Here is a 456,359-nt window from a genome sequence, read left to right as displayed (position 1 = left end):
TGCTGATTACCAGCGGTAGTGCGCGAAGGCGCGGTTCGACTCGGCCATCTTGTGGGTGTCCTCGCGGCGCTTGACCGCGGCTCCCAGGCCGTTCGAGGCGTCGAGGATCTCGTTCTGCAGACGCTCGGTCATCGTCTTCTCACGACGGCCCTTCGCGTAGCTCACGAGCCAGCGCAGCGCCAGCGTGTTGGCGCGGTGAGGCTTGACCTCGACCGGCACCTGGTAGGTCGAGCCACCGACGCGGCGGCTCTTGACCTCGAGGGTCGGGCGCACGTTGTCGAGCGCCTTCTTGAGGGTGGCGACCGCGTCCTGGCCGTTCTTGGCCTCCACGCCCTGGAGGGCGTTGTAGACGATCGACTCGGCGAGCGACTTCTTGCCGTCGACGAGGATCTTGTTCACCAGCTGGCTGACGATCGGTGCGCCGTAGACCGGGTCGTTGACGACGGGGCGCTTCGGGGCGGGTCCCTTGCGAGGCATGTTCCTTAACCCTTCTTCGCGCCGTAGCGGCTGCGAGCCTGCTTACGGTTCTTGACGGCCTGGGTGTCCAGGGCGCCGCGGACGATCTTGTAGCGGACGCCGGGGAGGTCCTTCACACGACCACCACGGACGAGCACGAGCGAGTGCTCCTGGAGGTTGTGGCCCTCGCCGGGGATGTACGCGGTGACCTCGGTGCCGTTGCGGAGCTTGACACGGGCGACCTTGCGCATCGCCGAGTTCGGCTTCTTCGGCGTGGTCGTGTACACGCGGGTGCAGACGCCCGCCTGCTGGGGGTTCGACTTCAGGGCGGGGGCCTTGGTCTTGGCGACCTTGGGCGAGCGTCCCTTGCGAACCAACTGCTGAATGGTTGGCACGTTCTCTCCTTGTAATGCTGCACGGTGACAGCGATGGTGTTTTCACCACAGATCCACCGGCGCGCCGGATCCCGGGCGATTGGTGTGGTGGATATGCCGTGGGGGCCGCCTGTTCGCAGGCGATTCCCGAAGATGCGGCGTCCGTCGTCCTCCCGCCGGGCCGAGGCACAGCACGAAGCGCGCGCGAGCGCACACCCTCCAATGATACGCGCTGCGGGAGGGGGCGGTCAAACGCGGGCGACTACCACGGAGAGAGGGCGATCAGCAGGAGCGACGCGGCGGCGATCACGGCGAGAGCGGATGCCGAGACGACCACGATCATCGCGGTTCTGCGCCCCGCGCGCCGGCGCACCGACGCCATCCCATGCCCGTCGACAGGGGCCTGCGGGACCGTGAAGGGCGGAGGTGTGCGGGCCGAGATCACGGGCGCGGCGGCGCGGGCGCGATACGTGTCGGCGGGAGCGGTCGGAGCGCGCTCGGCGGGCATCGGCTGGACGGGTGCCACGGGCTCGGGGGGCGAAGCCCGACGCTCACCGCGCCGGCGCGATTCGCGCCGGGCGACCATCGTCGAACCGTCGACGGTGTCCTCCGGCGGGGGGTCCCGACGCGCAGCTCTTCTCGTGCGCTCGGCGAGGACCGTGTCCTCCTCGAGGGGGTCGGGTTCGGTCATCCGTCGGTCCGCCGCAGCCGGATCTCGGCATCCCCGAGGTAGAAGCGCTCACCCGCCTCCATCTCCTCACCCGCGGGCGCTTCGACCTCGGTGCCCATCACGGTCGCGAAGAGCACGCCGTTCGTCGAGCCGAGGTCGGTCACGTACCAGTGGTCGTCGCGGAGGACCAGGAGGGCGTGGGTCTTGGAGACCGTGCCGTCGGGAATCGACACGAGCTGCGCCTTCGGACGCGAGCGGTCGGGCACGGGCTTGCGCCCGAGGATCACGGTCTCGGAGGTCAGCGGGATAGGAGCACCGCCCGGAGGGAGCAGCTCCCACGCCGTGCGCCGTCGTCGCGTGATGATCGTCTCGTCGATCGGATCGTCGGGCAGCGCCGGGCGCGCGTGCTGGGCGGAGACGGCCGCGCGCGCGGAACGCGGCGACTCCGGACCGGCTGCGATCGCCGAGACCTCGGCCGACGTCTCGGAAACGGCGCCGGGATCGGGCAGCGGCGAGCGGGCGGGGGCCCACGGCTCGTCGTCCTGCTCCGGACCCACGGGGACCCGCGCGACCGGCGGTCGCGTCGTGGCCGGTGCGTCGCCTGCCGAGGGGAGCGTCATCGGCGGGGTGAGCGGCGGCTCTGCGGATGCCGGCCGCACCGGCACCGCCGAGATCGGAGCGGGGGCGTCGGCCTCGGCGCCGGTGACCTCCCCCGTCACTTCGGGCGCCCACGCCGCCCAGGACGAGGGCGGGGCGGCGACCGCGGGCGCAGACGGGACGCTGCGATCGCCATCGTCACCGAGCCCGAGGTCCTCGAAGCCCGACGACCTGGGCGCGGCATCCAGCAGCGGCGTGTAGGCGGGCGCCCCGTCGTGGCGGTACGCGGGGCCGTCCGCCGCGGCGTCGGCGACGCCGCTCCGGCGCGGGCCGTGCGCGGGAGGGCGGTCGGAGCCGAGCCACCGGGCGGGACCGAACCCCAGGATCGAGGCCCACACCGGGAAGAGCAGCGCCGCGACGACCGTGAGCCCCGTACCGTGCCCGAACGCGACGTTCACCCGGAAGCACGCGATCACGATGACCACCCACACGGCGAGCTGACCGACGACGGGGACGATCAGGAGCAGGAGGAACCACGGTGACATCCCGCCCAGGCGCAGCAGCACCGCGAGGTTCAGGAACGGCACCCACGCCTTCCAGGCCTCCTCGCCGGACTTGCGGAACACCGCGGACAGCGCCAGCGCGGTCCAGATGTACAGCGCGAGGGACAGGAGGGCGGTGATCAGCCCGAAGGCGATGCCCGTGGAGTCGTCGGCGGTACTCATGACGTGACGCGCAGCGGCCTGACGGACCGGCGCTTCCCCCTTTCGGACCTGCGCGACCGGGAGCCCGAGGGCGCCAGGTGGCGGACGAATGATCTCAACGATACGGTCGCCCAGGTCCCGCGCCAGAAACCACGCCCGCGGCGCAGCTCCCGCCGCCGGGCGTCCACGAGCCGCCAGTAGGCCGCCGCGTCGTCATCGGTGAGCGTCTCGTCGGAGAAGACCGCGCGGTCGGCATCCGTCGCCAGCGCGAGCCCCGCCGCCCCCGACACCCCGCTCGCGAGCTCGGTGCGCGTGAGATCACCGGGCGCGTCGTGCCCGGTGTCCACGACGGCGTCGACGTACTCGTCCCACCCGCCGGCGATCCGCATAGCGGGCGAACCCTGCGTGCGGCGGCCGCGACGGCGGCTCGCCTTCGCCGCGAGGATCACCGCGAACGGACCCAGCACGAGGAGCAGAGCGAGCAGCACGATCCCGCCCACGCGCAGCACCGGCCACAGCCATGCGAGGTCCAGCCCCGCCGGCTCGTCGGCGGCCTCATCGGATCCGGTGTCCTCCTGCACGGGATCCGGCGGCAGCACGTCCTCGACGGGGTCGGGCCGCACCTCCGTGACGTTCTCGGGGTTGCGCTGCTCGGTGACCTCGAGGCTCGGCGATTGCGCGTACTGCGGGGTCGCATCGATCGGCACCCACTCACCCCGGGCGGTGAGCACCTCCGTCCAGACGGCGACGTCCTCCGCGCGGCACACCCCCGCCTCGCACGTCGACAGCTGCGGATCCGCGCTCTGCAGTCGCGCACCGACCACCACGCGCGCCGGGAATCCGAGCTCGTTCGCGATCAGGGCCGTCGCGGTCGCGAACTGCTCGTCGTCGCCCACCGCGGCGACGTAGTTGTCGTTCGCGCGCGCCCGGGGGTCGGCTTCGCGCTCGAGCAGCCGCGCGAACATCGCGTCGACACGGGCGAGGGAGTGGCCCGCCGTGCTCGGCTGGAAGCGGTAGTCGGGGAGCGCCTGCATCCACGCGGGCGGCCGGCCCTCGTCGATCTCGAGCGCGTGACTCAGGTAGCCGCGCTCGCGCAGCAGACGCACCAGCCCCTCGAGCGCGGCCCCGCCCGAGCCCGACGCGTGCTCCTGCACCCAGGTGCGCAGGCTCTCCGGGGCGGCGACTTCGGCGACGGGCCCGCCCGGCGCCTCCGCGAGAGCGAGATCCGCCGCCGGCGGAGTGACACCGGTCAGCGCGTAGGCGTCGCCGGCGACCCAGCCGCCCGGCACGGTCTGCACCGCGGCGCCGGCATCCGCACGGTAGTAGAAGCGGTCCGCGAGCTGCGCCGCCCGGGGACCCTCGAACTCGGCCGACACGAGCCGGCCGATGCTCGGCATCCAGATCCCGTCGAGCTCTCCGATCTCGATCCGCGTCCGGGACGGGGTGCCCTCGCCGGCGTCGCGCGTGGCGGGCACGCGCACGAACGGCGAAGACGCACCCGCGCCTGCGGTGCGGTAGAGCTCCCCGTCGTAGCTGTCCAGCGTTGCCAGGCGCACGCGCTCGGGCAGGACGCCGTCGGAGGTCACGGTGAACAGCACGTCCTCCGCGCGATCGTCGCGGAACAGCCCGCGGTACTCGGCGAGCGGACTCACCGCCGCGGCGATCGCGAGTTCGGGACCCGCCCCCGCACGCAGCACCTCTCGGGAGGCACCCTGCGCCGCGAACGGTACGACGAGCGCCGATGCCGTCACCGCGACCACGAGCATGCCCGCTCCGAGCGCGAAGCGGCGGCGGTCCGCGAGCGACGGCCGACGCGAGAGGCGCACGCCGCTGGAATCGGCGGCGCGGCGCAGCGCTCGCACGCGTTCATCACGGCTGCGCCACGCGAGCCACCCGAGCGCGGCCACGAGACCTGCGACCCCGAGGGCCGTCTCGACCGGCGCGGGAAGGCGCAGCGGCCCGAGCACGAGCGGCGCGCTCACGGTCGGGCGGCCGAAGAACAGCCCGAACGAGATCATCGCGCCCACGACGGCCACCGCGGCGTACGCCGATCGACCGGCGCTCCAGGACAGGAGAAGGGCGACGCACGTGCCGACGAGGAAGACGATCAGCGCCGGCACCAGGAGATTGCGGTACGTGCCGACGGGCAGGTCGACCGTGAGGAGGTCCTTCCAGGCGAACAGAACGCCGAGGCCCAGATCGGCGAGTCCGCGGGCCGCATCGGGCACGCTGCCGAGACGGGTGGGCACGGCGAGCGGGATGCCGAGCACGACGAACGCGCCGAGCAGGAGCGCGGCCACCGACCACCCGCCCCAGCCGCGCGCGGCGGCGAGCGCGGCGATGCCGGCCGCCGTGAGCGAGGACGCGCCGACCAGGAGCACGAAAGCCGGATCGCGGTAGATCGGCCACGCGGCGACGGCGGCGATCACGACGCCCACCGCGACGAAGAGCGTGCCCGCGACGATGCGCGGGACGAGGACCCTGCCGCGTTCGGGCCGTTCGGTGCTCACGAGGCCGCTCCCCGCGCGAGGAGGCCGGACAGATCGTCGAGAGTGCCGATCGTGAGGACCGTGAGTCCCGGCAGCGCCCGCATGCGGGGGTGGGCACGCTCATCGCACACGACCGCGACGACCGCAGTGTCTCCGCTGAACGCGAGCGCCGCCTGACGCAGTCGCGGAAGCGGCACGGGGGAGCCGGCGACGACGAAAGCGACCGAAAGGCGTTCGTTCTCCTCCGCGGCCAGGCGGCAGACCTCGCCGACGGGCATCGTGTCCTCCAGGAGCTCGACCGCGCTGAAGCCGTCGAGCAGGGTGCGGCGGGAGCGCGCGGGGATGTGGTGGATCGCGCGCAGCCGGCCGCGCACGGCCCGGGGGATCTCGGCACCGGTCACGACAGCGACGTCCCGCGCGTCGTGCACCGCGCGCAGGCCGAGCGAGGCGGCAGCCCCGACCGCGAGTTCGAACTCGTCCGCGTCGGCGTACTCCTCGCGCGCCGCCGACAGCACGACCGCCATCCGCGATCGTCGCGTCTCCTCGTACTGGCGCACCATGAGCCGGCCCGTCTTCGCGGTGGATTTCCAGTGCACCTGCCGCTGCGAGTCGCCGGGCGCGTACTCACGGATCGCGTGGAAGGACATGTCGGCATCCACGAGGCGGCGCGTCGGGCTGCCCTCGAGATCGCGGATCAGGCCGGCGCTCGTGGAGGGGAGGACGACCGTCCGGGGGTGCACGTACAGCTCGTGCACGTCCTCGAACGCGTGCTCGCGGCGCAGGAGCCCGATCGGGTCGCTGCGCACCGTCGTCGCGGGGCCTACCGTGACGATCCCGCGCCGCAGCGCGGGGATCTCCAGCGGCTGCGCGATACGGCTCCCGGGCCGCAGCAGCGGGACGCCGAACTCGACCAGCCCCGCCCCGACCGGGATGTCCAGGCTCCCCGGCAGCGTCGTGCGCCGCCCGTCGTTGCGCACGACGATCTCGCCCGAGATGCCGTCGCCGGCGACGACGCGCTCGTGCGCGAGCGTGAGGGCGACGTCGTACGCCCGCGCCCCGAACAGGAACGGCACGCTCATGAGGATGAGCCCGACGGCGATCGCACCGGCGACCATCCATTCCACCCAGCCGAACACCAGACCGAGACCCAGTCCCGCGGTCGCGACGATCACGACGAGGGCCCCGGCCGGGCGCACCGTGCGTGCGCTCCAGGCCGCGGCTGCCCTCAGGCCCGCCGCCGCGGCGCGCCGGATCCGCGTCGCCCCCATGACGGCCCGCACGAGTCCCCGCGCGCGCGGCGTGCTCGTGCGCTGGGTCGTCGTGCCGGGCACGCCCGTCGCCGCCGCGGAGACGGCGGCGGTGCGGGTCAGTCGCGGATCGGTCGGGCTCATACGGTCTCGCGGCGGGTCGGCGGGGCGACATCCAGCAGGACCTGCCCGACGACGGCCTCGGCGGTCACGCCGTCGAACTCCGCCTCGGGGTGCAGGATGAGACGGTGCGAGAGCACGGCGACGGCGAGCGCCTTCACGTCATCGGGGGTCGCGTACGTGCGCCCTTGCGACGCGGCGCGCGTGCGGGTCGCCTTCGTGAGGGCGAGGGCGCCGCGGATGCTGACCCCCAGGCGCACGTCGTCGGCCGAGCGCGTGCCGTCCACGAGTCGGGCGATGTAGTCGAGCACGAGCGCGTCGACGTACACGGTCGCCGCGAGGTCGGCCATGCCCGCCATGGTCTGCGGATTCAGCACCGGCGTGAGCTCCGCCGTCGCGACGGCCGCACCGTCGAGGATCCGCACGGTGGCCGCGTGATCGGGGTATCCGAGCGACGTGCGCATCATGAAGCGGTCCAGTTGCGCCTCGGGAAGGCGGTAGGTCCCTGCCTGCTCGACGGGGTTCTGCGTCGCGAGCACGAGGAACGGGGAGCCGACCGGCCGCGTGATGCCGTCGATCGTGACCCTGCCCTCCTCCATGACCTCCAGGAGGGCGGCCTGCGTCTTCGGGCTCGCGCGATTGATCTCGTCGGCGAGCACGATGTTGGCGAACACGGGCCCCGCGTGGAACTCGAACGCCCCGGTCTTCTGGTCGTACACCGTGATGCCGGTGATGTCGCCCGGCAGCAGGTCGGGGGTGAACTGGATGCGGGTGTTCGTCCCCTGCACCGACTGCGCGATCGCCCGGGCGAGCGAGGTCTTGCCGGTTCCCGGCACGTCCTCCAGGAGCACGTGCCCGTCGCTGAGCATCGCGGTGAGCACGAGTTCGACGACGTGCCTCTTGCCGAGCACGGCGCGCTCGACGTTGTCGGCGATCTGGCCGAACGTCTGCGCGAACCAGGTCGCCTGCTCCTGCGTGATGCTCATGCGGTCTCCGCTCTCGGGGGGGGGTCAGGGGGTCGGGGGCGTGCCGGGGTCGCAGGATGCCGAGAACTCGGTGCTCGCACCGTTCAGGCCCCAGCCTTGGGCGCTCCAGTCGACCGATACGGAGACGCCCTCCACGCGGACCGCGCCGACCGGCACCGCCCACGTATCCGGCGTCCGGGGCAGGACCGCGCCGGCGGCGTCGTAGAAGCGGAGCCCGGCGTTGCCGAACGTGATCGCGGCCTTGGCTCCGGAGGGCGCCGTCGAGGAGTCGCCCGCCGGCACGAGATCGGAGCCGCCGACGCAGCGCTGCACGCTCCAGCTCGCCTGCACCTGGTACGGCGCACTGCCCGCGCGCGGCGTGGCTGTCGCCCATGCGGTCGCGGTGCCCCAGATCTCGTGGACGTAGCGCACCTGGATACCCGGGTCGCGCCCGAACACCGTGCTCGGCATCCCCGATATCTCGACGCGGTTGCGGTTGGGAACCCGCTCGGTCGATTCGGGCTGCGCGCGGACGATCCAATCGGCTCGGCCCCCGCCGACGTTCGGTGACGCGTCGACGACGAACGTGTAGCCCTGCGGCGCCCGACCGGTCTGCTGCGCCCGCACGGTCTGCGTGACGGATGCCGTGCCGTACGAGCGGCCGTCGAAGAACGAGTCGGCGCACAGCGTGAAGGCGTATTCGTCTCCGTCGGCGAGTCCGGCGAACGTCGCGGTGTCGCCGCCCGCCGTCGGCGTGCACCGCTGGCCCTCGCGGACGATCCCGTAGCGCAGCTCCGAGCCGTCGCCGTTCAGGCTCGCGACCCCGCGGGCGGTCACCGTCGAGGTGCCGTCGCCGTTGGAGCTCGATGTGAGGGTGAGCGTCGGGTTCAGCGGCGCGCCGATGCCGTTGCCGGTCACCGTGACCGCAGCGCCCGAGGGGCTCCCCCCGAGACCGGGGGGCAGGTCGAAGCGCGAGAACGGCGTGATCGTGATGGGACCGGCGGTGTTCGCTCCGACGCGGTACTCCCGCACCTCGAGTTCGGTCTGACCACGCCGCACCGATACGTTCTGGGTCTCCCCCGCGGGACTCGTGATCTGCAGCGTTCCGGTGCGCTCGGGATCGATCCCGGCGATCCGCAGCGACACCACACCGCCCGCGCCCGACGTGAGGACGGGGGCGACCTGGACCCCGCTCGGCGCACCGGGCGCCTGGTAGGCCCACGCGACGGTCTGCACGCTGCCACGGGAGAGACCGACCGCGTTGCGGGCGAGCGCCTCGTACGTGCGGCGCTCGCCGTTGGGCGCGGCGATCGGCGGACATGTGCCGTCGGGCGCACACTGCGCGACCTCCTGGCCGTTCGAGCGGATCACGAAGCCGCTGAGCCCCGGGTAGGCCTGCCGCGCCTGGCCCGGGTCGACGCGGAGCGTGACCGACCCGTCGCCGAAGGCCGCCTGCGACACGCTCGCGGGCGTCTTCGGGAAGCCCTGCAGGTCGAGCAGGATGCGTCCGTCGCGTTCGGCGTTCGTGCGCCGTCCCTGCGCGTCCTGCACCGAGAAGGTCGCGGAGCACGTGGCGCCCGGCGCGTCCTCGGACCACGACGCGACCACGGACGTCGGCGAGGCGACCTGGACGCTCACGCCGACGCACGCGCCGCTCGTGCGGGCGTCGATCACGGTGAGCGGCGTGCGCGGCAGCGGGTTGACCTCGCCGGAGGCGCCGATCACCGCGATCGTGCACGAGGACCCCGCCGCTTGCGAGCACTGCTGCGTCACCGCGCCGCCGCGCGGCAGCGTCGACGGCGCGGCCCCGACCCGGAGGATGAGGCGCACCGGCGCGACGGCGGCGTGACTGGTCACCGAGACCACCGCGGCGTCCTCCGCTCCGGGCACGGCGCGATCCGCGCCGGTCACGGTCACGAGGGATCCCTCCAGCGCGACCTCGAACGCGGAACCGGCGTAGTCCACCCCGTAGCGGATGCCGCTCCAGTCCTCCCGCAGCTGCCAGGTGGTCATGTTGCGCAGGTCGAACGTCGCCGTCTCGCCCGGACCGACCGTCATCGACCCCGCCCGCAGCACCGGCTGGGGGTCGAGTGCGTTGATGATGATCGGCACGGACAGGTACGTCCATTCGTCCTGCCCCGAGATCCGCACCGGCACCTGGCACGCATCCGTCCACGGCGCGCCGGACCCGGAGTCGTAGCGGATGATCGTCCCGGACTCGACCGCGCACGTCGCCTGCGGGCGGGCGCCGGACGCACGGACGTCGGGCCCGACCTCCAGCGTGCTGCCCCGGGGTGCCGCGACGATCGCGGCCATGTCGAACGCGACGGATTGCAGTTCGGTGACCTGCGGCGGCGCGGCGCTCGCGCGGAGCGCGAGCGAGAGGTCGTCCGAGCCGGGCACCCGCAGGAACGCGTACGTCGTGACCGGGCTGTCGGGGCCCTCGCCGGTCACGGCGAACGGGATGAGCCGGGTGCTCTCGGGCAGCGGGCCGCGCAGTTCGCGTCCGCGCACGCTCACTCCCGACGGCTCCCCCCACAGGCTCACCTCGAGGTCGTCGACATCTCCCCCGGACCACGTCGCACGCCCGCTCAGCACGTCCACACCGGCCTGGAAGTCCTCGCGCGTCTCGGCCGTGAGGACGGTGTCCTCGATCAGGGGGTAGTCCGGCACCGCCTCCCGGACGACGCGGACGACGATCAGGCCCCGGCCGGTGTTGCCCGAACTGGATTCCACGTCGTACAGGAACGACATCGTCCCGGGCTCGGTGCCCGCCTGGATGAGGACCGTCCGCTCGCCCGTGGAGGTCACGAGGCCGGCGAGGCGGGCGTACTCGGGGTTCTCGGAGCCGTCGGCGAGCGAGACCGGCACGTCCGGGCGGACGCCCGTGACGCTCAGGGTGCCGCGCGTCGGATCCACGTCGTTCGCGAGCGGACTCACCCGGATGGAACGGGACGCGCCGGCCTGCACCTGCACGTAGTCGGTGTATGTGACCGGGCTCGGGTTGGACTGCGCGTCCAGCACGCCGATGCGCACCACGCCCTCCCCCGCGGCCCCCGCGGCGTCCACGACCCGGTACCGGAAGCTCACCTGTCCGCGATGGCCCGCGACGCTCGTGTACACGATCGACGCGCCGTCGGCCGAGATCGTCGCCGCCCCGATCTCGGGCTGAGCGACGATGCGATCCAGGCTCACCACATCGCCGTCGGGATCCATCCCGAATCCATCGAACGCGACCACGGTGGACTGGCCGCTGAGGACGCGGCCCTCCAGCCGCTCGGGCACCGGCGCGCGGTTCGACTCCGCGGGCAGAACCTGCACGCGGATCGTCGCGGTGTCCGCGAGGGCGGGCGCCCCCGTCGTGTACACCGAGTACTCGACCGTGTAGGAGCCCGGCTCGGTGGGCGCGAGGTAGCGCACCACGTCACCGCCCGCGAACGCGAGCGCATCGGGGGTGGAGGAGGTCACCGCCGCGGGGTTCAGGATCGGCTGACCGCCCGCAGGGGCGATGTCGTTCTCCAGCACCGGGATGTCCACCTGCGACCCCGCCCGGACCACCACGGTGTCATCCACCGCGATCGGGGCGAGCTCGGGGGCCGGCGGCAGCAGGTACACGGTCGCCTCGCCGCGCACGCTCGCGCCCTGATCGTCCGTGCCGTCGCTGACGGTGTAGCTCACGGTGCCGAGCCGCCCGGCGGCGCCGGAGGCGGTCGTTCCGGACACCCTGAGGTGGTTCTGCCCCACCGCGTCGACGGAGAGCGATGCTCCGGCATCCGCGTGGCCCTCGACGTCGCTCAGCAGCAGCACGCGCCGCGTCGGGTTGGCGACCGCGGCGAACACGTCGAGCGTGGCGTCCTCCTGCGGGTGCACGAACGCGACGACCGGCGAGGTCGCCAACTCGGGCGGCGCGTCGGACGGGAGGATCGTGATGCGCGCCGTTCCCGTCGCGGGCGACGTTCCGTCCGTCACGGTGAAATCGACGCGGAACGTCCCCGGGGTGCGGGCGGTGAAGTCGAAGGATGCCGACCCTCCGATCACGGTCGCACTCGCGGCCGCGTCGTCGAGCACACGCACCGACTCGAGCGAGACCGCCCCGGCCGTGCCGGTGACGTGCGGGGTGACGTCGACCGTGAGCCCGGCGTCGATCGTGTCGATCACGGCGAAGGACTGCACCGCGAGCGCGGGTTGCGGCGACACCCGCACGAGCAGCGCCTTGGTCGAGACCTGACCCGTGGTGTCCGCGACCGTCACCTCCAGCTCGATGAGCTCCTCCCCTGAGCCGGCGCCGGCGTCGCTGTGCTGGTAGACGACGTCGCCGGTCGGAGTCGCGGCGACCGTGCCGACACCCGACTGGTTGGACACCGACAGCAGGAGCAGCGGATCGCCGTCCGGGTCGACCCAGCCGGGCAGCACCGGGACGGAGATCGTCCCGCCGCGGGCGACCTCCGGCGTCGGCCACGGCACGAGGCAGCCCTCGACGCCGCACCACTGGGGCGCGGCATCCGTCGCTGACACGGTCAGCGTGACGGTCGTCGGGGGCGACAGCAGGCCGCCTTCGCTCGTGCCGTCCGTCACCGCGTACGAGAAGGTCGCGCTGCCCGACGCTCCGGGCGCGACCGCGACCGTGAGCCGCTGCGCGTCGTCCGTGAGGGACAGCGTCCCGAATCCGGGATCCAGGCCCGTGACCGAGGCGGGATCGATGCTCAGCACGTCCTCGTTCGGATCGTGGTCGTTCATGAGCACGGGCAGGGTCACCAGGCTCGCCGCGCGCACGCCGAACGCGTCGGGCACGGCCACGGGCGGCTCGGGGTCGAGCACGACGCTCAGCTGCTCCTGGCTCGGGGCGGCATCCGGATCGGTGCGGTCATCGAGCGACCAGTTCTGGCTCGAAGGCACGAGGGCGCCGTCCGGCACGGTCCACACCCAGCCCGACCGCGTCTCGTTCAGGATGATCGCGTCGTCGCTCGCGACGAACACCGGACGGCGCTGGTCGCCGAGCGATCCCGCGGCGTAATCCAGCGGCACCTGCCCCGTGCGCGAGCTCCACAGGATTCCGGATCCGCCGCGGCCCTCGGTGCTCGGCGGCAGCCACGCGGCGAACACCTCGCCGTCGTGCACGACGGGGCGCGCGGGAGTCCCCAGGACCCCGGCGCCGCCCCCGGCCTCGACGGTGACCTCGGACCCGTCCACGGGCACGCGCACGAGCGCGGTCTCGTCGGCGAGGTGGACGGCGGTGCCGTCCGGATCGGGCTGGCTGAGCACGATCGCGCCCGTCGTCGGCGCCGAGGTGACGGCATCCGCCCCCCGCACGAGCAGATCTCCGTCCGTGGTGTCCACGAGCACCCATGCGTCGCCCGCGGCGGACAGCGCCGGCGCCGTGAAGTCCTCGGCCGCGACCTCATCGCGACTCCGCACCGCGGCGGCGGGCACGTCGTAGCGCAGGACCGAGCCGTCCGCGGAGGAGTAGGCGAACAGCATCCCGCGCTCGTCGAGGGCGATCGCGTCCGCGGTGTACTGCGGCGCATCCTCGTCCTCACGGGGGAAGGGATCCAGTTGCGTGGACTCCCCCGTCGAGAGGCGACCTGCGAACACCGCCCCCGCGTCGGTGCGATAAGCGACGAAGTCCTCCGCGGCGACGACATCCGTCGTGCCGGCGGGCGTGGCGGGTGAAGAGCGCAGGGTCTGCTCGTCGAGGTCGATCGGCAGGGCCGCGTCGATGCGGGTGATGCGCGAGTAGCTGTCGGAGAAGACGTACGCGGCCCCCGGCGCCTGCACGACCTGGCTCGGGTTGCTGATCTCGCGGACGGTGTCGAGTTCGCCGATCGCGGTGTTCACCCGGGCGTAGCGACGGCCGTCCGCCGTCTGCAGTGCCCACAGCGCGGTATCGGTGCGGTCGGCCTCCTGCGCGTCGAGCCCCGGCCACACCGCACTGACACCCACCACGAGGGCGATCGCCGCGGTCGCCGCCGCGAGCCCCGCGATCGTGCGCCGACGCACTCAGAGCACCCCCGTCGCGAAGAGCGCGGTGAGGATGCCGCCCGCGACGACCACCGCGCCGATCGCGGCGCCGAACACCCACGGCAGGACCGGTCGGGACCCGGCCGCTCCCGTCAGATCCGTGTCCTCGTCGCGCGCGAGCCCGGCGACACCGGCGCCCGGTGCGTGCTTGCGCCGCTCGGTGCGCTCGATGCGACTGCGGGCGGGTCCGCGCAGCTCGGTGTCGCCGAAATCGACCGGCGACGCCGGAGCGGCCCACTCGGACGAGGCGACCTCGAGTGCGGACGGTGAGATGCCGAGCTCGGCCTGCACGTCGCGCAGCGCCTCGGCGAACTGCAGCGCCGACGCGTGACGCTGCCGCGGATCGCGACTCATCGCGCGGGCGAGGACGCGCTGCAGGGATGCCGGCACATCGGCGCGGGCGATCTCGGTGTACGAGGCCTTCGCGATCCGCCGACGCAGCTGCTCCTTCGTGTTCTGTGCGCGGTCGCGGCGCTCGAACGGGCTGTGTCCTGCCAGGAGCGAGTACACCGTCGCGCCGAGGCTCCACACCTCGCTCGCCACGGTTCCCGCGGTGTCCTCCGCGATGACCTCCGGCGCGCTCCACGGGATCGACATCGCCAGGACCTCGTCGGCGGTCGCACGGGCGAGCGACGAGGAGATGCCGAAGTCGGCGAGCACCGGCGCGCCGAAAGTCGTCACGAGGATGTTGCTGGGCTTCACGTCGCGGTGCACGAGGCCCGCCCGGTGCGCGGCCTCGAGGGCGCTCGCCATCTTCACGCCGATCGCGAGGACTTCGGGAACGGGGATGCGCTCGAGCCGGTAGCGCTGCGCGAGGGAGCCGGGGCAGAACTCCATCACGATGTACGGCCGCCCGTCGGCGGAGATCCCCGCCTGGTACACCGTGACGATCGAGGGGTGCGCGGACAGGTGGGCCAGGACATCGGCCTCCGCGTTGAACATGCGGCGCAGATCGGGGTCGCGCACGTCGCTCGGCAGGACCTTCACCGCGACGTCGCGACGCGGCATGTCCTGTTCGTAGAGGAAGACGTCGGCGAAGCCTCCGGAGCCGAGCGGGCGGATGTAGGCGAGCCCCGGCAGGATCGGGGGCGCGGAAGGCAGGCGTGTGGCCACCGAAGCCTCCCCGGGGTCTCCCGCTCAGATCCGGCGGGCCGCGCGTCCACGCGCGGTTCTCAGTCCAACTGCAAACCCGCTCATGCTAACAAAACCGACCTCGCGTCCCGACGGACGAGTATGGAGGCGGAGATCACAGGAGGGGCGGCTCGTTCGGGTCGAACGGCGCGTCCAGCGAGCGGGTCAGCTCCTCCAGCATCGCCTCGATCTGCGGCTCGACGTACTGCGCGATCGCCGCCTGGATGCGCAGGCGATGGTGCAGCAGGATCGTGCACACTTCGCGGCCGATCATGTTCGCGTAGTCGTCGGCGAGTCCCACCTCCTGCCGGAGCGCCGCCTTGGCCTCGTCGCTCAGCGGGGGCAGGGCCGGGATGCCGGCATCCGCCTGTTCGGCGAGCCCCGAGATCGTGAACAGGAAGGGCGCGCCCGGCTGCGGCTCGGGGTCCAGCGGCAGCCCCTCGAACTCCGGCTCGAGGCCCTCGGCGGGGCGGTAGGTGCGCGCCCGGTTGCGGGCCGCCTGGTGGTCGAGCTCGGTCTGCAGCATCGGGAGGTTCAGCGCGGTGTACTCGGCCACCGCGTGATCGACGATCGTCTTGATGCGCGTGGACAGGCCGTGCTGCACGCCGTGCGGGACGTCGGAGCCGAGACCCGCCGCGGAGAGCACGGGCGAGCCGAAGCACCGGCGGCACGGCGCCACCCGTCCGCGGTGCGTCGCCGGCTCCCAGCGCGGAAGCCACCGCAGCCAGGCATCGACGGCCTGACTGACCTGGGTTTCGAGCGACCGCTCCACGGGATACACGCTAGTCCGACACGCCGCGCGATCGGCGGCTTTCCGCGCACAGCACGCCGTGAAGAGTCCGGCTCACTCGTCGAACTCGTCCTCCCACGGCCACCGCGGACGCTGCGAGCGGGTGCGGGCCAGCGCGATGCCGCCAGCCGCCGCCACGGCGCCGGTGAGGGCGACGACCAGGCCGAACCAGCTCGTCGCGATGCGCCCCGCGACTTCGGTCGCAGTGGCGAGCTCGGAACTCGCGACCAGAACGCCGAGCCAGATCGCGATCACATAGGCCACGACGCAGGCGATCGCCGCCCACAGCGCTCCGAGGTAGCTCGGCGGGGCGGCGCGCAGCGTGAGCCACAGCGACAGCCCGAACGCGGCGGTCGCCGCCGTCGTGGCGAAGACCCCGGGCAGCTGACCGAGCCCCGGCGTCGCGACGATGTCGGCGTTCAGCACGAGGCTCGTCATCCCCAGCCCGAAGATGAGCAGGGCGACGAAGGTGACCGTCGCCAGCCCCCACGCCACAGCCGGGCGCACCGGCCCGCCGGACGCGCCCGCGGGACCGGTCATCTCACACGCGGGTGAGCTGGGGCCCGGCCTCGAGCGTGCGCTCGTACTCGCGCTGCGCCTCGATGTTGAGCTCGGTGACCTTCGCGCCGCGCTTGGCGACCCACGATCCGAACCAGATCGTCAGCTCACGGCCGATGATGAACGCGGCGATCGCGAGCGGCGCGAGCAGCTGCTCCTCGACGACGGCGGCGCCCTCGCGTGCGGTGAGCATCCAGAACGGCGCCTGGAACAGCGCGCCGAGGATGTGGCCCGCGTACGCGGCGACACCGACGAGCAGACCGAAGATCACCCACGCGCCCCAGCGGCCGCGGTTGATGATGGCCCCGAGCAGCCAGAAGGCGAAGAAGAAGACGACGACCGGCACCCAGAGCGTGAACGTGCCGAGGGCGGCGAGGGCCGCGGAGCCGATCGTGTCGACCGTGACCTCGCCGTTCAACAGGCCGATGCCGAGCCACACCGCGAGGTAGAGCACACCGAACGAGAGCGCGGCCAGCAGGCCGATCGCGCCGGCCGCGCCGCGGTTGCCGCGGGGGCGCGGCGACTCGGGCGCCTGGACGAAGATCGGCTGGGGCGCGTACGCGGTCGTGGCCGCAGCGCCCGCTGCCGCCGCGCCGGCGGCCGGGGCGACGTAGGCGGAATCCGCGGCGGGAGGCACGTAGGCGGTCTCGGCGACCGGCTCGCTCGCCGTCACGGTCGAGGCGCTCGTCGCGGCCGGGGTGGTCGCGGAGGCGGTCGTGGCGTCGTCGGCGTGCGCTTCGTACATCGCACTGTCGAAGGACGGGTCCTCGTCGACGAGGGGCTCGTGGACGGCGCGCGGGGTACGAGCCGTGTCGACGTCGGAGCGGGCATCGGATGCGGCATCCGCGGGCGCTGCGTACGGCGAGGGCTCATCCGTCACGACGGCATCGCGACGCGCGGCCTCGGCGTCTGCGATCGTGTCGTTGGCGCTGCTGACGACATCATCGACCGGACGCGGCTCTTCGACCGGGTCGCCGTAGGACGACTTCGAGTCACTCATCGGATGCACTCCTCACGCAGGGCACGTCCCTGCCCTGCGAGAGTAACCCGCAGCCGCCGCCGCTCCCGGGAGGCGTGCCGGGGATTCGCGGGCGTGGCGCGGTGCGAAGCGCTCCGCGCGTGGTTTCGTGGGCGCATGGCACTCCGGCGCTCCGCGACCGCGGCGGCAACCGCCCTGCTTCTGGCCCTCGCCCTCACGGCGTGCGTGCCCGAGCCCGACGCCGCGGGGCCATCGCCCACCGCCTCGCCGACCGCGGCCGCGACGCGGACGCCGGCGCCGACTCCGACGGCCGAAGCGGCGCGCGTGCCGACGGACTGCCGGGCGATGCTCACACCCGCCGTGCTCGACCAGCTGGCCGCCGTTCCGCTGAACGATCCGGCTCTCGGCGCGTCCGGAGTTCAGGGCGACGGGAGCCTCGTGTGCGTATGGGGCGCCTCTTCCGCTTCGGTCCTGCGCACGACGATCTCGATGATGTCGCGCGGACCCGCGCTGGACATGCTCAACGGGCTGCTCGCGGAAGGCTACGCGTGCTACACGCCCGACGGCGGGACGCGGTGCGAGAAGACCTGGTTCAGCGAGCCGGATCTGATCCCGGAGGGCCGCACGCTCTTCTGGCGCGACGACGTGCTGATCGACTCGAGCTTCACGAACCTCGCGCCCAGCGGCTACACCGCCGCGATCGTCGGCAGCGTCTTCGGCTGATTCAACCCCACACCTGATGGGCGAGGAGTCCGGCGTAGCCCTCGGGTTGCCAGTCGCTCTCGGCCGACGCGAGCCAGAGGCCGTCCCGCAGGGTGTGCTCCTCGAGGAGGCCGCCGGTTGTCCGCGTGCACACCAGGGCACCGGCATCCGTCGCGCATGAGTACCCCTGGCGGCGGGCTTGGGCGGCTGCGGCGTCGTGGCGGCGCGCAGCATGTCGCCGGCCCACGCGACCGACACCGGCACCATCGGCAGCGCGAGCCACCCGAGTGCGCCGACCACGCCCACGCACAGCAGAGCCGCCGGCCACGCGATCCACGCGCTGCGTCCACCGATCCGCGCCACACCCACCTCCCCTCTCCCACGTTAAGACGCGGAAACGCCCCGGTCCGTCAGGACCGGGGCGTTTCTGATCTGCGCCTAGTTGTAGGTGCCGGGAGTGAAGTCGTCCGTCGAGAAGCTGTCGAAGTCGACGTAGCTCAGGTCGGCGTCGCTGTACGCACCGTCGGAAGCGAAGATGCGGTTGGGGTACCGCTCGCTCTTGGCCTCCTCCGTCGCCTCGACCGTGACGTTGCGATACTTCGCAAGTCCGGTTCCGGCGGGGATGAGCTTTCCGATGATGACGTTCTCCTTCAGGCCCACGAGCGGGTCGCTCTTGCCCTCCATCGCGGCCTGCGTCAGCACGCGCGTCGTCTCCTGGAACGACGCCGCCGACAGCCACGACTCGGTCGCAAGCGACGCCTTCGTGATACCCATGAGCTCCGGGCGACCGGACGCGGGGCGCTTGCCCTCGGCCACGGCCTCGCGGTTCATGCTCTGGTACTTCTTGAAGTCCACCAGCTCACCGGGCAGCAGCGTCGTCTCGCCGTGGTCGACCACGGTGACCTTCCGCAGCATCTGGCGCACGATGACCTCGATGTGCTTGTCGTGGATCGGCACACCCTGCGAGCGGTACACGCCCTGGACGCCGTTCACGAGGTAGCGCTGCACCTCGCGGGCGCCCATGACACGCATGACCTCCTTGGGGTCGAGCGTGCCCACCAGGATCGGCTGACCGACCGTGACGTGCTGGCCGTCCTCGACCAGGAGCGTCGCGCGGCGCAGCACCGGGTAGACGATCGGCTCGTCGCCGTTGTCGGGCGTCAGGATGACCTTCTTCGCGCGATCGTTCTCCTCGATCGTGATGCGACCGTCGGACTCGGCGATCGGCGACGCACCCTTGGGGGTACGTGCCTCGAAGAGCTCCTGCACGCGCGGCAGACCCTGGGTGATGTCATCAGCCGAGGCCGAACCACCCGTGTGGAAGGTGCGCATCGTGAGCTGCGTACCGGGCTCACCGATCGACTGCGCCGCAATGATGCCCACGGCCTCACCGATGTCGACGAGCTTTCCGGTGGCGAGCGAGCGACCGTAGCACTGCGCGCAGACACCCACGGCCGAATCGCACGTGAGGACCGAGCGCACCTTGATGCTCTCCACCCCCGCCTCGATCAGCGTGTTGATCAGCACGTCGCCCACGTCGTCGCCGGCAGACGCCAGGACGTTGCCCTTCGCGTCGACCGCGTCCGAGGCCAGGGTGCGCGAGAACACCGAGTTCTCGACGTTCGCGTCCTTGACCAGCGCGCCGTCGGAGCCGGCGGCCGCGATCGGCAGCTCGAGACCCTTCGTCGTGCCGCAGTCGTCCTCGCGGATGATGACGTCCTGCGAGACGTCCACGAGTCGACGCGTGAGGTAACCCGAGTCGGCGGTACGCAGAGCCGTGTCGGCCAGACCCTTGCGGGCACCGTGCGTGGCGATGAAGTACTCCGCCACCGACAGACCCTCGCGGTACGACGAGATGATCGGACGCGGGATGATCTCACCCTTGGGGTTGTTCACGAGGCCGCGCATACCCGCGATGTTGCGGATCTGCAGCCAGTTACCACGGGCGCCCGAGGACACCATGCGGTTGATCGTGTTCTCCTGCGGGAAGTTGGCCCGCATCGCGGCCTGCACCTCGTCGGTCGCCTCGGTCCAGATCTTGATGAGCTCCTGACGACGCTCGGCGTCGGTCGTGAGGCCCTTCTCGTACTGGGACTGCACCTTGGCGGCGGCCTTCTCGTGGCGGGCCACGATCTCCGGCTTGTCCGGCGGGGTCAGGATGTCGCTCAGCGCGACGGTGACGCCCGAACGCGTGGCCCAGTAGAAGCCGGCGTCCTTGATGCGGTCCAGCGTCGCTGCGACCTCGACCTTGGGGTACTCCTCGGCCAGCTTGTTCACGATCTCCGACAGCTTGCCCTTGTCGGCCTGCGTCCGCACGAACGGGTAGCCCTTGGGCAGCGTGTCGTTGAAGATCGCCTGTCCGAGCGAGGTCTCCACGAGGCCGGTGCGCTCGTACGCCTCGATCGAGGACTGGGTGTCGCCCTCGGACTCGAGGAACGTGAGTCCCGGGATGCGGATGCGGACCTTGGCCTGCAGGTCGAGGGTGCCCTCGTCCTTCGCCAGGATCGCCTCGCCGACCGAGCCGAACGCGCGACCCTCGCCGGCAGCGCCCTCGATCACGGTGGTCAGGTGGTGCAGACCGATGATCATGTCCTGCGAGGGCAGGGTCACCGGGCGACCGTCCGACGGCTTCAGGATGTTGTTCGAGGCGAGCATGAGGATGCGGGCCTCGGCCTGGGCCTCGACCGACAGCGGCAGGTGCACGGCCATCTGGTCACCGTCGAAGTCGGCGTTGAACGCCGCGCACACGAGCGGGTGCAGCTGGATGGCCTTGCCCTCCACGAGCTGCGGCTCGAACGCCTGGATGCCGAGGCGGTGCAGGGTGGGCGCGCGGTTCAGCAGCACGGGGCGCTCGCGGATGATCTCCTCGAGCACGTCCCACACCTCGGGACGCGTGCGCTCGACGGCGCGCTTGGCGGCCTTGATGTTCTGCGAGTGACCGAGGTCGATCAGGCGCTTGATCACGAACGGCTTGAACAGCTCGAGCGCCATCTGCTTGGGCAGGCCGCACTGGTGCAGCTTGAGCTGCGGACCGACGACGATGACCGAACGGCCCGAGTAGTCCACGCGCTTTCCGAGCAGGTTCTGGCGGAAGCGTCCCTGCTTTCCCTTGAGCATGTCGCTCAGGGACTTCAGGGCCCGGTTGCCGGTACCCGTGACGGGGCGACCGCGGCGGCCGTTGTCGAACAGCGCGTCGACGGCCTCCTGCAGCATCCGCTTCTCGTTGTTGACGATGATCTCGGGGGCACCGAGGTCGATCAGGCGACGGAGGCGGTTGTTGCGGTTGATCACGCGGCGGTACAGGTCGTTCAGGTCGCTGGTCGCGAAGCGGCCACCGTCCAGCTGCACCATCGGGCGCAGCTCCGGCGGGATCACCGGGACGACGTCCAGGACCATGGATGCCGGGCTCATGCCCGTCTGCAGGAACGAGTTGACGACCTTCAGGCGCTTGATCGCACGGATCTTGCGCTGGCCCTTGCCCTCGGAGATCTGCAGGCGCAGCGACTCCGACTCGGCGGCGAGGTCGAACGCCTCGAGGCGACGCTTGATCGACTCCGCGCCCATGTACGCCTCGAAGTACTGGCCGAAGCGGTCCTGGAGCTCGTGGAAGATCTCGTCCTCGCCCTTCAGGGCGCCCACCTCGAGCGTGCGGAAGTCCTCCCACACCTTCTCCAGGCGGATGATCTGATCGTCGAAGGACTTGCGGATACCCGCCATGTCCTTCTCGGCGGCGTCCTTGACCTTCTTCTTCTGGTCGGCCTTGGCGCCCTCTTCCTCGAGCGCCGCGAGTTCCTCCTCCAGCTTCGCCAGACGCGTGGCGATGCGCGAGTCGCGACGGTCGCCGAGCGTCTTCAGCTCGAGACGGATGTTGTTCTCCTGCGTCGCGAGGTCACGGTGACGTGCCTCCTCGTCGACGGAGATCACCATGTAGGCGGCGAAGTAGATGACCTTCTCGAGGTCCTTCGGCGCCATGTCCAGGAGGTACCCCAGGCGCGACGGGACGCCCTTGAAGTACCAGATGTGGGTGACGGGCGCGGCGAGCTCGATGTGGCCCATGCGCTCGCGACGCACGGAGGACTTGGTGACCTCCACGCCGCAGCGCTCGCACACGATGCCCTTGAAGCGGACGCGCTTGTACTTGCCGCACGCACACTCCCAGTCACGCGACGGCCCGAAGATCTGCTCTCCGAAGAGACCGTCCTTCTCGGGCTTGAGCGTGCGGTAGTTGATCGTCTCGGGCTTCTTGACCTCGCCGAAGGACCAACGACGGATGTCGTCAGCGGTGGCCAGGCCGATGCGAAGCTGATCGAAAGTAGTTGATTCGAGCACTAGTTCTCAGTTCTCCTGTGGGGAATTCTGTTTCGGACCCGGCGGCTTAGATCTCGTCGATCGACGAGGACTCGAAGCGGCTGGAGATGTTGATGCCGAGCTCTTCCGCTGCGCGGAACGCGTCGTCATCCGTGTCGCGGAGGTTGACCGCGGTGCCGTCGGCCGAGAGGACCTCGACGTTCAGGCACAGCGACTGCATCTCCTTCATGAGGACCTTGAACGACTCGGGGATGCCGGGCTCCTGGATGTTCTCGCCCTTGACGATCGCCTCGTAGACCTTCACGCGGCCGAGGATGTCGTCGGACTTGATCGTGAGGAGCTCCTGGAGGGCGTACGCCGCGCCGTAGGCCTCGAGGGCCCACACCTCCATCTCACCGAAGCGCTGTCCACCGAACTGCGCCTTACCACCCAGCGGCTGCTGCGTGATCATCGAGTACGGACCCGTGGACCGTGCGTGGATCTTGTCGTCGACGAGGTGGTGCAGCTTCAGGATGTACATGTAGCCGACCGAGATGGGCGCCGGGAACGGCTCGCCGGAGCGGCCGTCGAACAGCTGGGTCTTTCCGGTGCGGTCGATCAGGCGCTCGCCGTCGCGTGTGGGGAGCGTGGAGTCCAGCAGACCCGCGATCTCCTCCTCGAACGCGCCGTCGAACACCGGGGTCGCGACCTTCGTGCCGGGGGCGGCCTCGAAAGCCTGCGCCGGCAGGCTCTTCGCCCAGTCCGGGTTGCCTTCGACCTTCCAGCCCTGCTGGGCGATCCAGCCGAGGTGCAGCTCGAGGACCTGACCGAAGTTCATTCGACCAGGGATGCCGAGCGGGTTCAGGATGACCTGGACCGGCGTGCCGTCCGCGAGGAACGGCATGTCCTCGACGGGCAGGATCTTCGCGATGACACCCTTGTTGCCGTGGCGGCCGGCGAGCTTGTCGCCCTCGGTGATCTTGCGCTTCTGGGCGATGTAGACCACGACGCGACGGTTCACGCCCGAGCCGAGCTCGTCGTCACCGTCCTCGGCGTTGAACTCCTTGACCGCGATGATCGTGCCCTGCTCACCGTGGGGCACCTTCAGCGACGTGTCGCGGACCTCGCGGCTCTTCTCGTTGAAGATCGCGCGGAGCAGACGCTCCTCGGCCGACAGCTCGGTCTCGCCCTTGGGCGTGACCTTGCCGACGAGGATGTCGCCGGGACGCACCTCGGCGCCGATGCGGATGATGCCGCGCTCGTCGAGGTCCTTGAGCAGATCGGGGCTCACGTTGGGGAGATCACGCGTGATCTCCTCCTTGCCGAGCTTCGTGTCGCGCGAGTCGACCTCGTACTCCTCGATGTGGATCGAGGAGAGGGTGTCGTCCTTCACCAGGTCCTGGCTGAGGATGATCGCGTCCTCGAAGTTGTGGCCTTCCCACGTCATGAACGCGACGAGGAGGTTCTTGCCGAGCGCGAGCTCGCCGTTCTCCGTCGCCGGGCCATCCGCGATGACCTCTCCCGCCTCGACGCGCTCGCCGGCCGAGACCACGACGCGCTGGTTGTAGCTCGTGCCCTGGTTGGAGCGGTCGAACTTGCGGAGGAAGTACTGCTGCGTGCCGCCCTCGTCGAGCTGCAGGGTCACGACGTCGGCCGAGACCTCCAGCACGACACCGGCCTTCTCGGCGGTGATGACATCGCCCGCGTCGATCGCGGCGAAGCCCTCCATACCGGTGCCGACGACCGGGGACTCCGAGCGCAGCAGCGGTACGGCCTGACGCTGCATGTTCGCACCCATGAGGGCGCGGTTCGCGTCGTCGTGCTCGAGGAACGGGATGAGCGAGGTCGCGACCGACACCATCTGGCGCGGCGAGACGTCCATGTAGCCGATCTCCTCGGCGTGGAACAGGTCGACCTCGCCACCCTGGCCGCGACGTGCGAGCACGCGGTCCTGGGCGAACTGGCCGTCGGCCTTCAGCTCGACACCGGCCTGAGCGACGATGTAGTCGCTCTCCTCGGAAGCCGTGAGGTAGTCGATCTGGTCGGTGACCTTGCCGTTCACGACCTTGCGGTACGGCGTCTCGATGAAGCCGAACGAGTTGATGCGCGCGAAGGACGCGAGCGAGCCGATCAGGCCGATGTTCGGGCCTTCCGGGGTCTCGATCGGGCACATGCGGCCGTAGTGCGACGGGTGGACGTCACGGACCTCGACACCGGCGCGCTCACGCGAGAGACCACCCGGGCCGAGCGCCGAGAGGCGACGCTTGTGCGTGAGCCCCGCGAGCGGGTTGTTCTGGTCCATGAACTGCGAGAGCTGCGAGGTCCCGAAGAACTCCTTGATCGCGGCGACGACGGGGCGCACGTTGATCAGGGTCTGCGGCGTGATCGCCTCGATGTCCTGCGTGGTCATGCGCTCGCGGACGACGCGCTCCATGCGCGACAGCCCCGTGCGGACCTGGTTCTGGATAAGCTCGCCGACCGCGCGGATGCGACGGTTGCCGAAGTTGTCGATGTCGTCGGTGTCCAGGCGGATCTCGGCGGGCTTGCCGCCGCGGATGCCGTCGAACGTCGTGTCGCCGCGGTGCAGGCGCACGAGGTACTTGATCGTCGCGACGATGTCCTGAACCGTCAGCACCGAGTCGGTCAGCGGCGCGTCCAGACCCAGCTTCTGGTTGATCTTGTAGCGGCCCACCTTCGCCAGGTCGTAGCGCTTGGCGTTGAAGTAGAAGTTGTCCAGCAGCGCGCGGGCAGCCTCGGCGGCGACCTGCTCACCCGGACGGAGCTTGCGGTAGATGTCGCGGAGCGCGTCTTCCTTTGTGAGGATCGTGTCCTTGGACAGCGTCTCCTCGATCGAGTCGAAGCCGGCGAACTCCTCGAGGATCTCCTCGCTGGAAAGGCCGAGGGCCTTCAGGAACACGGTGACGGACTGCTTGCGCTTGCGGTCGATGCGCACGCCCACCTGGTCGCGCTTGTCGATCTCGAACTCGAGCCACGCGCCGCGGCTCGGGATGACGCGTGCCGAGACGATGTCCTTGTCGCTGGTCTTGTCGGGCGTCTTGTCGAAGTAGACGCCGGGCGAACGCACGAGCTGGGAGACCACGACACGCTCGGTGCCGTTGATGATGAAGGTTCCCTTGTCGGTCTGGAGCGGGAAGTCGCCCATGAAGACCGTCTGGGTCTTGATCTCACCCGTCTGGTGGTTCATGAACTCGGCCTCGACGTACAGCGGGGCGGCGTAGGTCTTGCCGCGCTCCTTGCACTCGTCGATCGAGTACTTCTCCGGCTCCAGGTACGGGTTCGTGAACGAGAGCTGCATCGTCTCGCTCAGATCCTCGATCGGCGAGATCTCCTCGAAGATCTCCTCGAGGCCTGAGACCTCGGGCACGTCGGTGCGGCCGGCGGCCTGCGCCTCGGCGACGCGCGCCTTCCACGCGTCGTTGCCGACGAGCCAGTCGAAGGACTCCGTCTGCAGCGCGAGAAGGTCAGGGACCGTCAGCGTGTCGGTGATCTTGGCGAACGAGAGACGGGAAGCCCCGCGGCCGTTCTTGGTGGTGGTGGAAGATGCGTTGATCGCAGCAGCCAAGGGGATTACCTCCGTGGGCCCGGGTGAGGGCTCGTTTCCTTGTCGTCAGGGTGGAGTGCTCATCTGTCCCCGAAACCTGGGCGCCACACTCCGCATCCGTGAAGAAGCGGGGGCACGCAGGCACCACCGACCACCATATGAGGGCAGGGGGAATCCAAGAGCGCAAGGAACAACTATACGCGTCGTGGCACGCCGTGTCCAGCCGGGTTCTTGAAAAGTTCTGAATCGTGCGGTATAACCGCGCGCCCCGCGGTCGGTCGGCATCCGTCGGACTCTTTACGGCGGAGGTCCGCACTGCCCACAATGGGCGGATGGGGGCTGTACCCGACGCGCGTTCCGGGCCTATCCGCACGCCCGATCAGCGCCTGCGCGTGTTCGTCTCCTCGACGCTGCGAGAGATGGCCGAGGAGCGCAGAAGCGTGCGCTCCGCGGTGGAGGGCATGCATCTCGCGCCGGTCATGTTCGAGCTCGGCGCCCGCCCGCACCCTCCTCGCGAGCTGTACCGCTCCTACCTCGCGCAGAGCGACGTCTTCGTGGGCATCTACGGCGACAGCTACGGCTGGGTCGCGCCGGGCGAGGAGATCTCGGGACTGGAGGACGAGTACCGGTTGGCTCCGCGTGCGATGCCCAAGCTCATCTATGTCAAGAGCACGCACACACGCGACGAACGCCTCCAGGAGCTCATCCACCGCATCCAGGAGGACGACACTGCCGCGTACCTCCCGTTCGAGGACCCCGCGCAGCTGGGCGAGCAGGTCGCGGCTGACCTGGCGACGCTGCTCGCCGAGCGGTTCGACGAGTCGCGCGACGTCACGGCGGAGGAGGACGCGACCTCGTCGCTGATCGCCCGTGTTCCGGTTCCTTATTCGACCACGATCGGGCGGGAGCGGGACATCGCCGATCTGTGCGGGCTGCTCCAGCGCGGCGAGCACCGCGTGATCAGCCTCATCGGCCCGGGCGGCATCGGCAAGAGCCGCCTGGCGATCGAGTCGGCGATCGCGGCGCGCCGCCTGTTCCCGGACGGCACGTACTTCGTGGCCCTGGAGAACGTGCTCGAGCCCGGATTGCTGCTGCCGACGATCGCCTACACGCTCGGCATCCGCGACAACGGCGAAGCCGTGCTCGAAGAGCGCATCTCGCGCGCCCTCGAGGACCGCGACGTGCTGCTCGTCCTCGACAACTTCGAGCAGATCGTGGATGCCGCTCCCGTTCTGGTGCGGCTCTACACCGTGGCGCCGAGTGCGACCTTCCTGGTCACGAGCCGGGTCGTGCTGAGGATTCGCGGCGAGCAGGTCTACGACGTCCGACCGCTCTCCGTCCCCGCCCGAGAAGCGCCCGGCACTCTGGACCGGGCCGCTGGATCGGCGGCGGTGGATCTGTTCGTGGACCGCGCGCAGGCCGCGAAGCCCTCCTTCGCACTGACGGAGGAGAACGCCGGCGCCGTCATGGACATCTGCCGACGCCTGGAGGGGCTTCCGCTGGCGATCGAGCTCGCCGCCGCGAAAGTACGCATGCTCACCCCCGTCGGCATCGCTGAGCGCCTGCGGACCACGCTGCCGCTCCTCACTGCGGCGGTGCGCGACCTCCCGGAGCGCCACCGCACCATGCGGGCCACGCTGGATTGGAGCGTGAGCCTGCTCAGCGCCGAGGACAGGGCACTCCTGGAGGACCTGAGCGTGTTCGCCGAACGATTCTCGGTCGAGGCGGTCGAAGCCCTCGGGTCGGGCAGGGTCTGGGACGGGCGCGCGATCGACGGGCTGACCGCACTGATCGACGGCTCGCTGGTCAAACAGACCGAGGTCGGCGGGCGGACGGTGCTCTCGCTCCTGGCGATCGTCCGCGAGTACGCACTCGGACGGCTGAAGGAGCGCGGTGACGCCGATCACATGCGGGCGGCACACGCCGACTATTACACCGCGCTGGTGCGTCGGGATGCCGGCGAACTGCGCAGCGCGAGCCAGGCGAGCACCCTCGCCGCGCTGAGCATCGAGCTGGCGAACCTGCGCGCCGCGGTCCGCCACCTCATCTACACCGATCGCCTGGACGATGCGGCGGATTTCGCGTGGAGCCTGCTCATCTACTGGTGGATCATGGGCCTCTTCGGCGGCGTCCGCGTGTGGATGCTCGAACTCCTCGGCAAGGAGCAGCCGATCCGCCCGCATTCGCGCGCCGTCGCCTGGTTCTACGCGCTGTGGGGCGAGATGTGGCAGCACCCGTCCGAAGAGGTGGTCGCCGGGCTCGCCGAGTGCGTGCGGCTGTTCACCGAGAGCGGCGACGAGGATGCTGCGGCCATGGCGCTGGCCGCGCGGGCGACCGCGCGTGTGCAACTGCCTCGACCGGACATCGAGACCGCGTCGCGGGAGCTGGACGATGCCGTCGAGCGCCTGCATCGCCTGGGCAACGGCTGGGGCGAGGCGATCACCCGGGTCTCCCTCGGCCGGGTGGCGTGGCTGCGCGGCGAGCCGGAGGCGGCCCTGGCGCACTTCCGCCGGGCCAGCGAAGTCGCCGAGTCCGGCGGCGACCTGTTCACCCGCTCGGTCGCCGGCAACCAGATCGGCCGGCTTCTGCTCGTGGGCGGCAAGACCTCCGAGGCGGAGGACTTCTTCCGCCGGACGCTCGTGGATTCGATCACGCTGCACCACGACGAGGGCGTCGCGTACGGGCTGGAGGGCATGTGCGCGATCGCCGCGGCCCACGGCGACGCGCACCGCGCGGGGGCGCTCTCGGCGGCGGCCGCGGCGATCCGCCACCGGATCGGGGTGTTCGACGTCGAGGCCTTCACCGTGCACGAGATCTCGCTGGACGCCGTCCGGCGGGCCCAGCCGGACGCCGTCGCGGACGGCGAGCGCACGGGCGCCGAGCTGAGTGTGGCCGAGGCGGTCGCCCTCGCGCTGCCCGACGCCGATGCCTCCGTGGCGCATGCCGTCGCGCACTGGTGAGGCACCGGCTCCGGTCAGACCTGCCGCGCGTGGCGGAAGCGGATGCGCGTGCCGGGCCTCGCCTGGGCGAGCAGGTCGAGCGCGGCATCCGTCGCCACGGCGATCACGGGGTAGCCACCGGTGACCGGACCATCGGCGAGCAGGATCGTGGGACGCCCGCTCGGCGGCACCTGGAGAGCGCCGGCCACCATCGCCTCGCTCGGCAGCTCGCCGGCGCGTTCGCGCTGCAGTTCGGGTCCGTCCAGGCGCATGCCGACGCGGTCGGCGTCGTTCGTGACCGTCCACACCGCCTCGAAGAGCGCATCGCGGGCGGATGCCGTGAACCACTCGGCCCGCGGGCCGGGGGCGAGCTCGATCTCGAGCTCGTCATCGTGCGGGGCGCCCCACGGGGCGAGGTCCGCGACGGGTATCGGGGCGTCCGGGGTCGCACCGACCTCGAGCACGGCGCCGGCGTCCAGGCGCGGCGGGCCGAGGCCGGACAGGACGTCGGTCGCGTGCGAGCCGAGGGCCTTCGGGCCCCGAATGCCTCCGCGGACGGCGAGGTAGCCGCGCGCGCCGTGCGCGAACCAGTCCAGGTGAAGCTCCTCGCCGGCCGGCCACGCGTGCGCTTCGTAGGGGTCGAGCTCGTGCCCGGCGAGGCGGATCGGTCCCCACGCTCCGGCCACCGCGAACCACAGGTCGCGGCGGGCGACCGCACGGAATCCGCCCATCGTGACCTCGATGACGGCGGCGGACTCGGGGTTGCCGACGAGCCGGTTCGCCGTGCGGGCGGAGCCCCGGTCCAGCGCTCCGGACCGCGCGACCCCGAGCGCCGCGGCTCCCCCGCGTCCGAGGTCCTGCACCGTGGCGAGCAGCCCCGGCTCCACGACCTCGATCCCTCCAGACCGTGAGACGACTTCTGCACGTCGAGACGGTGGGTGAACACCATGGTCTCGACGTGCAGAAGTCGTCTCAGCGTCTGGGCGGGGGCGGGCGGGGCGGAAGCGCACGCGGGTTCCGGGGGCGAGCAGGGCGGGGGATGCCGCATCCGGATCGAACAGCGCGGCATCCGTCGTCCCGATCAGTCGCCAGCCGCCGGGAGTCGCGCGGGGATACGCACCCGTGAACTCCCCGGCCAGGCCCACCGCGCCCGCCGGGACCCGGGTGCGTGGCGCGGCCAGGCGCGGGACGTCGAACGGCCAGTCCGGGCTCACCAGATAGCCGAACCCCGGCGCGAAGCCGGTGAACGCGACCGTCCAGCGTGCGGCGGTGTGCCGGGCGACGAGCTCGTCCGCGGAGACACCGAGCAGCTGAGCGGTCTCGGCGAGATCCGCGCCGCCGTACCGCACGCCGATCTCGACCTCGCGGGTGTCCGCGGCGAGAAGGGGAGCGGCATCCGTCGACGCCGCCTCGATCCACGCGCGCGCCGCCGACAGGAGCAGAACGCGCGGGTCGACCCGCACCATCACGGTCCGCGCCGCCGGCACGAGATCGATGACCCCTGCCGGCCGGGAGGCCTCGAGGCGCGCGTGCAGCGCGAGGACGTCCGCGAGATCGGGCACTTCTGCCAGCAGGGCGCGCTGACCGAGCGGGAGGATCCGCGTGCTCACCACGGCGCCTTCACCGCGATGCCGGCATCATCCAGCGCGGCGCGCACCGCCCGCGCCATCGCGACGGCCGAGGGCGAGTCGCCGTGCAGGCACAGGGATGCCGCCTCCGCCGGCACCGTCGTGCCGTCGGTCGCCTGCACCACGCCCTCGGTCACCAGGCGCACCGCCCGGCGCGCGACGAGGTCGGGGTCGGCGAGCAGCGCCCCCGCCGACCCCCGGGGCACGAGGGTGCCGTCGGGGAGGTAGCCCCGGTCCAGGAACGCCTCCGCGACGAAGCCGATGCCGGCGGCGCGGGCGGACCGCTCTCCCGCACCGCCGAGCCCGAGGAGCGGCACCGCGCGTCCGAGCCGGTCGGAGAGGGCGGCGACGGCGCGCACGACCGCTGCGGCCACCGCGGGGTCGGCCGAGACGGCGTGGTACAGCGCGCCGTGCGGCTTGACGTAGCGGACGTCACCGCCCGCGGCGATCAGCGCCTCGAGCTGCGCCGTGATGCTCGCGGTCAGGTCGTCGTCGGGCATCGCCATCGGCAGGCGACCGAATCCGGCTCGGTCCGGGTACGACGGGTGCGCCCCGACGGCCACCCCGTGCCGGGCCGCCCGGTCCACGGCGGTGCGCAGGGACACGGCATCCCCCGCATGTCCGCCGCACGCGATGCTCGCGCTCGAGATCACCGCGAACATCGCTTCGTCGTCGGCCGTGGGCACGCCGTCGACGGTCTCGCCGAGGTCTGCGTTGAGGTCGATCGCACCCATGCGTCCACGCTACCGACCGGGGCCTGCCAGCCGGCCGGATAGCGTGGACCCATGGCCCGCGCCCGCTTCGAGGACACGCCCGCATCCGCGCGGCTGTCCGACGGCACCCTCGCGGAGGTCAGGCGCTCCGAGTACGCGGGCGGATGGGAGCTGCAGGTCGACGGCACCCCGCAGTCCCACGTCGACCTCGACGACCCGACCCACCTGCACTTCGAGTACGTCGCCCGGATGGGCGCCGTGATCGACCTGCTGCGGATGCCGCGCCAGCCGCTGACCGCCGTGCACCTCGGCGCCGGCGCGCTGACCCTCCCCCGCTACGTCGACGCCACCCGGCCGGGCTCGCGCCAGCAGGTCATCGAGCTCGAGCCGGCCCTCGTGGACCTCGTGCGCAGCGAGCTGCCGCTGCCGAAGGGCGCCGCGATCCGGGTCCGCATCGGCGACGCCCGCGAGGGCCTCCGGCGCCTGCCCGCGGCGCTGACCGGACAGGTCGACCTGCTCGTGTCGGACGTGTACGCGGGCTCGCAGACACCGGCGCACCTGACCACACGCGAGTTCTACGCGGCCGCCGCGGGACTCCTCGCGCCCGAGGGCGTGCTGCTGGTCAACGTCGCCGACGGCGCGGGACTCGCGTTCGCACGGCGCCAGGTCGCGACCGTCCAGGCGGTGTTCGCGCACGTGATCGTCCTCGCCGAGGTGCAGGTGCTCAAGGGCCGCCGGTTCGGCAACCTGGTGATCGCCGCCTCCCCCGCGCCCTTGCCCTCGGCCTGGCTGCCGCGCCTGATGGCGGCGGGGCCGCATCCGGCGAAAGTGGCCGAAGGGCGCGAGCTCGAGGAGTTCGCGCGCGGGGCGCGCGTGGCGACGGATGCCGATTCCACGCCGTCGCCGCGGCCCGCGGCATCCGTCTTCGAAAGAGGTCGCTGACTTCCCGCGCGACCGCGGCGCGTCCGCCGAGGGCTGATCGCGCCCCGGGGCACACTGGAGAGGCGAATCGCATCGCGCGGAGAGGAGTCGACAGTGAGCTACATCCTCGGGTATGACCCGATCACGCTGCGTGAGCAGGTCGACCCTCGGGCCTGCGCCGAGCGCCTCGACGAGATCGGCGAGCAGCGCTCGCTGCCGGCCCTGCTCGAGCGGGTGTGGCTGCTGAAGGTGCTCGGTCGCCTGGAGGACTCCCTCGTGCTGTCCGAGCAGTCGGTGCGGGTCGCCCGGATGGCCGGCACGCGCAAGGATCTGCTCCGGGCCCGCATCCTGCACGCGTCGGTCCTGCACTTCCGCGGCGCGTACGCCGCCGCCGAGCAGGAGCTCACCTCGTGCGCGTACGAGGCCGAGGGGCAGGGCTGGAATGCGATCGCCGCGTTCGCGCTGCAGCATCGCGGCAAGGTCTTCTACGACAGCGAGGACTTCGTCTCGGCCCGCGCGGACTTCAAGCAGGCGCTGTTCCTGCGTCAGGAGTCCGGCGCGACGGACGACCAGCTCGAGGCGACCCTGCTCGCGATCGACGCCGCGGACCGCCGCCGTGCCGGCGCGGTCGTGGCCAGCTGAGATCCGTGTCGTAGGGATGTTCTAGTCTCCCCGCATGTCGGATCTTCACCGTGTGCGCGTCTGGGCTGACGCGCTGATCGCCTCCCACCTCGACGGCTCCTGGTCGTTCGGGTTCGACAACGCCAAGCGCCGCGCCGGCCAGTGCGACTTCACACACAAGCGCATCACGGTCTCGCGCTACCTCACGGCACGCTACGACGACGACACGAACCACCAGACGCTGCTGCACGAGGTCGCCCACGCGCTCGCCGGTCCGACCGCGGGCCACGGCGCCCGGTGGAAGAAGATCGCCCGTGACCTCGGCTACGTCGGCGGCACGACGCATCACGGCGAGACGGCGACCGAGCTCGCGCCGTGGGTCGGCGTGTGTCCGGCGGGCCACCTCGCGTACCGTCACCGGCGGGTGACCCGACCGACGTCGTGCGCGAAATGCGCGCCGCGCTTCGACGACAGGTTCGTCTTCACGTGGGTCCGACGCGAGATCAGCCCGGCGACCCGGCTCGCCGCGATGACCCCGCGCTGAGCGGCCCGCCGAACGCGGCGCCCGCCGTTCAGAACGCGACGAAGAGCCCGCCCCTCAGCACGGGGACGACGGATGCCGCATCCCTCGCGGCCGCGGCGAGCACCTCGTCCCGCCTGCCCTGAGCGATGAGCTCGAGCCCCGACCCGCTCGCGGTCAGCAGATGCGTGCTCGCACGCCCGAGGGCGCGGTCCGCTTCGGCCGCCACCGCGGCGTCGGGAGAAGTGTGATCGATCCCGAGTGCGCCGAGCGCGGCGATGACCGCACCGGCGCCGAGCTGGTCTTCGACCGCGAAGCGGAGCCCGGCATCCGCCTGCTCGCCCGCCGCGATCACGGCGACGCTCGTTCGCGCGCCGCGGCGCTGCTGCTCGGCGAGCACCGCGCGCGCGACGGCGGTGGCGTTGCGGAGGCCGCCGAGCAGGACGACCGCGTCACCCGCGCCGGCGGTCTCGGCGACGGCGGCGCCGTTCGCCGAGACGGCATGGGCGGCGGCATCCAGCGGGTATGACCCGCCCCGCTCGAGCGCGGCGATCACGGTGGAGCTGAAGCGGAGCACATCGACGACCACGACGATGTCGGCCGAGGCGAGGCGGTTCAGGCCCGCGACACCCCACTCCATCCGCACCTGATACGTGGACTGGTCGAACGGAGACACCGCTCCAGCGTACGGCGGGCCGAGCGGGTGCGAGACTGGGACGATGCGCATCCTCCTGAAGCTCGTGATCGACTGCGACGCGGATGCCGCCTGGCGCGCGGTGCACTCCCCCCGCGCCGTCGCCGAGCTGTACGGACCCCTCATGCAGCTGTCGCCGCTCGATCCCGCGGGCCTGCCCACCGCGTGGGAGTCGGGCACGGATGCCCCGGTGCAGCTCTCTGTCGCCGGTCTCCTCCCGGTCGGGCGGCAGCTCATCCACGTGAGCGAGCGCACCGTGCAGGACGCGAACGGACCGGTGCGGATCTTCCGCGACAGCGGGATCCCCCTCACCGGTCCCCTCGCGAGCCTGGATGTCTGGGATCACCAGATGGCGATCTCCGCCGCCCCCGGCGACCCGACGAAGACCCTGTGGCGCGACCGCCTCACGATCGGCGGACCGACCGCCCTCGCCCTCTGGCCCATGCTGTGGGCGACGTGGCAGTGGCGGGGTGCCCGGATCGCCGCGATGGCCCCGACGTGGGCGCACGATCCGGAACCCGACCCGGCGCCCGTCGCGGGCTGAGCGTCACTCCGCGAGAGCCTCCACCGGCGCGACCCGGGTCGCCAGGCGCGTGGGGACGACCGCCGCGACCAGGGTCAGCACGGTGGTCGCGGCCACGACCGCGACCAGCGGCCCCGGCGGAACCGCCGGCCAGACCAGGGTCATCGACGTCGTCTGGTCCGGATCGACCCGGACCGACCCGAGCAGCGACTGGGCGCCTGCCCACCCGTATGCGATCCCGAGCACGAGCCCGGTGCCCAGAGCTGCGATCGTGACGTGGGCGGCCTCGAGCAGCACCATGCGCCGCACCTGCGCGTTCGAGACCCCGAGCGCGCGCAGCAGGCCGAGCTCGCGGCGTCGCTGCACGACCCCGATCGTGAGCAGATTCACCAGTCCGACCCCGGCGATCACGGCCGAGACCGCGACGAGCCCCATCATGATCGCCGAGAACGAGTCGAGCACGCTCGCCAGCTCGACCGGCAGCGAGCCTCCACCCGCCCGTGTCAGGAGCACCTTCACCGACTCGATCGCGACGGCGAACATCGTCACGAGGGTGACCCCCATCACGACGCCGATCGCCATGCGCGACGAGCGCTCCGGGTAGCGCAGCGCGTTCTCGGCTGCCAGTCTTGCGGTCGCCGAGCGTCCGAACAGACGGCCGACCAGGCGGAGCACGGGCGGCATGACCAGGGTCGCGCCGAGCGCGAGACCCGTGAAGGACAGGATGCCGCCGACGAACGCCACGATCACGCCGAGCGGGATCACCAGTCCGATCGCAACGCCCGCGGCGAGCAGGGCCGCGCCCGAAACCAGGAGCACCGCGGCGCCGACATTGCGCCCCGTGCGGGCGGTGATCTGCTCACGCGAGGCCTCGACTGCGCCGCCGAGCGCCTGCAGCGGGGTGACGGCCAGGACGCGGCGCGAGCCCGCCCAGGCTGCGGCCCAGGTCGTGAGCGCGACGATCACGGCCGGCACGAGGAGAACCGGCTGGACGAGCGCGAAGTCCGGCACGGACAGGCCCCAGGCGGCGTCGGCGGCCCCGAGCCCGATCGCCGCGATCGCGGTGCCGCCGACCAGACCCAGCATCGCGCCGAGCGCGCCGACGATCAGGCCTTGCCGGGCCACCTCGGCGCGCTGCCCACGGGCGGATGCGCCGATGAGGCGGAGCAGTGCGATGCGCCGGGTGCGCCCGGCGATCACCGTCGCGAACGTGTTGGCCGTCACGATCGCCGCGACATAGACGGCGACGCCGACGAGGAGGACGGTGAGGAAGCTCAGGACGAACGCGAGGGTGTCGCTGTCGCCGACGAAGGGGTCGGCGCGCAGGAACGCGGCGATGTAGTCCGTGGTGCTGATCAGCACGACACCGAACGCGCTCGAGATCGCCGCGACGAGGATGCTCGCGCCCATCCCCCGCTCGCGCAACCAGGCCGGCGGAGCGGATGCCGCTGCCCGGCGGCCCGCCACGATCGGCCGCTCCGCGGTCAGGGCGCTCACGCGCGGACCGCCTGCGTGACCGATGCCTGCGCGCCGAGCTCGGCCGCGAGCATGTACGCCGAGATCTCCTCGGCGCTCTGACGCGGCTTGTCGGCCACCACGCGTCCGTCCGCGAGGAAGATCACCCGGTCGGCGTGCGCGGCCGCCATCGGATCGTGAGTGACCATCGCGATCGATTGGCCGTGGTCGCGACTGGCGGTCTGCAGGAGCTGCAGCACTTCGCGGCCGCTGCGCGAATCGAGGTTGCCGGTGGGCTCGTCGGCGAAGACGAGGTCGGGGGCGGTGGCGAGCGCGCGGGCGATCGCCACGCGCTGCTGCTGTCCGCCGCTCAGCTGGTGCGGACGGTGACCCAGACGCGAGGCGAGCCCGAGGGTCTCGATCAGCGCGTCGATGCGGGCACGTTCGAGCGCGCTCGGTCGGCGTCCGTCGAGGTCGAAGGGCAGGAGGATGTTCGCGTGCGCGTCCAAGGTCGGCACGAGGTTGAACGCCTGGAAGACGAAACCCACCCGCCGGCGGCGCAGGATCGTCAGCTCGAGATCGGACAGCGCCGTGATGTCGGTGTCGCCGACCCACGCGTGCCCGGAGGTGGCCGCATCCAGGCCCGCCATGATGTGCATGAGGGTGGACTTGCCCGAGCCGGAGGGTCCCATGATCGCGGTGAACTGACCGCGGCGGATCCCGACGCTCACGTCATCCAGGGCACGCACGGCGCTTTCGCCCGCGCCGTAGGTCCTGGTCAGGTTGTGCACGCGGGCGGCGAGCCCGAGGTCTGCGGAGGAGAGGTTCATGTCCTCGACGCTAGGAAGCGGGCAGGCGGCGCCGCGTCGGTCGCGGGGGCCATCTGCGTACATCGCCAGGATGATGCTGCGCGCCCCGGCGTGAAAGCGCGGAGCCGAATCAGCCTCTCCAGGCCTCCCGGAGGCGTGGCGGCCCGGATTCGCCCCGGGCTTTCACCGCGTCGACGCGGGCGCGTAGACGCGCAGCGCGCGCGGCAGGATCCGGCACGTCATCGCGTACCGACCGTCCGGCCCGACCGCCGGGCGACGCTGGAGCTCGCCGTCGTGCGCGTAGAACGGCGCATCGCCCGGGCTCGGGCGCACCGAGATCGTGATCTCGGTCGCGGTGATGTGCTCGATGTCCGACGCGGGCGGAAGCAGGCGCAGCGCCCGCAGAACCGCGCGGCTGGCCGCCCCGAACGATAGGGCGGCCACCGCCTGGAGCCGTGACCCGCGGGCGTGCTGCACGCGCACGTCGAGCACGTCGTCCGACAGCGTCCGCCGCTGGAACGTCGCGACCTGCCCCGGGGTGTTGCGCCCGATGCTCGCGAAGACCGACCAGACCCGGGCCCGCTTGCCGCCGATCGAGATCTCGATCGGCTCCGCATCGCGCAGGCCCCGCCACGCGGCGACGACGCCACCCACCCATTTGCCGAGCCGGGCCTTGCGCTTCGTGCGCTCCGCGACGAACTCCGGATAGACGCCGATGGATGCCGAATTGAGCACGGTGGTCGTGCGGTCGCCGGCGCGCAGCTCCCCGACGCTCGCCGCGATGCCGGTTCCCGCTTCCAGTGCGTCCAGCGCGAGTTCGACCGAGTCGAGTCCCGCCGTCCGCGCGAAGTGGTTGAACGTGCCGCCGGGAAGGGCGAGGAACGGCCGGTCGAACTCCAGAGCGAGGTGCGCCATGCGCGAGACGGACCCGTCGCCGCCGTACACGCCGAGGATCTCGGGCGGATGCTCGCCCGCCATGATCTCGCGCACGATGTCAGCCATCGCCTCGTGCGCCTCGAGCTCGCGCACGCGCGCCTTCGGCAGGCGCTCGGCGATCACCGGACGCGGGTCGAGGTGGATGACCGATGTCCCCGCTCCGCTGTTCATCACGATCAGCACCCCCGCACCGTCCGCCGACGCCGGGAGGTCGATCCGCTCGATCACCTGGGCGACCTCGGGTTCGGGCGGCGACGACCGCCGCCGAGCGGGGACGACCAGGCGTCCGACGCTCGCGACGACGGCACCGATCGCGACGCCGGCGACGACGTCCGAGAGCCAGTGCGCCCCCACGTGCAGGCGCGAGTACGCGACGCCCGCCGCCAGCGGGGCGAGGGCGGCGCCCGCGGCCGGAGACTCCCACGCCACACCGGCCGCGAAGCCCGCGGCACTCGCGGAGTGCCCGGACGGGAACGACGTCGTGCGCGGGTAGGCCCGCAGGCGCCGCGCGTGGGGCACGGCATCCCACCCCGGTCGGGGGCCGTCGAAGAAGCGCTTGACCACGACGTCCGAGACGACGCCCGCGACGAGCATGGATCCGACGCCGCGCAGCGCCGCCCGGTGCGCGCCGAAGACGACCATCGTGGCGGCGATCGCCGCCCAGATCAGGCCGCCGTCCGCGGCGCGACTCAGCCCCGTGAGCAGCGCGTCCGGCGCTGCGCGGCGGTTGATGCGCCGCGCGGCCGCCGCATCGAGCCCGCGCACCCACCGCGGCATCGTGCGGGCGCGCTCGAGGCGGGCGATCGGACGCCGGGAGGAAGGGGGACGCATATGCCGAGGGTAGTTCGCTCCTCAGGTCAGACCGTGCTCGAACGCGAAGACGACCAGCTGCACCCGATCGCGGAGCGCAAGCTTGGCGAGGATGCGGCTGATGTGCGTCTTCACCGTCGCCTCGGACAGGAACTCCCGCCCGGCGATCTCGGCGTTGGAGAGCCCCCGCGCGGCCAGCGCGAAGATCTCCCGTTCGCGCTCGGTCAGTGCCGCGTACGCCGGCGGAACGGGGTGCGCCGTGCCGCCGAAGTGCGCGAACAGGTCGCGCGTGGCCGCGGCGGCGATCACCGCCGACCCGGCGTGCACGGTGCGGATCGCGGCCAGCAGGAACTCCGGCTCGGCGTCCTTCAGCAGGAACCCGCTCGCGCCCTGCCGGATCGCGCGCGCGGCCGCTTCGTCGAGGTCGAAAGTGGTGAGCATGACGATCCGCGGCGGGTCGGGGTCGGCGAGCAGCGCCGCCGTCGCCGCCAGGCCGTCCATGACCGGCATCCGGATGTCCATCAGGACGACATCGGGCCGCGCGTCCCGCACGACGCTCAGCGCTTCGGCACCGTCAGCCGCCTCGCCCACCACCTCGAGGTCGGGCTGGGAGTCGATCAGCATGCGGATGCCGGCGCGGAAGAGCGCCTGATCATCGACCAGGACGACCCGGATGCCGCTCACGCGGTCACCGCCATCGGCAGGACCCCGCTCACGACGAAGTCCTCCCCGTCGCGGGCGGCGGTGACCCGGCCGCCGACCAGGCCCGCCCGCTCGGTCATGCCGATGAGCCCGTGCCCGGCGGCTCCTCCGACCGGCTCCGCGGTGCCGATAGGGTTGCGCACCGCGAACTCCACCCCATCCGGGCGCCACGAGAGCGTCACGTGCACAGCGCCGCCGCCCCCGTGGCGCAGCGCGTTCGTCAGCGCCTCCTGGAGGATGCGGTACAGCGCGAGCTGCACGGCCGCCGACGGCTCGCCCGCGGGGGCGGGGTCGATGTCGATGAGCAGCTCCACCCCGGCCGCGCGCACCTGGGCGTACAGTTCCTCGAGATCGGCGAGCGTCGGCTGCGGGCCGTCGCCCTGCTGATGACGCAGCTGGGTCAGCAGCAGCCGCACGTCGGCCAGCGCCGCGCGGGCGGTCGTGGAGATCGTGCCGAGCGCCGCGGCCGCAGCGGTCGGGTCGGTGCCTGCGGCGTAGCGCGCACCGTCGGCCTGGGCGATCACGACCGCGAGCGAGTGCGCGACGACATCGTGCATGTCCCGGGCGATGCGGGCGCGCTCGTGCTCGGCGGCGGCGTCCGCTTCGGCCTGCACCTGCGCCGCGCGATTCGCACGGGCGCGGGCCGAGCTGCGCACGAGCGCGCCGATCGTCCAGGACAGCAGAAGGGCGAAGCCCGCGGCGACGAGCACCGCGAACGCGAGCGGCAGGCTGGCCAGGGTCAGCCGACCGCCGGCGAACTGCGGGATCGCGAACAGATAGGCCGTGATCACGATCGCCCCGCCGACGGAGGACGCGAAGCCCAGCCAGTAGACCAGCCGCGACCCGTAGGCGGCCGTGGCGTACAGCACTGCGAAGACGGCGACATCGGCCAGGATCGGCGGGCGCCCGAACGACATCTGCACGACCGCCCCGGCCCACGCGACCCCGAGGGCCAGGCCGGGCGAGAGCCGCCGCACCGCGACAGCGGACGCCATCAGGACGCAGGTGAGCGCGCTCGCGACCGGGGCCTCGGCGACGCCGCTGCCCAGTTCGGAGCCGAGCGCGATGAGGCCGAAGACGACGGCGAAGAGGACGTCCACCGTCAGCTGAACGGGGAGCAGAGGGCGGAACACCGTTTCACGCTACGTGAGACGCGGTGTCGCGGCATCCGTCTTCCGATGTATCCGGGTCCCCCCCTTGCCGCCCGGCGTCGTGAGGCTTTACTGTCCGGACACAGGCTGAAACCGACGGGAAACGTCGGGTCGACAGGATCAATGAAGACGAATGGAGACGGGCATGACGACGGTGCGCGCAGCGATCACCCAGACCACCTGGACGGGCGACAAGGACTCGATGCTGGACAAGCACGAGGGATTCGCCCGGGATGCCGCCGGTCAGGGCGCCCAGGTGGTGTGCTTCCAGGAGCTGTTCTACGGCCCGTACTTCGGCATCACGCAGGACAAGAAGTACTACCGCTACGCCGAGCAGGCGGACGGCCCGATCGTCCAGCGGTTCGCCGCCCTCGCGAAAGAGCTCGGCACGGTCATGGTGCTCCCGATCTACGAAGAGGCCGAAACCGGGGTCTACTACAACACGTCCGTGCTCGTGGATGCCGACGGCACGGTGCTCGGGAAGTACCGCAAGCACCACCTGCCGCACCTGGACCGGTTCTGGGAGAAGTTCTACTTCCGGCCCGGCAACCTCGGCTACCCCGTGTTCGACACCGCGGTCGGCCGCGTCGGGATGTACATCTGCTACGACCGGCACTTCCCCGAGGGCTGGCGGGAACTCGGCCTGGCCGACGCGCACATGGTCTTCAACCCGAACGCGACCAAGCCCGGTCTGTCCAACCGGCTCTGGGAGGTCGAGGGTCCGGCGGCCGCCGTCGCGAACGGCTACTTCGTGCTGCAGCCCAACCGCGTGGGTCGCGAGGACAACGAGTACGGCGAGCTCGCCGTGGACTTCTACGGCACGAGCCAGGTGATCGACCCGCGGGGGAACTTCGTCGGCGAGCGCGGCTCGGGCACGGAGGAGGAGGTGCTCGTGCGGGACCTGGACATGGACATGGTGCTGCAGATGCGCGACGACTGGCAGTTCTACCGGGACCGCCGGCCCGACTCGTACACCCGGATCGCGAAGCCGTAAGGAACAGGGACATGAGCACCACCCTCATCACCGGCGGCACCGTCGTCTCGGCGACCGGGCGCAGCGCCGCGGACGTGCTGATCGACGGCGAGCGGATCGTCGCGGTCCTCCAGCCGGGCTCCGAGCTTCTCGGCACCGATGTCGCGGCATCCGTGGACACCGTGATCGACGCGACCGGCAAGTACGTGATCCCCGGCGGCATCGACGCGCACACCCACATGCAGCTGCCGTTCGGCGGCACCGCCGCGATCGACACGTTCGAGACCGGCACGCGTGCCGCGGCGTGGGGCGGCACGACCAGCATCATCGACTTCGCCGTGCAGACTTACGGCGAGCGCATCCAGGACGGCCTGGCCGCGTGGCACGAGAAGGCCGCGGGCAACTGCGCGATCGACTACGGCTTCCACCAGATCATCGGCGGCGTCGACGAGGACTCCCTCGCGGCGATGCCCGGCCTGGTCGACGAGGGCATCACGAGCTTCAAGCTCTTCATGGCCTACCCGGGCGTCTTCTACTCCGACGATGCGCAGATCCTCAAGGCCATGCAGGTCAGCCGTGACACCGGGATGCTGACGATGATGCACGCCGAGAACGGACCGGTGATCGACGTCCTGGCCGCGCAGCTGATCGAGGAGGGCAAGACCGACCCCTACTTCCACGGCATCGCCCGCGCATGGCAGATGGAGGAGGAGGCCACCCACCGCGCGATCATGATCGCGAACCTCACCGGCGCGCCGCTGTACGTCGTGCACGTGAGCGCGAAGCAGGCGGTCGAGCAGCTCGCCGCCGCGCGAGATCGCGGGCAGAACGTGTTCGGCGAGACGTGCCCGCAGTACCTGTACCTCTCGCTCGAAGAACAGCTGGGTGCGCAGAGCGACGAGTGGGGTCGGTTCGAAGGCGCGAAGTGGGTGTGCTCGACGCCGCTGCGCTCGCGCGCCGAAGGTCACCAGGACCACATGTGGCAGGCGCTGCGCACGAACGACCTGCAGATGGTCTCGACCGATCACTGCCCGTTCTGCATGAAGGACCAGAAGGAGCTCGGGCTCGGCGACTTCCGCAAGATCCCGAACGGGATCGGCTCGGTCGAGCACCGCATGGACCTCATGTACCAGGGCGTGGTGACCGGCAAGATCACGCTCGAGCGGTGGGTCGAGCTCACCTCCACCACTCCGGCGCGCATGTTCGGCCTCTACGGACGCAAGGGCGTGATCCAGCCGGGGGCGGATGCCGACATCGTCGTCTACGACCCGAACGGGCACACGTCGATCGGGGTGGGCAAGACCCACCACATGAACATGGACCACTCCGCGTGGGAGGGCTACGAGATCGACGGTCACGTGGACACCGTGCTCTCGCGAGGCAAGGTCATCGTCGATGACAACGCCTACCTGGGCGCCAAGGGCGACGGGCGCTTCCTCAAGCGCGGCCTCAGCCAGTACCTGACGTGAGAGGCGCAGCCATGGATTTCGGAGTCGTCCTGCAGACCAACCCGCCCGCCGCACGCACCGTGCAGCTCGCGAAGCTCGCCGAGGCGCACGGCTTCAGCCACGTGTGGACGTTCGACTCGCACCTGCTCTGGCAGGAGCCGTACGTGATCCACTCCGCGATCCTCGCGGAGACCAAGCGCGTGACGGTCGGCCCGTTCGTGACGAACCCGGCGACCCGCGACTGGACCGTCACGGCATCCGTCTTCGCCACGCTCAACGAGATGTACGGCAACCGCACGATCTGCGGGATCGGCCGCGGCGACTCGGCCGTTCGGGTCACGAACGGCAAGCCGGTGTCGATGAGCGAGCTGCGCGAGTCCATCCATGTGATCCGCGAGCTCGGCAACTCCCGTCCCGTGGAGTACCACGGCGCGACGCTGCAGTTCCCGTGGAGCCGCGGGTCCGAGCTCGAGGTGTGGGTCGCGGCGTACGGACCGCTCGCGCTCAAGCTCACCGGCGAGGTGGGGGACGGGTTCATCCTGCAGTTGGCCGACCTCGACATCGCCGCGTGGATGATCAAGACGGTGCGGGATGCCGCGGCCAACGTCGGCCGCGACCCCGACTCGATCGCGTTCTGCGTGGCCGCGCCGATGTACATCGGCACGGACGTGGCGCACATGCGCGACCAGTGCCGGTGGTTCGGCGGCATGGTCGGCAACCACGTCGCCGATATCGTCGCGAAGTACGGCCACCACGGGGACGTCCCCGAGGCGCTCACGGACTACATCGCCGGGCGGACGGGCTACGACTACAACACGCACGGCAAGGCCGACAACGACCACGTCGACTTCGTGCCCGACGAGATCGTCGACCGGTTCTGCATCCTCGGCACCGCCGAGGAGCACATCGCGAAGCTGCAGAAGCTGCGTGAGATCGGGGTCACGCAGTTCGCCGGCTACCTCCAGCACGACAACAAGGAGGAGACGATGCGGGTCTACGGCGAAACCGTGATCCCGGCGCTCTCCGAGCACGTGACGGCGAAGTCCTAGTCCGTGAAACGACAACTGCAGGTCGAGACCGCGGGGGAAACCCACGGTCTCGACGCCCAGATGGCGTCTCAGCGGAAGGGGCTCGCGCGGTATCGCGTGGGGTCGGGGCCGCAGCGCTGGTACGCGGTCGGCTGGGGCGTGGTCGGCGTCGTCGCGGTGCTGCTGCTGTGGGAGCTGTACAAGTTCCTGGGGCCCCCCGAGGGGGTCGTGATCGGCGGGACCGGCGCCTCGGGCTCGGGCGTCATGATCCTGCCGCGGACGCACGACCGCGCGATGCCGCACATCTGGGACATGGTCGCGCGCCTGTTCGCCCCGACGAGCGGCGGCGACACCCCGCCGCTGTGGGTCTCGGTCGCCTCGGCGGCCCTCGTCACCCTCGGGATCGCCGCGGTCGGCTGGCTCATCGGGGTCGCCGTCGGCGCGCTGCTCGGCCTGGCGATGCAGCGCTGGCGGCTCGTGGAGTGGGGGCTCCTCCCCTGGATCGTCGTGAGTCAGATCGTCCCGCTCATCGCGTTCGCACCCGTGATCAACGCGATCGGCAACCAGATCGACCGCGGTGGCACGCCCTGGCCGCAGTGGCTCTCGGTCGCGGTGATCGCGTCCTACCTCGCGTTCTTCCCCGTGGCGATCGGCGTCCTGCGCGGGCTGGCCGCCCCCGACCGCATCCACGTCGACCTCATGCGCACGTACGCGGCGGGATACTGGCCCACCCTCCTGCGCCTCCGCCTTCCCGCCGCCGTGCCGTACCTGCTGCCCGCGCTCCGCCTCGCCGCGGCGAACGCCGTGCTCGGCGCCGTCGTCGCCGAGGTCTCGATCGGCATGCGCGGCGGCATCGGACGCATGCTCATCCAGCTCGCGGGGCAGGCCTCCAGCGACCCCGCCGCCCCCTGGGGCCCGACCTTCGGAGCGATCGCGCTCGGCCTCGTCGCCGCCGGCTCGGTCGCGCTCATCGGCCTCTGGCTGCGCAACTACCGACGAGGAGAAGCCACCGCATGACGGACTCGAGCCCGAAGGCCCCCGAACTCGCGGTGCGCGCCACCGGTGTCGGCAAGATCTTCCCGACGAAAGGCGGCGATGTCACGGCCCTCGCCGGCGCCGACCTCGACGTCGCGGCGGGCGAGTTCGTGTCACTGATCGGCCCGTCCGGATGCGGCAAATCCACGCTCCTGCGCCTGATCGCGGACCTCGACCAGGCCACGAGCGGCACGCTCGAGATCTTCGGCAAGCCCGCCCGGAAGGCGCGGATCGACCAGGACTACGGGATCGCGTTCCAGCAGTCCGGGCTCCTCCCCTGGCGGACCGTCGGCGCCAACATCTCCCTTCCCCTCGAGCTGAACGGCACCGGCCGCCCCGAGCGGACGGCGCGCGTCGCCGAACTCGCGGAGCTCGTCGGGCTCACCGAGTTCACCGACCGATATCCCGACCAGCTCTCGGGTGGAATGCAGCAGCGCGTCGCGATCGCGCGTGCCCTGGCGACCCGGCCGCGGCTGCTCCTGATGGACGAGCCCTTCGGCGCGCTGGATGAGATGACCCGCGAGTACCTGCAGAGCGAGCTGACCCGCATCACCGCCGAGACCGGCGCCGCCGTCGTCTTCGTCACGCACTCGATTCCGGAGGCGGTCTTCCTCTCCGACCGGGTCGTCGTGATGAGCCCGCGTCCCGGCCGCATCACGGACGTGATCGTCACCGACCTCGGCGAGACCCGCGACGAGGGCCTGCGCGAATCGCCCGCGTACTTCGAGCGAGTCACGGCCGTCCGCGAAGCGCTGCACGGGGCGCCGATCGAGCGGGCGAACGAACGATGAGCACGGTGCGGGCGCCGATCGGCGAGCGAGCACTGCCCGGCTGGCTCCGGGTCGTCGCGCCGATCGTCGTCGGCATCCTGATGCTCGCGCTGTGGATCCTGTACGTCGACGTGTTCGCCGCCGCACCGCGCATGCTGCCGAGCCCGGTCGCGATCGGCGCGGAGCTCGTGCTGCGCTGGGACATCATCTTCCAAGACATGCTCATCACCGCGACGAACGCCCTGATCGGTCTCGTCGTCGGCTCCCTCCTCGCGCTGTTCCTGGCGGGCCTTGCCGCCGCCGCCCGACCCGTGGACGGGATGCTGACCCCCCTCGTCGCCGCGCTGGCGGTGATCCCGATCGTGGCGATCACCCCGATCCTGAACACGATGTTCGGGGCGTCCAGTCAATTCGGACGCATCGCGGTCGCCACGATCGCCGCGTTCATCCCGGTGTTCGTGAACGTGCTCCGGGGGCTGCGCCAGACCCGACCGGTGCACCGCGACGTGCTGCGGGCCGCCGCGGCGACCCCGGCGCAGACGTTCCGCCTGCTGACGCTGCCCACCGCGCTGCCGTACCTGATGACCGGCATCCGCATCGCCGCGTCGCTCGCCGTGATCGCGGCGCTCGTCGCGGAGTACTTCGGGGGCCCCGCCGACGGCATCGGCACCGCGATCGCGACCTACGCGAAGTCGGGCCGCGCGGCCCTCGCGTGGGCGTACGTCGTGGGCGGCATCCTGATCGGCCTCGTGTTCTTCCTCGTCACGTCGCTCCTGGAGCGTCTCGTGACGCGGCACTCGTCGGTGTGACGGCCGACCGCACCACCTGCACCACAGAAAGGCAGCACCACCGCACCACCTGCACGACCTGCACCACCGAACCCGAAAGGAACACAGCATGAGAAGCAACACCAGACGCGGCCTCGCGGTCGCCTCCGCCGGTGTCGTCACCGCCCTCGCCCTCGCGGGATGCTCCGGCTCCGCCGCCCCCGACACCTCCGACGGTGGATCGGCCGACTTCGAACCGCTCACCGAGATCAGCCTGCAGCTGCAGTGGCTGCCGCAGGCGCAGTTCGCGGGGTACTACGTGGCGCTGGACCAGGGCTACTTCGAGGAGGAGGGCTTCGACTCGGTCGAGATCCTCCCCTCCGGCGGCGACATCGTGCCTCAGGACGCCCTGGTCGCCGGCGACGTCGACTTCGCGATCGCCTGGGTCCCGAAGGTGCTGGGCACCCTCGAGGCCACCGGCGTCGAGCTCACCGACATCGCGCAGGTGTACCAGAAATCCGGCACGCTGCAGGTCTCGTGGGCCGGCGACGGCATCGAATCCGTCGCCGACTTCGAAGGCAAGCGCATCGGCTCGTGGGGCTTCGGCAACGAGTGGGAGATCTTCGCGGCGATGGCCGCGGAAGACCTCGACGCGAGCACCGTATCGATCACGACGCAGGACTTCTCGATGAACGCCCTGCTGGACCGCGATGTCGATGCCGCGCAGGCGATGACCTACAACGAGTGGGCCCAGATCCTCGAGGTGGTCAACCCCGAGACCGGCGAGCTGTACCAGCCGGAGGACTTCGACGTCATCAGCTACGAGGACACCGACGGCGCGATGCTGCAGGACGCGATCTGGGCCGACACCCAGCGCCTGGCGGACGACCCGGCCTACGCGGATGCCGCCGTGCGGTTCCTGAAGGCCGTGACGAAGGGCTGGATCTTCGCCCGGGACAACCCCGAGGAAGCCGCCCAGATCACGTACGACGCCGCGATCAACGCCGAAGCCGCCTTCCCGGTCGGACCCGTGCACCAGCTGTGGCAGATGAACGAGGTCAACAAGCTCATCTGGGCCGGCGGCGACTTCGGTCTGGTCGACAACGCCGCGTGGGACAAGACGGTCGCCGGCGCCCTGTCGGCGAAGAACCAGGACGGCATCGAGCTCATCACCACGGAGCCCGCCGAATCGGCATACTCGAACGAGTACATCGAGAAGGCGCTGGCAGAACTCAAGGACGAGGGCGTCGAGGTGGGTGGCGAGTACACCCCCATCGACGTGGTCCTCACCGAGGGCGGCCAGTAGCACTCCCCGGTCGGGCGGCCCGCGCGAGCGGGTCGCCCGACCCCTGAACACCCGACGGCAAGGAACCGCATATGAGCACCAACCAGCGCGCGCACGACCTCGACCGGCAGTACGTCTTCCACTCCTGGTCGGCGCAGGCGGCGCTGGATCCGCTCGTGATCGCGGGCGGCTCCGGATCCGAGGTCTGGGACTTCGAGGGCAACCGCTACCTGGATTTCTCGAGCCAGCTCGTCAACGTGAACATCGGCCATCAGCATCCGGCGGTGGTGAAGGCGATTCAGGATCAGGCCGCGACGCTCGCCACCGTCGCCCCGGCCGCCGCGAACCTGACGCGCGGCGAGGCCGCCGAGCGCATCCTCGCGCGCGCGGGCGAGCCGTTCTCGAAAGTGTTCTTCACGAACGGCGGCGCCGACGCGAACGAAAACGCGATCCGCATGGCGCGCCTGCACACCGGTCGCGACACGGTGCTCTCGACCTACCGGTCGTATCACGGCAACACGGGGGCGGCGATCGTCGCGACGGGCGACTGGCGCCGGATGCCGAACCAGTACGCCCGCGGACACGTCCACTTCTTCGGCCCCTACCTCTACCGCAGCGAATTCTGGGCGAGCACGCCCGAGGAGGAGTCGGCGCGCGCCCTGCACCACCTCGAGCGCGTGATCCAGTCGGAGGGCCCGGCGACGATCGCGGCGATCCTGCTCGAGACCGTGCCCGGGACGGCGGGCATCATGATCCCGCCGCCGGGCTACCTGGCCGGTGTCCGCGCCCTGGCTGACAAGTACGGCATCGTGCTGATCCTCGACGAGGTCATGTGCGGGTTCGGGCGCACGGGGCGCTGGTTCGCGTTCGAGGGCTACGACGTCGTCCCCGACCTCATCACGTTCGCGAAGGGCGTGAACTCCGGGTACGTGCCGGTCGGCGGCGTCGCGATCTCGGCCGAGATCGCCGCGGACTTCGACGAGAACGTGTTCCCCGGCGGCCTGACCTACAGCGGTCACCCACTGGCGGCGGCATCCATCATCGGAGCCCTCGACGCGATGGAGTCCGAGGGGATCGTCGAGAACGCCCGCCGCGTCGGCGCCGAGGCGCTCGCGCCCGGGCTGGCGGAGCTGCAGGAGAAGCATCCGCTCATCGGCGAGGTCCGCGGCGAGGGGGTCTTCTGGGCGCTCGAGCTCGTCGCCGACCGCGGGACCCGCGAGCCCGTCGCTCCGGCGCTGATCGGGCAGCTGAAGAAAGAGCTCCTCGCCCGGGGGCTCCTGCCGTTCTCGGCCGACAACCGCATCCATGTCGTGCCGCCGTGCGTGGTGACCGACGACGAGGTCGCCCGCGCCCTCGCGATCTACGACGAGGCCTTCAGCGCGGTGCGCTGACTGCTCCTTCGCGAGAGGGCAGATATGTAGGGCGACACGCCGCTGACGGCAGCCATTTCTGCCCTCTCGCGGGGAGCAGTGCCGCGACCTACGCTGGAAGACACGTGCCCACGAGGCTCCGACAGAGAGAAGAGACCATGACCGACTCGGCAACCCTCACCGAAGAGACGCCGTCCGCCACCACCGCCGTCCTCGACCACTGGGTCGACGGCGCCCCCTGGAGCGGCGCCTCCGCCCGCACCGCGCCGGTGTTCAACCCCGCGCTCGGTCGCGTGCAGCGCGAGGTGCGGCTGGCCTCGACCGCCGACGTAGACCACGCCGTCGCCTCGGCGAACGCGGCGTGGGCGCAGTGGCGCGACGCGTCGATCGCGAAGCGCCAGACCGTGATGTTCGCCTTCCGCGAGCTGCTGAACGAGCGCAAGCAGGAACTCGCCGAGATCCTCACCGCCGAGCACGGCAAGGTCATCTCCGACGCGCTCGGCGAGATCGCCCGCGGCATGGAGGTCGTCGAGTTCGCGTGCGGACTCGGCCACCTCACGAAGGGCGCCTACTCCGAGAACGTCTCGACCGGCGTGGACGTCTACACGCTCAAGCAGCCCCTCGGCGTCGTCGGGATCATCAGCCCGTTCAACTTCCCGGCGATGGTGCCGCTGTGGTTCTTCTCGATCGCGCTGGCCGCCGGCAACGCCGTGATCCTCAAGCCCTCCGAGAAGGACCCGAGCGCCGCGAACTGGATGGCCGCTCTGCTGAAGGAGGCGGGCCTGCCCGACGGCGTCCTCAACGTCGTGCACGGCGACAAGGAGTCCGTCGACGCGCTGCTCGAGCACCCCGACGTGCGGGCGATCTCGTTCGTCGGCTCGACGCCGATCGCGAAGTACGTCTACGAGACCGCGACCTCGCACGGCAAGCGCGTGCAGGCGCTCGGTGGGGCCAAGAACCACATGCTCGTGCTTCCGGATGCCGACCTCGATCTCGCCGCCGACGCCGCGGTCAACGCGGGCTTCGGTTCGGCCGGTGAGCGCTGCATGGCGATCTCGGTCGTGCTCGCGGTCGACTCCGTCGCCGAAGCGTTCGTGGCGAAGGTCTCCGAGCGGATGGGGACGCTGCGCACCGGCGACGGAACGCGCGGCTGCGACATGGGCCCGCTCATCACGGAGGTGCACCGCGACAAGGTCGCCTCGTACATCGACGTGGCGGCATCCGACGGTGCGTCCGTGGTCGTCGACGGCCGCGACGTCGAGGTCGACGGCGACCCGAACGGCTTCTGGCTCGGCCCGACCCTGATCGACCGGGTTCCGACGTCGTCGACCGTGTACACCGACGAGATCTTCGGCCCCGTGCTCTCCGTCGTGCGGGTGGACGGCTACGAAGAGGGCCTCGGCATCATCAACGCCGGTCGCTACGGGAACGGCACCGCGATCTTCACGAACGACGGCGGCGCCGCGCGGCGCTTCCAGCGCGAAGTGCAGGTCGGCATGGTCGGCATCAACGTGCCGATCCCGGTGCCGGTGGCCTACCACTCGTTCGGCGGCTGGAAGGCGAGCCTGTTCGGCGATGCGAAGGCCTATGGCCCGCACGGGTTCGACTTCTTCACGCAGGAGAAGGCCGTGACGAGCCGCTGGCTCGACCCGTCGCACGGCGGTCTGAACCTGGGCTTCCCGCAGCACACCTGAGCCCGGCATCCCGGCCCTCCCCGGCCCCTCCGCCGAGATGGTGGCCCCTCCGCCGAGATGGTGGGTTCTCCGCCGAGATGGTGGGTTTTCCGCCGAAATGGTGCACACCATCTCGGCGGGAAAGGGACCATCTCGGCGGGAAGGGGACCATCTCGGCGGGAAAGGGACCACCGGGGCGGCGGGAGTCGGGGCGGCCCGGCGGTCAGAGCGCGATCGGACGGTTCTCGTAGAACGTCTGCAGCACGACCGTGGTGCGCGTGCTGACGGATGCCGAGAGCCGGATCTCGCGGATGAGGGCTTCCAGGTCCCTCGGTCCCGCGACCCGCACGAACAGGATGTACGCCGCGTCGCCGGCGATCGAGTGACACGCCTCGATCTCGCTCAGGTGCTCGAGAAGCTCGGGCGCGTTGTCGGGCTGCGAAGGATCGAGCGGCGTGATCTCGATGAACGCCGAGAGCGGGCGCCCGACCGCCTCCGGGTCGAGCACCGCGCGGTATCCGGCGATCGTTCCCTCGCTCTCCAGCCGACGCAGGCGCGCCTGCACGGCGGAAACCCCGAGCCCGACGCGCTCGGAGAGCTGAGCGAGGGTCGCGCGGGGGTCGCGGGAGACCTCGGCGAGGATCGACAGGTCGACACGGTCATCCATGACATGGAAGAATACCGGGGATAGTCACCGGGAGCCGGAATATTTCCGGCGTTCTCTTACGATCGGAGGTTTCCATGTCCCTCAGCCAGACCCACCCCGCAGGTGCGCTCCAGGCCGTCGTCGGCGAACCCGAGGTCGTCGAGGACGCGACCTCCGCCGAGCGCACCGCCGCGTGGCGCACCCTCAAGGACGCCGCGATCGCCCTGCAGGCGATCCAGGCCCAGGACGGCTCCGTTCCCGAGAGCAGCGACCACGCCGACGCACGCGGCCACGTCGAGGCGATCATCGACTCGATCCGCGCACTCGCACCGCTCTTCCCGCACGATGCGGACTACCTCGCCGCGAACGTGCACGACTTCCAGCGCTGGGTCGACGGGGGCTTCGGCGTACCCGACTTCTACGACTCGCTCGTGGCCTTCCAGCCGCAGCTGCACCGGGAGGACGGCATCCGTCATCTCGTCGTCTTCCCGATGTACACGCAGAACGGCTCGCGCAACCGCTTCGTCGAGGCGCTGCTCGTCGAAGTCATCTGGCCGGAGTTCATCGCTCAGCTGGAGACCGAGTACGTCAACCGGCTGTTCGTGAGCCTGCGCCTGATCGACTTCACGCCCGGCTACGACACGAACAGCGCGGTGCTGTTCCCGGAGACGGTCGCGATGCGCGAGATCCCGACCTTCACGTGGGGCGCGATCTTCCAGGACCGCGAAGCCGCGCGCTATCGCCGCGTCGTGCGCGCCGCCGCCGACATCACCAAGCTCGACCTTCCGGCCGATGCGGCCGCCATGCTGGATGACCAGCGGCTCACCGAGAAGACGTTCGTGATGTGGGACATCATCCACGACCGCACGCACATGCGCGGCGACCTGCCGTTCGATCCGTTCATGATCAAGCAGCGGATGCCGTTCTTCCTGTACTCGCTCGAGGAGATGCGCTGCGACCTCACCGCGTTCCGCGAGTGCGTGTCGATCCAGAAGCGCCTGAGCGAGCGACGCGACTCCGGCGCGAGCCTGACGGATGCCGAGCACGAGATGCTCGAGCACGCCGGGCTCGTGCAGTACGCGGTGATCTTCGACCGCATCTTCCGCTTCGCGATCACCGGTACGCGCGTGCGCAATTACGACGCGGTCGGCGGTCAGCTGCTGTTCGCGTGGCTGCACCAGCGCGGCGTACTGCACTGGACCGACACGTCGCTCGCCTTCGACTGGGATGCCGTGCCCGCGGCAGTGGTCGAACTCGGTGACGCGATCGACGAGCTCTACTGGCGCTCGATCGACCGTCCGAAGATGGCGCACTGGCTCGCCGCGTACGAGCTGGTGCGCGGCACCCTCACCCCGCACCCGGCGTCGGTGTGGGCACAGGGACTCCCGCGCGAGATCCTCGCCGGTCCCGCGAAGGGCTACACGGACGAAGTGCTGGACGACGAGTTCCCGCTGTCGATGTTCTTCGAGGCGCTCGAGAAGAAGATGCGCCCGGTGATCTCCTCGACCGTCGGCATCCGCGCGACCGATGTCTGAGAACCCCGTCGCCGGTCGCGTCGTGCTCATCGCCGGCGCGACCAGCGCGAGCGGCCTGGCGGCGGCTCGCGCCCTCGCCGAGGCCGGGGCGCGGGTCGTCGCGGTCGGCCGAGACGAGGACCGGCTGGCGGAACTCGCTCAGGCCGTGCCCGGCATCCGGGTCGAGGTCGCCGACCTCACCGACGAAGCCGCCGTGCACGCCCTGCACGATCGCGTCGGCGCGGTGGACGGCGTGCTGCACCTCGTCGGTGGCTGGCGAGGCGGCGGAGGCCTGGCCGGGCAAAGCGAGGCGGACTACCGGTTCCTCGAACTGTCGTTCACCGCGCTGCGGGTGGTGTCGCGGGAGTTCGACGCTGATCTGAGGGCCGCCGGCCGCGCGCGCCTGGCGATCGTCTCCTCGACCGCAGTGGACAAGCCCCTCGCGGGCGGAGCGAACTACGCGGCGGTGAAGGCCGCGAGCGAGGCGTGGACGCGCGCGGTCGCGCAGGGCTTCGCGAAGGCGGCGAGGGATGCCGGCGCCCCGCTCACCGCAGCGGCGACGGTCTTCCGGGTGAAGAGCCTCGAGGGCCTGGAAGCCGAACTCGCGGCACGCTTCACCGCACTGTGGGCCGAGGATGCTGCATCCGTGAACGGCACGATCATCCCCCTGTAGTCAAGTACTCCCGCGGGGTATCCCCGGATCGCTAGCATTCGCGTATGACCGGTCCCCAAGCCGCTGCCCGAGCGGCGCAAGATTCCACCGTTTTCCGCACGATCGCCCGGATCGGCTACGTCGTCCTGGGCATCGTCCACATCGTGATCGGCCTGATCGCCATCGCCGTCGCCACCGGCGGGAGCGGAGAGGCGGATCAGGGCGGCGCGATGGAGCAGATCCGCAACTCGCCCGCCGGAATCGCCCTCCTCTGGGCCATCTTCCTGGGCCTGTCCGCCCTCGCGATCTGGCAGATCGCCGAGGCGTTCCTGGAGCGCAACCCCGACACGAAGAAGAAGTGGGGTTACCGGGTCAAGTACATCGGCACGGCCGTGGCCTACATCGCGATCGCGATCACCGCGCTCGTGTACGCGGTGGGCGGCCAGTCGGACTCGTCCGAGTCGTCGCAGACCATGAGCGCGCAGCTGCTCGCCACACCCGCCGGCGTCTTCCTTCTCGTGCTCGTCGGGCTGATCGTCGGCGGTATCGGCATCGCGTTCATCTATCGCGGCATCACTCAGGCCTTCAGGAAGAACCTGGACCTTCCTTCGACCGCGGCCGAGAGCGAAGCGGCCGCGGCGGCGAAGAAGGGAGCCCGGCAGGGCATCGTGATCTTCGGCGTCGTCGGCTACGTCGCGAAGGGCATCGCGGTCGCCGTGACCGGCGTGCTGTTCGTGATCGCCGCGATCGCACACGACCCCGCCCAGGCCGGCGGATTGGATGCCGCGCTGCACGCCCTGGCCGGTCTTCCGTTCGGGCCGGTGATCCTGTGGGTCGTCGGCGCGGGCCTCGTGCTGTACGGCCTGTTCTGCTTCGCGCGGGCCCGCTACGCCAAGATGTGACGCGGCGCGAGGTGGGAGAATGGAGCGGTGACCCCGCTCCATGACACCGCCCTGCGCGGCTTCGCGTCCGACAACTACTCCGGCATCCACCCCGAAGTGATCCAGGCGATCGCCGCGGCGAACGACGGCCACCAGGTGGCCTACGGCGAGGACGCGTACACCGCCCGCCTGCAGGAGGTCTTCGCGGGGCATTTCGGCGACGGCGTCGAGGCCTTCCCGGTCTTCAACGGCACCGGCGCGAACGTCGTCGGGCTGCAGTCGATGCTGCCGCGTTGGGGCGCCGTCATCGCCGCCTCCACCGCGCACATCAACGTCGACGAGGGCGGCGCCCCCGAGCGGGTCGCCGGCATCAAGCTCCTGACGGTACCGACCGACGACGGCAAGCTCACCCCCGAGCTCATCGACCGCGAGGCCTGGGGCTGGGGCGACGAGCACCGCGCGCAGCCGCTCGTGGTCTCGATCACCCAGTCCACCGAGCTCGGTACGCTGTACTCGATCGATGAAATCCGCGCGATCGCCGACCACACGCACGCGCTCGGGATGAAGCTCCACCTGGACGGCGCGCGCATCTCGAACGCGGCGGCGTCGCTCGGTGCGCCCTTCCGCGCGTTCACGCGCGACGTCGGGGTGGACGTGCTGAGCTTCGGCGGCACGAAGAACGGCGCGATGCTCGGCGAGGCGATCGTCGTTCTCGACCCGGACGCGTCGGCGGGGCTCACGTTCCTGCGCAAGCTCAACATGCAGCTCTCGTCCAAGATGCGGTTCGTCTCGGCGCAGCTGATCGCGCTGCTGGAGGGCGACCTGTGGCTGCGCAACGCGTCGCACTCGAACGCGATGGCCGCACGTCTACGTGCGGGGGTGGAGGCCGGCCTCGCCGACGGGTCGATCCGCGGCGTGGAGTTCACGCAGCCGACCCAGGCGAACGGCGTGTTCGCGACTCTGCCCGACGGTGTGGCCGACCGGCTGCGGGAGTCCTTCCGCTTCTATGACTGGGACGCGTCCAAGAACGAGGTGCGGTGGATGTGCTCGTTCGACACGACCGAGCAGGACATCGACGCCTTCATCGCCGCGATCGCGCGCGAGACCGCCGCCTGACCTGCCGCCAGGGTCAGGACAGCACGTCGCGCGTGAGGAAACGCGCGAGCGCGGCGGCACCGAACACCAGGATGTAGCCGCCCTGCAGAACGGCGTTCGCGCCGAACGAGTCCCACACGATCGGGGCGCGCAGCAGATCGCCGAAGTCCAGCCATCGATCGGTGAAGAGCCATGGATGCAGCGCGTCCAGCTGCGGGATCGCGCCGACGATCTGCGCCGTGACCGCGAGGATCGCCGTGGCCGCCATCGCCCCGATCGGGACGTTCGTCAGCGTCGAGAAGAACAGCCCGATCGCGGCGAGCCCGAGAAGCGAGACCGCGACGTACGCGGCGACGGCGAGGAGGCGGAGGATCCCCTCACCCACGCTCACCTGCGCGCCGGAGAGCAGAGTGACCGGCCCGATCGGAAAGAGCACCATCCCGACGATCGTCCCTACCGTCACCACGGCGACGGTTCCGGCGAGGCAGAAGACAGCCGCCGACAGGTACTTCACGATCAGGAGCCGCGCGCGTCCCGCCGGGGCGATCAGGAGGTAGCGGAGCGTGCCGTGGCTCGCCTCCCCCGCGATCGCATCGCCGGCGGCGACGCTCACCGTGAGCGGCAGGAACAGCGGGATCGCGACCGTGAGCGCGGCGAGCGCGACGAACAGTCCGTTGTCGGTGATCTGGTCCAGGAACGCCGGGCCCCGGCCGGGGCTCGACCCGCCCACCAGCCGCACCGCGATGCCGATCAGCACCGGGATGAGCGCAAGGGCAGCGAGCATCGCCCACGTGCGCCAGCGGCGGAACTGCGTGGCCAGTTCGTTCGCGAACAGGCGCACAGTGCCTCCCCGCGCCACGACCTCCTCACGCGACGACATCGAAGCCCTCCCCGGTGAGCTCGACGAAGCGCTGCTCCAGGCTCTCGCCCACGACCTCGAAGCCGCGTACCGGCACTCCGGCCGCGACGAGTGCGGCGACGATCGCCTCCGGCGCGGGACCGTCCGGCGGCAGGATGCCGGTCACGGCGTCCCGATCTGAGGCGGCATCCCGCGCCACCGCGGCGACGCCGAGCCGGGCGAGGACCGCGGCGGCGGCATCCGTCTGCGGCGTCTTCACGCGCACCCGCGGGTGCGCACCCGTCCGGCGGAAGTCCTCGAGCGTCCCCTGCGCGACCAGGCGCCCGCCGCTCATGACCCCGACGTGGCTGCACAGCTGCTCGACCTCGGCCAGCAGGTGGCTGGAGACGAACACGGTCGTCCCGTCGGCGGCGAAGGAGCGGATCAGCGCGCGCACCTCACGCGTCCCCTGCGGATCGAGCCCGTTCGTCGGCTCGTCCAGCACGAGCAGCTCGCGGGGCATCAGGAGGGCGTTCGCCAGGCCCAGCCGCTGCTTCATGCCGAGCGAGTACGCATGAGCCTTCTTGCGCGCCGCATGACCGAGGCCCACACGGTCCAGTGCGGCGGCGACGCGCGTGGCCCGCGTCCGAGGATCGGAGTGGCGGTCGGCGGCGTCGAAGCGGCGGAGGTTCTGCTCTCCGGTCAGGAAAGGCGAGAACGCGGGGCCCTCGACCAGCGCGCCGACGCGTGGGAGGACAGTGTCGCCGGAGGCCGGCATCCGTTCGCCGAGGACGTGCGATTCGCCGCCGCTCGGCCGGATCAGTCCGAGCAGCATCCGGATCGTCGTCGTCTTGCCCGAGCCGTTCGGCCCGAGGAAACCGAAGACCGACCCGCGCGGCACGGCGAGGTCGAGGCCGTCGACGGCCGTCTGCGCCCCGAAGCGCTTCGTGAGCCCGGCGGTGCGGATCGCGAGGTCGCTCACGGACGCGTCAGCGACCCGCGGCGACCAGGACGTCGACGGGGACCGCGCCGGCGAGCACCCTGCCGTCGTCGGTCAGCAGCACCGACACGAGCGCGGTCTGCAGCACCCGGCCGCCGTCGACGGGCGTCGTGAGGGAGTCGAGGAGCGCGAGCTGCTCGGCGTCCAGAGTCTTCCCTGCGTCCATCGGCAGCTCGACCACACTCGACCAGCCCTCGCCGATGACGGTGGGCCGGGGTGCGTCGGAGTCCGGGGCGGTCGGGGCACGGTCGGGGAGCGCGAGCTGCTCGACCTGCACGCCGTCGCCGGGAGTGAAAGCGAACACCGACGGGTCGGGCGCCGTGAAATCCACCTGCGTGAACGAGACCTGCCACGCCGGCTGGGGCGCGCCGCGCGCGGTGACGGACGCGGCGAGCGCCGCGCCGTTCTCGCCGTCGATCGCGAAGCGCAGCTCACCGACGAGCGTGTCGTCCGTGCGCGGCGTGAAGATCAGCTCGTACACGTCCCGGCCCGCGACCCGGCCATCGGTCCCGACGGTCACCTCGGTGCTCTCGTCGAGCTTCGCGAGCGCCTGGTCGAGCATGTCTTCGGGTGTCGGCGCGACGTCCGGCGCCTCGCCGTCCGGCAGGGGCAGCGCGGTCGCGGTCTTCGACTCGCTGTCCACGAACCAGGCGGTCCCGGCGGCGCCGTCGACGTAGACGTTGCGCTCACCCAGCCGATCCAGCACCTGCAGACGGGCGTCGGCGCCGTCGAGGTACACCTTCGCGGTGTGCGATCCGGTGACGAGCGACAGCAGATCGTCGAGCTTCGCCGCGGTCGCCTCGTCGCCGGATGCCGCTCCCCCGGCCAGCGCGCCGAGGTCGGGCAGACCGAGATCGGAGGTCTGCTCGATCGTGCCGCTGAGCGCGTCGACCTCGCTGTCCGCGGCGAACGCGATGAGCTCGGCGGGGGTCTTGTCGGGAAGGTCGACCGCGCCGCTCGCGGCCACGGGCACGAGGATCGCCGCTCCGACCAGCACCGGCACGCCGAGTGCGGCGCTCCACGTGAGGGCGCGGCGACGTGTCACTCGGGCTTCGGGGCTCATGGCTTCAGGCTACGCCGGTGGCGGCATCCCGGACCCGGTCAGGGGGAAACACTCAGGCCCGCCGCCTGCCGCTCGCGAGAGGGCAGGAATGTAGGGCGACACGCCGTACGCGGCAGCCAGAACTGCCCTCTCGCGAGCGGCAGGTCAGCGCAGAGCGCCGACGCTCGCCAGCGCGAGGCGGATCAGACTCCCCCGTCCACCCTCCATCTCGGCCGACAGCGCATCGCTCGCGGCTTCGGCGGGCGGCATCCACGTCACCTCGAGCGCGTCCTGCCGCGGCTGGCACGTGCCCGTCACCGGCACGACGAACGCGAGAGAGACCGCGTGCTGGCGGTCGTCGTGGAACGCCGAGACGCCCGGCATCGGGAAGTACTCCGCGACCGTGAACGGCACCGGCTGCGGGGGCAGGAGCGGGAAGGCCATGGGGCCGAGGTCGTTCTCGAGGTGACGGAAGAGCGCGTCGCGCACCGTCTCGCCGTACCGCACGCGGCCGCTCACGATCGTGCGGGTCATCTCGCCGAGCGGCGTCGCGCGCAGGAGGATGCCGACCTCGGTGACGTTGCCCACGCCGTCGGTGCGCACCGGCACCGCCTCCACGTACAGGATCGGCAGTCGCCGCCGCGCCTCAGCCAGCTCGATCTCGGAGAGCCAGCCCGGATTGGCGGCGCTGCTCGGGGTCGGCGAGCCGAACGTCCCGTCGCCGAGGGGCCGCCCGTCACGCCCGCTGCGCCCGGCCTGGCCGCCGGGGCCGAAGCCCTCGCCGCCGAGCGGATCGCGCGGCACGCCCTCGTCGTCGCGATCGTTCGGGTCGGGGTCGGGGGTTCTGACCGGCATGCCTCCTGTATACCTCAGGCGGTGCGCACAACTCCCGCAATCCGGGTGCCCGGCGCGGGCGGAGCCGCGGAATCCGCGGATGCCGCGCCGCACGTCGCCCGGAATGCAGGAGTTGTGAAGCGGACTCGGGTCGGACCGTGCTGAGAAGATGGGCAGATGGCCGATCTCGACCCCGACGCCGTCCTCTGGTCCGCCGACGCCGCCGACCGCGCCGGCCGCCCGCTCCTGGTGCTCCTGCACGGCTACGGCGCCGACGAGCGCGACCTGTTCGGCCTCGTCCCCTATCTGCCGCCCGCTTTCGCGGTCGCGGCCGTCCGCGCTCCGCTGACTCCGCCGTTCCCGGCGCCCGGCCACTCCTGGTACCCGATCGAAGGACTGCAGAACCGGGACCCCCGGCACGTGACGGATGCCGCGTCCGCACTCATCGCCTGGCTCGACGCGACCGCTCCCGGCGTCGACGTCGGTCTGCTCGGCTTCTCGCAGGGTGCCGCGGTGGCGCTCCAGGCGATGCGCCTGCAGCCCGAGCGCTTCGCCTTCGCCGTCACCCTCAGCGGCTACGTGACGCCGGGCGAGCTGCCCGGCGACACCGCCCTGGCCGAGCGGCGACCGCCGGTGTTCTGGGGGCGCGGAACGCGGGACGACGTGATCCCCGCGTTCCTCGTCGAACACACCGTCGCGTGGCTTCCCGAGCACGCCGAGCTGAGCGGTCGGGTCTACCCGGGTCTCACCCACAGCGTGTCCGAGGGTGAACTGGATGACGTGCGGGTGTTCCTCGAGAAGCAGCTCGAAGCGAAGACCGCCGAAGACTGAGCGTGCGGCATCCGCTATTCTGGTCACTCCTGTCCCCCACGTGAGGAACCTCCGGTGAGAACTCTCGACGCTTCCGCGCCCGCATCCGCGCGCTGAACCGCCGACGCTCCCGTTCCACAGAGCTCTGCCGCTCGTCTCTTCGAGCAGGCACCCGGTGTCAGCGCATGACATCTGGAGGCCCTCATGCCTGCTCACTCTTCTCTCCACTCCACGGTCGTCCTGGACCGTGTCTCGTTCTCCTGGCCGGACGGCTCCGTCGCGCTCCGCGAGGTCTCGGGGGCGTTCGGCGCCGGGCGGACCGGCCTGGTCGGACGCAACGGCTCCGGCAAGTCCACTCTTCTGCGCCTGATCACCGGTGACCTCACTCCGACCGGCGGGACGGTGACGGCGTCCGCGCCGCCCGCGTATCTGCCCCAGCGACTCACGCTGGACGTGCAGACGCCGGTCGCCGACCTGCTCGGCGTGGGCGTCCCGCTGCGCGCGGTGCGTGCCATCGAGGCGGGCGACGTGGATCCCGCCCGCTTCGACGAGGTCGGCGACCAGTGGGACGTCGAGGCTCGCGCGCACGTCGCACTGGCCGAGGCCGGACTCGAGCCTGGCATGCTCGACCGACGGGTCGGCGAGCTGTCCGGCGGTGAGGCCGTGCTGACCGCGATCGCCGGCATCCGGCTGCGGGGCGCGGGCGTCACCCTGCTGGACGAGCCGACGAACAACCTCGACGGCCCGGCGCGGGCGCGGCTCGCCGAGATCGTGCGCGGGTGGCGCGGCGCGCTGATCGTCGTCAGCCACGACGTCGAGCTGCTCGAGCTCATGGACGACACCGCCGAGCTGTACGGGAGCGCGCTGACCCTCGTCGGCGGTCCGTTCTCCCACTGGCAGGCGCTGCGGGATGCCGAGCAGGGCGCCGCGCTGCGTGCCGAGCGCGCGGCGGCGCAGGTCGTCAAGCGCGAGAAGCGCGACCGGATCGAGGCGGAGATCAAGATCTCGCGCCGAGCGGCCATGGGGCGCAAGGCGCAGCTGGAGAAGCGGGTTCCGCCGATCCTCGCCGGGGGTCTGAAGCGGGCGGCCGAAGTGTCGGCGGGCAAGATGCGTACGGACATGCGCGACCGCGAGACGGCGGCGCGGGCGCGGCTGGATGCCGCCGAACGGCGCGTCCGCGACGATGAGGCGATCCGGATCGATCTGCCGGATCCGGACGTCGCGGCGGGGCGGCGCATCGCGACGCTCGGCGACGGGGAACGCTCGTGGGTGATCCAGGGGCCCGAGCGCGTCGCGCTGGTCGGGCCGAACGGGGTGGGCAAGACCACGCTGCTCGAGCACCTCGTGGCTCGGCAGACGCCGGCGGCGGACATCGCCGCGATCGCGCACACCGACCGCATCGGCTACCTGCCGCAGCGGGTGGACGGACTCGCCGAGCACGCGTCGGTGTTCGAGAACATCCGCGATGCCGCGACGGCGATGCCCGATCGCGAACTGCGGAACAGGCTCGCGCGGTTCCTGCTCCGCGGGGACGCGATGGACCGGGCGGTGTCGACCTTGTCCGGCGGCGAGCGGTTCCGGGTGGCGCTCGCGCGCGTGCTGCTGGCAGATCCCCCGCCGCAGCTGCTCGTGCTCGACGAGCCCACCAACAACCTCGACCTGGATACCGCCGACCAGCTCGTCGACGCCCTCGGCGCCTACCGGGGTGCGGTGCTCGTGGTCAGCCACGACGAGCACTTCCTGAGCAGACTCGGCATCGACGTCACCCTGGAGATGTTGCCCGACGGTCTGCGGGAGCGCGCCTGACGTCGGCGCTCGAAATCAAGCCCGCCCCCATGTCGGACCCAGCGAGGAAGATGGACGCGTGAGTGATGTGCTCGAGCGGTTCGGTCCTGCCACGCAGGACTGGTTCCGCGGCGCGTTCGCCGCCCCGACCTCCGCGCAGCTCGGGGCGTGGGATGCGATCTCGCACGGCAAGCACGCGCTCGTGGTGGCCCCCACAGGTTCGGGCAAGACGCTGTCGGCGTTCCTATGGGCGATCGACCGCGTGTTCCGCGAGAAGGATGCCGAGGCACCGGCACCCGAACCGACCCCGCGCCGGGGCTCCCGCCCGCCCGCGCCGTCCCCGACCCGCATCCTCTACATCTCGCCGCTGAAGGCCCTCGGTGTGGACGTCGAGCGCAACCTCCGTTCGCCGCTCGTCGGCATCGGCCAGTCGGCCCGGCGGCTGGGGATCCGCGTGCCGAACGTGAGCGTGGGCGTGCGGTCGGGGGACACGACCTCCTCCGACCGCCGCAAGCTCGTCACCGCACCGCCCGACATCCTGATCACGACGCCCGAGTCGCTCTACCTCATGCTCACGAGCCAGGCGGGCGACACCCTGACCGGCGTGCACACCGTCATCATCGACGAGGTGCACGCGGTCGCGGCGACCAAGCGCGGGGCCCACCTGGCGGTGAGCCTCGAGCGCCTCGACGCGTTGCGCCGGTCGGCGGATGCCGAGGCCGCTCCCGCCCAGCGCATCGGCCTGTCCGCCACAGTCCGTCCGATCGACGAGGTGGCGCGCTTTCTCGGCGGCTCGGCGCCCGTCGAGATCGTCGCCCCGCGCGCGACCAAGACGTTCGACCTGTCGGTCGTGGTGCCGGTCGACGACATGCTCAATCCGCCTCCGCCGCCGGCATCCGGTCCCGCGTCCCCCGCACCGACGGCGGCGGCCGACGCGCCGATCGACGAGGACTGGTTCGGCGACGGCGGCGGCAAGCGTCCCGAATCGACCGAGGTGACGGGGTCGCTGTGGCCGCACGTCGAGGAGGCGATCGTCGATCGCATCCTCGAGCATCGCTCGACGATCGTGTTCTCCAACTCCCGTCGGCTCGCCGAGCGTCTGACCGGACGCTTGAACGAGATCTACACCGAGCGCCTGGGACTCGACGTGCCGGATGCCGCCATCCCGGCCCAGACCATGGCTCAGGCCGGCATCTCGGGCGGCGCCGAGCCGGTGCTCGCGAAGGCCCACCATGGCTCGGTCTCGAAAGAGCAGCGCGCCCAGGTCGAGGAGGAGCTGAAGTCCGGAACCCTGCGCTGCGTCGTCGCGACGAGCAGTCTCGAGCTCGGGATCGACATGGGTGCGGTCGACCTCGTGATCCAGGTCGAGGCGCCGCCGAGTGCCGCCTCCGGTCTGCAGCGCATCGGCCGCGCCGGCCACCAGGTCGGCGAGGTGAGCCGGGCGGCCCTGTTCCCCAAGCACCGCGGCGACGTGCTGCACACCGCAATCGTCACCGAGCGCATGCTGGCCGGGCAGATCGAGGCGATCGCGGTGCCGCAGAACCCGCTCGACATCCTCGCGCAGCAGACCGTGGCCGCGTGCGCGCTCGGGCCGATCGACGTCGAGGGCTGGTACGACACTGTGCGCGCGAGCGCCCCGTTCCGCACCCTGCCTCGCTCGGCGTACGAGGCGACCCTCGACCTCCTGGCCGGCCGCTTCCCCTCCGACGAGTTCGCCGAGCTGCGGCCGCGCGTCGTGTGGGACCGCGACCTCGGCACGCTCACGGGCCGCCCGGGCGCGCAGCGCATCGCGGTCACGAGCGGCGGGACGATCCCCGACCGGGGGCTGTTCGGTGTGTTCATCGCCGGCGAATCGCAGAACGCGCGCGTGGGCGAGCTCGACGAGGAGATGGTCTACGAGTCGCGCATCAACGACGTGTTCACCCTCGGCACGACGAGTTGGCGGATCGTCGAGATCACGCACGACCGCGTGAACGTCCTCCCGGCGTACGGCCAGCCGGGCAAGCTCCCGTTCTGGCACGGCGACGGCCTCGGCCGGCCCGCCGAACTCGGCGAGGCGCTCGGCAGGTTCTCCCGCGAGGTGTCGGCGGCGAGTCCCGAGAAGGCACGGGACAGACTCCGGGATGCCGGCCTCGACGACAACGCCTCGGTCAACCTCCTGTCCTACCTCGCCGAACAGCGCGAGGCCACCGGCACCCTCCCCACCGACCGCACACTGACGGTCGAGCGCGGCCGCGACGAGGTCGGCGACTGGCGGGTGATCCTGCATTCCCCGTACGGCATGAAGGTCCACGGCCCGTGGGCGCTGGCCGTGAACGCCCGCATCCGCGAGCGCCTGGGCGTCGAGGGCTCGGCCGTCGCGAGCGACGACGGCATCATCGCCCGGGTGCCCGACGCCACCGCAGAACCGCCGGGCGCCGAGCTGTTCGTCTTCGAGCCCGACGAGCTCGAGCAGATCGTGATCGACGAGGTGGGCGGTTCCGCACTGTTCGCCTCCCGGTTCCGCGAGTGCGCCGCACGGGCGCTGCTCATGCCGCGGATGAACCCGAACCGCCGCTCCCCGCTCTGGCAGCAGCGACAGCGCTCCGCGCAGCTGCTGGAGGTGGCCCGCCGGTACCCGACGTTCCCGATCATCCTCGAGACCCTCCGCGAGGTCCTGCAAGACGTCTACGACGTGCCCGCACTGCTGCGGATCGCCCGCAGCATCGGCGATCGCAGCATCCGCCTGATCGAGACGACCACGACTTCCCCCTCGCCGTTCGCCCGCGACCTCTTGTTCGGGTACGTCGGTGCCTTCATGTACGAAGGCGACTCGCCACTGGCCGAACGTCGGGCCGCGGCGCTCTCGGTCGACCCGGCGCTGCTTTCCGAGCTGCTCGGCAAGGTCGAGATGCGCGAGCTCCTCGATCCCGAGATCATGGCGCAGTTCGAGCGGGAAGCGCAGCGCCTGGACCCCGACCGACGTGCGCATGGCGTCGAGGGCGTCGCCGACCTGCTGCGCGTCCTCGGACCGCTGGATGCGGCCGAGGTCGCCGAGCGTCTGACCGACCCCGAGAATGCCCGCGCGCACCTGGACGCCCTGATCGACACGCGACGGGCGATCCCGGTGACGGTCGCCGGGGTCTCGCGGGTGGCCGCGATCGAGGACGCCGGACGCCTGCGCGATGCGCTCGGAGCAGCCCTGCCGGTCGGCATCCCGAATGCGTTCCTCGAGCCGCTCGCCGACCCGCTGGGCGATCTCGTCGCCCGTTTCGCCCGCACACACGGTCCGTTCACGAGCACCGCGGTCGCCGAGCGGCTCGGCGTGGGAATCGCGGTCGCCCGCCTCACGCTGCAGCGGCTGGAAGGACAGGGGCGCCTGTCGAGCGGATTCTTCCTCCCCGCGGGCTCGGGCTCGTCGGAGGAGACCGAGTGGTGCGACGTCGAGGTGCTGCGGCGCCTGCGGATGCGCTCGCTCGCGGCGATCCGCGGCAGCGTCGAGCCGGTGGCTCCCGAGGCGTTCGCGCGGTTCCTGCCCGTCTGGCAGCACGTCGCGCGTCCGCTCGAGGGCATCGACGGGGTCGCGGCGGTCATCGAGCAGCTCGCGGGCGTGCCGATCCCGGCGAGCGCCTGGGAATCGCTCGTCCTCCCCTCCCGCGTGATCGATTACAGCCCGGCGATGCTCGACGAGCTCACCGCAACGGGCGAAGTCGTCTGGTCGGGGCACGGGTCGCTTCCGGGCCGGGACGGCTGGATCGCCCTGCACCCGGCGGATGCCGCGCCCCTCACCCTGCAGAGGATCGAGGAGGACATCGCGAGCGGCTCGATCGAGGAGCAGATCCTCACGGCGCTCTCCGGCGGCGGCGCGTTCTTCGCCGCGCAGCTCCGGCAGCAGGTCGGGGCGCCGAACGAGCAGTCCGTGATCGACGCGCTCTGGAATCTGACGTGGGCAGGCCGGGTGACGAACGACACGTTCACCCCGGTGCGGATGCTGCTCGGGGGCGGCTCGCAGGCGCACCGCACCGCGCGCAAGGCTCCGCGCGCCCGGATGTACCGCGGTGCGTCGGTCGGCAGATCCAGCACTCCGCCGCGCCCGCCGGCGATCGGCGGGCGGTGGTCGCTGCTGCCCGGGGCCGAGGAGGACGCGACGCTGCGGGCGACCGCGGCGGCGAGTCTGCTGCTGGACCGGTATGGCGTGGTCACGCGGGGCTCCGTGCAGTCCGAGGGCCTGCCCGGCGGATTCGCGCAGGCCTACCGCGTGCTCGCGGGCTTCGAGCAGGCGGGGCACTGCCGCCGCGGCTATGTGATCGAGAAGCTCGGCGCCGCCCAGTTCGCCGCCTCCGCGACGGTCGACCGGCTGCGCGAGTTCGCCGGTCTCGCCGACCCGCCGCCGCTGCGCGCGTACACGCTCGCCGCGACGGATCCGGCGAATCCCTACGGAGCCGCCCTGGCCTGGCCGACGATCGAGGGCGTCACCCACCGTCCCGGACGCAAGGCGGGCGGGCTCGTGGTGATCGTCGACGGGTCGCTTGCGCTGTACCTCGAGCGCGGCGGCAAGTCGGCGCTCGCCTTCACCGACGACGAGGCCGTCCTGACCGCCGCCGCCGGCGACCTGGCGGCGACCGCACGGGCGCGCAGACTCGCCACCCTCACGATCGAGCAGGTCAACGGCGAGTTCGTGTACGGCACCGGAATCGCGCGGGCACTGCGGGACGCGGGTTTCGTCGAGTCCCCGCGAGGACTCACGCTCCGCCGCCTGACTGCGGGCGACACGCTCCGCGAGGCCGCGCGTGCCTGAGGGCGACACCGTCTACCGCGCGGCGCACCGCCTGCATGAGGCTCTGGCGGGCACCGTCCTCACACGCTTCGATCTGCGCGTGCCGCAGGCCGCGACGATCGACCTGCGCGGCATGACCGTGCACGAGGTCGTCCCTCGGGGCAAGCACCTCCTCCACCACATCGGTGAGTGGACCCTGCACAGCCATCTGAAGATGGAGGGCCGGTGGGACGTCTACCCGCACGGCGGGCGCTGGCGTCGGCCGGGCTACACGGCGCGCGCCGTGCTCGCGAACGCGGAGTGGGACACCGTCGGGTTCGACCTGGCCGATATCAAAGTCATCCCCACCCGCGACGAAGAGCAGATCGTGGGTCATCTCGGTCCCGATCCGCTCAGCGACGCGTGGGACCCCGCGGAGGCCGCCCGGCGGCTCGGCGCCGACGAGCGCGCGGTGCACGTCGCGCTCCTGGACCAGCGCAATGTCGCGGGTTTCGGCAACGAGTACGCGAACGAGATCCTCTTCGTCCGCGGGGTGCTGCCCACCCGTCCGGCGACCGAGACCGACGTCGCCGGCATCCTGGATCTCGGCGCGCGCATGATCCGCGCGAACCGCGATCGGCAGGGGCGCACGTTCACCGGCGACGACCGACCGGGGCGCTCCACCTGGGTCTATCGACGCGAGGGCCGGCCCTGCCGACGCTGCGGAACGGTCATCAGGGAGGGGTCGCTCGGAGCGGATCCGACCCGGGAGCGCAACACCTTCTGGTGTCCGACGTGCCAGACGTGACGGCATCCGCGAGAAGAGGTCCCGCAGGGGAATCCGTTCTGGGCTCCGCGGCGAATATTTCTTGCGCGTGAATGCATCCGAATGGACCGATGCGCGGGAATGAATAAGCAGTGGGACAGGTTATTCCTGTACTCGGCACAACTGGGCCGCTGGAGGGGATCGTGGGTAAGAACTACGTCGACATCGAGAACGACCGTGGTGAGTCGCTGCGGTATCGCAAGCACACGAACGGCCGCGGGCTCGTCGCGCACGGCGCCAAGGTGCACCCGAGCGCGATCGTGGAGGCCGGCGCGTACGTCGAGCCGGGCGTCCAGATCGCCGCGGGCGCTCACGTCGGCCGCGGGGTCTGGGTCGAAGCGGACGCCGTGATCGGCCCGGAGGCCGACATCGCCCCCCACGCCCACATCGGGTCGGGTGCCGCGATCGGCGCCGGCGCGAAGATCGGCGTGCGGACGCACATCGGCACGGGAGCCCGGGTCGCCGTGAACTCGCTCATCGGCGACGACGAGACCGTCGGAGACGGCGAGCGCGTCGCCACGGACCGCCGCGGCCTGCGCCTGGCCGCCTGAGTCCCGGCGCGGGTTGCGCCGAGCGCACGGCTTTCGCGCCGAGCGCACGGCGTGCTCACGTGGAGCCCGTGCACTCGAGGGGCAGAGTTCAGGCGAGCAGGAACAGCACGAACGCCAGGAGCGGCAGCGTCCCCTGGATCGCCGCGGGCCGCAGGTAGCGCTTGCCGGACGAGATGAGCACGAGCGATGCCGCGAGCATCGAGCCGACACTGAACAGCACGAGGGTGAATCCGGCGATGCGCAGGCCCGAGTCGGGAGCGCCGACCCAGTAGAGGACGAGCCCCAACGCCGCTCCGATCGCGAGGAACAGGTTGTAGAAGCCCTGGTTGTACGCCATCGGCCGCGTGATGTCGGCGGCGGCCTGGTCGGCGACGCCGAACGTCTTCCAGACCCGCGGCGTGCGCCAGCGCACGCTCTCGAGGATGAAGATGTAGACGTGCAGCAGGGCGGCGAGGCCCGCGAAGACCGAGGCGATGACGGCGATCATGAGCGAACACTATCGCCCCGGCTACGCTGAGTCCGTGGCGAAAGGCGGCGGGTCCCGGTCTGGAAAGCCCCGCCCGTCGGCGCACAAAGCGCCCGTGAACAAGCGCGCGAAGACACCGGCGAAGACCCCTGAGCCGATCGCACCGCCTCCGCCCCCGGAGCGTTTCGTGCTCGGCGCGATCCCCGGGGCGACGCCGGGCGGCTGGATCGACGCGTGGCGCGAGCGGATGCCGCTCTCCCCGCTCGAGCTCGAGCCGATCTCCGTGGCGGATCAGCGGTCGCGGCTCCTGGCGGGCGATCTGGACGCGGCGCTGGTCCGGCTGCCGATCGAGCGCGACGGGCTCAGCGTCATCCCGCTGTACGACGAGGTGACCGTCGTGATCTGCCCCTCCGACTCGCACCTGACCACGGTCGACGAGCTCGCGCCGGAGGACCTCGCGGGCGAAGTGCTCATCGTGCCGCGCGACGACGCGCTCGGCATCCGCGTTGCCGGCACGGTCGCGCCGGCGTTCGACGCCCCGGAGGACACCGAGCAGGCGGTCGCCGTCGTCGCGACCGGCGTCGGGATCGTGATCGCGCCGATGTCGCTCGCACGGCTGCATCGCCGCAAGGACGTCGCGTCGCGCCCGTTGCGGGAGGCGCCGACGTCCACCGTCGCGCTGGCCTGGCCGACCGATCGGACCACGCCGGCCGTGGAGACCTTCATCGGGATCGTGCGCGGACGCAGCGCGAACTCGTCGCGGACGTGAAGCGGGGGATGTCGCCGAGTTGGGTTTCCGCGACATCCCCCGCGGAGCAGCCCGACAGGATCCTCGCGCCCCCATCGCGCCCCATGGATCCTGCGCCCCCAATATCCGTTACCCCCCGGTTCCGGACTGCAGGGCCGCTCCACGATGAAGGAGCGCAACCGCTCAGGTCTGATACATCCCCGGCTGACTTTTCTCAGAAGCCGGATCCGTGGGCCTGGAACGGCGCGACGATGCCCGTGCGCGCGGATGCCGCCGCCAGGGCCACTGCCGGCTCCTCACCCGCAGCCAGCCCTTCGTGCATCGCCGCCAGCAGTTCGCACGCGTCGTCGTCGGCGACGACCACCGGCGCGGCGATCACGCACCGGGTGCCTGCGTGGAGCCACGCACGCGTCATGCCGATCGCCTCCTCCCCCCACCGTACGGACGAGCGACCCGCCTCGCACGCCGAGAGCACAACGAGCGACGGCACCTTCGCCATCCGGTCGATGTCGTAGCCGAACAGCGTGCCGTCAGTGAGGTCCAGGCCCGAGAGCATCGGGGTGTCGGCGGAATGACGGCCGTGGGCGGCGACATGCAGGACGTCGACGCTCGACGAGAGGTCGGTCACGACATCGACGGTCGCGGGATCCGGAATCACCGGCGAGCGCCAGGTCACGGACGCCGCGGCGATCTCCTCCTGAGCCCGCGACACGCGCGGACCGGCGACGAACGCAGCCGTCTCGAGCCGAGTCTCCTGTCCGCGCTGATGGATCCATCGCGACGCCGAACCGGCGAGAGTGACGGCCGAGCCGCGCAGACCCGGGAGCATCGACCACGGGATGCCGCTCAGCACCCCAGGCACGGTGATCACGCAGCGCTGGGCAGAGTGTCGCGCAAGGACGGGATCGATCAGCACCGCCGACAGCGCCGCCAGGCGATCATCGAGCGAGCGGCGGACGATCTCCCCCATCCGGCCGCGCACGGACGCCGCCATGTCCAGATCCGAGCGCAAGCCCGGCAACGCATCGCGGACGCGTGGCCACTCCGCGACGTCGACGAGGGCGACATCGGAACGCCGCGTCACCAGCACGTGCAAAGAGTCCCCGGAGAAGACGAACGAGAGGACCGCCGTTTCCTCATCCAGCGCCTCGCGCAGGTCGTCGAGCCCGACGCGGTTCTGGAGGGCTGCACCGCCGGTCGTCGACCATTGGCGGTCGCGGATGCGTTCACGAAGTTCGCGCGCCCGTGGCTGTGACTGCCAGTCCCCGCCGTCCGCGCGCAGCATCCTCAGTTCGGAGAGGTCCTCCGCCAGCTGGGGGTCCGGCGGTGGCCGGAGAGGCAGAACCTGCGCGCTCATGTGGCGCGCGCGTTCGGACCACTCGAAGACCGCCTCGGGCCGGCCCGAGCGGACGGCTGCGGCCAGCCCCACGCCGAGGAGGCCGTTGCCCTGCATCACCGCCGATGTCTGCAGGTCGAGGCTGCCGAAATCGCTCAGCCACTCCGCCAGTTCGTCCAGCCCTGCGGCGGCGAACCGACGAGCCTGCGCGAGCCGGCCCCGACGTTCGGCGCGGGTCGCGCGAGCCTGGTGGGCGAGGGTGCGCGCCTCCATCGGGGCGCCGTCCACGAGCCGCACCGGACGCGCCCGCACGTCCTGCACGGCTTCGTGACGCGCGCTCCACACCTCGTGCGTGAACCGCAGGGCGGCTGCCTCTCCGGCGAAGCCGACACGGGCGAGCCCGCGTGCCGTCTCCTCGATCTCCGACCGCGACGGCACGGGACCGGTCGCGCCGACACGGCGTCCGCTGCGCAGCACCTGCCCCGCGCTGAGCTCGGCGCGCATACGCACCGCGTCCGCACGCAGGGCCCACGACGCGCTTCCCAGACCGCGGAATCGGCGAGCCGCATGACGGGCGATCGGTCGCGCACCGACCGGGTCGTGCGCGAGGAGCGATCGGGCGAGGTGGAACTCGGCCTCCGCGCGAGATTGCGGCATCCGCTGACGACCGAAGACTCCAGCCGCGTGAGCGAGCAGGCGCTCCGCTTCTCGCACCTGCCCGGCGTCCCGAAGCACCTCCGCACGGTCCATGTCGCACATCGCCGCGAGTACCGGAGACTGTTCCGCGAGCGTGCTGCGAGCACCGGACATGACCCGCATCGCGGTCACGAGATCACCGGCGAGGAGTGCGAGATACCCCTCGTTGTGCTGCGACTGCGCTTCGTCGATCGGGCTCCCGATCGACGCGAAGATGCGCGATGCCGCGGAGGCGTCCTCGGATGCGGCGCTCAACCGGAGCCGGCGCATGTTGACGAGACTGCGGTTCACGAGCAGGTTCGCGCGCTCCTCGGTGTCCTCGGCCAGGGCGTCGATGCCGCGCGTCAGCCACTTCTCCGAGTCGTCGTACCTTCCCGCCTGCTCGGCGAGGGCGCCAAGCTGTCCCGAAAGGAGCGCGTACGTCCGGGAGTCGATCCCGGGCAGTGCCATCGCCTCGCGGCACAGCCGCTCGCCGCCCTCGGGGTCGCCCGTGCGCGCGCGGATGTAGCCGAGAGTGCCGAGGATGCGCGCCCGCAGGCCAGGATCCTCGGTCAGTTCCTGAGCCGTGAGCAGGTGCCGGGTCGCTGCGGAGTGGCGCCCCTGATTCGCGAGCCGGACCGCCGTCTCGTGAAGTTCCGCCGCGGAACGCGCCATCCCCCCATCATGGCGCCGTTCGGGACGCGCGCGTCACCCCGCCCGCAGCAGCCGCTTCTCCAGCTCTGCCAGCACCTGCACACGCGCTTCGTCAAGGACACGCGCGCACGCCGTCGGGTCGAGGTCCGCCGAACTCGCCAGCCTCTCCACGAGAGCGGAGGCGAGCCGGCCCGCCACATACGGAGCCGCGAACGAGGTCCCGCTCCACAACGCGTAGCCGCCGGTGAAATCGTCGGGATCGATCGTCTCTCGGCGCATCCCGAGACGGTCCGAGCGCGTCCCGGCCTGGACGCCGCCGTTGAAGGGCGGAGAAGTGCTCAGCACCGCGGACCCCGGCGCGTACGTGTGCACCCACGCGCCGATGTTGCTGAAGAGGGCGACGCTGTTGTTCGGATTGAGCGCGCCCACCGCGAGATGCGGAGCGGCATCGACGACGTCCTCGACGGCGAAGTCCGATCCGGGCCAGTTCCACAGCGCCGCGGGGAACGTGGGCCGGTCGGTCGCCTCGTTGCCCGCGGAGCAGACCACGGCACAGCCGTTCCTGCGCGCGAGCGTGAGCAGCTCACTGAGAGTCCGGTCGAAGAGTTCGTCCTCCGGGGTCTCGTGGTAGTACCCCAGCGAGAGGTTCAGCACGTCGATGCGCCGGCCGCCCTCCGCGGCCGGGAGCAGCATCCACTTGACCAACGTGCGGATCGCGTACAGGAAATGCCCCTCCAGGAGCGTCCCCTGACTGTCTGCCACGCGCACGGTCACGAGGTCCGCCTCCGGGCACACCTGTCGGATGATCCCGGCAATGAACGTGCCGTGGCCGGCGGACGCATCCAGTTCCCCGTCGAACTGGCCGGAGACGTCGCCGATCACCTCGGGATCCGTTTCCGGGTCGTGGACTCCGAGCCGCACGCCGTCCACGACCGGTGACCGCGTCACGATGTCATCGGTCAGCCACTCGTGCGTGCCGCAACCGGTGTCCAGGATTGCGACGACCGGCCGTCTGCCACCCTTGTCGACGGCGATGCTGCGGCGCGGCGCGGGACCGATGTAGTCGACCACCTGGCGACCGCCGCAGCCGGGTTCGGCGTAACTGTCGACCCCCGGCGCGTTCGTCTTGCCGAACGGGTTGGTCTTGCCGAACGGGTTGGTCTTGCCGAACGGATTGGTCTTGCCGAACGGGTTCGTCTTGCCGAACGGATCGACCGAGAGGACGTGGTCGAGGCTCACACCGGGGATGACCCGCCCGTTGCGTGCCCGGGCACGCTGCAGCAGGCGCCACGCGTCGATCGGCGGCACCGGCTGATCGTCGCGATCCGGGCTCGGCGAGGGGAAGATCTCGACGCGGTAGATCGTCGGCAGGTCGAATCGCTCGCGACCTCGACGGGCCCGCTCCCCTGCGGTCTCAGGATCGAGCGGCGAGCCGTCGAGGTTCTGCAGCTCCAGCCCCCAGCCGAAGTCCGCCGCCGCCGGACGGAGCACCTCGAGGACCGACTCGACCTTCTCCCCGGACGTGAGCAGCAGATGATCGGGGGCATACGCGGTGGGATACGCGCTGACTCCCCGCACCGGCTCGCTGGTCGGATCGAGCGGCACGCCCTGAGCGCGCGCGGAGTCGTACCGGCGCCTCCACCCCGGCACTCCTCGCTGATCGGAAACCGCTCCGCGGGCAGGGTCGTCGGGGGGCAGATCACTCATGTTCGCTCCTCATCACAGCGGATGCCGCGACCACCGTCGCGGCATCCGACAGGTCACACTTCGAATTGGGGGGTCTGGAAGTCGTGCATCTCGCCGCCGGCGTCGCGGACGACCAGGCGGAGCCGCGAGACACCGGCGGGCACGCTGTCGAAAGCGAAGCGGCCGTGCTCGCCCGGGTCGGTGCTGAACTCGCGCTCCCCCTGCAGCAGGCGGATCGCGAGGGCCGCGGCATCCACCCACCCGTCGATGCGGCGCGCGCCGTCCTCGGTGGCGCTCACGTGCAGCAGCACGCTCGTCGTCCCGTCGCTGAACTGCAGCGTGGCGGTGTCGCTCTCGCCGCGCACGGCGGCGAGGTCGCCCTCCACGAGGGTCAGCAGCGCGTACTCGCGCGACAGGTCCTCGACGGCGACGGCGGCGACCATCCGGTCGACCAGGTCGGCGGGCGCGGGGTCGACCTCCTGCCACATGAGTCGCATGCGGGCGAACAGCGCGGCGTCCGCTGCGAAGTCCTCGGTGTCCATGTCAGTCCTCTTCCCAGCCTTCGCCCACCAGGAGCGAGCGGAGTTTGCCGAGGCAGCGCTGACGCGTCGGCCCGATCGAGCCGATCGGCATCGCCATGTCCTGGGCGATGCGTGCGTAGTCCGGGCGCTCCTCGAAAGCCACGATGCGCAGCAGGCGCCGGCATCGGTCGTTCAGCCTGGAGACGGCACCCCACAGGCGACGGGACTCGTCGTCGGTGGATGCGGTCTGCTCCGCGGACTGCTGGGCGGGAAGGTGAGCCTCCAGGCTCTCGACCTCGGTCGGATCGGCACGGCGCTGCAGCTTGCCGACGCGCCACGCCTCGCGGCGCGCCACCATCGTCAGCCATCCCGAGATCGCCTGCGGCTCGGTGATCGATTCGTGCCGGCGCACGAGCGTCATCCACGTCGTCTGCACGACGTCCTCGGCGAGCGCCCGGTCGAGGCCGTATGCGCGCACGACGTGCCAGAGCAGCGGCGTCATCAGCCGCACGAGGTCATCCATCGCCCGCGTCTCCCCGTCGCGCCAGCGGAGGAACAGGGCCGCAGCCCGCTCCCAGCGTGTCGGTTCGGCGGAGTCGACAAAAGCCCCAGCGCTTTCGTGCGTCATGACGCCCATTGTGTCCACACATCCACAGAGCGCGAAAGATCGGGCGTGATACATGTCGGCGGATACATTTCCCCCGACCTCAGAATCCGCCTGCGCGCACGTCTAAACTCGCTGCATGACCACGGCGCCGCTCCTGTACGTCTGCGTGCGCCCGCAGCAGCTCGCCGCGGTCGCCGAGTACGAATCGTTCCGCGCCGCCGCCCGCCTCTCACCGGATCGGCTGGCGACCCTCGACCTCGTGAACGAGCCCCTGCCCGACGACGTCCTGGACCGGTACAGCGGCTTCTTCATCGGCGGAAGCCCGTTCAACGTCACCGACCCCGAGTCCGCCAAACCCGACGTGCAGCGCCGCCTCGAGGCCGACCTCGAGAAGCTCGCGACGGCGGTGCTGGACTCGGGCCGCGGGGCCGGGATGTTCACGTGCTACAGCATCGGCATCCTCACGCGCCTCCTCGGCGGCGAGGTCAGCCGAGGCTTCCCGGAGGACACCGGTCCGGTCGGCGTCGAGCTCACCGACCAAGGGCAGGTCGACCCGATCTTCGGTACGATCGCGCGCCGGTTCACCGCACTCACCGCCCACAAGGAAGGCGCCGCCGCGGTGCCGCCCGGTGCGACGCTGCTCGCCACGAACGAGGGCTGCCCGGTGCAGGCGTACCGGGTGGGCGAGCGCCTCTACGCGACCCAGTTCCACCCCGAGCCGACCACCCGCGCCTTCACCGAGCGCATGGCCGTGTACCGCGACGACGGGTACTTCCCGGCGAACGACTACGACACCGTCGCGGGCCGGGTGCTGGCGGCATCCGTCACTGAGCCGGTGCGGCTGCTGCACGCGTTCGCCCGCAGGTTCGGCGCGGCCGAGGACTGAGTCAGGTCGCGCCGGCGGGCGGGTTCCGCAGCAGCTCGATGCGCTCGGCGAGATAGCGCTCCAGCGGCATGTATCCGCCCGCCGCGCTCCACCGGATCGAGGGCACCCCGTCGCGCAGCGCGAGGGGGCCGGATGCCGCTCCCCCGTCCACCGCGTCGATATCGAGCTCCTGCCACCCGACATGCACGGTCTCGCCCTCCGCGAAGCCGCCGCGCCGGGCGGCCGCCGCGAGTTCGGCCCGTTGCCGCTGGGATTCCGCGGCATACCCGCGCCGCGCCTCGGTGCGGGCCCGGAGGATCTCACCGGTCCCGAGCACCCCGTCGTCGGTGAGGAGCAGCGCGCCGAGGTGCCACGCGGTGCCGCGCGGGACGATGCGGTCGGCCCGGCCGATGCCGAGCACCCGGCGGGGGACGACGAGTTCGCCGAGCGCCTCTCGGGGCGCACCGCGCAGCCGGGCGCGGGCGCTCGCGAGGATGTCCTGCGCGCTCACGCGAGGTCGTCTTCGAGCGGGGCGCTGACCCGCGACCGCCGCTCCCCGCGGAGGGTCATCGCGATCAGGGGGAACAGCAGGACCGACAGCACGCCCGCACCCACGAGCACCGCGGCGTGAGCGCTGGACATGACGTCCTCGGCGACGCCGATCGCGGTGACCGCGACGATGATGGGCAGACCCGTCGCGCCGAGGACGCCCACCGAGATGCGGTCCCTCGGCCCCGACCCCTCGGGAGCGGCCAGCATCGACGGGAGGCCCCGCACGACGAGCAGCACCACGAGCAGCACGGGGAGCGCCAGCAGCAGCAGAGGGTCGGCCAGGAGCGACGCGAGATCGAACGTCACCCCGGTGTAGATGAAGAAGACCGGCACCAGGAAGCCGAACGCGACGGCTTCGACTTTGCTCTCCACGGCTTCGCGGTCGCGCGGGTCGGCATCGCGCATGAGCAGGCGCCACACGATGCCCGCGGCGAAAGCGCCGAGGAGCAGATCGAGATCGAGGACGATGCTGAGCGCCACCAGGCCAGACAGGATCAGGAACACCACCCGGATCGCGAACTGCCCGGACGTGTGGAGGGTGGAGTTGACCACGCGGTGCATCGCCCCGCGCGGCATCCGGAACGCCAGCCAGATCGCGAGCCCCGCGACGAGTCCGAACAGCACGAGGACGACGGCCTCGATGCCGGGGTTGCTCGCCCCGAGGAAGATGGAGATCGCGATCAGGGGCCCGAACTCGCCGACCGCGCCGATCGCACTGATCGCCTTGCCGAACGGCGTACCGAGCTCCCGTGCATCGCGCAGGATCGGCAGAATCGTGCCGAGAGCCGTCGAGCACAGCGCGATCCCGACGACGATCGCCGCCTGGCCGGGCCAGATCAACCAGGCGATACCGACGCCGGCGACGAGGCTGATGAGCCAGCCGCCGACGGCGCGGCGACCGGTGCGCCCCCGGAACGCGGTGAAGTCGATCTCGGAGCCTGCGACGAAGAACAGCATCGCGAGGCCGAACTCGGACAGCGCGCCGATGAACTCCGACGGCACGGCCCAGCCGAGGAGCGCCGGACCGAAGAGGATGCCGAGCAGCAGCTCGAAGACGACGATCGGGATCCGCACCCACCGACCGAGTCCGCGCGCGAGCAGGGGCGCGAGCACCGCGAGGAGCGGGATGACGAGGAGCGTCGGCTCGAGCTGGTCCACGGATTCACCGTATCGGGCGGCTCACGGCACGTGGCGGTCCAGCCACTGCATGAGCCCCGGGATCGCGAGCAGGGCCACCGTGCCGTGCGTCGCGAACGGGATCTCCTGGTAGGTCACGCGGATGCCGAGCCCGGCCTCGTGCTCGGCGAACGCCGCCGTGTCCTTCGGGACGACGAGCTCGTCCTTCAGTCCCTGAGCCAGGAACAGCGGCGCGTCGAAGGCCGTCGCGCCGGCGGAGTTCTCCGCGAGCAGGTCGCTCCACGGTGCGGTGGTCGTGGGGTCCGCGATCGTGAAGTCGCCGACGAGCGGCTGCCCGATCGCATGCAGCTCGTCGATGTTGCTCAGCAGGCACAGCTCGTTCATCTGCGGCACGGTCTTGAGCGCCGCGGGCGTCAGGATGCTCTCCAGCGGCGCGTCCGGATAGGTCTCGGAGAACGCGGTGAAGGCGTACGAGCCGATCGTGACCCCGGAGATGTCGTCGAGATGGGCGCTCATGAGGTCGGCCAGGTTCGCAGCCGGGGCCGCCGCGGCGACCGCCTGGATCTGCAGCTCGGGGGCGTACTGCGGCGCCTGCTCGGCCGCGAACAGCACGGCCTGACCGCCCTGAGAGTGCCCCCACAGGATGACCCGATCGCTCGCCCGCGCCTCGGGGACGGCCCGGGCGGCGCGCACCGCATCGAGGACGGCATTCCCGCCGGTGATCCCGACGAGGTACGAGTCCGGGCCGTCGGTGCCCATGCCGACGTAGTCGGTCGCGACGACCGCGTACCCGCGGTCCAGGAGAGCGCGGAGACCTTCGATCAGCGAGAACGGACCGAAGGCGTAGGAGGGCGCGCAGTCCCGGGCGGCTCCCGTGGTGGGGTGTCCCCAGGACACGACGGTCCGCCCCTCGGGAGGCGCCGGCAGGAGCGGAACCACGAGCACTCCGGTCGCGACCACCGGTTCTCCGGCGGCGGTCGTGGTGCGGTACATGATGCGCCACGCGCGCGCCGCGAGCGGGGCGCCGAGCAGAGGATCGGTCTTCACGATCGTGCCGGGGTCGCCGGTGGCGGCATCCGCGGGCTGCTCGTAGAACGCGTCGATCCCGGGGCGCTCCAGCGCGTCGCCGGCGAAGCGGGCGACCTCGGCCGCGACGACGGCGCCGGTGACGGCCAGGATGCCGGCGATGACCGCCGCGACGAAGCGGAAGCCCGGCCTCACGTCAGGGCCTTCCGTGCGCGCTCGGTCGCGCGGGCGGCGCTCTGCGCGCGCTCGGCCGCCTCGGTGCGTTCGGCTTCGAGATCGGTCGCGGCGGCCTCTGCCTTCTCGGCATCCGCTTCGAACCGCGCGAGTTCTGCGCGCAGGTCATCGACGCGTTCGCGGAGGTGGTCGGTGCGCTCGCGCGCCTTCGCGAGCTTCGCGTCGATCTTCGCCAGCTCGCGGTCCGCTTCGCCTGCGGCGCGCTCGGCCTCGCGCAGCTCCCGCTCGGCGGCCTTGCGCGCCCGGCGCTCCGCGAGGTCGTCGCGGCTCGGCGCGGGGGCGTCCGGCACCCCCGGTACGGAGCCGCCGACCGCGTCGGTAAGGTCCACGGGCTCGAGCCCGGTCGCCTCGAGAGTTCGGACCAGGCGCCCGGTCATCACGGCGGCCGCAGCCGCGGCATCCATCACGGCGGCATTGATCGTCTTCTCGACCTCGGTGCGCGCCGACGCGCTGACCGTGACACCCTTCGCGGCCGCGAGATCGGCGGCCTGCGCAGCGAGCGCGGCGACGAGGGCCCGGCGCTGACGGCCGAGGCGGTTCAGCTCCGCGGCGTCCAGGTCGTCCTGCGCCTCGCGCAGCGCAGCGGAGAGCTCGAGCGCGTCGCCGAGCTGACCCTCGCGGGCGAGGAGACCCACCGCCCAGGCCGCGGCCGTCGGCTTGCGCAGCGCCTTGATCTGCGCGGCGAGGGGTCTGTCCGCCTGGTTCGCCCTGACGTTGCGTGCCGCGGTGAACTCGTCGGGCGGCAGCGCGTAGAGCTCGGCGGCGACCGCGTCGAGGTCTGCGGGCGCGGTCATCCGTTCATTCTGTCCGGCCGGCGCTCAGACCGCGACCGTGCGACCTTTCGGTCCGTGAAGTTCGCGGTGCAGGCGCTGCATGCGCTCATCGAGTTCGGCGGCCGTGTCGGCGGCATCCTTGAGGCTCGTGAGGAGCTCCGCGGGAACCTGGCGGTCGTACTTGTAGTAGATCTTGTGCTCGAGGCTCGCCCAGAAGTCCATCGCGATCGTGCGGAACTGCACCTCGACCGGCACCGCCACCCGGCCGCTGGAGAGGAAGACCGGCACCTCGATGATCGCGTGCAGGCTCTTGTATCCGTTCGCCTTCGGCTCGGCGATGTAGTCCTTCACCGCGACGACCGTCACGTCGTCCTGCCGGGTGAGCAGGTCGAACAGCCGGTAGGCGTCCGTGGTGAAGCTGCACGTGATGCGGACGCCGGCGATGTCGGTGATCTCTCGGCGGATCGAGGCGAAGTCGGGCTCCACGCCCTTGCGAACGACCTTGTCGACGATGCTGTCCGGCGACTTCACGCGGCTGGAGACGTGCTCGATCGGGTTGTAGTCGTGCATGTAGGCGAACTCGTCGCGGAGGATCCCGACCTTGGTCTCGACCTCCTGCATGCCGAAGCGGTACTCCAAGAGGAACCGCTGCATCTCGTCGCGCATCGCGCGCAACTGGGTGGTCGAGAAGGTGAGCTGTTCATCGAGCCCGTCGTCCGGCATCCCTCGACGGTACGGTGGCGGCCTACGAGCCGCCTGGGAGCGCGTGCCCTCCCGAGGTGGTGGGTCTTCCCGCGACATGGTGGCTTTCCCCGCGAAACGGTGGCTCTTCTCCCGAGGTGGTGGGTTTCCCCGCGAAATGGTGGGTCTTCCGCCGAGGTGGTGGGTTTGCCCGCCAAATGGTGGGTCTTCCGTCGAGAAGGTGTGCACCATCTCGGGAGAAGAGGGACCATCTCGGCGGAAGAGGGACCAACTCGAGAGAAGAGGGACCATCTCGGCGGGCGAGCGGGGCCGCGGGCGCGTCAGGCGAGGACGGATGCCGCCTGCCGGGCGGCACCGAGAGCGACGTACTCCCCGGGCGCGGGCACCTCCACCGGAACCCCCAGCACGAGCGGGGCGACCACGCGCACCGCCTCGGACTGCGCACCCCCGCCGATCAGCAGGGCGCGCTCGATCGGCACGCCGAGCGCGCGGAGCGCCTCCAGGCCCGCGCCGAGCCCCGCGAGCATGCCCTCCACGGCGGCCCGGGCCAGGTTCTCCCGCGTCGTCGAGGCCAGTGTCATCCCGGTCAGCGACGCGGTCGCATCGGGCAGATTCGGCGTGCGCTCGCCCTCGAAGTACGGCACGAGTGCGAGACCCGCCGCGCCCGGTTCCGCCGACACCGCGAGCCGGCTGAGCTCGGCGTGATCGACCCCGAGGAGACGGGCGATCGCGTCCAGGACGCGCGCCGCGTTGAGCGTCGCGACCAGCGGCAGGAACCGCCCGGTGCAGTCCGCGAAGCCCGCGACCGTCCCTGTCGGATCGATCGTGCGCTGCTCGCTCACCGCGAAGACCGTGCCGCTCGTGCCGATCGAGACGACGACGTCGCCGGGCCCGGCCCCGAGCCCGAGCGCGGCGCCGGCGTTGTCGCCGGCTCCCCCGCCGACCCGCCGGCCGTCCTGGTCGATGACCCACTCCTCCGGGCCGAGCACGCGCGGCAGCGCGGCGTCGTGCCCGAGCGCCGCGATCAGCAGATCGCGGTCGTACCCACCGCTCGCGGGATCCCAGTACCCGGTGCCCGACGCGTCCGAGCGGTCGGTCACGAGCTCGGCGAACACCGGGCCGAGCGGCGACTCACCCTGCGGGCCGAAGCCACGAAGCCGCCACGTGAGCCAGTCGTGCGGCAGCGCGACGGCCGCGACCCGCGCAGCGTTCTCGGGTTCGTGATCGCGCAGCCATCTGAGCTTCGTGATCGTGAACGACGCCACCGGCACGAGTCCGGTGCGCTCGGCGAGCGCGTCGGCGCCGAACTCGGCGATGAGATCGGATGCCGCTCCCGCAGACCTCGTGTCGTTCCACAGCAGCGCGTCGCGGATCACCCGACCCTCGGCATCCAGCACCACCATGCCGTGCTGCTGCCCGCCGATCGCCCACGCCTCCACGTCACCGAGGCCCCCGGCATCCGCGATCGCCGCCCGCAGGGCCGACAGCCACGCCTCCGGGTCCACCGACGTGCCGGCAGGGTGCGTCGCGCGCCCCTCCCGCACGACCGCGCCCGAGTCGGCGTCCACGACCAGCACCTTGCAGGACTGCGTCGACGAGTCGACGCCCATCACGAGAGCCATGGCTCCCCTTTCGCACTTCTCACGTTGGCGACACCATCCTGCGGGTCCTGAGCCCGCTCAACCTGTTGGCGCCACTTCCCTGCGTCGGCCCCATGAAACCTCAGGCGCCGACGCAGGAAGGTGTCGCCAACTTGCCGGGAGAAGACCGGGTCAGCCGCGCGCGCCGAGCAGGTGCTCGGTCGCGAGCTGCTGCAGGCGCACGAAACCGAAGCCCTTGCCGCCGAGGTACACCGACGGGTCGAAGTCCTCGTAGGCCGAGCGGTCCGCGAGGAAGTCGTCGTAGGTCTCGCCCTCGTTCAGGGTCGGCACCGAGAGCTCGTCCACGCGGGCGGCGGCGAGCGCCTCCTGCACCTCGGGGTCGGCGCGGAACGCCGCGGCCCGCTCCTTGAGCAGGAGATAGGTGCGCATGTTCGCGGCGGCCGAGTCCCACACGCCGGTCTCGTCCTCGGTGCGCGAGGGCTTGTAGTCGAAGTGGCGCGGACCGTCGTACGCCGGAACCCCGCCCGGGCCGCCGTTCTCGAGCAGGTCCACGAGCGCGAACGCGTTGTGCAGATCGCCGTGGCCGAACACGAGGTCCTGGTCGTACTTGATGCCGCGCTGACCGTTCAGGTCGATGTGGAAGAGCTTGCCGTGGAACAGCGCCTGCGCGATGCCGGCGGCGAAGTTCAGGCCCGCCATCTGCTCGTGCCCGACCTCGGGGTTCAAGCCGACGAGCTCAGGGCGCTCGAGCGAGTCGATGAACGCGATCGCATGGCCGAGCGTCGGGAGGAGGATGTCTCCGCGCGGCTCGTTGGGCTTCGGCTCGATCGCGAACCGGATGTCGTAGCCCTTGTCGGTCACGTAGTCACCGAGGAGGTTGACGGCCTCGCGGTAGCGCTCGAGCGCCTGGCGGATGTCCTTCGCGGAGTCGTACTCGGCGCCCTCGCGGCCGCCCCACATCACGAACGTCTTCGCGCCGAGCTCGGCGCCGAGGTCGAGCTGACGGAACACCTTGCGCAGCGCGAAGCGGCGCACCTGGCGGTCGTTCGAGGTGAAGCCGCCGTCCTTGAAGACGGGCGCCGAGAACAGATTCGTGGTGACCATCGGGATGATGAGCCCCGTGTCGGCCAGAGCACCCTTCAGGCGGTCGATCTGGGTCTGACGCTCGGCGTCGGTCGAGCCGAACGCGAACAGGTCGTCGTCGTGGAACGTGAGGCCGTAGGCGCCGAGCTCGGCGAGCTTCTCGACCGCGTGCACGACATCGAGCGGGTGACGGGTGGGGCCGCCGAACGGGTCGGTGCCGTTGTAGCCGACGGTCCAGAGTCCGAACGAGAACTTGTCGTCGCGAGTAGGGGTGGGCATGCTGCTCCTTTGCGGAAAATGTTGCTGATCACAACCTATACCGTTTCGGATGCCGCGTCCAGCGGCATCCGCACGGACATCACGACAGCACGCGCAGCTCGAGGCCGTCCACGTCGACGTGACCCTCCCCGGCCGCGAACGGGCCGATCCAGGCGCCGAGGAACGACGCGGCGGCGACCGGGCTGAGCCCCCGCAGATCCGCCGTACCCAGGCTCGCGCCGGAGACCACGGCCTCGGCATCCGCCCCGTCGATCCGCAGCGCGATCTCGACCGGCGCACCGGCGTCGACCGGGGCTTCGCCGAGCACCGCGCGGCCGTCACCGGTGACGAGCACCGCGCGGGCGAGGCCGGTGTCGTCGACCGAGACCTCGAGGTGGCGCTCGTCGCCGACGCGCAGCAGGATGCCGCCCCGCCCGGCGCCCGAGAGCTCCAGCACCGCCCGCACTTGGACGCGCTCGGCGGGGAGCCGCCGACCGAGGAAGGACTGGTCCTCGAGTCCGGTCGGCTCGCCGCCGCCGTGGAGCCGCACGAATCCCGGGCGGACGGCCGTGTCGGCGAACGTGTGAGGCATCCGGCGGACACCTGTCCAGGCGAGCCCCAACGACCCGTCGAAGTCGTCGTCGAAGGAATCGGGCCCGACGACCTGATCCGGAACGCCTTCGGCATCGACCTCGCCCTGCACGCGCCCCACTCCCGGTGCGAACAGCGGACTGCCGCCCTCCCAGTCGAGCGGCACGAGGTGCGTCTGGCGTCCGAGGAGGCTGTCCCCGCCGTCGGGGCGCAGACCGGTCGCGAGCAGCACGGCCCACGTACGACCGTCGGCCGCGTCCACGAGATCCGCGTGTCCCACGGCCCAGATGTCGGTGCGTGCACCGAGGTCTCGGTGGGTGAGCCGCGGGTTGCCCCGATCGCCACGGTAGGGCCCGGTGATCTCGTCGGCGTACGCGACACTGATCGCGTGCTCGCCGAACGTGCCGCCCTCCGAGGCGAGCAGCATCCATCCGCCCTCCGGGTGCCGGTACAGGTGGGGCCCCTCGGCCCAGACGGCACCCTCGACGGCACCGTGCCAGAGCACGTGCTCGTCGCCGATGACGGCGAACGTCTCGGGATCGAGCTCCCGCAGCCACACCTCGGTCTGGTGGTGCCAGAGTCCGGGCTGGGCGAGGCGCGTGCCGCACAGCCAGACGCGGCCGTCGTCGAACGCGAGCGAGGGATCGATCTCATCGTCGCCGGCGAGCCAGATCGGATCCGACCACGGACCCCGCGGATCGGTCGCGGTCACGACGAAGTGACCGGTCCGCCCGCCACGCTCCGCCGTGTCCCAGAATGCCCCGGCGACGACGGTGCATACGACGAAGAACGTGCCGTCGTGGTACCGGATCGTGGGCGCGAACAGTCCGCACGAGGATCGCAAGCCGGACAGATCCAGCTGGTCGGAGCGCTCGATCGCGTGACCGATCGGCTCCCAGTCCACGAGATTCGTCGAGCGGTGGACCGGCAGCCCGGGCAGGTACTCGAACGTCGACGTCACCAGGAAGTACTCGTCTCCGACCCGGCAGATCGACGGATCGGGATGGCATCCCGGCAGGATCGGATCGCGATAGCGGCCCACGTGTCCTCCTCGAGCGGTGCGGCGTGGGCACGACCTTACGGCCAGATTGCAGTTTCCGACAACAAACGTCCTCGAGCCCTACAGTGAGGGAGATGAACGAGCTCCACGCCGCTGAGCGAACAGGCCCCGACGGCGTCCGCCAGCGCAACCTCGCCCGGGTCCTCCGCCTCGTGCACGTCGACGGCCCGCAGTCGCGGGCGGCGCTCACCGAGGCGACCGGGCTCAATCGCTCGACGATCGCCGATCTCGTGGCCGAACTCGTGCGCGAAGGGCTCGTGCAGGAGCGCGCTCCGGAGGCCTCACGGCGCGTGGGTCGTCCGTCTCCGGTGGTCGCCTCCGATCCGCGCGTCGTCGCGATCGCCGCGAACCCCGAGGTCGACGCGCTCACGATCGGCGCCGTACGACTCGACCAGAGCATCGCAATGCGCGCCCGCATCGAGCTGGACGGTCTGATCTCACCCGAAGACACCGCCGCGATGATCTCGGCGCAGGTCGACAGCTGGCGCGCCGGCGGCCTCGCGGACGCGCGGATCGTGGGGGTGGGTCTGGCCGTCCCCGGCCTCGTCCGCGCAGCCGACGGCCTCGTGCGCAACGCGCCGCACCTGCATTGGACCGACGCGCCCGTGCGCGACCTCGTCGCCGGAGCCACCGGCCTGCCGACCACGGTCGGCAACGACGCGAGTCTCGGCGCGATGGCCGAGCACCTGTTCGGCGCCGCGCGCGGCGTCGACGACGTCGTGTACCTCAACGGCGGCGCGAGCGGCATCGGTGGCGGACTCATCGTGGGCGGGATGCCGATCCCCGGCGCCGGCGGCTACGCCGGTGAATTCGGGCAGAACCGTCCGGGCATCGCCTCCCCCGCGGATCGGCGCGCGGGCGACGGCGTACTCGAGGACGAAGTGAGCAGGGCACGTCTGCTCGCCGCGGTGAAGCTGCTCTCCGCGGACGAGCCCACGCTCGCCGAAGCGCTGCGCACGTCCGGGTCGGTGACGGCCGCCGAGGAGGTCGCCCGCCAGCGACGCATCCTGGCGACGGCGCTCGGCAATGCGGTCAACGTGCTCAATCCGTCGGTCGTGGTGCTCGGCGGGTTCCTCGCGACCCTCGCCGACCGCGACCTGGAGGCTCTGGAGGCCGCCGTCGCGGCGCAGGCGATGCCCGCGAACACGGAAGGGCTCCGCATCCGCACCGCCGTCCTGGCGGAGGACCGCCTGCTGATCGGCGCGGCCGAGCTCGCGTTCGGCGAGATCCTGCGCGACCCCTCGGCGATCGCCGGCTGATCCCGGGCCAGAGCGCCGGCTGATCCCCCGTCAGAGCGGCGGTGCGGTCGTCGCCCTCGGCACGAGCCGCGTGGGCAGGCGCACGTGCGTCTGCTCTGGGGTCTCGCCGTTCATGAGCCCGATCAGGAGTCTCGTGGCGACTTCACCCAAGCGCTGCATGGGCTGACGGACGGTGCTGAGGGCGGGGACGTGTCGCGATGCTTCGGGGATGTCGTCGAAGCCGATCACCGAGAGCTCGTCGGGCACGCGGATTCCCAGTTCATGCGCGGCCCCGAGGACCGCGATCGCGGACAGGTCGTTCGCCGCGAAGATCGCCGTGGGGCGCTCGACCTGCGACAGCAGTTCGTGCGCGAGCTGCCGGGAGGCGTCCTCCTCGTATCGGCCGACGCCCACGAGGCCGGGTTCGAACCGGATGCCGGCCTCCAAGAGCGCGCTGCGGTACCCCGCATCGCGCAGGACGGAGGAGCGCAGGTCGGGGCGGCCCGCGATGAAGCCGATGCGGGAGTGGCCGAGCTCGATCAGGTAGCGGGTCGCGAGCTGCGCACCGTGGAAGCTGTCGGACTCGACCGTCGGCAGGTCGGCAGGACCGGTGTGCGGGTCTATCGCGACGATCGGCACCTCGCCTGCCACGTTGACCACGGTGGGGGTGACCATGATGACCCCGTCGATGAGCGTTCCGCTCAACCGGCTCACCGATCGACGCTCCCAGCCCTCGCCGGTGCCGTCCTGCGAGCCCGCGTAGGCCATGAGGTCGAAACCCGTGCCGCGGACCGCGGCGCCGACGCCTTTGAGGATCTCGGCGCTGAACGGCTCGAAGGCGGGCACGAGGACGCCGATCACACCCGTGCGGTGCGCGCGCATGCTGCTCGCGCCGAGGCTCGACTGGTAGCCCAAGCGCTCCACCACGTCCATGACGCGGCGGATCGTGTCAGGCGAGACGCCGTAGCGACCGTGCACGGCCTTGGAGACCGTGGACACTGACACCCCGGCAGCCGCGGCGACGTCGTTGATCGTGGCGCGGCGTCCCATGTCGCGATGATAACGAATGGAAAAGGTTTTCGAAAACGTTTGACACGGCAACAAATCGCTTGCGACACTGAACGCCAGTTCCCGAGCATCACCCATCGGGCACCATTCACGACACCTCCGTGCGCGAGGTGCGACTCGACGAAGAGAACGGAAATCACATGAATGGCAAGAAGCTCCTCGCGGGGTCTGCCGTCCTGATCGCGGGGGCGCTCGCCCTCAGCGGCTGTGCCGGCGGCAGCGGCGACAGCAGCGACGGCGGCGATGTCACGCTCACCTTCTGGCACAACTCGACCACCGGCCCGGGCAAGGCCTACTGGGAAGACACCGCGGCGGCGTTCGAAGAGGCGAACCCCGGTGTCACCGTCGAGATCCAGTCGATCCAGAACGAGGAGATGGACGGGAAGCTGCAGACCGCGCTGAACTCCGGCGACGCCCCCGACATCTTCATGGCGCGCGGCGGCGGCAAGCTCGCCGACATCGTCAAGGCCGGCCAGGTCATGGATCTCACCGACGGCATCACGGACGCGTCGAAGCAGGCCCTCGGCGGCGTCCTGTCCGCCTTCGAGATCGACGGGAAGAACTACGGGATGCCGACCTCGGTCCTTCCGTCGGGCATCTTCTACGCGGGCGACCTGTTCGAGGCGGCCGGCATCACCACTCCCCCCGCCACGATCGACGAGCTCGAGACGGCGGACACCGCGCTGAAAGAGAGCGGCGTGGCACCGATCGCGGTCGGCGCGAAGGACGCATGGCCCGCAGCCCACTGGTACTACAACTTCGCCCTCCGCGCCTGCACCAAGGACGTCATGGACGCCGCCGCCGACAGCCGGAGCTTCGATGACCCGTGCTGGCTGAAGGCCGGCGAGGACCTGCAGTCGTTCCTGGAGACGGAGCCTTTCAACGAGGGCTTCCTCACGACGCCCGCCCAGCAGGGCGCCGGGTCGTCCGCCGGACTCGTCGCGAACCACCAGGCCGCCATGGAGCTCATGGGCGCGTGGAACCCCGGAGTGATCGCTTCGCTGACCCCGGACGAGCAGCCGCTCGCCGATCTGCTCTGGTTCCCGTTCCCGGAGGTTCCCGGCGGTGACGGCGAGCCCGGCGCGATGATGGGCGGCGTCGACGGGTACTCGTGCTGGGTGAACGCTCCCAAGGAGTGCGTCGACTTCTTGAACTTCATGGTCGAGAAGGCCAATCAGGAGGCGTACGCCGAAGCCTTCGTGACATTGCCCGCTTCCCAGGAGGCACAGGGCGTCGTGACCGATCCGTCGCTGCAGGAAGTGCTCAAGGCCTACAACGACGCCCCGTACGTCGTCGTCTGGCTGGACACCCTGTACGGCCAGAACATCGGCAACGCCCTCAACGTCGCCGTGGTCGACATGTTCGCCGGCAAGGGCGACGCTCAAGCCATCGTCGATGCGGTCAACGCCGCCGCGGCGAAGTCCTGAGCGGAGAGCACTGATGGCTTCCGTGCGCGACATTTCGCACACCACCGCGGACGCGCCCGGAACGCCGGACGCCGAGGGGGGCGACGCTCAGGCGACGCCCCCCTCGGGGCGCCCTCCCCGCAGCGGGCGCGCCCCGGGCCGGCGCGCCCGCGGCGCCGGATGGGGATCTCGTCTCGAGCTGCTGATCCTCATCGGCCCGGCGCTGATCGTGTTCGTCGCCTTCGTCATCTTCCCGGTGGTGATGGCCGCGTACTACGGCTTCTTCAGCTGGTCGGGATTCGGCCCCGCAGTCGACTTCGTCGGCCTGCGCAACTACATCGTGATCCTGACCGACCCGGCCTTCCACGAGGCACTCGGCCACAACGTCTTCATCGCGATCATGTCCCTCGTGCTGCAGGGTCCCGTCGCGCTGGGACTGGCGCTGCTGCTGAACCGCAAAATGCGCTTCCAATCCGCGATCCGCGTGCTGATCTTCGTCCCCTACGTGATCTCCGAGGTCGTCGTCGGAATCGGCTGGTCGCTTATGCTGCAGTCCAATGGCGCGTTGAACGGCCTCCTCGAACGAGTGGGGCTGGGCGCCCTCGCCACCGACTGGCTGTCCGACCCGTCGATCGCGATCTGGACGCTCATGGTGATCATCACCTGGAAATACGTCGGGTTCGCCACGATCCTGTTCCTCGCAGGTCTCCAGGGGATCCCCGATGAACTCGCTGAGGCAGCCGCGATCGACGGCGCGTCCTACTGGCAGATCCAGCGCCACATCGTGCTCCCCCTGCTCGGTCCGACCGTGCGCATCTGGGCGTTCCTTTCGATCATCGGCTCGCTCCAGCTGTTCGATCTGGTGTGGATCATCTGGGGTCAGTACGTGGCCTCCACCGCCGGCACGTCCACGATGGCGACCTACATGGTCGCGAACGGCCGCAACGCCGGCAGCTTCGGCTACGGCAGCGCCGTCGCCGTCGTCATGTTCCTCATCTCGCTGGCCGTCGCACTCCTCTACCAGCGCTTCCTGCTTCGACGCGACACCGCCGGAGCCATCACGGGAGGGAAGGCCTGATGGCCACTGTCACACTCGCCGCGCCTCCGGCGCCCCGGCGATCCTCACCGGCCCCTCGACGGTCGGGGGGCCTCCTGATCTACTTCGTGGCGCTCGTGCTCATCGGGCTCATGCTCGCGCCTGTCGCCTACATCATCCTCGGCGGATTCCGGTCGAACTCCGAGATCACGGTCGACCCGTCCGGGCTCCCGACCGTGTGGAACTGGCAGAACTATGCCGACGTCCTGCTCAGCGGTGTGTTCTGGCAGCAGGTGGGCAACTCCACGATCACCGCTGTCGTCACCACGGCGGTCGTGGTCTCCCTGGGGCTCATGGCCGCGTTCGCGCTGGCCCGGTACTCATTCCGCGGGCGCGGAGCCGTCTACGCCCTTTTCGCCGCCGGGCTCATGTTCCCGATGACGGTCGCGATCACGCCGCTGTACATCCTGGTGCGCAACCTCGGTCTGATGAATTCGCTCGCCGGCGTCATCATCCCCCAGGTCGCCTTCGCCCTGCCGATCACCGTGATCATCCTGGTGCCGTTCCTGGCGGCGATCCCCAACGAGCTCCAGGAGGCGGCGGCGATCGACGGATGCAGTCGCCTGGGCTTCTTCTGGCGAATGGTGATCCCGCTCGCCGTGCCCGGTGTGATCACGGTCGGCATCCTGGCGTTCATCGGCAGCTGGAACAGCTACATGCTTCCGCTGTTCATCCTGAACAACGAGAATTCCTTCACCCTCCCGTTGGGCACCCAGGCGTTCGCATCGCAGTACTCCGTCGACACGGCGAAGGTGCTCGCCTTCACATCGCTGTCGATGATCCCCGCGCTGGTGTTCTTCAGCCTGTTCGAACGACGCATCGTCGGCGGGCTCACGGGTGCGGTCAAGGGCTGAGGAAGAAGTCATGATCGAGAACGAACAGCGCGCTTCGGCGCGCGTAGAAGACCTCATCGCTCAGATGACGCCGGAAGAGAAAGTCGCTCAGCTCGGCGGGTACTGGATCGATCAGGGCGACGAGGTCGTGGCGCCGATGGCGGACGAGCTCGGCTCGTCGACCGCTTATGAGGAGGCCAGCCGTCACGGCATCGGGCACCTCACCCGGGTGTACGGCACGCGGCCCGTCGACCCGATCGCCCGCGCCGAATGGCTCTGGGGCGAGCAGCGGCGCCTGCGCGGGCAGACCCGTCTCGGCATCCCGGCGATCGTGCATGAGGAGTGCCTGACGGGCCTGGCCGCGTGGAAGGCCGCCACCTATCCCACCCCGCTCGCGTGGGGGGCCTCGTTCGATCCGGAGGCGGTGCACGAGATGGCGCGCCTGATCGGCGGCACGATGCGCGAGCTCGGCATCCACCAGGGCCTCGCTCCCGTCCTCGATGTGATCCGCGACCCGCGCTGGGGCCGCGTGGACGAGTGCATCGCCGAGGACCCCTACGTCGTCGGCACGATCGGCACCGCCTACGTGCGCGGTCTGCAGGAGACGGGCGTCGACGCCACCCTCAAGCACTTCGTCGGATACTCTGCCTCGCGCGCGGGTCGCAACCATGCGCCGGTGTCCGCGGGACCGCGCGAGATCGCCGACGTCCTCCTCCCGCCGTTCGAGATGGCCGTCCGCGACGGCGGTGCGCGGAGCGTCATGAACTCGTACGCCGAGATCGACGGGATGCCGGTCGCCGCCTCCGCGGAACACCTCACCGATCTGCTGCGCGGGCAGTGGGGCTTCGACGGGGTCGTGGTCGCCGACTACTTCTCGGTGCTGTTCCTGCAGACGATGCACGCGGTCGCCGCGAGCCCCGCCGAGGCGGCCCGTCTCGCGCTGACGGCCGGGATCGACGTCGAACTCCCGAACGCCGAGGCCTACGCGGAGCCGCTCCTCGAGCTGATGCGCACCGGGGGCATCGACGAGGCGATCGTCGACCGTGCCGTGGCGCGCGTGCTCGCCCAGAAGGAGCGGCTGGGGCTTCTGGACGAGACCTTCGACGCGGCGCCGCGAAGCGCGGACCTGGACGGCCCCGCGCACCGCGCGGCGGCCCGTCGGCTCGCCGAGGAGTCGGTCGTGCTCCTCTCCAACGACGGCGTCCTGCCGCTGCGCTCGCCGCAGCGCATCGCCGCCATCGGACCGAACGCGGCGTCGGCCGAGGCGCTCATGGGCTGCTATTCGTTCGCGAACCACGTCCTCGCACACCACCCCGGCGTCGAGTTCGGCTTCGAGATCCCGACCGTGCTCGACGCCCTGCGGTCCGAGTTCCCGCAGTCCGAGATCGTCCACGCCGAAGGGTGCGACGTCGAGGGGGAGGACCGCAGCCGCATCCCCGACGCCGTCGCCGCGGCGAGCGATGCCGATGTCGCGGTCGTCGTCGTCGGCGACCGCGCGGGGCTCTTCGGGCGCGGCACGGTCGGCGAGGGCAACGACGTGGAGAGCCTGGAGCTGCCCGGAGTGCAGCGGGAACTCGTCCAGGCGGTCACCGCGACAGGCACCCCGGTCGTGCTCGTGCTGCTGACCGGCCGTCCGTACGCGATCGACTGGGCGCTGGATGCGCCCGGCGCCCCGGCGGCCGTCGTCCAGTCCTTCTTCCCCGGTGAAGAGGGCGCACCCGCGCTCGCTTCCCTCCTGTCCGGGGCGAGCGTGCCGAGCGGCCGCCTGCCGGTGTCCCTGCCGCGGTCGGCGGGATCGCAGCCGTACTCGTACCTGCACCCGATCCTGGGTGGTCCCAGCGAGGTCACGAGCGCGAGCAGTGCCCCGGTGCGTCCGTTCGGCTTCGGGCTCAGCTACACGACGTTCAGTCACACCGACCTGCGCGTCGACGGTGCCGCGCAGGCCGGCGACTCGTTCCGCGCCACCGTCCGCGTGCGCAACGACGGCGAGCGCGACGGCACCGACGTCGTGCAGCTCTACGCCCGCGACGTCTCCGCCTCGGTGACGCGTCCGGTCGCGCAACTGCTCGGCTACGCCCGGGTGGACCTTCCGGCCGGGGCGGAGCGCGACGTGGTGTTCGACGTGCCGTCCACGCGCCTGGCCTTCACCTCACGGGCGGGGACGCGCATCGTCGAACCCGGCACTGTGGAACTGTGGGTCGGACCGTCGTGCGCCGAGCGCGAGGCGAGCGCGGTGATCGAGCTGACCGGAGACGTGCACGTCGTCGGATCGGCGGACCGCCGGGTGACGGACGTCGCGGTCCTCGCCGCGGTGCCGATCGGATGAGGCACCGCGGCCGCAGGCGGGAGTAACGTCGGAGCCACCGGCGCGCACGGCGCCGGGAGGAAGGCCGCCACATGTCGATCTCGACCGAATCCCCGTCCCGGACGGATGCCGACCTCCAGGCGATGGCGCGCGACCATCTCTGGATGCACTTCTCCCGCCAGTCGGTCATGACCGAAGGCCCCGGGGTGCCGATCATCGTGAAGGGCGAGGGGCACCGCATCTGGGATTCGACCGGCAAGGAGTACATCGACGGTCTCGCCGGTCTCTTCGTCGTCAACGCCGGACACGGTCGGCGCCGGCTCGCGGAGGCTGCTGCCCGTCAGGCCGAGCAGCTCGCGTTCTTCCCGATCTGGTCCTACGCCCACCCCGCCGCGATCGAGCTGGCCGACCGGATCGCCGATCTCGCGCCGGGTGACCTCAACCACGTCTTCTTCTCCACCGGCGGCGGGGAGGCGGTCGAGACTGCGTTCAAGCTCGCGAAGCACTACTGGAAGCTCGTCGGGCGCCCCACGAAGCACAAGGTGATCTCGCGCTTCATCGCGTACCACGGCACGCCGCAGGGCGCGCTCGCGATCACGGGCCTGCCGGGAATGAAATCCATGTTCGAACCCGTGGTCCCCGGCGGGTTCCGCGTGCCGAACACCAACTACTACCGTGCGGGCGAGATGGGCTTCGCCGGAGGCACTCCGGAGGAGTTCGGCGTCTGGGCCGCCGACCGCATCGAGGAGATGATCAACTTCGAGGGTCCCGACACGGTCGCCGCCGTGTTCCTCGAGCCGGTTCAGAACTCCGGCGGATGCTTCCCCCCGCCGGCCGGCTACTTCCAGCGCGTCCGCGAGATCTGCGACAAGTACGACGTGCTCCTGGTCTCGGACGAGGTCATCTGCGCGTTCGGCCGCCTCGGCCAGTACTTCGGCGCGGACGTCTACGGCTATCAGCCCGACATGATCACGTTCGCGAAGGCGGTCACGAGCGGCTACTCGCCGCTGGGCGGCACGATCGTGAGCGACCGCATCTACGAGCCGTTCGCCCACGGCCAGGCCTCGTTCCCGCACGGCTACACGTTCGGCGGGCACCCGGTCTCGTCCGCGGTCGCGCTGGAGAACCTCGACATCTTCGAGGAGGAAGGGCTGCTGGCCCACGTTCGCGAGAACTCTCCGGTCTTCCGGTCGACGCTCGAGCGGCTCGGCGACCTGCCGATCGTCGGCGACGTCCGCGGCGACGGATACTTCTTCGGCATCGAGCTCGTGAAGGACAAGGCCACGAAGGAGACCTTCGACGACGACGAGTCCGAGCGGCTGCTGCGCGGCTTCCTCTCCAAGGCGCTCTTCGACGCGGGCCTGTACTGCCGCGCCGATGACCGCGGCGATCCCGTGATCCAGCTGGCGCCGCCGCTCACGATCGGCCCGTCCGAGTTCGATCAGATCGAGCAGATCCTGCGGAGCGTCCTCACCGAGGCCTGGTCGCGGCTCTGAGGCGCGCGGCATCCGATCGGGAATACCCGCCCGGCGGTCGCGTTCCACCCCGCATGACACGCTTCGGAATCATCGGCGCAGGACATATCGGCTCGACCCTCGCCCGGGGACTCGTGGACCGCGGCCACGATGTGGTCATCAGCAACTCGCGCGGCCCCGCGTCGCTGCAGGAGCTCGTGGCCGAGCTCGGCGAGCACGCCCAGGCGGGCACCGTGACGGATGCCGCGACCCAGGGTGAGGTCGTGATCGTGACCGTCCCCCTCAAGGCCTATCAAGAGGTGCCCGTCGCACCGCTGGCCGGCAAGATCGTGCTGGACACCAACAACTACTACTGGGAGCGCGACGGCCGGATCGCCGCGCTCGAGGAGAAGACCACGACCACGAGCGGGATGCTCCAGGAGCACCTGCCCGAGTCGAAGGTCGTGAAGGCGTTCAACCACATCATGTCGGGACAGATCCTCACCGACGGCTCGCCCGCGGGAACGCCCGGTCGCCGAGCTCTCGCGACCTCGAGCGATCACGCGGACGCCGTCGCATTCGTGACCGCGCTGTACGACGAGTTCGGATTCGACACGGTGAACGCCGGACGGCTCTCGGAGAGCTGGCGGGTCGAGCGCGATCAGCCTGCGTACGGGGTGCGGCAGGACCGTGACGAGCTCGAGGCCAACCTGGCACGCGCCACGCGCTGACAGGGCATATGGTGGCCACGTGGGCACCATCTACTACGGAGGATCGGCGACCCCGATCCACATCGAGGACCGCGCGCTGGCGCATCTGAAGGTCGTCATCGCGACCAAGCTGCGTCGGAGCGAGAGTTTCACGGTCACGTGGCGCCACCCCGACGATCAGCCGCGTGGGCGCACCACGATCTGGCTGCACCCGTCGATCCCGCTCCGGTTCGTGTTCGACGACCCCGAGCCGACGAATCTGAGCCGCGAGTGGATCGAGGAGCTCGCGAGTTCGGCGAACTCCTCCGGCGGCATCACGCTCATCGCCGAGCACTTCGACACCGGCCCGATCCCCGTCATCGACGAGGACGGGGAGCAGGATGCCGACATCTCCGTCGGCAAGGTCGAAGTCGATGAGCTCACGATCGAGAAACTGACCGTGGCAGGCAACGACGTGCCGCAGAACCCGGCTGACGAGGCCGCGGAAGTACTCCGCACGAGCGAGATGCCGGCTCAGCCCGAGCGCTGACCCGGACGGATCACTCTTCGGCCGGCGTGTCCTCGGTCGGCTCGGGAGTGATGGTCAGACCGTTCGGGCCGCTCGCGGCCTGCATGAGGTCTTCGATCCACGCCCGGTTGATGCGCGGGTTGCGGCTGCCGAAGAAGTGGAACTGGATCGGCACGGACGGGTGCATCCAGAAGCTGCGCCGACCGCTGCCGTCACCGACCTCGACGTCGAACATGAACGCCTCGGTGCGCCGGAGCTTGTTCATCACGACGATCCGCAGATGTGCCAGCGTGCGATCGTCGATATCGACCGAATTCGCCATCGTGTCGTAGATGAACCTGCCCATGGTGCGAGCCTACTTCGTGGAGCGGACAGCCCGCCTCATCGCGGGGGTCAGGATGCCGCGCGGCGGCGCATGATCAGACCCGCAGACACCGTCGCCGCGAGCACGAGCACCACGAACACCAGCAGGACGGCCAGCGGCGGGGCGAAGGACAGCCCGGCACCGACGGCGAGGACGGGGATCACCGGGCCGAGGTACGCGATCAGGAACAACAGCGCGACCGTCTCTCCGGAGTGCCCCGGCTCGGCGATCGCGAGCGAGGTGCCGATCGCCCCTCGGAAGAGCAGACCGACGCCGAGCCCCGCGATCACCCCGCCGCCGAGGAACAGGGCGATCTGCACGAGGATCGCCCCCGTAGCGACACCCACGAGACCCACGGTGCACGCGAGGACGGCCACCGTCAGCTGCGTCCGCAGCCGCGCTCCGGCGAGCGCGAGCTGGCCCACCGCCGACGCCCCGAAGATCGCGAAGACGCTGATCCCCGCCAGCAGGTGGTCGCGGTCCTCGAACTCGCCGCCGAGGAAAGTGGGGATGAGCGAGCTGAACAGCCCGAACACCGCGAAGCCCGCGAACGCACCGAACGCGGCCACGAGGAAGATGGACCGGTTGGCGCGCGGCACGGAGAGCTTCTGCGGGCGGTAGCGAGGCGCCTTTGCGGGTCGCGCCACCGTCTCCGGCACCGCCGCGACGGCGACCAGCGCAACGGTGAGGAGCACGAGGAAGAGGACGTGCGGGAGCACGAGCGGGTCGGGGAGCACTTCGGCCATCGCTCCCCCGATGAGGGAGCCGAGCGCCAGTCCGCCGAGGTTCGCTGCACCCGCGACCGAGGCGGCGAACGCCGGCTTCTCGGTGGGGGCAGCGACCGCGCGCACTTCGCCGAGGTACGCCGTCGCGGTCGCCGACATGATGCCGATGCTCACTCCGTTGACCAGGCGCGCGGCCACGAGCCCCGCGGTCTCCGGCCAGGCCAGGAACATCACGCCCGACACGAGCGAGATCGCGACGGCGATCAGGATCATCGGGCGGCGCCCGAACCAGTCGCTGATGTGGCCGAACAAGTACAGGCTCACGATCACCCCGACCGCGTAGGCGGAGTAGATGACGGTCACGAGGCTCACCGGGAAGCCGTCGCTCTGCTCGTACAACGGGTACAGCGGGGTCGGCACGGTCGAATAGGCCATCGTTGCGGCGAAGACCGCGGCGACGATCCAGAAGCCGGCTCGGGCTGAGGCGTGGGGCATCATCGCCCGGACCGTTCGATCACGCCGCTCAGCGTAGTGCGTCGGCTACAGCCCGACGAGCTCCGCGCTGCGGTCCCACAGACGCCGGGCGAGATCGGCATCCGCCGCCTGCGGATTGGTCCGCGCGACCTTCAGCTTCTCGTAGTACTCACCCGAGGCCCAGTCCGTCCCCGGCGTGGTCTCGGCCAGCCAGAGGAGCGTCTGCGCGCCGCGGTCGGCGGAGATGAGCCCGAAGGCGTGGCGGAGGGGCGTCTGGTACACCCAGCGCATGGCGCTCGTCGACTCCGACGCGAAGTTCGTCGCGACCGGGCCGGGATGGAAAGCCGCCGCCGACAGCCCCTGCGCATGGAACCGCCGATGCAGCTCCTTCGTGAACAGGATGTTCGCGAGCTTCGCGTCGCCGTACGCCTTGTTCGCGGAGAACCGGCGCTCGTTCTGGAGATCGTCCAGCTGGATGTCGCCGAACAGGCGCGCGGCGGCACTCGAGGTCGTGATGACGCTCGCCCGCGCCGCCAGTAGCGAGGGCATGAGCAGATTCGTGAGGAGGAACGGCGCCAGGTGGTCCACCTGCAGGGTCTTCTCGAAGCCGTCGACCGTCGGGGTGCGGTCACCGAAGACCCCGCCGGCGTTGTTGACCAGGACGTCGACGGCATCGACCTCCTCGTCGATGCGCGCGGCGAGCGCCCGCACCTCGCTCAGATCGGCGAAGTCCGCTGCGAAGGCGGGACTGTCCAGCTCCGCCCCGATCCGGCGGGTCTTCTCGGGTGAGCGCCCCACCAGGACCAGCCGGTGACCGCGCTCGGCGAGCCTGCGGGCCGCAGCGGCGCCGATGCCGTCGCTCGCCCCCGTGATGACGATCGTCTTGGTCTGCTCTCCGGTGCTCATCACTTCGACCCTCGCACGGATCGGGGGCGCAGGGGTCACGACGAGGGACCTTCGGCCCTTCGGACGGCGTACGCGCTCCCGTACCGTGCGAAACGGCGGCGCATGGAGCACCGCGGTCCGGGAGGAGGCCCGTCGTGGAGACGATCGTGCTGGGATTCGACGGCAGCCCGTCCTCGATGGTGGCACTGGACTGGGTGGCGGAGCGCGCCGCCGCGGGACCCCGCCGGGTCGAGGTCGTCATGATCGGCGGCACACTGCTTCAAGACGACTTCGGCCGCGACGCCGGGCTGATCGAGGCCGAACGGCGCCTGCGCGACCGCGCGCCCGACGCCGAGGTCGATGCGCATCGCTTCACGGGGCGGATGCCGGACGCCCTGCTCGAGCGCGCGCGGGGCGCCGATCTGCTGGTGATCGGGTCCCACCGGGGTCGGCCCCTGTGGTCGGCGGTGGCCGCCTGGATGCCGCTGCGTGTCGCCTCCCGGACTCGCACCGCCCTCGCGGTGATCCCCGACGACTGGCCCGAGCGCTGGACGACGAACGCCGGCGGCGTGGTCGTCGGCGTGGACGATGACGACTCGTCGCTCGCCGCGGTCGACTTCGCGGCAGCCGAGGCCGCCGCGGCGGGTGTCCGTCTCACCCTCGTGCATACGTGGGCGATGCCGGTCCCGCAGATGGAGGGATCCGTCGCGCTGCTCGCCTCGCCGATCGAGACGCGTGCCACGCATCGTCGGGTGATCCGCGACGCGATCACCCGCGCCCGCGCGGCGCATCCCGATCTGCTCACCGAGCAGATCATCGAGCAGACGAGCCCGGCCACGGCGCTGCTACGGGCCTCCCGGGCGGCGAATCTGCTCGTGCTCGGCACGCACCATCGCACACTCTTCACGGGCGCCGTCCTCGGATCGACCGGACAGGACGTGCTGTCCCAGGCGCACGTCCCGGTGTGCGTCGTCCCGAGCGCGAGGACCGACTCGGTGTGAGAGGGCTCTGGCTAGACTCGCCTGGACGGGAGGGCGCCGTGTCGCGGACCGATCAGCACGCGCAGGTCGACGACGACCGCGCGGATCGGCGACTGCGAGATCTGCTGCGGGCGACGACATCCGTCGTGGAGCGCCTCGACCTCGAGATCGTGCTCCGCCGAATCGTGGAGTCGGCGATGAACCTCGTCGGCGCGCGGTACGGCGCTCTGGGCGTCATCGCGGCCGACGGCGACGGTCTGGAGCGGTTCATCCACGTCGGCGTCGATGCGGCGACCGTCGCCCACATCGGTCACCTGCCGGCCGGACGCGGACTGCTCGGTGCCGTGATCGCCGATCGTGCCCCCATCCGCCTCGAGAACCTGACCGCCGATCCCCGCTCGGTGGGCTTCCCCGCCCACCACCCGGCGATGGATGCGTTCCTCGGGGTGCCGATCCGCGTCGGCGAGCAGGTCTACGGCAACCTCTACCTGGCCGAGAGCGACCACGGCCCCTTCACCGGGGACGACGAGGAGCTCGTGGTCGCGCTCGCCGCGAGCGCCGGCATCGCGATCGAGAACGCCCGACTGTTCGACATCACCCGCTCACGCGAGGCGTGGAGCGCGACGACCGCCGACGTGATGGCGGCGATGCTGGATGCCGACACCGAAGACGTCCTCGAGGTGATCGCCGACCACGTCGGCGCACTGATGGACGTGGACCTCGTCGCGGTCATGGTCCCGCACGGCGACGAGGAGTTCCGGGTGACGACGGTGCGCGGTGCGGCCGGCACGGCTCCCGGCGCACCGGCCCGCGGCGAGATCCTTCCCGCCGCGGGCACGCTCGCCGCGCGGGCGCTGTCGACCCGCCGGGCGGCGAGCGTGGACGCGCAGAGCCTGCCGGACGGCCGGAGCGACCGCGGCCCCACCGTCGCGATCCCGCTGTTCGCCGCGGACGAGCCCCTCGGCGTGCTCACCGTCTCACGGCGCCCCAACGCCCCGGCCTTCACCGCCGTCGACCTCGACATGGCGTTCGCGTTCGCGGGCCAGGCGGGGGTCGCGATCGAGGTGGTGCGGGCGCGCGAGGACCGGCGTCGGCTCGATCAGAGCCGGGATCGAGCCCGGATCGCCCGCGATCTGCACGACCATGTGATCCAGCGGCTCTTCGGAGCCGGTCTGTCCCTGCAGGCGGTGTCCACGACGGTGGATGCCGAGGCCGGAGCCGCGATCGAACGGCAGGTCGACGCCCTCGATGCCGCGATCAAGGACATCCGCACGGTGATCTTCGCTCTCGGCTCGGGCGACCGCACGCAGCGTCGCCTGCGCGACAGGATGCTCGACGTCGTCTCCGAGCTGTCCACCGGCATGCTCATGACGCCGCGCGTGACGTTCGCCGGGGCGCTGGACTCGCTCGTCTCGACGGGACTCGCGGACGAGCTGACCGCGGTGCTGCGCGAGTGTCTGACGAATGTGGCCAAGCACGCACAGGCACAGAGCGTCGAAGTCGCTCTGAGCATCGAGTCGGGAATCGTGACCCTCACGGTCGTGGACGACGGGCGCGGCATCCCGCCGGATGTGCACATGAGCGGGCTCGCCAACATGATCGAGCGCGCCGCACTGCTCGGCGGAACGTGCACGATCTCCCCGGGACCCGAGGGAGGAACCCGGGTGGGGTGGACGGTGCCGGCGACGACGGAAGGACGGGCGGGATGATCCGCGTATTCCTGGTGGACGATCACGAGATCGTGCGGCGCGGGATCGCGCAGCTCGTCGACGCCGAACCCGATCTGACCGTCGTCGGCGAAGCCGGCTCGGTACACGAAGCGGGGCGCCGGATCGAAGCCACGCTGCCGGATGTGGCGGTCCTCGACGTCCGCCTCCCCGACGGCAACGGCATCGACCTCTGCCGGGACGTGCGTTCGGCGCATCCCGAGATCTCCTGCCTGATCCTCACGGCGTACGACGACGACGACGCCCTGCGCTCGGCCGTGCTGGCGGGGGCGAGCGGCTACGTCCTGAAGGACATCCGCAGCCGGGCCCTGATCGACGCGATCCGGCGGGTCGCGTCCGGGCGCACGATCCAGCCGCCGGCCGTGCTGCAGCAGGCGGCGAGCGCGCTCGCGCCGGCGGCGCGCGAAGAAGCGGTCGCACCCGCACTGTCGCTGCGAGAGGGTCAGGTGCTCTCGCTGATCGCGGAAGGGCTGACCAACCGCGAGATCGGCGAGCGCCTCGGGCTCGCCGAGAAGACGGTCAAGAACTACGTGAGCGGGTTGCTGGCCAAGCTGGGCATGGAGCGGCGCACACAAGCCGCCGTCTACGGCGCGGAGCACCGGCGCGAGCGCTCCTGAGCGGCGGGACCTTCGGCCCTGGGCGTCGTCGGAGCGCTCGGGTTGACTCGGCATCACCGCATCGGAGCACGCGCTTCGAGGTCGATCGAGGAGGCCACCGTGGATGTCGAAGACGACGTCGTCACCGAGATGACGCCCGAGGAGTGCTGGCACCTGCTCGCGCACGCGCAGCTCGGCAGACTCGCGCTCAGTGTGCGCGATGACGTGGACATCTTCCCGATCAACTTCGTCGCGCACGACGGCGCCCTCTATTTCCGGACCTCCCCGGGCTCGAAGCTCGCGGAGCTGACCGCGAATCCGCGCGTGGCGCTGGAAGCCGATCGGTACGACGACGAGGTCGCGGCCAGTGTCGTGGCGAAAGGCGTCGCGGAGCGCCTCGATGCGCAGGACGACATCGACCGCGCCGACACGCTGGGTCTGGAGCCGTGGATTCCGACGCTCAAGTACCGCTGGGTGCGCATCACCCCGACCCGTCTCTCCGGCCGCCGGTTCCGCCGCGCACCCGAGCCGGACCGCTACGCCGTCGTCGACGGCGGCCCGACGAGCTGACACCCGACCGCCATGTCAGTGCGTCGGACGCGGCGGGAAGTGCGGGATCGGGATCGGCCCCGTCTCAGCGCGACCGGGCCGCTGGTCTCCGCGTTCGGGCGGGCGGATCGGCTCGTGCGATCCGGTCGTGGTGACCGGGGCGGCTGAGGCGGGGGCGGATGCCGCCCCCTTGCGGAACCGCCGGCCAGTGACCGAAGCCGGAGTGATGCGCACGAAGTCGTGCTTCTCGGTCGGGCTCGCGGACCGCAGCTTCTCGACGCCGGACTCGTGGATCTCGGCATCCGAATCGAGGCGTACAGCAGATCCGCGGATCACGACGCTCCAGTGCGAGAGCGGATCCTCGCCGTCGATCTCGAACGCGACGCCGGGGTGCGCCGCGATGTCCATGAGTTTGGATCCGGGCGCGGACCGGAGGAAGACGGACCCGCTGTGCACCGTGAAGTTCACCGGGAAGAGATCGGGTGCGCCTTTGTCTCCCTCCACCGCGAGTCGTCCGAGGGACGTGCTCTCCAGCAGCCGCCAGCATTCGGTCGTGGTGAGGTGCTCGATGCCCCTGTCGTCGTCCGTCATGGCGGACTCCTCTCACTCACCCCTCAGTCCACTCCGATCCGGCTCTGTTCGCTAGGCCGAAGGTCCTCCCCCCCCCCTCCGCTCCCTTCTCCTCTGTCCCGCGTTCCGCCCCGAGATGGTGGGTTCCCCGCCGAGATGGTGGGTTCTCCGCCGAGATGGTGGGTTTCCCCCCGAGATGGTGCACACCACCTCGGCGGGAAAGGGACCACCTCGGGAGAAAGGGACCACCTCGGCGGGAAAGAGACCACCTCGAGGGCGCGAGAGAGGACGCGCGGGCACGCGACGGGGCCGGGCGCCTTCCGACGCCCGGCCCCGTGATGCGCGGCTACTTCGCGATCTGGACCACGCCGTAGTCGTTCGTCGCGGCGCTGCGGTAGAGCAGCAGCAGGCCGGTCTGCGTCGACGCTCCGGCGGCGGCGGTCGCCTTCACGTCGATCGTCGAGTTCGACTTCGCCGGCACCGTCAGCGTGCCGGACGAGGGCGTGTACTTCACCTCACCGGCGGTGAACGTCTGACCCTCGATCGAGTCGGTCGTCGCCCCGGTGAAGTAGTTGTCGAACGCGTACACGCTGTAGCCGAACGTCTGTCCCGGCGCGATGCCGAGCGCCGACATCGGCGCGGTGAGGATCTGCGTCGACGAGTTGAATCCTCCGTCGACGTAGAAGTACGCCGTGCTCGCACCGGTCGCGAGGTTCGCGACGTAGACGACGGTCTGGCCGGTGAGGGCGAACCCGCCCAGTTCGGCGTTGTAGACGATGTAGTCGTCGGTCCCGTCGTTGTTCGAGTCGACGTACACGTCGAACTCGGCCGGGTAGTTCAGCACGGTGCGGCGGTCGTACGTCGCGACGCCGAACTGGACGAAGCCCGGCTCCGGCTCGCGCACACCCACCGCGGCGAGGTCGATGATCGCCGCGTTGCTGCCCGGCGACCCGGGCTCACCCGGCGCGGGGTCGGGCAGCTCGGGGCTCGTGCCGGTCAGGGCGAAGATCTCCACATCCCCGCTCGCCACCGACGACGTGTTCTTGACCTTGACCGATCCGGTGCCGTCCTTCTTGAGCTTGAGCGACGAGCTCGCGCTCACCTCGGCGGCCTTCTTCGGCAGGACGGTCCAGCCAATCTTCACGCTGTCGCGCTCGGATGTCGCCGTGATCCAGCCGTCGAACTCGGGTCCGTTCAGCAGCGACCCGTCGCCACCGGTGGCGCCCACGTCGTTGAAGGGCCAGTCCTGCAGCTTCGAGCCGTCGATCGTCACCTTGACCTTGATCTTCTGGCTCTTGCCGGCACCGAGGTTGACGCTGTTCGGCGCGAACTTGAGCGCGACCGCACCGCTGGCCTGATCGGCCTCCTCGCGGAAGCTCGCGGCGAGGTCGTACTTCAGCTTCGTGTCGCTCGTGTTCGTGAGGGTGAGCTCGACGTCGGTGGAGTAGTTCGACTTCGTCGTGATCGACGGGATGCCGAGACCGATGTTTCCGCCGGCGCCGGGCGTCGTCAGAACGCTGGCTGCGTCCGCCGCCGCGGCGACCCGCACTTCACCCGCGCCGATGCGCGAGATCGGCGTCGTGATGAAGCCGTCCGCGGTCGGAGTGCGGTTGGTGTTGTCCGCACCGTTGAGCAGACGCGCCTTGATCGTGAGCGGCGTGGCGTCCGGGAACTTGTCGATCAGCAGCGCCGCGGCGCCGGAGACGACCGGGGCGGCACCGGAGGTTCCGCCGAAGTTCGTCTCTTCCGTCGCCGTGCCGGTCTCGGCCGACAGCCATGCGCCGGGGGCGCCGATGTCGGGCTTGGCCCGGTTGTCGCCCATCGTCGTGCCGCGGCTCGACGTGCCGACCATCGTGTTCGACAGCGAGATCGCACTGGCCGGATCGATCGTCGCGGTGACGGGCCCGGTGGCGAGGGCGGCCACGAGAGCCTGACCCGCGGACTGGGAGATGCTGAATGTCGGAACGGTGACCGGGACGGTGCTGCCGAAGCTGAAGCTGGGCGGGTCACCGGGGGCGTTGTTGTAGATGATGACGGCGATCGCACCGGCATCCTGGGCGAAGACCGCCTTGTCCGACACGTTGCACGAGCCGCGCGAGACGAGCGCGATCGAGCCGGCCGGGAAGGACGAGTAGGCGCCTGCCGAGCAGCCGATGCCGCCGGCATCCGTCGGTCGCGCCATCGGAGCGGAGATGACCCCCGTCGGCGCGGGCGACCAGGACTGCAGCACGGCGTTCGTGATCGTGGTGCCGGCGCTGGTCTGGATGACCCACTGCAGGTCGTCCGGCAGCGAGGTCTGCGCGACGCTGATCACGCCGGGCGCCGACGACGGCGACCCGACGATGAAGGGACGGTCGGCGGAGTTGCCTGCGGAGGCTACCACGACCACACCTGCGTTGACGAGGTTGTTCGCGGCGAACGCCGAGTCGTCCTGCTCCTGGCCGTACGACGAGCCGAGGGACATGTTGACGACGTCGACCGCGTCGGAGATGTCCCCGTCGCCGTTCGGGTCGAGGGACCAGTCCAGACCCTGGAGGATCGCGACGCCGCTGCACGAGGTCGACACCGACGAGCAGACCTTCACGCCGTAGAGGTCGACGCCCGGGGCGATGCCCAGGTGCGAGCCGTCGGCGCTCCGGCCGCCGATGATGTCGGCGACGTGCGTGCCGTGGCCCGCTTCGGGTCCCGCGTCGATCGGGTTGGGGTCCTGGACGAGGTCGGAGTTCGGCCAGTTCTCGCCGACGAAGTCGTACCCGCCCTTGACCTTGGGGGCTCCTTCGCCGAAGAGCGTGGCGCAGATGCCGGCCACGGGGGCCGCGGCTCCCGCGAAGCACTCGTCGGTCACGGCCTGGTCGCCGGGTCCACCGAGGTTGAGGTGGGTGAAGTCGATGCCCGAGTCGAGCACGGCCACCTTCACGCCCGTGCCGTCGATGCCCTGCGCGTGCAGCGGGGCGGCCTGGACGTAGTCGATCGCCTGCGCGAGGCTGCCCGACTCGACGGTCTCCTCCGCGGCCGCCGTCACGATGTCCTTCTCGTACGTGCGGATCGGGTTGATCGAGATGACGTTCGGGAGAGCCGCGAGGCTCTCCAGCTGCCCGGCGTCGACCGAGACCGCGACGATGTTCGCAGCGAGGTCGGTGCGGGCGAGCTCGGTCACACCGAGATCATCGGCCGCGGCGACGAACTCGTCCTGCTGCGCGTTGACGCGGTCCTTCTGCGCCAGCTGGTCGGATGCCCCGGGCACGGTGCCGTCGGCGATCGCCCCTTCGGGCACCGTCTCGGCGATCGCCGGTTCGGCGAGCCGGACGCTGACCTCCACCGCACCCGACGCCCTCTTCAGGCTGTCGGCGAGACCGCGAGGAGTTGGGGTGTCGTAGCCGTCGCCGGTCGCGGCGTCGGGCAACGTCGGTGGAGATATCGGATCAGCCGCCCATGCCGGCGCGGAGCCGAAGATCAGGGCCGGAACGGCGATCGCGGCGATGACCGCGGACATGAGGGCGCGTGGTCGAGAATGCATGACACTCCTGGGGGGATTGAGGTCCTGACTCCGGGACCGACGACGCCGTCCGCCCCGACTGCCGAGCAGTTCGACGAGTCTATGTGCGACCTATCCCTCTGGCAATGGTCTTGCGCGTCGCCCCGCCTCCCGCTCTCCCGGACCGCTCAGGCGAGGGTGTCGAGGATGTCGGTGAGCGTCTCGAACGTCGTGAGCGGACTGATGATCGCGAACCTCAGCACCGTCTCCCCCGCGTGGGAGCTCGGGACGACGAAGGCCCGCTGGTCCTCCAGCAGCCGGTCCGACCACGCCTGGTAGTCCGCCGGCGACCAGCCCTCCCGCCGGAAGACGACGACCGAGAGCTGGGGCTCGCGGACGAGCGAGACCCCTTCTCGAGCGGTGATCTCGTCGGCGATGCGACGAGCCAGACGGATGCCGCCGTCGATCGCGGCCCGGTAGTGCTCGGTGCCGTGCGTCGCGAGCGAGAACCACAGCGGAAGTCCGCGCGCACGCCGCGTGAGCTGGATCGCGAGGTCGGACGGGTTCCAGTCGGCGGATTCGGTGAGCGTGTCGAGGTATTCGGCTTTCTGCGTGTGCGCGGCGAGGGCTACGGAGGGATCGCGGTAGATGAGCGCGCACGCGTCGAACGGCGCGAAAAGCCACTTGTGCGGGTCGACGATCACCGAGTCCGCCTCGCCGACACCTTCGAAGGCCGGCCGCATGCTCTCGACGAGCATCGCGGCGAGCCCGTAGGCGCCGTCGATGTGCAGCCAGACGTCCCTCCCACGCGTCGCCGCGGCGACCGAGGCGATGTCGTCCACGATGCCGAAGTTCGTGGTGCCGCCCGTGGCGACGACGGCGAACACCGCTGGGCCGTGCTCGTCGAGCAGAGCGCTCACCGCTTCGCCATGCAGCCGCCCCTCGGCATCCGGTGCCGCGGTGACGACGTCGACGTCCATGACCGCGGCCGCCGACGCGATCGAGGAGTGCGCTTCCGCACTGCAGACGATGATCCAGCGCGCGGGGTCCTCGCGCCCGACCTGGCGATTGCGTCGCCGCGCCACGTCGCGCGCGGCGACGAGAGCGGACAGATTGCCGATCGTGCCGCCCTGCACGAAGACGCCGCCGGCGCCCTCGGGCAGGCCGAACTCGCGCGCGAGCCAATGCAGGACCTCGTTCTCGGCGTAGACCGCCCCCGCACCCTCCATCCACGACCCGGCGTAGATCGCCGACGCGGAGACCACCACGTCGAACGCGAGGGCGGCCTTCGTCGGCGCGGACGGGATGAACGACAGGTATCCAGGGTGGTCGGTGGAGATGCAGGCCGGTGCGAGCACGTTCTCGAACAGCCCGATCGCCCGTCGCGCCCCGATGCCGTCGGCGGTGATCGATCCCGACGCCAGCCGGGCCAGGTCGCGCGGCGACATCGCCTTGTCGAGCGGGATGTCCTGAAAGAGCGCACGTCGTCGGGCGTAGTGCAGCACCTCGTCGACGGTGTCGCGGGTGTCGTCCGAGATGGCGTGCATGTGATCGGGTTCGGGCGCGTGGGTCATGCCAGACAGTCTGTCGCGCCCGCGCGCCTACGGCGAGCGTGTCACCGATTCAGGAACCGGGTGAGCCATCCGTCCCGCGCAGCCGCCGCCGCACGGGAGAGTGCCGCCTGGGGAGCGAAGTTCTCGAACCCGTGGAATCCTCCCGGCCAGACGTGCAGCTCGGCGTCGCCGCCTCCCGCCCACATGCGCGACGCATACGCGACGGTCTCGTCGCGGAAGACCTCGGCGCTGCCGACCGAGAGGAACGCGGGCGGCAGACCGCCGAGGTCGATCGCGCGGCCCGGGGCGGCGGCATCCGTGACGGCATCGCCACCGCGCCGGTCGCCGAGGAGGGCGGACCACCCGGTCGCGTTGCTCGTGCGGTCCCATACGCCCCGGCCGTCGATCTGCTGGGCCGACCCGGTGTCGTTGCGGTCGTCGAGCATCGGGCTCACGAGCACCTGCGCGGCGATCGCCGGCTCATCGCGGTCGCGGGCCAGCAGGCAGACACCGGCGGCCAGTCCCGCTCCGGCACTCTGCCCGGCGACGATGATCCGGCCGGGGTCGACGCCGAGCTCGTCCGCGTGCTGCGCGATCCAGCGCGCCGACGCGAAGCAGTCCTCGACCGGCGCCGGGTCGGGATGCTCCGGTGCGAGTCGGTAGTCGATCGTGATCACGACGGCACCGTGGCTCGCGATGTAGGACAGATAGGCGCCGACGCCGCCGAACCGGTTGCCGAAGACCATCCCTCCGCCGTGCAGATACAGGATGCCGGGGCCCGGTGCACCCTGCGCGGGCGAGCGGAAGACCGATGCGTTCAGGGCCGCCCCCTCGAATCCCGGCACCGTGCGCTGCTCGTGCGTGACTCCGAGGGCGGCCACGAGGCCGCCGACGGTGGGATCCGGCGGAAGCGCGCGGAAACCCTCGATCAGATCGGGGGTGATCGCGGGCGGCACCGTGCCGGCGAGTCGGCTCAGCACCTCGTCGAATTCGGGATCGAACGGCGGAGGCGCCCCGTCAGCCATGACTACGGGCCGGTGGGGGTCGTCGGTGCGGCGTCTTCCGCCGGGCCGCCCTTCGCCCCGGGAGTCGTGGCGCTGTTCGCGTTCGCGCCGCGCGCGGTGCTGCCCTGACCGTTCGACGCCGCTGCGCCGTTCGGGGCGGAGTCGCCGGCCTGCGGGGACGCATTGCCGCTCGGCTGCCCCTTGCCGTTCGCGTTGCCATCGGCATTCCCGTTGCCGTTCCCGTTGCCGTTCCCGTTGCCGTTCCCGTTGGCATTCGCATTCGGGCTCGAGTTCGCGTTCGCGTTCGCGTTGGCATTCGCATTCGCATTCCGGCTCGAGTTCGCGCTGGCGTTCGCGTTTCCCTTCGAGTTCGTGTTGCCGGTCGCGCCGGCGTTGGGATTGGCATTGGCGTTGCCACCGCCCGCGTTCGGGTTTCCGCCACCCGCATTCGGGTTGCTTCCGCCCGCGTTCAGGTTTCCGCCACCAGCATTCGGGTTGCTCCCACCCGCGTTCGCATTGCCCCCGGCATCCCCGGCAGCGTCGGCTGCCGCGTTGCCGCCGCCGTCCGGGTTACCACCGGGTGTACCCGCCCACTCCGACCGTCCGCCCGCGACCGGATCGTCGGCATCCGCGGGCGCGGCCGGGTCCGTGTGCGGAGACTCGTGGACGAGCGGGCCCGTCGGCGACACCTGATCCGACCCGTCTTCGCTCAACACGGCGCGATGGATCGTGCTCGAGGAGTGAGGGGTGAGCGGCGCGTCGTTCGCCCCGACGATCAGCATCTGGGCGGGCGGCACGATCATCGCGACCGCCACGGCGCACGCGGCGACCTTGCCCACGACCGACAGGGCCGCCGCACCCGTGCTACCGCCGACCGACGCGAGCAGCGCGGTCGAGGGCGCGGCGGCGGATGCCGAGGCGAGCGCCGCGGGACCGATCGAGGTCGAGCCCACACCGAAGCGCGCGGCCCACGCCGCGAATCCACCGCCGGTGACCACGAGGGGCAGCAGGGCGAGAGCGAGCCGGCCGGGGGTCAGCAGTTCGGACAGCTCGTCGACGATCGAGCGGCAGTGTACGCAGCCGGTCAGGTGGTGCTCGACACGGAGTCGGTCACGTCGCGAGAGACCCCGCCGCGAGTGCGCGCCGAGCAGCGGCGAGATCGCCTCGCAGCCCCGGTCGAGGTCGGACGGGGCACCGACATGCTGCTGCACCCAGGCCGTCCGCAGCGCTTCGCGCGCGCGGAAGGACAGTGCGGAGACGGCATTCGCGTTCATGCCCAGGATCTCGGCCGTGCGCTCCCGGCTGAAACCCTCGACCTCGAGGTACCACAGCACCTCCTGCCACCGCGCCGGCAGCGACAGGAAAGCCTTGGCCGTGGTCGATCCGTCGAAGCTGCGGAGCGAGGCGACATCGGCGCCGCGATCGCCGACGACCTCTTCGATCGCGTCACCGGCATCGACCGTCCGGCGCGCACGCACCATGGAGACGAACGTGTTGCGCACCGCTGAGCGGAGGTAGAAGCGGAAGTCCTCCTCGGGGCCCTTCCCCGCGCGAAGGGCGGAGTACACCTTCAGAAACGCCTCGGAGACCACGTCATCGGCATCCGACGAGGAGAGGGTGCGCGCGTACTTGAGCGCGCCTGAGGAGTGCCGCGCGTACAGCGCGGCATACGCACGCCGCGAGCCCTCCCGGGTGGCGCGCACGAGCTCGGCGTCGCTCAATTCCCCAAAATCGGTGCGAACATGCGACGACCCCACATCGTCTGCCATGAGGAATGCATATCACGCGGATGCCGGCAAAGAAAGCCGAAGCGCTCGACGAAGCCCGCGGAGACAGTTAAGGGCCGACGCTGACTTCTGGGGATGAAACCAAGCAGCGACGGCCCAGGCACTGTTGGGGCAGCACCGCGAAGTACATGGATCTCTACTTCACACACCCAGGACGCCGGGCCGCGCCGTCCATTACGCGGGTTCGTCGAAATTCTTCTGAGCGACCTGCGGGACGGCGAGGATGCGCTCCAGCAGCAGCAGGCTCCGGGCGATGTCGACGGCCGGATCGAGGAGCCACTGCGTCTGCAGCCCGTCGGAGGCGGCGATCACGAGGGCGGCCATCTCCTCGGCGTCCACGTCCGTGCGGATCGTCCCGTCTGCCTGTCCGAGACGGATCAGACGTGCGATCTCCCCGCGCAGTCGCGCGAAGCGCGCCGAGAAGAACTCGCGGGAGTAGGCCTTGTCGGGCTCGACCGCGCCGGCGAGGAGGGACGTGTACAGCGCGACGAATCCGGGAACGGTCACGTTGCGCTCGGCCGCGGCCACCATCGCGCCCACCACTTCGCGGGGGGCTCCCCCGCGCAGCGCCTCCCAGTGCCGCAGCACCTCGACGAGGAGCTCCTCGCGTGAGCCGAAGTAGTGCAGCAGGGCCGCATGCGAGACCCCGATCCTCTCGGCGATCGCCCGCAGCGACGTGCCCTCGGCGCCTTTCGCCGCGAACACCTCGATCGCCCGGTCGAGGATCTCCTGCCGCCGCGCGACGCCCTTCGCGTACGGGCGACGACTCGTCCCGGCTTCGTCGGAGGGCGTCGGCGCGGGCATATCCGAAGCGTACCAAGAAAAACCTCCAGGTGGTGGTTTTCTGTGGTACCGTTCCCAAAAGCTCGCCCGCCCGCAAGAAAGCAGGACCGCTCCATGACCACCCCCGCAATCTCCGTCCAGCTGTGGACGGTGAGAGACGAACTCACCGCCGACGCCGACGCGACGCTCGCCTCGCTCCGCGAGATCGGCTTCCGCAACGTCGAGGCGTTCGGCTTCGTGACCCGGGCGGACGAGCTCGCCGAGGCATTCACCCGACACGGACTCGCCTCCCCGACCGGCCACGCCTCGCTCGCGTCCGGCACCGAGAACCCGTTCGACCCGACGATCGCGGTCCCGACACCCGACGAGGTCTTCCAGGCCGCGACGAAGCTCGGCATGTCGACCGTGTTCGACCCGTTCGTCGCCCCGGACCGCTGGGAGAGCGTCGACGAGATCCGCAAGACCGCCGAAGCCCTGAACGCCGCGGCCCAGATCGGCTCCGGGTACGGCATCGCGGTGGGGTACCACAACCACAACCAGGAGTTCACGAACCGCATCGACGGCAGGTTCGCGCTGGAGATCTTCGCCGAGCACCTCGATCCCGCGGTCGGCCTCGAGCTCGACCTGTACTGGGCCTCGGCCGGCGGCGCCGACGTGGCGGCCCTCGTCGAACGCCTCGGCGACCGCGTCGTGGCCCTCCACGTCAAGGACGGCACGCTCGACCCGCTTCCGTCGCTGGGCACCGTGCCGACCGATCAGGTGCCCGCCGGAGAAGGCGCGGTCGCGCTGACCGCCGCGCTCGATGCCGCGCATGCGGCGCAGTACGCCATCGTGGAGTTCGACGCCTACCCGGGTGACATCTGGGCGGGCGTCCGCACCGGGTACGAGTTCCTCGCGGCTCGAGGACTCTCCTGATGGCCGCGTTCGCGCCCGTCGGATCAGGCCCCGTCGGCATCGGCGTGATCGGTGCCGGCAACATCAGCGACACGTATCTGGAGAACCTGAACAGCTTCCCCGACGTGGAGGTGCTCATCGTCGGCGATGTGCTGGCCGAGCGGGCCGCCGCGCAGGCGCAGAAGCACGGGGTGCCGGCATCCGGAACCGCGGAGGACGTCCTCGCCCACCCCGGTGTCGAGCTCGTGATCAACCTCACGATCCCCGCCGCGCACGTCGAGGTCTCCTCTCTCGCGATCGCCGCGGGCAAGCACGTCTGGAGCGAGAAGCCCATCGGCATCGACCGCGAGAGCGCTCGGGCGCTGCTCGCGCAGGCCGATGCGGCGGGCCTTCGGGTCGGGATCGCCCCGGACACCGTGCTCGGGCCCGGCATCCAGTCCGCCAAGCGGGCGATCGAACGCGGTGACATCGGCCGACCGCTCTTCGCGCAGACGAGCATGCAGTACCAGGGACCCGAGGTGTTCCACCCGAACCCGGGCTTCCTGTACGCGAACGGCGCCGGACCGCTGTTCGACATGGGCCCGTACTACCTGACCACGCTGATCTCGATCCTCGGTCCGGTGGCGACGGTCGCCGCGATGGGGCTCAAGCAGGTCGAGGAGCGCACGATCCTCGTGGGGCCGGATGCCGGGCAGACGTTCCCGGTCGAGGTCCCTTCGACGATCAACGTGCTCGCGACGTTCGAGGGCGGCGCCCAGTCGCAGTCGCTCCTGAGCTTCGACTCGGCGCTGCGCCGCCAGGGCTTCTTCGAGATCTCGGGCACGGAGGGGACGATCGTGCTGCCGGATCCGAACATGTTCACGGGGCGGACCGCCATCACGCGCCCGTTCGGCCACCGGGGCTCCGACCCCGCGCTCGCCGCCGTGGCCGAGCAGGAGTTCACGGAGGTGCCCGAAGAGGGTGTCGTCGTCGGCCGAGGACTCGGCGCGCTCGACATGGCGCGGGCGATCCGCACGGGCCGCCCGCATCGCGCGACCGGCGAGCTCGGCTACCACGTGCTGGACACGATGGCCGCCGCGCAGGACTCCGCCGCTCGCGGCGAGTTCGTGACGGTCGAGAGCACGGTCGAGCCGATCGCGGCGGTGCCGGTCGACTTCGACCCGTTCGCCCGCACGCTGTAGAAGACACGCAGAACGGCCGGGCCCTCGGGCCCGGCCGTTCGCGTTCGTCCTAGACGGTCGCGTCGCGCTTGGGCAGCACCCATCCGGGCCGCACGAAGTGGCACGTGTAGCCGTGCGGGATCCGCACGAGGTAATCCTGGTGCTCGGGCTCGGCCTCCCAGAACGGGCCCGCGGGTTCGATCGTGGTGACAGCCTTGCGGGGCCAGAGCCCCGACGCGTCGACGTCGGCGATCGTGTCGCGCGCGATCCGCTCCTGCTCGGCATCCAGCGGGAAGATCGCCGACCGGTAGCTCGTGCCGATGTCGTTGCCCTGGCGGTTCAGCGTCGACGGGTCGTGGATCTGGAAGAAGAACGCCAGGATGTCGCGGTACGTCGTCTTCGTGGGGTCGAAAACGATCTCGACGGCCTCGGCGTGGCCCGGGTGGTTGCGGTAGGTCGCGTGGTCGTTCGCTCCGCCGGTGTAGCCGACGCGGGTGTCGAGCACGCCGGGCTGGCGACGGATCAGGTCCTCCACGCCCCAGAAGCAACCGCCCGCGAGGACGGCGGTCTCGGTTCCGGGGGTGCGGGTGATCTCGCCGGTGTCGTTCGGTCCGCTGGTCATGATGCGTTCTCCTGTGTGGTGGTCGTGTCGAAGAGGCTGCGGTAGTCACCGTAACCCTGCTCCTCGAGCTGTGCGACGGGGATGAAGCGCAGCGCGGCGGAGTTCATGCAGTAGCGCAGGCCCCCGGCATCCCGAGGTCCGTCGTCGAAGACGTGCCCGAGGTGGCTGTCGGCGCCCGACGAGCGCACCTCGGTGCGCTTCATCCACAGCATTCCGTCCACCTTCTCGGTGACGGCCGCGGGCTCGATCGGGCGGGTGAAGCTCGGCCAGCCCGTGCCGCTGTCGTACTTGTCGGTCGACGAGAACAGCGGCTGGCCCGAGACGACGTCGACGTAGATGCCGGGCTCGTGGTGGTTCCAGTACTCGTTGCGGAACGGCGGCTCGGTGCCGTCGTCCTGCGTGACGCGGTACTGCGCGGGGGTCAGCCGGCTCAGGGCGTCGGCCGTCGCGCGGTAGTCGTGGGACATGGGTTCCTCCTCGGTCGACGCGGCTGGCTGCCGCGTCACTTCAACAGAACCGCGCCGCCGGGGTTTTTGGTCCCGCCAAACTGTGAGCGCGCCGTGAGTTCGTCCGCGTCACGGACGATGGGCGGCCAAGAAGCGCGCGACCTCATCGAACGCCCTATCCCCCTCGGGCACCTGCACGTCCGGGAAGAAGTAGAAGCCGTGCGGCATGCCGTCGGGGAAGTATCCGGCCACCGGGGTGCCCGCCTCCCGCAGCAGGTCGGCGAAGGCACGCGCAGAGTCCACGATCGGGTCGTGCGTCCCCGTAGCGATCACGGTCGGCGGGTAGTCCGCGAGGTCGCCGTAGATCGGGCTGACGAGCGGGTCCGTCCACGGCGTGGTCGGCACGTAAGCGCCCCGGATGAAACCGAAGAAGGCGCTGTCGTACACGATCCCGCGGGGGGCCATCGCCTGGAACGAGGGCCACCTCTCGGCGACGAAGTCGACGAACGCTCCCAGCAGCACGACCGCGGACGGCACCGGCACCGCATCGGCCCGGGCGCGCAGAGGCAGAGCCGCCGCGAAATTCGAACCGGCCGAATCGCCCGCCGCCCCGACCCACGCCGGGTCGCCGCCCACCCGGGCCGCGTCCGCGCGCAGCCAGCGGTACACGTCGTAGACGTCCTCCAACGGCGTCGGGAAGGGGTACTCCGGCGCGAGCCGGTAGTCCGCCGAGACGACGAGCATGCCGTTGTCCCGCGCAAGGCGCCGCGTGATGTAGTCGGTGTCATCGGAGCTGCCCACGGTGAATCCTCCGCCGTGCACGTAGAGCAGAACCGGAAGCAGCTCTGCGGGCGATGCTGAGCGCGGCCGATAGACCTGGCACCGCGCGACACCCCCGCTCACCGGCAGGTACACCACCGTGACCTCGACGTCCGGGACGGCCTCGGCACCGGTGGGAGGCACGAGCGCCGGGTCCGGCGCGACATGGGCGCCGCCCCCGACGTAGCCGGTGCGCACCGGGATGATCATCATGTCGCGCAACGCGACGGGCGCGCGGTTGTTCGCGATCACGCGGTAGGACGGCATCGCCGGATCGTCCGGGTCGATGTAGCTGAGGCCGTCGATGGGCCGCACGACGGTCACATCCTCCTGACCGTCGGGGATGGAGAGAAGAACCTGATCGATCATCCGCAATCTGCTTTCCGAGCCGTACGAAGGGTCGGCCGCAGACTACCAAGCCGCTTCAGAGCGCGGGGCGCCGCATCCGGTTGGACAGGCTGGAGCCGGCCAGCACGCCGAGGGCGATCGCGACCATCGTGGACAGCGTCGCGACGAGCGAGGAGCCCGCGGCCGAATCACCGCCGAGCACGTCGGCGACCCCGACGAGGCCGAGGGCTCCGGGGACGAGCAGCCAGAACGCGGGGGTGAAGCTGATGAGCGCCGCCGGCCCGGAGGGCTGCCGGGCCACGAGCGCCGTCACCGGCGTCACCACGAGCGCCCCGATGAACGCCGACAGCACACCGCCGAGCACGAGACCGCCGAGGATCTGCGCCGAGTACGCGACGTAGAGGACGAGCAGGATCCAGCCGATCGTCCGCCGCGGCGCGCACCGATGCACAGAGATCGCCATGCCGAACACCGCGACCGCGACCCACGGCGCGAACGGGCCGAGCATCTCGGGGTTCTTGCTGAAATCCACGTCCGGCACCCCGACGACCGCGCCTGCCGTGACGATCCCGGCGCCGAGCAGGACGAGCTGCATCCCCCCGGCGGCAAGACGCCCCGCGCCGGAGATCATGTTGCCCGTGGACAGTTCGAGCACGGCCGTGGTCAGCAGGGCCCCGGGGAGCAGGACGACGAGCGGCGCGATGAGCGCGGACAGGATGCCGGAACCCCAGCCCCCGCGCAGCAGCAGGAACACCACGAGCGCCACGCCGAAGGCGATCGCGACGGTGATGAGGGCGGAGTACCGTCGCGGCACGCGCTCGCTCACGAGAAGCGCGGCGCCGGTGATCAGGCCGAGTCCGGCCGACAGCGACACTCCGGTCCACGTCGAACCGAGCAGCACCGCGAGCGCGCCGCTGAGGAAGCCGTACGCGACCACGCGAACGACCCGCCCGTAGGTCGGTGTCATGTCCCGGACGCGGGCGATCTTCTCGATCGTGGACTGCGGGTCGAGCAGGCCCGTGCGTGCGGCATCCACCGTCCGCTGCACCTCGTCGATCTGCGAGAACAGCAGTTGCCCGTCACCGCTGGCCGTGGCTCCGGTGCGGTGCTGACCGTCGCCGCGCGCCGACACGAGGAGGGCATTGGGGAAGACCAGGGCCTGGCTCTCGGGAAGCCCGTTCGTCTCGGCGATGTCGGCCAGCACGTTCTGGATCGTCTCGACCGAGTACCCGGCGTCGGTCATGGCGCCGCCGACCGCCTCCGTCGCGGCGAGCGTGGCGGCGGCATCCGGTTTCGCGTCCTCGGCGATCGGGAGCGAACCCGTCATGAGCGCGGCACGCGCGCCGATCGCGATGTCGCGTTCGGCGCGGGAACGGCGGGCGAGCAGGAAGAGACCCGCCGCGACGAGGACGATGGCGGCGGCGAGCGCAGAGAACGCGATGGGTGGCACGGGGGACCTGTCTTCGGGTGACGCTTGCATCATCGCAGGGGAATGCGCGGGGCGCGAGTGGGCTTGTCGCCCGTGTGAGGTCCGAGGAGAATGCACGCGTATGGCCGAACTGACGCTCATCCAGCGCTCACCCGATCCGGAGCAGTCCTCGGCGCGCTCGCGGTCGCGCCGCTCGATCGCCGAGAAGATCCGCTCGCTCGGCCAGAACCGCATCGGCGCCCTGGTCCTGCTGCTCGCCACCGTCGCCGCGGTCGCCTGGGCGAACGTGTCGATCGGGTCGTACGAGACCTTCTGGGACACCGAGCTCATGATCGGCGTCGGCGACCTGCACCTCGAGTTCACTCTGCACGCCCTCGTGAACGACGCGCTCATGGCGATCTTCTTCTTCACCGTCGGGCTCGAGGTGCGGCGCGAGTTCGCGATCGGCGAGCTCACGAGCTGGTCCCGTGCGGTCGTGCCGGTCGTCGCCGCGATCGCCGGACTCGCCCTGCCGGCACTGCTGTTCGTGTGGGTCGCCGCCGACTCCGGTCACGCCTCCGCGTGGGGCGTCGTGATCTCCACCGACACCGCGTTCCTGGTGGGGGCTCTCGCGCTCGTCGGGCCCCGGGTGCCCGGTCGCCTGCGCGTGTTCCTCCTCGCTCTCGCGGTCGTGGACGACATCGGCGCGCTCAGCATCATCGCGCTCGTGTACACCGAGAACTTCACGCCCCTGCCGCTGCTGATCGCCGCGGCCGGGCTCGTCGGCGTCTACTTCACGCGCTACCTCCGCGGGGGCCGAGGCCCGGTGTACGCGACCCTCGCCGTCATCGTGTGGCTCGCCTTCCTCGCCTCCGGCGTGCACCCGACTCTCGCCGGCGTCGCGATCGCGCTCCTCGTGCCCGTCTACCGGCCGGACCGCCGCGATGTCGAGCACGCGCTCGAGCTCGCCCGCACGTTCCGTCAGTCGCCGAACACCGAGTACGCGCGGGCGGCCGCGAACAGCCTGCGCGAATCGATCTCGATCAACGAGCGACTGCAGTCCGCGTACGCGCCGTATGTCGCGTACGTCATCCTGCCGCTGTTCGCGCTCGCGAACGCGGGAGTCCTGATCACCCCCGAGATCCTGGGCGCCGCCCTCGTCTCCTCGCTCACGTGGGGCATCGTGATCGGGCTCGTCGTCGGCAAGTTCCTCGGGATCTTCGGGTCGGCGGCGATCCTGAAGACCCTCCGCCTCGGCGAATTCGGCCCGGGTCTCACGCTCGACCGCATCGCGGGCGGCGCCGCCCTCTCCGGCATCGGCTTCACGATCTCGCTGTTCATCGTCGACATCGCGATCGACGGGGAGGACGCGCAGAACCAGGCCCGTGTCGGCGTCCTCGCCGCCTCCGTGATCGCGTTCCTCGTGGCCACGATCGTCTTCCGCGTCTCGGATGCGTTCCACCCGCGCGAGGACACCGGCCAGACGCTCGTCCGCCCCGTCGACTCCCGCCGCGACCACGTGTTCGGCCGCGACGACGCGCCGTACACGATCGTCGAGTACGGGGACTTCCAGTGCGGGTTCTGCCTGAAGGCGTCGGGGTCGATCCAGGAGGTCAAGGCCGAACTCGGCGACCAGCTCCGCTACGTGTGGCGGCACGCTCCGCTCACGCAGTACCACCCGAACGCCCTCGCCGGTGCGGAGGCCGCGGAGGCGGCATCCCTGCAGGGCAAGTTCTTCGAGTTCGAGCGCGGACTGTTCTCGGATCAGGAGAACCAGCGCCCGTCGGACATCGTCCGCCTCGCCCGCGAGCTCGGGCTCGACGTGGAGAAGTTCGAGCGCGACCTCACCGCTCCGGAGGTCACCGGGCACGTCCGTGACGACATGCTGGATGCCGAGGCGATGGGGATCACGTCGGTGCCGACGCTCTTCATCAACGGCAGGCGCCACACGGGCCCCTACGACGCGCAGTCGCTCATCCGGGCGCTGACCCCGCCGGCACCGGAACCGACGCCCCCGACCGAGAGGTGACCCGACCCATGGGATCCGACCTGAATCCGACGATGTCGCCCGCGCTCACGGACGCGCAGTGGGAGCGACTGTGCGCGTTCGGGACGCCTGTCGACGTCGAGGTGGGCGACTACCTCTTCCGCTCCGGCGATGCCGCGTACGAACTCGCTCTGCTCGAGACGGCGGAGGTCGAGATCGTCCGCGATTCGCTGTGGTGGGTCGAGGAGGCGATCATCACGCGGATGGGTCCGCGCACGTTCGCCGGCGAACTGGGTGTGCTCAACGAGCAGAACGCGTTCCTGTCGGCACGGGTGATCGTGCCGGGGCGCGTGCGCCGGATCCCCCACACCCAGCTGCGGCGGCTCATGGCCGAGGACGACGAACTGTGCGACCTGATCCTGCACGCGCTCTGGGCCCGGCGCGAGTCGCTGCGCGAGGGACCGGCCGCGCTGACGCTCAAGCTCGTCGGCGCCCGCTCCTCGCGGGACTTTCTCGCGCTGCGACGCTTCGCCGAGCGGTTCGGTCTGGCGCACACCACCGTCGAGATCGACCCGGCCGACCCGCCGGCATCCGCCCACCGGCTCGACCCCGACGATCTGCCCGTCGCGTTCATCCAGGGCGAGCCGATCGTGCGGGCGACCCCGGGCATGGTCGCCGAGCGGCTGGGTCTCAGCTACCAGGCGCACGCCGACGAGATCGTCGACCTGGTCGTCGTCGGCGGTGGACCGGCGGGGCTGGCGGCGGCGATCTACGGCGCCTCCGAAGGTCTCAGCACCGTCCTGCTGGATGCCGTCGCCCCGGGTGGTCAGGCGGCGGCCACGTCGCGCATCGAGAACTTCCTGGGGTTCCCGTTCGGCGTGGCCGGAGGCGACCTGATCGGGCAGGCGTCGCTGCAGGCCCTGAAGTTCGGCGTGCGGGTGTACGCACCGTGCGAAGCGGTGCGCCTCGACCCCGTCGGCGATCTGCTGCACGTGACCCTGACCGACGGGCGGGTCGTGCGGACCCGTTCTGTGATCGTGACCGCGGGCGCCGCATATCGGACGCTCGCGCTGGAGCACTGGGATCGGTTCGAGCGCTCGGGCATCTACTACGCGGCGACCCAGCTGGAGCTCCGCCAGGTGCTGAACGCTCCGGTGGTCGTGGTGGGCGGGGCGAACTCCGCAGGGCAAGCGGCCCTGTATCTCGCCGCGAACGGCTGCCCTGTGCACCTCGTGGTGCGCGGCGACGACCTCGGCGCCCGGATGTCGTCGTACCTCGTCGACCGGCTCGTGGAGGATCCGCGCATCGACGTGCACACCTCGTCGCGCGTCGTGGGCCTGGAGGGGGATGCCGGGCTGGAGCGCGTCCACATCGACAGCCTCGGAACCGTCGACGCGCGGGGCCTGTTCTGCTTCATCGGCGCCGAGCCCGCGACGGGGTGGCTGCGAGGGGTCGACCTCGACGAGGACGGGTTCGTCAGAACCGGGACGGATGTCGCCGCCTACGCGCTGTCGCACTGGCAGAGCCTCGGCCGCGAGCCGCTGCCCTTCGAGACCTCGCTGCCGCGGGTGTTCGCCGCAGGCGACGTGCGGCGCGGATCCATGAAGCGCGTCGCCGCCGCCGTCGGTGAGGGCTCCAGCGCGGTGGCGTCGGTCCATCGCGCCCTGGCCGTCTGAGATGTTTCCGCGCTTTACGCGCGAGGTGACGCCGGGCGCGGCGGCCCGTAGTCTCCCGGCATGCCCGAACATCGCGATCCCGCCGACGCGCCGCGCCCCGAGACCACTCGTCCCGACACCCTCGGCTTCGCGACGCGCCAGATCCACGCGGGCGCGGACCGCATCGACGGGCACCGCCCGCGCGCGACGCCGATCTACCTGACGGCCGGGTTCGAGTTCGCCGACTTCGACCAGGCGAACGAGCGCTTCGTGCAGTCCGACGACGGATACAGCTACACGCGCGTCGGCAACCCCACGAACTCCGCGGTCGAGCGCCGCATCGCCGACCTGGAGGGCGGCGCCGGAGCGCTTCTGGTCGGCAGCGGTCAGGCGGCGGTCTCCACGGCCGTGCTCGCACTCGCCGCATCGGGCGACCACCTCGTCTCGGCATCCGGCATCTACGAAGGCTCGCGCGAACTCTTCCGCGACAACTTCTCGCGCCTGGGCATCGAGACCTCGTTCGTGACCGAGGCGAACGACCCGGCCGCGTGGGAGGCGGCCATCCGCCCCGAGACGAAAGCCCTGTTCGCCGAGTCGATCCCGAATCCGCGCAACGAGATCCTCGACATCGCCGCCGTCGCCGCCGTCGCCCGCCGCCACGGCATCCCCCTCATCATCGACAGCACCCTCGCGACGCCCTACCTGCTGCGCCCGATCGAGCACGGCGCCGATGTCGTCGTGCACTCGGCGAGCAAGTTCCTGGCCGGGCACGGCACGGTTCTCGGCGGAGTGATCGTGGATGCCGGGCGCATCGACTGGACAGCAACAGGCGACCGCTTCCCGCACCTCACCCGCACCCCGGGCAGCGACGGACGCACGGTCGCCGAGCGATCGGGCCGCGCCGCGTTCCTGGACTACGCGCGTGCGAACATCGCCCTCCGCCAGGGCCCCTCGCCGTCGCCGTTCAACGCGTTCTTCATCCTGCAGGGCATCGAGACGCTGTCGCTGCGCGTGCAGCGGCACACCGAGTCGGCTCAGCGCATCGCGGAGTGGCTCGCCGAGCACCCCGCCGTCGAGTCGGTCGACTACAGCGGACTCCCCTCGAGCCCCTATCACGCGCTCGCCGAGCGCTACCTCCCGCGCGGTGCGGGTTCGGTGTTCTCGTTCACGCTGCGCGGCGGGCGGGATGCCGCACGGACGTTCGTGAACGCGGTGGAGCTGTTCACCCGGATGACCCACCTCGGGGACGTGCGCTCGCTCGTGCTCCACCCGGCCTCGACCACGCACGTCAACCGGACCGAGCAGGAGCGGCAGGCGGCAGGGATCGGGCAAGGGCTGCTGCGCCTGTCGATCGGCCTCGAGGACGCCGACGACCTGATCGCCGACCTCGACCGCGCCCTCGGCGCCGTGGAAGCCGCGGAGCTTCTGGAGCGGGCCGGCATCGTATGAGCAAGACGCAGCACTTCGGCTGGTTCCTCTCGCGCGGATTCGGTCCGCACGGCTGGGCACGGCCGTACTGGGAGTGGAACTACGACTGGCGCAAGCCCGGGCTCTACCAGGAGGGCGCGCGGACGCTCGAGCAGGCGGGCATGGACTTCGTCCTGATCGAGGACGCCCTCTCGGTCGGGATCAGCCCGGAGACGCTGGACCTGCGGGTGCGCAAGGCCTACGGCGGACCCAAGCACGACCCGTGGACGCTCGCGCCCTACCTCTTCGCCGCGACCGAGCACCTGGGCGTCATCCCGACCGCGAACCCGGCCGGCTGGCACCCCTACACCGCGGCACGGCAGTTCGCGTCTCTGCAGCACCTCTCCGGCGGCCGGCTCGGGCTCAACGTCGTCACCGACGTCGGCTCCGCCCACCACTTCGGCCAGGAGCGCCTGCCGCACGACGCCGCGTACGACCGGGCGCAGGAATGGCTGGACGCCCTGCGCCTGCTCTGGCGCAGCTGGGACGACGACGCCCTGATCGCCGATCCGGAGACCCAGATCTACGCCGACGGCACCAAGATCCGCGCGGTGCAGCACCGCGGGCAGTACTTCTCGTTCGACGGACCGCTCAACGCGGAGCCCCTCCCCTCCGAGCCGGTCGTGGCCTCCCCCGGGGGGTCGCCCCGCGGCATCCGCTTCGCCGGGGAGAACTCGCAGATCCAGCTCGCGCTGTCGAACCTCGACGTCGGTGCCGTGCGCGCCTACCGCGAGAAGGTCCGCGCGGATGCCGTCGCGCACGGGCGCGATCCCGCCTCGATCAAGACGCTGTTCGTGTTCAAGCCGATCGTGGCGGCATCCGTCGAGGAGGCCGACCGCATCGTGGCGGCATCCGCGAACCCCGACGAGGCGGCGCTGCGCGCTGTCGCGGAAGCGTGGTCGAGCGATCTGGAGACCGATCTGACGACGCTCGACCTGGACGAGCCGCTCGATGAGGGGATCTTCGGCGAGCACGTCTCGCGCGGCACGATCAAAGGGCTGCGCGGCCGGTTCGATTCGTTCGAGGGTGTCCCGCTGCGTGAGATCCTCGCGGGCAAGGCCCGGCTCGGCCGCATCGGCGACGGCATCAGCGGCACGGTCGGCACCGCCGACGAACTCGCCGACCTCATCCAAGCACTCGGGGACGACGCCGACAACGACGGCCTGATCTTCTCCGGCGACCTGCATCCGGTCACGCTGCACCGCGCCCTGGACGACCTCGTGCCGATCCTGCGGCGCCGCGGGATCCTGCGCTCGGAGTTCGTGCCCGGCGGCCTGCAGGCGAACCTGTCCGCGTTCTGACCCGGTCAGCGCTCGTGCAGGCGAGCGAGCGTGCTGACGACCTCCGCGTGCCAGCGGCGAGCAGCGGGCAGCGCCCCGGTGAACATCCACGTGTCGTGCGTGACCCCGAGATAGCGCACCGCGCTCGCCTCGACCCCGGCCGCGCGCAGCTTCGCCGCGTACGCCGCCCCGTCGCCGCGGAGCGGGTCGTACTCCGCGGTGAGGATCACCGCCTCCGGAAGGCCCGCGTGCGAGGCGGCCCGGAGGGGTGAGGCGAGCGGATCGCGCGCATCCGCCGGCGAGGCGAGATACGTGCGCGCGACCGACCGCAGCTCGCGCAGGGCGATCACGCTCGGGATGCCGAGCGCCCACGTCGCGCGCAGATCCAGGTGCCGGCCGGTGAGGTCCGTCACCGGCACCTCGAGCAGCTGCAGGCGGATCGGAATGCCGCTCCGATCGCGGTTCGCGATCGTCAGGGCGGCGGCGAGGGACCCGCCCGCCGAGATACCCGCGACGCCGATGCGGTCGGCATCCACCCCGATCTCGGCGGCGTGCGCGTGGATCCACGCCAGCGCCGCGCGCGCCTGTTCGATCTGCGTCGGGAACCGGTGCTCGGGGGCGAGCGCGTAGTCGACGGCGGCGATCGCGACGCCCGCCTCCGCGGCCCGGCGCCGGTTCGCGGCGTCCGTCGTCGGATAGTCGATGCCGCCGATGCGGAACGCGCCGCCGAAGAACGACAGCCAGACCGGCGGGGTCTCCGCGGTCGGCGGGTGGTAGATCCGCACCCGGACCGAGGGGTATCCGGGGACCTCGACCGTGTGCTCGCTCGTGCGCAGCTCGGGGCCGGGCGTCCCGACGGTCTTCAGCTCGGTGCGGTCCCACGCGAGAGCAGCGCGTCGGTGCCGCTCGCGCGGGGTCAACGCGCGGCCCCGCCGCGGGGCGGGGGCCGCGGCATCCGTTTCCCCCCGCAGCCGCCGCCACCACCGCGTCACGCGGGAGCGCAGCGGCGCGATCCGCTGCCCGATCAGGTACCGCCGGTGCACGCGCAGGCGCTCGGCGAAGAAGGGATCGAGCGGCATCGTCCCATCCTGCCCCTTCGAGCGGACGGTGGATGCCGCGGCACAGCATACGGCGGGCGGATGCGCAACCCTCCGCCGGTTCTCAGGCGGCGGGTGTTGCCTCGCCCTGTGTCCGCCCATCACTCCCCGCCCCACGTCAGCGTGATCGTCCCGGTGTACGAGCCCGGCCCGACCTTCGACGACCTGATCGCGTCCCTGGATCGCCAGACGATTCCGCCCGGTGCTTTCGAGGTTCTCCTGTGCGACGACGGATCCGGCGAGACGACGCGCGCGCGGCTCGCGGAGGTCGCCCGCACCCGGCCGCACGTGCGTGTCCTGACGCTGCCGCACACCGGCTGGCCGGGGACGCCGCGCAACCACGGGATCGACGCGGCGCGCGGGCGGTACGTGTTCTTCGCCGACCAGGACGACCGCCTCTATCCCGACGCCCTCCGCGCGCTCGCCGCGTACGCCGACGCGCACACGTCGGACGTGGTGATCGGCCGGGTCGTCGGGATCGGCCGGGACATCCCGCGCTCGGTGTTCCGGCGGGACATCCCTCGCGCCGAGCTCGGGCGCGACCCGTTGCTGGCGCTGCTGACGCCGCACAAGCTCTTCCGGACGGCGTTCCTCCGAGATGGCGGCATCCGCTATCCGAACGGCCGCGTGCGGCTGGAGGATCATCTGTTCGTGATGGAGGCCTACTTCCGGGCACGGACGATCTCGATCCTCGCCTCGACGCCCTGCTACGCGTGGCTGAAGAACGCCGGCAGCGCGAGCTCGTCGCGCATCGACCCCGAGACGTACTTCCCGCACCTGGAAGCCGTGCTCGACCTCGTGGAGCGCAACACCGAACCGGGAGCCCTGCGGGACACCCTGCTGCGGCATTGGTACCGCGGCAAGATCCTCGGGCGGCTCGGCGGAAAGCGGATGCGGCGCTACCCGGCCGCCTACCGCGAGCGGTTCCTGGACGCGGTGATCCCGCTCGCCCAGCGCCGGTTCGGGTCTTCCGTCGAGGACGGACTGCCGCTTCCGCTCCGGGTGCGCTCGAGCGCGCTGCGGGCGGGCCGTCGCGAGGACCTCCTGCGCCTGGCCGACTACGACGCCGGCCTGCGCGCCGACGCCCGCATCGTGGCGGCGGAGTGGACCCGCGGCAAGATCGCGCTCACGATCCGCGCGCGCGTGCTCGACACGGACGGCGAGGACCTCACGCCGGACGGCATCGGGCGTGCGCTCGGCCTCGTGATCCCGCCGGGCACGGCGGCGCCGGCGGACCGGGTCGAGCTGCGGCTCGAAGCGTCGCCCGACGCCTTCGAGCGCCGCATCCCCGGTGCGTCGGCGCCCGGGCTGCGCGACGCGCGCGTCGTGATCGACCCGGTCCGCGTGTTCGCGCGTCAGGATCCCTCGGTCGGCGGACGCCTGCGCGCACACGTGCGACGCCTGGGGTGGACCTTCGATGTCCCGCTGCATGCCGATCCGGGGATACTTCGCGCCCTCGGGCCGTCACCGGTGTGGGCCGGGCGCCGGTGCGCCCTCGTCGAGGGCCGCGACGGCGTGGAGCTGCGCCGTCAATGGCCCGCCGGCATTGCGCGCGATCTGATCGCGCGCGGCGCGCGGCGGGCGCGGGGCATGCTCAGCGCATCGCGGCGGGCGCTCAGCGCAGCGCCGCGGGCGTCCACGTCCCCGGGGTCGTGAACGGCGCATCGCGGACGTCGAACTCGGCATCCCCGACCGAGGCGACACACACGAGCAGCGAGTAGGAGGGGACGCCCTCGAAACTCTGCCGGCGGATGATCGCCGCCGGGTCGTCGCCCGGTAGGTCGGCGGTGCGCTCGACGATGTCCAGCCACGGCTTCCACCATGCGGCGCCCGCGGGAGCGGCATCCTGGAATTCGGGGAGCCACCGGGCGATCCTCGGCGTCTCGGGGTCGTCGACGTCGTCGTGCGCGACCATGTGGATGCCGGGCGGCAGCTCCGTCGTCCGGGAACACAGTCCGTCCCACGCGGTGACGCGGGCGGTGTGCGCCGTCACCTCGACGAGGTTGAACCCGCGCGTCTGCGGGCTGTCGCCGACGGCGCGCCCGGCGGCGGCATCCAGCGCCACCGCACCCCGGGTCGTGACCTCGTCGTCACGGCGGTCGGACAGATCATGGCGGTTCAGCAGGACCGCGAGCGTGCGGGCCTGTTCGTTCGCGGCGAGCCAGGCTCCGCCCGCGCGCGCGTCCCGGATGCCGATCACGCCGGGGTGTGTCTGCGGCCACCACGGGCCGAGGCGATCCCAGGGCCGTCCCGGATCCTCGTCGCGGACGGCGAGGAGGCGGACCGGGCTCGACGAGTCGTCGGGGACGCTGATGATCACGGTGCACACGTCGGCGCCTTCCTGCGTGGGACAATCGGGCCGTGTACGTCATCGTCGGAGTGACGGGCGGGATCGCCGCCTACAAGACCGTGCAACTCGTGCGCCTGCTGGTGCGGGACGGACACGAGGTGCACGTGATCCCCACCGAGGACGCGCTGCGATTCGTGGGCACGCCGACGTGGGAGGCCATCAGCCGTCATCCGGTCACCACCTCCGTGCACGACGACGTCGCGAAAGTCCGCCACGTCGCGCTCGGGCAGGCGGCCGATCTCGTGATCGTGGCGCCGGCGACGGCGAACTTCCTTGCCAAGACGGCCGCCGGATTGGCCGACGACCTGCTGGGGACGAGCCTACTCGCGACGACGGCACCGGTCGTGGTGGCCCCCGCGATGCACACCGAGATGTGGCGGCATCCGTCGACCGTGCACAACGTCGCCGTCCTCCGCGAGCGCGGCGTGCACGTGGTGGGCCCCGAGGACGGACCGCTGACCGGCGGTGACGTCGGCCCCGGACGCATGACCGAACCCGAGGCGCTGCACGCATATGCCTCCGCACTCATGAACCGCAGGCGCGACCTGTCCGGGCTGCGCGTCGTGGTCTCCGCGGGCGGCACGCGGGAGCCGATCGATCCGGTGCGCTTCCTCGGCAACCGCTCGAGCGGGCGACAGGGGGTCGCCGTCGCGCGGGCCGCAGCCGACCGCGGCGCGTCGGTCGCGCTCGTGGTCGCCCACGCGGATGCCGACGCCCTCGCCCCCGCGATCGGTCGCGCCGGCATCGAGCTCGTGCGGGTCGGCACGGCGGCCGAACTCGGCCGCGCCGTCACCGAGCGCGCGGTGGACGCGGATGTCGTGGTGATGGCGGCGGCGGTCGCCGACTATCGGGTGGCCGAGACCGCGGACCGCAAGCTCGCGAAGGAGGACACCGGCGGGGTCCTCACGCTGCAGCTCGTCGCGACCGAGGACATCCTCGCCGGCCTCGTACGCGGTCGGCGCGACGGGCAGACGATCGTCGGGTTCGCCGCCGAGACCGAGACGGATGCCGATGCCCTGCTCGACCGCGCGCGCCGGAAGCGCCGCCGCAAAGGTGTGGACCTGCTCGCCGTCAACGAAGTGGGCTGGCAGAAGGGGTTCGAGAGCGCAGAGAACGCCCTGACGATCCTCGGTGCCGAGGACGAGGTGGTCGCCCAGGTCTCCGGGAGCAAGCGCGAGGTCGCCGACGCGCTCTGGGACGCGGTGCTGACCTCCCGCTGACCCGCTTTCCCCCCGAGATGGTCCCCTCTCCGGCGAGATGGTGGGTTTTCGCCCGAGAATGCCCCCACCACCTCGGCAGAAGAACCACCACCTCGGCGGGAAACCCACCACCTCGGGGGAAGAACCACCACCTCGGCGGGAGGGGTTATGGTGGAGGGGTGCTGACCTGTCGTTGTTGTCGCTGAGCGCCTCGCGCTCGCCTTCGACGACCCCAGCCACCCGCCGCGCCCCCGCGCGCGGCCCTTCCCTCAGGACACCACCGTGCGCTACGCCGAGAACATCACCGACCTGGTCGGCAACACCCCCCTCGTCCGCCTGAACCGCGTCACCGACGGCATCCGCGCCACGGTGCTCGCGAAGATCGAGTACTTCAACCCCGGCGGCTCCGCGAAGGATCGCATCGCGCGGAACATCGTCGACGCGGCCGAACGCGACGGCCTCCTCCGCCCGGGCGGCACGATCGTCGAGCCCACGAGCGGCAACACCGGCGTCGGCCTCGCCCTGGTCGCCCTGCAGCGCGGCTACCGGATGATCTTCGTCGTCCCCGACAAGTTCGCCGGTGAGAAGGTCGACGTGCTCCGGGCCTACGGCGCCGAGGTCGTCATGACGGACACGAGCGTCGAGCCCGACGACCCCCGCTCGTACTACAGCGTGTCCGACCGCCTCGCCCGTGAGATCCCCGGCGCATTCAAGCCGAACCAATTCGCGAACCAGAACGGTCCGCGCGGTCACTTCGAGACCACGGGACCCGAGATCTGGCGCGACACCGAGGGCCTGGTCACCCACTTCGTCGCTGGCATCGGCACCGGCGGCACGATCACCGGCACCGGCCGCTACCTGCGCGAGCTCTCGCAGGGTGCGGTGCGGATCATCGGAGCCGACCCGGAGGGCTCGATCTACTCCGGCGGGCCGATCCACGGCTATGCGGTCGAGGGCGTCGGGGAGGACTTCTGGCCCGAGACGTTCGACCCGACGGTCGTCGACGAGTACCACCGTGTCAGCGATGCGGAGTCCTTCGCGATGACGCGGCGCCTCGCCCGCGAAGAGGGCCTCCTCGTCGGCGGCTCGAGCGGCATGGCCGTGGTCGCTGCCCTCCGCACCGCCCGCGACCTTCCCGCGGACGCCGTCGTGGTCGTCCTGCTGCCCGACCACGGCCGGGCGTACGTCAGCAAGATCTTCAATGACGCGTGGATGACCGACCGCGGTTTCGCCACGACCGACACGACTCCGGATGCCGCCGCCCCGGCATCCGCCACGATCAGCACGACCGGGAGCAACGCATGAGCGAGCACATCCGCGGCTTCGACAGTCTCGCCGTCCATGCCGGCCAAGAGTTCGATCCGACCACCGGCGCCGTGATCCCGCCGGTGCACTTCTCCACGACCTACGCGCAGGACGGGATCGGCGGACTCCGCGGCGGCTACGAGTACGGACGCAGCGGCAACCCGACCCGCACGGCGCTGCAGACCCAGCTCGCCGCGATCGAGCACGGCCGCCACGGTCTGTCGTTCTCGTCGGGTCTCGCCGCCGAGGACGCGCTGCTGCGCGCGGTGCTGAAGCCCGGCGACGACGTGCTCCTGTCCGACGACGTGTACGGCGGCACCTACCGGCTCATCGCCCGGATCCTCGGACCGTGGGGCGTGGGCCTGCGGGTCGTGGACATGACCGATCTCAGCCAGGTGGCCGCTGCACTCGAGGAGAAGCCCGCGAAGGTGCTGTGGGTCGAGACGCCGAGCAACCCGCTGCTGCGCATCACCGACATCGCGGGTCTCGCGAAGCTCGGACGGGATGCCGGTGCCCTGGTCGTGGTCGACAACACGTTCGCGTCCCCGGCCCTGCAGCAGCCGCTGCGGCTCGGGGCGGACGTCGTCGTCCACTCTGCGACGAAGTACCTCGGCGGGCACTCCGACGTCGTGGGCGGCGCGCTCGTGATGAACGACGACGCCCTGGCCGAGAGCGTCGGGTTCCTGCAGTTCGCCGCCGGCGCGGTCTCAGGACCCATGGACGCGTTCCTCACGACGCGCGGAATCAAGACGCTCGGCATCCGGATGCAGCGCCACAGCGAGAACGCGGCCGCCGTCGCGTCCTTCCTCGAAGGCCACGATCGCGTCGCGAAGGTGTACTACCCCGGGCTGTCCTCGCACCCGGGTCACGAGCTGGCGGCGTCGCAGATGTCGGCGTTCGGCGGCATCGTCTCGCTCGCCCTCGCCGACGGCGCAGCGGCACGGAGGTTCGCGGAGTCCACGCGCGTGTTCCAGCTCGCCGAGTCGCTCGGCGGCGTCGAGTCGCTCGTGAACTACCCGGACGCGATGACGCACGCCTCCGTGCGAGGCACCGAGCTCGCCGTCCCCGAGGAGGTCGTCCGGCTGTCGGTCGGCATCGAGAGCTCCGAGGACCAGTTGGCCGATCTCGAGCAGGCGCTCGCCGCGCTCTGAGCCCGGGCCCGCTCAGGCCGCCCCGCGGTCGCGGCACGTGCGCCGCCTCGCGGCACGCCGTGCATGACGGGCCGCGAGCGATTCGGAGGGCCGCGAAGGCCGAGTCGCGCGCGCCGCTCAGCGGGTGCGCAGGCCGTCGAGCGCGACGCGCAGCACGTCGTCGGCGAGGTCGTCGGCGCCTTCGGCGCCCGTCGGGCGGTACCACTCCACGATCGAGTTGACCATGCCGAACACGAGGCGGGTCGCCACAGACGGGTCGACGTCGGCGCGCACCGAGCCCTCCGTCTGCGCGTCGCGCACGAGGGCGGTGATGCGGTGGTCGAACGCGCGGCGGCGCACGAGGGCATCGCGCTCGACCTCGGTGTTGCCGCGGACGCGCAGCAGCAGGGTGACGTACGGCAGCTTCTCGACGAGCACGCGGACGGCTCCGCGCAGCACGAACTCAAGCCGCTCGCCGGCGGCGCCCGCACTCGCACCCGGCTGCGCGAGCACACCCTCGAGGCCACCCAGAGCCTCATCGAGGGCGACGCCGAGCAGATGCTCCTTCGAGTCGAAGTGGTGGTACAGAGCCGATTTCGTGAGGCCCAGCCGCTCGGCGACCGCGGCGACCGACGTCGCGTCGTACCCGTGCGCGATGAACACCTCGACGGCCGCCGCGAGGATCTGGTCGCGGTCATAGCCCGGTCGTCCGCGACGGGCGGGGGCGGATGCCGGGGCGTCGGTCACCCGCTCAGTCTGACACCCGCCGCCCGGGTTTGCCCGCGCGGGCATGCCTGGCATACTGATTTCCTGAACGCTCGGTCGGTAATGGACCGGCGGCCGGACACCGCAGTCAGGAGCAGCACATGGGCCCGTTGCGCATCGAGCGCCTGCCCGACCGGGTCGTGGCCACCCTCGATCGTCCGCACAAGCGCAATGCGATCGACCAGGCCACCGTGGACGCACTGCACGACCTGTGCGCCGAACTGGAGCGCGAGCCGCGAACGCTGATCCTGACCGGCGCGGGCGGCGACTTCGCCGCGGGCGCCGACATCGCCCAGCTCCGCGATCGCCGCGCGGCCGACGCGCTCCGCGGTATCAACGCGTCCGCGTTCGGACGCGTCGGTGCGCTGCCGATGCCGGTGATCGCGGCGATCGACGGTTACGCGCTGGGCGGCGGCGCCGAGCTCGCCTACGCGGCCGACATCCGGATCGGCACCGGCGCGATGAGGATCGGCAACCCCGAGCCCCGGCTCGGCATCCTCGCGGCGGCAGGCGCCACGTGGCGTCTGCGCGAGATCGTCGGGGACGGCCGTGCGAGCGAGATGGTGCTGACCGGGCGGATCATCGAGGCCGACGAAGCCCTCGCCATCGGCCTGGTCTCGAGCCTGCACCCGGCTGAGGAGCTGCTGCCCGCCGCCCATGCGATCGCGGACCGCATCGCGGCGAACGATGCGCTCGCCACCCGGCACACCAAACGCGCACTGCGGGCACCGCGGGAGCGGCATCCCGAGATCGACGGAGAACTGCAGGCGGAGCTGTTCGAGAGTCCCGAGAAGCACCGGCGCATGACCGCGTTCCTCGAGCGATCGGCGGCCCGGTGAGAGCGCCGCGCACGGTCGGCGTGCTGGGCGGCGGGCGGATGGGCTCCGGGATCGCCCACGCGTTCCTCCTCGCCGGCAGCAGCGTCGTCGTCGTCGAGCGCGACGCGGCCGCAGCCGAGGACGCGACCGTGCGCATCCGCCGAGACATCACCCGATCGCTCGAGCGCGGCGCGACGGTGCTCACCGCCGACGAGCTGGTCGACGCGCTGTCGACGGGAACGGATGCCGCCGCCTTCGCGGACTGCGCACTCGTCGTCGAGGCGGTCCCGGAGGACGCGGAGCTGAAGAGGCAGGCGCTCGAGCGCGTGGAGAGGGCAACGCCCGACAGCACCGTGCTCGCCTCGAACACGTCGTCGATCCCGATCGATGAGCTCGCCGCCCCGCTCCGCCGCCCCGGGCGCTTCGTCGGGCTGCACTTCTTCAATCCGGTTCCGGCCTCCGCGCTCGTCGAGATCGTCCGGGGGCGGGCGAGCGACGACGAGGTCGTCGACGCCGCACGCGGGTGGGTCGACGCCCTCGGCAAGACGCCGATCGTGGTGCGCGACTCCCCGGGATTCGCCTCGAGCCGGCTCGGCGTCGCCCTGGGTCTCGAGGCGATCCGCATGCTCGAGGAGGGGATCGCCACGGCCGAGGACATCGACGCCGCCATGACGCTCGGGTACCGGCATCCGATCGGCCCCCTGCGGACGACGGATCTCGTGGGCCTGGACGTCCGCCTCGGCATCGCCGAGGAGCTTCACGCGCGGCTCGGCGAGCGCTTCGCCCCGCCCGAGCTGCTGCGCCGGATGGTGGCCGAAGGCCGGCTCGGACGGAAGACCGGAGAGGGGTTCTACCGATGGGAGAACGGATGACGCTGCCGAGTTACGTCCAGGGCCACTGGTGGTCCCCCGACGCGGATGCCGAATCGACGCTCGTGCGCGATGCGACGACCGGTGCGGAAGTCGCCCGCGTCAGCACCGCGGGGCTCGATCTCGCTGGCGCGCTCGCCTACGCCCGGACCGTGGGGCAGCGCAGCCTCGGCGCACTCACGTTCCACCGGCGCGCGGTGCTGCTCAAGCAGTTCGCCCTCGCGCTGACCGAGCGCAAGGACGAGCTCTACGAGATCTCGACGCGGACCGGTGCGACGAAAGCCGATTCGTGGGTCGACATCGACGGCGGCATCGGCGTGCTGTTCTCCTACTCGGGCAAGGGCCGGCGCGAGATGCCGAACGCCCACGTGTACGTCGACGGACCCGTCGAGCCGCTCTCGAAGGACGGCTCGTTCCTCGGACGTCACATCTACACCCGACTGCCGGGCGCGGCCGTGCAGATCAACGCGTTCAACTTCCCCGTGTGGGGCGCGCTCGAAAAGCTCGCCCCCGCCTTCCTCGCCGGGATGCCGACCCTGATCAAGCCGGCGACGCCGACGGGCTACCTGACCGAGGCGTGCGTGCGGATCCTCGTCGAGACCGGTCTCGTCCCGGACGGCGCGCTGCAGCTCGTCAGCGGACCGGTGCCCGACCTGTTCGATCACCTGCGCCTGGGCGACCTCGTGGCGTTCACCGGCAGTGCCGCGACCGCCGAGAAGCTCCGCGCGCACGAGTGCGTGCAGACCGGCGGCGTGCGGTTCTCGAGCGAGACCGACTCGATCAACGCCTCGATCCTCGGTCCGGACGCCGAGCCCGGCACGCCGGAGTTCGAGGCGTTCGTGCGACAGCTCGTCACCGAGCTGACCTCGAAAGCCGGGCAGAAGTGCACCGCGATCCGCCGATCGCTCGTGCCCTCGGCATCCGTCGACGCGCTGATCGACGCGGTCCGCACGCGCCTGTCCGAACGCGTCGTGGTCGGCGATCCGCGCGCGGACGGCGTCACGATGGGCCCGCTCGCCTCGACCGCGCAGCGCGACGAAGTGCTCCGGCAGGTCGCGCGGCTCCAGGCGGCCGGCGGTGAGATCGTGATCGGCTCGACCGAGGCGCCGTCCGTGACGCACGCCGACGGTTCGGTGGGACCGGCCCCCGACGGCGCGTTCGTCGCGCCGATCCTGCTGCGGTTCGCGGATGCCGCGGCCCCGGCCGTGCACGAGGTCGAGGCGTTCGGCCCCGTCGCGTCGATCCTGCCGTACGAGACCACGGCGGAGGCCGCGGATCTGGTCGCCCGCGGCGGCGGATCGCTCGTCACGAGCATCGCCACCCACGACCCGGAGGTCGCGGTCGAGCTCATCGGACGCATCTCGGCGTTCAACGGACGCGTGCTGCTGCTGGACCGCGACGACGCGCGCTCCTCCACCGGTCACGGCTCGCCGCTGCCGAACCTCGTGCACGGCGGTCCGGGGCGCGCCGGTGGGGGCGAGGAGCTCGGCGGGATCCGGGCCGTGCTGCATCACATGCAGCGCACCGCGGTGCAGGGCTCGCCCGACATGCTCACCGCGCTCACCGGCGTGTGGCATCCGGGCGCCGCCGCGCAGCCCGGGGGCGTGCACCCGTTCCGCAAGTCGCTCACCGACCTGCGGCTCGGCGATCAGGTCGTGTCGGACACGCGCGAAGTGACCCTCGCCGACATCGAGACGTTCGCCCACTTCACCGGCGACACGTTCTACGCCCACATGGACGAGGAAGCGGCATCCGCCAACCCCTTCTTCCCCGGGCGGGTCGCGCACGGATATCTGCTCGTCTCGTGGGCGGCCGGCCTGTTCGTCGACCCCGCGCCCGGGCCGGTGCTGGCGAACTACGGCCTGGAGAATCTGCGCTTCGTGACACCCGTGTCGCCGGGCGATGAGATCCGGGTCGAGCTCACCGCGAAGCAGATCACCCCGCGCGAGACGGACGAGTACGGCGAAGTGCGGTGGGATGCCGTGATCCGCAATCAGCGCGACGAGCTCGTCGCGCAGTACGACGTGCTGACGCTCGTCGAGAAGGAGCTCTCCAAGGCCTGACCTACTCCGCGACGGTGCGGTCGGTCGTGAGCGAGCGGCCGCGCATCTCCGCCACGACGTCGCCGGTCTCGTCGGCGACCGTGACGTCGTACAGGCCCACGCGCCCGCGGCGGGCGCGGCGCACCGCGGTCGCGGTCAAGGTCTGCCCCGCCACCGTGGACGTCAGGAACGTGATGTCGGCGCCCTGGGCGACCGTGATGCGCTCGTCCTCGTTGCACGCGATCGCGAAGGCCGTGTCGGCGAGCGCGAACACCAGGCCGCCGTGCGTGATGCCGAAGCCGTTCGTCATGTCCTCGCGCACGAGCATGGACACGACGGCGCGACCGGGCTCGTCGTGCTCGACGACCATGCCGAGGGATGCCGAGGCGAGGTCGCGCGCCATCATCGCTTTCGTGGGCCTCTCCATGTCTGGCATAATATCTGAACGATCGTTCTGTAAAACATCGGAGTCGAAGATGACCACGTCCAGCACCCCCGAGGAGCGCTTCGAGCAGATCATCGCGGCCGACTCCCGGGTCGAGCCGCGCGACTGGATGCCCGAGGCGTACCGCAAGACGCTCATCCGTCAGATCTCGCAGCACGCGCACTCGGAGATCATCGGGATGCAGCCCGAGGGCAACTGGATCACCCGCGCACCGAGCCTGAAGCGCAAGGCGATCCTGATGGCGAAAGTTCAGGACGAAGCGGGCCACGGTCTGTACCTGTACTCGGCGGCGCAGACGCTCGGGATGCCGCGCGAGCAGATGACGCAGGACCTGATCGACGGCAAGGCGAAGTATTCGTCGATCTTCAACTACCCCACCCCGACCTGGGCCGACATGGGCGCGATCGGGTGGCTCGTGGACGGCGCGGCGATCTGCAACCAGGTGCCGCTGTGCCGCGCGTCATACGGGCCGTACGCACGGGCGATGGTGCGCATCTGCAAGGAGGAGTCGTTCCACCAGCGCCAGGGCTTCGAGATCCTGCTGTCGCTCATGCAGGGCACCGACGCGCAGCGGCGCATGGCGCAGGACGCCGTGGACCGCTGGTACTGGCCGAGCCTGATGATGTTCGGGCCCCCCGATGAGCAGTCCCCCAACTCGGCCCAGTCGATGGCGTGGAAGATCAAGCGGTTCTCGAACGACGAGCTGCGCCAGCGCTTCGTCTCGATGCTCGTCCCCCAGGCCGAGGCCCTCGGTGTCACGCTGCCCGACCCGAACCTGCGCTGGAACGCCGAGACAGGGCGGTACGACATGAGCGAGATCGACTGGACCGAGTTCTTCGACGTGCTCGCCGGCCGCGGCCCGATGAACGCCGAACGACGGCGGGCCCGCCGCGAAGCGCACGAGAGCGGCGCCTGGGTGCGCGAGGCCGCGGCGGAGTACGCCCGCAAGCAGGCCCTGCGCTCCGAACGGGCGGTGGCGTGATGGCGACTCCGGGATCCTCGCCGGCCGAGAGCTGGCCGCTGTGGGAGGTGTTCGTCCGCGCGAGCCGGGGCCTCAGCCATGTGCACGTCGGGTCGCTGCACGCCCCCGACGCCGAGATGGCGGTCCGCAACGGCCGCGACCTGTACACCCGGAGAGGGGAGGGCGTCTCGATCTGGGTCGTGCCGGCGGAGGCGATCACGACGAGCGACCCCGACGCGAAAGGCGCGTTCTTCGAAAGCCCCGCAGGCAAGAACTACCGCCACGCGGTGTACTACACCGCCTCCGAGGGGGTGCCGCACCTGTGAGCGATCTGCACGGGGACGTCACCGTCGACGAACTGCGGCTCGCCGACGAGCTCACGGGGGCGGATGCCGCCCCTCCCGCCTCCGCCGACGTCGCGGAGTACGCGCTCTGGCTCGGCGACGACGCGCTGATCCTGTCCCAGCAGCTCGCCGGCTGGATCGCGCACGCCCCCGAGCTCGAAGAGGACGTCGCCCTCGGCAACATCGCCCTCGATCTCCTCGGACACGCGCGCTCGCTCCTGCACTACAGCGGCACCGCGGACGGCCGATCCGAGGACGACCTGGCATACTTCCGCGGCGAACCGGACTTCCGCAGCGCCTGGCTCATGGAGCAGCCCAACGGCGACTTCGCCCAGACGATCGCCCGGCAGCTCGTCGCGGCGACCTTCATGTTCGAGCTCCACACCGCCCTGCAGGACTCGACGGACCCCACGCTCGCCGCGGTCGCCGCGAAGGCGGTCAAGGAGGTCGACTACCACCGCGACCACGCGATCCAGTGGACGCTGCGCCTCGCCGGCGGCACGGAGGAGTCTCGCGCACGGATGATCCGCGCGATCGGCGACATCTGGCCGTACGGCGACGAGCTGTTCCGCGATGAGGCGCTCATCGAGCGGCTCCCGGGCATCGCGGTCCGCCCCTCGACGCTGCGCCCCGGATTCGATGCCGTGATCGCCGCGGTGTTCGCCGAGGCCGAGCTCGAGGTGCCGCAGGGCTTCGTCTCATCCGGAGGCGGGCGGCGCGGCATCCATTCACCGCATCTGGGCTTCATCCTCGCCGAGATGCAGGTGCTCGCCCGTCAGCATCCGGGGGCGACGTGGTGATCACGCGCGACGAGGCCTGGGCGGTCGCGGCGACCGTGACCGACCCGGAGGTCCCGGTCCTCACGATCGAGGACCTCGGGGTGCTGCGTGCCGTCGAGGTGGACGGCGACCGGGTCGTCGTCACCCTCACGCCGACCTACAGCGGATGCCCCGCGATCGACACGATGCGCGACGACGTGGTCCTCGCGCTCACCGCCGCGGGGGTTGGGGACGTCCGTGTGCAGACCACGCTCGCCCCGGCGTGGACGACGGAGTGGATGACGGATGCCGGCAAGCAGAAGCTGACCGCGTACGGGATCGCGCCGCCGCACGGAGCGCCCCCGTCCGGCCCGATCCGGGTCCGCCTGGCCGTGAAGTGCCCGCGCTGCGGCTCGCTGCGCACGCGCGAGCTGTCCCGCTTCGGCTCGACGGCCTGCAAGGCGCTGTACGAGTGCCAGGACTGCCTCGAGCCCTTCGATCACTTCAAGGCGCTGTGATGACGACCGCCACCCGGCGCCGCGCGCGGTTCCACGAGCTCGAGATCCTCTCGGTCCGGCCGCTCACCGCGGACAGCATCGAGGTCACCTTCGGCGTCCCGCCGGAACTCGCAGACGACTACGCGTACCTCCCCGGTCAGTACGTCGCGCTCCGCGCCAACGTGGACGGCCACGAGGTGCGCCGCAGCTACTCGATCTGCCGCCCCCCGCAGCCGGGATCGATCAGCGTCGGGATCAAGCGCGACCTCGGCGGCCTGTTCTCCGTGTGGGCGCACGAGAACCTCCGTGCGGGCGTCCGCCTCGAGGTCATGAGTCCCGAGGGAGGGTTCACCTCGAAGCTGCCCGACCTCGCGCACGCCCACCTCGTCGGGATCGCCGCGGGCTCCGGCATCACGCCCCTCATGGCCCTCGCCGCGCACGTGCTCGCCTCGTCGGATACGGCACGGTTCTCGCTGATCTACACGAATCGCGCGACCCAGGACGTGATGTTCCTCGAAGAGCTCGCCGACCTCAAGGACCGCTACCCGGCGCGCCTCGCGCTGCATCACGTCCTCTCCCGCGAGCAGCGTGCGGCACCGCTGCTGTCGGGCCGCATCGACGCGACCAGGCTCGAGACGATCCTGGACACTCTCGTTCGGCCCGAGACCGTCACCGAGTGGTTCCTGTGCGGCCCGTTCGAACTCGTGGCGCTGTGCCGCGAAACGCTGCAGGCGCGCGGCGTGCCGGCATCCGACATCCGCTTCGAGCTGTTCACGACGGATGCCGACTCCCCGCGCACGGACCGCGGACGTCCCGTGCAGACGCGGGAGGGCGAGCCGACCGTGCAGATCGAGTTCACGCTCGACGGCCTGTCCTCGCGGGTGGAGTCACCGGTCGCGGCGAACGAGGCGATCCTGGATGCCGCCCTCCGCGTTCGCGGCGACGTGCCGTTCGCGTGCGCCGGGGGCGTGTGCGGCACGTGCCGCGCCCGGCTCGTGTCGGGCAGCGTCCGCATGACGGAGAACTACGCTCTCGAACCCGACGAGCTCGAGCGCGGGTACGTCCTGACGTGCCAATCGCACCCGACCAGCGGGCGCATCGTCGTGGACTACGACGGATGAGTCGGTGAAGGAAGGCGTGAGCATGATCGAGGTCGAGATCGACGGGGCCGTGGCGAGGATCACGCTCAACGCCCCCGCCAAGCGCAACGCCCTGGACGAACGCGCGCTCATCGATCTCTCGGCGGCGTACGACGAGGCCGAAGCCGCGGGCGTGCGGGCGCTCGTGCTCAGCGGCGCCGGTCCGGCCTTCTGCGCCGGTCGCGACATCGCGGGCGTCGACCCTCGTGACGACGACGTGCAGGGCTACCTCGGCGGGCTGGTCACTCCGCTCCTGCGGAAGATGTCGGCGTTCCCCGCCCCGACGTTCGCGGCCGCCCACGGCGCATGTCTGGGGGTCGGCCTCGGCCTCCTCATCGCGACCGATGTCGTGTACGTCGCCGATTCGGCGCGCATCGGGTCGCCGTTCGCCGCCCTCGGCGCGACGCTGGATTCCGGCGGCCACGCCCTGTTCTTCGAGCGGCTCGGCGCCCACAAGACCCTCGACCTCATCTACACGGCGCGGCTCATGACCGGCACCGAGGCGGTGCAGTCCGGGCTGTTCTCCCAGGTCTTCCCCGCCGATGAGCTCCTCGCACATACCGAGGAGGCCGCGACGCGAGCTGCCGCCGGTGCGACGCAGGCCTTCGTCGCGAGCAAGACGCTCATCAGTCGCCTTCGCGACGAGCGCCTGGGGCTGTGGGACGCGATGGCGCTCGAGAACAGCGCTCAAGTGGCGCTGTGCGACACCGAGGACTACCGCGAGGGCTTCGCGGCGTTCCAGCAGAAGCGCGCCCCGCGGTTCGGTGGAGGCCGCTGACGAGCGGATGCGGCAAGCTCGGAGCATGACCCGAACCGGTGTCCTCTCCCTCGGAATCGCCGCGGCGATCGGACCGCAGCGCGCCGCGGCGTTCGCCGCCGGCGCGGAGGCCGCGGGCTTCCACGCGCTGTGGGTCAACGACACCCCCGGCGCCGATGCGCTCACTCTGCTCGAGGCGGCAGCCGCGGCGACCTCCACCCTCACGCTCGCGACCGGCGTGCTGCCGCTGGACCGGTGGAGCGCCGCGGCGATCAGCGAGCGGGTGCGTGCCCTGCCGCAGGAGCGCGTCGTGATCGGGGTCGGCGCGGGCGGCATCCGCACCGGCGCCCTCGATCTCGTGCGCACGACCGCCGCCGACCTCCGCGCCGGGACCGCCGTCCGTGTCATGGTGGGCGCGCTCGGTCCGCGCATGCGCCACCTGGCCGCAGCAGATGCGGACGGGCCGCTGCTCAGCTGGCTCGACCCGGCGACCGCGTACGTGCAGGCTGCACAGGCACATGCGGTCGACCCCGCCGCCCACGTCGCGCTGTACGTGCGCACGGCGCTCGACCCGGACGCGCCGGAGCGCCTGCGAGAAGAGACGGGCCGCTATGCGGGCTTCCCGTCGTATGCGGCGAACTTCGCTCGCCTGGGGCTGAATCCCGACCGGACGGTGCTGGATGCGGCCGACCTCGGCTTCGGGGAGCGCCTGGCGCAGTACCGCGCGGCGGTCGACGAGGTCGTCCTGCGTGCCATCACCGCGACCGACGACGCGGCCGCCGACCACGCGTTCCTCGAGAGCGCCGCGGCGCTCTAAGCGGGCGCGGCGCCGAGCTTCTTGCGGGCGCGCCGATCCCGCAACGCTTCGACCGCGCACCAGACGAGGGTTGCGACCGCGATCCCCTCCAGCATCCCGGCGACGACATCACTCAGCCAGTGCGCGTGCAGGTACGTGCGACCCCACATCATCCAGACGACCCACACCGCGCCGATTGTCCAGATCCACCACCTGCGGAACAGCAGCGCGAGGGTCACGACGAACGTCGTCGCGACGGCGGTGTGGCCCGACGGGAAGGAGGTCGCCACGCTCTCGGCGAGCGAATCCCCCGGCCGCGCCCGCGCGATGATCGCCGCCATCGGTGCACCGATCGCCACCACCAGCGCGATCGCGATCGCCATGTTCAGTGAGTCCCACCGTCGCTTCCGCCAGTACAGGACGATCACGGTCAGCAGCGCGATCGCGAACATCCCGATCGTGCCGCCGACGATCGCGGGAATCCAGGCCAGGATCAGTCCCGGCGGCGTCTCGATGCTCACCATGAGCTCGTTCCACCACTCGTCGATCCCGAGCGGCTTGTGATCGTCGATCGCCACGACGAAGCGCAGGATCACGAACAGCACCGTCGCGAGAATGCCGACCACGAGGGCGATCATGCGCCGGGCGTCGGGTTCGACGGATTCGACGGCTTGCGGGGGTACCGAGGGTGCGTCCGTGCTCACGCGCCCACGCTACCCGCACGCGCGCCGTCGGGTGAGGGCTTGCGCGGCGGGAGTTCCCTCCGTCCGACGTAGGCTTCACGCATGGCAGCGCACACGGTGGTCGACTTCGGGCACCGGATGCTCAACCGCCTGCACCGCGGCATCCTCGCCGTCACCGGGGGGCGTCTGGGCTGGCGGATCGGCCCGATGCCGGTCGTCGAGCTGCATACGGTCGGGCGCACCTCCGGCGCGCGGCGGAGCGTCATGCTCACCGCGCCGGTGCACGACGGCGACACGTACGTGCTCGTCGCCTCGAAAGGCGGGGACGACCGGCATCCCGCGTGGTACCTCAATCTGCTCGCGCACCCCGACGTGGAGCTGACCATCGGCGGCACGACGGTCCCGATGCGGGCCCGGACGGCGAGCGCCGCCGAGCGCGCCGAACTCTGGCCCCGCATCACGCGCGCCTACCGGGGCTACGCCGGGTATCAGCGCAAGACGGACCGGCTGATTCCGGTCGTGATCTGCGAGCCGCGCCCGTAGCTTCAGGCCGAGGCCTCGTGGACGTCGCGGGCTTTCAGCGTGCGGAATGTCGTGACCATCCGGGTGCCGATGAGCACCTTGCCGCGCGAGTGGAGCTTGTCCAGATCCCGGTACGCGTCTCCGATCTCTTCCAGCGGATACAGGCCTGAGACCAGCAGCGTGAACGCGCGGATACGGGCAAGTTCGGCGAGGCGGGCGAGCAGGCTCGTACCGTAGGCGATCGATTCCGCATCATCGCGCAGCAGCTTCACCTCGGTGTGCCGGCGATCCTCGCTCGAGCGGTAGCGGCTCGCCGGCACGCCGAGATCTTCGGCGAGCGCGTGACCGTCTTGGCCGAAGTTGTCGATGAGCGCCGTGACCGGCCCCCCGGCGGCGGCGCGGATGCGATCGGCGATGCCCTCGCCGTAGCGCACCGGTTTGATGCCGAGCTGACGCAGGTAGTCGAAGTTGCGGTCGCCGCACGTGCCGATCACGCGGGCGCCGCGGTGTTTGGCGAGTTGGGCCTCGATGCTTCCGACCCCGCCGGCGGCCGCGGAGATCACGACCGTGTCCTCCGGACCGATCTTGAGCTGGTCCAGGGTGTCCAGCGCCGTGGCACCCGCGAGGAAGAGCCCTCCCGCGGTCTCCCACGACACCTCTTTCGGCTTGACGACGAGGGCCGCGTTCGGAACGGTCACGTGTGTCGCCTGCGCCCCGGCACGCACGTGACCGATCACCTCGGTCCCCGGCTTGAACGTGCCGTCGCCGGCGACGACGACCCCGGCGAAGTCGCTCCCCGACCTCCGCGGCCACGGATCGGCATCCCACTCGGTCTCGCGGCCGGCGCGGATGAAGCCGTCGATGTGGCTGATCCCCGCGCAGATCACCTCGACGGTCGCCTCGCCCGGCCCGGGAACCGGCACGTCCGTCGGTCTGAGCTCCAGCACGTCGGCATCGCCGGTGCGGTCGTACTCGACGACCTTGGGGGTCTCCTGCTTGCGTGCCATGGCCGACGCACCTCCGGTTCTCACGAACGTCGCGTGCCGGCGGATGCGGCTTCCTCGCGCGCTCACCTCATATGATGAGGCCGATTCACCGGGGCAGGGCGCGGAATGGCGAAACCGGTCAGCGCACCCGGATCGCGGCCGGCTGGATCGTGACGGTGAATGACGTCGTCTCGCCGATCTCCTCGCCGTCGATCTCGAAGGCCCGCGCCTCAGGGAGGGTCACCTCGATCTTCTTCGCGCGACCGTGCCCGACGGCATCCGTGCTCGTCAGATCGTCCTTCTTGGTGATCAGCCGCATCAGACCGTTGTCCCACATCATCGTCTTGAGTGTGCCCGCCCATTCGCCGAAGCCCTCCGCGCTCAGCACGAGGTAGTCGAGCTCTCCGTCGTCGGGGAGCGCATCGGGTAGGAGTGTGATGCCGCCCTGCAGGCTGCCGCAGTTCGCGATGAGCAGCGTGTGCCCTTCCTCGTCGCGCGGCGGGTTGCCGTCGGTGGTGATGTGGAACGGCACGACCTCGCTCGCCGCGAGCGCGCGGCCGAGCGACTCCACGTAGGCGAGCCACCCGGCCTTGCTCTTCAGATCCTCATCCGTCTCGGCGATCATCTGGGCGTCGATGCCGAACCCGACCATGACCGCGAAGGCGTGACGTTCCACGCCCTCGGCGAGCTCGACCTCCACCCAGCCGATGTCGATCGCGCGCTCCGCGTCGCCGAGGGCGCGCACGAACGCGGCCGGGACGTCGTTGATCGGGACGTCGAGGTTCCGGGCCAGGAGATTCCCCGTCCCGAGCGGGATGATCCCGAGGACGGCGTCGGCGGCCGCGTCGGCGAGGTGCTCGGCGACCGCGCGGACCGTTCCGTCACCCCCGGCAACGACGATCAGGTCGGCGTCTGCCGCGAGCGCGTCACGAGTGGCGCCTCGGCCCGGATCGTCCTTCGTCGTCTCCCACCACGTCACCGTCGGCGCGGTGGCCTCGTCGATCGCTTCGGCGAGGCCGGACTCGAGCGTTTCCTTCTCGGTCTTGGACGGATTCCAGACGACGGCGATGTGCGAGGTCATTGCACGGCTCTTCTCATTCGGATGCTGCGCCGCGAAGTGGGGCGCTGTTAGCACGATAGATCCCCGTGGTCGGCGGGGGGCACCCTTGACACCGACGATGCGGCGGGATGGCACGGACGGCGGGATCCCGCAAGCCCCCCGTCCGATCCCGCTCCGCGCACCACGATGGGATCATGATGACTCTGCACTACACCGGCGGCGCGGTCATGATGGCCGACGACGTGGCAGAGGCCGTCCTGCACTACGCACGTGAGCTCGCCGCGACGCAGAGGTCCGATGTGCTCATCGTCCCCGTCGTGGACGCGGCGGGCATCCTCACGACGGCGGAGTTCCTCATCGGGCCCGCGAGTCAGCTCCTGGCGATCCCGGTGGACGGCGCGACGGAGCGCGGTCGCGACCAGAACGTCATCGACGACATCGACCGGCGGACGCAGTCGCTCCGGCCACCGGCGGCGGGCACCCGGCGATTCGTCGGACCGGATCTCGATCAGGACCTCGACCTCTCGGCGCCCTAGTCCGATGGCGCGGCGGCGTGACCCAGACGCTTCCGGAAGTAGATCTCCTGGATGCCACCGCCCTGCTCCACACGCTGCGTCTCCACGTATCCGCAGCGCTCGTAGAGCCGGATGTTGGCCTCGCTGAGGCTGCCGGTGAACAGCTCGGCCTCCGCCGCACCGGACGCCTGTTCGGCCGCCTCCAGGAGCGCCTGCCCGATGCCGGCGCCCTGCTGGTCCGGTGCGATCGCGATGCGCCCGATCAGCAGCAGATCGCCTTCCCGCCGTGTGCGGATCGCCCCGACCAGACGGCCGGATCTGCGTGCGACCCACCCGTCGGCATCCCGCAACTCGGCCTCGAGCTCGTCCAGCGTCTGCACGAGCGGCGGCATGTCGACGGACTGATAGATGATCGCCTCGGAGACGAAGGCCGCACGCTGGATCGTGAGCACCTCGCCGGCATCGGCCGCGGAGATCGGCGAGATCTCGATGTCGTCGTGCGATGCCGTCACGATGTCCTCCGCCGCCGGTCAGGCCGGGACGTCGCCGCGCCAGGCGCCCGTCTCGACGCCGCGCGCCTCGATGAACTCCTTGAAGTTCTTCAGATCCTTCTTCACCGCGTGCGAACCCGCCCCGATGAACGAGCCGACCTTCTCGAGAAGGCCTTCCGGCTCCCAGTCGATCTGCACGGTGACGCGCGCCGAGGTGTCGGTCAGCTTGTGGAAGGTCACGACACCGGCGTGATGGGTCTCGCCGCCGACGCTGTGCCACGCGACGCGCTCATCGGGGTGCTGCTCGGTGATCTCCGCATCGAACTCGCGCTCGGCGCCGCCGACCTTGACCTTCCAGTGCGTGTGGGTCTCATCCAGCTGCGTGATGGACTCCACCTCGTCGAGGAACTTCGGGAAGCTCTCGAACTGGGTCCACTGGTCGTACGCCGTCCGCACGGGCACGTCGACGTCGATCGTCTCGATGATCTGCACCATTGTCTGCTCCTCTATCGGGGTTCGGGGTACCTGATCATTCAGCCGCACGCGTGCACTTTCGCGAGGGGGGTTGACAGGCACATGCCGGATCACTGTTCGCGCGCGTGCAACTTCACCCATAATTGGGGAAGCGGGGAGGGATTCCCGCACCAACGAGAAAGCAGCGCGATGCCGTTCCGGACCTTGAGCACCCTCCAGTCGTGGCTGGACGAGTTCGCGACGCTCGGTTATCCGCTGAACGGATCCGCGAAGGTCGTCCCCCAGGACGACTTCGAGGGCGAAGACACCGGTCTCGTCGTCTTCCAGCTCATGAACGCCCCGACGCACGCGTATCTCGCTCCCGAGCCCGGCTCCCACGAATGGCGGGTCACCATGGAAGCTCGGGAGGTCCCGGCCACCATGACCGCGGCCGACGTGCTCAAGCTCTCGTACGAGCTCTCCGTCGTCGCGGCGCTCGGAACGTTCTTGCAGGCCAAGTCCTACGCTTTCCTGCACGGCGCGACGGACTGACGCTCAGATCCGCGCCTGCTGCGCCGCGACCGTGAACCCGTCCAGCGCCTCCGCGAATCGCCCCGCGTCGTTCTGATCCGACCGCTCGATCGCCGCGCTGAAGGCGTCGTCGAATCGGGTGAGCACGTTCCAGGGCTCGCCCTTCAGGTCGGCGATGACCGTGAGCCTGCTCACGCGGCGATCGTCCCTGTCGACGTCGCGTCGCACGGCGCCGCGCTCGACGAGTCGATCGATCAGCGTCGTGACGCCGGCCGAGGTGATGCCGAGGTAATCGCGCAACTCGCCGGGGCGCGTGCCGGGGTTGGCCGCGATGTGAAGCAGCGCGCGCGCGTCGAGCTCGTTGACACCCAGGAGCAGGCGGGCGGCGAGGAGTGCGGCGTTGCGCGCATCGACGTATCGACGCAGAGCTACGGCCAGCGCGGGGAGCGAAGAGGATGAGGGCGAGATCATCGCTGCCATCTTCCCACCTCCTCGATCGACTTTCCGCCACGCTACCAGATCCTCTAGTGAGACTAACTGTTCGAGAACTTATCTAAATTTGCGAGATATTCGTGCTACGGTTGTCCCGTCGATTGGGGTCGGCATCCACTCAACCGCGAAGGAGATCTCGCATGGGGTACCTGTTCTACGGAAACACCGCCGAACCGATCGAGATTCCGGATCGTCTTCTGGCTCACATCAAGGTCGTGATCGCGACGAAGCTGCGCCGGAGCGAAAGCTTCACTCTCACCTGGCGCCATACCGAGGACATCCCCGGAGGGCGCTCGACGATCTGGCTGCAGCCCGCCATCCCCCTCCGCTTCGTCTTCACCTCCGAGTCCGAGACCCTCGACCACGAACTCCTCGCGCGCTTCGCGCAGGCATCCAACTCGTCGCAGGGGCTCACGATCGAGCTCGACATGCTCAAAGAGCAGCCGAGGAAGAACGCAGCCCTGGCCGGAGCCGCCTGACGCCGAACTGCCGCCGGCGGTCGGGCTCAGACGGCTGGGTGGTCAAGGATCGGCGAGCTGAGGCTCGTCCCGTTCAGGTCGAGATACAGCTCGCGCTCGGTGACCGAGACCGTCATCTCGTTACGCCGCTCCAGCGCGGCCACGGCCGCGTCCACGAAGCCCGGCGCGAAGCTGTGCAGCGTGATGTCCTCGACGTGGTGGATGCGCTTACCCGCCCACGGCGCCCTCACCTTCGCGGGGTCGCGATGCGTGTACACCGTGACGCGATCCGCGAGCTTGCTGCCGTGGTGCAGACGCTCGGCATCCGGGGCCCCGACCTCGATCCAGACCGTCACGCGCCCGGTGAGGTCGCGGACGAGCACGGCCGGCTCGTCGGTGGAGGAGATGCCCTCACTGAACGCGATGCCCTCCTCGTACTCGAGGCAGTACGCCAGGACGCGGGTCATCATGTATGCCTCGGTCTCGGACGGATGCCGCGCCACGCGCAGCGCGAGCTCGTGATAGACACCGCGGTCGACGTCGGCCAGCTGCACGGTGAACGTGTGGATGGTTGCGCCGAGGGCCATGGGACACCAGCCTAGGGCTGGCCCTGCAAGTCCGTATATGCGGACGTAGACTGAGCTTCATGCCGCAGATACGGGTGAAGGATGCCGCCACCTACCTCGGCGTCAGCGATGACACGCTGCGCCGCTGGATCGAGAACGGCGTGCTCTCCAGCGCCCGCGATGCATCGGGACGCACCGTCGTGGACGGCCTGGAGCTGGCCGCGCTCGCCCGACGCAACGCGGTCGTCCCCGCCGATCCGAGCGGGATCGGCCGGTCCGCCCGCAACAGCTTCGTCGGACTCGTGACCGAGGTGCTCTCCGACACGGTCATGTCGCAGGTGGAACTGCAGTGCGGACCGCACCGCGTCGTGTCGCTCATGAGCACCGAGGCTGTGCGCGAGCTCGGGCTCGTCCCCGGCTCGATCGCCACGGCGATCGTGAAGGCGACCAACGTGATCGTCGAAACTCCCCTGGGGAAGGCCACGCCGTGATGCGAACTGCGGCGGTGGCGGCGGCAGTCATCGGGGCATTCCTCCTGGGCGGGTGCACCACCCCGAGCCCGTCCCCGGATGCCTCGCGCGGCGTGCTCGCGGGCTCGATCACCGTGTTCGCCGCCGCCTCGCTGAAGACGACGTTCGCCGAACTCGCCGAACGGTTCGAGGCTTCTCACCCCGGCACGACCGTCGATCTCAACTTCGCCGGCTCCGCAGATCTGGTCACGCAGATCACCGAGGGCGCTCCGGCCGACGTGTTCGCCTCAGCGGACCAGAAGAACATGGCCAAGCTCACCGACACCGGCCTGGTCGAGGGCGACCCTGTCGACTTCGCGACGAACACGCTGGAGATCGCTGTACCACCGGACAACCCCGCCGGGATCGCGGCGTTCGCCGATCTCGCCGATCCGGGGCTGAAGCTCGTGATCTGCGCTCCGGAGGTGCCGTGCGGCGCGGCGACCGTCACCGTCGAACAGGCGACGGGCGTGACACTCACCCCGGTCAGCGAGGAGTCGTCGGTGACGGATGTGCTCGGCAAGGTCACCTCGGGCGAAGCTGATGCGGGGCTGGTCTACATGACGGACGTGATCGCCGCCGGCGACGCGGTGACCGGCATCCCGTTCGAGGAATCGGATGAGGCGGTCAACGTGTATCCGATCGCCTCGCTCGACGAATCAGACGCTCCGGACATCGCCGCCGCCTTCGTCGCGTTCGTCACGAGCGCCGAGAGCCGTGCCGTGCTCAAGGCCGCCGGCTTCGGAAAGCCCTAGCGTGCGCGGGGCGGGCACTTTCGCCGGCATCCCCCGCTGGGTCGCCGGGGTCGCCGCGGTCGGCGCGCTCTTCGTGCTGCTGCCGCTCGTGGCGATGATCGCCCGCGTGGACTGGACGCAGTTCATCGCGCTGATCACGTCGGAGTCCTCCCGCGCAGCCTTGTGGTTGAGCCTGCGCACGTCGATCACCGCCACGCTGTTGTGCGTCGTGTTCGGGGTGCCGATGGCGCTCGTCCTCGCCCGCACGCGCTTCCGCGGGCAGCAACTGCTGCGCGCGCTCGTTCTGCTGCCGCTCGTCCTGCCGCCCGTCGTCGGCGGCCTCGCGCTGCTGTACACGTTCGGACGCCGCGGACTGCTGGGTTCGACCTTGCAGATCCTGGGCATCGACATCGCGTTCTCCACGACGGCGGTCGTGCTCGCGCAGACCTTCGTCGCGCTGCCCTTCCTCGTGCTGAGTCTCGAGGGAGCCCTCCGCACCGTGGGTACCCGCTTCGAGGCGATCGGCGCGACTCTGGGCGCCCGACCGACGACCGTGCTGCGCCGCATCACGATTCCGCTCGTGCTCCCCGCGCTGCTCTCCGGCGCCGTGCTCTCCTTCGCGCGCGCCCTGGGCGAGTTCGGAGCGACGCTCACGTTCGCGGGGAGCCTCCAAGGCACGACCCGCACGCTCCCGCTCGAGATCTATCTGCAGCGAGAGGTCGACCCCGACGCGGCGGTCGCGCTGTCGCTCGTACTCATCGTCGTCGCCGTCATCGTGGTGGGTGTCGCCCACCGCGCCGGGGGTACGACGTCGTTCACGCAGGGGCTGCGCCGATGACGCTCGTCTTCTCCGCGACTCTCGACGCACGAGGAGTCGCGCTCGACCTCGAGGTGGCTCGCGGCGAGACGGTCGCGGTGCTCGGCCCGAACGGCGCCGGCAAATCGACCCTGCTGGGCATGATCGCGGGACTCGTGCAGCCGGATGCCGGGCACGCCGACCTGGACGGCGCGGTGCTGTTCGACCTCGCGGGTGGGCGAGGCCGGTGGACACCCCCGCACGCGCGCGGCGTCTCCACCCTCACTCAGGACGCCGATCTCTTCCCTCACCTGAGCGTGCTCGAAAACGTGGCGTTCGGCGCGCGGAGCAAAGGGCTCGGGCGACGACGTGCGCAGGAGATCGCGCGGCACTGGCTCGACGAGGTGGAGGCGACCGAGCTCGCGCAGCGCCGGCCTTCCGAGCTGTCCGGAGGGCAGGCGCAGCGGGTCGCGATCGCACGGGCCCTCGCCGCCGACCCGCACCTGCTGCTGCTCGACGAGCCGCTGTCGGCGCTGGACGTCGCCGTCGCCCCGACGATCCGGCGCACGCTCCTGCGCGTGCTGCGCGAACGCACGGCGATCATCGTGACGCACGACGTCCTGGACGCGCTCACACTCGCCGATCGGGTGATCGTCCTGTCGGAGGGTCGCATCGTCGAGGAGGGGCCGACGCGCGCGACGTTCGCGCGTCCGCGCACCGGGTTCACGGCGGGCCTCGCGGGCCTGAACCTCCTGACCGGCATCCGCACCGCCGAGGGGATGATCACGGATGCCGGCATCGTGATCCGGTCGACCCTGCCGACCGACGCCGCCGTGCACGATCGCGTCGTGGCGACCGTGCGCCCGGGCGATGTCGCCGTCGCGTCTGCCGCGACGACGACGCCCGGCGTCGATCGCATCCTCGCGACCGTTCTGGATCTCGAGCCGCGCGGCGATCTGATCCGCGTGCGGTCCGACACGATCTCCGCGGACCTGGCGCCCGCGGAAGTGGCCGATGGGGACCTCGAGCCCGGAATGCGGGTCGGCTACGTCCTCAGACCGGAAACGGTGACGATCACGCGGGCCTGAGGATCACGCCGTGCCTCAGCTGTCAAGCCCCGTTCGCGGCGGACGAGGGCGGCACACACTCGAAGGACCGCCTCCCCCTCGCCGGGATCATCGAGGGACCATCATGTCGAGCACGCCGAAGAGCACACGACGGCGCCGCTTCGCCCTGCGTCGCACCGTCGATCGTGACTGGATGATCGTCCATGCCGGCGCACCCGAGTTCGCCGTCCGTCCCCTCGCGCACATCACGATCGACGACGACGACGTCGCGGAGGTGGTGTGGACGGCACCGCTCCCCCTTCCCGTCGTCTTCGCCTCACCGCAGGACGCACTGGAGACGCTCGAGTCCTGGGAGCGCACCGGCGGGGGCGCGACGAAGCCGATCCCGATCGCGCATTTCCCCCCGCCTCGGCAGGTCAGCTGAGCATCTTCCTGATCTCGGCCATCTTCGCCTCCATCTCCGTCAGACGCGCGCGCAGCGCGTCGACCGACTCCGCGGACAGCGGTTTCCCCTCGTCGGCCACGGGCTCGGCATCCGTCGGCTTCGGCGTGAGGAAGACGGTCGCAAGGTAGCCGGTGAACGTGCCGAAGATGCCGACCCCGACCACGATGATGATCGTGCCGCACAGGCGCCCGAGGGGTGTCACCGGGTACTGGTCGCCGTACCCGACGGTGGAGATCGTCACCATCGTGTACCAGAGCGCGTCCCCGGCGGTCGTGATGTTCGCGCCCTCCGCGTTCTGCTCGAAGTACAGGATCGTCAGGCTGCCGAACTGCAGGACCAGGATGCCCATGAGAAGGAGCATGTAGAGGGCGCTGCCGGCGCGGTCCTTGATCAGGGTGTGCGCGACGGCTTTCACACCCACCTCGCGCAGGAGGCGCCAGACGCGGATGAGCCGGAAGATGCGGAGGATCTTCAGTTGCGCGAACGGAAGGCTCGCGAGCAGGTCGGCCCAGCCGAAGTGCCTGAAGAAGTACGTGCTCGCCGACGGCGCCGTGAAGATGCGGTACGTGAAATCGATCAGGAAGATCAGGCTGAACAGCGCGTTCATGGCGCCCAGCACGGTGTCGAGGGATTCTTCGCGCAGCACGAGGACCAGCACCAGATTCACGATCGACAGGATCGAGAGGATTCCGATGAAGATCTCGTAGCCGGTGCTCTTCATCTCGCTGCGCACGCGCTTCGCGCGCGGCTTCTTCGGCTCCCCGCCCATGACGCTCCCGTTCTCGGCACGCCGCAGCCTCGGCCGTGCGGACACCCGAGACTATGACGGGCCGGGTGGGATCCGATTCATCCCCACGGAGTGAGCTTTCAGCGAACTTCGGCGCCCGGTGCGCGGTCACGCTCGGGGAGGTACCGTGAGAGCGTCCCCCTCGCCCCGGAGTCCTCATGACACATGAACCGCCCAGCGCCGAGCAGACGATCGCCGACATCTCGGACCGCCTGACGCCGCGATACCCGGATCTTCCGGCTGACACGATCCGCACGGTCGTGAGCGCCGTCTACGCCGAATTCAGCGACGCGAAGGTGCGCGATTTCGTCGAAGTGCTCGTCGAGAAGCAGGCGAAGAAGCGTCTGAAGGCGCTGCAGGCTCAGGCGTGAATCAGCCTTCGGCCTGAGGGTCCACGAGGGGCGCGTCGATCACGCCGATCCCGACGGCCCGGTGATCCGCGCCCGGGTCGCGCGGTCCGGGCTCGGGCGTCCCGCCCGTCGGCTCCTCCCCCGGGTCCTTCTCTGTGCTGGGCTCGTCCAGCTCGTCCGCGTCCGGCTCTTCGGTCGATTCGGGCGTCGGCTCGTCGGTCTCGGCCTCTTCGGCCGGATCGGTGTGTTCCTGTGTCATCGCGGTCCCCTTCCAACCTCCAGCATCCGTCGGGGCCGGCTCGGGATGAAAGGGGTTGACGCCGGCCAGGACCGGCGTGCACAACTCGCATAACGAGGGCTCCGCCCTCTGATCGGAGCCCTCGTCGTCGCGGGTCTCAGCGTGCCATGAATCCGCCGTCGATCGGGAGGTTGACCCCCGTCACCCACGTGGATTCGTCGGAACCGAGGTACACGCACGCCCACGCGACGTCCTCCGGCTGACCGAGGCGACGAATGGACTGCAGTCTCGTGTTCACCTTCTCGTACTCGGCGATCCCACCGGGGAACGCGTTCGCGATGCCCTCCACGAGAGGTGTGAGGACGGTGGAAGGATGCACCGAGTTCACGCGGATGCCGTACTGCCCGTAGACGGCGGAGTCCTGCTTGGTCATCATCGTCACCGCACCTTTGGCCGCGTGGTACGCGGTGAACTCGTCGTTGCCCGTGAGCCCGTAGATCGAGGAGAAGTTGATGATCGACCCCGACCGCTGCGCGATCATGAACGGCAGCGCGTGCTTCGTGGAGAAGAACACGCCCTTCACGTCGACGGCGAACAGCGCGTCCCACTCGGACTCGGCGAGCTCGTGCGTGGGCTTGTCGACCCCGATGATCCCCGCCGCGTTGACGAGCACGTCGATCGTGGCGAAGCGCTCGCCGATCTCGCGGTAGGCCGACGCGACCGACTGCTCGTCCGTCACGTCGACCTGCCAGAACGCGGCCGAGCCGCCTGCGGCGGTGATGCCGGCCACGACCTCCTGTCCCTGTGCTGCATTGAAATCGGTCACCGCGACCGTGGCACCCTCGCGGGCGAACAGCTCTGCGGTGGTGCGGCCCATCCCGGACGCCGCCCCCGTGATGACGGCGACCTTGCCCTCGAGCCGGGTCATCGGGTCTGGACCAGCTCGAACTCCGGCGCCCGGAACGAGCGGTAGCCGTCGCGCTCGGCATCCCGGCAGAACTGCTGGTAGACCTGGCCACCACCCATGTACACCTGGAACTCGTGCGGCTTGCCGGGGACGTTCTCACCGAAGAACCAGGCCTTGGCCTTCTTCCCCTCGGAGTACATGACCGTCGCCTTGCCCGCACGATCGGTCTCCTCGGCCCACCACTCCTCGGACTCCCGAGTCGCCTCGAGCGCCGGCAGGTCGTTCTTCTCGGCGAAGTCGATCGCGCGCGCCATCCACTGCGCTCCCAGCTGGATCGGCACCGGCAGGTTCGAGTAGGGCGTCTGGGGCCCGAGCGAGAGCAGCAGGTTCGGGAACCCGTTCATGGAGATGCCGAGGTTCGAGCGGATACCGTCCGCCCACTTGTCGCGCAGCACCAGGCCGTCGCGCCCCACGATGTCGATCTGCGTCAGGGTCCCGGTCATGGCATCGAACCCGGTCGCGGCGATGATCACGTCGAGTTCGTATTCGGTGTCCCCCACCCGGAGCCCGCGTTCCGTGAACTCTGTGATCGGCGTCGTCGACGTGTCGATCAGGTGGACGTGGGGCAGGTTGAAAGTGTCGTAGTAGCGGAACCCGGTGGGCACCCGCTTGCCGTTGAACGAGTACGTCTTCGGTGAGAGCAGATCGGCTGTCGCCGGGTCCTTCACGATCTCGCGGATCTTCTTGCGGATGAACTCCGACGCCAGCTCGCTGGACTCGTGGTTGACCGCAAGGTCGTTGAAGCACTCGTTCGCGAAGTGGAAGCCGCCTTCATTCCACTTGCTCTCGAAGATGCGCTCGCGCTCCTCGGGGTCGACGTCGAGGGCGCTGTACTGCGCGGGCACCATGTCGACGCCGAACGGGTGATTCGCCGCGCGGGTGAAGATCTCGTCGTACGTCGCGCGGACCTCGGCGAGGTGCTCGGCGGAGACGGGGTCGTTGTTGGTCTCGACGATGAAGTTGGGCGTGCGCTGGAAGACGAAGAACTCGCCAGCCTCGGGCGCGACGACGGGCGTGATCTGGATGCCGGACGCCCCGAGCCCGATGAGGCCCACCTTCTTGCCCTTGAGATCGACGCCCTCCCGCGGCCAGCGGGCGGCGTGAACGAGGGTGCCCTGATATGTGTCGCGTCCGGGGATGTCCGGCCAGATCGGCTGAGACAGCACGCCCATGCCGGAGATCAGGTACTTCGCGGTGAAGTACGAACCGTCGCCGAACGTGACGGTCCAGCGCGACGTGTCCTCGTTCCACTCCGCGCGCGTGACGTAGCGGCCGAGCACGATGTCCTTGCGCAGGTCGAGCCGGTCGGCGACGAAGTTCAGGTACGCGAGGACTTCGGAGCCCGAGGGGTAGCGCTCCGTCCACACCCACTCGTCGCGGACCTCTTTGGAGAAGGAGAACGAGTAGTAGCTGAACTCGCTGTCGGTGCGGACTCCCGGGTACCGGTTGATCCACCAGGTGCCGCCGATGCCGTCGGCTCCGTCGACGACGACGGTGTCCAGCCCGATCTCGCGGAGGTGGTGCAGGATGGCCAGCCCTGAGAAGCCGGCGCCGATGACGACGGCGTCATAGTCGGTCTTGGTCATGATGTGTTTCCTTTCTGAACGTGCGGATGTTCTCGTGGGGCCGGCCGTCAGCGGTCGGCCCGATACCAGTCGGCGATGAGCCGGATCTCCTCGTCGGCGCGCGGATGGTTGCCGGCGAGGAACGGATAGACGTGCTGCATGCCCTCACCGACCGAGAAGGTGACATCGACTCCCGCCGCCCGGGCGAGGCGCTCGAGCCGCACGCTGTCGTCGTAGAGCGACTCGACGTCACCGGCGCAGATGTACAGCCGGGGGAAGCCGCTGAAATCCTGGTACAGAGGGTTCGCCCAGGGATCGGTGGGGCTGGTGGCGCCCGCGATGTAGCGGTCGATGTTGCCCTGTAGGCCCTCCCGGGTGATCAGGAAGTCGGTCGCATCGTTCGTCACGATCGTCTCGCCGTCGTTCTCCATGTTCAGCCACGGCGACATCGTCACCACGCGGCGGGGCACCGGGCCTCCGGCGGCCATCAGCCGGAACGTCGTGCTGATCGCGAGATTCGCACCGGCGGAGTCACCGACGAGGGTGATGTCCTCGGCTCGATGGCCCTGCGCGATGAGCGCCTGGAACATCGCCTCGCCGTCCTCGAGCTGCGCGGGGAACTTCGCCTCGGGGGCACGGCGGAAGTCGGCGACGAAGCAGTGGGCTCCGACCGCCTTCGCGAGGTGCCCGCCGAGCTTGCGATGCGATGCGGACGACCCGAGGGCGAACCCGCCCCCGTGGAAGAGGACGAGCACCTGTGCCGGATCCGCGTCCAGCGGCATCGCCCAGACACCTGGCACTCCGCCGAGCTGCGCGCTCCGGTAGGTCACATCCTCGGGCTCGGCGGTCGCACGCTGCCAGTCGTCGAAGATGAGGCGCAGGAGCGCGGTGCTGGCATTCGGGACAGCCCCGAGCTCGTCGATCCAGTGCGCGTAGATCTCTCCGAGAAGGTCGGTCGGTTGCGGTGACGACATCGTCTGCACCCCCAGGGGATCGCGCCCTCGGCAGCGAGGGCGAAGTGTGTGTTCGTGGCGTGGAGGGGCTCCACGAGTTCAGATTGCATGGCCCGTGAACGGCGCAGAACGGCCGTCTCAAAGTGAGTCACTCAGGTCGCAACGTGAACCACAACGCCCTGTCCGGGCGCTGGCACGATGAGGAAACCGAAGGCGGAAACGCCTCCGTGAGAGCCCCGACGGCGATCCCGTCCGGCTCACGAACGACGCACACACAGTTCCGCTCCAGGCGCCAGACACCGTCCGCGAAGACGCGGCCGAGTCGACGAAGACTCCACTCAGCCGGCGGCCACCGGCCGTGGCACCTGAGGCACACCCGACAGAAGGAAGCATCATGGTTCCCCAGCGCACCCTCGCGTTCGCAGCGGTCATCGCCTCGGCGACGCTGCTGTTCGCAGCGTGTTCCTCCGACGGCGGATCGGCGGGCGGTTCCGCCTCCGCCGACGCGGTCGCCAACCAAGTGGGCATCGAAGGCGTTCAGGCCGACATCGTCGACATCAGCGAGTTCTGCGGCGACGAACCCATCAAGGTCGCCTTCGCCGACGGCTTCGGCGGCAACTCCTGGCGCAAGACCACCCGCGCGATCTTCGAGGCCGAGGCAGCGAAGTGCGACAACATCACCGACATCCTCTATACGGACGCGCAGGCGGACACTCAGAAGGCCATCAGCGACATCAACTCCCTCGTCGCCCAGGGCGTCAACGTCATCGTCTCCTTCACCGACGGCGGCGAGGCGCTGCTGCCGACGATTCGTCAGGCGACCGAGGCGGGCGTGAAGTTCGTGCCGATCATCGCGTGCCCCGGCGGAGAGCCCGGGGTCGACTACGTCGACTGCGTCTCGGAGAACGTCGACACGTACGGCTACGGCCTGGCGAAGTGGACGATCGACCAGATGGGCGGCGAAGGCAACCTGATCATGACCGGCGGCCAGGCGGGCAACCCGTACTCCGCTGCCGTCTACGCCGGCGTGAAGCGCGCGATCGAAGAGAACCCCGGTGTCACGCTCCTGAACGAGGACATGGGCGATGTGCCCGTCGACACCGGATGGGAGCCCGGCAAGACCAAGCAGGTCATGGCGGGGCTGATCACCAAGTACGGCGAGATCGACGGAGTCGTGGCCGATTACGGCGGCGGCTCGGTCGGCGGCGTGGAGGCGTTCGTCGAGGCCGGCAAGCCGCTCCCGGTGTGGTCCGCGAACGACTCCAATCAGTTCGCCTGCCTCTGGTACCAGTACAAGGACACCCAGCCGTCGTTCCAGATCGCGACGATGTCCTCGCGCAACTGGGTCGCGATCCCCGCTCTGCACAAGGGACTGGCTGCGTACAACAACCTCCCGAACGACGAGCCCTCGATCTACAACCTCGAGATCATCGAGGACTCGACCGACCCCGACAAGCAGCCCGTGTGCGAGCCGGATCTGCCCAACGACGCGATCCTGTCCTCCGGACTGAGCGTCGACCAGCTCAAGGAGCTGTTCAACCAGTGATCCCCGCGGGGGCGCGCTCCGGCGCGCCCCCGCCCCTCACCTGCTCGATCCTTCATCCGATCGGGTTCTGCAAAGGAGCACCCATGAACCGTCTGGACGGCAAAGTCGCCCTCGTGACCGGGGCGGGCCGCGGCATCGGCCGCGCGATCGCCGAAGCCTTCGCCGCGGAAGGCGCGACAGTGATCGCCACGAGCCAGTCGGCGAGCCACGACTTCGCCCCCGGCATCCGCTATCAGCAGCACGACGTGGCCGATGAGAACGACTGGCGCCGGATCGTCGAGGAGACGACCGCCGAGTACGGTCGCGTCGACGTCCTCGTCAACAACGCCGGGATCATCGCGTACGAGCCGCTGCACGAGCTGAGCTCGTCCGACTGGGACCGTGTGGTGGCCGTCAATCAGACCGGCGTCTTCTACGGCATGCGCGAAGTCATGCCCGGGATGCTCGAACGCGGCTCCGGCTCGATCGTGAACGTGTCCTCCATCTGGGGCAACAGTGCCGTCGCCGGGGCCCACGCGTACCACGCGACGAAAGGCGCGGTCCGGAACATGTCGAAGAACGCCGCGATCACCTTCGCCACCAGTGGGGTGCGCGTGAACTCCCTGCATCCCGGTTTCATCGCCACGCCGCTCACCGATGCCCAGGATCCCGCGGTCAACGAGTACGTGGTGAGCCAGACCCCGATGGGGCGGGCGGGACGTCCCGAGGAGATCGCCGCGGGAGCGGTGTTCCTGGCCTCCGACGAGTCCAGCTTCATGACCGGCGCCGAGCTGGTCATCGACGGCGGCTACCTCGCCCAGTGAGGACGAGAACACCATGACGATTGCGAACACCCCCGCCGCGGCATCCGAGACCGCCGGGTCCGACGCCGCGTCCGCTCCGGCGACCGCGCTCCGCCTGAGCGGCATCATCAAGACCTTCCCCGGCGTGCGCGCCCTCACGGATGTCGATCTCGACGTGACCGCCGGCGAGGTGCACGCTCTCGTCGGCGAGAACGGCGCCGGCAAGTCGACTCTCATGGCGATCGCTTCCGGCGCCATGGCGCCGAACGCGGGCACGGTGCAGATCGCCGGGCAGACGCTGCAGACGGCGTCGCCGGATGCCGCGCGCGAGCTCGGGCTGGCGATCGTGCGCCAGGACCCGGCGCTGCTGCCCGATCTCACCGTCGCCGAGAACATGGCCCTCGGCACCGGCCGCGCCGGACGCGGCGGTCTGAAGAAGGCACTCACCTGGTCTCGTGAGGCGCTGGAACCGTGGCAGATGGGCATCGACGTGCGCTCCCGCGTGCGCGACCTGTCCGTCGAACAGCGGTTCATCGTCGAGATCGCGAAGGCGCTCTCGCTCGCGCCGCGGGTGCTGATCCTCGACGAGCCGACCGAGCACCTCAACGGCGAAGAGGTGCAGCGGCTGTTCCGCCGTGTCCGCGAGCTCACCGCCGCCGGCACCGCCGTGGTCTACATCTCCCACCGCATCCCCGAGGTCAAGGAGATCGCCGACCGGATCACCGTGCTGCGCGACGGGCAGGTGCGCGGCACGTTCGATGCCGAGGAGGTCACCGAGGCACGCATCATCGAACTCGTGGTCGGGCGCGCCCTCGAGACCGTCTTCCCCCCGAAGGGCGCCGAGGCAGGCACGATCGGTACGACGGACCGCGTCGTGGTCGACGGGCTCAGCGGTCGCCACTTCCACGACATCTCCCTCGCGGTGCGCTCCGGTGAGGTCATCGGTCTCGCCGGCGTCCAAGGCAACGGGCAGGCGGAGCTCATCCGCGCGCTGGCCGGTCTGGAATCGGCGACCGGCTCCGTGCGAATCGACGGCCGCGACGTGCGGCTCGGCAGCCCCAGCGCTGCCGCTGCCGCCGGCGCGGTCTACGTCCCGAGCGACCGGCACGGCGAGGGTCTCTTCCTCCCGCTCACGGTCGGCGAGAACATCGTGATGAAGACCCTCCGCCGCTTCTCCACCGCAGGATTCGTCCGCGACCGCGCCGTCGCGCGCGAAGCACGGGCGCAGGTGGCAGACCGCGCCGTGAAGACACCCTCCATCCACACCGCGGTCGGTTCGCTCTCCGGCGGCAACCAGCAGAAGGTCGTCCTGGCCCGCACGCTGCTCGCGGAGCCGCGGGTCCTCCTCGCCGAGGAGCCCACTCAAGGGGTGGATGCCGGGGCCCGTGTCGACATCTACGGGATCCTCCGCGGCGCCGCCGCCGATGGCGCCGCGGTGATCGTGCTGTCCTCCGATGGTGTCGAACTCGAGGGACTGTGCGACCGGGTGTTCATCATGTCGCGGGGCCAGCTCGTCGCAGAACTCGACGGCGACGACGTCACGGAGGCCGGCATCGCCCGCGCCGCCCTCACCTCGACTGCGACGCGCAAGCGGGACGAAGCCGGTCAGAGCCGCAGCGGGCGCCTGCGCTCGTGGCTGCGCGGTGATCAGTCGCCGGCCGCTGTCCTCGGCCTGGTCGTCCTCGGGCTGACCGCCCTGATCGGGGCGATCAACCCGGCGTACCTGTCCGCCTTCAGCATCGGCAACATCCTCTTCGCCGCCGCGATGATGATCTTCATCGGCTCGGCCCAGCAGGTGGTGGTGCTCGGCGCGGGATTCGACCTGTCGGTGGGCCCCCTGCTGAGCCTGCTCGTCGTGATCGCCTCGTTCTTCGTGATCGACGGCGGCAATCTCCTCCTCGGCCTCCTCCTCATGCTCGTCGCGGCCGCCGCCGTCGGCGCGGTGAACGGGTCCCTGGTGACGAGATTCTCGCTGAGCCCCGTCGTGGTGACCCTCGCGATCGCACTCGCACTGCAGGGATTCGTCTTCCTGCTCCGCGGGACCCCGGGCGGCATCATCTCGAGCCAGGTCACCCGGATCGTGACGGCGAAGATCGGTCCGGTGCCCGTCGCCTTCATCGTCGCCGTGGTGGCGGCCCTGCTCCTGGAGTGGGCGCTGCGACGCACGAAGTGGGGGGCGCAGCTGCGTGCGGTCGGTTCACGCCGAGATGCGGCCGCACGGATCGGCATCCCCGTCGAGCGAGTGGGGCTGCTCTCGTACGTCGTCACCTCGCTGCTCGTGCTGCCGACCGCAATCATCCTGATGTCGCAGATCGGCATCGGCGACGGACGCCCGGGCCTGGCCTTCACCCTGACCTCGGTCACGGTGGTCGTGCTCGCCGGGACCGACATCTTCGGCGGTCGCGGTTCCTTCATCGGGATCGTCGTCGCCGGCATCCTGGTCGCCCAGATCCTCGGCGCCCCGACCTTTCTCGGCCTGTCCGGTGCGTGGGGGTACTGGTTGCCCGGGCTCATCACGGTCGGCGCTGCGATCCTCTACGCGCGGCTGCGCAACATGAGAAAGGCCTGACATGTCCACCGGCATCGATGCACAGACCGACGCGCTGTGGAAGCGCCTCCTGTCGGGCGGATCCGGCGCGATCTGGATCGCGACGATCGTGCTTTTCGCGATCAGTCCACTCGTGTCCTCCGGGAGTCTCAGCGAGGCCGCCGTCCGCGGAATGCTGCCGTTCGCCGCCGTTCTCGCGATCGCCGCGATCGGTCAGACCCTGGTCGTCCAGCAGCGAGGACTGGACCTCTCGGTGCCCGGGATGATGGCGTTCGGCGCGGTCCTCGTGTCGGGCCTGCCGCAGTGGTACGGCTGGCCGCCGGCCCTCGCGGTGGTGGCCGCGATCCTGCTGCCCGCCCTGGTCGGACTGCTCAACGGCGTCATCATCACCGCGTTCGGCGTCATGCCGCTCGTGGTGACCCTCGGCATGAACGCCGCCCTGCTCGGGACGGTCTTCGCGATCTCGAACGGCACGCCCGCCGGCGCGCCCGCCGGACTGTCGGCGTTCGCGAAGGGATACGTCGGGGTCATCCCGAACGCCGCGATCGTCGCGGTCGTCGTCACCGTGATCGCCGGCGTCGTCGGTCACCGCACGATCGCCGGGTGGCGCCTGACGGCGATCGGGGTGAGCGAACCGGCCGCGCGGGCGCTCGGCGTGCGCGTCGTGCTGTACCAGACGGTCGCGTACGGTCTCGCCGGGGCCGCCTACGGCATCGCCGCCGTGCTGTACACCGGCTACGTCACCACGCCGCCCCTCTTCTTCGGGGAGACCTACCTGCTTCCGACCGTCGCCGCGGTGGTCCTCGGCGGTACGGCGCTGACGGGTGGCCGCGCGGCACTGGTCTCCACCGCCGTCGCCGCACTCTTCCTCACCCAGCTCGGTCAGCTCCTCCGCGCCGTGGGCTGGCCCGAGCCTCTGCAGCTGGTCGCTCAGGCTGCGGTCCTGCTCGCGGTGGTCCTGCTCCGTGCCCTCGTCCCCACCATCGCCCGCGCGATCAGCGCACGTCGCACACCGTCGCCCCTCACTGCCTGACTCTCCAAGGAGCACCACATGTCCACGACCATCACCGCGCATCCGGCTCTGCACACCGTCCCCACCGGCCTGTACATCGACGGGCGGTGGCGGGACACCGCGTCGGGCATCGATGTCGTCAACCCCGCCGATGGCCGCGTGATCGCGCGTGTCGCCGACGCCGGTCCCGCCGAGTCCCTGGAAGCACTCGACGCCGCGGTGGCCGCGGCTTCCGCGTGGCGAGCCTGGGCGCCACGCCGCCGCGCCGACCTCTTCCACGAGGCACATCGGCTTCTCATCGAGCGCGGGGAGCAGTTCGCCGCCGTGATGACGTTGGAGAGCGGCAAGCCGATCGCGGAAGCGCGCGCGGAGTTCGGCCTGTCGGCGGGGTTCTTCCTGTGGTTCACCGAGCAGATCGCCCACCTGCACGGTTCGTACCAGCACGGCTCGCCCGGTGGCTACCGCGTGATCGAAACCCACCAGCCGGTCGGCCCGAGCTTCCTGGTGACGCCGTGGAACTTCCCGATGCTGATGTCGGCCCGCAAGGCGGGCGCGGCCCTCGCTGCCGGCTGCACCGTCGTGATGAAGTCCGCACGCGAGACCCCGCTCACCGCGGCGCTCTTCATCAAGACGCTCGAGGATGCCGGCTTCCCGCCCGGCGCGGTCAACCTCGTGCACACCAGCACCTCCGGCGAGGTCTCTGCCGCTCTGATGGCGGACGCGCGCCTGCGCAAGGTGAGCTTCACCGGGTCCACCGGAGTCGGCAGCGTCCTGATGCGTCAGGCGTCCGACCACATCATCAATCCCTCCCTCGAGCTCGGCGGCGACGGGCCGTTCATCGTCCTCGACGATGCCGACATCGATCTGGCGGTCGACCAGGCGATCATCTGCAAGTTCCGCAACGCCGGCCAAGCGTGCGTCGCGGCGAACCGGATCATCCTGCACCGCGCGATCGCTGAGGAGTTCACGGAGAAGTTCGTCGCGAAGGCGCGGACGCTCACGGTGGGCGACGGCTTCGCGGAGGGCACCGACGTCGGTCCCATCATCTCGGCCCGACAGCGTGACCGGGTCGTCGAGCTCGTGGCCGAGTTCCGCGACGCGGGCGCCGAGGTGCTGCTCGGCGGCGGCGCAATCGAGGGCGAGGGCTTCTTCTACGAGCCGACGGTGCTGCGCTTCACCGATCGCGGCAACCCGCTCTGCAACCAGGAGCTGTTCGCGCCCGTCGCGGCGCTCTACACGGTCGACTCGGTCCCCGAGGCGATCGCGTTCGCGAACGACACCGCCTATGGACTGTCGGGATACCTCTTCACCGCCGACCTGTCGCGCGCTGTGGCGATCGCCGAGCAGCTCGAGACCGGAATGGTCGGGGTCAACCGAGGCATCATGGCCGACCCGGCCGCACCGTTCGGCGGAGTGAAGGCGTCCGGCATCGGCCGCGAAGGCGGACAGCACGGCATCCACGAGTTCCTCGAACCGAAGTACATCGCGCTCACGATCGACGAGACGGCGGCGCAGCGGTGATGGTCAGCACGATCGACAACCTGATCGGCCTCGGACTCCTGCGCCAGCCCCGCACCGTTCTGTTCGGGCCCGGCCAGCGGACGATGCTGCCGAGGATCGTCGCACCCCTCGGCTCACACGTGCTCATCTGCACCGATGAGCGCATGGCCACGACCGCGGAGTATCGCGCGCTTCAGTCTTCGCTGGAGGCGGCGGGCATCGACGTCCACCTGTTCGACCGCGTGCAACCCGACCTCCCGCGGGGTGACATCATGACCCTGCAGGCCGACTTGGCGGGTCACCGCATCGATGTGGTGATCGGCCTGGGTGGGGGCAGCTGCCTGGACATGGCCAAGGTCGCCTCCCTCGTGCTCGCGCACGGAGGCGACGTGCGCGACTACTTCGGTGAGAACCTCGTGCCCGGACCGGTGCTGCCGATCATCACGGTGCCGACCACCGCGGGAACCGGCGCGGAGGTGAGTTGCATCGGCGTGGTGTACGACGAGGAGCGCGGCGTGAAGGTCGGTGTCGCGAGCGCTCACCTCGAGCCGTCCGTGGCGATCGTCGACCCCGAACTCACGCTGAGCTGCCCCCCGGGGCTCACCGCGGCGACGGCGGCCGATGCGCTCAGCCACCTCGTGGAGAGCTTCACCGATCGTGCGAAGAACCCCTCCCCCGAGGATCTGGATGCGCATCTCTATGTCGGCAAGAACGTGCTGACCGACATCTACTGCCGTGCCGGCATCCGACTTCTGGCCGGCGCGATCGAACGTGTCGTCGACGATCCGTCCGACCTCGGTGCCCGCAGCGACATGATGCTCGGAGCGTTCTGCGGGGGAATGGCGCTCAACACGGCGGGCACCTCGATCGCGCACGCGATCCAGTCCCCGATCGGAGGCCTCACGCACACCTCACACGGTATGGGCGTCGGCGCGCTCCTGCCCTACGTCACCCGCTACAACCTCCCCGTGCGCGTCGAGGTCTTCGCCGAGCTCGCCGAGGACCTGGGCGTCTACGACCCCGTCGCCGGCGCACTGGAGAACGCGAAGGCCGCGATCACGCGGCTCGACGGACTGCTCGACGCCCTCGGTGTACCGCGCGACCTCAAAGCCCTCGGGCTGTCGGCCGAGCAGATCGACGACGTCGCCGAGAGGTCGCTGCTGTCCACACGCCTGATCGCGAACAACGCCCGCCCGCTCACGAAGTTCGACGCCGTGCAGATCCTCGAGCGCGCCTACGAAGGCGACCGGGGCTGGTGGAGCCTGTGAGCACGACCCCGACCGCCACGATCGTGGGGGCGGGCTCGATCGGCGTCGCCTTCGCGGTGCAGTTCGCGCGCTCGGGCTTCCATGTGCGGATGTGGGACGCACTCCCCGAGGCGCTGCCGCGCGCCGCGCGGGACCGCGCCGACCGGGTCCGTCTTCTCCACGAGCACGGCCTGATCGACGAACCGGTCGAGGTGGTCCTCGCGCGGATCAGCGACCACGAGATCCTCTACGACGCGCTGCGGGATGCCGATCTCGTGCAGGAGTGCGCCCCCGAGCAGCTCCCGATCAAGCGCGATCTGTTCCGCATGATCGGCTCGTACAGCCCCGCGCACGCGGTGCTCGCGAGCTCGAGCTCGGCGATCCCGGCGAGCGCGTTCGCCGACGTGACGCCCGCCCGTGACCGGGTCCTGATCGGCCATCCCGGCAATCCGCCATACCTGATCCCCGTGATCGAACTCGTCGGCGGCCGGGCGACGAGCGAGGCGACCATGCAGACCGCCGATCAGCTGTACCGCCGGGCCGGGCTCCGTCCGGTGCGCGTCCGAAGCGAGATCGAGGGCTTCATCTTCAATCGTCTGCAGGGCGCGGTGCTGCGGGAGGCCTACTGCCTCGTGCGGGATGGCGTGGCGTCCGCCGACGATGTCGACGAGGTCATGCGCAGCGGACTCGGCCGCCGATGGGCGTTCATCGGACCCTTCGAGACCGTCGATCTGAACACCCGGGGCGGCATCGCCTCGCACGCCCTGAAGATGGGGCCCGCGTACGAGCGGATGGGCGCCGAACGCGGTCAGCACGATCCGTGGACGGAGGAGCTCGTCGCGACCGTCGCCGCACAGCGACGCGACCTGCTGCCGCTCGGACAGTGGGAGGACAGGGTGCGGTGGCGCGACGAGATGCTCATGGAGATCAGCCGGGTGCTGCAGGCGGAGTCGGGTTCCCCGTCGCGCCCTGTCGATGCGCACAGGACGGCATCGTGAGCCCGGCGCACGACGAGTCCGCCGGGACGGGTCGGCGCTTCGCTTCCAGCCGGAGGGAGCGACGCTTGCCGGTGCCCGCAGGCGGGGTTAGGCTCGGGCTCTTCCCGCGAATTCCGCAGACCCGACCTGCGCGCAGATCGCATCACCCTCGCTCGGGGCTTACGTCCCGCATCCGGAGTCGTCGATGACCACGGAATTCGATCCGAAACTGACCGAGAGCCTGAAAGAGCGCGTGCTCGGCGAAGCACCCGGTGCTGCCGATCCGCAGGCCGAGATCATCTCGTCGTGGCGGCGCTCGCAGGCGGCGCTCGGGGATCCAGGACGCATCCGCGACGTGCCGCACGTGCCCGACACGCTCCTGGACGAGCACCTGCTGGACATGTTCGGCGCGCCGATGAACCGGTTCGCCCAGGACCTGGAAGGCACCGGCCTCGCCGTCCTCCTGGCGGACTCGCGTGGTCAGATCCTGCACCGCTGGACGGAGGACCGACAGGCCCGCTCACACCTGGATCGGGTCGGCACCACCCGCGGTGCGGTCCTGGCCGAGAACGTCGTCGGCACGAACGGCGTCGGGTCGGTCGCCGCGACCGCGCGCCCCATGCAGATCCGGGGCACGGAGCACTACGCCGAGATCTACCGTGACGCCGTGTGCACGGGCGCACCGGTGTTCCATCCGATCACCGGCACGCTGCTCGCGGTCGTGACCCTGTCCTGCGACCTCACCCCGCGTACGGACCTCCTCAAGCCGCTCGTGAAGTCGATGACGACCCAGCTCGAGCAGCACGTGCTCTCTGTCGAGCACCCCGACGCGCGCCGCATGTTCCACGTCTTCCTCGAGCAGTCCCGTCGTCACGCGCTTCCCGTCGTCGCCTTCGGACCGCAGGGGGTCATGATCCAGAGTCCGCAGGCCAACGCGCTCACACCGAGCGACGTCGCGATCCTGCGCTCGATCGGAGACGAGACCGGCACGGCGGGCCGCTATGTGGTGGAGCTCTCCGGCGGCACCCGCGAAGTCGACATCACTTCCGTCGGCAACGACAACAACGTCGTCGTCGTGGGCGACCGCATCCGCTCGTCGACGTCTCACGCCGCACCCCCGCCGTCGCCGAAGCTCGAAGGTCGCTCAGCCGAGTGGCTCTCGGCGAGGTCGGAGTTCGAGAAGCTGCGCGCGGCGCGCACGCCGGTGATCGTCGCCGGCGAGGTCGGCGTAGGGAAGACGACGCTCGCCCTGGGCGTGCCGTACCGGACGGCATCCATCCCCTCCGACCGCACGCTCGTGGACGCCGCCGAGCGGCACATCCTGGGCACCCGCGAATGGCTCATGCAACTGCGCGAGACGGCGACCGTGCCGCACGACCTGGTGATCCGCGGCGTCGAGACTCTGGACGGACCGGCGCTGGACGGCATGCGTGCGGTGCTGGAGGCGCGCGGCGCGACGGGCCCGACAACGCTCACGATGACGACGACCGACCGCTCGTCCGTCGAGTCGATGGAGCTCCAGTTCGGAGCGCAGATGGTGTGGCTGGCGCCTCTCCGCGAGCGCGCCGGCGACATCCCCGACCTCTGGCGGGCCCTGCGCGCCGCGGTCGCGCCGGGCGTGCGCCTGGACGTCGATGAGGCGGCGAGCCGGCTGATCGAGACGTATCACTGGCCCGGAAACGTGAAGGAGCTCCGACAGCTCGTCTCGCAGCTCGCCTCCGTCACCCGGACCGGACCCGTGACACCGCGCGATCTGCCGCCGGCGATGCACGCCGAGCGCAGCCTCACCCTCATCGAGAGGGTCGAGCTCGAGGCGATCCGCAAGGCCCTGCACGAGGCGAACGGCAACCGCTCCAAGGCCGCGGACATCCTCGGCCTGTCGCGGGCGACGGTGTACCGCAAGATGAAGGCCTATCGATTGGGAGACGGATGAGACAGGCGATCCAGGTCTACGGCAAGCCCGAGTGCACGGACACCGCGCGATCGCGGGCACTGCTGGATGCACGCGGCGTCGAGTACGCGTACTTCGACGTGCTGACCGACCCCGCCGCCCGGGACAGAGCCGAAGCTGCGAGCGGCTCGACGAGGGCCCCGATCATCGCCTTCTCGGACGGTCGCGTCCTCATCGAACCGAGCGACGAGAAGCTCGACGCAGCGCTGACGGGACTCTGACCGGCGTTCAGGGCCGGCGCGCGGCGACGCCGATGATCGCGCGCGCCTCCTGAGCCATGCGCTCCAGACCCTCCACGCTCGGATGCAGGTGGTCGCCGCTGTCGAAGTCGGGAGCGAGCCGGGACGGTTCGTGCAGGCTGCGGAGAACGGCGTCCATATCGATAACCTCGCCTGCGACACCGGAACGGATCCAGTCGTTGACAGCGAGACGAGTGCCCTCTCGCTCAGCGTCGTAGCCGACGGCGTCCCGACAGGGGGTGATCGTCGCGAGGAAGACACCGAGACCCGCCGCCCGTGCGCGTGCGGCGAGCACGTCGAGGGCCGCGACAAGCTCGGTCGCCGTGGGCAGCTCGGACTCCGGCGCGTGCTGCCCGGGGTGACCGAGATCGTTGGTGCCGAGCGCGATCACGACGTGCGTCGCCCCGGAGGTGCCGAGGACGTCCGCATCAAAGCGCGACACCCCCGCCGGCCCGAAGAACCCGCCGAGAGGTCCTGCCCCGTCGAAGCGGAGGCGGTTCCCCGGGATGCCGCGGTTGACCAGCACCGCCCCGTCCGGACGCAGCAGAGCGGATGCCCGCTCGGGCCAGCCCGCGGCGGTGATCGAGTCGCCGAAGCAGACGACGACCGGCGGGAGCTCGACGGCACGCACCTCGACGGCCGACAGCAGCGGCGTCGGCGCGGGCAGCGCCGAGCCGTCGGGGAGCGCGAGGAGAGGACGCGGCTCGGGCTCGAGATCCAGGGAGCCGACGTGATCGCCGGGAGGCGACGGCCACCACTCCGACACCGACAGGTTGGCATCGGTGAGCACGATCGTCCCCGGGAGGTGCAGGTCGATGTCGAGCGGGGTGCCCGCGGCGACGGTGATCGACGCGGCGTCCGACCGGACGTCGGCGCCGGGTGCCAGGGTCACGCCGGTCGCGCCGTCGAAGCGGAGCGGCACGACGGTCCCACCCGAGATGACGGCGGCGCGGCCGATGACCACCGGCGCAGCCGAGAACCGGCTGCTCAGAACGATGCGGACGGCGTCGCCTGCGAGGCCCGGGGTCACCCGGATCCGGATCGTCCGCCCCGTCACCGAGATGCCGGCGCCCGTGATGTCGGTGACCGCCTGCGCCCAGCCGGCGCCCCATGCCTGGCTCACGACGACCGCCCTCCCGCCGACGCCTCCGCGCGTCGGGCCTCGTCATTCTCCTCCGCCAGACGGTCCGCGATGCGCCGCGCCGCCCGCCACGCGAGAGCGACGATCGTGAGCGTCGGGTTGGTCGCGGTGGCCGTCGGGATGACCCCATTGCCTCCGACGTAGAGCCCGTCGACGCCCCACACCGCGAGATCGGGGTCGCACACGGATCCGCCGTCATCCACCTGACCCATCCGGACGGTGCCGTGATAGTGCAGCGACGACCCCCCGGCGGCGAGCTCGGGCTCGCCGAGCGGGGTGCCGAGACGGTCGGCCACGGCGCTCGACGTCGCCCGCATGCGCTCGACCGTTCGACGGTCCGTGTCGGTGAGCCGGTAGCGGATCCGCATCCTCGGCATCCCGAAGAAGTCGGTCTCCGTGTCGCTGAACTCCACCGCATCCGCCGCCTGGACGTCCTTCGCGCCGTAGCAGGCGAGGACCGCGAGGCGGGAGGCGGCGTCGCCGCTCAGCGAGTCCCCCTCGCCGAGGGCGATCTTGAACGCCGAGTTCGCGAGGGTCATGACCCCGAGCTGGAACGGGCGCTCGTCCGAGAACGGCGTGACGACGCTCGTGACGTTCCTCGGCTCCGGCGGGAACTGCGCCGGATCGAACTCGTCCGCGAGCTGCACGAACGTCCCCACCTGGAAGTGCTCGTTGAGGTGGCGACCGAGCGCGGGCGGACGGATGCCGGAGGCGAACAGCACCTGCGGGGTCCGCAGTCCGTCGGCGCAGACGACGACCACCCGCGCACCCACCTCGTACTCGTCGCCGGTCGCGCGGTCTTCCAGGATCGCTCCCGTCGCCGCGCCGTCGGTCGCGAGGACCCGCTTGGCGAGCGTCTGGGCGCGCAGCTCGAACCCCGGCACCTCGTCTTCGAGCGCCCCGAGGATGCGGCCCGTCCCGGCGAAGCGCAGCGTGCCGCCCTCCCACCGGGTCGAGGTCGGCATGAAGCAGGTCGGCGCGAGCCCCGGCCCGTCGAGCAGTTCGGCCACGGCGGCGCGGACGGCTTCCGGCAGCCCGGTGCCCTGGTTGCCGTGGACGGTCGTGCCGAGGAGTTCCTCGGCGCGGTCCAGCGCCGCATCCATCTCGTCATCGGGGATGAACGGGATCCGCTCGGAGCCTCGGGGCCTCGGGCTCGACGTGCCCCAGTGGATGCCCATGCCCCCGACGCCGGTGGCCATGCTCGCGGCCGGAAGCCCGACCTCGCCCTCCTCCAGCTCGGGACGCGGATCGACGAAGTGCAGGCCCGGGAGGATCGTCTGCCGGAACTCCAGGCTCGGGTCGATCCCGGGTGCGATGTCGGCGAGCGCGGCGGCCCGCTCGATCCCGGCATCCGGACCCTGCGTGAGCAGCTGAGCCGCCGCGCGCTCCTCATCGGTCATGTTCTGGCTGTGATCGCCGCGGACTCCGGGGATGCGCGGCCCCGCCTCCACCATGAGGATGCGGGTGTCGGGGAGCGCCTCGCCGATCGTGCGGGCATAGGTGGCGCCGGACGGCCCGGAGCCGATGATGAGCACGTCCACGTGCTCGGCGGTGGTCGACATGTGCGGTGTCCTTTCCTGTCAGACGGCGAATGCCGCGGTGCGCTCGACGACGCGACCGGTGTTGACCCACGGGTCGCCGCCCGCCCCCTCGTATTCGACGGTGAGCGGACCGGTGTAGCCGTGCGCGGCGAGGATGCCGAGTGCGCGGTCGAGGTCGACGGGTCCGACGGCGCCGTCGGGGCCGACGACGTGGATCTTCACGTGTACGAGCTCCGCCCGGTGGGCGAGCGCGTCGATGCCCTCGTAGAGGCTCGTGAGGTCGAGGTCGGCGAACGGGTCGGCCGGGGCGCTTCCGGGAGGCGCGAACATCGTTGCCATGAGCGGTCCCATCAGGGCGTCGAAGTTGCCGAGGTCGAGCAGGAGGCCGAGTCGCTCGCGCCCGACGGCGTCCAGGAGCGCCAGCATCCAGGCGGGGTCGCTCGAGGGCCCGCCGTGGTTCTCCACCAGCAGGCGGATGCCGCGCGACGAGGCGTGCTCTCCCAGTTTGCGCAGAGCGGCGACGAGGTGGGCGGGGGGCACGTCGCCGTGCGAGGCGCTGAAGGGCGAGCCGGGGTTCACCCGTACGAAGCGGAATCCGGCGTCGGCGAACCGATCGATCCACCGCGTCAGCTCGGCGATGTCGGACGCGCGGCGCCCGGCATCCTGGCCGAGAAGGTCGCCGACGTCGACCGCGGCGTTCAGGAGCTCCAGCCCGGCAGCCCTGGCGTTGGCGGCGAACCTGTCGATCTCGGGGTCGTCGATGCCGGAGAACTGGAAGGCCACCGTCTCGACCGCGGAGACGCCGAGGTCGGCGGCCGCGCGGGTCGGAACGTCGGCGATCCGCATGACGTCGGGGAAGTCCTGTCGGAAGACCTGGTCGTTGCCTTCGGCGTCGATGTAGGCGAGAGCGATCGGACCGAGCTGCTCACGGAGGCTGTAGGAGGAGACGGAGATGGTGTTCATCGAAGTGGTTCCTTGCGTGAGGGAGATGACGACGGATTCAGGCGGCGGATGCCGAGGTGCGGGTGATCGCGGCGAATCGGGGATCGCCCTCGCGGCCGATCTCGGGGATGCGGAGCACCGCGAGCGCGCCGATCAGCGCGGCGATCCCGAGGACCACGTAGAGCAGGGCGTAGCCGCCGAGGGCGAGGAACACCGGAGCGACGAACGGCACGATCGACTGCGGGAGCAGACCCGCCATGTTGATGACGCCGAGGTCCTTGCCCGCGTTCTCCTTGTTGGGCAGCACACGCACGCAGAGGGCGAGGTCGACCGACCCGACGAGGCCGATGGCGATGCCGAGCAGCGCGGACGCCGCGTAGACGAACCACATGTCGGTCGCGATCGCCATGAGCGCGAGCGCGATCGCCGCCGCGACGCCTGCGCCCGCGGCGAACGGCTTCTGCCGCTGCACCCGGTCGGAGAGCGGGCCCGCGATGACGGCGGTGAGGGCGAGCGCGACCACGTTCAGGAGCGTGAGAACGAGCACGGATGCCGGCACCTCCTCGGGCGAGACGTCGAACCGGTCCATGAGGAAAAACGCGTTGTAGGTGGAGCTCGCGACGGCGGCGAAGACCAGGAAGCGGACGAGCCACGCCCACCCGAACGCGGGGTGCTTCCACGGGTTGAGCCAGAACGACTTCAGCAGCTCGACGACGCCGAGACTGGCCTCCCCTTCGGGGCGCGGATGCTGCCGATCGCGGAGCATCAGCACCGACACGACGGCGAGACCGGTCGCGGCGACCGCGGTGACGATCCACTGCAGGAAGGGGTCGCTCACCGCGCTGACCGCCGCGACGCCCACGAGCGGTCCGACCGCGGCGGAGAGTCCGAGGAGGCCGGATGCGGTGCCCCGCCGGCGCTCGGGCACCTGGTCGGCCATGAGAGCGCTGGTCGCGGCGAGCTGGAAGTTGAACAGCGCCTGCGTGCCGCACCAGAGAAGCGCCATCTGCCACACCTCGGTAGTGAACGCCATCCCGAGGACGGTCGCGGAGCCCGCGATCGCGCCGGTCAGGATCCACGTCCGGCGACGGCCGAACCGCGCAGCGGTGCGATCGCTGATGCGGCCGCCGAGCGGGCTGGCGATCAGGGCGGCGAGCGCACCGAAGCCGGTGATGATGCCGAAAGCTGCCGCCGCACCGGGCCCGGCGATGCGGGTCAGGTGCAGGGTCATGAGCACCTGGAGCGGCGTCAGGAGGCCGATGAAGGCGCTGACGTTGGAGGCGAACATCGCGGGCAGCAGGCGCCCGACGGGCGTGATGCCCGCGTCGGGGGCCTGAACGGCGACGGCGGCGTCGGGAACGGACATGGACACTCCTTCGTGCGATCGACTTGTCTGGAAGTCCAGTCCAAGTGGTAGTGACTACTATTTATAAGGCCACGAGATCCGGATGTCAACACTTTTCGGAAGTGACTTCCATTCGGTAGTCGATTAGAATCGCCGCATGGGACTGCGGGAGACAAAGGCGGCGCGCAGCCGCGCTCGGATGGTGGACGCCGCGATCGAGCTCTTCGAGCGCGATGGCTACGACGCGACCACCATGGAGCAGATCGCCGAGCGCGCCGAGGTCGGCACGACGACGCTGTATCGCTACTTCCCCAGCAAGGACCTGCTCCTGCTCGATCGACTCACGACGGCGATCGAGATCGCCCCGCACCTGCGAGACCGTCCCGCCGACGAGCCGCTGGAGCACTCCCTCGCGCACGTGCTCCTGGAGATCGCCGACACCGTCGACGATCCGGAGGGCCGCATCCCCGAGCTCCGGCGGATCATCGACGCGTCCGCCGCCCCGCGCGCCAAGCTGTGGGACTACTACCGCACGGCCCGGGAGGAGTTGGAGGGCGTCCTGGCGGACCGCCTCGGCGAAGACGCCGCCTCGCTGACCGTGCGCGTAACCGCGGGGATGACCCTGGAGCTCCTCCAGCTCATTGACGAGATCAGCCGCGCGGGCGACTACTCCCGCTCACACGGCGAGATCACGCGCGACGTGCTCGGCGACCTCAGCGACGCACGGATCGTGCTCCCCTCGGTTCCTGTGTAGCCGGAGCGTTCACGCGTCACCGGGCACCAGGAGCCCGCTCTCATAGGCGAGGATCACCAGCTGCGCACGATCGTGCGCCTCGACCTTCGCCATCACGCGGTTCACGTGCGTCTTCGCCGTGTGCGGGGAGATGTGCAGGCTCTCGGCGATCTCGTGGTTCGACAGACCGCGGGCGACGAGCAGAAGCACTTCCCGCTCCCTGTCCGTCAGGTCGCGCAACTGCGCCGGCACCTCGACAGGCGCTCCGCCCGTCCGCGGCAGGACGCAGCGCGTGATGAGACTCCGCGTCGCCGCAGCGGAAAGCAGCGCGTCGCCCGCGGCGATCGCCTGGACGGCGTGCACGATCGCCTCCGGTTCCGCGCCTTTGCCGATGAATCCGCTCGCGCCGGCCCGGAGCGCGGCGACGATGTACTCGTCCTCTTCGAACGTGGTCAGGATGAGGACCCGCGTCTCCGCGAGATCGGCGTCGGAGCAGATGGCCGCGGTCGCCTCGATGCCGTCCATGCGCGGCATCCGGATGTCCATCACGACGACATCGGGACGGAGTCGGGATGCCGCCGCCACGGCCTCGAGTCCGTCCGGCGCCTCTCCCACCACGTCCACATCGGGTGCCGTGCCGAGGATCTGGACCACGGCCCGTCGGATCAGCACCTGGTCATCGACCACGAGCACCCGGATCATCGCGCTCCCTCCGTCGAGAGCGGGAGTGTCGCCGACACCCGCCATCCGCCCGGGACCGACCCCGCTTCGACCGACCCGCGCAACGCCGACACCCGCTCGCGGACGCCGATGAGCCCGAGCCCGGACCCCGGCGGCGCCTCGGCGGCACCCGCATCCGCGCCCGTCGGGTTCGTCACGACGACGTGCAGCGCCTCGTCCACGCTCACCAGGACGTGCGCGCGGCCCTCGACGCCGTGCTTGTGGGCGTTGGTGAGCGCCTCCTGCACCACGCGGTACGCGGTGAGGCCACTCGTCGCACTCACCGTGGCCAGGTCGCCCTCCGTCCGCAGGGTCACCGCGAGCCCGGCATCCGCGAACGCCTCGACGAGGTCGGCGATGCTGTCGATACCCGGCTGCGGCGCGTCCGGCGAGCCGGGTGCCGCCTCATCCGTCCGCAGCACCTCCAGCAGGGTGCCGATCTCGCCCAGCACCGTGTGCGCGGCCGAGCGGATCGTGCGGACCGCATCCTCGGCCGCCTCCGGCCGTGCAGGAAGCGCGGATGCCGCCACACCGGCGTTCAGACTGATGACCGCGATCTGGTGCGCCACCACGTCGTGGAGGTCGCGGGCGATCCTGAGTCGCTCTTCGCTCACGCGGCGCCGCGCTTCGGACTCGCGCGTCTGCTCGGCGCGCTCCGCGCGTTCGGTGATCGCCGAGATGTACGCGCGCGCCGATCGCTCGGCATCCGCGGCGGCGGCGGCGAACGCGATCGTGATCGCGATCGCGAAGATCCGGGTCCCGAGCATCACGACGAGCGAGCTGGTCACCGAGATGAGCACCACGACGCCGATCGTGACCAGGGTCACCACGACGGTCCGCCGCCTGCTCGACCGGGTGGCGACGGCGAACACCGCGATCGCGACCGCCAGCACGATGCCCGGCCAGACGTCAGCGGCGAAAGCGGCGACGCCGTACAGGACCACGCACGCAGCGAGCGCAGCCACGGGGAAGCGGCGTCGCCAGGGCAGCACGAGCGCCGGGGCGACCACGAGCGCGTAGCCCGCCGGATCGGTCGGATGGAACTGCGCCTCGGGGAACGGGATGAACGCGGTGCCGATCACGACGATCGCCGCCACGACGTCCCCGACCCACGCCGGCAGCTTCGGCGGCAGGCCGGCGGCGGTCCGGGCGGACGGCGATGCGGACCTCATCGCTCCAGTGTGCCGGTCCCGGACGCGTCGCGGATCCTCCCGGTGCGGCATCCGCCGTACCGCATCCGCGGTACGGAAGTGCATCCGAACGGGCGATGCGCCGGCCACGCCGGCACGGCGATGCTGGAGACCGCACCCACCCGCAGCGAAACGAGGAGAGAGATGACGACGCCGATCATCTCGGTCAGGGACATCCACAAGTCCTACGGCCGAGGCCAGAACCGCTTCGATGCACTGAAGGGGGTGAGCTTCGACATCGCCGAGGGCGAGAGCATCGCGATCGTCGGCAAGAGCGGATCGGGAAAGTCGACGCTCATGCACGTGCTCGCCCTGCTGGACGCGCCCACGGCCGGCACGGTCGAGCTGGAGGGCGCGGACACATCGCGCCTGCGCGGCAAGGCGCTGAATCGGACCCGCAACAAGACGTTCGGGTTCGTGTTCCAGCAGTTCTTCCTCACCGGGAACACGTCGGTGCTGGAGAACGTGATCCTGCCACTGAAGATCGCCGGCGTCGGACGCGCCGAACGTCGACGCCGCGGCCTGGCCGCCCTCGCGCAACTCGAACTGGATGACAAGGCCAAGAACAAGGCCGTCAATCTGTCCGGGGGGCAGAAGCAGCGCACGGTGATCGCCCGGGCGCTGGTGAACAACCCGCGGATCATCTTCGCGGACGAGCCCACCGGCAACCTCGACAGCGCGACGGGCGCCGTGGTGGAGGACATCCTGTTCAGCCTCAACCGCGAGCACGGCATCACGCTCATCGTCGTGACGCACGACGAAGACCTCGCGAGCCGCTGCGATCGCCGACTGTTCATCCGCGACGGCCTGCTCGTCGAGGACTCGGCGGGGGTGGCGGCGTGAAGACCCTCGACCTGATCGGCACCGCCGTCGCGAACACCTTCCGCTCGAAGACGCGGACCATCCTCACGATCCTCGCGATCTTCGTCGGCGCGTTCACCCTGACACTGACCAGCGGCCTCGGTACCGGCATCAACGCCTACATCGACGACACCGTCACGGCGATCGGCGCGTCCGATGCGATGACCGTCACGAAGACCTCGGACGGGCCGACCGGCGTCGCGGCCGACGGACCCGTCGAGTACGATCCGGACGCCGTCGCGAGCGGTCAGCCCGGCCCTCCGGGATCCACCGTGATCGCCCTCCGACCCGATGATCTGGACACCCTCGCCGGGATCGACGGCGTCCTCGACGTGCAGCCCACCCGGACGATCAGCCTGGACTACATCCAGGCCGGTGACGGGACGAAGTACGTGATCGGCGTCGGCGCCCTCATCGCGGGGCAGACGATCGAGCTCGCCGCCGGTGCCGAGCCGGACGACGCGTCGAGCGAGCTCCAGCTCGTGCTGCCGATCGACTTCGTCGAGCCCATGGGACTCGGAAACGCCGACGAGGCGATCGGCGAGACCGTGGAGCTCACCCTCACCGACGCCGAGCGCACCGCGCACACGTTCGACGCCACCGTCGTCGGGGTCGCGGACGACGCGTTGGTCACCCCCGCCGGAGCGAGCATCGTTCCCAACCAGGCGCTCAGCGATGCGCTCTTCGACGCGCAGAACATCGGCGTTCCCGCCGATCAGCTCGACCGCTACGCCCAGGCGACCATCCGTTTCGACCCACAGGCGACCGATGACGACATCGCCGCGCTCAAGGATCGGCTCGCCGCGGAGGGCTTCACCGGGTCGACGGTCGCCGATCAGCTGGGCGCGTTCCGCACGGTGATCGACGGAATCGTCCTCGTGCTCAACGCCTTCGCGGTGATCGCCCTGCTCGCCGCGAGCTTCGGCATCGTCAACACCCTGCTGATGTCCGTGCAGGAGCGGACGCGTGAGATCGGTCTCATGAAGGCCATGGGCATGGGGAATGGCCGGGTGTTCTCCCTGTTCAGCTTCGAAGCGGCCTTCATCGGGCTCCTCGGCAGTGCGATCGGAGTGGCGGTGGCGATCGTCGCCGGCGTGGGCATCAGCTCGGCACTGTCGGGCACGCTCCTGGCAGATCTTCCGGGGCTCACGCTCATCGCGTTCGATCCGCTCTCGATCGCGGTGATCATCGTCATCGTGATGGGCATCGCGTTCCTCGCCGGAACCCTGCCCGCCGCGCGTGCGGCGCGTGCCGACCCGGTGGAATCACTCAGGTACGAATGAGGAGACGGCCCGGCTCCCGCGAGTGCGGGGCCGGGCCGTGGCGTCAGGCGGAGACGCGTGCGAGGGCGAACAGGATGTCCTCCACGCGCTCCTTCGCGTCGCCGAACAGCATCTGCGCGTTGTCCCGATAGAACAGCGGGTTCGGCACACCGGCGTATCCCGAGGCCATCGACCGCTTGAAGACGATCACGTTGCGCGCCTCCCACACGCGCAGCACCGGCATCCCCGCGATCGGCGAACCCGGGTCCTCCGCCGCCGCAGGGTTCACGGTGTCGTTCGCCCCGATCACGAGGACGACGTCGGTCTGAGCCAGGTCGTCGTTGATCTCATCCATCTCGAGCACGATGTCGTACGGCACCTTCGCCTCGGCGAGCAGGACGTTCATGTGGCCGGGCAGTCGGCCGGCCACGGGGTGGATGCCGAACCTCACGTCCACGCCGCGTTCACGCAGCTTCTGCACGAGGTCGGCGACGCCGTGCTGCGCCTGGGCGACCGCCATGCCGTAGCCCGGGGTGATCACGACGCTCGAGGCGCCGGCGAGGAGCTCGGCGGCGCCCTCGGCGTCGATCTCGCGATGCTCGCCCAGATCCGCCTGCTCCCCCTTCGGCGCCTCGATGCCGAACCCGCCGGCGATCACGGAGAGGAAGGACCGGTTCATCGCTTTGCACATGATGTACGACAAGTATGCGCCGGACGAGCCGACGAGGGCACCGGTGACGATCAGCAGGTCGTTGTTCAGCAGGAATCCGGCGGCAGCCGCGGCCCATCCGGAGTAGCTGTTGAGCATCGAGACCACGACGGGCATGTCGCCGCCGCCGATCGAGGCGACGAGGTGCCAGCCGAGCGCGAACGCGAGCACCGTCACGAGGATGAGCAGCCACAGCTCCGGGGTGATCACGTACCAGACCGTGAGGACGACGAACACGACGAGTGCCCCGAGGTTCAGGACGTTCTTGCCCGGGAGCACGAGCGGCTTCGACGAGATGCGCCCCGAGAGCTTGAGGAAGGCCACGATCGACCCGGTGAAGGTGACCCCGCCGATGAAGACGCCGACGAACACCTCGGCGTGGTGGATGTCGGCGAGGGCGCCCTCGAGGCCGGCGTCGTACAGCGCCCCGTTCCAGCCGACGAGCACCGCGGCAAGACCCACGAAGGAGTGGAGAAGGGCGATGAGCTCCGGCATCCCGGTCATCTCGACCACGCGCGCCCGCCACAGCCCGATCGCCCCGCCGACGAGCACCGCCGCGACGAGGAGCACGATGCCGAGCGTCGTCTGCGGCTGTCCCCACGCGCCGGCGATCGTCACCCACACGGTCGCGGCGAGCGCGATCGCCATGCCGGTGATGCCGAAGGCCACACCGCGGCGGCTCGTCTCGTGCTTGCTGAGACCCGCCAGGCTCAGGATGAACAGCAGCGCCGCGACGATGTACGCCGCACCGGCGACCTGCCCGGCCGTGTCGATCGTGGTCATCGGCTCTGACCCTTCTGGAACATCGCGAGCATGCGCCGGGTGACGGCGAACCCGCCGAAGATGTTGATGCTCGCCAGCAGCACCCCGATCGCCGCGAGGATCTGGACGGTGAGGTCGGGTGCGGTGATCTGCACCATCGCGCCGACGATGATGATGCCCGAGATCGCGTTCGTCACGCTCATGAGCGGCGTGTGCAGGGCGTGGGCGACGTGTCCGATCACGTAGAAGCCGACGACGACCGAGAGCGTCAGGACGAGGAAGTGCTGCGGCAGGGGCGGCGGCGCGAACGCGCACACCGCGAACAGCACGGCGATCCCGGCCGCGACGAGCGTGCCGCGGGTACGCGTGGACATCGGCTTCTTCGGTTCGATCGGGGCGGATGCCGCCGCCGCGGCCTTCGGCGGGGCCGCCGAGACCTGCACGGGCGGCGGCGGCCACGTCTTCTCGCCGCGGCGGACGACCGTGACGGTGCGCTGGACGACGTCGTCGAAGTCGATCCGCAGCCGGCCGTCCTTGGCGGGGGTCAGCAGCTTCAGCAGGTTCACGAGGTTCGTGCCGAACAGCTGCGAGGCCTGCTGCGGCAGGCGACCGGGAAGGTCGGTGAAGCCGAGGATCACGACGCCGTTCGCCGTCACCACCCGCTCGCCTTCGACCGAGCCCTCCACGTTGCCGCCCTGGGCCGCCGCCATGTCGACGATGACGCTGCCGGGCTTCATGCTCGCCACATCGGCGGCGGTGATGAGCCGCGGCGCCGCGCGCCCGGGGATCAGGGCGGTGGTGATGATGATGTCGACGTCCGCCGCCTGCTCCGAGTAGATCTCCGCGGCCCGCCGGTCGTACGCCTCGCTCGTCGCCTTCGCGTATCCGTCGGCGGAGACCTCCTTGGCCTCGTCGGGCACGATGACCTCGAGATACTCGCCGCCGATCGAGGCGACCTGATCGGCGACCTCGGGCCGCGGATCGGTCGCCCGCACGATCGCGCCGAGGCTCGACGCGGCGCCGATCGCCGCCAGGCCCGCGACACCGGCGCCGGCCACCAGGACTTTCGCCGGCGGCACTTTGCCCGCCGCGGTCACCTGGCCGGTGAAGAACCGGCCGAACTCGTTCGCCGCCTCGATCACGGCGCGGTAGCCGGAGATGTTCGCCATCGAGCTGAGCACGTCCATCGACTGCGCCCGCGAGATGCGGGGGACCGCGTCCAGAGCCAGCGCCGTGATCCCGCGGGTCGCGAGCGACTCGACGAGATCGGGACGCAACGCCGGGCTCAGGAGGGCGATCAGGGTCCCGCCGTCGGAGAGCCGGGCGATCTCGGCCGGTGTCGGGGCGTCGACCTTGAGGACGATGTCCGCCGCCCACGCCTCGTCGGCGGCGACGATGATCGCTCCGGATGCGGCGTACTCGGCATCCGGAAAGGACGAGCCCGCCCCCGCGCCGGCTTCGACGACGACGTCGTAGCCGAGCGCGATGAGTTTGGGAACGGTGGTGGGGGTCGCGGACACCCGCTTCTCGCGGGGCGCTTCGGCGACGATGCCTATGCGTGACACGTGGTGCTCCATGCAGATCGATGTGAGCCCAGCATGCCCCGCCGGAGGGCGCGGCCGGCTGATGTGACGCGGCGTGGACGCGTAACTCCTGCCGTTCTTGACCCGGAGCGAATTTTCGGGTTCACACTGGAGGAGTGAGCCGCTCCTCCGCCCCCGACGCGCCGACGAAGGTGTGCGCGTCGTGCGGGCGCGAGATGCAGTGGCGCAAGAAGTGGGCGGCGAACTGGGACGACGTGCGGTACTGCTCGGACGCGTGCCGCCGACGCAAGGTCTCGACGGTGGACCGGGAGCTCGAGGACTCGATCCGTGCTCTCCTCGCGGCGCGGGCCGCCGATGCCACGGTCTGCCCGTCCGAGGCAGCCCGCGCGGTCGGCGGGGAGGACTGGCGCGACCTGATGGAGCCCGCTCGCCGCGCGGCGCGACGCATGGTCGACGCGGGTGATGTGGAGATCACGCAGCGGGGCGCTGTGGTGGATCCGTCCACGGCGCGCGGGCCCATCCGGATCCGCCGTGCCCGGTAGCGCCGCTCAGCGCCACTCCGACAGGAAGTCCTCGATGGACTTGGTGGCCAGGTCGGTCTTCACCCGTTCGATCAGGTAGCTCGCCTCGGTCGGGGTGCCCGCCGCGACGCGCAGCACCGCCGCCCCGGTGTCGCGGCGCGTGACGACGAGATCGAGGTTCGAGTGTCCGAGCTCGTGGTCGTCCAGGAACATGCCGCCGACCAGGTTGAGGACGGTGCGCAGAGTCCGCTTCGCACTCGTCTCGTCACGCGGCACCAGGTCCGCGACGAGCGCTTCGGATGCCGGAGCGAAGCCGTCCGGTTCGGGCAGAGTCATGCGCTCATTCTGCCCCGGTGCACGTTCGTTCACGCTCGAGCGCGGGAAACAGCGCGCCCTCTGCACAGAGGTGCAGAACCAGCGGGCGACGGTTCATTCCATGCCCGTTCGGCTATACGATTCAGGCCGATGACCATGTCGGTCACCGGCACGCTCGGCACCTCTCCCGTCCCCCCGGCGGTGGCAACCGCCGAAGCTCGCAGTCGGAGTCCTCTCCACGTCGGCGCTCACGCGGCGTCGATGCTGCCGTCGCGCCTTCCGGGCGCCGCCCTCAGCGCATGTGAACGAGGACGCATACAAAGGAGTAGAACGAATGAAGCCCGCACTCATAAGACGCAACCGGTTCTGGCTGAGCCTGTCTCTCGTGCTGATGCTGCTGTCGGCGATCGTGGCGTCGGCGGTGCAGACCAACGTCGGATCCGTCGCGGTCAAGGACATGCGATGGGAGACCCCGTCCGGCCAGATGATCAGCGCCCTCATGTTCCGCCCCGACGCCGTGTCGGCCGAGAACAAGGCGCCGGCGATCGTCGTCTCCCACGGATGGTGGAACAACCGTGAGATGCAGGATGCGAACTACGTCGAACTCGCCCGCCGAGGCTTCGTCGTCGTGTCGATCGACATGTACGGGCACGGGAATTCATCGCCGCTGATCAACGATCAGCTCGACCTCGGCGGCACCGGCATGTACGACGTCGTCAAGCTGGTCGCCGATCTGCCCTACGTCGATCAGGACAAGATCGGCGTCTCCGGGCACTCGAACGGGGCGCGAGCCGCGAACTTCTCCGTCGCCCTGGACGACGCGGCCGACGAGCAGCTGATCGACGCGGTCTTCCTCGTCGACAACGATCCCGTCTACACGGATGCCGACGGCGCATACGCGAACGTCTACGGCACCCGCGACGTGGGCCTGGTGGCCGACCAGTACGACGAGTTCTTCTTCCGCAGCTACAGCCCGGAGGGAGTCGCGCTGACCCCGCCGCGTGACTACATCACGACCCCGAACGCGCAGTCGTTCCTGAACTTCGGCGCAGACCCCGCGGATGCGCAGCAGCGGGGGGCCGGACAGTTCTATGAGGAGAACGGTGCGACGCGCATCGTCTACACCCCGGCCGAGACGCACCCGTGGGGCACCATCTCGCAGACGACCGTGGCTTCGCAGATCGAGTTCTGGGAAGCCACGTTCGGAGCCCCGACGCCGATCGACGCCGGCGCGCAGGTGTGGCAGATCAAGGAGACGGCGACGGCGGTCGGTCTGATCGGATTCGGCATCTTCCTCGTCGCGTTCACCCGTGCTCTCCTCGGCACCCGGGCATTCGCCGGCCTGCGGGTGACGGAGACGCGTGAGCTCGCCGGCACGACCCGCACCGGCCTGGCCTGGTTCTGGGGCGGACTGCTGGTCTCCGCGCTCTTCTCGGGCGCGAGCTACGTGTGGCTCAGCCAGCAGCCCCTGATGCAGGGCATCGCGTTCAACGTGCTTCCGACGATCTTCACCCAGGGAGCGGTGTTCTTCATCGCGACGTGGGCGGCGATCAACGGTGTCGCGGGTCTGATCATCATGCTCGTGTCGTACTTCGCGTTCGGCAGGAAGAACGACCTGGATCTGCGCGCGGCGGGTGTCCTCCCGGGATGGAAGACCTTCTTCCACGGCATCGGGCTCGGAGCCGTCGTCGTCGCCGCGGCGTTCGCGATCGTGTTCGTCCTGGACTACTTCTTCACGACGGACTTCCGGCTGTGGGTGCTCGCGGTGAAGGCGTTCGAGGCGGACAAGCTCTGGATCGCGCTGCTGTACGTGCCGTTCTTCCTCGTCTACTTCTTCGCGAACTCGGTGGCGATCAACGGCTTCAACCGGTTCACGCTGCGCGGCAAGGAGTGGCTGAACACGCTGGTCCTCGCACTGGCGAACTCGATCGCGCCGATCGTGCTCGTGATCGCCCAGTACACGACGTTCTTCATCACGGGCGAGACGATCCCCGGGTTCGGTGGCATCTTCAGCATCTGGCTCTTCCCGGTGATCGTGATCCTCGCGGTCTCGGCGGTCATCTCGCGGAAGATCTACCGGGCGACGAACAACCCCTACATCGGCGGCTTCATCAACGCCGCGGTCGTCACGCTCATCTCGGTGAGCAACACGCTGACCGTCACCTACTGACCCGATGCCGAAGGCCGGTGCGTTCAGGGACGCACCAGCCCTCGGTGTCTTCTCGGTTCTCTGAGTTTCCGATGGCCGATATCGGAGAATCGATTGCCGCTGGATGCGGGTGGACGCCTAGCGTCGGGCTTCGAAAACCCGTCGAAAGAGGAGAACATGAACGACAAGACCGTGCTTCTGGTGCTCACGAGCCACGACGACCTCGCCGGCCTGCGGAAGACCGGCTACTACGTCGGTGAGGCCGCGCACCCCTGGCAGCAGCTCACCGATGCCGGATACCGTGTCGAGATCGCGTCGATCGCCGGGGGCGAGCCGCCGCAGGATGGCCGGGACGAGACCGATGAGATCCAGAACGCCTTCCTGGCCGACCCGTCGATCGCGGCGCAGCTGGCGGACACCCCGAAGCTCGCCGACGTAGACGCCAATCGCTACGCGGCGGTCCTTTTCGTCGGCGGACACGGCACGATGTGGGACTTCCCCGACAACCCGGCGGTCAACCTCACCGGCCGCACGGTCTACGAGCGGGGAGGTGTCGTGGCCGCCGTGTGCCATGGCCCGTCCGCGCTGGTGGGCATCACTCTCAGCGACGGCACGCCCCTCGTGTCCGGCAAGCGCGTCGCGGGGTTCACGAACGCGGAAGAGGAAGCTGTTGAGCTGACCGGCGTCGTGCCGTTCCTGCTCGCCGACGCGCTCGAAGAGAAGGGCGCGACCCACGTCCCGGGACCCGACTTCACCGAGCAGGTCGTCGTCGACGGGCGCCTCGTGACGGGCCAGAATCCGCAGTCGGCGACCCGCGTCGGGCGCGAGCTCGTGACGCTCCTATCCGCATGAGCGCCTTCTCCTGCAACGCCCTCTGGGTGGCCCGCGACGGCGAAGCCGAGAGGGTGCGCGGGTTCCTGACCGAGCTGATCGCGGCCAGCCGCAGCGAACCGGGGAACCTCTCCTACCAGGCGTTCGAGGACGCTGAGCGGCCTGGCGCGTTCCGCATCTTCGAGGTCTACCGCGATGAGCGCGCCTTCCAGGACCACGCCGCCTCGGACCACTTCCAGCGTCTCGCCCAGGACGGTGCCGTGCCGCTCCTCGAGGAGCGCGAGAGGTCGTTCGGGGAGCTCATCGAGCTCTGAGCGCCCGGGACCGTGACCGATCTGCGTGGAGGTCCGCCGGCAGATCGGTCACGGTCGCAGCAACGCCGCGAGTCGCGCCGCCACGGCTTCGACGGCGGGTGCGCGACCGGCGCGCGCGCGACGCTTGGCGAGATAGATCGTGTTCAGCGGTGGGTCCTCCAATGCGAGGGGATCGAGGAGCCTGCCGGTGGCGAGGTAGGGAGCAGCCAGATACGTCGGCAGGACGGTCATCCCCACCCCTGCTGCGGCCAGGTCGGCGACGGCGCGCAAGTCGGGAACCGTGACGGGGACCCGGCTCGGGGCCGGGCGGCGGTCGAACACGCTGCGCCAGTAACGGCGGATGATCGGGAGGTGCTCGTCGTACGCGACGATCGGAAGCCCGTCGGGGTCGGTCCGGAATTGCCCGGCGAGTTCCGGCGCGACCACGAGCACGAAATGCTCGTCGCCGACGGGCGCGAACTCGACACCTCGCAACCGCGGCTGCGTCGTGCTCACCACGAGATCCAGCTCACCCGACTCGAGTTTGGCGAGCAGTCCGGTGGTCTGGCCGAACTCCACGCGGATGTCGACCTCGCGCGGAGCCCACTCGTGGAACCGCGGGAGCACGACGAGGGACAGCAGCTCTGCCGGCCCACCGAGGAACACAGTGTGCTCCGACGTCGCCAGGCCCGTAGCCTCAGCGGCCGCTTGCGCTGCGGCATCGACCGCGCCCCCGACCCGCGCCAGCAACGCTCGACCGCGGTGGGTCAGCGAAACCCCTCGGGAACTCCGCTCGAACAATGGGTAGCCCAGTTCACGCTCGAGCGCCTGAACCTGTGCGGACACGGTCGACTGCGTGAGTCCGATCTCGTCCGAACCTCCGGTCACCGAACCTGCCCGCGCAACGGCGATGAAGGTCGCAAGCGCATCGAGTGATGTGTGGCGCATGGCACCTATTGTCCGCCGCACATCCCAACCGCCGCCGCCAATCGGAGGAGGCTGGAAGTCACCAACGCGTCATGGAAGATCTCCGGGCAGCCCGTGCCCACATTCGAGCGAGAACCAGATCCGCCTCCACGGAATGAGCCGGATCGAAACCTACTGAGAAGTAGGCCGATCCGGCTCAAAGTGGCGGTGACGGTGGGATTTGAACCCACGGTAGGGGGTTACCCTACACAACTTTTCGAGAGTTGCACCTTCGGCCGCTCGGACACGTCACCGCCGACAAGCTTACGACACACCGAGCCCGCGAACGAAACCTACCCCCGCGCGGCGACCCCGGCGATCAGGTCCACGACGCGCGCCGGCTCGTCGATCCCGACCGAGAAGACGTAGGTCGCCGTGAAGCCCAGGGCGGCCAGTCCAGAAACGACCGCAGCGACCGAATCCACGGTCGACTGCGGATTCACACCGATCATCGCGGTCTTCTCGATCTCGTCGTAGTCGCGCCCGACCGCGTCACAATGCCCCCGCAGGACGTCGAGCTTGTGCGCGGGCAGCTCCCCCATCGCCGACAGGTTGCACGCATCGGCGTACTGCGCGACCATCCGCAACGTCTTCTTCTCGCCACCCCCGCCGATCATGAGATAGGGATGCGGCCGCGTCAGGCTCTGCGGCGAGTTCAAGGTGCGTTCCAGCTGCCAGATCGCGCCCTCGTACGGCTCCTCCGAGTCCGACCACATCTGCAGGCAGATCTGGATGGTCTCCTCGAGCTGCCGGAACCGCTCCGCGACGGGCGGGAAGGCGAACCCGAGTCCCTGCGTCTCCTGCTCGTTCCACGCCGCACCGATCCCGAGGGCGGCACGACCGCCCGACAGCACGTCCAGCGTGGTGACCTGCTTGGCCAGGAGCGCGGGATGGCGGTAGATCACCCCCGTGACGAGCGTGTGCAACAGGGCCTTCTCGGTATGCGCCGCGATGAACCCGAGGGTCGCGTACGCCTCGAGCATCTCGTGCTCGACGGGTCCGATCCCCGGCAGCTGCCAGAAGTGGTCCATGACAGTGATGCGCTGGATGCCCGCCGCCTCGGCGCCCCGCACGTGCGCCGCGAGCGCCGGGCCGAGGCGCGCCGCGCCGGTGCGCCACGTGAAGTCCGCGATGTGCAGTCCGAATTCCATTCCGCCATTCCCCTCAGGCGCATCGGATGCCGCATCCGCCCACGTCTGCACAGATGCTACGTCCTTGACCGCACCCCGCGGCCCGCCGGTCCGGACGAAGGTCTAGTTTGAGAAAATGAGCCCGACTCTGGACAGCCAGCAGCGGCTGGTCGTCTGGATCGCGGCGCTGGCATCGTTCGTGGCGTTCCTCGACGGGACCGTCGTCAACGTCGCCCTGCCGGCGATCAGCCGGGAGCTCGGCGGCGGGCTGATCACCCAGCAGTGGGTGGTCGACGCCTACCTCATCACCCTCAGCGCGCTGATCCTTCTGGCCGGCTCGGTCAGCGATGCGTTCGGCCGCATCCTCGTCATGCGCATCGGCCTGATCGGGTTCGGCATAGCCTCGATCGCCATCGCTGTGGCCCCCGAACCACTCTTCCTCATCATCGCCCGCGCAGTCCAGGGGGCCGCCGGCGCGTTTCTGGTGCCCAGCTCACTCGCCCTCATCACCTCGACGATCCGCGGCCCGCTGCAGGGCAAGGCGATCGGACAGTGGACGGCCCTCACGACCAGCGCGATGATCGCCGGCCCGCTGATCGGCGGCCTGTTCGTTGATTTCCTCTCCTGGCGCTGGGTGTTCCTCATCAACGTGATCCCGATCGGCCTCACCCTGTGGCTGCTCACCCGACTCCAGGCCCACGACGTGCGCAAGCCCGACACGCACATCGACTGGCTGGGTGGGCTGATGTGCACATTCGGCCTCGGCGCGGCCGTTTTCGCTTTGATCGAGCAGCCGAGACTCGGCTGGACCGATCCCGCGATCTGGATCCCGCTCATGATCGGCATCCTTCTGTTCGCCGGCTTCCTCGTCCGCCAGCGGACGACGCGGGACCCGATTCTGCCCCTCGGCCTGTTCAAGATCCGCAACTTCTGGACCGGCAACGTGGCGACCTTCTTCATCTACGCCGCGCTGTCGCTGAACGGATTCGTCGTCGCGGTATACCTCCAACAGGGCGCGGGCCTGCCCGCCACGCTCGCCGGGCTCGCCAGCATCCCGACGACGATCCTGATGATCCTGCTCAGCTCGCGCATGGGTGCCCTGGCCGGCAAGTGGGGGCCTCGCCTGTTCATGACGGTCGGCCCGCTGGTGATGGGAGTCGGAGTTCTGCTGCTGCTGAGCGTGCAGGAGGACTTCGACTACTGGACGCAGATGCTCCCCGGAATGATCGTCTTCGGCCTGGGCCTTGCCGCGACGGTGTCACCGCTGACCACGGCGATCCTCGGCGCAGTCGACACGAGCCGCTCAGGCATCGCGTCCGCCGTCAACAACGCGGTCTCGCGCGTCGCGGGCCTGCTCGTGATCGCGATGCTGGCCACGATCGTCGGCGGCACCTTGGACCTGGAGGGGTTCTACCGGGCAGCGATCGTCGCCGCCGCGATGCTGGCGTTCGGCGGACTGGTCTCCTTCCTCGGCATCCGCAATTCGCGACCCGTGGATGCCGCCACCCCGGCGGCCGGATAATCACGGCGACCCCACCCGTGCCGGTCGGTGCGCGTCCTGCCACACTGGTCGCATGACCGTCATCGAGAACTCGAAGCTCACCGTCGTCGGAGCGGGGAGCGTCGGCGCGAGCACCGCGTACGCCGCACTGATCCGCGGCTCAGCACGGCACGTCGCGCTCTACGACATCGCCACGGCGAAGGTGGAGGCCGAGGTGCTCGACCTCGCGCACGGCACGCAGTTCACGGGGTCGAGCGACATCGTCGGCGGCAGCGACATCTCGGTGGTCGAGGGATCCCACGTCGTGGTGATCACCGCCGGCGCGAAGCAGAACCCGGGCCAGACCCGCATCGAACTCGCGGGCGTGAACGCGGGCATCCTGAAGACGATGATGCCGCAGCTGCTCGAGGTCGCCCCGAACGCGATCTACGTGATCGTGACCAACCCGTGCGACGTGCTGACGGTCCTCGCGCAGGAGCAGACCGGCCTCCCGCCGGAGCGGATCTTCGCGTCCGGCACCGTCCTGGACACCTCCCGCCTGCGCTGGCGGCTCGCCGAGCGCGCCGGAGTCTCCCGCGCGAGCGTGCACGCCTACATCGTCGGCGAGCACGGCGACACCGAGTTCCCGCTGTGGTCGACCGCAACGGTCGGGACCGTGCCGATCCTGGAATGGGAGAGCGAAGGGCACCCGCGGATGACCGTCGACGAACTCGACGCGATCGCCGTCGACGTCCGGGATGCCGCGTACAAGGTCATCCAGGGCAAGGGCGCCACGAACTACGCGATCGGCCTTTCCAGCGCGCGGATCGTCGAGGCGATCCTGCACGACGAGCACGCCGTGATGCCGGTGAGCACAGTGCTGCACGACTACCACGGCATCGACGGGGTCGCCCTCTCGGTGCCGTCGGTCGTGAACGCCGCGGGCGCGCACCCGATCCCGCAGACGCCGTACTCGCCGAGCGAGCTCGGCCTCATGCGCCGGTCCGCCGACGCGCTGCGCGAGGTCGCGGCCTCGCTGCGCTGAGCCCGGCGCGTCGGGGCGAAATCGTTACCCACGACCCCTCCCGCGCAGCCGAATCCTCGGCCATACTTGCGCTACCCGAACTACTCCCTCGCCCTGCGGAGTCATCATGAACGATCGTCCCCACGTTCGCCGCGCCATCGCGACCGCCGTCCTGGTGAGCGCGCTCGCCCTGGCCGGATGCAGCTCGTCGGCATCCGATCCGGCGGCCACGTCCAGTCCGACCGCGGAAGCGGGGATCGCGGCCGACACCCAGGCCGCTCTGCAGGCCGTCCTGGATGAAACGCGCGCCCTCGCCGGGTTCCCCGGCGTGATCGCCCGGGTCATCACGCCGGACGGCACGTGGACCGGGACATCGGGCGGCGCAGGTCCCGACACCGACGAGCCGCCGACGGCGACCGACCTCGCACGCATCGGCAGCGTCACGAAGACCATGACGGGAACGATCCTGCTGCAGCTGGTGGACGAGGGGCTCATCAGCCTCGACGATCCCGTCGCCCAGTACGTCCCGGACGCCCCCAACGGCACGGCGACGATCCAGCAGGTCGCGGACATGACGAGCGGCATCCCGTCGTACTCGCTGTACCAAGGCTGGCAGGACCAGTACTTCAGCGACCCCGCCACCCACTACACCCCGCAGCAGGTCCTGGACATCGCCAAGGAGCTGCCGGTGCCGTTCGCGCCCGGCGAGGGATGGCAGTACTCGAACACGAACTATGTGATCCTCGGGATGATCATCGAGCAGGTCACCGGACAGCCGATCGAACAGGTCTACCAGGAGCGCCTCTTCGATCCGCTCGGGATGGACGCGACGGTCTTCCCGGGGGACTACGAGGGCATCGGCTCGCCGCACATGTCCGGTGTCACCGACCAGGGGCAGCCGGACGGCACCCTCGCCGTCGCGACCGACTGGGACCCGTCCTACATGTACGCGGCGGGCGAGGTCATCTCGACGATCGACGACCTGGAGAAGTGGGCGCACGCGCTCTTCACGGGCGAAGGAGTGCTCTCCCCCGCCATGCAGGATGTCCGCCGCGAGTCGATCCTCACCTCACCGCCGCCGAACACCGAGACGGCGGGGTACGGGATCGGCATCGGAAATCGCAACGGCTGGTGGGGTCACACCGGCGAGATCCCGGGCTACAACACCGCGCTCTTCCACAACTACGACACGGACACGACCGTGATCGTGATCGTGAACAGTGACGCCGGCCTTCCCGACGACGGAGGGAACCCGGCTCCCGCCGTGCAAGCGGGGCTCATCGCCGCGCTCGGGCAGTAGCCCGTCGCCGGGGTCAGCGCGCGCGGTGCTCGAACAGCCCGGCGAGCTTGCGCAACGATGACTCGAGCCCGGCGACGTGTTCCGCGGCGTCGATCCCCGGCGGGACATCCTTCGCCTGCACGGTGACGAGCGTGCCGAGATCGGCGTGGACCTGCGAGCCGGGGGTCTGCTCGGGGTCGTCGGACAGCACGGCCTCGAACGTCCATTCCATGAACATCGTGCCCGCGAACGACGGATCCTCCGACGGGAACCGCACCGACCAGACGATCTTGTGCGGGGCGTCCATCTCGAGGATCTTGGTCTCTGTCACATCGCTGTGCGCCGAGTACTTGCCGGGCGCATCGTGCGTCTCGTACGTCAGCACGGAGCGGAATCCGCCGCCCGCGCGGAGGTCGAACTGCTCGAGGTGCGCGTGCATCCCCTCGGGCGGAAGCCACGCGGCAAGCAGACCGGGGTCCCGGAACGCACGGAAGACCTCTTCCGGCAGGGCTGCGATTCGGCGGTGGGCGGAGTCGACGCGCATACCGACAGCTTAGGACGGGACCCGACTCGGGCGGATGCCGCGGGTGCGGCATCCGTCTGTCGGAGGTGCCGCCTACCCTGGGCTCATGGCGACCCGACGCACCTCCGCACCCGCGCCCTACAAGTGCACGGAATGCGGGTGGACGGCACCCAAGTGGGTCGGCCGCTGCGGCGAGTGCCAGCAGTGGGGCACCGTGGTCGAGGCCGCAGAGCAGACCGGCCTGGTGCGCGCCATGGTTCCGGTCGCGCCGAGCGCCGAGCGCGTAGCCCGCCCGATCACCGCGATCGACACGAGGGACGCGCCGCGGCGCACGACAGGAGTCGGGGAGTTCGACCGCGTCCTGGGCGGCGGTCTCGTGCCCGGCGCGGCGATCCTGCTCTCCGGCGAGCCGGGGGTCGGCAAGTCGACCCTGTTGCTCGAGGTCGCAGCGCAGAGTGCGCGGTCCGGGCGGCGCGTGCTGTACGCGAGCGCGGAGGAATCGACCGCGCAAGTGCGCCTTCGGGCCGAGCGCACGGGGGCGCTGCACGACGAGCTCTACATCGCGGCCGAGACCGACCTCGCGACGATCCTCGGGCACGTGGACGAGGTCCGGCCCGAGCTGCTGATCGTCGACTCCGTGCAGACCGTGTCCTCCGCCCTCTCCGACGGCATGGCCGGCCACCCGAGCCAGGTGCGCGAAGTGGCCTCGACGCTCATCCGCGTCGCGAAGGAACGCGGTCTCCCCGTGATCATCGTGGGGCACGTCACGAAAGACGGCACGATCGCCGGTCCCCGCGTGCTCGAGCACCTCGTCGACGTCGTCTGCCAGTTCGAGGGCGACCGACAGACGTCGCTGCGGTTCGTCCGAGCCCTCAAGAACCGTTTCGGGCCGACCGATGAGGTCGGGTGCTTCGACATGACCGGCTCGGGCATCGCCGAGGTCGCCGACCCGAGCGCGCTCTTCCTCGGGCACGGCAGCGTCGAGCCCGGCACGTGCGTGGCGATCGCGCTCGAGGGCCGGCGTGCGTTGCCGGTAGAGGTGCAGGCGCTCACGATCGCCACGGCGGCACCGAACCCGCGTCGCATCGTGAACGGTGTGGACGGCGCCCGCGTGGCGATGGTCCTCGCGGTTCTCGAGAAGCGCGCGGGCATCACGACGTCCAACCTCGACGTCTACGTCTCGACGGTCGGCGGGGTGCGCTTCACCGAACCCGCGGCCGACCTCGCGATCGCGATCGCCGTCGCCGGCTCGGTCCGCAACGAATCCACACCGCAGGGTCTCGCCGCGATCGGCGAGCTGAGCCTGGCCGGCGAGGTGCGACGGGTCACCCAGTCATCCCAGCGCCGGAGCGAGGCGACACGTCTCGGCTACGCCGACCTGATCGATGACCGGTCCCTCACGCTGCGCGGGGCGCTGAACGACGTGCGCCGGCGGGCGAAGTCCCGTCCGGGCGAGGACGCCCCCACGTTCTGAGTCGCAGCTCACCGGCCGCGGTGGGTGCGGCGGTATCTGCTGTCGCGCATGCCGAGCACGACCGGGATCACGAGTCCCGCCGCGCACACGAGGCCGACGATGAGGAATTCCATCCGGCGAGTGTGCCAAATCCCGCTTCCGATGTCGAGCTCCCTGCCCTTCGCGAGAGGGCACTTCTGTAGGGCGACACGCCGCGCGGACCCTACATTTCTGCCCTCTCGCGAGGTGCCGTCAGGCGTCGAGGGCGGCGAGCAGGTCGGGTGCCGCGGCACGCATCGGATGCGGGCCCGCGACGTCCAGGATCACCGTGGTGACCTCTCCTTCGTACAGGTCCAGGAACGCACGCAGCCAGCCGGGGGTGCGCAGGGCCACCGGGCCCGGGAGCGCGGCGCGCGCGAAGGCGATGTCGCTGAAGAGCAGCAGGACACCCTGCCCCGTAGCGGGATCCGTGGTCGTCAGGGCCTCGTCGTCCTCTGCCCGGAGCGGCACCACCGTCGGCCCATGCCGGAGGGCGAACGCGACCGCCGCGAGGTCCCGGGTCTGGAGCGCGTCACTCAAGGACGGGTTTCGGAACTCCGGCTGATCGGGATCGCTATGCGACGGCATCCGCTCAGCGTACCCACGGCTCAGGTGAGGAACCCGCGCAGCAGCGCCTCCGACCCCGCGAGATGCTCGAGCGTCGCCGCCTCGGCCGCCTCGGGACGCCCGGCGAGGATCGCCGTGACGATGGTCTCGTGCTGGGCGTTCGAGTGCTCGATGTTGCGCGGCAGCAGCGGGAACGTGTCGAGCCACGCGTTCACCCGCGCCCGGTTGTCCGCTGCGATCTCCACGAGCGACGGGATGCCGGCGATCTCGGCGATCGTGAGGTGCAAGAGGGTGTCGAGGCGCCGGTAGTCGGCCGGGCTCGCGCCGGTCGCCGCCTCGTGCCGCTCCCAGAGCTGCGCGCGGGTCTCCGGGTCGAGTGTCCGGGCGGCCGCTTCGCGCGCGGCACCCGCCTCGACGACCCGGCGGAGACCCAGGACGTCTTCGAGTTCCGCGACCGGCACGACCCCCGGGGGCGGAGGCTGCGGCAAGGGGTCGGCGACGAAAGTCCCCCCGTATCGGCCACGCCGCCGCACGAGGAAGCCGGTGTCGGCGAGCTCGCGGATCGCCTCGCGCACCGTGTCGCGGCTCACGCCATAGAGTGCCGCGAGCTCACGCTCGGGCGGCAGCGACTCCGCAGGGGCGACGACCCCGAGGCGGATGGTCTGCACGAGCCGGGCGACGGTGTCCTCGAGCGCATTGCCTTCGCGGAGGGGCCGGTAGACCACCCGGCGGACCTCCCGGAGCGGCGCCTCGCTCACGGCGTCCGCCCTGACCGTGCCGAACGACGGCTCGCTGGGACGGGCGACGGTCCATTCGTCCCGCGGAGTTCACTTTCGTCCCGCGCAGCAGTCGTTCGGCACATGTTCGGGCCTCAGAGCGGCGTGACGTACGCGTTCGTGATGCCGCCGTCCACGACGAACGCGGTCGCGGTGATGAAGGACGCGTCGTCCGAGGCCAGGAACGCCACCGATGCCGCGAGCTCCTCTGGTTCGGCGAACCGGCCCATCGGCACATGCACGAGGCGGCGCTGCGCGCGCTCCGGGTCCTTCGCGAACAGCTCCTGCAGCAGCGGCGTGTTCACCGGGCCCGGGCACAGGGCGTTGACCCGGATGCCCTGCCGCGCGAACTGCACACCGAGCTCGCGCGTCATCGCCAGGACGCCGCCCTTGGACGCGGTGTAGCTGATCTGGGACGTCGCCGACCCGAGCAGGGCCACGAAGGACGCCGTGTTGATGATCGACCCCTTGCCGGCCGGCACCATGTGCCGCAGCGCCGCGCGCGAGCAGAGGTACACGCTCTTGAGGTTCACGTCCTGCACGCGATCCCAGGCCGGCAGCTCGGTCGTCTCGATCGAGTCGTCATCGGCGGGCGAGATCCCCGCGTTGTTGAACGCGATGTCGATGCGGCCGAACTCGGCCGCGACACCGTCGAAGACCTCGTTCACGAGATCCTCGTCCGCGACGTTCACGCGGCGGAAGACTCCCCCCACCTCGGATGCCGCCGCCTCGCCCGTCGCCGGGTCGAGGTCGGCGATCACGACGAATGCCCCTTCGGCGGCGAAGCGCCGTGCGGTCGCCAGGCCGATCCCGCTCGCACCGCCGGTGATGATGGCGACGCGGTCCTTCAGACGCTGGGTGAGATCGACGGTCATTGCTGATGCTCCCTGGGTTGTGCGGTGGGGTGGATGCCGCTCACGGCATATCCGTGGCGAAGAAGACGTTCTTGGTTTCGGTGAAGTGCTCGGCAGCGTCGGGTCCGAGCTCACGGCCGAGCCCCGACGCCTTCATGCCCCCGAACGGGGTCGTGTAGCGGACGGACGAGTGGGAGTTCACCGACAGCACCCCGCTCTTGACGCCGCGCGCCACGCGCACGCCACGGCCGAGGTTCTCGGTCCAGATCGAACCGGCGAGGCCGTAGATCGTGTCGTTCGCGAGCGCGATCGCGTCCTCCTCGTCCTCGAAGGGCAGCACCGCAACGACCGGTCCGAAGATCTCATGCCGAACGACACGGTCCTCGCGGGAGTCGGGGATCACGACGGCCGGCGCGAACCAGAACCCGGGGTCGTTCGGCGCCGAGCCGCGGAAGGCGACCCGGGAGTGCTTCACGAACGGCGTCACGGTGTCGCGGTGCGCGGCCGAGATGAGCGGGCCCATCTGAGTCGCCTCCGAGAGCGGGTCGCCGACACGCCAGTCCGCCACGGCAGGTTCGAGGAGCTCGAGGAATCGGTCGAACACCGCGCGCTGCACGAGGATGCGGCTGCGGGCGCAGCAGTCCTGCCCGGCGTTGTCGAACACAGCGCCCGGCGCCGATGCCGCCGCGCGCTCGAGGTCGGCATCCGCGAAGACGATGTTCGCGCTCTTTCCGCCGAGCTCGAGGGTGACCGGCTTGAGTGCACGCGCACACCCGGCTGCGACGTCCGTGCCGACCTCGGTCGAGCCGGTGAAGACGACCTTGCGGACGTCGTGGTGCGACACGAACCGCTGCCCGACGACGGATCCCGAGCCGGTGACGACCTCGAACAGACCCTCCGGCAGACCCGCCTCGAGTGCGAGCTCGCCGAGCCGCATCGCGGTGAGCGGAGTGAGCTCGGCGGGCTTGAGCACGACGGCGTTGCCCGCGGCGAGTGCCGGGGCGAACCCCCAGGCGGCGATCGTCATCGGGAAGTTCCACGGCACGATGATCCCGACGACGCCGTACGGCTCGTGGAACGTGACGTCGATGCCGCCGGCGACCGGGATCTGCTGCCCGATGAGTCGCTCCGGCGATCCCGCGTAGTAATTCAGCACCTGCGCGACGTGCGAGGCCTCCCACCGCGCGGACGAGATGGGGTGTCCCGAGTTGCGGACCTCGAGCAGCGCGAGTTCCTCCACGTGCGCCTCGACGACCCGGGCGAAAGCGCGCATCGCATCGGCGCGGGCGAGCGGGGCGAGCGCGGCCCAGTGGCGCTGCGCCCGCACCGCGCGCGCGATCGCCGCGTCGACATCGTCGACGCTCGCCCGCGAGACCTCCCGGAGCGGCTCGGCGGTCGCGGGGTTGATGACGGTGAAAGTGCTCACGCGATCTGTCCTGTCTTCATGCGTGCGGCGGCATACGCCGCGGCCTGGTCGACGAGTCCGGCGAACAGGCGGCGATCCTCGACGTTCTCCTCGGGGTGCCACTGCACGCCGACGACGTAGCCGTCGCCGGTGGACTCGAAGGCCTGGACGAGTCCGACCTCATCGGTCGCGGTGACGGTCAGGCCTTCGCCCACGCGATCGACGCCCTGGTGGTGGTAGCTGTGCACACCGAACTCGCCCTCGCCGATCAGCGCCGCGAGCGCGGTACCGCCCTGCACGGAGACGGTGTTGGTCGCGAACACCCCGCCGCCGATGCGGTGGCGGTCGGTGCCGATCGCCTCCGGCAGATGCTGGTGCAGCGTGCCTCCGCGCGCGACGTTCACGAGCTGGAGTCCCCGGCAGATCGCCAGGACCGGCATCCGCCGCTCTTCTGCTCCCCGGAACAGCGCGAGCTCCCACGCGTCGCGGTCGGGCCGGGCGGGGTCGGTGAGCGGATGCCGCTCCGCCCCGTACAGCTCGGGTTGGACGTCCAGTCCTCCGGTGAGGATCAGTCCGTCCAGGCCCTCCAGCACAGCGTCGGCGACGGCATCCCGCGCGGGCTGCGGGGGGAGGAGGACCGCGATGCCGCCGGATGCCGTGACGGCGGCGAAGTACTGCTGCGGGAGGAAGGCCGCGCGGACGTCCCAGACGCCCTGTTTGGCCTGCTCCAGATACGTGGTCAGGCCGATGACCGGTGGACGGGTCAGGCCGTTATCGATCCCGTCAGAGACGTTCGAAGCCACGGATTCGCTCCCAGTCGGTCACGGCGGCATCGAACGCCTCGACCTCGATGCGCGCCTGGTTGAGGTAGTGCTCCACCACGTCGTCGCCGAACGCAGCCCGCGCGATCGTCGACTGCTCGAAAAGCGCCGCGGCCTCCCGAAGAGTCGTCGGCAGGTGGTCGACGTCGGACGAGTACGCGTTCCCGGCGAGCGGGTCGGGCATCGGCAGCTCGTTCTCCACTCCGTACAGGCCGCCCGCGATGATCGCGGAGATCGCCAGGTACGGGTTCACGTCACCGCCCGGCACCCGGTTCTCGGGACGCAGGGAGTTGCCGTGCCCGATGACGCGCAGCGCGCACGTGCGGTTGTCCAGCCCCCACGCGACCCCGGTCGGTGCGAACGTGCCCTTCTGGTACCGCTTGTACGAGTTGATCGTAGGCGCATACAGCAGGGTGAACTCGCGCAGGGTCGCCAGGATCCCGGCGATCCAGTGCTCCATGAACGGGCTGAAGCCGTACGCGCCGTCGCCGGCCATCACGGGTCGCCCGTCCTGGTCGCGCACGGACAAGTGGATATGGCAGCTGTTGCCCTCGCGCTCGTTGAACTTGGCCATGAAGGTCAGGGCCTTGCCGTGCTTCTCGGCGATCTCCTTCGCACCGGCCTTGTAGATCGTGTGCTGATCGGCAGTCTCGAGCACCTCGGCGTAACGGAAGGCGATCTCCTGCTGACCGAGGTTGCACTCGCCCTTCACGCCCTCGCAGTACATCCCGGCACCGTCCATGCCGCGGCGGATGTCCCGGAGGAGCGGCTCGAGCCGTCCGGATGCGAGGAGGTCGTAATCGACGTTGTAGTCGGTGGATGCGGTCAGGTCGCGATAGCCCTTGGCCCAGGCGTCGCGGTAGGTGTCGTCGAACACGATGAACTCGAGCTCGGTCCCGGCGTAGGCGGTGAGCCCGCGCTCGGCGAGGCGATCGCGCTGACGGTTCAGGATCGCGCGCGGCGACTGCGCGACCGGCTCGCCGTTCTCCCAGCCGAGGTCCGCGATCACCAGCGCGGTGCCGGGCTGCCACGGGATCCGGCGGAGGGTGCCGGGGTCGGAGCGCAGCATCATGTCGCCGTACCCCTTCTCCCAGCTGGACATCGCGTACCCGTCGACGGTGTTCATGTCGACGTCGACGGAGAGCAGGTAGTTGCACGCCTCGGCGCCGTGTGGGAGGACCTCCTCCTGGAAGAGCCGGGCGGACACGCGCTTGCCGACCAGGCGCCCTTGCGCGTCGGCGAAGGCGACGATCACGGTGTCGATCTCGTCTGCCGAGATGGCGGCACTCAATTCCGCGACGCTGAGGTTGCCTGGCATTGCTCCCCTTCCGGCGACGGGCCCGGGGCCCGTCCGCGACGCGAGCAGGGCGCCCGTGTCGCGTCCACTGTAACCACGAAGTTCGCTCCAAAGGTAGACAGAACCCACCAATAGGCATCACAATCATGCGCAAGACGGCACCCCCGACTCACACCCGACTGCACGGAGGATCGATGTCCCAGACCCGCAAGGATTCGGCGAAGGTCGCAGGCGCGACCTATACCAGAGCCGGTCAGGAGTACTTCCAGAAGCGGACCCTCAAGCGGTCCGCCGGCATCTGGGGCCTGTGGGGCCTCGCGGTCGCCGCCGTCATCTCGGGCGACTTCTCGGGATGGAACTTCGGCATCGACTTCGCCGGCTTCGGCGGGATGCTGATCGCCTTCGCGATCCTCGTCGTCATGTACTACGGCATGATCTTCTCGATCGGCGAGATGGCCGCCGCGATGCCGCACACCGGTGGGGCCTACTCGTTCGCCCGGTCGGCGATGGGCCCGTGGGGCGGTCTCGTGACCGGCGCCGCCGAGACGATCGAGTACGTCGCGACGACCGCGGTGATCGTGTACTTCTCCGCCTCCTACGCGGACGCGATCACGAGCGAGCTGCTGAACTTCTCGATGCCGACGTGGGTGTGGTGGATCATCCTCTACGTCGTCTTCATTGCGCTGAACTCCGCCGGGGCGGCGATCTCGTTCAAGTTCGCGATCGTGGTCTCGATCATCTCGATCGGCATCATCCTCGTCTTCTCGGCGATGGCGATCTTCTCGGGCGCGTTCCAGTGGGCGAACCTGTGGGACATCGCCCCCGATCCCGGTCAGACCGAGTTCCTGCCGCACGGCGTGCTCCCGATCCTGTTCGCGCTGCCCTTCGCGATGTGGTTCTTCCTCGGCATCGAGGAGCTGCCGCTCGCGGCGGAGGAGGCTCACAACCCGGTGCGCGACATCCCGAAGGCCGGCTTCTGGGCGCGCGGCACGCTGATCGTCACGGGTCTGCTCGTGCTGTTCCTGAACACGGGCGTGATCGGCGCCGAGGCCACCGGCGTCGCGGCCGAGCCGCTGCTGGACGGCTTCCGCGCGATCGTCGGCGACCAGCTCGCCGCGCTCCTCGCGCTGTTCGCGCTCGTCGGCCTCCTCGCGTCCCTCCAGGGCATCATGTTCGCGTACGGGCGCAACATGTACTCGCTCTCCCGCGCCGGCTACTACCCGCGTTTCCTCTCCCTCACCGGAAAGCGCCAGACTCCCTGGGTCGCCCTCACGATCGGAGCCGTGATCGGCTTCATCGCCCTGGTGGTGCTCGACACCGTCGCCGCGCTCAACGAAGGCGCCGGTGCGGTCGCGGGCGCGATCGTGCTGAACATCGCGGTGTGGGGTGCGGTGCTGGCCTACCTGCTGCAGATGATCTCCTTCGTGATCCTGCGCCGGAAGTTCCCCGATGCGCACCGCCCCTACCGCAGCCCGTGGGGCATCGCCGGCGCTGTGATCGCGGCCGCCATCGCGGCGCTCATCTTCGTCGGGTTCCTGCTGAACCCCACGTTCGTGCCCGCGATCATCGCGATCTTCATCGTGTACGTCATCATCCTGCTCGGCTTCGCGCTGTTCTTCCGCCACCGCCTCGTCCTCTCCCCCGAGGAGGAGTACGCCCTGTCCGGCGGGAAGCACTGGAACCCTGAGGAAGAGGGCTACGACGCCATGGAGACCGAGGTGTTCGGAGACGAAGCAAAGAAGTAGCCGACGAGGAGCGGGCGGGGCCGCGGCGATCCGGGAGGACGCCGCGGCCCCGCTTCACGTTCGCGGACGGATGCCGGGGGTCCGGCATCCGCCGAACGGAAATGACTCGGCCCCCTCGGGCCGCCCCCTGCGCGGGGAGGGACTCGAGAGGGCCAAGTGCTCTCCGGTGGCTCAGTTCCTCGCTGGGGACGAGACGCTGCTGGGGACAGCTATGAGCCGACGAGCGGGAGCTGCCATCCACGCTACGCCCACCCCGCACATCCGTCTGTCCCCTCTTCGGGGGACAGATTGGGTGGGTTCCCGGTTCACCCGAAAGCCCCGGCCCGGGGTCAGTACAGCAGCATCTGCGCGGACTGGGTGGAGGCGATTCCGCCGATCTCGACGCTCAGATGGTACGAGGCTCCCCCACCGGGCGCGACCTGTCGACCGGTGTCGTCGCACGAGCCGACGGAGGAGCGCGTGCGGTCCCACGTCAGCGGCGTCGCGCTCGAGACGGTCTGGCCCGCGCTCAACAGGACGACCATGTCGCTCGGCTCGGTCTGGCAGTCCGTCGAACGCCACCACACGTCGCTGCCGCTCATGATCGTGAACGTCTGCGCGCTGGTTCCCACGTTCAGCGTGCAATCCGTGGCGCCGTTGTTGGTGAGCGTGATCGACAGCTGCGGGTTCTGGCCGGCGGCGTACGTCTCCTGGTCGGTCACGGCCTGCACGGCGATGTCGCGCGCGACGCAGGGCTTCGCCGTCGGCGTCTCTTCGGCCGACGCCTCCGGTGACGGCCCAGCCGGAGCCGCGGACTCCGTCGGCGTCGTCACGCCGGTCGGCATCGGGTCCGGCGTCGGCGTCGACGTGGAGCGCGTCGGGGTCGGCGCCGGCTTCTCGACGGCAGCCCCGCGCCAGGGCTGGGCGATGAGCAGCCACACGAGCGCCGCGACGGCGACGAGGGCGACGAGGAGGACGAGCCGACGCCGGCGGTAGACCGCCGGCGAGGGCCGCCGGCGCGGGGATTCGGCGCTCATGTCTCCAGGCTACGTCGGCACCTCCGCCTGCCACGACGCCGCGCGCCGGCTGACGGCATCCTGTCAGGGCGACGCCGTCAGAGGGTCTTGAGCATCCGGGTGTTGCCGAGCGTGTTCGGCTTGACGTGGGCGAGGTCGAGGAACTCCGCGATGCCCTCGTCGGGGCTGCGCACGAGCTGCGAGTACACGTCGGGGTCCACGACCTGCTCGCCGATCTCGGTGAAGCCGCGGCGCGTGAAGAAGTCGACCTCGAACGTCAGGCAGAACAGGCGCGTGAGCCCGAGCGTGCGGGCGTTGTCCTCGAGCGCTTCGACGATCGCGCGCCCCACACCGTGATGCAACCACTCGTCGGCCACGATCAGGGTGCGCACCTCGCCCAGGTCCTCCCACATCACGTGCAGGGCGCCGCAGCCGATGAGTGTTCCGTCAGGGGCTTCGGCCACGACGAACTGCTGCACCGCTTCGTAGAGCACGACCAGATCCTTGCCGAGCAGGATCCGCCGCTGCACGTAGGGCTCGAGCAGGTCGCGGATACCGCGCACGTCGGCGGACCGCGCCGACCGGATCCGGTACTGGGTCATCCTCCCAGCGTACGACCGAACAACGTGAGAGAGCGGATGCCGCCCCTCGGGTGGCATCCGCTCTCTCGGTGTCCGGGCGGGGCCCGGCCGGATCAGTCGCTCGTGATCGCGAGGTCCGGCGTGACCGCGATCTCGCCGCCGCCGCCGACCCCGATCGCGACCTTCTCACCGCGCGGGACGGTCTCGAAGACGAACGCGCCGTTCTCGACGTCGACCTTCACGTGGTCGCCGGCGTTCAGCTCGCCGTGCAGGATCTTCTCGGACAGGCGGTCCTCGACCTCGCGCTGCATGGCGCGGCGGAGCGGCCGCGCACCGAGGGTCGGGTCGAAGCCGATCTCGATGAGCTTGTCCTTCGCGGCATCCGACAGCTCGACGGTCATGTCGCGGTCCAGCAGACGCTCGCTGAGGCGCTTCGTGAACAGGCCGACGATCTGACGGAGCTCGTCCTTGTTCAGCTGCGGGAAGACGATCACGTCGTCCAGGCGGTTCAGGAACTCGGGCTTGAAGTTGCGCTTGAGCTCCTCGTCGACCTTGCCCTTCATCCGCTCGTAGCTCGTGGCCGCATTGCCCTCGACCTGGAACCCGACCGGTCCGCCCGCGATCGCAGAGGAGCCGAGGTTCGTGGTCATGATGATGACCGTGTTCTTGAAGTCGATCACGCGACCCTGACCGTCGGTCAGGCGACCCTCTTCGAGGATCTGCAGGAGCGAGTTGAAGATGTCCGGGTGGGCCTTCTCGATCTCGTCGAACAGCACGACGCTGAAGGGCTTGCGGCGCACCTTCTCGGTGAGCTGGCCGCCCTCCTCGAAGCCGACGAATCCGGGAGGGGCACCGAACAGACGCGAGACGGTGTGCTTCTCACCGAACTCCGACATGTCCAGCGAGATCAGTGCGGTCTCGTCGTCGAAGAGGAACTCGGCGAGCGCCTTGGCGAGCTCGGTCTTGCCGACGCCGGTGGGGCCGGCGAAGATGAACGAGCCGGACGGACGCTTGGGGTCCTTGAGACCCGCGCGCTGGCGGCGGATCGTGCGCGAGAGTGCGGCGATCGCCTCCTCCTGGCCGATGACGCGCTGGTGCAGCGCCTTCTCCATGAACACCAGGCGCGAGGACTCCTCCTCGGTGAGCTTGAACACCGGGATGCCGGTGGCCTGAGCGAGCACCTCGGCGATCAGCCCCTCGTCCACGACCGCGTGCGTCGCCACGTCTCCGGACTTCCACTGCTTCTCCAGGCGCAGACGCTCGGCGAGCAGGGACTTCTCCTCGTCGCGCAGCGACGCGGCCTTCTCGAAGTCCTGGTCCTCGGACGCCTGCTCCTTCTGCTCGCGGACCTTCGCGATCTTCTCGTCGAATTCGCGGAGCTCCGGCGGACTGGAGAGGATCGACAGGCGCAGGCGGGCGCCGGCCTCGTCGATCAGGTCGATCGCCTTGTCGGGCAGGAACCGGTCGCTCACGTAGCGGTCGGCGAGGTTCGCCGCGGCGACGATCGCCCCGTCGGTGATCTGCACCTTGTGGTGCGCCTCGTAGCGGTCGCGCAGCCCCTTCAGAATGTTGATCGCGTGGGGCAGGCTCGGCTCGGCGACCTGGATCGGCTGGAAGCGGCGCTCGAGCGCGGCATCCTTCTCGAAGTGCTTGCGGTACTCGTCGAGCGTCGTCGCACCGATCGTCTGGAGCTCGCCGCGGGCCAGCAGCGGCTTGAGGATCGACGCGGCGTCGATTGCGCCTTCGGCGGCACCGGCGCCCACGAGCGTGTGGATCTCATCGATGAAGACGATGATGTCGCCGCGGGTGCGGATCTCCTTCGTGACCTTCTTCAGGCGCTCCTCGAAGTCACCGCGGTAGCGGGATCCGGCGATGAGCGAACCGAGATCGAGCGAGTAGACCTGCTTGTCCTTGAGCGTCTCGGGGACGTCGTTCTTCACGATCGCCTGGGCGAGGCCCTCGACGACCGCGGTCTTGCCGACGCCGGGCTCACCGATCAGCACGGGGTTGTTCTTCGAGCGACGCGAGAGGATCTGCATGACCCGCTCGATCTCCTTCTCGCGACCGATCACCGGGTCGAGCTTGTTGTCGCGTGCGGCCTGCGTCAGGTTGCGGCCGAACTGGTCGAGCACGGCCGAGCCGCCCTGGGCGGCCTGCTGGCCCTCGTGAGCGGCACCGCTGACGGCGGCCGGCTCCTTGCCCTGGTAGCCGGAGAGCAGCTGGATGACCTGCTGGCGCACCTTGTTCAGGTCGGCGCCGAGCTTGACGAGCACCTGGGCGGCGACGCCCTCGCCCTCGCGGATGAGACCCAGCAGGATGTGCTCCGTGCCGATGTAGTTGTGGCCCAGCTGAAGCGCTTCGCGCAACGACAGCTCGAGCACCTTCTTGGCGCGCGGCGTGAACGGGATGTGCCCGGTCGGCTGCTGCTGGCCCTGGCCGATGATGTCCTGCACCTGCTCGCGGACGGCATCCAGCGAGATGCCGAGCGACTCCAGCGCCTTCGCGGCGACACCCTCGCCCTCGTGGATCAGGCCGAGCAGGATGTGCTCGGTGCCGATGTAGTTGTGGTTGAGCATCTTCGCCTCTTCCTGGGCGAGCACAACCACACGACGGGCACGGTCCGTGAATCTCTCGAACATGTCATTCCTCCGGCCTCGGGCCATCTGACGCACTTTCGTGCGATACATCGAGGGTAACGAGCACGCGGATGCCGCATGCCGCTGTTCGCCGTGGGCATAGCGCCTGACGCGCTTGACAGACGCGGATCACCTGCATATCGTTTTTCGATAACAACGTTTATCGATATGGAGGTTCACCATGACTGCTCAGACGCACACACCTCGCATCCTGTCTCGATGGGATGCCGTCTCGATGGCCGTCTTCATGCTCGCCGGCGCCGCCTTCGCGGTGGTGAGCGTGGTGCAGTCGGTGATCCGGATCACCGAGGTGCTCGGCGGCGGTGCGGTGCGGGTGTTCGCCCAGTTCGCGGGCACGCCCGCGCAGGCGCCGATCGGACCGGACGGAGCGCCGGTCACCGTGGAGCTCGACACCGCCTACCTCACCGCTCCCGAGCTGCCGATCGCCTCGGTCGCGGCACTCGTCCTCGAGCCCGTCGTCGTCGCCGCGGCGGTCGTGACCGTCGTCACGTGTCTGCTCCTGCTCACCTGGAACGTCCTGCACGGCCGGATGTTCAGCAAGACGAACACCCGGCTGGTCGGCACGGCAGGGATCGTGACCTTCCTGGGGGTCGCGGCCGCACCGTTCTTCGCCAACATGGGCGCGAACGGCGCGTTCGCCTGGATCTCGGACCGCACGTTCGACAACGTGGTCCTCTCCGCCGACCTGGTGCAGCTCCTCACGGTCGGTTTCCTCGGGGCACTCGCGGTCACGACGTTCACCGTCGGCGACCGGCTGCAGCGCGACACCGAGGGCCTGGTATGACCCCCGCCGAGGATGAGGGCCCGACCGGGGTGCACTGCCGGCTCGACGAGCTGCTCGTCGAGCGCGGCATGACCCTCACCCGGCTCTCCGAGATCGTGGGGGTCTCGGTGGTGAACCTCTCGGTGCTCAAGAACGATCGCGCGAAGGCGATCCGCTACTCGACGCTCGCGGCGATCTGCCGGGCACTGGACTGCGAGATCGGCGATCTGCTCGTGCGCACCGATCCGTGACTCAGCCGGCGGTGCCGCCGTTCACGCCGAGGATCGGCGTCGTGTACGGATCGACGCCCGGACTGTTGAGGGTGAGTGCCACATCCGGAACACCGACGAGCCCGTCCACGGTGGTCAGCTGAGGATTCGGAGCGATGTCGGCCGTGCAGACCTTGTCCTCCGGCTGGCCGGACAGGGAGACGGAGATCGCCGCGTCGCCGGAGACCTCGGCGGTGGTGATGTACTCGGGGCAGCCGGAAGAACCCCACAGGAGCACGATGAACGTGCCGTCGGTCGTGGTCCATCCCGCGCTCGGCAACTGCTCGGACGGGCTCTCGGCGGCAAGCCCCTCAACGCCGGGCAGGACCATCTCGCCGACGTAGTCGCCCGAGACCTCGATCGCGAGGTTCGTGGACGGGTCGACATCGTCGGGGACCGGGACGAGGGACACCCGGGGGACGTAGTCCATCGTGCACGGGCCATCGGAGACGTCGGCGAGCGTCAGCTGGAGCACACCGTCGGCGTAGGAGACATCCTCGGCGGTCGGGATGCACGTGGAGGAGCCCTGGGTCACCAGGCCGACCTGCCGCCCGCCGTCCAGCCACGCCGCGTCGAACTCGGTGAGCTCACCGGCGGGTGTCTCGGTTGCCTGGGGAGTGGCATCCGCTCCGCTGGACGGGGTTGCGGTCGCGCAGCCGGTCAGGGCCGCGCCGAGCATCGCCGCGAGGGCGAGAGCGCCGATGAGGGGTGCCGGACGCCGTGCCATGATCAGTCCTCTCCGTAGATCGGGATACGCACATCATCGAACCCGGGGGTGCCGGCGAGCACGAGCGACACGTCGCCGTCTTCCTCGAGTCCGTCCACGACCGCCACGAATGCGCGCGGCGCCATGTCCATCGTGCAGACCTGATCGGCCGGGGGCGTCTGGAAAGTGACCGTCACTTCTGCGGGGCCGGATGCCGCCACCTGGTCGACGATCGGGGCGCAGGAGGACGAACCCCATGTCAGCACCACGAACTGTCCGTCCGTGTCCGTCCATCCGGCGCTCGGCAGGTAGTCCGTCATTCCGCCGCCGGCGAGGCCGGTGACGCCGTCGAGCTCGACCTGTCCGGAATAGCCGTCACCGGACACGATGATCGCGAGATCCTGCGTCGGATCCACTCCCTCCGGAACCTCCACCAGCGTGACGCGCGGCACGAGGTCGCGCGTGCACGCCGTCTCGGCATCCGGTTCGACGAGAGTCACCAGGAGCGAGCCGTCGGCTTCGACCGTCGCGGCGTCCGCGGCGGGCACGCAGCTGGAGCTGCCGGAGGTGACGAGGCCGATGATGCGCCCGCCGTCCAGCCAGGCCGCGTCGAGCTCGGTCTGCGTGGCAGGGTCCGTGCCGGTCGGCGACGGGGCGTCGGCGGGTGTCGCTGCGCAGCCGGCGAACGCGCCGACCGCGAGCGCGGCCAGGACGGGGACGACGAGGAGGCGAGGTGAGACCATGGTCCCGATCCTGGCTGAGGGCGCCTGTGGTTCACCAGGGAAATCGGTCACGGAGAGGTCACGGGCGGGCGCGGCGCTACGATGGCCACCGTGACACGGATCGACGGTGATCCGCGGGTTTCCGAGGGGTTCTCGCCGGCCCTCCCGACGCGGCTGCTGACGTCCGCTCTGCCTGCGCTGCTGGCCGGCGTGCTGGCGAGCGCGCGCAGCGCCGTGGTCCCGCTCTGGCGCGACGAGTACGCGACCGCCCTGCACGCGGGACTGGACGTTCGCGATCTGCTGCGCGCCGTCGCGGACGGCGATGCGGTCGTGGTGCCGTATTACCTGCTCGCGCACCTGCTGGCGCCGCTCCTGGGCGACGGCATCGGTCTGCGCCTCGTGTCGATTCTCGCCTTCGCCGCCTCCGCCGCGCTGATCGCCGCCGTCGCGCTCCGCTGGTGGGGAGCCGTCGCGGGAACCGCCGCGGGGATCATGTTCGCCGTGAACGGCGCGGCGATCACCGCCGGCATGACGGCGCGACCGTACGCGCTGATGCTGGCGTGCGTGACGGCGGCGATCGCCGCGGCGGATCGAGCCGGGCCTCGGAACCGCGGCGTCTGGGCGGTGTACTCGGCCGCTGCGCTCGCCGCGGTGTCGATGCACCTGATCAGCGCGGTCGCCCTGGCGTGCATCGCGGTGATCGGTGTCGGTCGAGAGCCCTCGTGGTGGCGACGATGGGCGATATGGAGCCTGCCGGCACTCGCCGCGGCAGGAGCCCTCGGCGTGATCGGCAGTGGTCAGCAATCTCAGATCGCGTGGCTGACGCCCCCGGACGTGCGTTCCGCGACGGCTGCGCTCGCACAGGTCGCCGGGGTCTCCGCCTACCGTGCGGTCGTCTGGGACGCGCTCGGGCTGACGGTCCTGGCGATCGCGGCGATCGCCGCCTGGTTCGCCCTCGCCCGCCGCGGGCAGCCTGAACGCGTGCGCGGTCTCGTCTTCGCTGCGACACTGACCTTCGTCGCGCCGACCGCGCTGTTCGTCGCATCGTGGGTCTTCACGCCGGTCTACACCGCTCGCTACCTGACCTGGATCTCGATCGGCGCCGCCCTCATCGTGGGCTGCGCCGTGTCCGCCGCCCTCCGTGGCCGGAGCCCGTGGTCGCGGGTCGCCGGACTCACGGCGTCCGCGCTTCTGCTCGCCGCTGTGGCGTTCGCAGCGACGCAGCTCGTGCGCCCGCCGGGGCTCTACGACGACTTCCCGGCGCTCGGAGCCGAGCTCGCAGCACGGGCCGAGGTCGGGGACGGGGTGGTCGTCATCCAGGAGAGCGCGCACTCGGCCGTCGCCCTGTCCCTCGCCCGCGTGCTGCAGGAGGACGAATGGGCATCACGACTGCGGGCGGAACTCGTGGCGGGCACGCACCCGCGGCTCGATCAGCAGAGCATCGCCGCGACGGATCCGCTCACGTTCCGCGGGGCCGGGGAAAGTACGCGCCCGGTAGGCACGGTGTGGATCGTGAGTCTGGACGAACCCTCGGCCGGTGACCTCCGTGACATCGACGAGCACTGGGGGTGCCGGGCGGACGCCCGGTCGGATGAGCCGCGATTCTTCGGCGGGGTTCGCCTCTACGCCCGCGTGTGCGACTGAGGTCGCCGCGCCACCTCCCGATAGAAGTCGGCGTGCGCGGCGACGACCTCAGCGTCCGTGAGCAAGCCGGGCGTACGCGGTCCGGCGGCGCCGAACCTCGCCCGTCGAGCGGGGTCAGCCGCCAGGGCGCGCAGCGCGGCGGCGAGCGCCGCGCTGTCGCGCGGCGCGAATCGCGTGCCGTTGCGTCCGTCCTCGACCCACTCAGCCGGCCCGCCTTCATCCGCCACGATGCACGCGACCCCCGCCGACAGGTACTGGAGGACATTCTGGCCGAGAGGCTCCGGGCGGAGCGACGCCTGGACCGCGATGTCCCAGCGCGCGAGCGCCGCCGGGACATCCTCGACGTGACCGGAGAACACGACGCGATCCGCGATCCCGAGCGCGCGAGCCCGCGCGGACAGCTCGGCGACGTGAGACTCGTGCCCGAACGGCGCACCCCCGGCGAACTCGAGAACCTCATCACCGTCGGCGAACGCGACGGCGAACGCCTCGAGGAGAAGCGACTGACCCTTCCAGGGATCGATGCGTGCCAGCATCCCCACCCGCAGGGGTCCGTCGGATCGGACCGGCGGCGAGGTCGACGGCCGACCGGACAGCCCCGAGGCGCTGGGGATCACGGCGGTGAGCGCGCGTGACCGCACGAACGGCGCCGCGGAGAGCAGGGTCGCGCGCGAATTCGCGATCACGCCGTCCGCGCGGGGCAGCGCGATGCGCGACATCATGGCGAACCCGAACGTGCCGAGGGACTCCGCGTCGACCAGATCCCGCAGGTGGACGACGAACGGCCGGCGCGAGAGCAGAGCGGCGAGCGCCCCGTATGCCGCGGCGCGGGCGGTGTTCGCGTCGACGATGTCGGCGGTGCGCCATCCACGGTGCAGCCGCGTCGACAGCGCCTGGATCGCGAGTCTGAGGGCCGCGGCGCCCACAGTCGCGGCGGAGCCGCCGCTCACCCCGGCGGGCTGTGCGACACCGTTCGTGCGCACGCCGACCCGGCCGTCGATCGCCGTGAACGCACCGCCGCGCTGCCCACGGGGGAGGAGGAGGAGCGGCCGCCACGGCACACCGGCGGCGAGCATGCGTGCGAGGGCGTACTCGGCACCGCCGCCGGCCGAGGTGTGGTCGAGATGCGCGACGCGCAGGGGGGCGGTCACGACGTCGCCGCGGGGTCCGTGCCCAGCATCGCGAGGACGGCGGCAGGATCGTCGACGACGGCGAGGTAGGCCCGCAGGTCGGCGGCGGGCATCCCGAAGAGGGCCGCGCCGAGCCGCGCCAGCGGAACGACCTCTTCCCTGGTCATCTGCACGTACGCGTCGAGGTCGCGGCCCTGCGGGTCGATCACATCGTCCGAGCCGGGATCGGCGTGCTCGCCACGGTGATCCGCCATGAGCGCCACCACGGAGCGGAGCGACACGAGGTCCGCGGGCGACGCCGGCGGCAGTGCTTCGCAGATGCGGCCCGCTTCGCGCATCGTGAAGGTCGTGCGCAGCGCCGACGGTACGCGGGCGAGCGCCTCGTCGCGCTGGCGGCGGCTGGCGACGAGAACCAGGTCCGCGGAGGCGATCATCTCGTCCGTCAGCTGCGTCGCGCGGTGCGCAGTGCCGTCGCCGCCCAGGGCGGCGGCGACGAGCCGCACGTGCTCACCCATCGGCGAGCCCACCGGCGCGGCGAAGCCGGCGCTGTGCACCCTGATCAGCGACGCCGTCTGTGCGGGCAAGTACCACGACCTCCACGTCTCCAGCAGTGTCGCCGCGAGCGCCGACCGGTGGATGTTGCCGGTGCAGACGGTCAGGATGGTGAACGCCGGAGTCACGGCGCTCCCGGGTCGAGCGCCGGCGGGTGGAGAGTCGCATCGATGTCCTCGACGAACCGGACGATGTCGAGGTAGCCGACCTCGGGACCGCCGGCCAGGAGGCCGTCGACGCCGAAGAGGACCGCGGTCGGGGTGCTCCAGTACTCCGCGAGCGATCCGCTGACATAACCATGCGGATCGTGCAGCGACTGCGGTGCGGTGAGCTCGGTGAGGGTGCCGTCCTGCGGAGCATGGGACAGCAGCAGGCGCACGTCGACTTCGGGAAGAAGCCTGCGCCACTCGGGCACTTTCTCGATGACGGGCTCGCAACCGCCGCAGGTCGCCGACACCGACAGCAGGAGCATCGGACGCAGCATGGTGAGCTGCTGCAGGTTCACCAGAGATCCGTCCGCGAGGGTCACGGGCACAGACGGCGTCCGCGTGCGCACGTAGTCGAGTTCGTCGTCGGATGCCGTCACGACCGCGGATGCGGCGGGGACGGCATCCGTCCCGTCGGTACCCCCCTCGGGCCAGCGGATCACCAGAACGGTGATCACGGCGACGGCCACCCCCAGCAGCCAGCCGGGCTCCGCGGTCATCACGGCCGCAGCGACCGCGCCGCCCACGAGCGGGGTGATCCCGATGACGCACGCCGTGCCCAGCGCCAGCACCGTGAGCCACGCGTTGCGGATCACGGTGACCCGCGTGACCGGACGACGCTCCCCGAAGCACGCGCAGCTCGCGTCGACCTCACGAAGAAGCGTGCGCCAGACCAGCCACAGATAGGCCGCCATCAGGATGGCGGCGACGACGGCGGCGAGGATGCCGAGCAGCCCGCCCAGCACCGCGAGGGCGACGGCGAGCGCGAGTTCGGCCCAGGGATGGATGCGCACGAGCCAGGGTCGACGCAGCGCTTTCGGCACGCCGAGCTCGGCCCACCCGGCCGGATCATCCGGGTGCCGCAGCTTGCCGACAGCGCTGGCCAGCAGGACGCCCGCGAGGACCAGCGGGAGGACGACGGCGAGCGGCCCCAGCATGAGCCGATCCTAGGCGATGATGGAGACGGACCGCCGAGTGAGGAGGATGCGTGCGCGTACTGCGGATCTCGCACAGCTCCACGGTCTCCGCCTGGCGCGGTCGCGACCGGGCGCTGCGAGCGCGAGGGATGGATGTCACGCTCGTGACGGCGAGTCGATGGCATGCCGGTGGCGCCGAGGTGTCCCTTGCGCCGGGCGAAGAGCCGGGCGCGACGCCGGTGCGCACGTGGGGCACACACCCCGCCCTGTTCCTGTACGACCCGCGGCCTCTGTGGCGCCTCCTCGGTGACGAGTGGGACGTGATCGACGTGCACGAAGAGCCGTTCGCACTGGCGACCGCGGAGATTCTGCTTCTGCGGCTGCTCCGCCGTCAGCGGGCGCCGTACGTGCTCTATACGGCGCAGAACCTCCACAAGCGGTATCCGATCCCGTTCCGGTGGCTCGAGCGCGCAGCGCTGCGCCACGCCCGCGGCATCTCCGCCTGCAGCAGCCAGGCCGCGCGGATCGCAGAGGACAAGGGGTTCCCCGGCACCGCCACGGTCATCCCGTTGGGTATCGATCCCGCCGAGTTCAGCGCCGGCGCGGAGCCGCTGACCCGAACCGGAACCACCGTCGGCTTCATCGGCCGTCTCGTGCCCGAGAAGGGAGTCGATGTTCTGCTGCAGGCGCTGGCGAAGGCTCCGGCGCTGCACGCACGCATCGCCGGATCGGGCCCGCTCGCGTCGGAGCTGGTCGATCGCGCAACCCGGCTCGGGGTGTCCGACAGAGTCGAGCTCGTGGGCGCCCTCTCTCCCCCGGCCGTGCCCGCGTTCTACCGCTCGGTGGACGTCCTGGCGGTGCCGTCGCTCCCGACGAGCCGGTGGACCGAGCAGTTCGGGCGCGTCGCGATCGAGGCGATGGCGTGCGGTGTGCCCGTCGTCTCGAGCGACGCGGGCGCGCTGCCGGACGTCGTCGGGGGCGCCGGCATCGTCGTGCCGCGGGCGGATGCCGCCGCCCTGGCCACGGCCCTCGTCGAGGCGGCCGGGGCGCAGTCGGCGGAACTCCGCGCAGCCGGATTCGCACGCGCCGCCCGGTGCACCTGGGCGTCGATCGCCGAGGACTATGAGCGCCTGTACGACGTGGCGATCCACGCGTCGTCCGCCGTCGTGCCCGCCGTGGAGGTGATCGTCGTGGCCTATCGTGCGCCCGAGCTGCTGCGCGAGGCCCTCGATCCTCTCGGTGGGCTGCCGGTCACGGTGATCGACAACTCCTCCCTGCCCGAGATCGCCGAGCTGTGCCGCGCGTTCGGTGTGCGCTACATCGACTCCGGGGCGAACATCGGTTTCGGTGCGGCCGTCAACATCGGACTGCGTGATCGACTCCTGCCGGGCGCCGACATCCTGCTGGTCAATCCCGACGCGCGCATCGAACGCGCCGCGATCGCCTCGCTCCACCGGGCCCTGCGGTCGGCACCCGACATCGCGAGCGTCGGCCCGGAACAGCGGGACGACGCCGGTCGACCCGCGCGGGTGGAATGGCCCTTCCCGAGTCCCGCGCGCGCATGGCTGGAAGCGCTGGGGCTCGCTCGGCTCGGCGGCCGCGGTCCCCGATTCGTGATCGGCTCGGTCCTGCTCCTGCGCGCCGAGGCGCTCGCGCAGGTCGGGGGCTTCGACGAGCGGTTCTTCCTCTACGCCGAGGAGACGGACTGGGCCTATCGCGCCCACCGGCTGGGGTGGCGACACGCTGTCGTGCCCGGTGTGCTCGCCCAGCACGTCGGAGCAGGCACCAGCTCGGACCCGCGCCGCCGAGAAGTGCACTTCCATGCGTCGCAGGAGCGGTACCTGCGCAAGCACTTCGGCGAGGCGGGGTGGCTGAGCGCGCGGGTCGCGGACTGGGCCGGCGCGATGGCCCGCGCGATCCTCCTCCCCGGCGAGCGGGGACGCAGCGCCCGTCGGCGCGCAGCGCTGTACCGGCTCGGACCGGTGCGGGTGGAGGCCCGGGTCGCGCGGAGGAGCGGATCGTGAATCCGATCGTGCAGATCGCTCCGTTCATCGGTCCCGGCAGCGGCGTCGCCGGGGTCGCGTGGAACCTGCAGAACGAGTTCGAGGCGCGGGGCCGCCGGGTCGATTCGTTCACCGTCGCGACGGCGCAGCGTCGGCCCGAACGGCCCTGGCCCCGGCATCCGTTCTTCCGCGTCCTGGCGCTCTTCCGCCGGATGGTGTGGTTCACCACCGTCGGCACCGTCCGCGCACGACGATTCCTCCGGGAGCGACCTGCGGCGGTGTCGATCTGTCACAACAACGTCATGACGGGTGACATCTACGTCAACCACGGCGTCGTGGGGGCGGCGATGCGTGCGCGGGGGCAGGGAACGTGGCGGATGGTGCGCAATCCCACGCACGTCTTCACTTTCGTCCGCGACGCCATCCGCTATCGCTGGGGACTGCATCGCGTGGTCGTCGCCCTCTCACCCTCCGAGGCCGAGACCCTCCGACGCGTGTACGGCCGCGTGCGCTCCCGCATCGTCGTCATCCCGAACGGCGTGGACCTCGACGCCTTCCATCCGCCGACGGACGAGGAGCGTCGCGCCGCACGCGCGGCCTTCCACCTCGAAGACGACGCCCGGGTCGTTCTGTTCGTCGGTCACGAGTTCGCCCGCAAAGGCCTGCACCTCGCGATCGACGCGCTGCAGACGGCTCCGTCCGTCCTCCTGCTCGTCGTCGGCGGCAACGCGCAGGCCATCGAGGCCGCCCGTGCGCGCGCCGATGCGGGCGGAGTCGCGGAACGGGTGCTGTTCGTGGGCACCCGCACCGACCTGCCGCTGTTCTTCGCGGCCGCCGACATGCTCACTCTCCCCAGCGCGTACGAGGCGAATGCGCTTGTCGTTCTCGAGGCGCTGGCCGCCGGTCTCCCGGTCGTCTGCACGCGCGTCGGCTACGCCCCCGAGGTGGTCGTCGACGGGAGCAACGGCTGCCTCGTCGACGCCGATGCCCGCGAGATCGGCCGTGCGTTCGAACGCCTGGCCGCCGCGGACTCCGCGGACTGGTCGAAGCGCGCCCGCGCGAGTGTCGAGCACCTGGGGTGGCCGGACGTCGCGGCGCGGTACCTCGACCTGGTGGACGAGATCGCCCGCGAGAAGGCCCGAGCGCGCCCCTCTGCACGAGGGGTCTCCGCCGCGTGAGCAACGACGCCCCGCTGCGGATCGTCCAGATCGCGCCGCGCATCGAACCGGGAAGCGGCGTGGCCGGTGTCGCGTACGAACTCGAACGCGCGCTGTCGGCCGCCGGAGCCCGCGTGGAGCGGTTCACCCTCGCGCAGGCCCGGGGTCACGCCCGTCCACCCCGCACGCGGATCGGTCACGTGTGGGAGGTCCTGTGGTTCACGATCTCCGGCACCCGACGCGCCCGCGCCTTCCTCCGCGCCCGGCCCGACGCCGTCTCGATCTGTCACAACGACGCGATGCTCGGCGATGTCTACGTCAATCACGGACTGCTGCAGGCATCGATGCGGGCGCGCGGCAACTACCTCTGGCGCATGGTGCGCAATCCGCTGCACCTGTTCACCACGGGTCGCGACCGCATCCGCTACCGCGGCGGGCGGCACCGGATGGTGATCGCCCTGACCGAGGGCGAGGCGCGACTCCTGCGTGCCACCTACGGAGCAGTGCACGCGCCGATCGAAGTGATCCCGAACGGCGTCGACGTGGACCGGTTCCGGCCGCCCCTGCCGGCGGAGCGAACTCGCGCCCGTCGCGAATGGCGGATCCCGGACGACGACTGGGTTGCGGTGTTCGTCGGGCACGAGTTCGATCGCAAAGGGCTGCCGCTCATCCTGCAGGCCCTGCCGCAGGCGGACGGCGTACACCTTCTCGTCGTCGGCGGGACGACCGAGATGATCCGCGATGCCCGGGCGGATGCCGCCCGGCGCGGTGTCGGGGACCGCGTGGTCTTCGCGGGCCGGCAGTCCGACGTGCTGCCCGCGCTGTGGGCGGCGGATGCGCTCGTCCTGCCGAGCGCATACGAGGCGAACGCCCTCGTCGTCCTCGAAGCCCTCGCCTGCGGCATCCCGGTCGTGGCGACCGCCGTCGGGGCCGCTCCCGATCTGATCGTGGACGGGCGGAACGGATACGTGATCGATCGCGACGTCGCACCGTTGGCGGAGGCGCTGCGGCGCGTGCGGGATGCCGGGCACGGCGCGTTCGCGCAGGAGTGCCGGGAGACCGCCGTCGAGCTGTCATGGGATCGCATCGCCGAGCGCTACCTGCGTGCGCTGGCGCGCGTGCGCCGCGAGCGCACCGACGGGAGGGCGACACCGTGAGGATCCTTCACGCGATCCGCTCGGACGGGTACTCCGGGGTCGAACGCTATGTCGAGCGTCTGGCGACGGCGCAGGCCGCCGACGGTCACGACGTGCACGTGATCGGCGGCGACCCGGCGCGCATGCGCTCCGCGCTGGCGGAGGCAGGTGTCGGCCACATCCCCGCCGCCCGGACGATCGACGTGGTCCGGGAGCTCAGCCGCCGGCGACGCGCCGCGCAGGTCGTCAACACGCACATGACCGCAGCGGATCTGGCCGCCGCCGTCGCCTTCACCGGCCGCAGCCGGCCCGCGGTGGTCTCCACGCGACACTTCGCGGCGCCACGCGGCCATGTCGGCCCGCTGCGCCTCGACCGCGTCGTCGCGGCGACGATCGACGCAGAGCTCGCGATCAGCGACGCCGTGGCGCAGGCGATCGGACGCCCGAGCACCGTCGTCCATTCGGGACTTCCCGAGCGAATTCACGCGATGCCGCCGCGCGAGAGAGCAGTGCTGATCGCGCAGCGCCTGCAACCCGAGAAGCAGACCGCCGTCGGCGTGGAGGCGTTCCTCCGATCGGGCCTCGCGGATGCCGGCTGGGAACTCTGGATCGCCGGTGTCGGTCCCGACCGCGACCGGGTCGAGCAGACGGCGCGGTCAGGGGGCGCGGCGTCCGCGGTGCGACTGCTCGGCTACCGGACGGACGTGCCCGACCTGCTCGCGCGGGCATCCCTGCTCCTGGCGCCGTGCCCGATCGAAGGACTCGGCCTCACCGTCATCGAAGCCATGCAGGCGGGGCTGCCCGTCGTCGCCGCACGCGGAGGGGGCCATGTGGAGCTCCTCGACGGGCTGGATGAGCGGGCGCTGTTCGCGCCGGAGGACGCCGACGACGCCGCCCAGCGCCTGGTCTCTCTCGCGGGAGATGACACCGGCCGGGAGGCGTTCGGCGCAGCCCTGCGGGCGCGCCAGCGCGCCGAGTACACGCTGGTCGCCCAGGCCACCGGCACCGAGAAGGTGTACGCGGCGGCGCTGCGCGCCCGCGAGGGTGCACCGTGACCGATCTCGTCGTGGTGTCCCTCGAAGCCTGGGATGCTGTCTGGCGCCGCAACCAGCACCTGATCTGGCGCCTGCTGCAGTCCGATCCGGACCTGCGGGTGCTGTTCGTCGAGCCACCGGCCGACCCCCTGCACGCGATCCGGTCCGGACGACGCCCGCAGTTCGGCAAGCGCCCGGCGGACGGCGCCCTCCCGGGGCGGCTGTGGACCATGCGGGCGGTCAAGGTGCTCCCCCGTCGTCTGGATCCGCACGCGGACCGGCGGATGGCCGACCGCATCGTCCGGGCCGCGGCGACGCTGGGCATGCGGGATCCGATCCTGTGGGTCAACGATCCGGGAGGCGCCGAGGTCGCGCGGCGCACCGGCTGGCGGACCCTGTACGACATGACCGACGACTGGCTCGCCGCCGCGCGGCCCGCCGCCGAACTCGCCCGCGTCGGCGAGCAGGAGAGCGATCTGCTCACGTCGGCGCAGGAAGTGGTCGCGTGCTCGGCCGAGCTGCAGCGCCGCAAGAGCCCAGCGCGACCCCCGGACCGGCATCCGATCGTCCTGATCCGCAACGCCGTGGACACCGCGGCCTATCGGGCACCGCATCCACGACCGGCCGACCTCCCGGACGGACGGATCGCCCTCTACGTCGGCACGCTCCACGCGGATCGCCTCGACGTCGCTCTGTGCGAGGCGCTGTCGCTGCGCCTTTCCGGCCGCGGGCACGTCGTGCTCGTCGGTCCTGACGCCCTTACCGGCGCGGAGCGGGACCGATTGCGCACGGCCGGCGTGCAGCTGCTCGGATCCCGGACCGCCGACGAGGTGATCGGGTATCTGCAGGCAGCCGATGTCCTCCTCGTCCCGCATGTGGTGACGGCGTTCACGGACAGCCTGGACCCGATCAAGCTGTACGAGTATCAGGCCGTGGGTCGGCCGGTGATCTCCACGCCGGTGGCCGGATTCCGCGACGCCGACGACGTCCGGATCACGATCGCGTCGGGCGATCACTTCGCGGATGCCGTGCTTCACGCGATCGAGTCGGGTCCGGTGTCGCCTCCTACGGCAGCCGCTGCGGTCGCCGACTGGGACGACCGGGCTCGGCAGGTGGTCGCGGTGCTGGAGCGCATGGCGCGCTGAGCCCGCACGCGCATCGCCGCCACCCGCGAACGCGAGAACGGGGCGCACCGCAAGCCTGCGGCGCACCCCGTCCTCGGATCGGTCCTACTGGTAGAACGGCGGGTCGCACGTGGGTGCGCCCTGCGGGAACGGCACCCGGCTCGAGCACGGCGGGAAGGCGGAGATGACGATGCCCGAGATGACGATCGGCGGGTGGTCGACGTCGTTGCAGTCGTGGCCCCACGGCACCGTCAGCGAGATCGTGACGGACTGGTTCGCGCTGTTGTCGGAGTTCGCATACACGATGACCTTGACGCTGGCACCGGGCGCGATCGTCGTGCAGTAGGCCGGATTGACGCCCTTGACGTCGAACGGCAGACCGGACGACGTGATCGTGATCGACGGCTTCAGCACGATCGGCTTGCTCGTGTTGTTCGTGACCAGCAGCGGGATCGCGAATGCCTTGTTCGGGTCGAGGCCGGGGATGCCGGCGAAGATCGCGGCACAGCTCTGCGCGCTGTTGCCCGGCAGCTTGCAGGCCTTGCCGACGGCCACCTGGGGCGGACCGCCGGAGGCCGCGAAGGCCGGGATCGGTGCGGCGATGGCGATCGCGGGAACAGCCCACGCCATCGCCTTGGTCACGGTGCGACGGCTGACGCCCTTCTGCTCGGGCTGCACGCCCTCGTTGTCGCTCATTGGTACCCCTTCGGAAAGTGTGCTGTGTCGAGCGCCATGACGGCACGCTGAAACGGTCGCTGCGCTCGGGCCCCAATTGATCCCCAAATCAATCCCCAGAAGCCCACTCTCACGTGAGAGAGACACTTCGGATGATACCGTAATGCGCTCATACCACAAGACGCCCGGGAGGACGTTGCATGCACTCCTCTCGCGAGTCGGGTCTGGCCGGCAAGCTGCGGCTCATGCTGCGGATGGCCGGCGCCTCACCGTGGCGCTGGGTCGCCAGCACCCTCGTCCTGTCGCTGCTCCTGGCGGCGCTGGACACGCTCGGCGTCGCCGCGATGGTTCCCCTCACGCAGCTGATCGGCGGCGCCGACCCCACCACCGGGTTCCTCGGGACGATCTCGTCCGCCTTGGGCACCACGGACCCGGCCACGCTGATCCCGGCGGTCGCCGGGATCGTGATGGGTCTGTTCGTGATCAAGAGCGCGGCCGCGCTCGTGTTCCGGTGGTGGCTCCTCGGACGCACCACGCGCGTGTCCGCGCTGTCTGCCGCGGAACTGATGCGCCGTTACGTCCTGGCCCCCTACTCCGACCACCGCGGCCGGCGCATGAGCGAGGTCTACCGCAACGTCAACGACGCGACCAATCAGGCAGCCTCCGTCCTCCTCGGGGTGATGACCCTCGTCACCGACGCCCTCGTCGTGGTCGCGATCACCGTCATCCTGGCGATCACCGCGCCGCTGGTGACGCTGCTCACCGTGGCACTCTTCGGCTTCTTCGTCTTCGGACTCCAGCACCTGCTGCGCGGTCGGCAGGCCCGCATCGGCGAGGAGATGGCCGACGCCAGCCTGGAGGCCTGGCAGTACCTCATGCCGGGACTCGAAGGCTTCCGCGAGGCACGACTCACCTCCAGCGCCCGCACGTTCGTGAACGGCTTCCGCAACGCCCGCTTGCGCTATGCGCGCGCGGGGCGCGAACTCGGCATCCTGTCGGAGGCGCCCCGCTACGTGCTCGAGATCGTCTTCGTGATCGCCATCGTCGGCATCTCGATCTTCCTGTTCGCCACCGGCAGCTCGGCACAGGCGATCACGGTGCTGGGCGTCTTCGCTGCGGCGTCGCTCCGGGCCCTGCCGACGTTGAACCGCATCACCGCCACGCTCGCCACGATCCGCACCGGGCGTGCGGGCCTGGACATCGTCTCGCGCATCTCGGAAGAGCTCGAGGTCGGCGGCACGCACGACGAGGAGCCGCGCGACGACATCCGCTACGGCGGTGACATCACCCTGAGAGGCGTCACGTTCCGCTATCCGGACGCCGCCGTCCCCGTGCTGGACGAGCTCACCCTCACGATCGCCGAGAATCGCACCACCGCGTTCGTCGGTTCCAGCGGCGCGGGCAAGAGCACGCTCCTGGATCTCATCCTCGGCCTGCTCGAGCCGACCTCCGGCGCGATCGAATGCGGCGGCCGATCGATCTTCGACGACCGCGCCGGCTGGTATCGAGGCCTCGGCGTCGTTCCGCAGGACGTGTTCCTGATCAACGACACCCTCGCCGCGAACATCGCGTTCGGCGAGGATCCTGAGCGGATCGACCTGGGTCGCATCACCGAGGTCGTGGCGATGGCGCAGCTCGAGGCGCTCATCGCGGAGCTTCCGGAGGGCCTGCAGACGACGGTCGGCGAGCGCGGCGTGCGCCTGTCGGGCGGGCAGCGTCAACGGCTGGGGCTGGCACGTGCGCTGTATCGGCGGCCCGGCATCCTCGTCCTCGACGAGGCGACCTCGGCGTTGGACAACGCGACGGAGCACGAGATCGCCACGACCCTGCGCTCACTGCAGGGCACGATGACGATCCTGATCGTGGCGCACCGGCTCTCCACCGTCCGCAGCGCCGACACCCTCGTGTTCCTGCAGGCGGGCCGCATCGCCTCGATGGGCACGTTCGAGGACGTTCGCGGAGAGAGCGTCGAGTTCGCTCGCCTCGTGGAACTCGGTGAGCTGAACTGACGCTCCGGCCGGCATCAGCCGGCGTCGAGCGCGTCCAGCAGCTCGGAGCTGAGGACGGGGTCGACCTTGCGGCAGAACGGAGAGCCGGAGGCGCGGATCTCGTCGAGGTCGTCGACGGTCCAGATCACCGGCTCGTCGCGCGCGGCATCCCACCGGACGTAGGAGACGGGCGGCAGCTCGCCGCGCGGACCCGAGCGGCTCAGGGCCGTGACGAACGCCGATTCGTCGGGGATGATCGAGCGGCGATAGAGCCTGCGCAGCGGCGCCCCCGCGCGGAAGTCGACGTCGAGGAGCCGGTCGAGCTCTGAGCGCCGGACGGCGAGCCACTGGCTGCCGAAGTACACCGGCCGTTCGGGTGTGAAGGGGGTCGGCAGCCGGCGCACGCCATAGTGCAGGCCGCGACCCCGCGTGACGATCCGGATGCCGAAGATCGGCTCCAGGCGGAGCGCGAGTGCCGTCCGTACACGGACGATGAAAGGCGAAGCCCGCCTGCCGAACGGGGCACGGAACCACCGGTAGGCATAGCGGGTCCAGCGGTCGTCACCCTCTCCGCGTCGGCGCCCCCAGTGCGGGACGTACGTGAGCGGCTCGGCGGCGCCGATCCATCCGCCGGCCTCCACGGCGGACTTCTCCCACGCCGCGAGATCCTGCACCGGATAGTCGCTCCCCGATATCAGGCACACCAGATCGGGGTCGAACAGCTCCCGCGCTCGCGCGAATGCGTCCAGCGTCGCCTCGACGAGGTCCCATGATCCCCAATCCGCGTCGCGCCCGTGCGCGAAGACGTCGATGCGCGCGTCGCCCGCATCGACGGGGAACGCGTCATGACGAGCATCGTGGGCGAGCACGATCCCGGCTCCCGGACTCGAGCGCAGGATGGCCTGCGCCAGTCTGTGGACCTGGGGCCAGTCCCGGTGGGTGAGGACGACATACGCCGTGCGCACCGGACGCGTCCGGGTCATCGCCGACCTCTGCGCAGCACCCCGCTCGCTCCGCGCAGCCACTCGGGGGCGGCGGCGCGCAGACGATCGGTGCGGCGGGGAAGGATCGGCCGCGCGATGCGGAGCGCTTCGCGGTACGCACGCCCGTCGTGCTCCAGACGGCACAGCAGCAGGGTCCACGTCAGGACGTGCCGGTAGTGCGCGCGGTAGGCGTCGAGGGGACGGTGCGGCGGGGTCGGCAGCGCGCTCGGCTCCCAGAACGAGCGGATCGCACGCAGGGTGGTCAGCCCCTTCACCGGGTCGCCCGCTCTCGTGGCGGTACGCGGGTGGTCGCGGAAGAACGCGAGCCGTTCGGGGATGAGGTGCCACTCGGTCAGCCGGGCGACGTTGACGTACATCACCCAGTCCTCGGCGGTCACCATCCCGACGGGGAATCCGCCCGCACGGCGGAGCAGCTCAGACCGCACGGCGGCGGTGCTCATCGAGCCGCGCAGGCGCTCCAGCAGCAGATCGAAGCTGCGCCCCTCGATGCGCAGGTAGCCGAGGTCCGTGAGCGGTCGCGCCGTCCGGGCGGCGACGAGGGCGCTGTCGAGATCGGATGCCGAGAACTCGTCGGCGGTCCCGGTCTCGGCCGCGAAGCTCCAGTACTCGGTGTTGACGGCTCCCACCTCGGGCGTCTCTTCGATCACGGCGGCCACCCGGGAGAGGTACTCCGGGTGCAGCAGGTCGTCGTCGTCGAGGAAGCAGATCCACGACGTCCGTGCCGCGGCGATGCCCGCGTTGCGCGCGGCGGCCACGCCGGCCTTCGCGATCGGGATCACCTGCACGGGCCCGCCCCCCAGCACCGGCACGGCCGGATCGTCGAGGCCGTCGGCCACGACGATGACCTGGTCGAAGGGTCGCGTCTGCCGGAGCGCGCTCTGCACGGCCTGCTGGACGAGATCGGGCCGGCGATGCGTGGGGATCACCAGCGCGAACGTGGGCGGGTCTGCGGGGACGGGCGCGTCAGTCGTCATGATCGGAGGGCGGCCGCGCCGGGACCGATGGCGGGATCGAGCGCGCACGGTCGATCGGGCGCACGGCGGCGGCGAGCCCGGCGATCGTTCCCACCAGGTCCGCTCCTGCCCGGAGGAGCCCGCCCCCGATGCCGCGCACCTTGGCGGCCAGGCTCGGCCGAGCGGCGTCGGTGAGCGCCGCGAGGCCCGAGACGGCCTCTCGCGGGATGCCGATCGCGGCGGAACCGAGATAGGCCGCGAAGCGCCGGTCCCGGCATCCGATCGTTGTGGCGAGCAGCAGGATGTGGTTGCGCGCCCCGTAGAACCGGTAGCGCAGATCGAAGCGCCGCCCCTGCGCATAGTCGCCCGCCACGTGCCGGACCACCGCGGCCGGCGCATAGACGACGAGGTGACCGGTCAGGCGGGCGCGCAGCGCGATGTCGGCGTCCTCGCGCAGGCACGTGCCCGGGTAGTAGTCGTGGATGCCGCCGAACGAGCGCAGGACGTCGGAGCGCACCGACATGTTGGCTCCGAGCATGTGATCGGCCAGCACCGTCCGTCCGGGATCGGCGGCGAAGTTGCCGGTGAGCCGACCGTTGCGGAGGAACCGTCCGATCCGCTGCAGGGCTTCGGACTCCTCACCGGGCTGCCCGTTGCGCGCGCGGCCGCCGACGGCGCCGACCCCGGGGATGTCGTACGCCGCGAGGAGCTCGGCGAGCCACTCCGGCTCGGCGTACGCGTCGTCGTCGATGAAGGCGATGACATCCTGCGTGACACCCTGGACCCCGATCGCGCGCGAGGACGCGAGGGTTCCCGCCCCCATGTCGTTGCGCCGGTACTCCACGTCGGGGTACTCCCGCACGACCTCACGCGTGCGCTCGTCGGGGGAGGCGTCCACCACGATGATGCGCTCCGGCGCGACGGTCTGCCGCTCGAGGTGCGCGAGGCACTCTCGGACGAAGTCCGGGCGCCGGTAGGTTGCGACGATCACCGCTGCGCTTCGTGTCATGACCCCTCGCCCCTGCCCGATCGACCGGGCTCGCACCCGACGGTTCGTCCTATTCAACTAGATTCGACGTGCCGACCACGCAGAACGGATGCCGACCATCGCGCACGCGCACCGCCTCACGATCGCCACGATCGCGACCGATACCCCGATGGGCGCCCAGGCCTACCAGGAGCAGATCGCGACGCGCGCGGAGCGGGCGCTGTCGGATACCGGCGGAGAGGCGTGGCAGGTCGACCGCGCAATCGTGCGGTCGCTGCGCTCGCGGCTGGACGGCAACCGGCGTCTGCCCATGAGCCGTGTGGCCACGGCCTCCCCGAGGACGCGCCGGCTCATCGGACGGGCGCTGTACGGCTCGGCCGGGGTGACCCACCGGATGAATCTGGAACTGCCGCCGGCAGCCGGTGGTGACGTCGTCACACTGCACGACGTCGTCGCGTGGCTCTTCCCCGACGAGTCCGCTCCGGTGCCCGCGGCCGCCCGCGAGGCGAGGGAAGCGGATGCCGTCATCTGCGTGTCCGAGTTCACAGCGCAGGCGGCGACCGATCTGCTCGGCATCCGCGACCCGCACGTCGTGCACAACGGCGTCGACGCCCGCTTCTTCGACGCCGCGCCGCTCGAGGCCGCCCACCGCTCGCGCCTCGGGCTCGCGGACCGCTTCGTGCTGCACGCCGGAGGCGCATCGACCCGCAAGAATCTCGAGGCGCTTGCGGACGCCTGGCCCCGCGTGCGCGCCGAGCGCCCCGATCTGCAGCTCGTGCTGTCCGGCCCCCCGCATCCGCGCCGGACCCGGCTGTTCGAGGGGATGCCCGGCGTCCTGATGGTCGGCCGGGTGGCGGACGACCTCGTGCCGGGGCTGGTCGCCGCGGCGACCGCTGTCGTGGTGCCGTCCCTCTACGAGGGATTCGGCCTGCCGGTGCTGGAGGCGATGGCCGCCAACGTCCCCGTCGTCGCCGCGAACACCAGCAGCCTGCCCGAGGTCGCCGGCGCGGCCGCGATCCTCGTGAACCCCACGGGGGACGGCATCGCGGAGGGTCTGCTCGCGGTCACGGCGCCGAACGCGGGGACCGCGTCGCTCGTGCGGGCCGGCCGCGCCCGGGCGGCGGAGTTCACGTGGGAGCGCGCTGCCCTCGCCCACGCCCGGGTGTGGCGAGCGGTGGGTGTCAGTCCCTGAAGACGCCGGAGAGACCGCGCGGAAGCCGCGGAAGCGGGCCGATGGCATCCTCGAGACCGGCGAGGGCCGCCACCAGGCCGTCGCCCATCGTCCTGACATCTCCGGGATCAGCGGCGCGGGCGCGCTCCCGCAGGTCGCGCAGCAGGTCCTGCGCGCCGAACGTCACCCGCCGGCTGGGTGTGCGGGGCAACGCCCCCTCGTAGTCGTGGAACTTGAAGTCGCCGCCCTCCAGCGGAGGCTCGAGACTCGTCCAGACGGCGGGGATGCCGAACGCGTCGGCGGTGACCAGCCCGTGCAGCGACGTGGTGACCACCGTCGCGCAGGCGGCGATCTGCCGCACGGCCGTCGCCGCTTCCTGGTGCACGTCGATGACGCGCACCCGAAGACCGACGGTGGCGGCGAGCGCGAGGAAGGCCGAGTGCGAGCGATGATGGCCGTGCGGGACGAGGCCGACATCCCACCGCACGGCGGGTCGGCGTACGTGCCGCGACACGAGGATGCCGGGGTCACCCAGCGCCGTGGACGCCGCCGCGCCGATCCGATCACGGGTGAGCGGCCCGCGGACGGCCAGCACCCGCGCGCTCGGCAGCGGCCGCTCCTCGTCGCGGATCAGACCGCTCCCCCAGATCGCTCCCGCGAAGTCGGTCGGGAGGAACTGGATGACACTGCCCACCGCGGACATGCGCGCACGGGCTGCCATGCGGTGGACGGGGAGGATGCCGTACTTCGGCAGGAGCCACGGCGTGAGGGCATCACCGAAATTGGGGTGGCCGTCCCACCAGTAGGCGGGGACGACGACGCCGGAGCGCCAGACCGCTGGGGAACACACACCGGCGGCGAGCCGCCGTCCCGCGCGAGCCCGGCGACGCAAGGGGCTCGTATAGGTCATCTCATCTCCTTCGGCCGGGGGCGGAGGCCGTCGTAGAGCGCTCCGTAGCGCTCGACGGCGCGATCCCAGCCGAACTCCCGCACCTGGACGCGACCCGCTGCCGCCAGCGCGCGCCGCAGCTCGGCATCCGCGACGACACGCTCGAGTGCGTTCGCGAGCGCACCGCGATCCTCCGGATCGACCAGGACGCCGTCGACGCCGTCGTGGACGAACTCACCCGCGCCGCCGCGGCTGGTCATCACGAGAGGCGCGCCGCTGCGCCAGGCTTCCAGGGCGACCAGGCCGAACGCCTCCATCCGGCTCGGCACGACCACGGCGAGGGCGCCGGCCATCGCCCGGGCGACATCGGCGGGCGACATCCATCCTCGAAGCTCGACCCGCCCCCCGAGCCCGTGGGCTGCGATGCGCCGCTCGAGGTCCGCCCGCTCGGCGCCGTCTCCGCCGATGACGAGGCGTACGGCCGGATCCAGTTCGGCGACCGCGAAGGCCTCGATGAGCAGATCGAATCCCTTCATCCGGCCGAGCCGGCCCACCGCGAACAGGGTGGGCTCCCCGGGTACCGCGGGATCGACGGTGACCGAGAGGTCCACGCCGTTCGGGATGACGTCACCGCCGCGCAGACCGTAGGTCGCCAGATCCGCGAGCACGACACGGCTGGGTGCGGTGACCGCGCGCGCGCGCCGCAAGGCGCGTCGCAGTCCGGTACGCAGGAGAGCCGAGCGGGTGAAGACGCCCCCGTCGTCCGCCATCGTCTCGCCGTGCGAGGTCACCACGAGGGGGATGCCGCGCCGTCCGGACAGCGCGAGTCCGTAGAGGCCGTTGGGGCCGAAGCAGTGCACGTGCGCGATCGTCGGCCGGAAGGCACGATAGGCCCGCGTCCACTCTCGCCACGCACGGGGTGCGGCGCGCAGGAAGCGCGCGATGCCGCCCACGGAGCCGGCGGGCAGCGGCGTCGGGAGGTAGCGCACCGCGATCCCGTCGATCACCTCCGTGCGCGAGCGCCCATCACGATCGACCGACCACACCTCGACGGCGCGCCCACTCCTCTGCAGGCCCACCGCGACACGTCGGACGGTCTCCTCGACGCCGCCGACGGCGGGCGCGTAGGACGAGGCGATCAGCGCGATCCGATCGGCCGATTCCGAACCGGACGTGCGGAGATTCGCGCTCACGCCCGCCGGGCGCGAGGGCGTGAGCCCGTGGACGGCGACGCTGCGGGCTTCGAAGCCGCGGCGCCGGGCTTTCCGAAGAGGGCGTTCAAGTCGGCGTCCGCCGCGGCGTCCTGCGGTACGGGCACGGTCTCGTCGGGCGCCACGGGTGCCCCGTACTCCCGGCGGTACTCGTATGTGTACGGAGACGCGTCCGCGCCGCGCAGGGGCGCCTTGTTCAGCACGATGCCCAGAGCCCGACCGCTGGACTTGCGCAGCGTGTCCAGTGACTTCTCCAGCAGGTCGTATGTGGTCTTGCCCATGCTCACGACGATGAGCGCGCCGTCCGCCTGGTGCGTGAGCACGGCACCGTCGGTCACCGGCAGCAGCGGCGGCGCGTCGACGATGACCGTGGCGTGGACCGCGAGGTCGGCCAGCAGCTTGCGCATGCGGCCTGAGCCGAGCACTTCGCTCGGGTTGGGCGGGACGCTGCCCGCCGCGAGGATGTACAGGTTCGGCGACGCGGCGGTGCGCTGCAGGACCTCTGCCAGCTCCGCGCGCCCGGACAGCACGTCGCTCAGGCCCGCACCGCCCGGCAGCCCCATCGTGGTGGCCACCGTGGAGCGCCGCAGGTCGCCGTCCACGAGGACGACGGGCTTCCCACTCGCCGCGAGCGTCAGCGCGAGGTTGCAGGCGATGGTGGACTTCCCGTCGCTGGGCAGGGGGCTGGTCACGACGATCGAGCGGGGCGGGTTGTCGACGTCCATGAACTGCAGGTTCGTCCGCAGCGACCGCAGCGCCTCGGACACGGCGAACCCGCCGCCCTTGGATGTGGAAGCCGCCGACGAGTCGAAGAGTCGCTTCTCGTTGCCGAGCGCATCGGTGATGGGGATCGCGCCGACCACGGGAAGGCTCGTGCGCGCCTCGACCTCGTCCGCGCTGCGGATGCGGCGGTCCGAGACGGTGCGGATGAGCGCGAAGGCGATCCCGAAACCGAGCCCGAGCACACCGCCGACCATGAGCGAGGTGAACAGGTCGGGGAACACCGGCGCCGTCGGCAGGGCGGCGACCGAGGCGACCGTGATGTTCAGCGGCGCCGTCCCGGTCGAGTCCGCCTCGAACTCGTCGATGACCGTCGACAGGCCCTGGATCCACGCCTCCGCGAGGGCGAGCGCATCCTCGGGGCTCGATCCCTGCGCGGTGATGCGCAGGATCGCGGTGTCGACGGGATTGACCACGGTGATGCGGCCGACCGCCTGGTCGGCGGAGATCTGCAGCCCCAACTGGTCGATCGCGGCATCCGCCGTCTTCTCCCACGACGCCATCTCGAGATAGGTCTGCACCTTCTGGCGTGCCATCGTGTCGCCCGTGAGCGAGCCGGCGCCGTCCACGACATCGCGGGCCTGGATGATCCCGTCGGCGGAGGCCTCGTAGACCGGCGTCTGGACGAGGGTCCAGGCGTACGCGACACCGACGCCCAGCGCGGTCATGATCACGATCGCCAGCATGTGGCGACGGATGCCGCGCAGATAGTCGCGAAGCTCCATTGCACACCCCCGATCGGATCGCCGGCGCGCACCCCTCGAACACCCCGAACCGCTCCATCGTATGCCAACCGATGCGCGCGGGCATTCGCGCGGCTCAGCGCCGGCTGCCTGGCCCTGTCGCGGTGACGCGTGCGCCGCGCGGGGCGGAGGAGAGCGCGGGGGAGGCGGCGAGGGCGGTGGTCGGACCTCGCTCCTGACTCAGAGCGAGCGCCCCCAGACAGATTCCGGCGATCACGAACGGGATCGAGGTCTGCACCGCCGTCCAGAAGAGGTCGAACTGACCCTGGACGAGCCGGCTGAGCGGCAGCGCCAGCGCCAGCGTTCCGTAGCGGGGGTCTACCCTCCAGAGCACGACGAGGATGCCGATCCACATGACCACGAAACCGGCCAACCCGACGAGCCCCGCTGACGCCAAGACCTCGAGTTCGGCCTGCGGCGGCTGGTAGGGCACATCGGGGTTGTAGTACCAGAAGCGCAGCCCGTGACCGAACAGCGGGGAGTGCTTCCAGAACGCGTACACCTCTCTCAGCCAGTCCAGTCGCTGGAAGACCGAGTTGTGCTGATTCTGCGAGTTGATCTGGTCGATCACCATCGAGACCACGAGCCAGATCGCGGGGATGATCCACAGCAGGGTGAGGCGCGAGCGACCGGTGACGCCGCGCCGTGCGACCGCGATGACGACGACGACCATGAGTCCGATGAGGGCCTGACGCGACTGGGTGAGCACGATCGCGATACCCAGCAGCCAGAGGGCGCGCTTCATCCAGACGTCGGACAGCCCGGCCCACTCCGGCCGCAGGTACGCGATGGCAGCCGAGAACGCCATGGCCGTGCCGGCGAAGTTCTTGTGCATCGACCACGGCCAGACCGGGTACACGGCCGCGAAGTTCAGGTGGGCGAACTGATAGAGCCCCGTCGCGATCGTCCCGACGGCCAGAACGCACCCGGTCCCCACGATGAGCCCCAGAGCCGCCTTGGCAAGCCCCGCTCGGCCGAGCGCCCATCCCACGACGAGCGCGCCCGAGATGAGAAGCCACGCATGGAACCACTCCACGGTGTTCGCGATGTTCGGGTTGACGATGACGGTGAAGAGCGTGGCGAACTGGTAGGCCAGGTTGAACCACAGCAACTGCTTCATGGGCTCGCTCAACGGCCGCTTGCCGAGAAGCACCGCCGTCCCGAATGCCGCGGCCAGGGCGACATCCGACGCGGTGAGGTCCCCTGCTCCGAAACCCACCCGCTCGACGACGAACAGCGCGGGCATGCTCAGCAGGGGGATGGCCATCGGGGCGCTGCCGGTGAGGACCACTCCGATCACGAGAAGGCCGATGACCGCGGCGGTCACCACGCCGTTGGAGATCCCCCGGTCGAGCAGGAGGAAGACGCCGAGACCTGCGCCGGCGGCCATGAGGGCCCATCGCCACGCCCCGGCCCACCACTCACCGAGGCGAGCGCGGACGGCACGGGTGCGTGCGCTCGTGGTCATACCGGCCTCCGGGTGGGTCGGTCCAGTATCGCAGGCGCCACCGGTCGTGGGTCCTGGATCCGGTCAGTCCTCCGCGAGCAGGCCCCGTGCGACGAGATCGTCCACGAAGTCCTGAACCGTCTGGCCGATCGCCTCGGCCTGCTCGCCGGTCGCCTCGGCGAGCGCGGCGACGACCTCGTCACGGCCACGTCCGTCCGCCTCCGACCAGATCAGGGCCGCGATGCCCTCCAGTACGGCGATCGGTCCGTCCGGGAGCGGCGCGACGTACACGGTGTCGCCCACGACGTCGACGCCGAGGCCCGAGGGGATCCGCAGCGTCACGATCCGTCACCCCGGCGTCGGAGGACTTCACGGACGCCGCGCGCCGGCCGCGCGAAGAATTCGACCAGGACGTCGCCCGCGCGCGGACGTCTTCCGAGCTCGTGAGCGAGATGCTCGGTGTTCACCAGCGGCGCCTTGGCAACCAGGAGCACCCGGGCACGCAGCGTCCGGGCAGCCGCCAGCCTGCCCCGCCACTCGGCCAGCCGGGTGCCGTTCTCGGAGACGGCCTTCCACAGGCGGTAGTCGCGTTCACCACGGTGGCGCTCGAGCTGACCGATCGCGGCGTCGAACGCCGTGCGCGCATCGAGCTCGGTCACGAGCGCGTCGATGCGCGCCCGCGCGTGCTCGTCCGCATCGAACCAGACACGGCGCAGATCCTCCAGGGCGTCGGAGCGTCCCCGCGCGGCATTGAGCACCAGCACGGTCGCCTGCGCCGTCACGCTGGGCACCGCGCAGTCCGTCTCCGCGAACACCGCCGATCCTCGGTCCTGCCAGAGCAGCTCGAACGCCGAGCCCGCCTCGCGGCCGATGCCGGGGAACAGGCGGTGGACATCGACGTACCCCCACACCGGATGCGTGTAGGTCTGCGCGTGGGCGAAAGGCGAGCCGTTGGCGAACGTGCTGTACAGCGTCCACCCGTACGCCCGCAGCGCCCGGTCCATCGCGGGCACGTGCGCGGGCCGGATCAGGACGTCGATGTCGGTGCCTCCCTGCACGTCGGGCCGCAACGAAGGATCGACCGCGTCGCCCTTGATGTGGAGCACGTCCACGCCGGCTCGGCCGGCGATGGTCTGCACGGCGGCCCGACCGATACGCAAGCGCACGCTCAGGGGGATCGCCGTCTCCATCTCCACCTACTGCAGTGCGCTCGTGAGCCGCGCGAGGTTGTCCAGCACCGTCGAGCGCAGCGGCTGCTTCTCCCATTCCTCGAGGGTCAGCTGTCGGCTGAGCGCACGGTACTGCGCCTCCACGTCGCGCATCTCGCGCACGAACTCCTCGCCGCGCACAAGCATCGAGATCTCCATGTTGAGACCGAACGAGCGCATGTCCATGTTGCTGGAACCGATGATGGCGACCTCGTCGTCGATCGTCATCGACTTGCTGTGCAGGATGTAGGGCTTGCGGTACATCCAGATCTGCACGCCGGCGCGCAGCAAGGCCTCGTAGTAACTGCGCTGCGCGTGATAGACCATCGCCTGGTCGCCCTCCTCGGAGACGAAGAGCTCGACGTGGATGCCGCGCTGGCAGGCCGTCGTGATCGCCAGGAGCAGCGCCTCATCCGGAACGAAGTACGGACTGACGATGATGATCTTGCGCTGGGCGGCGTAGAGCAGCCCGGCGAACAGCTTGAGATTGTTCTGGAACTCGAAGCCTGGTCCGGACGGGATGATCTGGCAGTCGAGGTCGCCCGGTCCGCTCTTGACGTCGAACAGGTCGATCTCGTCCGTGAGCACCTCGTCCGTCTCGCTGAACCAGTCCGAGAGGAACACCGCGTTGACGGACGCCACGACGGGTCCTTCGATCCGCGCCATGAGGTCCACCCAGTGCAGGCCCCGCTTGATGTTCTTGCTCAGGTTGTACGTCGAATCGGTCACGTTCTGCGAGCCGGTGAACGCGACCCGGCCGTCCACGACGAGGAGCTTGCGGTGATTGCGCAGGTCGGGGCGCTGGTACCTCCCCTTGAGAGGTTGGACCGGGAGCATGAGATGCCACTGGGCACCCATGGCGTCCAGGCGCTTGAGGGTCTTCTTGTAGAACGGCTTGCCGCGGTTCGCCCAATGGTCCAGCAGCACGCGGACCGTCACCCCGCGCGCGGCGACTTCCTCCATCGCCCGGAAGAAATTGTCGGTCGACTTATCGGACTGCAGGATGTAGAACTCCACGTGGATGTAGCGCTCCGCCTCTCGGATGGCGTCCGCCATCGCATCCAGACTCTGCTGGTACTCCGAGATCAGGTGGGCCGAGTTGTCGCCGGCGAGCGGCATCGCGCCCAGGTTGCGGTTGAGCGTCACGAGCGACGTGAACCACCCCGGCGCATTCGGCCGGAGGGTGCCGAAGTCGAGGTGCTCGCTTGTCTCCTGGATGTAGGAGTTGATCTGCTCCTGCTTGCGGCGCCGCTTCCGCGGCAGCCGCGGGTTGCCGATCAGGAGGAACAGCAGAACACCGACGAACGGGATGAAGTAGATCGCCAGAAGCCAGGCGGTCGCGGCCGTCGGCCGGCGGTTGCGCGGCACGATGATGATCGCGGCGACGCGGATGACCAGGTCGGTGATGAAGACGAGGATGAGCCACCACGTCGCATCGAACGTGACAGTGATCACTCGGCCTCCCCGTGGACCCTCTCAGCTTACGGGGCGAACACTCAGCGCTCGGAAGTCGCGGGCTCCGGGGGCAGACCGCGCTTCGCGCGTTCCTCCGCCTCGATGCGGGCGTACACGCGCCGCTCGGTCCGGTCGGCACGCAGGATGCTGCGGAGGATGAAGAAGAACAGTCCGCTCACGACGACCGTCGGCAGCAGCGACCAGAACACGGCCACCCAGTAGTCATCCATACCCTCCAGGATACGCCCATCCACTTCTCCCCAACCCGGCTCGGGGGCCGACCTTTCCCCAGCTTCGGAGAGCGGCCGTTCGGGGACCCGCGGATCGGCGAGGGTCATCGCATGACCACGATCGTCAAGGCCGCGAGCGCGGCGCAGTTCCTGTCCCTCATTCCGAAGATGCTCGGCTACCTCCCGACGCAGAGCCTCGTCCTCGTTCCCTTCTCCGGCAAGCGCAGCATCGGAGCGATGCGCTTCGACCTGCCTTCCGACGCCGATGCGGAAGACATCGCCCGCGTCGCGGCGACCTTCATCGGCATGGTGTGCCGGCTGCCCGAAGCCGACGCCGTCGCCGCGATCGCCTACACGGACGAGTACTTCGCCGGCCGGGGACTGCCGCACGCGGATCTGTTCGACGCGCTCGAGGACCGCGCCGACGCGTGCGGTCTGCGCATGAACGACGCGTTGAGCGTCGCCGCCGACGGGTGGGGTTCGCACTTCGATCCCGCGTGCCCTGCGGGCGGGCGCCCGCTGGCGGAGCTGGCCGCCGAGCCCCGCGGCGCCGAGGACCTGACCGTCACCGACGGCGATCAGGCCTCCGGTGCGGAGCTCCCGCGCGTCGACCTCGCCGAGAAGGAGCGCACCGCGCGAGCGGTCGCATCCCTGGATGCCGCGGCGCGCCTGCTGTGCGGCCAGGGCGAGCCCTTCGCAGATGACCACGCCCGGATCGATCCGCAGGCGCTCGCCGCGGCGTGCGTGCTGGATGATCTGCCGACGCTGTTCGAGGAGGCGCTCGACTGGGATGCCGAGAGTCTCGCCCCGTTCGATGCTGCGGCTCTGGCCTGGTGTCTCATGCGCCCGGCGTTGCGCGACATCGCCCTCGTGCAGTGGTGCCGGGGGATGAACGCCGGGGATGAGGCCTTCGATGCTCAGCTGCGCTGGGAAGCCGGGGAGGAGTACCCCGCACACCTGGCGATGCAGATGTGGGGAGAGGGCGAACGGCCGGATCCCGACCGACTCCTCGCGGCGCTCACTCTCTTGCGGCGTATTGCGGCGGCGGTTCCGCGCGATGCGCGCGCCGGAGTGCTCGCGACGTGCGGATGGCTCGCTTGGGCGCTCGGCAGGTCGACCCACGCCGAGCGGTACGCGGTCCTCGCGTGCGAGATCGAACCCGAGCACGGGCTCTCCGAGATCGTGCGATCGTTCGTGCACGCCGGGCACCTGCCGGACTGGGCGTTCCGGCGGGTCTGAGGACGCCGGTTCAGCGCCGTGTGCTCACTTGACCAGCGGGAAGAGGATCGTCTCGCGGATGCCGAGCCCCGTGACGGCCATGAGCAGGCGATCGATCCCCATGCCGAGCCCGCCCGAGGGCGGCATCCCGTGTTCGAGCGCACGCAGGAACTCCTCGTCGATGCGCATCGCCTCGAGGTCGCCGCGGGCGGCGAGCTTGGCCTGCTCGGTGAACCGCTCACGCTGGATCACCGGGTCCACGAGCTCGGAGTATCCGGTTGCGAGCTCGAATCCGCGGACGTACAGATCCCACTTCTCGACGACGCCCGCGATCGAGCGATGCTCGCGGACGAGGGGGCTCGTGTCGACCGGGAAGTCCATCACGAACGTCGGTCGGACCAGCCCACCCTTGACGAAGTGCTCCCAGAGTTCTTCGACGAGCTTGCCGTGGGTCGCGAGCGGCGGCTCTTCGACACCGGCGGACGCTGCCAACGACCGGAGATCCTCGAGCGAGGTCTGCGGCGTGACCTCGACGCCCGCGGCGGCGGAGAGGGAGTCGTACATCGAGAGTCGGTCCCACCGGCCGCCGAGGTCGTACTCTGTGCCGTCCGCCCACGTCACGGTCGTGGATCCGGCCACGGCGAGCGCGGCGTTCTGGACGAGGTCCTGCGTCAGGTCGGCGATCCCGTTGTAGTCCGAATAGGCCTCGTAGGACTCGAGCATCGCGAATTCGGGGCTGTGCGTGGAGTCGGCGCCTTCGTTGCGGAAGTTGCGGTTGATCTCGAACACGCGCTCGAGACCCCCGACGACGGCCCGCTTGAGGAAGAGCTCGGGTGCGATGCGCAGGTAGAGGTCGGTGTCGAACGCATTGGAGTGCGTGATGAACGGGCGGGCCGATGCGCCGCCGTGCTGCACCTGCAGCATGGGAGTCTCGACTTCGATGTACCCGCGGTCGGCGAACGTCTGGCGCAGCGAGGCATTGACCTTCGCCCGCGCGCGGACGGTCTGCCGAGCCTGATCGCGCACGATCAGGTCGAGGTACCGGCTGCGGACTCGGCTCTCCTCCGAGAGCTCGCCGTACATGTTCGGCAGCGGCAGGATCGCCTTGGCGGCGACCTTCCATTCGGCGACCATGATCGACAGCTCGCCGCGGCGGCTCGAGATCACCTCACCGGACACGTACACGTGATCGCCGAGGTCGACGATCTCCTTCCACTGCGCGAGGGACTCCTCACCGACGGCGGCCAGCGACACCATGGCCTGGATGCGGCTGCCATCGCCCGACTGGAGCGTCGCGAAGCACAGCTTGCCGGTGTTGCGGCTGAACACGACGCGGCCCGCGACCGCAGCGGTCACGCCGGTCTCCTCGCCCGCCTCCAGGTCGGCGTACCGCTCGCGCAGGGCCGGGATCGTGTCCGTGATCGGGAGCGAGACCGGGTACGCGCCGCCGGCGGCATCCTCGCGGTCCGCGATGAGTCGCTCCCGCTTGGCGAGCCGCACCGCCTTCTGCTCGAAGATGTCCTCTTCGGTCGGCTCGGGGGCGTCGGCGGGCGCGGGCGTGTCGCTCATCTGTTCTCGGGGCTCCTCGGAAAGTCGGGCCCAAGTCTATCTGCGCCGCTCTGTGCGGTCAGGGCTCGAGGGCTCCCGGGGCCCCCGACCCGGCATCCGAGAGCGCTTGATCGACCGCCGAATGCACGAGCGCCGACAGGTAGCGGCCGGGCTCGGGCACGCCGGCGCCCGCGAGCAGATCAGTGGACTGCCGCACGATCGAGCGCGAGAACTCTGTGGCGGTGGCGAGCGCCTCGGCGTACGCCGGCCGAGCCTCCTCGGCGACGACGACCGGTTCGCAGCCGAGCTCCACCGCGAGCGCCTGGGCGATCGGCAGCACCGCGGCAGGCGCGGTCACGGCGGCGTACGCGTGGGCGAGCTGGCGCAGATCCATCGACGTGCCGGTGAAGGTGACGGCGGGGTGCACTGCCAGCGGGATCGAGCCGCGGGCGGATGCCGGACCCAGGACACCGGTGCCGTACGCCGGATCGGTGTGCAGGACCAGCTGCCCGGCCTGCCACGCGCCCAACTCGGCGAGTCCGGACACGAGCCCGGGGAGCTCGTCGTGCGGCACGGCGATCACCACGAGCTCACTGCGGCGGACGACCTCCAGGGCATCGAACCTGGGGACGCCAGGGAGGACGGCCTCCGCGCGCTCCTCATCCGCGCCGCGGGTGATGCCGACGATCGCGTGTCCGGCGCCCCCGAGCGCGGCGCCGATCACGGGCCCCACGCGACCGGCGCCGATGACGCCGACCCCGAGCCGACCGTCCCGCCTCACCGCGGCACCTCCAGCGGATCCGTCCTCGGGTCCATCCCCGCGCCGCCCTCGGGGTCCGATGCCTCTCCCTGCGCCCACCGGTGGGTGTGGTCCCGCGCGGCCGCGTGGATCACCGCCGCTTCGGCGGTCCCGAACAGCTCGAGCGCGGCATCCCGATCGATGATCCCCAGCCGTCCCGAGACGCGCCCCGCAATCGTGTGGGCGCGCACGCTCGCGACGCGCAACGCCCGGTCGAGCGGGCCCTGCTCGAGCCCGATGCTCTGCAGGCGGGCGAGCGGGAACACCGCGAGCGTGCGCCAGATCGCCCCACGGCGCATCAGGAGGACGTCGGGTGACAGCTGGAAGCCGTTGCGGCGCCAGGAAAGGAGCCGCAGCAGTCGCGCGCGGCGCGGCGTGTTCGTGTACGGGTCGGCTTCGCGCGGACCGAGCAGTCCGTGCTCGAAGACGAGGGGCCACTCCGCCTCGGGGAGGTCGAGCAGCAGAAGCCGCAGCACCCGCTCGACGTCGGAGCGCGTGCCGACCGGCAGTACCGTCGTGAACTGGTCGGTGGTCCCGTCCGACAGGCCCCGCCCGGACAGTCGGTTCACCGTGATCGCCCACCAGCCGAACGGGCGCCACAGCAGCGACTGCTGCACCTCGATCGCGTGCACGCGCCCGGGCGGCAGGATCTCGGTGATCGTGGTGAAGAGGCCGAACGTGATGCGCACCCCCGAGGGGGTCGGGGCGATCGAATACCGGAGCGATCGTGTGATCGTCCGCACCCAGTAGGCCCCGAATCCGAGGAGCGCGGGAATGAGGGTGAACAGCACCCACGGCGTCCCCGCGATCGATCCCACGACGATCGCCACGGTGATCGCGACGAGCCACAGCGTAGAGGAGCTCAGCAGCCGCGAGGCGATGAGCCGGCCGACGGGGATGTGGACGACCGACTCGGGCTCGCTCACGGGCTCTTCCGCGCCCTCGATGAGTCCGGTGATCCCGGCGCTCACCACGGATGCCGCCGCCGCGCGCCGCGAGACGATTCCAGGATCCACCCGTTCGGCCCGCGCCTGCCGGCTCCCCGAGGCGAGCCGAAGGATGTCCGCGCGCACGGCCTCCGCGTTGCCCGTCGACAGGTATTCGAGCTTCACGTTCGCGTCCAGTCCGGCGCCGACGACCTCGAGCTTGGCCATGCCGACGAGCCGGGCGAGCATGGGCCGGGTCAGATTGACGCCCTGCACCCGATCCAGCGGCGCGCGGCGATGGGTGCGGAACAGCACGCCGCTGCGCACTTCGACGTCGTCGCCGGTGATCCGGAACGTGTGGAAGCGCCACGAGAGGTAGAAGAGCCCGATCAGCACCGCGAGGATGCCGAGGAGGGCGAGGCCCGCGACCAGGTAGAGGTTGTTCGCGATGATGAAGTCGACGGGGTCGCCGCCGGACTCGAATTCGCGGATGTCGCGATCGATGTCGTCGTCGAACCACGGCAGGAAGAGGAAGACGAGACGGTCGCGCAGGTTCGCGATCACGATGCCCGCGACCACGACGAGGAACAGCCCACCCCGGAAGAGCGGGGTGAGCGGATGCAGGCGGTGCCACTCCCCGTCCGTGAGGGTCGGTGCCGCCACGGCGCGCGGCGCGTCCGGTTCGGTCACAGGCCCGTCCGGCGCGACTCGGCGACGTCCACGAGCGTGTCGCGCAGCTGTTCGGCGGCGGCTTGCGTCAACCCCGGGATGACGACGCCGGTCGAGGCCGCCGCCGTCACGAGCTTGAGCTGCGCGATTCCGAAGCCTCGATCGAGCGGTCCGTGCGTGATGTCGACGAGCTGCATGCGGCCGTAGGGGACGGCCACGACGCGCTGCCACAGGATCCCGCGACGGAACACGAGATCGTCGCGGCGCAGCTGGTAGCCGTACGCCCGGGCCTGCCGCGGGGTGATCGCCATCGTCCAGATCAGGATCACCAGGAACACGCCGGCAGGGATCCACACCCAGAGCTGGTGCCACAGCAGGCTGGCGGCGATCGCAGCGGCGGCGACGACGAGCATCGCGACGCCGGTGGAGATCAGCTGCACCCACACGTACTGCCGGGCCAGCTGGTGCCAGGTGCCGTCGCCGAGTGGCAGCCGCCCCGCCGCACGGGGTTCGCGGACCGCGTCGTACGTGTCGCGATCGAAGACGGATGCCGTCGCCTGGCCCTCCGCCGGGGCGGACGGCGAGCGATCAGCGGTGGTCGGGGGAGGCATCGAGTCCGGGCTGTTCGTCATCGTCGTCCTTCCGGATCGTGCAGAGGTGCTCCGCGTACAGGCCGGCCGCCACGAGGGCCGCACCGCACACCGCGGTCGCGATGACGGCGCCCATCGAGCCTACCGACGGCGGGACGGGCCGGGTCAGCAGGAAGATCGCGAGACCGCCGGCGAGACCCGTCACCACGGCGCCGACGATGCTCGACGCTTTCGCGAGCATCGCGATCCGCAGCGCCCAGAACGGGTTCACCGGGGCCTTGAGTGTGCCCTTGGTCGCCCGGCGGATCGGCAGGGCAAGTGCGATCACGACCGCGCCGAGGAGCACGAGGAAGATCGGCAGGGTGACGGAGGGCGTGAAGGTCGCCCGACCGCCCGCCGTCAGGGCCTGATCGAGCAGGAACCCCGCGGCGACGCCGAGGGCGGCGGAGACGAGGAGAAGACCGGCGCCGGTGCGCTTCACGCGGTGCTCCGCAGCTGGGCGAGCAGGTCCTCCACGCGTCCGGCGCCGGGGATCTCGGCATCCGGATCGAGGGACAGCCACGGCACGAGGACGAAGTCGCGCTCAGCGGCGCGCGGGTGCGGCAGCGTGAGGTGGGCGTCGCGGCTGACCACGTCGCCGTACGCGATGAGATCGAGATCGAGTGTCCGGTCGCCCCACCGCTCGCGACGCTCGCGGCCGTGCCTGGTCTCGATCGCCTGCAGGAAGGCCAGCAGCACCGACGGCGCGAGCCGGGTCTGCACGAGCGCGACCGCGTTCAGATACGCCGGGCGCTCGGCGTCTGGTCCGTCGGGCGTGACCGCGACGGACTCCACCGGCGCCGAGGCGCGGACGTCGTCCACGAGGGGCAGCCGCTGCAGTTCGGCGAGCGCGGCGTCGAGGGTCGCGACGCGGTCGCCGAGGTTGGACCCCAGCCCGACGACGGCTCGGACCGGCGGGCGCGGAACGTTCTCGTGCTCGGAGTCGAATCCGTGAGCGAGTCGTCGGTTCATGCGGGCTCCTCGGGAGCGGGGGTGAACAGGGTGCCGCGACGGATCGTGACCGACACGCCGGAGAAGGTGAGCGGGATGGGTGCCTGCGGCTTGTGGACGGTGACCGCGACCATTCGGACGCCGGCAAACGTGAGAACCGCATCCGCGATGCGCTGCGCGAGGGTCTCGAGGAGGTTCACCGGCTCACCGGCGACGATCGCGGCGATGCGCTCGGCCACCTCTCCGTAGTGGACCGTGTCGGCGACGTCGTCGCTCGCGGCGGCCGCGGCGGTGTCGACGTACAGCCGGGCGTCGACGATGAATTCCTGGCCGTCGCGGCGCTCATGGTCGAAGACTCCGTGGTGTCCGAAGACCCGGAGGCCGGTCAGCGCGATCTCGTCGACGTGGTCCATCGTCCCTCCCCCTTCCAGAGGTCGGCGATGCGGAGGGCGTCCCGGGTGGCGGCGACGTCGTGGACGCGAACGCCCCACGCGCCTGCCTGGGCGGACAGCACGCTCGTGACGGCTGTGGCGAGGTCGCGCCGGGCTGTCGTCACGTTCGGGTCGTCCGTCGTGCCGTCCGTGGCGAGGGCCTCGGCGAGGAAGCGCTTGCGGCTCGCTCCGACGAGCACGCGGTGACCCAGCCCGACGATGCGCGGCAGCGCCCGCAGCGCCTCCCAATTCTGGCCGCCCTTCTTGCCGAAGCCGATGCCCGGGTCGACGACGAGGCGTCCCGGTGGGATGCCGGCCTCGGCGGCGGCCGCGACGCGCTCGGTGAGTTCGCCCAGCACGTCGCGCACGACGTCGTCGTATTGGGCGCGCGCGTACATATCGGCGGACGGGCCGCGCCAGTGGCCGATGATCGCCTCGGCGCCCGATTCGGCGATCGCGGGGAGCATGTCGGGGTCCGCGAGACCCCCCGAGACGTCGTTGACGTAACGGGCCCCGGCGGCCACCGCCGCGCGTGCGGTGGACGCGTTCATCGTGTCGACGCTCACGCGGGCGCCGGCCTCCGTCAGAGCCTGGATCACCGGAAGCACGCGCTCCTGCTCTGTGCGCGGTGCGACGCGCTCCGCACCCGGGCGGGTGGACTCGCCGCCCACGTCCAGGATGTCGGCGCCTTCGGCACGCAGCCACAGTCCGTGGGCGATCGCCGCGTCCGCGTCGAGGTAGCGGCCGCCGTCGCTGAACGAATCGGGCGTCACGTTGACGATCCCCAGGATGAGGGTGGTCATGCGCGGCTGCTCCCGAGAAGCGCGATGAGCTCGCCGCGCGCAGCCGGGTCGGCCAACTCGCCCCGCGCGGCGATCGTCAGGGTCCGCGCCTCGGGCTGACGCTCGCCGCGCATCGTCACGCACTCGTGCGCGGCATCCAGCACGACGAGCACGCCGCGTGTGTCCAGCGACGCGGCGATCGTGTCGGCGATCTGCTCGCCGAGCCGCTCCTGCACCTGCGGACGCGAGGCGAGGATCTCGACGACCTTCGGCAGGGCGCCGAGCCCGACGACCTGCTCGCCGGGCAGATACGCGATGTGCGCGCGTCCGCGGAACGGGAGCAGATGGTGCTCGCATATTGAGCGGAAGGCGATGTCTCGCAGCATGACCGCTCCCGACGGGAGGGTCTCGGGAGCCGGCCCCCGGGTCACCGAGATGGTGTGCGCGAGCGGGGCGGCGGCATCCTGCCCGACCCCCGAGAAGAACTCGGCGTACGCGTCGGCGACGCGCCCCGGCGTCAGCCGGAGACCCGGACGCTCGGGGTCTTCTCCGATCGCCGCCAGCAGCTCTCGGACGAGCGCGGCGACGCGCTCACGGTCGACGGCCACGGGCCGAGCCTACGCGGTCGCGGGTCGCGCCTGCCCGGTGGGACGACGCTTCGCGGCCTTCTCGGGCGCGCCCTGTTCGACCTCGACACTCGCCGCCACACCCTCGGGGTGCACGCGCCGCGGCACCTCGACCGGCGGCTGGTAGGACACCGGACGGTTCTCGCTGGAGAGCCACTGCGGACGCGGCGGGAGGCGCTTGACGTCCTTGAAGATCTCGGCGAGCTCGAGGTGATCCAGGGTCTCCTTCTCGAGGAGCGCCAGCGCGAGCCGGTCCAGGACATCGCGATTGTCGTTGATGACCTGGTACGCCTCGTTGTGCGCCTGCTCGATGAGGGCGCGCACCTGGTTGTCGATGCGCTCGGCGATCTTCTCGCTGAACTCGCGGCCGTGGCCCATGTCGCGGCCCATGAACACCTCGCCGCTCGCGGAGCCGAGCTTGACGGGCCCCACCTCGTTGGTCATGCCGTACTCGGTGACCATCTTGCGCGCGATGTTCGTGGCCTTCTCGATGTCGTTGGAGGCACCGGTCGTCGGGTCGTGGAAGACGATCTCCTCGGCGACGCGGCCGCCCATTGCGTAGGTCAGCTGATCCTGCAGCTCGTTGCGGGTGACGGAGTACTTGTCGTCGATCGGCAGCACCATCGTGTATCCGAGCGCCTTGCCGCGCGGGAGGATCGTGACCTTCGTGACGGGGTCGGTGTTGTTCATCGCCGCGGCGGCGAGTGCGTGACCGCCCTCGTGGTACGCCGTGATGAGCTTCTCCTTGTCGCGCATGACGCGCGTGCGTCGCTGCGGACCCGCGATCACCCGGTCGATCGCCTCGTCGAGTGCGCGGTTGTCGATGAGCTGCGCGTTCGAGCGCGCGGTGAGGAGGGCGGCCTCGTTCAGGACGTTCGCGAGGTCGGCACCGGTGAAGCCGGGGGTCTTGCGGGCGACGACCTCGAGGTCGACGCCGTCCGCGAGCGGCTTGCCGCGACCGTGCACCTCGAGGATGCGCTTGCGGCCCTTGAGGTCGGGCGCGTCCACGCCGATCTGCCGGTCGAAGCGGCCCGGGCGCAGGAGCGCGGGGTCGAGGATGTCGGGGCGGTTCGTGGCCGCGATCACGATGACGTTGACCTTGGGGTCGAAGCCGTCCATCTCGACCAGCATCTGGTTGAGGGTCTGCTCGCGCTCGTCGTGACCGCCGCCCATGCCGGCGCCGCGGTGACGACCCACGGCGTCGATCTCGTCGATGAAGATGATCGCGGGCGAGCTCTCCTTCGCCTGGGTGAAGAGGTCGCGCACGCGGCTCGCGCCGACGCCGACGAACATCTCCACGAAGTCCGAGCCGGAGATCGAGTAGAACGGAACGCCCGCCTCGCCGGCGACGGCGCGGGCGAGCAGCGTCTTTCCGGTTCCGGGAGGGCCGTACAGCAACACGCCCTTCGGGATGCGCGCGCCGACGGCCTGGAACTTCGACGGATCCTTCAGGAAGTCCTTGATCTCCTGCATCTCCTCGATCGCCTCGTCGGCGCCGGCGACATCGTCGAACGTGACGGTCGGGGACTCCTTCGAGACGAGCTTCGCGCGGGACTTGCCGAACTGCATGACCTTGCTGCCGCCGCCCTGGGCGCTGGAGAGCAGGAACCAGAACAGCACACCCAGCAGGAGCAGCGGGAGCATGAGCGAGAGGAAGCCGTCGAACCACGTGGGGCGCGGGACCGCGTCGTTGAAGCCGTCGGCGGGGTCGGCCGCGTTGATCGCGTCGACGACCTCGCTCGCGCGCGCGGTCACGTAGTAGAACTGCACGTCGGACGCGCCGTCGTAGGGCTTGGACAGCTTCATGTCGACGCGCTGGTCGCCGTCGGTGTTGAGCACCTCGGTGACCGTCCCGCCCTTCAGCAGCTCCAGACCCTCCTGGGTGGAGACCTGCTTCGCACCGCCGAGGCTCGAGATGAGTGAGAAACCGACGATCAGGAAGATGCCGATGATGAGCACATAGAACAGCGGGTTCCGGGTGATCTTCTTGAAGTCCATGGTGCGGGCGAGGCCCGTTCCCTTTCGTCGACGATCCGCGCGGGGCATCGGGATGCCCGGGCGACAGTGGATTCAGGGTATCCCGCCGCGCCTATGCCCGGACTGTGCATTCGCCCACGGCGTACAGTGCGCGGGCTGTGGGATCAGCTGTAGACGTGAGGGGCGAGGATCGCGACGTCGCGGAGGTTGCGGTACTTCTCGGCGTAGTCCAGGCCGTACCCGACCACGAACTCGTTGGGGATCTCGAACCCGACATAGCGGCAGTCGACGTGGACCTTCGCGGCATCCGGTTTGCGGAGAAGGGCGAACACCTCGACGGATGCCGCTCCCCGCGACGCGAAGTTGGTCAGGAGCCAGCTCAGGGTGAGGCCCGAGTCGATGATGTCCTCGACGATCAGGACGTGCTTGTCGTGGAGGTCCGTATCGAGGTCCTTGCGGATCTGGACGACACCGCTGGAGCGCGTGCCGGTGCCGTACGACGAGACCGCCATCCAGTCCATCGTCACCTCGCCCGGCAGCGCGCGCGAGAAGTCGGCCATGACCATCACCGCGCCCTTGAGCACGCCGACCAGCAGCAGCTCCTTTCCGGCGTAGTCCACCGCGACCTGCGCGGCGACCTCCTCGAGCTTCGCGAGGATCTGCTCTTCGGTGACGAGGACTTCGGTGATCTCGCTCTGGACATCGGCGGCGCGCATGGAGAGAGTTTAGGACAGCGGGGCGACGGCGCCCCAGACGAGGAGGCTCGGCATGGCCGGACTGGACGACATCCTGCAGGCTCTACCGATCGACGACATCGCGCGGCAGCTCGGCGTGCCGCCGAGCGAGGCGCGCCGAGCCGTCGAAGAGGGCGGGGCGACGATCCTCGCCGGCCTGCAGCGCAACGCGCAGACGCCCGACGGGGCCGCCGCGCTCGAGAAGGCGCTCGGCGCGCACGGCGGCGAGACCGCCTCGGGACGGATCGATCTGAACAACCTCAGCACGACCGATGGACAGAAGATCCTCGGCCACGTCTTCGGCGGCCAGGAGCAGCAGGTCGCACAGAAGCTCACGGACGAGCCGAAGACCGCCGGGATCGACTTCGGCAAGCTCCTGCCGATCCTCGCGCCCATCATCATGGGACTCATCGCCGATCAGCAGCAGAAGTCGGCGCCGTCGCAGGGCGGTGGCGCGGGCGGCGGGCTGGGCGATCTCATCGGCGGCCTGCTCGGTGGCTCCGCCACCGGCAGCTCCTCCCCCGGAGGGCTCGATGTCGGGGGACTCCTCGGAGGCCTGTTCGGCAAGAACTAGGAGGCGGATGCCGTGAACTCGACGCGTCCGCCGACGCGGCGGGCGCGGCATCCGGGCAGGTCGATCGGACCTTGGCCCGACCATGCCGTCACGAGTCGGGCGACCTCGAGCGTCTGCGCACGTGTGAGGCTCGCGTGGAATTCGCTCGCGACGACGTGCCGGATGATGCGGTTCCGCAGCGCCGCCGGGTTGGCCGCGAGAGCTGCGACGGAGACGGAGATGCCCGCTTCGGCGTGCTCGACGATGTCCTCGATCGTCTCGTCGATCATGTCGTCGAACGCCTCGGCGTCCTCCCGCAGCTGGGCCGCGGTGCGCGCGAGTGCGTCCGCGATACCCGGACCGAGCTCGGCCTCGAGCACCGGCAGAACCCGCTCACGCACGCGCACGCGCGCGTACGCGGGGTCGGCGTTGTGCGGGTCGTCCCACGGCGTGAGGTCCTCCGCCGCGCACGCGGCGCGCGTCGTCTTGCGGCGCACCTCGAGAAGGGGGCGGAGCAGGCTGATGCCGGGCACGAGCTCCGCTTCCGGCGCCATGCCCTGCAGGCTCGCGCCGCCGGAACCTCGGGCGAGCCCCAGCAGCACGGTCTCGGCCTGGTCGTCGAGCGTATGGCCGACGAGGACGGCGATCGCGCCGGTCTGCGCCGCCGCGTCGGCCAGGGCTCGGTAGCGTGCCTCGCGAGCCGCGGCCTCCGGTCCGCCGGTGCCGCCGACCTCGACTCGGACGACGCGCGCGTCGAGTCCGAGGCGCTCGGCCTGGGCGGATGCCGCGGCGGCGGCATCCGCTGACCCCGGCTGCAGACCGTGGTCGACCGTGACGGCGACCGCGCGGATACCGCGCTTGGGCGCCTCGAACGCGGTCGCCGCGGCGAGCGCGAGCGAGTCCGCGCCTCCGGACAGCGCGACGAGCACTGTGGTCCCCTCCGACAGCGCGGCGAGCGCCTGCCGCACGGCGCGGCGCACCTCGGCGACGGCCGGACTCAGGCTCGATCGGTTCTCCACGCGTTCACGGTATCGGCCATGCCGCGTGAAAGCGCGGGGCGATTATGGTCTGAACGTCGCTCAGACGGGCCGAAACCTGCCGTTTCTCCCCGTTCTTTCACCGTGAGCGCCCCGAGTAGGCTGGTGCGCGGCATCCCACCCCCTCACCAAGGAGCGACACGCATGGCTTCACACGACGCCGTCATCGAGATCCCGCGCGGCAGCCGCGTCAAGTACGAGGTCGACCACGGCACCGGTCGCGTGTTCCTGGACCGCGTGCTGTTCACTCCGATGGGCTATCCGGCCGACTACGGCTTCTTCGAGAACACCCTCGGCGAGGACGGTGACCCGCTGGACGTGCTCGTGCTGCTGGATGTCACGCTGTTCCCGGGTGTCATGGTGAATGTCCGCCCGGTCGGCGTGCTGAAGATGAAGGACGAGGCCGGCGGCGACGACAAGCTCGTCGCGGTCCTGACGAAGGACCCGCGCTGGAGCCACATCCAGGACCTCGAGGACATCCCGGAGTACACGAAGAAGGAGATCGAGCACTTCTTCGAGCACTACAAGGACCTCGAGCCGAACAAGTGGGTCAAGGTCGACGTGTGGGCCGGCAAAGACGAGGCGGAGCGCCTGCTCGCCGAGTCGATCGTCCGGTTCGCCGAGCACGAGGGCGAGACCAAGACTCAGGGTGAGGGCGTCGCGCCCAAGACCGTCTGAAGTCGCTTCGCTTCGAAGGCGGATGCCGCGCTCAGCGCGTCGTCCGCCTTCGGCGTTCCGGGCGGGACTGCCGGCTCAGAGCCAGACGCCGCGGTCCGCCATGAACGGCGCCGGGTTGACCGTGCGCCCGTTGACGTAGACCTCGAAGTGCAGGTGGCAGCCGAAGGAGTTGCCGGTCTGACCGGTCGCCGCGATCAGCTGGCCGGAGTTGACCCACTGGCCGTAGCCGACGTAGAAGCCGCCGTAGGAGATGTGAGCGTATCCGGTCGCGACGCCGCCGCCGTGATCGATCTTGATGTAGTTGCCGTACCCGCCGTTGTACCCGGCGTAGACAACCGTGCCCGACTGTGCGGCGTAGATGCCCGACCAGCAGGCTTGTCCGAGATCGGTGCCCTCGTGGTACCCGCTCGAGCAGTACCCGTTGCCGCATTGGACGTACCGCGGACCGTACCCTGAGGTCACACCGCCCGCACCCGGGCGGGCCCAGCCGGACCCACTCACGGTGCCGCCGCCGTACCCGCCGCCGCCACCACCGCCGCCGCCGCCGCCGCCGCCACCGCCGTTGGCGGCGGCGGCCGCCGCAGCGGCCGCCGCCGCTTCGGCAGCGCGGCGCTCGGCTTCGGCACGCAGGGCTGCCTGGCGCTTCTCCTCGGCGATCCGAGCGGCTTCGACCCCCGCCTGGTAGTCGGCGACGGTCTTGGCCGTGGTGTCCTGCAGGGCTGCCAGCTGCGCCTCGAGAGTGGCGAGGTTCGCGGTCTGCGCGTCGAGAGCCGCCTGTGCGGCGTTCGCGGCTTCCTGCGCGGCCACCATCTTCTGCTCGGCATCCGCCTGCAGCCGGTCGCGCTCGTTACGGGCGACGACGGCCTGGTCGCTGAGGCTCTGGGCGGAATCGCGTGCGAGCACTGCTTCGGAGTAGACGTCGCTGTTGCGCTCGATCAGCTTGTCCATCGTGCCGAGGCGGGCGAGCAGATCGTCGGTCGTCGCGGCGGAGCCGGAGAAGAAGAGCTCGAGCGAGGTGTCATCCCCGCCGTCGCGGTAGAGCTGGGCCGCGAGGCGTCCGGCTTTCGCGGCGGACTCCGAGGCCTGGGCGGCCTTCTCGTCGGCCTGCGCCTGGAGCTCGTCGGCGCGACGGGCCTGCGCGAAGAAAGCCTGCTGCGCCTCGTAGAAGATGTCGGAGGCCACCTTCGCCTCCGCCTGCGTGCGGGCGACCTCGGCGTTCAGGCTCTGGATGAGCCCCTGGATCTTCGTGACTTCGGCGGCTTTGGCGGCTTCATTGGCACGGGCGGCTTCGACGTCGGCCCAGGACGGGTAGTCGGCGGCGAAGGCGGCAGAGATGACGGGACCGCCGGTGACGCCGAGCGCCGCCACCCCGAGCAGGCCCATGCCGAGGGCTGCGCGCCGGCTCATCGTGGGGAAGAGGGCGCGACGCTCGCGCGGAGTGGGCGCGCAGCCGCAATCTTCCGGCGATTGCTCGGAGTCCACGATTCCTCCTACACGAAGACGACTTTGATCACACTAGCAACACGAGTCACAGGCGCAAGGGGTGGATGAGGTTCATCCTGCCCGCAAAAGCCCTGGTGCGCACGACCCCCCGCCGCACCGCACACGGACAGGTCAGTGGTTCGATTGGCGGATCGTCTCGGTATTACGTATGCTTGAGCGTCGGTAACGGTGAGCCTCCGGGTTCATCCGGCCCCATCGTTTAGTGGCCTAGGACGCCGCCCTTTCACGGCGGTAGCACGGGTTCGAATCCCGTTGGGGTCACATCCGACATATACAACTTCATACGCATGGCCCTGTAGCGCAGTTGGTTAGCGTGCCGCCCTGTCACGGCGGAGGTCGCGGGTTCAAGTCCCGTCAGGGTCGCTCCGAGCGACAGCCCCTTCTCGGAGGGGCTTTCGTCTAGGACGCGGCATCCGTGCCGCGCGGCTCTGTAGCTCAGTTGGTAGAGCGCACGACTGAAAATCGTGAGGTCACGGGATCGACGCCCGTCGGAGCCACTGGGACCCTCGTGTGGCTTCTACGCACGGGGGTTTCTTCATGCCCTGCCGACGTGCCGCCGCTGCGGGTCGGCGCCGTCCGAAGCCTGGGACGATGGAACCCTCATGACTACCGCCACGACGCGCCCCACCGCCGGCGTCGGCGCCGTGATCGTCGCCCAGCTGCTGCTGCGAACGGCCTCCGCCGCCGGAGCACTCGCTCTCGGCGCGTACTTCGTCGATCTGGCGCGCGCCGGAGCACCCGTCGGAGCCTTGGTCCTCGGCATCCTGTCCGGCCTGAGCTTCCTCGCCGAGCTCGTCCTCGCCCCGATCGCCGGTTCGGCCAGCGATCGGCACGGAAGGCGTCTATTCCTCATCGCCGCGCCGTTGCTGGCCGCAGCCGGCGTCCTGATCATCCCGGGCGCGTCCCTCATCACCGTCGCGCCCTCCCTGCTGCTGGTCGTGGTGATCGTCGGCACGTCCCGGCTCCTCGACGGCGCGAGCGGGGCCCTCGCCGCTCCGGCCACGCTCGGGCTGCTCGCCGACGCCAGCGACGAGGACCGCTCCCGCCGCGGGCGCGTGACGAGCTTCTACGAACTGTCCTCCTCGAGCGGGATCGCGCTCGGAGCCGTCGCCGGGCCCCTCCTCTACGGCACCCTCGGGCTTTGGACCTTCGCCGTCCTCGCGGGGGTCTATCTCGTCGCCGCGCTGCTCGTCATCGCGTTCGTGCGACCCGGCACGACGGCATCCGTCACTGCCCCGCGAACGAGTGTGCGCGAGCGCGTCCGGGTCATCCGGCAGCCCCGGCTGATCGCGTTCCTCCCCGCGTGGATCGCCGTGAACGCGATCCTCGGCACGTGGGTCACGTCGCAGATCACGTTCGTGCTCGCCGGCGACCGGACGGCACCGGGCCAGCTGCTGCCGGGCGCGTTCGCGGGCAATGAGGCGGGGCTGTCCGCCGTGCTCGGCATCTACGTGCTCGTCTTCAGCGTGTGCATCGTGGCGTGGTCGTTCTTCATCGGGCGCCTCCCGACGGTCCCCACCCTCTTCGTGACCGTCTTCGGCGCGATCCTCGCCTCGGTCGGTCTCATCCTGATCAACCGAGGTGTGCCGCTGGTCGTCGCAATACCCCTGATCCTCGCCGGCGTCTTCCTCGAGGCCGGATTCACACCGGCGGCGCTCATCCACCTCAGCGACATTTCCGCCGATTTCCGCGAGAACCGCGGTCTCATCATGGGCGTCTACTCAGTGGTCGTGGGAGCCGGGTACCTTCTGGGCAACGTCCTGGGCGGGGTCTTCGCCGAGTGGCTCCTCTTCGACGGGCTCGCGATCCTCACCCTCGTGCTGTCGGCGGTCGCGCTGATCTCGATTGCGATCATGTGGCGGATCGAGCGGCAGCGCGCAGCGCGCTGAGAGGCGTCCTCACAGCGCCACCGCGATCGCCGTGAACAGCGGGATGCCGACCGTCAGGTTCAGCGGGAACGTGACGCCGAGACTCGCCGCGAGCGGATACGCGAGGTTCGCGTCCGGCAGCGACATCCGCACGGCGGCGGGCGCGGCGATGTACGACGCGCTCGCGCACAGCACACCCAGGATCGCGGCCCCTCCGGTGTCGAGCCCCGCGGCGGAACCGACGAGGACTGCGGTGGAGCCGACCACGAGCGGGAACAGGATCGCGAAGGCGATCAGACCCACCGCCCCGGTGCGCAGCGCGCCGAATCTGCGGGCGGCATCGATACCGAGGGCGAGCAGGAAAAGCACGAGCGCGCCGCGGAACGGCTCGCCGAAGAACGGCTCGACGCTCGCGTAGCCGCTCTCGCCGATCACCGCGCCGATCGCGAGTCCGCCGACCAGGAGCAGGATCGACTTCCCGGTGAGGATCTCGTGGATCGTGGCGCCCCACCGCCCGCGCCGCGCGGTGTGCCGCCGGGCGAGGAGAAGACCGATCAGGATGCCGGGAACCTCGAGCACCGTGAGGACGGTCGCCGCGTACGGCGGCACCACGATCTTCGCGGACTCCAGCGCGACGATCGCGGCGGTGAAGGTCACGAGCGAGGTGGACCCGTAGTGCGCGGCGACCGAGCCGCGGTCCACCGGGCCGAGCGGGGTGAGGACGCGCAGCGCGAGATAGGCGAGGACCGGGGTGACCAGACCGAATGCGATCGCGAGCGCGAGCGGGACCGCGAGGGAGGACGGATCGGTGCCCGCAAGCGCGACTCCGCCCTTCAGGCCGATCGCGAGGAGCAAATAGATGGAAAGGGTCTGCGTGAACGCGTCGGGGACCTTCAGGTCGGAGCGGATCGCGACCGCCAGAACGCCCAGCACGAATGCGAGCACGGGCGCGCTCAGCAGGCTCGCCATCGTGATCGATGAATCCATCTCCACGCCTCCTTATAGGTGCAGCTTTCTTCACCTATCGGAGGATACATGAAGAATACTTCACCCATTGACCACCCGTGCGAGAGCGGGGGCGAGAATGGAGGCATGTCGGCGTGGACCTTCCTCACCCATCACGCGCACGTGCTCCTGCAGGTGTCCGCGAACCCCGACGCGAGCGTCCTCGAGATCGCCGAAGCCGCGGGGATCTCGACGCGCTCAGCCGTGAAGATCCTCGGCGACCTCGAGGCGGGCGGGTACCTGGAGCGACACCGTCGGGGTCGCCGCAACCACTACGTCGTGCACCCGGAGCGACACCTGCGCCATCCGTCCAATGCGGCGCACACCGTCGGCGAGCTCCTCGAGGCGCTCGGCGACCTGACCTGACCTGAGCCGGCCCGGCGGCGGTCAGCCGGATCGCACCATGCTGAAGACGGTCTGACGGAGCGTCGTCTGCCCGATCGGGACGAGCACGACCTCGGTGTCTTCGGCACCTGTCGTCGCCGTGGAACGCGGCGAGGGATCGATCATCGGCACCGTCACGCGCACGCCGGTGTCGGCCCAGCTCACTTCGCCGCCCGCACGTTCGACCCGCGCCTCGGAGAGTCGCGCCTCCCGCAGCACGAGCGGTGATCGAGCGGCACCGTCGGCGGGCACGATGTCGAGATCGCGCAGGTTGCTCCCGGGATACCGTCGCGTCGCCACGGCCCGATGGACGATCGGTGCGGCGAGCGTGAGCGGGCCGAGCCGGAGCGCGACCCGCCCATCCGCGGTGGGCACCACGTCGAGCGACTGCGCGAGTGTGAGCCTGACCGTGCTCGCATCACCCCAGCGCCCGGTCACCGCGATCGTCATCGCGCGCCGTTCGATCACGACCTCGTCGACACGGGCCGTCACCACGGACGCTTCGCGGCACCAGCCGGGCACGCGAAGCTCGAGGGTGAAGACCTCTCCCCCCGCGCTCACCTCGATGTCGACGTCCTCGCCGAACGGGTAGCTCGTCCGCTGTCGCAGTCTCACCTCGCCGTTCCGGCCGGACAGGGTGAGGGTCATCGGCCCGTAGAGCTGCACGAGCCAGCCCTCCGGCATCCGCACGACCGCGTGTCGCAGCGCGAGCGGCAACAACCGCCCCGCGTTGGGGGCGCAGCAGACGGCGGCGTCATCGTGCGTCGGCGAGTAGTCCCACCGCGTGCCCATGGAACGGGTCGCCGCCGTCTGGTTCTCCGCGTGCAGGTAGCCCACCGCCGTGCCGTCCGCAAGGACACCGGCAGGAGCCGCGTTCAGCAGGATCGCCTCAGCACGATCGACCCAGCGCAGGTCCCCCGACACCGCCGCGGCGTGCAGGTAGGTGTCGGCGAGTTCGGTCAGCGCGCACTGCTCCTCCCCCGCTTCGGCCAGGTGGACGGGCGCTTGACCCGGCGCGCCGAGGGTCTCATCCGAGCGGATGCCGCCGCTGGAGCCCACCGCGACGGACAGCTTCGTCATCCCCCGGCCGAAGAGCTCTGTCCACGAGCCGTCCGGATCTCCCGTCATCACCGCGATCTGGAGCGGGACTCGGGCATGCTCGGCGACGTGCGCACCATGGCCGGTCATCGGGGCGTCCGACAGCAGCCGATCGCGCTGGAAGTCGGCGAACGGAGCGTCGATGTCGGCCGATGAGAAGGCGTCGTACAACGCGACCGCGGTCGCCGCGAAGGTGGGATCGGGTTCGCGCAGGTACGCGTCGTACAGGACGTCGATGAACATGAGGTCGTGTCCGGTGCGGCGGGTATCGCGAAAAGCGGTGCCGTCGGCGAGCGCCTGGTGAAGATGCGCGCACGTCCGCCGGATAGCGCGGTCGACCGCGTCGTGCACGGACTCGTCGTGCTCCGCATCCGCCCACGAGCGCAAGGCGCGCAGGAGGCAGGTCTGCGTCCACAGGTCGCCCGTGATGACGCCCCGGTCTGCGCGGTAAGCCTCTGCGAACATCCCGAGGTAGCCGTCACCCGACTGATGTCCGAGTATCCGCGCCACACGCGCGCGGGCGGTCTCGCGATCGTCGGCCGATCCGACCAGCGCGACATGACCGAGCCACGCGGCGAGCCAGTTGCCCTCGCTCTCGCCGTTCCACCACGCCACGCTCTCGGCATTGCGCGCGGGCGTGGCCGCGCCGAGCCGGCCGGAGGCGAACACGTCTCCACCGACCTCGACGCAGAGTTCCGGCATCTGACCGACGTAGCCGGCGAGCGCGTTCCGCGCCGACACGGCCATCCAGCCGTCGACGTCGACCGCGGACAGGGGCAGGGGAAGGCTCGGCCGACGCACACCTCCATCGTCGCAAGGATCCGACGCGTCGGACCACCCGCTCAGTCGGTCAGCAGCCCGGCATACTCGGCGAGCGCGCGTCCGTACAGCGGCACGTGCGGCGCGTGGTCCGTGAGGACGAGTCGGAGCGCCTCCGCGTGCCGGCCCTGGTCGTGGCGGGTCAGGGCGAGGAACGCACGCGCCGCCGCTCCGAGAGAGGGATCGTCCACGCGGGTCTGCAGAAGCTCCGCCGCCTCCTCGAGTCGGCCGACGTTGCGCAGCGTGCTGCCGAGCTGGATCACGGCGAAACCGTCGCGCTCGGCATCCAAACCTGCGGCAATGGCCCGTTGGTACAGCGGGACGGCCTGCTGCTCCTCACCCAGCATGTCGTGCAGCGACGCGCGCTCGAACAGCGCCGCCGCATCGTCAGCGGCGCGCTCGGCCAGCAGCGGCTCGAGCGCGGCCCACATCGCGTCCGGTCGCTCGTCATCGGCATCCGCCCAGAAGGCCGCGATGCGCTCGTCCCACGTCGCTTCGTCCACGCCCCCACGCTACGCGGGCGCCGCCCTGGCCGTGAGACGACAACTGCACGCCGAGACGGTGGGGAAACCCCATGGTCTCGGCGTGCAGTTGGCGTCTCAGCGAAACAAGGGAGCGGGTCAGGCCTCGCGGGTGACGTCGACCTGGATCTCGGCGGCGAGCGCCTCGAGCGCCGCCTGGACGGCGTCGACGTCGACGGATGCCGGCACCCGGGCGCTGATGGAGGCCTCGAACAGCCTGCCGCCGGCCATCGCCGCGTCGTACGTCTCGGTGCTCATCCGCTCGATGCTCAGGCCCTGCGAGCTCAGCGCGGTGGAGACCTCCCGCACGATGCCGGGGCGGTCGTTGCCGAGCACCCGGAACGAGAACTCGCGGTCGGGTGTCGAGACACCCTCGCCGGCACCGGCGTGCGCGGTGACGGTGAGGAGCCCGTCCAGCGCCGAGAGCGCGGCGCGCAGCTCCTCGACGCGGGTCTCGTCGACCGAGACCTGGACGATGCCCGCGAACGCGCCCGCGAGCTCGGCGAGCTGGCTGTTCTCCCAGTTGCCGCCGTGCGCGTCCACGACATCGGCGACGGCGGCGACCAGGCCGGCGCGATCGGGGCCGACGACGGTGAGGACGAGCGTTGTCATGGCCACAGCGTACCCACCGGCCGACTTCCCAGGCAGGCGCAAGATGCGGTCGTACGATGTGCGAGGGGCAGGCGAGCGACATCGCCTCGAAACGGTTGGGGCCGACCAGAGTGACTGATTCCACACGCAGCGGCGCGCGCAGGCGTCGCCCGTCCGCGCGGGTGCGGCGCCGTCGGCGCCTCACCGCCTTCATCTCCGCCCTCGTGCTCGTCGCCGCGCTCGTCGTCACGATCTCGGTGATCGCGCTGAACCGCGGTGGGGCGGATGCCGCTCCCGCGCCGGCCGATGCGACGAGCGATCCGACGCCCGAGCCGACCCAGACCCCGCTCACGGCCGCGCAGCAGCTGCTGGATTCGACCGACGACCCGAACGCGTGCGCCGTGAGCTTCGCCGGCGACGGAGTCGCCGATGCGCCCATGCTCCAGACGCAGGGCGCCCTGTATTCCGGGCTTCCGATCCCCTCTCGCGACGGCATGGTGTTCGCCGGCTGGTACGCCGATCCCGCAGAGGCGGCCGCGTTCAGCATCCCGTCCCGCGTCAACGGCTCCGAGCTCGTCGCGTGCACCGACCAGCAGATCACGCTGTACGGGTCGTGGAAGACACCGGACGAGAACGTGGCGGAGAACGCACGGATCCCGATCATGATGTACCACCAGTTCACGACGCGGCCCGAGGGCGAGGACGGGTGGCTGCGCGGCAACTACGCGTACATCGGCGACTTCGACGCGCACATGAACCATGTCGCCACCGGCGGGTTCTACCTCCCGACGTGGGACGAGCTGAGCGCCTTCATCGACGGCCGGCTCTGGCTGCCCAATCACTCCGTCGTCATCACGGACGACGACGCCGACCAGACCTGGTTCGACCTCGCGGTGCCGGTGATCGACAAGTACAAGCTGCTGTCGACGTCGTTCATGATCACCGCCTACCGCCAGGACCCGGCGCCGAGCCCGTACGTGCTGCGTCGCTCCCACACCCACGACATGCACCAGGCGGGCGCGAACGGCCAGGGTCGCATCGTGAACTGGAGCATCCCCGAGATCGTCGCCGATATGCAGGCCTCCGCCGACGTGCTCGGCGTGAAAGAGGTCATGGCCTACCCGTTCGGGCACTACAACGAGACGGCGAAGGAAGCGCTGCGCGAAGCGGGCTTCGAGATGGCGCGCACGATCGAGCCGGGATACGTCACGATCGGCACCGACAAGCTCGCGCTCCCGGTGGTGCGCGTGAACTACGGCATGAACGTGAATGACATCATCAACCTGATCGGCTGATCGCCCCGTCAGAGTTCACCGGGAGACATCGCCTGCGCATCGAGCTCGTCGACGAAGCGGCGACCGGCGCTCACGGGAGCGCCCGCCTTCCGCGGCGCGTAGACCACGAGTGAGTGGAACACGAAGCGCACGATGAAGGCGACGACGAGCGTGATCGCCGTGGCGATCACGGCGGAGATGTGACCGGTGTTCACCATGAGGGCCACGATGGGGATGCGGATCAGCAGTTCCGCGTTGTTGAAGGTGAACGACTTCGCGAAGCGCGACCAGACGCCGGATGCCGCCCCCTTCATGTCGTGGAAGACGAAGCGCTCCTGCAGCAGGAAGTTGCCGATGATCGTGACCTCGGACGCGACGATCGCGGCGATGAGGTAGTTGACGCCGAGGTGGGTGAGCGCCCACACCAGGGCGACGTTCGCCAGGGCCCCGAGTCCGCCGATCACGGCGAACAGCGACATCTTCCCGAAGCGCAGTGCGGTCAGCTGGGTGAGGAAGTGCAGCCCCTGGCGCACGGAGGCCTTCGAATCCCCCGCGTGACGGTCCGCGAACTCGAACGGCACTTCGGCGACGCGCAGGTTCTTGCGGGCGAGGATCTCGAGCAGGATCTTGAAGCCCCGCGGACGCAGGGTCTCGGCATCCAGCGCCCGCCGGTCGATCAGGAAGAATCCGGTCATCGGATCGCTGACGTCCTTGAGCCGGATGGGGAACATCGCGCGGGTGAGCGCCGTCGAGGCCTTCGAGACCATGACACGGGTGCGTCCGGCCAGGCCCGCCGAGGTCCCGTCGCCGGCGTAGCGGGAGGCGATCACGACGTCGACGTCGCCCTGCAGGAATCTGGCGTAGAGCGCGGGGATCTCCTCGGGGGGATGCTGCAGATCGCCGTCCATCACGAGGCAGGCATCCGCCGCCGCGGCGGCGATGCCCTCCAGGACCGCACCGCCGAGACCGCCGGTGCGCCGCGCGCGGTGGATCAGGCGGACCGGGATCGTCGCCTCCGCCGCGACCGCGGCGATCACGTCGGGAGTGTCGTCCGTGCTGTCGTCGACGAAGACGATCTCCGCGTCGATGCCCGCCGTCTCGGTCGTGACACGCCGAACGAGCTCCGCGATGTTGGGAGCCTCGTTGTAGGTCGGGACGACGATCGAGAGGTGCATGCCGGTCTAATCGTGCCATGCGACCCCGTGCCGGGCATCCGGCCGTCATCCAGGCTGCATGCGGGAGGATGGAGGGATGACTTCTTCACCCTCCTCCCTGACGGTGTTCGGTGCCGACTGGTGCCGCGACTGCATCCGCACCAAGAGCCAGCTCGACGGCCTCGGCGTGGAGTACACCTACGTCGATCTGGTGGCCGAGCCCGCCGCCGCGGACATCGCCCGCGAGATCTCCGGACGCACGCAGATCCCCGTGGTCGTGTACCCCGACTCGTCGCACCACGTCGAGCCGTCGAACGCCGACGTCGAGTCGAAGCTGCGCGAGCTGTCTCTGATCTGAGCGCGCCCCGCTCACTAGGCTGAGCGGGTGAGCGACGGCGTGCAGCAGAACACCCGGACGATCGAAGAGTCGGTCGTCACGGACTTCTCCGACCGCATGAGCTACGGCGGTTACCTCGAGCTGGACACCCTGCTCGCGGCGCAGCATCCGCTGAGCTCCCCGGAGCATCACGATGAGCTGCTGTTCATCATCCAGCACCAGACGACCGAGCTGTGGCTCAAGCTCGTCCTGCACGAGCTCTCCGGCGCGTGCGTCTTCCTGCGCGAAGACCGGCTCGCTCCGGCCCTCAAGTGCATCGCGCGCGTCAAGCACATCCAGCGCACGCTCACCGAGCAGTGGTCGGTGCTCGCGACGCTCACCCCCGCCGAGTACGCGCAGTTCCGCGGAGTGCTGGGCAACGCGAGCGGCTTCCAGTCCGCGCAGTACCGCGCGGTGGAGTTCACGCTCGGCAACAAGAACGCCGCGATGCTGCGCGTGTTCGACGCGGATGCCGCCGCACACGCCCTCGTGCGCGACGCGCTGGAGGCACCCAGCCTGTACGACGAGTTCTTGCGCCTGCTCGCCCGGCAGGGCTACGGCATCCCCGGCTCCGTCCTCGAACGCGATGTCACCAAGGCGTGGACGTTCACCCCCGAACTCGTGCCCCTGTTCGCCGAGATCTATGCCGATCCGCAGACGCACTGGGCCGCATACGAGACGTGCGAGGAGCTCGTGGACCTCGAGGACAACTTCCAGCTCTGGCGATTCCGGCACCTGAAGACCGTCGACCGCATCATCGGGTTCAAGAAGGGGACGGGCGGCTCGAGCGGCGTGCCGTTCCTGCAGCGGGCACTGGAGCTCACGTTCTTCCCCGAGCTGTTCGCGGTCAGGACCGAGATCGGCGGGTGACGGATGCCGCACGCCGATCTCTCCGCCCTGCACGAGCTGCTCGGACCTGATGCCCGGCCGTGCCGGCGCGCGGTCACCGGCGAGCGCGGGACCGCGCTGCCGGCCTTCACAGATCACCACGTGCACACCCACCTGATCGACGAGGCCCCGCTGTCCCGTCACGGCATCGCCGCCGTCGTGGACCTCGGCGGAGATCCGATCGCCCTGGCGCGCCGGCCGGGCGGCGGCTTCCCCGCCGTCGCCTATGCGGGGGCATTCCTGACCGCACCGGGAGGCTATCCGGTCGGTCGATCGTGGGCGCCCCCGGAGACCACGCACGAGATCACGAACATTTCGCTCGACGCCGGGGTGCCCGGCGGCGTCGCGACCGCGATCGACGAACAGCACACGTGCGGAGCGTCGGTGATCAAGGTCGCCCTCAACTTCTCCTCGGGTCCGGTGTTCGACCTCGAGACGCTGCAGGCGATCGTCGCCTCCGCGCACGCCCGCGGGCTGCCCGTGGTCGCCCACGTCGAAGGCGAGGGGATGCTGCGCCGCGCGCTCGACGCCGGCGTCGACGCCCTCGCGCACACGCCGTTCAGCGAATGGGCCGATCCAGCGTCGATCGCGCGCGCCCGGGCCATGGGGCAGCGGTGGATCTCCACGTTGTCGATCCACGACGGGCCCGACCGTGAGCGCGCGACGATCAATCTGACCACGTTCGCCGCGGCGGGCGGGCGCGTCCTCTACGGCACCGATCTCGGCAACGGCGACCGTGCGAGCGGCATCCAGCCGGACGAACTGGCCTCGCTGGATTCCGCGGGCGTGCGCGGACCCGCCCTGGTCGCGGCACTGGCCGACCCGTGGCCGTTGCGCGAGGCACCGCACGGTGTCGCGTCGTTCGTGGCGGGAGAGGCGCCCGGATCCGTGGATGAAGTCCCCGCCTGGCTGGCCGGCGCCACCGTCGTCCCCACTGAGGAGCTGATCCATGACGACCATCGCTGACGAACTGACCGCCCGGGCGGCCGAGCTCGATGCGGCCGACCCGCTCGCCCCGTACCGCGATGCGTTCATCGGTGCGGAGAGCCCGCTGGTGTACTTCGACGGGAACTCCCTCGGGCGGCCGCTGCGCCGCAGCGCCGAGACCCTCGGACGGTTCGTGCACGAGGAGTGGGGCGGGCGGCTCATCCGCGGCTGGGACGAGTCCTGGATGGAGCTGCCGTTCCGGATCGGCGACGCGATCGGGCGCTCGGTCATCGGCGCGGCGCCCGGGCAGACGGTGATCGGCGACTCCACGACCGTGCTGCTGTACAAGCTCATCCGCGCGGCGTTCGACGCGCAGCGCGCCGCCGACCCCGCCCGAGTCGAGATCGTGATCGACACCGACAACTTCCCGACCGACCGCTACCTCGTCGAGGGCATCGCCGCCGAGCGCGGAGGACGCGTGCGGTGGATCGATGTCGACCGGTCGGCGGGTGTGAGCGCCGCCCAGCTGCGGGATGCCACCGGACCTGCGACGGCCGTCGTCGTGATCAGCCAGATCGCGTACCGCTCGGGGTACCTGGCCGACGCCGAAGCACTCACCCGCATCGCGCACGACGCGGGGGCGCTCATCCTCTGGGACCTGTGCCACTCGGCGGGCTCGGTCGCGGTGCAGGCGGATGCGTGGGGCTTCGACCTCGCCGTCGGCTGCACGTACAAGTACCTCAACGGCGGACCGGGTGCGCCCGCGTTCGCCTACGTCGCCGAGCACCTGCAGTCGCGTCTCGCCCAGCCCATCCAGGGCTGGATGGGCACCGCGGACGTCTTCGCGATGGGTCCCGGCTACACCCCGGCGCCCGGTATCCGGCGCGTCCTCTCGGGGACCCCGCCGATCATCGGCATGCTGCCGGTGCGCGACATGGTCGACCTGATCGCCGAGGTCGGCATCCCGGCGATCCGCGAGAAGTCCGTCGCCCTCACCGAGTTCGCGATCGCCCTGGCCGACGATCTGCTCGCCCCGCTCGGCGTCACGGTCGCCTCGCCGCGTGATGCCGCCGAGCGCGGCGGTCACGTGACGCTGCAGCATCCATCCATGCGCGACGTGACCGCGCGGCTGTGGACGCAGGACGTCATCCCGGACTACCGCGATCCCGCAGGCCTGCGGATCGGACTGTCGCCGCTGTCGACGAGCTTCGCCGAGACCCTCGCGGGCATGCGCGCGGTGCGCGACGCGGTCTCGACCATCACGTCGTGAGATCGAGGCGCACCGATGATGGAACTCAGTTCCGCGCCGTAAGCTGAAGGCCCGCCCGAAGGAGAGCGCCGTGTCGTCCAGCGTGAAAGCCCCCGCCCCGTCCACCGAGGCGCTCCCGGACGGTGCCGACCGGCTCGACGCCGCGATCGACGACCTGAGCGCCGGCACTCGGACGTGGTCGCATCTGACCCTCGCGCAACGCGCGCGCCTGCTGGAGCGGCTGCACGCCACCGTGTCGGCGGTCGCGCAGGAATGGGCCGAGACGGCCGCGACCTCGAAAGGACTCGACCCGCGGCATCCGCTGCGTGGCGAGGAATGGCTGAGCGGTCCGTACGCGACGCTCGTCGCCCTCGAGGCCTATCGCCGCAGCCTCGAGGCGCTGGCGAGCGGACGCAGTCCCCTGGACGGCGTGAAGACGGATGCCGCTCCCGGCGGGCGCCTCCGCGCGCACGTGTTCCCGCTCGCGGCGATGGACTCCGTGCTGCTCTCCGGCTACACCGGCGAAGTGTGGTTCGAGGCGGGAGTCACCCGGCACGAGGCGCTCATGGCGGCGGGCCTCGGCCAGCGCCACCCGACGCGCAGCGGCGGCATCGGACTCGTGCTGGGCGCCGGGAACGTCACCTCGATCCCCGTGCTCGACGTCCTGTACGAACTGCTCGCGCACAACCGCGTCGTGATCCTCAAGGTCAACCCGACGCAGGACTCCCTCGTACCGGTGTTCGAGCGCGCGCTCGCCCCGCTCATCGAGCCGGGGCTGCTGCGCATCGTCACCGGTGCAGGCGACGTCGGCGCCTACCTGACGGGCCACCCGCAGGTCGACCACGTGCACATCACGGGTGCTGCCCCCACGTTCGATGCGATCGTGTGGGGAACGGGGGCGGCGGGCACCCGTCGGCGGCGCGAGGACCGGCCGCAGCTGAAGAAGCCCATCACTTCCGAGCTCGGGGGCGTCTCACCGATCATCGTCGTGCCGGGTACCTGGAGCGCGGCCGACCTCCGCTTCCAGGCCGAGCACGTGGTCACGATGCGCCTGCAGAACAGCGGACACAACTGCATCGCCGGGCAGGTCGTGATCCTCAGCGCCGACTGGCCGCAGCGGGCCGCGTTCCTGCGCGAGCTCCGCCGCGCGTTCGATGCGGCGCCGGCACGGCCGGTCTGGTACCCCCGCAGCGACGAGAAGCTCGACACCGCCGCGGCGAGCTACCCGGATGCCCGCCGGTGCGGCGACGGCTCACGCCTCCTGGTCGAAGTGCGAGCCGGTGCGGATGCCGCCGCCCTGGAGACGACGGAGTACTTCGCGCCCGTCCTCGGTGTCGTCGACCTGCCGGGCAACGGACAGGAGTTCCTCGACGCCGCCGTCGCGCACGCGAACGACGCGCTCGTGGGCACCCTCGGTGCGAACGTGCTGATCGATCCGGCGACACAGTCCGCGCTCGGAGACGGATTCGAGCGGGCGATCGCCGAGCTCCGCTACGGCGCGATCGCGATCAACTCGTGGACGGCGTTCGGATTCCTCACCCCGACGCTCACGTGGGGAGGGTTCCCTGGCGCCACCCTGCAGGACGTCCACAGCGGCATCGGCGTCGTGCACAACGCCCTTCTGCTGGACGGCGTGGAGCGCTCGATCACGCGCGGTCCGTTCCGACCGTTCCCCCGGTCGCTGCGGGGGAGCCGCTTCTCGGTCCTCCCCAAGCCCCCGTGGTTCGTCGACGCGCGGACCGGCGCCGCCGTGAGTGAGGGCTTCACGCGCTACCGGATGGACGGCAACCTCGCCCGGCTCGCCGGCACGCTCGTCCAGGCGTTCCGCGCATGAGCGCGCACGACCTGTCCGCCGACTACGTGATCGTCGGTGCGGGCTCGTCCGGCGCTGCAGTGGCCGCGCGGCTGAGCGAAGACCCGGGGGTCTCCGTCCTGCTGCTGGAGGCCGGCGGCCCCGACACCGCGCTCGAACTGCACGTCCCGGCCGCGTTCTCGAAGCTCTTCCGCGGACGCTACGACTGGAACTACGACACCGTCCCCCAGCCCGAGCTCAAGGACCGCACCGTGTTCTGGCCGCGCGGCAAGACGCTCGGCGGCTCGTCGTCGCTGAACGCCATGATGTGGATCCGCGGTTTCGCGGCGGATTACGACGACTGGGCGGAAGTCGCGGGTGACCGCTGGTCGTGGAACGCGCTCGTCCCCTATTTCCGCCGCGCCGAGCGCACCGAGGACGCGACGCACCCGACGCAGGGCACGAACGGGGCCCAGCGCGTCGAGCACCAGCGCGACCCCCGCGCGCAGACGGCGGCGTTCCTCGAGGCTGCCATCGAGGCGGGACACGCGGTGACGCCACCGAACCTCCCCGATCATCAGGGCTTTTCACAGACCATGGTGTCGCAGCACCGCGGCGCGCGGGCCTCGACCGCGGATGCGTACCTCCGTCCCGCGCGCAGGCGCGCGAACCTCCGGGTCCTCACGAACGCATTCGTGCGGCGGGTGACGTTCGACTCCGACACCGAGGTGCCGCGCGCGACCGGCGTGTACGTCGAGATCGGCGGCATCACCCGCCACGCCGCGGCCCGGCGGGAAGTGATCCTCGCGGGCGGCGCGGTGAACACCCCGCAGCTGCTGATGCTCTCCGGGCTCGGATCCGCCGATCACCTGGCCGATCTCGGCATCCCGATCATCGCCGACCGACCCGGCGTCGGGGCGAACCTGCAGGATCACCTCGTCGCGGGGCTCGCCCCCTCCGCCCACAGCGGCACCCTGTACGGAGCCACCCGCACGGCCGAACTCGCCCGGTACCTCACGACGCGGCGCGGGATGCTGACCTCGAACGTCGCGGAAGCGTACGGGTTCGTGCGCACCGATGTCGCGGACCGCACCGGGATGGCGGCCGAGCTTCCCGATATCGAGATCATCTTCGCGTCGGCGCCGTACGTGGGCGAGGGACTCGTGCCACCGCCCGCGGAGGGCCTCACGGTCGGTGCGATCCTGCTGCGGCCGCGCAGTCGCGGGACCATCCGCCTGCGCTCGGCAGACCCCGCCGACAAGCCGCTCATCGACCCGCGCTATCTGTCCGACAGCGAGGGGGTCGACCGGGCGACGATGCTCGCGGGGCTCGCGGAGTGCGAGCGACTGCTGTCCACCCCCGCGATGCGTGCTGTGACCACCGGCGGTTGGGTTCAGCCGGAGGGCGGGGAGGACATGACGCCGCACGAGCGCGCCGAACTGTCGCTGCGGCGCTACTCCCACACGCTCTACCACCCGGTCGGCACGGCGCGGATGGGAACGGATGCCGACGCGGTCGTGGATCCCGAGCTTCGCGTGCGCGGGGTCGCGGGACTCCGCGTCGCCGATGCGTCCGTGATCCCGTCGCTCATCCGCGGGCACACGAACGCCCCCGCGATCGTGGTCGGTGAGGTCGCGGCCGACCTCATCCGGGGGCGCTGAACCGCGGCATCCGTCCGGGTCAGCCGGCGAAGCGGTCGGTCGCGGCGACGAGCGCCGCGGCGATGCCCGGCTCGCTCGCCGAGTGCCCGGCGTCGTCGACGACCACGAGCTCGGCCTCGGGCCACGCCCGGTGCAGGTCCCAGGCGGTCATGATGGGCGTGCACATGTCGTAGCGCCCCTGGACGATGATGGCGGGGATGCCGCGCAGCGCGCCAGCGTCGGCGATGAGCTGCTCGTCGCGGAACCATCCCCCGTGCACGAAGAAATGGTTCTCGATGCGGGCGAAGGCGGTGGCCGCCGCGGGCTCGGTCATCGCGGCGACGAGGGCCTCATCCGGGCGCAGGGTGAGCGTGGCGGCCTCCCAGCGCGACCATGCCACCGCGGCCGGAACGTGGACCGCCGGGTCGGGATCGTTCAGCCGCCGGTGGTAGGCCTCGATCATGCGCGAGCGCTCGAGCACCGGGATCGGCGCGATGAAGTCCTCCCACAGGTCCGGGAACACCGCCGACGCGCCGCCCTCGTAGAACCACTCCAGCTCGTGGCGGCGCAGGGTGAAGACCCCGCGCAGGACGAGCTCGGTCACGGCATCCGGATGCGTCTCCGCATACGCGAGGGCGAGCGCGCTCCCCCACGAGCCGCCGAAGACCTGCCACCGGTCGATGCCGAGGTTGCGGCGCAGCAGCTCGATGTCGGCGACGAGGTGCCACGTGGTGTTGTAGCGGAGATCCGCGCCCGGTTCGCTCGCGTGCGGCGTGCTGCGCCCGCAGCCGCGCTGGTCGAACAGCACGATGCGGTACTTCTCGGGGTCGAACAGGCGCCGGTGCCACGCGGATGTCCCCGCTCCGGGGCCGCCGTGCAGGAACACGACCGGCTTGCCGTCGGGATTGCCGCTCTGCTCCCAATACAGGCGGTGGCCGTCGCCGGCCAGGAGCATCCCGGTCTCGTACGGTTCGATCTCCGGGTAGAGGCAGTCGAGTTCGTCGGGCTGGGTCATAGATCGCTTCCTGCGACGGCGAACGTGTCGCACGCCGCGATGCCGCCGTCGAGTCCGGTCGAGAACCAGCGCGCGCGCTGCTCGCTGGAGCCGTGCGTCCAGGTCTCGGGGTTCACGGCACCTCCGGACTGCTGTTGGATATGGTCGTCGCCGACGGTCTGCGCGGCGTTGAGCGCGTCGTTGATCTCCTGCTGGGTAGGCGGCTTCAGATAGGGCACGCCGTTCTCGTCGACCGTCTGGGAGGCCCCGGCGACCCACGCACCAGCGAAGCAGTCGGCCTGCAGTTCGGTGCGGACGCCGTTCGAGTCCTCGCCCGTGCCGTTGTTCGGGTACTGCTGCATGATGCCGGTGATCTGCTGGATGTGGTGGCCGTACTCGTGGGCGAGCACGTACAGCTGCGACAGCGACCCCGCCGTGGCACCGAACTGGTCGCGCAGGAGCGCGAAGAAGGTCGGATCGACGTAGATCGTCTCTTCGGGCGGGCAGTAGAACGGACCGGTCGCGTTGGAGGCTGTGCCGCACTGGCTGGAGGTGGACTGGTCGACGATGATGAGCGTCGGCTCGCGGTAGCCCTCGACGTTCTCGGCCCAGAACTGGTTGATGGACAGGGATGCCGCCGCCAGACGGCAGTCATCGCTCGCGTTCGCGTCGGCCCCGGTCTCGCAGTTCGCGATCGCCGTGCCGGTGTCTGCCGGGTTCGGCACACCCCCGCCGCCGAGGAGGCCGGAGATGTCGGTGCCCGTGAAGAGCTGGAACAGCAGCACCGCGATCGCGCCGATGCCCGCGATGCCGCCGCCGGCCACCGCGACGCCGGCACCCCGGCGGCGGGCGGAGTTGCCTCCGACGCTCGCGTTGTCGTTGAAGGTCATGGGATCACGGTACCGGTGCCGCCGCGCGCGGTCCGGGAAATCCGCCTGCGACGGGCGGTATTGCTCGGCGCGGTCCGATCCGGTATGCGTCTGCGCGCGGACAGGCGCCGCAATAGGCTCTCGTTCATGGCGACCTCGAGACAGCGCGAGACCACGGTCACGATCACCGGCGCGGGCGGGCAGATCGGCTACGCCCTGCTGTACCGGATCGCCGCGGGCGACATGCTCGGCCCGGACCGGCCGGTCCGCCTCCGGCTCCTCGAGATCCCGCAGGGGATCCGCAGCGCCGAGGGGGCTGCCCTCGAGCTGCAGGACTGCGCGTTTCCGCTGCTGCGTGACGTGGAGATCAGCGACGCTCCGGCCGTCGCGTTCGACGGATGCGACATCGCCCTGCTCGTCGGCGCACGCCCGCGAGGACCCGGGATGGAACGGGCCGACCTCCTCGCCGCGAACGCCGGCATCTTCGGTCCGCAGGGCGCGGCGATCGGCGAGGCTGCTTCCGACGGCGTGCGCGTCGTCGTGGTCGGCAACCCCGCGAACACGAACGCACTCATCGCCGCGGCATCCGCTTCCGGGATCCCGGCCGACCGCTTCACCGCCCTGACCCGGCTCGATCACAACCGCGCCGTCGGCCAGCTCACCCAGACCCTCGGCGTCCGCGCCGACGAGATCGAGAACGTCGCGATCTGGGGCAATCACTCCGCGACGCAGTTCCCCGACGTCTCCCACGCGCGGGCCCGCGGCGAACGCGTTGTCGACGCGCTCGCCGAACGGCTCGGCGGTGGGGATGCCGCGCAGGCGTGGCTGGATGACACCTTCATCCCGCGGGTCGCGAAGCGCGGGGCGGAGATCATCGAGGTGCGCGGCTCGTCATCGGTCGCCTCCGCCGCGAACGCCGCGATCGAGCACGTGCGCGACGAGCAGGCCGGGACGCCCTGGACGTCGGCGGCCGTCGTCTCGCGCGGCGAATACGGCGTGCCGGAAGGCCTGGTCTGCTCGTTCCCGGTGCGCTCCGACGGGAACGGCTATCGCGTGATCGAAGGACTCGAGGTCGACGCCCGCGCCCGCGCCCGCATCGAGGCCTCCGTGGCGGAACTCGTCGCGGAACGCGACGCCGTCCGCGCGCTCGGGGTGTTCTAGCGGCGATGGAACTGCTCCTCGTCGCAGTCGTCGGCGTCGTTGTTGTCTCCCTCGCCACGGCGCTCGCCCCGCGCGTGGGGATCGCCGGGCCCCTCGCGCTGGTGGCGATCGGCATCGGCGTGAGCCTTCTGCCGTTCGTCCCCGCGTGGGAGATCGACCCCGAGATCATCCTCGTCGGTGTCCTGCCTCCACTGCTGTACTCATCGGCCGTGCAGCTGCCCGCGATCGAGTTCCGGCGTGACTTCCGCCCGATCGCCGGGCTCTCCATCCTCCTCGTCCTGGTCAGCACGGCCGCTCTCGCCGTCCTGTTCGGCCTGGTGATCCCCGGGATCGACCCGTACCTGGCGATCGCCATGGGGGCGCTGCTGAGTCCGACGGATGCCGTCGCGACATCGATCGCGAAACGAGTGGGCATCTCCCCACGGGTCGTGACGATGCTCGAAGGCGAGAGCCTGCTCAACGACGCGACCTCGCTCGTGCTGCTGCGCACCGCCGTCGCGGCGATCGCGATCGGCAGCGTCCCGATCGGCGGAGCCGTGATCGATTTCGGGTGGGGAGTGGTCGTCGCGATCGTCGTGGGCGGCCTTGTCGGTCTGCTGGCGCTCCGCGTGCGCGCATGGCTCGCCCACTCGGCCGCCAATACCGCGCTGAGCTTCGTCGTCCCCTTCGTCGCCTACCTTCCGACCGAGCAGCTCGGCGGTTCCGGCCTGGTCGCCGCGGTGGTCGCCGGCATCGTCACCGGCCAGGGCGCGGCGAGATGGTTCACGCCGGAGCAGCGCCTGTCGGACGAGCTGAACTGGCGCACGGTGGAGCTCGTGCTCGAGGGCGCGGTCTTCCTGATCATGGGGCTGCAGCTCAAGGAGATCGTGCGGCTCAACATCGAGGACCACCAGGGTCTGTGGCACGGCGCGTGGCTCGCCGGATGCGCACTTCTCGTGCTCATCGCGGTCCGCGCGGCGTACGTCAGCGTGCTGCTGTGGACCCAGGCGCGCCGGGCCAAGCGGATGACCCGCGCACGGGTCGAGGCCTTCGCGCGGCGGATCGACGGGGCCGTCCAGCGGTCGCGCGACACGTCCAGTGGTGGGCCGGATGAACGCCGCGATCGCTGGCTCAGCCGCATGCGCCGCCGTATTTCGCGGACACTCACCGATCTGGACTACTACCAGGCCTCCCCGCTCGGCTGGAAGCACGGCACGGTCATCGTCTGGGCCGGGATGCGCGGCGTGGTCACCCTCGCCGCCGCTCAGACCCTGCCTGCCGGCCCCGTGCAGGCCCTCTTGGTCTTCGTCGCGTTCCTGGTGGCGGTCGGCAGCCTCATGCTGCAGGGGTTCACCCTCCCGTGGCTCGTCCGCGCCCTTCGCATCGAGGACTCGGCCTCGGCCGGACCGACGGCGGAGGAGCAACGGCGCATCGACGAGGAGATGCGCGTGGCGGCCGCCGCGCACCTCACGACGGGTGACCTCACGAAGCGCGACGGTCGGGCCTTCGACCCGGCACTCGTGGAGCGCGTCGGCTCGCGTCTCACTCAGCCCCCCGACGACGATGTGACCTCGCTCGCCCACGACATGCTCGAGCTGCGTCTCGCGATGATCGGCGCGATGCGGGTGCGATTGAACGACCTCTCCCGTGACGGGACATTCAGCACCGCGGCGCTGCGTCACGCCCTCGCGGAGCTGGACGCCGATCAGCTCAGTCTCGAGCTGAGGCTCGACGACGATTTCTGAGCGGTCACGCGGCGGGCGGCATCCGGGTGAGAATGGAGACCATGAGCGAGAGAGCGGATGCCGCCCGGCAGCGCTCCGCCGCGCTCGACGCCGACCCGCACAGCCGGACCAGCCCGCTGCACCTGCCGCACGAGGCGGCCGAGTGCCCGCAGTGCTTCACCGAGCTGCAGCGCGATCGTGACTGGTGGCTCGCCCGACCGGCGGGATCACGCCTCGTGGGTCTGGTGATCTCCCGCGAGGACATGCCGAGCGTCACCGAGCAGCGCGAAGAGCTCACGCGTTTCGGAGTGCCGATCGAGGGGTTCCGGCATCCGGCCCCGGAGACGCTCGAGTCGTGGGAGCAACGACTCGTCCGCCTGTTCGGCACCCTCAAGACCGGCGATGTGCTCGTCGTCGCGACCGTGCACGCCCTCGGCCGCGACATCGACGAAGAGACCCGGACCGTCGCCGAGCTGCGACGGCGCGGTGTCATGGTGAAGGTGCTGAGCCACGGCGGCCGGCACCTCTTCGACGCCGGGCGCTGAGCGCATCTCCGGGGCTTCGCGGGGTCCTTCATCCGCGAGGCATGCCCCGGCGGCGGCCTCCGGCCGGCGCCCCCGCCAGACCCGATGCCAGCCTCGCGGACGAACGACCCCGCTCCGCGGACGCTCAGGCGGCGGCCTCCGGCCGGCGCCCCCGCCAGACCCGATGCCAGCCTCGCGGACGAACGACCCCGCTCCGCTGACGCTCAGGCGCCGACGTAGGCCTTCAGGTGGCGGGCCGTCAGGGTGTCGGCGGACCCGACCAGGTCGGCCGGTGTGCCCTCGAACACGATCGTGCCGCCGTCGTGGCCCGCACCGGGTCCGATGTCGATGATCCAGTCGGCGTGCGCCATCACCGCCTGATGGTGCTCGATCACGATGACCGAGTTGCCGGCATCCACGAGCCGATCGAGCATCGCGAGCATGTTGTCGACGTCGGCGAGGTGCAGACCGGTCGTCGGCTCGTCGAGAACGTAGATCGCGCCTTTCTTCGCCATCGAGATCGCGAGCTTGAGCCGCTGTCGCTCGCCGCCGGACAGCGTGTTGAGGGCCTGACCGAGCGTGATGTAGCCAAGTCCGACGTCGCTCATGCGCGCGAGCGTCGTGCGGGCCGCCGCCGCGACCGCCTTGGACCCGCCGAAGAACTCCTCTGCCTCTGCCGCGGACATCGCGAGCACCTCGGCGATGTTGCGCCCGTCGAGCGTGTATTCGAGCACTTCGTCGCTGAACCCGGATCCGCCGCACAGTTCGCACAGGGTCTCCACGGTCGGCGTGAAGCCGAGCGTCGTGATGATCACCCCGAGCCCACGGCACGCGGGGCACGCGCCCTCGGAGTTCGCGCTGAACAGGGCCGGCTTCACGCCGTTCGCCTTCGCGAACGCTGCACGGATCGCGTCGAGGATCCCGGTGTAGGTCGCCGGACTGCTGCGGCGGGACCCCTTGATCGGCGCCTGATCGACGACCACGACATCGTCGAAGCGTGGCACGTTCCCGTGGATGAGCGAGGACTTGCCGGAACCGGCGACGCCGGTGACGACCGTGAGGATGCCGAGGGGGATGTCCACATCGACGTTCTTCAGGTTGTGCTGGGTCGCCCCGCGGATCTCCAGCGCTCCGGTCGCGGTGCGGGTCGACTCCTTCAGCCTCGCCCGGTGATCGAGGTGGCGCCCGGTGAGGGTGTCCGACGCGCGGAGGCCGGCGACATCTCCCTGGTAGCGGATCTCGCCTCCCGCTCGCCCGGCGCCCGGGCCGAGGTCGACGACGTGGTCGGCGATCTCGATGACCTCGGGCTTGTGCTCGACGACGAGCACCGTGTTGCCCTTGTCGCGGAGGAGCTTGAGCAGCGCGTTCATGCGCTGGATGTCATGCGGGTGGAGTCCCGCGGTCGGCTCGTCGAACACGTAGCTGATGTCGGTGAGGGCCGAACCCAGGTGGCGGATCATCTTCGTCCGCTGGGACTCCCCGCCGGAGAGCGTGCCGGAGGAGCGGTCGAGCGAGAGGTAGCCGAGTCCGATGTCGACGAACGAGTCGATCGTCGCGCGCAGCCCCTGCATGAGCGGGGCGACCTCGGGGTCGTCGATCGTGGCCAGCCACGCCGCCAGGTCGGTGATCTGCATGGCCGCGGCATCCGCGATGCTCTTCCCGCGGATCTTCGACGAGCGCGCGCCCTCGTTCAGCCGCGTGCCCTCGCACTCGGGGCAGGCGGTGAACTTCACCGCGCGCTCGACGAACGCGCGGATGTGCGGTTGCAGCGCATCCCGGTCCTTCTGGAGCATCGACTTGGTGATCTTGGGGATGAGCCCCTCGTACGTCATGTTGATGTTCTGGATCTTGACCTTCGTCGGCTCCTTGTAGAGGAAGTCCGCGAGCTCCTGCGCGGAGTAGTCCTTGATCGGCTTGTTCGGATCGACGAAGCCCGACTCGGTGAACCCGCGCACCATCCAGCCGTCCACGCTGTAGCCGGGGATCTTGATCGCCCCCTCGGCGAGCGACTTGCTGCGGTCGAACAGCTCGTCCAGGTCGACGTCGCTCGCCTCGCCGAGCCCTTCGCACCGCGGGCACATGCCGCCGGTGATCTCGAACGAGCGACGCTCCTTGACCTGCTTCCCGCCCTTCTCGAACGTCACGGCGCCCGCACCGGAGACGGAGGGGATGTTGAAGGAGAACGCCTGAGGGGACCCGACGTGCGGCTGCCCGAGCCGGCTGAACAGGATCCGCAGCATCGCGTGCGCGTCGGTTGCCGTGCCGACCGTGGAGCGGGCGTTGGACCCCATGCGCTCCTGATCGACGATGATCGCGGGACTCACGTTCTCCAGCGCGTCGACCTCGGGGCGGCTGAGCTGACCCATGAACTGCTGGACGAACGTCGGATAGGTCTCGTTGATCAGACGCTGCGACTCGTTCGCGATCGTCCCGAACACGAGCGAGGACTTGCCCGAGCCGCTCACCCCGGTGAAGACCGTGAGGCGGCGCTTCGGTATCTCGACGTCGACGTTCTTGAGGTTGTTCTCGCGCGCGCCGACCACCCGGATCTTCTCGTGCGAATCGGCGATGTGGGTGCTCTGCGTCATGGGTCTGCGTGTCCTCTCCGCGGCGACGCTCCATTGTGGCGGAGGCCGCCGACACATCGCTCGTGGCGATCCTCCCCTGATCAGGGGATCAGCGCGACCACCTGCGCACCGCTCGGCACGGCCGAGGTCACGATGCGCGTGTCGAAGGTCGCGAGCATCGCGTCGTTCGATGACGCGAGGTGCAGCAGGTACGTGTCGGTGACCTGCGAGCTGGCCAGCAGCCGCTCGGTGTGCACGGAGCCGTCGAGAAGGCTCACCGAGTCGGGAAGGAAGGCGTGATCGTCCCGCGCCGCGAGACTGGCCAGACTCGCAAGGACCACCGGCGCGGGCTGACTGTTCGGGTATTTCGGGTTGCTCACGACGCGCACGACGCCGTTCTGGACGGTCGGACTGGTGTGCCATGGGGCGCTCTCGCGCGCCGTGAACCATCGGTGCGCGCGATCGTGATGCACGTGCAGGGGGTCGATCAGAGCGATGACGACGTTGACGTCGAGGAGGTGGCGGGTCATGACGCGTCGTCGCGGAGCGCGTTCACATCATCGAGCGTCGCCGCGGTGCCCGACCCCGCCGGCAGCAGAACGATGCCGTTCCGCGTGTCGAAGCGGCGGCGTTCGGTCAGCGTCGCCCGCGCGAGCTGCGAGATCGCCTCGCCCAGCGTGATGCCCCGCGAGTCGGCGAACTGCTTGGCCGCGGCGAGGACGTCGTCGTCGATGGAGAGGGTCGTGCGCACGCATCAAGCATCACGCATCACGCATCACGCAGTCAACATCGCGGTCCGCCAACACCCGGACACGTGGTCGTCGACCATCCCGGTCGATTGCATGAGCGCGTACATCGTCGTCGGCCCGACGAACCGGAAGCCACGCTTCCGCAACGCCGTGCTCATCGCCTGCGACTCGGCGGTGACCGCCGGGACCTCGGCGAACGAGTCCGGTCGCTGCCGCCCCGGGCCCGGCGCGAACGACCACAGCAACGCGTCGAGGTCACCGGGCGCCATTCCGAGCAGCAATCGAGCGTTGGAGATCGTGGCGTGGATCTTGGCGCGGTTGCGGATGATGCCGGCATCCGTCATCAGCCGTTCGACATCGTCCTCACCGAACGCCGCGACCGCCTCCGGCTCGAAGCCCTCGAAGACCTCGCGGAAGCGCGGCCGCTTGCGCAGGATCGTGATCCAGCTGAGGCCCGCCTGGAACCCCTCGAGGCTCATCTTCTCGAACAGCGCTCGGTCGCCGTGCAGGGGGACGCCCCACTCCTCGTCGTGGTAGCGGATGTACTCCGCATCTTCACCGACCCACCCGCATCGCGGTCGTCCATCGGCGCCCACGCGCACATCTGCACTCACCCGCTCAGCGTAGGACGCTCCACGGACACGCATGCTCGGCATCCGCTCGCCGCGTCAGTGAAACGACGACTGCGCGTCGAGAGCGTGGGGTTCACCCACCGTCTCGACGTGCAGTCGTCGTCTCAGCGTCGGGGGACGCAGAGCGGGTCAGGACACGACGCGCTTGGCCGCCTTCTCCGAGATCGGAGCCCGACCCGACTCGGCGAGCGCGCGGTAGTAGGCGCGCGCCTCGTCCTGACGCTCCTGCTCCGCACCCGACGCGATGGGCGCACGCACGTGCTCGGGGGCGTACCCGAACGCGTCGACCAGGTCCTGCGCGTGCGGACGCAGGCGCAGGCAGAGCCGGTCGATGTAGGACGACACCGCCGCGGCGCGCTGGGTGGAGAGCCGGCCGTTGATCAGATACCAGGCCAGGTGCTTCTCGATGAGGCCGAGTCCGAAGAGGTCGCGCAGCCACGTCAGGACCCGCGACGTGCCCTCGTCCTGGATGCCGGTGACGGCATCCGTGAAGGCCTCCCACTGCAGCAGCTCGGCGTGCGCACGGGCCGCCTCGATCAGCTCCGCCTGGTTCGCGTTGAACAGGGCGGCCGCATCCGCGGGCGAGAGACCGGATGCCGGCCGCAGACGTCCCGCGATGTCGGCGACCATCTGCTGCACGCGTCCGGCCAGCAGCTCGTGCTGCTGGTCGCCGCGAAGCCCCCGCTCGACCGCCCGCGCCGTCGAGCCGAAGTCCGTGACCGTCTGCCCGAGCTGGCGGAGTCCCGCGCCGTGGAAGAGCTTGCCGGCGGTCTGCCCGACGGCGTACGCGGCGAGCGCCTTGGCGTCCTTCCCCTTGAACTGCCGGCCGAAGTCGCCGAGCAGACGCTTGCCGACGAGCTGGAGCAGGATGTTGTTGTCGCCCTCGAACGTGACGTAGATGTCCAGGTCGGCGCGCAGGCCCACCAGGCGGTTCTCGAAGAGGAAGCCGTTGCCGCCGCACGCTTCGCGTGCCTCCTGCAGCGTGTCCAGCGCGTGCCAGGTCGACAGCGGCTTGAGGGCGGCGGCGAGCGTCTCGAGGTCTTCGCGGTCGGCATCCGAGTCGGCCTTGCCGCTGAAGACCGCATCGAACTTCTGCAGGAACTCGTCGTGGGCGAAGATCGTCGCGTACGTCGTCGCGAGCCGCGACAGCAGTCGGCGCTGGTGCTTGCCGTAGTCCAGCAGCACGACCTCGTCGGTGCCGCTGCCCGAGTCGAACTGGCGACGCTGGTTCGCGTACGTGACCGCGATGTCCAGGCCGAGCGCCGAGGCCCAGGCGGCCGAGCCGTCGAGGGAGACGCGACCCTGCACGAGCGTGCCGAGCATCGTGAAGAAGCGGCGCCCCGGGCTGGAGATCTCACTCGAGTACGTGCCGTCGGGGGCGACGTCGCCGTACTTGTTCAGGAGGTTCGTGCGCGGGACCCGGACGTGGTCGAAGTGCAGCCGACCGTTGTCGATGCCGTTCAGGCCGCCCTTGAGACCGTCGTCCTCACCGCCGACGCCGGGCAGGAAGGCACCGTTCTCGTCGCGCAGCGGCACGTAGAAGCAGTGCACGCCGTGGTTCACGCCGTTCGTGATGAGCTGCGCGAACACCGTCGCGGCGATGCCGTGCAGCGCCGCGTTGCCGAGGTAGTCCTTCCACGCTGCGCGGAAGGGCGTGTGGATCACGAACTCCTCGGTCTCGGGGTCGTACGTCGCCGTGGTGCCGATCGCCGCGACGTCGGAACCGTGGCCGGTCTCGGTCATCGCGAACGCGCCGGGGATCTCCAGGCTCATGATGCCGGGAAGCCACTTGTCGTGGTGCTCCGTCGTTCCCAGCTGGAGGACAGCGGAGCCGAAGAGGCCCCATTGGACACCGGACTTGATCTGCAGGCTCGGGTCGGCCGCGACGAGCTCTTCGAAGCCGGCGATGTTCGCTCCGTTGTTCTCCTCCCCGCCGAAGCGCTTCGGAAACGCCCGGTGCACGCCGCCCTGCTCGACGAGCAGGTGCAGCTGACCGAGGACGCGCTCGCGGTGCTCGTCCATCCCGAGCCCGTCGACCCGCCAGAACGCGGGGTCCTTGATCATCTCGCGCGCCTCACGGCGGGTGTCGGCCCACGTGCCCAGGAGCAGATCGGTGACGCGGTCGACGTCGATGCGCGGCTCGGCGGCTTCGGCGGCGGAGTGCGGGGCGGTCGGGGCACCGCCGGCGGGGGTGCGCTGGCTTGTGGACGGCTTGCGGGAACGGACGGCGGCGTCGGTCATTGCGGCACCTTTCGGTGGGAGGAGGAGTGCCTTCAACGGTAGGACTCCCACAACAGGTCCCCAAGTCGGTTGACGATCCCGACAAGGAGTTCCGGCTCGTCAGACCGGGATGCTTGTGGTCTCCCGACAGCAGCCCGCTCGCACGGCCGGTGTCGGCGGTCCGGGCCACACTGGAGCGATGGAGCAGCCCTCCCTCGACCTCGCCGCGCGGACGCCCGATCACGCGGAGCACTTCCGCGCCGGGCGACTCGACGAGTCGCGGTGGTGGCCGTACTACACACCGCATTGGGCATCCCGTGCGGCATCCGCAGCCCGCTACGAGCTCGGTCCGGAGGGCATCACCCTGCGCATCGACGAGGACACCGCGCCGTGGTCACCCGAGTATGACGGAATGACGCGCACCTCGACCCTGCAGACCGGGCAGCTGTCGGGCCCGTTCGGCAGTACGCGCGGGCAGCACCGCTACCGCGACGGTCTCGTGGTGCGCGAAGAACAGCCCGAGCGGCGGCTCTGGGTGCCGCACTTCGGCGTGATCGAGGTGCGGATGCGGGCCATCCGGCATCCCGATGCGATGGTCGCGTTCTGGCCGATCGGCTTCGAAGAGCGCCCGGAGGACTGCGGCGAGATCTGCGTCGCCGAGATCTTCGGCTCGGATCTCGACGACTCGGGCGGGTGGGTCGGTGTCGGCGTGAAGCCGCAGAACGATCCGCGCCTGAAACTCGACTTCGAGAAGGTTCGCGTCGACGGGGATCTCACCGAGTTCCATGACTACGCCGTGGACTGGCAGCGCGACGCGATCCACTTCTTCGTCGACGGCCGCTGGGTCAAGACCTCGCGGCAGAGCATCGACTATCCCGTGCAGTTCATGCTGAACGTGTACGAGTTCCCGAGCGCCACAGGCGTGCGGGATGCCGCTGCCCTGCCGCACCGCTTCGACATCGCGCACGTGCGCACGTTCGCCCCGGTCTGAGGTCAGCGCGGGGCGGCGATCACCTCGAGCACGGCGTCGCCGTAGGCCTCGCGCTTCTTCGCGCCGATTCCGGTGATCCCGTCGAGATCCGCGAGGGTTGCGGGGCGGTGTTCGGCCAGTGCACGCAGCGTGGCGTCGCCGAAGACGATGTAGGCCGGCACCCCCTGCTCTTTCGCCATACGCGCGCGCCACTCCCGCAACGCCTCGAAAACCGGCCGGTCGCCCTGGTCGAGCTGATCGGATGCCGCCGCCCTGCGTACACGCGACGACCCGGCGCCGCCACGACCGAGCACGTCTCTGCGCAGGGGCACCGCGGACTCTCCCCGCAGCACGCCGCCCGCCGGCTCACCGAGAGCGAGGGTGCCGTACTCCCCTTGCGAGACGAGGATGCCGCGGGCGAGGAGCTGGCGGATGACGCTGCGCCAGTCCTGGTCGCTGAGATCGGCACCCAGACCGTACGTGGACAGGGAATCGTGCCCCTGCTGCCGGATGCGGTCGGTCGACGCGCCGCGCAGGATGTCGATCAGGTGCCCGGCGCCGAACGCCTGGCCGCGCTCCCGCTGCAGGCGCACGATCGTCGAGAGGAGCTTCTGGGCGGGGACGAGTCCATCCCAGGTGTCCGGGGCGGCGAGGCACGTGTCGCAGTTGCCGCACGGGTCGGAGGACTCCCCGAAATAGCCGAGGAGATTCTGACGGCGGCATCCCACCGTCTCGCACAGCGCGAGCATCGCGTCGAGGTGCTGACCGAGGCGCGTCTTGTACGAGCGGTCGCCGGGGCTCTGGTCGATCATGCGACGCTGCTGGACGACATCGCCGAGGCCGTAGGCCATCCAGGCGACCGATGGTTCGCCGTCGCGGCCGGCGCGTCCGGTCTCCTGGTAGTAGCCCTCGACGGACTTCGGCAGATCGATGTGCGCAACGAAGCGCACATCGGGCTTGTCGATGCCCATGCCGAAGGCGATCGTGGCCACGATCACGACACCGTCCTCGCGGAGGAACCGGGCCTGGTGCCTCGCACGCACCGCGGCGTCGAGTCCGGCGTGGTACGCGAGCGCGTCGACGCCCTGCGTGCGGAGGAACTCGGCGGTCTGCTCGACGCTCTTGCGGCTGAGCGCGTAGACGATGCCGGCAGAGCCCTCGGGCATCGACCTGATGAAGCTCAAGAGCTGCTTGCGAGGCTCGACTTTCGGGTCGATGCGGTACTGGATGTTCGGGCGGTCGAAGCTCGCCACGAAGTGCGCGGCGTCGGGGAGCCTGAGCCGCTCGGTGATCTCACGGTGCGTCGCCGCCGTCGCGGTCGCGGTGAGCGCCACCCGCGGGACGCCGGGGAACTGCTCGCCGAGTTCGCCGAGGGTCAGGTAGTCGGGACGGAAGTCGTGCCCCCACTGCGAGACGCAGTGGGCCTCGTCGATCGCGATCACGCTCAGCGTGCCGCGCTGCAGAAGCGACCGCGTCGTGGCGTTCGAGAGACGCTCGGGGGCGACGTAGATCAGGTCGAGCTCGCCGGAGAGGTACGCGCGCTCGACCGCTGCACGCTCGGCAGGCGCCTGTGTGGAGTTCAGGTACGCCGCGCGGACGCCGTTCGCCACGAGCGCGTCGACCTGATCGTGCATGAGCGCGATCAGCGGGCTCACCACGAGGCCGGTGCCCGGCCGCACGAGCGCGGGGATCTGGTAGATCAGGCTCTTGCCGCCGCCGGTCGGCATCAGGACGATCGCGTCGCCGCCGGCGATGAGCTGCTCGATCGCGGCGCCCTGATTGCCGCGGAAGCTCTCGTAGCCGAAGACGGTGTGCAGCGCGTCGGCGGCCGTCGCGAACCGGGCGGGGGTCGGGCGCGTCGCGGCCGGCATCCGCTGGTCGTCCGGAGGGGGCGCCCACCCGTCGTCGGCGGGTGGTGCCCAGTCGTCGGGCGGGGCGTCGGGCGGCATGTCGGGCTCATCCCACACGACATCCGCGTACGGGTCGGCGTTCGGGATGCTCACCGGCTCAAGGGTAGCCCGCGGACCCGACACCCGCTCCCGCTCTGCACGAGGTGGAGCGCTGATCAGCGCGGCGCGGGCGGCCGGCAGGCCAGGAGTTCACCGGCGCCGTCGAGCGTCACGGATCCGGTGGCGTGCGGCAGCAGCGCGGTGCTGCCGCGCGGGAGGAGCTGCGTGCCGCTTTCGCCCGAACGGATGCCGACCTCTCCGCCGAGGACCACCAGGATCGCGAACCCCGGCGCGAGTTCCACCGGCCCGCGGACCAGGTGGCGCTCGATGCGGAAGAACGCGTCGGCGTCCGCGGGCAGCAGGGGTGTGTCCGTTCCCGCGCGGTGCACAAGCGCCTCGACGTCCGCGCGGGTGCGTGCCGTGTTCTCGACCGCAGTGAGCGCTTCGGCGAACCCGACGCCCAGGTGTCCGCCGGCTGCTCCGTCGATCGCGAAGCCGTCCCACTCCGCCAGGATCGAGAGGTCCTCCGGCTCCTGCAGCTCGACGAGGAGGATGCCTTCGCCGATCGCGTGCAGGACGCCGGCAGGAACGTGGACGATGTCGCCGGGCGCGACGGTGAGGCGATGCATCGCCGCGAGCAGGGCGGCGGCATCCTGCCGGTCGACGATTCCGGCGAGCTCGATCGCGCCGAGGTCGCGCGCAAGGCCGAGGTGCACCTCGCCGGCCGAGAGCACGTACCAGGCTTCGGTCTTGCCGTGGGCCGCCCCGAGGTGCGCCGCGGCCCAGGCGCGGTCAGGATGCGCATGCACCGGGAGGCGCTGGCCCGCATCGAGGAGCTTGACCAGCAGCATGGGGTCGGTTCCGAACGCGGCGACGTGGGCGGGGCCGAGCCAATGCACCGGATCGCCGGCGATCGCGCCCGCGAGGAGCGTTCCGTCCGCGAGCACGGTCATGCCCGAAGGGCTCTCGCCGCGGACGGGCGTGACCGAGCCGACCCAGTCCTCGGGTTCGAAGTCGTCGGCCGCGGGCTCGCCGCGAAAGTCCGTGATTCGGCGCCCCCCGCGGTAGAAGCGGGCGGCGGGACGGTTCGACGGGAGCGGGATGACAGCGTCGGTCGCGGCCGTCGTCCGCGCCGTTGGAGAGGAATGCTCGTTCGCGCCGTCGCTCACGGCACCAGCATCCCACGCCCCACCCCTTCCCTTCTCCGCCGAGGTGGTGGGTCTTCCGCCGAGATGGTGGGTCTTCCGCCGAGATGGTGGGTCTTCCGCCGAGATGGTGCACACCACCTCGGCGGAAAGAACACCACCTCGGCGGAAAGAAAACCACCTCGGCGGAAAGGGGACCATCTCGACGGGAGGGGGACCATCTCGGCGGGAGGGGGACCATCTCGGCGGGAGGGGGACCATCTCGGGAGGGGACAGCCGGGGGCTCAGAGCCGGAGCACCTCGGTCACCCGCACCACTGCGGCACCGGCCTCCTCGGACGCCGCGAGGTCGACCTCCGCGCGGATCCGCCAATCGTGGTCGCCGGCGGGGTCGTCGATCGTCTGCTCGACTGTCCAGACACCGGATGCCGCAGCATCCGTCTCATCGATCGACACGAGCTGCGCCGAACGCGCCGCCCCACCGGTCAGGATCTCGTCGTGCTCGTCGAAGTACGCGTCCAGCGCCGCGGACCAGTCGACGTCGGGGTCCAGCTCCGCAAGCTCGTCGTCCCGCTGCAGCGCCGCGAGGCGCACCCGGCGGAACAACTCGTTGCGCACGAGCACTCCGAACGCACGGCGGTTCGTCAGCACCGACGGCGGCGCGGGCGGCACGACCGGTGCGTCGGGGTCGGCGACCGGATTGACGAGCGACTCCCACTCATCGACGAGGCTCGAGTCGACCTGCCGCACGAGCTCGCCGAGCCACGCGATGAGATCCAGCAGCTCCGGGGTCTGCGCCTCCGTCGGCACCGTCTGGCGGATCGCCCGGTAGGCATCGCTCAGGTAGCGCAGCACGAGACCCTCCGACCGGGCCAGCTGGTACACCTGGATCAGCTCCGCGAACGACAGCGCGCGCTCGAACATGTCGCGCACGACCGACTTCGGCGACAGCTCGAAGTCACGCACCCACGGCTGGCTCGAGGCGAACACCTCGAAGGACTGGGCCAGGAGCTCCGCGAGCGGCTTGGGGTAGGTGACCTCCTCCAGGAGCTCCATGCGCTGGTCGTACTCGATGCCCGCGCGCTTCATCGCCGCGACGGCCTCGCCGCGGGCGAGGAACTGCTGCTGCGACAGCACCGGGCGCGGGTCGTCCAGCGTCGCCTCGATCACGCTGACGACATCGAGGGCGTAGTGGCCGGTCCCGGCGGACCGGTGTGCAGAACTCCTCACTTCGGGCGCGACATGGCCCGATTCGCCCGGATCCGCCCCGGTAGCGCCCGAATCTGCGGAGTCGTGCACGGCCCCCGTCTCGTCCTCCGGATCCAGCAGCCCGATCGCGGCGAGCGCGAACGGGGAGAGCGGCTGGTTGAGCGCGAAGTTGGGCTGCAGCTCGACCGTGAGGCGGATGCCGCCCCCCGCGTCGGCGACGACCACCTGCGCGGCGACCAGAGTGCGGAAGATCCCGAGCGCGCGGCGCGCGAGCTCGTACTGGCGTGCGCGCGACTCGTGGTTGTCGAACACGAGTGAGCGCACATTGCCGAAGACGTCTCCCCCGCGGGCGATCACGTTGATCAGCATCGCGGCCGTGAGCTGGAGGTGCGGCTCGAGGGGTTCGGGCTCGGCGGCGACCAGGCGCTCGAACGACGCCTCGCCCCAGTTCACGAAACCCTGGGGCGCCTTCTTGCGCACGACCTTCCGCAGCTTCTTCGGGTCATCGCCCGCCTTCGCCACGGCGGTCGTGTTCTCGATCTCGTGCTCGGGGGCCATCACGACCACGGTTCCGGCGGTGTCGTAGCCGGCGCGACCCGCGCGCCCGGCGATCTGATGGAACTCTCGCGCGCTCAGCTGCCGCATCCGCTGCCCGTCGTACTTCGTGAGCGCGGTGATGAGCACCGTGCGGATCGGCACGTTGATCCCGACGCCCAGGGTGTCGGTGCCGCAGATCACGCGCAGCAGGCCGCGTTGCGCGAGCGTTTCGACCAGCCGTCGATAGCGCGGCAGCATGCCGGCGTGGTGCACGCCGATCCCGGCCCGGACGTAGCGCGAGAGCGTGCGCCCGAACGCGGTCGTGAAGCGGAAGCCGCCGATCGCCTCCGCGATCTCGTCGCGCTGCGCCCGCGAGACGATGCGCACCGACGACAGCGCCTGCGCGCGCTCCATCGCCGCCGCCTGCGAGAAGTGCACGATGTACACCGGCGCCTGGCCGGTCTCGAGCAGCTCCTCCACCGTCTCGTGCACGGGGGTGCGCGCATACGAGAAGTGCAGCGGCACGGGGCGCTCGACGCCGGTGATCCGCGCGGTCTCGCGGCCGGTGCGGCGGGAGAGGTCCGCCGCGATCTCCGTCACATCGCCGAGAGTCGCCGACATGAGCACGAACTGAGAGCGCGCCAGGAGCAGCAGCGGCACCTGCCAGGCCCAGCCGCGGTCGGGGTCGCCGTAGTAGTGGAACTCGTCCATCACGACCTGGTCGACCTCGGCATCCGCCCCCTGCCGCAGCGCGAGGTTCGCGAGGATCTCGGCGGTGCAGCAGATGATCGGGGCTTCCGCGTTGACCGACGAGTCGCCGGTGACCATCCCCACGCGCTCCGCGCCGAAGATCTCGACGAGGGCGAAGAACTTCTCGCTCACGAGGGCCTTGATCGGCGCCGTGTAGTAGGAACGGCCGCCGCGGGCCAGCGATGCCGCGTGCGCGGCGACAGCGACGAGCGACTTGCCGGTCCCGGTGGGGGTGGACAGGATCACGTTCGCCCCGGAGACGATCTCGATCGCGGCTTCATCCTGTGCCGGGTAGAGCCGGAGCCCCTGATCCTCCGCCCACCCGACGAACGCCTCGTACACCGCGTCGGGGTCGGCGCCGCTCGGGATACGGTCGAGCAGGGATGCCGGCATCCCTCGAGTCTGCCACCGGCGTCCGGCCGCGTCCCCGCACCGTCTCAAGCCCGGCGCGTGTGAAACGGCGGGGAGATATCGACACGCAGGGTGTCCTCGGGGCCCGAACCGTCCGGTTTCTCCCCGCCGTTGCACGCGGTCAGCGGCAGAGGCTCGCCACGCGGCCCCGGCGCTGGCGGAATGCGTACCCCGCCCGTACGGTGAAGTTCACGATGGAGGAGAACACATGAGCACGCAGGCCGCCCCCGATGCCGAACCCCGCGTCGCGCGCAACGACGCAGAGAACCGCTACGACCTGTTCCTGGCCGACGAGCTCGCCGGGTTCGCCGAGTACAAGGTCGATGCCCGGGGACGCCTCGTCTTCACCCACACCGAGGTCGATCCCGCGTTCGAGGGTCGGGGCCTGGCCGGGATCCTCGTGCGGACGGCGCTGACGGATGTCGCCGCGAAGGGCGAGACGATCGTGCCGCGCTGCCCGTACGTGGTGCGCTGGCTCGGTCGTCACGAGGTGGCGGGCCTGCAGATCGCGTGGCCCGACGAACCCGGCTTCGAGCGATGACCCGCCTGGACGCCGACGCGACGGAGCTGCACGAGGCCGGCACGACGTGCGACGGTCCGCGCGCGCTGCTGCTGGAGTCTCGCGAGGTCCCCCTCGGCGGGGTCCGGGCGATGTCGGTGCACCGCGCCCTTCCGCAGCGCGACCTGCCGCTCGTCGGCGCATGGTGCTTCCTGGACCGATTCGGGCCGCAGGACACCCGGATGCGTGTGGAGCCGCATCCGCACATCGGCCTGCAGACGGTCACCTGGCCGCTCGAGGGCGACATCCGCCACCGCGATTCGATCGGCAGCGACGTCGTGCTGAGCCGCGGCGCACTGAACCTGATGACCAGTGGCGCGGGGATCTCGCACTCCGAGTACTCCGTGGGGGAGGATGCCGTCCCCCTGGACGCCCTGCAGCTGTGGGTCGCCCTGCCCGAGTCTCGCCGCCACGGCGCCGCGGCGTTCGAGCGGCACGAGAAGCTGCCGTCGTTCCCGCTCGCGGACGGGGCCGTCGCCACGGTCGTGCTGGGCGAGCTCGCCGGCGTGCGCTCACCGGCGACCGTGCACACGCCGATCGTCGGCGCCGAGATCCGGATCCCGGCCGGCGCCCGCGTGCACGTGCCGCTGAACCCGGAGTGGGAGTACGCGATCGTCGGCGTCGAGGGCGACGTCGAGGTCGGGACGGATGCCGACACCCGGCTCACCGTGGACCGTCGCCACCTCCTCTACCTCGGCGAACGCAGGTCCGAGATCGAGGTCGGCTCCGACGCGGACGCCCTGCTCTTCCTCCTCGGCGGGGAGCCGTTCGAGGACGAGATCGTGATGTGGTGGAACTTCGTCGGCCGCACGCACGAGGAGATCGTGCAGGCGCGCGAGGAGTGGGAAGCGGGCTCGGATCGCTTCGGCCACGTCGTCGACCACGGCGACGAGCGCGTCCCCGCGCCCGCCCTGCCGACGGTCCGTCTGACCCGGCGCACGCGACGCGTCTGAGGCTCACTCCTCGACGACGAACTGCGTCGCGGCCTCCGAACCGCTGACCCCGACGGTCCCCGCATAGCGGACGAGAACCTCGTGGATGCCGGGCCGCGCCGCCGGCAGCGCGAAAGCGACCCGACCGCCGACGAGGGTGCCCACGTAGTCGATCCCCTCGTGCGTGACCGTCACGGCACCGCCCGCCGGCTGACCGGCCTCGGTCCGGACGGTCACGGTCAGCGTGAAGTCGTCCGCGGGACCGCCCGCCGCGCGGTTCATGACGGCCTGCACGGCGGATCCGACGGTGACGGGAACCTCGGCGGTCACCGCGGTGCCGGCGTTGACGGCGCCGGGACGCCGGGCCTGCACGCGTGCGCTGAGCGTGGTTCCGGCATCCGTCTCCTGCACGCGGTAGGACCTGCCCACCGCGCCTGCGATCGGCACGCCGTCGCGCAGCCACTGATACGTCAGCGACGCGTTCGCGGGCGCCCACTCGCCCGGGTCCAGCACGATGCGCTCCCCGACCCGCGCGTCGCCGGTGATCGTGGGCGCCGTCGTGGCCGCGGGGCCGGCGGGACCCGTGTCGATGCGCACGATCGTGCGGTCCACGGTGCTCGAATAGCCGACCTCCGCGAGGTATCGGCGGTCGGGCAGCAGCCCCGTCCATGACGCCACCGGCGAACCGGCGGACGCGACGCCGAGGGCGCGGTCATCCGGAAGGACGACGGCCGCGGTCAGGTCCCACGGTCCTGTCGCCGTCCGGTCGACGTCGACGACCGCGAGGTAGTCGCCGGACGCGGGGGCGTCGAGGCGGACGACACCGCGCTCGTCCGCCGTCCACGCGTCCAGGTACGGCTGCGCGGCATCCGTGCGCCCGTCGGCGAGGCGGTAGAGCGTGAGGCGGTGGCCGGCGGGCTCGGCGGAACTCAGGGCGAACTCGGCGGATGCCGCGCCGCGCGCGACCGGGACGATCCACGCGATCCGGCCTGCGGCGTCGCCCGAGTCGGGGTCGCCCGAGTGGCCGGGCGCGGGGGCGTCCGGGTCCAGGAGCAGGTCGAGCGCTCCGATCCCGAGCGCTCTCGGATCCCCCTCGCCGGGAAGCGCCACGGTGCCCTCGACGCCCTCGCCCGCGAGTGACTCCGCATCGCCCGCCCCGCTCGGACGCACCGCGAGCGGCGAGCGCACCGCGGTGCCGTCCTCACCGATCCATGTCAGGGAGCCGGTCGCCCACTGTTCGCGCACCGCCGCGCCGGCGTCGAAGGTCACCGTGTACTGGCGTTCCTGACCCTCGGCGTCGAAGCGCAGTTCGGCCGGGGTCACGGTCACCTCGACTCCCGGGACGCTCGCGACCGCCCGGTAGACCCCGGGGCGGGTGGCGATGAGTGTGCGGGTCTCCTCGTGCGCGCCGGCCAGGCGGGGCACGACGAGGGACGGCTCTGCGGCCAGCAGCCCGGGGTCCGGCATCCGCTCTGCGTCGACCTGTCCCGCACCCTGCGCGAACGGGTCGACCGTCGGTGCGCCGTCCGCGCCCACGGTGTCCGCCGCGGTGGTCATGAGCGCGGAGCGCACGTCGGCGGGCGAGGCGGACGGGTGCGCGGCGAGGTAACGGGCGGCGAGGCCCGCGACGTGGGCGGCCGCCATCGACGTACCCGATACCAGGTCCCAGGCGGGGCTGCCGCCGCCACCGGCGCGCGTGGGGGCGAGGATGCCGACTCCGGGTGCCGTGACGTCCGGCCCGAGATGCATCCCGTCGGCGGACGGGCCGCGGCCGGAGAATCCCGCGACCTGCGGCGCGGGAACGCCGCCGGTGGACGGGGCGCCGGCGGCGAGCGTGACCTCGTCGGCATCACCGGCTTCGACCGCGGCGAGCAGGAGCGCGCGGCGGTCGGCGTCCAGCTGGACCGTGGGCAGGACATCGAGCGCCGGGTCCAGCGACGCGGCCTCGGTGTTCACCAGCACGACGCCCACCCCGCCGGCCGCGGCGACGGCACGGATCTTCTCGCTGCGCGGATTCGTGCCGCGCTCGCACACCACGATCGCCCCTGCGACGACCGCCGGGTCCAGGGCGTCCGGGTAGCAGAGCCGCGCGTCCGCCTCGGCGCCCTGCGCCGCGTCGGCGGCGAGGACGAGCGGCGCGGTCACGGGCTCGCCGACGGAGGCGGAGACGCCGGGCAGCGAGAAGCCCCCCGCCAGTCCGACGGTCGCGTCGAAGGACGCCGTCGTGGATGCCGCCACCGTGAGGTACCCGTCGGAACCGCTGCGCGCGCTCCCCGGCGCGGGGCCGGTGTTGCCCGCGCTCGCGACCGCGACCAGGCCCGCGGCCCCCGCGGCGCGCAAGGCCTCATCCCCGAGCGCCCAGGAGCCCGTGGCGCTGCTGAGCGCAACGGTCACGACATCGACGCCGTCGGACACGGCCGCATCGAGGGCCGCCAGCACGTCGGACGCGACGCAGACGTCGTCCGCCGTCGTGGCCGGATCGGCGCCGGCGAAGCACGCCTTGTAGGAGGCGATCGCGGCGTCCGGGTCGACGCCGGCGACCGTCTCGCCCCCGCGCAGCGCCAGCTCCACCGGGGCGCCCGCGGCGATGCCCGCCATCGCCGAACCGTGACCGCTGCGGTCGACCGGCGAGAGCGAATCGCGTCCGAGATCCACGGCCCCGGCCACGGCCGCGGCGCCGAAGACCCGCGCGTCGACGACCGTGGATGCCGGCAGCGCCGGGTTTGCGGTCACCACGCCGGTGTCCACGACGCCGATGACCACCGAACCGGTCTTCTCTTCGCGCGGGACCGCCTGCACCGCTGCCGCGAACGGCTCGGACGCCCCCGGCGCGGCATCCGGCCGGAGGATCTCGTCGGGCACGATCGCGCGCACGCCGGGGAGCGCCGCCACGCGCGGGAGGTCTTCGGCCGACAGCACGGCACTGAAGCCGTTCGCGACGATCCGATACGCCTCGAGCACGTCGACGCCCGCCGCCTCGGCGACCTCGACCTGACGCTGTGCGAGGAAGGAGACGTAGCGTTTCACGCGCGGCGACCCCGGATCGAAGTCGTCACCGGCGGTCGCCCGATACCCGGCGATCCCCCCGGTGTACAGGGCCGCGGGCTCCTCCGCGAGCAGGACGACATACGTGCCGGTGACGGACGCCGGCGGGACGGGAGCGATCGTGCCGTCCACGACGTGCGGCCCGCCGGCGTCACCGGATGCCAGCGCGGGAGACCCCGCGGCCAGGAGCACCGCGAGCGCCGCGGCGACGACCGCGCGCGACATGGCTGGCTTCATCGCCGACTCCCGGGGTGAGGGTCGCCCGGCGGCGTGCCGCGCGGCCTGCCGTCAACCTAACCCGGCACCGCGCAAGACGAAAGGGTCTGGCCGAGATCGGGTGCGCGGCAGCGCATTACGCTGGGGTCGTGGCTTCGGCATCCCGCCTCTCGACGAGCGTCCTGCTCACGTGCGCGGCGATCGGCGTCGCGACAGGAGCGCTCTCCGCCGGGGCGGGGGCCATCAGCGGGCCGGTGTCGGCGGCGGTCCCGCTCGTCTACGGACTCGTGCTGGGCGTCCACGTCCTCCCGGGCGTGATCGCCCAGGATCTGCTGCGCCGACCGTGGGTGGCACTGATCACCCACCTGATCGCAGCGCTCGTCGCGAGCGCGGTCGTGCCGCTGTGGATCGGACGCTACGTCGGCACCGCTCTGCTGATCGGCGCGCTGCAGGAGGGCATCGCCGCCCTCGGCCGTTACCGCCGGTGGGACGCGTGGCGGTTCTTCCTCGGCGCGGTGATCGTCGGCGTGCTGATCGCGGTGCCGATCTGGTTCGCCGCGGACGTGTCGCGGTTCGCCGTGTGGGGCCAGATCGTCTATATCGGCCTGTTCATCCTCGGGCCGGTCCTCTGGACGGCGGTCGGAATCGCGGTCGGCGCCGCGCTGCGCCGGGCCGGCGTCGCCCGCTCGAGCCGCCTCTGAGGGCGCGCGGCGGGCTAAGTTGGAGATCACCCGTCGCCTCTTCTGGAAAGTCCCGTGACCGCATCCGAGCGTGATCCGTCCGCTCCGGCACCGGAGCGTCCGAGCCCGATCCTCCGCGTCCACGAGGTCGCGATCACCCACGCCGGCGAGACGACCCCCACTCCGGCGGACGTGTCGTTCGACGTCGCCGTCGGGGAGGTCGTGCTGCTGCTCGGACCGAGCGGCTCGGGCAAGTCCACGCTCACGCTGGCGCTCGACGGGCTGATCCCGCACGCGGTCCCGGCCACCGTAACCGGCCGCATCGAGGTCGCCGGGCGCGACACGGCCTCGGCGAGCGTGGCCGAACTGAGCACCCACGTCGGCATGGTCTTCCAGGACCCCGACGCGCAGCTCGTGACCGGGACCCTCCTGGATGAGGTCGCGTTCGGTCCGGAGAACCTGCGGATGCCGGTGCAAGACGTCCTCGCGCGGGCCGAGCGGGCGCTGCGCCGGGTCGGGCTGTGGGAACGCCGGGGCGAGAACCCCGACCGCCTGTCGGGCGGCGGCCGGCAGCGGCTCGCGATCGCCTGCGCCCTCGCCATGGGATCACCCCTGCTCGTTCTGGACGAGCCGACGGCGAACCTCGATCCGCAGGGGATCGACGAGGTGTACGCCGCCCTGAAGGAACTGGTCTCCGACGGCGCCCACGCGATCGTGCTGGTCGAGCACGATCTCGATGCGGCCGTGGGGTTCGTCGACCGTGTCGTCGTGCTCGATCAGGCGGGCAGGCTCGTCGCCGATGGACCGGTGGATGCCGTGCTCCGCGACCGGGCGGAAGAGCTCCACGCGCTGGGCGTGTGGCTGCCCACCTCCACTCTCGCGGGCCTGCGGCTGCGCCGCGCGGGCTACGCGCTCGCCCCGCTGCCGCTGACGCCGGACGAGCTGCGCGCCGCGCTCGAGGACGCTCCGGCACCGGCATCCGTTCCCATGGGCCGCGTGATCACGCGCAAGGCGGCGAGGATGCCGGACGAACGACCCGTCATCGCGGTGCGCGCGCTCACGCTGCGCCGGGGCCGCGACACGGTGCTCCGGGACGTCGACCTCGACGTCGCGCGCGGTGAGTTCATCGCCGTCGCCGGTGGGAACGGGGCCGGGAAGACCACGCTCGTGCAGGCGATCGCGGGCGTCATCGTCCCGCCGCGCCGGGCGGTCCACATCGACGGGCGCGATGTCGCACGGCTCGGCGCGCGCGAGCTGACCGAGCGCGTCGGGTTCGTCTTCCAGAACCCCGAGCATCAGTTCATCGCGGCCACGGTCGCGGCCGAGCTCGCCCACGGCCTGCGGCGCCGCGGTCTGGACGACGACGCGGTGCGGGCGCGCACGGCGGAGGTCCTGGACCGCTTCGGTCTGAGCGAGAAGGCCGAGTCGCATCCGTTCCTCCTCTCCGGCGGCCAGAAGCGCCGGCTCTCGGTCGCCACCGCCCTCGTGACGGGCGCACCCGTCCTGGTCCTCGACGAGCCCACGTTCGGCCAGGACCGTGCCCGCGCCGACGAACTCCTGGGCCTCCTCTCCGAACTCAACGACGCCGGCACGACGATCGTCTTCGTGACCCACGACATGCAGCTCGTCGCGGAGTACGCCGACCGTCTGGTCGTCCTCGCCGACGGACGCCTCATCGCGCACGGAAGCACCGCCGACGTGTTCGGCGACCGGGACGTCGTCGCGCGGGCGGGACTCCGGCTGCCGCCGCTCGCCCGGGCGCTGAGCGGCGTGGCGCGGCATCCGGAGCTCGCCGGCATCTCGCGTCTGAAGGATCTGCCGGAGGCGACCTCGTGACCGCGACCGGGCCGATCGTTGCCGCGCAGGTGTCGCGCATGCGGGAGGACCCGTACGCGGATGCGGTGACCGCGGCGCCCGTCCGGTTCCTGTATCGCCTCAATCCGCTGGCGAAGCTCCTCGCACCGGTCCCCGCGATGGTGCTGCTCGTCTTCGTGCGCGACCTCGCGACCCCGCTGGCCTTCCTCGCGCTGACGTACGGGATCCTGCTGGTCGGCGTGAGCTTCACCCGCCGCCTCGTCCTGCTGCTGGCGGTCGCGCTGCCGCTCGGTGCGCTGCTGATCGGATTCGGCTTCTCGCTGTGGATCGATCCCGCGAACGTCGATCGGAGCGTGACCGTCTGGCAGGCCGGCTCCTGGACGCTGTACGGCGGCGCGGTGGCGACGGGCCTCGCCACCGGCGTACGGATCGCGGCGATCGTCGCCCTGAGCCTGATCGTGGGCCTGTCCACCACCGGCCCCGACCTCGTCCGCTCCACCGTGCAGCAGCTCCGGGTGCCGTACCGCATCGGCTACACCGCCCTGGCGGCCTTCCGCTTCGTGCCGCGCTTCGGCCATGAGCTCGAGGTGATCCGCCACGCGCACCGCGTGCGCGGCGCGCATTCCGGCCGCGGACCGTTCGCCCTGCTCGCCCGGTGGGGCGGCTACGTGGTCCCGCTGCTGGCGGGCGCGATCCGGCACGCGGAGCGGGTCGCGCTCGCGATGGACGCGCGCGCGTTCGGCGCCCACCCCGACCGCACGGAGCGCCACATCGTGCCGTTCCGCGCGCGGGACACCGTGTTCATCTGCCTTTTCGTGGCGGCATCCGCCACGATCTTCCTCGTCGTCGCGTCGTCGCGCTGACATGCACGAGAGACCCGCCGCGTGGTGCGACGGGCCTCTCGTACAGACGACCGAGCGGACTCAGCCGGCGATCAGCGCGTGATCGTGGTCATGGCTCAGGCCACCACCACCGGCGCTCCAGGTGTCCTGGGGTCCGGCCGGGTCGGGCAGGTTGAGCCCACCGGGAACCGAAGCGCCGCGGACACCGTTCACGAGCTCCGTGGAGTACGAGTACGCCAGCACCGCCGTCGCGATCGCGTCCGAGTTGACCTCGAGCGCGTGCATGTCGATGTTGCCGATCGTGTCGCACGCCTGGTGGTAGCACGGGTCGAAGGCCTCGCCCGCGGTCCCGCCCCAGATCGCCGCCTGCTCGTCGGACTTGACCTCTTCGGCGCCCGTGAACAGACCACCCGCGGGGATGTCCGCCGCGATGAAGGCCTGGTAGTCGCTGCGACCGCTGAACTCCGCGTCGTCGTAGGGCTCGCCCACGCTCGTGAAGTACCGCTCGAACAGGTCCTCGATCTCGACCGAGCCGTCCGGCACGGGGACCGGTGCCTCGAAGCCCGACTGGTCACCGTCGTACACCATGAAGATGTAGTTCGGCGAGGCGATCATGTCGAAGTTGAGGTACAGCGCGATCCGGTCCTTCTCGGCCTGCGGGAGTTCCTCGACGTAGGCGGTCGAGCCGAGCAGACCCTCCTCCTCCGCGCCCCACCACGCGAGACGCACGGTGTTCTGCGGCTTGAGCTTCGTCATGTTCTGCGCGATCTCGATCAGCGCGGCAGACCCGCTGCCGTTGTCGTTGATCCCCGGGCCCGCGGGAACGGAGTCCAGGTGCGCGCCCGCCATCACGACGTTGGCCGTGTTCTTGCCGGGCAGCTCCGCGATCACGTTCTTCTGCGGGTAGTTCACCGGCTCGGGGACGTTCACGCGCGCCGTCGATCCGGCGGACGCAAGCGATGCCCCGGCCTCGTACGACGTGCCGACGACCGGGATGAGCAGCTCGTCCGGGTTCGCGCCGATGAGCGTGATGTTCGTCAGCACTCCGGAACGCTCGGGGGTGTTGCCCTGGTTCATGATCACGACCGCCTCGGCCCCGGCAGCCTGCGCGTTCGCGGCCTTGATGCCGAATTCGCACGTGCCGCGCTGCACGAGGGCGATGTCAGCCTCTCCGGAGAAGTCGAGCCCGGCGAAGTCGGTCGCCTCACAACCGCTCGTCACCGCGGTGCCGTTCGGCTGTCCCAGCACGAGGTCGACGGGGATGATCGTGCCGGTGACGTCACCGGAACCGGTCCCGGCGGGCGCCTCGTTCTCCCACGTCGCGGCCACCGGTGTGAGCTGCTGCAGGTCGGAAGCGGCGCGGACGAAGTAGTCGAACTCGTCGATCGACACCTTCCATCCCGCCGCGGTCAGGGTGTCGACGACGTAGTCGACGCTTGCTTCGTAGCCTGGCGTGTTGGCGGCGCGGTTGCCGCCGTTCGCGTCGGCGATCGACTGCAGCGCATCCATGTGCTGCTTCACGCCGTCGGCGCTCACGCACTGCGTGAGCTTGGCGATCGTGTTGTTGTTGCGGTTGTCGCACGCGGCGGCCGGTGGTGCGGCCAGCGCACCGGTGGCCGGCGCGAGCGCCAGCGCGAGAGCGGCAGCGGTCGCCGTAGTGACGGCGAGCGCTCTGCGGGAAGGTCGTACAGATCTCTTCATCGTGATCTCCTTCATCGGGGGGATGTGCCGGGTTGTGGCACCGCCCTCGACGCTACGGGGTCAAGCCGCCGTGGTACACCCCTGGTGCACGCGCACGAGAAGTCGTGCGCGCACACGAGAAGTCGTGCGCGCACACGAGCGGTCGTGCGCGCACACGAGCAGACCGGATGCCGCGCGAGCGGCATCCGGACTGGAGGAAGAGCTCAGCGCTTGCCGACGATCTGGCGCGACACGATGTCGCGCATGATCTCGTTCGTGCCCCCGTAGATGCGGTGCACGCGAGCATCGAGGAAGGCGCGGGCGATCGGGTACTCGGTGATGTAGCCGTAGCCGCCGTGCAGCTGCACGCCGATGTCCAGGAGCTCCCACTCGCGGTCGGTCGCCCAGAACTTGACCTTCGCCGCCTCTTCGGCCGTGAGCTTCTTGTCCTTGTACAGCAGCATCGCCCGGTCGATGTAGGCCCACATGACGTCGACCGTCGTCGCCATGTCGGCGAGCTTGAAGCGCGTGTTCTGGAAATCCGCGATCGACTGCCCGAACGCCTCGCGGCTGAGGGTGTAGTCGCGGGTCCAGACGAACGCGGCTTCTCCGGCGGCCGCGGCGGCGACGCCGATCGACAGACGCTCGAGCGGCAGGTTCATCATGAGCTGGATGAACCCCAGTCCCTCCTTGCCGCCGATCAGGTTCTCTTCCGGCACGAAGACGTCGGTGAACGAGAGTTCGGCGGTGTCCCAGCCGTGGAAGCCCATCTTCTCGAGCTTCTTGCCGTGGTCGAAGCCCGCCATGCCGTTCTCGAGGATCAGCAGGCTGAAGGCGTCGGGACGATTGCCCTCACCCGTCTTCACGAACGTCACGACCATGTCGGCGGTCTTGCCCGAGGAGATGAACGTCTTGGCGCCGTTGACGACATAGCCGCCGTCGACCTTCTTCGCGGTGGTCTTGATGCCGCGGAGGTCGCTGCCCGCACCCGGCTCGGTCATGGCGAGCGCGCCGAGGATCTCACCGGTCGCCATCCCGGGAAGCCACTTCTGCTTCTGCTCGTCGGTTCCCATGTGCACGACGTACGGCACGGCCAGGTCGTCCTGAATGCCGAGCGCGCCCGCGAGCGAGCCGAGACCCGCGCCGATGACCTCTTCGTTCACGATCGCGCGGAAGCGGTAGTCCTGCAGCATGCCGGCGCCGCCGTACTCCTCCGGCACGGCGAGACCGATGATGCCCGACTCGCCCGCGGCGCGCAGCGTCGCGCGATCGACCTCGCCGTCGGCGTCCCACTGCTTGCGCTTCTCGTCGGTCGCGTAGCGCTTGATGAACTCCTTGACGACGTCGCGGAATGCTTCGTGGTCTTCGTCGTAGATGTCGCGCTCCATGGTGCGCCGTCCTCTCGTCCTCGAGTCTGCGGATGCCGGCAGCCGATCGGCCTGGAATTGCATCTCAGCGACTATGGTACTCAGTTTCACCGATCGGATGCCGGGGCCCGGCATCCGATCAGGGGTAGGTGGGCGCCGCCGGAAGACCGAAGAACTCCTCGAGGGTGTGCCAGCCGCCGTCGTGGTACGCCTTCGCCAGATCGGTGCCGATGAAGCGCAGGTGCCACGGCTCGGGGTCGTAGCCGGTGATCGGCTGGTAGCCCGCTTCGTAGCGGACGATCCACCCGTACTGCCAGGCGTTCGCGGCGATCCACTGTCCCTGCGCGGTCGCCGCGAGGTCGTCCAGGGTGCCGCAGCCGTCCGCGCACGCGACGACGTCGGCGGCCAGACCGGACTGGTGCTCGCTGTAGCCCGGGCGCGCGCTGGTGAGGTCGGCCTGCGCCGCACCCTGCGCGCCCACCTGATTGCCGTAGGTCTCCTGCTGGGTCTGAAACGAACGGAATCCGCTGAGGAGGGCGATCTCGCCGACCCCTGCCGCAGCCGCGCCCGAGGCCATCGCCGACAGCGCGGCGGCGGCATCCGCCCGCAGCGCCCCGCCCTCGATGCTGCGCACGCCGCCGGGAAGCTCGAGGCTCGCCGGGCGGTAATCGAGGGGGTTGTGCGGCCGGGTCTTGTTCAGCACGACCCAGACGCGCGCCGAATCGTCGAGGCGCACGCAGCCGGCCGTTCCGCCGGCGACGGCGGCGCGGAAGGCCTCCGGTCCGCCGGCCGCGGCGATCGCAGCGGCGTCGTCGCCCGCGGCGAGGGCGTCGGCCACCCCCGGCCGACTGCAGACGTCGAGGGCCGCCGGTGCGGCCGACACCGTCGGCGCCGGGATCGTCTCAGCGGTCGCGGGCACGGGTGCGCTCAGGCGCGCCGTGACCTCGGGCGCGTCAGCCTCGCCGGCCTGCTGCGGGGTGAACAGCTCGGGGCCGCCGAAGGCCGCCGTGACCGAAGCGGCCGAGACGAGCATCAGCGAGGTCGCGACGGCGAGCGCTGCGATCCCGACGCGGGCACTGCGATGGCCCGCGTGCTGCGGCGCCGTGATCGCCCGGTGGCCCTGCAGAACCGCGACCGCGCGCGCCTCGCGGCGGGTCGGCGCGACGGGGACGGCGCGCGCGCCGACCCGGGTCGGTGTCCGCCCCGTCGACGGCCGGCGCGAGCGTCGCTGAGGACCCGGATCGGCGAGCACGGGGAGCGGACGCGTGGTGGTCGGGGGCTCCGGGGCGCGCTCGAGGACCCGTTCACGCTCAGCTCGCGCTTGCCGACGGGTCTGTGGGGGGATGTGCGGTTCGGGAGCCGTCACACGCCCCATTCTTGCCTGAACGGGTGCGGCGGTCGACAGCTCTTTTGCTCTTTCGATTCTTTGTACGAGTACGTATTGACACACATTCGTTGTTCTGTTCCCATGGAAGCATGCGGTGGCAAGGACAGGAACTGGGCGTGACGGATGCCGCCGCCCTGCCCGGTCTGGAGCAGCTGAACGGTCTGGTGCGCTCGGTGACCACACCCGAATTCGCCGACGTGACGTTCCACGAGGTGATGTGCAGGAGCGCGCTCAACCACGTGCCGAGTGCCTCCGCCATGCCGTTCGACTGGACCGTGAACCCCTATCGGGGCTGCAGTCATGCATGTGCCTACTGCTTCGCCCGTGGAACGCACGAGTACCTCGAGCTCGACGCGGGACGCGATTTCGACTCGCAGATCATCGTCAAGATCAACGTCGCGGAGGTCCTCGAGAAAGAACTGCGCCGCGGCAGCTGGGCGCGCGAGCCGGTGATGCTCGGGACGAACACCGACCCGTATCAGCGTGCCGAGGGGCGGTATCGCCTCATGCCGGCCATCGTGGGCGCGCTCGCCGAGTCGGGGACGCCGTTCTCGATCCTCACGAAAGGCACGCTGCTCAGGCGCGACCTGCCGCTGCTGCGCGAAGCCGCGGCATCCGTCGACGTCTCACTGGCGATGTCGATCGCCGTGTTCGACGACGAACTGCAGAAGCTTCTCGAACCGGGGACGCCCTCGGCCGCCGCGCGACTCGAGACCGTGCGCGCCGCGACCGAAGCCGGGTTCCGCGTCACGGTCTTCCTGATGCCGATCCTGCCGCACCTCACCGACTCGATCGCCGCCCTCGATCACGCCCTGACGCAGATCGCACAGGCGGGCGCCGTCCGCGTCGTCTTCGGGGCGCTGCACCTGCGCCCCGGCGCCAAGCAGTGGTTCATGCAGTGGCTCGGGGAGCGGCATCCCGAACTCGTCTCGTCCTATCTCGGGCTGTACCCGGGCGCGGCGGCGAACGCGCCGAAGCCGTACCGGACGTGGCTCGCCAAGCGTGTCCGACCTCTATTGCGCGTGCACGGGCTCGACGGGCGCGCCGAGGAGGACGCGCCGCGCCGATCCCCGATGCCGGGGCTCGCCGCGCGTCCGCAGTTCGTGACCACCTCGCGGGGTCGCGAGGCCGAGGCGGCACGGCTGTTCTGACCTCCTGCAGGAGAACGGCGCATCCGCAGGACCTGATCTCTCGGATCGTCCTGCGGATGCGCCGTTCTCGTGTGGGGCGTGCGCGCTACGCGGTGAGCTCGGCCTCGGACGGCATCCGGCCGGCCAGCTCCTCGATCGTGTCGTCACCGGGACGAGCGTCCTGGAACGGCGCGTCGATCTCGGCGCGCTCGAGCATCTCGGTCATCTTGCGGCGACGCTGGCGGGTGATGAGCGTCACGACCCGGCCCACCTTGCCCGCGCGGCCGGTGCGGCCGGCGCGGTGCAGGTACGTCTTGTACTCGTCCGGCGGATCGGCCTGGATCACCAGATCGATGTCGTCGACGTGGATGCCGCGCGCGGCGACATCGGTCGCCACGAGCACATTCACCCGACCCGAGGTCAGCCGCTCCAGGTTGCGCGTGCGGCGCTGCTGGTTGAGGTCGCCGTGCAGGGAGACGGCAGGGATGCCGGCGTCGTCGAACTGCTCGGCGAGCATCTCGGCGAACGCGCGCGTTCGCGCGAACACGAGGGTCTTGCCCTCGCGGTCGACGAGCTGGTCGAGGATCTGCGCCTTGTCGCGGTGCTCGATCACCAGGACGCGGTGGTCGATCGTGCTCGAGGCCTGGTCTTCGCCGGCGACCTCGTGAACCGAGGGATTCACCAGGAACTCGTCCACGAGCGCGGAGACCTCGCGGTCCAGCGTCGCTGAGAACAGGAGCTTCTGGGATCCTTCCGCGGTCTCGCGGAGGATGCGCTGGACGGGCTCGAGGAATCCGAGTTCGCACATGTGGTCGGCCTCGTCGATCACCGCGACCATGACCTCGCTCAGGTCGAGCTTGCGCTGCGTGATGAGGTCTTCGATGCGGCCGGGCGTGCCGATGATGATGTCGACGCCCTTCTTGAGCGCCCCGACCTGGCGGGCCTGGGGCACGCCGCCGTAGATCTGCGTCGTGAACAGGCCGACGCTGCGCGCGATCGGCTGGATCGTGCGGTCGATCTGCAGCGCGAGCTCGCGCGTGGGCGCCAGGATGAGCGCCTTGGGCTTGCGGCCGAACTCGCGGCGCTTGCCCGCGCCGGCACGCAGCACGTTCTCGACGAGGGGGGAGCCGAACGCGATCGTCTTGCCCGAACCGGTGCGACCACGGGCGAGCACGTCGCGCCCCGCGATGATCTCGGGGATCGTCGCGGCCTGGATCGCGAACGGGGATGCCGCGCCGAGGTCGGCGAGCGTGCGGACGATGTTGTCGCCGAGTCCGAGCGAGCCGAAGGTCACGCCCTCGACGTCGTTCGCCTGGATCGCCTCGGCCTGCAGACGCTCATGGACCACGTCCACGTGCTGCTCGTGGGCCTGCGTGCGCTCCGGTCCGCGCGACCAGTCGCTGCGACCTGCGGCGTAGCCGGCTCCGGCGGCCGCACCGGCGGCGCGACGGGGCGCGCTGTCGCGGCGCGGACGCTCTTCGGAGGACCGCTGCGGGCGATCGTTGCCGTACGCGCGACGCGCGGGACGATCCTCATTCGAGCGACGCGCGGGACGGTCGTCATAGGAACGCGCCGGGCGATCGTTGCCGTACTCCCGGCGAGCGGGACGCTCGTCGTTCGAGCGACGCGCGGGACGGTCGTCATAGGAACGCGCCGGGCGATCGTTGCCGTACTCTCGACGCGCGGGACGATCCTCATTCGAGCGACGCGCGGGACGGTCGTCGTACGACCGCGCCGGACGGTCGTTGCCGTACTCGCGACGCGCAGGACGCTCATCGTTCGAGCGACGCGCGGGACGGTCGTCGTACGACCGCGCCGGGCGATCGTTGCCGTACTCCCGGCGAGCGGGACGCTCGTCGTTCGAGCGGCGCGCGGGACGGTCGTCGTACGACCGCGCCGGGCGATCGTTGCCGTACTCCCGGCGAGCGGGACGATCCTCATTCGAGCGACGCGCGGGACGGTCGTCGTACGAACGCGCCGGACGGTCGTCGTACGACCGCGCCGGACGCTCGCCCTGGGCGTGCGAACGGATGCCGCGCGCCTCGTCGCGGCCGGCGCGCTGGGTCGCCGTCCACCGGGTCTTCGGGGCACTGGATCCTGCGGCAGTCTCTTCGGGTGCGCGGTAGCCGCGATGGTTCGGGCTCTTGCTGCCGGGCTTGGCACCCGTGCGGGTGCGGTCGTGGAACGAGGTCTTCTTCTCGCCGTACCGCGGCTCGAAGTTCTTCGCGGCGCGGCCGCCGGCGGGCTTCTTGCTCTTGGGCATGATGTGTCCTTCTGGGTTGTCTCAGCGCAGAACTGCACTCGCGCGCGGCGCAATACCCGCCAGTTCGCACTGACGCGCACCGCCGCACACCGCTTTGCGCGGTACGGAGTTGCCCGGACTGTCCTCGGCCGGGGGCCATTCAACGTGATGGTCGCCGGAGCGGATTCGCTCCCACCATCGGCCCCTTGGACTCACAAACCCACCCGCGCATCACGCGCGGTGTCCGAAGCCGACACTCGAGACTAGCGGATGGCGCTCCCCGCGACCTGGGAGGACACCTGACGCTCGGCATCCGCCGCTCTACACTGGCGCCATGACCGCGAGCTCCGCCGCCGACTCCCTCGCCCCCACGACGACGCTCCGCGCCGAATCGGAGGCCGTGTACGCGGCCGCGGCGGCCGGGGTCCTCGGAGCGCTGTACGGGCTGATCGTCGCTTTCGTCGCGCCCGACCTGCCGCTCGCCGACACGGACGGCGCGTTCGGCCTGCTCGCGGCGGCAGGGGCGGCCGTCGTCGCCGCCGGATCCTCGACCGCCGGCTACTGGCGCTCGCGCAATCGCCCGGGGCAGGAGTGGCGCAAGGCGCTCCCGTCGTGGAAGTTCACCGTGAACACCGTCTCGGTGGTCATCGTGCACACGGCCCTGACCTTCCTCGCCGTCCTCGCCGGCTTCCGGCTGCTCGCGCTCGGCTTCATCGGGCTGCCGGTGATCACGTTCTGGGCGATCGTGCTCATGACCGTCTCGCTCGGTCTGAGCGCCTATGTGGTCTACCTCTCCGTATCCCGGATGAACACCCAGCGCATGTCGACGCTGCTGATGGCGTTCGTCGTGATCGGCACGCTCACCGCGATGCTCACCACACCCGACCCGGAATGGTGGAAGGTCCACTTCAGCCAGCTGGGGTCGTTCCAGGACCTGTCCAGTTACGTCTTCAACGGCACGCTGATCGCCGCGGGGCTGCTCGTGACGACTTTCGCGGTCTACCTGGCGAACGACCTGCGGGCGCTCGTCGACGCCGGCGTCCTGCAGAACGAACGCGCCCCCCGGACGGTGTCGACGCTCTTCGTCGTGATGGGGATCATGCTGGCCTTCGTCGGGGTCTTCCCGGTGAACGTCAACCTGCTGATGCACAACCTGTCGGCGAGCGGCATGGCGGTGATGTTCCTCGTGCTGCTGATCGCGGGGCCCAAGCTGCTGCGTGGGATGCCGCGCACCTACTTCCTGTCCGCGTGGGCGTTCCTGGCAGCCACGATCGCCTCCGTGATCCTCTTCGCGGTCGGGTACTTCACCCTCACCGCGTTCGAGATCGTCGTCTTCGCGCTCATCTTCGGGTGGATCGCGGTCTTCATCCGCTTCCTGGGGGTCACTGGGCAGAGCGAACGCGCCGCATAGGGTATTGGATTGGCCGCGGAAGTCCAAAAAGGATACTCTCAACCCAAGCAAAGACTGCCGGGGGGGAGCCTTTTTGCCCACCAGCACCGACGATCCGGGGGACGAAGCGGCTGCGCCTGAGCACCTGTGAGGCGAGAGCGCTGATGCTCTCGCCTCACGAAAGGCCAAGACCGCAGCCGTGGCCCTCCTCGCCGACGCACCCTCATCCCTCCGCCTGGTCGCGCCCCGGCGCGCCGCTTCGCGCGCCCTGACGACCCTCGGTACCGGTAACGCCTCGCAGGTCGGCTATGCCACCGCCGCGCTTCTGGTCATCGGCCTGCTGATCTCGATCGCGACCACTCCCGACCCCCTGTGGTGGCACCTGCACTTCAGCAGGCTCGGCACCTTCGCCACGTTCTCGGGGTACGTGTTCAACTCGACGATCATCCTGACCGGGGTCGGTGTGGTGTTCTTCGCGCACCGCCTGCGGCGCCAGATGCGTCAGCACGCCGGTACCGCCGTTCTGCGCAACCGGCGCTCGGCGACCTTCGTGCCGATCATGGTGGCGTTGCTCGGCATCCATCTGTCCTTCGTCGGCGTGATCCCCGTGAACCTCAACGAGTTCTGGCACGACCGCTCGTCCACCGGCGCCGTGTTCTGCTTCGTGATCGTGCTGTCCTCGACGAAGTGGATGCTGCGCGGCATGCACGCGGTGATCGGGCGAGCGAGCCGACGCGTCGGGATCGGCCTGGTCGCGACCGTCGTCCCCTACGTCGCGGGCTTCATCAACCTCGCCGCCTTCGAGCTCATCGTCTTCGTGCAGGTGTTCTACTGGCTGCTGCTGTTCGCCGGCACGATCGGTCGTCCGACGGATGCGCCCGCCGCGCCGACGCCGTCGCGGACGGCCAGCATGCACCGCACGGTCGTGGTGGCTCCGCGGCTGCCGGCCGAGGTGGCTGCCGGCCTCTCCCGTCGCACCCCGCGCCTGCGCCCCGAGGTGATCGCGCGTCACACGCCGCGGCCCGAGCGTCGCGAACCGCGTGCGCCCCTCGTGCACGGACGCGCGGCCCGCTTCCAGTCTGCCCGCCGGGTGTCGGCCGGCCGGGGCGATCCCGAGCGGCCGGCTCTCGTCTGATCCGCTCGCCGAGAATCGATACATGGCTGAGAACGACCCCCACCCGATCACGGTCGCGATCGAACGGCGCATAGACCCCGCGCGCGCCCCGGAGGCGACCGCGTGGATGCAGGCCGGCACCGATCTCGCGACGACGTTCGAGGGCTTCCTCGGGTCAGGGTGGGTCCGCGCCGGCGAAGGCAGCGACCTCTGGTACATGCTCTACCGGTTCCGGGACATCCCGACCCTGGAAGCGTGGGACGACTCTCCCCAGCGGGCGTGGTGGCTCGATTCCGGCCGCGCCTTCGCGAGCGAGGTCCGCGTCGAACGCCGGACGGGCATCGAGGGCTGGTTCGACGCCCCCTTCGCGACACACGTCGAGAGCCGACGGGGAGCCGACGCGCCGGCCACCGGTCCCATCCAGCATCCGATCCCGGCCGCTCCGCCCCGCTGGAAGCAGGCCGTCACGATCTGGCTCGGTTTCTTCCCGACGAACCTGCTCGCCTCCTGGGCCCTGGGTTACGTCCCGGGATTCGCCGACTGGCCTCTCGTGCTGCGGGTCCTGCTGGCGACGGTCCTGCTCACGCCGGTGATGACGTACCTGGTACTCCCGTGGGTCACACGGATGCTGCGTCCCTGGCTGCAGCGCTGACCACGCTCTGCGACCGCGGTCCGCGGGACGCGCGGCCCCGGGCGACGCGCTCCTTCGAAGCGCGCGGAATCAGGAGCTTCGGCGAAGACAGGACGATCCGCGTCTGTTCTGTCCTGTTCTGGCCGAAACGCCTGTTCCGGTGCTCAGACCCGGCCGTCGGGGTGCGCGCCGGGCTCCCCCTGCTCGGACTCGGGCTCGGACTCGGACTCGGGCGCGGGCTCGGACTCGGGCGCGGGGTCCGGCTCCGGCTCCGGCTTGGGCGAGGACTCGGGCTCGGGCTCGGGCTCGGGCTCACCCTGGGTGTCTGACTCGCCCTCCGCAGCGGGTTCCGCGGCACGCTCGGGCGTCTCCACGTCCGGGCCCTCCTCGATGAGCGGAACGTCGGTCGTCGGAGCGCTCTGGACATCCTCGGTTCCGGGCGTCTCGACGTCCGGGCCCTCCTCGATGAGCGGAACCTCATCGACGGCGGGCGCATCGGATGCCGCACCCGCGGATTCCGCCTGACCGACGACCGCCGCACCCGCAGCCGCCTCGCGCGCGCGCAGCTCGCGACGCGTGAGGACGGGCACCGCGGCGGCGCCGACGAGCGCCGGCTCGACCGCAGGAACCGACTCGCCGCGCCGCGCCGCGCGACGCTCCTTCGCCCCCTCGACGAGGTTGTAAAGGGTGGGCAGCACGAGCAGGGTCAGGACAGTCGAGGACACGAGTCCCCCGATCACCACGATCGCGAGCGGCTGCGAGATGAATCCGCCCTGACCGGTGATGCCGAGCGCCATCGGGGTGAGCGCGAAGATCGTGGCGAGCGCGGTCATCAGGATGGGTCGCAGACGACGCGAGCCACCGGCGATCGTCGCATCGTGGGCGGAAAGGCCCTTCGTGCGGTACTGGTTCACGAGGTCCACGAGCACGATCGCGTTCGTGACGACGATGCCGATCAGCATGAGGACGCCGATGAGCGAAGCCACCCCGAGCGGGACACCCGTGATGATCTGCAGCAGGATCGCCCCGGTCGCGGCGAACGGCACCGAGACCAGCAGCAGCAGCGGCTGACGGAGCGACTTGAACGTCGCGACCATGACGATGTAGACGATCAGGATCGCCGCGAGCAGCGCGAGCCCGAGCTGCGTGAACGCGTCCTGCTGCTGGGTCACGACGCCGCCGACCTCGGCGTTCGCGCCGGTGGGCAGCTCGACATCGGCGAGGGCCGCGGTGACGGATGCAGATGCCGTGGCGAGATTGTCCGTCGAGGGTGTCACCGATACGGTGGCGGTGCGCTGTGCGCGCTGCGTCGTGATGGAGGTCGGTCCTTCGGACTCCTCGACGGTCGCGATCTGCGAGAGCGGTATGACGCCGACCGCGCTCGGGATCTGCAGGTTCTGCAGCTCCTCGATAGTGGTGGGCGGGTCGGCGACGGCGAGGTAGACCGTGACACCGGTGCCGTCGATCTCCACAGACCCGGCCTGACGGGGCTGCATCGTGTTCGACACGAGCCCGCCGACTGCGACTTCGGAGAGCCCCACCTCGGCAGCGGCCGCGGTGTCGACCGTGACGGCGACGTACGGGAGCGCCGCGGCGAGGTTCGTGGTGACCTGCCCGACTCCTTCCGCACCCTCGACGGCCGCGACGACCGCGTCGGTGGCCTCGAGCAGCGTCGCCTGGTCGGGAGCCGACACGTCGATCGCGATGTCGCTCGAGCCGAAGCCGCCGCCCTGCGTCGACACGGTCACGGTGCCGACGTCGTCGAGCTCGGCCACAGCCGCCTCGACGTCGGCCCGCACCGCGGTCTGATCGGCGGAGGTGTCCGTCGTCACGGAATACGTGATGCCGCCGACGCCGGTGAACGCGTCGCGGACGGCGGAGCCGCTGGATCCGATCGAGGTCTGAACCGTCTCGACCCCGTCGACCGAGAGCAGGGCTGCCTCGACCTCCTGGGCGGCGGCATCCTGTGCGTCCAGGCTCGCGGCCGGACCCACGTCCTGCGAGACGGTGAACGTGTTCTGACCCGAGTCGCCGAGGAAGTTGGTCTTCATCAGCGGCGCCGCGGCGATCGTTCCGGCGAGCACGAGGACGGCGATGATCACAGTGACCCAGGAGTGCTTCAGCGTCCAGGTGAGGATCGGCAGGTAGGCCTTCTGCAGTCGCGACGGGGGTGCGGCGGGGTCCTCGGGATCGATCGCCCGGCCGGCGGCATCCAGAATCGGCTTGCCGGGGCGCAGGAACCAGTACGCGAGGACCGGCACGATCGTGAGCGCGACGAACAGCGACGCGGTCATCGCGATCGTGACGGTGAGCGCGAACGGGCGGAACAGCTCCCCCGTGATGTCTCCGACGAAGGCGATCGGCAGGAACACGGCGACGGTCGTGATCGTGGATGCCGTGACCGCGGCCGCGACTTCGCGGACGGCGCGGAGGATCGACGGCAGCTTCTCGGCGTCGCCGACGTAGTGACGCTTGATGTTCTCGATCACGACGATCGAGTCGTCGACGACACGACCGATCGCGATCGTCAACGCACCGAGGGTCAGGATGTTCAGCGAATAGCCGAACGCCTGGATGCCGATGAAGGTGATCAGCACGCTCGTCGGGATCGAGATCGCCGTGACGAGGGTCGAGCGCACCGACATGAGGAAGATCAGGATCACGAGCACCGCGAACACCAGGCCCAGCAGGCCCTCCTTCGCGAGGGTGTCGATCGATTCCTGGATGTAGGGGGCCTGATCGAACACAACCGTGATCTCGGCGTCGTCGCCGATCGCGTCCTGAAGGTCGGGAATCGCCGCGTTCACGGCCTGCGAGACCTCGACGGTGTTGGCCGACGGCGTCTTGGTGACGGCGATCGTGAGCGCGGGCTCGCCGTTCACGCGGGAGATCGAGGTGACCGGGTCCGGACGGAGTTCGACCGTGGAGACGTCCCCGACCGTCACCGCGCCCGCGGCGAACTGCTCCGGAGTGGAGGCGACGAGCGGGAGACCCTGGATCTGCTCGACCGACTCGAGCTTCGTCCCGGTCTGCACGGTGAGGGTCTGATCGCCCTCGGTCACGGTGCCGCCGGGGAACAGCACGCCGTTCTGCTCGAGCGCGTCCGAGATCGCCTGCTGCGTGTAGCCGCGCTCGGCGAGGGCGGCGGTGTCGGGCGTGATCGTGACGCGCTGGCCCTGGCCGCCGACGACCTGCGCGGAGCTGACGCCGTCGATGTCCTCGAGCTCGGGGATGACACTCGCGTCGAGCTGGGCCTGGATCGTCTCCTGGTCGCTGTAGCCGGCGACGGCGAGCTGGATGACCGGGAGGTCGTCGATCGAGAAGGACACGACGTTGGGGTCGACGCCCTCCGGCAGGTCGAGTCGGTTGATCGCCTGCGTGATCTTGCCCTCGGCGCGGGTGAGGTCGGTGCCGTACGTGAAGGACGCGCGGACGATCGACGCGTTCGTCGTGCTCGTCGCGGACGTGGACTCGAGGCCGGGCACGCTCTGGATCGCCGTCTCGATCGGCACGGACACGTCGTTGTTGACCACCTCGGGCGAGGCGCCCGGGTACGTCGTGATGATCGAGAGCTGCGGGAACTCGATCGACGGGATCAGCTCCTGCTTCAGGCTCGTCAGCGCGAGACCGCCGAAGACGGCGGCCACGATCGTGATGAGGGCGATGAGCGCGCGGTTCTTGAGGCTCAGGACGGCGAGGTTGGACACAGGGGCCTTCACGGTGCGATGAGGTCTAGCTGCGGATGGATACGCGACTGTATCCGTTCCGATTCTCGCACGTGCCCGGGCCGCTCTCGCCCGTGTCAGCGCGGGATCAGACCGCCGATCACACCGCCGACGAGGAGTCCCACCGCGGCGGCGATCACGCCGCTGACCGCCGTCCCGATCAGATTGAGCCACCCCCAGTCGCGCCTGCCGGTCTGCAGGAGCAGAGCGGATTCGGTCGAGACCGTGCTGAAGGTCGTGTAGCCGCCCAGGAGCCCCACTCCGAGGATCGCGACGACCGGCGCGGCGAGCGCGTCGCCGAGGCCGGTCACGATGCCGAGGGCGAGCGAGCCGGTGACGTTCACGATCAGGATGCCGAGCGGGAAGACCCCGCGGCGGCCGCGCTGGATCGCGACGTCGAGGATGTAGCGGAGGCCGGCGCCCAGCCCACCGGCGAGCGCCACCAGGAGAATCTGCATCAGGGTCATTCGGCGTCCTCCGGCGGCTCGCGCCGAGCGGGATCCCCCGCCGCCGACCGTCCGATGCGCAGTCCCAGAGCCGCCGCCACCAGACCGACGAAGACGGCGATCGCGGCGAGCAGCAGCCCGGTCACCGGGGCGAGGGCCCCCACCTCGCCGACCTGCACGGCGAACGCGCTGTAGGTCGTGAAACCGCCCAGGACACCGGTGCCGACGAAGGCGCGCGCGAGCGGGCGGCGGTCGTCCCACAGTCCCACGACCACCCCGAGGGCGAACGAGCCCGCGATGTTGACCGCGAGCGTGACGGCGGGAAGCACGATCCAGCTGTCCGACTCCGCGACGGGCAGCACCAGCAGCGCCCGCAGCGCCACACCGATCGCACCGCCGAGGACCACGGCGCCGAGGATCCGCCACGAGAACGCTGAGCCTCGGGTGGTCGGGGTGCGCGCCGCCATGCGACCCACTGTAGGGGCCGGGCGGGCGATGACCCGTCAGCCGAGCAGGAGTCGCTGGATCGCGCTCTCCGGCGACAGGTCGAGCGAGAGCAGTCGTCCGCGTTCGTACGCCGAGAACACCGCCGGGTCGATGTAGCTCGCCCGGGCCACAGCCGGCGTGTTGCCGAGCGCCTCCGACGTGGCACGTACGGCGAGGGTCTCGGCGCGCTTGCGCTGCGTCGCGGTGTCGACGGTGCCGATGCGGGCGAGCGTCTCGGCGGCCATGATCGTGCCCCTCAGCGTCCGGAAGTCCTTCGCCGTGAAGGCACCCCCGGTCAGAGCGCGCACGTGGGCGTTCACATCCGCCGGAGTGAGCGGCACGCGCCGGTTGCCGCGGCGATACGACAGCAGCGGCGAGCGCGGACGCCCCGCGCCGAGCTCCGCCATCACGGCGGCGAGCTCCGCGTCGTCGACTTCGATGTAGGCGCGCTTCCCGCTCTTGCCCGGGAACGAGAGGGTGAGGACGGATGCCGCCACGGTGGCGTCCCGGCGCTGCAGAGTGGTCAGCCCACGACTGCCGTGCCGTTCGAGGTAGCGCGCGGAGCCGATCCGGGGCGCGGCCTGATCGAGCAGACGGAAGGATGCGGCCAGCACACGCTCGCGGTCGAGCTCGTCGCGACGGAGGGCGCTCGTCACACGTCCACGCGCGTGCGGCAGGGCGGCGGCCAGTTCGAGCGCGCGGGAGAACTTGCGCCGGTCGCGGCGTTCGCGCCAGCGCGGGTGGTAGAGGTACTGGCGCCTTCCGGCATCATCGATCCCGACGGCCTGGATGTGGGCGTGCGGGTTCGCCGCGATCCAGACGTCCTGCCACGCGGGCGGGATGACCAGCGCTCGGATGCGCTCGCGGTCCGGCGCGGGGATCGCGTCGCCGTGCTCGTCGAGATAGCGGAATCCGCTGCCGGAGCGCTGCCGGCGGTATCCGGGGTCTTCTCCCGGGCGTACCCGGACCAGTCGTGCCACGTCGTCTCTGTCTCGTCGAAGGGTGCCGAGGGATCCTCGGCACAGCCGTGAGTGCCTGGCCCGACGGTACGCGCCCGCGGGAGAAGGCACGGAGGGCTTGACACTCGACGGCCCGGCACAAGCACGCGCGATGCGCTGGTCAGCGTGTTATCACCGGTTTTCGCGGTCCGTCAACCCCCTGCCGCGTTCGCACAGCACAGTGACAGAGTTCTCGCGTGCCCCCCGAGGCATCCGGATCGCGCGTCACCCACGCGGACCGGCGACAGAAGGAGTACCACCATGAACCTCGCCCTGATCATCATCATCGTCATCGCGGTCATCCTTGCGATCTTCGGCGGACTGAACTCGGCGCTGAGCTGGCTCCTGTGGGTCGCGCTCATCGTCGGTGTGATCGCGCTGATCGTCTTCCTGTTCCGCGTCATCAGCGGCAGCCGCCGCACCTGAAATCGTGTCAGCCGTCTTGGCTGACCCGCTCCCCCCGGAGCTCGGATGCCGTGTCCCGACGAATTCGTCGAGACACGGCATCCGGTGTCTCGGGGGGCCTCAGGCGCTGGGCGCGACCAGCCACGCCGTGGACTCGCCGAGAACCGTACCGGGAGCCGCGTCCGCGCTGGCGAGGACGACCTCGCCCTCCAGCGCGTACGGCTCGGTCCCGAAGTTCGTCACGACGCTCCACCCGTTCGGCCTTTCGAAGCGCAGCACGTCGGCCCGCCCTGTCTCGACCCACGTGAGGGCCTCCGGCCCCTGCAGCTCGTGTCGCAGCGCGAGCGCGCGGCGGTAGAGCGTCAGGGTCGACGCGGGGTCGGCCTCCTCGTCCTGTACGGATGCCGCCGCGAACCACTCCGGCTGCGGAAGGTGCGCGCCCGCGGCGCCGAACCCGAAGGATGAGCCCTCGCGCGTCCAGGGCAGCGGCACGCGGCATCCGTCCCGGCCGAGGTCGACGCCCGGGCTGCGGAAGAACGTCGGGTCCTGCCGGTCCTCGTCCGCGATGTCCCCGACTTCATGGAGCCCGAGTTCCTCCCCCTGGTACAGATACGCCGAGCCGGGCAGTCCCAGGACGAACAGGGTGGCGGCCCGCGCCCGGCGAAGGCCGCCGACGCGATCGACATCGGACTGCCTGCCCCCCGACAGCAGCCACTCGTTGCCGTGCTTGAGCGCGGGCCGCCCGTCTGCGCCGCGCGCGGGCCGAGCGAGCCCGTAGCGCGTGGCGTGCCGGACCACGTCGTGGTTGGACAGGACCCACGTCGTGGACGATCCGGAGGATGCCGCGAGGGCGAGGTTCGCCGTCACGATCCGATGGAACTGGTCGGCGTCGAAGTCGGCCTCGAGCAGGTCGAAGTTGAACGCCTGGCCGAGACTCTCGGCGCTCGCGTACAGCGGAACCCGGGACGGGTCGACCCACGCTTCCGCCACCGCCGTGCGGGGCGGGTCGTACGAGTCGAACACCTGGCGCCACTCGGCGTACACCTCGTGCACGTCGTCACGGTCGATCATCGGATGCCGGCCGTCGCGCGGCAGGGAGTCGAGCTCGGCCTGCGACGGCAGCGGCTCGGTCAGGTCCTTCGTGAGCATGTGGGCGACATCGATCCGAAACCCGTCGACGCCGCGGTCCGACCAGAAGCGGAGGGTCGTGAGGAAGTCCTCGCGCACCTCCGGGTTCGCCCAGTTCAGGTCCGGCTGCTCGACGGCGAAGTTGTGCAGGTACCACTGGCCGTCGGCCACCCGTTCCCATGCGGACCCCCCGAACGTGGAGACCCAGTCCGTGGGCGGCTCGCTGCCGTCCGGGCCCAGGCCCTCGCGGAAGATGAACCGGTCGCGCGCGGCCGAGCCGCGGCCGGCGGCCAGTGCCTCCTGGAACCACGCGTGCAGATCGGACGTGTGGTTCGGGACGATGTCCACCACGACGCGGATGCCCGCCGCGTGCAGCGCGGCCACCATCGCATCGAAGTCCTCGAGCGTGCCGAGCCGGGGATCCACATCGCGGTAGTCGGCGACGTCGTAGCCGCCGTCGGCCAGCGCCGAGGGGTAGAAGGGACTCAGCCAGACGGCGTCCACCCCCAGTCCGGCGAGATAGGGGACGCGCGACGTGATGCCCGGGATGTCCCCCAGTCCATCGCCGTCGGCGTCGGCGAAGCTGCGGGGGTACACCTGGTAGACCACCGCCTGGCGCCACCAGGCGGCGTCCTCGGTCGAGAAGGTGGGGTGGGAGAGGGAGTCGAGAACAGTGGTCACGGAGACCGGGTTTCCTTTCTTCGATGGGGACTACGGTGGTGGAACGGGTTCTCAGCCCTTGACGGCACCCTGCGTGACGCCCTCCATCACCCATCGCTGAGTGAAGAGGTAGACGACGATCGCGGGAGCCATGGCCATCAGGTACGACGCGAAGGCCACGTTGTAGTTGTTGCTGAACTGCGTCTGGAAGAGGTTCTGACGCACCGGAAGGGTCTGCAGCGCCGGGTCGGAGATGATCAGCGACGGCATCATGAAGTCGTTCCAGGCGTAGAGGAACGCGAAGATGCCGACCGTGGCGCTCATCGGCGCCAGCAGCGGGAAGATGATCCGCCAGAACGTCTGCCAGGTCGACGCGCCGTCGATGCGGGCGCTCTCCTCGAGTTCGAGCGGGATCGAGCGGAGGAATGCGGTGAACAGCAGGACGCTGAAGCTCAGCTGGAACATCGTGGCGAGGATGATCACGCCGAACGGGTTGTCCAGGCCGACCCGGCCCGTGAGCTGGATCTGCGGGAGCGCGACGACCGGGAACGGGATGAACATCGCCGCGAGCAGGTAGAAGAACGAATACCGGAACAGGCGCCGATCCCAGTTGCGCACGATCGCGTAGGACGCGAAGGCCGCGAGCACGATCGTCGCGATCACCGTGCCGGCCGTCACCAGCAGCGAGATCGCGGCGCCGATCGGGAACTTCGTCAGCGTCCATGCCTGCACGAACCCGTCGATGCTGAACGGCGCCGGGAGTGAGAAGGCGTTGCCGTCGACGGCCTGACCGGTCGTCTTGAACGCCATCGCAAGCGTGACGTACAGCGGCAGCAGCACGGTCACGGCGCACAGGATGAGGATGATCGTCGTCGACCAGTTCACCCGATCCGTGAGCTTCGCACGCGGGGCGGGTCGCGTCTTCTGCAGCCCGACGGAGACATCGGCCTGCTCGAAGGCGAGGGCCGGCTGAGTGGTGGTCATCAGAACTGGTTCCTTCCACGCGTGAGGGAGAGCTGCAGGACCGAGATGAGCACGGCCACGATGAAGAAGATGGTGGCGTTGGCCATCTGGTAGGCGTAGTCGCCGCCGTTGAACCCCGCGATGATCGTCATCGCGATGCTCCGCGTCGACGTGCCCGGGCCGCCGTTCGTGAGGCCGACGATGATGTCGTACGCATTCAGGAAGCCCTTGAACCCGAGGATCACGTTGATCACGACGTACCCGGCCACCAGGGGCAGGGTGATGCGCAGCAGCTGCTGGGTCTTGGACGCCCCGTCCAGATCCGCCGCCTCGTAGACGTCGCCCGGGATCGAGAGCAGCCCCGCGATGTAGATGAGCAGCGTGCCGGGGATCGCCTGCCACGCGGTGACGATCACGATCGCGACCCACGCGAAATCGGGGTTGGCGAGCAGGCTCGTCTCCAGGAACGGGATGCCGAGCGCGCCGGCCGCGGTGGGTACCGAGTTGGAGAACAGGAAGTTGAAGACGTAGGCGATGATGATGCCCGAGATCACCATGGGGATCACGAAGATCGCGCGAAGGCCCGTCTTGAAGCGGATGCGTGCGGTGAGGCCGACCGCGAGCAGGAACGCCACCACGTTGACGACGATCACAGTCGCCACCGAGAACCCGAACGTGAACAGGTAACTCTGCAGGATCGCCGGGTCGCTGAAGAGGGCGATGTAGTTCGTGAGCCCGTTGAAGCTCCACTCGCCGATGCCGATCGAGTCGGTGAAGCTGAAGAAGATGCCGATGATCCCGGGCACCGTGATCGCCAGCGTGAACAGCACGAGGCTCGGCAGCAGGAACAGGTAGTAGATCGGTTCGACGCGACGCGTGCTGCGCCGTGCCGCCGTGTCACCCGCGGTGACGATCGTGGAGGTACTCATCCGGCAGACTCCTCTGTCTGGGTGGCGACGATCGGAGCGCGGAAGGCGATGCGAGCCCAGTCCGCGTCCATGGTGCGCAGGATGCGAGCGGGGTCGGTCCCCAGCACCATCGCCTGCGCGTAGTTGAAGACCGGCAGCGTCTTGGGGACCAGCACCGACGGCCCCTGGTAGATCCGGCCCTCCTGGTAGTAGGGGATCATCCCCGCGATGCGCGGATCGTCCGGCGCGGGGGCGTCCGTCGTGGGCGTGAACCCGAGCTGCGAGGCGTTGTAGGCCTCGATGATCTCGGGCTGGTAGAGGTACTCGAGGAAGTCGCGGGCGGCCTCCTTGTGGCGCGAGCCCTCCGGGATCATCGCGGCGAGGTCCATGTTGACGCGCACCTCGAGGTCGTCGGGGTCGTCCGTCAGCGGCAGCGGGAACGTCCCGAGTTCCAGATCGGGCGCCGTCTTCGCGATCTCGCCGAAGGCCCACGGCCCCTGGAGGTACATCGCGGCCTCGCCATTGCTGAACGCGAGGTTGCCGTCGCCGTAGCCACGGCTCGGTGCGTCCTCGTTCACATAGTCCGAGGCCAGTCGGGTCATCTTCTCCATCGGCTCGGCGAAGTCCTTCTGGAACGACACGGTCGAGTCGGGCCCGACCTCGGTACCCTCCGCGTTCATGCCGTCGAAGAAGTCGATGACATCCAGCGAGCCGCCGACGGAGTAGTCGTACCAGCCCTGGCCGACCGTCCAGTCATCCTTGAACGTCGCATAGAACGGAGTGACCCCGGCCGCCTGCAGCGCGTCGCACACCTCGAGCAGCTCGCTCCAGGTCTGCGGCACCTCGAGGCCGTTGTCGGAGAAGATCTGCGTGTTGTAGATGACGGATGCCGCCATGACGGAGTACGGGAGGGCGCTGATGCGCCCCGCGCAGCTGCCGTACTGATCCAGCAGAGGCTGGAGGTCGTCACGGACCGTGGCCGCGGCATCCGTACCGCTGAGATCGCTCAGCGCGCAGCGCTGCACGAACCGCGCCACTTCGAAGTTGTAGTTGGCGAGCATGATGTCGGGCGGATTGCCGCGGACGAAGCTCGCCGAGACGACGTCGACTCCCGACGTGTCCATCTCGACGCGCACGTCGTCCTGCGACGCGTTGTAGTCGGCGACGACGGTATTCATGAACTCGAGCGCCTCGCGCTTGCTGAAGGTGAACCGGATGGTCTCGCGCCCGTCCGCTGAGCAGCCCACCAGGAGCGTGCCGACCATCGCGCCGAGCAGTCCGACGGCGACGGCCGTGGACGCCGGCCCTCTCCGTCGTCGGAATCGATCAGCCACGTCGCCGTCCTTTCTGCGGTCGTCTGCGGCGACGACCATTTGGTTGGGGGAGTAGATTTAATGTCCGAATCAACTCGATGTGCACCATAATGCAGGGTGAAGGGGAAGAGGTCAATACCCGTGTCGCACACGATCTCACCCACCGCGGTTCGACGCACGAGCCTGGGCGGTGTGCTCTCGTACGCCTGGGACGCCGAGGTGTTCACCGCGAGCGATGCGATGGCGGCCGTCGGGCTCACGCGATCGACCACGATCGACGTGATCGAGGAGCTCGTGGAGATCGGCCTCCTGGACGAGCTCGAGAACGCGCGTGCAGTCGGCGACTACCGCAAGGGCCGCCCCGCGCGGCGGTTCCGGCTGCGCGCCGATGCCGCGGTCGTCGTCGGGATCGACCTCGCGCCCGATCACATCCTCACCGTCGTGGCGAATCTCCGCGGCGAGGTGCTCGTGCGTCGCGCGTCGCACACGGACCTCGCCCACGATTCACCGGCGGAGCGGCGCGACGCCGCGGCCGCGGCGGTCGATGACGCGCTCCTCGCCGCCGGTCGGACGCGCGCCGACGTCCTGTCTCTGTGCGCGGGAGTCCCGGCTCCGGTCGATGCGAGCGGATCCTCCCCCGCGCACCGCAACGGGTTCTGGCGCCGCATGAACCCCGACCTCAGCGAGATGTTCGGCGCGTGGGCGCCGATCGTGCGCGTGATCAATGACGCCTCCCTGGCCGCCGTGGCCGAGGGGTCGGTCGGCGCGGCGGCGGGCGTGCGCGACCACGTCACCCTGCTCTGCGGGCGCTTCCTCGGCGCCGGCGTCGTCGTGGACGGAAACCTCCTGCGCGGCGCGCACGGCGGCGTCGGCGAGATGGTCGCCTTCGATCACGTGGCGGGGGTCGGCGGCGCCGGCGGGCTCAGCGAGCGGGCCGCGGAATGGGCGCGGGAGTCGATCGCGGCGGGGACCGTCTCGCCCGACTCGGCGCTCATGGCGCTACCCCCTTCGGAGCTCACCGGCGCCGCGGTGTTCCGCCTGGCTCGGGAGGGCGATGCCGACGCCGCGCGCATCGTCGAGCGTGCCGGTCACGCGCTGAGCGTCATCACCGGGGTGATGGGCAGTCTGTTCGACCCGCGGCGCGTCGTCGTGTCGGGCATCGACCCGGTGGATGCCGCGCAGCTCGTGGCGGCGGCGCGCGAGTCACTCCCCCTCGAGCTCGACCTGCCGGCTCCCGAACTCGTCGCCTCCCGGCTCGGGCTCGACGTGATCTGCACCGGCGCCGTCTCGGCCGCGCTGGACGCGGCGCGGTCCGGCGTGCTCGACCTCGCGGACGAGCCACGCCGGACCGCGCTGCAGCGCGTGGGCTAGAGGTTCGCGTCGGCGTACGCGCGCAACGCGTCCCGCACGAACTCCGCTCCCGCCGTGCCGCCGTAGTTCGCGCCGAAGCGCTCGTCGGCGACGTACATCTCGCCGAGTCCGATGACGTAGGCCTTCGTCTCGGCGGGGGTGCCGGTGGGTGTTCCGGGGATGCCGGTCAGCCAGCGGACGTGCCGCTCGGCCAGAGCCGTCGCTTCGGGCGCGTCGGGGGCGATGCCGGACTGCGCGGCAGCCACCCAGTCGCGACCGAGATCGGCGACCCGCTGCTGCCAGTCGCGCTGCTCCGCGGAGCTCATGCCGCGCCACCAGCGGTCGCCCTCGGCGTAGGCCCCCTGTCCCCAGCGCTCGATCACCTCGTCGCGGTACTGCGTGTGATCGAAGCCGTCGAACATGTCGTGTGCCATGGGTTTCTCACCTCCTTCCATTCCGTCGATCGTCGCTCCGACGGCCGCGATGCGGCGCGTCAGTCGGTCTTGTTCCTGCCGCAGCCACGAGAGGTGATGCGTGAGCGCGTCATGGGCATTCACGTCCCGGTTGAGCACGCCGGCGATCTGCGGCAACGAGAGCCCCAGGTCGCGCAGCAGCAGGATGCGCTGCAGGCGCACGAGCCCGACGCGGTCGTAGTACCGATAGCCGTTCCCGCCGACCCGCGACGGCGCGAGCAACCCGATGTCGGCGTAGTGCCGGAGCGTGCGGCTCGTCGTGCCGGCGAGCCGCGCGATCTGCTGGATCGACCACTCCTCCATCGCGTCTCCCTTCTCCTCTCGGGTCATGCATCGACGCTAGAGGTTGACGTTGCGTCAAAGTCAAGGCCGTCGTGCCCATCATCTTGACATGAACGCGATATATCGTGTTAGTCTCCTCCCATCGCGATATATCGCGAGTCAACCGCAAGAACGGAAGTGCACCATGACTCTGGAGAAGTGGATCATCCACCCGGGCGAGACGCGCGTCATCGACATCGAGACCGTGCGCAAGCTCAAGGTCGGCCTCGTCGGCGGGCAGATCGACGTGATCGGCCACGACGAGCCCGGCGCCCGCATCGAGGTGCACGGCGTGACGATCAAGGATCTGCGCATCGAGGTCACCGGCGACGTCGTCGAGATCGACCACCCGCAGCTGCGCTGGGACAACTTCCTCGAGGTGTTCCGCAACTTCGGCGCCGGCGGTCCGAAGGCCGAGATCAGCGTCGCCGTCCCGCGCGAGGTCGCGCTGAACCTCGGCGTCGTCTCGGCCAGTGCCCTCGTGTCCGGCATCCGTCACGACACCCGTCTGAACACCGTCTCGGGTGACATCATCGTGGACGGGATCGACGGCGACCTCACGGTGAACGCCGTCTCGGGCGACGTGCAGGTCCGCGAGCTCGTCGGGTCGCTCAGCGCCAACAGCGTCTCGGGCGACGTCGCGGCGACGGGGTCGCTGCGCAAGGCGACGATCGACACCGTCTCGGGAGCGATGCTCGTCGACTCGACCGGTGACGTGCACCAGGTGGCGCTGAACACCGTGAGCGGCAACGCGACCATCCGGCTCGACGAGGGCCACCCGGCCAACTTCGTGATCCGCAGCGTCAGCGGACGCGTGCAGGTCGACGGCGTGGTCCGCTCAGGTCAGGGCACCGGTCCCACGACGAACTTCAGCGGCTCGGTCGGCGAACTGAGCGGGTCGTTCGTGGACGTGCGGTCCAACTCCGTCTCGGGAGATGTGACAGTGCTCCGTCGCGCGGTGTCGAGCGTGGCGGATGCCGCGCCCTCGGCATCCGCCCCGGCCGCGGCCGGCGCAGAGCCCCCCGCCGGCGCGTTCACGGAGGGCACGACCGAGGGGCAGTGGTGATGACCCCGGTCTTCTCGCACGGCGATCTGCGCCTGTACCTCCTGAGCCTTCTCGACGAGGGCCCGCGACACGGCTACGACATCATGCAGGCTCTGTCGGACCGCACCGGCGGCACCTACACCCCCAGTGCCGGCACGATCTACCCGCGCCTGTCCAAGCTCGAGGAGGAGGGGCTCGTCACCAAGACCGTAGACGGCCGCAAGACCGTCTACGAGATCACCGACGCCGGTCGCGCCGAGGTGGCCGCGCGCGCGGGCGACCTGCAGGGGATCGAGGCGGGCCTGACCGATTCGGTGCGCCTGATCGCCGACGAGGTGCGCGGGAGCGTCCGCGAGGCGATGAAGAGCCTCCGCGCCGACCTCGCCGCCGCCGCGCGCGACGAGGAGGCGGGGGCGACGCCCGCGACGCCGGGCGACGATCCGCGCGTATCCAGCCGGGAGCAGCTGCACCGGGCCGACACCGCGATCACCGAGTTCCGCGCGCAGCTGCGCGCCGATCTGCGGTCGCACGTCGCGCGCGGGGGTGAGCTGGCGGCATCCGTCATCGACGATCTGGCGCGATCGCTCGACGACATCGCCCGCGACATCCGCGGGTCGCTGCGCGGCTGATCCGGCACTCTTCTTCGCTGAGACGACATCTGCACGTCGAGACTGTGGGCTTGACCCATCGTCTCGACGTGCAGATGTCGTTTCAGCGTCAGAGGATCAGGCGGGCCAGATCTCCTCGTCGTCGGGCACAGGCTCACCGAGCGGGATCACCAGGATCGGCCGCTGCTGACGGTGCGCCAGACGCGCGGCGACGGATCCGGTGAAGAACTCGCGGATCGACTCCCCGATGCCGCGCTTGCGCGTGCCCACGACGAGCAGTCGCGCGTCCACCTGTTCGGCGAGGTGCTTCATCGCCATGGCGGGATCCCCGACGAGCTGCCGGACGCTCCACGCGACGTTGTGGCCATCCAGGATCTTGGCTGCTTCGGCCTTCACGATGGCCAGGTCGTTCTCGCCCGCGGCGATGTTGATGTCGATCGGCGCGGAATGGACATAGCCGTCCGGATCCTCGTAGGTCACGAACCGCGTGACGTCCACGTGCACCACGACGAGCGGTGCGCCGAGGAGCTTCGCGTACCGGCCGGCCTCGCGCACGACGCGGGTCGGGATGCCGGGCACGACGCCCACGAGAACCGCCCCGCGCAGCGCCTCGGCCTCGCCGCCGCCCATCCGCTCGGGATCGCCGCCGACAGCGGGAAGATCGGGAGTGTTCGGTGCGTCAGCGGCCATGCGTCATCGCCTTTCCGTGCCGGGGCGGAGCGGTCGGTGACCGGGGGCTCCGTGTTATCCTGAATGCTACTCTTACCGGCCTCGAAGCCGGTTTCGTGAATGCCCGGGTCCACGCGGCGAACAGCCCCGCAGCACCCGTTACTCAGAAATGAGGGGGTCTCGCATGGGGCGTGGCCGTCAGAAGGCGAAGCACACCAAGATCGCTCGCGAACTCAAGTCGTACAGCCCGACCGTGAACTACTCCGCACTGGAGAAAGAACTCGGCCACCCGGACGACGAGCAGTACGTCGACAAGTGGGCAGACCAGTACGCCGACGAATACGAGGACGAGAAGGCCTGAGCCCTCTCGCCCCCGTCCGGCACGCCTGAGATCAGGCCGTCTCGCCCTGCTGGGCAGCCCTCCGGCGCGCCCGCCGGTCCTTCCACCACGCCCAGAAGCGATCGAGCTGACGCTTCAGCCACGTGGCGATCCGTCGCGCCCAGTGGAACTCCGTGCCGAGGACGGCGAGGCCGAGGAACACGACCAGCCAGCCGGGACCCGGCAGTGGCACGAGCAGCAGTCCGAGCACCGTGAGGGTGCCGCCGATCACGGCGACGACGGCTTTGTACAGACGCTCGAGACGCGGATGCCGACCCACTCGGTTGCGCAGGCGTCGCAGCATCCGTCGCACGGGCTGGTCCGCCCGCTCGCCCTGCTCGATCTCGCTGCGCACCGTGCGTTCGAGGTCATCGGAGAGGTGCTCGCCACCCCAGAGCGCGTCCTGCTCGGCCTGGCTCGGCAGCTGATCGGAAGGCATGCGCCGACGCTAACACGATATATCGCGTATCTCCTGTGAGATTTCCCTCGGTGCGTCGCCCTTGCCCTGAGGCTCCCCGCGCGCTGAGATGGGGCAACAGAAGGAGACGCGATGGAGCGACCCGAGTTCACGATGGGCATCGAGGAGGAGTACCTGCTCGTCGACCGCGACTCGCGCGCGCTCGGTGTCGCCCCGGAGGGCTTCATCGAAGACTGCAGCGCCGAGCTGCAGGAGCAGGTGAGCCCCGAGTACAAGAAGTGCCAGGTCGAGATCGGCACGAGGGTCGCAACGAGCGTCGGGGCCGCCCGCGACGACCTGCGGCGCCTGCGCTCGACCGTGTCCCGGCACGCCGCCCGGTACGGACTCGTGCCGATCGCGGCATCCTGTCACCCCTTCTCGGACTGGAAGACCCAGCACCACACCGACAAGGAGCGCTACCGCGGGCTCGAGCGCGATCTCGCCGGCGTCGCCCGCCGGCTGCTGATCTGCGGCTGCCACGTGCACATCGGTCTGGGCGATGACGCACTCCGCATCGACCTGATGCGGCAGATGCCGTACTTCCTGCCGCATCTGCTCGCCCTGTCCACCTCGTCGCCGTTCTGGCAGGGCGAGGACACCGGGCTCGCGTCGTACCGCATCTCGGTGTTCGACAACCTCCCCCGCACCGGGCTGCCGCCGGACTACCAGAGCTGGGGTGAGTACGAGCGGTCCGTCGGCGTGCTCGTGAACCTCGGCATCATCGAGGATTCGTCGAAGATCTGGTGGGACATCCGTCCCTCCCACCACTACCCCACGCTCGAGACGCGCATCATGGACGTCTCGCCGCGCGCGGAGGACGCGCTGACTCTCGCGGCGGTCACGCAGTGCGTCATGCGGATGCTGTGGCGGCTGCGTGTCCGCAACCAGCGATGGCGCCTGTACGACCGGTTCCTCGTCGGCGAGAACCGCTGGCGGGCTCAGCGCTACGGCGTCACGGAGGGGCTGATCGACTTCGGCGCCGACACGATCGTGCCGTTCCCGAAGCTCATGACCGAGCTCATCGAGATGATCGGGGAGGATGCCGACGCCCTGGGGTGCCGCGCGGAGGTCGAGCGCGTGCTCACGATCGCCGAGGCCGGCACCTCGGCGGAGCGGCAGCGCGCCGTCGCGGCCGCGGCGACCGCTGCGGGCGCCGACCAGGACGCCGCGATGACCGCGGTGGTCGACCACCTGATCGAGGAGTTCCACCACGACCTCTGAGCGGGTCAGGACTCCTGCGAACCCTCGACCCAGGCGAGGTACTCCTCGGTGACCGTACCCGTCACGTACCGGCCGTCGAAGCAGCTCATGTCCAGATCGTCCACGTCGGAGCCCTCGAGGATCGCGGCCTTCAGATCCTCGACCTCCTGGTACACCATGTAGTCGGCACCGAGCTCCTGCGCGATCTCAGGGATCGTCCGGCCGTGCGCGACGAGCTCGTGGCGCGACGGCATGTTGATGCCGTACACGTGCGGGTACCGCACCGGCGGCGCGGCCGAGGCGAACGTGACGCTCTTGGCACCGGCATCCCGCGCCATCTGGATGATCTCCTTCGAGGTCGTCCCGCGCACGATCGAATCGTCGATCAGCAGGACGTTCTTGCCCTTGAACTCGCTCGACATCGCGTTGAGCTTCTGGCGCACGCTCTTCTTGCGCACCGCCTGTCCCGGCATGATGAACGTCCGGCCGATGTAGCGGTTCTTGTAGAACCCCTCGCGATACTCGATCCCGAGCTTGCGGGCGACCTGCATCGCGGCAGGTCGCGAGGAGTCCGGGATCGGCATGACGACGTCGATCGTGCCCTTCGGGGTGTACTTCGCGATCGTGTTGGCGAGCCGCTCGCCGAGCCGCAGCCGCGCCTCGTACACCGAGATCCCGTTCATGACCGAGTCGGGACGCGCGAGGTAGACGTACTCGAACGAGCACGGAACGAGCTTCGGGTCCGCCGCGCACTGCTGCGTGTGCAGGTGCCCCTCGAGGTCGATGAAGACCGCTTCGCCGGGCAGCACGTCGCGCACGATCTCGAAGCCGCCGTTCTCGAGCACGAGCGACTCCGACGTCACGATCCACTCGTACCGGCCGTTCTCGGTCGGTCGCGTGCCGATGATGAGCGGGCGGATGCCGAACGGATCACGGAAGGCGAGCAGGCCGTAGCCGGCGATCAGGGCGATCGCGGCGTACGAGCCCTCGACGCGTTCGTGCACGCGGGAGACCGCCTGGAAGACCTGGGCGGGATCCAGCTCGATCCCGGAGATCGAGGACTGCAGCTCGTTGGCGAGGACGTTCACGAGCAGCTCGGTGTCGCTGGAGGTGTTCAGGTGCCGACGGTCGGTGTGGAACAGCTCGTCGGTCAGTTCGCGCGTGTTGGTGAGGTTGCCGTTGTGTACGAGGACGATGCCGTACGGCGCGTTCACGTAGAAGGGCTGCGCCTCTTCTTCGCTGGATGCCGTCCCCTTGGTCGCGTAGCGGACGTGTCCCAGACCGATGTCCCCGAGGAGTCCCCGCATGTCCCGGGTGCGGAACGCTTCGCGCACCTGTCCCTTCGCCTTGAAGAGGTGGAAGACGCCGTTGCTCTCGGCGGTCGCGATGCCCGTGGAGTCCTGGCCGCGGTGCTGCAGCAGGAGCAGGGCGTCGTAGATCTCCTGGTTGACCGGACCCTGCCCGACCATTCCGACGATGCCGCACATGTGGTCTAGACCGCTCCGCCTGTGTTGTAGGTGCCGACCAGGCGCACGGCCCCGCCGTCCACGCCTTTCGCGCAATGTTCGAACGCGCCGTTCCCGTCCTCGGGCACCGCGCCGGTCCGCACCGCACCGACCTGCCAGGTGGTGATGCCTTCGCCCTGGAGCGCCCCGATGGCGGCATCCGCGGAGCCCGCGGAGACGACCGCGAGGAAGCCGATGCCGAGGTTCCAGGTGCCTTCGGTCGCGCCGAGGTCGAGGTGGCCCAGGTCGGCGAGCACCCGGAACACCGGCGCCGGCGACCAGGTCGACCGGTCGATGTCGACCCAGGTGCCCTGCGGGAGGACGCGCGCGAGGTTCGCCGCGATCCCGCCGCCGGTGACGTGCGACAGGGCGTGCACCTGACCGGGGAGCGCGTCGATCAGGCGCAGGAGCGGGGTCGTGTAGAGCCGCGTCGGCTCGAGGAGCGCCTCCCCCCACGTCCCGCCCAGGTCGGCGGCGTTGTCACCGTATTGGATGCCGGCCCCGGCGACGATGTGACGCACGAGCGAGTAGCCGTTGGAGTGCAGACCGCTGCTCGCGAGCGCCAGGACGACGTCGCCGTCCTGGACCCGGTCGGCGCCGAGGAACGCCCCCGCCTCGACCACACCCGTCGCGGCGCCCGCGACGTCGTAATCGTTCAGACCCAGCAGGCCCGGGTGCTCGGCGGTCTCGCCGCCGACGAGGGCGGTGCCGGTCTGCGCGCAGCCTTCCGCGATGCCGCCGACGATCGCGGCGATGCGGTCGGGGTAGAGCTTGCCGCACGCGATGTAGTCGGTCATGAAGAGCGGCTTGGCACCCACCACGACGATGTCGTCCACGACCATGCCGACCAGATCGATGCCGATCGTGTCGTGCTTGTCGATCGCCTGCGCGATCGCGACTTTCGTGCCGACGCCGTCGGTGCTGGTGGCCAGGAGCGGCCGCTCGTACCCGCGCAGGGCCGACGCGTCGAACAGTCCGGCGAAACCGCCGACACCGCCGAGCACTTCGGGGCCGTGCGTGCGGCGGACCGCCGACTTCATCAGCTCCACGGCGAGGTCGCCGGCAGCCGTGTCGACCCCGGCCTGTGCGTAGGGATTCACGGTCGCGTCTCCGCTCGAGGGGGAGGCGTCGCGGGAGGGTGATGCCACGCGCTCCAGCCTACCGGCGGGCCGGACGGATGCCGCGCCCGGGACACCGCGCAGGCGCGGTCGTACAATCGAGGGCATGGGAGGCACGGGGACTCCGGAATGGCTGATCCGCGAGGACGCGGGTCAGCAGGTCCTGCTCGCCTTGTACCTGCGCCAGGTGCTCGGCATCCGCTCGCCCGATGAGCTGCCGCACCTGCGCGGCATCCCTCCGCGCGTGAACGACCGCGCCGAGGAGGCGCAGGCGCTCCTCGAGCGACAGTGGCGGGAGTTCTGGGCGATGACGGTCGAGCCGACCGCGCACCCGTCGCCCGTCCCGCTCGAGCTCGTCGACGGCTTCGAGACGCTCGTCGCCCTTCCCGCCGAGGGCTCGGACGCGCTGCGAGCCGCGATCGCCCCGCACGCGAGCGAAGCCCTGGCCTTCTCGCAGTCGGCCCACGAGCGCTACCGCAAGGACTCCGCCGCGAAGCCCGGCGTCTCGTACCGCGCCTACGCGAGCGCGATCGCCGAACACGAGCGTCAAGTGGGCCGCCGCGCGCATTCGTTCGAACTGAACGTGCAGGTCCTCCCCCTCACTCAGCGGGGCGTGTGGTGGATCGGCTCGCTCACGATCGCCGTGACGGACGGACTGCGCGGCGACGTCGTCGCCTTCGACGCGGCGATCCACCCGATCATCGCCGAGTTGGCGTAGCGCTCAGTCCTCGACGCGGACGCTCTCGCGGTCGACGACGACCTCACGCGTGCGACGGGACAGCACGCGGTCGAGCACGAGGGCGATGAGGCCACCGATCACGACGCCGATCGAGACGCAGATGAGCGACAGGAAGCCGAAGACCTGCCCCTGCGTGTACACGAGTCCGGTGTTCGGGCTGATCCCGCCGCTGCCGTCGTAGGCGAACGTGAGGATCATCGCGACGAGGAGGCCGAGCGCCGCGCCCGCGGCCAGGAACACCGAGTACTTGGGTGAGCGCCGCACGCGCACCGTCTCGATGTGGTCCTCGACCTGCTCTGCCATGCCTCCATTGTCCCACCGTCCGCGCGGGGCGGGCGCGCACCCCCGTCAGGGCCGGACGGGCAGGACGTCGCTGAGATCGGCGCGGACTCCGGATGCCGTGATGCGGCCGGATGCCGCGGCCGCGGCCCAGCTCAGCTCGCCGGTCGCGAGCGCGATCCACGTCGCCGGGTCGGTCTCGACGACGTTGGGCGGCGTCCCCCGGGTGTGGCGCGGGCCCTCGATCACCTGGACCGCGCCGAAGGGCGGCACCCGCACCTCGACGGACCCGCCGGGCGCCTTCTCCACGAGCAGCTGCAGCAGGTAGCGGACCGCGGTGGCGAGCTCGGTCCGTGCCGGCGCGTCCGCGGCGCGGACCGCCGCGAGGGCCGCTCGCCCGTCAGCGGTGGAGATTCGGCGCGGCATCCGTCAACGCTAGCGCGCGGGTCCGCGCGGATCCTCCGCATCCCGCACCCACTGCGGGATGTCGTCGTTCACCGGTGCATCCAGGTCGAGCACGAGCGTCGTGGCGTGCTCGGCCCGCGCCGCCCGCGCACGGGTCAGCGATCGGCGGTCCAAGGCCATCGCGAGCACTCCCATCACGACGAGTCCCACCGCGATGCACGCCGCGGCGTACAGGGCGAACACCCGGAGCACCCCGCCCGGGCCGGAGGACAGCGGGCCGCCCGGATCGTCGGTGAGCGCCGCGGTGATCGTGAGCAGCACGCCGGCGATCACGCCGAGCACGACCCCGATCATCAGGAACCGGCCGTAGCGCGGCGAGGAGTGCACGACCACGGCGCGCACCTCGTGGTCGACGACGTGCTCGTCGTCGGGATCGGGGGCTGCGGCGCGCGGGGCTGCCATGCCGCCATTCTCCCACTGCGGCAGGCATCGGGGGCGGTGCGCCCGAGGCCCGCTCGATAGGCTGACCGGGTGAGAATCCTGGTCCTCGGCTCGGGCGCGCGCGAGCACGCCATCATCCTCGCACTCCGTTCGGAGGAGGCCGCGCACGACGTCTTCGCCGCTCCCGGCAACGCCGGGATCGCACGGGACGCCGAGATCGTCGAACTCGATCAGAACGACCCCGCTGCCGTCACCGCGTTCGCGAACGAGAATGCGATCGACCTCGTCGTGATCGGCCCGGAGGCTCCGCTCGTCGCGGGTGTCGCCGATGCGCTCCGCGAGCGCGGCATCCCGGTGTTCGGGCCGGGTCGCGCCGCGGCGCAGCTGGAGGGATCGAAGACGTTCGCGAAGCGCATCATGGACGCGGCAGGCGTCCCCACCGGCCGCGCCGTCCGCGCCACGACGCGGGAGGAGGTCGCCGAGGCGCTCGATCGCTTCGGCTCGCCGCACGTCGTGAAGGCCGACGGCCTCGCCGCCGGCAAGGGCGTACTCGTCACCGACGACCGCGCGGCCGCGCTCGCGCACGCCGACGCCTACCTGCCGTCCGGCGCGATCCTCGTCGAGGAATTCCTCTCCGGCCCCGAGGTGTCGCTGTTCTTCCTGAGCGACGGCGACCGCGTGCTGCCGCTGAGCCCCGCGCAGGACTTCAAGCGTCTCGGGGACGGCGACTCGGGCCCGAACACCGGCGGGATGGGCGCGTACTCGCCGCTGCCGTGGCTCGCCGAGCCGTTCGGCGGTGAAGAGGCCTTCGTCGACCTCGTGACCCGCGAGATCGCCGAGCCGGTGATCCGTCGGCTCGATGCCGAGGGCACGCCGTTCATCGGCCTGCTGTACGCCGGCCTCATCCTGACGGCGCAGGGCGTGAAGGTCATCGAGTTCAACGCGCGTTTCGGCGACCCCGAGACGCAGGTCGTGCTGCCCCGGCTGCAGGACCCGCTGTCGCAGCTGCTGCTGGCCGCGGCATCCGGCACCCTCGAGGACCACCCGCGCCCGGCGTTCGCGGAAGCCGTCGCCGTGACGGTCGTGCTCGCGAGCGAGGGGTATCCCGCCGCTCCCGTGACCGGTCGTCCGCTCACGGGCCTGGATGCCGCCGCCGCGGTCGAGGGCGTGCACCTGGCGCATGCCGCCACGGCCGAGAGCGAGGACGGACTCGTCGCGACCGGCGGGCGCGTGCTCAACGTCGTGGGACTCGGGACGACGTTCGCGCAGGCGCGCGAGCGCACGTACCGGGCCCTCGCCGAGATCGAGCTGGAGGGCGGCCAGTACCGCACCGACATCGCCGCGCGCGTGGTCGAGCAGTGAGCGAGGACCGCTTCGCGCGCGAGGGCGGGCGCAACCGCTTCACGGCTCGCGCGGCGACCGTGCTGCGCGTCGAGCGCGTCGCCCCGCCGATCGTCCGGGTCACGGTGTCCGGTCCCGATTTCGCGGACTTCACCAGCACGGGTCCCGCCGACCACGTGCGGGTGTATTTCCCGGATGCCGCCACCGGCGAACTCGTCGCGCCCACGCCGACCGGCCCCGGGGAGGACGGCATCGTCCGCCCGGACCGGGCCTCGATCGCGCGCGACTTCACACCGCTCCCGCGGACGACCGCCGACGGGGTCGAGGTCGACCTGGACTTCTTCGTGCACCCCGACCCGGGACCGGCGTCGGCGTGGGCGGAAGGCGCGCGGCCGGGCGACCGGCTCGTGCTGGTCGGACCGCGCGGATCGCGCCGAGCACCGCAGGGCATCGACGGCCTGGTGCTGATCTGCGATGAGACCTCACTGCCGTCCGCCAGCCGGTGGGTACGCGGCATCCCGGTCGGGATCCCGGTCGATGTGATCGCTTCGGTGCACGGCGACGGGCGGTGGGTGCAGGACTATCTCGATGCTGATGCCGCGGCCCCCGGCATCCGCGTGCACACCCTCCCCCCGGATCCGTCCGGAGCGTCCGTGATCGCCGCGCTTCCGCCGATCGGCGAAGGGGTCTTCGTCTGGGCCGCGGGCGAGGCCGCCGGACTCGTCCCGGTGCGCCGGCACCTGCGGCGCGCTCTGGGCCTCGGTCCCGCGCAGGCGCAGGTCAGCGGGTACTGGCGGCGCGGCGTGGAGGCCTTCGACCACCACGCCCCGATCGATCCGTTCGACCCCGACGTGTGAGCCGAACGCTACGTCGTCGCTGACGCCGCAGGAGCGGCATCCGGCGCCGCCTCGGCGTTCTGCGCGTGCCAGTCGGCCGCGCTCGCGGCGCGTGGCCGCCGCAGGAACAGCACGGCGACCACACCGATGAGGATGACCGCGGCGGGCAACAGGATCGCCTGCGCCATCGCCGTCGAGAACCCGTCGATCACGAAGGCGGGCAGCCCCGCGTCGCCGAACGCGCCGGCGGCGTCGCCCGCCCCGGGGAGGTTCGCCTCCAGGCGGCTCTGCATGAACGCCGCGATCGCCGCCGAACCCAGGACCGATCCGATCGTCCGCGTCGTGTTGTAGATGCCCGCGCCGGCGCCCGCCTGCGCCATCGGCAGATTGCGGGTCGCCGTCGTCGCCAGCGGTCCCCACATGCCGGCGTTGCCGATGCCCATGAGGGCCGAGGGCAGCAGGAAAAGCCAGAGCGGGGTGTCGACGTTCATGAGCGCGGCGTACCAGAACAGCGAGAGCGAGACCATGAGCAAACCCGGCACGAGCAGGAAGCGCGGGTCGGTGCGATCCAGGAGCTTGCCCGCGAACGGGGCGAGGATGCCTGTCAGGAGCGCCATCGGCACGAGCAGGAGTGCGGACTCGGTCGGCGTCAGCCCGCGCGCGAGCTGGATGAAGAACATGAGCGGCAGCGACATGCTGGTCACGGTGAAGCCGACCGTCACGATCGTGAGATTGGAGATCGCGAAGTTGCGGTCCCGGAAGAGCTCGAGCGGCACGAGCGGCTCGCTCTTGGTGCGCGCCTGGGTCCAGATGAAGACGCCCATCACGATCACGCCCGCGATGATCAGCATCCACACCGTGATGGGCCCCCAGATCGGGCCCCAGTCGTAGTGCTCCCCCTCCTGCAGGCCGAAGACGATGAGGAAGAGGCCGATCGCGCTGAGGAACACGCCCGCGATGTCGAAGCGATGCGGGTGCGTCTGCAGATCCGGCACGAAGATCCACGCCAGGACGAACGCGATGACGCCGACGGGCACATTGATGAAGAAGATCCACGCCCAGCCGAACGCGTCCACGAGGAGGCCGCCGGCGAGCGGTCCGACGAGCGTCGCGACGCCGGCGGTCGCGCCCCACAGGCCCATCGCCGCGCCGCGCCGGTCGGGCGGGAAGGTGCGGGTGATCACGGCCATCGTCTGCGGCGTCATGAGCGCGGCCCCGAGGCCTTGCACCGCACGGGCGACGATCAGCATCTCGAGCGTTCCGGACAGCCCGCACGCGAGCGAGGCGAGCGTGAAGATCACCAGGCCGATCAGATAGATGCGTTTGGGCCCGAAGCGGTCACCGAGGCGCCCCGTGATCAGAAGCGGCACCGCGTACGCGAGCAGGTACGCACTCGTGACCCACACCACGTTGTCGAGGTTGTTCGTGTCCGGATCCAGCGCCGCCTTGATCGCGGGGTTGGCGACCGAGACGATCGTGGTGTCGACCAGGATCATGAAGAACCCGATCACGAGGGCCCACAGTCCGGGCCAGGGGCTGCGTGCGGTTGTTCCCCGGCCGGTGGCGGATGCCGCGGCCCGGGTGGTCTGCTCTGTCATAGCCGTGCGGCCTTCCGGTCGAGGTCGTAGTTCTTCATGTGCTCGGAGTCGGTGGCGATCTCGGCCACGCCCCACGGGAACGCGTGCGCGTCCAGGCGCTCGATGAGCGCGTCGAGCCAGGCGAGATCCGTGCGCAGCAGCACTTCGGTGCGGTGCACTTCGAGGAGGAACTGCTCGGGGACGTCGCGGCTCTGCGCTCCGGCGTGGCCCGCGCTGAGGCTCGAGAGATCCTCGGACAAGGCGTCGCGCCGCCGACGGAGCAGGTCGACGACCACGGTGCGCTCGAGATTGTGCGCCTCGGCGAGCGCGATGCGGAACTCGGCCGGCCTGTCGATGCGCGGCAGCTCGCGACGCACCCACTCGTCCACGGCGTCGCGTCCCTCGCCCGTGAGCGTGTAAGTCGTCCGCTCGGGCCGGTTGCCGTCACGGTCGACCCCCACCTCACCCAGGAGCCCTGCCCGTTCGAGCCGGCCCACCGTGTGGTACAGCGTCCCGTTCGTGATCGTGACGAGCCGGTCGTCGCGCCGGTGCCGCATGAGCCGCATCATCTCGTAGGGGTGCATGTCGCCCTCGCGGAGCAGCGCGAGCACCATGACGCCCAGCGGGGTCAGGCGGTCCACGGCGTCTTTCATCGCGATTCCTTGGTCGAAGTGGGCTAGTCCATCTGGACTATACACCCGGGATCGACCACGGGCTAGGCAGCGTCGGATGCCGCGGCTACCGTGGCGGGCATGACGGATGCAGAGGCGGTCGAGCGGGCACACGCGATCTTCGACCCGATCGCCGCGGACTACCTCGGGCGCCCGGGCGTGGACATGGGCCACATGTTCGCGAGCGAAGGCCTGCGCGTGCGCGGCAAGATCTTCGCGCTCGTGAGCTTCGACGGGAAGCTGATGCTCAAGCTGCCGGCCGCACGCACGACGGAGCTCGTCGACGCCGGTGAGGCGGAGCGCGTCGAGATGGCCGGCCGGTCGATGCGCGAATGGATCTTCGTGCCGGTGGAGAGTCCCGGACTCTGGGGGCCACTGGTGGCGGAGGCCTTCGCGTACCTCGACGAGATCACGCCCGCGGGATAATGGCGGGGTGAGCTCACCCCTCGATCTGCCCGGCTGGCGGCACGTCTACTCCGGCAAGGTCCGCGACCTGTACGTCCCGGACGACCTCGAGCCGGACGCGCCCGCCGAGCGTATGCTCGTCGTCGCGAGCGACCGGGTGAGCGCATTCGACCACGTTCTCGAGCCCGGCATCCCCGACAAGGGCGTGCTGCTGACGACGCTGAGCCTCTGGTGGTTCGATCGGCTCGCGGTCGGCGGCGACGGGGCGCGCGGCATCCCGAATCACCTCGTCGCGGACCACGTGCTCGGAGCCGACGGGCCGCGGGAGCTGATCCCGGACGCCGTCTCCGGCCGGGCGATGGTCGTGAAGGCGCTCGAGATGCAGCCGATCGAATGCGTCGTGCGCGGGTACCTGACCGGGTCGGGCTGGGCGGAGTACAAGATGGACGGCACGGTGTGCGGCATCCCGCTGCCCGCAGGGCTTGCGAACGGGGATCGACTGCCCGAACCGATCTTCACCCCCGCGTTCAAAGCCCCGATGGGCGAGCACGACGAGAACATCTCGTTCGAGCGGACCGTCGAGATCGTGGGTGCAGAGACGGCGGCGGAGCTGCGCGACCTGTCACTGGAGATCTACACACGCGCGGCGCGCATCGGCGAGGAGCGCGGCCTGATCCTCGCGGACACGAAGTTCGAGTTCGGCCGCGACGAGCAGGGAGTGATGACGCTGGCCGACGAGGTGCTCACGAGCGATTCGTCGCGGTACTGGGATGCCGAGGCCTGGCGTACCGGGACGACGCCGGCGGCCCGCATGGCGAGTTTCGACAAGCAGATCGTGCGGGACTGGCTCGCGGCGAACTGGGACAAGACGGGCACCCCGCCCGAGCTTCCCGCCGAGATCGTGGCGCAGACCGCGGCTCGCTATCGCGAACTGCTGTCGCGCCTGACCTCCTGACCCTTCCTACCCCTCCGCGAGAGGGCAGAGATGTAGGCCGACACGCCGCTGAACAGGTGCATTTCTGCCCTCTCGCGAGCTGCAGTCAGACGCTGGCGCGGACGACCAGCTCGGTGTCCAGAACCGTCACGTGATCGGGATTGCGGCCGGCCAGGAGGTCGAGCAGCACGTCGGCCATCTTCTCGCCCTGGGCGAAGGACGGCTGGCGCATCGTCGTGAGGGGCGGCGAGACCGTCGTCGCGACGGGGGAATCGTCGAAGCCGACGATCGCGATCTCGTCGGGCACGCGGATGCCGGCGCGGGCCAGCACCGCGAGCGCACCCCGGGCCATCAGGTCGCTCGCGATGAACAGCGCGTCCGGGCGGTGCCCCGCGTCGAGGATGCGGGTCATCGCCGCGGCGCCGCCGTCCGCGGTGAAATTGCCGTCCTCGACGGCGACCGGCTCCAGGCCCGCCTCCGCGAGGGCTTCGAAAAAGCCGGTGAGCCGGTCGATGCCGGCCGGCATCGTGCGCGGACCGGTGATCGAGGCGATGCGGCGCCGTCCCTGCTGGATGAGGTACGCCGTCGCCTCCCGTCCGCCGCGCACGTTGTCGACGTCGACGTAGTAGTCCCTCTCACGCTCGCGGACCGGCCGGCCGCCGTAGACCACGGGGACCGCGGCGGCGATCCGGTCGATGAACAGGTCGCTCGTGTGGTGCGACACGATGATCGCCCCGTCGACACTGCCGCTGCGGACGTAGCTCGTCGTCTTGTCGCCCGGGTCGTCACTCGCGATGAAGAGGTTCAGGACGTAGTCCGAGCGGCTCACGCGCGCGTTGATGCCCGAGACGATCGCCGCGAAGAACGGGTCGCCGAAGAACCGCGTGGTGTCTTCGGGCACGACGAGGGCGATCGCGTGGGTCTGCCGGCTCGCGAGCGACCGCGCCGCACGGTTGGGCACGTAGTTCAGCTCGGAGATCGCGCGCTTGACGGACTCCAGAGCGCTCGGGCTCACGGCCGTCGACCCGTTCACGACCCGGGAGACCGTCGACCGCGAGACGCCCGCGGCGGCCGCAACCTCTTCGATCGTGGCGGCGCCCGACGCGTGCGTGCTCATGTCGCTCACCATGCCATCCCCTCCTGCACTCCGACGATCGCTGCGCTACTCGCGATCTGCGGCGGGTGCGACATCGTCCAGTTCCCGCGCCGCGATGATACGCGCGTACTCCCTGCCGCTGTCCTTCACCGACCGCTCCTGCGTGTCGTAGTCGACTCGCACAATACCGAATCGCTTCTCGTAGCCCCACGCCCACTCGAAGTTGTCCAGGAGCGACCAGTAGAAGTAGCCGCGCACGTCGACTCCGGCATCCACCGCATCGAGGATCGCGCCGAGGTGCAGCCGGACGAATTCGACGCGCTCGTCGTCGTGCACCCGCACCGCACCGTCCTCCACGACCGGGACGTCGTCGTATGCGGCGCCGTTCTCAGTGACGAACAGCGACGTGCCGGCCGGCCGGGCGTACTCCTCCGAGACCCGCACGAGCAGGCGGGTGAGCCCCTCGGGCTGCACCTCCCACTGCATGGGGGTCCGCGGCAGGCCCCGCTCGTGCCAGAAGATGCCGTCGGAGGAGGGGAACGGCGAGCGGCCGGGGCGATCGGTCGGCGCGTCGCCGGCCTTGGGCGGCACGGCGGGCGCATGTCCGCCGACGAATTCGCCGTGGTAGTAGTTCACGCCGAGCGTGTCGATCGGGGTGGCGATCGCCTCGAGGTCGCCCGGCCGGATGGCGGCGCGCAGGGCGTCGTCGGCGATCTCATCGAAGATGTCCTGCGGGTACTGCCCGCGGAAGATCGGGTCGAGGAACCAGCGGTTGAACTGGCCGTCGATCCGGCGCGCGGCGTCCACATCCGCCGGATCGGTGGGGTCCACCGGGTCCGCGACGGTGAGGTTCAGCGTGATGCCGAGGTTCAGCGACTCGTCACGCGCGCGCAGCTCGCGGACCGTCTGCCCGTGGCCGAGCAGCAGGTGGTGGGCGGCCAGCATCCCCTCGCTGTCGCTGTAGTGACCCGGCGCGTGCAGCCCCGCGGTGTAGCTGAGGAACGATGAGCACCACGGCTCGTTGAGGGTCGTCCACACGTTCACACGGTCGCCCAGCGCGTCGTGCATGTCGAGGGCGTACTCGGTGAAGCGATCAGCCGTCTCGCGGACGGTCCAGCCGCCCTTCTCCTGCAGCGCCTGCGGCAGGTCCCAGTGGTAGAGGGTCAACCAGGGCAGGATGCCGGCATCCAGCAGTTCATCGACGAGCCGGCTGTAGAAATCCACGCCCTCGGTGTTCAGCGCGCCGCCGTCCGGGCGCACGCGCGACCACGACGTGGAGAACCGGTACGTCTGCAGGCCCATCGAGCGCATCAACGCCACGTCATCGCGGTAGCGGTGATAGTGGTCGCACGCCACGTCGCCGTTATCGGCGTTGATGACCGCGCCCGGCACGCGACTGAAAGCGTCCCAGATCGACGCGCGTCGGCCGCCCTCGAAGGCGGCGCCCTCGATCTGGTAGGCGGCGGTGGCCGCGCCGAACAGGAAGTCCTGCGGGAATGGCCGGGACAGCCGCGCGGGCTCGACGAGGAGCGGCTTGGTGATGTCGATGGTCATGTCAACCCTTCACGGCGCCGGCCATGATGCCGCTCACGAGCTGCTTACCGACGAAGACGAACAGAATGAGGAGGGGGATCGTCGCGAGCAGCACGCCCGCGAGGACGATCGAATAGTCGACGAAGTAGTTCGACTGCAGGAGCGAGAGCGCCACGGGGAGCGTCGGGTTCTGACGGTCGAGAACGATGAACGGCCAGAAGAAGTTGTTCCACGCCGAGACGAACGTGAACAGGCCGAGCATCGCCGCGGCGGGACGCGCCGCGGTCACGCCGATCGTCCAGAACGTGCGGAACGAGCTCGCCCCGTCGACCCGCGCGGCCTCGATCAGCTCGTCGGGCACGGCCTGCTGCAGGTACTGGGTCATCCAGAACACGCCGAACGCGCTCGTGAGCGCCGGCACGATGATCGCGCCGATCTGACCGGTCCAGCCGAGGTCGCTGAAGAGGATGTACAGCGGCACGACGCCGAGCTGCATCGGCACCGCCATCGTGGCGACCACGAAGACGAGGAGCCATCTCGACCCGCGGAAGCGGAGCTTCGCGAACGCCCAGCCGGCGAGCGTGGAGAAGAAGACGACGGACAGGGCGATCAGACCCGAGCTGTAGATCGAGTTCCACAGCGCCGGCCAGAAGTTCACGGCCGGGTTGTTGATCACGCTCGCGGCGTTCTCGAGGAAGTTTCCCCCGGGGAGCCACGACATGTTGGGGTCGCGGATCGTCGAGGAGTCCCCCGAGCCGATCAGGAACGACCAGTAGAAGGGGAAGAGCGCGGCGGCCAGGACGACGCCGAGCGAGCCGTAGACGAACCAGCCCGGCCGCGAGCCGCGGATGCGGCGCGCACGGCGGCGGCCCGCCCGCTTCTCCTCACGGGTGATCTGGTCGTCCTCGACGTGGAGCGGAACGCGGGTGACGGAGCTCATCGCTGTCCTGCCTTTCCGGCGGCGGGGGTCTCGGTCAGCGCACGACGCGCGGCGCGGGCGGCGGCCCGCTGCTGGCGCTTGCTGACGGCTCCTCGCGTGCCCTCGTCGCGGACGAGGCCGCGGGTGACGAAGAGATTGATGATGCCGATCACGAGGATGATCAGGAACAGGATCCAGGCGAGGGCGGCGGCGCGGCCGAAATTGAACTCGCCCCACCCGATGTTGTAGAGCCAGAGGGTGATCGTGAGCCACTGCGAGTCTGCGCCGCCCGTGCCGTACTGGTCGTACATGCGGGGCTCGTCGAAGATCTGCAGCCCGCCGATCGTGGAGGTCACGATCACGAAGATCAGGGTCGGCCGCAGACTCGGCACGGTGATCGCGAAGAACTGGCGCAGCTTGCTCGCACCGTCGATCGCCGCGGCCTCGTAGTAGTCGCGCGGGATGGCCTGCATCGCGGCGAGGAGGATGAGGGTGTTGTACCCGGTCCAGCGGAAATTCACCATCGTGGCGATCGCGACGTGGCTCGCGAACGCGTCGGAGTGCCACGGCACCGGCGGGATGCCGAAGTTCGCGAGCGTCGTGTTCACGATGCCGTACTGGTCGCCGAACATGTTGCTGAAGATCAGGGCGACGGCGACGGGTGCCATCACGTACGGGACGAGCACGCCCATGCGCCAGAAGGTCTTGGCGCGGATGTTCTGGTCGAGCATCGCGGCGATGAAGACCGCGAGGATCATCTGCGGGACGGTCGAGAGCAGGAAGATGCTGAACGTGTTGCGCAGCGCGATCCAGAACTTCGGGTTGCTCAGCACGTAGGCGTACTGGTCGAAGCCGACGAACGTGCCGGAGTTGCGGATCAGGTCCCAGTCCATGAACGAGATCACGGCGGTGTAGGCGATCGGGAAGAGCCCGATGATCACGAACAGGATGAAGAACGGCGAGATGTAGAGGTACGGCGCGACCTTGACGTCCCAGTGGTTCAGGCGCTGGCCGAAGCCGACGCGCTTGGGCTGGCGGGGAGCCCGGCCGGGTTCCGGTGAACGCGGTGCCGCGGTCGCCGGCGGCGGCGTGCTGGTCGTGGTCACGACGGTCCTCGATTCGAAGCGCAGAGGTGGGGATGCGGATTCCGCGGGGGTGATGAGCGGATGCCGCGGGCTCGCCGTGCGGGAGCCCGCGGCATCCGTCATGTGTGTTCGCAGCGCAGCTGCAGGGGTGTTACTTCAGGGCGTCGACTTCAGCGACCCACTGGTCCCACGAAGCGGCGGCGTCCTGCGTGCCGTCCTCGACGCGGGTGAGCGCCTTCTGCATCGCGTCGTTGATCTGGAAGTAGAACTCGCCCTTGAACGGGGTGACATCCACGGCCTTCGCGCGGTCGGACAGGATCTGGCCGACGGGTGCGTTGTTGAAGTACTCGTTCGTCGCCTCGAGAAGCGTCGGGTCGCTCAGCGCCTCGTTCTGGCTCGGGAACGTGCCCGCGGCCGTGAACGCCTTGATCTGCTGCTCGGGAGCGGTCAGCCAGTCGGCGAGCTTCTGCGCCGCCTCGACGTTCGCGCCGTTGGCGGGGACGGTCAGGTACGAGCCGCCCCAGTTGCCGCCGCCGTTGGGGAAGACGTTCGCGATGTCCCAGCCGGTGACGTCGGGTGCGTTGCCCGAGATCACGCCGAGCATCCAGCCCGGGCAGAGCATCGTCGCGAAGGCGCCGTTGCTGAGTCCCGCGAACCAGTCGTCGGACCACTGGCCGAGGTGGGCGGACTCGGTGGCGCTCGCCTCGAGCACCTGGTCGTAGATGTCCTTGACCTCGGGGTTGGTCGTGGCGATGATCTCACCGGACTCGGGGTCTTCGTACGCCGCCTCGACCTGGTTGATCATGCCCTGGTAGGTGCCGCCGGCGGAGTCGAAGAACGCCTTGCCGGTCGCGGTCGTGTACTGCTGGCCGACCTCGAAGTACTTCGCCCAGTCGCCCTCGAACAGCGCGGCGACCTCTTCGCGATCCGTCGGCAGGCCCGCCGCGGCGAACAGGTCGGAGCGGTAGCAGATGCCCTCGGGGCCGATGTCGGTGCCGTAGCCGATGAGGTTGCCGGCGGGGTCGGTCGCGGCCTGGACCTTCCAGTCCAGCCAGCGGTCGGTGAGGTCCGCGGGGACCGGCGCGAGCAGGTCGGAGTACTTCATGACCTCGGGGAGCCAGTCGACCTCGATCGCCTCGATGTCGGCCAGGCCGGTCTTGCCGAGCTTCTGGAAGTAGTTGGCGCGCGCGTCGTTGGACGTGGCGGCCTTGTTGTGGACGATCTTCACGTTCGGGTTCTCGTCCATGTACTCCTGGAAGAGCTCGTCCGTGTAGCCGAAGTCGTTGAACGTGGCGACGGTGAGTTCGATCTCCCCGTTGGGGTCGCTCGAGGACGAGCCACCACTGCTGCCGGCGCAGCCGGCGAGGACGATGGCGGATGCTGAGAACGCGGCCACGGCCACGGCGCCTCTGCGGAAGGCACGTGAGTTCACTGTCACTCCTTTGTGTTGTCAGGGTGTTGCGATGAGGTGGTGCTGTGGGCGTGCGAGCCGGGTGCTCGGGACCCTCGATTCCGTGGGAGCGTTCCCACCGGATGCGAGCCACGCTATGGGATCGCTCCCATGAAGTCAAGGGAGCGGTCCCACGGCTTTCGTCACGGTTCGATCACGGCCCGCGACGGAGGCGTGCGGCGTCCGGCCGTAGACTGGGCGGACAGTCCCGCCCGCGACATCCGGAGCCCTCATGCCCACCATCGTCGTCGACGTCATGCCCAAAGCCGAACTCCTCGACCCCCAGGGCAAGGCCGTGTCGGGCGCGCTCTCCCGCCTCGGGGTGTCGGAGTTCAGCTCCGTCCGCATCGGCAAGCGCTTCGAGCTCACCGTCGAGGGCGAGGTCGGCGAGGACGTCTTGGCCAAGGCCCGCGAGATCGCGGACGACATCCTCTCGAACTCTGTGATCGAAGACGTCGTGGGCATCGAGGTCGTGGAGTGACCACCCGCATCGGGGTCATCACGTTCCCCGGATCGCTGGACGACCGCGACGCGCACCGCGCGATCCGGCTCGCGGGCGGCGAGCCCGTCGCCCTGTGGCACGGCTCGCACGACCTGGACGGCGTCGACGCCCTGGTGCTGCCCGGCGGCTTCAGCTACGGCGACTACCTCCGCGCCGGCGCGATCGCCGCGCTCGCGCCGATCATGGCCGAGGTCAAGGACGCCGCGGCGTCCGGGATGCCGATCCTCGGCATCTGCAACGGCTTCCAGATGCTGGTCGAGGCGCAGCTGCTGCCGGGCGGGCTGATCCGCAACGCCCACCAGCAGTTCGTCCGCCGCGACCAGCGACTGCGCGTGGAGAACTCCGACACCGCGTGGACGCACGAGTTCCGTACCGGGCAGGAGATCGTCATTCCGCTCAAGAACGCGGACGGCGGATACATCGCGTCCGAGTCGGAGCTGGACCGCCTGGAGGGCGAGGGGCTCGTCGCCTTCCGCTACCTCGGGGTGAACCCGAACGGGTCGCTGCGCGACATCGCCGGCCTCACGAACGAGCACGGCAACGTCGTCGGCCTCATGCCGCACCCCGAGCACGCGGTCGAGGAGGGCTTCGGCCCGAACACCCCCGCCGCGATGCGCTCGGGCCTGGACGGCCTGCCGTTCTTCACGGCCGCGATCGCGGCCGTGGTCGGCGCCGCCGCCTAGCCTCGGCATCCGCCCTCCGCCGTCTCTTCGCCCGGCGAAACTGCACCGGGACGCCGAGACCGAGGGGAATCCCCTGCGTCTCGGCGCGCAGATGCAGTCTCGCGGCTAGGAGGGGCGGGACGGGGACTGCTCGATCAGTTGCAGGATGCGGGCGGCGACGCTCACGGCGATCGACGCCGGGGCCTTGCCTTCCACCTCCGGGATGCCGATCGGCGTGCTCACGCGCTCGAGATCGGCATCCGCATGCCCGAGCTCGCCCAGCTTCACCCGGAACCGCGCCCACTTCGAACGCGACCCGATGAGCCCGATCGAGCCGAGGTCGCCGCGGCGCAGCGCCTGGTCGGTGATCGCGAGGTCCTCGCCGTGGTCGTGCGTCATGATCAGGACGTGGGCGCCGGCGGGAAGGTGCCCGAGCGCCGCCTCCGGCACCGGCGCGTGACGCACGCTGACCGTCGCGACCGCATCGGCGAAGACCCCGGTAGAGCCCGGATCCCCGACGCGATCCGGATGCAGCATCTCGGGCCGCGCATCGATCAGGTGCAGCTCCATCCGCTGCCGGGCGAGGATGCGGGCGAGCTCCAGTCCGACATGCCCTACCCCGAAGATCGCCACTGTCGGGACCACCGGGACCGGTTCGAGCAGCATCGTCACCTCGCCTCCGCAGCATTGGATGCCGTAATCCGTCGCCGCCTTGTCGCTGAGCGCGAGGGTGAGCAGCTGCGGCTCGTCATCTCCGGCGGCGAGCATCTCGCGGGCGCGCTCCACCGCGGTCGCTTCGAGATTCCCTCCGCCCACCGAGCCGAACAGCCCCCCGGGAGAGACGACGAGCTTCGCGCCGCCGTTGCGCGGCGCGTGTCCGCGCACCGCCGCGAGCGTGACGAGCACCGCGGGGCTGCGCGCATCGCGCAGCCGTCGGAGCTCGTCGACCCAGTCCACACCGACCTCAGCGCGCGGCTTCGATCGCCCAGAAGACCGCTTCCGGGGTCGCCGGGGAAGCGAGCTCGACGGTGCGACCCCCCGGCCCGAACGCCGCCACAGCCTCCCGCAGCGCTTCGCGCGCGCTGAAGGCGAGCATGAGCGGCGGCTCGCCGACCGCCTTCGAGCCGTACACAGCGCCGTCCTCCCGCGCATCGGCGTAGAAGTGCACGGAGAACTCCTCGGGCATCTCCGAGAAGCTCGGCAGCTTGTACGTGCTCGCCGAGGTCGTCAGCAGGCGCCCCCGACCGGGACCGTCGGTCTCGTCCCAGCGGAGCTCCTCGAGCGTGAGCCACCCGAGGCCCTGCACGAAGCCTCCCTCGACCTGCCCGAGGTCGATCTGCGGCGAGAGCGAGTCGCCGACGTCGTGCACGATGTCCACGCGCCGGATCCGGTACTCGCCGGTGAAGCCGTCCACCTCGACCTCGGTGGCGGCGGCACCGTAGGAGAAGTACTTGAACGGCGAGCCCTGCATGCGCTCGATGTCCCAGTGGAGGCCCTCGGTGCGGTAGTAGCCCGCCTGAGAGAGCTGGACGCGGGCGAAGTACGAGGCCGATACGACCTCCGTGAAGGGCACGGAACGCCCACCGGCCGAGACCGTGCCGCCGGCGAAGACGACGTCCGCGGCATCCGCCTCGAGAAGCCCGGCGGCGACCGGCCGCATCCGCTCGCGGATCTGGTCGCACGCGTTCTTCACGGCCGCGCCGTTCAGATCGGCGCCGGAGGAGGCCGCAGTCGCCGACGTGTTCGGCACCTTGTCGGTCCTCGTCGGGGCGAGCCGGACCACGCTCAGCGGCACGCCGAGCGCGGTCGCGGCGACCTGCAGCATCTTGGTGTGCAGTCCCTGACCCATCTCGGTCCCGCCGTGGTTCACGAGCACCGAACCGTCCTTGTACACGTGCACGAGAGCGCCGGCCTGGTTGTACGCGGTGAAGTTGAACGAGATCCCGAACTTGATCGGGGTCATCGCGAGGGCGCGCTTGGTGTCCTCGTGGGCGGCGTTGAACTGCGCGATCCCGGCCTGCCGCCGGTCGACGTCCGCCTCGGCGCGGAGCCGGTCCCAGATCGCGGGCATACGCTCGGCATCCTTCACGACCTGCCCGTAGGGCGTCGCCTGGCCGGGCCGGTAGAAGTTCATGCGCCGCAGCTCTGCGGGGTCGACCCCCAGCGCGGGGGCCGCGCGGCCGAGGATGTCCTCGATCAGGAAGACGCCCTGGGGGCCGCCGAACCCGCGGAACGCCGTATTGGAGGTCTTGTGGGTCTGCGCGACCCGCCCGGTCGCGCGCACGTTCGGGATCCAGTACGCGTTGTCGAGGTGGCAGAGCGCCCGGCTCATGACGGGTTCGGAGAGGTCGAGGCACCAGCCGCCGTCGGAGGTCAGCGTCGCGTCGAGGGCGAGGAGCGTGCCGTCCGGCTCGAAGCCGGCGCGCCACGAGATGTGGAACGGATGCCGCTTCCCGGTCATCGTGAGGTCCTGGGTCCGGGTGAGCCGCAGTCTGACGGGTCGACCGGTCAGCATCGCGCCGAGGGCGGCGATCGCGGCGAGCCCGTGCGGCTGCATCTCCTTGCCGCCGAACGCGCCGCCCATCCGCAGCTGCTGCACCGTGACCCGGTTCGAGGGCACGTGCAGGACGTGCGCGACGATCTCCTGCGTCTCGCTCGGGTGCTGCGTGGACGACTCGACGAAGACCTGGCCCTCGGAGTCGATGTGCGCGAGGGACGCGTGGGTCTCGAGGTAGAAGTGCTCCTGGCCGCCGAACTCGGTGACGCCCTCGAACACCACCGGCGCCGCGGCGAGGGCGCCTTCGGCGTCGCCGCGGGCGACCGTTCGTGCGGCGCCCTGGTACGAGCCCGCCGCGATCGCCTCGGTGATCGTCACGATCGAGGGCAGCGGCGCGTAGTCGACCGTGACCGCCGCCGCACCGAGGCGCGCGGCCTCGGGCGTCTCGCCGAGCACCCACGCGAGCGCGTGACCGCGGTACATCGCCTCGGACGGGAAGAGCGGCTCATCCTGCTTCACGCCGGCGTCGTTCACGCCCGGCACGTCCTCGGCCGTCAGCACCCGGACGACTCCGGGCACGCTGTACGCGCCGAGCACGTCGAGCGTCACGTGCGCGTGCGTGTGCGTGGACTGCACCGGCCACGCTGTGAGCACTCCGGCACGCAGCGCGGCGAGGTCATCGGTGTAGACCGCGCGGCCCGTGACGTGCAGGCGCGCGCTCTCGTGAGCCGTCGGGCGGCCCACGACCGGGTCGATAGGGCGCGCGGCGAGGTCGCTCATGCGACGGCCTCCGCGTGCGGGCGGCGGGCGTAGAGCTTGCGCAGCGCGTTGCCGAGCATGAGCGCCCGATACTCGCCGCTCGCACGGTGGTCCGAGAGCGGGGTGCCCTCGGCACCGAGCACGGCGGCGGCGTCGCGGATCGTCGGGATGCTCCACTCCCGGCCGACGAGCGCCTGCTCGGTCGCGCGCGCGCGGATCGGCGTCGCCGCGACACCCCCCAGACCGATGCGGGCGTCGGTGACGACGCCGCGACGGATGCCGAGGGCGAACGCGACCGCGACGCTCGAGATGTCGTCGAACCGGCGCTTGCTGATCTTGTGGAACGCGGTGACCCGCGCGAGGGGCAGCGGCACGCGGACCGCGCGGATGAGTTCGTCGGGGCGGCGGACGCTCTTCCGATAGCCGGTGAAGTAGTCCTCGAGGGCGATCACCCGCTCTCCGTCGGCGCAGGCGAGCACGACGCGCGCGCCGAGCGCGAGCAGCGCCGGACTCGCGTCGCCGATCGGCGACCCGGTGCCGAGGTTGCCGCCGATCGTGGCGCGGTTGCGGATGAGCGGCGAGGCGAACTGCGGGGCGAGCTGGTCCAGGAGCGGGACGCGCCCGGCGAGCGCACGCTGCACCTCCGCGATCGTGAGGGCTGCGCCGATCTCGATCTCCTCGTCCGTCTCGGCGAGCGTGCGCAGCTCGGGCAGCCGGTCGATCGCGATCGCGAGATCGGCCCGGGCCGCGCGCAGGTTCACCTCGACACCCCAGTCGGTGGCGCCGGCCACGATCTGCGCGGTCGGCTCGACGCGGAGCAGGTGGAGCGCGTCGGACAGCTCGGCGGGACGCACGAACCTCCGGCCGTCGACCGTGGTGTCGGTGACGAACGCCTCGGGCGCAGGGAACCGCCGCCGCGCCGCGAGCGGGTCGTCGGGGTCCGGCATCCCGAGGGCGTATGCCGCGTCGCGGATCGGCCGATAGCCGGTGCAGCGGCACAGATTGCCGCTGAGCGCATGCAGATCGAAGCCGTTCGGTCCATGGTGGGCGTGGGGGTCGTCGATCGCCTCCGGCTCGTCGGGGCGATCGGCGGCGGCATCCGCGGGGCGACGATCGGCGCGGTAGAACTCGCCCGCCATGCTGCACGCGAAGCCGGGCGTGCAATACCCGCACTGCGACCCACCGGCCGCGGCGAGGCTCTCCTGCACGGGATGCAGGTCCTCGGGCGCGCCCAGTCCTTCGGCCGTGACCACCTCTTGGCCGACGAGGGCGTAGGCGGGGACCAGGCACGAGTTCACCGCGGTCCACGCGGTGCCGCCGTCGGGGTCGGGCATCGCCATGAGCACCGCGCACGCACCGCACTCACCCTCCGCGCAGCCCTCCTTGCTGCCCGGCAGCCCGGTCGACCGCAGCCACTCGAGCGCGTTGGTGTGCACCGGCACGCCGCGCAGCGAGCGCTCGGTGCCGTTGACGGTCAGGGCGGACTCGTCCGGATCTTGCTCCACGTCGCGATTGTACGTGCGGCATGTTTCGGCGGGTCGCACCCCGAGGCGGTTCGATCGGCGGCTCACGTAGCGTGGAGGCATGAGCGCGAACATCGTGGTGTCCGTCCCGACCGAGGAGCTCGCCGAAGCTCTCCGACCCTCCCCGGACGGAGTCGAGATCACCGTCTGGGACATGAAGGATGCGTCACCGCGGGAGACGATCGACCTCGTCGTCCCGCCCTACATGTCGATGAAGAAGATCATGCCGCGCCTGGCCGGGGTGCGGACTCGCCTCGTGCAGAGCCAGTCGATCGGGTACGAGGGAATCGAAGACGAGCTGCCGCCCGGGCACGTCTTCGCGAACGCCGCGTCGGTCCACGAGGCCTCCACGGCCGAATTGGCGGTCGGCCTCGCGATCGCCGCGCAGCGGCACCTCCCCGAATTCGTCCTCGCGCAGCAGGAGCGCCGGTGGGCCTCGCGTTTCTCCGAGAGCCTCGCCGACCGCCGGGTGCTGCTGATCGGGTACGGCGGCGTCGGCAAGGCTGTGGCCGCGCGGCTCGCTCCCTTCGAGGTCGAGCTCACGGTGCTCGCGTCGCGAGCCCGGTTCGAGGACGGGATGCCGGTGCACGGCGTCGAGCGTCTGCACGAGCTCCTCCCCGAGGCCGAGATCGTGATCCTCACTCTGCCGGGAGGCGATGCGACCCGGCACATCCTCGACGCCGACGCCCTCGCGGCGCTGCCGGACGGCGCCCTCGTGATCAACGTCGGACGCGGTCCGCTCATCGACACGGATGCCCTCGTCGCCGAGCTCGAGCGCGGGCGCCTGCGCGCGGCGCTCGATGTCACCGATCCCGAGCCGCTGCCGGCCGACCATCCGCTGTGGACGGCACCCGGCGCGCTGATCGTGCCGCACGTGGGCGGGGCCTCCAGCGCCATGACACCGCGGACCGTGAAGCTCATCCGGCATCAGATCGAGCGGATGCTGGCCGGCGAGCCCCCGCTGAACGTCGTGTACGAGAGCTGAGGCGGCATCGGATAACGTCGCGGCATGAGCCCGCACCTGGACATCGACGGCCTGTCGGCCGAGGACGTGCCGCACCTCGAGCACGCGATCCGCCTCGCTTTCGCCGCGCGTGAGCGCGGTGACCACCCGTTCGGCGCCGTCCTCGTGACACCCGACGGCACGGTCGTCGAGGGGCTGAACTCCGTCGAGACCGACCGCGACCCGACCGGGCACGCCGAGACCAATCTCGTCCGGAACGCCTCGCGCGCCCTGTCCCCGGAGATCGTCGCCGCCTCGACGCTGTACACGAGCACCGAGCCGTGCGCGATGTGCTCGGGCGCGATCTACTGGGCCGTGATCCCGCGGGTGGTGTACGCGCTCGGATCGGATGAGCTCGACCGGATCGTCCACGAGAACGACGGCGAGCAGGAGCTCGCGCTGCCGAGCCGAGAGGTGTTCTCCCGCGGCGGCAGGGCGACCCTGGTGGTGGGCCCGGTGCCGCTTCCCGGAGCCGCCGAGGTGCACGCCGAGTTCTGGGACCGCCGCTCGTCCTGAGCGAGAGGAGCGGCATCCCGCGGCAGGCGTCACACCGCCGAAACACGACGACCGACGTCGTGAAACGTGCGCCGCCTAGCGTCTGTCTGATCACACTGCATCAGAAGGGATGCCAACCCGATGGCAACACACAGCACACTGCCTCGGCGCGTCGGCGCGATCGCCGCGGCCGTCCTCGCCTCCGCCCTCGTCCTCGCCGGATGCGCGTCCGGCGGATCGACGCCCGCCGCGTCGGGCGGATCCAGCGAAGCCGCCTCGTTCGGTGACATCAGCGTCCAGTACTCGTGGATCAAGAACGAGGAGTTCGCGGGCGAGTTCTACGCCTATGAGAACGGCTACTACGACGAGGCGGGCTTCGGCGAGGTGACCGGCATCGCCGGCCCCGACACCGGCGTGGCCAAGCTCCTCTCCGGTTCGGTCCAGGTGGCCCTGAGCGACGCGGCATCGGTCGGTGCGGCTGTCGCCGAGCAGGACGCCCCGCTGAAGATCATCGGCGCGACGTTCCAGAAGAACCCGTTCACGATCCTCTCGCTCGCCGAAGGCGGCGACATCAAGACGCCGGAAGACCTCATCGGCAAGAAGATCGGCGTGCAGGACTCGAACGCGTCGGTGTTCGCGGCGCTCCTCGCCGCGAACGACATCGACCCGAGCGAGGTCGAGATCGTTCCGGTCGACTTCGACCCGACCCCGCTCATCAACGGCGAGGTCGACGGCTTCATGGCCTACCTGACGAACGAGGCGATCACGGTCGAGATGGCCGGCTACCCCGTGACGAACCTCGCCTACGCCGAGAACGGCCTGCCGTATGTCGCGGAGACCTTCACGGTGACCGATCAGTACCTCGCCGAGAACCGCGACCTGCTGAAGGCGTTCCTGATCGCCGAGATCAAGGGCTGGACCGACACGTTCACCGAGCCCGTCGAGGACACCGTGTCGCTCGTGACCGACTACTACAACGAGTCGGCAGCGGCGGGGGACCTCACGTTCGGTGAACTCGACCCTGAGAAGGTCGCTGCGGGCATCGCCGCGCAGGCGCTGCTGATCTCGACCGACGAGACCGAGGCCAACGGCCTGTTCACGATCTCGGACGACCTGAAGAAGCAGACTCTCGCGTCGCTCAAGACCTCCGGGTGGGACCTCACGGCGGACCAGCTCTTCGACACGTCGATCATCGACGAGATCTACGAGGAGAACCCCGACCTCGTGAAGTACCTCCCCTGACCGGGTAATTCGCTCACGCGAAGGAATCATGACCACCGCACCACAGACGGATGCCGGTGCCCAGACGGGCACCGGCATCCAGATCTCCGGAGTCTCGAAGTCGTTCGCCCTGCGCGGCGGCAAGACGCTCCTCGCTCTTCAGGACACCGACCTGCACACCGAGAAGGGCTCGTTCCTGGCCCTGCTCGGTCCGTCCGGCTGCGGGAAGTCGACGATCCTGCGGATCCTCGCGGCACTCGACCACCCGACATCGGGCACCGCGCTCGTGGACGGCGAATCACCCGACCAGCTCCGCGCCGCGAGCGAGCTCGGCATCGCCTTCCAGGACCACGCGCTGCTCCCCTGGCGGAGCGTCCGCAAGAACATCGAGCTGCCCTTCGAGGTGGCGGGCAAGCCTGTCGACAAGGACTACGTCGACGAGCTCATCGCCCTCGTCGGACTGAAGGATTTCGCGGGCGCCAAGCCCGCCCAGCTTTCCGGCGGCATGCGCCAGCGCGCCTCGATCGCGCGCGCACTCGTGCTCAAGCCGTCCGTGCTGCTGCTGGACGAGCCGTTCGGCGCGCTCGATGACATGACGCGGCAGAACCTCAATCTCGAGCTCCTGCGCATCTGGACCGAGAAGCCCGCCACGACGCTCCTGGTCACGCACGGCATCAGCGAGGCGATCTTCCTCGCCGACCGCGTGGCGGTCATGTCGCCGCGGCCCGGTCGGGTGAAGGAGATCATCGAGATCGACCTTCCCCGTCCGCGCACCCCCGATCTGATGCGCACGCCCGAGTTCCACGCGTACGTCGACCGTGCCTCCGAACTGCTGTTCGGCTCGGACGGGCGCGCCGAAGCGGAGGCGTGATGCGTGTCGGGCGGATGCCGACCTGGGCGTCCGGCATCATCGGTGGGATTTCGCTCGTCCTGCTGTGGTGGCTCATGTCGGTCATCGCCTTCCGGCCGCAGGAGGGGACGACCTTCACGCCGGTCCCGTCTCCGCTCGCGGTCTTCCAGTGGCTGTTCGTGGACGGCAACATCGCGGGCGCGTGGAGCGTGTTCCAGCCCACGATCACCGCGGCCGCGATCGGCTACGTGTGGGGCAACGGCATCGCGCTCGTGCTCGCCGCGTTCGTCCTGGTCTTCCCGAAGACCGAGACCGTCATCACACAGATCGCGGTCGTGAGCTACTGCCTCCCGATCGTCGCGATCGGCGGAATCTCGGTCGTGGTGCTCGGCGGTGCGAAGAGCCCCGGCGACCCCTCGGCGACCGCGATCTTCCTCGCGGCGCTCGTGTGCGTCTTCACGACGGTGGTCGGAGCGATCCTCGGCTTCAAATCCGCCGACAAGGCCTCGCTCGACGTCGTCCGCGTCTTCGGCGGCAGCTCGTGGACGCAGCTGCGCAAGGTGCGGCTCATCGCCGCGCTCCCGGCGATCCTGAACGCGCTGCAGATCGCCGTCCCCACCGCGTTCCTCGGTGCCGTGCTCGGCGAGTACCTGGGGGCGATCACGGCCGGCGTCGGCCCGACCCTCATCCGGCTGCAGGGGCAATTGGATGCCGCGGGCGTCTGGTCCGTATTCCTGCTGTGCGCGGTGTTCGCGCTCGTCGCCTACGGCCTCGTCGGGCTCCTCGTGCGGGTCGTGACCCCCTGGGTGTCGGGAGCGGCGCGATGACCCAGACCGCGGGGCTCGTCCTGACCGCCGATCCGGCCGCACAGGCACAGCTGAAGGCCGATCGCCGCAAGGCGCTCCTGCGCACGATCGGCCGCTCGCTCGGCAACGCTGCGATCACGTTCGCCGTCGTCCTGCTGCTCTGGCAGGCGATCGTGAGCTTCTCCGGGATCTCGCCCTACATCGCGAAGGGCCCGGTCGACGTCTGGAACTTCCTCTTCGCAGGCGAGGACGCCGCCGAGCACCGCGCGCAGATGGCGCCGCTCGTGTGGCAGACGCTCGTGGACTCGTCGATCGGGTTCGTGTTCGGGATGCTCACCGCGATCGTCTTCGCGATCCTGTTCAGCCTGTCGAAGTCGGTCGAGGCGGGCGTCATGCCGCTCGTCCTGCTCCTGCGCACGATCCCGCTCGTCTCGATCGCGCCCGTGATCATCCTGGTGACCGGGCGCGGGACCGTCGCCTCGGTCGCCGTGATCGGCACGATCGTCGTGCTCTTCCCCGCGCTCGCCAGCATCCTGTTCGGACTCAGCCGAGCGAGCAGGCAGAGCATCGACGTGATCCACGTGTTCGGCGGCGGGCGCCTCACGGCGCTGCGGAAGGTCAGCATCCCCGGAGCCGGTCCGTCACTGTTCGCCGCGGCCCGCGTCTCGGTGCCGGGAGCGGTCACCGGTGCCCTGCTCGCCGAGTGGCTCTCGACCGGTCAGGGCATCGGCGGGGCGATCCTGAAGTTCAACGCCCAGGCCCAGTTCACCCAGCTGTGGACAGCGATCGCGCTCATCACCCTCATCACGCTGCTGCTGTACAACATCGTGCAGATCGTGGAGAACATCGTGCTGGTGCGCATGGGCATGGCGCCGTCTCAGCGCTGACGCCCCGGCATCCGCTCCACCGGCCGCGTCGTCTGCCGTGGGGTCAGCGGGGCTCGGATGAGAGGTGCAGCACCGATTCGGCGAGGGCGCGGATGCCGAGCGCGACGTCCCCGGCGCTGACCGACTCCTCGGGATGATGGCTGATGCCGTCCGGGTTGCGAAGGAACAGCATCCCCACGTCGGTGATCGCGCCGATCGCCATCGCGTCGTGCCCGGCACGGCTGAAGATCGTCGCAGGCTCGTCGGCGCCGTCGGGGAGGGTCGCGAGGATCCCCTCGCGCACGACGTCGCGCAGGAGCGGCGCGCACATGACGGCGGGCGCGTTGTGGATCTCGCGGGCGTGCCACCGCAAGCCACGGCGCCCCGAGATCGCGTCGAGCTCGCCGCTGATCGCGCGCCACACCTCGTCGCGGGACGCGTCGAACTCACCCCGCAGATCCAGGCTCAGGTGCGCCTCGCCGGGCACGATGTTCACCGCGCCGGGGAAGGCCTCGAGCTGGCCGACCGTCCCGATGATGTGGTGCTCGCCGCGGCAGATGCGCTCGATCGCGAGCGCGACCTCGCTCGCTCCGAGAAGCGCATCGCGGCGCATGTCGTACGGCGTGCCCCCGGCGTGCCGCGCCTCGCCCTCGATCACGAGCTGGAACCGGCGGGCACTCGCGATCGACGACACGACCGCGAGCGACTCCCCGCGGCGATCCAGCTCCGGTCCCTGCTCGATATGCGCTTCGAGGTAGCCGACGAGCTCGTCCGAGCGTCGGGCGGCTTCACCGATGCGACCGGGATCGAGGCCGAACTCGCGGAACGCCTCGCGGAGGGTCGTGCCGTCGGCATCCGTCAGCGCCCACCAGGCCTCGTCCCACGTGCCGGCCGCCGCCGACGAACCGAGCAGGGCCTTGCCGAATCGGGTGCCCTCCTCGTCCGAGAAGGCGATCACCTCGATCGCGGCCGCCCCGGGGGCCAGCCAGCCGTCGCCGTTCGGCACACGCAGCAGCCGAACGACCTCCAGCGCCATGAGGACCCCGACGATCCCGTCGAACGCGCCGGCATCGGGCACGGTGTCCAGGTGCGACCCGAGCAGGATCGCCGGGGCGCCGGGGTCGGATGCCGCAAGCCGCGCGGTCTGGTTGCCCGCGGCATCCTGTCTCGTCGTCATGCCCACTTCGCGCATCCACTCCGCCGCGAGGCGGTTGACGCGCGCATGCTCGGGCGACAGGTACACGCGCTCGATCGCTCCCGGCGTCGCTGAGACGCGCGCGAGCTCGCCGCAGCGCGCCATCACGCGGCGCGCGGCGGCCGCGACGGCGTCCGGCGAGAGCTCGGGAAGACGGGTGCGCATCGCGGTCAGCGACCCGCCGACGCGTATATGCCCTGCGCGGCATCCACCCCGCCGTTCGCGGCGACCGGCGCGCAGAACCGGCGCAGCACCGTCTCGAGAGCGGCGAGCGTCTGCAGCACGGCGTCGGTCCGGGCGTTGTACCCCATCGTTCCGATGCGCCAGACGCGTCCGTGCAGCGGACCGAACGACGTGCCGATCTCGATGCCGAAGTCCGTCAGCATCGCGGTGCGGGCGGCGTCCCCCGGTACCCCCTCGGGGATCTCGACGGCGACGACGTTCGTCATCTTGTGCGCGAGGTCGCCGAAGACGGTGAGCCCGAGGCCCTGCACGCCGGCGAGCATGGCAGCGCCGTGCAGGCGGTGGCGCGCGATCACCTCGTCACGGCCTTCGAGCAGCAGCAGGCGGGCGCACTCGCGCGCGCCGTACAGCATCGACGTCGCCTCGGTGTGGTGGTTCAGGCGGCGGGGACCCCAGTAGTCCAGGATCATGCCGAGGTCGAAGTAGTTCGAGCGGATGAAGTCCGCCGCATCCTCGTCGCCCTCCTCGCGAATGCCGGCCTCGATCTTCTTGCGCGATCGGATGAGCTCCACCGCACGTTCGGACAGCGTGATCGGCGCCGAGCCCGACGGGCCGCCGAGGCACTTCTGCAGTCCTGCGGTGGCGGCATCCAGTCCCCACGCGTCGGCCTCGAACGGGTTGCCGCCGAGGGAGGCCGTGGCGTCGGAGTAGAAGAGGACACCGTGCTTCGCGCACAGCGCGCCGACCTCGTCGAGCGGCTGGAGCATCGTGGTCGACGTGTCGCCCTGGACCAGACCGAGCAACTGAGGCTTGACGGCCAGGATCGCCTGTTCGATCGCGGAGACGGGGAAGACCTGCCCCCACGGCACCTCGATCGTGTGCACCTCGGCCATCGCGCGCTCGGCGATCTCGGCGAGGAGGTGACCGAAGCGGCCGAAAACCGGGACGAGCACGCGGTCGCCGGGACGGATGAGCGAGATCATCGCGGCCTCGATGCCGGCGCGCGAGGTGCCGTCGATCAGGACAGTGGCGTCGTTCGAGGTGCCCCAGACCCGCCGGTAGAGCTCTTGCGTCTCGGTCATCGTCGCCGTCATGAACGGGTCGTACTGCCCGACGAGCGCGGCGGACATCGCGGTGAGCACGGACGGATAGGCCGAGATCGGCCCGGGTCCCATGAGCAGGCGCGCGGGCGGGGCGATGGGTCCGGGGATCTCGTTCATGCGGCTTCCTGAGTTCGGGGGTTCGCGGTGGGGGGCAGGGAGACGGCTCGGCGGGGTCATGCGCGCACCGCCTGGGCGAGGCGCCGCGCCAGGCGCACGAGGGCGACATCGGTGCCCGAGCGCGAGGTCACGCAGACCCCCACCGGACCGCCGGGCACGCGCAGCAGCGGTGCCGACAGCGACGGGAGGCCTGCGACCGCGGCGGGCGTGGTCATCCGCAGGGTCGCGGTGCGCACGGCGTCGATGCGGTCGCCTGCGGCGGTCCGCAGCGGGGCCGGGCCGGGAACGGTCGGCATGAGCAGCACGGCGTCCGCGACGGCCGACTGCATCCGCGCGGCGAGCGGCTCGAGGGCGCGGCGGGCGTCCGCCTCCTCGGCCGCGGTGACGGCGGATGCCGCGCGGAAGCGCTCGGCGACGGCGGGGCCGAGCGCGCCCGGATTCGCTGTGACCCACTCGCCGTTGTTGCGCCACGCCTCCGCGCCCTGCACCGTGCGGAACGGGACGAGGTACTCGTCGAGATCGCCGATCGAGACGCTGTCGACGGGGGCGGCATCCGTCACCGCGAGCCGGTCGAGCAGGGCCTCGAACGCCCCGCGGGTCTCGGGCGCGGCCGCGTCGAGCACTTCGACGGGAACGACGAACCGCCATGGAAGGTCGTCGTCGGACTCGCCGTACACGTTCTCGGTCGAGGCGGACGAGTCGTAGCTCAGGCACCAGTCCGCGACCCGCTGCAGGGTCTCTCCGTCGCGCGTGAGCCAGCCGATCGTGTCGAAGGACTGCGCGAGCGGCAGGAGACCCTGGCGGGGCACGAGCCCGTGGCTCGTGCGCAGGCCCCAGAGCCCCTGGTACGACGCCGGCACGCGCACCGATCCCGCGGTGTCGGTCGCGAGGCCGATCTCGGCCTGACCGGTGGCGACGGCGGATGCCGGACCGCTCGAGGATCCGCCCGGCAGCGCCCCCGGCACCGCGCCGTTGGGCGGGGTGCCGTAGTGCGCGTTGTCGCCGGCGATGCTGTAGGCGAACTCGTCCGTGCGCGCGATGCCCCGCAGGGATGCGCCGGCGCGGAGGAGATCGGTGACGGCGGCGGCGGTCGAGGTCTCGGGGCGGGCGTCCTCGAGGAACGCCGGATTGCCGGCGCCGATGCGATAGCCGCTGATCGCGAACAGGTCCTTCACCGCGACCGTGAGACCGGCGAGCGGCCCCTCCCACGCGCCTTGGAAGAGCGGATCGCCGACCGTCCGCCACACCGACCGGTCGAACGCCTGCGCGCGCGGGGTCACGTGGGCGGCGGTGATGAGCCACCGGCCGTCGCGGCGCTCCCACACCTGGGTCTGCAGGCCCGTGCCGCCGCCGGTGAAGCGCGAGACGGAGACCACAAGCGCGGCATCCGCGCTGAACGGGCGGTACTCGATGCGCTCGATCACCCGCGCGGGCACGCCGCCGCGGGTGCCGCGGAACGCGCTGATCGCGTCGTGTCCGATCAGGAGGCCCGCGGCATCCCCCCGCATGGTGTCGGGTCCGGGCGCGAAGGCGGCGTCGAGCGCGTCGAGGTCGTTCGCCATGATGGCGCTCTCGTACGCCGTGAAGGCCGCGAGCAGGTCGGCGGGCACGGCCTCGGCACCGATCGGCTCACCCATGGCCGCGTCCCCGCGTCCGGTCGACCTCCGCGAAGTCCGCTTCGCGGATCCGCGCGTGCACACCGCACACGATGTCGACCACCTGCGAGATGTCGAAGTCCGTCGCGGCGCTCAGGTACGCGTAGGCGAGGTGCTCCTGCACGCCCCACCGGGCTTCGATCAGGGTCAGCGCGGAGCGCACGCACGCCCGCATCGCCTCGTTCAGGTCGGGGTGCAGGCCCGTCGGCACGAGGTACTCCGTGGTGCGCACGAGGGGTCCGCGAAGCTCGCCGAACTCGGCGAGCGCTTCGGCGCGGGGGATCACATCGAAGCGCAGGGTTGCCCGCAGCGACGCCTCGAGCGCGGTGAGAGCGACCTCGCCGTCGCCCTGCGCGAAGTGCGGGTCGCCGACGTAGGCGAGCGCCCCGGTGACCTGCACCGGCAGGTACAGCGCCGTGCCCTCCACGAGCAGGTTGATGTCGATGTTGCCGCCGTGCGACCCCGGGGGCACGGAGTGCGGACGCTCCGCGCCGCTCACGGCGACTCCCATCGTCCCGAGGAACGGCGCGAGCGGGAACGACACCGCCCGCGGTCCGTCGTCGACGATCGGCAGCAGGCCGACGAGCGCCCCGTCGCGCTCCTCCACGGGCGTGAACACGCTCACGTGATAGTCCCCGCGGGGCAGCTCCCCCACGAGCGCGCCCTTGCCGTGGCGGTTCGAGATCACGCCGTACGGCACGCGCGGCGACAGCTTCTCGACCGTGATCCGCAGCACGTCCCCCGGCTCGGCGCCCTCGACGAGGATCGGCCCGGTCACGACGTGCGGCCCGTCCGTGGCGGGATCGCGCGAGAGCTTCGCGGCGATCGCGATCGCGTCCTCGAGCACGGCGTCCGCGGCCACGCCCTGACCCGTGAAGTACCCGAGCGGGTCTTTGCCGTGATCTTCGAGGATGCCCTCGTGACTCACGGTGTCGATCGTGACGCTCTCGCCCGATCGGATGCCGAGCACGGCGGCATCCGTCTCGCACGGCAGCCGCCCCCACAGCACCGTCTCGGGCGTCGCGCGCAGGTAGTGATCGCCCGGGATCTCGCCGACACCCGGCTGCAGGATCTGGATCGGCATGCCCCCATCCAACTGCATCATCCGGCCGTGCGAGACAGGAGCCGGCCGCGCGGCGTCCCGCGGAAGCGCGGCGCCTCGCCGGCGCCGCCCTCGGTCACGTTGAACACGGACTTGCCGTGCAGCCAGGTGCGCCGCACGCGGCCGTGAAGCACGCGGTTCTCGTACGCCGTGATCGGGTTCTTGTGCAGGAGCTGCGCTGCCTGTATCGGGTAGGCGTCGTCGAGACCGAACACCGTCAGGTGGGCGGGTGCCCCTGGTGTGATCACTCCGGCGGACAGCCCCGCGACGGCGGCCGGACCGGTCGTGAACAGGGGCAGGATCGCTTCGAGCGGGATGCCGCGCCCCCGCGCCTCGGTCCACACCGCCGACAGCCCCACCTGGAGCCCCGCGATCCCGCCCCACGCGAGACCGAAGTCACCGCCGCCGGAGCGCTTGAGGTCGACGGTGGAGGGCGAGTGATCGCTCACGATCGCATCGATCGTGCCGTCCACGACGCCGTCCCACAGCAGGTCGCGGTTCGCGGAGCCGCGGATCGGCGGGCAGCACTTGAATTCGCTCGCTCCGTCCGGGATCTCCTCCGCGACGATCGTCAGGTAATGCGGGCACGTCTCGACCGTGAGGGCCACACCGTCCGCCTTGGCCGCACGGATCGCCGGCAGCGATCCGGCATCGCTCAGGTGGAGGATGTGCGCCCGGGCGCCGGTGCGCCGCGCGGCGGCGATCACCGCGTCGATCGCGGAGGCCTCGCTCGCCGCCGGCCGTGACGCGAGGAACGCGTCGTAATCGCGGCCGAGGGCGCCGTCGGCGGCCAGGAGGTCGGGGTCCTCCGCGTGCACGATGAGCCGCGACCCGATCGCGGCGACCTCCTCCATCGCGGCATCCAGCTGCGCCCGGTCCAGGTGCGGGAACTCATCGACCCCGGACGGCGAGAGGAAGCACTTGAACCCGTACACGCCCGCGTCGTGCAGGGGGCCGAGCGAACCCAGGTTGCCGGGGACCGCGCCGCCCCAGAAGCCCACGTCGATGTACGCCGACGGTTCGGCGGCCGCGCGCTTGATCGCGAGCGCGTCCGGGGTCGTCGTGGGCGGCAGGGAGTTCAGCGGCATGTCGACGATCGTCGTGACCCCGCCCGCCGCGGCGGCCAAGGTCGCCGAGCGGAAGCCCTCCCACTCGGTGCGGCCCGGTTCGTTCACGTGCACGTGCGAGTCGACGAGGCCGGGGAGGAGAACCGCGTCATCGGGGACGAGCACCGCCTTCGCGCCGGAGGCCTTCGTGCGCACGTCGGCGACATCGACGATGCGTCGCCGTTGGACCACGACCGCCGCGGGGACGAACGCCCCGTCGACCAACGCGCGCTGCGCCCGGAAGACCGTGGTCCCGCTGTCGCTCATCGAATGCCTCTCGTCGATCGGATGCTGCTGCCCAGCCTCCCCCATGCGTGTTTCGCCGCGGTGAAATCGGCCGGACTCACACCCCGACGGTTTCGCGCGGCGGCGGCGCGTACTCGTCGCGCTTGCTCGTGCCGACGCGCATGCGTGCCATCCCCGAAGCGAGACCGACCGCCGCGGCCACGCCGTCCACGACCGGGACCCCGACCCGGTCCGCGAGGCGGTCGCACAGGTCGGCCATGCCGGCGCAGCCGAGCACGACGACATCCGCACCGTCCTCCCGCACGACACGCTCGCACCACCCGGCGAGCGCGTCGAAGGCGGGGCCGCTCACGTCCTCCAGATCCAGGACCGGGATGCCGCTCCCGTACGCCGCGACGCAGGTTCGGTCGAAGCCGTACCGGTGCAGCAGATCCTGCGCCCGGCCGAGGGTGCGGGAGAGCGTCGTGACGATCCCGAACGAGCGCCCCGAGATCGCCGCGACGTGCATCGCGGCCTCCGCGATGCCGATCACCGGCACGTCCACGAGTTCGCGCGCGGCATCCAGCCCCGGGTCCCCGAAGCACGCGATCACATACGCGTCGCTGCCGCCCTCGAGCTGATCGCGGCGGATGAGCTCGATCACCGCGACAGCGGCGAACGCCTCATCGAGGTGGCTCTCGATCGCGGCGGGACCGTCGAGCGGGCACACCGCAGCGATCTCCACATCCGGCCCCGCCACCTCCCGGGCGGCAGCCGCGATCTTCGCGGTCATCGCCCGGGAGGTGTTCGGGTTGAGCAGGGTGATCTTCACGCTTTCGCGTCCGTCACGACGGGGACCTCCGCCGAGATCGCCGGCGGCTCGGCGTCCGAGGTCGCCGCCGCGCCGTCGATCGTGCCGTCCGAGATGCCGTCGGTCTCGCCGGCGAAGGAGGGGACGCGCGGGTCGAGCTTCTCGAACAGCACGAACAGCCCGTAGCCCAGCCCGCAGCCGATGAACCAGGTGAAGTTGCCGATCCACGAGATGTCGAACCCGCCCAGGTCGGCGATCATCTTCGGCAGGATCGCGATCGCGATCGTCGGGATGCCCGCCCACAGCAGCGCCTTGATGCCGTTCGGGTTGTAGCCCTTGCGGTACCAGTACGCCCCCTTGTCCGACATGGTGAACATCTCGTCCGTCTTGATGCGCTGGCGGGCGGCGATGTAGTAGCCGGCGATTAGGATGCCGAACAGGGGACCGATGAGGGCGGCGAGCACGCCGAGCGAATAGTGGATCGCCGTCGGGTTGGAGTACCAGTTCCACGGCAGGAGGAAGACGGACCCGACCGCGGCGATCATGCCGCCCATGCGCCAGGAGATCTTGTTGGGCGCGACGTTGGAGAAGTCGAACGCGGGCGAGATGAAGTTCGCGACGATGTTGATGCCGACCGTGGCGGTGACGAACGTCAGTCCGCCGAGGAGGATCGCGAACGGGGTGTCGATGCGCTCGACCGTGTGGATCGGGTCGGTGATGAGCTCACCGAACACCGGGATCGTGGCGGATGCCGTGATGACCGTCAGCAGCGAGAAGAAGAGGAAGTTGACGGGCAGGCCCCAGAAGTTGCCCTTCTTCACGGCGCTGAAGCTGCGGCCGTAGCGGGCGAAGTCGCCGAAGTTGAGCATCGGACCGGAGAAGTAGGAGACCACGATGCCGATCGCCATGAACATGAGCCCGATCGAGCCCCAGAATCCGACGTCGGGCAGGTTCGGGTCGGACAGGTCGAAGTCGATGTTCTCCCACCCGGCCTGCGAGACGAGGTAGACCGCGAGGATGATCATCACGACGTAGACCGCGGGACCCGCCCAGTCGATGAAGCGGCGGATGACCTCCATACCGTTCCAGAACAGGGCGACCTGGGCCACCCAGAGGATGCCGTACGAGATCCAGCCGAGGGCGGACAGCCCCAGGAAGCTGTACTCCAGCAGCTGGGCGCTCGCGGGGATGAACTTCAGGAAGATGATGTTGAGCGACTGCGCGGCGAGGAACGTCTGCACGCCGTACCAGGCGATCGCGATGATGCCGCGGATGATCGCGGGGATGTTCGCGCCCTTGATGCCGAAGATCGCGCGGTTCACGACCGGGTAGGGCACGCCGGTCTTCTGGCTCGGCTTGGCGACCAGATTCGTGAAGACCTGGACGATGATGATGCCGACCAGGAGCGCGACGAGCACCTGCCACGCGGCGATGCCGAGGGCGAACAGCGAACCGGCGGTCACGTATCCGCCGACGGAGTGCACGTCCGACATCCAGAACGCGAAGATGTTGTACCAGGACCACTTCTGCTTGCGCAGCGGCGCGAGGTCCTCGTTCGCGAGGCGGACGTCGTATTCGGGCTTCATGTTGCCCGAGCCGACCGGGTGCCCGGCGGCTTCGATGATGTCTTGCGGCTTGGTCAGCGGTGCGCCCGGAGGCGCGGCGATCTCGGTCATGGGGGTGGAACCTTCCAGGTGAGGAGCGGATGCCCGGAACGGGCGGAGCGAGCTGCGACGTGGAGTCCGCGGCCTGGTGGTACGTAGATGTGAAGTTATTGCTTCACATCGCTCCGGAGGTTTCCCCGCTGTAACAGCCGTGTGAAGTTAGGACTTCACACGGAGTGCACGAGTCCGGACGGGCGCCGGTTAGGATGCCGTCATGTCGGATGCCGTCCTCACCCCCACCGGCGAGGGCGCGGCATCCGTCGATTCGCCGCCCGACGTGGGCGCGCGCCTCCGCGACCTGCGCGAGCAGCAGGGGATGTCGGCCCGCTCCCTCGCGAAGAAGCTCGGGATCTCGCCGAGCGCGGTGTCGCAGATCGAGCGGGGGGTGCTCCAGCCGAGCGTGTCGCGGCTCATCGCGATCACCGATGCCCTCGGCATCCCGCTCGCCTCGGTGTTCGACGCGCGCTCCGACGTCGTCGCCGATGTGGAGGCGACCGCCGGGGGTTTCGCGCTGCAGCGCGCTCAGCACGCATCGAGCGTCGTGCTGGAGAGCGGCGTGACGTTCCGACGCCTCTCGCCGGGTCGGACCCCGGGCGTGGACTACTTCGAGTCGATTTACCCGCCCGGCGCGAGCGCGCACGGCGAGGACGACCTCTTCCGCCACGACGGCTACGAGGTCGGCACGATGATCTCGGGCGAGCTCACGATCGACTTCGACGAGGAGCGGGTGATCCTGCGGCCGGGCGACGCGATCAGCTTCCCGTGCTCGCGCCCGCACCGCATCCACAACACCGGCGGCACGGACGCCGTCGCGCAGTGGCTCATCGTGCACGCCGAGCGCTGATCCACGGTCGTAATCACGGCGAAACGCGCGCGGGCTAGCGTGGCTGCATGCTGCTCGACGAGTTCAACCGCGCGGATCCGGATGCCGCGGCATCCGTCGTGCGCGTCTGGGCGGCCGTACCGCACTGGGTCGACGCGGTCGTGGCCGCCCGCCCGTACCGGTCCGTCGACGCGCTGACCGCGTACGCCGCCGACCTCGCGGACGAGTGGACGGTGACCGATCTGGACACCGCCCTCGCCGCGCATCCGCGCATCGGCCAGCGCCCGGTCGGGCCGGGCGCCGAGGCCGCGGCATCCCGTCGCGAGCAGGCGTCGATGGCGGATGCCGCCGCCTCCGTCGCGGACGCGATCGCCGCCGGCAACACCGCGTACGAGCAGCGCTTCGGGCGGGTCTTCCTGATCCGCGCGGCCGGGCGGACGCCCGAGCAGCTCCTCGCGGAGCTGCGCCGGAGGCTCCAGGGAGACGAGGCGTCGGAGGCCGCCGAAGCACTCGGGCAGCTCGCCGAGATCGCGCTGCTGCGGCTGCGCTCCTCCGTGACCGACGACCTGAGCGAGAGGATCGTCCCATGACTCATCTCACGACGCACGTGCTGGATGCCGCCACCGGGCAGCCCGCCGTGGGCATCGAGGTCGAGCTCGCCGACCCGCGCGGCCTTCCGGTGGGCGCCGGGGTCACCGACGCCGACGGCCGCGCGGCGATCGGCCCCGACGCGCTGACCCCCGGCGACTACACGCTCGCGTTCCGTACCGGCGCCTACTTCGCGGCGCGCGACGTGGAGACCTTCTATCCGCTCGTGACCGTGACCTTCACCGTCGACGCCTCAGGCCGCCACCTGCACGTCCCGCTGCTGCTGAGTCCGTTCGCGTATTCGACGTATCGAGGGAGCTGAGCATGGTGTCGGTGAGCCTGGGGGCCAACAAGTACGGCAAGGCCGAGAACCGGATCGTGCGGATCTACCGCGACACCCCGCGGCACGAGATCGTGGACCTGAACGTCACGTCCCAACTGCGCGGTGCCGCTCTCGTGGACTCCTACCTGACCGGCGACAACGCACTCGTCGTCGCGACCGACACGCAGAAGAACACCGCGTTCGCGTTCGCAAAGCAGCACGGCGTGACCTCGCCCGAGGAATACCTGCTCGCCCTCGCCGACCACTTCGTGAGCGGGTTCGAGTGGATCGAGGGCGGGCTCTGGCAGGCCGAGCAGTACGAGTGGGAGCGGATCATCGTGGACGGCCGGCCGCACGACCACTCGTTCGTGCGGCGCGGGCAGGCCACCCGGCTCGCGGCCGTGCAGGTCGTGGACGGGGCGACGCACGTGACGGGCGGCGTGAAAGACCTGACTGTGCTGAAGTCCACGGGAAGCGAGTTCGCCGGCTTCCCCCGCGACAGGTACACGACCCTCGTCGAGACCGATGACCGCATCATGGCGACGTCGGTCACGGGCCGCTGGCGCTTCCTGCCCGAAGCGGTGGACGCGGGGATCGACTACAACACGTTGTACGCCGACGTGTCCGCTGTACTGCTGTCGACGTTCGCGACCGTGCACTCGCTCGCGTTGCAGCAGACGCTGTTCGCGATGGGGAAGGCGGTGATCGAGGCGCGGCCCGAGATCGCCGAGGTGCGGTTCGCGATGCCGAACAAGCACCACTTCCTGTGCGATTTCACGCCGTTCGGGCTGGAGAACCCGGGCGAGGTGTTCTACGCCGCCGACCGCCCGTATGGTCTGATCGAGGGCACGATCACGCGCGACGGCGCGGCATCCGCCCCCGACGCCTGGCGGGATCTGCCCGCTTTCGTCTGACCCGCGCTCGCTCGCTGCCTCCCCCTTTACCGTGAGACGACTTCTGCACGTCGAGACTGTGGGTGAAACCCATCGTCTCGACCTGCAGAAGTCGTCTCAGCGAAATGGGAGCGGAAAGAACTGAGGAGAAGAATCGTGACCGTCTATCGAGGACACGTGGTGCACATCGCCGGGGCGCCGCAGCTGCCGGACGCGGACGCCGCACTCGTGTCCGAGCGCGACGGCGCCCTCGCGGTCGACGCCGAGGGGCGCATCGCCTACAGCGGTCCGTGGAGCGGGATGCCGGCATCCCTCGCCGCCGACGAGGTCGTGCACACCGACGCCTATCTCCTGCCCGGGTTCGTGGACACCCACGTGCACTACCCGCAGACGTTCACGACCGACGCCTACGGCGGCGGAGAGCTGCTGGAATGGCTCGAGCACTGCGTGTTCCCCGCGGAGTCCCGGCTCGCCGACCCGGCCTTCGCCGACGTCGTCGCGCGTGAGTTCGTGCGGCGGCGGGTTTCAGCCGGCACGACCGCGGCCCTCGTCTTCGGCTCCGCGTTCCCCGAGGCGCAGGACGCGATGTTCTCGAGGACACTGGATGCCGGCCTGCGGGTCGTGAGCGGGCGCGGCATCCAGACGGTGGGTCCGGACAGCGCCGCGGCGCTCCTCACGAGCGAGGATGCCGCGATCGGACTCGCGGCCGACGAGATCCAGCGCTGGCACGGAGCGGATGCCGCGGGGCCGGCATCCGACCCGCGTCGAGCCCTCGCCCAGGTCGCCCTCGTCCCCCGGTTCAGCCTGTCGGTCACCCGCGAGACGCTCGGACGCCTCGGAGACCTGTACGCGGACGTGCGCGGGCGAGGGGTCTACTTCCACTCGCACCTGAACGAGAACGACCGGCCGGGCGACGGCGAGATCGCGGCGGTGCGGGCGCTGTACGACGTGGACGCGTACCTCGACACGTACGACGGCCGGTGCCTGCCCGGCTCCGCCGCCAGCGGGGAGAGCCTGCTCGGGCGACGCTCGATCCTTGCGCACGCCGTGCACGGCACCGACCGCGAACTGCACCGGCTCGCCGAGACGGGCTCGTCGATCGCGCACTGCCCGACCTCCCAGCTCTTCCTCGGCAGCGGCACGATGCCGTGGCGGCGGACCGCGGCCTCCGGCGTCACGATCGCGATGGGCACTGACGTCGGCGCCGGGGACGAATGGCTCATCCCGCGTGTGCTGAACGATGCGTACAAGGTGCACATGAGCGAGGAGGGTGAGGCTGCCGTCGCCCTCGGCCCCGCACAGCTGCTGTTCCTCGGAACCCTCGCCGGGGCCCGCGCGCTCGATCAGGAGGACGCGTTCGGCAACCTCGACGCGGGCAAGGACGCGGACTTCGTGATCATCGACCCCGCGGCGCAGCCGGGCTTCGCGGTCTCGCTCGAGGCCGCGGGCGCGGGCGGCATCCGTTCAGAGCTGTTCACGCTGCTCATGGGCATGCGCGAGCAGGCGATCACCGGCGTCTTCGTGCGCGGGCGGCGCGTGGCCGCACCCGATCCCGCCTGACCGAGGTCCCCACCCCGCCTGACCGAGGTCCCCACCCCGCCTGGCCCGACCGAGATCAGGAGTTTCGGCGGACACAGGTGACTCTGCGGCCCGATCATCTTGTTGCCACCGAAACTCCTGTTCCGGCTCGGCCGGTCCGGTGCGGTGCCCGCGGCGATCCAGCAGGTGTTCTGAGCCGTCGACGCGTCAGGCGGTGAAGACCGTGTGCACGTCGTGCACGAGCGCGCGGCCGCCGAGCGCTTCGAGCTCCATGAGCACCGCGGTGCCCACCACGACGACGCCGAGCTCGGCGAACAGCTCGTGCGCGGCGGCCAGGGTGCCGCCGGTGGCGAGCACGTCGTCCACGAGCAGCACGCGCGTACCGGGCGCGAGGTCGTCGTGCACCTCGATCGTCGCGCGGGCGTACTCCAGGGCGTACGAAACGGATGCCGCAGGCCTCGGCAGCTTGCCCGCCTTGCGCACCGGAACCATGCCCACGCCCGCGACCGTCGCCGCAGCCCCCGCCAGCAGGAAGCCGCGCGCCTCGACACCGGCGACGACATCGAAGCCGCCGTCGAAGGGCTCGATCAGCGCGTCGATCACGGCGCGCAGCGCCCCCGCGTCGGCCAGGAGCGGCGTGATGTCGCGGAAGAGCACGCCGGGCTCGGGGTAGTCCGGCACGGTGCGGATGAGCGATTCGGCGTGGGCGAGGGCATCGGCGGAAGGCACCCGCCCACCCTAGCCGCGTGGGGTTATGCAAGCGCTTCCACTATTCTGGAGCGATGTCCTCCCCCCACATCGCCGAGCACCCGTTCGCCCTGACCTCCCGACCGGGAGCCGAGTGGTGGCGTTCCGCCGTGATCTACCAGATCTATCCGCGGTCCTTCGCCGACAGCACCGGTGACGGCATCGGCGACCTGCCCGGCGTCACCGCCCACCTGGACGATCTCGTCCAGCTCGGCGTGGACGCCGTGTGGCTCAGCCCGTTCCAGCGCTCTCCGCAGAAGGACGCCGGCTACGACGTCGCCGACTACTGCGACGTCGACCCGCTGTTCGGCACACTGTCTGACTTCGACACCATGCTCCACGCGGCGCACGAGCGCGGCATCCGCATCATCGTCGACCTCGTCCCGAACCACTCGTCCGACCAGCACGAGTGGTTCCAGCAGGCCCTCGCCGCCGCGCCCGGCAGCGCCGAGCGCGCCCGCTACATGTTCCGCGACGGAACGGGCGAGAGCGGCGAGCTGCCCCCGAACAACTGGGAGTCGGTGTTCGGCGGACCCGCGTGGACGCGCGTGACGGAAGCCGACGGGACGCCGGGCCAGTGGTACCTGCACCTGTTCGACACGTCCCAGCCCGACTTCGACTGGTCCAACGAAGAGGTGCGCGAGGAGTTCCGCCGCATCCTCCGCTTCTGGCTCGACCGCGGAGTCGACGGGTTCCGCGTCGACGTCGCCCACGGCCTGATCAAGAAGCCCGGACTGCCCGACTACGTGCCGCCGGCGGACGCCGACTCGATGGGCGGCGGCGAGCGCGATGTGCCGTACTGGGGGCAGCCGGCCGTGCACGACGTGTACCGCGACTGGCACGTGCTGCTGGAGGAGTACGCGGGCGACCGTGCGCTCTGCGCCGAAGCGTGGCGCCCGACCGCGGACGAGACCGCGCTGTGGGTGCGTCCGGACGAGATGCACCAGGCGTTCAACTTCCCCTACCTCGAGACGGCGTGGGATGCCGAGGCCCTGCGCCCCGTGATCGCCGAGTCGCTGCGCGCGTACTCCGCCGTCGGTGCCCCGACCACGTGGGTGCTCTCCAACCACGACGTCGTCCGCCACGCGTCGCGCCTCGCGCTGACCGCGGAGAACCCGCAGGGTCACGGCATCGGACCCCGCTCACCGGGCAAGCCGATCGCGGACGTCGGGCTGCGCCGCGCGCGTGCCGCCTCCAGCGTCATGCTCGCGCTGCCCGGTTCGGCCTACATCTTCCAGGGCGAGGAGCTCGGCCTTCCTGAGGCCGTCGACCTCCCCGACGCCGCACGTCAGGACCCGACGTGGTTCCGCACCGCCGGCGAACGGTACGGGCGAGACGGATGCCGCGTCCCGGTGCCGTGGAACTCGCAGGCTCCGGCGTACGGGTTCAGCCCGACCGGCGAGTCATGGCTGCCGCAGCCGGCGTCGTGGGGTGTTCTCGCGCGCGACCTGCAGGTGGACGACCCGTCCTCGACACTGTCCCTGTACCGGGCGCTGCTTGCGGCGCGTCGCGAGCACCGGCTCGGCGCCGGCACCCTCGAGTGGGTCGACGGGTACCCCGCGCACGTCCTGGCCTTCCGCAACGGCGACGTGACGGTGATCGCGAACACCGGTTCCGAGGCGATCGGGCTGCCGCGCGGTACCGTGATCGCGGCGAGCGGGGAGCTCACCGACGGCGCACTGCCGGCCGACACGGCGATCTGGCTCGTCTCGGCCGAGAGCTGAGCGGCCGGGAGAGGGGGACGACGTGGTCAGCATCGATGAGGTCGCGCGCACGGCGGGCGTCTCGACGGCCACCGTCTCCCGCGCCCTGAGCGGCCGCGGTCACGTCTCGGTCGCGACGCGCGCCCGCGTCGAGAGCGCGGCGAAGTCGCTCGGCTACGTCGTGTCCTCGTCCGCATCGAGCCTGGCCTCCGGGCGGACCCGCAACATCGGGGTGCTCGTGCCGTTCCTGGACCGGTGGTTCTTCAGCACGGTCCTCAGCGGCACGGCCTCCGCGCTCATGCGCCGCGGCTACGACATCACGCTGTACAACCTGACCGCCGACCGCGAGCAGCGGCGGGACGTGTTCGAGACGTTCCTGCGCCGGCAGCGGGTGGACGGCGTGATCGCGATCTCGATCGAGCTCGGCGACGAGGAGACCGAGCGCCTGCGCGAGCTCGACCTGCCCGTCATCGCGATCGGCGGTCCGAATCCGCGGCTGACGACCCTCACGGTCGACGACGTCGCGGTCGCGCGGCTGGCCACCGAGCACCTGATCGGGCTCGGCCATCGCGAGATCGCGCACATCGGCGCGAGCCCGGAGTTCGACATCGACTTCCACATCCCCACCCATCGTCGACTCGGGTTCGAGCAGGCGCTGCGGGATGCCGGCATCCCGCCCCGCCCCTCGCTGTACGAGCCCGCCGACTTCACGATCGAGGGCGGATTCCGCGCCGCCAAGCAGCTGCTCGGCCGACCGGGCGAGCACCCCACCGCGATCTTCGCGGCGTCCGACGAGATGGCGATCGGTGCGCTGCTCGCCGCCCGTGAACTCGGGTATCGCGTCCCCGAGGACCTCTCCGTCGTCGGGATCGACGGCCACGAGCTCGGCGAGTTCTTCCGCCTCACCACGGTCGACCAGTTCCCGCACGGGCAGGGCGAGCGCGCCGCCGACGCGATCCTCGACGAACTCGAGGCCGCCGCGGCCGGGAGCCCGACCGAGGAGCCGCGGCACTTGCCGTACGAGCTCATCGTCAGAGGCACGACGGCTCGATTGGACCGCTGAGCCGGAAGGGCGCGCGGCTAGGCTCGACGCCATGACCATCGACCTCGAAGCGCTCTACATCGATCTGCACCGGCATCCCGAGCTGTCCTTCCAGGAGACCCGCACCGCGGGTGTCGTGACTGCGCACCTGGATCGACTGGGCATCGAGTACGAAGAGGGCATCGGCAAGACGGGCATCGCGGCGGTCATCCGCAACGGCGACGGACCGGTCGTCTGGCTGCGGGCCGACATGGACGCACTGCCGGTCAAGGAGCTCACCGGGCTCGAGTACGCCAGTACCGCGCGCGGCACCGACCCGGCCGGCAACGACGTGCCGGTCATGCACGCGTGCGGTCACGACCTGCACGTGACGTCCCTGATCGGTGCCCTCGAGCGACTGGTCGCCACCACGGACGAGTGGTCCGGCACGATCGTCGCGGTCTTCCAGCCCGCCGAGGAGTACGGCGCCGGATCGCAGGCCATGATCGCCGACGGTGTGCTCGACCGCTTCCCGCGACCGGACATCGTCCTCGGGCAGCACGTCACACCGCTCCCCGCCGGAACGATCGGGGTGCGTCCGGGCACGCAGATGGCGGCATCCGACGGCCTGACCGTCACCCTGCTGGGTCGCGGCGGCCACGGCTCGCGCCCGCACTCCACGATCGACCCGGTCGTGATGGCTGCCGCCACCGTGATGCGGCTGCAGACGATCGTTTCGCGCGAGGTGGACCCCCGCGACGTCGCGGTCGTCACGGTCGGCTCGATCCACGCGGGACTGAAGAACAACATCATCCCGGCCGAGGCGAAGCTCGAGCTGAGCCTGCGCTACCCCGACGATGAGGCCCGCGCACGGGTGCTGGAGAAGGTGGAGCGCGTCGTCCGCGCCGAAGCGCAGGCCTCGGGCGCCGAGGAGGAGCCGGTGATCGCTGTCGACCACTCCCTGCCCCCGACGATCAACGACGTCCACGCGACCGCTCGGCTCACGCTCGCGTTCGACAACGCGTTCGGCGAGGGCACGGTGATCGACCCCGGCATGTTCACCGGCAGCGAAGACGTGTCGTGGTTCGCCCGCGAAGCCGGCGTCCCGCTCGTCTTCTGGTTCTGGGGCGGGGTGGACCCGCAGACCTTCGCCGCCGCGAAGGCGGGCGGCACGATCGACCGCGACATCCCGACGAACCACTCGCCGTTCTTCGCTCCGGTGATCCACCCCACGCTCGAGCGCGGCGTGGACGCCCTCGTCGTCGCCGCCCGCGAGTTCCTCGGCTAGGGGCGGCGGGACCCGCTCTCGGGCGCGGCCGGCACCGCCGTCGTGCCGGGATCTCGCGCGTCTTCGACGCGCATCCCGCTCAGGATGCCGGGCATCCCGCGTCCGCGTGCGGTGGCGAACACGAGCACGAGGCTCGTCAGCGCGAACGCCGACGCGAGCAGTGCCCACGGGCCGGGCAGGGCGCCCAGGAGCAGCCAGCCGCCGACCCCGCCCGCCCATCGGAGGACGCGCGCGACCGGAGTCGGGACACGCCCGCCGCGATAGCGCAGCTGGACGGCCAGGTCCCCGACCGAACGTCCGGTCGCCAGGATCAGGACGAGCCACGCGAGCACCGGGATCGCGGTGGCGAGCGTGTCCGCGAGCGTGCCGTCCTGCACGGCTTCCTGGTCGCCGACCACGAACTGCAGCCAGAGCTGCGTCGACGTGCCCACGAGCACGACGGCGACGGCCGCCGCGAGCCCGTCGCACAGCATCCCGATCAGACGTCGTCCCCGCGTGACAGGCCGCGGCTCGTCGGCGTCCTCGGAGCGGGCCATACCCCGGTGCCGCGCGGGCACGACGAGCGACAGGATCGATCCCACGACGGCGCCGAGCGTGTTCGTGAGCATGTCGTCCACGTCGAACACGCGGTAGGCGCACGGATACACGCCCCAGACGCCGGTGACCTGCGTCGTCTCGATGAACGCGGACAGGGCGAAGCCGACCAGGAGCGCGGTGAACACCCCGCGCCCACCGAGGACGCGCAGGAAGAAGCCGAGCGGGACGAACAGCAGGACGTTCAAGAGCAGCTGGAGCACGAGCGGATCGAGCCACGGATTCTCCGAGCGCCCCACCGCGGTCTGCACCTCGTCGACGAACGCCGTGATGTCGAGGTTCGTGCCGACGCACCGCACCGCATCCGGATCGGGCAGCGGAAGGAGCGTGTACGTCCAGATCGCGAGGAAGTAGATCAGCGCCGCCGCCCACAGCAGCGACCGGCCGAGAGTGAGGCCGCCGCGACGGCGGTAGCTGATCGCGACGAAGGGCACGAAGAGGATGACACCGACGACCGCGCCGAGCACGATCGCGAGCAGTCCGGAGGTGATCTGGTCCGACACCGGCCCAGTTTAGGGATCGCGGGACCGTAAAGATTTCGTCAGGATGGGTCCTCCGGTCCGTCCTCACGACTTCCTGACGAGTAACATCGCACGCCGTGACCACTGACAGTCGCGAGCCCGGCGCCGAATCGCCGATCGCCAAACGCCTGCTCCTGGGCGACCCGCTCACGTCGGAGAAACTCGACGAGCAGCTGCTGCCCAAGAAGATGGCGTTGCCGATCTTCGCCTCCGACGCGCTGAGCTCGGTCGCGTACGCCCCGCAGGAACTGCTGATGATCCTGCTGATCGGCGGTACGGCGTTCCTCGCCTTCAGTCCCTGGGTGGCGACGGCGGTCGTGATCCTCCTGATCGTGGTCGTGGCCAGCTACCGGCAGCTGATCAAGGCGTACCCCTCGGGCGGTGGAGACTACGAAGTCGCGTCGAAGAACCTCGGCGAGGTACCCGGCGTCGTCGTGGCGTCGGCGCTGCTCGTGGACTACGTCCTCACCGTGGCCGTCTCGGTCTCCTCGGGCGTGGACAACATCATCTCCGCGGTCCCCGAACTGAATCCGCTCCGCGTCGAGCTCGCGATCGGCTTCGTGATCCTGATCGTGATCGTGAACCTGCGGGGCGTCCGCGAGGCGTCGCTGGTCTTCGCGATCCCCACATACATCTTCATCGGCTCCGTCATCGTGATGGTCCTCGTGGGCCTCACCCGCACTGCGCTCGGCGACGCGCCGGTCGCCTCGAGCGCGCAGTACGGCGTCGAACCGGAGAGCCTCACGCAGGTGGCGGTCATCCTGCTCGTCCTGCGCGCGTTCTCCAGCGGCTGCTCGGCGCTGACCGGCGTGGAGGCCGTCTCGAACGGCGTCCCGGCGTTCCGCCGCCCGAAGGTCCGCAACGCGCAGACGACGCTGACACTCATGGGCGGCATCGCGATCCTGATGTTCGCGGGTCTGACGGTGCTCGCTCTCGTCGCGAACGTGCACTACGCCGAGAACCCGTGCCACCTCATCGGGTTCGACTGCGAGAACACCCCGCAGCCGAGCCTGATGGCCCAGGTGTCCGCGGCGACGTTCGGGATGGGGTCGATCCCGTTCTACATCGTGCAGGCGGCGACCGCCTGCGTTCTGCTCCTCGCGGCCAACACCGCCTTCAACGGCTTCCCGCTGCTCGGCTCGGTGCTGGCCCGCGACGGATACGCCCCGAAGGCGCTGAACACCCGTGGTGACCGGCTCGTGTTCTCCAACGGCATGATCATCCTCGGCATCGCCGCTATCGGCGTGCTCGTGGTCTACCAGGCCGATCTGACGACCCTCATCCAGCTCTACATCATCGGCGTCTTCGTGTCGTTCTCCCTCGGACAGGTCGGGATGGTCCGACACTGGCGGCGGACGCTGCGCGAGCTTCACGTCGCGCCGCCGGACGACGAGGACGGCACGCGGACGGCGGAGGAACGCCGCTCGGCCCGCACGGGCCTCGTGATCAATTCCGTGGGCGCGGCGATGACGGTGTCGGTCCTGGTGATCGTCACCGTGACGAAGTTCACGCACGGCGCATGGCTCGTCTTCATCGCCATCCCGATCCTCGCGACTCTCATGATCGGCGTGCACCGCTACTACCGCGACGTCGAGGCCGAGATCGAACCGGACGATCAGACCCGCTTCGGAGCGGAGGGCGACGTGGCGATCGTGCTCGTCGGCAAACTCCAGAAGCCGGTGATCAAGGCACTCGACTACGCTCTGGCCGCTCGTCACGAGCACACTCTCGCGGTGCACATCGCCGTCAGCCAGGCCGAGTCCGACCTCCTGCAGAAGCAGTGGGCCGAGCACGACATCCCGGTCCAACTGGTCATCGTCGAATCGCCCTACCGCACGTTCGCGAGCCCGGTCGCACAGTTCATCAAGCAATGGCGCGAGAAGCACGGCTCCTCCGTCGTGACCGTCTACCTGCCGCAGTACATCGTCGGTCACTGGTGGGAGTCGTTCCTGCACAACCGGCGCGCCCGGCGCATCGCGAACCAGCTCATGCTCGTGCACGGGGTCTCGATCACGCTCGTGCCCTGGCTGCTGGATTCGTCCGAGCTCATCTACGGGCGCCGCTCGCGACCGCTGCCCGGCCAGGAGCGCGCTGGCTTGCCGTCAGCACAGCCCGCGCATCACCAGCGGGCGACGCGACCGGCCGGGCCCCCCGACGTCGCCTCCTGACGGATCACCCGTTCCGGGCGTCCCGGCACGGAGCCGCCGGCTCCTAGACTGCCCCCGTGACCCCTGACGACCCGCGCCCGAGCGTGCTCGCGCGCGGGTGGTGGTGGGCCCAGGACTACGCGTACGCCGCCCTCCGCCAGGCCGCGATCGTCGGAGCGCCCTGGCGTCTGGGGCGGCCTCGGCCCGAACCACGATCGTGGCGCGACGGGTCCGCAGAGTTGGCGGAGGTCATCCTGCTCCCGGGCGTGTACGAGCACTGGACGTTCCTCCGACCCCTCGGGGACGCGCTCAGCGCGGCGGGACATCGCGTCCGCGTCGTGCACGGACTCGGCATGAACCGGCGCGGCGTCGCGGAGACCTCCGAACGCCTCGGCCGAGCGCTGGCTGCGCGTCCCGCCGGACCTGCCGGACGCGTGATCGTGGCGCACAGCAAGGGCGGGCTGATCGGCAAGCACCTGCTCGTGACCTCTGGGGCGGCGCACGCGGCGGCCGCCGAAGCCGCCGCCGGCGGCGACCCCGCAGATGCCGCCGCCCGCGCGCCCGCACCGGCGTCGTCCCCGCCCGAGCGGGGATCCGCCGCCGGCGGCGCGCCGCTCGGACTCCTCGGACTCGTCGCCGTGTGCACGCCGTTCCACGGGTCCCCCTTGGCCGGCCTGTTCTTCGTGCCCAGCATCCGCGCGTTCCTTCCCGAGGACGAGACGATCGTGATGCTCGGCCGCGACGAATCGGTCAACGGCCGCATCGTCTCGGTCTTCGGCCGCTTCGACCCGCACATCCCGAACGGCAGCGCGCTGGACGGCGCGACGAACGTGATCGTTCCCGCACAGGGCCATTTCGCAGTCCTCGGGTCGCCGCACACGCACGCCGCTGTCCTGGACGGCGTGCGGATGCTCTCCGCGGGCTGATCCGGCCGTATGGCCTTCGTGCGGATGCCGCACGCGGCCGTATGGGAACCGTGAGGGTCGCCGCGACGGGGCTGTCGGCGGTGTTGAGTCGGTGATCGTGCCCCGCACCGAGGCACCCGCACACCGGTGCGGACACCCGATCGGCGTTCAGGCGCCCCAGGAGTTCCCGACATGCTCGATGTCATCTACGTCGCCGCCACGCTCGCGCTGTTCGCGCTCGTCGGCCTGATCGCCAAGGCGGTGGAAAGACTGTGACGGTCTTCTCGCTCATCGCCGCCCTGCTCGGGGTCGCGGCCGTCGTCTACCTCGTCGTCGCGCTCGTGAAGCCGGAGAAGTTCTGATGACGGACACGGCTTCTCTCTGGCTCGGCGTCCTGCAGATCGCGACGGTCGTCCTCGTTCTCGTCCTGCTCTACCGTCCGCTCGGGGACTGGATCGCCGGAATCTTCACATCCGAGAAGGACTGGGCGCCCGAGCGCGGCGTGTACCGCCTCATCGGCGTCGACGCCCACTCCGAGCAGACCGCGCCGGCGTACACGCGCGGCGTGCTCGTCTTCTCCGCGGTCGGCGTGCTGTTCGTCTACGCCCTGCAGCGCCTCCAGGCGGTGCTTCCGTACTCGCTCGACCTGCCGCCGGTTCCGGAAGGGCTCGCGTTCAACACCGCGGTGTCCTTCGTCACGAACACGAACTGGCAGTCGTACTCGCCCGAACTGACGCTCGGCTACACGGTGCAGCTCGCGGGACTGGCGGTGCAGAACTTCGTCTCCGCCGCCGTCGGCATCGCCGTCGCGGTCGCGCTCGTGCGCGGCTTCGCCCGACACGGCGCGGCCACGATCGGCAACTTCTGGGTCGACCTGCTGCGGACGGTCACCCGCCTTCTGCTGCCCCTGTCGATCCTCGCCGCGATCGCCCTCGTGATCGCCGGAGTCGTGCAGAACTTCACCGGCTTCACCGAGGTCGGCACGATCACCGGCGGCACGCAGGTGCTCCCCGGTGGTCCGGTCGCCTCGCAGGAGGCGATCAAGGAGCTCGGCACGAACGGAGGTGGCTTCTTCAACGCGAACTCCGCCCACCCCTTCGAGAATCCGACGCCCTGGACGAACGTCCTGGAGATCCTCCTCCTGCTCGCGATCCCGGTCGCGATGCCGCGCGCCTTCGGTCGCATGGTGGGCGATGACCGCCAGGGCTACGCGATCCTCGCGGTCATGACCGTGATCGCGATCGCCTCGATCACCGCTGTGACGTGGCTCGAGACCCTCGGTCAGGGCACGGCCCCGCAGCTCGCGGGTGCCGCGATGGAGGGCAAGGAGCAGAGGTTCGGCATCCTCGGATCGACCCTGTTCGCCGGAGCGACCACCCTGACCTCGACGGGCGCGGTCAACTCGATGCACGACTCGTACACGGCGCTCGGTGGCATGATCCCGATGGTCAACATGATGCTCGGCGAGATCGCACCCGGCGGTGTCGGCTCGGGTCTGTACGGCATGCTCGTCCTCGCCGTGATCGCGGTGTTCGTCGGCGGCCTGCTCGTCGGCCGCACGCCGGAGTACCTCGGCAAGAAGATCGGTCCGACGCAGATCAAGCTCGCGAGCCTGTACATCCTCGTCACGCCGATCCTCGTGCTCACCGGCACGGCGCTGAGCTTCGCGATCCCCGCGATCCGCGCCGACATGGAGGCGACCTCGATCTGGAACCCCGGCGTGCACGGCCTGAGCGAAGTGCTGTACGCGTTCACCTCGGCGGCCAACAACAACGGATCGGCCTTCGCCGGGCTCACCGCCAACACCCCGTGGCTCAACACGGCGCTCGGGGTCGCGATGCTCCTCGGCCGGTTCATCCCGATCGCCCTCGTGCTCGCCCTGGCCGGAACGCTCGCCGCTCAGCAGAAGGTTCCTGCGACCGCCGGCACGCTCCCCACCTCCCGCCCGCAGTTCGTGGGTCTGCTCACCGTGGTCGCGGTCGTCATCACCGCACTCACCTATTTCCCCGTTCTCACGCTGGGTCCCCTGGCGGAAGGTCTCGTCTGATCATGTCCACATCCACCCTCACCCCCGTCCACGGCTCCGTGCCGCCGTCGTCGACGTCCCCGTCCCGTTCGTTCGGGTGGGCGCAGCTCGTGACCGCGCTGCCCGGCGCGCTGCGCAAGCTCAACCCCGCCGCGCTCTGGCGCAACCCCGTCATGTTCCTGGTGTGGGTGGGCGCGGCGCTGACCACCGCGATCGCGATCGCCGAGCCGTTCCTCGGCGGCGCCGAGGCCTCGGGCGGCACCGCCGTCCCGGTCGGCTTCACGTGGGGCATCGCCGTCTGGCTCTGGCTCACGGTGCTCTTCGCGAACCTCGCCGAGTCCGTGGCCGAGGGCCGCGGCAAGGCGCAGGCCGCGTCCCTGCGCCAGACCCGCACGAGCACGTCCGCCCGGCGGGTCAGCGACTACGACGCCGTCGCGGATGCCGCCGCCGAGCGGGCCGCCGTGCACGATGTGTCCTCTGCTGAGCTCGCGCTCGGCGACGTCGTCATCGTCACGGCCGGTGAACTGATCCCGGGGGACGGCGACATCGTGCAGGGCATCGCCACAGTGGACGAATCGGCCATCACCGGAGAGTCCGCGCCGGTCGTGCGCGAATCCGGCGGCGACCGGTCGGCGGTCACGGGCGGCACCCGTGTGCTGTCGGACCGCATCGTCGTGCGGATCACGTCCAAGCCCGGCGAGACGTTCGTGGACCGCATGATCGCGCTCGTCGAGGGCGCCGCACGCCAGCGCACCCCCAACGAGATCGCGCTCAACATCCTGCTCGCGAGCCTGTCGATCGTGTTCGTGATCGTGGTGCTCACGCTCAACCCGATCGCCTCGTACGCCGCGTCCCCCGTGTCGATCCCGGTCCTGATCGCCCTGCTCGTGTGCCTCATCCCGACCACGATCGGGGCCCTGCTGTCGGCGATCGGCATCGCCGGGATGGACCGGCTCGTGCAGCGCAACGTCCTCGCGATGTCCGGACGCGCGGTCGAGGCGGCGGGAGATGTCACGACCCTGCTCCTGGACAAGACCGGGACGATCACGTACGGCAACCGCCGCGCTTCGGATTTCGTCGCGATGCCCGGCGTCGACGCGGACGAGCTCGCGCGCGCGGCGGCGCTGTCCTCGCTCGCGGACCCGACGCCGGAGGGCGTGTCCGTGATCGAGCTGGCCGCGGTGCGCGGCATCCGTGTCACCGAGCCCGCCGGCGCCGCCTCGGTGCCCTTCACCGCCCAGACCCGCATGAGCGGTGTCGATCTCGCGGACGGCGTGCAGGTGCGCAAGGGCGCGGGGTCGGCCGTCCTCGCCTGGCTCGACTCGTCCGGCGCCCCGGTCCCGGCCGATACGCGCGCACAACTCCTGCAGAACACCGAGGCGATCGCGCAGTCCGGCGGAACTCCCCTGGTCGTGGCGACGCTCGACGCGCAGAAAGCAGGAGTTGTGCTCGGGGTGATTCACCTGAAGGACATCGTGAAGGAGGGCCTGCGCGACCGTTTCGCCGAGCTGCGCGCCATGGGCATCCGGACGGTCATGATCACGGGCGACAACCCGCTGACCGCCGCGGCGATCGCGAAGGAGGCGGGCGTCGACGACTACCTCGCCGAAGCGACCCCCGAGGACAAGCTCGCCCTGATCACGCGCGAGCAGGAGGGCGGCAACCTCGTCGCGATGACCGGCGACGGCACGAACGACGCGCCGGCCCTCGCGCAGGCGGACGTCGGTGTGGCGATGAACACGGGCACATCGGCCGCGAAGGAGGCCGGCAACATGGTCGACCTCGACAGCGATCCGACCAAGCTCATCGACATCGTCCGGATCGGCAAGCAGCTGCTGATCACCCGGGGCGCTCTCACGACGTTCTCGCTGGCGAACGACATCGCGAAGTACTTCGCGATCATCCCCGCGATGTTCATGGGGATCTTCCCCGGACTCGCGGCGCTGAACATCATGCAGCTCAGCTCGCCGGCCTCCGCCGTCACGAGCGCGATCATCTTCAACGCCCTCGTCATCATCGTGCTCATCCCGCTCGCCCTTCGCGGCGTGAAATACCGCCCGGCGAGCGCGCCGCAGATCCTGAGTCGCAACCTCGCGATCTACGGGCTCGGCGGCATCATCGCCCCCTTCATCGGCATCAAGCTCATCGACCTCGTCGTGAGCCTCATCCCGGGCTTCTGAGCCCCGACCTCGGAGAACACCGTGTCCACCACCCGCTCCACCGTCCGCACCGCCGGCGTCGCCGTCCGCGCGATGCTCGTCTTCACCCTCGTCCTCGGGATCGGCTACACGGCCCTCGTCACCGCGATCGGTCAGCTCGCACTGCCCTGGCAGGCGAACGGCTCCCTCGTGACGGATGCGGAGGGCACGCCTGTCGGCAGCGCGCTCATCGGCCAGTCGTTCACCGATGCCGACGGCGCCGCGCTCCCCGAGTACTTCCAGTCCCGCCCGTCGGCGGCCGGCGACGGCTACGACGGGGGCGCCTCGAGCGGCTCCAACTGGGGGCCGGAGAACGCGGACCTGATCGAGGCGATCCGGCAGCGTCAGGCGGCGATCGCCGAGCTCGAGGGGGTCGACGTGTCCGAGATCCCGGCCGACGCGGTGACGGCTTCCGGCTCCGGACTGGACCCGCACATCAGTCCGTCGTACGCCCTGCTGCAGGTGCCGCGCGTCGCGGCCGAGCGCGGCATCCCCGAGTCGGACGTCCGCGATCTCGTCGCGTCTATGATCCAGTCACGGGACCTCGGATACCTCGGGGAGCCCCGTGTGAACGTGCTCGAGCTCAATCTGGCGCTCGACCGGCTGCAGAACTGAGGGACCTTCCGATGAAGCGCGGGCGACTGCGGGTGCTGCTGGGCGCGGCGCCGGGTGTCGGCAAGACCTACGCGATGCTCGAAGAGGGCAGGCGCCTCCTCGCAGACGGCACGGACGTCGTGATCGCCGTGGTCGAGACGCACGGCCGTGCGGCGACGGCCGCTCTCGTCGAGGGACTCCCGATCGTGCCCCGCCGCTCCGTCGCGCACCGCGGCGTCGAGCTGAGCGAGATGGACCTCGATGCGGTCCTCGCGCGCGCGCCGCGGGTGGCGCTCGTCGATGAGCTCGCGCACACGAACGTCCCCGGTTCGGCGCACGAGAAGCGCTGGCAGGACGTGCAGCAGATCCTGGATGCCGGCATCGACGTCATCACGACCGTCAACGTCCAGCACATCGAGTCCCTGAACGACGTCGTCGAGCAGATCACCGGCGTCACGCAGCGCGAGACGGTGCCGGATGCCGTCGTCCGGGCCGCCGACCAGGTCGAGGTGATCGACCTCGCGCCCCAGTCGCTGCGCGACCGCCTCGCGGCCGGTGTCGTCTACCCGGCCGAGCGCATCGACGCCGCGCTGTCGAACTACTTCCGGCTCGGCAATCTCACGGCGCTGCGCGAGCTCGCCCTGCTGTGGCTCGCGGACGAGGTCGACAGCGCGCTGCGCACGTACCGGGCCGAGCAGGGCATCAGCGGCACGTGGCAGGCGCGCGAGCGCGTCGTGGTCGCGCTGACCGGCGGGCCGGAGGGCGAGACGCTCCTGCGGCGCGGCGCGCGCATCGCCGCGCGATCGGCCGGCGGTGAGCTGCTCGCCGTCCACGTCTCCAGTCAGGACGGGCTGCGCGCCGCCGCGCCCGGCGCGCTGGCCGCGCAGCGGGAGCTGATCGAGTCGCTCGGCGGCACATACCACCAGGTCGTCGGCGATGACATCCCGCGGGCGCTCGTGGAGTTCGCCCGTTCGGTGAACGCGACGCAGCTCGTGATCGGCGTGAGTCGACGGGGGCGGCTGAAGGCCGCGCTGACCGGCCCCGGCATCGGCGCCACGGTGATCCGCGAGTCCGGTGACATCGACGTCCACATCGTCACCCATTCCGCGGCGGGGGGCCGCTTCGCCCTGCCGCGGGTGACCGGCGGTGCGCTCAGCCGTCAGCGCGTCGTGCTCGGCTTCGTGGTCGCCCTCGTCGGCGGCCCGCTCCTGACCTGGCTGCTGTACGTGTCCCGGACTCCTGAGTCGATCACTTCGGACGTGCTGGCCTTCCAGCTGCTCGTCGTGGTCGTCGCCCTGACCGGTGGGATCTGGCCGGCGCTTTTCGCCGCCGTGCTGTCGGGCCTCACTCTGGACTACCTGTTCGTCGCCCCGCAGTTCACGGTCGAGATCTCCGACCCCCTGCATCTGTGGGCCCTGTTCCTCTACGTCATCATCGCCGCGCTGGTGAGCTACATCGTCGACCAGGCCGCCCGCCGGGCCCGCGTCGCGCACCGCGCCACCGCGGAGGCCGAGCTGCTCGCAAGCGTCGCGGGCAGCATCCTGCGCGGCGAGAGCGCGGTGCCCGCCCTCATCGCCCGCACGCGCGAGGCGTTCGGGATGAGCGGCGTCCGCCTCACGGCCGCGGACGGCACGGTCCTCGCCACCGACGGCGAGCCGGTGCGCGACAACCGCTTCACGTCGATCCCGATCGGCGAGCCGTCCCGCGCGACCCTCGAGCTGCACGGAGGTCCGCTCGACGCCTCCGAGCGCCGCCTGCTCGACGTGATCGTCGCGCAGCTCGGCGCCGCACTCGAGCGCACCGACCTGACCGCGACCGCGCGTGAAGCCGGCGCCCTCGCCGAGACCGACCAGGTGCGCAGTGCCCTGCTCTCCGCGGTCAGCCACGACCTGCGCCGACCGCTCGCGGCGGCCGTCGCCGCGGTCGGGGGCCTGCGGAACCTCGACGAGAACCTCTCACCCGAGGATCGCCGCGAGCTGCTGGAGACCGCGGACGAGAGCCTCACGACGCTGTCCACGCTGGTCACCGACCTGCTCGACGTGAGTCGGGTGCAGGCGGGTGTGCTCGCCGTGTCGCTCCGGCCGGTGGATGCCGCCGACGTGGTGCTCGCGGCGGTCGAGGAGCTCGGCCTCGGACCGTCCTCGGTCGACCTGGCGCTGGACCGCGATCTTCCGCCCGTGCACGCGGATCCGGTGCTCCTGCAGCGCGTGGTCGTCAACGTGCTCGCGAACGCGCACCGACACTCGCCGGCCGGCATCCCGGTGCGGGTCAGCACCAGTCGGCTGGGCGGCAGCGCCCAATTGCGGATCATCGACCACGGCCCCGGCATCCCGATCGATCGTCGCGACGACGTGTTCGCGCCGTTCCAGCGCCTCGGCGACACCGACAATGCGACCGGTCTGGGACTCGGTCTGGCATTGTCGAAGGGATTCAGCGAGGGCATGGGCGGAGCCCTCACTCCCGAAGACACCCCCGGCGGAGGACTGACCATGGTGATCGAGCTCCCCTTGGCGGTCTCGTGAAGATCCTCATCGCCGACGACGACCCGCAGCTCGTCCGCGCGCTGCGCATCACCCTCGCCGCGCACGGCTACGACGTGATCGCCGCGCCCGACGGGGCGGCCGCGGTCGCGATGGCCGCGCAGTCGCACCCCGACATGGTGCTGCTCGACCTCGGGATGCCGCGCCTGAACGGCGTGGAGGTGATCGAGGCGCTGCGCGGGTGGAGCTCCGCCCCGATCATCGTGGTGTCGGGCCGCACGGGTTCTGCGGACAAAGTCGAGGCCCTGGATGCCGGCGCCGACGACTACGTCACGAAGCCGTTCCAGATCGACGAGCTGCTCGCACGGCTGCGCGCCCTGTCGCGCCGGGCCGGATCCGGTACCGGAGAGCCCGCGGTGACGTTCGGCGATGTCACGGTCGACCTGGCGGCGAAGTCGGTCTCGCGCGCCGGAGCGCGCGTGCACGTCACTCCGACCGAATGGCGGATGCTGGAGTTCCTCGCCCGCAACCCCGGTGCCCTTGTGACCCGGCAGACGCTGCTGAAGGAGATCTGGGCCAGCGACCAGGTGAGCGACTCCGGCTATCTGCGCCTGTACATGTCGCAGCTGCGCAAGAAGCTCGAGGCCGATCCCGCGCATCCCCGGCACCTGCTCACCGAGTCGGGCATGGGGTACCGGCTGGTCCTCGCGCCCTGAGCCGCGGCATCCGCTCGTCGCCTGCTGCATTTTCCGGCGACCGCTGCGTCGATCGGTGCAGCGCCCGCGGGAAAGTGGCGCAAGCGGATGCCGAACCGGGGTTCCTCCCCAGGAGGGGTGGTCGGCCGGGGAGTCCACCACTGGGGCGGGCAGACATCGGCACGGTCGAGGGGCGCGGCATCCTGAGCGGATGTGGATGGACGAGCCTCCGTTGGCCACGGTTTTCCGCCGCCGCGAGAACGACGGCGAGCCGGTGAACGACCGGCGGCTGCGAGCGCGCCTGGCCGGCGGCGACCTCGTGCGCATCGCGCCCGGCGCGTTCGCCACACGCGCGGACTGGGAAGCGCTCTCGCCGATGGCCCGCCACGCCCAGCGCGTGTGGGAAGCGGCCGCCCGCGCCCGCTCCGAACTGGTGATCTCGCATGCCGCGGCAGCGGCGCTGTACGGCATCGACCGGATCGGCCCGTGGCCGGAGCGGATCGACGTCAGCACCGGGATCAGCTCGGGCGGCCGGTCCAGCGGAGAGTTCCGCCGGCGCGGCCGAGGGGACATCGCACACATCGTCGGCATCCCGTGGCAGCGCCACAGCGTCACGACACCCCTGCAGACCGCTGTCGACCTGAGTGCCGACAGCAGGTTCCTCGACGGCGTCGTGGCCCTCGACCAGGCGCTGTGGTCGAAGCGGGCGGCAGGAGCGCTCGTGAGCGGAGCCGCACTCGAGGAACACGTCGGCGGCATGTCCGGGAGGGGGTGCGCCCGCGCCGCGCGCGCCGCCGGCTTCGCCACGAGTCTGGCCGACAGCGTGCGCGAGTCGCAGAGCCGCGTCCTGATCGGGATGCTGGGATTCCCGCCCCCGGAACTGCAGGCATGCTTCGTCCTGTCGAACGGGCGCGATGCCTTCACCGACTTCTTCTGGCGCGACCATCGCCACATCGGCGAGTTCGACGGCGCGGGGAAGTATCGCGACCCTCAGCTGCTGCGAGGCCGCACGCCGGAGGAGGTCCTGCTGGCGGAGAAGGACCGCGAAGACGACCTGCGTCGGCAGGTGCGGGCGTTCTCGCGCTGGCGCCTGCCCGCGCTGCGCTCACCACGCGCGCTCTACGACATCCTCCACGGCGCCGGGCTGCCGACCACTCGCCCGCGGCCGGGGCGGTGAGGCGCGGCATCCGCTCGTCGCCTGCCGCAGTTCCAGGCGAACGCTGCGTCGATCGGCGCCGCACCTGCAGGAAAGTGCCGCGGGCGGATGCCGGACGCCCGGCGCGAGGTCAGCCGAGACCCGCGCGCTCGTCCGCCGGCGCCGAGGCGCCCGAGACCGGCTTGCGCGAAAGACCGACGGCACCGGCATCCGGCCCCTTCGACAGCGCCGCGGACACTGCGACCGACTCGTCGACGTCGGGGTACTGGGGGCGCAGGCGCACGGCGTGCTGCGCCTTCTGCTCGCGCTTGGCCTTGCGGGCGGCGTAGATGAGGTTCAGCGCCTCGACGAGGATCGCGAACGCCATCGGCGCATAGATCAGAGCCTTGTCGATCTTGATGCCGAAGCCCTCCGCGATGAGGAAGACACCGATCAGCAGCAGGAACGACAGCGCCAGCATCTTCACGGTGGGGTGCTTGTTCACGAACGCGAAGATGAAGCGCGACGCGAAGAGCATGATGCCGAACGAGAGCACGACGACCGTGATGATCACGATGAGGTTCTCGGTCATGCCGACCGCCGTGATGACGGAGTCGAGCGAGAAGACGATGTCCAGCAGCAGGATCTGGGTGATCACCGACGCGAACGTGATCTGGGCGACCTTCTTGCCGCTGCCGCCGTGGTCCTCCTCGGCGCCCTCGAGCTTGTGGTGGATCTCGGTCACCGCCTTGTAGACGAGGAACAACCCACCGGCGATGAGGATGAAGTCCTTCCACGAGAAGCCCATGCCGAACAGGACGACGACGTCTTCCTTGAGCGTGATGATCCAGCCTGCGAAGAACACCAGGATCACGCGGATGAGCATCGCCAGCGTGAGGCCGAGGTTGCGCGCCTTGGCCTGCTGCTCCTTCGGGAGCTTGGAGGCCAGGATCGAGATGAAGATGACGTTGTCGACGCCGAGCACGATCTCGAGCACGAACAGGGTCAGGAACACCGCGACGAGGTCAGGGGTGAAAGCGAAGGAGAAGTCCACGTCGCCATCGTAGGGGCGGGGTGCGCGTGAGCACGCCGTAGGTGTTCGGTCGACGCTCGTTCGCATTGCGTGAGGACGCGTGATCTCGGATCGTGCGCGTGCGAGAACGGATTCATGCACACCACATCGCACGCGCCCACAACCCCGGGCTCTCTGCACGTCCGGGAGGCGAGCGCATGACCCTCACGCAAATCATGCCCACCCTGCGCCGGAGCATCCCCGACCCGCTTCACGCCCGCTCCTGGCCAGAGCACACCTTCGCGACCGTCGATGACGTCGTGATCGCCGGCGTCTCGCTCGTTCGGCTGGCCGCACTGTGCGAGACGCCCTGCGTGCACACCGCCGACGCGTGCGTCCCGGAGGCCCGGACGCGTCCGGCGCTGCGTCACGACGTCGCCGTGATCGTCGTCTCGGTCACCGACGTCGTCGACACCCCCGCGGGACGGGTCGTGCTGGTCGATGGGGACCTGTCGGACGCTGCGGCGAACTGGCACCAGTCGCGTCTGATCGGCAGGGTCTCGACGGCAGCCGCTGCCGAATGCTCGGTGCTCACCGCGTCCGCGACGACGATGACCGGGCCCGGCACGCGTGCCGAGCTCCCCGCAGACCTGCGCCGCGGCGACCTCCTGGCGATCCCGTGCGCCCGTGCGGTGACTCTGCACGACATCCGCCCTTCGACGCCCGCTCAGGCGCGGAGGTCGCCCCGGACGAACTCCGCCTGATGCCTTTCCTGTTCTCGGCGCCGCATCTTCCCCCTCAGGAGCTCGAAGTCATGACCATCCTCAACAGCATCGCCCTCTCGAACGCGTCGCTCGATGCGGCCACGGCTGCCTGCTGGCCCGCTGGCACGACCCACACCGAGCGTGACGTGCTCGTCCGCGGGGTGCCGCTGAGCGCCGTGGCATCCGTGGACGGGACCCCCCTCGTGCGTGTCGGACAGGCCAGGACCTGGCATCCCCGTCACCGCGGGACCGAGCGTCCGCTGACGATCGTGGTCACCCGGGTCGAGCACGTCGACCACCTCGGGCTCTTCCAGCGCCCGGACGTGTGGGTCGACGCGGCTCTCGGCGGGCGACAGATCGAGACCGTCCGGGTCATCGGTCGGCCCAGCGCCGCCCGCCGGCGCCGGGTCAGGCTGCTCACCGAGGGCGCGCCCGGCGACATCGCCCGATTGGACATCCCCGCGGATGTGCACGAGGGCGATCTCCTCGCGATCGCGTGCGTCGGCGCCCTCCCGTTGAGCGGCGTCTCGCGGCGCTCCGACCGGACGCCCAGGAAGGACGCACCGCCCGTCCCACCGGTGCGCACCGCAGACGACGACCTACCCTTCACCGGGCGCTGCGGACGCTAGCCGCGCGCATCGGCACGGTTCGGGGCGCGCCACGTCCGTTGGGGCGCGCGACACGCGCCTGAACGGAGCGGAGGCGTCCCGAACCCGATGCGATCGACCGTCGACACCGCGCCAGCCCGCGCCGACGCGTGGGCGCGTAGCCTGGAAAGGTGACCCCCTCGACCGAAATCCCGACGACGCTGGACGCCCGGGCGCTGCGTGAGGACTTCCCGATCCTCCGGCGCCAGGTCGACGGCCACCCGCTCGTGTACCTCGACTCCGCCGCGACGAGCCAGAAGCCGCGCGCGGTGATCGAGGCCGAGGTCGACTTCCTCACGAATGCGAACGCCGCCGTGCACCGCGGCGCACACACCCTCGCGGCCGAGGCGACGGAGCTGTTCGAGGACGCGCGGGCGACCGTGGCCGGATTCGTCGGGGCGGATGCCGAGCAGATCGTCTGGACGAGCGGGGCGACCGCCGGGCTGAACCTCGTCGCCTACGCGATCGGCAACGCCACGCTCGGGCGCGGCGCCCCGGCGAGCGCGCGCTTCGCGCTGCGGCCCGGCGACGAGATCGTGCTGACCGAGATCGAGCACCACGCGAACCTCGTGCCGTGGCAGGAGCTCGCCGCGCGCACCGGCGCGGTGCTGCGCCACATCCCCGTGCACGATGACGGCCGGCTGGATCTGGATGCCGCGGCATCCGTCATCGGAGAGCGCACGCGCATCGTCGCCTTCACGCACGTCTCCAATGTGCTGGGCATCGTCAATCCGGTCGCCGAGCTCGTCGCCCTCGCTCGGCGCGTCGGTGCCGTCACCGTGCTCGACGCGTGCCAGTCCGCGCCTCACCTGGCGCTCGACCTGCCCGATCTCGGCGTGGACCTCGCGGTCTTCTCCGGCCACAAGATGCTCGGACCCTACGGGATCGGCGGACTCTACGGGCGCGCCGAGATCCTGGAGGCGCTCCCGCCGTTCCTGACCGGCGGGTCGATGATCACGCGCGTCGGGTTGGACTCCAGCGAGTACCTGCCGCCGCCGCAGCGCTTCGAGGCGGGCACGCAGCCGGTGTCGCAGGCGATCGGCCTCGCCGCGGCGGTCCGCTACCTCGGAGGAGTGGGGATGGGTGCCGTACACGCCCACGAGCGCGCGCTCGGCGCCCGCCTGCTCGATGGGCTCCGCGGCATCGACGGCGTGCGCATCCTCGGCGACGCGCCGGGAGTCGAGCGGGTGGGCCTGGCCGCATTCGACGTCGACGGGGTGCACGCGCACGATGTGGGGCAGTTCCTGGACTCCCGGGGCATCGCGGTGCGCGTCGGGCACCACTGCGCCGCGCCGCTGCACGCGCGCTTCGGACTGACCGCCTCGGTGCGGGCGTCGGCCGCGCTCTACAACACCGAGGACGATGTCGACGTGTTCCTCGACGCCCTCGCCGACGTGCGGCCGTTCTTCGGAGCAGGCGCGTGAGCGGGCTCGAGTCGCTGTACCAGGAGCTCATCCTCGAGCACTCCAAGCGGCCGCACGGCAAAGGCATCGCCGACGCGGATGCCGCAGACCTGCGCACCGCGACCTCGCACCAGCGCAACCCGATCTGCGGCGACGAGATCACCCTCCGCGTGCGGGTGAACCCCGACGACACCGTTCACGACATCACGTGGGACGGAGCCGGCTGCTCGATCTCGCAGGCCTCGGCCTCGATGCTCGCGGTGCTCGTCGACGACCGCGAAGGCGGGCTCACCCGCGCGCAGGCGACCGAGCTGATCGACGGATTCCGCACGGCGCTGCGCTCGCGCGGCACGATCCCGATCGACGAGGAGACCTACGGCGACGCCGAGGCACTCAGCGGCGTCTCGAAGTACACCGCGCGCGTGAAGTGCGCGATGCTCGCGTGGGTCGCGTTCGAGGACGCCCTGGCCCGCGCCTCCTGACGCCGGCCGCGGGCGTCTCTTCTCCCCGTGAGACGACAACTGCACGTCGAGACCATGGGGTTCACCCACAGTCTCGACGTGCAGTTGTCGTCTCAGCGAAAAGGGAAAAGGGGAGGGGCGGCGGCGCGGATCAGACGGACGCGAGCACGGACTCCAGGCGCTGGTAGCTGGTCTCCATGCCCTCGGTCATCCCGGTCGCGAGCACCATGTCGCGCGTCTGGGAGTCCGGATACTCGATGAGCAGCGTGATGAGCGTCGCGCCGTCCTCCTCGTAGAGGTTCATGTCATTCAGCGTCGACGGGAAGTCGGTCCCGGTCATGTGCTCGGTCGTCACGGCGCGCACCGGGGGCTCCGAGAGCAGGGTCTGCCCGTCGAACCCGAACGGCTCCCCCGGCTCGCCCTCGACCGGCTCCCAGGCGTAGCGGTACTTCCCGCCCGCGCTCGGGTCGATCTCGCACACGGTCATGCGCCAGCCGTCCGGGCCGAGGAGCCACTGCGTCATGAGCTCCGGCTCGGTGTGCGCGCGCCAGACGAGCTCGCGCGGACCGTCGATCAGGCGCGTGATGCGCACGTGGGTGTCGTCCAGGATCTCGGTCTGCGTGCCCTTACCGGCGGCGTAGGCGCGCAGTCCCTCGAGCACGCGGTCGAGCTGTCCCATCGCGAGCGTCGAACCCTCGACCATGCCCATCGCGACGACTTTTTCGAGCGCCTCGGCCGAGTCGAAGTACGTCGTGTTGCGCAGCCGCGCGCCCGTCTCGGTCGGCTCGAAGGAGAACACCATGCGCGAGGTCGGCATGTCGGCCAGTACCCGCCCGTCGGCATCCGCGAACGAGTCCAGTGCCGTGAACGAGCGGGGTCCGTCGATCTCGAGGAACTCCCACACCCCGTGATATTGCTCCCCCTGGGGGCTGGTCATCCGGTAGTGCGCTCGCCCACCGACCGACAGGTCGAATTCGGTGAAGGTGGCGGGGTAGCCGGGAGGGCCCCAGAACCGCTCGAGCTGGCGGGGGTCGGTGAAGGCGCCCCAGAGGCGGTCGACGGATGCCGCCACCTCGGCGGTCAGCGTCATGGTGAGCGCTTCAGGGTCGGTCGTGACGTCGGTGACAGGCATTGTCAGTCCCTTTCGGTGTCGGTTCGATCGGAAGACCCGGTATCGGGCGGAGTTTCGGCGAGGAGGGCGTCGAGGCGGTCGATGCGGGACCGCCACAGCTCTTCGAAGCGGGCGAGCAGCACGCGGGCGCGGGCGATCATGTCGGGGTCCGCTCGCACGAGGCGCTCGCGCCCCTCGGCACGCTTGACGATGAGGCCCGCCTCTTCGAGCACGGCGACGTGCTTCTGCACGGCGGCGAAGGACATGTCGTACTCCCGGGCGAGCGCCGAGACCGAGTGCTCGCGCTCGATCGTGCGCCGCAGGATGTCGCGCCGCGTGGCCGCGGCCAGCGCGTGGAAGACGCGGTCGATCCGTTCATCGCTGAGCTCCATTTGTGCAACCATTTGGTTGTACGTTACGCCGAGCACCGGCATCCGTCAAGAGGTCGGTAGCGTGCTGATATGCGCGCCTCCCGCCTCATGCTGCTCCTTCCCTCGATCGGCCTCGCACTGGTGCTCGCGGGGTGCGGGCTTCCTGCGCCGACGCCGACGCCGACGCCGACGACCATCCCCTCCGATTCGAGCGCCGCCCCCACGCCGAACCCGACGGTCGATGCCGCCCGAGTCGTCGTCACCGTCGATTCCGTCGTCTACGAGCACGACGGGCGCGCGGAGGAGGTGTCGCTCAGGGACGGCGAGGAGGTCGTGGCGCTCCTCGAGCAGATCGCCGGCGCGGCGACCGTCGAGGAGTTCGACGGTCCCTACGACACCGCAGGTGGGGTGCGGTACGCGTGGGACGGCGTCTCGATCTCGGTGTGGACGTACGACTCGCGTGGCTTCCTCAACGTCGGCGGGCCCACGATCGGCGGCATCCCCATCGCCACCGCGGAGGGCATCTCCGTCGGCAGCACGCGCGATGAGGCCCTCGCGGCTGAGGCGTTCGAGCTGTGCCAGTACGACGGGGACGGGGACGGCAAGCCGGACAGCTTGGCGATGCATCCCGAGGAGGTGCCTGACGCATTGTCCCTCTGCCGCCCGGATGCCGTCGGGATCGAGTACGTCGAGCTCGGGTTCGCTGGCGACCTCGTCACACGGCTCTCGGCACCGTCGAACGACTTCTCCGACATCTGAGGCGCTTCTGCGGCATCTGACACGGTCACGACGATCTCGCGGTGCGTCGGTCGATGCCTGCGGGGGGGGCACACGACTCACGCCGGTCGGGGCGATGCCCGGCCAACTAGACTGAACCGGTCCGGCGTCCCCGAATCCTGGAGCTGAGCCGCGTGACCACCCCCTCCCGAAAGTCCCTGGCCGACACCGTCGAGAACGCCGTCGCGACGCCCGAGAAGGAGCAGCCCTACGGCGCGCTCGGACTCAAGGACGACGAGTACCGGCAGATCCGCGAGATCCTGGGACGCCGCCCCACGAGCGGCGAGCTGGCGATGTACTCGGTCATGTGGAGCGAGCACTGCTCCTACAAGTCCAGCAAGATCTATCTGCGCCAGTTCGGTCAGAAGGTGTCGGACGAGATGAAGGAACGGCTCATGGTCGGCATGGGCCAGAACGCCGGCGTCGTCGACATCGGCGAGGGCTGGGCGGTCACCTTCAAGGTCGAATCGCACAACCACCCGAGCTACATCGAGCCCTTCCAGGGTGCCGCGACCGGTGTCGGCGGCATCGTCCGCGACATCATCTCGATGGGCGCGCGCCCGGTGGCCGTGATGGACCAGCTGCGCTTCGGCGCGATCGACGACCCCGACACCGCCCGTGTCGTCCACGGCGTCACGAGCGGCATCTCGTTCTACGGCAACTGCCTGGGTCTGCCGAACATCGGCGGCGAGACCGTCTTCGACGCCGTCTACCAGGGCAACCCGCTCGTGAACGCCCTCGCGGTGGGCGTCATGCGCCACGAGGACATCAAGCTCGCGAACGCGACCGGTGCGGGCAACCAGGTCGTGCTCTTCGGCGCGCGCACCGGCGGTGACGGCATCGGCGGGGCCTCGATCCTCGCGTCGGACACGTTCGCCGACGGCGGCCCGACCAAGCGGCCCGCCGTCCAGGTCGGCGACCCGTTCGCCGAGAAGGTGCTCATCGAGTGCTGCCTCGAGCTCTATCGCGACGACCTCGTCGAGGCGATCCAGGACCTCGGCGCCGCCGGAATCTCGTGCGCCACGAGCGAGCTCGCCGCGAACGGCGGCAGCGGAATGCGCGTGGACCTCGAGAAGGTGCTGCTGCGCGACCCGTCGCTCACGCCGGAGGAGATCCTCATGAGCGAGAGCCAGGAGCGCATGATGGCGATCGTCGCGCCCGAGAAGCTCGATGCCTTCCTCGCGGTCGTGAACAAGTGGGATGTCGAGACGAGCGTCCTCGGCGAGGTGACCGGCGACGGGCGACTGGTGATCCAGTGGCACGGCGAGGTCATCGTCGACGTCGACCCGTCGACCGTGGCCGTCGACGGACCCGTGTACGAGCGCCCGGTCGCCTACCCGACCTGGATCGACGCGCTGCGCGACGACTCGGCGAGCGCGCTCCCGAGGGAGAACGACGCCGAGACGCTCCGCCGCCAGTTCACGCAGCTCGTCGCGAGCCCCAACCTCGCCGACACGTCGTGGGTGACGAACCAGTACGACTACTACGTCATGGGCAACACCGCGCTGGCCTTCCCCGACGACGCCGGCATGATCCGCGTCGACGAGGAATCGGGCCTCGGCTTCTCGATCGCCACCGACTGCAACGGGCGCTTCTGCCAGCTCGACCCGTACGAGGGCGCGAAGCTCGCCCTCGCCGAGGCCTACCGCAACGTCGCCGTGAGCGGCTCCGTCCCCACCGCCGTCACCGACTGCCTGAACTTCGGCAGCCCGGAGAACCCCGAAGTCATGTGGCAGTTCTCGCAGGCCGTCGCCGGCCTCGCGGACGGCTGCCTCGAGCTCGGCATCCCCGTGACCGGCGGCAACGTCAGCTTCTACAACCAGACCGGCGACCAGCCGATCTTCCCGACACCCGTCGTCGGTGTCCTCGGCATCATCGACGACGTGGCGCGCCGCATCCCGAGCGGGTGGCAGGACGAGGGCGAGAACCTCTATCTCCTCGGCGTGACAGGCACCGAGCTCGACGGCTCCGCCTGGGCCGGAACCGTGCACGGTCACCTGGGCGGTCGCCCCCCGGCAGTGGATCTCGGCGCCGAGAAGAAGCTCGCCGAGCTGCTGCACGCGGCTTCGCTGCAGTCGCTGGTCTCCAGTGCGCACGACCTGTCCGCCGGCGGCCTCGCGCAGACGCTCGCCGAGGGCGTGCTCCGCTTCGGCGTGGGCGCCCGCGTGTGGCTGCGCGAGATCATGGAGCGAGACGGGGTGGATGCCGCCACCGCGCTGTTCTCGGAATCGACGGGTCGCGTCATCGTGAGCGTGCCGCGCGAGGACGACGTCAAGTTCCGTGGCCTGTGCGAGGGTCGAGGCTACCCGGTGCTGCGGATCGGGGTGACCGATGCGCCCGGCGAGGACGGCGAGCCGGCCCTCGAGGTCCAGGACCTGTTCACGCTGGGGCTGAGCGAGCTGCGGAGCCTGTCGACCGAGACGCTGCCCGCCGTCTTCGGTGCCACCGTCACCGAGCCGTCGAAGTAGGCTGTCGGTCATGTCCGAGGACGAATACGCCGACTACAACGAAGCCCGCCAGCGCCGCGTGAAGATCGTCGCCTGGGTGGTCATCGTCTCGCTCATCCTCGTCGGCGGCGGCGCCACGGTCCTGGCCCTCATCTTCGGCTGACCTGCGCATCGCCTGACCCCCGGTTCTGCCGGAGGGTCCGCGGATTACGATGTCCTGGTGGAGATGATCCTCCTGATCGTCGAGAGCTGGTGGTGGGTCGCACCCGCGGCCGCCGGGGCCGGCGCCGCGACGTACGCCGGAGTGACCGCCAGGGGTCGCCGTGCGAGGAGACTCGAACTGGATGCCGCGCGGCGCGAGGTCGCGCTCGCCTCCCGGGCGCTCATCGCCGCGCGCGTCCGGGTGCGCGAAGCGCAGGCCGCCGTGCTCGCCGCGCGCGCCTCGTCCGCTCCCCCGACGCTCGGCGAAGCCCTGCTCGGCACCCCCGCGACGGCGCAGGCGCGCCGCGCACTGCAGGAGGCCAAGCTCGCGCAGAAGTCCGCGGCGATGGTGCTGCGTGCGCGCCGCGCCCGCGTGAAGGCGACCACTGCCCAATACCACGCGGCGTCCTCCACCGATCCGCTGCCGATCGAGCGGCTGTACCGCGCGCACGACGCGGTCGTCGCCCGCTGGATGGACTACGAGACCGATCCGGCGAAAGCGATCGCCTACCCGCAGCTGAGCGATACGCGCGAACCCGCGACCCTGGCGTTCTTCCGCGCGTACCGCGCGGCGCAGGACGTGCGTCCCGCCTCTGCGCGCGAGCGGATCCCTCCCGAGCAGTACCTCGCGTATCGCGACGCCGTCGCCGCGCTCGAGGCCGCGTTCGACGAGGCCGAGCGCGCGGCGGGTGCCGCGCCGCGTCCGACGGCACCGCCGACCGGGATCTGGCAGATGCCCGCCTGGATCCCGCTGCGGATGCCGACCTCCGACTGACCTGCGAGCAGGCGAGCCTGCCGGAGGCGGCGGTTAGCATGACAGGGTGGAACCTTTCTTCTCGTTCCTCGGGGGCTACTGGTGGCTCGTCTTCCCGCTCATGGGAGTGATGGGCGGCATCGGCAGCGCCTGGGAGCGCGGCGCCCGGCGCCGCCACAAGCGTCGGCTCGAGGTTCTGCACGCCAAGGCGGAGATCACGGCCGCCAAGGCGGGCGTACGTCCCCCCGCCGTCGCGGCGGCCGACCTGCCGCCGATCGAGACGGCGACTGCGGCCCCGGCATCCGCACCGGAGGGAACGCAGCTCGAGCGGCTGTTCGCCTCGCACGACGCCGTGACCGCACGGTGGCTCGAGTACGAGCTCGACGTGGCGAAGCTCATCGCGTTCCCCGCGATGAGCGACGGCCGCCAGCCCCTCACGGCCGCCTTCCTGCGCGCCAAGCGCATCGCGGACGGCCTGCGGCCGGCATCCGCGAAAGCACGCCTGACGAAGGAGCAGCTCACCGAGTACCGCGACGCGGTCGTGGACTACGAAGTCGCGTTCGACGTGGCCGAGCGCGACGCCCGCCGCGTGAAGGATTCCTCGTTCACGACGGTCGAGCGCAAGCGCCTGGACACGGCGAAGCAGCTCCTCACGATCGCGATCGATGAGGCCGCCACCCCCGCCGAGCGGCAGGTGGCCTACCGGCGGGTCCGCGAAGAGCTCGACGGGCTCATCTCGCTCTCGGACGAGGCGATCGAGGTGCTCGAGGCGAAGGTGACGCTCGAGCTGACGACCGGTCGGCAGCCCACCGTGTCGGATGCCGCACCTCCGCGCGAAACGGAGGCCTCGCCGACGGAAGCCCCGCAGACCGCGGCTCCGCGGACGCCGACCCCTTCCCCGCAGCCGGCCCCATGGCCCGTACCGGCCCGGAGCGCGGACACGGCCCCCGGCCGGGTGGTCCGTCCCAAGCCGCATCTCTGACGCGACGCGAGGCGCGTTGTCTAGGACCCGGGTCCCCGACGGCTCGACGCCGCTTCAGTAGACGACGATCGGGCGGATCTCCACCGTCACGCCCGGCAATTCCAGCAACGGCCACGTCTTGACGATCTCGATGGCCGCATCGAGATCGGGCACGTCGATCACCTGGAATCCGCCGCTGACCTCCTTCGCCTCCGAGAACGGCCCATCAGCCACGACCGGCCCGTGAGCGCCATGGGTGACCGAGGTCGCCGTGGTGACCGGCTGCAGCTGGGCACCCGACTCGGTCATCACCTCGCGATGCGTACCGAACCAGTCGTAGGTGCGGCGGTAAGCCTCCTCGGCGTGCTCGGGCGACACCGTCGCTTCCAGCTCGGGGGTGGTCGTGAACATGATGACGTACTTCACGGTCGTGTCCTTTCGTCAGTGGAACAGTTTCATCGGGACAGCGAACAGGCAAGCGGCAATTCGACACGAACCTCGGAATCGCGTCGACGGAGCTGACCGCGTCCTTCGCGAGTGCGGACGCGGTCAGCGTGTCGAGCGAAAGTGCTCAGAGCTGGCCCGCAGACGGGTCGTGCATCGGGCGAAGCTCGACACCGCCGCCGGCCGCCGGGGCCAACGCGGCGAGCTCGATCGCGTGATCGAGGTCGCGCGCCTCCACGGTGTAGTAGCCGAGGAACGACTCTTTGGACTCCACGAACGGGCCGTCCGACACCTCGCCGGCGGTGATCTTGAGTGCCTGCGACACGGGCTTGAGCGCCCCACCACCCGTGATCGACCCACCGTGCTCGACGACGCCCTTTGTGAACGCATCGTGCGCTTCGACGACGGCGCCCCATCCCTCGGGCGTCATGGTCTCGTAGAAAGCCGGGTCTTCGTAGATGAGGATCGCGTACTGGGACATGGAATACCTCCTGCATTGGCGAGCCGGCCTGTCCGGCTCCTTCATCGTCACAGCGAACGACTTCCCGCCATTTCGACAACCCCCCGGCATATTTCCGTCCAGCTCGAGATGAGAATGTGACGTTCGACCTCACCCCGACCTGGGGAGAGATCCTCCGCGACCCCCCACCCGCGGGGTAGGGTCTGCGGATGGCTACGTCCGCCGAAGCATCCGTGTCCGCACCGAGTCCGCTCAAGCGGTCGATCACGGTCAAGCAGCTCTACTTCTACGTCGTGGGCGACGTCCTCGGCTCCGGCATCTACGTCCTCGTCGGCCTCGTCGCGGCGGCGGTGGGCGGGGCGTTCTGGATGGCATTCCTGGTGGGCGTCGCGATCGCCGCGGTCACCGGCCTCGCCTACGCCGAGCTCGTCACGAAGTATCCGCAGGCCGCTGGCGCGTCGCTGTACGTGAACAAGGCCTTCCGCAGCCCCGCGCTGACCTTCTTCGTGACGATCTGCATGCTCTCCGCCAACATGGCCGCCGTCGGCTCACTCGCCTCAGGGTTCGTCCGCTACTTCGCGGGTCTGATCGGCCTGCCCGAGGACGCGATCTGGGCGGCGACCGCCATCGCCCTCGCGTTCGTGGCGGTCATCACCCTCATCAACCTCATCGGCATCACCGAATCGGTCGTCGCGAACGTCGTGATGACCTTCATCGAGCTCACGGGCCTCGTGATCGTGATCATCATCGGTGCGATCGCGCTCTTCGAGGGCGTGGGCGATCCGGCCGTGCTGCTGCAGTTCAACGTCGACGGCGGTGGCGGCTCGGCGATCCTCGCGGTCCTCGCCGGTGTCTCGCTCGCGTTCTTCGCGATGACAGGATTCGAGAACGCCGCGAACGTCGCCGAGGAGACGATCGACCCGTCGCGCGCGTTCCCGCGGGCCCTGATCGGCGGGATGCTGACCGCCGGCATCGTGTACGTGCTGGTCTCGATCGCCGCGGCCCTCGCCGTTCCGATCTCGACCCTCGCCGGGAACACCCTGCTCGAAGTGATCCGTGCAGACCTCTTCTTCATCCCGGCATCCGTCATGCTCGTCGTCTTCGGGATCATCGCGATGATCGCGATCAGCAACACCACGCTCGTCACCGTCGTGGCCCAGGCCCGCATCCTGTACGGCATGGCCCGCGAGGACGTGGTGCCGGCCGTGTTCGCCAAAGTGCATCCGGTCCGGCGCAGCCCCTACGTCGCCCTGCTGTTCGGCGGCGCGGTGGTGGGTGCGCTCCTCGTGGTCGGCGCGATCATCCGCAGCGGCCAGGGCGGGCTCGCGCCGGAGGACCAGCTCGACATCGTCGATCGCCTCGCGACGATTACCGTCGTCTTCCTGCTGTTCATCTACGCGCTCGTGATCGTGTCGTGCCTGAAGCTGCGCGGCAAGGACGAGCGACCGGACACGTATCGGGCGAACACGCCCCTGTTGATCGCCGGCATCATCGGCAATCTCGCGGTGCTCACGTACACGCTGATCGACGACCCCGAGGCGCTGTTCTGGGTGGCCGGGCTTCTCGCCGTCGGACTCGTCCTGTACATCTGCGAGCGCCTGTTCGGCAAGAAGCGGCTCCGACCGCCGGGAGTCGAGCGCGGCGACCCGTCGGCGACGCTCGAGAAGGACGCCTGACCGTGCACGTCATCGTCGCCACCGACGGCTCGCGGGCATCGCTCGACGGGGCGCGCCAGTTCATCGGCTTCGCGGACGCGGATGCCGTCACCGAAGTGACCGTCGTGGCCGTGGTCAGCCCGTACGCCGCCGCCCCGTTCGCGAATGAGATCGGCCCGACCCGGACACCGCTCATGACCTCGCTGAGCTTCGCCGACGACGCACGCGTCGCCGCGGAGACCGTGGCCGCGGAATTCAGCGCGTGGGGACCCCGCGTGCACACCCAGGTGCGCAGCGGCTCGCCGGCGCAGGAGATCATCCGGGCGGCGGAGGAGACCGACGCCGCACTCATCGTGCTCGCGGCGGGCAGCCGCGGGCTCAGTCGCACGATCCTGCTCGGCAGCACCGCCTCGCGCGTCCAGCACTCGGCGCCGTGCGCCGTGCTGGTCTGCCGCTGACGTCCGCTCGTCGAGCAGCCACTTCCCCGCAGCATCGACGGACGCCTGAGGGCGGCCCTGTCGCACGGGGTTGACGCGAGCTCGGTTCTATGGTTACTTAGTCAAGTAATTAACCCACAGACCGGAGCCGACGTGATCGAAGAAGGCAAAGCGCTGTTCCTCCAGATCGCCGAGAGCGTCGAGGACTCGATCATCGACGGTTCGCTCGCCGAAGAGGCGCAGGCCCCGTCCACGAACGAACTCGCCGCGTTCTTCCGCATCAACCCCGCCACGGCCGCGAAAGGAGTCGCCATGCTCGTCGACAAAGGAGTGCTCTACAAGCGTCGCGGGATCGGCATGTTCGTCGCGCCGGGCGCACGCGAACTGCTGATGACCGAGCGGCGCGCCGTCTTCGCCGACCGCTTCGTCGCGCCCCTGCTCGCCGAAGCCGACAAGCTCGGGCTCGGTCCCGACGAGCTCACGCGTCTGATCCTCGACCGCGCCGACGCCCAGGGCGCGGCATCCCCTCAGGAAGGAGCGGCCCGATGACCGCTGTCATCGAGGTGCAGAACCTCACGAAGCGCTACCGCGACATCACCGCCGTCGATGACGTGTCGTTCGCGATCGAGCAGGACACGATCTACGGCCTGCTCGGCCGCAACGGCGCCGGCAAGACGACCGTGATGTCGATGCTCACCGCCCAGAACTTCGCCACGAGCGGTGACATCCGCATCTTCGGCGAGCACCCGTACGAGAACGCGCGGGTCCTCGAGCGCATGTGCTTCGTGCGCGAGAGCCAGCGCTACCCGGACGACGCGAGGCCCGTGCACGCGTTCCGGTCGGCGCGGCTGTTCTTCCCCCGGTGGGACGAACAGCTCGCCCAGCGCCTGATCGCCGACTTCCAGCTGCCGACGAATCGCCGCATCAAGAAGCTCTCACGCGGGCAGCTGTCGGCGGTCGGCGTGATCATCGGTCTCGCCTCGCGCGCCGAGATCACGTTCTTCGATGAGCCCTACCTCGGCCTGGACGCCGTGGCCCGGCAGATCTTCTACGACCGGCTGCTCGAGGACTACTCCCTGCACCCGCGGACGATCATCCTGTCCTCGCACCTGATCGACGAGGTGTCCAACCTGATCGAGCGCGTGCTCGTGATCGATGCCGGTCGCATCATCATGGACGAGGCGACGGATGCCGTCCGCGACCGCGCCTCCACGATCGTCGGTGACGGCGCCGAGGTCGACGCCTTCGTGGCCGGACGAGAGGTCCTGCATCGCGAGAGCCTCGGCCGCGTGGCCTCGGTCACCGTGCTCGGAGCGCTGAGCGCGGCGGACCGGGTCCGACTCGCCGACCTCGGCCTCGATGTCGCGCCCGTCTCACTGCAGCAGCTGATCGTCCGTCTCACCCAGCACGCCGCCGAACAGGCGGCACCGACCCCGGAGGTGGCCCGATGAGCCGCACACTGAACGTCGTCCGTCTGCAGCTGGTCAACAGGATGACCTTCCTGTGGATCCCGCTGATCATCCTGTTCGGCACGCTCGCGTTCACGCTGATCGTGTACAGCATGCTCCCGCCCGGCGCGGTGAAGTACGGCGGCGGGGTCCAGGCGCCCCTCTGGTACTTCCTCGCGATCGGCATCCAGGCGATGGCCTACTCGTTCCCGTTCTCCCAGGCGATGAGCATCACCAGACGGGAGTTCTTCTTCGGCACGCTGCTGACCGCGGGTCTCACCGCCGGCATCCTCGCGATCGTCTTCGTCATCGGCGGCTTCATCGAGCAGGCCACAGGCGGCTACGGGCTGAGCGGCTACTTCTTCTACATCCCGTGGCTGTGGGATGCCGGGTGGTGGGCGGCCGGGATCGCCTTCTTCGCGATCGCGATGTTCATGTTCGTGATCGGCTTCTGGGCGGCGACGATCTACAAGCGCTGGGGCGCCCTGGCGGTCACGCTCGCCATGGTCGGCATCGGGGCGCTCCTGGTCGGCGGCCTCTGGATCACCGGACGGCTGAACGCGTGGGCGCAGGTGTTCGGGTGGCTGCAGGGCCAGGGCACGGTCGGCATGACCCTCTGGGGCATCCTGATCACGGCGGTCCTGGCGGCGACGGCCTTCCTGACCCTGCGTCGCGCGACTCCCTGACAGCGCTCAGCGCAGCGGCACGGGGACGTCGCTGCCGCCCTCGCGGGTCAGGCGCGCGCCCATCTGCACCAGACTCGGCTGCTCCACGAAGCCGCCGGCGAACAGCGCCTGACCCTGCGCGAACGCGGTCGCCCGGTTGAGCAGAGAGTCCGGCGCGTAGCCGAACATGCCGCCGAGCTCGGCGAGGTCCCGCGGCGAGCTCATCCGCATGAGGGCGAGGTTGTCGCACTGCGACAGGGCGTTCACGTGCACCTTCGACGGGCGCTGGGTCGACAGCAGCAGCCAGAGGCCGTACTTGCGCCCCTCCGCGGCGATCTGCACGATCCGCTCCGTCAGCAGCTTCTGCACGGGGGTGACCGGGTCGGGCGTGCAGAGGTTGTGGGCCTCATCGATCACGATGAGCCGGCCGATGCGCTGCTCGCGGGTCTCCCACAGGTGGTCGAGCACCGCGAGCGCCGCGGCGCGGGACTCCATCGGCGTCGGGAAGCCGCCGAGGTCCACCACCGTCGCATCGGGCTTGTCGTCGATGTCGTCGGTGACGGCGCGCTTGCCCCACGCCCACAGGTTCCACTGCACGACGCCGAGGTTCTCCAGCCGCATCGCGAGGTCGTGACGCACGCGGTCGGGGTGGGCGCGCATGAACCCCACGATGTCGTGATCGGGCACCAGGGAGAGCTCGGGCTCCAGGCGCAGCAGCGCGTTGAAGTCCTGCGGATGCAACAGCGGGTCGATCTGCAGGATCGCGGCACGCGAGCGCAGGGGAAGCTGCATGAAGCGCACGTGCAGGGGGTTCTCGGCTCCGGGGGTGGACCGGAGCACCCGGATGTCGCGCTGCGCGAGCTCGGACGCCTCGCTCGCGGGGGCGGACTCGTGGAGCTCGCCGAGCTTGACGAAGTCCGAGTTCGGATCGAGGATCACCAGCGGCAGCCGCGTGTGCAGCATGATCTGCTCGAGGGCGACGCCGAGTGCGTACGTCTTGCCCGATCCGCTCTGCCCGCACCAGAACGTGTGGCGGTTGAGCTTGTTCGCGAGCAGGTGGGCGGGGGCGGCATCCTCGGATTCGAGCAGCGTGCCGATCGTGAGTTCATGGGCCATGGCGAGGGTCCTTCCGCTCAGCGCTCTTCGGCGGCTTCGACGTGATGCCTGATCACTTCGGCGACGACGAACGAGAACCACTTCTGGGCGAACTCGGGGTCCAGCTCCGCGTCGATCGCGAGTCGGCGCAGACGGGCGAGCTGCTGCTCCTCCCGGGCGGGGTCGGATGCCGGCATGCCGTGCTCCGCTTTGAGCTTGCCGACCTGCTTCGTGGCACGGAACCGTTCGGCGAGCAGATAGACCAGCGCGGCATCCACGTTGTCGATGCTGCCGCGCAGTCGCTGCAGGGTCTCGAGCGCTTCTGCGTCGGCCAGGACAGGCTCTGCGGAGTGATCGGTCATGCCCCGACGATACCGGTCGCGGCCCGGGCGGTCGGTGCGATGCACGCCGCCCGTCAGTGCGCGATCGCGTACCACCCGGAGGGGGCGAGTTCGGATCCGGCTCGGGACAGGTACTGGTCGAAGTAGACCCGCGCGACGAGTTCCCGCCGGCTCGTGACGTCCGCCTTGTCGAAGATCGACTTCAGGTGGTCTTGCACCGTGTAGGGCGAGACGTGCATCTCAGCGGCGATCTCCTTCGTGTTCGCGCCCCGGAGCACGATGGAGATGACGTCGCGCTCGCGCGGCGTGAGGCCGAAGGCCGCGGCGACGAGGTCGATCACCTCCTGAGGGCGGGCCTCCTCGATCGTGACGACGACATCGCCGCCGCGGTCGCTGAGTCCACCGAGCGGAGCTGCGTGCAGCACCAGCCAGAGCCCGTCCGCCGTTCGGGTGCGCACCCGAGGGACCCGATCGGTGTCACCGCGTGCGAGCCGGCGGGCGGCGTCGACGAGCGCATGGACGTACACGAACGGGTCGCCCATGCCGGGCAGCGCCGACATGCGCTCGAGGTGCGCCTGCGCGCCGGGTGTGGACTGGATCATCCGGTTCTGCGCATCCACGATGATGACGGCCGGACCTGCCTCGCTGGCCGTGCTCCGGAGGGCGATCTGCGCGAGGAGCCCGGTGCGGAAGCCGCGGGTGAAGGAGGGCGCGACATCAGCGAGGAACGCCAGCTCCTCCGCCCCGAATGCCTGATCCTCGCTTCCACGGAAAAGCGAGAGATGTCCCCACCCTCCGCTGCGGTCCGCGAAGACCACGCGCGCCTCGTCGTGGAAGTCGAAGTGGGGGACGAGCAGTTCCGCCATCCGAGCGGACCGGGTCACGTCTCCGTGGGTCTCGCGGTTCATTCCGACCGCGGTGCGTCCGGCTCGCAGCAGCCCGCGAATGGCCGTCGGCTCCTCACCGCCGTACTCGAGCTGCGACCACGCGAGGTCCTGCTCGTTGCGGCCGTCGAGGACGCCGAGCTTCCGCGCGCTCGAGACCATCGCGGTCGCCGGGTCGAGCGTCGTCACGCACGCGGCGACGAAGGGCACGACCGCACCCAACGAGTCCGCTGCTTCGTCCATGAACCGATGCAGGGGAAGGCCGGCACGCGACATCACCTCGATGTCGCTCCGCGCGCGTCCACGCGCCAGTGCCGTTGCCATGCCATCAGTGTGCTCTCGGGCGCGGGGATCCGCTATCCCAGGTATCTGGGAGGGCGGAAGATCCCTCTGCTCTGGGGTGGTGGCCGGAAGCCGGCCGCCACCAGACTCTCCTGCGGCGCCGTTCGAGGTGCCCCATCCGATCCGAAATCAGACCACTGGAGCTCACCATGACCTTGTCCGACACCACGACCGACACCGCCGGACCCGATGCCGCAGACCCGCGGGCACGTCGGTTGCGCGCCGCCCTCGGCAACCGTGTGGTGCTGCCCGGTGACGACGACTGGGATCTCGCCCGCATGCCCTGGAACCTCGCCGTCGACCAACGACCGGTCGCCGTCGCGCGTCCGGAGAACGCCGAAGAGGTCGTGGACGTCGTCCGTGCGGCCGCCGCGGCAGGACTCAGAGTCGCACCGCAGTCGACCGGACACGCCGCCGCCGCGCTCGCCGACACGGGCTTCGCCGACACCGTGGTCATCTCACTGGCGCGACTGCGCGGCGTCACGGTCGACCCGGTCGCGCGCACGGCGCGCGTGCTGGGCGGCTCGCAGTGGAACGACGTCCTGGAAGCCGCGGCACCCCACGGTCTGACGGCGCCCCACGGAAGCGCCGGCGACGTCGGCGTCGCCGGGTACAGCCTCAGCGGCGGCCTGTCCTTCTACGCGCGGACGCACGGCCTCGCGGTCAACTTCGTCCGTGCCGTTCAGATCGTCACCGCCGACGGCGCACTGGTGCGCGCGAGCGCCGAGGAGAACCGGGACCTGTTCTGGGCGGTCCGAGGCGGATCGGGCGCCTTCGGGGTGGTGGTCTCGCTCGAGATGGACCTGCTCCCGTACGCGGACGTGTACGCCGGAATGCTGCTGTGGGACGCAGCTCGCGCCTCCGAGGTGGCTCGCGCCTGGGCGACGTGGACGACGACGGCACCGGATAGCGCGACGACGACCCTGCGCATCCTGAACCTTCCCCCCCTGCCCGAACTTCCCCCGTTCCTCTCCGGCCGGTCGGTGGTGGTCATCGACGGCGCGGTCCTGGGGACTGATGAGGGGGCAGCCGCCGTCCTCGCACCGCTGCGGGCGCTCGCACCGGAGATCGACACCTTCGGTCGCATCCCTGCTGCCGGGCTGGTCGCCGTGCACATGGATCCGCCTCAGCCCACCCCGGCGGTCACCGGGCACGCAGTGGTCGACGAGCTCCCGGAAGATGCGGTCGCCGCATTCCTGCGGGCCGGCTCCGACCCGAGGCTCTTCATGATGGAGCTGCGCCACGTCGGCGGAGCCGTGGCGCGTCCGGTCGATGCGGGTGGGGCGGTGTCGGCCTTCCGGGGAGAGTACATCTGCCACGCGGTCGCCGTTGTTCCGGTTCCCGATGCCGCAGCCGGCGCCGGCGCGGCGGTGGGCGCGGCAGTGGCGCTCTTCGAGCCGTGGCACATCGACGCTCTCGCGCTGACGTTCGTGGACGGCGGCAACGTGGATCGCCGGGGCGGATACGGCGACGCGGCCGGCCGGCTCGGTGAGCTCAAGCGTCGATTCGATCCCGGCGACATGTTCTCCGCCGCTCACCCCGTGAACTGACCGGCTGCGGAACGACGCCGCACCGCGCACCGGGCTCGTGTGCGCGGTGCGGCCGTCGGGATGGTTCACGACGAGCCGATGCCCGCGTCGCCACATTCACCCGGCCCGGGTGAGTGGTGCGCGATGCCCCGCGCCCTAGAGTGTGAGCCATGACCGATGGCACCCCTTCGCCCGCAGCCGGCTCGGATGCCGCCGGAGCGCCCGTCGCCGCAGAGGCGCCCGCTCCCGCGACGCCCGCGGCCGAGAGCACCGACACCGGCGAGGTGATGGTCGCCGCCACGAGGGCCAGCGATCGAGGCGGACGCCCGTTCTGGGCGCACTTGGACAGTCCTTTCACCGCGGGCCTGCTGCTCACGATCGGCGGCCTCGTCGCGATCCTGCTCGGGATCGCGGTCACCAACATCGCCACGATCCTCATCTACATCGCCCTGGCCATGTTCGCGGCTCTCGGCCTGGACCCCGTGCTCAGGTGGTTCGAGCGGCACAACGTGAAGCGCCCTTGGGCGATCACGATCGTCTTCCTGATCCTGGGCGTGATCGCCACCGGTGTGATCCTCCTGGTCGTGCCCACCCTCATCAACCAGGTCAGCTCGTTCTTCACCGGCATCCCCTCGATGATCTCGGACTTCCAGAAGAGCGACGTCTACGCGACGCTGGAGGGCATCTTCGGAACGGGCCTGAACACGATCACGAGCGAGATCCAGTCCTTCATCACGAACCCGTCCAACATCGCCGCGATCTCGGGCGGTCTGCTCAAGATCGGCGCCGGAATCGCCGCCGCCGTCTCGGGCGGGCTGATCGTGGTCGTCCTCACGCTGTACTTCGTGGCCTCGCTCCCGGCGATCAAGGAGTCGCTGATGCAGTTCGCGCCCGCGCGCAACCGCACCAAGGTCCGTGCCATGACGAACGAGATCACCGAGTCGGTGGGCAGCTATCTGATGGGCATGGTCGTGCTCGCGTTCTTCAACTCGATCGTGGCCTTCCTGCTGCACCTGGTCCTCGGCCTGCCCTACCCACTCCTGATGGGCGTACTCGCGTTCATGATCACGATCATCCCGCTCGTGGGCCCGGTCCTGTACTGGATCACCGCGAGCGTGATCGCGCTGTTCACGAGCCCGGTATCGGCGCTCATCTTCGCGATCTGCTATCTGATCTACATCCAGATCGAGGCCTACGTGATCACCCCGAAGGTCATGAGCAAGGCGATCTCGATCCCGGGCTCGCTCGTGGTGATCGGTGCCCTCATCGGCGGCACGCTGCTGGGTCTGCTCGGTGCGCTGATCGCCGTGCCGGTGACCGCCTCGATCCTGCTCATCATCAAACAGGTGTACATCCCGCGGCAGGACGCGAAGGTCTAGCTCCGCGCCCGCAGAAGGCAGGTCGGCGACGGCGTCTGCACGCGGTGCCGCACGCGCCCGGGCACCCCGGTGCGCAGGTCGAGGGTGAGAGACGCGACCTCGTCGGAGCGCTGGCCGGCCACCAGAAGCGTGTCACGGTCGATCACGTGGTGCCGGGGCCAGTCCACGCCGGAATCGACGAGGGCGACCGGCGCGAACGCGTCGCCGGCGCCCTTCACGCGCACGATGGCGATCGTGTTGCTGCCGCGCACGCCGGCGTAGAGGAAATGACCGTCACGGGAGGCCGCGAGTTCGGCCGCCGTGTCGCCGTCGAGCGTCCCGGCACCGAGGGTCGAACCTGCGACGACCCGCCAGCGCCCGCTCGGGTCGGGGGCGAGCGCGAAGACCTCACGACTGAGTTCGGTCACGACGTAGAGGTGCCCGCTCGGGTGCCACACCGTATGGCGCGGGCCGCTGCCTCGCGGCAGGACGACCTGCTGCACTTCGCGGAGCCCGGAGCCGTCCGCCCGCCAGAACCGCACGAGATCCCAGCCCATGTCGGTGGTCGCGATCAGTCCGCCGGGGAGGAAGACCGCCTGGTGCGCGCGCGAGACGCGGGATGCCGCCTCCGCGGACTCCGCATCCGGCTCGGGGTCGGCGGGCTCGGCGTCGTACTCCGGCACGAGGTGCCCGTATTCGTCGCCGGCCGCCGCGCGCAGCGCCCGCGCCGCGGCGGCGAGATCCACACCGCGACCGAGGTCCACGCCGGCGCTCAGATCGGCGCCCCGGTGCGGGTCCACACGCGCGGACAGATCGATCGCTCCACCGAAATCGCCGGGCTCGGCATCAGGTCCGTAGGGGTCCGACCCCGCGGCACCGATCGCCGGCGCGGATGGTCTGCCGGCGGCATCCAGTCGCATCCGCACGACGCGGCCGTCGCCCCAGCAGCTCGCCACGAGCGACCCGCCGTCGGGGGCGACGGCGACGTGGCACACGGCTTCACCCGCCTCCACCGGCCCGCCGAACGGTTCGAGCGTTCGCTCACCGGTGCGGCGATACGCACGGACGGTCCCCGCGTCCTCGATCGCGGCGTAGACCACGTCGTGCTCGGGATGCTGCGCCACCCACGACGGCGAGCCGTCCGCGCCGACCGCATCCCCGACGAAACGCAACTGCCCACCGGCCAGGATGTCATCCGCCGCGCCCGCATCGAGGACCCCGATGCCCGTCGCGTTCCCGCCGGAGCGGGCGGTGTATCCGCCGAGCCAGAAGCGCATCAGTCGACGAGGTCGTGGCGCACGATCACGGCGTCGCGGGAGGGCCCGACGCCGATGACCGAAATGCGCGTGCCGCTCATCTCCTCGAGGGCCAGAACGTAGTCCTGCGCCGCGAGCGGGAGGTCCTCGAAGGTGCGCGCACCCGAGATGTCCTCCTTCCAGCCCGGGAAGTACTCCAGGATCGGCTTGGCGTGGTGGAAGTCGGACTGGTTGACGGGCACCTCGTCGAAGCGCGTGCCGTCGACGTCATACGCCACGCACACCGGGATCTCGTCCAGGCCCGTGAGGATGTCGAGCTTGGTCAGCACGAGGTCGGTGATCCCGTTGATGCGGGTCGCGTAGCGCGTGATCGGGGCGTCGTACCAGCCCACCCGGCGGGGGCGACCGGTGGTCGTGCCGAACTCGAACCCGCGCGAACGCAGCCACTCCCCCTGCTCGTCGAACAGCTCGGTCGGGAACGGTCCGGAGCCGACGCGCGTCGTGTATGCCTTCACGATGCCGACGATGCGGTCCAGGCGATTGGGTCCGACGCCCGAGCCGGTGGCGGCGCCACCCGCAGTGGCCGACGAGGAGGTCACGAACGGGTACGTGCCGTGGTCGATGTCGAGCATCGTCGCCTGGCCGCCCTCGAACACGACGACCTCACCGGCATCCAGGGCTTCGTTCAGCAGCAGTGAGGTGTCGCACACCATGTCCTTCAGACGCGGCGCGTACGACAGCAGGTCCTCCACGACCTCGTCGATCGTGATCGCGCGCCGGTTGAACACCTTCACCAGGAGATGGTTCTTCTGGTCGAGCGCCCCCTCGACCTTCTGGCGCAGGATGTTCTCGTCGAAGAGGTCCTGCAGGCGGATGCCGACCCGGTTGATCTTGTCCGCGTACGCCGGCCCGATCCCCCGCCCCGTCGTGCCGATCATGCGCTTGCCGAGGAAGCGCTCGGTGACCTTGTCGAGCGTGCGGTGGTACTGCGTGATGATGTGCGCGTTCGCGCTGATCTTGAGCTTCGTGGTGTCCAGGCCGCGGGCGTTGAGCGCCTCGAGCTCGGCGAACAGCACCTCGAGGTCGACCACGACGCCGTTGCCGATCACGGGGGTGACACCGGGCGAGAGGATGCCGGAGGGCAGCAGGTGCAGCGCGTACTTCTCGTCGCCGATCACGACCGTGTGGCCGGCGTTATTGCCGCCGTTGAACTTCACCACCACGTCGGTGCGCTCACCGAGCAGATCGGTGGCCTTTCCCTTGCCCTCATCGCCCCACTGGACTCCGACGATCACGATGGCGGGCATGTTCACTCCTCGGGAAGGATCCGACGGTACACCCCATCCTATCGGGGCCCCTCCGGCGGCCCCCGGATGCCGCCTCGCCGGGTCTCGGCGTCGATAGGGTGAGCGCATGCTGCGCACCGCCCGTTGGGCCTGGATCTGGTCGTTCGTCCGCATCGCCGCTGCTGTCCTGGGTGTGGCGGCCGTGATCGCGCAGTTGCAGCGCAGCACGTCCAACGCCCTGCAGTTCGGCTGGCACGTGCCGACCGTCGTGGCGAACTTCCTGAGCTTCTTCACGATCCAGTCGAACCTGATCGCGGCGGTGACGCTCACGATCGGGGCGGTCTGGTGGTGGCGACGCGGGCGCGTCACCGAGGATGCCGAACCGCAGGGGTACGCCGTCCTGCTGCTGTGCGCGACGACCTATATGGTCACCACCGGCGTCGTGTACAACCTGCTGCTGCGCAACATCCCGCTGCCGCAGGGGCAGACCGTGGCGTGGTCGAACGAGGTGCTGCACGTCGTGATCCCGCTCGTGATGCTGCTGGATCTCCTCTTCGCACCTCGACGGCGCGCACTCGCGTGGAAGCGCGTGCTCGTCGTCGTGATCTACCCCATCGTGTGGGTGATCTACACGCTCCTGCGTGGACCCCTCATCACCTCGCCGGGGAGCGACGTGCCGTACTGGTACCCCTATCCGTTCCTGAACCCGAACAATCCCGAACTCGTCCCGCCCGGCTACGCGGGCGTCGCGGTCTACGTGATCGGGATCGCGATCGGCATCGTCGTCGTGGCGTTCTTCGTGGTGTGGGTGGGGCGACGGCGTGCCGTCGCCCCACCCACACCGACAGGGGCCGCGACCGCCGCTCAGTAGAATCGGGGGCATGTCGAAAGTCCTCCAGTCCCTGCCCGTCGGCGAGCGCGTCGGCATCGCCTTCTCCGGAGGGCTGGACACTTCGGTGGCGGTGGCCTGGATGCGCGACAAGGGCGCGATCCCCTGCACGTATACGGGTGATCTCGGCCAGCCCGACGAGGACGACATCGACGCGATCCCGGGTCGCGCGCTCGAGTACGGCGCCGAAGTCTCGCGACTCGTCGACTGCAAGACGGCGCTCGTGGAGGAAGGCTTCGGCGCGCTGGCGTGCGGCGCGTTCCACATCCGCTCCGGCGGCAAGACCTACTTCAACACGACTCCGCTCGGGCGCGCGGTCACCGGGACGATGCTCGTCCGCGCGATGAAGGAGGACGGCGTCGACATCTGGGGCGACGGCTCCACCTACAAGGGCAACGACATCGAGCGCTTCTACCGCTACGGCCTGCTCGCGAACCCCCGGCTGCGCATCTACAAGCCCTGGCTGGACGCCGATTTCGTCACCGAGCTCGGCGGTCGCGCCGAGATGTCGGCGTGGCTCGTCGAACACGGCTTCCCCTACCGCGACAGCGCCGAGAAGGCGTATTCGACCGACGCGAACATCTGGGGCGCGACGCACGAGGCGAAGACCCTGGAGCACCTGAACGTCTCGCTGGAGACCGTCGAGCCGATCATGGGCGTCCGCTTCTGGGATCCCTCGGTGCAGATCGACACCGAAGACGTCACCGTGACCTTCGAGCTCGGTCGCCCTGTCGCGATCAACGGCGTCGAGTACGCCGACCCGGTGGAGCTCGTGCACGAGGCGAACCGCATCGGCGGCCGCCACGGCCTCGGCATGAGCGACCAGATCGAGAACCGGATCATCGAGGCCAAGAGCCGCGGCATCTACGAGGCGCCCGCGATGGCACTGCTGTTCATCGCATACGAGCGCCTGGTGAACGGCATCCTGAACGAGGACACGCTCGCGACGTACCACGAGCAGGGCCGCCGCCTCGGTCGTCTCATGTACGAGGGCCGCTGGCTCGAGCCGCAATCGCTCATGCTGCGCGAGTCGATCCAGAAGTGGGTCGGGTCGACGATCAACGGCACCGTGACCCTGCGTCTGCGTCGTGGCGACGACTACACGATCCTGGACACCACGAGCCCGAACCTGTCGTACGGTCCGGACAAGCTCTCGATGGAGCGCGTCGGTGACGCGGCCTTCGGCCCGACCGACCGCATCGGACAGCTGACGATGCGCAACCTCGACATCGCCGACTCTCGCTCGCGCCTGGAGCAGTACGCCGGACTCGGCCTGATCGGCGGCGCGACCGGTGCGCTCGTCGGACGCCTGACCTCGGGCGAGGCGGACGAGATCACCGAGCACGCGACCGGCTACTCGGCCGAGCGCGAGCAGCTCGCCGACGCGGTGGACGAGGCATCCGAGTCGGCGTCGTTCGACTTCGGAGCCGACTGAACCACTCATAACTTGCACAGGTATGTGCAAGTTATCTAGAATCGTGCGGTGACCACCACCGCCGCCCGTCGACCGCGCCGTGACGCGCTCGAAAACCGCGCCGGCATCATCGCCGCCGCCCAGAGCGTCCTCGCCACCGACCCGAACGCGTCGCTCGATGCGATCGCCCATGCGGCCGGGCTCAGCCGTCGCGCCCTGTACGGCCACTTCTCCGACCGGGAGGCCCTGCTGCGCGCGGTGATCGAGGTGGGCGCGGCACGCTTCAACACGATCGCCGAGCAGGTGGATCACCCCGACGCCCGCGTCGCCCTCGCCCGACTCGCCGCCGACCTGTGGCGAGCGGCATCCACGGTGCAGGCCTCCGCGAACATCGCGCTCGACGACGCGCATGTCGCCGACACCGTCCGCGCGCTCGCGCCACTGCGGCGACGCGTCCGCGACCTCGTCGAGCGGGGGCGCGCGGAGGGCGCCTTCCGCGCAGACGTTCCGCCGGAGCTCCTCGGATTCCTGATCGAGGAGACGGCCCGAGCGACGCTGCGCGAGCTGCCGGCGGAGACGCCGGATGCGGCATCCGTCGTCGTCCGCGTCGTGCTGAGTGTGAGCGGGCTGTCGTGGACCGAACAGGCGGGGCTGCTGGCCGCTCACCCCGGGATCGTGGAGGAACGATGATGCGCGTGACGCTGGATGCCGTGCACAAGGGCCGCGACGGCCTCGCCCTGCCCCCGATCTCCCTCGCGTTCGAGACCGGCGCGGCGCGCATCGTGCCCGCCGAGACCGAGCAGCGACCGACCGTGCTCGGACTCATCGCATCGGGCCGCATGAAGCCCGATGCCGGAGCCGTGCGCATCGACGGCAGAACGGATGCCGCCGCCCTGCGTCGCCGCGTGGCCCTCGTCGACGCGCCCGATGTGTGCGATCCCGCACCCGATGTCGCCGTGTTCGGACTCGTGGCCGAGGAGCTCATGTTCGCGGGGCTCCCGTCGCACCCGGTCGCGGTCCTGCGCTGGCTCGACGAAGCCGGAATGCGCGAGCTGGCGCGCGTCCCGATCGCCGACGTCGCACCGCGCGAGCGGTTCCGGTTGCTGCTGGAGCTCACGGCGCTCCGGCGGAGCGTGGAGGCGATGGTCCTGGTCTCGCCGCAGCGTCACGGCGGGCATCCGGACGAGTGGTGGAGCCTGGTCGAGGAGTTCGCCGGACGCGGCTACGGGATGCTCGTGATCAGCGGTGTCGCATCGACCGCCGCGCTGGCGGGCCGTGCCGAGCGCGCGGATCTCGCGCCAGACGCGCCGGAGCCCGCAGTCGAACCTGCGTCCGAGCCCGAATCCGAGCCAGAGCCAGAACCCGAACCGGACCCGGCGCCTGAACCGGACCCGGCGCCCGAACCCGAACCGGTCCCGGCGCCCGAACCCGAACCGGACCCGGCGCCCGAACCCGAACCGGACCCGGAGCCCGAACCCGAACCCGAACCCGAACGCGACGAGAAGGGCGAGCAGCGATGAAGATCCCCGCGATGATCGCCGCCGAACTGCGGCGCCTCACCTCCCGCCGCATGTCGGTGATCGCCCTGATCGCTCTCATGTGCGTGCCGATCCTCTACGGCGGACTGTACCTGTGGGCCAATCAGGACCCGTACGGCAAGTTCGGTGACATCCCCGTCGCGCTCGTGAACGACGACGCCGGCGTGGCCGCATCGGGAGACCACCCTGCCGCGAACTACGGGGATCAGGTCGCCGACGAACTCCTCGAGGGCGGCGCGTTCGATTGGCGTGCGCTCTCCGCTGCCGAGGCGGCGCAGGAGCTCGCCGACGGCACGGTCGATTTCACCGTGACCCTCCCGATGGACTTCTCGGCCGCCCTGACCTCGGTCGGCGGGGACGATCCGCGTCAGGCGACGATCTCGCTCGAGACGAACGACGCCAACAACTACCTCGCGTCGACGATCGGCACGCAGGCCGTCGAGAAGATCCGGCGGTCGGTCGCCGAGCTCGTGAACCGCGAGGCGGCGGGGCGTCTCCTCGACGGCATCGCGGAGATCCGGGTGAATCTCGTCACCGCGGCGGACGGCGGCGCGCGCCTCGCGGACGGCGCCGCCCAGGCCGCCGCCGGTGCGCAGCAGCTCAGCACGGGGGCGGCGACGCTCGCCGACGGGACGGCCCAGCTCTCCGCCGGTGCGCAGCAGGCGGCCGCGGGTTCGGCGGACCTGGCCGCGGGCGCCCAGCAGCTCTCGGGCGGGGCCGCGCAGGTCGCGGACGGCAATGAGACGCTCGCGGGCTATGCCGATCGAGCCGGTACGGCGGTGCAGCAGGCGGCCGACGCCGTGCCGCAGGCGCGCGCGGACATCGCGGCCCTCCTGGCCGAACAGGGCCTCGATCAGGACCAGATCGACGCGGTGCTCGCACGCCTGGATCCGGTCGGCGAGGCGATCCAGAACGGGAACGCACGCGTGCAGGATGCCGTCGGCCAGGTCGATGCCCTCGCAGCGGGCGCCCGGCAGGTCGCCGACGGAGCCTCGACCCTGTCCGGCGGCGCCGCACAGCTGGCCTCGGGCACGGCGGCCCTCGCCGACGGCGCCGCAGCCGCGGCGAGCGGGGCGGCACAGGTCAGCGGGGGTGCGGCATCCCTCTCCGACGGCACCGCCGCGCTCTCCAGCGGTGCCGCGGAACTGCGGGACGGACTGGAATCCGGCGTCGACGAGATCCCGGACTCGTCCGCGACACTGCGCCTGCAGCAGGCGCAGACCATCTCCGACCCCGTCGCGGTCGAGACCGGCAAGGTCGCGGCGGCCGGAGACTACGGCGCGGGGCTGGCCCCGTTCTTCGTCGCACTCGCCGGGTGGATCGGCATCTACGCGCTGTTCCTGATCGTCAAGCCCGTCTCACGTCGCGCCGTCACGGCCCTGCGGACGCCGGTGCGGGTCGCCGTGGCGGGCTGGCTCACTCCGGCGATGCTCGGCGCCGCCTCCATGATCGTTCTGTTCGGCGTGCTCGCGATCGCGCTCGGCTTCGGCTTCGCGAACCCGCTCGGAACCCTCGGCATCATGGTGCTCGCCTCGTTCACGTACGCGGCGATCATCCTCGCGCTCAACGTCTGGCTCGGCTCGGTCGGTCAGTTCCTGGGTCTGGTGCTCATGGTCCTCCAGCTCGTCACCGCCGGTGGCACATTCCCGTGGCAGACGCTGCCCGCGCCGCTCACGACGCTGCACCACGTGCTGCCGATGGGCTATGTCGTGGACGCGATGCGGCAGGTCATGTACGGGGGCGATGCGAGCAGGGTGTGGTTCGACCTGAGCGTGCTGCTCATCTGGATGCTCGGGGCGCTCGTCCTGGCTGCCCTCGGGGTGACGCGGATGATGCACTCCCGGACGCTCCGCGATCTGCAGCCCAGCCTCATCGGGTGAGACGGTTGACGGTAATACTTGCGTGATTGCGTAATTACGCTACCCTGCAAGTATGTCCGACGTCCTCAGCGAGACGTTCACGGCGCTGGCCGATCCGACCCGGCGCGCGATCATCGCGCGCCTGTCCCGGGGCGAGGCGACGGTGACCGAACTCGCCGAACCGTTCGCCCTCAGCCTGCCGACCGTCTCCCGCCACATCGCGTCGCTCGAGCGTGCCGGGCTCGTCCGCAAGGCGCGCCGGGGACAGGAGCGCACCTGCGCGCTGAACACCGACCGGCTCCGCGACGCCGAGGACTGGATCGCCGAGTACCGCGACTTCTTCGAGAGTCGCTTCGACGCGCTGTCGCGCCAGCTCAGCGCACACCCCACCGAGGAGGACGACCGATGACCGAGAACCGCAGAATCGTCGTGACGCGCGAGTTCGCCGCACCGCGGGCGGCCGTGTTCCGCGCATGGACCGTTCCGTCCGAACTGGAGTGGTTCCTCAATCCCGATCAGCCTCGGCCGGACCAACCGATCGAGGTCGATCTGCGCGTCGGCGGCGCGTGGACGGTGCCCATGGTGATCGATGCGGACACGTCCTACACGACGGGCGGCATCTACCTGGAGATCGTCCGCGACGAGCGCATCGTCTTCGCGTGGGGCGCCGAGGACGGCTGGCCGAAGCTCGATCGCGCCGACCTCTGGGCCGGTCCGATCGCAACCCTCGAGTTCGAGGACCTCGACGGCGACCCCGCATCCTGCCGGGCGACGATGACCCTCGCGCTTCCCGAGACGATGGCCGAACCCGAGGTCCGGGAGTGGCTCTCGAAGGGCATCGGCGCCGGCTGGCGGGCGACGGTGGAACGACTGACGGTGCCGGCGACGACGGCGGCCTGAGGGCCCATCCGGCCCGCGCCGGGGCGCGGAGCACTACGCGCGGGTTACGATGCCTGACGGTACCCTGGCGCCCGAACGCCCGGGACCGAGGCTCACGGTGCATGACACCGCGTTCCTCCGGCATCCTTCCGAAAGCGCTTCAATGTCGAAGACCCTCACCGACTCGATCCTCACCGCCGACGACACCTCCGCACCCGCCGCCGACCGGCCGCGTCGCTCGGTCGGGCGCGTGATCGGCATCGCGGCGTTCAGCGTCGTCGCCGGGCTCATCGTCATCGCGCTGATCGTCGCCGGCACGATCGTCTGGACGATCCAGCGTTCGTTCCCGCAGCTGGAGGGCACGATCGCCGTCGACGGACTCGCTGCGGACGTGACGGTCCAGCGGGACGCGCTCGGCATCCCGACGATCACCGCCTCCGACACGGACGACCTGTTCTTCGCGCAGGGCTACGTGCACGCGCAGGATCGGTTCTGGGAGATGGACTTCCGCCGGCACGTCACGAGCGGCAGGCTCTCGGAGCTGTTCGGGGAGTCTCAACTCTCGACCGACAGATTCCTGCGGACGCTCGGCTGGCGCGAGGTCGCGGCGCAGGAGGTCGAGGCGCTCGACCCCGAGGTCGCGTCGTACTACGACGCGTACGCGGCGGGCGTCAACGCCTACCTCGCGGAGCATCGCGGGGCGGACGCATCGTTCGAATACGCCGTGCTGGGTCTGCAGAACCCCGACTACGAGATCGGGCCGTGGACGCCGGAGGACTCGGTGGCGTGGCTGAAGGCGATGGCCTGGGACCTCCGCACGAACATCGAGGACGAGACTTCGCGCGCTGTGATCGCCCCCGACTTCACGGCGACGCAGATCGACGAGCTGTACCCCGGCTACCCGTTCGCGGACAACCCGGTGATCGTACCCTCGCTCGTCGCGGCACAGCCGGCGAACGCGACGACGAACCAGGGGACGACGTCGACGGCATCCGTGCAGTGGAGCGAGGTCGACGGCGTGATCGAGGCCGTCAGCGCGCTCGTCGGCGACGCGGGCGAAGGCATCGGGTCGAACTCATGGGTCGTCTCGGGCGACCTCACCGAGAGCGGGATGCCGCTCCTGGCGAACGACCCGCATCTGGGTGCCGCGCTGCCCAGCGTCTGGCATCAGATCGGGCTGCGCTGCCGCGCCGTCACCGAATCGTGTCCGTTCGACGTCGCCGGCTTCAGCTTCTCGGGACTCCCCGGCATCGTGATCGGGCACAACGACCGCGTCGCGTGGGGATTCACGAACCTCACCACGGACGTGACGGATCTCTACCTGGAGAAGATCGAGGGCGATCAGTACCGGCGCGACGGTCAGCTCGTGCCGCTCCAGGAGCGCACCGAGGTGATCGAGGTCGCCGGATCCGAAGACGTCGAGCTCCGCATCCGTGCAACCGAGAACGGGCCGATCCTCTCCGACCTCACCGACGACTTCAGCGCGATCGCCGCCGCCCCCTTCACCGGGACGGGGGGGTCGGTCGAGCCGCCGGCGAATGCGCCGGAGGGTGAGTACGCCGTGAGCCTGAAGTGGACGGCCCTGGAGCCGGGGACCACCGCCTCCGCGATCTTCGCGCTGGACCTCGCGCAGGACTTCGAGGACTTCCGCGCCGCCGCCCGGCTCTTCGACGTCCCCGCGCAGAATCTGCTGTACGCCGATGTCGAGGGCAACATCGGCTATCAGACGCCGGGTCGCCTGCCGATCCGGGGCGCCGGCGACGGCTCGATGCCGCAGCCGGGCTGGGATTCGGCGTTCGCATGGCAGGGCTTCATCCCGTTCGACGAGCTGCCCACCGCGTACAACCCGGCGGAGGGCTACATCGTGACGGCGAACAACGCGATCGTCGGTGAGGACTACCCCTACTTCCTGACGCGGGACTGGGACTACGGCTGGCGCGCGGCGCGCATCACCGACCTCCTCCAGCGGAAGATCGCGATGGGGCCACTGACGGCGACCGACCTCCGCGACATCCAGGCCGACAACGAGTTCGCGGTCGGCAAGCAGCTCGCCGCCGCCTACGCCGACATCGAGACGGGACGGCGGGGGCCGGATGCCGCGCTGGGGATGCTGCAGACCTGGGACGCCCAGAACGCGGCGGACTCCGGTGCCGCGGCGTACGCGAACGTGCTGTGGGACGAACTCGTGGAGAGTCTCTTCGTCACCGGCCGCGACGGTGCGGCGCCGACGACGGACCAGGGGCGGCTGTTCCTGGTCGTCCAGAATCTGCTCGAGGATCCGGCATCCGAGTGGTGGACGAACGAGGAGCTCGGAGTCGACGGGCAACGCGGGATGCTCGTGCACGCGGCCGACGCGGCCTACGACCGGCTCGTGGCGTTGCAGGGTGAGGATCCGGGGCGGTGGAACTGGGGCGGACTGCACGCCCTGCCGCTGAACAGCGCGACGTTCGGCGAATCCGGAATCGCCCCGATCGAGATGCTGTTCAATCGCGGCCCGTTCCCGGTGGGCGGCGGCTCATCGGTCGTGAATGCGACCGGGTGGGACATCGGCGGCGGCTTCGAGACGATCACGGTGCCCTCGATGCGCATGATCGTCGACCTCGCGGACCTCGATCGCTCGAGCTGGAACAACCTGACCGGCAACAGCGGGCACACGTACCACCCGAACTACGTCGACCAGACCCCGGCGTGGCAGCGTGCCGAGCTCACTGCGTGGCCCTTCAGCCGCGCCGCGGTCACGGCGGCGACGACCCACGAGCTGACGCTGCGGCCCGCCGACTGACGGATGCCGCGGCTCAGCCGCCGGCAGCGGGCGGAGTCTCCTTCGACTCGGCGAGCTCGTCCGTGAACAGGGAGCGCTCGTCGAGTGTGCCGTTGCGGTAGGCCTGCCTGCCGACCATGTGGGCGGACAGCGGCGCGGTCGCGAGCTGGATCAGGACGACCGGCACGAGGAAGGCCACCACGGCCCAGGAGCGCAGCGAAAGCGCGGTCGCGAGGCAGATCAGGATCAGCCCGAGCACTTGGGGCTTGGTCGCCGCATGCAGCCGGGTCGGCACGTCGCGGAAGCGCAGGAGTCCGATCGCCGCGGTGAGGCACAGCAGCGCCCCGATCAGGATCAGGACGAGTGCGGTGACATCCAGGGCGGCATCCACGTCGATCATCGGTCCACGTTGTCCTTCCTCGCAACGAACCGCGCGATCGAGATGGATCCGAAGACCCCGACCGCGGCGATGATCAGCAGGACGGGGAGCGTGCGGGTGTGCTGGTTGATCGCCATCTCCGCGCCGAGGACGCACATCACCAGGGTCAGCAGGACGTCGGAGGCGACGGCGCGGTCGAGGATGGACGGTCCCACGACGATGCGCCACAGCGTCAGCAGCGCCGAGACGCCGAAGACGACGTAGATCGCGATCAGGAGCACGTTCATACCGGCGCGCCTCCCTGGCGGGGCGTCTCCACGGTGGCCTTCCGGATGACCTCGAGCTGGGCGCGCGACCCGACCGCACGGACGATGCGCGCCTCCCACCCGAGGATCGCGCGGCGCTGCGCCTCGACCTCCTCGGCGGTGGTCGCCCCGATCACGTGGAGATACAGGATGCGGCGGTCACGGTCGGCCTCGATGATGAGCGAGCCCGGGATGAGCGAGGTCGTCACGGCAGTGTGGGCCATGATCAGGTCGTCGTCCGTCCGCAGATGCACCGCGATGATCGACGCTCCGGGCTGACGCCGGACGTCCAGGACCTGCCACGCGACCAGGAGCGAACCGCGGATGAGCGCCCCGAAGAACGTGACGACGAACACGAGGCCGTACCAGAGGTTCACGCGGCCCGACAGCTCGACCGGGGGCAGGCGGAACACCCTCGTCACGGCGACCGCTGCGATCAGTCCGGTGACGAACGCCACGAGGGTGAACTGGCCCCAGAGCAGCATCCACAGGGCGATGAGCCACACGAAGAACGGCAGCTGCCGCCACACCTGCTGCAACACGCCGCGCTTGCCGCTGCCCTCCGGCGGGTGGGTGCTGCTGCGCGCCGGCTCGCCGGCCGCTTGACCCGCGCTGTGCCGCGGGCGGGAGGTGTGGTGGATCGGCGCCGTCATTGGCCCGCCTCCTGCTGCAGCTCCGAGATGCTCACGGGTTCGAGCAGGCTCGCTCCGATGCGGGCGCACACGTCGTAGAGCGGGCCGGCGAACAGCGTGAGCGCCACCGTCACGGCGACCATGCCGGCCGTCGAGGCGGTCATGATACGCGGGATCACACGACGCTCGGTCTCGACCGCGGCGGCGGGGGCGTCGCCGAGGTACGAGATGCGGGCCTCCGTCTCGTCGGACTCCTCCTCTTCGCGCCAGAACGCGAGGTTCCATGCGCGCATGAGGGCGTAGAGCGTGAGGAGCGATGTCACCACGCCGCCGACGATCAGCACGATCATGAGCGGCGTGCCGACTTCGGCCGCAGCGTCGAACAGCGCGTACTTGCCGATGAAGCCCGAGAAGGGCGGCAGACCGCCGAGGTTCACGGCGGGGATGAAGTACAGCACGGCGATCACGGGCGCCGCCCGCATGAGGCCCTTCACCCGCAGGATCGACGTGCTTCCGGCCCGGCGCTCGATGAGACCGACCGCGAGGAAGAGCGTCGTCTGCACCACGATGTGGTGGACCATGTAGTAGATCGTCGCCCCGATCGCCGCCGGCGTCGCGATCGCGAGTCCGAAGACCATGTATCCCACGTGGCTGACGAGCGTGAACGACAGGATGCGTTTGAGCTCCGCCTGGGCGAGCGCACCGAGGACGCCGACGATCATGGTCGCGAGCGCCACGATCATGAGCACCGCGTTGACGTCGTTCTCGCGGAAGAGCAGCGTCTCCGTGCGGATCATCGCGTAGACGCCGACCTTCGTCAGCAAGCCGGCGAACACCGCCGTGACCGGCGCGGGTGCGGTCGGGTAGCTGTCGGGCAGCCAGAACGACAGCGGGAACACCGCGGCCTTGATGCTGAACGCGAGGAGCAGCAGCACGTGCAGCACGGTCTGCGTCTGCTGCGGCAGCTCGCCCATGCGCTCCGAGATCTGCACCATGTTCACGGTGCCCAGGGCGCCGTAGATCACGGCGATCGAGGCGAGGAAAAGAATCGAGGAGACGAGCGAGACGACGATGTAGACGACGCCGGTGCGGATGCGGTTCTCGGTGCTTCCGAGAGTGATGAGCACATAGGACGCGACGAGCAGGATCTCGAATCCGACGTACAGGTTGAACAGGTCGCCCGCGACGAAGGCCGTGAAGATCCCGGCGGCGAGGATCAGGTAGGACGGGTGGAAGATCGAGACCGGGGTGTCGTCGTCGCCGTCCGCGGCGCCCTGGCCGACCGAGAACAGCAGCACCGCGAGCAGCACGATGCTGGAGACGACCACGAGCAGGGCGGCGAGCCGATCGACGTACAGCACGATGCCGAACGGCACCGGCCAGTCGCCCACCGACACCGCGATCGGCGCGTTGCTCGCGTCGACGATCACGAGGAGCACCGCGGCGATCGCGCAGACGACCGTGAGCGTGATGACCGAGACGGCCACCTGCGTCCGGCGGTGGCGGCCTGCGATCAGCGCGACCGCCGCGCCGAGGAGCGGCAGGGTGACCAGGAGCGGCACGAGGGTTCCGACGGTCATCCGTCATCCCTCCCGTCCTGCGCGGCATCCGTCCGCGCGTCGCGACGCGTCACAGGACGGTCGGTCGGTGCATCGTCGCGCAGCCCCGCGAAGTCGCGGCTGCCGAGCACGGTGATCGGGGTGTTGGCGAGACCCACGAAGTCGGTCGTGGAGTCGTCGGCCTCCAGCTCGGTCTCGTCGTCCATCGCGTCCTCGGCGGCCGCCCCCCGGGCGCGCAGCGCGATGTCCTCGGCGTCGTCCTCGACCGTGTCGGCCTGCCCGAGCTGCCACGACCGGTAGATCAGCGCGAGCAGGAACGCCGAGATCGCGAACGTGATGACGATCGCGGTGAGGGTGAGCGCCTGCGGCAGCGGGTCCGACATCTCCTCGACGGGCCCCGCGCCGAAGAAGGGAGCGATCCCGGGCCGGCCCATCACGATCAGCAGCAGAAGGTTCGTGGCGTTGCCGAGCAGCAGGAATCCGATCAGCACACGCGTGAGGCTGCGCTCGAGCATCGCGTACACGCCGCACGCGAACAGGACCGCCATCACGACGATCAGGACGAGGGAGACATTCATCAGGCGATCACCCCGCTCCGCTCCGAGCCGCCCGCGACGGACGCGTCGCGGAGCTCCTGGGCCTGCCGGTCGACTTCGGCGCCGAGGCTGCGCAGAACGTCGAGGACGAGCCCGATCACCACGAGGTAGACGCCGATGTCGAAGATCGTCGAGGTGACGAACTCGATGTGGCCGATCACGGGGAGGTCCGCTTCGAAGAAGAAGCTGGTGAGCGGCGGAGCACCGAACAGGAGCGGCACGACGGCGCACGCGACGGCGATCGACATGCCGACGCCGAGGAGCTTTCCGGCATCCGTCGGCGCCGCCGCCCCCAGCTCGTAGCGCCCGCCCGCGACGTAGCGCATCACGAGCGCCATTCCGGCGATGAGTCCGCCGGCGAACCCGCCGCCGGGGAGGTTGTGGCCGGCGAACAGGACGTACAGCGACACGATGATGATCGAGTGGAAGAGCACGCGGACGATCACCTCGAGCAGGATCGACCTGTTCTCGGGCTTCACCCGCTGCCCCCCGACGAGCCACGCCATCCGCTGACTCCCCGCCGCTTCGCCGCGCGGGCGGACGCCCTCCTCCGTCTCCACGAGCGGGCGGCGTGTGCGAGCCGCGGCCGGGGGCAGCGGCGCGATGATGCGCGACAGCGTGTCGGCGCGGTGCGTGACGAACACGAGGGACGCGACACCGGTCGCGGCGAGGATCAGCACGGACAGCTCGCCCATCGTGTCCCACCCGCGGAGGTCCACCAGCGCGACGTTCACGACGTTCTTGCCGTGGCCGATCTCGTAGGCGAGCTTCGGGAAGGCCTCCGAGATCGGCCGCGCTTCGCGCGCGGCCGTCGCGACGATCGCCACGGCGGCCATCGTGACGCCGACCGCCGCGGCGAGCACTCCGCGGGCGAGCGGGCGCACCGATGCGTTGTGCTCGCCCATGCGCGAGGGGATGCGGCGCAGCACGAGCGCGAAGGCGACGAGCGTCACGGTCTCCACGAGGATCTGCGTGAGCGCGAGGTCGGGCGCACCGCTCGTCGCGAACAGCAGGACCATGCCGAGTCCGGTGACCGAGACGAGGACGACGCCGGTGTAGCGCTTGCGCGCGCGGACGGCGACGAGGCCCGCAGCGATCATGATGGGCGCGGCGACGAGCTGTGTCGGCGTGTGGAACGCGTCCAGCTCGGCTTGCCACTGCCCACCGGCGAGCAGCGCGGTGCCCTCCGCGGCGACGAAGACCACGAAGATCGTGCCGACGTAGACCGGCAGCGAGCCGCGCTGGGTGAGGCTCGTCGTGCCGACCGACAGGCGCGCGATCCCGCGCAGAACGGCGTTGTACACGTCGGGGGCGGTGAAGGGCAGCATCCGCTTGACAGAAGTGCGGAACGCCGTGAGCCAGAACACGACGGCGCCGAGGGCGATCGTCCCGAGCGAGATCCACAGGGCGGGCTCGAAGCCGTGCCAGAGCTCGAGGTGGGCGGGATACTCCGGCGCCGCGACGCCGGGGGACGCCGCCGGCGACAGCGCCGCGTACGGGGCGAGGGCGGTGTCCAGCAGCGGCGCGGCGAAGCCGGCGACGAGCGTGAGTCCCGCGAGCAGAACCGGGGCGCCGAGGAAGCCGATCGGAGGATCGGGCCACTCGGTGCGCTGAGCGGCTGATCCGTCCGCCTGCTTCTTGGTCCAGAACGCGCCCCACAGGAAGCGGATGCCGTACGCGGCCGTCAGGATCGAGCCGAGGACGATGCCCGCGAAGCCGACGATGCCCCACACCGCTCCGGCGGCGGCCTCATGCAGGAACGCCGCGAGCACGCCCTCTTTCGCGACGAACCCGATCGTGGGGATCACACCGATCATCGATGCGATCGCGATCGTCGCGAACGTCGCCATCACCGGTGCCTGGCGCCCGACACCGCTCAGCTCTCCGATGTCGCGCGTGGACAGCTGACGGTCGATCACACCGACGATCAGGAAGAGCGCTGACTTGAACAGCGCATGGCTGATCAGCAGCGCCATGCCGGCGAGTGCGGCATCCTGCGTGCCGTATCCCAGGACGACCGTGAGGAAGCCGAGCTGACTGACCGTACCGAAAGCGAGGATGCGCTTGAGGTCGGATTCGCGCAGCGACTGCAGGCCGCCGAGCAGCATCGTGAAGACGCCGAGACCGACGACGATCGGCCGCCAGACCGGCGAATCTCCGAAGACGGGTGCGAACAGGGCGATCAGGTAGATGCCGGCCTTCACCATCGCCGCGGCGTGCAGGTAGGCGCTCACCGGCGTCGGTGCGGCCATCGCCCCCGGCAGCCAGAAGTGGAACGGGAAGATCGCGGATTTGCTCAGCGCGCCCACGAGCAGCAGCACGAGCGCGGCGTCGATCACCGGACCGGTCGGGTCGGAGGCGAGGATGAGCGAGATGCTGGAGGTGCCGGTCTCGACGACCATGAGCACGACGCCGATCAGCATGACCAGACCGCCGAGCGTCGTGACGAGGAGGGCCTGCAGGGCCGCGCGCCTGCTCGCTCCACGGCGGTTGTAGAAGCCGATCAGGAGGTAGGACAGGACGCTCGTGAGCTCCCAGAACATCACGAGGACCACGAGGTCGTCCGTGATCACCAGCCCGTACATCGCCCCGGCGAATGCGAGCAGCACGGCGGAGAACTGACCCACCCCGTCGCTCTTGCCGCGGAAGTACCAGCGGCAGTACAGCAGCACGAGTGCACCCACGCCGGTGACGATGAGCGCCATGACCCACGAGAGCGTGTCCAGCCGCATCGAGAGCTGGATGCCGAGCGCGGGGATCCAGTCGAATGCTTCGAACGGAAAGCCTCCGGACAGCACGGCCGGCGTCTGCACCGCGGTGTAGACGAACGCGGCCAGCGGCAGGAGAGCGGCGACGTAGAACGCCCGCGCCCCGATCCTCGCGACGAGCCAGGGGAGCGCGATCGGAACGATCGCGAACGCGGCGAGGAGGACCAGCATGCGGCCTCCTCGGGGTGCTCGGCCTCACGGCGCGGTTGTCAGTGGCGGAACGTCAGTGGCAGACGGCGCACGGCGGCGGCTCGGGCGATCGGGGTTGTCCACTCCAGTCTACCGGGGCACGCTCATGGGCTGCTCGGCGGCTCGCGCCGTGACCGGTCCGGTGGTGTTCCCCTCGCGGAAATCGCACGTGAAGCGGATCGAGACAGCCGGATCACCCCCGAGCATCGCCGCGACGGCGTGACCCGCCGCCCGGCCCTTGTCCACGGCCGGCTGGACGAGGGTGGTCAGCTCGTAGGGTGCGAGTCCGTCGACCACCACGCCGTCGAAGCCGGTGACGCTGACATCGTCCGGAACCCGCAGTCCCGCCTCCTCCGCCGCGCGGATCACGCCGGCGGCGAGCAGATCGCTCTGGGCGATGACGGCGGTCGGGCGAGCGGACGGATCAGCGAACAGCGCCCGACCCGCCGCGAGACCTTCGTCGATGAAGCTGCCCGCCGCGGAGAAGATGCGCGCATGGGGGAAGACGTCGCGCGCACCGGCGAGCCGCTCGCGGGTCACGTCGATCTCGATCGGCTCGTCATGGGCGATCCAGCCGCGCTCCCATCCGGCGCGGACGGGCAGGGCGACGACGGCGACGTCTGCGTGACCGTGCGCGCGGAGATGACTCGCGGCCTGCCGCTGAGCCTCGCGGTTGTCCAGCGCGATCCGGGGGATTCCCTCGCCGGCATCGCCCTCGATCACCACGACCGGGATTCCGCGGGCCGTGACCACCGCGAGCGATTCGCGCAGCATCCCGCTGCACCCGATCAGCACGGCGGCATCCAGCGGCGCGGTCATGAGCGTCGGCTCGGTGCCGCCCGGGCTGTGGTCGCGCAGCAGCAGGAGCCCTGCGCCGAGCGGGGCCACGCCGTCCGCGAGGCCGTCCATCATGAGCGTCTTCACGGGGTCGCGGAACGCCGCGCCCAGGTGCTCCTCGAACACGACGCCGACGATGCCCGAGCGGCCGCGGCGCAGCGAAGCGGCACGCGGATCGGGTCCGGTGTACCCGAGGGATGCCGCGGCGTCCAGGACGCGCTGACGCGTGGTTTCGGCAACGGCTGCCTTGCCGCTGAAGACCACCGAGGCGGTCGAGGGCGACACACCCGCGGTGCGGGCGACGTCGGAGATCGTGGGGCGACGGGAGCTCATGGCCCGTCGATCGTATCCCGCGTGTTCCGACGAGTCGAATCGATTCGGTAGCCTATCCGCATGGACACTCCGATCTCGCGCGCCCAGCTCGTGCGCTGGCGCACCGCCGTCTTCGCGATCTTCCTCGCGAGCGGCCTCTCGATCGCGACGTGGGCGGCCCGAGTGCCCGACATCAAGAGCGCGATCGACGTGGACAACGCGCAGCTCGGTCTGATGCTGCTCGCGGGCGGCATCGCCTCCATCCTCGGCGTGTCGGTGTCCTCCGTCGTTCTGGCCCGGTTCGGTGCGCGCCGCGGGATGCTGGGCGCGATGCTCCTGTTCGGACTCGGCGTCGCGATCATCGGCTTCGGGGCGACCGTCTTCGCTTCGCCGATCGTCGTCACGGCGGGTCTGCTGCTGTGGGGCTTCGGCAACGGCGCCGTGGACGTCATGATGAACGTCGAGGGCGCGGCGATCGAGAAGCAGTCCGACCGCACGATCCTGCCGCTGTTCCACGCGTTCTTCAGCTTCGGAACCGTGATCGGAGCAGGGCTCGGCGTCGCGGCGATCGCGATCGGGATGGACGTCGTCACGCACCTGAGCATCATGGCCGTCGTGATCGTCGTGATCGCGTTCGTCAGCATCGCGAACGTGCCCGCCCGGGAGGCGACCCTGGACGTCCCCGGCGATGCTCCGAAGCAGACGCTGCGCGAGCGCCTCTCGGTGACGCTGTCGGCCTGGCGGGAGCCGCGGACGTACGCGCTCGGCGTCATCATGCTCGGGATGGCCTTCGCGGAGGGCGGCGCGAACGACTGGCTCGCGCTCGGCGTCGTCGAAGGCCACGGAGCGGACGCGGCGCTCGGTGCCGCGGGCCTCGCGGTGTTCTCGGTCAGCATGACGGCGGTGCGCGTCTTCGGCGGACCCCTCGTGGACCGCTTCGGCCGCGTCGCCACCCTCCGGGTGCTCGCCGTCACGGCGACCGTGGGTCTGCTGCTGTTCATCCTCGCCCCGACCGTGCCGCTCATCTTCCTCGGCGCAGCCCTGTGGGGAGCGGGCGTGTCGCTCGGCTTCCCCCTCGGCATGTCCGCGGCCGCCGACGACCCGGCCAAGGCTGCGGCACGCGTGAGCGCGACGGCGACGATCGGCTACATCGCCTTCCTGGCGGGTCCCCCGCTCCTCGGCCTCATCAGCGAGCACATCGGTCTGCTGAACACGCTCTACATCCTCGTCGCGCTCATCATCGCGTCCGGACTCGCCTCCCCCGCGGCGCGCCCGATCGCCGGATCGACCGTCGGGGCGGGCCACCCGCAGCCGCACCGCCAGCACGCGGAGTGATCCCCGTGGGCGCCGGTTAGGCTCATCGGGTGCGTCTTGTCATCGCCCGCTGCAGCGTGGATTACACCGGTCGCCTGAACGCGCACCTCCCGCTGGCGACGCGGCTGCTGGTGCACAAGGGCGACGGCAGTCTGCTCGTGCACTCCGACGGCGGGTCCTACAAGCCGCTGAACTGGATGAGCCCGCCGTGCACGCTGTCGTTGCAGACACCGGACGAAGCGGATGCCGAGGACGGTGTGATCGAGATGTGGAAGGTCACGCACGCCAAGACCGGCGACGCGCTGCTCGTGCGCCTGTACGAGGTGCTCCACGACAGCTCGCACGAGCTGGGCGTCGACCCGGGCCTGGTCAAGGACGGCGTCGAGGCGGACCTCCAGCGCCTGCTCGCCGAACAGGTCGACGTGATCGGCGACGGTCTGACGCTCGTGCGCCGCGAGTTCCCGACCGCGATCGGCCCCGTCGACCTGCTGCTGCGGGATCCCGCGGGTGGCACGATCGCCGTCGAGGTGAAGCGGCGCGGCGACATCGACGGCGTCGAACAGCTCACGCGCTACCTCGAACTGCTCGGACGCGACCCGCACCTCGCCCCGGTGACGGGGGTGTTCGCCGCGCAGGAGATCAAGCCCCAGGCGCGGGTCCTCGCCGCCGACCGCGGGATCCGCTGCGTGACGCTGGACTACGACGGCATGAAGGGCGTGGACTCCGGCGCCCCGCGGCTGTTCTGAACGGACGCCGGTAGCGTGGGTGCCATGGGGAGCAGATCACCGTGGACGTGCGTGCTGTGGGACGTCGACGGGACGATCGTCGACGCCTCCGACGGCATCCTGCGGCGTCTGACGATCACGCTCGAGCACTTCGGGCGCACCGCGCCGACGCGAGCCGAGCTCGTGCACTGGATCGGTCCCCCGATGTTCCAGTCGTTCCAGGCGACGGCCGGAATGACGCCTGAGCAGGCGGCCGAGGCCGTGTCGTACTACCGGACGCTCGGCAAGGCCGACGGCTACACGACCGGTGCCAGGCTCTTCCCCGGGGTTGCCGAGGTCATCCGCGAGGTCGCCGCGGCCGGCATCCCGCAGGCGACGGCCAGCTCCAAGCCCGAGATCCAGGTCGCCGCCCTCATGGACCATTTCGACCTGACACCGTGCCTGACCGCGGTCGTCGGCGCGACCTCCGATGAGCGCACGCTCGCCCGAAAGGCCGACATCGTCGCCGAGGCGCTGCGTCGCCTCGAGGTCGCCGGCGTCGACACGAGCCGGCCGGTGCTCGTCGGCGACCGTCACCACGACGTCGAAGGGGGCGCCGAGCAGGGCGTCCCGGTGATCTTCGTGCAGTGGGGCTTCAGCTGGCCGCATGAGGCCGAGGGTGCCCAGGCCTCGGTGTCCACGATCGGTCAGCTGCGCGACCTGCTGCTCGTGCGAAACGCCGATGCCTGACACCGCCGCCGGCATCCTCGGCTGGGTCATCCCGGCCGTGGTGGTGTTCGGCGTCACGGCGATCGCGATCGCGGTGATCGCGTGGGCGATCCGTTCGGCGCGCCGCTCCCCGCGGGCGCGCGCGGCCGCGGACGCCCTCCGCGCGAAGGCCGGCGGCGTACTCGTGCAGCTCGATGACGCGGTCGACGAACTCGATCTCGAGGTCGGACTGTCCGGCGCCCTCTACGGCGGCGGCGCGCCGACCTCGCTCCGGCGCGCGCGCCTGACGGCGCAGCACGTGCGCGACGACTCGTTCGACGAGTACCGCGCGATCTGCGAGCCGGATGCCGCACCCGCGGACATCCGCCGGGTGTCGGCCCGGATCGAACGGCGCAGCACCGAGGCCCTCGCGGTGATCGCCGCCGCGCGGGCCGAGCACGCCGACTGGGTCCGGGCGAACGTGTCCGCGGCGGGACAGGTCGACGCGGCGCGCGCCCGACTGGCTGCCCTCCGCGAGAGCATGGGCGATCCGCGGGCCCTCGTCGCCGAGCTGTCCGCCCGCTATGCCGAGGAGGAGTGGGTCGACGCCGACGCCGCCGCGCGAGCAGCCGTCGAGCACGCCGACAAGGCGGAGAAGGCGCTGGATGCCGCGGCCGCGCGCGCCGCGGATCCCACCGCGACCGCCCTCCCCGAACTCGCGGCCGCCGAGCGGGAGCTGCGCCGCGCGGAGGCGGAGGCCCGGACGCTCGAGGAGACGCATCGCCTGGTGACGCAGGCCGCGCAGGCCGTCAGCGGCGAACTGGACGCCGCGCGCACGGCCATGCGTCAGGCGGCGGCGACGCGCGAGCAGCTCGAGCCGTCCGACTCGGAGCGCCTGGGCGCGGAACTGCGCCTCGTGCAGGCGGACCTCGGCGAGATCGAAATCGACGCCGCACGGCGGCCGACCCGCACGATCGACCGCATCGCGCGGCTCCGCGGGCGCCTCGACCTCGCGCTCGGCGACGCGCGCACCGCGCAGCAGCGCCTGCGCGGTGCGCGCACCGCGCTCCCCGGAACCCTCGCCGCAGCACGCAACACCGTCGCCCAGGCGGAGTCGGCGCTCACGCACGCCCGATCCGGGGCGGACGCCCGCGCCCGGCTGGCCTCCGCGCAGCGCGAGCTCGCGGCGGCGCGGCAGAGCGCGGACCCTGTCGAGGCGCTGGATGCCGCCCGGCGGGCGATGCGCGACGCGGAAGACGCCCGGGCCCTCGCCGACTTCGACAGGCTGGGCGGACGCTGACGCGACGGCCGCGCCGCGGATCCCGGATCCCGCGTCGCCCGCGGCTCGGCATCCGGTCGCCGCTATCGTGAAGCCCATGACCGAGATCGTCGAGGCTCCGCCCCGCCATCCCGTCCTCTCGTTCGTGCGCCGCATACCCGCCACGCTGACGATCATCGCCGTCCTCCTCGCGGTCGGCGTCGTCTTCGCCGGTCTCTGGCGCCCCTTCGAGGACTCGCCACTGTGGGACACCGTCGCGTACGGCCTGCCCGCGCTCCTGGAGGGACGGTGGTGGACGCCGATCACCGGCACGTTCTTCGTGAACCACCCGCTCGTCTACCTCTTCACCCTCTCGAGCTTCATCGGGATGGCGTATCTGGAGTTCCGTCGCGGTTCGCGCGTCGCGGTGGCCTACTTCGGCGTCGGTCAGCTCTTCGCGATCTTCGCGAGCGCGCTCCTGCTGTGGCTCTTCGCTTTCCTGCCCTGGCCGTGGGCGCAGCAGGAGGCGCTCGTGCTGGACGTGGGCCCGTCGGGCGGCTCGATGGCGTGCATCGCCGCGGCCGCGGGACTGCTGCGGGCTCCGTGGCGTGTGCGCGCGTGGGTCTTCGTGATCGGCTTCACGATCGTCACGCTGTTCTTCTGGGGATCCCTCGCCGACCTCGAGCACGCCCTGGCGGTCGGTCTGGTCCTGTTCGTCGACCGCTCGCTGCGCCTGCAGCGCACGACGGTGCGGGAGCAGCGCCTGATCGCGTTCGTCGCGGCTCTCACGATGCTCGCGGTCGACGTCCTCACCTTCCTGGTGCCCACCGACGGCCCGTTCGGTCCGACCCAAGCCGTCGGCGGGTCGCTGCTGGACATCGGCGTCGACGTCGTCGTGATCCTCCTGATCGCCAACGGGCTGCGTCGTGGTCGACGGTGGGCGTGGGTGCTCGGCGTGATCCTCGCGTCCTTCAACGTGCTGACCGGCGCCCTCTTCCTCACGCTGCTGTTCATTCCGGGTGCAGTCGTGGAAACGTCCCTCGGCGACCCCAACGTCGCGATCGCGCAGTCCGCCCTCTGGGCGCTCGTGCTCGTCTACCTGCTGTGGGTGCGGGCGGCGTTCCGGGCGCGACGCAAGTCCCGGATCGGGCTCGGCGACGAACCCTCGCTCGATGAGGTGAAGGACATGATCCGCGCGCACGGCGGCGGGACGCTGTCCTGGATGACGACGTGGGGCGGCAACAGCTACGCCCGCACGACCGAGGGCATCGTGGCGTACCAGAAGCGGGCGGGCGTGGCGATCGTCCTCGCCGACCCGCTCGGGCCGGCGGCATCCCGGAGCGCCTCGGTGACGGAGTTCATCGCCGCGGCCGAACGCGCGGGCCTCATCCCGTGCTTCTTCAGCGCGGGCGATGCGACGAAGGATGCCGTCCCGTCGACCTGGCGGAATCTCGTGGTCGCCGACGACACGATCGTCGACCTCCCGGGCCTGGAGTTCACCGGCAAGGCCTGGGCGCCCGTGCGCACCTCGATCAACCGCGCCGGCCGCGAAGAGGTGACCTTCCGGATGACGCGGCTGCGCGACGAGCCCTGGGGTGTGCAGCAGCAGCTGCGCGCGATCTCGGAGATGTGGGTCGGCGACAAGGGCCTGCCCGAGATGGGCTTCACGCTCGGCACCCTCGACGAGGCGATGGATCCCGAGGTGCGGCTCGCGATCGCGGTCTCGGCGAACGGCGACGTCGACGGATTCCTCTCCTGGCTGCCGGTGTACGGCGGGGACGGGGTCGTGCACGGCTGGACGCTCGATCTCATGCGCCGGCGCGAAGGCGGCTTCGGCCCGGTGATGGAGTTCCTGATCGGATCGTCTGCGAAGCACTTCTCGGACGAGGGCGCCCAGGTGCTGTCGCTGTCCGGTGCGCCGCTCGCGCACGACTACCCGCCGGATGCGGGAGCGATCGCGACCCTGTCGGACTGGCTGGCGAACATGCTCGAGCCCGTCTACGGCTTCGGGTCGCTGCACCGCTTCAAGGAGAAGTTCCACCCGCGCTACGAGACGATGTACCTGCTGTTCCGCGACGAGAGCGACCTCACGCGCATCGGCGCGGGGCTGACGCGCGCCTTCCTTCCCGACGCGACCCTGCGGCAGTTCGCCGGTGCCGGGGTGGAATTGGTACGGGGCGAGCGCGACTGAGCGGTGTGCTCTGCCGGGCTCGCCCCGTGAGGCGCGACGCTCGGGGCGTCACGCGGTCGGCCTTAGGTCAGACCGGACGAATGTTCTCAGCCTGCAGGCCCTTCGGGCCCTGGGCGACTTCGAACTCGACGCGCTGGTTCTCTTCGAGCGAGCGGTAACCGCCCGACTGGATCGCGGTGTAGTGCGCGAAGACGTCGGCGCCGCCGTCATCAGGAGCGATGAAGCCGAAGCCCTTCTCCGCGTTGAACCACTTGACCGTGCCCTGGGTACTCATTCAATTGCCATTCTGTTGTGCCCGAGCTACCTGCGTCGAGTCCGCTCCAGGCTATCGAAGGACGGCCGCACGAGGGGAAGAGCGGGAAAATATGGTGACACAAACGTTGCACAGCCCATCGCACGCCCGGGCTGAGCAGAAGCTCGAAGCCCGGGCGTCGACGGATCCCCCCGGATAGGCCACGCGAAGCGTGGCACCGCACACTCTACCGATATATCGGCCTGTCGCAGAAGATCCGTCGCACGTAGAATGTGCGTCCTGATGTCCTCTGCCTTCGCGCCGCTGGAGCCCCGTGGGGCTGTGCTCGCGGGCGAGGTGTACCAAGTGCTCGGCGAGGCGATCCTGGACGGTCGCCTCGCTCCCGGCGAACGCCTTCGCGACCAGGATCTGGCCGAACGCCTGGGCGTATCACGCACACCCGTCCGCGAAGCCCTGCAGCGCCTGGAGCGCGCAGGACTCGTCGAGGTCGCACCGAACAAGTACACGCGCGTCTCCGTTCCGAGCCGGCGCCTGCACGACGACACACACGAGTTCTTCATCTATCTGATGGGCGGCGCACTGCGACTCGCGCTGCAGCGATGCACGGAGGATGAACTCGCGCACACCGTCGAGCACGCGGATGCGATCGTGCTGGCATCCCGGATCGACGACGCCGAGGGCATCATGACGGCGAGTGCGCGCCTGTTCGAGCACGTGATCGACGACACGCAGAACGTCGTGTTCATGCGGGTCATGCGCGAGGCCGAGATCGCGATCCGGCGCAACCTCGCCGGATGGCACCCGTTCGTCGAGTGCCCGATCCGCCGCACCGAGCTGTACGTGCGCTTCCGGGATGCCGTCGCCGCACGCGACGGCGCGGAGGCCGAGTCGCTGCTGCGCACTCTGCACGGCATCCCCTGACCCCTCCTCCCCTTTCCCTGAGACGCCATCTGCGCGTCGAGACCGCGGGTGAACTCCACACTCTCGACGCACAGATGTCGTTTCACGGGGAGAAGGGCACGGACGAGCGGGTCGCCCGTGGGGCCGGGGGTGGGTACCGTGAAACACATGGCGCACATCGAGCTCCGGGAGCTGGACGACGACGACCTCGACGCGGTGTTCGAGATGATGCGCGACCCGGATGCCGTCGCCATGGCGGCCTTCACGGCAGCGGACCCCGATGACCGGGGCGCCTTCGACGCGTGGATCGCGCGTCAGCGCGGCGCGGCCGAGGTCTCCTCCTACGTCGTGACCGAGAACGGCGGCTTCGCCGGCACCGCGGCGGTCTTCTCGGTCGACGGCGACCGCGAAGTCACGTACTGGATCGCCCGGCATGCCTGGGGGCGGGGCGTGGCGACCGAAGCCCTGCGGATCCTGGTCTCCCGCGAGCCGGAGCGGCCGCTGTTCGCCCGGGTCGCCACGCACAACGCCGCCTCTCGCGCCGTGCTCGAGAAGGTGGGTTTCACCGAGGTGTCCCGCGACGCGGACTTCGCCCCCGGCGTCGGCCGTGAGGTCGAGGAGATCGTGATGGTGCTCGTTCCGACACTCGAGTAGTCGGAAACGAAGAATGGGCCCCCTGGGGAGCCCATTCCTGTCGCTGTGCGCGAGGGGGGAGTTGAACCCCCACGCCCTTTCGGGCACTGGCACCTGAAGCCAGCGCGTCTGCCTATTCCGCCACTCGCGCGAGATGCGGTGCACCCGGGGGTGCAGTGCAAATCAACTTCCCGAGGATATCACGCGCGATCGCGAGCCCCGAACGGAGCGTCCGAGACCCGCGTCCACGGGCATCACAGCCGGGACGATTAGCATGTACCGACCGGCACCACCTGCCTGAGGAGTCGTGTGGGACTACTTGACAGCTTCGAGAAGGGTCTCGAGCGCGCCGTCAACAGCGCGTTCGCGAAGACCTTCCGCAGCGGCATCCAACCCGTCGAGATCGCGTCGGCGCTCCGCAGCGAGCTCGACAAGAAGGCCGCGATCGTGAGCCGCGACCGCATCCTCGCGCCCAACGAATTCACGGTGCACCTCTCCGTCGCCGACGATGAGCGCATGCGCACGCTCGGCGGCGCGCTCACCGACGAACTCGACACCCTCGTGCACGCCCACGCGAAGACCCAGGGGTACTCGTTCGCCGGGCCGGTCTCGATCACGCTCGTCCGTGACGAGCAGCAGTCCACGGGCACGCTCAAGGTCGAATCCCGCACCGCCGAAGGGCGTGTCGCCTGGCGCGGCGTCGTCGACGTCGAGGGCAAGCGCCACCCGCTCACGAAATCGCGCACCGTGATCGGTCGGGGCAGTGACGCCGACATCACGATCTCCGACGCCGGCACGAGCCGCAAGCACGTCGAGATCCTGTGGGACGGCGAGCGCGCGATGGTGCGCGACATGCAGTCCACGAACGGCACGCTCCTGGACGGCCGCAAGGTGACCGAGGCCGCCCTCCCGCCGGACTCGACCGTCACGATCGGGCGCACCGACATCGTCTTCCGCGTCGTCGCCCAAACAGCGGCCCCGCGCCCCGCCATGCCCGCCGACGTCACCCGCGCGTACGACGTGCGCGATCAGGGACCGCTGCGATGAGCGAACTGACCCTCCTGCTGCTGCGCATCGGCTTCCTGGTGCTGCTGTGGTTCTTCGTGTTCGCCGTCGTCTACTCGCTGCGTGCGGATCTGTTCGGAGTGAAGGTGCGACGGATGCCGGAACCCGCGGCCGCCGCGACGCCCCCGGCGTCGGCACCTCGCTCGAACACCGCCCCTGTGGCTCCCGCGAAGGTCCCGACCGGCAAGAAGGGCGGCCCGGCGACGACGGACGCGGTCTCGCGCATCGTCATCACGAGCGGCCCGAAGGCGGGACTGGAGCTTCCCCTCGGGACCGAACCCCTCACGATCGGACGCTCGAGCGAGTCGGGTCTCGTGATCCGCGACGACTACACCTCCAGCCACCACGCGCGTCTCGTGCTGTGGGGCGATCAGTGGATGATCCAGGACCTCGACTCCACGAACGGCACGTGGCATGACGGCGCTCGGGTCAGCTCTCCCGTCCCCATCACGGTCGGCGCGCCGATCAAGGTCGGCGCGACGACATTCGAACTGCGGAAGTAGCGGACCCGTCACCTATGGTCTTCCAGGGCTCGAGCGTCGCGATCTCGCACACCGGCAAGGTGCGCTCCAACAACCAGGACTCCGGCTATGCCGGCTCGAACCTGTTCGCCGTCGCGGACGGGATGGGCGGGCACGCCGGCGGCGACGTCGCCTCGAGCCTGGCGATCGCGCGGCTGGAGCGCCTCGACCACCCGTTCGATTCCACGTCCGCCGCCGAGCGCGACCTGCGTGATGCGATCGCGGATGCCGCCTCCGAACTGATCGAGACCGTGCACGTCAAACCCGAGCTCGCCGGCATGGGCACGACGGTGAGCGCGCTGGTCATGGTGGATCAGTACGCCGTGATCGCACACATCGGCGACTCGCGCATCTACCTGTACCGCGACGACGCGCTCACGCAGATCACGACCGACCACACGTTCGTGCAGCGTCTCGTCGACTCCGGCCGCATCACGCCGGAGGAGGCGCGCTACCACCCGCGCCGGTCGGTCCTCATGCGCGTGCTCGGCGACATGGACCCCGACCCCGAGCTGGACACGTTCATCATGCCCACCCAGCCGGGCGACCGCTGGCTGCTGTGCTCGGACGGGCTGTCGGGCGTCGTCGACGACGCGCACACCGCGAAGGCCCTCGGGCTCGGGCTCGCCCCGGGCCGGACGGCCGACAATCTGCTCAAGCAGGCCCTGGATGCCGGCGCCCCGGACAACGTCACCATCGTCCTGGTGGACGTCGGGGGTCAGCATCCGCTCTTCTCCGGCACGCCCACGATCGTGGGCTCCGCGTCGAATCCGCTCGGTATCGAGGTGCCCGCCGCCCGCTCCGGCCGCGGCAACTGGCTGCACCCGAACCGCCAGGCGGCGAACGAGCCGAGTCACTTCGAGCCGGCCGCGGAATTCCTCGAGGAGCTCATCGAGGAGGATCGCCGCCGTGCCCGCCGGCGTCGGATCGGCTGGATCGTGGGCTTCGTCCTCGTCCTCGCGCTCATCGCGTCGCTCCTGGCGGTCGCGTACTCGTGGACCCAGACGCGCTATTTCGTCGGGGCCGATGACGACACGGTGGTGATCTTCCAGGGCATCCAGCAGAACATCGGGCCGATCTCGCTCTCGACGCCGCACGAGGACACCGAGATCCTGTTGGCCGACCTGCCGTCCTTCAGCCGGGCGACGGTCGAGCGCACGATCTCGGCGCGCTCGCTCGCCGACGCCGAAGCGATCGTCGACCGACTCCGCTCCGCCTCGGAGGCCACGCGATGACCGCTCCCTCCGACGCGCGCCCCTCGACCGAGGCGATCTCGGCCGATACGGCGGTCATCCGGGCGCTCAAGCGCATCCGCGTGCCGCAGAAGCAGCGCAACCGCGAGCTGTTCCTGCTGATCTTCGCCATCGTCGTCACCGGCGCGGCGATCGCTCTCGTCCAGCTCGGTGCGCTGGGTGCGATCGAGGCGACCTTCCTCTTCTACTGCGGCGGCCTGACGGTGCTCGTCGCGGCGATGCACATCGTGCTGCGGCTGAGTGCTCCGGATGCCGATCCCTTCGTCCTGCCGATCGCGACGATCCTCACCGGGCTCGGCATCGCGATGATCTACCGCATCGACATCGCCGTGGGACTCGAAGGCTGGAACGCGTACTCGACGAAGCAGCTGGCGTGGTCGGCGATCGCGATCGTGGGGGCGATCGCCGTCGTCGTGCTCCTGCGCAACTACCGGATCCTGTTCCGCTACACGTACATCTTCGGCTTCGCCGGTGTGGCGCTGCTGATCCTTCCGATCATCCCCGGACTGGGCACCGACGCGAACGCCGACGTGTGGGTCTCTCTCGGGTTCTTCTCGTTCCAGCCGGGCGAGCTCGCCAAGATCTCGCTCGCGATCTTCTTCGCCGGCTACCTGGTCCGCACGCGCGAGTCGCTCACATCGGTGGGCACGCGCTTCCTCGGCATGACGTGGCCGCGTGCCCGCGAGCTCGGACCGCTCCTGGTGATCTGGCTCATCTCGCTCGGCATCATCGTGCTGCAGCGCGACCTCGGCACGGGTCTGCTCATCTTCGGCATGTTCGTGGCGATGCTGTACGTCGCCACCGGCAAGACGAGCTGGGTCGTGATCGGTGTCGTCCTCGCGGCCGGCGGCGCGTTTCTCGCTTCGCGCGTCCTGCCGTATGTGAACGGACGCTTCGCGAACTGGCTCGACGCGTTCAACCCCGAGGTGATCGACCGTTCCGGTGGCAGCTACCAGCTCGTGCAGGGGATCTTCGGTCTGGCCCAGGGCGGACTGATCGGCACCGGTCTCGGGCAGGGGCGGCCGTACATCACGCCGCTGTCCCAGAGCGACTACATCCTGCCGAGCCTCGGCGAAGAGCTCGGCCTGATCGGCGTCTTCGCGATCCTGTGCCTGTACATGGTGTTCACCAGCCGCGGCATCCGCATCGGGCTGGCGGGGCAGGACGACTTCGGCAAGCTCCTGGCGACCGGACTGTCGTTCACGATCGCGCTGCAGGTGTTCATCATGGTCGGCGGCGTGACCCGGCTCATCCCGCTGACCGGCCTCACGACTCCGTTCCTCGCCGCGGGCGGCTCGTCGCTCGTGGCGAACTGGCTGATCGTGGCGATCCTCCTCCGCATCTCGGATGCCGTCCGCAGCCGCCCCCGGGTGGTGATCGGCTGATGACGAAGGAGCTCCGCCGGCTCAGCATCCTCATGCTGCTCATGTTCCTTGCGCTGTTCGCCTCCACCAGCGTGATCCAGGTCGTGCAGGCCGAGACCCTCGCCGAGAACAGCCGCAACACGCGTGCGCTGTACGACTCGTACGAAGTGCAGCGCGGATCGATCATCGCCAGCGGCGCCGCGATCGCGAGCTCCGTGCCGTCGGACGATGTCTACGCGTGGCAGCGCGTCTACGTCGACGGGGACATGTGGGCTCCGGTGACCGGGTACATCAATCCCGCACTCGGCGCGGCGACCGGCATCGAGCAGGCGATGAACCAGGAGCTCAGCGGTACGGCCGGCTCGCAGTTCCTCGCGCGCATCGACCGCATCCTCACCGGGCAGCCGCCGCGCGGATCCAACGTCGAGCTGACTCTGGATGCCGCCGTCCAGCGTGCGGCGTACGACGCGCTCGGCGACCTGCAGGGTGCGGTCATCGCGATCGAACCGTCCACCGGACGCGTGCTCGCGATGGTCACCAGCCCGAGCTTCGACACGAACCTGCTCGCGTCGCACAACACCGGCGAGGTGAACGAGACTTACGACGCACTGGATGCCGACCCCTCGCATCCGCTGTTCAACCGCGCGATCGGCGGCGACCTCAACCCACCGGGGTCGACCTTCAAGCTCGTGGTCGCCTCGGCGGCGCTCGCCTCGGGCGACTACACGCCCACCTCGACTCTGCCCAATCCGGGCTCGTATCAGCTCCCGCAGTCCAGCAGCGTCGTCTTCAACGCGGGCGGCGGGGCGTGCGGACCCGGCGACACGGTCACGATCGCCGACGCGCTGCGGCTGAGCTGCAACATCCCGTTCGCCGAGCTCGCGGTGCAGCTCGGCGACACCGCGATCCGCGAGGAGGCCGAGAAGTACGGTTTCAACGCACAGTTCTCGATGCCGCTCACCTCGACGGCCTCGAGCTATCCGCGCGGACTCGATGACCCCCAGACCGCTCTCACCGGATTCGGCCAAGGCCAGGTCACCGCGACGCCCCTGCAGATGGCCATGGTCTCTGCGGGAATCGCCAACGATGGAGTCGTCATGAATCCGCGGATGGTCGACCAGGTGATCGGACCGGATCTCTCGGTCCAGCAGAGCTTCGAGGACACCGAGTTCGGGCGTGCCCTGGACTCCGACATCGCAGCCGAACTGACGGCGATGATGGTCGCCAATGTCAGTGACGGCGCAGCCTCGGGTGCAAGAATAGACGGGGTCGACGTGGGCGGAAAGACGGGCACCGCGGAGAACGGGGCGAGCAGACCGTACACGCTGTGGTTCACCGGCTTCGCGCCCGCGGAGAACCCGGAGGTGGCCGTGGCCGTGGTCGTCGAAGACGGCGGAGGTCAGGGTCAGTCGGGCAGCGGTAACACCATCGCGGCACCGATCGCGAAGAAGGTCATGGAGGCGGTGCTGGGACGATGAGACCGACGCAGGGAGTGACCTTCGGAGGCCGGTACGAGCTGGACTCGCGGATCGCCATCGGCGGGATGGGCGAAGTGTGGGAGGCCACCGACCACGTCATCGGCCGCACCGTCGCGATCAAGATCCTCAAAGACGAGTACATGGGCGACCCGGGCTTCCTCGAGCGCTTCCGCGCCGAGGCCCGCCACGCGGCACTCGTGAACCACGAGGGCATCGCGAGCGTTTTCGACTACGGCGAGGAGGCGGGCAGCGCGTTCCTCGTGATGGAGCTCGTGCCCGGCGAGGCGCTGTCCACCATCCTCGAGAGGGACGGATCGCTCTCCACGGACAAGACGCTCGACATCGTCGCGCAGACCTCCGCCGCCCTGCAGGCCGCCCACGCCGCGGGACTCGTGCACCGGGACATCAAGCCCGGCAATCTCCTCATCACGCCCGACGGGCGCGTCAAGATCACCGACTTCGGGATCGCGCGCATCGCCGACCAGGTTCCGCTGACGGCGACCGGCCAGGTGATGGGCACGGTGCAGTACCTCTCGCCGGAGCAGGCCTCCGGCCACCCGGCATCCCCCGCCACCGACACGTATTCGCTCGGCATCGTCGCGTACGAGTGCCTCGCCGGCAAGCGGCCCTTCACGGGCGAGTCGCAGGTCGCGATCGCGATGGCGCAGATCAACGAACAGCCTCCGCCGCTGCCGCCGACCGTCGCGGTCCCGGTGCAGAACCTCGTGATGGCGATGATCGCCAAGAAGCCCGAGGACCGTCCGGCATCGGCCGCCGCCGTCGCCCGCGCGGCCACGGCGCTCCGTCGCGGCGATCTCGCGGCCGCGGCCGCCGCGGTCCCCGCGATCGCGACCGGCGTCGCCGTCGGCGACGACATGACGCAGCTCCTCACCCCGGCGGGCGCGACCGGCGCCGCCACCCGGATCCTCCCGGCAGCGGATGCCGTGGAGGAGGGTGTCGAGGAGAAGAAGAAGCGCAGCCCGTGGACCTGGCCGCTCATCGCCCTCATCGTCCTGCTTCTGCTCGTCCTCGGCGGCACGATCTGGGCATTCGTGGCGAATCAGGAGCCGACGCCGGATCCGACGACGTCCTCGAGCACACCGACCCCGACGCCGACCCCGACGCCCACCCCGACGACGTCGACGATCTCGGTGGACGGTCTGGGCCTCGAGGGCATGGACTGCACGGAGGCCTCCGCGAAGGCGAAGGCCGCGGGAATCGAGGCCGTCGACTGCGTCGCGGGAGACCCCGCGCCCACGGCCGAGCAGGTCAACACGGTCTACCGCGTCAGCCCGACCGGCAACATCCCGCCCTCGCAGCTGCTCACCCTGACCTTCTACGGCGACCAGACTGCGATGCCCCAGCCCTCCGCCCCGTCGATCGCCGGGACGGTCGAGGCCGGCGCGAGCACCCAGGTGTCGTGGAGCGGCTACACGTGCCCGTCCGGAACCGGAGCGGTGAGCGCCTACAACTTCACCGCCACGAACGCGACGTTCGCGAGCACGGGGCAGTCCACCGCGACCTTCGGACCCAACGAGCGCGCGGGCGAGGTGCTGGCCGACAACAATCCGGGAGCGACCGTCATCGTGACCTACTCGGTGACCTGCTCCGGCGGCGCTGCGGGTCAGCGCGACTCGGGTGCATCCGGTGAGGCGACCTCTCAGATACAGGCCGCGTCCACACCGGCCCCGACGACGACCCCGTAGCACATCACCGCACGACCGCCGCTGCCGCCGGGCGCGGTCGGTCGTGTCGGTTAGGCTGAGTCAGCCATACCCAGGGAGTGACCGTGACAGCTGAGCCGCGCGTGCTTTCGGGGCGCTATCGCGTCGACGAACTCATCGGTCGTGGTGGCATGGCCACCGTGTTCCGGGGTTACGACCTCACGCTCGGGCGCCAGGTCGCGATCAAGCTGCTCAACCGCGACCTCGCCGACGACAACTCCTTCCGCACCCGGTTCCGCCTCGAGGCGCAGGCCGCCTCGCGCATGGCCCACCCGACGATCGTGCGCGTCTACGACGCCGGTGAAGACAGCGAGACCTCGCCCGACGGCACGGTCCGCCCCGTCCCGTTCATCGTGATGGAGCTCGTCCACGGTGCGCTGCTCAAGGACATCGTCGCGGCCGGCCCGGTGCCCGTGGCCGACGCGGTGCGCTACGTCGACGGCATCCTCGAAGCCCTGGAGTACTCCCACCGCGCGGGCGTCGTGCACCGCGACATCAAGCCGGGCAACGTCATGGTCACCGACTCCGGACAGGTGAAGGTCATGGATTTCGGCATCGCGCGCGCGGTGTCCGATTCGTCGTCGACGGTGGCCGAGACCACCACGATCCTGGGGACGGCCGCCTACTTCTCGCCCGAGCAGGCCAAGGGCGAGCCGGTCGACGCACGCGCCGACGTGTACTCCGCCGGCGTGGTGCTGTACGAGCTCCTCGTCGGACGGCCGCCATTCCGCGGCGAGTCCCCCGTCGCGGTCGCCTATCAGCACGTGAGCGAAGCCCCTCTTGCGCCGTCCGAGGCGAACGAGTCGGTGCCGCGGTCGATGGACACCGTCGTGCTCCGCGCGCTCGCGAAGGATCCGTTCCAGCGCTACCAGGACGCCGCGGCGTTCCGTGAGGCGCTGGATGCGACGATCGGCGGCAAGGTCCCCTCCAAGCGCGCGGTCGGGGCGCTCACGAGCGAGCTGTACGGCCCGAACCCGAAGCAGGCCGCCGAGACCGCCAGGTCGTTGCGTCAGCTCAGCACCGACACGACCATGAAGCGCACGCAGGCCGGCCCCCCGGTCGCCTGGATCTGGGCGGGTGTCGCCGTCATCGCGGTTCTGCTCATCTCGGTGCTGTTCTGGGTCGTCTCTATCCGCCCGGGCGGCGAGGTCCCCTCCAGCGCCCGACTCGTCCCCGACGTCTCCGGCATGACGTACGAACGCGCGAGCGGAGAGATCGGCGACGCCGACCTGACGGCGTTCCGTGTGGACGAGCCGAACGCCGATGTGGCGATCGGCAACGTCATCCGCACCGATCCGGTGGCGGGCTCTTCGGTGAGCCCCGGTCAGCAGGTGCGGGTGTACGTCTCGTCGGGTCAGGAGACGACGACCGTTCCGACGCTGGAAGGACTGTCGCAGGATGCCGCGGCCGCGGCCCTGGAAGCGGTGAAGCTGAAGCTCGGCACCGTGACGCCGCGCAACGACCCCGGACTCGCGGCCGGCACGATCATCTCGTCCGATCAGCCGGCGGGAGCGACGCTTCCGGTCGGAAGCACGGTGAATGTGGTGGCCGCGACCGGCCGCGTCGTGATCATCGACGTCACCGGGTACACGCTCGACGCGGCGACCCGCGAGCTCGAGGGCCCGGACGCCCAGCTCATCGTCATCACGGAGGCGGACCCGAACTGCGCGGCGACGGACCCGCCCATCGTCACGACGCAGTCGATCCCCCCGGGCGAGGCACCGGTGAATTCGGAAGTGACCCTGCGCTACTGCAGCGGAACCTGACCGACCGCCCGGCGAAGCGGGTTCAAGCGGGAACCCCGCCGGGCGGCATCCGCGTAGCCGATCGATTCGAGCCAGTTTCCGAGCAGCCGGTAGCCGCCGTCCGTGAGCACCGACTCGGGGTGGAACTGCACCCCCACGATGGGGGCGAAGCGGTGGGCGACTCCCATGATGACGCCCTCCTCGGTGCGACTGGTGACCGCGAGCTCCGGGGGCAGGGTGTCCTCCCGGATCGCGAGGGAGTGATAGCGTCCCGCGGTGAACGGGCTCGGCACCCCCGCGTAGAGGGCGCTGCCGTCATGGCTCACCCGCGAAGTCATGCCGTGCATGAGGTCGGGGGCCTCGTCGACGACGGCGCCGAACGCCTCCCCGATCGCCTGATGTCCGAGGCACACGCCGAGGAGCGGTGTGCCGGTGTCATGCGCTGCGCGCACGACCGCGATCGAGGCGCCCGCATCGGCCGGTGTGCCGGGTCCGGGCGAGACCAGCACCCCCCGGTACGGCGCGATCACGGTGGCGGCGGCATCCGGCGGGATCTCATCGGCCTCGACGAACCGTGTCTGCGCCCCCAGTTCGCGCAAGTAGCCGACGAGGGTGTGCACGAAGCTGTCGTGGTTGTCGACGACGAGGATCTGCCCGCGCTCACGCACCGGTCGCGCTCATTCGACGGTCACTTCCTGCGGGTTCACGACCGAGCTGATCCAGGGGAAGACGAAGAAGAACAAACCGTACAGGACGACGGCGACAAGGAGGAGCAGGATGAGCGTCCGCACCCACCAGGGTCCGGGGAGCACGTGCCAGAGGGCTGCGTACATCAGGCGGTCGCGCCTTCCGTGAGGGATGCCGGGGCCCCCGCCGTACGGGGGGTGAACGAATCGAACACGCCGTACGCCACGATGCGCTCGGTCATGGCGAACATCGGGCTGCAGCTGGTCAGCGTGATGTAGCGGGATCCGGCGGGGGTGTCCGGTGCCTGCGGCACGGGGGAGAGCACCTCGACCTCGGTGGGTGTGACGTACTCGAGGGTGCGGAACCGGTAGGTGTACCACCCGTCCGGCGTCTCCACCACGATCGCGTCACCGACGCGGAGCTCGGCGATCCGGTTGAACGGCTTGCCGTACGTCGTCCGGTGCGCGGCGAGCGCGAAGTTCCCGACCTCCCCCGGCATCTTCGTTCCCGGGTAGTGGCCGATGCCGATCGGATCGAGGGTCACCGGTCGGCTCACTCCGCCCGCCATCGGAACCTGGTAGTCGGCGCCGAATCTCGGGATGTGCATGATGCCGAAGACCTCGCCGTCCGCGGGCTCGGGGAGCACGACGGGTTCGACTGCAGCCGGGGTGGGACTCGCCGACGATGACGCGGTCGGCTCCGACGTCGGCGCGGGCGCGGCCTGCGCCCATTCCTCGGAGAGCTCCCGACCGGTGGCGTTGCGCTGAGCGCCGTAGATGAGGTCGCCGATCCACATCTGCCAACCGACGTACAGGAGCGTGATGATGCCGACGGTGATCAGGATCTCGCCGAGGACACCGAAGAACGTGGGACGGCGACGTCGGGGAGGGCGCGGCGGATCCCCCATCTCAACCGGGGTCGCCGCATCCACACGGCGAGTCTAGGTCAGTCCGCGCGCACCCCCTCGCCGGGAGAAGGGCCCGCGGTGCCGCCGCAGGGCGGGAGGGTAGGATGGTCGGCATGGCACGACCCGGCAAAGACGACGAATCCCTCGTGGAGCGCAGCGAAGGCGAACTCGCACCCAATCCGGTGTGGTTCAAGCCGATCATGATCGGCCTCATGCTCATCGGGCTGGTCTGGGTGCTCGTGTTCTACCTGAGCGGCTCGAACTTCCCGATTCCGGGTATCGGCGCCTGGAACCTCGTGATCGGGTTCGGCATCGCGTTCGTCGGATTCCTCATGACGACCCGCTGGCGATAGCCGCCCTCCGCCCTTTCCATGAAGCCCCGGCCGCGGCCGGGGCTTCATCGATTCCGGGGGTTGTCCCCAGCTCTGTCCACTTGTGAATTACACCGGTGTCATTCCATCCCCAGGTGTGGATGAACCTGTGGATAACTCCGGTCAGAAGAAGAGCGCGGGCGGCACGAGCAGGAGGGCGAGCAGCACGACCGCGAGAGCGATCAGGAGCCCGATCTGCAGGGGTCGACGCCGGATCGAACGCGTCCGCGCATAGATCAGGCCGACGAGGGCCCCGACCACCAGCCCGCCCACGTGCGCCTGCCACGACACGTTGAAGCCGGGGATGAAGCCGATCGCGAGGTTCACCGCCAGGATGATCGCGATGCCGGCGATGTTCGCCCCGATGTGGCGGCCGATCACGATGAGGGCACCGAACAGTCCGAAGATCGCGCCGGATGCACCGACCACCGGAGTCGTGAACGAGAGCAGCGAGACCGCGACCGACCCGCCGAGAGTGCTGAGCACGTAGAGCGTCAGGAAGCGCCATCGACCGAGCAGCGGTTCGAGACTGCGCCCGATCATCCAGAGCGCGAGCATGTTCAGCCCGATGTGCCAGAAGCTCCCGTGCACGAGCGAGACGGTGAGCAGCCGCCACGGCTCGAACGTGCCGGTCAGCTCCGGGTACAGAGACGGCGCCCAGAACGCGAGGGTGTCGCGGACGCCCTCGCCGACCCCGGGGATGAGACCCACGAGGAAGGCGAGGGCGGTGATCGCGATGATCGCGTACGTCACCAGCGGACGGGAGTCCGTCGCGGTGAGCGCACGTGGGCGCGCCCACCGTCGCTCGGCCTTGCGCTGCGCGGGAGTCTGGGCCTTCTGCTGATCGGCGAGGCACTCCGGGCAGATCACGCCCACCGCGGCCTGCGTCTGGCATTCGGGGCAGATCGTGCGCAGGCACCGCTGACACAGCACGAAGCTCTGCCGGTCGGGATGCCGGTAGCAGAAGTTGTCGCTGTTGCGGCTGAGGTCGGGCGATGTCACGGACGCGGGCGGGGTCCTAGACCGAGACGACGTCGATGGACTGGATGACCACCGGCTCGATCGGCCGGTCGCCCGCCGCCGTGGGCACGTCGCTGATCGTGTCGACGACGGCCTTGGACGCGTCGTCGGCGACCTCGCCGAAGATCGTGTGCTTGCCCTGCAGCCACTCGGGACCGCGACCGCCCTGGCCGGGCACCGTGATGAAGAACTGCGAGCCGTTCGTGCCCTCGGGCCGCCCGGTGATCGCGTTGCGGCGGAGGCCGGCGTTGGCCATGGCGAGCTTGTAGGGCGCGGTGAAGGTGAGCTCGCCGTTGATCTCGTCGTTGAAGTTGTACCCGGGTCCGCCGGTGCCCTGCCCGAGCGGGTCTCCGCCCTGGATCATGAAGCCCGAGATGATGCGGTGGAAGACGACGTCCTTGTAGAGCGGTCCGTCACCCGGCTTTCCGGTCGCGGGGTCGGTCCACGCCTTCGAGCCGTCGGCGAGGCCGACGAAGTTCTGGACGGTCTGGGGCGCGTGGTCGCCGAAGAGGTTCACGACGATGTCGCCGTAGTTGGTGTGCAAAGTCGCTACTGCAGTGTGCTGAGGCATGTCAATCATTCTTTCAGAGTTGTGCGAGAACCTGCCGTCTGCGCGACCGTCTGGCAAGATAGGACGACTACTACCCCCGGCCTTTGGGAGGGCAATCGTGAGCCTCAACCGCAAGCGCAAGAAGGAACTCCGCAAGCTTCAGGCGCAGGCGAACAACCTGTGGGAGTCGCAGCAGGTCCTCGTCAGCGAAGCAGCCGGCATCGCCCGTGAAGCCGGCCGCCAGCTCGGCAACTTCAACCGCGAGCAGCTGATCCCGGGCGTCCAGGCCGGCGTCGACAAGAGCAAGCAGTTCTCCAAGCAGGTGCTCTCCGACAAGGTCGTGCCCACCGCGGGTGCCGTCGTCGGTTCGGCGCTGTCGGTCTGGGACGCGGCGAACGACACCCGGTCGCGTCTGGCCGCCGGTAAGGGTTTCCAGCTGCCGGATGCCGCCGCCTACGCGAAGAAGGCCGACAAGTACGGCGCCAAGGCGACGAAGAAGATCGCCTCGAAGCTCACCGTCCTCGACCCGCCCAAGCAGGGGATCGGTGCGGGCGGCGTGATCGCGATCGTCCTCGGCGTCGCAGCCGCGGTCGGCGTGCTCTACGCCGCATGGCAGACCCTCCGCGCGGACGACGAGCTGTGGGTGGCCGATGACCCGCTGCGTGCACCCGACGCCTGAGCGCACCTCGATGTCGTGACGAAGACCCCCGCCGCCGGCGGGGGTCTTCGTGTCGGTAGCCTGGCGGGATGACCGATGCGATCGATCCCGTCGCGCGCGTGCGCGATGCCGCCGCCGAGCGAGGACTCGACGTGGAGCTGCGCGAGCGCCCGGCGGCCGAGAGCCTGGTGGAGGCGGCGGCGCTGCTCGGCATCCCGCCCGCGTCGATCGTGAAGACGCTCGTCGTGAAGCGCAGCGATGACACGTATCTGTTCGCCCTCATCCCCGGCGACCGGTCCATCTCGTGGCCGAAGCTGCGGGCGGTCGTGGGCGTGAACAAGCTGCAACTGCCTGATCCCGCTCGCGCGCTGGCCGCGACAGGCTATGAGCGGGGGACGATCGTTCCCGTCGGCAGCTCGACGGACTGGCCGGTGTTCGCCGATGAGCGCATCGTCGGCGAGCGGATCGCCATGGGCGCCGGCGCCCACGGCTACAGCATGTTCGTGCAGGCCGATGACCTCATCGCCGCCTACCGGGCGGTCGTCGCCGACATCTCTCAGTCGATCGACTGACTCGCGGTCATCCGTCGGCGGACATCTTGAGGGCGATGTCCACGAGTTTCACGCGCTGCAGTCCTCCGACGGCCGACAGGGGGAACCACTCGGCCCGATCGGTCGAGCCGCCGATCTCGTGGCGCAGGCGTCCGCCCACGATCTTGGCCCGGTAGACGATCCGCAGCGCATGTAGGGGACCGGTCGCATCGGTCGCGAGTCGTCGGGTGGCGGGGATCACCCGCGAATGGATGCCGAGCAGCTCGCCGATCGCCGCGCGATAGCCCGTTTCCTCGCGCACCTCGCGGCGCGCCGCGTGCTCGGGATCTTCACCGGCCTCCAGACCCCCGCCCGGCAGGGTCCATGCTGCGCGGCGACCCTCGTTCCAGTGTGCGAGGAGGATGCGATCATCGGCATCCACGATGACGGCGTAGGCCGCCACCCGCAGATCCATGTCCCGACTCTATCGAGGGGTCGTGCCCGGTTAGTCTGACGTGACCCATTCGCGATGCGCCGAGGAGAGACACGTGCCGATCTGGACCACTCATGGCGACGGGCGCTCCGTCGCACCGGGCGCCGTCGTCAAGCCCGCCGAGCGTCTCGCGTGGCCCGCGACGATCGCGATCGGGGCGCAGCACGTGGTCGCGATGTTCGGCGCGACCTTCCTCGTGCCGCTGCTGACCGGGTTCCCGGTCTCGACGACCCTGCTGTTCTCGGGTCTCGGGACGATCCTCTTCCTCGTGCTCACCGGCAACCGCCTGCCCAGCTATCTGGGATCGTCGTTCGCGTTCATCGCGCCGATCCTCGCGCTCGGTCCGGGCGACGGGGCGCCCCTGGACTCGCCCGAGCAGATCAGCCGGGCGCTGCTCGGCGTGTTCGTCACCGGTGTGCTCCTGGCGGGCGTGGGATTCATCGTGCAGGCCACCGGAACCCGGTGGATCGAGCGGCTCATGCCGCCGGTCGTCTCCGGAGCCATCGTCGCGCTCATCGGGCTGAACCTGGCGCCGGTGGCGTGGCAGAACTTCCAGCAGGACGCGCTGCTCGGCACGATCACGCTCGCGGCCTGCATCCTGTTCGCGGTGCTGTTCCGCGGATTCCTCGGACGCATCTCCATCTTCGTGGGGGTCGTGTTCGGGTACGTCGTCGCGGCGGCGCTCGGCCGCGTCGACTTCTCGGGAGTGGAGAGCGCGGCGTGGATCGGCCTGCCCGAATTCCACCTGCCGGCGTTCGGCGACCCGGTGGCGTGGAGCTTCCTGCCGATGTTCCTTCCGGTGATCCTCGTGCTCGTGGCCGAGAACGTCGGGCACGTCCGCGGGGTGGCGACGATGACCGCGGATCCGTCGGTGAACGCGCGCACCGGCCGGGCGCTGCTCGCGGACGGGCTGGCGACGACGATCGCGGGTTTCTTCGGCGGCTCCGGCACGACGACGTACGGCGAGAACATCGGCGTGATGGCTGCGACGCGCGTCTACTCGACCGCGGCGTACTGGGTGGCCGGCACGTTCGCGGTGCTGCTGGCGTTCTCACCCAAAGTGGGGGCGGTGATCTTCGCCATGCCCGCCGGCGTGCTGGGTGGTGTGACGACGGCCCTCTACGGGCTGATCGGCGTGATCGGGATCAAGATCTGGGTCGACAACCAGGTCGACTTCTCGCGTCCGGTGAACCAGTACACCGTCGCGGTCTCGTTCGTGATCGCGATCGCCGGGTTCACGATGAACCTCGGCGCCCTGAGCTTCGGCGCGATCGTGCTGGGCACGGTCGCGGCGCTCGTGATCTATCACGTGGGCAACGCGATCGCGCGGGCCCGACGCACGGGGGCCGATGACGGCGGTCCGATCGTCCCGATCGGACCGCTGGGCGGCGACCCCGAGAACGTCGGCTGAACGGAAAGCGAGAAGCGCCGGCCCGGGGGCCGGCGCTTCGTCTGCACTTTCGTGGAGCCTAGGAGATTCGAACTCCTGACATCCTGCTTGCAAAGCAGGCGCTCTACCAACTGAGCTAAGGCCCCGGGGCTGTTGTTGTGGGGGTACCAGGACTTGAACCTGGGACCTCTTCATTATCAGTGAAGCGCTCTAACCGCCTGAGCTATACCCCCGATTACGTGCGGCGCGAGCGCCGTCAACCTCCAAGACTTTACCCGAACGATCGGCAATTCACGAATCCATACTCACGGCCGGCCGAGGTGCGCGAACAAGGCGGAGGGAGTTGACTGAGGTCATGAGTTCCGAACCCGCACCGCACGTCGGCGAAGCGCACTCCGGTGGAATCGGCCAGCGCCTGAACTGGCTGCGCGCCGGGGTGCTCGGTGCGAACGACGGCATCGTCTCGGTCGCCTCTCTCGTGGTCGGCGTCGCCGGCGCGACGACCGACACCCCCGCGCTCCTCATCGCGGGCATCGCCGGACTCGTCGGCGGCGCGATCTCGATGGCGCTCGGCGAGTACGTCTCGGTGAGCAGCCAGCGCGACAGTGAGCGGGCACTCATCGCGAAGGAGACGCGGGAGCTGCGGGAGATGCCCGACGAGGAGCTGGCCGAACTCGCCGAGCTCTACCGCGCGCGCGGATTGAGTGAGGCGACGGCACACCAGGTCGCGGTCGAACTCACCGCGCACGACGCCCTCGCGGCGCACCTCGAGGTCGAGCTCCACATCGATCAGGACGATCTCGTGAGCCCGTGGCAGGCGGCGCTCTCTTCCGCGGTGGCGTTCACGCTCGGCGCGCTGCTGCCTCTGCTGACGATCCTGCTGCTGCCACCGGCGCTGAAGATCCCGTTGACCTTCATCGCCGTGCTCGTCGCCCTGGCGATCACCGGAACGGTCTCGGCGCAGCTGGGTGGAAGCGGTAAAGCGCGGGCGACGCTGCGTCTGGTCGTCGGCGGCGGGCTGGCCCTGGCCGTGACCTGGCTGATCGGCAGTCTGCTGGGGACCACCGGGATGGTGTGACCGTCAGTTCGAGGTGAACCCGACCAGCAGGCCGCCGGTCACCTTCACGGCGAGGTTGTAGATCCCCGCGATCACGGCGCCGAGGACGGTCACGACGACGAGGTTCAGGATCGCCACGATCGCGGCGAAGCCCATGACCTGCGGCAGACCGATGAACGTCTCGATCGACACGCCGCCGTCCGAGAAGCTCTGGAAGAACTCGTCGACCTTGCCGATGAGTCCGGTGGTCTGGACGATCAGGTAGACCAGGAAGAAGCTGACCACGGTGACGATCGCGAGCGCGACCGCGGCGAGGAAGGACAGCTTGACCGCGGACCAGAAGTCCACGTAGACCAGGCGCAGGCGCACCTGCTTGGCGCTGGTCTTGGAACTGGACTTCTTTGCGAGCTTGTCGGCTACCGTGCTCATGCGTCAGTACTCTCTTCGGGGATCTCGGGCGAGGCCGCTGCTGTGGCCGATCCGGCGTCCTGCTGCTCGGTGTCGGGCGCCTCTGCTGTCGCTGCGTCTGATTCTGCTGCGTCTGAAGTTTCGGTCAGGCCGCGTTCGCTGTTGCGGGCGATCGCGATGATGCGGTCCGCCTCGTCGGTGCGGGCGAAGACCACACCCATCGTGTCGCGTCCCTTCGCAGGGACCTCGGCCACGGCAGAGCGTACCACCTTGCCGCTGGCAAGAACCACCAAGACCTCGTCGTCCTCCGCGACCATGAGACCACCCGCGAGGACGCCCCGGTCATCGCTCAGACGCGCGACCTTGATGCCCAGTCCGCCGCGGCTCTGGCCGCGGTACTGCGCGATGTCGGTGCGCTTGGCGTAGCCGCCGTCGGTCACGACGAACACGTACGCACCCTCTCTGGCGACGGATGCCGACAGCAGGCTGTCGCCGGCGCGGAAGGACATGCCCTTCACGCCCTCCGTCGAGCGTCCCATCGGACGCAGGGAGTCATCGCTCGCGGTGAAGCGGAGCGACATGCCCAGGCGGCTGATGAGCAGGATGTCGTCGCCCTCGTCGACCAGCAGGGCGCTGACGAGTTCGTCGCCGTCCTCTTCGTCCTGCCCGCGGAGCTTGATCGCGATGACACCGCCCTGACGGTTCGTGTCGTACTCGGTCAGGCGCGTCTTCTTCACGAGCCCGCTGCGGGTGGCGAGCACGAGGTAGGTCGCGACGGAGTAGTCGCGGATGTCGAGGATCTGCGCGATCTCCTCGCCCGGCTGCAGCGCGAGCAGGTTCGCGACGTGCTGCCCCTTCGCGTCGCGACCGGCTTCGGGCACTTCGTATGCCTTCGCCCGGTAGACGCGGCCCTTCGTGGTGAAGAACAGCAGCCAATGATGGGTCGTCGTGACGAAGAAGTGCTCGACGACGTCGTCGGCGCGCAGCTGCGCGCCCTTGACTCCGCGCCCACCGCGGTGCTGCTGGCGGTAATTGTCGCTGCGGGTGCGCTTGATGTATCCCTCGCGCGTGACGGTGACGACCATCTCCTCTTCGGGGATGAGGTCCTCGACCGACATGTCGCCGTCGAATCCGTGCAGGATCTGCGTGCGACGGTCATCGCCGAAGCGGTCCACGATCGTGGTGAGCTCTTCGCGGATGATGCCGCGCTGGCGGATCGGGTCGGCGAGGATCGCCTTGAAATCGGCGATCTGCAGCTCGAGTTCGGCCGCCTCGTCCATGATCTTCTGACGCTCGAGCGCGGCGAGGCGCCGCAGCTGCATCGTGAGGATCGCATCGGCCTGGATGTCGTCGATGTCCAGGAGCGTCTTCAGGCCCTCGCGCGCATCGTCGACCGTCGCCGACCGGCGGATGAGGGCGATGACCTCGTCCAACGCGTCGAGCGCCTTGAGGTAGCCGCGCAGGATGTGCATGCGCTCTTCGGCCTTGCGGAGCCGGAACTGCGTGCGGCGGACGATCACGTCGATCTGGTGGTCGATCCAGTGCGTGATGAAGCCGTCGAGCGGCAGCGTGCGCGGCACGCCGTCGACGATCGCGAGCATGTTCGCGCCGAAGTTCTCCTGGAGCTGGGTGTGCTTGTAGAGGTTGTTCAGCACGACCTTGGCGACGGCATCCCGCTTCAGGACGATCACGAGGCGCTGGCCCGTGCGATCCGAGGTCTCATCGCGGATGTCGGCGATTCCGGTGATCTTGCCCTCGCGGGCGAGGTCGCTGATCTTGACCGCGACGTTGTCGGGATTGACCTGGTACGGCAGCTCGGTGATCACCAGGCACGTACGGCCCTGGATCTCTTCGACGTTCACCACGGCGCGCATCGTGATCGAACCGCGGCCGGTGCGGTACGCGTCGCGGATGCCGCGCGTTCCGAGGATCTGCGCGTGGGTCGGGAAGTCGGGCCCGGGGATGCGCTCCATGAGCGCCTCGAGCAGCTCGTCACGGGTGGCGTCGGGGTTCTCGAGCGCCCAGAGGGCTCCGGCGGACACCTCGCGCAGGTTGTGCGGCGGGATGTTCGTGGCCATGCCGACCGCGATGCCGACCGAGCCGTTCACGAGCAGGTTCGGGAAGCGCGCCGGCAGGACGACCGGCTCCTGGGTCTGACCGTCGTAGTTGTCCTGGAAGTCGACGGTCTCCTCTTCGATGTCGCGCACCATTTCGAGCGCGAGGGGAGCCATCTTCGTCTCGGTGTAACGAGGGGCGGCCGCGCCCTGGTTGCCGGGAGAGCCGAAGTTGCCCTGTCCGAGCGCGAGCGGGTAGCGCAGCGACCACGGCTGCACGAGTCGGACGAGGGCGTCGTAGATCGCCGTGTCGCCGTGCGGGTGGTAGTGCCCCATGACCTCACCGACGACGCGGGCGCACTTGGAGAACGACTTGTCGGGTCGGAACCCGCCGTCGTACATCGCGTAGATCACTCGGCGGTGCACCGGCTTCATGCCGTCGCGGACATCGGGCAGCGCGCGCCCGATGATCACGCTCATCGCATAGTCGAGATAGCTGCGCTGCATCTCCGACTGGAGGTCGACCTGGTCGATGTGACCGTGGTTGTGCGCGGGACGTTCTTCGTCAGTCATGTCTCTCGTCTTCGTCGTGTCCGGTCGGGCCGAGTGCGGGGCGAGCCGCGATCGGCGCTAGATGTCGAGGAACCGGACGTCCTTCGCGTTGCGCTGGATGAACCCGCGGCGGGACTCCACGTCTTCGCCCATCAGGATCGTGAAGATCTCATCGGCCGCGGCCGCGTCGTCGATCGTGACCTGGCGGAGCGTGCGCGTCTCGGGATCCATCGTGGTCTCCCACAGCTCCTTCGCGTTCATCTCGCCGAGACCCTTGTAGCGCTGGATGCTGTTGTCCTTCGGGATGCGCTTGCCCGAGGCGATGCCCTCGGTCAGCAGCGCATCGCGCTCGCGATCGCTGTACACGTATTCGTGCGGCGCGTTGGACCACTTGATCCGGTACAGCGGCGGCTGCGCGAGGTAGACGAAGCCCGCCTCGATCAGACCGCGCATGTAGCGGAACAGCAGCGTGAGCAGGAGCGTCGTGATGTGCTGGCCGTCGACATCGGCATCCGCCATCAGCACGATCTTGTGATACCGCGCCTTCGTGATGTCGAAGTCCTCGCCGATGCCCGTGCCGAAGGCCTGGATCATCGCCTGCACTTCGCGGTTGCCGAGGGCGCGGTCCAGCCGCGCGCGCTCGACGTTGAGGATCTTTCCGCGCAGCGCCAGGATCGCCTGCGTGTGCGGGTCGCGTCCCTGCACCGCGGAACCACCGGCCGAGTCGCCCTCCACGAGGAAGATCTCGCTGATGGAGGGATCCTTCGAGGTGCAGTCCTTGAGCTTGTCGGGCATGGCCGCGGACTCGAACACGCTCTTGCGACGCGCGGTCTCGCGGGCCTTACGGGCGGCGAGCCGCGCGGTGGCGGCGTCGATCGCCTTGCGGATGATGTTCTTCGCCTGGACCGGGTTGCGGTCGAACCAGTCGCCGAGCCGATCACCGACGACCTTCTGCACGAACGCCTTCGCCTCCGTGTTGCCGAGCTTCGTCTTGGTCTGTCCCTCGAACTGCGGCTCGGAGAGCTTGACCGAGATCACCGCGGTGAGTCCCTCGCGCACGTCGTCGCCGGAGAGGTTCTCGTCCTTCTCCTTGAGGAGGTTGTTCGCGCGCGCGTACTTGTTCACGAGAGTGGTGAGCGCGGCACGGAAGCCCTCTTCGTGCGTGCCGCCCTCATGCGTGTTGATCGTGTTCGCGTACGTGAAGACGTTCTCGGTGTAGCTCGTCGTCCACTGCATCGCGACTTCGAGGGCGATCTTGCGCTCGGTGTCTTCGGACTCGAAGTCGATGACCTCGTCGTTCACGTGCTCGGCCTTGCGGACCTTGTTGAGGTACTCGACGTAATCCACGAGTCCGCGCTCGTACAGGAAGCTGTCATTCCGCTGCTGCAGCACGACCTGTCCCGGCTCGATCTCCTCTTCGTACGCCGAGTCCGCGCGCTCGTCGCGCAGGTCGATCCGCAGTCCCTTGTTGAGGAAGGCCATCTGCTGGAAGCGGGTGCGCAGCACCTCGTACTCGAATTCGACGGTCTCGAAGATCTCGGCATCCGGCCAGAACGTGATCGTCGTGCCCGTCTCGTCACTGGGCTCGGCGCGCTCGAGCGGGGCCTGCGGCACACCGCCGCCCCGATAGGACTGACGCCACACGTAGCCCTGTCGACGGACCTCGACTTCGAGCCGATTCGACAGGGCGTTCACGACGGAGGAACCGACACCGTGCAGGCCGCCGGAGACGGCGTATCCGCCGCCACCGAACTTGCCGCCGGCGTGCAGGACGGTCAGCACGACTTCGACCGTGGACTTGCCCTCGGTCTTGTGCATGTCGACGGGGATGCCGCGTCCGTTGTCGACGACGCGGACGGCGCCGTCGGGAAGGATCGTCACCAGGATCGTGTCGCAGTAGCCGGCGAGGGCCTCATCGACGGAGTTGTCGACGATCTCGTAGACCAGATGGTGCAGACCGCGCGGCCCCGTGGAGCCGATGTACATGCCGGGGCGCTTGCGCACGGCCTCGAGCCCCTCGAGGACCTGGATCTCGTCGGCGCCGTACTCGACGTGGGTCCGTTCGGCTGGCAGTGGTTCCGTGGAATCCTCTTCGGGTCGCTCGGGCAAGCTGTCAGCAGTATCGGACGTCATCTTCTCGGTGCGCTCCACATCGTGTTCCGGGGCGGTTCCAGTCTATCAAGGAACCGCTCTCAGACCAGCCTCTCCGCCTCTGTGGCGCGTTCTTTTCCGCGTCGAGGGGACGGGACGTGTCCTACCCGTAGGTATCGCGCGGACCACGCCCTGGAGTCGTTCTGGGACCCCATTTCCAGGAGGGGACGTCGGGCCCGATGAAGCGGATGCCGTCGACACCGGCTTCGGGGAAGCGACGCACGATCTCGGAGAGGATCTGCGAGCGCATGATCTGAAGCTGCTTCGCCCATGCGGTGGAATCGGCCTGGACCGTGAGGGTGCCGTCCACGAAAGCCACGGGATTCGTGTGCCGGGCGGTCTCCTCGCCGGCCACCTCGTCCCACGTGCGCACGACATCCTCTCGCGCGAGCTGCGAGTCCCACCCCGCCTCTCGCGTGAGCGCGGCGAGGACATCGGACACCCCGCGCGGGTCGCGCCCCGCGGTGAACGGGACGTTCTCGTCATCGTCCGTGCGGCGTCGCTTCTTGCGGTACGTCCGGGCCGACGGCTCGAGACCACGCAGCCGCAGATAGGTCGCGATCGTCTCGGGCACGGCGCCCTCGCCGGTGGGATCAGGCATGAGGATCCTCCAGGATGCGCCCGGACTCCACCCGGACGACGCGCGCCCGAAGACCCGCCGGGACGTCCTCGCCCACGGCGGCGGTGACGATCACCTGTTCGAATCCCGACGCGAGCGCGGCGAGTCGCGCTCGACGGTCGGCATCCAGTTCGGCGAACACGTCATCGAGGATCAGGACGGGATCGCCGAGACGGGACTCGGCACGCAGCAGTTCGGCCGAAGCCAGCCGCAGCCCGAGCGCGACGGACCACGACTCCCCGTGCGAGGCGTAGCCCTTCACCGGGAGTCCGCGCACCCGCAGCACCAGGTCGTCGCGGTGGGGTCCGACCAGGGTCAGTCCGCGTTCGAGCTCTGCCGCACGCCGGAGGGCAAGGGCCTCGCGGAACTGCTCTGCGATCACACCGGCCGGCGCGGCGTGCGCGGGCTGTGCGTCCTGCTCTTCGGGGTCCTCACCGCGCACCGACAGGGCCCACTCGAGCTGCGGCGCGTGATCGGCACCGGCGATCGCGGTGTACGCCGCCGTCATCGGCGCGGAGAGATCGGCGGCGAGAGCCAGCCGGGCCTGGATGAGTTCACTGCCGAGCGCGACGAGTTTGTCGTCCCAGACGTCGAGCGTCGAGAGCTGATCCCCGCGGATCCCCCGGGCGCGCGCGGATTTCAGGAGTGCGGAACGCTGCTTGAGGACGCGGTCGTAATCGCCGATCACCCCTGCGAAGCGGGGTGATCGTTGCACGAGCAGCTGGTCCATGAACCGTCGACGCGCGGACGGATCGCCGCGCACGATCTGCAGGTCCTCCGGGGCGAACAGCACGACCTGCGCGTACCTCGGGAGCTCGGCGGGCTTCACCGCCGCGCCGTTCACGCGGGCCTTGTTCGCACCCTGCCGGTTGACCTGCGCCTCGAGCAGGACACGGCGTTCGCCGTGCGCGAGACGCGCGCGGATGATCGCGTAATCCGCGGAATCCCGCACCATCGGCGCATCGTTCGAGACCCGGTGCGAGCCGAGCGTCGCGAGGAAGCCGATCGCCTCGGCCAGATTCGTCTTGCCCTGGCCGTTGCGGCCGACGAACACATTGGGACCGGCATCCAGAGCAACGTCGGCTTCCGCGTAATTGCGGAAGTCCACGAGGTTCAGATGCTCGACGATCACGGTACGACCCTAATCGCGCCCACCCCCGCGGCCGATCGCGGAGGCTGCGGTCAGCGCAGCAGCAGGTTCGGCTGCAGGAGGTACTTGAACGACTCGCCGCCGGCCTTGTCGACCGAGGTCTGCGGGGTGATCAACACGGGGCTGAGCTTGTTCGCGTTCTCGCTCGAGGTGAACGTGATGCGGACGAACTCGCTGCGCACGGCGCTGAGCGACTCGAGGAGGTACTGGGGGTTGAGCCCCAACGTGACGTCCTCGCCCGTGAGGTGCGCGTCGACCGATTCGGTCGCCCGAGCCTGCTCGGTGCCGGACGCGTCCATCGAGACGCTGTCGGTGGTGAACGTGAAGCGGAGCGGCGCCGACCGGTCGAGCACGAGGGCGACGCGACGGACCGCCTCGGCGAGCTCGGCGGTGTTCAGGACCGCGTGGTGCTCGGTCTGCTCGGGGAACAGGCGCCGAACCGGCGGGAAGTTGCCCTTGATCAGCAGCGAAGTGACGGTCTTGTTGCCCGCGGTGAAGGCGATGATCTCGCGATCACCCGATCCGGAGAACGCGATCGAGATGTCGCCGCCGTGCGCGAAGGTCTTGCCGACTTCGGTGAGGGTGCGGGCCGGGACGAGCGCGGTCGTCGGTTCGTCCGATGCGCTGGTGCCGCCGTCCCAGGGGATCTCGCGCAGAGCCACGCGGTAGCGGTCGGTCGCGACCAGGCTCAGCTGGGTTCCCGACACTTCGAGCTGAACGCCGGTGAGGACCGGAGTCACATCATCGCGGGACGCCGCGAAGGCGACCTGTGCGATCGCGGTCGCGAAGTCCTCGGAAGGAACGAGACCCGTGTCGCCGGAGACCTCGGGGATCGCGGGGTATTCCTGCACGGGCATCGAAGCCAGCGTGAACCGGGCCGAGCCGCAGGTCAGCAGGATCCCGCCGTCGTCGTCGACCTCGATCTGGATCGGCGCGTTCGGCAGGCGGCTCGCGATCTCGGAGAGGAGCCGGCCGTGGACCAGGATCGTGCCGGGCTCGTCGACCGTCGCCTCGATCGTGGTGCGGGCGGATGCCTCGTAGTCGAACGCGGCGAGAGACAGTCCCGCATCGGATGCTTCGATCAGCACGCCCGCCAGGATCGGCTGCGGGTTGCGCTGCGGCAGGAGCTTGACGACGAACGACACGGCTTCGCTGAACACATCGCGATTGACGTGGAACCTCACTGGCGCTCCCTTGACATCGGCTTGGGCTCTCCCATGCTAGTGCCCTGCGCGCCGGCGCCTTCAAGGCGGTCGCAGACCGTCCGCCGACATCGTCAAGGTGATCGAACCCTTTCCCCTTAACAATTTCTCTGTCATCTTCTTAACGCCTGTGGGAACTGTGGATAAGTCGGTGGACACCTGGCGAGACACGGGAACTACACGCGTGTGAGTTGTGGAACCGCTGAGGATGGATTCGTGCACGGGGCGGAGGCGACGACCAGGTCGGCATCCGCCATCCACAGCCTCGGCGTCGTCCGCTCACAACGTTTCCGCAGCTCTGCGGAGTTATCCACAGGTTTTCCACACTGTGTAGAACCCGTCGGGAGGGTCGACCGACATCCCTGAGCGGGCATGGGAGAGCGGTGAGGGAACGAACGCCGTCGGATCGGCGTCGTGAGGGGGTCAGCGCGAGTTGCGGCCGAGCTGTGCGGTGATCTCCGAGACCTGGTTGTAGATGGAGCGACGCTCCTTCATGAGGTCGCTGATCTTCTTGTACGCGTACATCACGGTCGTGTGATCTCGATTGCCGAACAGCTGGCCGATCTTGGGCAGGGACAGGCTCGTGCGCTCACGGCAGAGGTACATCGCGATCTGCCGGGCGGTCGCGACGGCTTGCGATCGGCTCGAGCCGTACAGGTCGTCGACGGTGAGCTTGAAGTACGCCGCCGTCGCCGTGATGATGTCCGTCGGCGAGATCACGTTCGCGTCGTCCTGGTCGACGATGTCCCGCAGCACGGTCTGAGCGAGCGAGATGTCGAGAGTCGATCTGTTCAGACTGGCGAACGCCGACACCCGGATGAGCGCTCCCTCGAGCTCGCGGATGTTCTTGGACACGACGGTCGCGATGTACTCGAGCACTTCGTCCGGGATGTGCAGACGTTCGGACTGGGCCTTCTTGCGCAGGATGGCGATGCGCGTCTCGAGGTCGGGGGCCTGAACGTCGGTGATGAGGCCCCACTCGAAGCGGCTGCGCATGCGGTCCTCGAAGCCCGTGAGGTGCTTGGGCGGCACGTCGCTCGTGATCACGACCTGCTTGTCGTGGTCGTGCAGCGTGTTGAACGTGTGGAAGAAGGCCTCCTGGGTCTCGGCGCGACCCTGCAGGAACTGGATGTCGTCGATCAGGAGGATGTCGACGTCGCGATACCGCGCCTGGAAAGCCGATCCCCGGTTGTTCGCGATCGAGTTGATGAAGTCGTTCGTGAACTCTTCGCTCGAGACGTAGCGGACCCGGATGCCGGCATACAGGCTCTGCGCGTAATCGCCGATCGCGTGCAGCAGGTGCGTCTTGCCGAGCCCGGAGTCTCCGTAGATGAAGAGCGGGTTGTACGCCTTCGCCGGCGCTTCGGCGACGGCGACCGCGGCTGCGTGGGCGAAGCGGTTGGACTGGCCGATGACGAAGTTGTCGAACGTGTACTTCGGGTTGAGCCGTGTGTCGCTGCGGGGCGAGGCGGATGCCGGTTCGAAAGGCTCCTCGAGAGGAGGGCGCGTGGGCGCGGAGGGCGGTTCGGCCGCCTCGGGCGCCGGCTGCGCGGAGCGCGAGTAGGCCAACTCCGGGTTGACCACGACGCGGAATGCCGTGGCGGAGGGGTCGTGCTGCTGATCCTGGTCGACCCGGGTGAGCGCTTCCATGATGGGGGCGCGCATCCGCTTGTTGATCTGCGCCGCGGTCAGGTCGTTCGGCACGTCCAGGTACAGCGTTCCGCCCATGACGCCCTGCGGGACGGCGAGGCTCAGGAATCCCTGCAGCTGAGGGGTGACGCGGTCATCGCCCGCGAGTTCATCGAGCACGGCGGACCAGACGGGAACATCTGGAATCTCGTGCGATGACATGGTCCCCCCGGGAGAATTGACGCAGGCCAGGATTTCCGACGGAGATCGTCACGCCGAACCTGTGGATAACTGCCCGAGCCACGCTAGTCAGCGGCCGCCGCGGGAGCAAACTCCACTGTAGGACCGCACCGCGTGTCATTGCCAGGACTGCGGGTATTCCTCGCCATAATGGCCTGTCCGGTCCGGCGGGTTTGAGTTCTCGCGCGCGGGAACGTAACCTTAGTCGGTTGACTTATGCCTTCAGGGCAGTCCCGAATACCCACGTCCCCGGTCAGAGCGTTCCGGAGACACCTGATCCGGAAGTGATCTCATGAGCAAGCGCACGTACCAGCCGAACAACCGCCGCCGCGCCAAGAAGCACGGTTTCCGCGCCCGCATGCGCACCCGCGCCGGCCGCAGCATCCTCTCCGCTCGTCGCGCCAAGGGGCGCACCGAGCTCTCCGCCTGACCTGCAGCGGTGCTCGCGAGGCCGAACCGACTCACCCGCGGAGCGGATTACAAGGCCGTCGTCCGTCGGGGCCGTCGTTGCGCGAGCGCGAACACGGTCGTGTACACCAGCGCAACCGGTGAATCCCGTCCGCCGCGCTTCGGCTTCATCGTGAGTCGGCAGGTGGGATCCGCCGTCGTGCGCAACACCCTTCGTCGCCGGCTCAAGGCGGTGTGCGCCGAGGCGCTGACGGATGTCAGGCCGGGGTCGGATGTCGTGATCCGCGTCCTTCCGCCAGGGCGTGATGCCGACTTCGCCGCGTTGCGCGCCGACGTGACGCGTTGCCTCGCTCGGAGCGGCGCGTGAGCACGCAGACGCTGCCGATGGCCTCCGTCGGCGAGGCGCGCCTCGATCAGTCCGCGTGGATCCGTGCGATTCCGCTCCTGCCGCGCAATTCCGTGTTGAGCTTGCTCCATGGTTATCGTGCGACGATCTCCCATACATATGGGGATGTCTGCAAGTACTACCCGTCGTGCTCGGCCTACGCGGTCGGCGCCGTGCAGCAGCACGGTGCTCTCGTCGGTTCGATCATGGCGGCGACCCGGATCGCCCGCTGTCATCCCTGGGCGGAGGGAGGCGTCGACGACGTGCCCCTCCACAAGAACTTCCGGTACGACCTGACTCCGCGAGGATTCGTCGTACCCCTGAGAAAGGACTGATCCGTGCCGGATCTGATCGGAATCATCCTCTGGCCGCTCAAATGGGCGGTCGAGCTCGTGCTCGTCTCCTGGCACTGGCTGTTCACCGCGATGGGCCTGCCGGCGGCTGCGGGCATCACGTGGGTCCTCGCGATCGTGGGCCTGGTCCTCGTCGTCCGCTCCGCCCTCATTCCGCTCTTCGTCAAGCAGATCAAGAGCCAGCGGAAGATGATGGAAATCGCCCCTGAACTGCGAAAAGTTCAGGAAAAGTACAAGGGCAAGAAAGACCAGCTCTCCCGCGAGGCCATGAGCCGCGAGACGATGGCGCTGTACAAGAAGCACGGCACGAACCCGGCCTCGTCGTGCTTGCCGCTCCTCGTGCAGATGCCCGTGTTCTTCGCGCTGTTCAGCGTGCTCAACGGCGTGCAGACGATCAAGACCGATCCGAACCACACCGGCGTGGGCCTGCTCACCAATGAGCTCATGACCGAGTTCTACAACGCGAAGCTCTTCGGCGTCGCGTCCCTCCACGACACTCTCGTGGGCGCGTGGGAGACCCAGGCCGAGGGCTGGCAGGTCACCGTCGGCATCCTGCTCGTGCTCGTCGTCTTGATGATCGTCTCGCAGTTCTTCACGCAGCTGCAGATCATCTCGAAGAACCTCTCCCCCGAGGCCAAGACCGGCCAGGCGTACCAGATGCAGAAGATCATGCTCTACGTCCTGCCGTTCGCCTTCGTCTTCTCCGGCGTCTTCTTCCCGCTCGGTGTCGTCATCTACTGGTTCACCAGCAACGTGTGGACGATGGTCCAGCAGTTCATCGTGATCCGGAACATGCCCACGCCCGGTTCTGAGGCGGCCAAGATGCGCGAGGAGCGCCTCGCGCGCAGGGGCAAGGCGATCGACTCGTCCGGCAAGATCATCCCGCTCGAGAAGTACCAGGCCGAGCAGCAGCGACTGTTCGAGGAGGCAGAACGCGCGCGCGCCGCCGCCCCCAAGCGTCAGCAGCCGGTCGGTAAGCAGCGTGCCAAGAAGCAGGCGCAGAAGTCGGGTGATGCGGGTACGAAACCCGGTGGGTCGACAGACCCCGCCACCGGCACCGCCACCTGACCCACCGTCACTCCCGTCACTCAGGAACAGCCATGACTTCTGACATCACGTCTCCCGCGTCCACTCCCGAGCGCGCCGCCGCCACGGTCGAACAGCTCGAGCAGGAGGGCGACGTCGCCGCCGACTTCCTCGAAGAACTGCTGGACATCGCCGACATCGACGGTGACCTCGCCCTGGATGTGAAGTCGGGTCGCGCGTACGTCTCGCTCGAGTCCGACCAGCCGGGGTCGCTCGCACTCCTTTCCAACCCGGATACCGTCCAGGCTCTGCAGGAGCTGACACGTATCGCCGTGCAGAACCGGACGGGGCGCTTCTCACGCCTGATCCTCGATGTCGGAGGATCGCGTGATCAGCGCCAGCGTGAACTGGAGACGCTCGTCGACCGCGCGATCGCCCGGCTCGAAGAGGGTGGCTCGACGCAGGCGTCGCTTCCCGCGATGTCCAGCTACGAGCGCAAGCTCGTGCACGACATCGTCGCGGACCGCGGCTTCACGTCCGAGTCCTACGGTGAGGGCGCCGACCGGCACACGGTCATCAGCCGTGGCTGATGTTTCACGTGAAACACCGGATCCCGAAGTGACCGCGGGCGTCGAGGAAGAGCCGGCGGTCGCTGAGCGGATCTTCGGCGATCGCATCGACCTCGCACGCGCCTTCACCGCCGCGCTGGCTGCGCACGGCGAGGAGCGCGGCCTCATCGGTCCCCTGGAGCCGCCGCGACTCTGGACCCGGCACGTGCTGAACAGCGCGGTCACTGCGCCGCTGTTCTCCGGCCGTGTCGGTGATGTCGGGTCCGGAGCGGGTCTGCCGGGACTCGTGCTCGCCATCGCCCGTCCCGACGTGGAGTGGGTTCTCATCGAGCCGATGGAGCGACGCGTCGCCTGGCTCACCGAGCAGAAGGACGCGCTGGGTCTGGACAACGTCGACGTGGTGCGGGCTCGAGCAGAGGAATGGAGGCGTGGTCCTGTGCTGGATGCCGTGACGGCCCGTGCCGTGAGCGCACTCAAGACACTGGTCCCCCTCACCGCTCCCCTCGTACGCGACGGTGGCGAATTGATCCTCCTCAAGGGGGCGAACGCCGCACTCGAGATCGCCGGAGCCGAGAAGGCGCTTCGCAAGTACCGCATCGCGAACGTGCGCGTCGAGGTGGTGGGTCAAGACCTCCTTGCCGAACCCACCCGGGTCGTTCGCGCGACGGTGCGCTGACCGACACCCGTTTCACGTGAAACATCCCGTCGGCACCGTCTCGTTCGAGCCACGTCAGGACCGGCGGCTAGAGTGGAAGACCATGTCCGGAGAAGCGCGAAAGAGAGGTTGTTTCACGTGAAACATCCTGAAAACGCCGATTCGACGGCATCCTTCTCGCTCGACGACAGCCCCATCGCCCGGGAACTCGCTGATCTGACCGCCCGTCGTCGCGTCCTCGATTCCGTGACCGTCCGGCTCAGTGGCCGGACGCGTGTGATCACGGTGTCGAACCAGAAGGGCGGGGTCGGGAAGACCACCACGACCGTGAACATCGCCGCGGCGCTCGCATCGGTCGGTGCGCGCGTTCTGGTGATCGATCTGGATCCGCAGGGGAACGCCTCCACGGCGCTCGGTGTGCCCCACACCGCAGACATCCCCAGCATCTACGACGTCCTGATCGACGATTTCCCGATCGCCGACATCGTCCAGACGAGCCCGGAGTCGACGAATCTGCTGTGCGCGCCGAGCACGATCCATCTGGCCGGCGCCGAGATCGAACTCGTCTCGCAGGTCGCGCGCGAGCACCGCTTGCGGACCGCGCTCGACGAGTATCTGGCGAATCTCGACGAGCGTCTGGACTTCGTCCTCATCGACTGCCCGCCGTCGCTCGGTCTGCTCACGATCAACGCTTTCGCGGCCGCCGACGAGCTGCTGATCCCGATCCAGTGCGAGTACTACGCGCTGGAGGGCCTCAGCCAGCTGCTCGGGACCGTGCGGATGATCCAGAAGCACCTGAACCCCCGCCTCCGTCTCTCCACGATCGTGCTGACGATGTACGACGGGCGCACCCGTCTCGCGCAGCAGGTCGCGGAAGAGGTGCGGTCGCACTTCCCGCAGGAAGTCCTCGGGACCGTGATCCCGCGGTCGGTGCGCGTCTCGGAGGCCCCGAGCTTCGGCCAGACCGTGATCGCGTACGACGGGGCGTCAGCCGGTGCCGTCGCCTACCGTGAGGCGGCGGTGGAGATCATCCGTCGCGATACGACGGACGGCCGCGCAGTGGACGGCGCGAACGAGGAAACCCACGCGGATGCCGCAGCGCGGCATCCCGAGAACGTCGGCGCAGCCGCCGAAGGAGAGAACTGATGGCCAAACGCACCGGACTGGGAAGGGGGATCGGCGCGCTGATCCCCACGAGCGAGACGTCTTCGGAGTCGCGTCCCGTCGACGTCTTCTTCCCGGGTGCTCCCGAGGATGAGGCCATTGAGGTCGAGGCGGCCGCGGAGGAACTCGTCACCGTGCCCGGCGCGCGCCTGCAGCAGATCGATCCGCATGCGATCGTGCCCAACCCACGCCAGCCGCGGACGAACTTCGACCCGGATGACCTCGCCGAGCTCGTGCACAGCGTGCGGGAATTCGGCGTTCTGCAGCCGGTCGTCGTCCGCGAGGTCGGCGACGGCACGTATGAGCTGATCATGGGTG

General features: G+C 70.4%; 419 protein-coding genes, 7 tRNA genes and 1 pseudogene (1 of these 427 only partly in view). 215 read left to right on the top strand and 212 right to left on the bottom strand.

Going from position 1 to position 456,359, the window contains the following annotated elements; genetic code table 11:
- Positions 1-6: 6 nt before the first annotated feature.
- From rpsG to ABD197_RS03715, 12 genes are all read right to left on the bottom strand, one after another.
- Positions 7-477 carry a 30S ribosomal protein S7 gene (gene rpsG / locus ABD197_RS03770; protein ID WP_179430918.1) on the bottom strand — a complete coding sequence of 157 codons (471 nt, stop codon included), beginning with the start codon at positions 475-477 and terminating at the stop codon, positions 7-9.
- Between the two features lie 5 nt (positions 478-482).
- Positions 483-851 (bottom strand): 30S ribosomal protein S12, encoded by a 369-nt coding sequence (gene rpsL / locus ABD197_RS03765; protein ID WP_091703622.1) that lies wholly within the window; start codon positions 849-851, stop codon positions 483-485.
- Between the two features lie 241 nt (positions 852-1,092).
- Entirely contained in the window at positions 1,093-1,521 is a 429-nt protein-coding gene (locus ABD197_RS03760) for a hypothetical protein (protein WP_344051745.1), read from the bottom strand.
- Positions 1,518-2,822 (bottom strand): DUF5684 domain-containing protein, encoded by a 1,305-nt coding sequence (locus tag ABD197_RS03755; RefSeq protein ID WP_344051743.1) that lies wholly within the window; start codon positions 2,820-2,822, stop codon positions 1,518-1,520. The genes ABD197_RS03760 and ABD197_RS03755 overlap by 4 nt, the downstream gene beginning before the upstream one ends.
- Positions 2,819-5,311, bottom strand: a complete 2,493-nt coding sequence (locus ABD197_RS03750) for a transglutaminase domain-containing protein (protein ID WP_344051741.1) — start codon at positions 5,309-5,311, stop codon at positions 2,819-2,821. The genes ABD197_RS03755 and ABD197_RS03750 overlap by 4 nt, the downstream gene beginning before the upstream one ends.
- Positions 5,308-6,681, bottom strand: coding sequence for a DUF58 domain-containing protein (locus ABD197_RS03745; RefSeq protein ID WP_344051739.1), 1,374 nt, complete (start codon positions 6,679-6,681; stop codon positions 5,308-5,310). Before ABD197_RS03745 ends, ABD197_RS03750 begins: the two co-directional genes overlap by 4 nt.
- Positions 6,678-7,643: an AAA family ATPase gene (locus ABD197_RS03740; RefSeq protein WP_344051737.1), complete on the bottom strand. Its 966-nt coding sequence runs from the start codon at positions 7,641-7,643 to the stop codon at positions 6,678-6,680. Before ABD197_RS03740 ends, ABD197_RS03745 begins: the two co-directional genes overlap by 4 nt.
- Before the next feature lie 24 nt (positions 7,644-7,667).
- Positions 7,668-13,619, bottom strand: a complete 5,952-nt coding sequence (locus tag ABD197_RS03735) for an Ig-like domain-containing protein (RefSeq protein WP_344051735.1) — start codon at positions 13,617-13,619, stop codon at positions 7,668-7,670.
- Positions 13,620-14,753, bottom strand: coding sequence for a serine/threonine-protein kinase (locus tag ABD197_RS03730; protein WP_344051733.1), 1,134 nt, complete (start codon positions 14,751-14,753; stop codon positions 13,620-13,622).
- A gap of 133 nt (positions 14,754-14,886) precedes the next feature.
- Entirely contained in the window at positions 14,887-15,543 is a 657-nt protein-coding gene (locus ABD197_RS03725; RefSeq protein WP_344051731.1) for a spermidine/putrescine ABC transporter substrate-binding protein, read from the bottom strand.
- Positions 15,544-15,615: 72 nt separating this feature from the next.
- Positions 15,616-16,101 (bottom strand): hypothetical protein, encoded by a 486-nt coding sequence (locus tag ABD197_RS03720; RefSeq protein WP_344051729.1) that lies wholly within the window; start codon positions 16,099-16,101, stop codon positions 15,616-15,618.
- A 1-nt stretch (position 16,102) separates the two neighbouring features.
- Positions 16,103-17,119: an ABC transporter gene (locus tag ABD197_RS03715; protein WP_344051727.1), complete on the bottom strand. Its 1,017-nt coding sequence runs from the start codon at positions 17,117-17,119 to the stop codon at positions 16,103-16,105.
- A 135-nt stretch (positions 17,120-17,254) separates the two neighbouring features.
- Here ABD197_RS03715 and ABD197_RS03710 point away from each other — a divergent pair, with 135 nt between their 5' ends.
- On the top strand, positions 17,255-17,821 hold the full coding sequence (locus ABD197_RS03710) for a hypothetical protein (protein WP_344051725.1): 567 nt from the start codon (positions 17,255-17,257) through the stop codon (positions 17,819-17,821).
- Between the two features lies 1 nt (position 17,822).
- Here ABD197_RS03710 and ABD197_RS03705 read toward each other — a convergent pair whose 3' ends face one another.
- The 3 genes from ABD197_RS03705 to rpoB all read right to left on the bottom strand — a co-directional run bounded on the left by ABD197_RS03705 (position 17,823) and on the right by rpoB (position 25,670).
- The gene (locus ABD197_RS03705) at positions 17,823-18,083 is read right to left on the bottom strand and encodes a hypothetical protein (protein ID WP_344051723.1); all 261 of its coding nucleotides are present in this window, start codon (positions 18,081-18,083) and stop codon (positions 17,823-17,825) included.
- A gap of 155 nt (positions 18,084-18,238) precedes the next feature.
- Positions 18,239-22,129 (bottom strand): DNA-directed RNA polymerase subunit beta', encoded by a 3,891-nt coding sequence (locus ABD197_RS03700; RefSeq protein ID WP_344051721.1) that lies wholly within the window; start codon positions 22,127-22,129, stop codon positions 18,239-18,241.
- A 46-nt stretch (positions 22,130-22,175) separates the two neighbouring features.
- Positions 22,176-25,670, bottom strand: coding sequence for a DNA-directed RNA polymerase subunit beta (gene rpoB, locus ABD197_RS03695; RefSeq protein WP_344051719.1), 3,495 nt, complete (start codon positions 25,668-25,670; stop codon positions 22,176-22,178).
- Positions 25,671-25,981: 311 nt separating this feature from the next.
- Between rpoB and ABD197_RS03690 the strand changes: the two genes are divergently transcribed.
- Entirely contained in the window at positions 25,982-28,609 is a 2,628-nt protein-coding gene (locus tag ABD197_RS03690) for an ATP-binding protein (protein ID WP_344051717.1), read from the top strand.
- A gap of 14 nt (positions 28,610-28,623) precedes the next feature.
- On the opposite strand, the gene ABD197_RS03685 is transcribed toward ABD197_RS03690, so the two are convergent.
- Both ABD197_RS03685 and ABD197_RS03680 read right to left on the bottom strand, forming a co-directional pair.
- A complete protein-coding gene (locus ABD197_RS03685) occupies positions 28,624-30,198 on the bottom strand; it encodes a 5-oxoprolinase subunit B/C family protein (protein ID WP_344051715.1) in 1,575 nt (524 codons plus the stop codon).
- Entirely contained in the window at positions 30,195-30,950 is a 756-nt protein-coding gene (locus tag ABD197_RS03680; RefSeq protein WP_344051711.1) for a 5-oxoprolinase subunit PxpA, read from the bottom strand. Before ABD197_RS03680 ends, ABD197_RS03685 begins: the two co-directional genes overlap by 4 nt.
- A 51-nt stretch (positions 30,951-31,001) precedes the next feature.
- Here ABD197_RS03680 and ABD197_RS03675 point away from each other — a divergent pair, with 51 nt between their 5' ends.
- From ABD197_RS03675 to ABD197_RS03665, 3 genes are all read left to right on the top strand, one after another.
- Positions 31,002-31,871, top strand: coding sequence for a spermidine synthase (locus ABD197_RS03675; RefSeq protein WP_344051709.1), 870 nt, complete (start codon positions 31,002-31,004; stop codon positions 31,869-31,871).
- Positions 31,872-31,964: 93 nt separating this feature from the next.
- Positions 31,965-32,492, top strand: a complete 528-nt coding sequence (locus tag ABD197_RS03670) for a hypothetical protein (protein WP_344051707.1) — start codon at positions 31,965-31,967, stop codon at positions 32,490-32,492.
- A 34-nt stretch (positions 32,493-32,526) separates the two neighbouring features.
- Positions 32,527-33,015: a SprT-like domain-containing protein gene (locus tag ABD197_RS03665; RefSeq protein WP_344051705.1), complete on the top strand. Its 489-nt coding sequence runs from the start codon at positions 32,527-32,529 to the stop codon at positions 33,013-33,015.
- A gap of 28 nt (positions 33,016-33,043) precedes the next feature.
- Here ABD197_RS03665 and ABD197_RS03660 read toward each other — a convergent pair whose 3' ends face one another.
- Positions 33,044-33,631: a 2-phosphosulfolactate phosphatase gene (locus ABD197_RS03660; protein ID WP_344055784.1), complete on the bottom strand. Its 588-nt coding sequence runs from the start codon at positions 33,629-33,631 to the stop codon at positions 33,044-33,046.
- A gap of 79 nt (positions 33,632-33,710) precedes the next feature.
- Here ABD197_RS03660 and ABD197_RS03655 point away from each other — a divergent pair, with 79 nt between their 5' ends.
- The gene (locus tag ABD197_RS03655) at positions 33,711-34,229 is read left to right on the top strand and encodes a hypothetical protein (RefSeq protein ID WP_344051703.1); all 519 of its coding nucleotides are present in this window, start codon (positions 33,711-33,713) and stop codon (positions 34,227-34,229) included.
- A 3-nt stretch (positions 34,230-34,232) separates the two neighbouring features.
- On the opposite strand, the gene ABD197_RS03650 is transcribed toward ABD197_RS03655, so the two are convergent.
- From ABD197_RS03650 to ABD197_RS03630, 5 genes are all read right to left on the bottom strand, one after another.
- On the bottom strand, positions 34,233-35,705 hold the full coding sequence (locus tag ABD197_RS03650; protein WP_344051701.1) for an ABC transporter permease: 1,473 nt from the start codon (positions 35,703-35,705) through the stop codon (positions 34,233-34,235).
- Positions 35,702-36,493: an ABC transporter ATP-binding protein gene (locus ABD197_RS03645; protein ID WP_344051699.1), complete on the bottom strand. Its 792-nt coding sequence runs from the start codon at positions 36,491-36,493 to the stop codon at positions 35,702-35,704. The genes ABD197_RS03650 and ABD197_RS03645 overlap by 4 nt, the downstream gene beginning before the upstream one ends.
- Before the next feature lie 162 nt (positions 36,494-36,655).
- On the bottom strand, positions 36,656-38,239 hold the full coding sequence (locus ABD197_RS03640) for a bifunctional phosphatase PAP2/diacylglycerol kinase family protein (RefSeq protein ID WP_344051697.1): 1,584 nt from the start codon (positions 38,237-38,239) through the stop codon (positions 36,656-36,658).
- Positions 38,240-38,260: 21 nt separating this feature from the next.
- Positions 38,261-38,902 carry a response regulator gene (locus ABD197_RS03635; RefSeq protein WP_344051696.1) on the bottom strand — a complete coding sequence of 214 codons (642 nt, stop codon included), beginning with the start codon at positions 38,900-38,902 and terminating at the stop codon, positions 38,261-38,263.
- Complete coding sequence (locus ABD197_RS03630) at positions 38,899-40,053, bottom strand: sensor histidine kinase (RefSeq protein ID WP_344051694.1); 1,155 nt, start codon at positions 40,051-40,053, stop codon at positions 38,899-38,901. Before ABD197_RS03630 ends, ABD197_RS03635 begins: the two co-directional genes overlap by 4 nt.
- Before the next feature lie 163 nt (positions 40,054-40,216).
- Between ABD197_RS03630 and ABD197_RS03625 the strand changes: the two genes are divergently transcribed.
- The 9 genes from ABD197_RS03625 to ABD197_RS03585 all read left to right on the top strand — a co-directional run bounded on the left by ABD197_RS03625 (position 40,217) and on the right by ABD197_RS03585 (position 50,441).
- Entirely contained in the window at positions 40,217-41,065 is an 849-nt protein-coding gene (locus tag ABD197_RS03625; RefSeq protein WP_344051692.1) for a nitrilase-related carbon-nitrogen hydrolase, read from the top strand.
- A gap of 11 nt (positions 41,066-41,076) precedes the next feature.
- On the top strand, positions 41,077-42,513 hold the full coding sequence (hydA, locus tag ABD197_RS03620; protein ID WP_344051690.1) for a dihydropyrimidinase: 1,437 nt from the start codon (positions 41,077-41,079) through the stop codon (positions 42,511-42,513).
- 11 nt (positions 42,514-42,524) lie between these two features.
- Complete coding sequence (locus ABD197_RS03615; RefSeq protein ID WP_344051688.1) at positions 42,525-43,541, top strand: TIGR03842 family LLM class F420-dependent oxidoreductase; 1,017 nt, start codon at positions 42,525-42,527, stop codon at positions 43,539-43,541.
- A gap of 3 nt (positions 43,542-43,544) precedes the next feature.
- Positions 43,545-44,537: an ABC transporter permease gene (locus ABD197_RS03610; protein WP_344051686.1), complete on the top strand. Its 993-nt coding sequence runs from the start codon at positions 43,545-43,547 to the stop codon at positions 44,535-44,537.
- Complete coding sequence (locus tag ABD197_RS03605) at positions 44,534-45,346, top strand: ABC transporter ATP-binding protein (RefSeq protein ID WP_344051684.1); 813 nt, start codon at positions 44,534-44,536, stop codon at positions 45,344-45,346. Before ABD197_RS03610 ends, ABD197_RS03605 begins: the two co-directional genes overlap by 4 nt.
- The gene (locus ABD197_RS03600; protein ID WP_344051682.1) at positions 45,343-46,134 is read left to right on the top strand and encodes an ABC transporter permease; all 792 of its coding nucleotides are present in this window, start codon (positions 45,343-45,345) and stop codon (positions 46,132-46,134) included. Before ABD197_RS03605 ends, ABD197_RS03600 begins: the two co-directional genes overlap by 4 nt.
- Positions 46,135-46,222: 88 nt before the next feature.
- Positions 46,223-47,398: an ABC transporter substrate-binding protein gene (locus ABD197_RS03595; RefSeq protein ID WP_344051680.1), complete on the top strand. Its 1,176-nt coding sequence runs from the start codon at positions 46,223-46,225 to the stop codon at positions 47,396-47,398.
- A 71-nt stretch (positions 47,399-47,469) separates the two neighbouring features.
- A complete protein-coding gene (locus ABD197_RS03590) occupies positions 47,470-48,768 on the top strand; it encodes an aspartate aminotransferase family protein (RefSeq protein ID WP_344051678.1) in 1,299 nt (432 codons plus the stop codon).
- A gap of 137 nt (positions 48,769-48,905) precedes the next feature.
- The gene (locus ABD197_RS03585) at positions 48,906-50,441 is read left to right on the top strand and encodes a CoA-acylating methylmalonate-semialdehyde dehydrogenase (protein ID WP_344051676.1); all 1,536 of its coding nucleotides are present in this window, start codon (positions 48,906-48,908) and stop codon (positions 50,439-50,441) included.
- Positions 50,442-50,643: 202 nt separating this feature from the next.
- On the opposite strand, the gene ABD197_RS03580 is transcribed toward ABD197_RS03585, so the two are convergent.
- Entirely contained in the window at positions 50,644-51,087 is a 444-nt protein-coding gene (locus ABD197_RS03580; RefSeq protein ID WP_344051674.1) for an Lrp/AsnC family transcriptional regulator, read from the bottom strand.
- Positions 51,088-51,161: 74 nt separating this feature from the next.
- Here ABD197_RS03580 and ABD197_RS03575 point away from each other — a divergent pair, with 74 nt between their 5' ends.
- From ABD197_RS03575 to ABD197_RS03560, 4 genes are read left to right on the top strand one after another with little or no spacing between them, the layout of a single operon-like run.
- Positions 51,162-52,601, top strand: a complete 1,440-nt coding sequence (locus ABD197_RS03575) for a DUF6421 family protein (protein WP_344051672.1) — start codon at positions 51,162-51,164, stop codon at positions 52,599-52,601.
- On the top strand, positions 52,594-53,253 hold the full coding sequence (locus ABD197_RS03570) for an SDR family NAD(P)-dependent oxidoreductase (protein ID WP_344051670.1): 660 nt from the start codon (positions 52,594-52,596) through the stop codon (positions 53,251-53,253). The genes ABD197_RS03575 and ABD197_RS03570 overlap by 8 nt, the downstream gene beginning before the upstream one ends.
- A gap of 44 nt (positions 53,254-53,297) precedes the next feature.
- Entirely contained in the window at positions 53,298-54,134 is an 837-nt protein-coding gene (locus ABD197_RS03565; protein WP_344051669.1) for a DUF1206 domain-containing protein, read from the top strand.
- A 27-nt stretch (positions 54,135-54,161) separates the two neighbouring features.
- The gene (locus tag ABD197_RS03560; protein WP_344051667.1) at positions 54,162-55,229 is read left to right on the top strand and encodes a threonine aldolase family protein; all 1,068 of its coding nucleotides are present in this window, start codon (positions 54,162-54,164) and stop codon (positions 55,227-55,229) included.
- Between the two features lie 13 nt (positions 55,230-55,242).
- Here ABD197_RS03560 and ABD197_RS03555 read toward each other — a convergent pair whose 3' ends face one another.
- From ABD197_RS03555 to ABD197_RS03540, 4 genes are all read right to left on the bottom strand, one after another.
- Positions 55,243-56,088 carry an ABC transporter permease gene (locus ABD197_RS03555; RefSeq protein ID WP_344051665.1) on the bottom strand — a complete coding sequence of 282 codons (846 nt, stop codon included), beginning with the start codon at positions 56,086-56,088 and terminating at the stop codon, positions 55,243-55,245.
- Positions 56,075-57,028 carry an ABC transporter ATP-binding protein gene (locus ABD197_RS03550; RefSeq protein ID WP_344051663.1) on the bottom strand — a complete coding sequence of 318 codons (954 nt, stop codon included), beginning with the start codon at positions 57,026-57,028 and terminating at the stop codon, positions 56,075-56,077. Before ABD197_RS03550 ends, ABD197_RS03555 begins: the two co-directional genes overlap by 14 nt.
- Before the next feature lie 7 nt (positions 57,029-57,035).
- Positions 57,036-58,109, bottom strand: coding sequence for a LolA family protein (locus ABD197_RS03545; RefSeq protein WP_344051661.1), 1,074 nt, complete (start codon positions 58,107-58,109; stop codon positions 57,036-57,038).
- A gap of 144 nt (positions 58,110-58,253) precedes the next feature.
- Positions 58,254-58,943 (bottom strand): NUDIX hydrolase family protein, encoded by a 690-nt coding sequence (locus ABD197_RS03540; protein ID WP_344051659.1) that lies wholly within the window; start codon positions 58,941-58,943, stop codon positions 58,254-58,256.
- Between the two features lie 156 nt (positions 58,944-59,099).
- Here ABD197_RS03540 and ABD197_RS03535 point away from each other — a divergent pair, with 156 nt between their 5' ends.
- From ABD197_RS03535 to ABD197_RS03515, 5 genes are all read left to right on the top strand, one after another.
- On the top strand, positions 59,100-59,753 hold the full coding sequence (locus ABD197_RS03535) for an alpha/beta hydrolase (RefSeq protein ID WP_344051657.1): 654 nt from the start codon (positions 59,100-59,102) through the stop codon (positions 59,751-59,753).
- Positions 59,754-59,936: 183 nt separating this feature from the next.
- Positions 59,937-61,538, top strand: a complete 1,602-nt coding sequence (locus tag ABD197_RS03530; protein WP_344051655.1) for an ABC-F family ATP-binding cassette domain-containing protein — start codon at positions 59,937-59,939, stop codon at positions 61,536-61,538.
- A 58-nt stretch (positions 61,539-61,596) separates the two neighbouring features.
- Positions 61,597-66,294, top strand: coding sequence for an ATP-dependent helicase (locus tag ABD197_RS03525; protein WP_344051653.1), 4,698 nt, complete (start codon positions 61,597-61,599; stop codon positions 66,292-66,294).
- The gene (locus ABD197_RS03520; RefSeq protein WP_344051651.1) at positions 66,287-67,060 is read left to right on the top strand and encodes a DNA-formamidopyrimidine glycosylase family protein; all 774 of its coding nucleotides are present in this window, start codon (positions 66,287-66,289) and stop codon (positions 67,058-67,060) included. The genes ABD197_RS03525 and ABD197_RS03520 overlap by 8 nt, the downstream gene beginning before the upstream one ends.
- A gap of 161 nt (positions 67,061-67,221) precedes the next feature.
- A complete protein-coding gene (locus ABD197_RS03515; RefSeq protein ID WP_344051649.1) occupies positions 67,222-67,629 on the top strand; it encodes an LbetaH domain-containing protein in 408 nt (135 codons plus the stop codon).
- Between the two features lie 88 nt (positions 67,630-67,717).
- Here ABD197_RS03515 and ABD197_RS03510 read toward each other — a convergent pair whose 3' ends face one another.
- The gene (locus ABD197_RS03510) at positions 67,718-68,116 is read right to left on the bottom strand and encodes a DUF1304 domain-containing protein (RefSeq protein ID WP_344051646.1); all 399 of its coding nucleotides are present in this window, start codon (positions 68,114-68,116) and stop codon (positions 67,718-67,720) included.
- A gap of 94 nt (positions 68,117-68,210) precedes the next feature.
- On the opposite strand from ABD197_RS03510, the gene ABD197_RS03505 reads away from it, so the two are divergent.
- Positions 68,211-68,864 (top strand): LysR family substrate-binding domain-containing protein, encoded by a 654-nt coding sequence (locus ABD197_RS03505; protein WP_344051645.1) that lies wholly within the window; start codon positions 68,211-68,213, stop codon positions 68,862-68,864.
- Between the two features lie 193 nt (positions 68,865-69,057).
- Here the strand turns inward: ABD197_RS03505 and ABD197_RS03500 are convergent, their stop codons facing one another.
- Genes ABD197_RS03500 through ABD197_RS03485 form a run of 4 tightly spaced genes read right to left on the bottom strand, consistent with a single transcriptional unit; the run spans position 69,058 to position 74,343 of the window.
- Positions 69,058-71,529, bottom strand: a complete 2,472-nt coding sequence (locus tag ABD197_RS03500; RefSeq protein ID WP_344051643.1) for a CHAT domain-containing protein — start codon at positions 71,527-71,529, stop codon at positions 69,058-69,060.
- Positions 71,530-71,562: 33 nt separating this feature from the next.
- Positions 71,563-73,215: a S8 family peptidase gene (locus ABD197_RS03495; RefSeq protein WP_344051641.1), complete on the bottom strand. Its 1,653-nt coding sequence runs from the start codon at positions 73,213-73,215 to the stop codon at positions 71,563-71,565.
- A 53-nt stretch (positions 73,216-73,268) separates the two neighbouring features.
- The gene (locus ABD197_RS03490) at positions 73,269-73,736 is read right to left on the bottom strand and encodes a hypothetical protein (protein WP_344051639.1); all 468 of its coding nucleotides are present in this window, start codon (positions 73,734-73,736) and stop codon (positions 73,269-73,271) included.
- A gap of 1 nt (position 73,737) precedes the next feature.
- Positions 73,738-74,343 (bottom strand): RNA polymerase sigma factor, encoded by a 606-nt coding sequence (locus ABD197_RS03485; RefSeq protein WP_344051637.1) that lies wholly within the window; start codon positions 74,341-74,343, stop codon positions 73,738-73,740.
- A 115-nt stretch (positions 74,344-74,458) separates the two neighbouring features.
- On the opposite strand from ABD197_RS03485, the gene ABD197_RS03480 reads away from it, so the two are divergent.
- Positions 74,459-75,208, top strand: coding sequence for a glutamine amidotransferase-related protein (locus ABD197_RS03480; RefSeq protein ID WP_344051635.1), 750 nt, complete (start codon positions 74,459-74,461; stop codon positions 75,206-75,208).
- A gap of 1 nt (position 75,209) precedes the next feature.
- Here the strand turns inward: ABD197_RS03480 and ABD197_RS03475 are convergent, their stop codons facing one another.
- The 8 genes from ABD197_RS03475 to ABD197_RS03440 form a co-directional block, all read right to left on the bottom strand.
- Positions 75,210-75,698, bottom strand: a complete 489-nt coding sequence (locus ABD197_RS03475; RefSeq protein ID WP_344051633.1) for a glutaminase — start codon at positions 75,696-75,698, stop codon at positions 75,210-75,212.
- A complete protein-coding gene (locus ABD197_RS03470; RefSeq protein ID WP_344051631.1) occupies positions 75,695-76,897 on the bottom strand; it encodes a cation:proton antiporter in 1,203 nt (400 codons plus the stop codon). The genes ABD197_RS03475 and ABD197_RS03470 overlap by 4 nt, the downstream gene beginning before the upstream one ends.
- 21 nt (positions 76,898-76,918) lie before the next feature.
- Complete coding sequence (locus ABD197_RS03465; protein WP_344051629.1) at positions 76,919-78,097, bottom strand: alpha/beta fold hydrolase; 1,179 nt, start codon at positions 78,095-78,097, stop codon at positions 76,919-76,921.
- On the bottom strand, positions 78,094-78,930 hold the full coding sequence (locus ABD197_RS03460) for a transposase (RefSeq protein ID WP_344051627.1): 837 nt from the start codon (positions 78,928-78,930) through the stop codon (positions 78,094-78,096). The genes ABD197_RS03465 and ABD197_RS03460 overlap by 4 nt, the downstream gene beginning before the upstream one ends.
- 24 nt (positions 78,931-78,954) lie before the next feature.
- Positions 78,955-79,632 carry a GTP pyrophosphokinase gene (locus ABD197_RS03455; RefSeq protein WP_344051625.1) on the bottom strand — a complete coding sequence of 226 codons (678 nt, stop codon included), beginning with the start codon at positions 79,630-79,632 and terminating at the stop codon, positions 78,955-78,957.
- Positions 79,633-79,931: 299 nt separating this feature from the next.
- Positions 79,932-81,233: a xylulokinase gene (gene xylB, locus ABD197_RS03450; protein WP_344051623.1), complete on the bottom strand. Its 1,302-nt coding sequence runs from the start codon at positions 81,231-81,233 to the stop codon at positions 79,932-79,934.
- Positions 81,234-81,383: 150 nt separating this feature from the next.
- Positions 81,384-82,574: a xylose isomerase gene (gene xylA, locus ABD197_RS03445; RefSeq protein WP_344051621.1), complete on the bottom strand. Its 1,191-nt coding sequence runs from the start codon at positions 82,572-82,574 to the stop codon at positions 81,384-81,386.
- Positions 82,575-82,653: 79 nt separating this feature from the next.
- Positions 82,654-84,186, bottom strand: a complete 1,533-nt coding sequence (locus ABD197_RS03440) for a glycoside hydrolase family 43 protein (protein WP_344051618.1) — start codon at positions 84,184-84,186, stop codon at positions 82,654-82,656.
- A 92-nt stretch (positions 84,187-84,278) separates the two neighbouring features.
- On the opposite strand from ABD197_RS03440, the gene ABD197_RS03435 reads away from it, so the two are divergent.
- Entirely contained in the window at positions 84,279-85,463 is a 1,185-nt protein-coding gene (locus ABD197_RS03435; RefSeq protein ID WP_344051616.1) for an ROK family transcriptional regulator, read from the top strand.
- Positions 85,464-85,493: 30 nt separating this feature from the next.
- Here the strand turns inward: ABD197_RS03435 and ABD197_RS03430 are convergent, their stop codons facing one another.
- Positions 85,494-86,492, bottom strand: coding sequence for a LacI family DNA-binding transcriptional regulator (locus ABD197_RS03430; RefSeq protein ID WP_344051613.1), 999 nt, complete (start codon positions 86,490-86,492; stop codon positions 85,494-85,496).
- A 158-nt stretch (positions 86,493-86,650) separates the two neighbouring features.
- Between ABD197_RS03430 and ABD197_RS03425 the strand changes: the two genes are divergently transcribed.
- From ABD197_RS03425 to ABD197_RS03395, 7 genes and pseudogenes are all read left to right on the top strand, one after another.
- Positions 86,651-87,937 carry an ABC transporter substrate-binding protein gene (locus ABD197_RS03425; protein ID WP_344051611.1) on the top strand — a complete coding sequence of 429 codons (1,287 nt, stop codon included), beginning with the start codon at positions 86,651-86,653 and terminating at the stop codon, positions 87,935-87,937.
- Positions 87,938-87,950: 13 nt separating this feature from the next.
- On the top strand, positions 87,951-88,994 hold the full coding sequence (locus tag ABD197_RS03420; protein WP_344051609.1) for a carbohydrate ABC transporter permease: 1,044 nt from the start codon (positions 87,951-87,953) through the stop codon (positions 88,992-88,994).
- Positions 88,994-89,866, top strand: a complete 873-nt coding sequence (locus ABD197_RS03415) for a carbohydrate ABC transporter permease (protein WP_344051607.1) — start codon at positions 88,994-88,996, stop codon at positions 89,864-89,866. Before ABD197_RS03420 ends, ABD197_RS03415 begins: the two co-directional genes overlap by 1 nt.
- Before the next feature lie 10 nt (positions 89,867-89,876).
- Positions 89,877-92,171 (top strand): beta-xylosidase/alpha-l-arabinosidase, encoded by a 2,295-nt coding sequence (locus ABD197_RS03410; RefSeq protein WP_344051604.1) that lies wholly within the window; start codon positions 89,877-89,879, stop codon positions 92,169-92,171.
- A 71-nt stretch (positions 92,172-92,242) separates the two neighbouring features.
- Positions 92,243-93,646, top strand: coding sequence for an aspartate aminotransferase family protein (locus ABD197_RS03405; protein ID WP_344051602.1), 1,404 nt, complete (start codon positions 92,243-92,245; stop codon positions 93,644-93,646).
- 53 nt (positions 93,647-93,699) lie between these two features.
- Positions 93,700-94,335 carry an NADPH-dependent F420 reductase gene (locus ABD197_RS03400; RefSeq protein ID WP_344051600.1) on the top strand — a complete coding sequence of 212 codons (636 nt, stop codon included), beginning with the start codon at positions 93,700-93,702 and terminating at the stop codon, positions 94,333-94,335.
- Positions 94,336-94,354: 19 nt separating this feature from the next.
- Positions 94,355-94,657 (top strand): annotated as a pseudogene (locus tag ABD197_RS03395) (DUF7882 family protein); the annotation flags it as partial.
- A 196-nt stretch (positions 94,658-94,853) separates the two neighbouring features.
- Here ABD197_RS03395 and ABD197_RS03390 read toward each other — a convergent pair.
- Genes ABD197_RS03390 through ABD197_RS03380 form a run of 3 tightly spaced genes read right to left on the bottom strand, consistent with a single transcriptional unit; the run spans position 94,854 to position 97,291 of the window.
- On the bottom strand, positions 94,854-95,168 hold the full coding sequence (locus ABD197_RS03390; protein ID WP_344051598.1) for a DUF7882 family protein: 315 nt from the start codon (positions 95,166-95,168) through the stop codon (positions 94,854-94,856).
- A 47-nt stretch (positions 95,169-95,215) separates the two neighbouring features.
- A complete protein-coding gene (locus ABD197_RS03385; RefSeq protein ID WP_344051596.1) occupies positions 95,216-96,409 on the bottom strand; it encodes an MFS transporter in 1,194 nt (397 codons plus the stop codon).
- 42 nt (positions 96,410-96,451) lie between these two features.
- Positions 96,452-97,291, bottom strand: a complete 840-nt coding sequence (locus tag ABD197_RS03380; RefSeq protein ID WP_344051594.1) for an SDR family NAD(P)-dependent oxidoreductase — start codon at positions 97,289-97,291, stop codon at positions 96,452-96,454.
- Positions 97,292-97,425: 134 nt separating this feature from the next.
- Between ABD197_RS03380 and ABD197_RS03375 the strand changes: the two genes are divergently transcribed.
- The 4 genes from ABD197_RS03375 (at position 97,426) to ABD197_RS03360 (ending at position 101,143) form a co-directional block, all read left to right on the top strand.
- Positions 97,426-98,271 (top strand): universal stress protein, encoded by an 846-nt coding sequence (locus tag ABD197_RS03375; RefSeq protein ID WP_344051592.1) that lies wholly within the window; start codon positions 97,426-97,428, stop codon positions 98,269-98,271.
- A gap of 38 nt (positions 98,272-98,309) precedes the next feature.
- Complete coding sequence (locus ABD197_RS03370; RefSeq protein ID WP_344051590.1) at positions 98,310-99,959, top strand: sensor histidine kinase; 1,650 nt, start codon at positions 98,310-98,312, stop codon at positions 99,957-99,959.
- Complete coding sequence (locus tag ABD197_RS03365) at positions 99,956-100,594, top strand: response regulator (protein WP_344051588.1); 639 nt, start codon at positions 99,956-99,958, stop codon at positions 100,592-100,594. Before ABD197_RS03370 ends, ABD197_RS03365 begins: the two co-directional genes overlap by 4 nt.
- A 99-nt stretch (positions 100,595-100,693) precedes the next feature.
- A complete protein-coding gene (locus ABD197_RS03360) occupies positions 100,694-101,143 on the top strand; it encodes a pyridoxamine 5'-phosphate oxidase family protein (protein WP_344051586.1) in 450 nt (149 codons plus the stop codon).
- A gap of 15 nt (positions 101,144-101,158) precedes the next feature.
- Here the strand turns inward: ABD197_RS03360 and ABD197_RS03355 are convergent, their stop codons facing one another.
- The 6 genes from ABD197_RS03355 to ABD197_RS03330 all read right to left on the bottom strand — a co-directional run bounded on the left by ABD197_RS03355 (position 101,159) and on the right by ABD197_RS03330 (position 110,315).
- Positions 101,159-101,713 (bottom strand): pyridoxamine 5'-phosphate oxidase family protein, encoded by a 555-nt coding sequence (locus ABD197_RS03355; RefSeq protein WP_344051584.1) that lies wholly within the window; start codon positions 101,711-101,713, stop codon positions 101,159-101,161.
- A 325-nt stretch (positions 101,714-102,038) separates the two neighbouring features.
- Positions 102,039-105,185 carry a S8 family serine peptidase gene (locus ABD197_RS03350; RefSeq protein WP_344051582.1) on the bottom strand — a complete coding sequence of 1,049 codons (3,147 nt, stop codon included), beginning with the start codon at positions 105,183-105,185 and terminating at the stop codon, positions 102,039-102,041.
- Between the two features lie 170 nt (positions 105,186-105,355).
- Positions 105,356-106,741, bottom strand: a complete 1,386-nt coding sequence (locus tag ABD197_RS03345) for a pyridoxal phosphate-dependent decarboxylase family protein (protein ID WP_344051580.1) — start codon at positions 106,739-106,741, stop codon at positions 105,356-105,358.
- A 41-nt stretch (positions 106,742-106,782) separates the two neighbouring features.
- Entirely contained in the window at positions 106,783-107,745 is a 963-nt protein-coding gene (locus ABD197_RS03340; RefSeq protein WP_344051578.1) for an alpha/beta hydrolase, read from the bottom strand.
- Positions 107,746-107,747: 2 nt separating this feature from the next.
- Entirely contained in the window at positions 107,748-109,493 is a 1,746-nt protein-coding gene (locus ABD197_RS03335) for a sigma-70 family RNA polymerase sigma factor (protein ID WP_344051576.1), read from the bottom strand.
- A 192-nt stretch (positions 109,494-109,685) separates the two neighbouring features.
- Positions 109,686-110,315, bottom strand: a complete 630-nt coding sequence (locus ABD197_RS03330; protein ID WP_344051574.1) for a TetR/AcrR family transcriptional regulator — start codon at positions 110,313-110,315, stop codon at positions 109,686-109,688.
- Positions 110,316-110,408: 93 nt separating this feature from the next.
- On the opposite strand from ABD197_RS03330, the gene ABD197_RS03325 reads away from it, so the two are divergent.
- Together ABD197_RS03325 and ABD197_RS03320 are read left to right on the top strand one after the other, a co-directional pair.
- Positions 110,409-111,209, top strand: coding sequence for a sugar phosphate isomerase/epimerase family protein (locus ABD197_RS03325; protein ID WP_344051572.1), 801 nt, complete (start codon positions 110,409-110,411; stop codon positions 111,207-111,209).
- Complete coding sequence (locus ABD197_RS03320) at positions 111,209-112,369, top strand: Gfo/Idh/MocA family protein (RefSeq protein WP_344051570.1); 1,161 nt, start codon at positions 111,209-111,211, stop codon at positions 112,367-112,369. The genes ABD197_RS03325 and ABD197_RS03320 overlap by 1 nt, the downstream gene beginning before the upstream one ends.
- A gap of 49 nt (positions 112,370-112,418) precedes the next feature.
- Here ABD197_RS03320 and msrA read toward each other — a convergent pair whose 3' ends face one another.
- The 4 genes from msrA to ABD197_RS03300 all read right to left on the bottom strand — a co-directional run bounded on the left by msrA (position 112,419) and on the right by ABD197_RS03300 (position 116,033).
- Positions 112,419-112,970 (bottom strand): peptide-methionine (S)-S-oxide reductase MsrA, encoded by a 552-nt coding sequence (gene msrA, locus ABD197_RS03315; RefSeq protein WP_344051568.1) that lies wholly within the window; start codon positions 112,968-112,970, stop codon positions 112,419-112,421.
- Positions 112,967-113,437, bottom strand: a complete 471-nt coding sequence (gene msrB, locus ABD197_RS03310; RefSeq protein ID WP_344051566.1) for a peptide-methionine (R)-S-oxide reductase MsrB — start codon at positions 113,435-113,437, stop codon at positions 112,967-112,969. The genes msrA and msrB overlap by 4 nt, the downstream gene beginning before the upstream one ends.
- Before the next feature lie 108 nt (positions 113,438-113,545).
- Entirely contained in the window at positions 113,546-114,604 is a 1,059-nt protein-coding gene (locus ABD197_RS03305) for an alpha/beta hydrolase (RefSeq protein WP_344051564.1), read from the bottom strand.
- Between the two features lie 55 nt (positions 114,605-114,659).
- Positions 114,660-116,033: a threonine/serine exporter family protein gene (locus tag ABD197_RS03300; RefSeq protein WP_344051562.1), complete on the bottom strand. Its 1,374-nt coding sequence runs from the start codon at positions 116,031-116,033 to the stop codon at positions 114,660-114,662.
- Between the two features lie 100 nt (positions 116,034-116,133).
- On the opposite strand from ABD197_RS03300, the gene nhaA reads away from it, so the two are divergent.
- Genes nhaA through ABD197_RS03280 form a run of 4 tightly spaced genes read left to right on the top strand, consistent with a single transcriptional unit; the run spans position 116,134 to position 122,401 of the window.
- Positions 116,134-118,020, top strand: a complete 1,887-nt coding sequence (nhaA, locus tag ABD197_RS03295; protein WP_344051560.1) for a Na+/H+ antiporter NhaA — start codon at positions 116,134-116,136, stop codon at positions 118,018-118,020.
- Between the two features lie 8 nt (positions 118,021-118,028).
- Entirely contained in the window at positions 118,029-119,654 is a 1,626-nt protein-coding gene (locus ABD197_RS03290) for an FAD-dependent oxidoreductase (protein WP_344051558.1), read from the top strand.
- Between the two features lie 60 nt (positions 119,655-119,714).
- On the top strand, positions 119,715-121,082 hold the full coding sequence (locus ABD197_RS03285) for an O-acetylhomoserine aminocarboxypropyltransferase/cysteine synthase family protein (protein WP_344051556.1): 1,368 nt from the start codon (positions 119,715-119,717) through the stop codon (positions 121,080-121,082).
- Complete coding sequence (locus ABD197_RS03280) at positions 121,079-122,401, top strand: LLM class flavin-dependent oxidoreductase (protein WP_344051554.1); 1,323 nt, start codon at positions 121,079-121,081, stop codon at positions 122,399-122,401. Before ABD197_RS03285 ends, ABD197_RS03280 begins: the two co-directional genes overlap by 4 nt.
- A gap of 5 nt (positions 122,402-122,406) precedes the next feature.
- Here ABD197_RS03280 and ABD197_RS03275 read toward each other — a convergent pair whose 3' ends face one another.
- Positions 122,407-123,459, bottom strand: coding sequence for an alpha/beta hydrolase (locus ABD197_RS03275; RefSeq protein WP_344051552.1), 1,053 nt, complete (start codon positions 123,457-123,459; stop codon positions 122,407-122,409).
- 108 nt (positions 123,460-123,567) lie between these two features.
- Between ABD197_RS03275 and ABD197_RS03270 the strand changes: the two genes are divergently transcribed.
- A complete protein-coding gene (locus ABD197_RS03270; RefSeq protein ID WP_344051550.1) occupies positions 123,568-125,133 on the top strand; it encodes a glycosyltransferase family 2 protein in 1,566 nt (521 codons plus the stop codon).
- Here ABD197_RS03270 and ABD197_RS03265 read toward each other — a convergent pair.
- Entirely contained in the window at positions 125,093-125,806 is a 714-nt protein-coding gene (locus tag ABD197_RS03265) for an NRDE family protein (protein ID WP_344051548.1), read from the bottom strand. The genes ABD197_RS03270 and ABD197_RS03265 overlap by 41 nt on opposite strands.
- 32 nt (positions 125,807-125,838) lie before the next feature.
- Between ABD197_RS03265 and coaBC the strand changes: the two genes are divergently transcribed.
- From coaBC to ABD197_RS03250, 3 genes are all read left to right on the top strand, one after another.
- The gene (gene coaBC, locus ABD197_RS03260; RefSeq protein WP_344051547.1) at positions 125,839-127,047 is read left to right on the top strand and encodes a bifunctional phosphopantothenoylcysteine decarboxylase/phosphopantothenate--cysteine ligase CoaBC; all 1,209 of its coding nucleotides are present in this window, start codon (positions 125,839-125,841) and stop codon (positions 127,045-127,047) included.
- A 261-nt stretch (positions 127,048-127,308) separates the two neighbouring features.
- The gene (locus tag ABD197_RS03255) at positions 127,309-128,331 is read left to right on the top strand and encodes a pyridoxal-phosphate dependent enzyme (protein ID WP_425560995.1); all 1,023 of its coding nucleotides are present in this window, start codon (positions 127,309-127,311) and stop codon (positions 128,329-128,331) included.
- Positions 128,328-129,482 (top strand): cystathionine gamma-synthase, encoded by a 1,155-nt coding sequence (locus tag ABD197_RS03250; protein WP_344051545.1) that lies wholly within the window; start codon positions 128,328-128,330, stop codon positions 129,480-129,482. The genes ABD197_RS03255 and ABD197_RS03250 overlap by 4 nt, the downstream gene beginning before the upstream one ends.
- Before the next feature lie 117 nt (positions 129,483-129,599).
- Here the strand turns inward: ABD197_RS03250 and ABD197_RS03245 are convergent, their stop codons facing one another.
- Positions 129,600-130,253, bottom strand: a complete 654-nt coding sequence (locus tag ABD197_RS03245) for a TetR/AcrR family transcriptional regulator (RefSeq protein ID WP_425560994.1) — start codon at positions 130,251-130,253, stop codon at positions 129,600-129,602.
- Between the two features lie 74 nt (positions 130,254-130,327).
- Between ABD197_RS03245 and ABD197_RS03240 the strand changes: the two genes are divergently transcribed.
- Genes ABD197_RS03240 through paaZ form a run of 3 tightly spaced genes read left to right on the top strand, consistent with a single transcriptional unit; the run spans position 130,328 to position 133,976 of the window.
- Complete coding sequence (locus ABD197_RS03240) at positions 130,328-131,065, top strand: enoyl-CoA hydratase/isomerase family protein (protein WP_344051541.1); 738 nt, start codon at positions 130,328-130,330, stop codon at positions 131,063-131,065.
- Between the two features lie 38 nt (positions 131,066-131,103).
- Positions 131,104-131,916, top strand: coding sequence for a 3-hydroxyacyl-CoA dehydrogenase family protein (locus ABD197_RS03235; protein ID WP_425561028.1), 813 nt, complete (start codon positions 131,104-131,106; stop codon positions 131,914-131,916).
- Positions 131,913-133,976, top strand: coding sequence for a phenylacetic acid degradation bifunctional protein PaaZ (gene paaZ / locus ABD197_RS03230; protein WP_344051538.1), 2,064 nt, complete (start codon positions 131,913-131,915; stop codon positions 133,974-133,976). The genes ABD197_RS03235 and paaZ overlap by 4 nt, the downstream gene beginning before the upstream one ends.
- Position 133,977: 1 nt before the next feature.
- Here the strand turns inward: paaZ and paaI are convergent, their stop codons facing one another.
- Positions 133,978-134,382, bottom strand: coding sequence for a hydroxyphenylacetyl-CoA thioesterase PaaI (gene paaI, locus ABD197_RS03225; protein ID WP_344051536.1), 405 nt, complete (start codon positions 134,380-134,382; stop codon positions 133,978-133,980).
- Positions 134,383-134,431: 49 nt separating this feature from the next.
- On the opposite strand from paaI, the gene paaA reads away from it, so the two are divergent.
- From paaA to ABD197_RS03190, 7 genes are read left to right on the top strand one after another with little or no spacing between them, the layout of a single operon-like run.
- Positions 134,432-135,382 (top strand): 1,2-phenylacetyl-CoA epoxidase subunit PaaA, encoded by a 951-nt coding sequence (paaA, locus tag ABD197_RS03220; RefSeq protein WP_344051534.1) that lies wholly within the window; start codon positions 134,432-134,434, stop codon positions 135,380-135,382.
- Positions 135,382-135,687, top strand: coding sequence for a 1,2-phenylacetyl-CoA epoxidase subunit PaaB (gene paaB / locus ABD197_RS03215; protein ID WP_344051532.1), 306 nt, complete (start codon positions 135,382-135,384; stop codon positions 135,685-135,687). The genes paaA and paaB overlap by 1 nt, the downstream gene beginning before the upstream one ends.
- A complete protein-coding gene (paaC, locus tag ABD197_RS03210) occupies positions 135,684-136,505 on the top strand; it encodes a 1,2-phenylacetyl-CoA epoxidase subunit PaaC (protein ID WP_344051530.1) in 822 nt (273 codons plus the stop codon). The genes paaB and paaC overlap by 4 nt, the downstream gene beginning before the upstream one ends.
- Entirely contained in the window at positions 136,502-136,981 is a 480-nt protein-coding gene (paaD, locus tag ABD197_RS03205; protein ID WP_344051528.1) for a 1,2-phenylacetyl-CoA epoxidase subunit PaaD, read from the top strand. The genes paaC and paaD overlap by 4 nt, the downstream gene beginning before the upstream one ends.
- The gene (gene paaE, locus ABD197_RS03200; protein ID WP_344051526.1) at positions 136,981-138,081 is read left to right on the top strand and encodes a 1,2-phenylacetyl-CoA epoxidase subunit PaaE; all 1,101 of its coding nucleotides are present in this window, start codon (positions 136,981-136,983) and stop codon (positions 138,079-138,081) included. The genes paaD and paaE overlap by 1 nt, the downstream gene beginning before the upstream one ends.
- A gap of 22 nt (positions 138,082-138,103) precedes the next feature.
- On the top strand, positions 138,104-138,877 hold the full coding sequence (locus ABD197_RS03195; protein ID WP_344051524.1) for an enoyl-CoA hydratase/isomerase family protein: 774 nt from the start codon (positions 138,104-138,106) through the stop codon (positions 138,875-138,877).
- Positions 138,878-138,902: 25 nt separating this feature from the next.
- Positions 138,903-139,673 carry an LLM class flavin-dependent oxidoreductase gene (locus ABD197_RS03190; protein WP_344051522.1) on the top strand — a complete coding sequence of 257 codons (771 nt, stop codon included), beginning with the start codon at positions 138,903-138,905 and terminating at the stop codon, positions 139,671-139,673.
- Here the strand turns inward: ABD197_RS03190 and ABD197_RS03185 are convergent.
- On the bottom strand, positions 139,670-140,356 hold the full coding sequence (locus ABD197_RS03185) for a phosphatase PAP2 family protein (protein WP_344051520.1): 687 nt from the start codon (positions 140,354-140,356) through the stop codon (positions 139,670-139,672). The genes ABD197_RS03190 and ABD197_RS03185 overlap by 4 nt on opposite strands.
- Before the next feature lie 81 nt (positions 140,357-140,437).
- Here ABD197_RS03185 and ABD197_RS03180 point away from each other — a divergent pair, with 81 nt between their 5' ends.
- On the top strand, positions 140,438-140,878 hold the full coding sequence (locus ABD197_RS03180; protein WP_344051518.1) for a nitroreductase family deazaflavin-dependent oxidoreductase: 441 nt from the start codon (positions 140,438-140,440) through the stop codon (positions 140,876-140,878).
- A 2-nt stretch (positions 140,879-140,880) separates the two neighbouring features.
- Here ABD197_RS03180 and ABD197_RS03175 read toward each other — a convergent pair whose 3' ends face one another.
- Positions 140,881-141,864 carry an NADP-dependent oxidoreductase gene (locus tag ABD197_RS03175; RefSeq protein WP_344051516.1) on the bottom strand — a complete coding sequence of 328 codons (984 nt, stop codon included), beginning with the start codon at positions 141,862-141,864 and terminating at the stop codon, positions 140,881-140,883.
- Between the two features lie 118 nt (positions 141,865-141,982).
- Positions 141,983-142,924, bottom strand: a complete 942-nt coding sequence (locus tag ABD197_RS03170; RefSeq protein WP_344051514.1) for a diacylglycerol/lipid kinase family protein — start codon at positions 142,922-142,924, stop codon at positions 141,983-141,985.
- 173 nt (positions 142,925-143,097) lie between these two features.
- On the opposite strand from ABD197_RS03170, the gene ABD197_RS03165 reads away from it, so the two are divergent.
- Positions 143,098-143,439, top strand: a complete 342-nt coding sequence (locus ABD197_RS03165; RefSeq protein WP_344051512.1) for a hypothetical protein — start codon at positions 143,098-143,100, stop codon at positions 143,437-143,439.
- Here ABD197_RS03165 and ABD197_RS03160 read toward each other — a convergent pair.
- The gene (locus ABD197_RS03160; protein WP_344051510.1) at positions 143,436-143,930 is read right to left on the bottom strand and encodes a GNAT family N-acetyltransferase; all 495 of its coding nucleotides are present in this window, start codon (positions 143,928-143,930) and stop codon (positions 143,436-143,438) included. The two genes, ABD197_RS03165 and ABD197_RS03160, sit on opposite strands and share 4 nt — an antisense overlap.
- An 18-nt stretch (positions 143,931-143,948) precedes the next feature.
- Positions 143,949-144,404 (bottom strand): SRPBCC family protein, encoded by a 456-nt coding sequence (locus ABD197_RS03155; RefSeq protein ID WP_344051508.1) that lies wholly within the window; start codon positions 144,402-144,404, stop codon positions 143,949-143,951.
- 168 nt (positions 144,405-144,572) lie between these two features.
- On the opposite strand from ABD197_RS03155, the gene ABD197_RS03150 reads away from it, so the two are divergent.
- Complete coding sequence (locus ABD197_RS03150) at positions 144,573-144,914, top strand: hypothetical protein (protein ID WP_344051506.1); 342 nt, start codon at positions 144,573-144,575, stop codon at positions 144,912-144,914.
- Between the two features lie 3 nt (positions 144,915-144,917).
- Here ABD197_RS03150 and ABD197_RS03145 read toward each other — a convergent pair whose 3' ends face one another.
- Positions 144,918-145,373: a MarR family transcriptional regulator gene (locus ABD197_RS03145; RefSeq protein WP_344051503.1), complete on the bottom strand. Its 456-nt coding sequence runs from the start codon at positions 145,371-145,373 to the stop codon at positions 144,918-144,920.
- A gap of 152 nt (positions 145,374-145,525) precedes the next feature.
- Between ABD197_RS03145 and ABD197_RS03140 the strand changes: the two genes are divergently transcribed.
- A complete protein-coding gene (locus ABD197_RS03140; protein ID WP_344051501.1) occupies positions 145,526-145,864 on the top strand; it encodes a DUF7882 family protein in 339 nt (112 codons plus the stop codon).
- 26 nt (positions 145,865-145,890) lie between these two features.
- Here ABD197_RS03140 and ABD197_RS03135 read toward each other — a convergent pair whose 3' ends face one another.
- Positions 145,891-146,430, bottom strand: a complete 540-nt coding sequence (locus ABD197_RS03135) for a YaeQ family protein (protein ID WP_344051499.1) — start codon at positions 146,428-146,430, stop codon at positions 145,891-145,893.
- 59 nt (positions 146,431-146,489) lie between these two features.
- Between ABD197_RS03135 and ABD197_RS03130 the strand changes: the two genes are divergently transcribed.
- The 5 genes from ABD197_RS03130 (at position 146,490) to ABD197_RS03110 (ending at position 149,939) form a co-directional block, all read left to right on the top strand.
- Positions 146,490-146,900, top strand: a complete 411-nt coding sequence (locus ABD197_RS03130) for a TOBE domain-containing protein (RefSeq protein ID WP_344051497.1) — start codon at positions 146,490-146,492, stop codon at positions 146,898-146,900.
- The gene (modA, locus tag ABD197_RS03125; protein ID WP_344055783.1) at positions 146,900-147,673 is read left to right on the top strand and encodes a molybdate ABC transporter substrate-binding protein; all 774 of its coding nucleotides are present in this window, start codon (positions 146,900-146,902) and stop codon (positions 147,671-147,673) included. The genes ABD197_RS03130 and modA overlap by 1 nt, the downstream gene beginning before the upstream one ends.
- Position 147,674: 1 nt before the next feature.
- Positions 147,675-148,490: an ABC transporter permease gene (locus ABD197_RS03120; protein ID WP_344051495.1), complete on the top strand. Its 816-nt coding sequence runs from the start codon at positions 147,675-147,677 to the stop codon at positions 148,488-148,490.
- Complete coding sequence (locus ABD197_RS03115) at positions 148,487-149,536, top strand: sulfate/molybdate ABC transporter ATP-binding protein (RefSeq protein ID WP_344051493.1); 1,050 nt, start codon at positions 148,487-148,489, stop codon at positions 149,534-149,536. The genes ABD197_RS03120 and ABD197_RS03115 overlap by 4 nt, the downstream gene beginning before the upstream one ends.
- 103 nt (positions 149,537-149,639) lie before the next feature.
- On the top strand, positions 149,640-149,939 hold the full coding sequence (locus tag ABD197_RS03110; RefSeq protein WP_344051491.1) for a hypothetical protein: 300 nt from the start codon (positions 149,640-149,642) through the stop codon (positions 149,937-149,939).
- On the opposite strand, the gene ABD197_RS03105 is transcribed toward ABD197_RS03110, so the two are convergent.
- Positions 149,932-150,774 carry a potassium channel family protein gene (locus ABD197_RS03105; RefSeq protein ID WP_344051490.1) on the bottom strand — a complete coding sequence of 281 codons (843 nt, stop codon included), beginning with the start codon at positions 150,772-150,774 and terminating at the stop codon, positions 149,932-149,934. The two genes, ABD197_RS03110 and ABD197_RS03105, sit on opposite strands and share 8 nt — an antisense overlap.
- Before the next feature lie 131 nt (positions 150,775-150,905).
- Between ABD197_RS03105 and ABD197_RS03100 the strand changes: the two genes are divergently transcribed.
- Entirely contained in the window at positions 150,906-151,118 is a 213-nt protein-coding gene (locus ABD197_RS03100) for a three-helix bundle dimerization domain-containing protein (RefSeq protein WP_344051488.1), read from the top strand.
- Position 151,119: 1 nt separating this feature from the next.
- Here ABD197_RS03100 and ABD197_RS03095 read toward each other — a convergent pair whose 3' ends face one another.
- From ABD197_RS03095 to ABD197_RS03080, 4 genes are all read right to left on the bottom strand, one after another.
- Positions 151,120-151,356, bottom strand: a complete 237-nt coding sequence (locus tag ABD197_RS03095) for a hypothetical protein (protein ID WP_344051486.1) — start codon at positions 151,354-151,356, stop codon at positions 151,120-151,122.
- A gap of 136 nt (positions 151,357-151,492) precedes the next feature.
- Positions 151,493-152,263, bottom strand: a complete 771-nt coding sequence (locus ABD197_RS03090) for an SDR family NAD(P)-dependent oxidoreductase (protein WP_344051484.1) — start codon at positions 152,261-152,263, stop codon at positions 151,493-151,495.
- Positions 152,260-153,888, bottom strand: coding sequence for a flavin-containing monooxygenase (locus ABD197_RS03085; protein ID WP_344051482.1), 1,629 nt, complete (start codon positions 153,886-153,888; stop codon positions 152,260-152,262). The genes ABD197_RS03090 and ABD197_RS03085 overlap by 4 nt, the downstream gene beginning before the upstream one ends.
- A gap of 47 nt (positions 153,889-153,935) precedes the next feature.
- On the bottom strand, positions 153,936-154,841 hold the full coding sequence (locus tag ABD197_RS03080; RefSeq protein WP_344051479.1) for an alpha/beta hydrolase: 906 nt from the start codon (positions 154,839-154,841) through the stop codon (positions 153,936-153,938).
- A gap of 373 nt (positions 154,842-155,214) precedes the next feature.
- Between ABD197_RS03080 and ABD197_RS03075 the strand changes: the two genes are divergently transcribed.
- The 9 genes from ABD197_RS03075 to ABD197_RS03035 all read left to right on the top strand — a co-directional run bounded on the left by ABD197_RS03075 (position 155,215) and on the right by ABD197_RS03035 (position 166,604).
- Complete coding sequence (locus ABD197_RS03075; protein ID WP_344051477.1) at positions 155,215-156,366, top strand: substrate-binding domain-containing protein; 1,152 nt, start codon at positions 155,215-155,217, stop codon at positions 156,364-156,366.
- An 83-nt stretch (positions 156,367-156,449) separates the two neighbouring features.
- Complete coding sequence (locus ABD197_RS03070) at positions 156,450-157,169, top strand: SDR family NAD(P)-dependent oxidoreductase (RefSeq protein WP_344051475.1); 720 nt, start codon at positions 156,450-156,452, stop codon at positions 157,167-157,169.
- 13 nt (positions 157,170-157,182) lie between these two features.
- Positions 157,183-159,717 carry an ATP-binding cassette domain-containing protein gene (locus ABD197_RS03065; protein ID WP_344051473.1) on the top strand — a complete coding sequence of 845 codons (2,535 nt, stop codon included), beginning with the start codon at positions 157,183-157,185 and terminating at the stop codon, positions 159,715-159,717.
- A gap of 1 nt (position 159,718) precedes the next feature.
- Positions 159,719-160,729, top strand: coding sequence for an ABC transporter permease (locus tag ABD197_RS03060; protein WP_344051471.1), 1,011 nt, complete (start codon positions 159,719-159,721; stop codon positions 160,727-160,729).
- 18 nt (positions 160,730-160,747) lie between these two features.
- Positions 160,748-162,229, top strand: coding sequence for an NAD-dependent succinate-semialdehyde dehydrogenase (locus ABD197_RS03055; RefSeq protein WP_344051469.1), 1,482 nt, complete (start codon positions 160,748-160,750; stop codon positions 162,227-162,229).
- Positions 162,229-163,476, top strand: a complete 1,248-nt coding sequence (locus ABD197_RS03050; RefSeq protein ID WP_344051468.1) for an iron-containing alcohol dehydrogenase — start codon at positions 162,229-162,231, stop codon at positions 163,474-163,476. The genes ABD197_RS03055 and ABD197_RS03050 overlap by 1 nt, the downstream gene beginning before the upstream one ends.
- Entirely contained in the window at positions 163,473-164,453 is a 981-nt protein-coding gene (locus ABD197_RS03045; protein ID WP_344051466.1) for a 3-hydroxyacyl-CoA dehydrogenase, read from the top strand. Before ABD197_RS03050 ends, ABD197_RS03045 begins: the two co-directional genes overlap by 4 nt.
- Positions 164,454-164,637: 184 nt before the next feature.
- The gene (locus ABD197_RS03040; protein WP_344051464.1) at positions 164,638-166,365 is read left to right on the top strand and encodes a sigma-54-dependent Fis family transcriptional regulator; all 1,728 of its coding nucleotides are present in this window, start codon (positions 164,638-164,640) and stop codon (positions 166,363-166,365) included.
- Positions 166,362-166,604, top strand: a complete 243-nt coding sequence (locus ABD197_RS03035) for a glutaredoxin family protein (RefSeq protein WP_344051462.1) — start codon at positions 166,362-166,364, stop codon at positions 166,602-166,604. Before ABD197_RS03040 ends, ABD197_RS03035 begins: the two co-directional genes overlap by 4 nt.
- A gap of 7 nt (positions 166,605-166,611) precedes the next feature.
- Here ABD197_RS03035 and ABD197_RS03030 read toward each other — a convergent pair whose 3' ends face one another.
- From ABD197_RS03030 to ABD197_RS03015, 4 genes are read right to left on the bottom strand one after another with little or no spacing between them, the layout of a single operon-like run.
- Positions 166,612-167,745: a GDSL-type esterase/lipase family protein gene (locus tag ABD197_RS03030; protein ID WP_344051460.1), complete on the bottom strand. Its 1,134-nt coding sequence runs from the start codon at positions 167,743-167,745 to the stop codon at positions 166,612-166,614.
- Positions 167,742-169,325 carry a GMC oxidoreductase gene (locus tag ABD197_RS03025; protein ID WP_344051458.1) on the bottom strand — a complete coding sequence of 528 codons (1,584 nt, stop codon included), beginning with the start codon at positions 169,323-169,325 and terminating at the stop codon, positions 167,742-167,744. The genes ABD197_RS03030 and ABD197_RS03025 overlap by 4 nt, the downstream gene beginning before the upstream one ends.
- An 18-nt stretch (positions 169,326-169,343) precedes the next feature.
- On the bottom strand, positions 169,344-170,267 hold the full coding sequence (locus ABD197_RS03020; RefSeq protein WP_344051455.1) for a sugar phosphate isomerase/epimerase family protein: 924 nt from the start codon (positions 170,265-170,267) through the stop codon (positions 169,344-169,346).
- Between the two features lie 37 nt (positions 170,268-170,304).
- Positions 170,305-171,612 (bottom strand): MFS transporter, encoded by a 1,308-nt coding sequence (locus tag ABD197_RS03015; RefSeq protein ID WP_344051453.1) that lies wholly within the window; start codon positions 171,610-171,612, stop codon positions 170,305-170,307.
- A gap of 136 nt (positions 171,613-171,748) precedes the next feature.
- Between ABD197_RS03015 and ABD197_RS03010 the strand changes: the two genes are divergently transcribed.
- Entirely contained in the window at positions 171,749-172,345 is a 597-nt protein-coding gene (locus ABD197_RS03010; protein ID WP_344051451.1) for a TetR/AcrR family transcriptional regulator, read from the top strand.
- A gap of 9 nt (positions 172,346-172,354) precedes the next feature.
- Here ABD197_RS03010 and ABD197_RS03005 read toward each other — a convergent pair whose 3' ends face one another.
- Both ABD197_RS03005 and ABD197_RS03000 read right to left on the bottom strand, forming a co-directional pair.
- The gene (locus ABD197_RS03005; protein WP_344051449.1) at positions 172,355-173,026 is read right to left on the bottom strand and encodes a response regulator; all 672 of its coding nucleotides are present in this window, start codon (positions 173,024-173,026) and stop codon (positions 172,355-172,357) included.
- Entirely contained in the window at positions 173,023-174,216 is a 1,194-nt protein-coding gene (locus tag ABD197_RS03000) for a sensor histidine kinase (protein WP_344051447.1), read from the bottom strand. The genes ABD197_RS03005 and ABD197_RS03000 overlap by 4 nt, the downstream gene beginning before the upstream one ends.
- Positions 174,217-174,378: 162 nt before the next feature.
- On the opposite strand from ABD197_RS03000, the gene ABD197_RS02995 reads away from it, so the two are divergent.
- Complete coding sequence (locus tag ABD197_RS02995) at positions 174,379-175,077, top strand: ABC transporter ATP-binding protein (RefSeq protein ID WP_344051445.1); 699 nt, start codon at positions 174,379-174,381, stop codon at positions 175,075-175,077.
- Complete coding sequence (locus tag ABD197_RS02990) at positions 175,074-176,378, top strand: ABC transporter permease (protein ID WP_344051443.1); 1,305 nt, start codon at positions 175,074-175,076, stop codon at positions 176,376-176,378. Before ABD197_RS02995 ends, ABD197_RS02990 begins: the two co-directional genes overlap by 4 nt.
- A 43-nt stretch (positions 176,379-176,421) precedes the next feature.
- Here the strand turns inward: ABD197_RS02990 and pntB are convergent, their stop codons facing one another.
- Complete coding sequence (gene pntB / locus ABD197_RS02985) at positions 176,422-177,849, bottom strand: Re/Si-specific NAD(P)(+) transhydrogenase subunit beta (RefSeq protein WP_344051441.1); 1,428 nt, start codon at positions 177,847-177,849, stop codon at positions 176,422-176,424.
- On the bottom strand, positions 177,846-179,393 hold the full coding sequence (locus ABD197_RS02980; protein WP_344051439.1) for a Re/Si-specific NAD(P)(+) transhydrogenase subunit alpha: 1,548 nt from the start codon (positions 179,391-179,393) through the stop codon (positions 177,846-177,848). Before ABD197_RS02980 ends, pntB begins: the two co-directional genes overlap by 4 nt.
- A gap of 134 nt (positions 179,394-179,527) precedes the next feature.
- Between ABD197_RS02980 and ABD197_RS02975 the strand changes: the two genes are divergently transcribed.
- Positions 179,528-179,914: a DUF3253 domain-containing protein gene (locus ABD197_RS02975; protein WP_344051437.1), complete on the top strand. Its 387-nt coding sequence runs from the start codon at positions 179,528-179,530 to the stop codon at positions 179,912-179,914.
- Between the two features lie 6 nt (positions 179,915-179,920).
- Here ABD197_RS02975 and ABD197_RS02970 read toward each other — a convergent pair whose 3' ends face one another.
- A complete protein-coding gene (locus ABD197_RS02970) occupies positions 179,921-180,229 on the bottom strand; it encodes a hypothetical protein (protein ID WP_344051435.1) in 309 nt (102 codons plus the stop codon).
- A 313-nt stretch (positions 180,230-180,542) separates the two neighbouring features.
- Here ABD197_RS02970 and ABD197_RS02965 point away from each other — a divergent pair, with 313 nt between their 5' ends.
- From ABD197_RS02965 to ABD197_RS02955, 3 genes are all read left to right on the top strand, one after another.
- Complete coding sequence (locus tag ABD197_RS02965) at positions 180,543-182,378, top strand: alpha/beta hydrolase family protein (RefSeq protein ID WP_344051433.1); 1,836 nt, start codon at positions 180,543-180,545, stop codon at positions 182,376-182,378.
- A gap of 156 nt (positions 182,379-182,534) precedes the next feature.
- A complete protein-coding gene (locus tag ABD197_RS02960; protein ID WP_344051431.1) occupies positions 182,535-183,209 on the top strand; it encodes a type 1 glutamine amidotransferase domain-containing protein in 675 nt (224 codons plus the stop codon).
- Positions 183,206-183,502, top strand: coding sequence for a putative quinol monooxygenase (locus ABD197_RS02955; RefSeq protein WP_344051429.1), 297 nt, complete (start codon positions 183,206-183,208; stop codon positions 183,500-183,502). Before ABD197_RS02960 ends, ABD197_RS02955 begins: the two co-directional genes overlap by 4 nt.
- A 48-nt stretch (positions 183,503-183,550) precedes the next feature.
- On the opposite strand, the gene ABD197_RS02950 is transcribed toward ABD197_RS02955, so the two are convergent.
- The 3 genes from ABD197_RS02950 to ABD197_RS02940 all read right to left on the bottom strand — a co-directional run bounded on the left by ABD197_RS02950 (position 183,551) and on the right by ABD197_RS02940 (position 185,598).
- Entirely contained in the window at positions 183,551-184,429 is an 879-nt protein-coding gene (locus ABD197_RS02950) for a LysR family transcriptional regulator (RefSeq protein ID WP_344051427.1), read from the bottom strand.
- 181 nt (positions 184,430-184,610) lie between these two features.
- Positions 184,611-184,701 (bottom strand) — tRNA-Ser (locus tag ABD197_RS02945).
- A 39-nt stretch (positions 184,702-184,740) separates the two neighbouring features.
- Positions 184,741-185,598: an LLM class F420-dependent oxidoreductase gene (locus ABD197_RS02940; RefSeq protein ID WP_344051425.1), complete on the bottom strand. Its 858-nt coding sequence runs from the start codon at positions 185,596-185,598 to the stop codon at positions 184,741-184,743.
- Positions 185,599-185,713: 115 nt separating this feature from the next.
- Between ABD197_RS02940 and ABD197_RS02935 the strand changes: the two genes are divergently transcribed.
- The 3 genes from ABD197_RS02935 to ABD197_RS02925 all read left to right on the top strand — a co-directional run bounded on the left by ABD197_RS02935 (position 185,714) and on the right by ABD197_RS02925 (position 189,381).
- Positions 185,714-187,099 (top strand): MFS transporter, encoded by a 1,386-nt coding sequence (locus tag ABD197_RS02935; protein WP_344051424.1) that lies wholly within the window; start codon positions 185,714-185,716, stop codon positions 187,097-187,099.
- A 52-nt stretch (positions 187,100-187,151) separates the two neighbouring features.
- The gene (locus ABD197_RS02930) at positions 187,152-188,102 is read left to right on the top strand and encodes an L-lactate dehydrogenase (protein WP_344051423.1); all 951 of its coding nucleotides are present in this window, start codon (positions 187,152-187,154) and stop codon (positions 188,100-188,102) included.
- Between the two features lie 106 nt (positions 188,103-188,208).
- A complete protein-coding gene (locus tag ABD197_RS02925) occupies positions 188,209-189,381 on the top strand; it encodes a serine hydrolase domain-containing protein (protein WP_344051421.1) in 1,173 nt (390 codons plus the stop codon).
- Positions 189,382-189,394: 13 nt separating this feature from the next.
- Here ABD197_RS02925 and ABD197_RS02920 read toward each other — a convergent pair whose 3' ends face one another.
- On the bottom strand, positions 189,395-189,904 hold the full coding sequence (locus ABD197_RS02920; RefSeq protein WP_344051419.1) for an SRPBCC domain-containing protein: 510 nt from the start codon (positions 189,902-189,904) through the stop codon (positions 189,395-189,397).
- Between the two features lie 85 nt (positions 189,905-189,989).
- Between ABD197_RS02920 and radA the strand changes: the two genes are divergently transcribed.
- A complete protein-coding gene (gene radA / locus ABD197_RS02915) occupies positions 189,990-191,357 on the top strand; it encodes a DNA repair protein RadA (protein ID WP_344051417.1) in 1,368 nt (455 codons plus the stop codon).
- 231 nt (positions 191,358-191,588) lie between these two features.
- Here the strand turns inward: radA and ABD197_RS02910 are convergent, their stop codons facing one another.
- The 6 genes from ABD197_RS02910 to ABD197_RS02885 form a co-directional block, all read right to left on the bottom strand.
- The gene (locus ABD197_RS02910; protein WP_344051415.1) at positions 191,589-191,963 is read right to left on the bottom strand and encodes a dehydrogenase; all 375 of its coding nucleotides are present in this window, start codon (positions 191,961-191,963) and stop codon (positions 191,589-191,591) included.
- 20 nt (positions 191,964-191,983) lie between these two features.
- The gene (locus ABD197_RS02905; protein WP_344051413.1) at positions 191,984-192,700 is read right to left on the bottom strand and encodes a FadR/GntR family transcriptional regulator; all 717 of its coding nucleotides are present in this window, start codon (positions 192,698-192,700) and stop codon (positions 191,984-191,986) included.
- Between the two features lie 113 nt (positions 192,701-192,813).
- Positions 192,814-193,593: a 3-oxoacyl-ACP reductase gene (locus tag ABD197_RS02900; RefSeq protein WP_344051411.1), complete on the bottom strand. Its 780-nt coding sequence runs from the start codon at positions 193,591-193,593 to the stop codon at positions 192,814-192,816.
- A gap of 40 nt (positions 193,594-193,633) precedes the next feature.
- Entirely contained in the window at positions 193,634-194,998 is a 1,365-nt protein-coding gene (locus ABD197_RS02895; protein WP_344051409.1) for an aldehyde dehydrogenase family protein, read from the bottom strand.
- Complete coding sequence (locus ABD197_RS02890) at positions 194,995-195,780, bottom strand: gamma-glutamyl-gamma-aminobutyrate hydrolase family protein (protein WP_344051408.1); 786 nt, start codon at positions 195,778-195,780, stop codon at positions 194,995-194,997. The genes ABD197_RS02895 and ABD197_RS02890 overlap by 4 nt, the downstream gene beginning before the upstream one ends.
- Positions 195,761-197,116 carry a glutamine synthetase family protein gene (locus ABD197_RS02885; protein ID WP_344051406.1) on the bottom strand — a complete coding sequence of 452 codons (1,356 nt, stop codon included), beginning with the start codon at positions 197,114-197,116 and terminating at the stop codon, positions 195,761-195,763. Before ABD197_RS02885 ends, ABD197_RS02890 begins: the two co-directional genes overlap by 20 nt.
- Positions 197,117-197,289: 173 nt before the next feature.
- On the opposite strand from ABD197_RS02885, the gene ABD197_RS02880 reads away from it, so the two are divergent.
- Positions 197,290-198,840 (top strand): amino acid permease, encoded by a 1,551-nt coding sequence (locus ABD197_RS02880; protein WP_344051404.1) that lies wholly within the window; start codon positions 197,290-197,292, stop codon positions 198,838-198,840.
- 329 nt (positions 198,841-199,169) lie between these two features.
- Here the strand turns inward: ABD197_RS02880 and ABD197_RS02875 are convergent, their stop codons facing one another.
- From ABD197_RS02875 to ABD197_RS02865, 3 genes are all read right to left on the bottom strand, one after another.
- Positions 199,170-199,856: a hypothetical protein gene (locus ABD197_RS02875; protein ID WP_344051402.1), complete on the bottom strand. Its 687-nt coding sequence runs from the start codon at positions 199,854-199,856 to the stop codon at positions 199,170-199,172.
- A 77-nt stretch (positions 199,857-199,933) separates the two neighbouring features.
- The gene (locus tag ABD197_RS02870; protein WP_344051400.1) at positions 199,934-200,437 is read right to left on the bottom strand and encodes an amino-acid N-acetyltransferase; all 504 of its coding nucleotides are present in this window, start codon (positions 200,435-200,437) and stop codon (positions 199,934-199,936) included.
- A 92-nt stretch (positions 200,438-200,529) separates the two neighbouring features.
- On the bottom strand, positions 200,530-203,055 hold the full coding sequence (locus tag ABD197_RS02865; protein WP_344051398.1) for an ATP-dependent Clp protease ATP-binding subunit: 2,526 nt from the start codon (positions 203,053-203,055) through the stop codon (positions 200,530-200,532).
- Between the two features lie 178 nt (positions 203,056-203,233).
- Here ABD197_RS02865 and ABD197_RS02860 point away from each other — a divergent pair, with 178 nt between their 5' ends.
- Complete coding sequence (locus ABD197_RS02860) at positions 203,234-203,857, top strand: hypothetical protein (protein WP_344051396.1); 624 nt, start codon at positions 203,234-203,236, stop codon at positions 203,855-203,857.
- Positions 203,854-204,087 carry a helix-turn-helix domain-containing protein gene (locus ABD197_RS02855; protein ID WP_344051394.1) on the top strand — a complete coding sequence of 78 codons (234 nt, stop codon included), beginning with the start codon at positions 203,854-203,856 and terminating at the stop codon, positions 204,085-204,087. The genes ABD197_RS02860 and ABD197_RS02855 overlap by 4 nt, the downstream gene beginning before the upstream one ends.
- Before the next feature lies 1 nt (position 204,088).
- Here ABD197_RS02855 and ABD197_RS02850 read toward each other — a convergent pair whose 3' ends face one another.
- Together ABD197_RS02850 and ABD197_RS02845 are read right to left on the bottom strand one after the other, a co-directional pair.
- Complete coding sequence (locus tag ABD197_RS02850) at positions 204,089-204,832, bottom strand: hypothetical protein (RefSeq protein WP_344051392.1); 744 nt, start codon at positions 204,830-204,832, stop codon at positions 204,089-204,091.
- 2 nt (positions 204,833-204,834) lie between these two features.
- Positions 204,835-205,554 carry a hypothetical protein gene (locus tag ABD197_RS02845; RefSeq protein ID WP_344051390.1) on the bottom strand — a complete coding sequence of 240 codons (720 nt, stop codon included), beginning with the start codon at positions 205,552-205,554 and terminating at the stop codon, positions 204,835-204,837.
- A 90-nt stretch (positions 205,555-205,644) separates the two neighbouring features.
- Here ABD197_RS02845 and ABD197_RS02840 point away from each other — a divergent pair, with 90 nt between their 5' ends.
- Positions 205,645-207,177 (top strand): hypothetical protein, encoded by a 1,533-nt coding sequence (locus ABD197_RS02840; protein ID WP_344051388.1) that lies wholly within the window; start codon positions 205,645-205,647, stop codon positions 207,175-207,177.
- Here the strand turns inward: ABD197_RS02840 and ABD197_RS02835 are convergent.
- The 3 genes from ABD197_RS02835 to ABD197_RS02825 are packed head-to-tail and all read right to left on the bottom strand — an operon-like array spanning position 207,156 to position 210,003.
- Complete coding sequence (locus tag ABD197_RS02835; protein WP_344051386.1) at positions 207,156-208,328, bottom strand: glycosyltransferase family 4 protein; 1,173 nt, start codon at positions 208,326-208,328, stop codon at positions 207,156-207,158. The two genes, ABD197_RS02840 and ABD197_RS02835, sit on opposite strands and share 22 nt — an antisense overlap.
- A complete protein-coding gene (locus ABD197_RS02830; RefSeq protein WP_344051384.1) occupies positions 208,325-208,987 on the bottom strand; it encodes an arsenate reductase/protein-tyrosine-phosphatase family protein in 663 nt (220 codons plus the stop codon). The genes ABD197_RS02835 and ABD197_RS02830 overlap by 4 nt, the downstream gene beginning before the upstream one ends.
- Positions 208,984-210,003 carry a MauE/DoxX family redox-associated membrane protein gene (locus ABD197_RS02825; protein ID WP_344051382.1) on the bottom strand — a complete coding sequence of 340 codons (1,020 nt, stop codon included), beginning with the start codon at positions 210,001-210,003 and terminating at the stop codon, positions 208,984-208,986. Before ABD197_RS02825 ends, ABD197_RS02830 begins: the two co-directional genes overlap by 4 nt.
- 50 nt (positions 210,004-210,053) lie before the next feature.
- Between ABD197_RS02825 and ABD197_RS02820 the strand changes: the two genes are divergently transcribed.
- The 5 genes from ABD197_RS02820 to ABD197_RS02800 are packed head-to-tail and all read left to right on the top strand — an operon-like array spanning position 210,054 to position 216,457.
- Positions 210,054-212,006, top strand: a complete 1,953-nt coding sequence (locus tag ABD197_RS02820) for a glycosyltransferase (RefSeq protein ID WP_344051380.1) — start codon at positions 210,054-210,056, stop codon at positions 212,004-212,006.
- Positions 212,003-213,163 carry a glycosyltransferase family 4 protein gene (locus tag ABD197_RS02815; protein ID WP_344051378.1) on the top strand — a complete coding sequence of 387 codons (1,161 nt, stop codon included), beginning with the start codon at positions 212,003-212,005 and terminating at the stop codon, positions 213,161-213,163. The genes ABD197_RS02820 and ABD197_RS02815 overlap by 4 nt, the downstream gene beginning before the upstream one ends.
- Positions 213,160-214,299 carry a glycosyltransferase family 4 protein gene (locus ABD197_RS02810; RefSeq protein ID WP_344051376.1) on the top strand — a complete coding sequence of 380 codons (1,140 nt, stop codon included), beginning with the start codon at positions 213,160-213,162 and terminating at the stop codon, positions 214,297-214,299. Before ABD197_RS02815 ends, ABD197_RS02810 begins: the two co-directional genes overlap by 4 nt.
- Positions 214,296-215,333, top strand: coding sequence for a glycosyltransferase family 4 protein (locus tag ABD197_RS02805; protein ID WP_344051374.1), 1,038 nt, complete (start codon positions 214,296-214,298; stop codon positions 215,331-215,333). Before ABD197_RS02810 ends, ABD197_RS02805 begins: the two co-directional genes overlap by 4 nt.
- Positions 215,330-216,457 carry a glycosyltransferase gene (locus ABD197_RS02800; protein ID WP_344051371.1) on the top strand — a complete coding sequence of 376 codons (1,128 nt, stop codon included), beginning with the start codon at positions 215,330-215,332 and terminating at the stop codon, positions 216,455-216,457. Before ABD197_RS02805 ends, ABD197_RS02800 begins: the two co-directional genes overlap by 4 nt.
- A gap of 84 nt (positions 216,458-216,541) precedes the next feature.
- Here ABD197_RS02800 and ABD197_RS02795 read toward each other — a convergent pair whose 3' ends face one another.
- A complete protein-coding gene (locus ABD197_RS02795; protein ID WP_344051369.1) occupies positions 216,542-217,132 on the bottom strand; it encodes a DUF4352 domain-containing protein in 591 nt (196 codons plus the stop codon).
- 179 nt (positions 217,133-217,311) lie between these two features.
- On the opposite strand from ABD197_RS02795, the gene ABD197_RS02790 reads away from it, so the two are divergent.
- Entirely contained in the window at positions 217,312-219,120 is a 1,809-nt protein-coding gene (locus ABD197_RS02790) for an ABC transporter ATP-binding protein (protein WP_344051367.1), read from the top strand.
- Positions 219,121-219,134: 14 nt separating this feature from the next.
- Here the strand turns inward: ABD197_RS02790 and ABD197_RS02785 are convergent, their stop codons facing one another.
- The 3 genes from ABD197_RS02785 to ABD197_RS02775 are packed head-to-tail and all read right to left on the bottom strand — an operon-like array spanning position 219,135 to position 222,065.
- A complete protein-coding gene (locus ABD197_RS02785) occupies positions 219,135-220,082 on the bottom strand; it encodes a hypothetical protein (RefSeq protein WP_344051365.1) in 948 nt (315 codons plus the stop codon).
- Entirely contained in the window at positions 220,079-221,077 is a 999-nt protein-coding gene (locus tag ABD197_RS02780; protein ID WP_344051363.1) for a glycosyltransferase family 2 protein, read from the bottom strand. The genes ABD197_RS02785 and ABD197_RS02780 overlap by 4 nt, the downstream gene beginning before the upstream one ends.
- On the bottom strand, positions 221,067-222,065 hold the full coding sequence (locus tag ABD197_RS02775) for a glycosyltransferase family 2 protein (protein ID WP_344051361.1): 999 nt from the start codon (positions 222,063-222,065) through the stop codon (positions 221,067-221,069). The genes ABD197_RS02780 and ABD197_RS02775 overlap by 11 nt, the downstream gene beginning before the upstream one ends.
- 88 nt (positions 222,066-222,153) lie before the next feature.
- On the opposite strand from ABD197_RS02775, the gene ABD197_RS02770 reads away from it, so the two are divergent.
- Positions 222,154-223,236 carry a glycosyltransferase family 4 protein gene (locus ABD197_RS02770; protein WP_344051359.1) on the top strand — a complete coding sequence of 361 codons (1,083 nt, stop codon included), beginning with the start codon at positions 222,154-222,156 and terminating at the stop codon, positions 223,234-223,236.
- Here ABD197_RS02770 and ABD197_RS02765 read toward each other — a convergent pair.
- The 8 genes from ABD197_RS02765 to ABD197_RS02730 all read right to left on the bottom strand — a co-directional run bounded on the left by ABD197_RS02765 (position 223,226) and on the right by ABD197_RS02730 (position 231,178).
- Positions 223,226-224,125 (bottom strand): polysaccharide pyruvyl transferase family protein, encoded by a 900-nt coding sequence (locus ABD197_RS02765; RefSeq protein ID WP_344051357.1) that lies wholly within the window; start codon positions 224,123-224,125, stop codon positions 223,226-223,228. The two genes, ABD197_RS02770 and ABD197_RS02765, sit on opposite strands and share 11 nt — an antisense overlap.
- Positions 224,122-225,297 (bottom strand): glycosyltransferase family 4 protein, encoded by a 1,176-nt coding sequence (locus ABD197_RS02760; RefSeq protein WP_344051355.1) that lies wholly within the window; start codon positions 225,295-225,297, stop codon positions 224,122-224,124. The genes ABD197_RS02765 and ABD197_RS02760 overlap by 4 nt, the downstream gene beginning before the upstream one ends.
- Complete coding sequence (locus tag ABD197_RS02755) at positions 225,294-226,820, bottom strand: tyrosine-protein kinase domain-containing protein (RefSeq protein ID WP_344051353.1); 1,527 nt, start codon at positions 226,818-226,820, stop codon at positions 225,294-225,296. The genes ABD197_RS02760 and ABD197_RS02755 overlap by 4 nt, the downstream gene beginning before the upstream one ends.
- 94 nt (positions 226,821-226,914) lie before the next feature.
- Entirely contained in the window at positions 226,915-228,306 is a 1,392-nt protein-coding gene (locus ABD197_RS02750) for an O-antigen ligase family protein (RefSeq protein WP_344051352.1), read from the bottom strand.
- A gap of 63 nt (positions 228,307-228,369) precedes the next feature.
- Positions 228,370-228,627: a PqqD family protein gene (locus ABD197_RS02745; protein WP_344051350.1), complete on the bottom strand. Its 258-nt coding sequence runs from the start codon at positions 228,625-228,627 to the stop codon at positions 228,370-228,372.
- A complete protein-coding gene (locus ABD197_RS02740) occupies positions 228,624-229,475 on the bottom strand; it encodes a nucleotidyltransferase family protein (RefSeq protein ID WP_344051348.1) in 852 nt (283 codons plus the stop codon). Before ABD197_RS02740 ends, ABD197_RS02745 begins: the two co-directional genes overlap by 4 nt.
- A gap of 6 nt (positions 229,476-229,481) precedes the next feature.
- The gene (cls, locus tag ABD197_RS02735) at positions 229,482-230,948 is read right to left on the bottom strand and encodes a cardiolipin synthase (protein WP_344051346.1); all 1,467 of its coding nucleotides are present in this window, start codon (positions 230,946-230,948) and stop codon (positions 229,482-229,484) included.
- Positions 230,949-230,989: 41 nt separating this feature from the next.
- Positions 230,990-231,178 carry a hypothetical protein gene (locus ABD197_RS02730; RefSeq protein WP_344051345.1) on the bottom strand — a complete coding sequence of 63 codons (189 nt, stop codon included), beginning with the start codon at positions 231,176-231,178 and terminating at the stop codon, positions 230,990-230,992.
- A 111-nt stretch (positions 231,179-231,289) separates the two neighbouring features.
- On the opposite strand from ABD197_RS02730, the gene ABD197_RS02725 reads away from it, so the two are divergent.
- Positions 231,290-232,417 carry a DUF4192 family protein gene (locus ABD197_RS02725; protein ID WP_344051344.1) on the top strand — a complete coding sequence of 376 codons (1,128 nt, stop codon included), beginning with the start codon at positions 231,290-231,292 and terminating at the stop codon, positions 232,415-232,417.
- 24 nt (positions 232,418-232,441) lie between these two features.
- Here the strand turns inward: ABD197_RS02725 and lysS are convergent, their stop codons facing one another.
- The 11 genes from lysS to hpt all read right to left on the bottom strand — a co-directional run bounded on the left by lysS (position 232,442) and on the right by hpt (position 242,450).
- Positions 232,442-233,965, bottom strand: a complete 1,524-nt coding sequence (gene lysS, locus ABD197_RS02720; protein ID WP_344051342.1) for a lysine--tRNA ligase — start codon at positions 233,963-233,965, stop codon at positions 232,442-232,444.
- Between the two features lie 58 nt (positions 233,966-234,023).
- Positions 234,024-234,725: a DUF2520 domain-containing protein gene (locus ABD197_RS02715; RefSeq protein WP_344051340.1), complete on the bottom strand. Its 702-nt coding sequence runs from the start codon at positions 234,723-234,725 to the stop codon at positions 234,024-234,026.
- Positions 234,722-236,359: a PH domain-containing protein gene (locus ABD197_RS02710; protein WP_344051338.1), complete on the bottom strand. Its 1,638-nt coding sequence runs from the start codon at positions 236,357-236,359 to the stop codon at positions 234,722-234,724. The genes ABD197_RS02715 and ABD197_RS02710 overlap by 4 nt, the downstream gene beginning before the upstream one ends.
- Complete coding sequence (locus ABD197_RS02705) at positions 236,356-236,970, bottom strand: PH domain-containing protein (RefSeq protein ID WP_344051335.1); 615 nt, start codon at positions 236,968-236,970, stop codon at positions 236,356-236,358. Before ABD197_RS02705 ends, ABD197_RS02710 begins: the two co-directional genes overlap by 4 nt.
- On the bottom strand, positions 236,927-237,409 hold the full coding sequence (locus tag ABD197_RS02700; RefSeq protein WP_344051333.1) for a DUF3180 domain-containing protein: 483 nt from the start codon (positions 237,407-237,409) through the stop codon (positions 236,927-236,929). Before ABD197_RS02700 ends, ABD197_RS02705 begins: the two co-directional genes overlap by 44 nt.
- Positions 237,406-237,939 (bottom strand): 2-amino-4-hydroxy-6-hydroxymethyldihydropteridine diphosphokinase, encoded by a 534-nt coding sequence (gene folK / locus ABD197_RS02695; RefSeq protein WP_344051331.1) that lies wholly within the window; start codon positions 237,937-237,939, stop codon positions 237,406-237,408. The genes ABD197_RS02700 and folK overlap by 4 nt, the downstream gene beginning before the upstream one ends.
- Entirely contained in the window at positions 237,936-238,331 is a 396-nt protein-coding gene (gene folB / locus ABD197_RS02690; RefSeq protein WP_344051330.1) for a dihydroneopterin aldolase, read from the bottom strand. The genes folK and folB overlap by 4 nt, the downstream gene beginning before the upstream one ends.
- Positions 238,304-239,152 carry a dihydropteroate synthase gene (folP, locus tag ABD197_RS02685; protein WP_344051328.1) on the bottom strand — a complete coding sequence of 283 codons (849 nt, stop codon included), beginning with the start codon at positions 239,150-239,152 and terminating at the stop codon, positions 238,304-238,306. Before folP ends, folB begins: the two co-directional genes overlap by 28 nt.
- Positions 239,149-239,739 (bottom strand): GTP cyclohydrolase I, encoded by a 591-nt coding sequence (gene folE, locus ABD197_RS02680; protein ID WP_344051326.1) that lies wholly within the window; start codon positions 239,737-239,739, stop codon positions 239,149-239,151. Before folE ends, folP begins: the two co-directional genes overlap by 4 nt.
- Before the next feature lie 9 nt (positions 239,740-239,748).
- On the bottom strand, positions 239,749-241,755 hold the full coding sequence (gene ftsH / locus ABD197_RS02675) for an ATP-dependent zinc metalloprotease FtsH (RefSeq protein ID WP_344051324.1): 2,007 nt from the start codon (positions 241,753-241,755) through the stop codon (positions 239,749-239,751).
- A gap of 143 nt (positions 241,756-241,898) precedes the next feature.
- A complete protein-coding gene (gene hpt / locus ABD197_RS02670) occupies positions 241,899-242,450 on the bottom strand; it encodes a hypoxanthine phosphoribosyltransferase (protein WP_344051322.1) in 552 nt (183 codons plus the stop codon).
- A 52-nt stretch (positions 242,451-242,502) separates the two neighbouring features.
- Between hpt and ABD197_RS02665 the strand changes: the two genes are divergently transcribed.
- On the top strand, positions 242,503-243,042 hold the full coding sequence (locus ABD197_RS02665) for a DUF937 domain-containing protein (RefSeq protein WP_344051320.1): 540 nt from the start codon (positions 242,503-242,505) through the stop codon (positions 243,040-243,042).
- Here ABD197_RS02665 and tilS read toward each other — a convergent pair.
- Positions 243,039-244,040 carry a tRNA lysidine(34) synthetase TilS gene (gene tilS / locus ABD197_RS02660; protein ID WP_344051317.1) on the bottom strand — a complete coding sequence of 334 codons (1,002 nt, stop codon included), beginning with the start codon at positions 244,038-244,040 and terminating at the stop codon, positions 243,039-243,041. The genes ABD197_RS02665 and tilS overlap by 4 nt on opposite strands.
- Positions 244,041-244,202: 162 nt before the next feature.
- On the opposite strand from tilS, the gene ppa reads away from it, so the two are divergent.
- On the top strand, positions 244,203-244,736 hold the full coding sequence (gene ppa, locus ABD197_RS02655; RefSeq protein ID WP_344051315.1) for an inorganic diphosphatase: 534 nt from the start codon (positions 244,203-244,205) through the stop codon (positions 244,734-244,736).
- Between the two features lie 75 nt (positions 244,737-244,811).
- Here ppa and ABD197_RS02650 read toward each other — a convergent pair whose 3' ends face one another.
- Complete coding sequence (locus tag ABD197_RS02650; protein ID WP_344051313.1) at positions 244,812-246,218, bottom strand: peptidoglycan DD-metalloendopeptidase family protein; 1,407 nt, start codon at positions 246,216-246,218, stop codon at positions 244,812-244,814.
- A 209-nt stretch (positions 246,219-246,427) separates the two neighbouring features.
- Here ABD197_RS02650 and ABD197_RS02645 point away from each other — a divergent pair.
- From ABD197_RS02645 to ABD197_RS02630, 4 genes are all read left to right on the top strand, one after another.
- Positions 246,428-246,500: transfer RNA gene (locus ABD197_RS02645), tRNA-Glu, on the top strand.
- Between the two features lie 28 nt (positions 246,501-246,528).
- A tRNA-Asp gene (locus ABD197_RS02640) sits at positions 246,529-246,602 on the top strand.
- Between the two features lie 61 nt (positions 246,603-246,663).
- Positions 246,664-246,736: transfer RNA gene (locus ABD197_RS02635), tRNA-Phe, on the top strand.
- Positions 246,737-246,841: 105 nt separating this feature from the next.
- The gene (locus tag ABD197_RS02630; protein ID WP_344051311.1) at positions 246,842-248,128 is read left to right on the top strand and encodes an MFS transporter; all 1,287 of its coding nucleotides are present in this window, start codon (positions 246,842-246,844) and stop codon (positions 248,126-248,128) included.
- A 9-nt stretch (positions 248,129-248,137) separates the two neighbouring features.
- Here the strand turns inward: ABD197_RS02630 and ABD197_RS02625 are convergent, their stop codons facing one another.
- Positions 248,138-249,094 (bottom strand): sodium-dependent bicarbonate transport family permease, encoded by a 957-nt coding sequence (locus ABD197_RS02625; RefSeq protein ID WP_344051309.1) that lies wholly within the window; start codon positions 249,092-249,094, stop codon positions 248,138-248,140.
- Positions 249,095-249,199: 105 nt separating this feature from the next.
- Between ABD197_RS02625 and ABD197_RS02620 the strand changes: the two genes are divergently transcribed.
- Positions 249,200-249,478 (top strand): helix-turn-helix transcriptional regulator, encoded by a 279-nt coding sequence (locus tag ABD197_RS02620; RefSeq protein ID WP_344051307.1) that lies wholly within the window; start codon positions 249,200-249,202, stop codon positions 249,476-249,478.
- Between the two features lie 21 nt (positions 249,479-249,499).
- Here ABD197_RS02620 and ABD197_RS02615 read toward each other — a convergent pair whose 3' ends face one another.
- The 3 genes from ABD197_RS02615 to ABD197_RS02605 form a co-directional block, all read right to left on the bottom strand.
- Positions 249,500-251,395, bottom strand: a complete 1,896-nt coding sequence (locus ABD197_RS02615; protein ID WP_344051305.1) for a beta-L-arabinofuranosidase domain-containing protein — start codon at positions 251,393-251,395, stop codon at positions 249,500-249,502.
- A gap of 41 nt (positions 251,396-251,436) precedes the next feature.
- The gene (locus ABD197_RS02610) at positions 251,437-251,916 is read right to left on the bottom strand and encodes a tetratricopeptide repeat protein (protein WP_344051303.1); all 480 of its coding nucleotides are present in this window, start codon (positions 251,914-251,916) and stop codon (positions 251,437-251,439) included.
- 117 nt (positions 251,917-252,033) lie between these two features.
- Positions 252,034-252,546, bottom strand: coding sequence for a glycine cleavage system transcriptional repressor (locus ABD197_RS02605; RefSeq protein WP_344051301.1), 513 nt, complete (start codon positions 252,544-252,546; stop codon positions 252,034-252,036).
- 110 nt (positions 252,547-252,656) lie between these two features.
- On the opposite strand from ABD197_RS02605, the gene ABD197_RS02600 reads away from it, so the two are divergent.
- Positions 252,657-253,820: a polysaccharide deacetylase family protein gene (locus ABD197_RS02600; RefSeq protein ID WP_344051298.1), complete on the top strand. Its 1,164-nt coding sequence runs from the start codon at positions 252,657-252,659 to the stop codon at positions 253,818-253,820.
- 8 nt (positions 253,821-253,828) lie between these two features.
- Here the strand turns inward: ABD197_RS02600 and ABD197_RS02595 are convergent, their stop codons facing one another.
- Positions 253,829-254,974 (bottom strand): glycosyltransferase, encoded by a 1,146-nt coding sequence (locus tag ABD197_RS02595; RefSeq protein ID WP_344051295.1) that lies wholly within the window; start codon positions 254,972-254,974, stop codon positions 253,829-253,831.
- Positions 254,975-255,050: 76 nt separating this feature from the next.
- On the opposite strand from ABD197_RS02595, the gene ABD197_RS02590 reads away from it, so the two are divergent.
- The 6 genes from ABD197_RS02590 to ABD197_RS02565 all read left to right on the top strand — a co-directional run bounded on the left by ABD197_RS02590 (position 255,051) and on the right by ABD197_RS02565 (position 261,846).
- On the top strand, positions 255,051-255,311 hold the full coding sequence (locus ABD197_RS02590) for a glutaredoxin family protein (protein WP_344051293.1): 261 nt from the start codon (positions 255,051-255,053) through the stop codon (positions 255,309-255,311).
- 27 nt (positions 255,312-255,338) lie between these two features.
- Positions 255,339-256,199 carry a tryptophan 2,3-dioxygenase gene (gene kynA, locus ABD197_RS02585; RefSeq protein ID WP_344051291.1) on the top strand — a complete coding sequence of 287 codons (861 nt, stop codon included), beginning with the start codon at positions 255,339-255,341 and terminating at the stop codon, positions 256,197-256,199.
- A 3-nt stretch (positions 256,200-256,202) separates the two neighbouring features.
- A complete protein-coding gene (locus ABD197_RS02580) occupies positions 256,203-257,183 on the top strand; it encodes an amidohydrolase family protein (protein WP_344051290.1) in 981 nt (326 codons plus the stop codon).
- A complete protein-coding gene (locus ABD197_RS02575; RefSeq protein ID WP_344051288.1) occupies positions 257,167-258,414 on the top strand; it encodes a kynureninase in 1,248 nt (415 codons plus the stop codon). The genes ABD197_RS02580 and ABD197_RS02575 overlap by 17 nt, the downstream gene beginning before the upstream one ends.
- A 70-nt stretch (positions 258,415-258,484) precedes the next feature.
- The gene (locus ABD197_RS02570) at positions 258,485-260,227 is read left to right on the top strand and encodes an aldehyde dehydrogenase family protein (protein WP_344051285.1); all 1,743 of its coding nucleotides are present in this window, start codon (positions 258,485-258,487) and stop codon (positions 260,225-260,227) included.
- Positions 260,224-261,846 (top strand): GMC family oxidoreductase, encoded by a 1,623-nt coding sequence (locus tag ABD197_RS02565; protein WP_344051283.1) that lies wholly within the window; start codon positions 260,224-260,226, stop codon positions 261,844-261,846. Before ABD197_RS02570 ends, ABD197_RS02565 begins: the two co-directional genes overlap by 4 nt.
- 19 nt (positions 261,847-261,865) lie before the next feature.
- On the opposite strand, the gene pip is transcribed toward ABD197_RS02565, so the two are convergent.
- Together pip and ypfJ are read right to left on the bottom strand one after the other, a co-directional pair.
- Positions 261,866-262,840: a prolyl aminopeptidase gene (gene pip / locus ABD197_RS02560; RefSeq protein ID WP_344051281.1), complete on the bottom strand. Its 975-nt coding sequence runs from the start codon at positions 262,838-262,840 to the stop codon at positions 261,866-261,868.
- Complete coding sequence (gene ypfJ, locus ABD197_RS02555) at positions 262,837-263,709, bottom strand: KPN_02809 family neutral zinc metallopeptidase (protein ID WP_344051279.1); 873 nt, start codon at positions 263,707-263,709, stop codon at positions 262,837-262,839. The genes pip and ypfJ overlap by 4 nt, the downstream gene beginning before the upstream one ends.
- A 126-nt stretch (positions 263,710-263,835) precedes the next feature.
- On the opposite strand from ypfJ, the gene ABD197_RS02550 reads away from it, so the two are divergent.
- From ABD197_RS02550 to ABD197_RS02540, 3 genes are read left to right on the top strand one after another with little or no spacing between them, the layout of a single operon-like run.
- Positions 263,836-264,849 (top strand): malate dehydrogenase, encoded by a 1,014-nt coding sequence (locus ABD197_RS02550; RefSeq protein WP_344051277.1) that lies wholly within the window; start codon positions 263,836-263,838, stop codon positions 264,847-264,849.
- A 5-nt stretch (positions 264,850-264,854) separates the two neighbouring features.
- Entirely contained in the window at positions 264,855-266,573 is a 1,719-nt protein-coding gene (locus ABD197_RS02545) for a cation:proton antiporter (protein WP_344051275.1), read from the top strand.
- Between the two features lie 41 nt (positions 266,574-266,614).
- Positions 266,615-267,097, top strand: coding sequence for a recombinase family protein (locus tag ABD197_RS02540; RefSeq protein WP_344051273.1), 483 nt, complete (start codon positions 266,615-266,617; stop codon positions 267,095-267,097).
- 203 nt (positions 267,098-267,300) lie between these two features.
- Here the strand turns inward: ABD197_RS02540 and ABD197_RS02535 are convergent, their stop codons facing one another.
- The 5 genes from ABD197_RS02535 to ABD197_RS02515 form a co-directional block, all read right to left on the bottom strand.
- A complete protein-coding gene (locus tag ABD197_RS02535; RefSeq protein ID WP_344051271.1) occupies positions 267,301-269,664 on the bottom strand; it encodes an ATP-binding cassette domain-containing protein in 2,364 nt (787 codons plus the stop codon).
- A gap of 80 nt (positions 269,665-269,744) precedes the next feature.
- Positions 269,745-270,173, bottom strand: coding sequence for a TA system VapC family ribonuclease toxin (locus ABD197_RS02530; protein WP_344051269.1), 429 nt, complete (start codon positions 270,171-270,173; stop codon positions 269,745-269,747).
- The gene (locus tag ABD197_RS02525) at positions 270,170-270,394 is read right to left on the bottom strand and encodes a hypothetical protein (RefSeq protein WP_344051267.1); all 225 of its coding nucleotides are present in this window, start codon (positions 270,392-270,394) and stop codon (positions 270,170-270,172) included. The genes ABD197_RS02530 and ABD197_RS02525 overlap by 4 nt, the downstream gene beginning before the upstream one ends.
- 24 nt (positions 270,395-270,418) lie before the next feature.
- Complete coding sequence (locus tag ABD197_RS02520; RefSeq protein ID WP_344051264.1) at positions 270,419-271,039, bottom strand: DNA-3-methyladenine glycosylase I; 621 nt, start codon at positions 271,037-271,039, stop codon at positions 270,419-270,421.
- 114 nt (positions 271,040-271,153) lie between these two features.
- Positions 271,154-273,265, bottom strand: coding sequence for an acyl-CoA dehydrogenase family protein (locus ABD197_RS02515; RefSeq protein ID WP_344051262.1), 2,112 nt, complete (start codon positions 273,263-273,265; stop codon positions 271,154-271,156).
- 178 nt (positions 273,266-273,443) lie between these two features.
- Here ABD197_RS02515 and ABD197_RS02510 point away from each other — a divergent pair, with 178 nt between their 5' ends.
- Positions 273,444-274,235, top strand: coding sequence for a glycoside hydrolase family 16 protein (locus tag ABD197_RS02510; protein WP_344051260.1), 792 nt, complete (start codon positions 273,444-273,446; stop codon positions 274,233-274,235).
- A gap of 2 nt (positions 274,236-274,237) precedes the next feature.
- Here the strand turns inward: ABD197_RS02510 and recQ are convergent, their stop codons facing one another.
- The 3 genes from recQ to ABD197_RS02495 all read right to left on the bottom strand — a co-directional run bounded on the left by recQ (position 274,238) and on the right by ABD197_RS02495 (position 280,196).
- Positions 274,238-276,163: a DNA helicase RecQ gene (gene recQ, locus ABD197_RS02505; RefSeq protein WP_344055782.1), complete on the bottom strand. Its 1,926-nt coding sequence runs from the start codon at positions 276,161-276,163 to the stop codon at positions 274,238-274,240.
- 116 nt (positions 276,164-276,279) lie between these two features.
- Positions 276,280-277,332 carry a carbohydrate kinase gene (locus ABD197_RS02500; protein WP_344051259.1) on the bottom strand — a complete coding sequence of 351 codons (1,053 nt, stop codon included), beginning with the start codon at positions 277,330-277,332 and terminating at the stop codon, positions 276,280-276,282.
- A 260-nt stretch (positions 277,333-277,592) separates the two neighbouring features.
- Entirely contained in the window at positions 277,593-280,196 is a 2,604-nt protein-coding gene (locus ABD197_RS02495) for a DEAD/DEAH box helicase (protein ID WP_344051257.1), read from the bottom strand.
- Between the two features lie 226 nt (positions 280,197-280,422).
- Here ABD197_RS02495 and ABD197_RS02490 point away from each other — a divergent pair, with 226 nt between their 5' ends.
- Positions 280,423-280,755, top strand: a complete 333-nt coding sequence (locus ABD197_RS02490) for a GNAT family N-acetyltransferase (RefSeq protein ID WP_344051255.1) — start codon at positions 280,423-280,425, stop codon at positions 280,753-280,755.
- Entirely contained in the window at positions 280,752-281,726 is a 975-nt protein-coding gene (locus tag ABD197_RS02485; protein ID WP_344051252.1) for a pirin family protein, read from the top strand. The genes ABD197_RS02490 and ABD197_RS02485 overlap by 4 nt, the downstream gene beginning before the upstream one ends.
- 3 nt (positions 281,727-281,729) lie before the next feature.
- Here ABD197_RS02485 and ABD197_RS02480 read toward each other — a convergent pair whose 3' ends face one another.
- The gene (locus ABD197_RS02480; protein WP_344051250.1) at positions 281,730-284,975 is read right to left on the bottom strand and encodes a S8 family serine peptidase; all 3,246 of its coding nucleotides are present in this window, start codon (positions 284,973-284,975) and stop codon (positions 281,730-281,732) included.
- Between the two features lie 140 nt (positions 284,976-285,115).
- On the opposite strand from ABD197_RS02480, the gene ABD197_RS02475 reads away from it, so the two are divergent.
- The 3 genes from ABD197_RS02475 to ABD197_RS02465 are packed head-to-tail and all read left to right on the top strand — an operon-like array spanning position 285,116 to position 288,324.
- Positions 285,116-285,667: an ECF transporter S component gene (locus tag ABD197_RS02475; protein ID WP_344051248.1), complete on the top strand. Its 552-nt coding sequence runs from the start codon at positions 285,116-285,118 to the stop codon at positions 285,665-285,667.
- A gap of 54 nt (positions 285,668-285,721) precedes the next feature.
- Positions 285,722-287,482, top strand: coding sequence for an ABC transporter ATP-binding protein (locus ABD197_RS02470; RefSeq protein ID WP_344051246.1), 1,761 nt, complete (start codon positions 285,722-285,724; stop codon positions 287,480-287,482).
- 38 nt (positions 287,483-287,520) lie between these two features.
- The gene (locus ABD197_RS02465) at positions 287,521-288,324 is read left to right on the top strand and encodes an energy-coupling factor transporter transmembrane component T (protein WP_344055781.1); all 804 of its coding nucleotides are present in this window, start codon (positions 287,521-287,523) and stop codon (positions 288,322-288,324) included.
- A gap of 60 nt (positions 288,325-288,384) precedes the next feature.
- On the opposite strand, the gene ABD197_RS02460 is transcribed toward ABD197_RS02465, so the two are convergent.
- From ABD197_RS02460 to ABD197_RS02450, 3 genes are all read right to left on the bottom strand, one after another.
- Positions 288,385-290,004 (bottom strand): M28 family metallopeptidase, encoded by a 1,620-nt coding sequence (locus ABD197_RS02460; protein WP_344051244.1) that lies wholly within the window; start codon positions 290,002-290,004, stop codon positions 288,385-288,387.
- Between the two features lie 203 nt (positions 290,005-290,207).
- On the bottom strand, positions 290,208-291,371 hold the full coding sequence (locus tag ABD197_RS02455; RefSeq protein ID WP_344051242.1) for an acyl-CoA dehydrogenase family protein: 1,164 nt from the start codon (positions 291,369-291,371) through the stop codon (positions 290,208-290,210).
- Between the two features lie 118 nt (positions 291,372-291,489).
- The gene (locus ABD197_RS02450; RefSeq protein ID WP_344051240.1) at positions 291,490-292,716 is read right to left on the bottom strand and encodes a M15 family metallopeptidase; all 1,227 of its coding nucleotides are present in this window, start codon (positions 292,714-292,716) and stop codon (positions 291,490-291,492) included.
- Positions 292,717-292,826: 110 nt separating this feature from the next.
- Between ABD197_RS02450 and ABD197_RS02445 the strand changes: the two genes are divergently transcribed.
- Positions 292,827-293,888: an Rv2578c family radical SAM protein gene (locus ABD197_RS02445; protein WP_344051238.1), complete on the top strand. Its 1,062-nt coding sequence runs from the start codon at positions 292,827-292,829 to the stop codon at positions 293,886-293,888.
- An 85-nt stretch (positions 293,889-293,973) separates the two neighbouring features.
- Here ABD197_RS02445 and ABD197_RS02440 read toward each other — a convergent pair whose 3' ends face one another.
- On the bottom strand, positions 293,974-296,130 hold the full coding sequence (locus ABD197_RS02440; protein ID WP_344051236.1) for a DEAD/DEAH box helicase: 2,157 nt from the start codon (positions 296,128-296,130) through the stop codon (positions 293,974-293,976).
- 313 nt (positions 296,131-296,443) lie between these two features.
- Between ABD197_RS02440 and ABD197_RS02435 the strand changes: the two genes are divergently transcribed.
- The 3 genes from ABD197_RS02435 to ABD197_RS02425 all read left to right on the top strand — a co-directional run bounded on the left by ABD197_RS02435 (position 296,444) and on the right by ABD197_RS02425 (position 299,265).
- Positions 296,444-297,520, top strand: a complete 1,077-nt coding sequence (locus ABD197_RS02435) for a DUF998 domain-containing protein (protein ID WP_344051234.1) — start codon at positions 296,444-296,446, stop codon at positions 297,518-297,520.
- Positions 297,521-297,698: 178 nt separating this feature from the next.
- Positions 297,699-298,634, top strand: a complete 936-nt coding sequence (locus ABD197_RS02430) for a DUF998 domain-containing protein (protein ID WP_344051232.1) — start codon at positions 297,699-297,701, stop codon at positions 298,632-298,634.
- A 22-nt stretch (positions 298,635-298,656) separates the two neighbouring features.
- Complete coding sequence (locus tag ABD197_RS02425) at positions 298,657-299,265, top strand: antibiotic biosynthesis monooxygenase (RefSeq protein ID WP_344051230.1); 609 nt, start codon at positions 298,657-298,659, stop codon at positions 299,263-299,265.
- A 143-nt stretch (positions 299,266-299,408) separates the two neighbouring features.
- On the opposite strand, the gene ABD197_RS02420 is transcribed toward ABD197_RS02425, so the two are convergent.
- The 4 genes from ABD197_RS02420 to ABD197_RS02405 form a co-directional block, all read right to left on the bottom strand.
- Complete coding sequence (locus ABD197_RS02420) at positions 299,409-302,951, bottom strand: efflux RND transporter permease subunit (RefSeq protein ID WP_344055780.1); 3,543 nt, start codon at positions 302,949-302,951, stop codon at positions 299,409-299,411.
- Positions 302,952-303,046: 95 nt separating this feature from the next.
- Entirely contained in the window at positions 303,047-303,436 is a 390-nt protein-coding gene (locus tag ABD197_RS02415; RefSeq protein WP_344051228.1) for a fluoride efflux transporter FluC, read from the bottom strand.
- Positions 303,433-303,882, bottom strand: coding sequence for a fluoride efflux transporter FluC (locus ABD197_RS02410; protein ID WP_344051226.1), 450 nt, complete (start codon positions 303,880-303,882; stop codon positions 303,433-303,435). Before ABD197_RS02410 ends, ABD197_RS02415 begins: the two co-directional genes overlap by 4 nt.
- Positions 303,883-303,918: 36 nt before the next feature.
- Complete coding sequence (locus ABD197_RS02405; RefSeq protein WP_344051224.1) at positions 303,919-304,881, bottom strand: DNA topoisomerase IB; 963 nt, start codon at positions 304,879-304,881, stop codon at positions 303,919-303,921.
- Positions 304,882-305,160: 279 nt separating this feature from the next.
- Between ABD197_RS02405 and ABD197_RS02400 the strand changes: the two genes are divergently transcribed.
- Positions 305,161-305,325: a hypothetical protein gene (locus tag ABD197_RS02400; RefSeq protein WP_179430109.1), complete on the top strand. Its 165-nt coding sequence runs from the start codon at positions 305,161-305,163 to the stop codon at positions 305,323-305,325.
- 99 nt (positions 305,326-305,424) lie between these two features.
- Here ABD197_RS02400 and ABD197_RS02395 read toward each other — a convergent pair whose 3' ends face one another.
- The 4 genes from ABD197_RS02395 to ABD197_RS02380 are packed head-to-tail and all read right to left on the bottom strand — an operon-like array spanning position 305,425 to position 310,228.
- Positions 305,425-307,113, bottom strand: a complete 1,689-nt coding sequence (locus ABD197_RS02395) for a glycoside hydrolase family 13 protein (protein WP_344051220.1) — start codon at positions 307,111-307,113, stop codon at positions 305,425-305,427.
- A gap of 51 nt (positions 307,114-307,164) precedes the next feature.
- Complete coding sequence (locus ABD197_RS02390) at positions 307,165-308,076, bottom strand: carbohydrate ABC transporter permease (RefSeq protein ID WP_344051217.1); 912 nt, start codon at positions 308,074-308,076, stop codon at positions 307,165-307,167.
- Entirely contained in the window at positions 308,076-308,984 is a 909-nt protein-coding gene (locus tag ABD197_RS02385) for a carbohydrate ABC transporter permease (RefSeq protein WP_344051215.1), read from the bottom strand. The genes ABD197_RS02390 and ABD197_RS02385 overlap by 1 nt, the downstream gene beginning before the upstream one ends.
- Positions 308,981-310,228: an ABC transporter substrate-binding protein gene (locus ABD197_RS02380; RefSeq protein ID WP_344055779.1), complete on the bottom strand. Its 1,248-nt coding sequence runs from the start codon at positions 310,226-310,228 to the stop codon at positions 308,981-308,983. Before ABD197_RS02380 ends, ABD197_RS02385 begins: the two co-directional genes overlap by 4 nt.
- Before the next feature lie 189 nt (positions 310,229-310,417).
- Between ABD197_RS02380 and ABD197_RS02375 the strand changes: the two genes are divergently transcribed.
- Positions 310,418-311,647 carry an ROK family protein gene (locus ABD197_RS02375; RefSeq protein ID WP_344051213.1) on the top strand — a complete coding sequence of 410 codons (1,230 nt, stop codon included), beginning with the start codon at positions 310,418-310,420 and terminating at the stop codon, positions 311,645-311,647.
- Here ABD197_RS02375 and ABD197_RS02370 read toward each other — a convergent pair.
- Positions 311,644-312,429, bottom strand: coding sequence for a MerR family transcriptional regulator (locus ABD197_RS02370; protein WP_344051211.1), 786 nt, complete (start codon positions 312,427-312,429; stop codon positions 311,644-311,646). The genes ABD197_RS02375 and ABD197_RS02370 overlap by 4 nt on opposite strands.
- A 136-nt stretch (positions 312,430-312,565) precedes the next feature.
- On the opposite strand from ABD197_RS02370, the gene ABD197_RS02365 reads away from it, so the two are divergent.
- Both ABD197_RS02365 and ABD197_RS02360 read left to right on the top strand, forming a co-directional pair.
- Positions 312,566-313,486, top strand: a complete 921-nt coding sequence (locus ABD197_RS02365; RefSeq protein WP_344051209.1) for a DUF4097 family beta strand repeat-containing protein — start codon at positions 312,566-312,568, stop codon at positions 313,484-313,486.
- Positions 313,486-314,094, top strand: a complete 609-nt coding sequence (locus tag ABD197_RS02360; RefSeq protein WP_344051207.1) for a PadR family transcriptional regulator — start codon at positions 313,486-313,488, stop codon at positions 314,092-314,094. The genes ABD197_RS02365 and ABD197_RS02360 overlap by 1 nt, the downstream gene beginning before the upstream one ends.
- A 96-nt stretch (positions 314,095-314,190) precedes the next feature.
- Here ABD197_RS02360 and ABD197_RS02355 read toward each other — a convergent pair whose 3' ends face one another.
- Positions 314,191-314,703 carry a universal stress protein gene (locus ABD197_RS02355; protein ID WP_344055778.1) on the bottom strand — a complete coding sequence of 171 codons (513 nt, stop codon included), beginning with the start codon at positions 314,701-314,703 and terminating at the stop codon, positions 314,191-314,193.
- A 223-nt stretch (positions 314,704-314,926) separates the two neighbouring features.
- Between ABD197_RS02355 and ABD197_RS02350 the strand changes: the two genes are divergently transcribed.
- Positions 314,927-315,103: a DUF3073 domain-containing protein gene (locus tag ABD197_RS02350; protein WP_091701886.1), complete on the top strand. Its 177-nt coding sequence runs from the start codon at positions 314,927-314,929 to the stop codon at positions 315,101-315,103.
- A 31-nt stretch (positions 315,104-315,134) separates the two neighbouring features.
- On the opposite strand, the gene ABD197_RS02345 is transcribed toward ABD197_RS02350, so the two are convergent.
- Entirely contained in the window at positions 315,135-315,560 is a 426-nt protein-coding gene (locus ABD197_RS02345; protein ID WP_344051202.1) for a TIGR02611 family protein, read from the bottom strand.
- Positions 315,561-315,671: 111 nt separating this feature from the next.
- Between ABD197_RS02345 and ABD197_RS02340 the strand changes: the two genes are divergently transcribed.
- On the top strand, positions 315,672-316,799 hold the full coding sequence (locus ABD197_RS02340; protein ID WP_344051201.1) for a carboxylate-amine ligase: 1,128 nt from the start codon (positions 315,672-315,674) through the stop codon (positions 316,797-316,799).
- A gap of 5 nt (positions 316,800-316,804) precedes the next feature.
- On the opposite strand, the gene purF is transcribed toward ABD197_RS02340, so the two are convergent.
- Together purF and purM are read right to left on the bottom strand one after the other, a co-directional pair.
- A complete protein-coding gene (gene purF / locus ABD197_RS02335) occupies positions 316,805-318,265 on the bottom strand; it encodes an amidophosphoribosyltransferase (protein WP_344051199.1) in 1,461 nt (486 codons plus the stop codon).
- Between the two features lie 5 nt (positions 318,266-318,270).
- Positions 318,271-319,323, bottom strand: a complete 1,053-nt coding sequence (gene purM / locus ABD197_RS02330) for a phosphoribosylformylglycinamidine cyclo-ligase (RefSeq protein ID WP_425561027.1) — start codon at positions 319,321-319,323, stop codon at positions 318,271-318,273.
- A 184-nt stretch (positions 319,324-319,507) separates the two neighbouring features.
- Here purM and ABD197_RS02325 point away from each other — a divergent pair, with 184 nt between their 5' ends.
- The gene (locus ABD197_RS02325; protein ID WP_344051194.1) at positions 319,508-320,119 is read left to right on the top strand and encodes a zinc-binding alcohol dehydrogenase; all 612 of its coding nucleotides are present in this window, start codon (positions 319,508-319,510) and stop codon (positions 320,117-320,119) included.
- Positions 320,120-320,122: 3 nt separating this feature from the next.
- Here the strand turns inward: ABD197_RS02325 and ABD197_RS02320 are convergent, their stop codons facing one another.
- Genes ABD197_RS02320 through ABD197_RS02310 form a run of 3 tightly spaced genes read right to left on the bottom strand, consistent with a single transcriptional unit; the run spans position 320,123 to position 321,286 of the window.
- Positions 320,123-320,443, bottom strand: a complete 321-nt coding sequence (locus tag ABD197_RS02320; RefSeq protein ID WP_344051191.1) for a potassium transporter Trk — start codon at positions 320,441-320,443, stop codon at positions 320,123-320,125.
- A gap of 45 nt (positions 320,444-320,488) precedes the next feature.
- Positions 320,489-320,845 carry a sterol carrier family protein gene (locus tag ABD197_RS02315; protein WP_344051189.1) on the bottom strand — a complete coding sequence of 119 codons (357 nt, stop codon included), beginning with the start codon at positions 320,843-320,845 and terminating at the stop codon, positions 320,489-320,491.
- Between the two features lie 9 nt (positions 320,846-320,854).
- The gene (locus tag ABD197_RS02310) at positions 320,855-321,286 is read right to left on the bottom strand and encodes a hypothetical protein (protein ID WP_344051187.1); all 432 of its coding nucleotides are present in this window, start codon (positions 321,284-321,286) and stop codon (positions 320,855-320,857) included.
- Between the two features lie 69 nt (positions 321,287-321,355).
- On the opposite strand from ABD197_RS02310, the gene purD reads away from it, so the two are divergent.
- Together purD and ABD197_RS02300 are read left to right on the top strand one after the other, a co-directional pair.
- Entirely contained in the window at positions 321,356-322,627 is a 1,272-nt protein-coding gene (gene purD, locus ABD197_RS02305; RefSeq protein ID WP_344051185.1) for a phosphoribosylamine--glycine ligase, read from the top strand.
- Complete coding sequence (locus ABD197_RS02300) at positions 322,624-323,463, top strand: siderophore-interacting protein (RefSeq protein WP_344051183.1); 840 nt, start codon at positions 322,624-322,626, stop codon at positions 323,461-323,463. Before purD ends, ABD197_RS02300 begins: the two co-directional genes overlap by 4 nt.
- 8 nt (positions 323,464-323,471) lie before the next feature.
- Here the strand turns inward: ABD197_RS02300 and ABD197_RS02295 are convergent, their stop codons facing one another.
- Together ABD197_RS02295 and ABD197_RS02290 are read right to left on the bottom strand one after the other, a co-directional pair.
- Positions 323,472-325,040 carry a DHA2 family efflux MFS transporter permease subunit gene (locus ABD197_RS02295; RefSeq protein ID WP_344051181.1) on the bottom strand — a complete coding sequence of 523 codons (1,569 nt, stop codon included), beginning with the start codon at positions 325,038-325,040 and terminating at the stop codon, positions 323,472-323,474.
- The gene (locus ABD197_RS02290; protein ID WP_344051179.1) at positions 325,037-325,672 is read right to left on the bottom strand and encodes a PadR family transcriptional regulator; all 636 of its coding nucleotides are present in this window, start codon (positions 325,670-325,672) and stop codon (positions 325,037-325,039) included. The genes ABD197_RS02295 and ABD197_RS02290 overlap by 4 nt, the downstream gene beginning before the upstream one ends.
- A gap of 99 nt (positions 325,673-325,771) precedes the next feature.
- On the opposite strand from ABD197_RS02290, the gene ABD197_RS02285 reads away from it, so the two are divergent.
- Both ABD197_RS02285 and ABD197_RS02280 read left to right on the top strand, forming a co-directional pair.
- Positions 325,772-326,116 carry a hypothetical protein gene (locus tag ABD197_RS02285; protein WP_344051177.1) on the top strand — a complete coding sequence of 115 codons (345 nt, stop codon included), beginning with the start codon at positions 325,772-325,774 and terminating at the stop codon, positions 326,114-326,116.
- Positions 326,117-326,123: 7 nt separating this feature from the next.
- On the top strand, positions 326,124-327,050 hold the full coding sequence (locus ABD197_RS02280) for a phosphoribosylaminoimidazolesuccinocarboxamide synthase (RefSeq protein WP_344051175.1): 927 nt from the start codon (positions 326,124-326,126) through the stop codon (positions 327,048-327,050).
- An 85-nt stretch (positions 327,051-327,135) separates the two neighbouring features.
- Here the strand turns inward: ABD197_RS02280 and ABD197_RS02275 are convergent, their stop codons facing one another.
- From ABD197_RS02275 to ABD197_RS02255, 5 genes are all read right to left on the bottom strand, one after another.
- Positions 327,136-328,146 carry a LacI family DNA-binding transcriptional regulator gene (locus tag ABD197_RS02275; protein WP_344051173.1) on the bottom strand — a complete coding sequence of 337 codons (1,011 nt, stop codon included), beginning with the start codon at positions 328,144-328,146 and terminating at the stop codon, positions 327,136-327,138.
- A gap of 45 nt (positions 328,147-328,191) precedes the next feature.
- Positions 328,192-329,679 (bottom strand): glycoside hydrolase family 1 protein, encoded by a 1,488-nt coding sequence (locus tag ABD197_RS02270; protein ID WP_344051171.1) that lies wholly within the window; start codon positions 329,677-329,679, stop codon positions 328,192-328,194.
- 1 nt (position 329,680) lies between these two features.
- Positions 329,681-330,598, bottom strand: a complete 918-nt coding sequence (locus tag ABD197_RS02265; RefSeq protein WP_344051169.1) for a carbohydrate ABC transporter permease — start codon at positions 330,596-330,598, stop codon at positions 329,681-329,683.
- Positions 330,595-331,683 (bottom strand): carbohydrate ABC transporter permease, encoded by a 1,089-nt coding sequence (locus ABD197_RS02260; protein ID WP_425560993.1) that lies wholly within the window; start codon positions 331,681-331,683, stop codon positions 330,595-330,597. The genes ABD197_RS02265 and ABD197_RS02260 overlap by 4 nt, the downstream gene beginning before the upstream one ends.
- A gap of 130 nt (positions 331,684-331,813) precedes the next feature.
- Positions 331,814-333,094, bottom strand: coding sequence for an ABC transporter substrate-binding protein (locus ABD197_RS02255; protein ID WP_344051167.1), 1,281 nt, complete (start codon positions 333,092-333,094; stop codon positions 331,814-331,816).
- 250 nt (positions 333,095-333,344) lie between these two features.
- Here ABD197_RS02255 and purS point away from each other — a divergent pair, with 250 nt between their 5' ends.
- Together purS and purQ are read left to right on the top strand one after the other, a co-directional pair.
- Entirely contained in the window at positions 333,345-333,593 is a 249-nt protein-coding gene (gene purS, locus ABD197_RS02250; RefSeq protein ID WP_344051165.1) for a phosphoribosylformylglycinamidine synthase subunit PurS, read from the top strand.
- The gene (purQ, locus tag ABD197_RS02245; protein ID WP_344051163.1) at positions 333,590-334,297 is read left to right on the top strand and encodes a phosphoribosylformylglycinamidine synthase subunit PurQ; all 708 of its coding nucleotides are present in this window, start codon (positions 333,590-333,592) and stop codon (positions 334,295-334,297) included. The genes purS and purQ overlap by 4 nt, the downstream gene beginning before the upstream one ends.
- A 105-nt stretch (positions 334,298-334,402) precedes the next feature.
- Here purQ and xdhC read toward each other — a convergent pair whose 3' ends face one another.
- Genes xdhC through ABD197_RS02230 form a run of 3 tightly spaced genes read right to left on the bottom strand, consistent with a single transcriptional unit; the run spans position 334,403 to position 339,037 of the window.
- Positions 334,403-335,233 carry a xanthine dehydrogenase accessory protein XdhC gene (gene xdhC / locus ABD197_RS02240; RefSeq protein WP_344051161.1) on the bottom strand — a complete coding sequence of 277 codons (831 nt, stop codon included), beginning with the start codon at positions 335,231-335,233 and terminating at the stop codon, positions 334,403-334,405.
- A gap of 7 nt (positions 335,234-335,240) precedes the next feature.
- Positions 335,241-337,553 carry a xanthine dehydrogenase molybdopterin binding subunit gene (xdhB, locus tag ABD197_RS02235; RefSeq protein ID WP_344051158.1) on the bottom strand — a complete coding sequence of 771 codons (2,313 nt, stop codon included), beginning with the start codon at positions 337,551-337,553 and terminating at the stop codon, positions 335,241-335,243.
- On the bottom strand, positions 337,550-339,037 hold the full coding sequence (locus ABD197_RS02230; protein ID WP_344051156.1) for a xanthine dehydrogenase small subunit: 1,488 nt from the start codon (positions 339,035-339,037) through the stop codon (positions 337,550-337,552). Before ABD197_RS02230 ends, xdhB begins: the two co-directional genes overlap by 4 nt.
- Positions 339,038-339,116: 79 nt before the next feature.
- Here ABD197_RS02230 and ABD197_RS02225 point away from each other — a divergent pair, with 79 nt between their 5' ends.
- The 6 genes from ABD197_RS02225 (at position 339,117) to ABD197_RS02200 (ending at position 344,317) form a co-directional block, all read left to right on the top strand.
- Positions 339,117-340,040, top strand: a complete 924-nt coding sequence (locus ABD197_RS02225) for a 2-hydroxyacid dehydrogenase (RefSeq protein WP_344051154.1) — start codon at positions 339,117-339,119, stop codon at positions 340,038-340,040.
- Positions 340,041-340,064: 24 nt separating this feature from the next.
- Positions 340,065-340,574 carry a nucleoside deaminase gene (locus ABD197_RS02220; protein WP_344051152.1) on the top strand — a complete coding sequence of 170 codons (510 nt, stop codon included), beginning with the start codon at positions 340,065-340,067 and terminating at the stop codon, positions 340,572-340,574.
- A gap of 120 nt (positions 340,575-340,694) precedes the next feature.
- Positions 340,695-341,795, top strand: a complete 1,101-nt coding sequence (locus ABD197_RS02215) for an ABC transporter substrate-binding protein (protein WP_344051150.1) — start codon at positions 340,695-340,697, stop codon at positions 341,793-341,795.
- Between the two features lie 28 nt (positions 341,796-341,823).
- Positions 341,824-342,645, top strand: a complete 822-nt coding sequence (locus tag ABD197_RS02210) for an ABC transporter ATP-binding protein (protein ID WP_344051148.1) — start codon at positions 341,824-341,826, stop codon at positions 342,643-342,645.
- Positions 342,645-343,451, top strand: coding sequence for an ABC transporter permease (locus tag ABD197_RS02205; protein ID WP_344055776.1), 807 nt, complete (start codon positions 342,645-342,647; stop codon positions 343,449-343,451). Before ABD197_RS02210 ends, ABD197_RS02205 begins: the two co-directional genes overlap by 1 nt.
- Entirely contained in the window at positions 343,448-344,317 is an 870-nt protein-coding gene (locus ABD197_RS02200; RefSeq protein ID WP_344051146.1) for an ABC transporter permease, read from the top strand. Before ABD197_RS02205 ends, ABD197_RS02200 begins: the two co-directional genes overlap by 4 nt.
- A 43-nt stretch (positions 344,318-344,360) precedes the next feature.
- Here ABD197_RS02200 and ABD197_RS02195 read toward each other — a convergent pair whose 3' ends face one another.
- The 7 genes from ABD197_RS02195 to ABD197_RS02165 all read right to left on the bottom strand — a co-directional run bounded on the left by ABD197_RS02195 (position 344,361) and on the right by ABD197_RS02165 (position 353,469).
- Positions 344,361-345,656, bottom strand: a complete 1,296-nt coding sequence (locus ABD197_RS02195) for an allantoate amidohydrolase (protein ID WP_344051144.1) — start codon at positions 345,654-345,656, stop codon at positions 344,361-344,363.
- 5 nt (positions 345,657-345,661) lie between these two features.
- A complete protein-coding gene (locus ABD197_RS02190; protein ID WP_344051142.1) occupies positions 345,662-346,894 on the bottom strand; it encodes a pyridoxal-phosphate-dependent aminotransferase family protein in 1,233 nt (410 codons plus the stop codon).
- A gap of 56 nt (positions 346,895-346,950) precedes the next feature.
- Positions 346,951-348,531 (bottom strand): AtzH-like domain-containing protein, encoded by a 1,581-nt coding sequence (locus ABD197_RS02185; protein WP_344051140.1) that lies wholly within the window; start codon positions 348,529-348,531, stop codon positions 346,951-346,953.
- Entirely contained in the window at positions 348,524-349,633 is a 1,110-nt protein-coding gene (locus ABD197_RS02180; RefSeq protein WP_344051138.1) for an acetamidase/formamidase family protein, read from the bottom strand. Before ABD197_RS02180 ends, ABD197_RS02185 begins: the two co-directional genes overlap by 8 nt.
- A 17-nt stretch (positions 349,634-349,650) precedes the next feature.
- Complete coding sequence (gene allB, locus ABD197_RS02175; RefSeq protein WP_344051136.1) at positions 349,651-351,024, bottom strand: allantoinase AllB; 1,374 nt, start codon at positions 351,022-351,024, stop codon at positions 349,651-349,653.
- 76 nt (positions 351,025-351,100) lie between these two features.
- Entirely contained in the window at positions 351,101-351,814 is a 714-nt protein-coding gene (locus ABD197_RS02170) for an aspartate/glutamate racemase family protein (RefSeq protein WP_344051135.1), read from the bottom strand.
- A complete protein-coding gene (locus ABD197_RS02165; protein ID WP_344051133.1) occupies positions 351,811-353,469 on the bottom strand; it encodes an NCS1 family nucleobase:cation symporter-1 in 1,659 nt (552 codons plus the stop codon). The genes ABD197_RS02170 and ABD197_RS02165 overlap by 4 nt, the downstream gene beginning before the upstream one ends.
- A gap of 202 nt (positions 353,470-353,671) precedes the next feature.
- Between ABD197_RS02165 and ABD197_RS02160 the strand changes: the two genes are divergently transcribed.
- The 5 genes from ABD197_RS02160 (at position 353,672) to ABD197_RS02140 (ending at position 357,643) form a co-directional block, all read left to right on the top strand.
- A complete protein-coding gene (locus ABD197_RS02160; RefSeq protein ID WP_344051131.1) occupies positions 353,672-354,301 on the top strand; it encodes a helix-turn-helix domain-containing protein in 630 nt (209 codons plus the stop codon).
- A gap of 47 nt (positions 354,302-354,348) precedes the next feature.
- Positions 354,349-354,870 (top strand): 2-oxo-4-hydroxy-4-carboxy-5-ureidoimidazoline decarboxylase, encoded by a 522-nt coding sequence (gene uraD / locus ABD197_RS02155; protein ID WP_344051129.1) that lies wholly within the window; start codon positions 354,349-354,351, stop codon positions 354,868-354,870.
- On the top strand, positions 354,867-355,190 hold the full coding sequence (uraH, locus tag ABD197_RS02150; protein WP_344051127.1) for a hydroxyisourate hydrolase: 324 nt from the start codon (positions 354,867-354,869) through the stop codon (positions 355,188-355,190). The genes uraD and uraH overlap by 4 nt, the downstream gene beginning before the upstream one ends.
- 2 nt (positions 355,191-355,192) lie before the next feature.
- Positions 355,193-356,104: a factor-independent urate hydroxylase gene (pucL, locus tag ABD197_RS02145; RefSeq protein WP_344051125.1), complete on the top strand. Its 912-nt coding sequence runs from the start codon at positions 355,193-355,195 to the stop codon at positions 356,102-356,104.
- A gap of 135 nt (positions 356,105-356,239) precedes the next feature.
- A complete protein-coding gene (locus tag ABD197_RS02140; protein WP_344051123.1) occupies positions 356,240-357,643 on the top strand; it encodes an amidohydrolase family protein in 1,404 nt (467 codons plus the stop codon).
- A 186-nt stretch (positions 357,644-357,829) separates the two neighbouring features.
- On the opposite strand, the gene ABD197_RS02135 is transcribed toward ABD197_RS02140, so the two are convergent.
- A complete protein-coding gene (locus ABD197_RS02135) occupies positions 357,830-358,351 on the bottom strand; it encodes an adenine phosphoribosyltransferase (protein WP_344051121.1) in 522 nt (173 codons plus the stop codon).
- Positions 358,352-358,404: 53 nt separating this feature from the next.
- On the opposite strand from ABD197_RS02135, the gene ABD197_RS02130 reads away from it, so the two are divergent.
- Genes ABD197_RS02130 through ABD197_RS02120 form a run of 3 tightly spaced genes read left to right on the top strand, consistent with a single transcriptional unit; the run spans position 358,405 to position 362,381 of the window.
- Positions 358,405-360,093 (top strand): glycoside hydrolase family 13 protein, encoded by a 1,689-nt coding sequence (locus ABD197_RS02130; protein ID WP_344051119.1) that lies wholly within the window; start codon positions 358,405-358,407, stop codon positions 360,091-360,093.
- Between the two features lie 22 nt (positions 360,094-360,115).
- Positions 360,116-361,135 carry a LacI family DNA-binding transcriptional regulator gene (locus tag ABD197_RS02125; protein WP_344051116.1) on the top strand — a complete coding sequence of 340 codons (1,020 nt, stop codon included), beginning with the start codon at positions 360,116-360,118 and terminating at the stop codon, positions 361,133-361,135.
- 31 nt (positions 361,136-361,166) lie between these two features.
- Positions 361,167-362,381 carry an amidohydrolase gene (locus ABD197_RS02120; RefSeq protein ID WP_344051114.1) on the top strand — a complete coding sequence of 405 codons (1,215 nt, stop codon included), beginning with the start codon at positions 361,167-361,169 and terminating at the stop codon, positions 362,379-362,381.
- Here ABD197_RS02120 and ABD197_RS02115 read toward each other — a convergent pair.
- Complete coding sequence (locus ABD197_RS02115) at positions 362,378-363,478, bottom strand: VanZ family protein (RefSeq protein ID WP_344051112.1); 1,101 nt, start codon at positions 363,476-363,478, stop codon at positions 362,378-362,380. The two genes, ABD197_RS02120 and ABD197_RS02115, sit on opposite strands and share 4 nt — an antisense overlap.
- Positions 363,479-363,573: 95 nt before the next feature.
- On the opposite strand from ABD197_RS02115, the gene ABD197_RS02110 reads away from it, so the two are divergent.
- From ABD197_RS02110 to ABD197_RS02065, 10 genes are all read left to right on the top strand, one after another.
- Complete coding sequence (locus ABD197_RS02110) at positions 363,574-365,664, top strand: APC family permease (protein WP_344051110.1); 2,091 nt, start codon at positions 363,574-363,576, stop codon at positions 365,662-365,664.
- A gap of 56 nt (positions 365,665-365,720) precedes the next feature.
- Entirely contained in the window at positions 365,721-366,569 is an 849-nt protein-coding gene (locus ABD197_RS02105; protein ID WP_344051108.1) for an esterase/lipase family protein, read from the top strand.
- Between the two features lie 126 nt (positions 366,570-366,695).
- Positions 366,696-366,824, top strand: a complete 129-nt coding sequence (locus tag ABD197_RS02100; RefSeq protein ID WP_344051106.1) for a hypothetical protein — start codon at positions 366,696-366,698, stop codon at positions 366,822-366,824.
- Complete coding sequence (locus ABD197_RS02095) at positions 366,821-366,910, top strand: potassium-transporting ATPase subunit F (RefSeq protein WP_344051104.1); 90 nt, start codon at positions 366,821-366,823, stop codon at positions 366,908-366,910. Before ABD197_RS02100 ends, ABD197_RS02095 begins: the two co-directional genes overlap by 4 nt.
- Positions 366,910-368,595, top strand: a complete 1,686-nt coding sequence (kdpA, locus tag ABD197_RS02090; RefSeq protein ID WP_344051102.1) for a potassium-transporting ATPase subunit KdpA — start codon at positions 366,910-366,912, stop codon at positions 368,593-368,595. The genes ABD197_RS02095 and kdpA overlap by 1 nt, the downstream gene beginning before the upstream one ends.
- A gap of 2 nt (positions 368,596-368,597) precedes the next feature.
- Positions 368,598-370,754 carry a potassium-transporting ATPase subunit KdpB gene (gene kdpB / locus ABD197_RS02085; protein WP_344051100.1) on the top strand — a complete coding sequence of 719 codons (2,157 nt, stop codon included), beginning with the start codon at positions 368,598-368,600 and terminating at the stop codon, positions 370,752-370,754.
- A gap of 21 nt (positions 370,755-370,775) precedes the next feature.
- Positions 370,776-371,387 carry a potassium-transporting ATPase subunit KdpC gene (kdpC, locus tag ABD197_RS02080; protein WP_344051098.1) on the top strand — a complete coding sequence of 204 codons (612 nt, stop codon included), beginning with the start codon at positions 370,776-370,778 and terminating at the stop codon, positions 371,385-371,387.
- 11 nt (positions 371,388-371,398) lie between these two features.
- Entirely contained in the window at positions 371,399-373,888 is a 2,490-nt protein-coding gene (locus ABD197_RS02075; protein WP_344051096.1) for a DUF4118 domain-containing protein, read from the top strand.
- Positions 373,885-374,562: a response regulator gene (locus tag ABD197_RS02070; RefSeq protein WP_344051094.1), complete on the top strand. Its 678-nt coding sequence runs from the start codon at positions 373,885-373,887 to the stop codon at positions 374,560-374,562. Before ABD197_RS02075 ends, ABD197_RS02070 begins: the two co-directional genes overlap by 4 nt.
- Before the next feature lie 196 nt (positions 374,563-374,758).
- A complete protein-coding gene (locus ABD197_RS02065; RefSeq protein WP_344051092.1) occupies positions 374,759-375,718 on the top strand; it encodes a hypothetical protein in 960 nt (319 codons plus the stop codon).
- Positions 375,719-375,827: 109 nt separating this feature from the next.
- On the opposite strand, the gene ABD197_RS02060 is transcribed toward ABD197_RS02065, so the two are convergent.
- Complete coding sequence (locus tag ABD197_RS02060) at positions 375,828-376,730, bottom strand: TerC family protein (protein WP_344051090.1); 903 nt, start codon at positions 376,728-376,730, stop codon at positions 375,828-375,830.
- A 176-nt stretch (positions 376,731-376,906) separates the two neighbouring features.
- Here ABD197_RS02060 and ABD197_RS02055 point away from each other — a divergent pair, with 176 nt between their 5' ends.
- The 4 genes from ABD197_RS02055 (at position 376,907) to sufU (ending at position 379,984) form a co-directional block, all read left to right on the top strand.
- Positions 376,907-377,452, top strand: coding sequence for a hypothetical protein (locus ABD197_RS02055; protein ID WP_344051088.1), 546 nt, complete (start codon positions 376,907-376,909; stop codon positions 377,450-377,452).
- A 50-nt stretch (positions 377,453-377,502) separates the two neighbouring features.
- Positions 377,503-378,081 carry a hypothetical protein gene (locus tag ABD197_RS02050; RefSeq protein ID WP_344051086.1) on the top strand — a complete coding sequence of 193 codons (579 nt, stop codon included), beginning with the start codon at positions 377,503-377,505 and terminating at the stop codon, positions 378,079-378,081.
- 149 nt (positions 378,082-378,230) lie between these two features.
- Positions 378,231-379,523 carry a cysteine desulfurase gene (locus tag ABD197_RS02045; RefSeq protein ID WP_344051084.1) on the top strand — a complete coding sequence of 431 codons (1,293 nt, stop codon included), beginning with the start codon at positions 378,231-378,233 and terminating at the stop codon, positions 379,521-379,523.
- Positions 379,520-379,984, top strand: coding sequence for a Fe-S cluster assembly sulfur transfer protein SufU (gene sufU, locus ABD197_RS02040; protein WP_344051082.1), 465 nt, complete (start codon positions 379,520-379,522; stop codon positions 379,982-379,984). Before ABD197_RS02045 ends, sufU begins: the two co-directional genes overlap by 4 nt.
- 130 nt (positions 379,985-380,114) lie before the next feature.
- On the opposite strand, the gene ABD197_RS02035 is transcribed toward sufU, so the two are convergent.
- Together ABD197_RS02035 and ABD197_RS02030 are read right to left on the bottom strand one after the other, a co-directional pair.
- Positions 380,115-381,095 carry an SRPBCC family protein gene (locus ABD197_RS02035; protein ID WP_344051079.1) on the bottom strand — a complete coding sequence of 327 codons (981 nt, stop codon included), beginning with the start codon at positions 381,093-381,095 and terminating at the stop codon, positions 380,115-380,117.
- A gap of 2 nt (positions 381,096-381,097) precedes the next feature.
- On the bottom strand, positions 381,098-381,478 hold the full coding sequence (locus tag ABD197_RS02030; protein ID WP_344051076.1) for an ArsR/SmtB family transcription factor: 381 nt from the start codon (positions 381,476-381,478) through the stop codon (positions 381,098-381,100).
- Between the two features lie 57 nt (positions 381,479-381,535).
- On the opposite strand from ABD197_RS02030, the gene ABD197_RS02025 reads away from it, so the two are divergent.
- The 5 genes from ABD197_RS02025 to ABD197_RS02005 all read left to right on the top strand — a co-directional run bounded on the left by ABD197_RS02025 (position 381,536) and on the right by ABD197_RS02005 (position 386,606).
- On the top strand, positions 381,536-382,204 hold the full coding sequence (locus ABD197_RS02025) for a hypothetical protein (RefSeq protein ID WP_344051074.1): 669 nt from the start codon (positions 381,536-381,538) through the stop codon (positions 382,202-382,204).
- Positions 382,205-382,356: 152 nt separating this feature from the next.
- Positions 382,357-384,690, top strand: coding sequence for a phosphoribosylformylglycinamidine synthase subunit PurL (gene purL, locus ABD197_RS02020; protein ID WP_344051072.1), 2,334 nt, complete (start codon positions 382,357-382,359; stop codon positions 384,688-384,690).
- Positions 384,691-384,700: 10 nt separating this feature from the next.
- Positions 384,701-384,832 (top strand): hypothetical protein, encoded by a 132-nt coding sequence (locus ABD197_RS02015; RefSeq protein WP_344051070.1) that lies wholly within the window; start codon positions 384,701-384,703, stop codon positions 384,830-384,832.
- Between the two features lie 57 nt (positions 384,833-384,889).
- The gene (locus ABD197_RS02010; RefSeq protein WP_344051069.1) at positions 384,890-385,645 is read left to right on the top strand and encodes a hypothetical protein; all 756 of its coding nucleotides are present in this window, start codon (positions 384,890-384,892) and stop codon (positions 385,643-385,645) included.
- A gap of 46 nt (positions 385,646-385,691) precedes the next feature.
- Positions 385,692-386,606 (top strand): hypothetical protein, encoded by a 915-nt coding sequence (locus ABD197_RS02005; RefSeq protein ID WP_344051067.1) that lies wholly within the window; start codon positions 385,692-385,694, stop codon positions 386,604-386,606.
- 54 nt (positions 386,607-386,660) lie between these two features.
- Here the strand turns inward: ABD197_RS02005 and ABD197_RS02000 are convergent, their stop codons facing one another.
- Both ABD197_RS02000 and ABD197_RS01995 read right to left on the bottom strand, forming a co-directional pair.
- Positions 386,661-386,996 carry a YciI family protein gene (locus ABD197_RS02000; RefSeq protein ID WP_344051065.1) on the bottom strand — a complete coding sequence of 112 codons (336 nt, stop codon included), beginning with the start codon at positions 386,994-386,996 and terminating at the stop codon, positions 386,661-386,663.
- 160 nt (positions 386,997-387,156) lie between these two features.
- On the bottom strand, positions 387,157-387,510 hold the full coding sequence (locus ABD197_RS01995; RefSeq protein WP_344051063.1) for a YciI family protein: 354 nt from the start codon (positions 387,508-387,510) through the stop codon (positions 387,157-387,159).
- Between the two features lie 188 nt (positions 387,511-387,698).
- On the opposite strand from ABD197_RS01995, the gene ABD197_RS01990 reads away from it, so the two are divergent.
- From ABD197_RS01990 to ABD197_RS01970, 5 genes are all read left to right on the top strand, one after another.
- On the top strand, positions 387,699-389,165 hold the full coding sequence (locus tag ABD197_RS01990) for an APC family permease (RefSeq protein ID WP_344051061.1): 1,467 nt from the start codon (positions 387,699-387,701) through the stop codon (positions 389,163-389,165).
- Positions 389,166-389,167: 2 nt separating this feature from the next.
- Entirely contained in the window at positions 389,168-389,602 is a 435-nt protein-coding gene (locus ABD197_RS01985; RefSeq protein ID WP_344051059.1) for a universal stress protein, read from the top strand.
- A gap of 132 nt (positions 389,603-389,734) precedes the next feature.
- Entirely contained in the window at positions 389,735-390,130 is a 396-nt protein-coding gene (locus ABD197_RS01980) for a GntR family transcriptional regulator (RefSeq protein ID WP_344051057.1), read from the top strand.
- On the top strand, positions 390,127-391,032 hold the full coding sequence (locus tag ABD197_RS01975) for an ABC transporter ATP-binding protein (protein WP_344051054.1): 906 nt from the start codon (positions 390,127-390,129) through the stop codon (positions 391,030-391,032). Before ABD197_RS01980 ends, ABD197_RS01975 begins: the two co-directional genes overlap by 4 nt.
- Positions 391,029-391,715, top strand: a complete 687-nt coding sequence (locus ABD197_RS01970; RefSeq protein WP_344051052.1) for a hypothetical protein — start codon at positions 391,029-391,031, stop codon at positions 391,713-391,715. The genes ABD197_RS01975 and ABD197_RS01970 overlap by 4 nt, the downstream gene beginning before the upstream one ends.
- Before the next feature lie 6 nt (positions 391,716-391,721).
- Here the strand turns inward: ABD197_RS01970 and ABD197_RS01965 are convergent, their stop codons facing one another.
- From ABD197_RS01965 to ABD197_RS01955, 3 genes are read right to left on the bottom strand one after another with little or no spacing between them, the layout of a single operon-like run.
- On the bottom strand, positions 391,722-392,810 hold the full coding sequence (locus ABD197_RS01965; RefSeq protein ID WP_344051050.1) for an ATP-binding protein: 1,089 nt from the start codon (positions 392,808-392,810) through the stop codon (positions 391,722-391,724).
- A 17-nt stretch (positions 392,811-392,827) separates the two neighbouring features.
- On the bottom strand, positions 392,828-393,151 hold the full coding sequence (locus ABD197_RS01960; protein WP_344051048.1) for a chorismate mutase: 324 nt from the start codon (positions 393,149-393,151) through the stop codon (positions 392,828-392,830).
- A 53-nt stretch (positions 393,152-393,204) separates the two neighbouring features.
- A complete protein-coding gene (locus ABD197_RS01955) occupies positions 393,205-394,338 on the bottom strand; it encodes a helix-turn-helix transcriptional regulator (protein WP_344051046.1) in 1,134 nt (377 codons plus the stop codon).
- Positions 394,339-394,505: 167 nt separating this feature from the next.
- Between ABD197_RS01955 and ABD197_RS01950 the strand changes: the two genes are divergently transcribed.
- Together ABD197_RS01950 and ABD197_RS01945 are read left to right on the top strand one after the other, a co-directional pair.
- Entirely contained in the window at positions 394,506-395,906 is a 1,401-nt protein-coding gene (locus ABD197_RS01950; RefSeq protein WP_344051044.1) for an FAD-binding oxidoreductase, read from the top strand.
- A 149-nt stretch (positions 395,907-396,055) separates the two neighbouring features.
- A complete protein-coding gene (locus ABD197_RS01945; RefSeq protein ID WP_344051041.1) occupies positions 396,056-397,264 on the top strand; it encodes an AI-2E family transporter in 1,209 nt (402 codons plus the stop codon).
- Here ABD197_RS01945 and ABD197_RS01940 read toward each other — a convergent pair.
- Both ABD197_RS01940 and ABD197_RS01935 read right to left on the bottom strand, forming a co-directional pair.
- On the bottom strand, positions 397,261-398,520 hold the full coding sequence (locus ABD197_RS01940; RefSeq protein ID WP_344051039.1) for a lactonase family protein: 1,260 nt from the start codon (positions 398,518-398,520) through the stop codon (positions 397,261-397,263). The two genes, ABD197_RS01945 and ABD197_RS01940, sit on opposite strands and share 4 nt — an antisense overlap.
- The gene (locus ABD197_RS01935; RefSeq protein WP_344051037.1) at positions 398,520-399,806 is read right to left on the bottom strand and encodes an adenylosuccinate synthase; all 1,287 of its coding nucleotides are present in this window, start codon (positions 399,804-399,806) and stop codon (positions 398,520-398,522) included. The genes ABD197_RS01940 and ABD197_RS01935 overlap by 1 nt, the downstream gene beginning before the upstream one ends.
- 106 nt (positions 399,807-399,912) lie before the next feature.
- On the opposite strand from ABD197_RS01935, the gene ABD197_RS01930 reads away from it, so the two are divergent.
- The 8 genes from ABD197_RS01930 to ABD197_RS01895 all read left to right on the top strand — a co-directional run bounded on the left by ABD197_RS01930 (position 399,913) and on the right by ABD197_RS01895 (position 409,146).
- Positions 399,913-400,656 (top strand): Pr6Pr family membrane protein, encoded by a 744-nt coding sequence (locus ABD197_RS01930; RefSeq protein ID WP_344051035.1) that lies wholly within the window; start codon positions 399,913-399,915, stop codon positions 400,654-400,656.
- A 10-nt stretch (positions 400,657-400,666) separates the two neighbouring features.
- Positions 400,667-402,109 carry an argininosuccinate synthase gene (argG, locus tag ABD197_RS01925; RefSeq protein ID WP_344051033.1) on the top strand — a complete coding sequence of 481 codons (1,443 nt, stop codon included), beginning with the start codon at positions 400,667-400,669 and terminating at the stop codon, positions 402,107-402,109.
- 48 nt (positions 402,110-402,157) lie between these two features.
- Complete coding sequence (locus tag ABD197_RS01920; RefSeq protein ID WP_344051031.1) at positions 402,158-402,778, top strand: TetR/AcrR family transcriptional regulator; 621 nt, start codon at positions 402,158-402,160, stop codon at positions 402,776-402,778.
- The gene (locus ABD197_RS01915) at positions 402,775-403,608 is read left to right on the top strand and encodes a hypothetical protein (RefSeq protein WP_344051029.1); all 834 of its coding nucleotides are present in this window, start codon (positions 402,775-402,777) and stop codon (positions 403,606-403,608) included. The genes ABD197_RS01920 and ABD197_RS01915 overlap by 4 nt, the downstream gene beginning before the upstream one ends.
- Positions 403,605-405,506, top strand: coding sequence for a YhgE/Pip family protein (locus ABD197_RS01910; RefSeq protein WP_344051027.1), 1,902 nt, complete (start codon positions 403,605-403,607; stop codon positions 405,504-405,506). The genes ABD197_RS01915 and ABD197_RS01910 overlap by 4 nt, the downstream gene beginning before the upstream one ends.
- A 52-nt stretch (positions 405,507-405,558) precedes the next feature.
- Positions 405,559-405,894 (top strand): ArsR/SmtB family transcription factor, encoded by a 336-nt coding sequence (locus ABD197_RS01905; RefSeq protein WP_344051025.1) that lies wholly within the window; start codon positions 405,559-405,561, stop codon positions 405,892-405,894.
- The gene (locus ABD197_RS01900) at positions 405,891-406,385 is read left to right on the top strand and encodes an SRPBCC family protein (RefSeq protein WP_344051023.1); all 495 of its coding nucleotides are present in this window, start codon (positions 405,891-405,893) and stop codon (positions 406,383-406,385) included. Before ABD197_RS01905 ends, ABD197_RS01900 begins: the two co-directional genes overlap by 4 nt.
- 142 nt (positions 406,386-406,527) lie before the next feature.
- Complete coding sequence (locus tag ABD197_RS01895; protein WP_344051021.1) at positions 406,528-409,146, top strand: penicillin acylase family protein; 2,619 nt, start codon at positions 406,528-406,530, stop codon at positions 409,144-409,146.
- A 13-nt stretch (positions 409,147-409,159) separates the two neighbouring features.
- On the opposite strand, the gene mnhG is transcribed toward ABD197_RS01895, so the two are convergent.
- The 7 genes from mnhG to ABD197_RS01860 form a co-directional block, all read right to left on the bottom strand.
- Positions 409,160-409,525 carry a monovalent cation/H(+) antiporter subunit G gene (mnhG, locus tag ABD197_RS01890; RefSeq protein WP_344051019.1) on the bottom strand — a complete coding sequence of 122 codons (366 nt, stop codon included), beginning with the start codon at positions 409,523-409,525 and terminating at the stop codon, positions 409,160-409,162.
- Positions 409,522-409,791 carry an MrpF/PhaF family protein gene (locus ABD197_RS01885; RefSeq protein ID WP_344051017.1) on the bottom strand — a complete coding sequence of 90 codons (270 nt, stop codon included), beginning with the start codon at positions 409,789-409,791 and terminating at the stop codon, positions 409,522-409,524. Before ABD197_RS01885 ends, mnhG begins: the two co-directional genes overlap by 4 nt.
- On the bottom strand, positions 409,788-410,462 hold the full coding sequence (locus ABD197_RS01880) for a Na+/H+ antiporter subunit E (protein ID WP_344051015.1): 675 nt from the start codon (positions 410,460-410,462) through the stop codon (positions 409,788-409,790). The genes ABD197_RS01885 and ABD197_RS01880 overlap by 4 nt, the downstream gene beginning before the upstream one ends.
- Positions 410,459-412,021 carry a Na+/H+ antiporter subunit D gene (locus ABD197_RS01875; protein WP_344051013.1) on the bottom strand — a complete coding sequence of 521 codons (1,563 nt, stop codon included), beginning with the start codon at positions 412,019-412,021 and terminating at the stop codon, positions 410,459-410,461. Before ABD197_RS01875 ends, ABD197_RS01880 begins: the two co-directional genes overlap by 4 nt.
- Entirely contained in the window at positions 412,018-412,578 is a 561-nt protein-coding gene (locus ABD197_RS01870; RefSeq protein ID WP_344051011.1) for a Na(+)/H(+) antiporter subunit C, read from the bottom strand. Before ABD197_RS01870 ends, ABD197_RS01875 begins: the two co-directional genes overlap by 4 nt.
- The gene (locus ABD197_RS01865; protein WP_344051009.1) at positions 412,578-415,535 is read right to left on the bottom strand and encodes a Na+/H+ antiporter subunit A; all 2,958 of its coding nucleotides are present in this window, start codon (positions 415,533-415,535) and stop codon (positions 412,578-412,580) included. Before ABD197_RS01865 ends, ABD197_RS01870 begins: the two co-directional genes overlap by 1 nt.
- A gap of 108 nt (positions 415,536-415,643) precedes the next feature.
- Complete coding sequence (locus ABD197_RS01860) at positions 415,644-416,723, bottom strand: LacI family DNA-binding transcriptional regulator (protein ID WP_344051007.1); 1,080 nt, start codon at positions 416,721-416,723, stop codon at positions 415,644-415,646.
- A 60-nt stretch (positions 416,724-416,783) separates the two neighbouring features.
- Between ABD197_RS01860 and ABD197_RS01855 the strand changes: the two genes are divergently transcribed.
- The 5 genes from ABD197_RS01855 to ABD197_RS01835 all read left to right on the top strand — a co-directional run bounded on the left by ABD197_RS01855 (position 416,784) and on the right by ABD197_RS01835 (position 422,877).
- A complete protein-coding gene (locus tag ABD197_RS01855) occupies positions 416,784-418,037 on the top strand; it encodes an MFS transporter (RefSeq protein WP_344051005.1) in 1,254 nt (417 codons plus the stop codon).
- 29 nt (positions 418,038-418,066) lie between these two features.
- Positions 418,067-418,762, top strand: a complete 696-nt coding sequence (gene nucS / locus ABD197_RS01850; RefSeq protein WP_344051003.1) for an endonuclease NucS — start codon at positions 418,067-418,069, stop codon at positions 418,760-418,762.
- A gap of 24 nt (positions 418,763-418,786) precedes the next feature.
- Positions 418,787-419,470, top strand: a complete 684-nt coding sequence (locus tag ABD197_RS01845) for an HAD hydrolase-like protein (RefSeq protein WP_344051001.1) — start codon at positions 418,787-418,789, stop codon at positions 419,468-419,470.
- Complete coding sequence (locus tag ABD197_RS01840; protein ID WP_344050999.1) at positions 419,463-420,728, top strand: hypothetical protein; 1,266 nt, start codon at positions 419,463-419,465, stop codon at positions 420,726-420,728. Before ABD197_RS01845 ends, ABD197_RS01840 begins: the two co-directional genes overlap by 8 nt.
- 76 nt (positions 420,729-420,804) lie before the next feature.
- Positions 420,805-422,877, top strand: a complete 2,073-nt coding sequence (locus tag ABD197_RS01835; protein ID WP_344050996.1) for a bifunctional lysylphosphatidylglycerol flippase/synthetase MprF — start codon at positions 420,805-420,807, stop codon at positions 422,875-422,877.
- Positions 422,878-422,944: 67 nt separating this feature from the next.
- On the opposite strand, the gene ABD197_RS01830 is transcribed toward ABD197_RS01835, so the two are convergent.
- A complete protein-coding gene (locus ABD197_RS01830) occupies positions 422,945-423,151 on the bottom strand; it encodes a cold-shock protein (protein WP_091485579.1) in 207 nt (68 codons plus the stop codon).
- Between the two features lie 261 nt (positions 423,152-423,412).
- On the opposite strand from ABD197_RS01830, the gene ABD197_RS01825 reads away from it, so the two are divergent.
- Positions 423,413-424,051, top strand: coding sequence for a GntR family transcriptional regulator (locus ABD197_RS01825; protein WP_344050992.1), 639 nt, complete (start codon positions 423,413-423,415; stop codon positions 424,049-424,051).
- A 147-nt stretch (positions 424,052-424,198) separates the two neighbouring features.
- On the top strand, positions 424,199-424,684 hold the full coding sequence (locus ABD197_RS01820) for a GNAT family N-acetyltransferase (RefSeq protein ID WP_344050990.1): 486 nt from the start codon (positions 424,199-424,201) through the stop codon (positions 424,682-424,684).
- 46 nt (positions 424,685-424,730) lie between these two features.
- Here the strand turns inward: ABD197_RS01820 and ABD197_RS01815 are convergent.
- Positions 424,731-424,814, bottom strand: a tRNA-Leu gene (locus ABD197_RS01815).
- Between the two features lie 158 nt (positions 424,815-424,972).
- Between ABD197_RS01815 and ABD197_RS01810 the strand changes: the two genes are divergently transcribed.
- The 7 genes from ABD197_RS01810 to pknB all read left to right on the top strand — a co-directional run bounded on the left by ABD197_RS01810 (position 424,973) and on the right by pknB (position 433,834).
- Positions 424,973-425,710 carry an FHA domain-containing protein gene (locus ABD197_RS01810; protein ID WP_344050989.1) on the top strand — a complete coding sequence of 246 codons (738 nt, stop codon included), beginning with the start codon at positions 424,973-424,975 and terminating at the stop codon, positions 425,708-425,710.
- Positions 425,707-426,231, top strand: a complete 525-nt coding sequence (locus ABD197_RS01805) for an FHA domain-containing protein FhaB/FipA (protein WP_344050987.1) — start codon at positions 425,707-425,709, stop codon at positions 426,229-426,231. The genes ABD197_RS01810 and ABD197_RS01805 overlap by 4 nt, the downstream gene beginning before the upstream one ends.
- 14 nt (positions 426,232-426,245) lie before the next feature.
- Positions 426,246-427,484, top strand: a complete 1,239-nt coding sequence (locus ABD197_RS01800; RefSeq protein WP_344050985.1) for a PP2C family protein-serine/threonine phosphatase — start codon at positions 426,246-426,248, stop codon at positions 427,482-427,484.
- On the top strand, positions 427,481-428,887 hold the full coding sequence (locus ABD197_RS01795; protein ID WP_344050983.1) for an FtsW/RodA/SpoVE family cell cycle protein: 1,407 nt from the start codon (positions 427,481-427,483) through the stop codon (positions 428,885-428,887). The genes ABD197_RS01800 and ABD197_RS01795 overlap by 4 nt, the downstream gene beginning before the upstream one ends.
- The gene (locus ABD197_RS01790; RefSeq protein WP_344050980.1) at positions 428,887-430,344 is read left to right on the top strand and encodes a peptidoglycan D,D-transpeptidase FtsI family protein; all 1,458 of its coding nucleotides are present in this window, start codon (positions 428,887-428,889) and stop codon (positions 430,342-430,344) included. Before ABD197_RS01795 ends, ABD197_RS01790 begins: the two co-directional genes overlap by 1 nt.
- Positions 430,341-432,050: a serine/threonine-protein kinase gene (locus ABD197_RS01785; RefSeq protein ID WP_344050978.1), complete on the top strand. Its 1,710-nt coding sequence runs from the start codon at positions 430,341-430,343 to the stop codon at positions 432,048-432,050. Before ABD197_RS01790 ends, ABD197_RS01785 begins: the two co-directional genes overlap by 4 nt.
- Before the next feature lie 83 nt (positions 432,051-432,133).
- Entirely contained in the window at positions 432,134-433,834 is a 1,701-nt protein-coding gene (gene pknB, locus ABD197_RS01780) for a Stk1 family PASTA domain-containing Ser/Thr kinase (protein ID WP_344050976.1), read from the top strand.
- On the opposite strand, the gene ABD197_RS01775 is transcribed toward pknB, so the two are convergent.
- The 3 genes from ABD197_RS01775 to ABD197_RS01765 are packed head-to-tail and all read right to left on the bottom strand — an operon-like array spanning position 433,816 to position 435,431.
- The gene (locus ABD197_RS01775; protein ID WP_344050974.1) at positions 433,816-434,481 is read right to left on the bottom strand and encodes an anthranilate synthase component II; all 666 of its coding nucleotides are present in this window, start codon (positions 434,479-434,481) and stop codon (positions 433,816-433,818) included. The genes pknB and ABD197_RS01775 overlap by 19 nt on opposite strands.
- 9 nt (positions 434,482-434,490) lie before the next feature.
- Complete coding sequence (locus tag ABD197_RS01770; protein WP_344050972.1) at positions 434,491-434,646, bottom strand: hypothetical protein; 156 nt, start codon at positions 434,644-434,646, stop codon at positions 434,491-434,493.
- Complete coding sequence (locus tag ABD197_RS01765) at positions 434,646-435,431, bottom strand: class E sortase (protein WP_344050970.1); 786 nt, start codon at positions 435,429-435,431, stop codon at positions 434,646-434,648. The genes ABD197_RS01770 and ABD197_RS01765 overlap by 1 nt, the downstream gene beginning before the upstream one ends.
- An 89-nt stretch (positions 435,432-435,520) precedes the next feature.
- Here ABD197_RS01765 and ABD197_RS01760 point away from each other — a divergent pair, with 89 nt between their 5' ends.
- The gene (locus tag ABD197_RS01760) at positions 435,521-435,760 is read left to right on the top strand and encodes a cell division protein CrgA (RefSeq protein ID WP_344050968.1); all 240 of its coding nucleotides are present in this window, start codon (positions 435,521-435,523) and stop codon (positions 435,758-435,760) included.
- 141 nt (positions 435,761-435,901) lie between these two features.
- On the opposite strand, the gene ABD197_RS01755 is transcribed toward ABD197_RS01760, so the two are convergent.
- Entirely contained in the window at positions 435,902-436,780 is an 879-nt protein-coding gene (locus ABD197_RS01755; RefSeq protein ID WP_344050966.1) for a rhomboid family intramembrane serine protease, read from the bottom strand.
- A gap of 16 nt (positions 436,781-436,796) precedes the next feature.
- Entirely contained in the window at positions 436,797-437,369 is a 573-nt protein-coding gene (locus tag ABD197_RS01750; protein ID WP_344050964.1) for a peptidylprolyl isomerase, read from the bottom strand.
- 97 nt (positions 437,370-437,466) lie between these two features.
- Between ABD197_RS01750 and ABD197_RS01745 the strand changes: the two genes are divergently transcribed.
- Positions 437,467-438,027, top strand: a complete 561-nt coding sequence (locus ABD197_RS01745) for a DNA helicase (protein WP_344050962.1) — start codon at positions 437,467-437,469, stop codon at positions 438,025-438,027.
- A gap of 68 nt (positions 438,028-438,095) precedes the next feature.
- Positions 438,096-438,578, top strand: coding sequence for an aminoacyl-tRNA deacylase (locus ABD197_RS01740; protein WP_344050960.1), 483 nt, complete (start codon positions 438,096-438,098; stop codon positions 438,576-438,578).
- Positions 438,579-438,585: 7 nt separating this feature from the next.
- Here ABD197_RS01740 and ABD197_RS01735 read toward each other — a convergent pair whose 3' ends face one another.
- Positions 438,586-439,011, bottom strand: coding sequence for an NUDIX hydrolase (locus tag ABD197_RS01735; RefSeq protein ID WP_344050958.1), 426 nt, complete (start codon positions 439,009-439,011; stop codon positions 438,586-438,588).
- Between the two features lie 73 nt (positions 439,012-439,084).
- On the opposite strand from ABD197_RS01735, the gene ABD197_RS01730 reads away from it, so the two are divergent.
- A complete protein-coding gene (locus ABD197_RS01730; RefSeq protein WP_344050956.1) occupies positions 439,085-440,440 on the top strand; it encodes a uracil-xanthine permease family protein in 1,356 nt (451 codons plus the stop codon).
- A 52-nt stretch (positions 440,441-440,492) separates the two neighbouring features.
- Here the strand turns inward: ABD197_RS01730 and ABD197_RS01725 are convergent.
- A tRNA-Ala gene (locus ABD197_RS01725) sits at positions 440,493-440,565 on the bottom strand.
- 13 nt (positions 440,566-440,578) lie between these two features.
- Positions 440,579-440,652: transfer RNA gene (locus ABD197_RS01720), tRNA-Ile, on the bottom strand.
- 122 nt (positions 440,653-440,774) lie between these two features.
- Here ABD197_RS01720 and ABD197_RS01715 point away from each other — a divergent pair.
- Complete coding sequence (locus ABD197_RS01715; protein ID WP_344050954.1) at positions 440,775-441,497, top strand: VIT1/CCC1 transporter family protein; 723 nt, start codon at positions 440,775-440,777, stop codon at positions 441,495-441,497.
- A gap of 3 nt (positions 441,498-441,500) precedes the next feature.
- On the opposite strand, the gene ABD197_RS01710 is transcribed toward ABD197_RS01715, so the two are convergent.
- The 7 genes from ABD197_RS01710 to dnaA form a co-directional block, all read right to left on the bottom strand.
- Entirely contained in the window at positions 441,501-441,905 is a 405-nt protein-coding gene (locus tag ABD197_RS01710) for a DUF3566 domain-containing protein (protein WP_344050952.1), read from the bottom strand.
- A complete protein-coding gene (gyrA, locus tag ABD197_RS01705) occupies positions 441,902-444,511 on the bottom strand; it encodes a DNA gyrase subunit A (protein WP_344050950.1) in 2,610 nt (869 codons plus the stop codon). Before gyrA ends, ABD197_RS01710 begins: the two co-directional genes overlap by 4 nt.
- 57 nt (positions 444,512-444,568) lie before the next feature.
- The gene (gene gyrB, locus ABD197_RS01700) at positions 444,569-446,623 is read right to left on the bottom strand and encodes a DNA topoisomerase (ATP-hydrolyzing) subunit B (RefSeq protein ID WP_344055775.1); all 2,055 of its coding nucleotides are present in this window, start codon (positions 446,621-446,623) and stop codon (positions 444,569-444,571) included.
- 121 nt (positions 446,624-446,744) lie between these two features.
- Positions 446,745-447,242, bottom strand: coding sequence for a DciA family protein (locus ABD197_RS01695; protein WP_344050948.1), 498 nt, complete (start codon positions 447,240-447,242; stop codon positions 446,745-446,747).
- Positions 447,235-448,392 (bottom strand): DNA replication/repair protein RecF, encoded by a 1,158-nt coding sequence (recF, locus tag ABD197_RS01690; protein ID WP_344050946.1) that lies wholly within the window; start codon positions 448,390-448,392, stop codon positions 447,235-447,237. The genes ABD197_RS01695 and recF overlap by 8 nt, the downstream gene beginning before the upstream one ends.
- Positions 448,393-448,442: 50 nt before the next feature.
- Positions 448,443-449,594: a DNA polymerase III subunit beta gene (gene dnaN / locus ABD197_RS01685; RefSeq protein ID WP_344050944.1), complete on the bottom strand. Its 1,152-nt coding sequence runs from the start codon at positions 449,592-449,594 to the stop codon at positions 448,443-448,445.
- 441 nt (positions 449,595-450,035) lie between these two features.
- Positions 450,036-451,463, bottom strand: a complete 1,428-nt coding sequence (gene dnaA, locus ABD197_RS01680) for a chromosomal replication initiator protein DnaA (protein ID WP_344050942.1) — start codon at positions 451,461-451,463, stop codon at positions 450,036-450,038.
- A 310-nt stretch (positions 451,464-451,773) separates the two neighbouring features.
- Here dnaA and rpmH point away from each other — a divergent pair, with 310 nt between their 5' ends.
- The 8 genes from rpmH to ABD197_RS01640 form a co-directional block, all read left to right on the top strand.
- Complete coding sequence (gene rpmH, locus ABD197_RS01675) at positions 451,774-451,911, top strand: 50S ribosomal protein L34 (protein WP_344050940.1); 138 nt, start codon at positions 451,774-451,776, stop codon at positions 451,909-451,911.
- A 9-nt stretch (positions 451,912-451,920) separates the two neighbouring features.
- Positions 451,921-452,256 carry a ribonuclease P protein component gene (rnpA, locus tag ABD197_RS01670; RefSeq protein WP_344050938.1) on the top strand — a complete coding sequence of 112 codons (336 nt, stop codon included), beginning with the start codon at positions 451,921-451,923 and terminating at the stop codon, positions 452,254-452,256.
- Between the two features lie 17 nt (positions 452,257-452,273).
- Entirely contained in the window at positions 452,274-452,609 is a 336-nt protein-coding gene (gene yidD / locus ABD197_RS01665; protein ID WP_344055774.1) for a membrane protein insertion efficiency factor YidD, read from the top strand.
- Between the two features lie 3 nt (positions 452,610-452,612).
- Positions 452,613-453,695, top strand: coding sequence for a membrane protein insertase YidC (gene yidC / locus ABD197_RS01660; RefSeq protein WP_344050936.1), 1,083 nt, complete (start codon positions 452,613-452,615; stop codon positions 453,693-453,695).
- A gap of 32 nt (positions 453,696-453,727) precedes the next feature.
- The gene (locus tag ABD197_RS01655; protein WP_344050934.1) at positions 453,728-454,243 is read left to right on the top strand and encodes a Jag family protein; all 516 of its coding nucleotides are present in this window, start codon (positions 453,728-453,730) and stop codon (positions 454,241-454,243) included.
- The gene (gene rsmG, locus ABD197_RS01650; RefSeq protein ID WP_344050932.1) at positions 454,236-454,898 is read left to right on the top strand and encodes a 16S rRNA (guanine(527)-N(7))-methyltransferase RsmG; all 663 of its coding nucleotides are present in this window, start codon (positions 454,236-454,238) and stop codon (positions 454,896-454,898) included. Before ABD197_RS01655 ends, rsmG begins: the two co-directional genes overlap by 8 nt.
- A 117-nt stretch (positions 454,899-455,015) precedes the next feature.
- Positions 455,016-456,023, top strand: a complete 1,008-nt coding sequence (locus ABD197_RS01645; protein ID WP_344050929.1) for a ParA family protein — start codon at positions 455,016-455,018, stop codon at positions 456,021-456,023.
- On the top strand, positions 456,023-456,359 hold the start of the coding sequence (locus ABD197_RS01640; protein ID WP_344050926.1) for a ParB/RepB/Spo0J family partition protein. It continues 623 nt past the right edge of the window; 337 of the gene's 960 nt are visible here — the first part of the coding sequence; the start codon lies at positions 456,023-456,025; its stop codon lies beyond the right edge, outside the window. Before ABD197_RS01645 ends, ABD197_RS01640 begins: the two co-directional genes overlap by 1 nt.

The sequence above is a fragment of the Microbacterium lacus genome, assembly GCF_039531105.1.
Lineage (GTDB): Bacteria > Actinomycetota > Actinomycetes > Actinomycetales > Microbacteriaceae > Microbacterium > Microbacterium lacus.
Note: the sequence above shows the minus strand (reverse complement) of the source record. Positions and strands in the feature narration are given on the sequence as shown.

Excerpts from the sequence above, each read along its gene's own strand:
- rpsG (WP_179430918.1), bottom strand. The coding sequence starts at position 477 with ATGCCTCGCAAGGGACCCGCCCCGAAGCGCCCCGTCGTCAACGACCCG.
- ABD197_RS03760 (WP_344051745.1), bottom strand. The coding sequence starts at position 1,521 with ATGACCGAACCCGACCCCCTCGAGGAGGACACGGTCCTCGCCGAGCGC.
- ABD197_RS03755 (WP_344051743.1), bottom strand. The coding sequence starts at position 2,822 with ATGAGTACCGCCGACGACTCCACGGGCATCGCCTTCGGGCTGATCACC.
- ABD197_RS03745 (WP_344051739.1), bottom strand. The coding sequence starts at position 6,681 with ATGAGCCCGACCGATCCGCGACTGACCCGCACCGCCGCCGTCTCCGCG.
- ABD197_RS03740 (WP_344051737.1), bottom strand. The coding sequence starts at position 7,643 with ATGAGCATCACGCAGGAGCAGGCGACCTGGTTCGCGCAGACGTTCGGC.
- ABD197_RS03720 (WP_344051729.1), bottom strand. The coding sequence starts at position 16,101 with ATGACCGGTCCCGCGGGCGCGTCCGGCGGGCCGGTGCGCCCGGCTGTG.
- ABD197_RS03715 (WP_344051727.1), bottom strand. The coding sequence starts at position 17,119 with ATGAGTGACTCGAAGTCGTCCTACGGCGACCCGGTCGAAGAGCCGCGT.
- ABD197_RS03710 (WP_344051725.1), top strand. The coding sequence starts at position 17,255 with ATGGCACTCCGGCGCTCCGCGACCGCGGCGGCAACCGCCCTGCTTCTG.
- ABD197_RS03690 (WP_344051717.1), top strand. The coding sequence starts at position 25,982 with ATGGGGGCTGTACCCGACGCGCGTTCCGGGCCTATCCGCACGCCCGAT.
- ABD197_RS03680 (WP_344051711.1), bottom strand. The coding sequence starts at position 30,950 with ATGGGTGCGATCGACCTCAACGCAGACCTCGGCGAGACCGTCGACGGC.
- ABD197_RS03675 (WP_344051709.1), top strand. The coding sequence starts at position 31,002 with ATGGCCCGCGCCCGCTTCGAGGACACGCCCGCATCCGCGCGGCTGTCC.
- ABD197_RS03665 (WP_344051705.1), top strand. The coding sequence starts at position 32,527 with ATGTCGGATCTTCACCGTGTGCGCGTCTGGGCTGACGCGCTGATCGCC.
- ABD197_RS03660 (WP_344055784.1), bottom strand. The coding sequence starts at position 33,631 with ATGGAGTGGGGTGTCGCGGGCCTGAACCGCCTCGCCTCGGCCGACATC.
- ABD197_RS03655 (WP_344051703.1), top strand. The coding sequence starts at position 33,711 with ATGCGCATCCTCCTGAAGCTCGTGATCGACTGCGACGCGGATGCCGCC.
- ABD197_RS03645 (WP_344051699.1), bottom strand. The coding sequence starts at position 36,493 with ATGAACCTCTCCTCCGCAGACCTCGGGCTCGCCGCCCGCGTGCACAAC.
- ABD197_RS03640 (WP_344051697.1), bottom strand. The coding sequence starts at position 38,239 with ATGCGTCCCCCTTCCTCCCGGCGTCCGATCGCCCGCCTCGAGCGCGCC.
- ABD197_RS03625 (WP_344051692.1), top strand. The coding sequence starts at position 40,217 with ATGACGACGGTGCGCGCAGCGATCACCCAGACCACCTGGACGGGCGAC.
- hydA (WP_344051690.1), top strand. The coding sequence starts at position 41,077 with ATGAGCACCACCCTCATCACCGGCGGCACCGTCGTCTCGGCGACCGGG.
- ABD197_RS03615 (WP_344051688.1), top strand. The coding sequence starts at position 42,525 with ATGGATTTCGGAGTCGTCCTGCAGACCAACCCGCCCGCCGCACGCACC.
- ABD197_RS03605 (WP_344051684.1), top strand. The coding sequence starts at position 44,534 with ATGACGGACTCGAGCCCGAAGGCCCCCGAACTCGCGGTGCGCGCCACC.
- ABD197_RS03600 (WP_344051682.1), top strand. The coding sequence starts at position 45,343 with ATGAGCACGGTGCGGGCGCCGATCGGCGAGCGAGCACTGCCCGGCTGG.
- ABD197_RS03595 (WP_344051680.1), top strand. The coding sequence starts at position 46,223 with ATGAGAAGCAACACCAGACGCGGCCTCGCGGTCGCCTCCGCCGGTGTC.
- ABD197_RS03590 (WP_344051678.1), top strand. The coding sequence starts at position 47,470 with ATGAGCACCAACCAGCGCGCGCACGACCTCGACCGGCAGTACGTCTTC.
- ABD197_RS03585 (WP_344051676.1), top strand. The coding sequence starts at position 48,906 with ATGACCGACTCGGCAACCCTCACCGAAGAGACGCCGTCCGCCACCACC.
- ABD197_RS03580 (WP_344051674.1), bottom strand. The coding sequence starts at position 51,087 with ATGGATGACCGTGTCGACCTGTCGATCCTCGCCGAGGTCTCCCGCGAC.
- ABD197_RS03575 (WP_344051672.1), top strand. The coding sequence starts at position 51,162 with ATGTCCCTCAGCCAGACCCACCCCGCAGGTGCGCTCCAGGCCGTCGTC.
- ABD197_RS03570 (WP_344051670.1), top strand. The coding sequence starts at position 52,594 with ATGTCTGAGAACCCCGTCGCCGGTCGCGTCGTGCTCATCGCCGGCGCG.
- ABD197_RS03565 (WP_344051669.1), top strand. The coding sequence starts at position 53,298 with ATGACCGGTCCCCAAGCCGCTGCCCGAGCGGCGCAAGATTCCACCGTT.
- ABD197_RS03555 (WP_344051665.1), bottom strand. The coding sequence starts at position 56,088 with ATGTCGTCGCGTGAGGAGGTCGTGGCGCGGGGAGGCACTGTGCGCCTG.
- ABD197_RS03545 (WP_344051661.1), bottom strand. The coding sequence starts at position 58,109 with ATGAGCCCCGAAGCCCGAGTGACACGTCGCCGCGCCCTCACGTGGAGC.
- ABD197_RS03540 (WP_344051659.1), bottom strand. The coding sequence starts at position 58,943 with ATGCCGGTCAGAACCCCCGACCCCGACCCGAACGATCGCGACGACGAG.
- ABD197_RS03535 (WP_344051657.1), top strand. The coding sequence starts at position 59,100 with ATGGCCGATCTCGACCCCGACGCCGTCCTCTGGTCCGCCGACGCCGCC.
- ABD197_RS03530 (WP_344051655.1), top strand. The coding sequence starts at position 59,937 with ATGCCTGCTCACTCTTCTCTCCACTCCACGGTCGTCCTGGACCGTGTC.
- ABD197_RS03510 (WP_344051646.1), bottom strand. The coding sequence starts at position 68,116 with ATGATCGCCGTCATCGCCTCGGTCTTCGCGGGCCTCGCCGCCCTGCTG.
- ABD197_RS03500 (WP_344051643.1), bottom strand. The coding sequence starts at position 71,529 with ATGGCGCGTTCCGCGGCGGAACTTCACGAGACGGCGGTCCGGCTCGCG.
- ABD197_RS03495 (WP_344051641.1), bottom strand. The coding sequence starts at position 73,215 with ATGAGTGATCTGCCCCCCGACGACCCTGCCCGCGGAGCGGTTTCCGAT.
- ABD197_RS03490 (WP_344051639.1), bottom strand. The coding sequence starts at position 73,736 with ATGGACACCGAGGACTTCGCAGCGGACGCCGCGCTGTTCGCCCGCATG.
- ABD197_RS03485 (WP_344051637.1), bottom strand. The coding sequence starts at position 74,343 with ATGACGCACGAAAGCGCTGGGGCTTTTGTCGACTCCGCCGAACCGACA.
- ABD197_RS03480 (WP_344051635.1), top strand. The coding sequence starts at position 74,459 with ATGACCACGGCGCCGCTCCTGTACGTCTGCGTGCGCCCGCAGCAGCTC.
- ABD197_RS03460 (WP_344051627.1), bottom strand. The coding sequence starts at position 78,930 with ATGACCGCGCCCGCAGACCTCGACGCGGTCGCCGCCGAGCTCTACGCG.
- ABD197_RS03455 (WP_344051625.1), bottom strand. The coding sequence starts at position 79,632 with ATGCCGGACGACGGGCTCGATGAACAGCTCACCTTCTCGACCACCCAG.
- xylB (WP_344051623.1), bottom strand. The coding sequence starts at position 81,233 with ATGGCTCTCGTGATGGGCGTCGACTCGTCGACGCAGTCCTGCAAGGTG.
- xylA (WP_344051621.1), bottom strand. The coding sequence starts at position 82,574 with ATGCCCACCCCTACTCGCGACGACAAGTTCTCGTTCGGACTCTGGACC.
- ABD197_RS03435 (WP_344051616.1), top strand. The coding sequence starts at position 84,279 with ATGAACGAGCTCCACGCCGCTGAGCGAACAGGCCCCGACGGCGTCCGC.
- ABD197_RS03430 (WP_344051613.1), bottom strand. The coding sequence starts at position 86,492 with ATGGGACGCCGCGCCACGATCAACGACGTCGCCGCGGCTGCCGGGGTG.
- ABD197_RS03425 (WP_344051611.1), top strand. The coding sequence starts at position 86,651 with ATGAATGGCAAGAAGCTCCTCGCGGGGTCTGCCGTCCTGATCGCGGGG.
- ABD197_RS03420 (WP_344051609.1), top strand. The coding sequence starts at position 87,951 with ATGGCTTCCGTGCGCGACATTTCGCACACCACCGCGGACGCGCCCGGA.
- ABD197_RS03415 (WP_344051607.1), top strand. The coding sequence starts at position 88,994 with ATGGCCACTGTCACACTCGCCGCGCCTCCGGCGCCCCGGCGATCCTCA.
- ABD197_RS03410 (WP_344051604.1), top strand. The coding sequence starts at position 89,877 with ATGATCGAGAACGAACAGCGCGCTTCGGCGCGCGTAGAAGACCTCATC.
- ABD197_RS03405 (WP_344051602.1), top strand. The coding sequence starts at position 92,243 with ATGTCGATCTCGACCGAATCCCCGTCCCGGACGGATGCCGACCTCCAG.
- ABD197_RS03400 (WP_344051600.1), top strand. The coding sequence starts at position 93,700 with ATGACACGCTTCGGAATCATCGGCGCAGGACATATCGGCTCGACCCTC.
- ABD197_RS03390 (WP_344051598.1), bottom strand. The coding sequence starts at position 95,168 with ATGGGCAGGTTCATCTACGACACGATGGCGAATTCGGTCGATATCGAC.
- ABD197_RS03385 (WP_344051596.1), bottom strand. The coding sequence starts at position 96,409 with ATGATGCCCCACGCCTCAGCCCGAGCCGGCTTCTGGATCGTCGCCGCG.
- ABD197_RS03380 (WP_344051594.1), bottom strand. The coding sequence starts at position 97,291 with ATGAGCACCGGAGAGCAGACCAAGACGATCGTCATCACGGGGGCGAGC.
- ABD197_RS03365 (WP_344051588.1), top strand. The coding sequence starts at position 99,956 with ATGATCCGCGTATTCCTGGTGGACGATCACGAGATCGTGCGGCGCGGG.
- ABD197_RS03355 (WP_344051584.1), bottom strand. The coding sequence starts at position 101,713 with ATGACGGACGACGACAGGGGCATCGAGCACCTCACCACGACCGAATGC.
- ABD197_RS03350 (WP_344051582.1), bottom strand. The coding sequence starts at position 105,185 with ATGTCCGCGGTCATCGCCGCGATCGCCGTTCCGGCCCTGATCTTCGGC.
- ABD197_RS03345 (WP_344051580.1), bottom strand. The coding sequence starts at position 106,741 with ATGACCCACGCGCCCGAACCCGATCACATGCACGCCATCTCGGACGAC.
- ABD197_RS03340 (WP_344051578.1), bottom strand. The coding sequence starts at position 107,745 with ATGGCTGACGGGGCGCCTCCGCCGTTCGATCCCGAATTCGACGAGGTG.
- ABD197_RS03335 (WP_344051576.1), bottom strand. The coding sequence starts at position 109,493 with ATGGCAGACGATGTGGGGTCGTCGCATGTTCGCACCGATTTTGGGGAA.
- ABD197_RS03330 (WP_344051574.1), bottom strand. The coding sequence starts at position 110,315 with ATGCCCGCGCCGACGCCCTCCGACGAAGCCGGGACGAGTCGTCGCCCG.
- ABD197_RS03325 (WP_344051572.1), top strand. The coding sequence starts at position 110,409 with ATGACCACCCCCGCAATCTCCGTCCAGCTGTGGACGGTGAGAGACGAA.
- ABD197_RS03320 (WP_344051570.1), top strand. The coding sequence starts at position 111,209 with ATGGCCGCGTTCGCGCCCGTCGGATCAGGCCCCGTCGGCATCGGCGTG.
- msrA (WP_344051568.1), bottom strand. The coding sequence starts at position 112,970 with ATGACCAGCGGACCGAACGACACCGGCGAGATCACCCGCACCCCCGGA.
- msrB (WP_344051566.1), bottom strand. The coding sequence starts at position 113,437 with ATGTCCCACGACTACCGCGCGACGGCCGACGCCCTGAGCCGGCTGACC.
- ABD197_RS03305 (WP_344051564.1), bottom strand. The coding sequence starts at position 114,604 with ATGATCGATCAGGTTCTTCTCTCCATCCCCGACGGTCAGGAGGATGTG.
- nhaA (WP_344051560.1), top strand. The coding sequence starts at position 116,134 with ATGGCCGAACTGACGCTCATCCAGCGCTCACCCGATCCGGAGCAGTCC.
- ABD197_RS03290 (WP_344051558.1), top strand. The coding sequence starts at position 118,029 with ATGGGATCCGACCTGAATCCGACGATGTCGCCCGCGCTCACGGACGCG.
- ABD197_RS03285 (WP_344051556.1), top strand. The coding sequence starts at position 119,715 with ATGCCCGAACATCGCGATCCCGCCGACGCGCCGCGCCCCGAGACCACT.
- ABD197_RS03280 (WP_344051554.1), top strand. The coding sequence starts at position 121,079 with ATGAGCAAGACGCAGCACTTCGGCTGGTTCCTCTCGCGCGGATTCGGT.
- ABD197_RS03275 (WP_344051552.1), bottom strand. The coding sequence starts at position 123,459 with ATGCCGCTCGATCCCTTCTTCGCCGAGCGCCTGCGCGTGCACCGGCGG.
- ABD197_RS03250 (WP_344051545.1), top strand. The coding sequence starts at position 128,328 with ATGAGCGAGCACATCCGCGGCTTCGACAGTCTCGCCGTCCATGCCGGC.
- ABD197_RS03245 (WP_425560994.1), bottom strand. The coding sequence starts at position 130,253 with ATGCCCGCGCGGGCAAACCCGGGCGGCGGGTGTCAGACTGAGCGGGTG.
- ABD197_RS03240 (WP_344051541.1), top strand. The coding sequence starts at position 130,328 with ATGGGCCCGTTGCGCATCGAGCGCCTGCCCGACCGGGTCGTGGCCACC.
- ABD197_RS03235 (WP_425561028.1), top strand. The coding sequence starts at position 131,104 with ATGGGCTCCGGGATCGCCCACGCGTTCCTCCTCGCCGGCAGCAGCGTC.
- paaZ (WP_344051538.1), top strand. The coding sequence starts at position 131,913 with ATGACGCTGCCGAGTTACGTCCAGGGCCACTGGTGGTCCCCCGACGCG.
- paaI (WP_344051536.1), bottom strand. The coding sequence starts at position 134,382 with ATGGAGAGGCCCACGAAAGCGATGATGGCGCGCGACCTCGCCTCGGCA.
- paaA (WP_344051534.1), top strand. The coding sequence starts at position 134,432 with ATGACCACGTCCAGCACCCCCGAGGAGCGCTTCGAGCAGATCATCGCG.
- paaB (WP_344051532.1), top strand. The coding sequence starts at position 135,382 with ATGGCGACTCCGGGATCCTCGCCGGCCGAGAGCTGGCCGCTGTGGGAG.
- paaE (WP_344051526.1), top strand. The coding sequence starts at position 136,981 with ATGACGACCGCCACCCGGCGCCGCGCGCGGTTCCACGAGCTCGAGATC.
- ABD197_RS03195 (WP_344051524.1), top strand. The coding sequence starts at position 138,104 with ATGATCGAGGTCGAGATCGACGGGGCCGTGGCGAGGATCACGCTCAAC.
- ABD197_RS03190 (WP_344051522.1), top strand. The coding sequence starts at position 138,903 with ATGACCCGAACCGGTGTCCTCTCCCTCGGAATCGCCGCGGCGATCGGA.
- ABD197_RS03180 (WP_344051518.1), top strand. The coding sequence starts at position 140,438 with ATGGCAGCGCACACGGTGGTCGACTTCGGGCACCGGATGCTCAACCGC.
- ABD197_RS03175 (WP_344051516.1), bottom strand. The coding sequence starts at position 141,864 with ATGGCACGCAAGCAGGAGACCCCCAAGGTCGTCGAGTACGACCGCACC.
- ABD197_RS03170 (WP_344051514.1), bottom strand. The coding sequence starts at position 142,924 with ATGACCTCGCACATCGCCGTCGTCTGGAATCCGTCCAAGACCGAGAAG.
- ABD197_RS03165 (WP_344051512.1), top strand. The coding sequence starts at position 143,098 with ATGATGACTCTGCACTACACCGGCGGCGCGGTCATGATGGCCGACGAC.
- ABD197_RS03155 (WP_344051508.1), bottom strand. The coding sequence starts at position 144,404 with ATGGTGCAGATCATCGAGACGATCGACGTCGACGTGCCCGTGCGGACG.
- ABD197_RS03150 (WP_344051506.1), top strand. The coding sequence starts at position 144,573 with ATGCCGTTCCGGACCTTGAGCACCCTCCAGTCGTGGCTGGACGAGTTC.
- ABD197_RS03145 (WP_344051503.1), bottom strand. The coding sequence starts at position 145,373 with ATGGCAGCGATGATCTCGCCCTCATCCTCTTCGCTCCCCGCGCTGGCC.
- ABD197_RS03140 (WP_344051501.1), top strand. The coding sequence starts at position 145,526 with ATGGGGTACCTGTTCTACGGAAACACCGCCGAACCGATCGAGATTCCG.
- ABD197_RS03135 (WP_344051499.1), bottom strand. The coding sequence starts at position 146,430 with ATGGCCCTCGGCGCAACCATCCACACGTTCACCGTGCAGCTGGCCGAC.
- ABD197_RS03130 (WP_344051497.1), top strand. The coding sequence starts at position 146,490 with ATGCCGCAGATACGGGTGAAGGATGCCGCCACCTACCTCGGCGTCAGC.
- modA (WP_344055783.1), top strand. The coding sequence starts at position 146,900 with ATGCGAACTGCGGCGGTGGCGGCGGCAGTCATCGGGGCATTCCTCCTG.
- ABD197_RS03115 (WP_344051493.1), top strand. The coding sequence starts at position 148,487 with ATGACGCTCGTCTTCTCCGCGACTCTCGACGCACGAGGAGTCGCGCTC.
- ABD197_RS03110 (WP_344051491.1), top strand. The coding sequence starts at position 149,640 with ATGTCGAGCACGCCGAAGAGCACACGACGGCGCCGCTTCGCCCTGCGT.
- ABD197_RS03100 (WP_344051488.1), top strand. The coding sequence starts at position 150,906 with ATGACACATGAACCGCCCAGCGCCGAGCAGACGATCGCCGACATCTCG.
- ABD197_RS03095 (WP_344051486.1), bottom strand. The coding sequence starts at position 151,356 with ATGACACAGGAACACACCGATCCGGCCGAAGAGGCCGAGACCGACGAG.
- ABD197_RS03090 (WP_344051484.1), bottom strand. The coding sequence starts at position 152,263 with ATGACCCGGCTCGAGGGCAAGGTCGCCGTCATCACGGGGGCGGCGTCC.
- ABD197_RS03085 (WP_344051482.1), bottom strand. The coding sequence starts at position 153,888 with ATGACCAAGACCGACTATGACGCCGTCGTCATCGGCGCCGGCTTCTCA.
- ABD197_RS03080 (WP_344051479.1), bottom strand. The coding sequence starts at position 154,841 with ATGTCGTCACCGCAACCGACCGACCTTCTCGGAGAGATCTACGCGCAC.
- ABD197_RS03075 (WP_344051477.1), top strand. The coding sequence starts at position 155,215 with ATGGTTCCCCAGCGCACCCTCGCGTTCGCAGCGGTCATCGCCTCGGCG.
- ABD197_RS03070 (WP_344051475.1), top strand. The coding sequence starts at position 156,450 with ATGAACCGTCTGGACGGCAAAGTCGCCCTCGTGACCGGGGCGGGCCGC.
- ABD197_RS03065 (WP_344051473.1), top strand. The coding sequence starts at position 157,183 with ATGACGATTGCGAACACCCCCGCCGCGGCATCCGAGACCGCCGGGTCC.
- ABD197_RS03060 (WP_344051471.1), top strand. The coding sequence starts at position 159,719 with ATGTCCACCGGCATCGATGCACAGACCGACGCGCTGTGGAAGCGCCTC.
- ABD197_RS03055 (WP_344051469.1), top strand. The coding sequence starts at position 160,748 with ATGTCCACGACCATCACCGCGCATCCGGCTCTGCACACCGTCCCCACC.
- ABD197_RS03050 (WP_344051468.1), top strand. The coding sequence starts at position 162,229 with ATGGTCAGCACGATCGACAACCTGATCGGCCTCGGACTCCTGCGCCAG.
- ABD197_RS03040 (WP_344051464.1), top strand. The coding sequence starts at position 164,638 with ATGACCACGGAATTCGATCCGAAACTGACCGAGAGCCTGAAAGAGCGC.
- ABD197_RS03035 (WP_344051462.1), top strand. The coding sequence starts at position 166,362 with ATGAGACAGGCGATCCAGGTCTACGGCAAGCCCGAGTGCACGGACACC.
- ABD197_RS03025 (WP_344051458.1), bottom strand. The coding sequence starts at position 169,325 with ATGTCGACCACCGCCGAGCACGTGGACGTGCTCATCATCGGCTCCGGG.
- ABD197_RS03020 (WP_344051455.1), bottom strand. The coding sequence starts at position 170,267 with ATGAACACCATCTCCGTCTCCTCCTACAGCCTCCGTGAGCAGCTCGGT.
- ABD197_RS03015 (WP_344051453.1), bottom strand. The coding sequence starts at position 171,612 with ATGTCCGTTCCCGACGCCGCCGTCGCCGTTCAGGCCCCCGACGCGGGC.
- ABD197_RS03010 (WP_344051451.1), top strand. The coding sequence starts at position 171,749 with ATGGGACTGCGGGAGACAAAGGCGGCGCGCAGCCGCGCTCGGATGGTG.
- ABD197_RS03005 (WP_344051449.1), bottom strand. The coding sequence starts at position 173,026 with ATGATCCGGGTGCTCGTGGTCGATGACCAGGTGCTGATCCGACGGGCC.
- ABD197_RS03000 (WP_344051447.1), bottom strand. The coding sequence starts at position 174,216 with ATGAGGTCCGCATCGCCGTCCGCCCGGACCGCCGCCGGCCTGCCGCCG.
- ABD197_RS02995 (WP_344051445.1), top strand. The coding sequence starts at position 174,379 with ATGACGACGCCGATCATCTCGGTCAGGGACATCCACAAGTCCTACGGC.
- pntB (WP_344051441.1), bottom strand. The coding sequence starts at position 177,849 with ATGACCACGATCGACACGGCCGGGCAGGTCGCCGGTGCGGCGTACATC.
- ABD197_RS02970 (WP_344051435.1), bottom strand. The coding sequence starts at position 180,229 with ATGACTCTGCCCGAACCGGACGGCTTCGCTCCGGCATCCGAAGCGCTC.
- ABD197_RS02965 (WP_344051433.1), top strand. The coding sequence starts at position 180,543 with ATGAAGCCCGCACTCATAAGACGCAACCGGTTCTGGCTGAGCCTGTCT.
- ABD197_RS02960 (WP_344051431.1), top strand. The coding sequence starts at position 182,535 with ATGAACGACAAGACCGTGCTTCTGGTGCTCACGAGCCACGACGACCTC.
- ABD197_RS02955 (WP_344051429.1), top strand. The coding sequence starts at position 183,206 with ATGAGCGCCTTCTCCTGCAACGCCCTCTGGGTGGCCCGCGACGGCGAA.
- ABD197_RS02950 (WP_344051427.1), bottom strand. The coding sequence starts at position 184,429 with ATGCGCCACACATCACTCGATGCGCTTGCGACCTTCATCGCCGTTGCG.
- ABD197_RS02940 (WP_344051425.1), bottom strand. The coding sequence starts at position 185,598 with ATGGAATTCGGACTGCACATCGCGGACTTCACGTGGCGCACCGGCGCG.
- ABD197_RS02935 (WP_344051424.1), top strand. The coding sequence starts at position 185,714 with ATGAGCCCGACTCTGGACAGCCAGCAGCGGCTGGTCGTCTGGATCGCG.
- ABD197_RS02930 (WP_344051423.1), top strand. The coding sequence starts at position 187,152 with ATGACCGTCATCGAGAACTCGAAGCTCACCGTCGTCGGAGCGGGGAGC.
- ABD197_RS02925 (WP_344051421.1), top strand. The coding sequence starts at position 188,209 with ATGAACGATCGTCCCCACGTTCGCCGCGCCATCGCGACCGCCGTCCTG.
- ABD197_RS02920 (WP_344051419.1), bottom strand. The coding sequence starts at position 189,904 with ATGCGCGTCGACTCCGCCCACCGCCGAATCGCAGCCCTGCCGGAAGAG.
- radA (WP_344051417.1), top strand. The coding sequence starts at position 189,990 with ATGGCGACCCGACGCACCTCCGCACCCGCGCCCTACAAGTGCACGGAA.
- ABD197_RS02910 (WP_344051415.1), bottom strand. The coding sequence starts at position 191,963 with ATGCCGTCGCATAGCGATCCCGATCAGCCGGAGTTCCGAAACCCGTCC.
- ABD197_RS02900 (WP_344051411.1), bottom strand. The coding sequence starts at position 193,593 with ATGACCGTCGATCTCACCCAGCGTCTGAAGGACCGCGTCGCCATCATC.
- ABD197_RS02885 (WP_344051406.1), bottom strand. The coding sequence starts at position 197,116 with ATGCCAGGCAACCTCAGCGTCGCGGAATTGAGTGCCGCCATCTCGGCA.
- ABD197_RS02880 (WP_344051404.1), top strand. The coding sequence starts at position 197,290 with ATGTCCCAGACCCGCAAGGATTCGGCGAAGGTCGCAGGCGCGACCTAT.
- ABD197_RS02875 (WP_344051402.1), bottom strand. The coding sequence starts at position 199,856 with ATGAGCGCCGAATCCCCGCGCCGGCGGCCCTCGCCGGCGGTCTACCGC.
- ABD197_RS02870 (WP_344051400.1), bottom strand. The coding sequence starts at position 200,437 with ATGACCCAGTACCGGATCCGGTCGGCGCGGTCCGCCGACGTGCGCGGT.
- ABD197_RS02865 (WP_344051398.1), bottom strand. The coding sequence starts at position 203,055 with ATGTTCGAGAGATTCACGGACCGTGCCCGTCGTGTGGTTGTGCTCGCC.
- ABD197_RS02860 (WP_344051396.1), top strand. The coding sequence starts at position 203,234 with ATGACTGCTCAGACGCACACACCTCGCATCCTGTCTCGATGGGATGCC.
- ABD197_RS02855 (WP_344051394.1), top strand. The coding sequence starts at position 203,854 with ATGACCCCCGCCGAGGATGAGGGCCCGACCGGGGTGCACTGCCGGCTC.
- ABD197_RS02850 (WP_344051392.1), bottom strand. The coding sequence starts at position 204,832 with ATGGCACGGCGTCCGGCACCCCTCATCGGCGCTCTCGCCCTCGCGGCG.
- ABD197_RS02845 (WP_344051390.1), bottom strand. The coding sequence starts at position 205,554 with ATGGTCTCACCTCGCCTCCTCGTCGTCCCCGTCCTGGCCGCGCTCGCG.
- ABD197_RS02825 (WP_344051382.1), bottom strand. The coding sequence starts at position 210,003 with ATGCTGGGGCCGCTCGCCGTCGTCCTCCCGCTGGTCCTCGCGGGCGTC.
- ABD197_RS02795 (WP_344051369.1), bottom strand. The coding sequence starts at position 217,132 with ATGAGCGACAACGAGGGCGTGCAGCCCGAGCAGAAGGGCGTCAGCCGT.
- ABD197_RS02790 (WP_344051367.1), top strand. The coding sequence starts at position 217,312 with ATGCACTCCTCTCGCGAGTCGGGTCTGGCCGGCAAGCTGCGGCTCATG.
- ABD197_RS02785 (WP_344051365.1), bottom strand. The coding sequence starts at position 220,082 with ATGACCCGGACGCGTCCGGTGCGCACGGCGTATGTCGTCCTCACCCAC.
- ABD197_RS02780 (WP_344051363.1), bottom strand. The coding sequence starts at position 221,077 with ATGACGACTGACGCGCCCGTCCCCGCAGACCCGCCCACGTTCGCGCTG.
- ABD197_RS02775 (WP_344051361.1), bottom strand. The coding sequence starts at position 222,065 with ATGACACGAAGCGCAGCGGTGATCGTCGCAACCTACCGGCGCCCGGAC.
- ABD197_RS02770 (WP_344051359.1), top strand. The coding sequence starts at position 222,154 with ATGCCGACCATCGCGCACGCGCACCGCCTCACGATCGCCACGATCGCG.
- ABD197_RS02765 (WP_344051357.1), bottom strand. The coding sequence starts at position 224,125 with ATGACCTATACGAGCCCCTTGCGTCGCCGGGCTCGCGCGGGACGGCGG.
- ABD197_RS02755 (WP_344051353.1), bottom strand. The coding sequence starts at position 226,820 with ATGGAGCTTCGCGACTATCTGCGCGGCATCCGTCGCCACATGCTGGCG.
- ABD197_RS02750 (WP_344051352.1), bottom strand. The coding sequence starts at position 228,306 with ATGACCACGAGCGCACGCACCCGTGCCGTCCGCGCTCGCCTCGGTGAG.
- ABD197_RS02740 (WP_344051348.1), bottom strand. The coding sequence starts at position 229,475 with ATGGAGACGGCGATCCCCCTGAGCGTGCGCTTGCGTATCGGTCGGGCC.
- ABD197_RS02730 (WP_344051345.1), bottom strand. The coding sequence starts at position 231,178 with ATGGATGACTACTGGGTGGCCGTGTTCTGGTCGCTGCTGCCGACGGTC.
- ABD197_RS02725 (WP_344051344.1), top strand. The coding sequence starts at position 231,290 with ATGACCACGATCGTCAAGGCCGCGAGCGCGGCGCAGTTCCTGTCCCTC.
- lysS (WP_344051342.1), bottom strand. The coding sequence starts at position 233,965 with ATGAGCGACACGCCCGCGCCCGCCGACGCCCCCGAGCCGACCGAAGAG.
- ABD197_RS02705 (WP_344051335.1), bottom strand. The coding sequence starts at position 236,970 with ATGACGAACAGCCCGGACTCGATGCCTCCCCCGACCACCGCTGATCGC.
- folK (WP_344051331.1), bottom strand. The coding sequence starts at position 237,939 with ATGAACCGACGACTCGCTCACGGATTCGACTCCGAGCACGAGAACGTT.
- folB (WP_344051330.1), bottom strand. The coding sequence starts at position 238,331 with ATGGACCACGTCGACGAGATCGCGCTGACCGGCCTCCGGGTCTTCGGA.
- folP (WP_344051328.1), bottom strand. The coding sequence starts at position 239,152 with ATGACCACCCTCATCCTGGGGATCGTCAACGTGACGCCCGATTCGTTC.
- ftsH (WP_344051324.1), bottom strand. The coding sequence starts at position 241,755 with ATGGACTTCAAGAAGATCACCCGGAACCCGCTGTTCTATGTGCTCATC.
- hpt (WP_344051322.1), bottom strand. The coding sequence starts at position 242,450 with ATGCGCGCCGCCGATGTCCAGAGCGAGATCACCGAAGTCCTCGTCACC.
- ABD197_RS02665 (WP_344051320.1), top strand. The coding sequence starts at position 242,503 with ATGGCCGGACTGGACGACATCCTGCAGGCTCTACCGATCGACGACATC.
- ppa (WP_344051315.1), top strand. The coding sequence starts at position 244,203 with ATGGCTTCACACGACGCCGTCATCGAGATCCCGCGCGGCAGCCGCGTC.
- ABD197_RS02630 (WP_344051311.1), top strand. The coding sequence starts at position 246,842 with ATGACTACCGCCACGACGCGCCCCACCGCCGGCGTCGGCGCCGTGATC.
- ABD197_RS02625 (WP_344051309.1), bottom strand. The coding sequence starts at position 249,094 with ATGGATTCATCGATCACGATGGCGAGCCTGCTGAGCGCGCCCGTGCTC.
- ABD197_RS02620 (WP_344051307.1), top strand. The coding sequence starts at position 249,200 with ATGTCGGCGTGGACCTTCCTCACCCATCACGCGCACGTGCTCCTGCAG.
- ABD197_RS02605 (WP_344051301.1), bottom strand. The coding sequence starts at position 252,546 with ATGACAACGCTCGTCCTCACCGTCGTCGGCCCCGATCGCGCCGGCCTG.
- ABD197_RS02595 (WP_344051295.1), bottom strand. The coding sequence starts at position 254,974 with ATGCACCTCTCGATCGTCGTCCCGACCTACAACGAGGCTCCCAACATC.
- ABD197_RS02590 (WP_344051293.1), top strand. The coding sequence starts at position 255,051 with ATGACTTCTTCACCCTCCTCCCTGACGGTGTTCGGTGCCGACTGGTGC.
- ABD197_RS02580 (WP_344051290.1), top strand. The coding sequence starts at position 256,203 with ATGCCGCACGCCGATCTCTCCGCCCTGCACGAGCTGCTCGGACCTGAT.
- ABD197_RS02575 (WP_344051288.1), top strand. The coding sequence starts at position 257,167 with ATGACGACCATCGCTGACGAACTGACCGCCCGGGCGGCCGAGCTCGAT.
- ABD197_RS02565 (WP_344051283.1), top strand. The coding sequence starts at position 260,224 with ATGAGCGCGCACGACCTGTCCGCCGACTACGTGATCGTCGGTGCGGGC.
- pip (WP_344051281.1), bottom strand. The coding sequence starts at position 262,840 with ATGACCCAGCCCGACGAACTCGACTGCCTCTACCCGGAGATCGAACCG.
- ypfJ (WP_344051279.1), bottom strand. The coding sequence starts at position 263,709 with ATGACCTTCAACGACAACGCGAGCGTCGGAGGCAACTCCGCCCGCCGC.
- ABD197_RS02550 (WP_344051277.1), top strand. The coding sequence starts at position 263,836 with ATGGCGACCTCGAGACAGCGCGAGACCACGGTCACGATCACCGGCGCG.
- ABD197_RS02545 (WP_344051275.1), top strand. The coding sequence starts at position 264,855 with ATGGAACTGCTCCTCGTCGCAGTCGTCGGCGTCGTTGTTGTCTCCCTC.
- ABD197_RS02540 (WP_344051273.1), top strand. The coding sequence starts at position 266,615 with ATGAGCGAGAGAGCGGATGCCGCCCGGCAGCGCTCCGCCGCGCTCGAC.
- ABD197_RS02535 (WP_344051271.1), bottom strand. The coding sequence starts at position 269,664 with ATGACGCAGAGCACCCACATCGCCGATTCGCACGAGAAGATCCGGGTG.
- ABD197_RS02530 (WP_344051269.1), bottom strand. The coding sequence starts at position 270,173 with ATGACCCGCCACCTCCTCGACGTCAACGTCGTCATCGCTCTGATCGAC.
- ABD197_RS02520 (WP_344051264.1), bottom strand. The coding sequence starts at position 271,039 with ATGCGTGTCCGTGGAGCGTCCTACGCTGAGCGGGTGAGTGCAGATGTG.
- ABD197_RS02515 (WP_344051262.1), bottom strand. The coding sequence starts at position 273,265 with ATGACCGACGCCGCCGTCCGTTCCCGCAAGCCGTCCACAAGCCAGCGC.
- ABD197_RS02510 (WP_344051260.1), top strand. The coding sequence starts at position 273,444 with ATGGAGCAGCCCTCCCTCGACCTCGCCGCGCGGACGCCCGATCACGCG.
- recQ (WP_344055782.1), bottom strand. The coding sequence starts at position 276,163 with ATGCCGCCCGACGCCCCGCCCGACGACTGGGCACCACCCGCCGACGAC.
- ABD197_RS02495 (WP_344051257.1), bottom strand. The coding sequence starts at position 280,196 with ATGCCGGCATCCCTGCTCGACCGTATCCCGAGCGGCGCCGACCCCGAC.
- ABD197_RS02490 (WP_344051255.1), top strand. The coding sequence starts at position 280,423 with ATGAGCACGCAGGCCGCCCCCGATGCCGAACCCCGCGTCGCGCGCAAC.
- ABD197_RS02485 (WP_344051252.1), top strand. The coding sequence starts at position 280,752 with ATGACCCGCCTGGACGCCGACGCGACGGAGCTGCACGAGGCCGGCACG.
- ABD197_RS02480 (WP_344051250.1), bottom strand. The coding sequence starts at position 284,975 with ATGTCGCGCGCGGTCGTCGCCGCGGCGCTCGCGGTGCTCCTGGCCGCG.
- ABD197_RS02465 (WP_344055781.1), top strand. The coding sequence starts at position 287,521 with ATGCGGGAGGACCCGTACGCGGATGCGGTGACCGCGGCGCCCGTCCGG.
- ABD197_RS02460 (WP_344051244.1), bottom strand. The coding sequence starts at position 290,004 with ATGAAGAGATCTGTACGACCTTCCCGCAGAGCGCTCGCCGTCACTACG.
- ABD197_RS02455 (WP_344051242.1), bottom strand. The coding sequence starts at position 291,371 with ATGGAGCGCGACATCTACGACGAAGACCACGAAGCATTCCGCGACGTC.
- ABD197_RS02445 (WP_344051238.1), top strand. The coding sequence starts at position 292,827 with ATGCGGTGGCAAGGACAGGAACTGGGCGTGACGGATGCCGCCGCCCTG.
- ABD197_RS02440 (WP_344051236.1), bottom strand. The coding sequence starts at position 296,130 with ATGCCCAAGAGCAAGAAGCCCGCCGGCGGCCGCGCCGCGAAGAACTTC.
- ABD197_RS02435 (WP_344051234.1), top strand. The coding sequence starts at position 296,444 with ATGACCGCGAGCTCCGCCGCCGACTCCCTCGCCCCCACGACGACGCTC.
- ABD197_RS02425 (WP_344051230.1), top strand. The coding sequence starts at position 298,657 with ATGGCTGAGAACGACCCCCACCCGATCACGGTCGCGATCGAACGGCGC.
- ABD197_RS02415 (WP_344051228.1), bottom strand. The coding sequence starts at position 303,436 with ATGACCCTGATGCAGATTCTCCTGGTGGCGCTCGCCGGTGGGCTGGGC.
- ABD197_RS02410 (WP_344051226.1), bottom strand. The coding sequence starts at position 303,882 with ATGGCGGCGCGCACCCCGACCACCCGAGGCTCAGCGTTCTCGTGGCGG.
- ABD197_RS02400 (WP_179430109.1), top strand. The coding sequence starts at position 305,161 with ATGAACCTCGCCCTGATCATCATCATCGTCATCGCGGTCATCCTTGCG.
- ABD197_RS02390 (WP_344051217.1), bottom strand. The coding sequence starts at position 308,076 with ATGACCACCACTCAGCCGGCCCTCGCCTTCGAGCAGGCCGATGTCTCC.
- ABD197_RS02385 (WP_344051215.1), bottom strand. The coding sequence starts at position 308,984 with ATGAGTACCTCCACGATCGTCACCGCGGGTGACACGGCGGCACGGCGC.
- ABD197_RS02380 (WP_344055779.1), bottom strand. The coding sequence starts at position 310,228 with ATGGTCGGCACGCTCCTGGTGGGCTGCTCAGCGGACGGGCGCGAGACC.
- ABD197_RS02370 (WP_344051211.1), bottom strand. The coding sequence starts at position 312,429 with ATGACCCGAGAGGAGAAGGGAGACGCGATGGAGGAGTGGTCGATCCAG.
- ABD197_RS02365 (WP_344051209.1), top strand. The coding sequence starts at position 312,566 with ATGACTCTGGAGAAGTGGATCATCCACCCGGGCGAGACGCGCGTCATC.
- ABD197_RS02360 (WP_344051207.1), top strand. The coding sequence starts at position 313,486 with ATGACCCCGGTCTTCTCGCACGGCGATCTGCGCCTGTACCTCCTGAGC.
- ABD197_RS02355 (WP_344055778.1), bottom strand. The coding sequence starts at position 314,703 with ATGGGCGGCGGCGAGGCCGAGGCGCTGCGCGGGGCGGTTCTCGTGGGC.
- ABD197_RS02350 (WP_091701886.1), top strand. The coding sequence starts at position 314,927 with ATGGGGCGTGGCCGTCAGAAGGCGAAGCACACCAAGATCGCTCGCGAA.
- ABD197_RS02345 (WP_344051202.1), bottom strand. The coding sequence starts at position 315,560 with ATGCCTTCCGATCAGCTGCCGAGCCAGGCCGAGCAGGACGCGCTCTGG.
- ABD197_RS02340 (WP_344051201.1), top strand. The coding sequence starts at position 315,672 with ATGGAGCGACCCGAGTTCACGATGGGCATCGAGGAGGAGTACCTGCTC.
- purF (WP_344051199.1), bottom strand. The coding sequence starts at position 318,265 with ATGTGCGGCATCGTCGGAATGGTCGGGCAGGGTCCGGTCAACCAGGAG.
- purM (WP_425561027.1), bottom strand. The coding sequence starts at position 319,323 with ATGAAGTCGGCGGTCCGCCGCACGCACGGCCCCGAAGTGCTCGGCGGT.
- ABD197_RS02325 (WP_344051194.1), top strand. The coding sequence starts at position 319,508 with ATGGGAGGCACGGGGACTCCGGAATGGCTGATCCGCGAGGACGCGGGT.
- ABD197_RS02320 (WP_344051191.1), bottom strand. The coding sequence starts at position 320,443 with ATGGCAGAGCAGGTCGAGGACCACATCGAGACGGTGCGCGTGCGGCGC.
- ABD197_RS02315 (WP_344051189.1), bottom strand. The coding sequence starts at position 320,845 with ATGCCGCGCCGAATCTCCACCGCTGACGGGCGAGCGGCCCTCGCGGCG.
- ABD197_RS02310 (WP_344051187.1), bottom strand. The coding sequence starts at position 321,286 with ATGGCAGCCCCGCGCGCCGCAGCCCCCGATCCCGACGACGAGCACGTC.
- ABD197_RS02295 (WP_344051181.1), bottom strand. The coding sequence starts at position 325,040 with ATGACAGAGCAGACCACCCGGGCCGCGGCATCCGCCACCGGCCGGGGA.
- ABD197_RS02290 (WP_344051179.1), bottom strand. The coding sequence starts at position 325,672 with ATGAAAGACGCCGTGGACCGCCTGACCCCGCTGGGCGTCATGGTGCTC.
- ABD197_RS02285 (WP_344051177.1), top strand. The coding sequence starts at position 325,772 with ATGACGGATGCAGAGGCGGTCGAGCGGGCACACGCGATCTTCGACCCG.
- ABD197_RS02275 (WP_344051173.1), bottom strand. The coding sequence starts at position 328,146 with ATGAGCACGCACGCGTCGGGCGCCGCCACGATCGAAGAGGTTGCGGCC.
- ABD197_RS02270 (WP_344051171.1), bottom strand. The coding sequence starts at position 329,679 with ATGACCATCGACATCACCAAGCCGCTCCTCGTCGAGCCCGCGCGGCTG.
- ABD197_RS02265 (WP_344051169.1), bottom strand. The coding sequence starts at position 330,598 with ATGAGCTCCGTCACCCGCGTTCCGCTCCACGTCGAGGACGACCAGATC.
- purS (WP_344051165.1), top strand. The coding sequence starts at position 333,345 with ATGCCCACCATCGTCGTCGACGTCATGCCCAAAGCCGAACTCCTCGAC.
- xdhB (WP_344051158.1), bottom strand. The coding sequence starts at position 337,553 with ATGAGCGACCTCGCCGCGCGCCCTATCGACCCGGTCGTGGGCCGCCCG.
- ABD197_RS02225 (WP_344051154.1), top strand. The coding sequence starts at position 339,117 with ATGAGCGCGAACATCGTGGTGTCCGTCCCGACCGAGGAGCTCGCCGAA.
- ABD197_RS02220 (WP_344051152.1), top strand. The coding sequence starts at position 340,065 with ATGAGCCCGCACCTGGACATCGACGGCCTGTCGGCCGAGGACGTGCCG.
- ABD197_RS02215 (WP_344051150.1), top strand. The coding sequence starts at position 340,695 with ATGGCAACACACAGCACACTGCCTCGGCGCGTCGGCGCGATCGCCGCG.
- ABD197_RS02210 (WP_344051148.1), top strand. The coding sequence starts at position 341,824 with ATGACCACCGCACCACAGACGGATGCCGGTGCCCAGACGGGCACCGGC.
- ABD197_RS02205 (WP_344055776.1), top strand. The coding sequence starts at position 342,645 with ATGCGTGTCGGGCGGATGCCGACCTGGGCGTCCGGCATCATCGGTGGG.
- ABD197_RS02200 (WP_344051146.1), top strand. The coding sequence starts at position 343,448 with ATGACCCAGACCGCGGGGCTCGTCCTGACCGCCGATCCGGCCGCACAG.
- ABD197_RS02195 (WP_344051144.1), bottom strand. The coding sequence starts at position 345,656 with ATGCGCACCCGTCTTCCCGAGCTCTCGCCGGACGCCGTCGCGGCCGCC.
- ABD197_RS02190 (WP_344051142.1), bottom strand. The coding sequence starts at position 346,894 with ATGAACGAGATCCCCGGACCCATCGCCCCGCCCGCGCGCCTGCTCATG.
- ABD197_RS02185 (WP_344051140.1), bottom strand. The coding sequence starts at position 348,531 with ATGGGTGAGCCGATCGGTGCCGAGGCCGTGCCCGCCGACCTGCTCGCG.
- ABD197_RS02180 (WP_344051138.1), bottom strand. The coding sequence starts at position 349,633 with ATGCCGATCCAGATCCTGCAGCCGGGTGTCGGCGAGATCCCGGGCGAT.
- allB (WP_344051136.1), bottom strand. The coding sequence starts at position 351,024 with ATGAGCGACAGCGGGACCACGGTCTTCCGGGCGCAGCGCGCGTTGGTC.
- ABD197_RS02165 (WP_344051133.1), bottom strand. The coding sequence starts at position 353,469 with ATGACCGAGATCGCCGCGCCTCCGGGCGCACCGCTGACCAAGCCGCAA.
- ABD197_RS02160 (WP_344051131.1), top strand. The coding sequence starts at position 353,672 with ATGTCGGATGCCGTCCTCACCCCCACCGGCGAGGGCGCGGCATCCGTC.
- uraD (WP_344051129.1), top strand. The coding sequence starts at position 354,349 with ATGCTGCTCGACGAGTTCAACCGCGCGGATCCGGATGCCGCGGCATCC.
- uraH (WP_344051127.1), top strand. The coding sequence starts at position 354,867 with ATGACTCATCTCACGACGCACGTGCTGGATGCCGCCACCGGGCAGCCC.
- pucL (WP_344051125.1), top strand. The coding sequence starts at position 355,193 with ATGGTGTCGGTGAGCCTGGGGGCCAACAAGTACGGCAAGGCCGAGAAC.
- ABD197_RS02130 (WP_344051119.1), top strand. The coding sequence starts at position 358,405 with ATGTCCTCCCCCCACATCGCCGAGCACCCGTTCGCCCTGACCTCCCGA.
- ABD197_RS02120 (WP_344051114.1), top strand. The coding sequence starts at position 361,167 with ATGACCATCGACCTCGAAGCGCTCTACATCGATCTGCACCGGCATCCC.
- kdpA (WP_344051102.1), top strand. The coding sequence starts at position 366,910 with ATGACGGACACGGCTTCTCTCTGGCTCGGCGTCCTGCAGATCGCGACG.
- kdpB (WP_344051100.1), top strand. The coding sequence starts at position 368,598 with ATGTCCACATCCACCCTCACCCCCGTCCACGGCTCCGTGCCGCCGTCG.
- ABD197_RS02075 (WP_344051096.1), top strand. The coding sequence starts at position 371,399 with ATGAAGCGCGGGCGACTGCGGGTGCTGCTGGGCGCGGCGCCGGGTGTC.
- ABD197_RS02065 (WP_344051092.1), top strand. The coding sequence starts at position 374,759 with ATGGACGAGCCTCCGTTGGCCACGGTTTTCCGCCGCCGCGAGAACGAC.
- ABD197_RS02055 (WP_344051088.1), top strand. The coding sequence starts at position 376,907 with ATGACCCTCACGCAAATCATGCCCACCCTGCGCCGGAGCATCCCCGAC.
- ABD197_RS02050 (WP_344051086.1), top strand. The coding sequence starts at position 377,503 with ATGACCATCCTCAACAGCATCGCCCTCTCGAACGCGTCGCTCGATGCG.
- ABD197_RS02035 (WP_344051079.1), bottom strand. The coding sequence starts at position 381,095 with ATGCCTGTCACCGACGTCACGACCGACCCTGAAGCGCTCACCATGACG.
- ABD197_RS02030 (WP_344051076.1), bottom strand. The coding sequence starts at position 381,478 with ATGGTTGCACAAATGGAGCTCAGCGATGAACGGATCGACCGCGTCTTC.
- ABD197_RS02025 (WP_344051074.1), top strand. The coding sequence starts at position 381,536 with ATGCGCGCCTCCCGCCTCATGCTGCTCCTTCCCTCGATCGGCCTCGCA.
- ABD197_RS02015 (WP_344051070.1), top strand. The coding sequence starts at position 384,701 with ATGTCCGAGGACGAATACGCCGACTACAACGAAGCCCGCCAGCGCCGC.
- ABD197_RS02000 (WP_344051065.1), bottom strand. The coding sequence starts at position 386,996 with ATGTTCACGACCACCCCCGAGCTGGAAGCGACGGTGTCGCCCGAGCAC.
- ABD197_RS01995 (WP_344051063.1), bottom strand. The coding sequence starts at position 387,510 with ATGTCCCAGTACGCGATCCTCATCTACGAAGACCCGGCTTTCTACGAG.
- ABD197_RS01990 (WP_344051061.1), top strand. The coding sequence starts at position 387,699 with ATGGCTACGTCCGCCGAAGCATCCGTGTCCGCACCGAGTCCGCTCAAG.
- ABD197_RS01975 (WP_344051054.1), top strand. The coding sequence starts at position 390,127 with ATGACCGCTGTCATCGAGGTGCAGAACCTCACGAAGCGCTACCGCGAC.
- ABD197_RS01970 (WP_344051052.1), top strand. The coding sequence starts at position 391,029 with ATGAGCCGCACACTGAACGTCGTCCGTCTGCAGCTGGTCAACAGGATG.
- ABD197_RS01965 (WP_344051050.1), bottom strand. The coding sequence starts at position 392,810 with ATGGCCCATGAACTCACGATCGGCACGCTGCTCGAATCCGAGGATGCC.
- ABD197_RS01960 (WP_344051048.1), bottom strand. The coding sequence starts at position 393,151 with ATGACCGATCACTCCGCAGAGCCTGTCCTGGCCGACGCAGAAGCGCTC.
- ABD197_RS01955 (WP_344051046.1), bottom strand. The coding sequence starts at position 394,338 with ATGGCAACGGCACTGGCGCGTGGACGCGCGCGGAGCGACATCGAGGTG.
- ABD197_RS01950 (WP_344051044.1), top strand. The coding sequence starts at position 394,506 with ATGACCTTGTCCGACACCACGACCGACACCGCCGGACCCGATGCCGCA.
- ABD197_RS01945 (WP_344051041.1), top strand. The coding sequence starts at position 396,056 with ATGACCGATGGCACCCCTTCGCCCGCAGCCGGCTCGGATGCCGCCGGA.
- ABD197_RS01940 (WP_344051039.1), bottom strand. The coding sequence starts at position 398,520 with ATGCGCTTCTGGCTCGGCGGATACACCGCCCGCTCCGGCGGGAACGCG.
- ABD197_RS01935 (WP_344051037.1), bottom strand. The coding sequence starts at position 399,806 with ATGCCCGCCATCGTGATCGTCGGAGTCCAGTGGGGCGATGAGGGCAAG.
- ABD197_RS01930 (WP_344051035.1), top strand. The coding sequence starts at position 399,913 with ATGCTGCGCACCGCCCGTTGGGCCTGGATCTGGTCGTTCGTCCGCATC.
- argG (WP_344051033.1), top strand. The coding sequence starts at position 400,667 with ATGTCGAAAGTCCTCCAGTCCCTGCCCGTCGGCGAGCGCGTCGGCATC.
- ABD197_RS01915 (WP_344051029.1), top strand. The coding sequence starts at position 402,775 with ATGATGCGCGTGACGCTGGATGCCGTGCACAAGGGCCGCGACGGCCTC.
- ABD197_RS01910 (WP_344051027.1), top strand. The coding sequence starts at position 403,605 with ATGAAGATCCCCGCGATGATCGCCGCCGAACTGCGGCGCCTCACCTCC.
- ABD197_RS01905 (WP_344051025.1), top strand. The coding sequence starts at position 405,559 with ATGTCCGACGTCCTCAGCGAGACGTTCACGGCGCTGGCCGATCCGACC.
- ABD197_RS01900 (WP_344051023.1), top strand. The coding sequence starts at position 405,891 with ATGACCGAGAACCGCAGAATCGTCGTGACGCGCGAGTTCGCCGCACCG.
- ABD197_RS01895 (WP_344051021.1), top strand. The coding sequence starts at position 406,528 with ATGTCGAAGACCCTCACCGACTCGATCCTCACCGCCGACGACACCTCC.
- mnhG (WP_344051019.1), bottom strand. The coding sequence starts at position 409,525 with ATGATCGACGTGGATGCCGCCCTGGATGTCACCGCACTCGTCCTGATC.
- ABD197_RS01885 (WP_344051017.1), bottom strand. The coding sequence starts at position 409,791 with ATGAACGTGCTCCTGATCGCGATCTACGTCGTCTTCGGCGTCTCGGCG.
- ABD197_RS01880 (WP_344051015.1), bottom strand. The coding sequence starts at position 410,462 with ATGACGGCGCCGATCCACCACACCTCCCGCCCGCGGCACAGCGCGGGT.
- ABD197_RS01875 (WP_344051013.1), bottom strand. The coding sequence starts at position 412,021 with ATGACCGTCGGAACCCTCGTGCCGCTCCTGGTCACCCTGCCGCTCCTC.
- ABD197_RS01870 (WP_344051011.1), bottom strand. The coding sequence starts at position 412,578 with ATGAATGTCTCCCTCGTCCTGATCGTCGTGATGGCGGTCCTGTTCGCG.
- ABD197_RS01865 (WP_344051009.1), bottom strand. The coding sequence starts at position 415,535 with ATGCTGGTCCTCCTCGCCGCGTTCGCGATCGTTCCGATCGCGCTCCCC.
- ABD197_RS01860 (WP_344051007.1), bottom strand. The coding sequence starts at position 416,723 with ATGAGCTCCCGTCGCCCCACGATCTCCGACGTCGCCCGCACCGCGGGT.
- ABD197_RS01855 (WP_344051005.1), top strand. The coding sequence starts at position 416,784 with ATGGACACTCCGATCTCGCGCGCCCAGCTCGTGCGCTGGCGCACCGCC.
- ABD197_RS01845 (WP_344051001.1), top strand. The coding sequence starts at position 418,787 with ATGGGGAGCAGATCACCGTGGACGTGCGTGCTGTGGGACGTCGACGGG.
- ABD197_RS01840 (WP_344050999.1), top strand. The coding sequence starts at position 419,463 with ATGCCTGACACCGCCGCCGGCATCCTCGGCTGGGTCATCCCGGCCGTG.
- ABD197_RS01835 (WP_344050996.1), top strand. The coding sequence starts at position 420,805 with ATGACCGAGATCGTCGAGGCTCCGCCCCGCCATCCCGTCCTCTCGTTC.
- ABD197_RS01830 (WP_091485579.1), bottom strand. The coding sequence starts at position 423,151 with ATGAGTACCCAGGGCACGGTCAAGTGGTTCAACGCGGAGAAGGGCTTC.
- ABD197_RS01825 (WP_344050992.1), top strand. The coding sequence starts at position 423,413 with ATGTCCTCTGCCTTCGCGCCGCTGGAGCCCCGTGGGGCTGTGCTCGCG.
- ABD197_RS01820 (WP_344050990.1), top strand. The coding sequence starts at position 424,199 with ATGGCGCACATCGAGCTCCGGGAGCTGGACGACGACGACCTCGACGCG.
- ABD197_RS01805 (WP_344050987.1), top strand. The coding sequence starts at position 425,707 with ATGAGCGAACTGACCCTCCTGCTGCTGCGCATCGGCTTCCTGGTGCTG.
- ABD197_RS01800 (WP_344050985.1), top strand. The coding sequence starts at position 426,246 with ATGGTCTTCCAGGGCTCGAGCGTCGCGATCTCGCACACCGGCAAGGTG.
- ABD197_RS01795 (WP_344050983.1), top strand. The coding sequence starts at position 427,481 with ATGACCGCTCCCTCCGACGCGCGCCCCTCGACCGAGGCGATCTCGGCC.
- ABD197_RS01790 (WP_344050980.1), top strand. The coding sequence starts at position 428,887 with ATGACGAAGGAGCTCCGCCGGCTCAGCATCCTCATGCTGCTCATGTTC.
- ABD197_RS01785 (WP_344050978.1), top strand. The coding sequence starts at position 430,341 with ATGAGACCGACGCAGGGAGTGACCTTCGGAGGCCGGTACGAGCTGGAC.
- ABD197_RS01770 (WP_344050972.1), bottom strand. The coding sequence starts at position 434,646 with ATGTACGCAGCCCTCTGGCACGTGCTCCCCGGACCCTGGTGGGTGCGG.
- ABD197_RS01760 (WP_344050968.1), top strand. The coding sequence starts at position 435,521 with ATGGCACGACCCGGCAAAGACGACGAATCCCTCGTGGAGCGCAGCGAA.
- ABD197_RS01750 (WP_344050964.1), bottom strand. The coding sequence starts at position 437,369 with ATGCCTCAGCACACTGCAGTAGCGACTTTGCACACCAACTACGGCGAC.
- ABD197_RS01740 (WP_344050960.1), top strand. The coding sequence starts at position 438,096 with ATGACCGATGCGATCGATCCCGTCGCGCGCGTGCGCGATGCCGCCGCC.
- ABD197_RS01735 (WP_344050958.1), bottom strand. The coding sequence starts at position 439,011 with ATGGATCTGCGGGTGGCGGCCTACGCCGTCATCGTGGATGCCGATGAT.
- ABD197_RS01715 (WP_344050954.1), top strand. The coding sequence starts at position 440,775 with ATGAGTTCCGAACCCGCACCGCACGTCGGCGAAGCGCACTCCGGTGGA.
- ABD197_RS01710 (WP_344050952.1), bottom strand. The coding sequence starts at position 441,905 with ATGAGCACGGTAGCCGACAAGCTCGCAAAGAAGTCCAGTTCCAAGACC.
- gyrA (WP_344050950.1), bottom strand. The coding sequence starts at position 444,511 with ATGACTGACGAAGAACGTCCCGCGCACAACCACGGTCACATCGACCAG.
- gyrB (WP_344055775.1), bottom strand. The coding sequence starts at position 446,623 with ATGACGTCCGATACTGCTGACAGCTTGCCCGAGCGACCCGAAGAGGAT.
- ABD197_RS01695 (WP_344050948.1), bottom strand. The coding sequence starts at position 447,242 with ATGCCTGATCCCACCGGCGAGGGCGCCGTGCCCGAGACGATCGCGACC.
- dnaA (WP_344050942.1), bottom strand. The coding sequence starts at position 451,463 with ATGTCATCGCACGAGATTCCAGATGTTCCCGTCTGGTCCGCCGTGCTC.
- rpmH (WP_344050940.1), top strand. The coding sequence starts at position 451,774 with ATGAGCAAGCGCACGTACCAGCCGAACAACCGCCGCCGCGCCAAGAAG.
- yidD (WP_344055774.1), top strand. The coding sequence starts at position 452,274 with ATGGCCTCCGTCGGCGAGGCGCGCCTCGATCAGTCCGCGTGGATCCGT.
- ABD197_RS01655 (WP_344050934.1), top strand. The coding sequence starts at position 453,728 with ATGACTTCTGACATCACGTCTCCCGCGTCCACTCCCGAGCGCGCCGCC.